Annotated in this window: 403 protein-coding genes, 7 tRNA genes, 3 rRNA genes, 5 pseudogenes and 3 riboswitches (2 of these 421 running past the window's edge); of the genes and pseudogenes, 150 read left to right on the top strand and 268 right to left on the bottom strand. The window is 70.7% G+C overall.

The features are described from left to right. From OG252_RS41940 to OG252_RS41925, 4 genes are all read right to left on the bottom strand, one after another. A protein-coding gene (locus OG252_RS41940) for a hypothetical protein (RefSeq protein WP_266443563.1) crosses the window boundary here: on the bottom strand, window positions 1–639 show its 5' portion. The gene continues 84 nt to the left of window position 1, outside the view; 639 of the gene's 723 nt are visible here — the first part of the coding sequence; its start codon is at window positions 637–639; the stop codon falls past the left edge of the window. 55 nt (window positions 640–694) lie between these two features. Further along, entirely contained in the window at window positions 695–1444 is a 750-nt protein-coding gene (locus tag OG252_RS41935) for an ABC transporter ATP-binding protein (RefSeq protein WP_266448772.1), read from the bottom strand. Window positions 1445–1551: 107 nt separating this feature from the next. Further along, on the bottom strand, window positions 1552–2565 hold the full coding sequence (locus OG252_RS41930) for a FecCD family ABC transporter permease (RefSeq protein ID WP_329342747.1): 1014 nt from the start codon (window positions 2563–2565) through the stop codon (window positions 1552–1554). Beyond that, window positions 2562–3578, bottom strand: coding sequence for an ABC transporter substrate-binding protein (locus OG252_RS41925; RefSeq protein WP_329342745.1), 1017 nt, complete (start codon window positions 3576–3578; stop codon window positions 2562–2564). The genes OG252_RS41930 and OG252_RS41925 overlap by 4 nt, the downstream gene beginning before the upstream one ends. A 69-nt stretch (window positions 3579–3647) precedes the next feature. Then, window positions 3648–3837, bottom strand: a riboswitch (cobalamin riboswitch). 76 nt (window positions 3838–3913) lie between these two features. On the opposite strand from OG252_RS41925, the gene OG252_RS41920 reads away from it, so the two are divergent. The 3 genes from OG252_RS41920 to OG252_RS41910 all read left to right on the top strand — a co-directional run bounded on the left by OG252_RS41920 (window position 3914) and on the right by OG252_RS41910 (window position 7379). Further along, window positions 3914–4321 carry a CoA-binding protein gene (locus OG252_RS41920; RefSeq protein WP_329342743.1) on the top strand — a complete coding sequence of 136 codons (408 nt, stop codon included), beginning with the start codon at window positions 3914–3916 and terminating at the stop codon, window positions 4319–4321. A 151-nt stretch (window positions 4322–4472) separates the two neighbouring features. Further along, window positions 4473–6113, top strand: coding sequence for an APC family permease (locus tag OG252_RS41915; RefSeq protein WP_329342742.1), 1641 nt, complete (start codon window positions 4473–4475; stop codon window positions 6111–6113). A gap of 48 nt (window positions 6114–6161) precedes the next feature. Continuing rightward, window positions 6162–7379: a 4-hydroxybenzoate 3-monooxygenase gene (locus OG252_RS41910; protein WP_329342740.1), complete on the top strand. Its 1218-nt coding sequence runs from the start codon at window positions 6162–6164 to the stop codon at window positions 7377–7379. A gap of 19 nt (window positions 7380–7398) precedes the next feature. Here the strand turns inward: OG252_RS41910 and OG252_RS41905 are convergent, their stop codons facing one another. After that, window positions 7399–7758, bottom strand: a complete 360-nt coding sequence (locus OG252_RS41905; protein WP_329342738.1) for an ArsR/SmtB family transcription factor — start codon at window positions 7756–7758, stop codon at window positions 7399–7401. 61 nt (window positions 7759–7819) lie between these two features. Here OG252_RS41905 and OG252_RS41900 point away from each other — a divergent pair, with 61 nt between their 5' ends. Continuing rightward, window positions 7820–8917, top strand: coding sequence for a cation diffusion facilitator family transporter (locus OG252_RS41900; protein WP_329342737.1), 1098 nt, complete (start codon window positions 7820–7822; stop codon window positions 8915–8917). Between the two features lie 3 nt (window positions 8918–8920). Here OG252_RS41900 and OG252_RS41895 read toward each other — a convergent pair whose 3' ends face one another. Continuing rightward, a complete protein-coding gene (locus tag OG252_RS41895; RefSeq protein ID WP_266443542.1) occupies window positions 8921–9478 on the bottom strand; it encodes a YbaK/EbsC family protein in 558 nt (185 codons plus the stop codon). Window positions 9479–9509: 31 nt separating this feature from the next. Next, window positions 9510–10082, bottom strand: coding sequence for a helix-turn-helix domain-containing protein (locus tag OG252_RS41890; protein ID WP_266443540.1), 573 nt, complete (start codon window positions 10080–10082; stop codon window positions 9510–9512). Window positions 10083–10196: 114 nt separating this feature from the next. Here OG252_RS41890 and OG252_RS41885 point away from each other — a divergent pair, with 114 nt between their 5' ends. Then, entirely contained in the window at window positions 10197–11054 is an 858-nt protein-coding gene (locus OG252_RS41885) for a DMT family transporter (RefSeq protein WP_266443538.1), read from the top strand. A gap of 7 nt (window positions 11055–11061) precedes the next feature. On the opposite strand, the gene OG252_RS41880 is transcribed toward OG252_RS41885, so the two are convergent. After that, window positions 11062–11817: an acyltransferase gene (locus OG252_RS41880; RefSeq protein ID WP_329342733.1), complete on the bottom strand. Its 756-nt coding sequence runs from the start codon at window positions 11815–11817 to the stop codon at window positions 11062–11064. A gap of 119 nt (window positions 11818–11936) precedes the next feature. Here OG252_RS41880 and OG252_RS41875 point away from each other — a divergent pair, with 119 nt between their 5' ends. Beyond that, window positions 11937–12467 (top strand): gamma carbonic anhydrase family protein, encoded by a 531-nt coding sequence (locus tag OG252_RS41875; protein ID WP_329342731.1) that lies wholly within the window; start codon window positions 11937–11939, stop codon window positions 12465–12467. A gap of 43 nt (window positions 12468–12510) precedes the next feature. Here OG252_RS41875 and OG252_RS41870 read toward each other — a convergent pair whose 3' ends face one another. Beyond that, on the bottom strand, window positions 12511–13182 hold the full coding sequence (locus tag OG252_RS41870; RefSeq protein ID WP_329345336.1) for a DedA family protein: 672 nt from the start codon (window positions 13180–13182) through the stop codon (window positions 12511–12513). A 255-nt stretch (window positions 13183–13437) separates the two neighbouring features. Here OG252_RS41870 and OG252_RS41865 point away from each other — a divergent pair, with 255 nt between their 5' ends. Next, window positions 13438–14667: a PP2C family protein-serine/threonine phosphatase gene (locus tag OG252_RS41865; protein ID WP_266443530.1), complete on the top strand. Its 1230-nt coding sequence runs from the start codon at window positions 13438–13440 to the stop codon at window positions 14665–14667. A 47-nt stretch (window positions 14668–14714) separates the two neighbouring features. Here OG252_RS41865 and OG252_RS41860 read toward each other — a convergent pair whose 3' ends face one another. The 3 genes from OG252_RS41860 to OG252_RS41850 all read right to left on the bottom strand — a co-directional run bounded on the left by OG252_RS41860 (window position 14715) and on the right by OG252_RS41850 (window position 17846). Further along, on the bottom strand, window positions 14715–14942 hold the full coding sequence (locus OG252_RS41860; RefSeq protein ID WP_266443527.1) for a hypothetical protein: 228 nt from the start codon (window positions 14940–14942) through the stop codon (window positions 14715–14717). 100 nt (window positions 14943–15042) lie between these two features. Further along, the gene (locus tag OG252_RS41855) at window positions 15043–16833 is read right to left on the bottom strand and encodes an RICIN domain-containing protein (RefSeq protein ID WP_329342728.1); all 1791 of its coding nucleotides are present in this window, start codon (window positions 16831–16833) and stop codon (window positions 15043–15045) included. A gap of 575 nt (window positions 16834–17408) precedes the next feature. Beyond that, window positions 17409–17846, bottom strand: a complete 438-nt coding sequence (locus tag OG252_RS41850) for a DUF4442 domain-containing protein (protein WP_266448767.1) — start codon at window positions 17844–17846, stop codon at window positions 17409–17411. 85 nt (window positions 17847–17931) lie between these two features. On the opposite strand from OG252_RS41850, the gene OG252_RS41845 reads away from it, so the two are divergent. Next, on the top strand, window positions 17932–18891 hold the full coding sequence (locus OG252_RS41845) for a hypothetical protein (RefSeq protein ID WP_266443523.1): 960 nt from the start codon (window positions 17932–17934) through the stop codon (window positions 18889–18891). 66 nt (window positions 18892–18957) lie between these two features. Beyond that, entirely contained in the window at window positions 18958–19953 is a 996-nt protein-coding gene (locus OG252_RS41840) for a hypothetical protein (protein ID WP_266443521.1), read from the top strand. Window positions 19954–20030: 77 nt separating this feature from the next. Here the strand turns inward: OG252_RS41840 and OG252_RS41835 are convergent, their stop codons facing one another. Continuing rightward, a complete protein-coding gene (locus OG252_RS41835) occupies window positions 20031–20876 on the bottom strand; it encodes a spermidine synthase (protein WP_266443519.1) in 846 nt (281 codons plus the stop codon). 124 nt (window positions 20877–21000) lie between these two features. Beyond that, window positions 21001–22170 (bottom strand): elongation factor Tu, encoded by a 1170-nt coding sequence (tuf, locus tag OG252_RS41830; protein WP_266443518.1) that lies wholly within the window; start codon window positions 22168–22170, stop codon window positions 21001–21003. Between the two features lie 354 nt (window positions 22171–22524). Here tuf and OG252_RS41825 point away from each other — a divergent pair, with 354 nt between their 5' ends. Further along, window positions 22525–23322 carry a TVP38/TMEM64 family protein gene (locus OG252_RS41825; RefSeq protein WP_266443517.1) on the top strand — a complete coding sequence of 266 codons (798 nt, stop codon included), beginning with the start codon at window positions 22525–22527 and terminating at the stop codon, window positions 23320–23322. 21 nt (window positions 23323–23343) lie between these two features. Here OG252_RS41825 and OG252_RS41820 read toward each other — a convergent pair whose 3' ends face one another. Then, window positions 23344–24513, bottom strand: coding sequence for a thiolase family protein (locus OG252_RS41820; protein ID WP_329342725.1), 1170 nt, complete (start codon window positions 24511–24513; stop codon window positions 23344–23346). 106 nt (window positions 24514–24619) lie between these two features. Here OG252_RS41820 and OG252_RS41815 point away from each other — a divergent pair, with 106 nt between their 5' ends. The 3 genes from OG252_RS41815 to OG252_RS41805 all read left to right on the top strand — a co-directional run bounded on the left by OG252_RS41815 (window position 24620) and on the right by OG252_RS41805 (window position 26595). Beyond that, entirely contained in the window at window positions 24620–25090 is a 471-nt protein-coding gene (locus OG252_RS41815) for a winged helix-turn-helix transcriptional regulator (RefSeq protein WP_266443511.1), read from the top strand. 366 nt (window positions 25091–25456) lie between these two features. After that, the gene (locus OG252_RS41810) at window positions 25457–26332 is read left to right on the top strand and encodes an undecaprenyl-diphosphate phosphatase (protein WP_266443510.1); all 876 of its coding nucleotides are present in this window, start codon (window positions 25457–25459) and stop codon (window positions 26330–26332) included. 83 nt (window positions 26333–26415) lie between these two features. Beyond that, window positions 26416–26595, top strand: a complete 180-nt coding sequence (locus tag OG252_RS41805; RefSeq protein ID WP_266443507.1) for a hypothetical protein — start codon at window positions 26416–26418, stop codon at window positions 26593–26595. 91 nt (window positions 26596–26686) lie between these two features. Here the strand turns inward: OG252_RS41805 and OG252_RS41800 are convergent, their stop codons facing one another. After that, window positions 26687–27802, bottom strand: a complete 1116-nt coding sequence (locus tag OG252_RS41800) for an AI-2E family transporter (protein ID WP_266443505.1) — start codon at window positions 27800–27802, stop codon at window positions 26687–26689. A gap of 116 nt (window positions 27803–27918) precedes the next feature. Here OG252_RS41800 and OG252_RS41795 point away from each other — a divergent pair, with 116 nt between their 5' ends. Both OG252_RS41795 and lnt read left to right on the top strand, forming a co-directional pair. Then, on the top strand, window positions 27919–28404 hold the full coding sequence (locus OG252_RS41795; RefSeq protein WP_329342722.1) for a nuclear transport factor 2 family protein: 486 nt from the start codon (window positions 27919–27921) through the stop codon (window positions 28402–28404). A gap of 71 nt (window positions 28405–28475) precedes the next feature. Beyond that, complete coding sequence (gene lnt, locus OG252_RS41790) at window positions 28476–30041, top strand: apolipoprotein N-acyltransferase (protein ID WP_329342721.1); 1566 nt, start codon at window positions 28476–28478, stop codon at window positions 30039–30041. Here the strand turns inward: lnt and OG252_RS41785 are convergent. Further along, a complete protein-coding gene (locus tag OG252_RS41785) occupies window positions 29965–30870 on the bottom strand; it encodes a Gfo/Idh/MocA family protein (RefSeq protein ID WP_266443496.1) in 906 nt (301 codons plus the stop codon). The two genes, lnt and OG252_RS41785, sit on opposite strands and share 77 nt — an antisense overlap. Window positions 30871–30996: 126 nt before the next feature. Between OG252_RS41785 and OG252_RS41780 the strand changes: the two genes are divergently transcribed. Further along, window positions 30997–31509, top strand: a complete 513-nt coding sequence (locus OG252_RS41780; RefSeq protein ID WP_329342719.1) for a DinB family protein — start codon at window positions 30997–30999, stop codon at window positions 31507–31509. 150 nt (window positions 31510–31659) lie between these two features. Beyond that, on the top strand, window positions 31660–32145 hold the full coding sequence (locus tag OG252_RS41775) for a hypothetical protein (protein WP_266443491.1): 486 nt from the start codon (window positions 31660–31662) through the stop codon (window positions 32143–32145). A 42-nt stretch (window positions 32146–32187) separates the two neighbouring features. Here OG252_RS41775 and OG252_RS41770 read toward each other — a convergent pair whose 3' ends face one another. The 5 genes from OG252_RS41770 to fabG all read right to left on the bottom strand — a co-directional run bounded on the left by OG252_RS41770 (window position 32188) and on the right by fabG (window position 36915). Next, window positions 32188–32679 carry a hypothetical protein gene (locus OG252_RS41770; RefSeq protein ID WP_329342717.1) on the bottom strand — a complete coding sequence of 164 codons (492 nt, stop codon included), beginning with the start codon at window positions 32677–32679 and terminating at the stop codon, window positions 32188–32190. Between the two features lie 131 nt (window positions 32680–32810). Then, window positions 32811–33494, bottom strand: coding sequence for a uracil-DNA glycosylase (gene ung, locus OG252_RS41765; protein WP_266443485.1), 684 nt, complete (start codon window positions 33492–33494; stop codon window positions 32811–32813). Between the two features lie 109 nt (window positions 33495–33603). After that, entirely contained in the window at window positions 33604–35184 is a 1581-nt protein-coding gene (locus OG252_RS41760; protein WP_329342714.1) for an ABC transporter substrate-binding protein, read from the bottom strand. A gap of 190 nt (window positions 35185–35374) precedes the next feature. Continuing rightward, complete coding sequence (locus OG252_RS41755) at window positions 35375–36133, bottom strand: SDR family oxidoreductase (protein ID WP_406498859.1); 759 nt, start codon at window positions 36131–36133, stop codon at window positions 35375–35377. A 20-nt stretch (window positions 36134–36153) separates the two neighbouring features. Continuing rightward, window positions 36154–36915 carry a 3-oxoacyl-ACP reductase FabG gene (gene fabG, locus OG252_RS41750; protein ID WP_329342711.1) on the bottom strand — a complete coding sequence of 254 codons (762 nt, stop codon included), beginning with the start codon at window positions 36913–36915 and terminating at the stop codon, window positions 36154–36156. 284 nt (window positions 36916–37199) lie between these two features. On the opposite strand from fabG, the gene OG252_RS41745 reads away from it, so the two are divergent. After that, complete coding sequence (locus OG252_RS41745) at window positions 37200–37655, top strand: excalibur calcium-binding protein (protein ID WP_329342709.1); 456 nt, start codon at window positions 37200–37202, stop codon at window positions 37653–37655. Between the two features lie 28 nt (window positions 37656–37683). Here the strand turns inward: OG252_RS41745 and OG252_RS41740 are convergent, their stop codons facing one another. After that, window positions 37684–38100: a DUF3037 domain-containing protein gene (locus OG252_RS41740; RefSeq protein WP_329342707.1), complete on the bottom strand. Its 417-nt coding sequence runs from the start codon at window positions 38098–38100 to the stop codon at window positions 37684–37686. Beyond that, window positions 38097–38879: a HipA family kinase gene (locus OG252_RS41735; protein WP_329342705.1), complete on the bottom strand. Its 783-nt coding sequence runs from the start codon at window positions 38877–38879 to the stop codon at window positions 38097–38099. The genes OG252_RS41740 and OG252_RS41735 overlap by 4 nt, the downstream gene beginning before the upstream one ends. Before the next feature lie 218 nt (window positions 38880–39097). Here OG252_RS41735 and OG252_RS41730 point away from each other — a divergent pair, with 218 nt between their 5' ends. Beyond that, window positions 39098–39574 (top strand): Rieske (2Fe-2S) protein, encoded by a 477-nt coding sequence (locus tag OG252_RS41730; RefSeq protein ID WP_266443467.1) that lies wholly within the window; start codon window positions 39098–39100, stop codon window positions 39572–39574. Window positions 39575–39577: 3 nt separating this feature from the next. Here the strand turns inward: OG252_RS41730 and OG252_RS41725 are convergent, their stop codons facing one another. Beyond that, the gene (locus OG252_RS41725) at window positions 39578–40228 is read right to left on the bottom strand and encodes a cysteine hydrolase (protein WP_329342702.1); all 651 of its coding nucleotides are present in this window, start codon (window positions 40226–40228) and stop codon (window positions 39578–39580) included. Between the two features lie 139 nt (window positions 40229–40367). Here OG252_RS41725 and OG252_RS41720 point away from each other — a divergent pair, with 139 nt between their 5' ends. Continuing rightward, complete coding sequence (locus OG252_RS41720) at window positions 40368–40835, top strand: pyridoxamine 5'-phosphate oxidase family protein (RefSeq protein WP_266443461.1); 468 nt, start codon at window positions 40368–40370, stop codon at window positions 40833–40835. Window position 40836: 1 nt separating this feature from the next. Here the strand turns inward: OG252_RS41720 and OG252_RS41715 are convergent, their stop codons facing one another. Continuing rightward, window positions 40837–41739 carry a LysR family transcriptional regulator gene (locus tag OG252_RS41715; protein WP_329342698.1) on the bottom strand — a complete coding sequence of 301 codons (903 nt, stop codon included), beginning with the start codon at window positions 41737–41739 and terminating at the stop codon, window positions 40837–40839. A gap of 38 nt (window positions 41740–41777) precedes the next feature. Between OG252_RS41715 and OG252_RS41710 the strand changes: the two genes are divergently transcribed. Continuing rightward, window positions 41778–42749 carry a DMT family transporter gene (locus tag OG252_RS41710; protein WP_266443453.1) on the top strand — a complete coding sequence of 324 codons (972 nt, stop codon included), beginning with the start codon at window positions 41778–41780 and terminating at the stop codon, window positions 42747–42749. Between the two features lie 58 nt (window positions 42750–42807). Here the strand turns inward: OG252_RS41710 and OG252_RS41705 are convergent, their stop codons facing one another. Continuing rightward, window positions 42808–44139 (bottom strand): aminotransferase class I/II-fold pyridoxal phosphate-dependent enzyme, encoded by a 1332-nt coding sequence (locus tag OG252_RS41705; protein ID WP_266443450.1) that lies wholly within the window; start codon window positions 44137–44139, stop codon window positions 42808–42810. A 35-nt stretch (window positions 44140–44174) separates the two neighbouring features. Here OG252_RS41705 and OG252_RS41700 point away from each other — a divergent pair, with 35 nt between their 5' ends. Together OG252_RS41700 and OG252_RS41695 are read left to right on the top strand one after the other, a co-directional pair. Continuing rightward, window positions 44175–44858 (top strand): pyridoxamine 5'-phosphate oxidase family protein, encoded by a 684-nt coding sequence (locus tag OG252_RS41700; RefSeq protein WP_266443448.1) that lies wholly within the window; start codon window positions 44175–44177, stop codon window positions 44856–44858. Beyond that, window positions 44858–45490: an FMN-binding negative transcriptional regulator gene (locus OG252_RS41695; RefSeq protein ID WP_266443445.1), complete on the top strand. Its 633-nt coding sequence runs from the start codon at window positions 44858–44860 to the stop codon at window positions 45488–45490. Before OG252_RS41700 ends, OG252_RS41695 begins: the two co-directional genes overlap by 1 nt. Window positions 45491–45528: 38 nt before the next feature. Here the strand turns inward: OG252_RS41695 and OG252_RS41690 are convergent, their stop codons facing one another. The 3 genes from OG252_RS41690 to OG252_RS41680 all read right to left on the bottom strand — a co-directional run bounded on the left by OG252_RS41690 (window position 45529) and on the right by OG252_RS41680 (window position 48288). Next, entirely contained in the window at window positions 45529–46476 is a 948-nt protein-coding gene (locus tag OG252_RS41690; protein WP_266443442.1) for a DMT family transporter, read from the bottom strand. Between the two features lie 188 nt (window positions 46477–46664). Continuing rightward, on the bottom strand, window positions 46665–47669 hold the full coding sequence (locus tag OG252_RS41685) for an EamA family transporter (RefSeq protein ID WP_266443439.1): 1005 nt from the start codon (window positions 47667–47669) through the stop codon (window positions 46665–46667). A 46-nt stretch (window positions 47670–47715) separates the two neighbouring features. Beyond that, window positions 47716–48288, bottom strand: coding sequence for a Clp protease N-terminal domain-containing protein (locus tag OG252_RS41680; protein WP_406491559.1), 573 nt, complete (start codon window positions 48286–48288; stop codon window positions 47716–47718). 198 nt (window positions 48289–48486) lie between these two features. Between OG252_RS41680 and OG252_RS41675 the strand changes: the two genes are divergently transcribed. After that, window positions 48487–48675 (top strand): hypothetical protein, encoded by a 189-nt coding sequence (locus OG252_RS41675; RefSeq protein ID WP_266443433.1) that lies wholly within the window; start codon window positions 48487–48489, stop codon window positions 48673–48675. Between the two features lie 114 nt (window positions 48676–48789). Further along, window positions 48790–49218 (top strand): type II toxin-antitoxin system Rv0910 family toxin, encoded by a 429-nt coding sequence (locus tag OG252_RS41670; protein ID WP_266443427.1) that lies wholly within the window; start codon window positions 48790–48792, stop codon window positions 49216–49218. A 114-nt stretch (window positions 49219–49332) separates the two neighbouring features. On the opposite strand, the gene OG252_RS41665 is transcribed toward OG252_RS41670, so the two are convergent. Next, window positions 49333–49959, bottom strand: a complete 627-nt coding sequence (locus OG252_RS41665) for a PadR family transcriptional regulator (protein WP_266443424.1) — start codon at window positions 49957–49959, stop codon at window positions 49333–49335. A gap of 172 nt (window positions 49960–50131) precedes the next feature. Between OG252_RS41665 and OG252_RS41660 the strand changes: the two genes are divergently transcribed. Continuing rightward, on the top strand, window positions 50132–50941 hold the full coding sequence (locus OG252_RS41660) for a PhzF family phenazine biosynthesis protein (RefSeq protein WP_329342689.1): 810 nt from the start codon (window positions 50132–50134) through the stop codon (window positions 50939–50941). 37 nt (window positions 50942–50978) lie between these two features. Here the strand turns inward: OG252_RS41660 and OG252_RS41655 are convergent, their stop codons facing one another. After that, on the bottom strand, window positions 50979–51779 hold the full coding sequence (locus tag OG252_RS41655; protein WP_266443419.1) for a CPBP family intramembrane glutamic endopeptidase: 801 nt from the start codon (window positions 51777–51779) through the stop codon (window positions 50979–50981). A gap of 186 nt (window positions 51780–51965) precedes the next feature. On the opposite strand from OG252_RS41655, the gene OG252_RS41650 reads away from it, so the two are divergent. Then, window positions 51966–53732, top strand: coding sequence for a substrate-binding and VWA domain-containing protein (locus OG252_RS41650; RefSeq protein WP_329342687.1), 1767 nt, complete (start codon window positions 51966–51968; stop codon window positions 53730–53732). A gap of 13 nt (window positions 53733–53745) precedes the next feature. Here the strand turns inward: OG252_RS41650 and OG252_RS41645 are convergent, their stop codons facing one another. Beyond that, on the bottom strand, window positions 53746–55263 hold the full coding sequence (locus tag OG252_RS41645) for a glutamate-cysteine ligase family protein (RefSeq protein WP_329342685.1): 1518 nt from the start codon (window positions 55261–55263) through the stop codon (window positions 53746–53748). Between the two features lie 127 nt (window positions 55264–55390). On the opposite strand from OG252_RS41645, the gene OG252_RS41640 reads away from it, so the two are divergent. The 4 genes from OG252_RS41640 to OG252_RS41625 all read left to right on the top strand — a co-directional run bounded on the left by OG252_RS41640 (window position 55391) and on the right by OG252_RS41625 (window position 58362). After that, a complete protein-coding gene (locus OG252_RS41640; RefSeq protein WP_329342683.1) occupies window positions 55391–55594 on the top strand; it encodes a hypothetical protein in 204 nt (67 codons plus the stop codon). Window positions 55595–55817: 223 nt separating this feature from the next. Next, window positions 55818–56402, top strand: coding sequence for a hypothetical protein (locus tag OG252_RS41635; protein ID WP_266443406.1), 585 nt, complete (start codon window positions 55818–55820; stop codon window positions 56400–56402). A gap of 456 nt (window positions 56403–56858) precedes the next feature. Beyond that, on the top strand, window positions 56859–57065 hold the full coding sequence (locus tag OG252_RS41630; RefSeq protein ID WP_307673347.1) for a DUF5999 family protein: 207 nt from the start codon (window positions 56859–56861) through the stop codon (window positions 57063–57065). 253 nt (window positions 57066–57318) lie between these two features. Beyond that, the gene (locus tag OG252_RS41625) at window positions 57319–58362 is read left to right on the top strand and encodes a LacI family DNA-binding transcriptional regulator (protein ID WP_266443402.1); all 1044 of its coding nucleotides are present in this window, start codon (window positions 57319–57321) and stop codon (window positions 58360–58362) included. 90 nt (window positions 58363–58452) lie between these two features. On the opposite strand, the gene OG252_RS41620 is transcribed toward OG252_RS41625, so the two are convergent. From OG252_RS41620 to OG252_RS41600, 5 genes are all read right to left on the bottom strand, one after another. Then, the gene (locus tag OG252_RS41620; RefSeq protein WP_329342678.1) at window positions 58453–59514 is read right to left on the bottom strand and encodes an endo-1,4-beta-xylanase; all 1062 of its coding nucleotides are present in this window, start codon (window positions 59512–59514) and stop codon (window positions 58453–58455) included. A gap of 55 nt (window positions 59515–59569) precedes the next feature. Continuing rightward, window positions 59570–60334, bottom strand: a complete 765-nt coding sequence (locus OG252_RS41615; protein ID WP_266448765.1) for a carbohydrate ABC transporter permease — start codon at window positions 60332–60334, stop codon at window positions 59570–59572. Window positions 60335–60438: 104 nt separating this feature from the next. After that, entirely contained in the window at window positions 60439–61437 is a 999-nt protein-coding gene (locus OG252_RS41610) for a carbohydrate ABC transporter permease (RefSeq protein WP_329342676.1), read from the bottom strand. A 6-nt stretch (window positions 61438–61443) separates the two neighbouring features. Next, entirely contained in the window at window positions 61444–62736 is a 1293-nt protein-coding gene (locus tag OG252_RS41605; RefSeq protein ID WP_266443394.1) for an extracellular solute-binding protein, read from the bottom strand. A 183-nt stretch (window positions 62737–62919) separates the two neighbouring features. Continuing rightward, window positions 62920–64425 (bottom strand): glycoside hydrolase family 43 protein, encoded by a 1506-nt coding sequence (locus tag OG252_RS41600; RefSeq protein WP_329342672.1) that lies wholly within the window; start codon window positions 64423–64425, stop codon window positions 62920–62922. A gap of 649 nt (window positions 64426–65074) precedes the next feature. Between OG252_RS41600 and OG252_RS41595 the strand changes: the two genes are divergently transcribed. Then, entirely contained in the window at window positions 65075–67027 is a 1953-nt protein-coding gene (locus tag OG252_RS41595) for an amino acid transporter (protein ID WP_329342670.1), read from the top strand. 28 nt (window positions 67028–67055) lie between these two features. Here OG252_RS41595 and OG252_RS41590 read toward each other — a convergent pair whose 3' ends face one another. Next, on the bottom strand, window positions 67056–67661 hold the full coding sequence (locus tag OG252_RS41590; protein ID WP_329342668.1) for a DUF1707 SHOCT-like domain-containing protein: 606 nt from the start codon (window positions 67659–67661) through the stop codon (window positions 67056–67058). A gap of 102 nt (window positions 67662–67763) precedes the next feature. Here OG252_RS41590 and OG252_RS41585 point away from each other — a divergent pair, with 102 nt between their 5' ends. The 5 genes from OG252_RS41585 (at window position 67764) to OG252_RS41565 (ending at window position 71971) form a co-directional block, all read left to right on the top strand. After that, window positions 67764–68159, top strand: a complete 396-nt coding sequence (locus tag OG252_RS41585; RefSeq protein WP_266443386.1) for a TOBE domain-containing protein — start codon at window positions 67764–67766, stop codon at window positions 68157–68159. 174 nt (window positions 68160–68333) lie between these two features. Further along, on the top strand, window positions 68334–69203 hold the full coding sequence (modA, locus tag OG252_RS41580; protein ID WP_329342666.1) for a molybdate ABC transporter substrate-binding protein: 870 nt from the start codon (window positions 68334–68336) through the stop codon (window positions 69201–69203). Continuing rightward, a complete protein-coding gene (gene modB, locus OG252_RS41575) occupies window positions 69200–70063 on the top strand; it encodes a molybdate ABC transporter permease subunit (protein WP_329342664.1) in 864 nt (287 codons plus the stop codon). Before modA ends, modB begins: the two co-directional genes overlap by 4 nt. A gap of 303 nt (window positions 70064–70366) precedes the next feature. Next, window positions 70367–71458, top strand: coding sequence for an ABC transporter ATP-binding protein (locus OG252_RS41570; protein WP_329342662.1), 1092 nt, complete (start codon window positions 70367–70369; stop codon window positions 71456–71458). 93 nt (window positions 71459–71551) lie between these two features. Then, a complete protein-coding gene (locus OG252_RS41565) occupies window positions 71552–71971 on the top strand; it encodes a TOBE domain-containing protein (protein ID WP_329345333.1) in 420 nt (139 codons plus the stop codon). Between the two features lie 65 nt (window positions 71972–72036). On the opposite strand, the gene gcvP is transcribed toward OG252_RS41565, so the two are convergent. Then, entirely contained in the window at window positions 72037–74922 is a 2886-nt protein-coding gene (gcvP, locus tag OG252_RS41560) for an aminomethyl-transferring glycine dehydrogenase (protein ID WP_329342660.1), read from the bottom strand. Window positions 74923–75104: 182 nt separating this feature from the next. After that, window positions 75105–75201: riboswitch (glycine riboswitch) on the bottom strand. A 114-nt stretch (window positions 75202–75315) separates the two neighbouring features. Between gcvP and OG252_RS41555 the strand changes: the two genes are divergently transcribed. Beyond that, the gene (locus OG252_RS41555; RefSeq protein WP_329342657.1) at window positions 75316–75687 is read left to right on the top strand and encodes a PRC-barrel domain-containing protein; all 372 of its coding nucleotides are present in this window, start codon (window positions 75316–75318) and stop codon (window positions 75685–75687) included. Here OG252_RS41555 and OG252_RS41550 read toward each other — a convergent pair. From OG252_RS41550 to OG252_RS41490, 13 genes and pseudogenes are all read right to left on the bottom strand, one after another. After that, window positions 75609–77199, bottom strand: a pseudogene (locus OG252_RS41550) (DNA polymerase IV). The gene OG252_RS41555 and the pseudogene OG252_RS41550 sit on opposite strands and share 79 nt — an antisense overlap. Window positions 77200–77281: 82 nt before the next feature. Then, the gene (locus OG252_RS41545) at window positions 77282–77926 is read right to left on the bottom strand and encodes a MerR family transcriptional regulator (RefSeq protein WP_266443363.1); all 645 of its coding nucleotides are present in this window, start codon (window positions 77924–77926) and stop codon (window positions 77282–77284) included. Between the two features lie 258 nt (window positions 77927–78184). Further along, a complete protein-coding gene (locus OG252_RS41540; RefSeq protein ID WP_004002801.1) occupies window positions 78185–78658 on the bottom strand; it encodes a bifunctional nuclease family protein in 474 nt (157 codons plus the stop codon). Between the two features lie 85 nt (window positions 78659–78743). After that, complete coding sequence (gene ftsR, locus OG252_RS41535) at window positions 78744–79481, bottom strand: transcriptional regulator FtsR (protein ID WP_329342654.1); 738 nt, start codon at window positions 79479–79481, stop codon at window positions 78744–78746. Window positions 79482–79523: 42 nt separating this feature from the next. Beyond that, window positions 79524–80429 carry an FHA domain-containing protein gene (locus tag OG252_RS41530; protein ID WP_266443358.1) on the bottom strand — a complete coding sequence of 302 codons (906 nt, stop codon included), beginning with the start codon at window positions 80427–80429 and terminating at the stop codon, window positions 79524–79526. 61 nt (window positions 80430–80490) lie between these two features. After that, window positions 80491–81324 carry a DUF881 domain-containing protein gene (locus OG252_RS41525; RefSeq protein ID WP_329342652.1) on the bottom strand — a complete coding sequence of 278 codons (834 nt, stop codon included), beginning with the start codon at window positions 81322–81324 and terminating at the stop codon, window positions 80491–80493. A 5-nt stretch (window positions 81325–81329) separates the two neighbouring features. Next, the gene (locus OG252_RS41520) at window positions 81330–81662 is read right to left on the bottom strand and encodes a small basic family protein (protein WP_003988855.1); all 333 of its coding nucleotides are present in this window, start codon (window positions 81660–81662) and stop codon (window positions 81330–81332) included. Continuing rightward, window positions 81659–82555, bottom strand: a complete 897-nt coding sequence (locus OG252_RS41515) for a DUF881 domain-containing protein (protein ID WP_329342650.1) — start codon at window positions 82553–82555, stop codon at window positions 81659–81661. The genes OG252_RS41520 and OG252_RS41515 overlap by 4 nt, the downstream gene beginning before the upstream one ends. A gap of 105 nt (window positions 82556–82660) precedes the next feature. After that, a complete protein-coding gene (locus OG252_RS41510) occupies window positions 82661–85156 on the bottom strand; it encodes a mannose-1-phosphate guanyltransferase (RefSeq protein WP_266443350.1) in 2496 nt (831 codons plus the stop codon). Between the two features lie 116 nt (window positions 85157–85272). Then, window positions 85273–85881 carry a CDP-alcohol phosphatidyltransferase family protein gene (locus OG252_RS41505; protein WP_266443348.1) on the bottom strand — a complete coding sequence of 203 codons (609 nt, stop codon included), beginning with the start codon at window positions 85879–85881 and terminating at the stop codon, window positions 85273–85275. Window positions 85882–85990: 109 nt separating this feature from the next. Continuing rightward, window positions 85991–86107: ribosomal RNA gene (gene rrf, locus OG252_RS41500) — 5S ribosomal RNA — on the bottom strand. A gap of 93 nt (window positions 86108–86200) precedes the next feature. Next, window positions 86201–89324, bottom strand: a 23S ribosomal RNA gene (locus tag OG252_RS41495). A 314-nt stretch (window positions 89325–89638) separates the two neighbouring features. After that, window positions 89639–91166 (bottom strand): 16S ribosomal RNA (locus OG252_RS41490). Together the 16S, 23S and 5S rRNA genes form the textbook arrangement of a ribosomal RNA operon. Window positions 91167–91720: 554 nt before the next feature. Here OG252_RS41490 and OG252_RS41485 point away from each other — a divergent pair. Both OG252_RS41485 and ptsP read left to right on the top strand, forming a co-directional pair. Then, entirely contained in the window at window positions 91721–92170 is a 450-nt protein-coding gene (locus OG252_RS41485; protein WP_266443344.1) for a PTS sugar transporter subunit IIA, read from the top strand. A gap of 78 nt (window positions 92171–92248) precedes the next feature. Then, window positions 92249–93919, top strand: a complete 1671-nt coding sequence (gene ptsP / locus OG252_RS41480) for a phosphoenolpyruvate--protein phosphotransferase (RefSeq protein ID WP_266443341.1) — start codon at window positions 92249–92251, stop codon at window positions 93917–93919. Window positions 93920–93989: 70 nt separating this feature from the next. Here ptsP and OG252_RS41475 read toward each other — a convergent pair whose 3' ends face one another. Then, entirely contained in the window at window positions 93990–94883 is an 894-nt protein-coding gene (locus tag OG252_RS41475; RefSeq protein WP_329342645.1) for a hypothetical protein, read from the bottom strand. A gap of 224 nt (window positions 94884–95107) precedes the next feature. Continuing rightward, window positions 95108–97075, bottom strand: coding sequence for an acetoacetate--CoA ligase (locus OG252_RS41470; RefSeq protein ID WP_329342643.1), 1968 nt, complete (start codon window positions 97073–97075; stop codon window positions 95108–95110). 213 nt (window positions 97076–97288) lie between these two features. Between OG252_RS41470 and OG252_RS41465 the strand changes: the two genes are divergently transcribed. Next, window positions 97289–99655: a glycoside hydrolase family 31 protein gene (locus OG252_RS41465; protein ID WP_329342640.1), complete on the top strand. Its 2367-nt coding sequence runs from the start codon at window positions 97289–97291 to the stop codon at window positions 99653–99655. Between the two features lie 2 nt (window positions 99656–99657). Here OG252_RS41465 and OG252_RS41460 read toward each other — a convergent pair whose 3' ends face one another. Together OG252_RS41460 and OG252_RS41455 are read right to left on the bottom strand one after the other, a co-directional pair. Then, window positions 99658–100194, bottom strand: coding sequence for an NUDIX domain-containing protein (locus OG252_RS41460; RefSeq protein ID WP_329342638.1), 537 nt, complete (start codon window positions 100192–100194; stop codon window positions 99658–99660). A 68-nt stretch (window positions 100195–100262) separates the two neighbouring features. Next, window positions 100263–101072: a M15 family metallopeptidase gene (locus OG252_RS41455; protein WP_329342637.1), complete on the bottom strand. Its 810-nt coding sequence runs from the start codon at window positions 101070–101072 to the stop codon at window positions 100263–100265. A 171-nt stretch (window positions 101073–101243) separates the two neighbouring features. Between OG252_RS41455 and OG252_RS41450 the strand changes: the two genes are divergently transcribed. From OG252_RS41450 to glpK (OG252_RS41430), 5 genes are all read left to right on the top strand, one after another. Further along, window positions 101244–101669 carry a Zn-ribbon domain-containing OB-fold protein gene (locus tag OG252_RS41450; protein ID WP_329345331.1) on the top strand — a complete coding sequence of 142 codons (426 nt, stop codon included), beginning with the start codon at window positions 101244–101246 and terminating at the stop codon, window positions 101667–101669. Beyond that, window positions 101666–102856: a lipid-transfer protein gene (locus OG252_RS41445; protein ID WP_329342635.1), complete on the top strand. Its 1191-nt coding sequence runs from the start codon at window positions 101666–101668 to the stop codon at window positions 102854–102856. Before OG252_RS41450 ends, OG252_RS41445 begins: the two co-directional genes overlap by 4 nt. Window positions 102857–103004: 148 nt before the next feature. Then, window positions 103005–104630, top strand: coding sequence for a GGDEF domain-containing protein (locus tag OG252_RS41440; RefSeq protein ID WP_329342633.1), 1626 nt, complete (start codon window positions 103005–103007; stop codon window positions 104628–104630). Between the two features lie 970 nt (window positions 104631–105600). After that, entirely contained in the window at window positions 105601–106350 is a 750-nt protein-coding gene (locus OG252_RS41435; RefSeq protein WP_266443321.1) for an MIP/aquaporin family protein, read from the top strand. A 64-nt stretch (window positions 106351–106414) separates the two neighbouring features. Beyond that, window positions 106415–107935, top strand: coding sequence for a glycerol kinase GlpK (gene glpK / locus OG252_RS41430; RefSeq protein ID WP_329342631.1), 1521 nt, complete (start codon window positions 106415–106417; stop codon window positions 107933–107935). A gap of 97 nt (window positions 107936–108032) precedes the next feature. Here glpK (OG252_RS41430) and OG252_RS41425 read toward each other — a convergent pair whose 3' ends face one another. Together OG252_RS41425 and OG252_RS41420 are read right to left on the bottom strand one after the other, a co-directional pair. Further along, window positions 108033–108638: a GTP-binding protein gene (locus OG252_RS41425; protein ID WP_266443316.1), complete on the bottom strand. Its 606-nt coding sequence runs from the start codon at window positions 108636–108638 to the stop codon at window positions 108033–108035. Further along, window positions 108619–112272, bottom strand: a complete 3654-nt coding sequence (locus OG252_RS41420; protein WP_329342627.1) for a hydantoinase B/oxoprolinase family protein — start codon at window positions 112270–112272, stop codon at window positions 108619–108621. Before OG252_RS41420 ends, OG252_RS41425 begins: the two co-directional genes overlap by 20 nt. 261 nt (window positions 112273–112533) lie before the next feature. Here OG252_RS41420 and OG252_RS41415 point away from each other — a divergent pair, with 261 nt between their 5' ends. From OG252_RS41415 to OG252_RS41400, 4 genes are all read left to right on the top strand, one after another. After that, window positions 112534–113391 carry an IclR family transcriptional regulator gene (locus OG252_RS41415; RefSeq protein ID WP_329342625.1) on the top strand — a complete coding sequence of 286 codons (858 nt, stop codon included), beginning with the start codon at window positions 112534–112536 and terminating at the stop codon, window positions 113389–113391. 168 nt (window positions 113392–113559) lie between these two features. Then, window positions 113560–114447 carry a 3-keto-5-aminohexanoate cleavage protein gene (locus tag OG252_RS41410; protein ID WP_329342623.1) on the top strand — a complete coding sequence of 296 codons (888 nt, stop codon included), beginning with the start codon at window positions 113560–113562 and terminating at the stop codon, window positions 114445–114447. A gap of 65 nt (window positions 114448–114512) precedes the next feature. Continuing rightward, complete coding sequence (locus OG252_RS41405) at window positions 114513–115487, top strand: 3-hydroxyacyl-CoA dehydrogenase NAD-binding domain-containing protein (protein WP_329342621.1); 975 nt, start codon at window positions 114513–114515, stop codon at window positions 115485–115487. 56 nt (window positions 115488–115543) lie between these two features. Then, a complete protein-coding gene (locus tag OG252_RS41400) occupies window positions 115544–116017 on the top strand; it encodes a thioesterase family protein (protein ID WP_266448759.1) in 474 nt (157 codons plus the stop codon). On the opposite strand, the gene OG252_RS41395 is transcribed toward OG252_RS41400, so the two are convergent. Genes OG252_RS41395 through OG252_RS41385 form a run of 3 tightly spaced genes read right to left on the bottom strand, consistent with a single transcriptional unit; the run spans window position 116004 to window position 119695 of the window. After that, a complete protein-coding gene (locus OG252_RS41395; RefSeq protein ID WP_266443304.1) occupies window positions 116004–116399 on the bottom strand; it encodes a DUF742 domain-containing protein in 396 nt (131 codons plus the stop codon). The two genes, OG252_RS41400 and OG252_RS41395, sit on opposite strands and share 14 nt — an antisense overlap. A 9-nt stretch (window positions 116400–116408) precedes the next feature. Continuing rightward, window positions 116409–116846 (bottom strand): roadblock/LC7 domain-containing protein, encoded by a 438-nt coding sequence (locus OG252_RS41390; RefSeq protein ID WP_266443301.1) that lies wholly within the window; start codon window positions 116844–116846, stop codon window positions 116409–116411. Continuing rightward, window positions 116843–119695, bottom strand: coding sequence for a sensor histidine kinase (locus OG252_RS41385; RefSeq protein ID WP_266443298.1), 2853 nt, complete (start codon window positions 119693–119695; stop codon window positions 116843–116845). Before OG252_RS41385 ends, OG252_RS41390 begins: the two co-directional genes overlap by 4 nt. Before the next feature lie 418 nt (window positions 119696–120113). Here OG252_RS41385 and OG252_RS41380 point away from each other — a divergent pair, with 418 nt between their 5' ends. Further along, complete coding sequence (locus tag OG252_RS41380; protein WP_329342618.1) at window positions 120114–120686, top strand: hypothetical protein; 573 nt, start codon at window positions 120114–120116, stop codon at window positions 120684–120686. A 117-nt stretch (window positions 120687–120803) separates the two neighbouring features. Here the strand turns inward: OG252_RS41380 and OG252_RS41375 are convergent, their stop codons facing one another. Beyond that, a complete protein-coding gene (locus tag OG252_RS41375; RefSeq protein ID WP_266443293.1) occupies window positions 120804–121988 on the bottom strand; it encodes an NAD(P)/FAD-dependent oxidoreductase in 1185 nt (394 codons plus the stop codon). Then, entirely contained in the window at window positions 121985–122308 is a 324-nt protein-coding gene (locus OG252_RS41370; RefSeq protein ID WP_266443291.1) for a bifunctional 3-phenylpropionate/cinnamic acid dioxygenase ferredoxin subunit, read from the bottom strand. Before OG252_RS41370 ends, OG252_RS41375 begins: the two co-directional genes overlap by 4 nt. A 365-nt stretch (window positions 122309–122673) precedes the next feature. On the opposite strand from OG252_RS41370, the gene OG252_RS41365 reads away from it, so the two are divergent. From OG252_RS41365 to OG252_RS41315, 11 genes are all read left to right on the top strand, one after another. Further along, window positions 122674–123501: an IclR family transcriptional regulator gene (locus tag OG252_RS41365; RefSeq protein WP_266443288.1), complete on the top strand. Its 828-nt coding sequence runs from the start codon at window positions 122674–122676 to the stop codon at window positions 123499–123501. 238 nt (window positions 123502–123739) lie between these two features. Further along, entirely contained in the window at window positions 123740–124825 is a 1086-nt protein-coding gene (locus OG252_RS41360; protein WP_329342615.1) for an S-(hydroxymethyl)mycothiol dehydrogenase, read from the top strand. After that, window positions 124822–125451, top strand: a complete 630-nt coding sequence (locus OG252_RS41355) for an MBL fold metallo-hydrolase (protein WP_266443282.1) — start codon at window positions 124822–124824, stop codon at window positions 125449–125451. Before OG252_RS41360 ends, OG252_RS41355 begins: the two co-directional genes overlap by 4 nt. Before the next feature lie 46 nt (window positions 125452–125497). After that, a complete protein-coding gene (locus OG252_RS41350) occupies window positions 125498–127951 on the top strand; it encodes a GcvT family protein (RefSeq protein ID WP_329342612.1) in 2454 nt (817 codons plus the stop codon). 57 nt (window positions 127952–128008) lie between these two features. Then, complete coding sequence (gene solA, locus OG252_RS41345) at window positions 128009–129163, top strand: N-methyl-L-tryptophan oxidase (protein ID WP_266443277.1); 1155 nt, start codon at window positions 128009–128011, stop codon at window positions 129161–129163. Between the two features lie 11 nt (window positions 129164–129174). Further along, the gene (locus OG252_RS41340) at window positions 129175–130347 is read left to right on the top strand and encodes an aromatic ring-hydroxylating oxygenase subunit alpha (RefSeq protein ID WP_329342609.1); all 1173 of its coding nucleotides are present in this window, start codon (window positions 129175–129177) and stop codon (window positions 130345–130347) included. Between the two features lie 143 nt (window positions 130348–130490). Continuing rightward, window positions 130491–132032, top strand: coding sequence for a GMC family oxidoreductase (locus OG252_RS41335; RefSeq protein WP_266443271.1), 1542 nt, complete (start codon window positions 130491–130493; stop codon window positions 132030–132032). Further along, a complete protein-coding gene (locus OG252_RS41330; protein WP_329342607.1) occupies window positions 132032–133129 on the top strand; it encodes a quaternary amine ABC transporter ATP-binding protein in 1098 nt (365 codons plus the stop codon). Before OG252_RS41335 ends, OG252_RS41330 begins: the two co-directional genes overlap by 1 nt. A gap of 2 nt (window positions 133130–133131) precedes the next feature. After that, a complete protein-coding gene (locus OG252_RS41325; protein WP_406491577.1) occupies window positions 133132–135165 on the top strand; it encodes an ABC transporter permease subunit in 2034 nt (677 codons plus the stop codon). Between the two features lie 68 nt (window positions 135166–135233). Then, window positions 135234–136208 carry an ABC transporter substrate-binding protein gene (locus tag OG252_RS41320; RefSeq protein WP_266443266.1) on the top strand — a complete coding sequence of 325 codons (975 nt, stop codon included), beginning with the start codon at window positions 135234–135236 and terminating at the stop codon, window positions 136206–136208. A gap of 114 nt (window positions 136209–136322) precedes the next feature. Continuing rightward, entirely contained in the window at window positions 136323–137783 is a 1461-nt protein-coding gene (locus OG252_RS41315; RefSeq protein ID WP_329342604.1) for an aldehyde dehydrogenase family protein, read from the top strand. Window positions 137784–137798: 15 nt separating this feature from the next. On the opposite strand, the gene OG252_RS41310 is transcribed toward OG252_RS41315, so the two are convergent. From OG252_RS41310 to OG252_RS41295, 4 genes are all read right to left on the bottom strand, one after another. Continuing rightward, entirely contained in the window at window positions 137799–142427 is a 4629-nt protein-coding gene (locus OG252_RS41310) for a hypothetical protein (protein WP_329342602.1), read from the bottom strand. Window positions 142428–142471: 44 nt separating this feature from the next. Continuing rightward, entirely contained in the window at window positions 142472–143362 is an 891-nt protein-coding gene (locus OG252_RS41305; RefSeq protein WP_329342600.1) for a hypothetical protein, read from the bottom strand. Between the two features lie 127 nt (window positions 143363–143489). Beyond that, on the bottom strand, window positions 143490–145016 hold the full coding sequence (locus OG252_RS41300) for a hypothetical protein (protein ID WP_266443256.1): 1527 nt from the start codon (window positions 145014–145016) through the stop codon (window positions 143490–143492). A 158-nt stretch (window positions 145017–145174) separates the two neighbouring features. After that, entirely contained in the window at window positions 145175–145876 is a 702-nt protein-coding gene (locus OG252_RS41295; protein WP_329342599.1) for a GntR family transcriptional regulator, read from the bottom strand. Window positions 145877–146078: 202 nt separating this feature from the next. Here OG252_RS41295 and OG252_RS41290 point away from each other — a divergent pair, with 202 nt between their 5' ends. From OG252_RS41290 to OG252_RS41270, 5 genes are read left to right on the top strand one after another with little or no spacing between them, the layout of a single operon-like run. Further along, complete coding sequence (locus OG252_RS41290) at window positions 146079–147380, top strand: MFS transporter (protein ID WP_329342597.1); 1302 nt, start codon at window positions 146079–146081, stop codon at window positions 147378–147380. Continuing rightward, a complete protein-coding gene (locus OG252_RS41285) occupies window positions 147377–148222 on the top strand; it encodes a putative hydro-lyase (RefSeq protein ID WP_266443247.1) in 846 nt (281 codons plus the stop codon). Before OG252_RS41290 ends, OG252_RS41285 begins: the two co-directional genes overlap by 4 nt. 27 nt (window positions 148223–148249) lie before the next feature. After that, a complete protein-coding gene (locus OG252_RS41280) occupies window positions 148250–149008 on the top strand; it encodes a LamB/YcsF family protein (RefSeq protein ID WP_266443245.1) in 759 nt (252 codons plus the stop codon). Then, window positions 149005–149631: a 5-oxoprolinase subunit PxpB gene (pxpB, locus tag OG252_RS41275; RefSeq protein WP_329342593.1), complete on the top strand. Its 627-nt coding sequence runs from the start codon at window positions 149005–149007 to the stop codon at window positions 149629–149631. Before OG252_RS41280 ends, pxpB begins: the two co-directional genes overlap by 4 nt. Next, on the top strand, window positions 149628–150497 hold the full coding sequence (locus tag OG252_RS41270; protein ID WP_329342592.1) for a biotin-dependent carboxyltransferase family protein: 870 nt from the start codon (window positions 149628–149630) through the stop codon (window positions 150495–150497). Before pxpB ends, OG252_RS41270 begins: the two co-directional genes overlap by 4 nt. A gap of 33 nt (window positions 150498–150530) precedes the next feature. On the opposite strand, the gene OG252_RS41265 is transcribed toward OG252_RS41270, so the two are convergent. The 5 genes from OG252_RS41265 to OG252_RS41245 all read right to left on the bottom strand — a co-directional run bounded on the left by OG252_RS41265 (window position 150531) and on the right by OG252_RS41245 (window position 156034). Continuing rightward, window positions 150531–151400 carry an SGNH/GDSL hydrolase family protein gene (locus OG252_RS41265; RefSeq protein ID WP_266443237.1) on the bottom strand — a complete coding sequence of 290 codons (870 nt, stop codon included), beginning with the start codon at window positions 151398–151400 and terminating at the stop codon, window positions 150531–150533. Then, on the bottom strand, window positions 151397–152560 hold the full coding sequence (locus OG252_RS41260; protein WP_266443235.1) for a glycosyltransferase: 1164 nt from the start codon (window positions 152558–152560) through the stop codon (window positions 151397–151399). Before OG252_RS41260 ends, OG252_RS41265 begins: the two co-directional genes overlap by 4 nt. Continuing rightward, entirely contained in the window at window positions 152557–153690 is a 1134-nt protein-coding gene (locus tag OG252_RS41255) for a glycosyltransferase family 4 protein (RefSeq protein WP_266443232.1), read from the bottom strand. The genes OG252_RS41260 and OG252_RS41255 overlap by 4 nt, the downstream gene beginning before the upstream one ends. A gap of 233 nt (window positions 153691–153923) precedes the next feature. Further along, window positions 153924–155342, bottom strand: a complete 1419-nt coding sequence (locus OG252_RS41250; RefSeq protein ID WP_329342588.1) for a HEAT repeat domain-containing protein — start codon at window positions 155340–155342, stop codon at window positions 153924–153926. A 299-nt stretch (window positions 155343–155641) separates the two neighbouring features. Next, window positions 155642–156034: an ankyrin repeat domain-containing protein gene (locus tag OG252_RS41245; RefSeq protein WP_329342586.1), complete on the bottom strand. Its 393-nt coding sequence runs from the start codon at window positions 156032–156034 to the stop codon at window positions 155642–155644. 261 nt (window positions 156035–156295) lie between these two features. Between OG252_RS41245 and OG252_RS41240 the strand changes: the two genes are divergently transcribed. Together OG252_RS41240 and OG252_RS41235 are read left to right on the top strand one after the other, a co-directional pair. Further along, on the top strand, window positions 156296–156490 hold the full coding sequence (locus tag OG252_RS41240; protein WP_015661880.1) for a hypothetical protein: 195 nt from the start codon (window positions 156296–156298) through the stop codon (window positions 156488–156490). Window positions 156491–156543: 53 nt separating this feature from the next. Then, window positions 156544–158178, top strand: coding sequence for an ATP-binding protein (locus tag OG252_RS41235; RefSeq protein WP_329342584.1), 1635 nt, complete (start codon window positions 156544–156546; stop codon window positions 158176–158178). A gap of 43 nt (window positions 158179–158221) precedes the next feature. Here OG252_RS41235 and OG252_RS41230 read toward each other — a convergent pair whose 3' ends face one another. Then, a complete protein-coding gene (locus OG252_RS41230) occupies window positions 158222–159727 on the bottom strand; it encodes an SCO1417 family MocR-like transcription factor (RefSeq protein ID WP_329342582.1) in 1506 nt (501 codons plus the stop codon). Window positions 159728–159791: 64 nt separating this feature from the next. Between OG252_RS41230 and yczE the strand changes: the two genes are divergently transcribed. The 4 genes from yczE to OG252_RS41210 all read left to right on the top strand — a co-directional run bounded on the left by yczE (window position 159792) and on the right by OG252_RS41210 (window position 163313). Continuing rightward, window positions 159792–160487: a membrane protein YczE gene (gene yczE / locus OG252_RS41225; protein WP_329342580.1), complete on the top strand. Its 696-nt coding sequence runs from the start codon at window positions 159792–159794 to the stop codon at window positions 160485–160487. Further along, window positions 160484–161251 carry a glycerophosphodiester phosphodiesterase gene (locus OG252_RS41220; protein WP_307673411.1) on the top strand — a complete coding sequence of 256 codons (768 nt, stop codon included), beginning with the start codon at window positions 160484–160486 and terminating at the stop codon, window positions 161249–161251. Before yczE ends, OG252_RS41220 begins: the two co-directional genes overlap by 4 nt. A gap of 64 nt (window positions 161252–161315) precedes the next feature. Next, window positions 161316–162671: an MFS transporter gene (locus OG252_RS41215; RefSeq protein ID WP_329342577.1), complete on the top strand. Its 1356-nt coding sequence runs from the start codon at window positions 161316–161318 to the stop codon at window positions 162669–162671. Window positions 162672–162938: 267 nt separating this feature from the next. Continuing rightward, the gene (locus tag OG252_RS41210; RefSeq protein WP_003977404.1) at window positions 162939–163313 is read left to right on the top strand and encodes an RNA polymerase-binding protein RbpA; all 375 of its coding nucleotides are present in this window, start codon (window positions 162939–162941) and stop codon (window positions 163311–163313) included. A gap of 137 nt (window positions 163314–163450) precedes the next feature. Here the strand turns inward: OG252_RS41210 and fxsA are convergent, their stop codons facing one another. The 4 genes from fxsA to OG252_RS41190 form a co-directional block, all read right to left on the bottom strand. Next, a complete protein-coding gene (fxsA, locus tag OG252_RS41205) occupies window positions 163451–164014 on the bottom strand; it encodes an FxsA family membrane protein (RefSeq protein ID WP_266443205.1) in 564 nt (187 codons plus the stop codon). Between the two features lie 120 nt (window positions 164015–164134). Then, window positions 164135–164926: a polyprenol monophosphomannose synthase gene (locus OG252_RS41200; RefSeq protein WP_329342574.1), complete on the bottom strand. Its 792-nt coding sequence runs from the start codon at window positions 164924–164926 to the stop codon at window positions 164135–164137. A 558-nt stretch (window positions 164927–165484) separates the two neighbouring features. After that, on the bottom strand, window positions 165485–167086 hold the full coding sequence (locus OG252_RS41195; protein WP_329342572.1) for an amidohydrolase: 1602 nt from the start codon (window positions 167084–167086) through the stop codon (window positions 165485–165487). A 47-nt stretch (window positions 167087–167133) separates the two neighbouring features. Then, complete coding sequence (locus OG252_RS41190) at window positions 167134–167574, bottom strand: Lrp/AsnC family transcriptional regulator (RefSeq protein ID WP_266443197.1); 441 nt, start codon at window positions 167572–167574, stop codon at window positions 167134–167136. Window positions 167575–167841: 267 nt separating this feature from the next. On the opposite strand from OG252_RS41190, the gene OG252_RS41185 reads away from it, so the two are divergent. Both OG252_RS41185 and OG252_RS52430 read left to right on the top strand, forming a co-directional pair. Next, on the top strand, window positions 167842–168276 hold the full coding sequence (locus tag OG252_RS41185) for a hypothetical protein (RefSeq protein ID WP_266443195.1): 435 nt from the start codon (window positions 167842–167844) through the stop codon (window positions 168274–168276). A gap of 183 nt (window positions 168277–168459) precedes the next feature. Next, window positions 168460–168720 (top strand): hypothetical protein, encoded by a 261-nt coding sequence (locus tag OG252_RS52430; RefSeq protein WP_406491586.1) that lies wholly within the window; start codon window positions 168460–168462, stop codon window positions 168718–168720. On the opposite strand, the gene OG252_RS41180 is transcribed toward OG252_RS52430, so the two are convergent. Further along, window positions 168683–169855, bottom strand: a complete 1173-nt coding sequence (locus OG252_RS41180; RefSeq protein WP_266443189.1) for an acyl-CoA dehydrogenase family protein — start codon at window positions 169853–169855, stop codon at window positions 168683–168685. The genes OG252_RS52430 and OG252_RS41180 overlap by 38 nt on opposite strands. A gap of 334 nt (window positions 169856–170189) precedes the next feature. Between OG252_RS41180 and OG252_RS41175 the strand changes: the two genes are divergently transcribed. Further along, window positions 170190–171440 (top strand): glycoside hydrolase family 18 protein, encoded by a 1251-nt coding sequence (locus OG252_RS41175; protein ID WP_329342569.1) that lies wholly within the window; start codon window positions 170190–170192, stop codon window positions 171438–171440. A 115-nt stretch (window positions 171441–171555) separates the two neighbouring features. On the opposite strand, the gene OG252_RS41170 is transcribed toward OG252_RS41175, so the two are convergent. The 3 genes from OG252_RS41170 to OG252_RS41160 form a co-directional block, all read right to left on the bottom strand. After that, on the bottom strand, window positions 171556–172218 hold the full coding sequence (locus OG252_RS41170) for a TetR/AcrR family transcriptional regulator (protein WP_266443176.1): 663 nt from the start codon (window positions 172216–172218) through the stop codon (window positions 171556–171558). A 64-nt stretch (window positions 172219–172282) separates the two neighbouring features. After that, window positions 172283–172423: an SCO1431 family membrane protein gene (locus OG252_RS41165; RefSeq protein ID WP_307673419.1), complete on the bottom strand. Its 141-nt coding sequence runs from the start codon at window positions 172421–172423 to the stop codon at window positions 172283–172285. A 146-nt stretch (window positions 172424–172569) separates the two neighbouring features. Further along, complete coding sequence (locus OG252_RS41160) at window positions 172570–173937, bottom strand: peptidase C39 family protein (protein WP_329342564.1); 1368 nt, start codon at window positions 173935–173937, stop codon at window positions 172570–172572. Between the two features lie 141 nt (window positions 173938–174078). Between OG252_RS41160 and OG252_RS41155 the strand changes: the two genes are divergently transcribed. Then, on the top strand, window positions 174079–174759 hold the full coding sequence (locus OG252_RS41155; RefSeq protein ID WP_406498864.1) for a uridine kinase family protein: 681 nt from the start codon (window positions 174079–174081) through the stop codon (window positions 174757–174759). A gap of 434 nt (window positions 174760–175193) precedes the next feature. After that, window positions 175194–177056, top strand: coding sequence for an AAA family ATPase (locus OG252_RS41150; protein WP_329342562.1), 1863 nt, complete (start codon window positions 175194–175196; stop codon window positions 177054–177056). 26 nt (window positions 177057–177082) lie between these two features. Here OG252_RS41150 and OG252_RS41145 read toward each other — a convergent pair whose 3' ends face one another. The 9 genes from OG252_RS41145 to OG252_RS41105 all read right to left on the bottom strand — a co-directional run bounded on the left by OG252_RS41145 (window position 177083) and on the right by OG252_RS41105 (window position 184360). Continuing rightward, window positions 177083–178168, bottom strand: a complete 1086-nt coding sequence (locus tag OG252_RS41145) for a hemolysin family protein (protein WP_266443164.1) — start codon at window positions 178166–178168, stop codon at window positions 177083–177085. Continuing rightward, the gene (locus tag OG252_RS41140; protein ID WP_329342559.1) at window positions 178168–179493 is read right to left on the bottom strand and encodes a hemolysin family protein; all 1326 of its coding nucleotides are present in this window, start codon (window positions 179491–179493) and stop codon (window positions 178168–178170) included. Before OG252_RS41140 ends, OG252_RS41145 begins: the two co-directional genes overlap by 1 nt. A gap of 157 nt (window positions 179494–179650) precedes the next feature. Beyond that, window positions 179651–180094 (bottom strand): PH domain-containing protein, encoded by a 444-nt coding sequence (locus tag OG252_RS41135; RefSeq protein WP_266443159.1) that lies wholly within the window; start codon window positions 180092–180094, stop codon window positions 179651–179653. A 14-nt stretch (window positions 180095–180108) separates the two neighbouring features. Further along, window positions 180109–180957, bottom strand: a complete 849-nt coding sequence (hisG, locus tag OG252_RS41130) for an ATP phosphoribosyltransferase (RefSeq protein ID WP_266443156.1) — start codon at window positions 180955–180957, stop codon at window positions 180109–180111. A 53-nt stretch (window positions 180958–181010) separates the two neighbouring features. Further along, a complete protein-coding gene (locus tag OG252_RS41125) occupies window positions 181011–181283 on the bottom strand; it encodes a phosphoribosyl-ATP diphosphatase (RefSeq protein ID WP_030946750.1) in 273 nt (90 codons plus the stop codon). 34 nt (window positions 181284–181317) lie between these two features. Further along, complete coding sequence (gene ribH, locus OG252_RS41120) at window positions 181318–181803, bottom strand: 6,7-dimethyl-8-ribityllumazine synthase (protein WP_266443151.1); 486 nt, start codon at window positions 181801–181803, stop codon at window positions 181318–181320. A 21-nt stretch (window positions 181804–181824) separates the two neighbouring features. Further along, complete coding sequence (locus OG252_RS41115; protein WP_266443149.1) at window positions 181825–183114, bottom strand: bifunctional 3,4-dihydroxy-2-butanone-4-phosphate synthase/GTP cyclohydrolase II; 1290 nt, start codon at window positions 183112–183114, stop codon at window positions 181825–181827. After that, window positions 183111–183761 (bottom strand): nicotinamide mononucleotide transporter family protein, encoded by a 651-nt coding sequence (locus tag OG252_RS41110; protein WP_329342554.1) that lies wholly within the window; start codon window positions 183759–183761, stop codon window positions 183111–183113. Before OG252_RS41110 ends, OG252_RS41115 begins: the two co-directional genes overlap by 4 nt. Then, a complete protein-coding gene (locus OG252_RS41105; protein ID WP_329342552.1) occupies window positions 183758–184360 on the bottom strand; it encodes a riboflavin synthase in 603 nt (200 codons plus the stop codon). Before OG252_RS41105 ends, OG252_RS41110 begins: the two co-directional genes overlap by 4 nt. Window positions 184361–184505: 145 nt before the next feature. Then, window positions 184506–184636: riboswitch (FMN riboswitch) on the bottom strand. A gap of 319 nt (window positions 184637–184955) precedes the next feature. Here OG252_RS41105 and OG252_RS41100 point away from each other — a divergent pair. Then, a complete protein-coding gene (locus OG252_RS41100; RefSeq protein WP_329342550.1) occupies window positions 184956–185699 on the top strand; it encodes an SDR family oxidoreductase in 744 nt (247 codons plus the stop codon). A 126-nt stretch (window positions 185700–185825) separates the two neighbouring features. Here OG252_RS41100 and OG252_RS41095 read toward each other — a convergent pair. Together OG252_RS41095 and OG252_RS41090 are read right to left on the bottom strand one after the other, a co-directional pair. Next, window positions 185826–186116, bottom strand: a pseudogene (locus OG252_RS41095) (ROK family transcriptional regulator); the annotation flags it as partial. A gap of 743 nt (window positions 186117–186859) precedes the next feature. Beyond that, window positions 186860–187751: pseudogene (locus OG252_RS41090) on the bottom strand (ROK family transcriptional regulator); the annotation flags it as partial. Window positions 187752–187877: 126 nt separating this feature from the next. Between OG252_RS41090 and OG252_RS41085 the strand changes: the two are divergent. Both OG252_RS41085 and OG252_RS41080 read left to right on the top strand, forming a co-directional pair. After that, on the top strand, window positions 187878–189089 hold the full coding sequence (locus OG252_RS41085; protein WP_329342548.1) for an MFS transporter: 1212 nt from the start codon (window positions 187878–187880) through the stop codon (window positions 189087–189089). A 22-nt stretch (window positions 189090–189111) separates the two neighbouring features. Further along, complete coding sequence (locus OG252_RS41080; RefSeq protein WP_329342547.1) at window positions 189112–189999, top strand: aminoglycoside phosphotransferase family protein; 888 nt, start codon at window positions 189112–189114, stop codon at window positions 189997–189999. Between the two features lie 16 nt (window positions 190000–190015). Here the strand turns inward: OG252_RS41080 and OG252_RS41075 are convergent, their stop codons facing one another. Next, a complete protein-coding gene (locus OG252_RS41075) occupies window positions 190016–191143 on the bottom strand; it encodes a glycoside hydrolase family 6 protein (RefSeq protein WP_329345326.1) in 1128 nt (375 codons plus the stop codon). Window positions 191144–191326: 183 nt separating this feature from the next. Here OG252_RS41075 and OG252_RS41070 point away from each other — a divergent pair, with 183 nt between their 5' ends. Next, window positions 191327–192037, top strand: a complete 711-nt coding sequence (locus OG252_RS41070; protein WP_329342545.1) for a DUF5995 family protein — start codon at window positions 191327–191329, stop codon at window positions 192035–192037. Between the two features lie 54 nt (window positions 192038–192091). Here OG252_RS41070 and OG252_RS41065 read toward each other — a convergent pair whose 3' ends face one another. The 8 genes from OG252_RS41065 to OG252_RS41030 form a co-directional block, all read right to left on the bottom strand. Beyond that, window positions 192092–193789 carry a flavin monoamine oxidase family protein gene (locus OG252_RS41065; RefSeq protein WP_329342543.1) on the bottom strand — a complete coding sequence of 566 codons (1698 nt, stop codon included), beginning with the start codon at window positions 193787–193789 and terminating at the stop codon, window positions 192092–192094. Between the two features lie 50 nt (window positions 193790–193839). Beyond that, window positions 193840–194628, bottom strand: a complete 789-nt coding sequence (locus tag OG252_RS41060) for a carbon-nitrogen hydrolase family protein (protein WP_329342541.1) — start codon at window positions 194626–194628, stop codon at window positions 193840–193842. Between the two features lie 257 nt (window positions 194629–194885). Next, on the bottom strand, window positions 194886–196082 hold the full coding sequence (locus OG252_RS41055) for an MFS transporter (RefSeq protein WP_329342539.1): 1197 nt from the start codon (window positions 196080–196082) through the stop codon (window positions 194886–194888). Window positions 196083–196187: 105 nt separating this feature from the next. Beyond that, window positions 196188–197642 (bottom strand): HAD-IA family hydrolase, encoded by a 1455-nt coding sequence (locus OG252_RS41050; protein WP_266443122.1) that lies wholly within the window; start codon window positions 197640–197642, stop codon window positions 196188–196190. Between the two features lie 28 nt (window positions 197643–197670). Continuing rightward, window positions 197671–198747: an ABC transporter ATP-binding protein gene (locus OG252_RS41045; RefSeq protein WP_329342535.1), complete on the bottom strand. Its 1077-nt coding sequence runs from the start codon at window positions 198745–198747 to the stop codon at window positions 197671–197673. A gap of 3 nt (window positions 198748–198750) precedes the next feature. Beyond that, window positions 198751–199563 carry an ABC transporter permease gene (locus OG252_RS41040; RefSeq protein WP_329342533.1) on the bottom strand — a complete coding sequence of 271 codons (813 nt, stop codon included), beginning with the start codon at window positions 199561–199563 and terminating at the stop codon, window positions 198751–198753. Then, entirely contained in the window at window positions 199551–200447 is an 897-nt protein-coding gene (locus OG252_RS41035; RefSeq protein WP_266443115.1) for an ABC transporter permease, read from the bottom strand. Before OG252_RS41035 ends, OG252_RS41040 begins: the two co-directional genes overlap by 13 nt. Further along, the gene (locus tag OG252_RS41030; protein WP_329342531.1) at window positions 200444–201601 is read right to left on the bottom strand and encodes an ABC transporter substrate-binding protein; all 1158 of its coding nucleotides are present in this window, start codon (window positions 201599–201601) and stop codon (window positions 200444–200446) included. The genes OG252_RS41035 and OG252_RS41030 overlap by 4 nt, the downstream gene beginning before the upstream one ends. Window positions 201602–201843: 242 nt before the next feature. Here OG252_RS41030 and OG252_RS41025 point away from each other — a divergent pair, with 242 nt between their 5' ends. Both OG252_RS41025 and OG252_RS41020 read left to right on the top strand, forming a co-directional pair. Then, a complete protein-coding gene (locus tag OG252_RS41025; RefSeq protein ID WP_329342529.1) occupies window positions 201844–202584 on the top strand; it encodes a GntR family transcriptional regulator in 741 nt (246 codons plus the stop codon). An 11-nt stretch (window positions 202585–202595) separates the two neighbouring features. Beyond that, on the top strand, window positions 202596–203045 hold the full coding sequence (locus OG252_RS41020) for a hypothetical protein (RefSeq protein ID WP_266443107.1): 450 nt from the start codon (window positions 202596–202598) through the stop codon (window positions 203043–203045). Window positions 203046–203059: 14 nt separating this feature from the next. On the opposite strand, the gene OG252_RS41015 is transcribed toward OG252_RS41020, so the two are convergent. From OG252_RS41015 to rpe, 6 genes and pseudogenes are all read right to left on the bottom strand, one after another. Continuing rightward, window positions 203060–203512: an Lrp/AsnC family transcriptional regulator gene (locus OG252_RS41015; RefSeq protein WP_030947984.1), complete on the bottom strand. Its 453-nt coding sequence runs from the start codon at window positions 203510–203512 to the stop codon at window positions 203060–203062. Window positions 203513–203522: 10 nt separating this feature from the next. After that, window positions 203523–204532, bottom strand: a pseudogene (locus OG252_RS41010) (amino acid permease); the annotation flags it as partial. A gap of 718 nt (window positions 204533–205250) precedes the next feature. Next, the gene (locus OG252_RS41005) at window positions 205251–206693 is read right to left on the bottom strand and encodes a GuaB1 family IMP dehydrogenase-related protein (protein WP_329342524.1); all 1443 of its coding nucleotides are present in this window, start codon (window positions 206691–206693) and stop codon (window positions 205251–205253) included. A gap of 131 nt (window positions 206694–206824) precedes the next feature. Continuing rightward, on the bottom strand, window positions 206825–207139 hold the full coding sequence (locus OG252_RS41000) for a barstar family protein (protein ID WP_266443094.1): 315 nt from the start codon (window positions 207137–207139) through the stop codon (window positions 206825–206827). A gap of 128 nt (window positions 207140–207267) precedes the next feature. After that, entirely contained in the window at window positions 207268–208311 is a 1044-nt protein-coding gene (locus OG252_RS40995) for a sugar-binding transcriptional regulator (protein WP_266443092.1), read from the bottom strand. Between the two features lie 63 nt (window positions 208312–208374). After that, on the bottom strand, window positions 208375–209076 hold the full coding sequence (rpe, locus tag OG252_RS40990) for a ribulose-phosphate 3-epimerase (RefSeq protein WP_329342521.1): 702 nt from the start codon (window positions 209074–209076) through the stop codon (window positions 208375–208377). A gap of 344 nt (window positions 209077–209420) precedes the next feature. On the opposite strand from rpe, the gene OG252_RS40985 reads away from it, so the two are divergent. Together OG252_RS40985 and argG are read left to right on the top strand one after the other, a co-directional pair. Then, the gene (locus OG252_RS40985; protein ID WP_266443086.1) at window positions 209421–211601 is read left to right on the top strand and encodes an MMPL family transporter; all 2181 of its coding nucleotides are present in this window, start codon (window positions 209421–209423) and stop codon (window positions 211599–211601) included. Between the two features lie 73 nt (window positions 211602–211674). Further along, entirely contained in the window at window positions 211675–213120 is a 1446-nt protein-coding gene (gene argG / locus OG252_RS40980) for an argininosuccinate synthase (protein WP_266443083.1), read from the top strand. Between the two features lie 63 nt (window positions 213121–213183). On the opposite strand, the gene OG252_RS40975 is transcribed toward argG, so the two are convergent. Continuing rightward, entirely contained in the window at window positions 213184–214611 is a 1428-nt protein-coding gene (locus tag OG252_RS40975) for an RsmB/NOP family class I SAM-dependent RNA methyltransferase (RefSeq protein WP_329342518.1), read from the bottom strand. A gap of 61 nt (window positions 214612–214672) precedes the next feature. Then, window positions 214673–215605, bottom strand: coding sequence for a methionyl-tRNA formyltransferase (gene fmt / locus OG252_RS40970; protein WP_329342516.1), 933 nt, complete (start codon window positions 215603–215605; stop codon window positions 214673–214675). A gap of 328 nt (window positions 215606–215933) precedes the next feature. Between fmt and OG252_RS40965 the strand changes: the two genes are divergently transcribed. Beyond that, window positions 215934–216476 (top strand): hypothetical protein, encoded by a 543-nt coding sequence (locus tag OG252_RS40965; RefSeq protein WP_266443071.1) that lies wholly within the window; start codon window positions 215934–215936, stop codon window positions 216474–216476. 176 nt (window positions 216477–216652) lie between these two features. Here the strand turns inward: OG252_RS40965 and OG252_RS40960 are convergent, their stop codons facing one another. The 14 genes from OG252_RS40960 to pyrR all read right to left on the bottom strand — a co-directional run bounded on the left by OG252_RS40960 (window position 216653) and on the right by pyrR (window position 233261). Beyond that, window positions 216653–218806 (bottom strand): primosomal protein N', encoded by a 2154-nt coding sequence (locus OG252_RS40960; RefSeq protein ID WP_329342514.1) that lies wholly within the window; start codon window positions 218804–218806, stop codon window positions 216653–216655. Between the two features lie 137 nt (window positions 218807–218943). Beyond that, window positions 218944–220152, bottom strand: coding sequence for a methionine adenosyltransferase (gene metK, locus OG252_RS40955; protein WP_266443068.1), 1209 nt, complete (start codon window positions 220150–220152; stop codon window positions 218944–218946). Between the two features lie 239 nt (window positions 220153–220391). Beyond that, window positions 220392–221594: a bifunctional phosphopantothenoylcysteine decarboxylase/phosphopantothenate--cysteine ligase CoaBC gene (gene coaBC / locus OG252_RS40950; RefSeq protein ID WP_266443065.1), complete on the bottom strand. Its 1203-nt coding sequence runs from the start codon at window positions 221592–221594 to the stop codon at window positions 220392–220394. A gap of 123 nt (window positions 221595–221717) precedes the next feature. Beyond that, window positions 221718–221990, bottom strand: coding sequence for a DNA-directed RNA polymerase subunit omega (rpoZ, locus tag OG252_RS40945; RefSeq protein ID WP_003988945.1), 273 nt, complete (start codon window positions 221988–221990; stop codon window positions 221718–221720). 53 nt (window positions 221991–222043) lie between these two features. Next, window positions 222044–222637: a guanylate kinase gene (gmk, locus tag OG252_RS40940; protein ID WP_266443062.1), complete on the bottom strand. Its 594-nt coding sequence runs from the start codon at window positions 222635–222637 to the stop codon at window positions 222044–222046. A gap of 60 nt (window positions 222638–222697) precedes the next feature. After that, window positions 222698–223021: an integration host factor gene (locus OG252_RS40935; RefSeq protein ID WP_003977346.1), complete on the bottom strand. Its 324-nt coding sequence runs from the start codon at window positions 223019–223021 to the stop codon at window positions 222698–222700. A 277-nt stretch (window positions 223022–223298) separates the two neighbouring features. Continuing rightward, the gene (gene pyrF / locus OG252_RS40930) at window positions 223299–224141 is read right to left on the bottom strand and encodes an orotidine-5'-phosphate decarboxylase (protein ID WP_266443060.1); all 843 of its coding nucleotides are present in this window, start codon (window positions 224139–224141) and stop codon (window positions 223299–223301) included. Further along, window positions 224138–225244, bottom strand: a complete 1107-nt coding sequence (locus OG252_RS40925; protein ID WP_266443057.1) for a quinone-dependent dihydroorotate dehydrogenase — start codon at window positions 225242–225244, stop codon at window positions 224138–224140. The genes pyrF and OG252_RS40925 overlap by 4 nt, the downstream gene beginning before the upstream one ends. Window positions 225245–225307: 63 nt before the next feature. Next, window positions 225308–228616 (bottom strand): carbamoyl-phosphate synthase large subunit, encoded by a 3309-nt coding sequence (gene carB / locus OG252_RS40920; RefSeq protein ID WP_329342510.1) that lies wholly within the window; start codon window positions 228614–228616, stop codon window positions 225308–225310. Beyond that, a complete protein-coding gene (gene carA / locus OG252_RS40915; RefSeq protein WP_266443052.1) occupies window positions 228609–229766 on the bottom strand; it encodes a glutamine-hydrolyzing carbamoyl-phosphate synthase small subunit in 1158 nt (385 codons plus the stop codon). Before carA ends, carB begins: the two co-directional genes overlap by 8 nt. After that, window positions 229763–230329, bottom strand: a complete 567-nt coding sequence (locus OG252_RS40910; protein ID WP_266443049.1) for a PH-like domain-containing protein — start codon at window positions 230327–230329, stop codon at window positions 229763–229765. Before OG252_RS40910 ends, carA begins: the two co-directional genes overlap by 4 nt. Beyond that, a complete protein-coding gene (locus OG252_RS40905) occupies window positions 230326–231612 on the bottom strand; it encodes a dihydroorotase (protein ID WP_266443046.1) in 1287 nt (428 codons plus the stop codon). Before OG252_RS40905 ends, OG252_RS40910 begins: the two co-directional genes overlap by 4 nt. A gap of 5 nt (window positions 231613–231617) precedes the next feature. Further along, window positions 231618–232595, bottom strand: a complete 978-nt coding sequence (locus OG252_RS40900; protein ID WP_266443043.1) for an aspartate carbamoyltransferase catalytic subunit — start codon at window positions 232593–232595, stop codon at window positions 231618–231620. A 96-nt stretch (window positions 232596–232691) separates the two neighbouring features. Beyond that, window positions 232692–233261, bottom strand: a complete 570-nt coding sequence (gene pyrR, locus OG252_RS40895; protein ID WP_266443040.1) for a bifunctional pyr operon transcriptional regulator/uracil phosphoribosyltransferase PyrR — start codon at window positions 233259–233261, stop codon at window positions 232692–232694. Between the two features lie 253 nt (window positions 233262–233514). On the opposite strand from pyrR, the gene bldD reads away from it, so the two are divergent. Beyond that, on the top strand, window positions 233515–234018 hold the full coding sequence (gene bldD / locus OG252_RS40890) for a transcriptional regulator BldD (RefSeq protein WP_266443037.1): 504 nt from the start codon (window positions 233515–233517) through the stop codon (window positions 234016–234018). Window positions 234019–234230: 212 nt separating this feature from the next. Here bldD and nusB read toward each other — a convergent pair whose 3' ends face one another. The 13 genes from nusB to OG252_RS40825 form a co-directional block, all read right to left on the bottom strand. Then, window positions 234231–234665 carry a transcription antitermination factor NusB gene (gene nusB, locus OG252_RS40885; protein WP_266443034.1) on the bottom strand — a complete coding sequence of 145 codons (435 nt, stop codon included), beginning with the start codon at window positions 234663–234665 and terminating at the stop codon, window positions 234231–234233. 2 nt (window positions 234666–234667) lie between these two features. Next, window positions 234668–235234 carry an elongation factor P gene (efp, locus tag OG252_RS40880; RefSeq protein WP_030038547.1) on the bottom strand — a complete coding sequence of 189 codons (567 nt, stop codon included), beginning with the start codon at window positions 235232–235234 and terminating at the stop codon, window positions 234668–234670. Window positions 235235–235282: 48 nt separating this feature from the next. Next, window positions 235283–236389 carry an aminopeptidase P family protein gene (locus OG252_RS40875; protein WP_329342505.1) on the bottom strand — a complete coding sequence of 369 codons (1107 nt, stop codon included), beginning with the start codon at window positions 236387–236389 and terminating at the stop codon, window positions 235283–235285. Window positions 236390–236544: 155 nt separating this feature from the next. Continuing rightward, window positions 236545–237411, bottom strand: a complete 867-nt coding sequence (locus OG252_RS40870) for a Pro-rich N-terminal domain-containing protein (protein WP_266443024.1) — start codon at window positions 237409–237411, stop codon at window positions 236545–236547. A gap of 166 nt (window positions 237412–237577) precedes the next feature. Beyond that, complete coding sequence (gene aroB, locus OG252_RS40865) at window positions 237578–238669, bottom strand: 3-dehydroquinate synthase (RefSeq protein ID WP_329342502.1); 1092 nt, start codon at window positions 238667–238669, stop codon at window positions 237578–237580. After that, entirely contained in the window at window positions 238666–239184 is a 519-nt protein-coding gene (locus OG252_RS40860; RefSeq protein ID WP_329342500.1) for a shikimate kinase, read from the bottom strand. The genes aroB and OG252_RS40860 overlap by 4 nt, the downstream gene beginning before the upstream one ends. After that, the gene (gene aroC, locus OG252_RS40855) at window positions 239181–240365 is read right to left on the bottom strand and encodes a chorismate synthase (RefSeq protein ID WP_329342498.1); all 1185 of its coding nucleotides are present in this window, start codon (window positions 240363–240365) and stop codon (window positions 239181–239183) included. Before aroC ends, OG252_RS40860 begins: the two co-directional genes overlap by 4 nt. Before the next feature lie 187 nt (window positions 240366–240552). Then, window positions 240553–241392: a shikimate dehydrogenase gene (locus tag OG252_RS40850; protein WP_266443013.1), complete on the bottom strand. Its 840-nt coding sequence runs from the start codon at window positions 241390–241392 to the stop codon at window positions 240553–240555. Beyond that, window positions 241373–243130 (bottom strand): endolytic transglycosylase MltG, encoded by a 1758-nt coding sequence (gene mltG, locus OG252_RS40845; protein ID WP_329342496.1) that lies wholly within the window; start codon window positions 243128–243130, stop codon window positions 241373–241375. Before mltG ends, OG252_RS40850 begins: the two co-directional genes overlap by 20 nt. Before the next feature lie 121 nt (window positions 243131–243251). Next, a complete protein-coding gene (ruvX, locus tag OG252_RS40840; RefSeq protein WP_266448750.1) occupies window positions 243252–243716 on the bottom strand; it encodes a Holliday junction resolvase RuvX in 465 nt (154 codons plus the stop codon). Between the two features lie 29 nt (window positions 243717–243745). Beyond that, window positions 243746–246418, bottom strand: coding sequence for an alanine--tRNA ligase (gene alaS / locus OG252_RS40835; protein ID WP_266443008.1), 2673 nt, complete (start codon window positions 246416–246418; stop codon window positions 243746–243748). Further along, entirely contained in the window at window positions 246418–246768 is a 351-nt protein-coding gene (locus OG252_RS40830) for a hypothetical protein (protein ID WP_266443006.1), read from the bottom strand. The genes alaS and OG252_RS40830 overlap by 1 nt, the downstream gene beginning before the upstream one ends. A 9-nt stretch (window positions 246769–246777) precedes the next feature. Continuing rightward, window positions 246778–247227 (bottom strand): DUF948 domain-containing protein, encoded by a 450-nt coding sequence (locus OG252_RS40825; RefSeq protein ID WP_266443005.1) that lies wholly within the window; start codon window positions 247225–247227, stop codon window positions 246778–246780. 154 nt (window positions 247228–247381) lie between these two features. On the opposite strand from OG252_RS40825, the gene OG252_RS40820 reads away from it, so the two are divergent. Continuing rightward, window positions 247382–249553: an ATP-binding protein gene (locus OG252_RS40820; RefSeq protein ID WP_329342493.1), complete on the top strand. Its 2172-nt coding sequence runs from the start codon at window positions 247382–247384 to the stop codon at window positions 249551–249553. Window positions 249554–249579: 26 nt separating this feature from the next. On the opposite strand, the gene rpsD is transcribed toward OG252_RS40820, so the two are convergent. The 3 genes from rpsD to OG252_RS40805 all read right to left on the bottom strand — a co-directional run bounded on the left by rpsD (window position 249580) and on the right by OG252_RS40805 (window position 252575). Then, window positions 249580–250194 (bottom strand): 30S ribosomal protein S4, encoded by a 615-nt coding sequence (rpsD, locus tag OG252_RS40815; protein ID WP_067428966.1) that lies wholly within the window; start codon window positions 250192–250194, stop codon window positions 249580–249582. Between the two features lie 300 nt (window positions 250195–250494). Then, the gene (locus OG252_RS40810; RefSeq protein ID WP_329342490.1) at window positions 250495–251850 is read right to left on the bottom strand and encodes a replication-associated recombination protein A; all 1356 of its coding nucleotides are present in this window, start codon (window positions 251848–251850) and stop codon (window positions 250495–250497) included. Window positions 251851–251918: 68 nt separating this feature from the next. Continuing rightward, on the bottom strand, window positions 251919–252575 hold the full coding sequence (locus tag OG252_RS40805; RefSeq protein ID WP_266442994.1) for a vitamin K epoxide reductase family protein: 657 nt from the start codon (window positions 252573–252575) through the stop codon (window positions 251919–251921). 144 nt (window positions 252576–252719) lie between these two features. Here OG252_RS40805 and OG252_RS40800 point away from each other — a divergent pair, with 144 nt between their 5' ends. From OG252_RS40800 to OG252_RS40785, 4 genes are read left to right on the top strand one after another with little or no spacing between them, the layout of a single operon-like run. Further along, the gene (locus tag OG252_RS40800; RefSeq protein WP_329342487.1) at window positions 252720–253586 is read left to right on the top strand and encodes an ABC transporter ATP-binding protein; all 867 of its coding nucleotides are present in this window, start codon (window positions 252720–252722) and stop codon (window positions 253584–253586) included. Continuing rightward, window positions 253583–254428 carry an ABC transporter permease gene (locus OG252_RS40795; RefSeq protein ID WP_329342485.1) on the top strand — a complete coding sequence of 282 codons (846 nt, stop codon included), beginning with the start codon at window positions 253583–253585 and terminating at the stop codon, window positions 254426–254428. Before OG252_RS40800 ends, OG252_RS40795 begins: the two co-directional genes overlap by 4 nt. Continuing rightward, window positions 254404–255633, top strand: coding sequence for a sensor histidine kinase (locus OG252_RS40790; protein WP_329345323.1), 1230 nt, complete (start codon window positions 254404–254406; stop codon window positions 255631–255633). Before OG252_RS40795 ends, OG252_RS40790 begins: the two co-directional genes overlap by 25 nt. Then, window positions 255630–256253 carry a response regulator gene (locus OG252_RS40785; RefSeq protein WP_266442985.1) on the top strand — a complete coding sequence of 208 codons (624 nt, stop codon included), beginning with the start codon at window positions 255630–255632 and terminating at the stop codon, window positions 256251–256253. The genes OG252_RS40790 and OG252_RS40785 overlap by 4 nt, the downstream gene beginning before the upstream one ends. Before the next feature lie 188 nt (window positions 256254–256441). Here the strand turns inward: OG252_RS40785 and hisS are convergent, their stop codons facing one another. Together hisS and OG252_RS40775 are read right to left on the bottom strand one after the other, a co-directional pair. Continuing rightward, window positions 256442–257704, bottom strand: a complete 1263-nt coding sequence (gene hisS, locus OG252_RS40780) for a histidine--tRNA ligase (RefSeq protein WP_329342482.1) — start codon at window positions 257702–257704, stop codon at window positions 256442–256444. Window positions 257705–257717: 13 nt separating this feature from the next. Next, window positions 257718–258440 (bottom strand): MBL fold metallo-hydrolase, encoded by a 723-nt coding sequence (locus tag OG252_RS40775; RefSeq protein ID WP_266442980.1) that lies wholly within the window; start codon window positions 258438–258440, stop codon window positions 257718–257720. A 179-nt stretch (window positions 258441–258619) separates the two neighbouring features. Between OG252_RS40775 and OG252_RS40770 the strand changes: the two genes are divergently transcribed. After that, window positions 258620–259438 carry a peptidylprolyl isomerase gene (locus OG252_RS40770; protein WP_266442977.1) on the top strand — a complete coding sequence of 273 codons (819 nt, stop codon included), beginning with the start codon at window positions 258620–258622 and terminating at the stop codon, window positions 259436–259438. Between the two features lie 134 nt (window positions 259439–259572). Further along, window positions 259573–260802, top strand: a complete 1230-nt coding sequence (locus tag OG252_RS40765) for a DUF349 domain-containing protein (protein ID WP_266442973.1) — start codon at window positions 259573–259575, stop codon at window positions 260800–260802. An 81-nt stretch (window positions 260803–260883) separates the two neighbouring features. Here the strand turns inward: OG252_RS40765 and OG252_RS40760 are convergent, their stop codons facing one another. The 15 genes from OG252_RS40760 to pgsA all read right to left on the bottom strand — a co-directional run bounded on the left by OG252_RS40760 (window position 260884) and on the right by pgsA (window position 276394). Continuing rightward, complete coding sequence (locus OG252_RS40760) at window positions 260884–263433, bottom strand: RelA/SpoT family protein (protein ID WP_266442970.1); 2550 nt, start codon at window positions 263431–263433, stop codon at window positions 260884–260886. A 194-nt stretch (window positions 263434–263627) separates the two neighbouring features. Next, entirely contained in the window at window positions 263628–264176 is a 549-nt protein-coding gene (locus OG252_RS40755) for an adenine phosphoribosyltransferase (RefSeq protein WP_307673485.1), read from the bottom strand. Continuing rightward, entirely contained in the window at window positions 264173–265291 is a 1119-nt protein-coding gene (gene secF, locus OG252_RS40750; RefSeq protein WP_329342475.1) for a protein translocase subunit SecF, read from the bottom strand. Before secF ends, OG252_RS40755 begins: the two co-directional genes overlap by 4 nt. A gap of 1 nt (window position 265292) precedes the next feature. Then, on the bottom strand, window positions 265293–267071 hold the full coding sequence (gene secD, locus OG252_RS40745; protein ID WP_329342473.1) for a protein translocase subunit SecD: 1779 nt from the start codon (window positions 267069–267071) through the stop codon (window positions 265293–265295). A 132-nt stretch (window positions 267072–267203) separates the two neighbouring features. Then, a complete protein-coding gene (yajC, locus tag OG252_RS40740; protein ID WP_329342471.1) occupies window positions 267204–267734 on the bottom strand; it encodes a preprotein translocase subunit YajC in 531 nt (176 codons plus the stop codon). Window positions 267735–267898: 164 nt separating this feature from the next. Beyond that, window positions 267899–268969: a Holliday junction branch migration DNA helicase RuvB gene (gene ruvB, locus OG252_RS40735; protein ID WP_329342469.1), complete on the bottom strand. Its 1071-nt coding sequence runs from the start codon at window positions 268967–268969 to the stop codon at window positions 267899–267901. 32 nt (window positions 268970–269001) lie between these two features. Then, window positions 269002–269607, bottom strand: a complete 606-nt coding sequence (ruvA, locus tag OG252_RS40730; protein ID WP_329342467.1) for a Holliday junction branch migration protein RuvA — start codon at window positions 269605–269607, stop codon at window positions 269002–269004. After that, the gene (ruvC, locus tag OG252_RS40725; protein WP_329342465.1) at window positions 269604–270134 is read right to left on the bottom strand and encodes a crossover junction endodeoxyribonuclease RuvC; all 531 of its coding nucleotides are present in this window, start codon (window positions 270132–270134) and stop codon (window positions 269604–269606) included. Before ruvC ends, ruvA begins: the two co-directional genes overlap by 4 nt. A 204-nt stretch (window positions 270135–270338) precedes the next feature. After that, window positions 270339–271091 carry a YebC/PmpR family DNA-binding transcriptional regulator gene (locus OG252_RS40720; protein WP_057614183.1) on the bottom strand — a complete coding sequence of 251 codons (753 nt, stop codon included), beginning with the start codon at window positions 271089–271091 and terminating at the stop codon, window positions 270339–270341. 48 nt (window positions 271092–271139) lie between these two features. Beyond that, on the bottom strand, window positions 271140–271748 hold the full coding sequence (gene pdxT, locus OG252_RS40715) for a pyridoxal 5'-phosphate synthase glutaminase subunit PdxT (protein WP_266442943.1): 609 nt from the start codon (window positions 271746–271748) through the stop codon (window positions 271140–271142). 25 nt (window positions 271749–271773) lie between these two features. After that, window positions 271774–272685 carry a pyridoxal 5'-phosphate synthase lyase subunit PdxS gene (pdxS, locus tag OG252_RS40710; RefSeq protein ID WP_266442941.1) on the bottom strand — a complete coding sequence of 304 codons (912 nt, stop codon included), beginning with the start codon at window positions 272683–272685 and terminating at the stop codon, window positions 271774–271776. A 124-nt stretch (window positions 272686–272809) separates the two neighbouring features. After that, window positions 272810–273352, bottom strand: a complete 543-nt coding sequence (locus OG252_RS40705; RefSeq protein ID WP_266442939.1) for a hypothetical protein — start codon at window positions 273350–273352, stop codon at window positions 272810–272812. Between the two features lie 209 nt (window positions 273353–273561). Further along, window positions 273562–274731 (bottom strand): glycosyltransferase family 4 protein, encoded by a 1170-nt coding sequence (locus OG252_RS40700; protein ID WP_329342462.1) that lies wholly within the window; start codon window positions 274729–274731, stop codon window positions 273562–273564. Then, window positions 274728–275648, bottom strand: a complete 921-nt coding sequence (locus tag OG252_RS40695; RefSeq protein ID WP_329342460.1) for a phosphatidylinositol mannoside acyltransferase — start codon at window positions 275646–275648, stop codon at window positions 274728–274730. Before OG252_RS40695 ends, OG252_RS40700 begins: the two co-directional genes overlap by 4 nt. Then, on the bottom strand, window positions 275645–276394 hold the full coding sequence (pgsA, locus tag OG252_RS40690; protein WP_266448745.1) for a phosphatidylinositol phosphate synthase: 750 nt from the start codon (window positions 276392–276394) through the stop codon (window positions 275645–275647). Before pgsA ends, OG252_RS40695 begins: the two co-directional genes overlap by 4 nt. A 252-nt stretch (window positions 276395–276646) precedes the next feature. Here pgsA and OG252_RS40685 point away from each other — a divergent pair, with 252 nt between their 5' ends. Both OG252_RS40685 and OG252_RS40680 read left to right on the top strand, forming a co-directional pair. Next, on the top strand, window positions 276647–278845 hold the full coding sequence (locus OG252_RS40685; RefSeq protein WP_329345321.1) for an elongation factor G-like protein EF-G2: 2199 nt from the start codon (window positions 276647–276649) through the stop codon (window positions 278843–278845). A 208-nt stretch (window positions 278846–279053) separates the two neighbouring features. Next, entirely contained in the window at window positions 279054–280715 is a 1662-nt protein-coding gene (locus OG252_RS40680; protein WP_266442931.1) for a hypothetical protein, read from the top strand. A 42-nt stretch (window positions 280716–280757) separates the two neighbouring features. Here the strand turns inward: OG252_RS40680 and OG252_RS40675 are convergent, their stop codons facing one another. After that, window positions 280758–281318 (bottom strand): HIT family protein, encoded by a 561-nt coding sequence (locus tag OG252_RS40675; RefSeq protein ID WP_266442930.1) that lies wholly within the window; start codon window positions 281316–281318, stop codon window positions 280758–280760. Between OG252_RS40675 and OG252_RS40670 the strand changes: the two genes are divergently transcribed. Then, window positions 281319–282053 (top strand): potassium channel family protein, encoded by a 735-nt coding sequence (locus OG252_RS40670; RefSeq protein WP_266442928.1) that lies wholly within the window; start codon window positions 281319–281321, stop codon window positions 282051–282053. A 28-nt stretch (window positions 282054–282081) separates the two neighbouring features. Here OG252_RS40670 and thrS read toward each other — a convergent pair whose 3' ends face one another. The 3 genes from thrS to OG252_RS40655 all read right to left on the bottom strand — a co-directional run bounded on the left by thrS (window position 282082) and on the right by OG252_RS40655 (window position 285940). Further along, complete coding sequence (gene thrS / locus OG252_RS40665; protein WP_266442926.1) at window positions 282082–284058, bottom strand: threonine--tRNA ligase; 1977 nt, start codon at window positions 284056–284058, stop codon at window positions 282082–282084. Between the two features lie 92 nt (window positions 284059–284150). Continuing rightward, the gene (locus OG252_RS40660; protein ID WP_266442924.1) at window positions 284151–285377 is read right to left on the bottom strand and encodes a hypothetical protein; all 1227 of its coding nucleotides are present in this window, start codon (window positions 285375–285377) and stop codon (window positions 284151–284153) included. Then, window positions 285374–285940, bottom strand: a complete 567-nt coding sequence (locus OG252_RS40655; RefSeq protein ID WP_266442922.1) for a DUF4365 domain-containing protein — start codon at window positions 285938–285940, stop codon at window positions 285374–285376. The genes OG252_RS40660 and OG252_RS40655 overlap by 4 nt, the downstream gene beginning before the upstream one ends. 192 nt (window positions 285941–286132) lie before the next feature. Here OG252_RS40655 and OG252_RS40650 point away from each other — a divergent pair, with 192 nt between their 5' ends. Next, window positions 286133–286861 carry a 3'-5' exonuclease gene (locus OG252_RS40650; RefSeq protein ID WP_266442920.1) on the top strand — a complete coding sequence of 243 codons (729 nt, stop codon included), beginning with the start codon at window positions 286133–286135 and terminating at the stop codon, window positions 286859–286861. 83 nt (window positions 286862–286944) lie between these two features. Here OG252_RS40650 and OG252_RS40645 read toward each other — a convergent pair. Beyond that, a tRNA-Val gene (locus OG252_RS40645) sits at window positions 286945–287016 on the bottom strand. Between the two features lie 39 nt (window positions 287017–287055). Next, entirely contained in the window at window positions 287056–287502 is a 447-nt protein-coding gene (locus OG252_RS40640) for an SRPBCC family protein (RefSeq protein ID WP_266442918.1), read from the bottom strand. Between the two features lie 66 nt (window positions 287503–287568). On the opposite strand from OG252_RS40640, the gene OG252_RS40635 reads away from it, so the two are divergent. Beyond that, entirely contained in the window at window positions 287569–290001 is a 2433-nt protein-coding gene (locus tag OG252_RS40635; protein ID WP_443068453.1) for an SCO7613 C-terminal domain-containing membrane protein, read from the top strand. Window positions 290002–290008: 7 nt separating this feature from the next. On the opposite strand, the gene OG252_RS40630 is transcribed toward OG252_RS40635, so the two are convergent. From OG252_RS40630 to OG252_RS40600, 7 genes are all read right to left on the bottom strand, one after another. After that, complete coding sequence (locus OG252_RS40630; RefSeq protein WP_266442913.1) at window positions 290009–292744, bottom strand: exo-rhamnogalacturonan lyase family protein; 2736 nt, start codon at window positions 292742–292744, stop codon at window positions 290009–290011. 119 nt (window positions 292745–292863) lie between these two features. Beyond that, window positions 292864–293463, bottom strand: coding sequence for a hypothetical protein (locus OG252_RS40625; protein WP_266442911.1), 600 nt, complete (start codon window positions 293461–293463; stop codon window positions 292864–292866). A 6-nt stretch (window positions 293464–293469) separates the two neighbouring features. Beyond that, on the bottom strand, window positions 293470–294363 hold the full coding sequence (locus OG252_RS40620; protein WP_266442908.1) for a carbohydrate ABC transporter permease: 894 nt from the start codon (window positions 294361–294363) through the stop codon (window positions 293470–293472). Next, entirely contained in the window at window positions 294360–295361 is a 1002-nt protein-coding gene (locus tag OG252_RS40615; RefSeq protein ID WP_266442905.1) for a carbohydrate ABC transporter permease, read from the bottom strand. Before OG252_RS40615 ends, OG252_RS40620 begins: the two co-directional genes overlap by 4 nt. Next, the gene (locus OG252_RS40610; RefSeq protein ID WP_266442901.1) at window positions 295361–296650 is read right to left on the bottom strand and encodes an ABC transporter substrate-binding protein; all 1290 of its coding nucleotides are present in this window, start codon (window positions 296648–296650) and stop codon (window positions 295361–295363) included. Before OG252_RS40610 ends, OG252_RS40615 begins: the two co-directional genes overlap by 1 nt. 350 nt (window positions 296651–297000) lie before the next feature. Then, a tRNA-Val gene (locus OG252_RS40605) sits at window positions 297001–297072 on the bottom strand. Window positions 297073–297150: 78 nt separating this feature from the next. Further along, window positions 297151–297603 carry a TIGR02611 family protein gene (locus tag OG252_RS40600; RefSeq protein WP_266442898.1) on the bottom strand — a complete coding sequence of 151 codons (453 nt, stop codon included), beginning with the start codon at window positions 297601–297603 and terminating at the stop codon, window positions 297151–297153. Between the two features lie 191 nt (window positions 297604–297794). Here OG252_RS40600 and OG252_RS40595 point away from each other — a divergent pair, with 191 nt between their 5' ends. Next, complete coding sequence (locus OG252_RS40595; protein WP_004002642.1) at window positions 297795–298208, top strand: SsgA family sporulation/cell division regulator; 414 nt, start codon at window positions 297795–297797, stop codon at window positions 298206–298208. Between the two features lie 209 nt (window positions 298209–298417). Beyond that, a complete protein-coding gene (locus OG252_RS40590) occupies window positions 298418–298978 on the top strand; it encodes a CGNR zinc finger domain-containing protein (protein WP_266442895.1) in 561 nt (186 codons plus the stop codon). A 100-nt stretch (window positions 298979–299078) separates the two neighbouring features. On the opposite strand, the gene OG252_RS40585 is transcribed toward OG252_RS40590, so the two are convergent. Together OG252_RS40585 and OG252_RS40580 are read right to left on the bottom strand one after the other, a co-directional pair. Then, window positions 299079–299231, bottom strand: coding sequence for a hypothetical protein (locus OG252_RS40585; RefSeq protein WP_164873000.1), 153 nt, complete (start codon window positions 299229–299231; stop codon window positions 299079–299081). 177 nt (window positions 299232–299408) lie between these two features. After that, entirely contained in the window at window positions 299409–299882 is a 474-nt protein-coding gene (locus OG252_RS40580; protein WP_329342448.1) for a hypothetical protein, read from the bottom strand. 424 nt (window positions 299883–300306) lie between these two features. Between OG252_RS40580 and OG252_RS40575 the strand changes: the two genes are divergently transcribed. Beyond that, complete coding sequence (locus OG252_RS40575) at window positions 300307–300831, top strand: DsbA family protein (RefSeq protein ID WP_266442886.1); 525 nt, start codon at window positions 300307–300309, stop codon at window positions 300829–300831. 22 nt (window positions 300832–300853) lie between these two features. On the opposite strand, the gene OG252_RS40570 is transcribed toward OG252_RS40575, so the two are convergent. The 3 genes from OG252_RS40570 to OG252_RS40560 are packed head-to-tail and all read right to left on the bottom strand — an operon-like array spanning window position 300854 to window position 303593. Continuing rightward, the gene (locus OG252_RS40570) at window positions 300854–301678 is read right to left on the bottom strand and encodes a GNAT family N-acetyltransferase (protein WP_266442884.1); all 825 of its coding nucleotides are present in this window, start codon (window positions 301676–301678) and stop codon (window positions 300854–300856) included. A 53-nt stretch (window positions 301679–301731) separates the two neighbouring features. Then, window positions 301732–302553 carry an aminotransferase class IV gene (locus OG252_RS40565; RefSeq protein WP_266442881.1) on the bottom strand — a complete coding sequence of 274 codons (822 nt, stop codon included), beginning with the start codon at window positions 302551–302553 and terminating at the stop codon, window positions 301732–301734. Next, window positions 302550–303593, bottom strand: a complete 1044-nt coding sequence (locus tag OG252_RS40560) for a chorismate-binding protein (RefSeq protein ID WP_329342444.1) — start codon at window positions 303591–303593, stop codon at window positions 302550–302552. The genes OG252_RS40565 and OG252_RS40560 overlap by 4 nt, the downstream gene beginning before the upstream one ends. A 177-nt stretch (window positions 303594–303770) precedes the next feature. On the opposite strand from OG252_RS40560, the gene OG252_RS40555 reads away from it, so the two are divergent. The 5 genes from OG252_RS40555 to OG252_RS40535 all read left to right on the top strand — a co-directional run bounded on the left by OG252_RS40555 (window position 303771) and on the right by OG252_RS40535 (window position 304258). After that, a tRNA-Gly gene (locus OG252_RS40555) sits at window positions 303771–303843 on the top strand. Window positions 303844–303880: 37 nt separating this feature from the next. Continuing rightward, a tRNA-Cys gene (locus OG252_RS40550) sits at window positions 303881–303954 on the top strand. Window position 303955: 1 nt separating this feature from the next. Beyond that, window positions 303956–304027 (top strand) — tRNA-Val (locus OG252_RS40545). 35 nt (window positions 304028–304062) lie between these two features. Further along, a tRNA-Val gene (locus OG252_RS40540) sits at window positions 304063–304134 on the top strand. Window positions 304135–304186: 52 nt separating this feature from the next. Continuing rightward, window positions 304187–304258, top strand: a tRNA-Val gene (locus OG252_RS40535). A gap of 55 nt (window positions 304259–304313) precedes the next feature. Here the strand turns inward: OG252_RS40535 and OG252_RS40530 are convergent. The 4 genes from OG252_RS40530 to OG252_RS40515 form a co-directional block, all read right to left on the bottom strand. After that, a complete protein-coding gene (locus OG252_RS40530; RefSeq protein WP_266442876.1) occupies window positions 304314–304610 on the bottom strand; it encodes a TFIIB-type zinc ribbon-containing protein in 297 nt (98 codons plus the stop codon). Between the two features lie 95 nt (window positions 304611–304705). Next, on the bottom strand, window positions 304706–305638 hold the full coding sequence (locus OG252_RS40525) for a phosphotransferase family protein (protein WP_266442873.1): 933 nt from the start codon (window positions 305636–305638) through the stop codon (window positions 304706–304708). 509 nt (window positions 305639–306147) lie between these two features. Beyond that, window positions 306148–306345, bottom strand: a complete 198-nt coding sequence (locus OG252_RS40520) for a hypothetical protein (RefSeq protein WP_053748661.1) — start codon at window positions 306343–306345, stop codon at window positions 306148–306150. Between the two features lie 196 nt (window positions 306346–306541). Further along, entirely contained in the window at window positions 306542–306817 is a 276-nt protein-coding gene (locus OG252_RS40515; protein WP_030038485.1) for a hypothetical protein, read from the bottom strand. Between the two features lie 196 nt (window positions 306818–307013). Between OG252_RS40515 and OG252_RS40510 the strand changes: the two genes are divergently transcribed. After that, entirely contained in the window at window positions 307014–308435 is a 1422-nt protein-coding gene (locus OG252_RS40510) for a serine/threonine-protein kinase (protein WP_329345320.1), read from the top strand. Window positions 308436–308465: 30 nt separating this feature from the next. Here OG252_RS40510 and OG252_RS40505 read toward each other — a convergent pair whose 3' ends face one another. The 10 genes from OG252_RS40505 to OG252_RS40460 form a co-directional block, all read right to left on the bottom strand. Continuing rightward, window positions 308466–309284, bottom strand: a complete 819-nt coding sequence (locus tag OG252_RS40505; protein ID WP_266442860.1) for a TrmH family RNA methyltransferase — start codon at window positions 309282–309284, stop codon at window positions 308466–308468. Between the two features lie 64 nt (window positions 309285–309348). Further along, on the bottom strand, window positions 309349–310581 hold the full coding sequence (gene cobA, locus OG252_RS40500) for a uroporphyrinogen-III C-methyltransferase (RefSeq protein ID WP_266442857.1): 1233 nt from the start codon (window positions 310579–310581) through the stop codon (window positions 309349–309351). A gap of 171 nt (window positions 310582–310752) precedes the next feature. Further along, a complete protein-coding gene (gene cobT, locus OG252_RS40495; RefSeq protein ID WP_329342440.1) occupies window positions 310753–314877 on the bottom strand; it encodes a nicotinate-nucleotide--dimethylbenzimidazole phosphoribosyltransferase in 4125 nt (1374 codons plus the stop codon). A gap of 379 nt (window positions 314878–315256) precedes the next feature. Then, window positions 315257–316471, bottom strand: a complete 1215-nt coding sequence (cbiE, locus tag OG252_RS40490; RefSeq protein WP_266442852.1) for a precorrin-6y C5,15-methyltransferase (decarboxylating) subunit CbiE — start codon at window positions 316469–316471, stop codon at window positions 315257–315259. 102 nt (window positions 316472–316573) lie between these two features. After that, window positions 316574–317212, bottom strand: coding sequence for a GNAT family N-acetyltransferase (locus OG252_RS40485; protein WP_266442850.1), 639 nt, complete (start codon window positions 317210–317212; stop codon window positions 316574–316576). 140 nt (window positions 317213–317352) lie between these two features. Then, the gene (locus tag OG252_RS40480) at window positions 317353–318168 is read right to left on the bottom strand and encodes a MetQ/NlpA family ABC transporter substrate-binding protein (RefSeq protein WP_329342437.1); all 816 of its coding nucleotides are present in this window, start codon (window positions 318166–318168) and stop codon (window positions 317353–317355) included. A gap of 12 nt (window positions 318169–318180) precedes the next feature. Further along, complete coding sequence (locus OG252_RS40475) at window positions 318181–319011, bottom strand: MetQ/NlpA family ABC transporter substrate-binding protein (protein ID WP_329342436.1); 831 nt, start codon at window positions 319009–319011, stop codon at window positions 318181–318183. Window positions 319012–319110: 99 nt separating this feature from the next. Beyond that, entirely contained in the window at window positions 319111–319848 is a 738-nt protein-coding gene (locus tag OG252_RS40470) for a methionine ABC transporter permease (protein WP_266442842.1), read from the bottom strand. Beyond that, window positions 319845–320879 carry a methionine ABC transporter ATP-binding protein gene (locus OG252_RS40465; protein WP_266442839.1) on the bottom strand — a complete coding sequence of 345 codons (1035 nt, stop codon included), beginning with the start codon at window positions 320877–320879 and terminating at the stop codon, window positions 319845–319847. The genes OG252_RS40470 and OG252_RS40465 overlap by 4 nt, the downstream gene beginning before the upstream one ends. Before the next feature lie 369 nt (window positions 320880–321248). Then, complete coding sequence (locus OG252_RS40460) at window positions 321249–321899, bottom strand: HAD family hydrolase (protein WP_266442836.1); 651 nt, start codon at window positions 321897–321899, stop codon at window positions 321249–321251. A 69-nt stretch (window positions 321900–321968) separates the two neighbouring features. Between OG252_RS40460 and OG252_RS40455 the strand changes: the two genes are divergently transcribed. Beyond that, window positions 321969–322328 (top strand): hypothetical protein, encoded by a 360-nt coding sequence (locus OG252_RS40455; RefSeq protein ID WP_329342432.1) that lies wholly within the window; start codon window positions 321969–321971, stop codon window positions 322326–322328. Next, entirely contained in the window at window positions 322309–322761 is a 453-nt protein-coding gene (locus OG252_RS40450) for a hypothetical protein (RefSeq protein ID WP_406491662.1), read from the top strand. The genes OG252_RS40455 and OG252_RS40450 overlap by 20 nt, the downstream gene beginning before the upstream one ends. Before the next feature lie 92 nt (window positions 322762–322853). On the opposite strand, the gene OG252_RS40445 is transcribed toward OG252_RS40450, so the two are convergent. The 3 genes from OG252_RS40445 to OG252_RS40435 form a co-directional block, all read right to left on the bottom strand. Next, window positions 322854–323351 (bottom strand): GNAT family N-acetyltransferase, encoded by a 498-nt coding sequence (locus tag OG252_RS40445; RefSeq protein WP_266442824.1) that lies wholly within the window; start codon window positions 323349–323351, stop codon window positions 322854–322856. Window positions 323352–323396: 45 nt separating this feature from the next. Then, window positions 323397–323903, bottom strand: a complete 507-nt coding sequence (locus tag OG252_RS40440) for a sigma-70 family RNA polymerase sigma factor (RefSeq protein WP_329342430.1) — start codon at window positions 323901–323903, stop codon at window positions 323397–323399. Window positions 323904–323977: 74 nt separating this feature from the next. Continuing rightward, window positions 323978–325180, bottom strand: coding sequence for a glycerophosphodiester phosphodiesterase (locus tag OG252_RS40435; protein WP_329342428.1), 1203 nt, complete (start codon window positions 325178–325180; stop codon window positions 323978–323980). 358 nt (window positions 325181–325538) lie between these two features. Here OG252_RS40435 and OG252_RS40430 point away from each other — a divergent pair, with 358 nt between their 5' ends. Next, on the top strand, window positions 325539–326210 hold the full coding sequence (locus tag OG252_RS40430; protein ID WP_406491667.1) for a lysophospholipid acyltransferase family protein: 672 nt from the start codon (window positions 325539–325541) through the stop codon (window positions 326208–326210). Between the two features lie 42 nt (window positions 326211–326252). Here OG252_RS40430 and OG252_RS40425 read toward each other — a convergent pair whose 3' ends face one another. From OG252_RS40425 to OG252_RS40370, 12 genes are all read right to left on the bottom strand, one after another. Beyond that, window positions 326253–327554 carry a sensor histidine kinase gene (locus OG252_RS40425; RefSeq protein WP_329342426.1) on the bottom strand — a complete coding sequence of 434 codons (1302 nt, stop codon included), beginning with the start codon at window positions 327552–327554 and terminating at the stop codon, window positions 326253–326255. Then, window positions 327551–328225 (bottom strand): response regulator transcription factor, encoded by a 675-nt coding sequence (locus tag OG252_RS40420; protein ID WP_266442809.1) that lies wholly within the window; start codon window positions 328223–328225, stop codon window positions 327551–327553. The genes OG252_RS40425 and OG252_RS40420 overlap by 4 nt, the downstream gene beginning before the upstream one ends. Window positions 328226–328237: 12 nt before the next feature. Next, window positions 328238–329068: a S1C family serine protease gene (locus OG252_RS40415; protein ID WP_329342423.1), complete on the bottom strand. Its 831-nt coding sequence runs from the start codon at window positions 329066–329068 to the stop codon at window positions 328238–328240. A gap of 1087 nt (window positions 329069–330155) precedes the next feature. Continuing rightward, the gene (locus OG252_RS40410; protein ID WP_266442806.1) at window positions 330156–331106 is read right to left on the bottom strand and encodes a VWA domain-containing protein; all 951 of its coding nucleotides are present in this window, start codon (window positions 331104–331106) and stop codon (window positions 330156–330158) included. A gap of 15 nt (window positions 331107–331121) precedes the next feature. Continuing rightward, window positions 331122–332030, bottom strand: coding sequence for a DUF58 domain-containing protein (locus OG252_RS40405; protein ID WP_266442803.1), 909 nt, complete (start codon window positions 332028–332030; stop codon window positions 331122–331124). Beyond that, window positions 332027–333022 (bottom strand): AAA family ATPase, encoded by a 996-nt coding sequence (locus OG252_RS40400; protein WP_329342420.1) that lies wholly within the window; start codon window positions 333020–333022, stop codon window positions 332027–332029. Before OG252_RS40400 ends, OG252_RS40405 begins: the two co-directional genes overlap by 4 nt. Beyond that, the gene (locus tag OG252_RS40395) at window positions 333019–333213 is read right to left on the bottom strand and encodes a hypothetical protein (RefSeq protein WP_329342418.1); all 195 of its coding nucleotides are present in this window, start codon (window positions 333211–333213) and stop codon (window positions 333019–333021) included. The genes OG252_RS40400 and OG252_RS40395 overlap by 4 nt, the downstream gene beginning before the upstream one ends. Window positions 333214–333393: 180 nt before the next feature. Continuing rightward, a complete protein-coding gene (locus OG252_RS40390; RefSeq protein ID WP_329342416.1) occupies window positions 333394–334917 on the bottom strand; it encodes an MFS transporter in 1524 nt (507 codons plus the stop codon). Further along, window positions 334914–335465 carry a TetR/AcrR family transcriptional regulator gene (locus tag OG252_RS40385; protein ID WP_329342413.1) on the bottom strand — a complete coding sequence of 184 codons (552 nt, stop codon included), beginning with the start codon at window positions 335463–335465 and terminating at the stop codon, window positions 334914–334916. The genes OG252_RS40390 and OG252_RS40385 overlap by 4 nt, the downstream gene beginning before the upstream one ends. Before the next feature lie 82 nt (window positions 335466–335547). Further along, window positions 335548–336519, bottom strand: coding sequence for an aldo/keto reductase (locus OG252_RS40380; RefSeq protein WP_329342412.1), 972 nt, complete (start codon window positions 336517–336519; stop codon window positions 335548–335550). Window positions 336520–336674: 155 nt separating this feature from the next. Then, a complete protein-coding gene (argH, locus tag OG252_RS40375) occupies window positions 336675–338108 on the bottom strand; it encodes an argininosuccinate lyase (RefSeq protein ID WP_266442786.1) in 1434 nt (477 codons plus the stop codon). Between the two features lie 80 nt (window positions 338109–338188). After that, a complete protein-coding gene (locus tag OG252_RS40370) occupies window positions 338189–339382 on the bottom strand; it encodes an argininosuccinate synthase (RefSeq protein ID WP_329342410.1) in 1194 nt (397 codons plus the stop codon). Window positions 339383–339552: 170 nt separating this feature from the next. Here OG252_RS40370 and OG252_RS40365 point away from each other — a divergent pair, with 170 nt between their 5' ends. The 7 genes from OG252_RS40365 to OG252_RS40335 all read left to right on the top strand — a co-directional run bounded on the left by OG252_RS40365 (window position 339553) and on the right by OG252_RS40335 (window position 347246). Continuing rightward, window positions 339553–340449: a hypothetical protein gene (locus OG252_RS40365; RefSeq protein WP_329342408.1), complete on the top strand. Its 897-nt coding sequence runs from the start codon at window positions 339553–339555 to the stop codon at window positions 340447–340449. 120 nt (window positions 340450–340569) lie between these two features. Then, window positions 340570–341151, top strand: coding sequence for a pyridoxamine 5'-phosphate oxidase family protein (locus tag OG252_RS40360; RefSeq protein WP_266442774.1), 582 nt, complete (start codon window positions 340570–340572; stop codon window positions 341149–341151). Window positions 341152–341260: 109 nt separating this feature from the next. After that, window positions 341261–342943, top strand: a complete 1683-nt coding sequence (locus OG252_RS40355; RefSeq protein WP_329342406.1) for a peroxidase family protein — start codon at window positions 341261–341263, stop codon at window positions 342941–342943. Window positions 342944–343053: 110 nt separating this feature from the next. Next, complete coding sequence (locus OG252_RS40350) at window positions 343054–343752, top strand: L,D-transpeptidase family protein (RefSeq protein WP_329342404.1); 699 nt, start codon at window positions 343054–343056, stop codon at window positions 343750–343752. A 189-nt stretch (window positions 343753–343941) separates the two neighbouring features. Then, window positions 343942–345324 (top strand): ferredoxin reductase family protein, encoded by a 1383-nt coding sequence (locus OG252_RS40345; protein ID WP_266442761.1) that lies wholly within the window; start codon window positions 343942–343944, stop codon window positions 345322–345324. Window positions 345325–345352: 28 nt separating this feature from the next. Then, window positions 345353–346453: an FMN-binding protein gene (locus OG252_RS40340; RefSeq protein WP_329342401.1), complete on the top strand. Its 1101-nt coding sequence runs from the start codon at window positions 345353–345355 to the stop codon at window positions 346451–346453. Between the two features lie 55 nt (window positions 346454–346508). Next, window positions 346509–347246, top strand: coding sequence for an FAD:protein FMN transferase (locus OG252_RS40335; protein ID WP_329342399.1), 738 nt, complete (start codon window positions 346509–346511; stop codon window positions 347244–347246). 179 nt (window positions 347247–347425) lie between these two features. Here the strand turns inward: OG252_RS40335 and OG252_RS40330 are convergent, their stop codons facing one another. From OG252_RS40330 to argC, 5 genes are read right to left on the bottom strand one after another with little or no spacing between them, the layout of a single operon-like run. Beyond that, complete coding sequence (locus tag OG252_RS40330) at window positions 347426–347971, bottom strand: arginine repressor (protein WP_329342397.1); 546 nt, start codon at window positions 347969–347971, stop codon at window positions 347426–347428. Between the two features lie 19 nt (window positions 347972–347990). Further along, window positions 347991–349187, bottom strand: a complete 1197-nt coding sequence (locus tag OG252_RS40325) for an acetylornithine transaminase (protein ID WP_266442750.1) — start codon at window positions 349185–349187, stop codon at window positions 347991–347993. Further along, window positions 349184–350107, bottom strand: coding sequence for an acetylglutamate kinase (argB, locus tag OG252_RS40320; protein WP_266442749.1), 924 nt, complete (start codon window positions 350105–350107; stop codon window positions 349184–349186). Before argB ends, OG252_RS40325 begins: the two co-directional genes overlap by 4 nt. After that, on the bottom strand, window positions 350104–351255 hold the full coding sequence (gene argJ / locus OG252_RS40315; protein ID WP_329342395.1) for a bifunctional glutamate N-acetyltransferase/amino-acid acetyltransferase ArgJ: 1152 nt from the start codon (window positions 351253–351255) through the stop codon (window positions 350104–350106). The genes argB and argJ overlap by 4 nt, the downstream gene beginning before the upstream one ends. Then, window positions 351252–352280, bottom strand: coding sequence for an N-acetyl-gamma-glutamyl-phosphate reductase (gene argC, locus OG252_RS40310; protein WP_329342393.1), 1029 nt, complete (start codon window positions 352278–352280; stop codon window positions 351252–351254). The genes argJ and argC overlap by 4 nt, the downstream gene beginning before the upstream one ends. Before the next feature lie 88 nt (window positions 352281–352368). Here argC and OG252_RS40305 point away from each other — a divergent pair, with 88 nt between their 5' ends. Continuing rightward, the gene (locus OG252_RS40305; RefSeq protein ID WP_266442742.1) at window positions 352369–352851 is read left to right on the top strand and encodes a hypothetical protein; all 483 of its coding nucleotides are present in this window, start codon (window positions 352369–352371) and stop codon (window positions 352849–352851) included. A 66-nt stretch (window positions 352852–352917) separates the two neighbouring features. On the opposite strand, the gene OG252_RS40300 is transcribed toward OG252_RS40305, so the two are convergent. Beyond that, a complete protein-coding gene (locus tag OG252_RS40300; RefSeq protein ID WP_329342390.1) occupies window positions 352918–355401 on the bottom strand; it encodes an alpha-L-arabinofuranosidase C-terminal domain-containing protein in 2484 nt (827 codons plus the stop codon). 165 nt (window positions 355402–355566) lie between these two features. Between OG252_RS40300 and OG252_RS40295 the strand changes: the two genes are divergently transcribed. Further along, entirely contained in the window at window positions 355567–356016 is a 450-nt protein-coding gene (locus OG252_RS40295) for a DUF6314 family protein (RefSeq protein WP_329342388.1), read from the top strand. Here OG252_RS40295 and OG252_RS40290 read toward each other — a convergent pair. The 3 genes from OG252_RS40290 to OG252_RS40280 all read right to left on the bottom strand — a co-directional run bounded on the left by OG252_RS40290 (window position 355998) and on the right by OG252_RS40280 (window position 358591). After that, the gene (locus OG252_RS40290) at window positions 355998–356591 is read right to left on the bottom strand and encodes a histidine phosphatase family protein (protein ID WP_329342387.1); all 594 of its coding nucleotides are present in this window, start codon (window positions 356589–356591) and stop codon (window positions 355998–356000) included. The genes OG252_RS40295 and OG252_RS40290 overlap by 19 nt on opposite strands. A gap of 69 nt (window positions 356592–356660) precedes the next feature. Next, window positions 356661–357101, bottom strand: a complete 441-nt coding sequence (locus tag OG252_RS40285; RefSeq protein ID WP_266442731.1) for a GNAT family N-acetyltransferase — start codon at window positions 357099–357101, stop codon at window positions 356661–356663. Beyond that, window positions 357098–358591, bottom strand: coding sequence for an aminotransferase-like domain-containing protein (locus tag OG252_RS40280; RefSeq protein ID WP_329342384.1), 1494 nt, complete (start codon window positions 358589–358591; stop codon window positions 357098–357100). The genes OG252_RS40285 and OG252_RS40280 overlap by 4 nt, the downstream gene beginning before the upstream one ends. Between OG252_RS40280 and OG252_RS40275 the strand changes: the two genes are divergently transcribed. Continuing rightward, a complete protein-coding gene (locus OG252_RS40275; protein WP_329342382.1) occupies window positions 358590–359543 on the top strand; it encodes a DMT family transporter in 954 nt (317 codons plus the stop codon). The genes OG252_RS40280 and OG252_RS40275 overlap by 2 nt on opposite strands. A gap of 95 nt (window positions 359544–359638) precedes the next feature. Then, on the top strand, window positions 359639–359833 hold the full coding sequence (locus OG252_RS40270; protein ID WP_266442723.1) for a DUF1918 domain-containing protein: 195 nt from the start codon (window positions 359639–359641) through the stop codon (window positions 359831–359833). Between the two features lie 24 nt (window positions 359834–359857). Here the strand turns inward: OG252_RS40270 and OG252_RS40265 are convergent, their stop codons facing one another. Further along, a complete protein-coding gene (locus tag OG252_RS40265) occupies window positions 359858–361096 on the bottom strand; it encodes a glycoside hydrolase family 10 protein (RefSeq protein WP_266442721.1) in 1239 nt (412 codons plus the stop codon). Between the two features lie 181 nt (window positions 361097–361277). On the opposite strand from OG252_RS40265, the gene OG252_RS40260 reads away from it, so the two are divergent. Next, window positions 361278–362138, top strand: coding sequence for a 3-hydroxybutyryl-CoA dehydrogenase (locus OG252_RS40260; RefSeq protein ID WP_266442719.1), 861 nt, complete (start codon window positions 361278–361280; stop codon window positions 362136–362138). Between the two features lie 180 nt (window positions 362139–362318). Next, window positions 362319–362576, top strand: coding sequence for a hypothetical protein (locus OG252_RS40255; RefSeq protein WP_266442717.1), 258 nt, complete (start codon window positions 362319–362321; stop codon window positions 362574–362576). Window positions 362577–362601: 25 nt separating this feature from the next. Here OG252_RS40255 and OG252_RS40250 read toward each other — a convergent pair whose 3' ends face one another. The 10 genes and pseudogenes from OG252_RS40250 to infC form a co-directional block, all read right to left on the bottom strand. After that, complete coding sequence (locus OG252_RS40250) at window positions 362602–363147, bottom strand: NUDIX hydrolase (RefSeq protein ID WP_266442714.1); 546 nt, start codon at window positions 363145–363147, stop codon at window positions 362602–362604. 74 nt (window positions 363148–363221) lie between these two features. Continuing rightward, window positions 363222–364562 carry a transcriptional regulator gene (locus tag OG252_RS40245; RefSeq protein WP_266442711.1) on the bottom strand — a complete coding sequence of 447 codons (1341 nt, stop codon included), beginning with the start codon at window positions 364560–364562 and terminating at the stop codon, window positions 363222–363224. Between the two features lie 197 nt (window positions 364563–364759). Beyond that, the gene (locus tag OG252_RS40240; protein WP_329342378.1) at window positions 364760–365911 is read right to left on the bottom strand and encodes a PP2C family protein-serine/threonine phosphatase; all 1152 of its coding nucleotides are present in this window, start codon (window positions 365909–365911) and stop codon (window positions 364760–364762) included. Window positions 365912–366091: 180 nt separating this feature from the next. Continuing rightward, complete coding sequence (gene pheT, locus OG252_RS40235; protein WP_329342376.1) at window positions 366092–368602, bottom strand: phenylalanine--tRNA ligase subunit beta; 2511 nt, start codon at window positions 368600–368602, stop codon at window positions 366092–366094. After that, window positions 368602–369723, bottom strand: a complete 1122-nt coding sequence (gene pheS, locus OG252_RS40230; protein ID WP_266442701.1) for a phenylalanine--tRNA ligase subunit alpha — start codon at window positions 369721–369723, stop codon at window positions 368602–368604. The genes pheT and pheS overlap by 1 nt, the downstream gene beginning before the upstream one ends. A 138-nt stretch (window positions 369724–369861) precedes the next feature. Then, a complete protein-coding gene (locus tag OG252_RS40225; protein ID WP_266442699.1) occupies window positions 369862–371007 on the bottom strand; it encodes a sensor histidine kinase in 1146 nt (381 codons plus the stop codon). Between the two features lie 52 nt (window positions 371008–371059). Beyond that, entirely contained in the window at window positions 371060–371905 is an 846-nt protein-coding gene (locus OG252_RS40220) for a TrmH family RNA methyltransferase (protein WP_329342373.1), read from the bottom strand. Between the two features lie 161 nt (window positions 371906–372066). Next, window positions 372067–372450 (bottom strand): 50S ribosomal protein L20, encoded by a 384-nt coding sequence (rplT, locus tag OG252_RS40215; protein WP_007495403.1) that lies wholly within the window; start codon window positions 372448–372450, stop codon window positions 372067–372069. A gap of 112 nt (window positions 372451–372562) precedes the next feature. After that, window positions 372563–372757: a 50S ribosomal protein L35 gene (gene rpmI, locus OG252_RS40210; protein ID WP_019065473.1), complete on the bottom strand. Its 195-nt coding sequence runs from the start codon at window positions 372755–372757 to the stop codon at window positions 372563–372565. A gap of 112 nt (window positions 372758–372869) precedes the next feature. Next, window positions 372870–373563: pseudogene (gene infC / locus OG252_RS40205) on the bottom strand (translation initiation factor IF-3). 346 nt (window positions 373564–373909) lie between these two features. Between infC and OG252_RS40200 the strand changes: the two are divergent. Next, entirely contained in the window at window positions 373910–374284 is a 375-nt protein-coding gene (locus tag OG252_RS40200; RefSeq protein ID WP_266442690.1) for a DUF1844 domain-containing protein, read from the top strand. A gap of 1 nt (window position 374285) precedes the next feature. On the opposite strand, the gene OG252_RS40195 is transcribed toward OG252_RS40200, so the two are convergent. Further along, window positions 374286–375017 carry an SseB family protein gene (locus OG252_RS40195; RefSeq protein WP_329342370.1) on the bottom strand — a complete coding sequence of 244 codons (732 nt, stop codon included), beginning with the start codon at window positions 375015–375017 and terminating at the stop codon, window positions 374286–374288. Between the two features lie 150 nt (window positions 375018–375167). On the opposite strand from OG252_RS40195, the gene OG252_RS40190 reads away from it, so the two are divergent. Then, on the top strand, window positions 375168–376205 hold the full coding sequence (locus OG252_RS40190) for a serine hydrolase (RefSeq protein ID WP_329342368.1): 1038 nt from the start codon (window positions 375168–375170) through the stop codon (window positions 376203–376205). A 42-nt stretch (window positions 376206–376247) separates the two neighbouring features. Here OG252_RS40190 and mycP read toward each other — a convergent pair whose 3' ends face one another. Continuing rightward, window positions 376248–377441 carry a type VII secretion-associated serine protease mycosin gene (gene mycP / locus OG252_RS40185; protein WP_329342366.1) on the bottom strand — a complete coding sequence of 398 codons (1194 nt, stop codon included), beginning with the start codon at window positions 377439–377441 and terminating at the stop codon, window positions 376248–376250. Then, window positions 377438–378247, bottom strand: coding sequence for a hypothetical protein (locus OG252_RS40180; RefSeq protein WP_266442683.1), 810 nt, complete (start codon window positions 378245–378247; stop codon window positions 377438–377440). Before OG252_RS40180 ends, mycP begins: the two co-directional genes overlap by 4 nt. A 1846-nt stretch (window positions 378248–380093) precedes the next feature. Between OG252_RS40180 and OG252_RS40175 the strand changes: the two genes are divergently transcribed. Beyond that, complete coding sequence (locus OG252_RS40175) at window positions 380094–381296, top strand: amino acid deaminase/aldolase (protein ID WP_329342363.1); 1203 nt, start codon at window positions 380094–380096, stop codon at window positions 381294–381296. 1 nt (window position 381297) lies between these two features. On the opposite strand, the gene OG252_RS40170 is transcribed toward OG252_RS40175, so the two are convergent. Genes OG252_RS40170 through OG252_RS40155 form a run of 4 tightly spaced genes read right to left on the bottom strand, consistent with a single transcriptional unit; the run spans window position 381298 to window position 385789 of the window. Further along, window positions 381298–382209 carry a DUF2510 domain-containing protein gene (locus OG252_RS40170; protein ID WP_329345317.1) on the bottom strand — a complete coding sequence of 304 codons (912 nt, stop codon included), beginning with the start codon at window positions 382207–382209 and terminating at the stop codon, window positions 381298–381300. 27 nt (window positions 382210–382236) lie between these two features. Then, the gene (locus OG252_RS40165) at window positions 382237–383028 is read right to left on the bottom strand and encodes a 3-oxoacyl-ACP reductase (RefSeq protein ID WP_329342362.1); all 792 of its coding nucleotides are present in this window, start codon (window positions 383026–383028) and stop codon (window positions 382237–382239) included. Beyond that, the gene (locus OG252_RS40160) at window positions 383025–384410 is read right to left on the bottom strand and encodes an aldehyde dehydrogenase family protein (RefSeq protein WP_266442676.1); all 1386 of its coding nucleotides are present in this window, start codon (window positions 384408–384410) and stop codon (window positions 383025–383027) included. The genes OG252_RS40165 and OG252_RS40160 overlap by 4 nt, the downstream gene beginning before the upstream one ends. A gap of 8 nt (window positions 384411–384418) precedes the next feature. Further along, a complete protein-coding gene (locus tag OG252_RS40155) occupies window positions 384419–385789 on the bottom strand; it encodes a glutamine synthetase family protein (protein WP_266442674.1) in 1371 nt (456 codons plus the stop codon). A gap of 85 nt (window positions 385790–385874) precedes the next feature. On the opposite strand from OG252_RS40155, the gene OG252_RS40150 reads away from it, so the two are divergent. Beyond that, the gene (locus OG252_RS40150) at window positions 385875–386609 is read left to right on the top strand and encodes a FadR/GntR family transcriptional regulator (RefSeq protein WP_266442671.1); all 735 of its coding nucleotides are present in this window, start codon (window positions 385875–385877) and stop codon (window positions 386607–386609) included. A 65-nt stretch (window positions 386610–386674) separates the two neighbouring features. Then, on the top strand, window positions 386675–387361 hold the full coding sequence (locus OG252_RS40145; protein ID WP_329342358.1) for a gamma-glutamyl-gamma-aminobutyrate hydrolase family protein: 687 nt from the start codon (window positions 386675–386677) through the stop codon (window positions 387359–387361). A gap of 598 nt (window positions 387362–387959) precedes the next feature. Here the strand turns inward: OG252_RS40145 and OG252_RS40140 are convergent. Continuing rightward, window positions 387960–388895 carry a LysR family transcriptional regulator gene (locus OG252_RS40140; RefSeq protein WP_266442664.1) on the bottom strand — a complete coding sequence of 312 codons (936 nt, stop codon included), beginning with the start codon at window positions 388893–388895 and terminating at the stop codon, window positions 387960–387962. Between the two features lie 70 nt (window positions 388896–388965). On the opposite strand from OG252_RS40140, the gene OG252_RS40135 reads away from it, so the two are divergent. Next, window positions 388966–390138 carry a TDT family transporter gene (locus OG252_RS40135; protein ID WP_329342355.1) on the top strand — a complete coding sequence of 391 codons (1173 nt, stop codon included), beginning with the start codon at window positions 388966–388968 and terminating at the stop codon, window positions 390136–390138. Here OG252_RS40135 and OG252_RS40130 read toward each other — a convergent pair. From OG252_RS40130 to OG252_RS40115, 4 genes are all read right to left on the bottom strand, one after another. Continuing rightward, on the bottom strand, window positions 390050–390763 hold the full coding sequence (locus tag OG252_RS40130; RefSeq protein WP_329342353.1) for a helical backbone metal receptor: 714 nt from the start codon (window positions 390761–390763) through the stop codon (window positions 390050–390052). The genes OG252_RS40135 and OG252_RS40130 overlap by 89 nt on opposite strands. Then, window positions 390760–391329, bottom strand: a complete 570-nt coding sequence (locus OG252_RS40125) for a helix-turn-helix domain-containing protein (protein ID WP_266442655.1) — start codon at window positions 391327–391329, stop codon at window positions 390760–390762. The genes OG252_RS40130 and OG252_RS40125 overlap by 4 nt, the downstream gene beginning before the upstream one ends. Before the next feature lie 447 nt (window positions 391330–391776). Next, complete coding sequence (locus tag OG252_RS40120; protein WP_329342350.1) at window positions 391777–394392, bottom strand: ABC transporter permease/substrate binding protein; 2616 nt, start codon at window positions 394390–394392, stop codon at window positions 391777–391779. Then, the gene (locus tag OG252_RS40115; RefSeq protein WP_266442650.1) at window positions 394385–395473 is read right to left on the bottom strand and encodes a quaternary amine ABC transporter ATP-binding protein; all 1089 of its coding nucleotides are present in this window, start codon (window positions 395471–395473) and stop codon (window positions 394385–394387) included. Before OG252_RS40115 ends, OG252_RS40120 begins: the two co-directional genes overlap by 8 nt. 195 nt (window positions 395474–395668) lie before the next feature. Here OG252_RS40115 and OG252_RS40110 point away from each other — a divergent pair, with 195 nt between their 5' ends. The 4 genes from OG252_RS40110 to OG252_RS40095 all read left to right on the top strand — a co-directional run bounded on the left by OG252_RS40110 (window position 395669) and on the right by OG252_RS40095 (window position 400339). Further along, complete coding sequence (locus tag OG252_RS40110) at window positions 395669–396598, top strand: 5'-3' exonuclease (RefSeq protein WP_266448726.1); 930 nt, start codon at window positions 395669–395671, stop codon at window positions 396596–396598. Between the two features lie 128 nt (window positions 396599–396726). After that, window positions 396727–397572, top strand: coding sequence for a siderophore-interacting protein (locus OG252_RS40105; RefSeq protein WP_266442649.1), 846 nt, complete (start codon window positions 396727–396729; stop codon window positions 397570–397572). A gap of 223 nt (window positions 397573–397795) precedes the next feature. After that, window positions 397796–399349, top strand: a complete 1554-nt coding sequence (locus OG252_RS40100; protein WP_329342347.1) for an amino acid permease — start codon at window positions 397796–397798, stop codon at window positions 399347–399349. A gap of 39 nt (window positions 399350–399388) precedes the next feature. Continuing rightward, a complete protein-coding gene (locus OG252_RS40095) occupies window positions 399389–400339 on the top strand; it encodes an RluA family pseudouridine synthase (RefSeq protein WP_329342345.1) in 951 nt (316 codons plus the stop codon). On the opposite strand, the gene OG252_RS40090 is transcribed toward OG252_RS40095, so the two are convergent. The 6 genes from OG252_RS40090 to OG252_RS40065 form a co-directional block, all read right to left on the bottom strand. Then, window positions 400333–401817 carry a cytochrome P450 gene (locus OG252_RS40090; RefSeq protein WP_329342343.1) on the bottom strand — a complete coding sequence of 495 codons (1485 nt, stop codon included), beginning with the start codon at window positions 401815–401817 and terminating at the stop codon, window positions 400333–400335. The genes OG252_RS40095 and OG252_RS40090 overlap by 7 nt on opposite strands. Before the next feature lie 105 nt (window positions 401818–401922). Further along, the gene (locus OG252_RS40085; protein WP_266442637.1) at window positions 401923–402546 is read right to left on the bottom strand and encodes a GTP-binding protein; all 624 of its coding nucleotides are present in this window, start codon (window positions 402544–402546) and stop codon (window positions 401923–401925) included. Further along, a complete protein-coding gene (locus OG252_RS40080) occupies window positions 402527–402946 on the bottom strand; it encodes a DUF742 domain-containing protein (protein WP_266442634.1) in 420 nt (139 codons plus the stop codon). The genes OG252_RS40085 and OG252_RS40080 overlap by 20 nt, the downstream gene beginning before the upstream one ends. Next, on the bottom strand, window positions 402943–403350 hold the full coding sequence (locus OG252_RS40075) for a roadblock/LC7 domain-containing protein (protein ID WP_266442631.1): 408 nt from the start codon (window positions 403348–403350) through the stop codon (window positions 402943–402945). The genes OG252_RS40080 and OG252_RS40075 overlap by 4 nt, the downstream gene beginning before the upstream one ends. Beyond that, entirely contained in the window at window positions 403347–404951 is a 1605-nt protein-coding gene (locus tag OG252_RS40070; protein WP_266442628.1) for a sensor histidine kinase, read from the bottom strand. The genes OG252_RS40075 and OG252_RS40070 overlap by 4 nt, the downstream gene beginning before the upstream one ends. Window positions 404952–405272: 321 nt before the next feature. Next, window positions 405273–405908 (bottom strand): TetR/AcrR family transcriptional regulator, encoded by a 636-nt coding sequence (locus OG252_RS40065; RefSeq protein WP_266442626.1) that lies wholly within the window; start codon window positions 405906–405908, stop codon window positions 405273–405275. A 153-nt stretch (window positions 405909–406061) separates the two neighbouring features. Between OG252_RS40065 and OG252_RS40060 the strand changes: the two genes are divergently transcribed. From OG252_RS40060 to atzF, 4 genes are read left to right on the top strand one after another with little or no spacing between them, the layout of a single operon-like run. Next, window positions 406062–406886, top strand: coding sequence for an urea amidolyase associated protein UAAP1 (locus OG252_RS40060; RefSeq protein ID WP_329342340.1), 825 nt, complete (start codon window positions 406062–406064; stop codon window positions 406884–406886). Continuing rightward, a complete protein-coding gene (locus tag OG252_RS40055) occupies window positions 406883–407488 on the top strand; it encodes an urea amidolyase associated protein UAAP2 (protein ID WP_329342338.1) in 606 nt (201 codons plus the stop codon). The genes OG252_RS40060 and OG252_RS40055 overlap by 4 nt, the downstream gene beginning before the upstream one ends. After that, window positions 407485–410997 carry a 5-oxoprolinase/urea amidolyase family protein gene (locus OG252_RS40050; RefSeq protein ID WP_329342336.1) on the top strand — a complete coding sequence of 1171 codons (3513 nt, stop codon included), beginning with the start codon at window positions 407485–407487 and terminating at the stop codon, window positions 410995–410997. The genes OG252_RS40055 and OG252_RS40050 overlap by 4 nt, the downstream gene beginning before the upstream one ends. 14 nt (window positions 410998–411011) lie before the next feature. Then, window positions 411012–412664 (top strand): allophanate hydrolase, encoded by a 1653-nt coding sequence (gene atzF / locus OG252_RS40045; RefSeq protein WP_329342335.1) that lies wholly within the window; start codon window positions 411012–411014, stop codon window positions 412662–412664. A 240-nt stretch (window positions 412665–412904) separates the two neighbouring features. Here atzF and OG252_RS40040 read toward each other — a convergent pair whose 3' ends face one another. From OG252_RS40040 to OG252_RS39985, 12 genes are all read right to left on the bottom strand, one after another. Next, window positions 412905–415757 (bottom strand): DEAD/DEAH box helicase, encoded by a 2853-nt coding sequence (locus OG252_RS40040; protein ID WP_266442615.1) that lies wholly within the window; start codon window positions 415755–415757, stop codon window positions 412905–412907. Window positions 415758–415797: 40 nt separating this feature from the next. Then, entirely contained in the window at window positions 415798–416688 is an 891-nt protein-coding gene (locus OG252_RS40035) for a diacylglycerol kinase (protein ID WP_329342332.1), read from the bottom strand. Between the two features lie 31 nt (window positions 416689–416719). Then, window positions 416720–417667, bottom strand: a complete 948-nt coding sequence (tatC, locus tag OG252_RS40030) for a twin-arginine translocase subunit TatC (RefSeq protein WP_266442608.1) — start codon at window positions 417665–417667, stop codon at window positions 416720–416722. Between the two features lie 47 nt (window positions 417668–417714). After that, entirely contained in the window at window positions 417715–418005 is a 291-nt protein-coding gene (gene tatA, locus OG252_RS40025) for a Sec-independent protein translocase subunit TatA (protein WP_266442606.1), read from the bottom strand. A gap of 275 nt (window positions 418006–418280) precedes the next feature. Continuing rightward, window positions 418281–418475 carry a hypothetical protein gene (locus tag OG252_RS40020; protein ID WP_266442604.1) on the bottom strand — a complete coding sequence of 65 codons (195 nt, stop codon included), beginning with the start codon at window positions 418473–418475 and terminating at the stop codon, window positions 418281–418283. 9 nt (window positions 418476–418484) lie between these two features. Next, window positions 418485–418760, bottom strand: a complete 276-nt coding sequence (locus OG252_RS40015; protein ID WP_406491735.1) for a hypothetical protein — start codon at window positions 418758–418760, stop codon at window positions 418485–418487. Window positions 418761–418771: 11 nt separating this feature from the next. Next, on the bottom strand, window positions 418772–419812 hold the full coding sequence (locus OG252_RS40010) for a helix-turn-helix transcriptional regulator (protein WP_266442599.1): 1041 nt from the start codon (window positions 419810–419812) through the stop codon (window positions 418772–418774). Between the two features lie 15 nt (window positions 419813–419827). After that, on the bottom strand, window positions 419828–420781 hold the full coding sequence (locus OG252_RS40005; protein ID WP_266442596.1) for a helix-turn-helix transcriptional regulator: 954 nt from the start codon (window positions 420779–420781) through the stop codon (window positions 419828–419830). Window positions 420782–420925: 144 nt separating this feature from the next. Further along, window positions 420926–421297, bottom strand: a complete 372-nt coding sequence (locus OG252_RS40000; protein ID WP_030835713.1) for an FKBP-type peptidyl-prolyl cis-trans isomerase — start codon at window positions 421295–421297, stop codon at window positions 420926–420928. 76 nt (window positions 421298–421373) lie between these two features. Continuing rightward, complete coding sequence (locus OG252_RS39995) at window positions 421374–422375, bottom strand: FKBP-type peptidyl-prolyl cis-trans isomerase (RefSeq protein WP_266442591.1); 1002 nt, start codon at window positions 422373–422375, stop codon at window positions 421374–421376. Between the two features lie 128 nt (window positions 422376–422503). Then, entirely contained in the window at window positions 422504–423865 is a 1362-nt protein-coding gene (gene pafA, locus OG252_RS39990; protein ID WP_121404192.1) for a Pup--protein ligase, read from the bottom strand. 9 nt (window positions 423866–423874) lie between these two features. After that, window positions 423875–425128: an MFS transporter gene (locus tag OG252_RS39985; RefSeq protein WP_266442585.1), complete on the bottom strand. Its 1254-nt coding sequence runs from the start codon at window positions 425126–425128 to the stop codon at window positions 423875–423877. A gap of 126 nt (window positions 425129–425254) precedes the next feature. On the opposite strand from OG252_RS39985, the gene OG252_RS39980 reads away from it, so the two are divergent. Beyond that, window positions 425255–426271 carry a LacI family DNA-binding transcriptional regulator gene (locus tag OG252_RS39980; protein WP_266442583.1) on the top strand — a complete coding sequence of 339 codons (1017 nt, stop codon included), beginning with the start codon at window positions 425255–425257 and terminating at the stop codon, window positions 426269–426271. Between the two features lie 53 nt (window positions 426272–426324). Here OG252_RS39980 and prcA read toward each other — a convergent pair whose 3' ends face one another. The 5 genes from prcA to arc all read right to left on the bottom strand — a co-directional run bounded on the left by prcA (window position 426325) and on the right by arc (window position 432020). Next, window positions 426325–427071 (bottom strand): proteasome subunit alpha, encoded by a 747-nt coding sequence (gene prcA, locus OG252_RS39975; RefSeq protein WP_266442580.1) that lies wholly within the window; start codon window positions 427069–427071, stop codon window positions 426325–426327. Window positions 427072–427142: 71 nt separating this feature from the next. Then, a complete protein-coding gene (prcB, locus tag OG252_RS39970; RefSeq protein ID WP_266442578.1) occupies window positions 427143–427988 on the bottom strand; it encodes a proteasome subunit beta in 846 nt (281 codons plus the stop codon). Window positions 427989–428137: 149 nt separating this feature from the next. Further along, window positions 428138–428353, bottom strand: a complete 216-nt coding sequence (locus OG252_RS39965; RefSeq protein ID WP_030038375.1) for a ubiquitin-like protein Pup — start codon at window positions 428351–428353, stop codon at window positions 428138–428140. 155 nt (window positions 428354–428508) lie between these two features. Beyond that, window positions 428509–430020: a depupylase/deamidase Dop gene (dop, locus tag OG252_RS39960; protein ID WP_345564015.1), complete on the bottom strand. Its 1512-nt coding sequence runs from the start codon at window positions 430018–430020 to the stop codon at window positions 428509–428511. Window positions 430021–430253: 233 nt separating this feature from the next. Beyond that, window positions 430254–432020 (bottom strand): proteasome ATPase, encoded by a 1767-nt coding sequence (gene arc, locus OG252_RS39955; protein WP_266442570.1) that lies wholly within the window; start codon window positions 432018–432020, stop codon window positions 430254–430256. Window positions 432021–432264: 244 nt separating this feature from the next. On the opposite strand from arc, the gene OG252_RS39950 reads away from it, so the two are divergent. Beyond that, the gene (locus OG252_RS39950; protein ID WP_266442566.1) at window positions 432265–432570 is read left to right on the top strand and encodes a ferredoxin; all 306 of its coding nucleotides are present in this window, start codon (window positions 432265–432267) and stop codon (window positions 432568–432570) included. A gap of 58 nt (window positions 432571–432628) precedes the next feature. Here OG252_RS39950 and OG252_RS39945 read toward each other — a convergent pair whose 3' ends face one another. The 3 genes from OG252_RS39945 to OG252_RS39935 form a co-directional block, all read right to left on the bottom strand. Then, on the bottom strand, window positions 432629–433207 hold the full coding sequence (locus OG252_RS39945; RefSeq protein WP_266442561.1) for a hypothetical protein: 579 nt from the start codon (window positions 433205–433207) through the stop codon (window positions 432629–432631). Between the two features lie 321 nt (window positions 433208–433528). Beyond that, window positions 433529–434431, bottom strand: a complete 903-nt coding sequence (locus OG252_RS39940) for a tRNA (adenine-N1)-methyltransferase (RefSeq protein ID WP_266442558.1) — start codon at window positions 434429–434431, stop codon at window positions 433529–433531. A gap of 38 nt (window positions 434432–434469) precedes the next feature. Then, window positions 434470–436110 (bottom strand): site-2 protease family protein, encoded by a 1641-nt coding sequence (locus tag OG252_RS39935; RefSeq protein ID WP_329342317.1) that lies wholly within the window; start codon window positions 436108–436110, stop codon window positions 434470–434472. 174 nt (window positions 436111–436284) lie between these two features. Between OG252_RS39935 and OG252_RS39930 the strand changes: the two genes are divergently transcribed. Together OG252_RS39930 and OG252_RS39925 are read left to right on the top strand one after the other, a co-directional pair. Then, entirely contained in the window at window positions 436285–437292 is a 1008-nt protein-coding gene (locus OG252_RS39930) for a RecB family exonuclease (RefSeq protein WP_266442550.1), read from the top strand. 14 nt (window positions 437293–437306) lie between these two features. Further along, window positions 437307–437978 carry a response regulator gene (locus OG252_RS39925; protein WP_124443643.1) on the top strand — a complete coding sequence of 224 codons (672 nt, stop codon included), beginning with the start codon at window positions 437307–437309 and terminating at the stop codon, window positions 437976–437978. An 83-nt stretch (window positions 437979–438061) separates the two neighbouring features. On the opposite strand, the gene OG252_RS39920 is transcribed toward OG252_RS39925, so the two are convergent. The 4 genes from OG252_RS39920 to metH form a co-directional block, all read right to left on the bottom strand. Beyond that, window positions 438062–439642, bottom strand: a complete 1581-nt coding sequence (locus OG252_RS39920; RefSeq protein ID WP_266442544.1) for an ABC transporter substrate-binding protein — start codon at window positions 439640–439642, stop codon at window positions 438062–438064. A gap of 69 nt (window positions 439643–439711) precedes the next feature. Next, entirely contained in the window at window positions 439712–441316 is a 1605-nt protein-coding gene (locus tag OG252_RS39915; RefSeq protein ID WP_266442541.1) for an ABC transporter substrate-binding protein, read from the bottom strand. A gap of 409 nt (window positions 441317–441725) precedes the next feature. After that, complete coding sequence (locus OG252_RS39910) at window positions 441726–442427, bottom strand: HAD family hydrolase (RefSeq protein WP_266442534.1); 702 nt, start codon at window positions 442425–442427, stop codon at window positions 441726–441728. 112 nt (window positions 442428–442539) lie between these two features. After that, the gene (gene metH, locus OG252_RS39905; protein WP_329342311.1) at window positions 442540–446061 is read right to left on the bottom strand and encodes a methionine synthase; all 3522 of its coding nucleotides are present in this window, start codon (window positions 446059–446061) and stop codon (window positions 442540–442542) included. A 282-nt stretch (window positions 446062–446343) separates the two neighbouring features. On the opposite strand from metH, the gene OG252_RS39900 reads away from it, so the two are divergent. The 6 genes from OG252_RS39900 (at window position 446344) to OG252_RS39875 (ending at window position 453345) form a co-directional block, all read left to right on the top strand. Beyond that, window positions 446344–447108, top strand: a complete 765-nt coding sequence (locus tag OG252_RS39900) for an IclR family transcriptional regulator (protein WP_266442530.1) — start codon at window positions 446344–446346, stop codon at window positions 447106–447108. 292 nt (window positions 447109–447400) lie between these two features. Further along, entirely contained in the window at window positions 447401–448195 is a 795-nt protein-coding gene (locus OG252_RS39895) for an MIP/aquaporin family protein (protein ID WP_266442527.1), read from the top strand. A gap of 96 nt (window positions 448196–448291) precedes the next feature. Then, window positions 448292–449851 carry a glycerol kinase GlpK gene (gene glpK / locus OG252_RS39890; RefSeq protein WP_266442525.1) on the top strand — a complete coding sequence of 520 codons (1560 nt, stop codon included), beginning with the start codon at window positions 448292–448294 and terminating at the stop codon, window positions 449849–449851. 8 nt (window positions 449852–449859) lie between these two features. After that, a complete protein-coding gene (locus OG252_RS39885; RefSeq protein ID WP_266442522.1) occupies window positions 449860–451476 on the top strand; it encodes a glycerol-3-phosphate dehydrogenase/oxidase in 1617 nt (538 codons plus the stop codon). A 335-nt stretch (window positions 451477–451811) separates the two neighbouring features. Further along, entirely contained in the window at window positions 451812–452558 is a 747-nt protein-coding gene (locus tag OG252_RS39880) for a nucleoside phosphorylase (RefSeq protein WP_329342307.1), read from the top strand. 115 nt (window positions 452559–452673) lie between these two features. After that, a complete protein-coding gene (locus OG252_RS39875) occupies window positions 452674–453345 on the top strand; it encodes a FadR/GntR family transcriptional regulator (protein ID WP_266442516.1) in 672 nt (223 codons plus the stop codon). A 21-nt stretch (window positions 453346–453366) separates the two neighbouring features. On the opposite strand, the gene OG252_RS39870 is transcribed toward OG252_RS39875, so the two are convergent. Further along, window positions 453367–454152: a hypothetical protein gene (locus OG252_RS39870; RefSeq protein ID WP_266442513.1), complete on the bottom strand. Its 786-nt coding sequence runs from the start codon at window positions 454150–454152 to the stop codon at window positions 453367–453369. Between the two features lie 205 nt (window positions 454153–454357). On the opposite strand from OG252_RS39870, the gene OG252_RS39865 reads away from it, so the two are divergent. Beyond that, a complete protein-coding gene (locus OG252_RS39865) occupies window positions 454358–455350 on the top strand; it encodes a PAC2 family protein (protein ID WP_266442511.1) in 993 nt (330 codons plus the stop codon). 42 nt (window positions 455351–455392) lie between these two features. Here OG252_RS39865 and OG252_RS39860 read toward each other — a convergent pair whose 3' ends face one another. Beyond that, window positions 455393–456276, bottom strand: the 3' portion of a protein-coding gene (locus OG252_RS39860; protein WP_329342303.1) for a superoxide dismutase. 52 nt of this gene lie beyond the right edge of the window; only the last 884 of its 936 coding nucleotides appear in the window; the start codon falls outside the window, past its right edge — the gene reads right to left on this strand; it ends in the stop codon at window positions 455393–455395.

Below are 456276 nucleotides of genomic sequence, written 5' to 3'. Positions count from 1 at the left end.
CGGCAGGTCCGAGGTCTCGACCGACCCGAGGACCCGCAGCACCGCGCACACGTCCAGGTCGTCCTCCCAGGCGGTACGGAGCTGTGCGCGCACGTCCTCGGGGATCGCCCGCGAGGGCCTGCGCGCCCAGTCGGCGACCGCGCGGCGCCACCGTGCGAGGTTCTCGCGGGCCTCCTCCAGAGCATCCGCGTCGAGCCGCACGGGCTCGTCCCGTCGCTTGGAGAGCAGCGCCAGGCGTACGACGGCGGGGTCGGCGCCCTCCGGGAGTGCGGCCGGCGCCCGCTCCACGGGGGCGACGGTGATACGGACGCCGTCGGGGGCGGGCCCGCCGTCCGCCACCACGTGGATGACCTGGGCCTCCCCCAGCCCCGCCGAGACGTCCCGGCTGTCCTCGAACGGCCGGATGCCGAGAGTCGCCGCGGCCGCCCGCAGTTCCGCCTGCTGCCGCTCCCCGGTCAGCAGCGCCCAGACGGGCGTGCCGCCGAGTTCGAGGGCCCGGAACAGGACGTCGGCGACGAGCAGCACACGCAGGGCGGTCGTGTCGTAGCCCTCCGTATGGACATGGACACGGGTCAGCCCCCGGCGGGCGGGAGCGGCTTCGGCGGGCTCGCCGGTACGGGCGTCGATGATGCGGAGCACGGGGTGAGCGTAGGCGTGCGGCGAGGACCGCGCCACCGTCGGCCCGAACACGCGTTCAGGCCAGCGTGCCCAGAAACCGCACATGGGGCCGCTCTTCCGGCCCCTCCCGGGTCACCGCGGCCCGTACCCCGTACACCTCGGCGATGAGCCGCTCGGTCAGAACGTCGCCCGGGGCGCCTGCCGCCACGACCCGGCCCGCGTGCAGGACGAGCACCTGGTCGCAGTACATCGCCGCGAGGTTGAGGTCGTGCAGGGCGACGACGGTGGTGACCGGGAGGGCGGTGACGAGGGCCAGGAGGTCGAGCTGGTGGTGGATGTCGAGGTGGTTGGTGGGTTCGTCGAGGAGGAGTTCGCGGGGTTCCTGGGCGAGCGCGCGGGCGATCTGCACCCGCTGGCGTTCACCGCCGGACAGGGTGTGCCAGGGCTGGTCGGCGCGGTCGGTGAGCCCGGCGCGTTCCAGGGCGGCCCGCACGGCCCGCTCGTCGTGCGCGGAGGCGGGCGTCCAGGCGCGGCGGTGCGGGACGCGTCCGAGCCGTACGACGTCCAGGACCGTCAACTCGGTCTGGGTGTCCGCCTGTTGTTCGACCACGGCGAGGCGCCGGGCGACCTCGCGGCGGGGCAGTGCGGGCAGTGCGGTGCCGTCGAGCGTGACGACACCGGTGCTCGGCGCGAGCAGGCCGGCCAGCAGCCGCAGCAGCGTGGACTTTCCGGAGCCGTTGGGGCCGAGGAGTCCGACGGTCGAGCCCGGCTCGGGGGCGAGGGTGACGCCGTCGAGGATGAGCCGGCCGTCGGCGCGGCGGCTCACGCGGTCGGCGTGGAGGCCGGTGGCTTCGGCGTGGACGCCGGTGGCTGTGGGGTGGAGGCCCGTGGCTGTGGCGGCGGGCGCCTCGGGCTCGGTGGGCGAGGTCTCCTTCACCGCACCCTCCGCGTCCGGTACAGCACCGCCACGAAGGCCGGCACTCCGATCAGGGACGTCACGACGCCCACCGGCACCTCCTGCGGGTCGAGGACCGTGCGGGCCAGCGTGTCGACCCACACCAGGAAGACCGCCCCGGCCAGCGCGGTGACCGGCAGCAGCCGGGCGTGGCCCGGGCCGACCAGGGCGCGGGCGGCGTGCGGCAGCACCAGGCCGACGAAGCCGATGGCCCCGGCCGAGCTGACCAGCGCGGCCGTGAGCAGCGCCGTGACACACAGCAGCACCAGACGGGTACGGGCCACCGACACCCCGAGCGCGGCCGCCGCGTCCTGCCCGAAGGCGAAGGCGTCGAGGGTGCGGGCGTAGGACAGGCACACCACCAGCGCCACGGCCAGGACGGCGAGGCATATCCATACGTCGGTCCAGCCCGCCCCGCCGAGCGAGCCGAGGAGCCAGAACAGGACGCCCCGGGTGGTCTCCGCGTCGGCGGCCGTCATCACGACGAACGAGGTCAGCGCGGAGAAGAGCTGCATGGCGGCGACGCCCGCGAGGACGACCAGGTCGGTGCTCCCGCCGAGCGTGTGGCTGAGGAACAGCACGAGCGCGAACGACAGCAGGGCACCGAGGAACGCGCCCGCCGGGACGGACAGCGCGCCCCCGCCGACGCCCAGCACGACCACCAGCACGGCCCCGGTCGACGCGCCCGAGGACACCCCGAGGACGAACGGGTCGGCGAGCGGGTTGCGCAGCAGCGACTGCATCACCGCGCCGCACACGGCGAGTCCGGCGCCGCACACGGCCGCGAGGAGCGTGCGCGGCAGCCGGAGCTGCCACACGATGCCGTCCCGGATGGGCGTCAACTCCGAGGAGCCGAGGCCGAGATGGGCCGCGACGACCGACCACACGTCGGCGACCCGGAGGTCGGCCGGGCCGATGGTGATGGCGACGGCGAGGGAGCCGCACAGCAGGACCGTCCCGGCCGCCCCGAGCAGGACCGACCGGGCGGTCACTTCACGAGCCCGAACTCGCGCAGCCCCGCCGCGACCCGCTCCACGCCCTCGATCGTGCGGATGGTCGGGTTCATGGCCTGCCCGCTGAGCAGGACGTACCGCTGGTGCCGTACGGCGGTCATGTTCCTGGTGACCGGATCGGACTCCAGGAAGGCGATCTTCTTCTCGGCCGACTCGGCGGTCTGCGACCTGCGGGTCAGGTCGCCGATGACGAGGACGTCGGGGTCGCGGTCGGCGACCGTCTCCCAGTTGATCTGCGGCCATTCGTCGTGCGTGTCGTCGAAGACGTTCTTCGCGCCGAGCGCGCGCGTCATGACACCGGGAGCGCCGCAGCAGCCCGCCATGTAGGGCGACTCGGAGTTGGCGAACCAGTACAGCAGGGTCACGTCCGAGGCGTCGATGCCCGCGGTGGCCTTCGCCATCCGCGCCTTGAGCTCTGCGACGAGCTCCTCTCCCCGTTCCTTCACCCCGAACACGGCGGCCAGGTCCCGGACTTCGCCGTAGACGGTCTCGGCGGTCAGGGGATCGGTCCGTGCGCCGTCCCCGTCGCCGGAGTTGTCCTTGCCCGCGCAGTCGGACGGGGAGACGTAGGTGGGCACGCCGAGCTTCTCGAACTGGTCCCGGGTGGCGACGCCGCCCTTGCCCAGCGTGGAGACGAAGGAGGCGGCGACGAAGTCCGGTTCGGCGTCCAGGACCCGTTCGAAGGACGGATTGTTGTCGGCTATCCGCGCCACCTTCGCGTTCGCCTTCTCCAGCCCCTTCATCACGGGGTCGGTCCAGGTCGCCGTGCCCGCCATACGGTCGGCGAGCCCGAGGGAGAGCATGATCTCGGTGGTGCCCTGGTTGAGGGAGACGGCCCGTTCGGGCGGGGCCTCGACGCGTACCGTACGGCCGCAGTTGTCGAGGCTGACGGCAGCCGTCGTGGCGGAGGTGCCGGCGTCGCCGCAGCCGGCCAGGAGCAGGGAGGCGGCCGCGAACAGGGCGGAGGGACGGGCAAGACGTGCTGTCTGCACGGAAGTTGTTCCTCGATCGTCGAGGGCTCGAACGCGGAGCCCGGTCGTACGGTGCTCCCCCGCCGTACGTCACCGCGGGGGCCGCCAGCAGGTCTTCGGACTCGGGATCATCCGGTCGGGGCGCCTTCCCAGACGACACTCGAGTCGTCCAGTGGCCGAGGCCCCGCCCGTCACCCTCACCGCTGCGCGTCAGCTCCGGATTCGCACCGGATTCCCTGACCCACGTCTCATGGGTTCGACTGGCCTCGGCAAGCTATCACGGTGGGGAATCGCCGATCGCGGTGCGCTGTTGTGCGAGAGGTCAGGGCATACGCGACCCCCCAAGGAGACCCACGGTGTACGGCGACGAGGCAACGGTCCGCAAGATCCTCACCGGGCTCGGCGACACGTGGGCCGTGGTCGGCCTGTCGTCGAACCGGCAGCGCGCCGCGTACGGCGTGGCCGAGGTGCTCCAGCGTTACGGCAAGCGGGTCGTGCCCGTGCATCCCAAGGCGGAGACGGTGCACGGGGAGCGGGGGTACGCCTCGCTCGCGGACATCCCCTTCGACATCGACGTCGTGGACGTGTTCGTGAACAGCGACCTCGCCGGGGCCGTCGCCGACGAGGCGGTGGCGAAGGGCGCGCAGGCGGTCTGGTTCCAGCTCGGGGTCGTCGACGAGGCGGCGTACGACCGCACTCGGGCCGCGGGGCTGGAGATGGTGATGGACCGCTGCCCGGCGATCGAGATTCCCCGCCTCGGCTGACGGACAGTCCGTAATTCCTGAAACGCTGTCCAGGAAATCCCCGTACGCCAGTCAAAATTCGACAACCGCCTTCAGCGGAGCAGCGCCCGATTCCTAATCTGAGGCCTCTTGCATGGTGAATGCATCTCCTTTATGAGAGGCCCCCTAAGAAATGGTAAGCGTTGACCAAGCCGCCCCGGAGGACACCAGGGGCCCGGGCGGCGGCCTGCGGCGGGACGTCGGACTGATCGGGCTCATGTGGGCGTCGGTCGGTTCCATCATCGGATCCGGCTGGCTCTACGGAGCGGAAAAGGCGGTTACCGCGGCCGGCCCCGCAGCGGTCATTTCCTGGGTGATCGGCGCGGTGGCCATCGTCCTGCTGGCACTGGTGCACGCGGAACTCGGCGGCATGTTCCCGGTCGCGGGCGGCACCGCACGATATCCGCACTACGCGTTCGGCGGCCTGGCCGGCATGTCCTTCGGCTGGTTCTCCTGGCTGCAGGCGGCGACCGTGGCACCGATCGAGGTCGAGGCCATGATCGGCTATGCGGGGCACTGGTCCTGGGCCCGGGGTCTCGAACACGGCGACCAGACGCTGACGGCCTCCGGCCTCGTCACCGCCGTCTTCCTGATGGCCGTCTTCGTCGCGGTCAACTTCTTCGGCGTCCGCGCCCTGGCACACACCAACAGCGCGGCCACCTGGTGGAAGATCGCCGTGCCGCTGGGCGCCATCTTCGTCATCGCCGCGGGCAACTTCCACCCGGGCAACTTCACCTCGGAGGGCTTCGCCCCGCTGGGTGCCAAGGGCGTGCTGAGCGCGATCAGCGGCAGCGGCATCATCTTCGCCCTGCTGGGCTTCGAGCAGGCCATCCAGCTGGCGGGCGAGAGCCGCAACCCGAAGCGGGACCTGCCGCGGGCCACCCTCGGCTCGGTCGCGATCGGTGCCGTCATCTACGTCCTGCTGCAGATCGTGTTCATCGGCGCGCTGCCGCACAGCTCCTTCGCGCACGGCTGGGCCGCGCTCGACTTCCCCGGCATCAGCGGCCCGTGGGCCGGACTCGCGACCCTGGTGGGCCTGGGCTGGCTGAGTGTGGTGCTGTACGTCGACGCGGTGATCTCGCCCGGCGGCACCGGCCTGATCTACACCACCGCGACCTCCCGCGTCTCCTACGGCCTGGCCAGGAACGGGTACGCGCCGAAGGTCTTCGCCCGCACCGACAGGCGGGGCGTGCCCTGGTTCGGGCTGATCGTCGCCTTCGTGACCGGCGTGGTGTGCTTCCTGCCGTTCCCGAGCTGGCAGGAGCTGGTCGGCTTCATCACCTCGGCGAGCGTCCTGATGTACGCGGGCGCTCCGCTGGCGTACGGCGTGTTCGCCGACCGGCTGCCGCACCACCAGCGCCCGTACCGGCTGCCCGCCGGCAAGGTGCTCTCGCCGCTGTCGTTCGTGGTGGCCAACCTCATCATCTACTGGGCCGGCTGGGACACCCTGTGGCGGCTGGGCATCGCGATCGTCCTCGGCTACGTACTCCTGGGCGGCTACGCCTGGTTCGCCACCGCCATGGGCCGTCCCGACGCACCCCGGATGGACTTCAGGGCCGCCCAGTGGCTGCCGGTCTACCTGCTGGGCATGGGCGTCATCTCCGCGGAGGGCGGTTTCGGCGGACAGGGCAACATCGGCCTGTGGTGGGACATCCTGGTCATCGCGGTCTTCTCCCTGGTCGTCTACTACTGGGCGCGGGCCTCCGCCTCCCGGGCCGAGGAGATCGAGCGGAGCATCGACGAGGTGATCGTCACGGAGGCACCCGCACACTGAGCCGCACAACCGCTCCCCGCCCGCGCGAAGCACCCACATAATGTTCGGGTGACCTCCACTCCCCACCCCAACTCCGTTGCCCCGCAACGCTTTCCGGTCGTCGTCGTGGGCGCCGGGCCCGCCGGGCTCACCATCGGCAACATCCTGCGGGCCGCCGGCGTCGACTGCCTCGTCGTCGAGACGGAGACACGCGAGTTCATCGAGCAGCGGCCCCGGGCGGGCGTCATCGAGGAGTGGGCCGTGCGCGGCCTCCAGCAGCGCGGTCTCGCGGACACCCTGCTGGAGCGGGCTCAGCTGCACACCGAGTGCGAGTTCCGCTTCGGCCAGGAGCGCTTCCGCTTCTCCTACATCGAGCTGACGGGTACTCACCACTTCGTCTATCCCCAGCCGTTGCTGGTGACGGACCTGGTGCGCGAGTACGCGGACGTGCGGGGCGGGGCGGCCCGGTTCGGCGTCCGGGACGTCCAGTTGCACGACCTCGACACGGCCAACCCCTCGGTGTCGTACCTCGCGGCCGAGACGGGCGAGCGGGAGGTCGTCGAGTGCGACTTCGTGGCGGGCTGCGACGGGGCCCGCGGGGTGACCCGTACCGTCCTGCCCGAGCACGCGCACATCTCCCGGCACGACTACGGCATCGGCTGGCTGGCCCTGCTCGCCGAGGCGCCGCCGTCCAACGACTGTGTCGTGTTCGGCATCCACCCCGACGGCTTCGCCGGCCACATGGCCCGCAGTCCCGAGGTGACCCGCTACTACCTGGAGTGTCCGCCCGGCGACGACCCGGAGAACTGGTCGCACGAACGCGTCTGGTCACAGCTCCGGGAGCGCCTCGCGGCGACGGACGCCGGCCCCCTCATCGAGGGACGGCTGATCGAGAAGCGCGTCCTGGACATGCACAGCTCGGTCGTCGAACCCATGGTGTTCGGCCGCCTCTTCCTCGCCGGGGACGCCGCCCACCTGACCGCGCCCATCGCCGCGAAGGGCATGAACCTGGCCCTGCACGACGCCTTCCTCCTCGGTGACGCCCTCGTCGGCTACCTGACGAAGGGCGACGAGACCGGCCTGGACGGCTATTCGGAGGCGTGTCTGCGACGGGTGTGGGACTACCAGGAGTTCTCGCAGTGGCTCTCCGAGGTGTACCACGGCACCTCGTCGGGCGACGCGTATCGCGCGGGCACCACCTTCGCCCGGCTCCGCCGCCTGTTCACCTCGCCCGCCGCCGCGGCGGCCTTCGCCGAGCAGTACCTGGGTACCGCCACCGCCTACTGAACCGGACCCGCCGCGTCCGTCAGTCGTGCAGCGGCCGGTCACTGAGCCGGTGGTCCGCCACGTTCAGCGCCTCGTCCAGCAGCCGGCGCAGATGGCCGTCGCGCAGCGAGTAGATCACCCGGCGGCCCTCCTTGCGCGTGTTCACCAGCCCGGCCAGCCGCAGCCGCGCCAGATGCTGGCTGACGGCCGGCCGCGCCGCCCCGCACGCCTCCGTGAGCGTGGTGACATCGGCCTCCCCCGCGGTCAGCGCGTGCAGCAGGGTGAGCCGGGTGCGGTCGCCGAGCAGGGCGAGCAGCTCGGCCGCGAGCGCGAACTGTTCCTCGCCCGGGGTGCGCGGGTGCGCATCGGTCGCAGGTGGTAGGTGCATGCGTGCGCTCATACGCACATAATGGCCTCGTGGGCGTCGCGCGTCCACTCCCGGCGCACGGAAGGGGATCCACGTGAGCGACCGGCACGAGCACGAGCACGGACATCGTCATGACCACGAACATGGGCACGGACATGGGCACGGACACGGGCACGACCACCGGCCCACCCGCTCCGGTCTCCGCGACCGTCTGCCCCACCGCCTCGCCCACCTCCTCACCCCGCACTCCCACGAGACCGCCGACAAGCTCGACTCCGCCCTGGAGTCCTCGGCCCGCGGCATGCGGGCCCTGTGGATCTCGCTGGCGGTACTGGGCGCGACCGCTCTGGCGCAGGCGTTCGTGGTGGCCGTCTCCGGGTCGGTCGCGCTGCTCGGCGACACGGTGCACAACACCGCGGACGCGCTGACGGCCGTACCACTGGGCATAGCGTTCGTGCTCGGGCGGCGCGCGGCCACCCGGCGGTTCACGTACGGCTACGGCCGGGCGGAGGACCTCGCGGGCATCGTGATCGTGCTGACGATCGCCGCGTCCGCGGCCTTCGCGGGGTGGGTGGCGATCGACCGGCTGCTCGATCCGCGCCCTGTCCACCATGTGCCGGCGGTCGCGGTGGCCGCGCTGGTCGGTTTCGCGGGGAACGAGTGGGTGGCCCGTTACCGGATCCGGGTGGGCCGCGACATCGGCTCGGCCGCGCTGGTCGCCGACGGACTGCACGCCCGCACGGACGGATTCACGTCACTGGCCGTGCTGTTGGGTGCGGGTGGCTCGGCGCTCGGCTGGCAACTGGCCGACCCGATCGTGGGCTTGGCCATCACCGCCGCCATCACGCTGGTCCTGCGGGACGCGGCGCGCGAGGTGTTCCGGCGGGTGATGGACGCCGTCGACCCGGCCCTCGTGGACCGGGCCGAGCGAGCGCTGCGGGAGGTCGAAGGAGTGCGCGCGGTGGGCGAGTTGCGGTTGCGCTGGATCGGGCACCGGCTGCGCGCCGAGGTGGCGGTCGTGGTGGACGGCGAGGCGACGGTACGCCAGGCGCACGGCATAGCCGTGGACGCCGAACACGCGCTGCTGCACGCCGTCCCGCGCCTCACCGCGGCCCTGGTGCACGCCGACCCGGCACCGGTGCCGGGCGAGGCGGATCCGCACCACGCCCTCGCCCACCATGCGGCGGCCTGAGCGTCAGGAAACCCCCAGCCCCTCCAGCACCACCGCACCCGGCAGCTCCGCGAACGCCTTCCCCGGCACCAGCAGCTTGCCGCGTCGTCGTCCGCTGCCGACCAGGACGTACGGCAGGTCGACGACGGCCGAGTCCACCAGCACGGGCCAGTCCTCGGGCAGTCCGATCGGCGTGATGCCGCCGTATTCCATGCCGGTCTCCCCCGTCGCCATGTCCATCGAGGCGAACGAGGCCTTGCGGGCGCCGAGTTGGCGGCGCACGACGCCGTTGACGTCGACCCGGGTGGTGGAGAGCACGACGCACGCGGCCAGGGTGCTCTCACCGCCGCGCTTGCCCGCGACGACCACGCAGTTCGCGGACTGCTCGAGCAGCTCCCGCCCGTAGTGCTCCACGAAGACGGCGGTGTCGGCCCACTGTGGGTCGGTCTCGACGTAGACGATCTGCTCGGCGGGGACGCTGCCGCTCCAGTCGCGTACGGCGTCGGCGACCGGCCGGATCAGCTCGTCGAGGCAGTCGGGGGCGGGTGCGGCGTGATCGAAGTGTCCGATGGGTGCGTCCATGGCGGCACGCTAACAAAGCCGCCCGGCCGCCTCACTGCACGGGCGGGACGGAGACGGCCATCAGCATCGCCATCGGGACGTCGCCCTGATTGCCGTAGGTGTGCGTGGTGTTGGCCTCGAAAGAGGCGGTCGCGCCCGCCGGGACGCGGTACTCCACGGCGTCCACGGTGAGCGTCAGTTCACCCGCGGTGACATGGACCAGCTCGGCCGTGCCGGTGGGATGCGGGTCGGAGGTGCTGCTCTCACCCGGCATCAGCCGCCACTCCCACAGCTCCAGCGGGCCGGGCGCCTCCGTTCCGGCGAGGAGGAGGTTGTAACTGCCGGCGTCGGTGTGCCACAGCCGCACGGCCTGGTCGGCGGGAACGACCCGGACCTTGGGCCCCTGCTCGTAGTCGAGCAGGGTGGTGATGCTGATCCCGAGCGCGTCGCCGATCTTGACGACCGTGCCGAGGCTGGGATTGGTGCGGGCCTGCTCGATCTGGATGAGCATGCCGCGGCTGACTCCGGCCCGGGCGGCGAGTACGTCCAGGGTGAAGCCGCGCACCGCGCGCCAGTGCTTGACGTTGCGCGCCAGGGACTGGGTCAGCAGGTCGAGGTCCGACACATTCCGTCCAAGCTTCTCAAGACTCGCGTCCAATATTCTGGATGACAGAGTTCACTTCACTGCACTACGTTGTGGTGCACCCGATCGTTCACCGAACTGTACTGCGAGGCCGCCGTGACAGCACTCTTCGCCCTGGCCACCAGCCTGCTGTGGGGGCTGGCCGACTTCGGCGGCGGACTGCTGACCCGGCGTACCCCGGCACTGACGGTCGTGGTCGTGTCGCAGACGATCGCCGCGGTCGTGCTCGGCGTGGTCGTGGTGGCCACCGGCGGCTGGAGCGAGACGGGTCCGCGTCTGTGGTTCGCGGTGGCGGCCGGTGTGGTGGGGCCCGTCGCCCTGCTCTGCTTCTACAAGGCGCTCGCGCAGGGCCCGATGGGCGTCGTCTCCCCGCTCGCCACCCTGAGCGTGGCCGTCCCCGTCGGTGTGGGCCTCTTCCTGGGCGAGCGCCCGGGTGTCGTGCAGGTCGCGGGTATCGCGGTCGCCGTGGCCGGGGTCGTCCTCGCGGGCGGGCCACAGCTGCGGGGCGCGCCGGTGCAGCGTCGGACCATCCTCCTGACCCTGGTCGCCGCCCTCGGTTTCGGCACGGTTTTCGCACTGATCGCGGAGGCGTCGACGACGGTCACCGGCCTGTTCCTCGCCCTGTTCGTGCAGCGCGTGACCAACGTGGCCGTCGGCGGCGCCGCGCTGTACGTCTCCGTGCGGCGGGGCGGTGCGGCCCTCCCGGCGGGCGGCTTCCGCTGGGCCTCGCTGCCGGCGCTCGGCTTCGTCGGCCTGGCGGACGTCGCGGCGAACGGCACGTACTCGGTCGCCGCCCAGCACGGCCCGGTCACCGTGGCCGCCGTCCTCGCCTCGCTGTACCCGGTGGTGACCGCCCTGGCCGCACGCGGCTTCCTCAGCGAACGCCTGCGGACGGTCCAGGCGGCGGGAGCGGGCCTGGCCCTGGTGGGCACCCTGCTGCTGGCGACCGGTTGAGCCCTCGTCAGTCCAGCTCGGCGAGCTTCGCCGCCGTCTCCTCGTCCAGGCCCGCCAACCGGCGCAGCTGCTCCGGGGTGACCCCCTCGGGAATCGGCACCGGCGCCGGCGTCCTGAGCGGCGGCTGCCAGCCGTCGTCGGGAGTCCAGCGCCGTACGACCCGGGCGGGCGCCCCCGCCACCACCGCGTGGTCGGGCACCGCACCCCGGACCACGGCCCCGGCGGCGACCACCACGTTGCGCCCGATTCGCGCGCCGGGCAGGATCACCGCCCCGGTCCCGATCCAGCACCCCGGGCCGATCGTCACCGGCTCCATCCGGGGCCACTGCTTGCCGATGGGCTCGTGCGGGTCGTCGTACGAGTGGTTGGTGGACGTGACATAGACGTACGGCCCGAAGTAGCAGTCGCTGCCGATGGTGACCGTGGTGTCGGCGATGACATGGCTGCCGCGGCCGAGGACGACTCCGTCACCGATGCGCAGGATCGGATCCGGGCCGAGGTCGAGGTCGGGCATCAACCCGGCGGTCAGGGTGACCTGTTCGCCGACGATGCAGTGCGCCCCGAGGTGGATCCAGGGTTCCCCGAAGACCGTGCCGAGCGGGAAGGCCAGCCGGGTGCCGGTGCCGAGCGCGCCGAAGCGGAACCGTCCCGGGTGGGCGGCGGTGACGGAGCCGGTGCGCTGCACCCAGGCCCAGCCCGCGTGCACGGCCCGCTGCGCCAGGCCGCGCGACCATGATGAGAACGTGTTCTTGCGCTTCGGCACCCGCTCACCGTACTCAGCGTGACGTGACCCCATGAGTTCGAGGGCCTGTGATCTTCGCCCCACCCGGTGGCATACGGTGCCGGTGTTGTCGACGACGAGGAGAGGGCGAGGAGACGGCGATGGTGCAGAGGGCGTTGATCACGGGAATCGGCGGCAAGGAACCGAACATCCACGAGGAGGCGTTCGTGGCGCCCACGTCCTCGGTGATCGGCGACGTGACGCTGGAGGCGGGCGCGAGCATCTGGTACGGCGCGGTGGTCCGGGGCGACGTCGAGCGGATCTCCGTCGGGGCCCAGTCCAACATCCAGGACAACTGCACGCTGCACGCCGACCCCGGCTTCCCCGTCACGATCGGCGAGCGGGTCTCCGTCGGCCACAACGCCGTCGTGCACGGGGCCACGGTCGGGGACGACTGCCTGGTCGGCATGGGTGCGACCGTGCTCAACGGCGCGGTGATCGGCGCGGGGTCGCTGGTCGCCGCGCAGGCCTTGGTGCCGCAGGGCATGCAGGTGCCGCCCGGCTCACTCGTCGCCGGTGTCCCCGCGAAGGTCAGGCGGGAGCTGACGGAGGAGGAGCGTCAGGGGGTCACCCTGAACGGCACCATGTACGCGGAGTTGGCGAAGGCGCACAGCGAAGTGCACCAGGCCTGAGGGACCGAGGGGTCGAAGGACCGATTGCGCTGAGGACCGCTTCTCAGTCGGCGGCCGGGACGGGTTCCGGCTCGGGTTCGGCCGCCTGCTTCCGAGGCGTCGCGTTGTCCGCCGTCGCGTTCTTGGCCTTGCGCTTGATGATCAGCATCGACGTGAGCCCGACGAGCACGGCCGCCACCAGACCCAGCCACGAGAACCGCTTCAGCCACGACTCGGCGACGATCCCGACGTAGTAGATGACGGCCGTCGTGCCGCCCGCCCACAGGATCCCGCCGAGCACGTTGGCGATCAGGAACTTCCAGTACGGCATCCGCAGCACACCCGCGAGCGGACCGGCGAAGATCCGCAGCAGGGCGACGAAGCGGCCGAAGAAGACGGCCCACATGCCCCACTTCTGGAAGGACCGCTCGGCCGTGGCGATGTGCCCCTCGCTGAAGTGCCTGGGGAACTTCTTGCCGAGCCAGGTCAGCATCGGCCGCCCGCCCTTGCGGCCGATGGCGTAGCCGATGGAGTCGCCGACGATCGCGCCGACGGTGGCACACACACCGAGAACCACCGGGTCGATGCCCGCGTGCTGCGAGGACAGCAGTGCGGCCGACACCAGGATGATCTCGCCGGGCAGCGGGATGCCCAGGCTCTCCAGACCGATGACGATTCCCACGAGGGCGTAGACGGCGGCCGCGGGCACCGTGTCGAGCCAGTCCTGGACGTGCAACGCCGGTTCCTCCGATTCGCGTCCCTGCATTCCCGGCGCGCGCCTGCGGACAGGCGCACGCCGGGAAGCCTACCGGGTCACCCGGATGCCTCCGCGCCCCACGGGTCGCACTGGTGTTCCCGGCGCACGGTGCCGCCGACGTCGGTCTCGTGCTGCGGTCCCCGTGCCCCAGAGGGAGCAGTGTCCGGGCCCTGGGGCGTGCCTGCTCCTATCGTGGAACGTCACAGTGACGCTCGGCGCCGAGGCAGGCTACACATGACGGATCCGCAGATCGACTATGCGGCGGTCTTCCGGGCCCTGCCCGGCATGGTGGCCCTGCTCACCCCCGACCTGGTGTACGCCGACGCCAACGACGACTTCGTGCGGCTGGCCGGGCGCACCCGCGAGCAGCTGCTGGGCCGCTACATCTTCGACGTCTTCCCGGAGAACCCCAACGATCCGGCCGCGGCCGGCATGCGGGAGACCCGGGAGTCGATGCTGCGGGTGGTGGCCACCGGCGAGCGCGACACCATGGCTCTGCTGCGCTACGACATCCAGGATCCCGAGCGGCCCGGCCACTGGCGGGAACACTATTGGAGCCCCGTCAACGCACCCGTGCGCGACTCCGAAGGGCGGGTGGTGCTCGTCGTGCACCGGGTGGAGGAGGTCACCGAACTCATCCGCGCCCGTGGCGGCCCGGACGGCGACAGACAGGCCCGTGTGCTGGAGGCCGAGCTCTACACCCGGTCCCGTGAACTGCAGGAGGTCAACGAACGCCTGCGCAAGGCGCACGCCCACGAACGCGAGGTCGCCCTGGCCCTACAGGCCGCGATGCTGCCCGCGCCCCGCCCCACCGGGACGCACGGGGCCGCCGTGCGCTACCAGCCCGCCATCGGCGCCCTGAACGTGTGCGGCGACTGGTACGACCTGGTCGAGCTGCCCGGCCAGGGCCTGGCGGTCGCCGTCGGGGACGTCGTCGGCCACGGTCTCGCCGCCGCCTGCGTCATGGGACAGCTGCGCAGCGCCTTGAGCGCGGCCTGCCGGGTCGCCGCCGGACCGGCCCAGGCCCTGGAGGCCCTCGGGCTGTACGCCCGTTCCGTCGACGGCGCCGAGTCGACCACCGTCGTGACGACCTTCATCGACTGGAACAGCCACGCCATCACCTACAGCTGCGCCGGCCACCCTCCACCCGCCCTGCTCCATCCCGACGGCACCGTCACCTTCCTCGACCAGGCCACGGACCCCCCGCTCGCCGCCCGGCCCGAACATGTCCCCCGTCCCCAGGCCCGCATCCTCTTCACCGAGGGCAGCACCCTCGTCCTGTACACGGACGGCCTGATCGAACGCCGTACCGAGGACATCGGCGCCGGCCTGGCACGCCTCGCCGATTCCCTCACCCGCCACCGGCGATCCGCACCCGAGGCTCTGGCCGACGCCCTCCTCGCGGATCTCCTGCCCCCCACCGGCACCACCGACGACACTGCGCTGATCGTCATCCGGCTCTGACTCCACGTGCGCTTTCGGTGCTCACTGCCGGTGCTCACTGCCGGTGCTCATTGCCGGTGCTCATTGCGCGGATGCCGACGCGCCGTCCGCTCGTTGCCGCGCCGGTAGTTGCCCGTCCAACGGGCCATCGCCAGCTGCGGATCCCCGTCCGCCGCCTCCCGGACGAACTGTGCCGCCCGGCTCCCGCGCAGCACCGTCGCAACGCGGCCGCGGTGCAGGATCACCACGGAGCCGTCGCTCCGCTCCTCGTATGCGAATCCCTGTGCTGCCGCCATCCGGCGCCCCCTCCACGTAGGGGACCAGGGTGCCGACCGGCCGGTCCTTGCGCGAGCGGTTTTCCGCCGCCGCTCGGTGGGGATCGCGGCTGCCCACCGACTAGCCGAGGACCGTGCCGAGGTTCGCGGTGACGGTCTCGGCGACCGGCCCCGCCGTGTCCAGCACGGCGCCCGGAAGGGTCTGAACCTCCTCGACGGGCGCGACCGGCTCGGGGGCGCCGCCGGTGGTGTCGGTGGTGTCGGTGCCGACCTGGGCCATGCGCTTCTCGAACTGCGGCGGCGGCACCACCGGGTCGCCCTGCGGCGCCTCGGGATCCTTGCGCGGCGGATCGGCGTCGGGCGACGGCGAGGTGGCCGGCGGTGCATCGGGGGTCCCGGGACCGCCGTCCCGCGTCCCGCCCCGGGGCTCCGCGCCACCCGTGGCGCCGCTCGCCGGTTCCAGCACCCACCGCTGCTCCGCCGACCCGTCCCGGTCGGCGACGACCACGGTGTTCCCGGGGCCGGGCGCGACGAGCAGGCCGCCGCCCCTGCGCAGCAGCAGTTCGCCGCGGACGGTGAGGTCGTAGCGGACCTCACCGGCGTGCACCACACAGTCGGCCAGGACGACCGAGCCCTCGTCGGCGTCGGCGTCGAGGCAGCGGGTGGCATCGACGGCGCTGCGCAGCAGACCGTCGCCCTGGTACGACCACTGTTGGGACGCGGCCGCCGAGCAGGCCGTCAGCAGCGTCCCGGCGCCGTCCTCGGACCCGCCGCCGCGCACGTCGAGGCACAGATCGGCGGCGAGGTTGCGGAGCCTGCCGTGTGCGACCTCGGTGCGGCTCCCCACGGAGGCGGCGGACGGCGCCTCGCCCACGGCGCCCGGGGAGACGGAGTGGCCGCTGGGCGCACCCCAGGTGGCGCGGGGTCCGGGGACACCGCCCTCGTCGGACCAGCCCTTGGCGACGAGCACGGAGGCGAGCAGGGCGAGGGACGCCAGACCGGCACCCACGAGCACCGCCTTGGTGTGCCTGCGCGGCGCGGCGAAGGCGCCGGCCGGAGCGGGGCGGTGCCGGCCCCGCGGCGCGGCGAAGGCGCCGGCCGGAGCGGGGCGGTGCCGGCCGCCGGGCCTCGGCCGTACGGCGAGCCGCGCACCGGGCGCGGCCTGGGCGTGTCCCCGGCCGGGCCGCGAGTCGAGGTAGCGGTGGGCGCCCCAGCCGAGGACGGTCTCGGCGAGCAGCTCCTCCAGTCCGCCCTCGAAATGGCTGAGCTGCTCGGCCGCGTGCCGGCAGTACCGGCACCCGGCCAGATGCTGTTGCACATCGGGCAACAGGCCTCCGCCCCGGCGAATGGGAACATCGAGGAGACGGTTGTAGAAACGGCATTCCGTGGTCGGCGCGAGTTCCCGGTGGGCCCGTACGCAGCCCGCCCGGAATTGCTCCCGCGCCTGCTCCAGACCGGCCTTGGCCCGGGCCGGGTCCACCCCCAGCAGTCCGGCCGGTACGGATATGGGCTCGGCCTCGACCTCTGTGTGCCACAGCAGGCATTGGGAGGCTCCCGGAAGAGCCTGGAATGCGCGCTCGGCGAGCTGTCGCCTTTCCGGGGTCGCCGACCTCGCGGCGCGCAGTCCGCGCCCGCCGGTCGGTTTGCGGACTTCCGGCAGTACGGCGGAAATGCCGTCGTCCGCGGCCCAGTCCTTCACGGTTTCCCGTACCGCCCTGAGGAGTTGGGGCCGTACGGCACCGCCGCCCGCCCGTCCCAGCATCCGGTGGAACGCGGCGGCGGCCGCCATCGAGGCCGAACCCGCCGACGACACCAGGCAGATGCCCGCGTAGTCGTAGGCCGCCCGCCAGTGCCGGGCCATCAGCAGCGCGACGGCGTGGGCGTCGGTTCCCGCCGCTTCGAGCCGGGCCATGAGGTCACGGTCGGATTCCCCGCCGTTCGATCCGGGTCGGGGCGGGTACGGGGGGCGTGGGGGGTACGGGGATTGCACTGGACCATTTCCTTCCAAGCCGCAGAACGGCATGCGAAATGCGCGTCCGTAGGAAAGCAGGGGCCTGATTGGTGCGTACCTATGCCGCGTCAGGTGCGGGGCGGTTATGAGCGGGCGTTATGAGCGGTCGGTCACGGGGCCGCTCACCTTCGCACAAACGACTCACAGGAAACAAGAAGTTCGAGTGACCAGAGTTCAAAATGCGGTCACTTCAGAAAAGTTACCGACGGTATCCGCACCCGCATTCGAAAAAACGCCGGAGCCGGTCCGTCAAGTTGTGTGCAACGGCGGCCGGTTGGCACACGAAATCTTCAAGTTCCCGTCCGGGCCTGGTACGCCGGCATGAGCCGGATGATCGTCCCCACGTTCACCCAGCGCCTGAGCGCCCACCCGGGCGCGGCGGGCCGACCTCGGGCCCGAATTCGCGGCCTGATCGTGAGCAAAGGGTGCCGCTCGGGCCGTACGCCCCGAGCGGCACCCTTCCCGCGAGCCGAGGCTCAGCCGTTGGGCCGGAGCGTCCAGGTCACGGTCATCTCCGTGGTCACCGCTCCGTCCGCGCGCTGGATGGCGACGGTCACCGGGAACTCCGGGCGCTTACCCTCGTCGAGTTCGGCGACGACCTCGGCGGCGGGGCGGCCGAGCGTCGCGGTGGCCGTGACCGGCCCCAGGGCGATCTTCTTGAACGCGATCTCGGCGGTGACCGGCAGCGGCACGGCACGCGAGAGCTGATCCCCGAAGGCGGCCAGGACGATCGCCCCGCTGGCCGACTCCCCCAACGTGAACATCGCGCCGGCGTGCGGCCCGCCGACGTGGTTGCGGTACTCGCTCTGGTCCGGGAGGGCCAGGACGGCCTTCTCCGCAGTGGTCTCCAGGTACTCCAGGTTCAGCGTGCGAACCATCGGAACCGTGGCGGCGAGCAATTCGCCGATGGACATCTGATCTGCGCTCATGCCGACATGTTACCCACGAGTAGCCTGGCGGGGCCAGAGCCGCGCGATGATCGCCGTATCCTTACGGCCCATGTGGCCAGGAGAGCAGCCGCCGGGGGGCGGGCAGAGCCCGCAGCAGCACCCGGCTGAGGGAAACCCGTATCAGCAGCCCGGATACCAGCAGCCCGGGTACCAGCAGCCGAACGCTTACGCCGGGCAGCAGCAGCCGTGGGACGCCCCCACCGTGACCGCCGCTCCGCAGGGCGGCGGGCGCCGTACCAAGGTGGTCGCGATCGCCGTGGCCGCGACCGTGGTCGTGGCCTGCGCCGCGACCGGGGCCGTACTGCTCGGCGGCGGCAGCGACGACGAGGCCGGGCCCGGACCCACGACGTCATCGGCCTCTGCATCCCCCTCCACCGCGGACAACCCCCGCGCCACCGACGCCATGAAACCCACCGTGGCCGGCTGGAAGGTCGTGGTGAACCCGGACCTGGGCGTCGCCTTCGACGTACCGGCCGACTGGGCGCTGCAGTCGACGAGTTGGGTCTCGTGGGTCTCGAAGAACGACGACCCGCAGGACAAGCCCCTCGTCGCCATGAAGGCCCCCGCGGTCCTCAAGGAGAAGTGGTGCGGCTCGGACGACGACAAGGACGGCTCGACGGACTACTCGGCGCTGGCCAGCGTGGGCACCAGGGGCAACAAGGGGGCCAAGAACACCGAGGACATCGCCCGCACCGATTCCTCGACCTGGGTCTACGGCGCATACACCCAGCCGAACCGGAAGAAGGTCACGACCGGTCCGGTCACGTCCTTCACCACCGCCTCCGGTCTCACCGGCAGTGTCGCCACATCGACATCCTCCGAAGTCGCCAAGAAAGGCAAGTGCGACACCGACGGCAAGGCGACGACCTTCGCCTTCAAGGACTCCGACGGAGACTTCGCGTCCTGGTCGCTTTTCGGCGTCGCGGGCGTCGGTGACGAGGTTCCGGACGCCACGGTGCGGGAGATCATGAAGACCGTACGGCTCTACACGTCCGACGCAGAGCGCTGATTTGCTACGCCCCTGACAAGGGGCAGTGACCGAATCGTGTCCCTGGCGGGGCTAGGGTGGCTGCCCATGTGGCCAGGAGAACAGCCGCCCGGGGGCGAGCAGAACCCGCAACAGCAGCACAACCCGTACCAGCAGCCGGGGTACCAGCAGCCGAATCCGTATCAGCAGCCCGGATTCCAGCAGCCCAACCCCTATGCGCAGCAGCCGCAGTGGGGCGCTCCGGCACCGGCGGGCCCGCCCGGGCCGCCGCCCGGTGGCGGCGGCAACCGGACGAAGGTCGTCGCGATCGTGGCGGCGCTGGCCGTCGTGGCGGCCGCCGGCGTGACCGGATTCCTGGTCCTGGGCGGCGACAAGGACCAGGAGGCGGACGGCGGCAAGGACGCGAAGCCGTCCGCGAGCAAGTCCACGGAGCCGAGCGCGTCGGCCTCCGAGGAGAATCCGCGGGGCGGTGACGCCGAGCAGGCCACCATCGAGGGCTGGAAGATCGTCGTCAACCCCAAGTGGGGCACGGCCTTCGACGTACCGGCCGACTGGGAGGTGCAGTCGCCGACGTCGGCCGTCGCCTTCGAGGAGGAGAACTCGGACGACCTCAAGCCGATCATCACGATGTCGGCACCGGCGATCCTCAAGTCCAACTGGTGCGAGTCCGACGACGACAAGGACGGCCAGACCGACACCATGTCCCTGGCCGCGACCGGCACCAAGGGTGCCAACGGCGCCAAGGACACCGACGAGGTCGCGATCAACACCCCCGCCTGGTGGGTCTACGGCGGCTACACGCAGCCGGACAAGAAGAGCATCACGCTCGACAAGAAGGCCACGCCCTACACCACCACCTCCGGCATCCAGGGCAGTTACGCCTGGGCGTCCTCGAAGGACACGCCCGCCACGGGCAAGTGCGTGACCGACGGCAAGGCGATCACCTTCGGCTTCAAGAACTCGGACGGCGACTTCGTGTCGTGGAACTTCTACGGGGCCAAGGGCGTCAAGGAAGAGGTCTCCAAGGAGACCATCATGAAGATTCTCAGCACGGTACGGCTGCACGGAGATCCGACGGGCTGAGGACCGACGCTTCGTCCTGGCCCGGTCTGGGCCGGGACGAACAGGGCCGGAACTCAGGCCTGCTGACCGGCGGCGGGTCAGCCGATGCCGAACGCCCCGTCGGGGGGCACGGGTGACGGTACGGCGTCCGCGTCCCGCACCGCCCGCGCGCCGCCGATGAACTCCCGCAGGCCGGGCCCGTGTTCGACCCGGGCCGGGAAGGCGTCGGAGGCGGTGCGCCGGGTCAGGGCGGCCGTGTCGAGCGGGTGGTGCGCGGCGACGAGCACCGCGTTGCCGAAGCGGCGCCCGCGCAGCACGGCCGGCTCGGCGATCAGCACCAGCTCCTCGAACACCGCGGCGAACGTGGCCAGTTGGGAACGCAGGAAGGCGAAGGGCGAGGCGTCGGCGAGGTTGGCCAGGTAGACGCCGTCACCGCGCAGCACCCGCGCGGTCTCGCGGGCGTAGGCGACGGACGTCAGGTGCGCGGGCACCCGGGAGCCGCCGAAGACGTCGGCGACGAGGACGCCGGCGGAGTCCGCAGGGGCCGATTCCAGCCAGGCGCGGGCATCGGCGGCGTGCAGCGCGATCCCCGCGCCCTCGTCCAGCGGCAGGTACTCCCCGACCAGCTCCAGCAGGGCGCGGTCCGCCTCGACGACGTCCTGCCGCGAGCCGGGACGGGTCGCCGCCAGATACCGGGGCAGGGTGAGCGCGCCCCCGCCGAGGTGCAGCACGTCCAGCGGACGCCCCGCCTCCGCGACGACGTCCAGAACATGCCCGAGCCGCCGCGCGTACTCGAACTCCAGATGCTCCGGCTCGTCCAGATCGACGTACGACTGCGGCGCCCCGTCGACGGTCAGCAGCCAGGCCCGTTCCCGATCGACGTCGGGCATCAGCTTGGCGGTGCCGTGGTCGACGGCTCGGGTGACGGGTATGGCTTCGCTCACCATGTCATTGTGCCTGTGCTGCAGCGCCCCTTCAGGGGCGCGGGGCTGTGACATCATGCGGCTCCGCCGCGTGGGCGCGACCAGCCACAACCGGCCCGCAGTCCCCCGTACACCGCAACCACCCTCACTCGACGGCTGTCACGGTCCCCGCCCCCACGGTCCGCCCACCCTCACGGATGGCGAACCCGAGCCCCGGCTCCAGCGGTACGTCCCGCCCCAGCTCCACGGTCATGGTCACCGTGTCCCCGGGCCGAGCCACCGCCACCTCACCGAGGTCCACGTCACCGACCACATCCGCGGTCCGGATGTAGAACTGCGGCCGGTACCCGGTGGAGACGGGCGTCGCACGCCCGCCCTCCCGCGCCGACAGCACATACACCCGAGCCGAGAACCGACGCCCCGGCACCACGCTTCCCGGCGCTGCGACAACCTGTCCCCGTCGCATCGCGTCCCGCGGAACCCCCCGCAGCAGCAACGCCACGTTGTCCCCGGCCTGCGCCTCTTCCATCGGCTTGCCGAAGGTCTCCACGCCCGTGACCACCGTCTCGACGGAAGCCCCGAGCACCTCGACCCGGTCCCCGACCCGCACCGTGCCCCGCTCGACCGCACCCGTGACGACCGTCCCCCGCCCGGTGATGGTGAGCACGTTCTCCACCGGCATCAGGAACGGCGCGTCCAGATACCGCTCGGGCATCGGCACATACGTGTCCACCGCGTCGAGCAGCGCCTCGATCGAGGTCGTCCAGCGCGGGTCCCCCTCGAGCGCCTTCAGCCCCGAAACCCGTACCACGGGCACCGAGTCACCGCCGTAGCCGTGCGCGGTGAGCAGGTCGCGTACCTCGAGCTCGACCAGGTCGATGAGCTCCTCGTCGCCCGCGTCGGCCTTGTTGAGGGCGACGACGACGTGGTTCACGCCCACCTGCCGGGCGAGCAGCACGTGTTCGGCGGTCTGCGGCATGATCCCGTCGAGCGCGGAGACGACGAGGATCGCCCCGTCGAGCTGCGCGGCGCCGGTGACCATGTTCTTGACGTAGTCGGCGTGGCCCGGCATGTCCACGTGCGCGTAGTGCCGGGTGTCGGTCTCGTACTCGACGTGCGCGATGTTGATGGTGATGCCCCGCGCCGCCTCCTCGGGCGCCCGGTCGATGCGGTCGAACGGCACGAACGTGCCGGAGCCGCGCTCGGCGAGCACCTTGGTGATGGCGGCGGTCAGGGTGGTCTTGCCGTGGTCGACATGACCCATCGTGCCGATGTTCAGATGCGGTTTGGTGCGGACATATGCCGTCTTGGACATGGCGATACCTCGAAGCCTCTTCGTCAGCAGATCTCTTCAGCGGATCTCTTCAGCGGATCTCTTCGCAGAGATGGGGACCCCGAGTACTCGCCGACCCTCCCCCTGCGGGGTCCGCCGGACGATCCGGAGAGGGTCAGCTTCGGGCGCCGTCAGCAGCGGCCGGGAAGAAGAAGAGGACGGCAGCCTTCGGCGCATCCGCGACTGCGGATGCTGCGAGGAGGAAGGCGTACCGGAACATGACGCAGATCATTGCCGACGCTTTGTCCCACGTCGAATGGTTTTTGGGCGTGCCGACGGGCACAACGGGCGGGCTCCATACGGCGATCACACATGTCCGTCGGTTACCGTCACTGGATGCTCGATGCCACCACCCGCTCTGGGGGCACCGCCACGGCCACTCCCCGGGCCACTGCCACGGAGCTCGCCGTCGCCGTTCCCGCTCCGGAGCTCGCCGTCGCCGTTCCCGCTCCGGCGGGCCTCGCCGCGCGCTGCACGAGAGTGCTGTTCTCGCCGTGGTCGCGCCTGTCCCTGCTCATCGCCCTGCTGGCGGGCGCCGCGTCGGCCGTACTGCTCTTCGAACCGCAGCGGCTGCTGGCGGACGGCTGGCCGCCGCAGCTCGGCGGAGCCGCGGCGGCGCTGGTGTTCGCGGTGGCCTACGGGCTGTGCACGGTGGCGTTCGTACCCCGCCCGCTGCTGAACCTCGGGGCGGGCGCGCTCTTCGGCTCCCAGCTGGGTGTCGGCTCGGCGATCGCGGGCACGGTGCTCGGCGCCGGGCTCGCCTTCGGTCTCGGCCGGATCCTCGGCCAGGACGCCTTGCGCCCGCTGCTGCGCGGCCGGTGGCTCAAGGCCGCGGACGGGCAGCTCAGCCGGCACGGCTTCCGTTCCATGCTGGCGGCGCGGCTGTTCCCCGGGGTGCCGTTCTGGGCCGCGAACTACTGCGCCGCCGTCTCCCGCATGGGCTATGTCCCGTTCCTGGTGGCGACGGCGCTCGGTTCCATCCCGAACACCGCCGCGTACGTCGTCGCGGGCGCCCGCGCCTCCGCGCCGACCTCGCCGGCCTTCCTTATCGCGATGGCCTGCATCGCCCTGCCGGCGCTGGCGGGCGCGGTGGTGGCCTGGCGCAAGCGGCACCACCTGCGCGGGGTCCGGTAACGCCCTGCTGCGGTAACGCCCTTACACGGACTCCAGGATCATCGCGTTGGCCAGCCCGCCCGCCTCGCACATCGTCTGCAGGGCATAGCGGGCACCGCGCTCACGCATCGCGTGCACGAGGGTGGTCGTCAGCCGGGTGCCGCTCGCGCCGAGCGGGTGCCCGAGGGCGATCGCGCCGCCGTGCACGTTGACCTTGTCGAGGTCGGCGCCGGTCTCCTGCCGCCAGGCGAGCACCACGCTCGAGAACGCCTCGTTGACCTCGAACAGGTCGATGGCGTCGAGGTTCAGGCCGGCCTTGCGCAGCACCTTCTCCGTCGCCGGGATGACGCCGGTGAGCATGAGGATCGGGTCGGAGCCGGTGACGGCGAAGCTGTGCAGCCGGGCGAGCGGGCGCAGACCGAGACGGGCCGCGGTCTCGCTGGACGTGATGAGTACGGCGGACGCCCCGTCGTTGATCGGGCTGGCGTTGCCCGCGGTGACGTTCCACTCGATCTGCGGGAAGCGCTCGGCGAAGGCCGGGTCGTGGTAGGCGGGCTTCAGGCCGGCCAGGATCTCGGTGCTGCTGCCCGGCCGTACGCACTCGTCGCGCGAGACGCCCTCGACGGGGGCGACCTCGGCGTCGAACAGGCCCGCGTCCCAGGCCGCGGCGGCCTTGTGGTGCGAGGAGACCGCGAAGGCGTCCATCTGCTCGCGCGTGATCGACCACTTGGCGGCGATCAGCTCGGCGCTGATGCCCTGCGGGACGAGGCCCTCCTGGTAGCGCTCGGCGACTCCGGGGCCGAAGGGGTCCTTGCCGGCCGGCACGTTCGACCACATCGGGACCCGGCTCATCGACTCGACACCGCAGGCGACGACGAAGTCGTACGCGCCGGAGATGACGCCCTGCGCGGCGAAGTGCACGGCCTGCTGGGAGGAGCCGCACTGGCGGTCCACTGTGGTCGCGGGGACGGTGTCCGGGAAGCCCGCGGACAGGACTGCGTAGCGGGTGGTGTTCATGGCCTGCTCGCCGACCTGGTCGACGGTGCCGCCGATCACGTCGTCGATCAGCGCCGGGTCGACGCCGGAGCGCTCGACGAGGGTGCGCAGGGTGTGGGCGAGGAGTTCGACGGGGTGGACGTGCGCGAGGGCGCCGCCCGGCTTGCCCTTGCCTATGGGGGTGCGTACGGCTTCGACGATGACTGCGTCGCGCATGGTGCGGCCTCCACGTTGAGTGCCGGCGACTACCGGCGAGTAGGAAATCCAAACTCACCATAGCCCCGGGAGTTGGAAATTCAAACCCTCCCCTAGACTGAACGCCATGGCCGCCACCAAGGACCCGCGCCCCTGCTCCATCGCCGACACCCTCGCCGTCGTCGGCGAGAAGTACTCCCTGCTGGTCCTGCGCGAGGTGTGCCTCGGCAACCGCCGCTTCGACCAGCTGGTGCGCAACATCGGCGCCCCCCGCGACATCCTCGCCACCCGGCTGCGCCGGCTCGTGGACGCGGGGATCCTGACGAAGAAGGCGTACAGCGAGCGGCCGCAGCGCTTCGAGTACCGGCCGACGCAGGCGGGACTCGAACTGGAGCCGGTCCTCATGACCCTGATGGCGTGGGGCGACCGCCATCTGCACCGGCATGACGACCGCCCGATGGTGGTCGAGCACTCCTGCGGCCACGAACTCGCCCCGGTCGTCACCTGCCGGGCCTGCGGCGACACGGTCCGCCACGAGGACCTGACGGCCCACCCCCAGGCCGAGGGCTGGACAGTGGCCGGACCGACGGCCGCCTAGGGCCTGTCGTTTGGATCAGGTCGCAGGAAATCGACAGCGCTGTTCAGTGCCGGTGAGCGGGGTCTGGTGCGTGCAGCTGCAAGTCGGAGGAGGGCGTCGACGCGATGGGGGCGCCCCCGCGCGAGCGCAGCCGAGCGTGGGGGAGTCGGCAACCGACGACAACGCGGCAGATGCGCGTGCCAGACCCCGCGTCTGCGGCGTGATCCAAGCGACAGGCCCTAGCCCGGGCCGCCTCATTCAAACCCCTCTGCCGGGGCCGTCACTTCAGGACGCTACGCTGCCCCTCGACACTTCCGATCACCGCACCCGGTGGCTCGGCGTGCCCCTCGCTCCTCACCACGATCAGCGCTTGGACTCCGTAACTTCATGTCTTGGTTTGAATCCCTCATCCTCGGACTCGTCCAGGGGCTGACCGAGTTCCTCCCCGTCTCCTCCAGCGCGCACCTGCGCCTGACGGCGGCCTTCTCGGGCTGGGAGGACCCGGGCGCCGCCTTCACGGCGATCACCCAGATCGGCACCGAGGCCGCCGTACTGATCTACTTCCGCAAGGACATCGGGCGGATCATCTCGGCCTGGTCGCGTTCGCTCGTGAACAAGCAGATGCGCGGCGACCACGACGCCAAGATGGGCTGGCTGGTCATCGTCGGCTCGATCCCGATCGGCGTGCTCGGAGTGACGCTCAAGGACCAGATCGAGGGCCCGTTCCGCGATCTGCGGATCACAGCGACGATGCTGATCGTGGTCGGCGTGATCATCGGCATCGCCGACCGGCTGGCGGCACGCGACGAGAACGGCGGCCGGCACCGCGCGGCCAAGCAGCGCAAGACACTCGAGGACCTGAGCGTCAAGGACGGCCTGATCTACGGCCTCTGCCAGGCCTGCGCCCTCATCCCGGGCGTCTCCCGCTCCGGCGCCACCATCAGCGGCGGCCTCTTCATGGGCTACCAGCGCGAGGCCGCGGCCCGCTACTCCTTCCTCCTAGCCATCCCCGCGGTCCTCGCCTCCGGCCTGTTCGAACTCAACGACGCGATGGCGAGCGACCACGTCTCCTGGGGACCGACCATCTTCGCGACGGTGATCGCCTTCGCGGTCGGATATGCCGTCATTGCCTGGTTCATGAAGTTTATTTCCACCAAGAGCTTCATGCCGTTCGTGTACTACCGCATCGCCCTCGGCATCCTGATCGTCGTCCTGGTCACCATGGGCGTACTCAGCCCGCACGCGGCGGAGTCGGCGGGCTGACGCTGCCACCCGTGAGCAATCACATAGGAGTTGGGTAGCCATCCGGTAGCGGACTGTCAGTGCTTGCGCCTACGCTTGTGCGCATGTCCCCCGATTCCATGGCCTCTGCCGCCGTGCGGTCCGCCGCCGAGGTGAACGAGCAGATCCGCGCGCTCTGGCTGCGCGCGGGCGGCACCCTCTCGGCCCAGGAGCGTGCGGAGTACGAGCTGTTGGTCGTCGAGTGGGCGGCCGCGATCCGCGGCACCGTCGTCGAGGCGGCCTGAACACACGCCCTGCTCGGTGATCGACCAAGCGTGACTCGGCCGAGCTCGTCGTTGTCGCCGTCTCTCACACTGGGCATACGGCCGATCCCCGCTACGTCGGGGCGACGTCACCGGTGTGCGAACCACCGGTCCCCGGCTCCTGCGGCGCGTCGCTGAGTTGCTCGCGTACGTAGTTCCAGACCACCGCGATCAGCGCGGTGATCGGCACGGCGATGAGGCTGCCCCCGATACCCGCCACATTGCCGCCCAGGGTCACGGCCAGCAGGATCACCGCCGCGTGGAGCCCGAGCCCGCGGCTCTGGATCATGGGCTGGAACACGTTGCCCTCGAGTTGCTGCACCACGATGATGATCGCCAGCACGATCAGCGCGTCCGTCAGACCGTTCGAGACCAGCGCGATGAGCACCGCGACGAAACCGGCGAACAGGGCGCCCACGATCGGCACGAACGCGGAGACGAAGGTCAGCACCGCCAGCGGAAGCACCAGCGGCACGCCCACAATCCACAGGCCGAGGCCGATCAGCACGGCGTCGAGCAGGCCGACGGCCGCCTGGGAACGCACGAACGCGCCCAGGGTGTCCCAGCTGCGTGCGGCCACGGTCGGGACGTCGGTGGCGAGCCGACCGGGCAGCTGACGGGCGAGCCACGGCAGGAACCGCGGTCCGTCCTTGAGGAAGAAGAACATCAGGAAGAGCGCCAGGACGGCGGTGACCACGCCGTTGACCACGGTGCTCACGCCCGTGACGACGGTGCCGACCATGCTGCCGAGACCGTCCTGGGCGCGGGCGACCGCGGTGTCGACGGCCTTGGTGATCTGGGCGTCCTCGATGTTCAACGGCGGCCCGGCGGCCCACTCACGCAGCTTCTGGATGCCTTCGACCACGCCGTCGGTCAACTCGCCGGACTGGGACGCCACCGGCACCGCGATCAGCGCCACGACGCCCCCGACGACCACGAGGAACGACACCGTCACCACCGACGCGGCCAGCGCGGGGCGCCACCCGCGACGGCGGAGGAAGCGCGCCACGGGCCAGGTCAGCGTGGTGAGGAGCAGGCCCACTATGAGCGGCCAGACCACCGACCACATCCGGCCCAGTACCCACAAGGTCACCGCGAGCATCACAAGGACCAGCAGCACCTCCCCGGAGACACGCGCCGATGTGCGCAACGCGGCGCGGGTCTTCGTGGAACTCAGCGTGGCAGGCATGGGGATCACCTTATTGGTACTCCGGTCGCCCTTCGCCGCCGCCTGTCACAGTGAGTTGGTGACTTCGTCACCGCGTCCCCCTTGGCTGCGACCTCGTCATGCCCAACACTGAGCCGATGACGCAGCGTGTGGAGCTCGCGACCGTGATGGACCGACTGGCCCTCGACGAACTGATCACCGACTACGCGACGGCGGTGGACGACGGCGACTGGCAGGCGTATCGAGGGCTGTTCACACCCGACGGGCGCGCGGACTACCGCTCGGCCGGCGGAATCGAGGGAGACGCCGAGAAGGTCGCCGCCTGGCTCGAGGAGAGCATGCGGCTGTTCGCGATGCGGCAGCATCTGATCGTGAACCGCCGGGTCCGCTTCGGCCTCCTGGAGCAGGACACCGGCGACACCGCCCACGTACATGCCGACTACGTGAATCCGATGCGCCTGGCCGACTCCGAGGGCGCCCCGGCGGTCCCCGATTTCGTGTGCGGCGGGCGGTACGCCTTCGCGTTGCTGCGCACCCACGACGGCTGGCGGCTGCGTGAGGTGCTGGTCCAGGAGAAGTGGCGACGCCTGCCGGACCCGCAGCCGGCACCTGTGATCAACTGAGCCGACGTCCACTGTCCCGGCGTCCACGGCAGCACGCACACTGGAGAGACCCACGGGGTAGGAGGTGCCGTATGAAGTCGTTCGGCCACTGGCTCACCTCCCCGTGGCGGCGCTCCACCGTCGCCGTCGCGGCGGGCGCCCTGCCCGTACTCGCCTTTCCCGCCCCGTCCCTGTGGTGGTGCGCGTACGTCGCCCTCGTCCCCTGGATCGTGCTGATCCGCTCGGCACCGACCGGGAAGCGGGCGGCGTACGACGGCTGGTGCGGTGGGTTCGGCTTCATGCTGGCGATGCACCACTGGCTGCTGCCGAACCTGCACGTGTTCACCTTCGTCATCGCCGCGCTGCTGGGCGCGCTGTGGGCCCCGTGGGGCCGACTGGTGCGCCGCTGCCTGGCGGGAACGCCCTCCCGGGGCCGGATCGCGGTGGCGCTGCTCGTCCTGCCCTCGGGCTGGCTGGCGGTCGAGCTGGTCCGCTCCTGGCAGGGGCTCGGCGGCCCGTGGGGTGTGCTCGGCGCCAGTCAGTGGCAGGTGGAACCGGCGCTGCGGCTGGCCTCGGTGGGCGGGGTGTGGCTGCTCAGCCTCCTGGTGGTGGCCGTCAATGTCGCCGTCGCCGTGCTGGTCACGGTCCGTGCGTCCCGGGTGCCGGCCGTGGCCGGGCTCGTCGCCACGGCGGCGGTCACCTCGGCGGCCTGGGTGTGGTCGCCGCGCCCCGACGTCGACGGGCAGGCCAGGATCGCGGTCGTGCAGCCGGGTGTCGTCGCGGGCCCCGACCGGCGGTTCGCCCAGGAGGAACGGCTCACCCGCGAGCTCGTCGGACAGGACGTCGACCTGATCGTCTGGGGCGAGAGCAGCGTCGGCTACGACCTCGGCGCCCGGCCCGACCTCGCGAGGAGGATCGCCGCGCTGTCACGCGCGACGGGCGCCGACATCCTGGTCAACGTGGACGCCCGGCGCTCCGACAAGCCCGGCATCTACAAGAGTTCGATCCTGGTCGGGCCGGACGGCCTCACCGGCGACCGCTACGACAAGATGCGGCTCGTCCCCTTCGGCGAGTACATCCCGGCCCGCTCGCTGCTCGGCTGGGCGACCTCGGTGGGCGAGGCGGCGGGCGAGGACCGCAGGAAGGGTTCCGAGCAGGTGGTGATGGACGCCGGGAACGGGCTGCGGTTCGGCCCGATGGTGTGTTTCGAGACCGCCTTCCCCGACATGACCCGCCATCTCACCGAGGACGGCGCCGACGTGCTGATCGGTCAGTCCGCGACCTCGACCTTCCAGCAGAGCTGGGCCCCCGAACAGCACGCCTCGCTGGCCGCGTTGCGCGCCGCGGAGACCGGCCGCCCGATGGTCCACGCGACGCTGACCGGCGTGTCCGCCGTCTACGGCGCGAGCGGACAGCGCATCGGGGAGTGGCTCGGCACGAGCGCGAGCACGAGCGAGGTGTACGAGGTGCCGCTGGCCGACGGCGTCACGCCGTACGTCCGCTACGGCGACTGGGCGGTACGGGCGGCCCTGTTGATCCTCGGTCTGTGGGGCTTCGCCGAGGGCCTACGGACACTGCGGGTCAGGCGCCCGTCTCCTGAACCGCGCGTACCACCCGCTCGCACAGTTCGTGAGTCGCCAGCGCGTCCCGGGCGCTGAGCACCTTGCCCGCGCGCACGGCGTCCAGGAAGGCGAACACCACCTGCTCGATGCCGCGCTGCCGGGCCACCGGCACCCAGTCGCCGCGCCGCCGCACGGTCGGCTGGCCCTTGTGGTCGATCACCTCGGCGAGGTTGACCACCTGACGCTTGGTGTCCTGCCCGGACACCTCCAGGATCTCCTCGGCCGAGCCGCTGAGCCGGTTCATCACACCGAGCGCGGTGAAGCCGTCCCCGGCGAGCTGGAGCACGACGTGGTGCAGCAGTCCGTTCCGAGTGCGGGCGCGCACGGTCACGTCGTCGATGGGGCCGGGCACGAGGAAGCGCAGGGTGTCCACGACGTGGATGAAGTCGTCCAGGATCATCGCGCGCGGCTCCTCCGGGAGCCCGATCCGGTTCTTCTGCATGAGGATCAGCTCGCGCGGGTGATCGGCGCACTGCGCGTACCCGGGGGCATAGCGCCGGTTGAAGCCGACGGCCAGGCTCACGTTCCGCTGCTCGGCGAGTTCCACCAGCCGCACCGAGTCGGCCAGTTCGTACGCCAGCGGCTTGTCGACGTAGGTCGGCACGCCCGCCTCCAGCAGCCGCGTCACGATGTCGGGGTGCACGGTGGTCGGCGCGTGCACGAAGGCGGCGTCGAGGTCCTGGCCGAGGAGGGAGTCCAGGTCGGTGTGGCGCTGCTCCTCGGGGAGGTGGAGGCCGTCGGCGACCCGGGCGAGCGTCGCCGGAGTGCGGGTCTGGAGGTGCAGCTCGAGCCCGGGGCGGCCGCCGAGCACCGGCAGATACGCCTTCTGCGCGATGTCACCGAGTCCGATGCAGCCGACCTTCACGGGGTCTCCTTCAGCGGTTGCCTGCCGGGGTCATGCCGGAAGCATACGGCCGCCGCGGCGGCCGCCGGTCGGTCGGTTGGTCGAAAACCCATGGTGGGGCCGGGCGCGGTGGACGACGATGCGTCCATGACGACGCAGCGCAGCGAACCCGCCCAGAACGCCGACGAGCGCACCATGCTGGAGGGCTGGCTGGACTACCACCGCCAGACCCTGGCGTGGAAGTGCGAGGGCCTGACCGACGCCCAGCTCAGGACCGCCTCGGCACAACCGTCCGAACTGTCCCTGATGGGCCTGGTGCGGCACATGGCGGAGGTCGAGCGGGGCTGGTTCCGCAAGGTGCTGGTGGGCGACGATCCGGGGCCGATCTACTACACCGAGGACGACCGGGACGGCGAGTTCCATCTCACCGACGCGGACACCTGGAAGGAGGCGCACGGCTCCTGGCAGGCCGAGATCGAGATCGCCCGGCGCAATGCCGCCGGCTTCGGCCTGGACGAACTCTCGCGCGGCAAGAGCCGGTTCACCGACGAGCCGTTCAGCCTGCGCTGGATCCACACGCACATGATCGAGGAGTACGCCCGCCACAACGGCCACGCCGACCTGCTGCGCGAACGCATCGACGGCGCGACGGGAGACTGAGACCGGCGGCGGGGACCTGTCCGAGGCCCCGCGGTGCGTCCGTCAGCCACCGCCGAGCTGCCCCCTCGTACGAGGCCGGAGATCACCCGTGCGGGGCAACCTCCGCTTGTCCGCTGTCCAAAGGCCCCCGGAGCCAGCAGAGTTGCGCGGGTGCATCGAACGACGACCACCGCAACGCTCCTGGTCACCGTGGCTGTCTCGGCCCTCTCCGGCTGTGTGACGGTCCAGCGCCCGCTCGTGTCCGGCCCGCCGGCACCGCCGTCCCAGCCGTCGGCGCCCCGGCAGGGCGGGCAGTCGGAGCCGCAGATCGTGCAGGCGCCGGTCCGCGAGGCCCTGGAGATGATCGGCCCGTCCCGGCGCCCGGACCCGACAGCGGCGCCGCCGCACGGCGGCGCCTCCTCGACCCCGCCGCAGGCGCACGAGCGGCCGCCAGGCTCCCACCCGGTACATCCGGCGCATCCCGAACCCCGCCGCCCCGAGGCCGGACGCCACGGGAAGCCGCCCGTCGAGCTCCCCGACGTGGCCAAGGCCGTCCCCAAGGACGCGAAGGACGTCTGTGCCCTGGGCAGGCAGTACGGCGGCTGGCGGGCGGACAGCCCGGAGGCGGTGATCTGCGAGCAGACGTACGGGCGGTGACCGCCGACGGCGCTCCGGCCGGGGTCGGGGCGGCCCGCCCGCTCACTCGCGGGAGGCGTCCCCTTCGCCGAGCCGCAGCGCGAGTCTGCTGATCGCGCCCCGCACCCCGTCCCCGTAGCCGTCGTCGGCCAGTGCGTCGGACGCTCCCCGCGCCCGGCGCAGATGGGTGCGGGCGGCCTCCGTGCGGCCGAGCTTCACATAGTCCGCGGCCAGGTTCAGGTGCAGCGACGGGTACAGCGCGCGCACCGCGAGTGCCCCTTCGTGTGCGCGGAGCCGGTCGTCCGTCAGTTCCTCCGCGGCCGTCAGCGCTCTCAGGTCCCAGGCGAGTTCGTCGAAAGGGTCGTCCTGGGTGTCGGCCATGTAGTGGGCCAGCGTGCAGCGGTGCAAGGGGTCGCCGTCCTCACCGAGCTCCGCCCACAGGCTCAGGAAGCGCTGCCGGGCCTCCTCGCGGTCCCCCGCGTGATGCAGCATCACGATCTGCCCGATCCGCGTCATCACCGCATCCACGGCCGCCTGCTCCTGTCGCTCCGCCACCGCGTCCTCCGCACCCTCGCCGACTGTCCCTGCCGACGCTAACCGCCGCCACCGACAATCACGGGCAGGCGGCACCGGGCCGGTTCGGGGGTGAACCGGCCCGGAGGTGAGGTCAGGCCCTGGTCCGGGAGTCAGCCCAGGTTCGGGATGGTCCAGTCGATGGGCTGGTGGCCCTGGCGGGCGATCGCCTCGTTGATCTGCGTGAACGGGCGGGAGCCGAGGAACTTCTTGGCGGACAGCGGGGAGGGATGGGCTCCCTTGACCACCACGTGCCGGGTCTCGTCGATCAGCGGGAGCTTCTTCTGCGCGTAGTTGCCCCACAGCACGAACACCGCCGGGTCGGGCCGGTCGGCCACCGCGCGGATCACCGCGTCCGTGAACCTCTCCCAGCCCCGGCCCTTGTGCGAGTTGGCCTCGCCGCCCCGGACCGTGAGGACCGCGTTGAGCAGCAGGACGCCCTGCTGGGCCCACGGCATCAGATAGCCGTTGTCCGGGATCGGCAGCCCGAGCTCCTCCTTCATCTCCTTGTAGATGTTGCGCAGCGAAGGCGGGGTCCGCACACCGGGGCGGACCGAGAAGCACAGGCCGTGTCCCTGCCCCTCGCCGTGGTACGGGTCCTGGCCGAGGACGAGGACCTTCACCCGCTCGTACGGCGTCGCGTCCAGCGCGGCGAAGACCTCTTCGCGCGGAGGGTGGACCGGACCCTTCGCTCGCTCCTCCTCGACGAACTCCGTCAGCTCCTTGAAGTAGGGCTGCTGCAGCTCGTCGCCCAGGACCCCGCGCCAGGACTCGGGCAGCATGGCGATGTCGGTCACGTCAACTTCCTTACGGTGTGCGGTCACTGGGACGTGCGCTCACGTCCAGGCCACAGAACCTACAGGCGACCACTGACAGCCGGCCCCGCGGACCGCACAACCGGCCCCGCTACCAGCTGGTCTTCCAGTACAGCTCCCACATGACCATCATCGTCGCCGGGTCGATGACCTTCTCCAGACCGGCGATCTCCTCGTTCGCGGCCACGTACTGCTTGCCCTGCCACAGAGGCAGCAGCCGCGCGTCGTCCACAAGGATCTGCTGGGCCTCCTCGATCTGCTTGCCCACAGCCGCGCGGTCGCTCTCCGCACGCGACTCCGGCAGCAGCTTGCCGGTGATCTCGGGTGCCTCGTACGGGGTACCGAGCGCGTTCTGCTCGCCCACGAAGGGCGCGATGAAGTTGTCGGCGTCGTTGAAGTCGGGGAACCAGCCGCGCCCGAACACCGGGTACTCGCCCTTCTGGTACCCCTCGACGTAGTTCTTCCAGGGGCGGCTCTTGAGGGTCACCTTGAACAGGTCGGAGGCCTCGAGCTGCCTCTTCAGCTCCTCGAAGGCGGGCTTGGTCGTCGAGCCGTAGCGGTCACTCGTGTACCAGAGCTGCAGCGGGACGGTCTCGGTGATGCCCGCTTCCGTGAGGATCTGCTTGGCCTTGGACACGCTGGGGGCCCCGTAGTCGTCGAAGAAGCCCGTGGTGTGGCCCACCAGGCCCCGGGGGACCATGGAGTACAGCGGCTCGACGGTGTCCTTGTAGACGTTGTGCGCGAGCGCCGGGCGGTCGATGACCTGGGCGACAGCCTTGCGGACCGCGGGCTTCGCGGCCCACGGGTCGCTGGGGTTGAAGACCAGGTAACTGATCTCGGTGGTGGGGTTCGCGACGAGCTGGAGCTTCTCGGCCTTCTGGTTGGTTTCGAGGTTCACGGTGTCCGAGGCGCCGAGACCGCGATAGATGACCGCGATCTGCTTGTCCTTGAGAGCCTTGACCATCTCGTCCGACTGCTGGAAGTAGCGGATGGTGACGGCGCTGTTCTTGCGGTCCGCTATGCCGTGGTAGTTGTCGTTGCGGACGAGCTCGGCCTTCTTGCCCTCCTCGAAGGAAGCAAGGCTGTAGGGCCCCGAGCCGGTGATCTTCCCGTCCTTGCGGAGCGCGTCCGCGGGGTACTCCTCGGGATCCACGACCGACATGGCGGGCGTGGTCAGCACCAGGGGGAAGGTGGCGTCGGGCTGGCTGAGATGGAAGACGACCTCACGGTCGCCCTTCACCTGCACCCGGGAGAGAGTCCCCAGCAGACCCGCGGGTCCGCCATTGACGTTGATCTCCTTGATCCGGTCGAACGAGTGCTTGACGGCCTTGGCGTCCAGCGTGTGCCCGTTGGAGAACTTCAGGTCCTTGCGCAGCGTGCAGCTGTACACGGTGCTCGAATCGTCCGTGAATCTGCAGCTCTCGGCGGCGTCGGGCTCGGGCTCGGCCGCACCGGGGGAGTAGTTCAGGAGGGTTTGGTACACATTGCGGAACAGCTCCCAGGAGTTGTCCCAGGACGCCGCGGGGTCCAGCGTGGCCGGAGCACTGGTGGTTCCCACGACTAGCGGCGCCTCGTCACCGGAGGCGTCCGAGGAGAACACACCACATCCGGCCACCAGGGATATGGACGCGAGGGCCGCGAGTGGCGGCAGGTATCGGTTCCGGATGAACACGCGCTTGCTCCTCGAAATGCCGTACCAAGGGTCGGCAGACCATACCGCAGCGATTCGCCCGCTGAAGCTACCGTCCAGATGACCTTTTGATCGAATGACGTATGACGACGTTGTCATCGAGGTGTGAAGGTCCGGTACGCGACACGGGCGCCGCCCTCGTGGACGAGCGCCCGTGCCGATGTGCGGAAGGTCAGCCCACGCCCGCGTTCAGGAAGATGCCGCCGTCGACGACCAGCGTCTGGCCGGTGATCCAGTCGGACTGTTCCGAGGTGAGGAACGCGGTGGCGCCCCCGATGTCGGAGGGCATGCCGAGCCGGCCCAGCGGGTAGGCCGCGGCCGCCTCCTCCTCCCGGCCCTCGTACAGGGCCTTCGCGAACTTGGTCTTCACGACGGCCGGGGCGATCGCGTTGACCCGCACCTTGGGCGCGTACTCGTGCGCCAGCTGGATGGTCAGGTTGATCATCGCGGCCTTGCTGATGCCGTAGGCGCCGATGAAGGGCGAGGCGGAGACGCCCGCGACGGAGGCGATGTTGACGATCGCGCCGCCGTTGTCCTTCTGCCAGGCGTGCCAGGTCCGCTGCGCGAAGCCGAGGGCCGAGACCACGTTGGTCTCGAACACCTTGCGGGCGACGTCCAGATCGAGGTCGGCGATCGGCCCGAACACCGGGTTGGTGCCGGCGTTGTTGACCAGGTAGTCGACGCGGCCGAAGGCCTCCATCGTGCGCTCGACGGCGACGGCCTGGTGGGCCACGTCGTGGGCCTTGCCCGCGACGCCGATGACCCGGTCGGCGCCGAGCTGCTCGACGGCCTCCTTGAGGGCGTCCTCGTTGCGCCCGGTGATGCACACGCGGTCGCCGCGCGCGAGGAGCGCCTCGGCGATGCCGTAACCGATGCCGCGGCTGGCACCCGTGACGAGCGCGACCTTGCCCGAAAGCTCGGGGAGTTCCATCGAAGTCATGTCCCTGATCCCTAGTCGAGCGGTCCGCCGGCGACGTACAGCACCTGGCCGGAGACGAAACCGGCCGCCTCGCTCGTGAAGAAGGCGATGGCGTTGGCGATGTCGTCGGGCTCGCCGACGCGCGCCACCGGGATCTGGGTGGCGGCCGCGGCCTTGAACTCCTCGAAGCCCATGCCGACCCGGGCGGCGGTCGCGGCGGTCATGTCGGTGGCGATGAAGCCGGGGGCGACGGCGTTGGCGGTGATGCCGAACTTGCCGAGCTCGATGGCGAGGGTCTTGGTGAAGCCCTGCAGACCGGCCTTGGCGGCGGAGTAGTTGGCCTGGCCGCGGTTGCCGAGCGCGGAGGACGAGGAGAGGTTGACGACCCGGCCGAAGCCGGCGTCCACCATGTGCTTCTGGACGGCCTTGGTCATCAGGAACGAGCCGCGCAGGTGCACGTTCAGGACCGTGTCCCAGTCGGAGACGCTCATCTTGAACAGCAGGTTGTCGCGGAGCACGCCCGCGTTGTTGACGAGGATCGTCGGGGCGCCGAGCTCCGCGGTGACGCGCGCGACGGCTGCCTCGACCTGGGCCTCGTCGGAGACGTCCGCGCCGACCGCGATCGCCTTGCCGCCCGCCGCGGTGATCTTCTCCACGGTGTCCTTGCAGGCGGCCTCGTCGAGGTCGATCACGGCGACCGCGCGACCCTCGGCGGCCAGTCGTACGGCGGTGGCGGCGCCGATGCCGCGCGCTCCGCCGGTGACCACGGCGACCCGCTGCTCAGTGGTGGACATTGCTGGTTCTCCTCGCCCTTGAGAAAGACGCCCATGTGGTGAGCGACCGCTTAGTACCTTCAGCAGACGTGACGCTAGAAGCCCTGGCACGCGGTGTCAACGGCAGGCCGGTGGTGTGTGATCCATTACCTGCGCCGCCGGGCCGGGCAGGCCGCGCCCGCCCGCCATCGTCCCGCACCGGCGGCCGCCCGCGGCACCCGATCGGCTCAGCGCTGCGCGCCCCTGCGCCATATGGCCCATAGCGTCGGAGCGCGGGCCACTCGTGGCCGGAAAGGAGGCGCTCCATGCGCCGTCGTACCGGTGCCGCCGGCACGCTGATCGCGATCGCCGCGATAGTGCCGTTGGCCGACATCGCCCACGCCCAGGATCTGGACTGCAGCCACTTCACCTACCAGGAGGAGGCGCAGGCCGTGTTCGACTCGGACCCCTTCGATCCGAACCGGCTCGACGAGGACCAGGGCCCCGACGACGGCATCGCCTGCGAGGCACTGCCCCGGCGCGGCGACCCCGTCACCTCCTCGACCGCGGCTCCCGCCAGGACCACCGCTCCCGCCATGACCGCCGCCCCCGTCGTCACCGCGACTCCGACGGCGGTCGTCACCCCGACGCAGGGCGTGCGCGGCGGGCTGGGCGGGGCGTCGGCCTCCGGGCCGAGCGGCTGGACCACCGGAGTCGGCCTGACCCTGGTCGCCGGCGGCGTCCTCGCGATCGGCTATGTGGTGAAGCGACGTCGGTCCTGACGGGCGGCACGCCGCGGCGCCGGCTCCGTCACCGCACCAGCAGGCCGAGGAGCCGGTCGGTCTCCGCGGCCGGGTCGGTGGTCAGTCCGGTGTGCACGGGCCCCGGCTGGACGACCGTCGAGCGGGGCGCGATCAGCCAGCGGAAGCGTCGTCCGGCGTCGTCGCGAGCGGCCTGACCCGCCGCTTCGTCGCCCGCGCAGATCCGCTCGACGGCACGCAGGGCGGCCCGTACGCCGGCCAGGTCCGCGTCCGGGTCGATGCTCAGCAGCTTCGCCTCGTCGAGGTGGGTGCGCACGCCGACGTAGGACTGGGCACGGCAGTACACCAGCACTCCGGCGTTGATGCACTCGCCGCGCTCGATACGGGGTACGACGCGCAGCAGCGCGTACTCGAAGACGTCCCGCTCGTTGCGGTCGCTCCCCCTGATGATGTGGCGCTCGGTCACTTGCTTCCCCCGATGCCCTCGATGCCCTCGATGCCGTTGATGCGGTCGTGGACGACGGCGGCGCGCGCGACCAGTGGCCGCGCGTAGGCCCGACGGAGCTCGTCCGGCGTGTCGAAACCCGGCTCGTCCGACAGCCACACGTCCGGGATCTCGGCGGTGACCTCGGCCAGGAGCTCCTCGGTGACCAGCGGCGCGAGCCCGGCGGCGGCCGCGGCGACATCGGGCGCGAAGGGCGTGAGCACGTGGTCGGAGGCGTCGTACGGGCGGACCGCCGAGGCCTCGGCGCCGGGCCAGTTGTGGTGCCAGATCATGGTCGCGCCGTGGTCGATGAGCCACAGCTCGCCCCGCCACATCAGGAGGTTGGGGTTGCGCCAGGAGCGGTCGACGTTGTTCACCAGCGCGTCGAACCAGACGATCCGCCCGGCCTCCTCGGGGCTCACCGTGAAGGCGAGCGGGTCGAAGCCGAGCGCGCCGGAGAGGAAGTCCATGCCGAGGTTGGTGCCGCCGCTGGACCTGAGCAGCTCCTGCACCTCCTGGTCGGGTTCGCCGAGCCCCAGCACCGGGTCGAGGCCCATCGTCACCAGGCGCGGCATCCGAAAACCGAGCCGCCGGGCGAGTTCCCCGCACACCACCTCGGCGACCAGTGTCTTGCGGCCCTGCCCGGCACCGGTGAACTTCATGACGTACGTTCCGAGATCGTCGGCCTCGACGAGCCCCGGCAGCGAGCCGCCCTCACGCAGGGGCGTGATGTAGCGGGTCGCGATCACTTCCTTGAGCATCGCCCCAGGTTACCGACGTATGGATGGCCGTCGGAGGCGGCCCGGACGGCGGTGCGCCGGCTCCGACAGGAAACCGACAGGCCGGACAGCGAACCGATAGCGCCGCTTTACCCACGACTCAACGAGAGCAGGTCAAGATTTCGACATCGTCTGAACAGGCGATCTGCGCCGACCGTACCTGTCGGCAGATCGCGCAGCCTTCCGAAGGGAATCGCACCATGACCAGCGCATCGTTCAAGTCCACGTCGGGGCCGGGCCGTCGTACCGTCGTGGCGGCGGCCGGAGCAGCTGGGCTCGCCGTCGCGCTGACCGCGTGCGGCGGCTCGGACGACGACTCGTCGAGTTCGTCCGCCCCCGCCGACTCGTCCGGCAGCAGCAGCCCCACCGGGGACGGTTCGGCCGGGGGCGGCACGGCGCTCGCGTCGACCGCCGACATCCCCGAGGGCGGCGGGAAGGTCTTCGCCGACCAGAAGGTGGTGGTGGTGCAGCCGACGGCGGGCGAGTTCAAGGCGTTCTCGGCCACCTGCACCCACCAGGGCTGCGCGGTGAAAAGCGTCGCCGACGGCGTCATCAACTGCCCCTGTCACAACAGCAACTTCTCGATCACCGACGGCAGCGTGAAGAGTGGTCCGGCGAAGACGCCGCTGCCCGAGATGCAGATAACCGTGAGCGGGGATTCGATCACCCTCGCGTGACCGTCAGCGCCGGACCGTACGGCGCCGCCGGCTGACGCAGGCCAGCACCTCGTCCGTGGTCGCGACCGTGGCGACCAATGCGAGCGTGTGGCGGATCATCGCGGGGGTGTAGTCGGAGGGCACCCCCGCGATGGCGTCCGTCGGTACGACGGCGGTGTAGCCGCGGTTCACGGCGTCGAAGACGGCGTTGGGGATCGCCACGTTGGCCGAGACCCCGGTCACGATCAGCGTGCGGCAGCCCAGGTTGCGCAGCAGCGCGTCGACCTCGGTGCCCTGGAGGGGAGACAGTCCGTGCAGCCGTCGTACGACGAAGTCCTCCTCGGCGACCTCGATCGGCGCCGCCGGGCGCACCGCGGTGGTGCCGGACAGCTGCTGGACGGGCAGGCGTTCGGCGGCGCGGAAGAGGCGGGCGTTGCGGCTGGCGCCGCGTCCGTCGGGGCGGCGTTCGGCGATCGCGTGGATCACCTGGACTCCGCCCTCGTGCGCGGCGGCGACCAGCCGGGCGACGTTGGCGAGGGCCCCCGACGAGCGTGCCTCCTCGGCGAGTTCGGGCAGGGCGCTGTCGGGTCCGACGACGCCCTGCTGGCACTCGACGGTCAGCAGGACGGTGGTCGCGGGGTCGAGCAGCTCGCCGAGGCGGTCGTACGACGGCATGGTCTCCCCTTGTCGCCGACTGTCTGGGGCAGGTGAGATTAGCCACCATTGCGCGGGGACGGAAGACGCCTCATGCTTTTTCTGACGTGATGTCAGAGGATCTCTCCTCTGGCACGACGTGGGAGAAAGAGGGGGCCGCATGACCGTCACTCAGCGCCGGGGCCGGAAGATCATGATGACACCCGGTGAGCTGGACGAGTTCCTCACCAGCCAGCGCACCTGCCGGGTCGCCACCGTGTCCGCGGCCGGCGCACCGCACGTGAGCACGCTCTGGTTCGCCTGGGACGGCACGTCGATGTGGCTGTACTCGGTGGTGCGCAGCAAGCGGTGGACCGATCTGCGGCGCGATCCACGGGTCGCGATCGTGGTGGACACGGGCGAGGAGTACGACGAACTGCGCGGCGTCGAGCTGTCGGGTGCCGTGGAGTTCGTGGGCGAGGCTCCCCGCACCGGCGAGCTGCGCGCGGAACTCGACCTGCCCGAAACGCTGTTCGCGCGCAAGAACTTCCGACTGGACGAGATGCCGCACGACGGCCGGCACGCGTGGATACGGCTGACCCCGGAGAAGATCGTCTCCTGGGACTTCCGCAAGCTGGGTTCGCTGTAGCTCAACCCAGCGTCTCGGCCGCCGACTTGAGTGCCTGCACCGCCGCCCGGATCGACGGGCGGCGGTCGGCGTCCGCGCGCCAGACGACGTACACATGCCGGCGCACCCGCTGCTTCAGCGGGATGGTGACGACCTCGGCGGGCATCGGCTCCCGCCCCAGCAGGGGGGCGATGCACACCCCCAATCCCGCGGCGACCAGCCCGAGTTGGGTGTGCGTCTCGGCGGCGCGGTGGCCGACGATCGGCTCGATGCCCTTGGAGCGCAGCGTGAACATCAGCCACTCGTGGCAGAACTCGCCCTCGCCCCAGGTGATCCACTCGTCCTCGGCGAACTCGGCGAGGTCCACCTCGGCGCGGTCCGCGAGCCGGTGGCCGGCCGGCAGCGCCACGTCGGCGGGGTCGTCCAGGATCGGCGCCTTGACCAGGCCGTCGGGCAGGGGCATCGGCTTGTTGTACCAGTCGAGGACGACGGCGAGGTCGAGGTCGCCGCGGATCACCCCGGCGATGCCGCTCTCGGGTTCCAGTTCGCAGGAGCGGATCCGCAGGGCCGGGTGCTGTGCGCGCAGGGCGGCGAGCGCGGCGGGGAACAGGCCGCGCGCGGCCGTCGGGAACGCCGACAGTCTGAGCTCGCCGACGACCTGGCCGCGCTGGGCCTCCAGGTCGGACTGGGCGAGTTCGACCTGCGACAGGATGCGCGCCGCGTGCTCGGCGAGCAGCCGGCCCGCGTCCGTGAGCCGCACCCCCCGCCCGTGCTTGGCGAGGAGCTGCTGGCCGACCTCTCGCTCCAGCTTGGACATCTGCTGCGAGACGGCCGAGGTCGTGATGTGCAGCCCCTCGGCGGCGCCGCTGACCGAGCCGTGCCGGGCGAGGGCGTCGAGGGTGCGCAGGCGCTCCAGGTTCAACATGTAAGCAATACTACGAGGTACCGGGCGGGAAATCTCGATTGTGCTACGAGGTTGTGGGCGCCATCGTGGTGCCCATGAGCACCGTCACCGCCACCCGCACCGCGGCCAGGACCGCGTCCCGGCCCCGCCCCGCCCTCGACTGGCGTCTGCGCTTCGGCGCCCTCTCACTGATCTGGGGCTTCAGCTTCCTGCTCATCAAGGTGGGCACCGAGGGCTACGCCCCCTTCCAGGTCACGCTCGGCCGCCTGGTCTTCGGCACGGCGGTGCTCGCCGCCGCGATGGCCGTGCGGCGGGAGCGGCTCCCGCGCGGCGCGCGCACCTGGGCGCATCTGACGGTCGCCGCGTTCTTCCTGAACGCGCTGCCGTTCTCGCTCTTCGCCTACGCCGAGCTGACGATCCCCTCCACGCTCGCGGGCATCTGCAACGCGACCTCGCCGCTGTGGGGCATGGCGCTGTCCCTGGTCGCCCTGTCCGAGGACCGGCCGACCCGGGTCAGGGTCGCGGGTCTCGGTCTCGGCTTCCTCGGCGTCCTGACGGTCCTCGGCGCCTGGCAGGGCTTCCACGGCCTGGACGCCTCGGGCACGGCGATGGCGCTGCTGGCCTCGCTCAGCTACCCGATCGGCTGGATCCACGTCCGTCGCACCCTGGCAGGCTCCAGTCACTCGAACCTGTCGCTGACCGGGGCCCAGTTGCTGCTGGCCACGCTCCAACTGGCCGTCGTCACCCCGCTGTTCACCAGCCTGCCGACCCACTTCGCGATCACTCCCCTGCTGGCGATCGCCGCCCTGGGAGCCCTCGGCACGGGCCTCGCGGTCCTTCTCCAGTACGGCCTGGTCGCCGAGGTCGGCCCGACGACGGCCCAGATGGTCACCTACTTCATCCCGGTCATCGCCACCGCCGCCGGCGTCGCGATCCTCGGCGAGTCGCTGAGCTGGTCGACACCGGCCGGGGCGGCGATCGTGCTGGCGGGGGCGGCGCTGACGCAGGTCAGGCCCAAGCCGAAGCTCTAGACGGAGGCCTGGCCAGAGCCGGAGCCCTGGACGTAACTTCGGACCGGGACCCCAAGCTCTAGACGTAACTCCGGACCGGGGCCGGACCGAGGGCGGCGGCGACCGCGTCCGCCAGCGGTCCGGTCTCGTCGGCGTCGAGGGTCGAGACGCTGATCCGGATGCCGGGCGGTGCGCTCATCCGGAAGCGGGCGCCGGGGGCGACAGCCCAGCCGGAGTGCAGCAGCCGGGCGACGGCTCCGGTCTCGTCGGGCACGGGGATCCACACGTTCAGGCCGGACCGTCCGTGGGCCTCGATGCCGCGTGCCGCGAGCGCCTCGATCAGCTGGTCCCGGCGCGCCCGGTAAGCCGCCGCCACGGCCGGTGTGTCCAGCGCGCCGTCGGCCCACAGCCGCACCACGGCCCTCTGGGTGATCCGGCTGACCCAGCCGGGCCCGAGTCGCTGCCGTCCGCGCACCCGGTCGACGGTGACGGCGTCCCCGGTGAGCACGCCGAGCCTCAGGTCGGGGCCGTACGCCTTGGCGACCGAGCGCACGAAGGCCCAGCTGCGGGTGACGCCCGCCAGGGGATGCAGGGGCAGGTCCACGATGCCGTGACCGTGGTCGTCCTCGATCAGCAGGGTCTCCTGGTGCGCCCGGAGCACGGACCGCAGGGCACGCGCGCGCGTGGCGCTCACCACGGCACCGGTCGGGTTCTGCGCCCGGTCGGTGACGATCAGGGCGCGTGCCCCGCCCGCCAGGGCACCGCGCACCTGGTCCGGGAGCGGCCCCTCGTCGTCGACGCCCACGGGTGCGGTGCGCAGCCCGAGCGCCGGTACGAGGTCGAGGAGACTGCCCCACCCCGGGTCCTCCACGGCGACGGTGTCCCCCGGTTTGAGGTGGACGGCGAGGACCCGCTCGATGGCGTCCAGCGAGCCGGACACCACGGCGAGCGGCCCGTCCGGCACCCCGTCGGCGTCCAGTGCGGCCCGTGCGATCCGCGCCAGCTCCGGCTCGACGGGGGCCTCTCCGTACATGACCGGCTGCCGGTCGCTCTGCTCGGCGGCCGCCGCGAACGCCTGCGCCAGGGAGGGCAGCAGCGCGGGGTCCGGGTTGCCGTTCGACACGTCCCGCACCCCCTCCGGCACATCCACCCGGATGTGCTCGCGCCCGGTGGTGGCCGGCTTGGGCCGCACCCGGCTGCCCCGGCGCCCGGCGGTCTCGATGACCCCGCGCTCGCGCAGGGTGCGGTAGGCGGCCGCGACCGTATTGGGATTCACGCCGAGTTCGAGGGCCAACTCCCGCATCGGAGGCAGCAGTTGGCCGGGCATCAGCTCACCGGCGCCCACCGCCTGCTCGATGCTCGCCGAAATCTCCGCTGCACGCCGGCCTTCGATCCGGTAATCTCCTAGCACAAAGCCAAGTATGCACTAGTGCAATGGAGAGCGCAATGCAGGGGACCCCGCAGACGACGAAGCAGCCCGCCGCCTATGCCCCGACCGACCGCACCGTCCCCACCCGCGCCGCGCACAAGGCCTCGTACGACAAGGAGCTGGTGCACGCGATACTCGACGAGGCCTACGTCTGCCACCTGGGTTTCGTCCGTGACGGCGCACCGGTCGTGCTGCCCACGCTGTACGGCCGGGTCGGCGAGCGGCTCTACGTCCACGGCTCGACGGGGTCGCGCCCGCTGCGGATGACCGGACAGGCCGACCCCGGCCTCCCGGTGTGCCTGACGGTGACGCACGTCGACGCGCTGATCCTGGCGCGCTCGGCCTTCCATCACTCGATCAACTACCGGTCGGTCGTCGTGCACGGCATCGCCCGCGACGTGACGGATCCGGAGGAGAAGCGGCTGGCCATGGACGCGCTGGTCGACCACGTCGTACCGGGCCGGTCGCGTGACTCGCGGCCGGCCAACAAGAAGGAGTTCGCCGCCACCGCCGTGATCCGCCTCGACCTCGACGAGGTCTCGGCCAAGCTCCGCACCGGCGGCGTCAACGACGAGCCCGAGGACCTCGCCCTCCCGCACTGGGCCGGCGTCGTCCCGCTGCGCAAGGGCTACGAGACTCCGGTCGGCGACGCCGGCCTGGCCCCCGGCACCGAGGTCCCCGGCTACCTCAAGGCCCTGTGATGCTGATCCATCCCTGGGACGCGCCCCGCGACGACGCCGAATGGCAACGCTGGCTGGCCGTCCACGACTTCGGGCAGCTCGCCGTCAACGGCCTTCCGGGCGAGCCGCCCCACGTCCAGCCCCTGCACTTCGTCTACGACGCCGAGCGCGGCGAGGCGCTCACGCACCTGGCCCGCCCGAACCCCCTGTGGGACGCCCTGGAGGCGAACCCGGAGGTTCTGCTGAGCGTGGTCGACGACTATGTGTACGTCCCCGGACCCTGGCAGGCGCCTGCGGACGCCCCGTCCGAACACGGCACGCCCACCAGCCTGTACGCGGCGGTCCAACTCCGCTGCACGGCCCACGTCGTGGACGATCCGGCGGAGAAGGCCGCCCTCCTCAACCGGCAGGTCGGCCACTTCCAGCCGGAGGGCGGCTCCGCACGCGTGGCGGCGGGTGAGGCGCCGTACGGCAGGCAGCTGTCCGGGATCCGCGGGCTGCGGCTCGAGGTGGTCGCCGTACGGGCGAAGTTCAAGTACGCGGGGCACCGGCCCGCGGAGGTCCAGGACCGGATCGCGGCCGGCCTCGCGGACCGGAGCGGCCCGCGGGACGCGGCGGCGCGCGGGCATCTGCTGGACAGGCGCGGAAGGTGAGCTTCGAGGGGCCCTCCTTCGCGAAGGGCCCCTCGTCGTCACACGAGCACCGCTTCCCCGTCCGCCGCGCCCCGCGTCTCCGCGACCGCGAGCCCGGCGACCGACCCGAGCATCAGCAGGGTCCCGGCCAGCGTGGTCACGGTGAGCCGCTCACCGAGCAGCGCCACGGCGAGCACCGCGGCACCCACCGGCTCCAGCAGCATGATCACCGACACCGTGGCCGATCGGACGACCGCGGCGGCCGCGAAGTAGAGCGCATAGGCGAGGGCGGTCGGGACGGCCGCGATGTAGGCCAACAGCCACAGGAGCAGCCCGGGTTCGGTGGTGTGCGGCACCAGCCCCTCGGCCAGGGCGAACGGCAGCAGGCACAGGCTGGTGACCGCGAACGTCCACACGGAGGTACTCGTGGCATCCGCACCGCCGTCACGGCCCCGCCCCCGCGTGACCAGGGTCATCACGCAGCACCCGGCGGCCGAAAGCAGCCCGGACAGCACACCCCACGGCCGTACGGACGCTTCCTCGCCCCCGAGCATCAGCACCCCGAGCCCGGCGAGCGCTCCGGCAACGGCGAGCACTCCGCCGCGCCCGAGCCGCTCCCCCAGGGTCAGCCGCGCTCCGAGCGCGATGAGGACGGGACCGGCGCCGAGGGTGACGACGGTGGCCACGGCGAGTCCGGTGGCCTCGACGGACGCGAAGTAGGCCGTCTGGAACACGGCCAGGCAGACACCGGTGACGCCGGCTCGCCGCGCCTTGTGACGCAGTGGTTCCCGTACGGCGGCCCGCGCACCGCCCGTTCGAAGCAGGCGGGCGGTGAGCAGCAGGACCAGCCCGGCCGCGCAGCGCCAGAAGGACAGGGCGACGGGTCCGATGTCACTGGCCCCGTAGGCCAGGGAGGCCGCCGCACCCGCGGTGCCCCAGGCGACACCGGCGACGATCAGATAGAGAAGGCCTCGCCCGATGGGCAGGCCGGAAGCAGCATTCGACACGCGTTCTCTCCGCAGATGCGCAAGATGCGCTGAAGTTCGGGAAAGGACGCCCGCTCGGCGGGGTCCACGGACTTCGTCTGCGGGCAGCACCGTTCGGCCCGGCAGTGCGCCGGGCGTGAGATCCGGAGGGCCCGCCTCAGGCGGCCGGCGGCGGGAGAACGATGCGGTGAGAATGCATGATCGGGAGCTTAGGTGGCGGTTCCACGGGCCGACAACTCCCTTTCCGTGCCGCCGCTCGCCACCGGCTCCGGCGAGTTCTTGGCGGGCGCCGACGACTGCGCGATGAACGCGCCGGCCAGGACGACCGCGCCGCCGATGATCTGTGGTGCCGAGAGGTGTTCGCCGAGCAGCACCCAGGCGAGGACGGTGGCGATGACGGCTTCGAGGCAGGCCACGACACCCGCGACCGCCGGGGAGAGGCGGCGCACCGAGACCACGCCGGTGACATAGGCGACGACCGTGGCGACGAGCACGATCCAGCCGAGCAGCAGACCGGCGGCGACCGGCGTGCCGTCCATGTCCGCGCTGCGGGCGAGCAGGGACCAGTCCATGGTCCAGGGGCGGGCGACGACGGTCAGTACGGCGGTGCCGACGAGGAGACCGTAGGCGATGACCCCGAGCGGGTCGGGTGCCTGGTCGCCGGAGTCACTGCCCTGGTCGGACAGGACGAAGTAGCCGACCTGGCAGCAGGCGGCGCCGAGCGCGAGGAGCAGACCGAGGGCGTCGAAGCTCAGACCCGACCAGACCTCGACGACACAGGCGAGTCCGCCGACCGCGAGGACCACACCGAACGCGGCGGCACGGGTCACCGGACGCCGCTGCACGAACCGCACCCAGCCGAGCACCAGGGCGGGCGCGAGGTACTCGACGAGCAGCGCGACGCCGACGGGAATCCGGGAGATCGCGGCGAAGTAGCAGGCCTGGACGCCCGCCACGGCGAGCAGACCGAACCCGGCGAGCAACGCGGGGCGGCGGCGCAGCAGTGCGCGGTGGCGCACGGCCACCGGCAGCATCACCAGGGCCGCGCCCGCCACCCGCAGCCACACCACGTGGAGCGGGTCGAGACCCGCCTCGATCAGCGGCTTGGCCGCCACTCCGGATCCGCCGAAGGCGAGCGCGGACGCGAGCGCGAGGCCGAGCCCGACGCCCCTGCCACGGCTGCCCTGACTGCTCTCAGACGTATGCACCGGCACATGATGACAGGCGATGACATGAGCGTCACCCCCGTTGACACCTGTCTCAGCGGCTGGACCGCCGAGGTCCCGTCCGCCGGGTGTCCTGCAGACGGCGCTCGACCTCGGTGAACACCTCGCCCGCGTCGATCCCGGCCCGGCCGAGCACCTCGACGGCCCGTGCCTGCGGGTCCACGACGATCGCCGCGAGGAGATCGACGCCACGGGCCGGGCCGCCACCGCGCCGGGCGGCGCGCGCCCACGCGTACTCCATCGCCCCGGCGGCCAGCGGCGAGAAGCCCTCGGTCTCGGTCACCACCGGCACGGCACCGGAGTCCTCCACGCTGCCCTGCCAGCGCAGCCCGTAGCCGATGCTGCGCTGCACGAGGTAGCCGAGGAGGCGGGAGAACTGCGGTTCGGCGTCGAAGAGGTCCCGCACCTCGGGGTCGCCCTCCAGGAGGGAGTGCAGCAGATGAGCCGTGTCGATCTGCCGGTCGCCGTCCCGGACCGCCCGCCGCCGGGCACCGGAGACCACCGCTGCCAGTTCGGCACTGAGCCTGGCATCGTTGTCCACGGGGACCGGGGACCGGGGATCGGCCGCCGGCTCTTGGGCCGACTGCCGGGGGATACGGGGTTGCACATCCCCTACCCCATCAGTCCCGCACTCTTGGGTCATCCGCGAAAGGAAGCATCTTCGGGTCCCACGGGAAGCGGACCCAGGGGGACGGAATCTCCTCCTTACGGATGAGATCACGCCCTTTTACCCTGACCGGCGCGCGCCGCCTTGCCGCGCGCCCCGAACGCAACCGGGACGCGCCGTCGTTCGTCCCACACGGACATGGAGAGCGGGTGCTGGCTGGTCGCTCTGCCGGCGGTCGACGGCAGGCAGTACGTGTACCGGGTGTACGCCCCGGAGGAGGCGCTGCTCGCCGACCTGTTCTGGGAGGCGTGGCACTGTCACGACGAGAGCGCGTTCCCGCGCGCGTGGGACCTGTTCGACGCAGCGGCGATACGACGCGTGAGCTGAGGAGTTGGGGACCCGCAGTACAGCGAGCCCTTCTGACGGTTCATCAGTATTGAATGTTCCGGGCCATCCGGCTACGTTCCGCGACACCGTAGCCCGACACGAAGAGGTGGTCGCATGGCCGAAGTCAGCGCGGAGTCACGTATCGAGGCACCCGCGGAGAAGGTCTGGGCCCGGCTGACCGACTGGTCCGCGTACGGCGAGTGGAACACGACGCACACGAGCTTCCCCAAGGGCGGCCCCGAAACCCTCGCGGTGGGCGGGACGTTCCAGGAGAACATGAAGCTGATGGGGTTCCCGGCCGAGGTCGAGTGGACCATCGAGGAGTTGGAGCCGGCCCGGGTGCTCGCGATCCGCGGCAAGGGCCCGATGGCCGTGACCGTGGCCACGCGCTACACCCTCACCCCCGACGGCGACGCCACGACGGTCCGGATCGACGGCGAGTTCACCGGCGCCGCCGTCTCGCTGATGGCGGGCAAGCTGAAGGACTCGGCGACGGCCGCGCTGAACGAGTCGCTGCGCAAGCTGGCCGCGCTGGTCGGCTGACGGTCGAACTGGTCGGCTGACGGTCGAACTGGTTGGTTGACGGCCGCTCGACCGGCAACGCGAAGGCGCCCCGCGGATCACTCCACGGGGCGCCACGTCACTGCCTTAGGGCCGTCAGTCCTCATCGGCGAGGATCAGGTACAGCCGCTTGCGGGCGTCGTTGATGACGGCGACCGCCTTCTCGCGCTGCTCCTTGCTGCCGGTCTTCCAGACCTGCCCGAAGGCCTCCATCAGACCGAAGCCGGCCTGGCGGATCTCGCCGAGGGCTTCCCAGTCGACGCCGCGGGAGGCTTCCTCCCAGGGCGCCTCGGCGCCTTCTTCGGCCGCGGTGCGGCCGGCGTCGGTGAGCGAGAACAGCTTCTTGCCGCCCTCCGTCGCACTGGCGATCAGCCCCTCGTCCTCCAGCAACTGGAGGGTGGGGTACACCGAGCCGGGACTGGGCTTCCAAGCCCCGCCACTGCGCTCGGCGATCTCCTGGATCATCTCGTACCCGTGCATGGGCCGGTCCTTCAGCAGGGCCAGGATCGACGCGCGCACGTCACCGCGCCGCGCCCTCCCCCGCGGTCCGCCTCGGCCCCGGGGCCCCCAGGGTCCCGGCCCGAAGCCCGGTCCGCCGAAGCCGGGACCGCCACCGGGGCCGCCCGGCCCGAAGGGCCCGAAGGCACCCCGCCGACCGTCTCCGCCTCGGCCGCCCTGACGACCGGCACCACCATGTCCACGTTCGAATCCGTGGGAACGCATCGCAATCACTCCATTCCATCGTTGATCTGTCGCGATGCCTCAACGATATATCGGAACAGTTCGCAAGACAAGCCCCTTCGGTTGCGACGGCCCGCCGCGGGCCCCTCAACTGGGGCCAACACTCCGGAATTGGCCTTGGCCCGCGCCTCTGGGCACCCCCTAGCGTCGGGGCATGCGGATACGAATCGTCGACGCCTTCACCGACCGGCCCTTCGCCGGCAACCCGGCCGGAGTCCTGCTCCTCGACGCCTTCCCGGGAGACCACCGGCTCCAGGACATCGCCCTGGAGGTCAACCACGCCGAGACGGCGTTCGCCCACCGGCTGCCCGAGGGCGGCGAGGCCGACTGGGCGCTGCGCTGGTTCACGCCCGCCGCCGAGGTCGACATGTGCGGCCACGCCACGCTCGCCACGGCGCACGTCCTGCACCGCAGCGGCGCCCACGAGGGCCCGATGCGCTTCGCCACCCGCAGCGGCGTGCTCATCGCGACGCCCCGCGAGGACGGCTCGATCACCCTGGACTTCCCGACGGCGCCGCTCACCGCGGTCGAGCTCCCGGACGGGGTGGCCGAGGCGCTCGGCGCCGAGCCGCTCACCGCCTTCGACACCGGCCCGAACATAGGCGACCTGCTCGTCGAGCTCCCGGACGAGAAGACGGTGCACGCCCTCACGCCCGACCACAAGGCCCTCGTCGCCCACTCGGAGCGCGGCATCATCGCCACCGCCCGCGCCGAGGACCCCACCCGCGGCTACGACTTCGTCTCCCGTTGCTTCTTCCCGCGCATCGGCATCGACGAGGACCCGGTCACCGGCAGCGCCCACACGGCCCTGGCCCCCTACTGGTCCGAGCGCCTCGGCCGCCCCGACCTCACCGGCCTGCAGGCCTCCCCGCGCTCCGGCCGCGTCCGTACGGAACTGCGCGGCGACCGCACCCTGCTGACCGGCCGCGCGGTGACGGTGATCGAGGGCGAGCTCCTGGCCTAGGCGGGTCCAGTGCGGCGTACGGCATGCTGCCGGTGGCTCACGCCGTCGGCAGCCAGCCCACCTTGCCGGCCAGCAGCGCGTAGCCCACGAACGCCCCGATGTCGAGCAGGGAATGCGCCACCACCAGGGGTCCCACGCGGCCCCAACGGCGGTACAGGTACACGAACACCACGCCCATCACCATGTTGCCGATGAAGCCGCCGATGCCCTGGTAGAGGTGGTACGAGCCGCGCAGTACGGAACTGGCCACCAGCGCGGTGCCGGGCGTCCAGCCCAACTGGCCGAGGCGGCGCAGCAGATACCCCACGACGATGACCTCTTCGAGGATCGCGTTCTGCATCGCGGACATGATCAGCACCGGGTACTTCCACCACACCTCGGGCAGCGCCTCGGGCACCACGGTGAGGTTGAAGCCGAGGCCACGCGCGGCCAGGTAGAAGGCGATCCCGGTGCTGCCGATCACCGCCGCGACCGCGGCCCCGCGACCGAGGTCCGGCCAGGGTCGGGTGCGGTCGAAGCCGAGGGTGCGCAGACCCTGGCCCTCACGCAGCAGGAAGTGCGCGACGAGCAGGACGGGCACGAGTGCCGAGGTGATCCCGAACAGCTGCCAGGCCAGATCCAGCCAGGGACGGCCGGGCGCGGCCGACGCGTTGAGGGTGGCCGCCTGATCCTTGAGACCCCCCGGTTTGGTGACCGATCCGACAAAGCTGATCAGGGCGGACACACCACTCGCACCGAGCGAAAGCCCCAGAACGAGCAGGGTCTCGTCCCGGAGGATCCGTCGCGACGGCCGCTCCCCAGGAAAAGAATCGGCCACCGAGCCCGCCTCCGACTGCACACCCGCCTCCAGTTGAGTAATCGCGCCGCATCCCCACAGCCGCGCCGCTAGGGTCTCGAAAGAAGTTACGAAGATCGTGCGCGACAGGCCGTCGGGGGGCGGACACCGTACGGGGCGTACCTCCCCTTTTGCATGCCATACGGCCGAATTCCGGCACGGGACTCAACAGGGAGGGGCACCACCGTCATGGGACGTCACAGCTTGCCCGATCAGTATGGGGCGGGCGGCAGCGACCCCCGTCCACGCGCGCGCCGCCGTACGGTCGCCCTGGCCACGGGCCTCGTCCTGACCGTCGCCGGCGGCACGGCGGCCGCCGTCCAGAGCGGCTTGCTCTCCTTCGGCGACTCCTGCCAGGAGAACCCGGTACGGCTGAAGCTCGCCGCCTCCCCGGACCTGGCGCCCGCCCTCACGGCCGCGGCGGAGCGGGCCCGGGACGACGACCTGACCTCCGACGGACGCTGCGTCGCCGTCGCGGTGACCGCGCGCGACGCGTACAAGGTCACGGACGCTCTGCGGGCCGGCGACCGGACCGACGTACAGGTGTGGGTGCCGGACTCGGACCTGTGGGTCCAGCGGCTCAAGGCGGACGGCGGGGCGCCCAAGGTGTCCCCCGTGGGCAAGGTCGCCTCCACGCCGGTGGGGGTGGCGATGGTGCCGGCGGCGGCGAAGTCGCTGGGATGGCCGAAGAAGACGTACGACTGGATCGAGCTGGCCGGCGCGACCCTTCAGGACGACTCGCCCAGGCTGGGGGCGGCCGACCCCGCGCGCAGTGCGACCGGCCTGCTCGCGCTCACCCGGCTGAGCACCGCGGCCTCCGCGGCCGAGGGCGGTCAGACACAGGCCGCGGCCATGATGAAGGCGCTCTCGCAGCGCACCTCCGACAGCGACGGGCAGGTCCTGGACACGCTGCCGCGCGACTCCTCCGGGGCCGAGCAGGGCAACCCGAAGCGCAACCAGGCGCTGATCGTGTCCGAGCAGGCCGCGTTCGCCCACAACGCGTCGGCCGACAGCGGCGGCGGCCTGGACTTCTTCCACCCCGAGGACGGTTCACCCCGGCTCGACTACCCGTACACGCTGGTCGACGAAGGGTTGACGACCGACCAGAGCCGGGCCGCGATCCGGTTCATGACCTACCTGCGGCAGCCGGAGCAGCTGCGGCTGCTGGAGCGGCACGGCTTTAGGACCTCGGACGAAGCGGTGTCGAAGAAGCTGGTCGAGGGAGCAGGCGGCAGCACCGCGCAGCCGTACGAGGAGCCCGCCGCCGAGCCGGCCTCCCAGGTCGCGCTCCAGGAGGCGCTCGGCACGTGGACGATCACGGTGCAGAGCGCCCGGCTCACCACGGTCGTGGACGCCTCCGCCTCCATGTCGGACACCGTGCCGGGCACGGACCGGTCGCGGATGGACGTCACGAAGGCATCCCTGCTGCAGGCCCTCGCCACGTTCACGCCCGAGGACGAGATCGGGCTGTGGGACTTCTCCACGAAGCTGGACGGCGACAGGGACTACCGCGTCCTCGTACCGACCGAGCGCCTCGGCGACCGGGCGGGCACCGGCACCCAGCGGGAGCGGCTCTCGGCGGCGTTCAGCGGCCTGACGCCGGTGCCGGACGGCGCCACCGGCCTGTACGACACCACGCTCGCCGCGTACAAGGCGGCGACGTCCTCCTACGTCAAGGGGAAGTTCAACGCGCTGGTCGTGCTCACCGACGGGGTGAACCAGGACCCCGGCAGCATCTCGCGCGCCGAGCTCATCACCCAGCTGGAGAGGCTCACCAACCCCGAGCGACCGGCCCCCCTCATCATGATCGCCGTCGGGCCCGACGCCGACCGCGCGGAGGCCCGGCAGATCGCCGCGGTGACCGGCGGCTCAGGGCACGAGGTCAGCGACCCGTCCCAGATCCACTCGGTGATCCTGAAGGCGATCGTGGCGGCGGGGGCGCAGGGCGCCGGCTGAGGGCCCCGCTCGCTCAGCCCAGCAGCACCGGCTCCGGCAATCCCACCGGCCAGGTGTGCACCGGCTCGCCCTTGTGCATCAGTTCGCGGTACCGCCGGGTCGTCGCGGCCAGCGCGGCCTCCCGGGACAGGCCGGTCTCCAGGGCCCGGTGGAAGGTCGCGGACTGCCAGGACGCGCCGTTGACCCGGCGCCGGCACCGCTCCTCGATGACGCCGAGGTAGAAGTCCCGGTCGGCGGGTTCGACACCCCACGCGTCCAGGCCGGCCTCGGCCAGCGGCAGCAGTTCGTCGCGTACGAGGCTGACGGCGTCGACCTCGGTGGTGCCGCCGTACCGGCCGCGCCGGGGCCAGACGAGGCGGGCGTCGATGCCGTACCGGCACGCGGCGTCGAAGTTGGCGGCGGCCGCCTCGAACGGCAGCCGGCTCCACACCGGCCGCGACTCCTCGGCGAGGGCGCGGACGACGCCGTAGTAGAAGGCCGCGTTGGCGATGACGTCGGTGATGGTGGGGCCGGCGGGCAGCACGCGGTTCTCGACGCGCAGGTGCGGGACGCCGTCGGCGATGCCGTAGACCGGGCGGTTCCAGCGGTAGACGGTGCCGTTGTGCAGGACGAGCTCGGCGAGCTTCGGGATGCCGCCCGCGTCGAGGACCTCCAGGGGGTCCTCCTCGTCGCAGATGGGCAGCAGGGCCGGGTAGTAGCGCAGGTTCTCCTCGAAGAGGTCGTAGGCGGAGGAGATCCACCGCTCGCCGAACCAGGTGCGTGGGCGCACTCCCTGGGCCTGGAGTTCGGGCGGGCGGGTGTCGGTGGACTGCTGGAACAGCGGCGGCCGGGACTCGCGCCACAGCTCGCGGCCGAACAGGAACGGCGAGTTGGCCCCGACGGCTATCTGGGCGGCGGCGACGGCCTGGGCGGCGTTCCACACGTCGGCGAAGCGGCCCGGGGTGACCTGGAGGTGGAGCTGCACCGAGGTGCAGGCCGCTTCGGGCGCGATCGACTTCGAGGTGCAGCGCAGACGCTCCACACCGTCGATGTCGAGCGCGAAGTCCTCGCCGCGGGCGGCGACGATCTGCTCGTTGAGCAGGGCGTAGCGGTCGACGTCGGAGAGGTTGGAGGAGACCAGGTCGTCCCGGTCGAGGGTCGGCAGAATGCCGATCATCACGATTCCCGCGTCGAGCTCGCCCGCTTTCCGGTCGGCATATGCCAGCGAGGTGCGGAGTTCCTCCGCGAGGCGATCGAATACCCGCCCACCCAGCCGATGTGGGGCAATGTTGACTTCCAGATTGAACATGGCGAGTTCTGTTTGGAAATCTCGACTTGCGATGCGCTCGAGGACCTGCGCATTGAGCATTCTCGGCATACCGTCGGCGCCGGTGAGATTCAGTTCGATCTCCAGCCCCATGAGATTCTTCGGACGGTCGAACCGCTTCTCGGCCAGGAGTCGCTCCAGCCCCGTCAGGTTCCGCCGGAGCTTGTCGCGATAGCGCTGGCGATCGGAGAGGTCGAACTGACCTGCCGCGACCTTCTCCCCCATCGAAGCGTCCCTCCTCGCGTGGGCGGGCCGGGGACCGGCCGCCGGTGTCCGGGTCACGTGGGATGATGCCCAGCCGAGACGATCGATAACGTCCCGGCCGGACCCTGCAGCCGCTACGCTGTCGGACATGACCGGCGGCACATTCGCCGGGCATGGTGCACTGTGCAGATTCGAGTGCCCCAAGGAACTCGTGAAAAACGCCGACAAGAATGGGCCGTCCGCCCTTCGGCTGTTTTCCGAGGTCATCGCCGCGCGGCCCGCCCGGAATCGGGATGATTCCCGCGAATCGCCGACCGAATGGACTCTTGTTCTCCTCACCGGAAACGGCTAGACGAAACACCGTCTGAACATGAGTCGTATAAACTCCGCGAACAAGGCAGAAGGCTGGCGCCCGCGGCCCTCGATCCAGCCGCCAGGTGACGTACGGCAGGCCTCGCGTACATCCCTGGTCACGCGGACCACGGCCCCCGCCTCTCTGACCACGTGAGCTGACAGCGCCGTCCGCCCAGCCCTCCCTCGCGCCACTGTGCCTGTCGAACGAGAGGCGACCCACCATGCCGCTGCATGTCCCACCGGCTCCCGCGCCCGCACTTCGCTCCGTCCTCACCGCGCTCGGTTCTCCCACCGCGGTCCGCGAGGCCCGAACTCCCTCCTTGCTGCGCGCCCAGGGCCCCGTCACGCCGGAACTCCCCCTGCCGGTACACGTCCTGGACGGCGTCGACGCCTCGGGCGTCCCCGTCACCCGACTGTCCGGCTGGCGCTTCCTGATCCGCTGCGGCGACCGTGCGGTGGCCGCGGCGGAGACCATGCTGACCCCCGACGGCTGGGCGTTCTCCCACTTCTTCGAGGGTCCCTACATCGCCTCCACCGAACTCGCGCTGCGCCAGGCGGAGACCATGACGCAGCCCTGCCAGCCGCGCCTGCTGTCGATCCCCCGTCTCTACATGCTCACCCTCTGGCTGCACGGCGACTGCGCCGCGGACGGTGCCGCCGGCCGGCCCGCCGGCACCGACCTGCTCGTCCCGCTGGCGCCGGCACCGCCCGGTATCGCCGCGCACCGTCCGCACCGGGTGGCCGACCTGCTGCCCGTGCTCACCCATCGGGCGACTCCGGCACCGCTGTTGAGCTCACCGGCCTGACGTTCTCAGCAGCGCTCCGACAGCGCTCAGCAGCGCGATCCTCGTACCCCGTTCCCGAATTCCGGGTGGCGGGGTACGACGCTGTATTCGGCGCCCTTACGCTCGTACGGAGATTCCCGCCGCCGCGCGCGGATTCCCGCCGGCCGTTTCGCTCGTACGAGCACTTTATGGCTCGTACGAGCCGGACATGGCCTCCTACCCGTCCGGACTAGCCCCATCCGACCACCGCGAACCATCCGAAGTGACAGTGCAGTTGGAATGAACCGTCCGCGCGGGTGATGCGTCATGAACCTGTGAGAAGCGGTGCTGCGAAATACCTGCGGATTGACGTCCGTGGGGCAACACTGGGTTCCGTCCGACTTATCACAACGGGGGCCGGCCATGAACGACGCTTCAAGCCGCGGGACAGACACGACATCCATCCCACCCAGCACGACAGAGCGAAAGATCCCACCCATGTGCCAGCACCAGACACCGTGTCCGACAGCCGACTCCCCCGACCGGGAATCCGCGCGCCTCGTGGCGCACCACCCGGAACAGGGATGGAGCCTGCTGTGCAACGGCGTTCTGCTCTTCGAGGACACCGGTGAGCTCCTGCCGGACGGACGGGTCATCGCCCCGCACCGCCCGCTGGCCACCGCCCAGGTGATGACCGCCGCCTGAGGCGCCACCGGGCGGCCCACCACACCGCCCGGAGTATCTGAGGGGCCGGCTCGCAGCGCCGACTGCGCACCGGCCCCGACGCATGTCCGAGGGCGGTCACTCCCTGTAGCCCCCCGTGTCGGATGCGACCCCTCGTATGTCATGCGGTCCCTCGGACCTTCCGGGCGTGGCCTCTTCCCACGACGACCCGCTTTCCGGAAGACTCCTGGAAGTTTCGAAGGTCAGAAGGTCAGTCGGGTACGGAGGTGGGGAATTGGCAGCACGCGAGGCCGACGCCGAGACGGCGCCCGAGCCCGGGGGCAAGGTCACGATCACGGAGATCGCCCGGCGGGCCGGGGTCTCGGTGCCGACCGTGTCCCGGGTCGTCAACGGCCGGTCCGACGTCTCGCCGAAGACCCGGGCCCGGGTCGAGGACCTGCTGCAACGGCACGGCTACCGCAAGCGGCCCGCGGCCCCCGGCACCCGCGCCGCCCTGCTCGACCTCGTCTTCAACGACCTCGACAGCCCCTGGGCGGTGGAGATCATCCGGGGCGTGGAGGAGGTCGCCCACGCGGCCGGCGTGGGCACGGTCGTGTCGGCGATCCACGGACGCACGGGCGACGCCCGCGAATGGATGCGCAACCTGCGGGCGCGCGCCTCCGACGGCGTCATCCTGGTCACCTCGCTGCTGGAGCCGGTGCTGCACGACGAACTGCGCATCCTCGGCGTCCCGCTGGTGGTCGTCGACCCGGCGGGCTCGCCCGCCCTCGACGTCCCCACGATCGGCGCCGCCAACTGGGCGGGCGGCATGGCGGCCACCGAGCACCTGCTGTCGCTGGGCCACCGCAGAATCGGCCTGATCGCGGGCCCGCCCCGACTGCTGTGCTCCCGGGCCCGCTTCGACGGCTACCGCGCGGCCCTGGAGGGCGCCGGCCTCGCGCTGGACGACTCCCTTGTCGCGCCCGGCGACTTCCACCCGGAATCCGGCTTCGCCGGCTGCAACACCCTCCTCGACCTCCCCGAACCGCCGACCGCCGTGTTCGCGGCCAGCGACCAGATGGCACTCGGCGCGATCGAGGCACTGCGCCGGCGCGGTCTGCGCGTCCCGGAGGACATGAGCGTGGTCGGTTTCGACGACCTTCCGGAAGTCCGCTGGTCGGCCCCGCCCCTCACCACGATCCGCCAGCCCCTCGCCGAGATGGGCAAGCTGGCCGTCCGCACGGTCCTGCGCCTGGCCCGCGACGAACAGCCGGACTCCCCGCGGGTCGAACTGGGCACGGACCTGGTGGTGAGGGCGAGCACGGCACCGCCGGCCTAGGCACGGGCGTTCCCGGGCACCCCCCTCGCGGGTGCCCGGGAACGGGGTGTCGCTCCGGCGCCCCCTCGCGGACGCCGGAGCGACGGGGGCCTACTTCAACGCCTCCCGGATCGCGAAGTAGGCGGGCTTCGGGGCCAGTTGCTCGTCCCACGGCAGCGCCGCGCCCTCGCCCTCGAAGAAGGCGGGGATCCAGGAGTACTTGTCCGTGTAGTCCCAGAGAGTGATTCCGACACAGCGGCGCACCGCGAGGCAGGCATCGGTCAGGTCCCGGTACCACTCGGCCTGCGTGGCCAGCTTCGTCTCGTCCGCGGGCAGGTACATGCGGACGTCGACCTCGGTGAGGGCGGTGTCCAGGCCGAGCCGGGAGAAGCGGCGGAGGTTGTCCTCCAGCGTGGTCGGATAGCCGTACTGGAGTGCCAGGTGGGCCTGGAGGCCGAAGCCGTGGAGCGGCACGCCCTGGGCCTTGAGCTCCTTGGCCAGCTTGTAGTAGGCGTCGCTCTTCGGGCCGATGGTCTCGACGTTGTAGTCGTTGAGGTAGAGCTTGGCCTTCGGGTCGGCCTGGTGGGCCCAGCGCAGCGCGTCGGCGATGTAGCCGGGGCCGAGCGTCTTGTAGAAGATCGTCTCGCGGTAGGTGCCGTCCTCGTTGAACGCCTCGTTGACGACGTCCCAGGCGTAGATCTTCCCCTTGTAGTGCCGGACCTCCGCCTGGATGTGCTTCTTCAGTACGGCCCTCAGCTCGGTGGCCGTCCAGTCGCGGCCGGTGAGCCAGTCGGGCAGCTGGCTGTGCCAGACCAGCGTGTGGCCGCGCACCTTCTGGTGGTTGGCACGGGCGAGGTTCACGATCTCGTCGCCCTTGGACCAGTCGAAGACCCCCTGCTGGGGCTCGGTGGCGTACCACTTCATGCCGTTGCCGGGCGTGATCTGGTCGAACTCGCTGCCGAGGATCGCCTTGTACGGTTCGTCGACGAGCTCGGGATTGTCGGTGGCGCTCCCGTAGTACCGGCCGTGCTTCTGGGCCAGGTCGGCCAGGGTCTGAGGCTTTCCTTCCGCCTGGGCGGTCGGGCCGGTGGCGATCCCCGCGCCGACCAGGACGGCGGCGAGCGCGCCGGCGAGTCTGAGCCGAGTACGGGAGCGGGTGGTCGTAATACGCATGGTGCGACTCCTCACGTGCAGTTGAGTGGGTGAGCCGTACGTTCGCCGGCGCGGGTCATCCCTTCGTCGCGCCGGCGGTGAGGCCGCCGACGAGCTGGCGTTCGGCGACCGAGTAGAAGGCGAGGGCGGGGACCATGGCGAGCACCAGGTAGGCGAAGACCTTGGCGGTGTCCGCGGAGTACTGGCCCTGGAACTGCTGGACGCCGATCGGGATGGTCCACCAGGTGGACTCGGTGAACACCAGCAGCGGCAGGAAGAAGTTGTTCCAGCTGGTGACGACGGCGAGGACGGACACCGTGCCGAGCGCCGGCCGCGCCATGGGCAGCAGCACCCGCCAGAAGAACCCGAAGGGGGTGCACCCGTCGAGTGTGGCCGCCTCCTCCAACTCCCCCGGGATCTGCCGGAAGAAGCCGCGCAGGATGATGATCGTCATCGGCAGTCCGAACGCGGCCTGCGGGAGGATCACACCGAGCGGGTTGTCCAGCAGGCCCATGGAGCGCAGCAGCAGGAACAGCGGCAAGGCCGCCACCGCGAAGGGGAACATCAGCCCCATCGTGAACAGGGTGAACAGCACTTCCCGCCCGCGGAAGGCGAACCGGGCGAAGGAGAACGCGGCGAGCGCCGAGGCCGCGACGACGATGACGGTCGTCCCCACCGCGATCAGCGTGCTGCTGCCGAGCAACTGCCAGAAGGCGCCCGAGCCGAGGATGTCGGTGTAGTTGGAGATCACCCACGAGTCGGGCAGCCCGATGGGGTTGCGGGAGAGCTCGTCGGTGGTCTTGAAGCCGGAGACCATCGCGTAGATCAGCGGCACGACCATCACCGCGCCGACGACGACGAGAACGACGTGCACCGGCAGTGACCTGCTACGGGATTTCTGAGCGGCCCTCGCTGTCTGAGCAGCCGTTGCTTTCTCCGTGATCGTCACTTCCCGCCTCCTCTCATCGTCGTGGTCGCTCCTTCGAGGTCGCGGCGGAGCACGAACCGCTGGTAGGCGAGGGCGAAGACGAGGCTGATGCCGAACATGACCACGCTGATCGCGCTGGCGTAGCCGACCTGGTAGCGCTTGAAGCCGTACTGGAACATGGTCACGGCCATGGTCTCGGAGTGGTGGTCGGGACCGCCCGCGGTGGTCACCCACACCAGGTCGAAGAGCTGGATGGAGCCGATGACGGACAGGAAGACGCTGATCCGCAACGTCGGCGCGAGCAGCGGCAGGGTGACGTTGCGGAACCGCTGCCAGGCGTTGGCGCCGTCGATGAGCGCCGCCTCGGTCAACTCACGGGGGATGGACTGGAGTCCGGCCAGGTAGAGCATCATGTGGAAGCCGAAGTACTTCCAGGTCATGACGAGGAAGAGGGTCGCCATGACGGTGGAGGGATCGGCGAACCACTCCCCGCCCAGCCCGTCCAGGCCGATCCCGCCCAGCAGCCGGTCGGCGAGTCCGTCGTCCGGCGCGAAGATCATGCTGAACAGCACACCGGTGATGGCCTCGGACAGCACGTACGGCGCGAAGAACAGCATCCGGTACACCGCCCGGCCGCGCACCTTCTGGTTGAGCAGGACGGCCATCGCGAGCGCGAACGGCAGTTGGAGGGCGAGCGACAGCAGGACCAGGACGAGGCAGCGCCACAGGTCACCGAGGAAGACCGGGTCGTCGAAGAGCCTGGTGAAGTTGTCGACGCCGATGTAGTCGGAGGGCATGCCGAAGCCGCCCCAGCGGAAGAACGCGGCGTACAGGGCGAACAGGATCGGCAGCAGCACCAGGACGCCGAACAGCACCAGGGCCGGCAGCTGGAAGCCGACCGCGGTGAACCAGTTGAGCGTGCGGCGCCGGGCCCGCCCCCGGGCCTTGCCTGTGGCCGGGGGCGGGACGTCGGTGTCGGGGCCGGTTCGCTTGTCCGGAAGGAACGTGGAGGTCATCGCCGGCTACTGCTCTTCCTTCGCGACCTTGGTGATCGACTCGCTGACCTGCTCGGGGGACTTGGAGCCGGCGATGAGCGCCGCGACGCTGTCGTTGACCTCCTGGCCGAGAGCGGGTGCGTACGCCTGGTCGAGGTAGAGCTGGAAGCCGGTGGCGCCCTTCAGCTGCGCCTGTACGGCCTTGATGTTGGGGTCGGCGATGGCGCTCTCGGCGCTCGGGACCACCGGGAGGACGCCGGTCTTCTTGACGAGTTCCAGGTCGGTGGCCTCGGAGGCGAAGAACTTCAGGAAGTCGACGGCGGCCTGCGGCGCACCCTGGCGCAGCGCGTGTCCGCCGCCCCCGCCGAACACCTCGGTGATGGCGCCCTTGCCGCCCTCGACCGCGGGGAACGGGAAGAAGCCGAGGTCGTCCTCGAGTCCCTTGCCGGCGTCCGCCTGGACGACCGGCGCCCACTGGCCCATGAGTTCCATCGCGGCCTTGCCGTTGCCGACCGCGGCGGCCTGTCCGGTGGGGGTGGAGTAGGCGGCGCCGAGGAAGCCCTTCTGGAACGGCTGGAGGTCGACCAGGTCCTTCAGGTGCTGCCCGGCCTGGACGAACTCGGCGCTGCTGAAGTCCTTGTCGTCGTTGGCCTTCTGCAGGGCGTCGGCGCCCGCGGTGCGCATCGCGAGGTAGGCCCAGTAGTACATGCCGGGCCACTTCTCCTTGCCCGCGAGGGCGAGGGGGGTGATGCCCTTGGCCTTCAACTTGCCCACGGCGTCGAGGAAGCCGCTCCAGGTGGTGGGGGGCGTGCTGATGCCGGCCTGCTTGAACAGCGCCTTGTTGTACCAGAAGCCGATCATGCCGATGTCGAACGGGATGCCGTAGGCCTTCTCGTCGAGCAGGTACGGCTCCTTCGCGACCGACAGCAGCCCGTCGGCCCACGGCTTGGTGCGGTCCGTGAGGTCCTCGACCAGCCCCGCGTCGACCTGCTGCTTCAGGACGCCGCCGCCCCAGGTGTGGAAGATGTCCGGGAGCTTCCCGGAGGCGGTCAGCGCCGTCATCTTCGACTTGTAGGCGTCGTTCTCCAGCTGGACGATCTTTACCTTGACCTTGGGGTTCTGGGCCTCGAACTTCTTGGCCAGTGCGGCCCAGACACTCTTCGTGGGCTCGGTGGTGGAGATGTTCCACCACTCGATCGTGGTCGTTCCGGACGAGCCTCCGTCCGAGTCGCCGCCGCAGCCGCTCAGTGCCGTCATGCTCAGCCCGGCCGCGGCGGACGCCGCCAGGAAGCCGCGTCGGGACAGTGCCGGGTCACCCATGTTGCGCTCCTTGGGTACGGGACGGCGCGTCCACGCCTGTCCGCTGGACCGAAAGTTTCGGAGTTGATCCAGAAAGGTTCGTTGTTGCCGCACCCTAGAGACAGCTCCCAAACGGTGGCAACCCCTTGTACGCGGGGAATGTTGAAGGAAGTCGCCCTCGACTTGTTCCGGAAAGCCGCTGCTTCAGGAGCCCGACGGCGTGTAGGCGAACCAGTCGAAGGACGCGCTGCCCTCGGTGACGTACATGCCGATCACCCGGCCGGTGAAGCCGCCGGCGACCTCTGTGGACAGGTAGCGGCCGTCGAGTTCGGCCAGCGGTTCACCGCCTTCGACCGAGAGGACGACCGTGTCGGGACCGCCGGGCCTGACTCCCGGGGCCTGTTCCCGGGAGCTCGTGACGGTCGGCGGCACGGGGGAGGTCGTACGCACCTCGACGACCAGTGTGACCGGCCCCGACGGCACGGCCCGGCGGGCGAGACACTGCCGTACCGGACCGATCCGGGCGACGACACTCACCTCTCCCCCGGCGACCTCGACGTCGTAGTGGTGGGCCTCGTCCAGGCGAACGGACAGGCCCGCGCGGGCGTTTCCCGGGTCCAGACGGGCCGTCACCCGGCACTGAGGGTGCTGCTGGCGGCGTCCGACGAAGGTGTGGCCCGGCCGGTCGAGGCTGTCCCCCGTCGCGTGCAGGGTCAGCCACCCCGGCCGCTCGCTCAGCGACCAGGTCCCCTCGGGCCTGCGGCGCGGGGAGATCCAGTACGGCGCCAGGTGTCCGGCGTCGAAGTCGTCCCGCTCCGGGGCGAGTTCGAGGGGGTGCCAGGCGGCCGGCGCCGGATGGCGTTCGCGCACCGGGCCGACGCGGGGCCAGCCGTCCACCCACTCCACCGGGGTCAGGAACGTCTCCCGGCCCAGCACGTGGAAGGCCGGGAAGAAGCCGCGGGGGCGGGTGGCCAGCAGCATCATCCACCAGCTGCCGTCGGGCGCTTGGACCAGGTCGGCGTGGCCGGTGGACTGGACGGGCAGGTCGGTGCCGCTGTGGGAGAGCACCGGGTTGGCCGGCGCCGGCTCGTAGGGGCCGCGCGGGTCGCGGGCGCGGGCGATCGAGACACTGTGGCCGTGCGCGGTGCCACCCTCGGCCAGCATGAGGTACCACCAGTCGCCGATCCGGTAGAGGTGCGGCGCCTCGGGATGCTGCAGTCCCGTCCCGGACCAGACCGGCACCGGCCCCTCCAGCACCTTGCCCGTCACCGGGTCGATGCGCGCGACCCGGACACCGGAGACCGCGCACCAGCAGTTTCCGTCGTCGTCCCAGGCCAGGTCGGGGTCGATCCCCGGCAGGTCGATCCACACAGGGTCGGACCACGGCCCTTCGGCACGGTCGGCGGTGACAAGGAGGGTGCCGTCGCCGGAGACGTTCGTGGTGATCATGTAGAAGCGGCCGTCGTGGTGGCGGAGCGTCGGGGCGTAGATCCCGCCGGAGGCCACCGTGTCGTCGGGCAGCTCCAACTGCCCGGGCCGGTCGAGGACGTTGCCGATCTGGCGCCAGTGCACGAGGTCACGGCTGTGGAAGAGCGGGACACCGGGGAAGTACTCGAAGCTCGAGCACACGAGGTAGTAGTCCTCGCCGACACGGCACACACTGGGATCGGGATGAAAGCCACCGATCACTGGATTGTCGTACGTCCGCATGCGCGTCAGTCCCTTCGAGCGTCGCGGTGGGGGCGAAACTTTCGGATGATCTGGCGAACGTTACGGAGCTGCACTGTAAGTGGACTCCGAGAGACGGGCAAGACGGCGAGCACGCCGACCGGTGCCGAGCAGCGGCCGCGGAACACCTCCCGCGAGTGCCCGATACGTGCGGCGGCCCCGGACGCGGGGAGGCGCACCGGGGCTCACGCCGTCCGGTGAGGGATTTCTGACGGATGGTCGGCGGGCCATCGCGACGAGCTTGCCGCCCGCCTGCGTACGACACCCCGCATGACGCCCTGGATCCCGCTGGAGGAGACAGCCCCGGCGACAGGATTCGGCCGCCGGGGTCCCTTGCGGCAGCTGCCGTAAGGCCGGAACGGCAGGCGGCAGCTCACCGCGTCGCAATGACACTGAGTGTCCGCCGTGGCCGAAGGGCCATCCCCTCCCCATACGGCCCTAACCGCCCCGAAAGGCTTCCCCGGCTCCTCCCTGATGCGTCACTGACCTGCCCATGGCCAGTCTTAACGGAAGCTTGACGCGCTCAGCCCCCGCATCCGTGGGCCCCGGCATCACTCTCCGCTTACGCTGATCGCGCCGTACGCGTGATGGCCGGATCCACACGCTGAGCCGTACCTCAGGAGCACGCCCGATGGCCACCACCGAACACCCCCCGCCCAGCCGCGTGCGCTCCTGGATGCTGGAAGGCCTGTCCGACATGGGCAAGGGCGGCGGCCCTCAAGGCCCGCACGCCACACCGGAACCCGCGCACAAGGGGCAACGCTGGTGGCGGGTCATGTGTCTGACCGGCGTCGACTACTTCTCGACCCTCGGCTACCAGCCGGGCATCGCGGCCCTCGCGGCCGGCCTGCTCTCCCCCGTGGCAACCATCGTGCTCGTGATCGTCACCCTCGCCGGCGCCCTGCCCGTGTACCGGCGCGTGGCCGAGGAGAGCCCCCGGGGCGAGGGCTCGATCGCGATGCTGGAACGGCTGCTGTCCTTCTGGAAGGGCAAGCTGTTCGTCCTGACACTGCTCGGCTTCGCCGCGACCGACTTCCTGATCACCATCACCCTGTCGGCGGCGGACGCCTCAACTCACCTGATCGAGAACCCGCACCTCACCGGCGTCCTGCACGACAAGCAGCTGATCGTCACTCTGATCCTCGTGGCGCTGCTCGGCGCGGTGTTCCTCAAGGGCTTCCTGGAGGCGATCGGCATCGCGGTCGTCCTGGTCGGCGTCTACCTCACCCTGAACCTCGTCGTCGTGGTCGTCGGCCTGTGGCACGTCATCACGGCCGGCCACGTGATCACCGACTGGTCCAGCGCCCTCACCGCCGAACACGGCAACGTCTTCGCCATGGTCGGTGTGGCCCTGCTGGTCTTCCCCAAGCTCGCCCTCGGTCTCTCCGGCTTCGAGACCGGCGTCGCGGTCATGCCGCACGTCCAGGGCGACCCGGGCGACACGGACGAGCAGCCGACCGGCCGGATCCGCGACACGAAGAAGCTGCTCACCACCGCCGCCCTGATCATGAGCGTCTTCCTGATCGCCACGAGCTTCATCACCACGCTGCTGATCCCGGAGAAGGAGTTCGAGTCGGGCGGCCAGGCCAACGGACGCGCACTGGCGTACCTCGCACACGACTATCTGGGCAGCACCTTCGGCACGGTCTACGACGTCTCGACCATCGCCATCCTCTGGTTCGCCGGAGCCTCCGCGATGGCCGGCCTGCTGAACCTGATGCCCCGCTACCTGCCCCGCTACGGCATGGCCCCGCACTGGGCCCGCGCGGTACGCCCGATGGTCATCGTCTTCACCCTGATCGGCTTCCTGGTCACCTGGATCTTCGACGCCGACGTCGACGCGCAGGGCGGCGCCTACGCCACCGGCGTCCTGGTCCTCATCTCCTCGGCGGCCATCGCGGTGACGATCGCCGCCCGCAAGGCCGGGCAGCGGAACTGGACCATCGCCTTCGCGGTCATCTCGGCCGTCTTCCTCTACACGACCGTCCTGAACGTCATCGAGCGCCCCGACGGTGTGAAGATCGGCGCCTGCTTCATCGCCGGCATCATCCTGGTCTCCCTGCTCTCCCGACTGGCCCGCGCCTTCGAGCTGCGCGTGACCAGCGTGACGCTCGACGACATGGCGGAACGTTTCATCCGGGACATGGCCAGCCGCAAGATCCGGTTCATCGCCAACGAGCCCGACCAGCGGGACAAGGCCGAGTACCGGGAGAAGATCGAGCAGATCCGGGAGGACAACGACATCCCCGGGGAGGACTTCGTCTTCGTCGAGGTCACGGTCCTGGACCCCTCCGAGTTCGAGGCGGGTCTGACCGTGCGCGGCGAGGTCCTGCACGACCGCTACCGCGTCCTGACCCTGGAGTCCTCCTCCATCCCGAACGCCCTGGCCGCCCTGCTCCTCCACGTCCGCGACTCGACCGGCTGCACCCCGCACATCTACTTCGAGTGGACCGAGGGCAGCCCCTTCGCCAACTTCCTGCGCTTCTTCCTCTTCGGCCAGGGCGAGGTCGCCCCGGTGACCCGGGAGGTCCTGCGCGAGGCGGAACCGGACCGGCCGCGCCGGCCGCGCGTCCACACCGGCTGAGCTCCGACGCGGCCGCTTCCGGACGCGGCTACCTGCCGAACAGGCGCCGCGGCGGACGCACCACGACCTGCCCGAAGCTCAGCTCGCCGGCCACCTCCACGCGCAGCACCACCGGAGTGTCCGACTCGGCCACCCGCCGTGCCTTGACCTGGGCGTAGTGCGTCACCAGGGAGTCGGTGTCCACCACGACGCCCGGCCGGGTCACGATCCGCAGGGCACCGCCCCGCATGTCGAGGTCGATGCGCAGGCTGTCGTACGTGATCAGGGCCTCGGTGAAGTCGAGTGTCACCTCGCCCCACTCGGAATGGACCTCCATCCGCCGCGGCACCGCCCAGGCCCCGTCACGCCGCGCGGAGGCGCCCTTCTGCTCGATCCGGACGACTTCCTTGGCCTCGACCGCCGACCCGCCCACCGCGCCCCCGTCCAGGGTTGTCGGCAGGTCCACCGTCAGGACGGCCAACTCGCCCATCGTGCGCGCCGTCAGGGCCGCCTCCAGGCGCTCGTCGAGCTCCTCGGCGGTCAACCGGCCGTCTCCCGCGGCGACACGCAGTACGTCCACGACCCGGTCCCGGTCCGCGTGCGAGGCCCTCAGCTCGGGCGACGGCGCACCGGTACGCGTCAGCTCATCCGACATACCCTCACTCCGATCCACGGCGACGACTAAAGCTATATCGCGTTACACCCCAGGGCCAACCCCGCATCCGCGGCTGCCTGTTCGCGGCCTATCGTGACCCGCATGCAGTCCTACACGATCGGCCAGGCAGCAAGACTGCTCGGCGTGAGCCCCGACACCGCGCGCCGCTGGGCGGACGCGGGCCGGGTGGCGACCCACCGCGACGACAGCGGGCGGCGGCTCGTCGACGGCCGGGACCTGGCCGCGTTCTCGGTGGAGCTGGCCAAAGCCGGCAGCACCGACGAGGACACGCCGTACACCTCGGCCCGCAACGCCTTCCCCGGCATCGTCACCGCGATCAAGCTCGGCGATGTCGCCGCCCAGGTCGAGATCCAGGCCGGCCCGCACCGGCTCGTCTCCCTGCTGACCCGCGAAGCCGTCGAGGAACTCGGCCTGGAGGTCGGCATGGAGGCGACGGCCCGCGTGAAGTCGACGAACGTACATATCGACCGCGTATGACGCGCTCGCCGTCACGACTTCCGTAGAAACGCACATGCGTGCCCTGTACGCGATCCACCCCCGCTCATGCGATGTACCAGCTGACTTATGCCTTGCACATGCGGAAGTATGATCGGTCGCACCGGAAGGGTCCGTCGGGCTCTTCGCCAGGCAGACCGAGGGAGTGGACGCGAGATGACCCGTTCCGTGCGCCGGATCCGACGGACCCGCTGGACCGGCCGGGGCCTCCGGACCCGACGGACCCTCCTGTCCCTGCGGGCTCCCCTGCGGGCGCTCGGCGCGGGAGCCGCCGCGCTGCTGGTGCTGAGCGGGTGCTCGTCCTCCGACACGGATTCCGACGCCGACAAGTCCGGCTCCTCGGCGAACCTCTCCGGCACGGTGACGGTCTTCGCCGCGGCCTCCCTCCAGGAGAGCTTCACGACCCTGGGCAAGGAGTTCGAGAAGCAGCACCCGGGCACAAAGGTCACCTTCAGCTTCGCCGGCAGCGACAGCCTCGCCGCGAGCATCACGGGCGGCGCCCCGGCCGACGTCTTCGCCGCCGCGAGCCCCACGACCATGGCGCTCGTGACGGACGAGAAGGACGCGGTCGGCACCCCCGCCACCTTCGTCCGCAACCAGCTGGAGATCGCCACGCTGCCGGGCAACCCCGACAAGGTCTCCTCCCTCAAGGACCTCACCAGGTCCGGCCTGAAGGTGGTCCTGTGCGACAAGACGGTGCCGTGCGGCTCGGCCGCCGAGAAGGCCCTCCAGGCCAGCAATCTCCGGCTCACCCCCGTCTCGTACGAGCAGGACGTCAAGAGCGCCCTGACGAAGGTCGAGCTGAAGGAGGCAGACGCCGCCGTCGTCTACAAGACCGATGTGAAGGCGGCGGGTGACAAGGTGGAGGGCGTGGACTTCCCCGAGTCGGCAAAGGCCATCAACGACTACCCGATCGCCCTCCTCAAGAACGCCCCCAACCCGAGCGCGGCCAAGGCCTTCATCGAGCTGGTGCAGTCCGCGCAGGGCCAGAAGGTCCTGACCGAGGCCGGATTCCTCAAGCCATGACCGGACCCGACAAGGCCGGGGCCGTCACCCTGGAAAGCGGACGGCGGCAGCGTCGGCGTCGGCGTCTTCGGACAGGATCCGCCCGAGGCGTGCCCCTGCCCCTCCTCCTCCCCGCCCTGGCAGGCCTGGCGTTCCTGCTCCTCCCCCTGCTCGCCCTGCTCGTACGAGCTCCATGGCGCAGCCTCCCCGAGCAGCTGACCAGCGCCCAGGTCTGGGAGGCCCTCCGCCTGTCCCTGGTGTGCGCCACGGCGGCGACCGCGCTGAGCCTCGTCATCGGCGTCCCGCTGGCCTGGCTGCTGGCCCGCGCCGACTTCCCCGGCCGCGGCCTGGTCCGCGCCCTGGTGACCCTGCCCCTCGTCCTGCCCCCGGTGGTCGGCGGCGTGGCACTGCTGCTCGCCCTCGGCCGCAACGGAGTGGTCGGGCAGTGGCTGGACTCCTGGTTCGGGATCACCCTCCCCTTCACCACGGCCGGCGTGATCCTGGCGGAGACCTTCGTGGCGATGCCGTTCCTCGTCATCAGCGTCGAGGGCACCCTGCGCGCCGCCGACCCGCGCTACGAGGAAGCGGCCACCACCCTCGGCGCCTCCCGCTTCACCGCGTTCCGCCGAGTCACGCTGCCACTGATCATGCCCGGCATCGCCGCGGGCTCGGTCCTGGCCTGGGCCCGGGCCCTGGGCGAGTTCGGAGCGACGATCACCTTCGCGGGCAACTTCCCCGGCCGAACCCAGACCATGCCGCTCGCGGTGTACCTGGCCCTCCAGAACGACCCTGCAGCCGCGATCGCCCTCAGCCTGGTCCTCCTGGCAGTGTCGATCGCGGTCCTGGCGGGCCTCCGGGACCGCTGGATGACAACATCATGACCCCCGTCCACACGCCCCACCCGCCCCCGTCAAGCCGCGAGCACTCGTCCCACGCCCACCACCCACCCCCACCCACCCCGTCAAGCTGCGGGCAGTCGTGCCGCTGGGGCGGCACGGGTGGGCGCAGGCGGCACCCCGTCAGCGCCGGGCTGCGCGACCCGCCCCCGCCCAGCACCAACGCGGTCCACGCAACGAATGTACGGGGCCCCCACTGCCCCGCGCTCCACCCCCGCAGCCCGCACTGCCCCGCACTACAACACCCCCCGGCCGCCACAGCCAACCCCCCTACAGGACACACACCCCATGACCGACCTCGACGACACGACACCCGACGCCACCGCCGAACACACCCGCGGTGAAGGCCTCGACGCCCACCTCGTCGTCGACCACGACACCTTCCGCCTCGACATCACCCTCACCGCCGCCCCCGGCGACGTCCTCGCCCTCCTCGGCCCGAACGGCGCCGGCAAGACCACCGCCCTGCGCGCACTCGCCGGCCTCACCCCACTCACCGACGGCCACCTGCGCCTGGACGGCACCGAGTTGGACCGCACTCCCCCCGAATCCCGCCCCGTAGGCGTCGTCTTCCAGGACTACCTGCTCTTCCCCCACCTGTCCGCCCTCGACAACGTGGCCTTCGGCCCGCGCTGCCAGGGCGCGACCAAGACCGAGGCCCGCGCGCAGGCCGCCGACTGGCTGGACCGCATGGGCCTCGCCGACCACGCCGGCGCCAAGCCCCGCCGTATCTCCGGCGGCCAGGCCCAGCGCGTCGCCCTGGCCCGCGCACTGGCCACCCGCCCCCGCCTGCTCCTCCTGGACGAACCCCTGGCAGCCCTGGACGCCCGCACCCGCCTGGAGGTACGCGCCCAACTCCGCCGCCACCTCGCCGAGTTCGAGGCCGTTGCCGTCCTGGTCACGCACGACCCGCTGGACGCCATGGTGCTGGCCGACCGGCTGGTGGTCGTCGAGCACGGCCAGGTGGTCCAAGAGGGCACACCGGCCGACATCGCCCGCCACCCCCGTACGGACTACATCGCACAACTGGTCGGCCTGAACCTCTACAAGGGCCAAGCCGAGGGCCACACGGTCCGTCTCGACGCCGGCCCCGCCATCACCACCACGGAGGACCTCACGGGACCGGTCTTCGTCGCGTTCCCCCCGGGCGCCGTGACCCTCTACCGGGACCGCCCCACCGGCTCCAGCGCCCGCAACCTCTGGCGCTGCGAAGTGGCCGGCCTGGAGACCCACGGCGACCAGATCCGCGCCGACCTCGCCGGCGAACTCCCCCTGGCCGCCGACCTCACGACGGTCGCCGCGGCCGAACTCGACCTGCACCCCGGCGCACCGGTCTGGGCAACGGTCAAGGCGACCCAGACGCACGCATACCCGGCATAAGACCCGCAGCCGACTACGGTGGGGACCCCCGACTTCCCCAGCCCCACGCTCCCCACCCGCAGACACTCCCCCACCCTCAGCGAGGCCTTCTCCATGAGCCTGAGCATCCGCAACCAGCTCCCCGGCACCGTCACCTCCGTCTCCCCCGGCGAAGTCATGGCCACGGTCAGGATCCGCCTCACCGGCGGCAGCGACCTCACCGCGGCCATCACCCGGGAAGCCACCGAGGAACTCGGCCTCGCCACGGGTTCCGCCGTACGCGCCCTGGTGAAGTCGACGGAGGTGTCCCTCGCCACCGCCCGGGTCGACGGCGTGTCCATCCGCAACCAGCTCCCGGGTACCGTCCGGGACATCGCGACCGGCGGCGCGATGGCCTCCGTCAAGGTCGCCCTCGAGGGCGGCGACCTGACCGCCGTGATCACCAGGGACGCCGTCACGGACCTCGGCCTGGCCCCCGGCGCTTCGGTCGTCGCCCTGATCAAGTCGACCGAGGTCTCCATCGCGACGTCATGACGCTATGACATAAAAGGGCCCCGCCCGACGAACAGCCGGACGGAGCCCTCACCACGTACTGCAGGTCAGTCCTCGTACGCATCCAACGGCGGGCAGGAGCAGACCAGGTTCCGGTCCCCGAAGGCCTGGTCGATACGGCGCACCGGCGGCCAGTACTTGTCCGCGACCGACACCCCGGCCGGGAAGACGGCTTCCTCGCGCGTGTAGGCGTGCTCCCACTCCCCGCCCAGCGCGCCGGCGGTGTGCGGCGCGTTCCGCAGCGGGTTGTCGTCCACGGGCCACTCGCCCTTTCCGACCTTCTCGATCTCCGCACGAATGGCGATCATCGTCTCGCAGAACCGGTCGAGCTCGGTCAGGTCCTCGGACTCGGTCGGCTCGATCATCAGCGTGCCGGCCACCGGGAAGGACATGGTCGGCGCGTGGAACCCGTAGTCGATGAGCCGCTTGGCGACGTCGTCGACGCTCACGCCGGTCGCCTTGGTCAGCGGCCGCAGGTCGATGATGCACTCGTGCGCGACCAGCCCGCCGGGACCGGTGTAGAGCACCGGGTAGTGCGGCTCCAGCCGCTTGGCGATGTAGTTCGCGGAGAGCACCGCCACCTGCGTGGCCCGCTTGAGGCCCTCACCGCCCATGAGCCGGACGTACGCCCACGAGATCGGCAGGATCCCCGCGGAGCCCCAGGGCGCGGCCGAGATCGGCCCGACCCCCGTCTCCGGACCGGCCGCGGGCTGCAGCGGGTGGTTCGGCAGGTACGGCGCCAGGTGCGCGCGCACACCCACCGGGCCGACACCCGGACCACCGCCGCCGTGCGGGATGCAGAAGGTCTTGTGCAGGTTCAGGTGGGAGACGTCCCCGCCGAAGTGCCCCGGCTTGGCCAGCCCCACCAGCGCGTTGAGGTTGGCGCCGTCGACGTACACCTGCCCGCCCGCCTCGTGCACCTGCGCGCAGATGTCGGCGACGTGCTCCTCGAACACCCCGTGTGTCGACGGGTACGTGATCATCAGCACCGACAGCTCGTCCCGGTGCTGCTCGATCTTCGCCCGCAGGTCCTCGACGTCGATCTCGCCGTCCTCGGCGGTCTTCACGACGACGACCTTCATCCCGGCCATGACGGCACTGGCGGCGTTGGTGCCGTGCGCCGACGACGGAATCAGGCACACGGTCCGCTGCTCGTCACCGTTGGCCCGGTGATACCCGCGTACGGCGAGCAGTCCGGCCAGCTCGCCCTGCGACCCGGCGTTGGGCTGCAGCGACACGTTGTCGTAGCCGGTGACCTCGGCGAGTCGATCCTCCAGCTCACGGATGAGCGTGAGATAGCCCTGCGCCTGCTCGGCGGGCGCGAAGGGGTGCAGCTGCCCGAACTCCGGCCAGGTGACCGGCTCCATCTCGACGGTCGCGTTGAGCTTCATGGTGCAGGAGCCCAGCGGGATCATCCCGCGGTCGAGCGCGTAGTCACGGTCGGCGAGCCGGCGCAGGTAGCGCAGCATCGCGGTCTCGGAGCGGTGCTGGTGGAACACGGGGTGCGTCAGGTAGTCGTCGGACCGCAGCAGCGCGCCCGGAAGCGTCTCCTCGGCCACGGCGTCGAGCCCCTCGATGTCACCGTCGACCCCGAAGGCGTTCCATACGGCGCCCAGTTGGGCCCGCAGCGTGGTCTCGTCGCAGGCCATGGACACGTGGTCGGCGTCCACGAGCCGCAGGTTGACGCCGTTCCCGCGTGCCGCGGCGACGATCTGGGCGGCCCGTGCGGGCACCCGGACGGTCAGCGTGTCGAAGTAGGAACCGTGCACGACCTCGACCCCGCCGGCCGTCAGCCCGGCGGCGAGGACCGTGGCGTACCGGTGGGTGCGCCGCGCGATGGTCTTCAGGCCCTCGGGCCCGTGGTAGACGGCGTACATGCCGGCCATCACGGCGAGCAGCACCTGCGCGGTGCAGATGTTGCTGGTCGCCTTCTCCCGGCGGATGTGCTGCTCACGCGTCTGCAGGGCGAGCCGGTACGCCTTGTTCCCGTCGGCGTCCACGGACACCCCCACGAGCCGCCCGGGCAGGCTGCGCGCGAACTTCTCGCGCACCGCCATGTATCCGGCGTGCGGCCCGCCGAAGCCCATCGGCACACCGAAGCGCTGCGTCGTACCGACCGCGATGTCCGCACCGAGTTCACCCGGGGACTTCAGCAGCGTGAGCGCGAGCAGATCGGCGGCGACGGTCACGAGCGCGCCGAGCTCGTGCGCCTGCTCGATGACCGGCTTGATGTCGCGTACGGCACCGGAGGCGCCCGGGTACTGGAGCAGCACACCGTTGATCTCACGCCCGGCGATCTCGGCCGGAATGCCGTCACTGAGGTCGGCGACGACGACCTCCACGCCGGTCGGCTCGGCGCGGGTCTGGATCACGGCGATGGTCTGCGGCAGTGTGTCCGCGTCGACCAGGAAGAGGCCCTTCTTGTTCTTGCCCATGCGCCGGGACAGCGCCAGTGCCTCGGCGGCCGCGGTGCCTTCGTCGAGCAGCGAGGCACCGGAGGTCGGCAGCCCGGTGAGGTCGGCGACCATCGTCTGGAAGTTCAGCAGGGCTTCGAGCCGCCCCTGGGAGATCTCGGGCTGGTACGGCGTGTAGGCCGTGTACCAGGCCGGATTCTCCATCACATTGCGCAGGATGACGGGCGGCGTGAACGTCCCGTAGTACCCGAGCCCGATCATGGAGTCGAGAACCTGGTTCCGGTCGGCCAGCGACCGCAGCTCGGCCAGCACCTCGGCCTCGGTGCGCGCGCCCGGCAGCTCCAGCGCGTCGGCGTTCTTGATCACATCCGGGACCGCGGCGGCGGTGAGCTCGTCGAGCGAGCCGTATCCGACCTGCGCGAGCATCTTGGCCCGCGCTTCCTGGTCGGGCCCGATGTGGCGCTGTTCGAAGGGGATTCCCTGCTCGAGCTCGGAGAGCGGAATGCGATGGGCGGTCATTACGGAGGCCTCCTGGTCTCACGACCTTCGAGGGTCACCACGGCGCGGGTACCCGGACGGCCTCCCCCTCTGTCATCTCAACCTGAGAGCTTCACCGGCCGCCCGCAGGCAGCCGGCTTTCACCGTCGGTGAGAGCGGAAGCCGTCGACGCCGTCGGCACCCGCTCTGCTTTCCAGAGTGACCTCGTCCGTGCGGTACGTGGGCCTGAGAGATTCCGGGGAGGATTTGCTCCTTCGGCGCCTCCGGATGGTGTCCGGAGGACTCTCCCGCGCGGGGTCAGCAGCCGCTTGCCAGACTACCAGCGGGGTCAACGCCCGCGTCTTCGAGTGGCCACGTTCCTCAATCTGCTCTTTTGTAGTGCTTACGGATGAGTTGCGAGCAAGTGGAGGGCCCGTGCAGACCGACATCGATCCGCGCAACCTGATCGGCCGCAAGGCGTTCGACCGCAACGGCACCAAGCTCGGCACGATCGACGAGGTCTACCTCGACGACGCGACCGGCGCACCGGAGTGGGCCGCGATACGCACCGGCCTCTTCTCCCGAGACGCCTTCGTCCCCCTGGAACCCAGCGAACTGATCGAGGGCACCCTCCACGTCCCCTTCGACCGCGCCCTGATCAAGGACGCCCCCGACTTCGGCGTGGGCCGCCACCTCTCGCCCGAGCAGGAACTGCAGCTTTACCACCACTACGGCCTCGACGTGGCCGCCCCTCCCCCCTTCCCGGACCACAACTTCGGCAAGCTGGCAGGCACAGACGAGCCCTGACCCCGCACCCGCCGACGGCGCCCAGCCCCCACAGGGGCCACCCGCACCCGACAACGATTCCCGCACGGGTGGTGCGGGTGGGAACCCAAACCCGGCCGAAGGCCGGGTGCCCCCAACGCACCCGCACCATAAAGCGCGCCCGCACCCGCACCACATCCCCCCTCAAGCCTCCGCAAAAGGCCCACGCACCAACGGCAACGGCTCCGCCGGCTCCAACTCCGGATCATCAACCCGAAACGTCCGCACCCGCCCCGGCTCCGAATCAGGCGTCTCGAACCGCACAGTCACCCGCCCGACCCCACTCCCCTGCACCCAACCGTGCCCGAACTCGGCGTGCGTGACATCGAGCCCCGAGGCCCACCGCCGCTCGACCGGCACCACCGGCGCCTCCGCAGGAAGGTCATCGGCATCCTCCGCCACTCCGGAGTCCTCCTGCTCACCCGCCGCCTGCGCGAACAGATCCTCCTGCGTGTAGTCGGCCAACCCGCTCACTCCCACCCCCAGCAGCCGCACACCCCCCGTCGTGTCCACGGAGTCCAGCAGCCGCGCGGCAGCCTCCCGCACCACCGCCGGATCGTCCGTGGGCCCCCGCAAGGTCTCGGACCGGGTCAGCGTGGAGAAGTCGTACCTCCGCACCTTCAGCACGATGGTCCGCCCGGACAACCCGGCGCTCCGCAGCCGCCGCACACACCGGTCGGCCAGCCGCTGCACCTCCATCCCCACCCGGACCCGGTCGTGGATGTCGATGTCGTACGTGTCCTCCACCGACACCGACTTCGTCTCCCGCTCGGCCACCACAGGCCGCTCGTCGTGTGCCAACGCCATGGCGTACAAGGCGTGTCCGTGCGCCTTGCCCAGCAGCCGTACGAGCTCGTCCTCACCCGCCTCGGCAATCTCCTCGACCGTGTGGATCCCGACCCGCCGCAGATGGTCGCCCGTCGCCGGCCCCACCCCGGGCAGGGTCCGCACCGGCATCGGCCCGAGCAGGGCCCGCTCGGTTCCCGGCTCGATGACCACCAGCCCGTCGGGCTTGGCCTGCTCGGAGGCGATCTTGGCGAGCATCTTCGAGGCCGCCAGGCCCACCGATCCCGTGAGGCCGGTGACGGCCCGTATGTCGGCGCGCAGCTTGGCCCCGGCCAGCCGCGCCGACGCGTCGTCCCAGGCCGCTCCGCCGGCCTCCAGGTCCACGAACGCCTCATCCAGGCTCAACGGCTCCACCAACGGCGACAGCTCCCTCAGAAGCCCCATCACCTGCTCGCTGATCGCCCGGTAGAAGGCGAAGCGCGGCACGAGATACGCCGCGTTGGGAGCGAGCCGACGCGCCTGGGCCATGGGCATCGCCGAGTGCACTCCGAACACACGCGCCTCGTACGAGCAGGTGGCCACCACTCCGCGCGGCCCGAGCCCACCCACGATGACCGCCTTCCCGCGCAGGCTCGGCTTGGATGCCTGCTCCGCCGAGGCGAAGAAGGCATCCATGTCGAGATGCAGGATCGTGGGCGCGCTTCTCACATCTCCGATGCTGCCCTACGCCACTGACAATGCCGTCCCCGAAGAGCGGTCCAACTGTCGGACCGCCCGGACGACCGCTCGGTCAGACCGCCCGGTTGCGCCGCCGCGCCAGCTCGTCCGCGGGGTTGTGACCGACGAGGGTCTCCCCGGTGTCGATCCGCTCCCCGTGCAGCTGGGAGAGCGCGCTTTCCACGTCCCGCCACACCACGCCCACGGCGATCCCGAAGATGCCCTGACCGCCCTGGAGCAGCGCATGGACCTCGTCCGGCGAGGTGCACTCGTAGACCGTGGCACCGTCACTCATCAGCGTCATCCGCTCCAGGTCGCAGAAACCGCGTTCCCTGAGGTGCTGAACGGCGGCGCGGATGTTCTGCAGTGACACACCGGTGTCCAGAAAGCGCTTGACGATCTTCAGGACGACAACGTCCCGGAAGCTGTAGAGACGCTGCGTCCCCGACCCATGGGCGGGCCGCACGCTCGGCTCGACGAGGCCGGTACGGGCCCAGTAGTCCAGTTGCCGGTAAGTGATTCCGGCGGCCGCACAGGCCGTCGGACCGCGGTAGCCGATCTGCTCGGACGCCATGGACGTCGCCCCTCCGCTGCTCGGCACGGCCGCCGGTCGCTGCGGAGCGTAATCGGCCGCGTTGCTGTGAAGCGGGTACGGACCGCTCGCCCCGAGACTGCGTCCGGGGGCACCCCCAGCCGTACCGTCGCCGCTGCTTCTCACGCCGACCTCCGTCCTTGACCTGCCTTCTCGACGGTAGGCAGTCACCAGGGGCGCGTCAACGATCGCCACACTCGGCACGCCGGGTGATAATCACCCTTCGAGTGGTTTCCCGCACCCAACCGCGGGGAAAGGCTAGCCGAATGCGCTCGGGACGGCTCGCAGGACTCTCTCACGCGCCGCCGGCAAATGCCGGCATTTGAGGCGTCAACGGACGTGGACGAGCCCGGCAGGACCGTTCGCCGCCGAGCCGCGCCTGCCTCACTGGCTGCTGGTGCCGAAGTCCTCGGGCGAGATCTGGTCGAGGAACTCGCGGAACTTCTCCACCTCGTCCTCCTGCTCGTCCGGGATCGCGATACCCGCGTCGTCGAGCACGCCGTCACTGCCGTAGATCGGCGTTCCGGTGCGCAGGGCAAGCGCTATGGCGTCGGACGGGCGGGCACTGACCTCGACCCCGCTGGCGAAGACGAGCTCCGCGTAGAAGACGCCTTCACGCAGGTCCGTGATGCGCACTTCGGTGAGCTCCTGGCCGACGGCCTCCAGCACGTCCTTGAACAGGTCGTGGGTCAGCGGTCGGGCGGGGGCCATGCCCTGCTGCGCGAAGGCGATCGCCGTAGCCTCCCCAGGCCCGATCCAGATGGGGAGGTAGCGGTCGCCTCCCACTTCACGCAGGAGCACGATCGGTTGGTTGGAGGGCATTTCGACCCGGACACCTACGACATCGAGCTCGTTCACACAGCAACCCTAGGCCGTGCCCGGGACGTTTGGGTAGTCGGGCAGAGAACGGGTGGCCGATCCGGTCGGTGCGAACCCACCCGTATCACGGCAGCCGCACACCCAGCGCGGTCTGTACGAGCGCCGCGTGCAGCCTCACCGTGAGCCCGGCCAGTTCCTTCGTACGGGCCTCGGCGTGTGCCCTGGTCTGCGGGTTGCGATGCCGCTTCAACGGGGCCACCACCTGGTCCACCAGCCCGGCCTCACGGTCGGCCGCCGCCTTCATCACCCGCAGATGCCGCGGCTCGATGCCGAACCGCCCCAGCTCGGCGATCAGCGAGGCCACGGTGGCCGCCTCCGCGTCGTACGCCCCGTCGGGCAGTGGAGTGATGAGCCCGTACGACTCCCACTCCTGAAGTTCCTGCTCACCGATCTCGGCGGCGGCCATCAGCTCGTCCCGCCCGATCCTGGCCGCCGTCGGCCCCTCGGTGACCTCCGCAACACCCTCGCCGTCCCGCTGACGCCCTACCGTCGGCAGGGGTAGCGCCTCACCGCGCTCCATGGCGTCGAGGTGCTCACGGATCACCTTGAGCGGCAGATAGTGGTCCCGCTGCATCCTCAGGACATGGCCGAGGCGCTCGACGTCGTCGGTGCTGAACTTGCGATACCCCGATGGGGTCCGCTGCGGCTCGATGAGCCCCTCCGACTCCAGGAAACGGATCTTGGAGATCGTGACTTCGGGGAACTCGTCGCGCAGCACGTTCAGCACCGTGCCGATGCTCATCAGTCCACTGTCCGTGGCGGCGGTACCGTGCCCGGCACCGCCGCTCGGTGTTTGAAGCATGGACCTTCCTGGGGGTCCCCCCGGACGGTGTCCGGGGGCGGGTCAGTAGCCCCGCTGGCTCGCGTAGAAGACCAGCCGGTACTTGCCGATCTGCACCTCGTCGCCGTTCGACAGAGCGACCTGGTCGATCCGCTCGCGGTTGACGTATGTGCCGTTCAGACTGCCCACGTCGGCCACCGTGAACGAGCCGTCCTGACCGCGGCGGAACTCCACGTGTCGACGGGAGACCGTCACGTCGTCCAGGAAGATGTCGCTCTGCGGGTGACGCCCGGCCGTGGTCAGGTCGCCGTCCAGCAGGAAGCGGCTGCCCGAGTTCGGACCGCGGCGCACCACCAGGAGCGCCGATCCCAGCGGCAGCGCGTCGACGGCCGCCTGCGCCTCCGGGGAGAGCATGGGCATCTGCGTCTGGCCCGTGACCTCGGCGTCGTAGGCCTCAAGCCCGGAGATGGAGATCGTCGACGTCGTCTCGGACGGACGCTCGGGCGTTGCCCCGGCCCGCAGCGGAGCACCGCAGTTGGAACAGAAGCGGCTGTTCTCCGCGTTGCGGTTACCGCACCTCGTACACACCAGGGCCGTCATAGGGGAAAACCCTCCACCCGCACTTGAGGTTGGCGGTTGTCCGAAACCTATGCCGCCGGCCTGGGCAGGGTCAACTGACGGCGCGCCCTGACCACCGGAAATGTCATCGCCCGGACCATCGACCTGATCCCGGAACAGCGGGCGCTGGCCTTCTGCGTCAGGCTGTGCGCGATGGCGGGCAGTCGCATTGGCGCTGCCCTCTCGCGCGCTCTTGCCGAACAACTTCGCAAACAACTTCACGGGCGATTCCCCTTGACCGAAACAGACCCGCCCGTGGGGCAGGACGAACCCTGATTGAACACACCGGTCGACCCGGACATCCTCACAACGTCCGTATCCACCAGACAGTTTCCACCACGCACCACCCATTCGGTGCGCCGACCCCCCGCAACCTCATGCCCTCGCCGGACGTCTGCCATGCACCCCCGGTTCACTGGGAGGACGACCGAGCGTAGTCAGGCCGCTTCGCTGCTCGCAAGGCGTCCACGACGATCTTGTCCGACCGCTCGACGGTCACGGTGGCCTGCTCCTTCTCAAGAGTCTGCACCACGCCTCCGGGGATGTTGAGCGCCGGTTCGAGGTCCTGCGGCTTGCCGATGACCTTGAAACGATAGGGCGCGTTGATCTTGTTCCCGTCGACGCTCACGCTCTTGTCGGAGTCCGTCAGATAGGTACCCGCGACGACCCGCACGCCGTTCACCTGGATCGCCTCCGCGCCGGCCGCGCGCAGCTCCTGGATCGTGTCGAGCAGCATGTCCGCCTCGACCGCCCCCTTCGTGTCGTCGATCGTCATCGTGATGCCGGGCCCCTGCGCGGCCACCGTGCCCGCCAGGATGCCGAGCTGCTTCTCCTTCTCTACCGTCTGCTTGCGGGCCTCCTCGGCCTGGTCCGAGCTGTTCTCCAACTCGTCCCGCTGCTTCTCGAGGCCCTGCTTCTCGTCTTCAAGACGCTGAGTACGGTCATCCAGTTCATCGAGGATGCGAACAAGATCTTCCTGACGCGCGCCCCGCAGGGCGCTGTCACTGTCGCTGTTCGACGCCACCTGCACGGCCAGACCGAAGCCCAGGCCGAACAAAAGCACCGCGACGATGAGTTGGGCCCGGGTGACACGCGGCGGCCACAACCCGTTCACCAGCCGCTGACGACCGCTCAACTGCGGCGACTCGGGAGAGGCGTCCGCTGCCGGCCCGGAGGCCTCGGCGGTCACTTCCTCCGGCAGCTCCTTGCGCAGCCTGTTCTCGGGTGTCCCGTCCTGGTTGCTCATCTGCCTCACGCCCGGAACACGTGTCGGCGGATCGCCGCGGCGTTGGAGAAGATCCGGATCCCGAGCACGACGACGACCCCGGTGGACAGCTGGGCGCCGACGCCCAACTTGTCGCCCAGGAACACGATCAGCGCTGCCACGACCACGTTCGACAAGAACGACACGACGAAGACCTTGTCGTCGAAGATGCCGTCGAGCATGGCCCGCAGACCTCCGAAGACGGCGTCGAGTGCCGCCACCACGGCGATCGGCAGGTAAGGCTCGACGACCGCCGGAACCTCGGGCCGGACCAACAGGCCGGCCACGACTCCCACGACGAGGCCCAGTACGGCGATCACGATGTGCCCTTCTCAGTTCTCGGCTGTGCTGTACGTACGATCACACTCGGTGCGGCGGGCAGCCGGAGGTCGTCCTCTACGGAAATGGCGGTCCGGATGCCGTAGTTCTCCTGCAGGGCGTGCAGATACAGCCCGTCGGCGCTGTCCTGGAACCTGGTGCTCAACCGCTTGCCGTCCCCCACGGCCAGCACCGTGTAGGGCGGAACCAGCGGCTTGTTGTCGACCAGTATCGCGTCACCCGCGGCCCTGATCGCCGACAGCGCGGTCAGTCTCTGCCCGTTGATCGACACGGCCTCGGCACCCGACGCCCACAGTCCGTTGACCACCCGCTGCATGTCGCGGTCGCGCACCCGCCCGGTGTCGGAGAATCCGGAGGTCTCGCGCGGGTCGCCGTCCCCACCTGAGGTGGCTTCCTTGGCGTCGTCCACGACCAGCTTCACACCGGGGCCTGTCACTTCCGTGGCACCGGACAGAATGCCCACGAGTTCCGCCCGGTCACTGCCGCCGCTGTCCCTGAGGGCCGCACGCTGCCGCGCGCTCACGTCGTCGCGCAGCTGGTCGACGGAGTCCTCGAGTTCGTCCGCCGCCTCGGTCTCCCGGTCGATACGGTCGATCAGTTCCTCGCGCTCCTTGGCGACGACAGGAGCCGCGACCCGGGCCTGGGCGGCGCCGACGGTCACGACCAGTGCCGCGAGCACCAGACCAGCGGCCAGACCCAGCTTCGCCCGCAGCGTCTTGGGGAGGCCGCCCTCACCAGTGGCCTCCTTGCGGGCGGCGGCCTCTGCGTACCCGTCGTCGAGGCTGTGGTCCATGACGTTGGTCAGCAGCGACATGGAGGCGTCCGGGCGCGAGGGGCGCGTAGGAGTGCTCCGAACGGGGGGCTGCTGCGGCATGTCGCACATCGTCGCACGCCGCGACCGCTACCTCCGAATGGCCCCACCGGCGTGCCGGACAGGCGCCCTCAGGGGCACTTGTCCGGCACGCGCGCGTGCAGTGGCTTAGCGCCCGGCGCTGTCCACGACCGCCGACCACTCGTCGAGCAGGGCCTGGGCGGAGGCGTCGTCCGGCCCTTCCGCCCACAGGTGGGTGACCGCTTCCGCCGGGTCGGGCAGCACCATCACCCAGCGCCCGTCGGTCTCCACCACCCGCACACCGTCCGTGGTGTCCACGAAGCGGTCTCCGGCCGCTTCAACGACCCGCCGCATCACAAGCCCCTTGACGGCCCAAGGGGTCGCCAGATCGCGCTTGAGGACATGCGCCCGCGGAATCCGCGCGTCGATCTGGCTGAGCGTGAGCTGCGTCCGCGCCACCAGCCCGATCAACCGTACGAAGGCCGCCGTACCGTCGAAGACACTGCTGAACTCGGGGACGATGAACCCGCCCTTGCCGTCCCCGCCGAAGATCGTCGTCTCGTCGCGGCCGACGCGCGTCAGGTCGTCCGGAGAAGTGGTCGTCCACTCCACCTGCGTCCCGTGATACGCCGCCACCTGCTCGGCGATCCTGGTGGTGGTCACCGGCAGCGCGACTCGACCACTGCGCCGCTCCGCAGCCACCAGGTCGAGCAGGACGAGCAGCGCACGATCGTCCTCGACGATGCGCCCCTTCTCGTCGACCAGCGACAGCCGCTCACCGACGGGGTCGAACCGCACCCCGAAGGCAGCCCGTGCGGAGGCCACGATCTCTCCCAGCCGCACCAGCCCCGACCGCCGCGCGTCCGCCGACTCGGTGGGCCTGGACTCGTCCAGACCCGGATTGATGGTCAGCGCGTCGACACCGAGCTTGCCGAGCAGGCTGGGCAGCACAAGCCCGGCACTGCCGTTCGACGCGTCGACGACGACCTTGAGCCCCGACTCGGAAATGCCCGTGGTGTCGACGTTCCGCAGCAACGACCCCGTGTACGAGTCGAAGACACTGGCGGGGAAATGCAGGTCCCCGATCTCACCCGGGAACGCCCGTCGGTACTCCTGCCGCGCGAACACCCGGTCCAGCTTCCGCTGGCTCCCCTGCGACAGGTCGGCACCATTCCCGTCGAAGAACATGATGTCCACGGAGTCCGGCACACCGGGCGTAGTGCGGATCATGATGCCGCCGGCGCTGCCTCGCGCGGTCTGCTGCCGCGCCACAGGCAGCGGCACGTTCTCCAGGTCGCGTACGTCGATGGCGCTGGCCTGCAGCGCGGAGATGACCGCCCGCTTGAGCGCCCGGGCACCACGGGAGTGATCACGGGCCGTGGTGACGGTCGAGCCCTTCTTGAGTGTGGTCGCGTAGGCGCCGGCGAGACGCACGGCCAGCTCGGGCGTGATCTCCACGTTCAGGATCCCGGACACACCGCGGGCACCGAAGAGGTGCGCCTGCCCCCTGGACTCCCAGATCACCGAGGTGTTGACGAACGCGCCGGCCTCGATGGTCTTGAACGGGTAGACCCGCACATTGCCCTGCACGATCGATTCTTCGCCGATCAGGCACTCGTCCCCGATGACGGCGCCGTCCTCGATCCGGGCCGCGCGCATGATGTCGGTGTTCTTTCCGACGACGCAACCCCGCAAATTGCTGTGCTGCCCGACGTACACGTTGTCGTGCACCACAGCCTTGTGCAGAAACGCCCCGGCCTTCACAACGACGTTCGAGCCGATGACGGTGTGCTCCCGGATTTCGGCGCCGGCCTCGACCTTGGCGTAGTCACCGATGTAGAGCGGTCCACGGAGAACGGCGTCGGGATGAACCTCTGCGCCTTCCGCCACCCACACACCCGGGGAGATCTCGAAACCGTCGAGATCGACGTCGACCTTGCCCTCCAGGACGTCGGCCTGCGCCTTCACATAGCTCTCGTGAGTACCGACGTCCTCCCAGTAACCCTCGGCGATGAAGCCGTAGATCGGCTTGCCTTCCTTCATCAACTGCGGGAAGACATCACCGGACCAGTCGACGGAGACATCAGCCTCGACATAGTCGAACACCTCGGGCTCCATGACGTAGATACCCGTGTTCACGGTGTCCGAGAAGACCTGGCCCCAGGTCGGCTTCTCCAGGAAGCGCTCGACCTTGCCCTCCTCGTCGACGATCGTGATCCCGAACTCGAGCGGGTTGGGCACTCGTGTCAGACAGACGGTGACCAGCGCGCCTTTTTCCTTGTGGAAAGCGATGAGCTCGGTGAGATCGAAGTCGGTCAGGGCATCACCGGAAATGACGAGGAAAGCATCGTCCTTCAACGCCTCCTCGGCGTTCTTGACGCTTCCGGCGGTACCGAGTGGCTTCTCCTCATTGGCATAGGTGAGCTCCATACCGAGCTCCTCGCCGTCACCGAAGTAGTTCTTGACCAATGAGGCCAGGAACTGGACGGTAACGACGGTCTCGTTGAGCCCATGCCTTTTGAGCAGCCGCAGAACATGCTCCATGATCGGCCGGTTGGCCACTGGCAGGAGCGGTTTGGGCATGCTTGAGGTCATGGGGCGAAGGCGTGTGCCTTCGCCTCCGGCCATCACGACGGCCTTCATGTCGGAAGCGTCCTCCTCTAAGAGACGACGGTCTAGCCGACTTCACCCGTCCAGATTGTCCCGCACTTTTCCACCGCGGGCCATCGGGGCCGATACAGCCGTTGTATTCGGCGAGTTCAGTCGGCCATGGCGTCCGCACGAACCAGGCGGCGGACCTGTACCACGTAGAGAACTCCTGCCCACCAGTACAGCGTTGTACCCCAACCTGCGAACGCCCATCCGAAAATAGCAGCGAGTGACGCGATCCATCCACTTCCGTCACTGAGCAGTAGCAGCGGGAAGGCGTACATCAGGTTGAAGGTGGCGGCCTTGCCCAGGAAGTTCACCTGGGGGGGCGGATAGCCATGGCGCCTGAGGATGCCCACCATCACCAGGAGAAGCAGCTCACGCGCCAGAAGTACAGCGGTCAACCAGACTGGCAGAATCTCGCGCCAGGTCAGACCGACCAAAGTGGAAAGAATGTAGAGCCGGTCGGCCGCGGGATCCAGTAGCCGGCCAAGACTGCTGATCTGGTTCCAACGCCGTGCGAGCTTGCCGTCCAGGTAGTCACTGACCCCGCTCAGAGCAAGCACCAGAAGCGCCCACCCGTCACTTTGGGGACCGCCGAACTCAGGCCTGAGGATCAGCCACAGGAAGAGCGGAACGCCGGCGAGCCGCGCCATGCTGAGGATGTTGGGGATGGTGAGCACCCGGTCCGTCTGGACGCGGGTCTCCTGGACCTCCACCCGGGAGCCTCCTGTGGGAAACGAGCCAACGATGCCCCCTGACCTTACCTCAACGCAAAAAAGCTCTGGCTCTTGGGCTGCGTGCCCAAGAGCCAGAGCTCTAAAAGGAGTTCGGCGGCGTCCTACTCTCCCACAGGGTCCCCCCTGCAGTACCATCGGCGCTGTAAGGCTTAGCTTCCGGGTTCGGAATGTAACCGGGCGTTTCCCTCACGCTATAACCACCGAAACACTATGAAACTGTTTCAGCCGCACCACACCCGTGACCATGGGCATGGGGCTGTTCGTGGTTTCAGAACCAACACAGTGGACGCGAGCAACTGAGGACAAGCCCTCGGCCTATTAGTACCGGTCACCTCCACCCATTACTGGGCTTCCAGATCCGGCCTATCAACCCAGTCGTCTACTGGGAGCCTTAACCCCTCAAAGGGGGTGGGAATACTCATCTCGAAGCAGGCTTCCCGCTTAGATGCTTTCAGCGGTTATCCCTCCCGAACGTAGCCAACCAGCCATGCCCTTGGCAGGACAACTGGCACACCAGAGGTTCGTCCGTCCCGGTCCTCTCGTACTAGGGACAGCCCTTCTCAATATTCCTGCGCGCGCAGCGGATAGGGACCGAACTGTCTCACGACGTTCTAAACCCAGCTCGCGTACCGCTTTAATGGGCGAACAGCCCAACCCTTGGGACCGACTCCAGCCCCAGGATGCGACGAGCCGACATCGAGGTGCCAAACCATCCCGTCGATATGGACTCTTGGGGAAGATCAGCCTGTTATCCCCGGGGTACCTTTTATCCGTTGAGCGACGGCGCTTCCACAAGCCACCGCCGGATCACTAGTCCCGACTTTCGTCCCTGCTCGACCCGTCGGTCTCACAGTCAAGCTCCCTTGTGCACTTACACTCAACACCTGATTGCCAACCAGGCTGAGGGAACCTTTGGGCGCCTCCGTTACTCTTTAGGAGGCAACCGCCCCAGTTAAACTACCCATCAGACACTGTCCCTGATCCGGATCACGGACCCAGGTTAGACATCCAGCACGACCAGACTGGTATTTCAACGACGACTCCACCTGAACTGGCGTCCAAGCTTCACAGTCTCCCAGCTATCCTACACAAGCCGAACCGAACACCAATATCAAACTGTAGTAAAGGTCCCGGGGTCTTTCCGTCCTGCTGCGCGAAACGAGCATCTTTACTCGTAGTGCAATTTCACCGGGCCTATGGTTGAGACAGTCGAGAAGTCGTTACGCCATTCGTGCAGGTCGGAACTTACCCGACAAGGAATTTCGCTACCTTAGGATGGTTATAGTTACCACCGCCGTTTACTGGCGCTTAAGTTCTCAGCTTCGCCACCCCGAAGAGTGACTAACCGGTCCCCTTAACGTTCCAGCACCGGGCAGGCGTCAGTCCGTATACATCGCCTTACGGCTTCGCACGGACCTGTGTTTTTAGTAAACAGTCGCTTCTCGCTGGTCTCTGCGGCCACCCCCAGCTCACCGTGTAAAACGGATCACCAGTGATGGCCCCCCTTCTCCCGAAGTTACGGGGGCATTTTGCCGAGTTCCTTAACCATAGTTCACCCGAACGCCTCGGTATTCTCTACCTGACCACCTGAGTCGGTTTAGGGTACGGGCCGCCATGAAACTCGCTAGAGGCTTTTCTCGACAGCATAGGATCATCCACTTCACCACAATCGGCTCGGCATCAGGTCTCACCCTCATGTCATCCGGATTTACCTAGATGACGGGCTACACCCTTACCCCGGGACAACCACCGCCCGGGATGGACTACCTTCCTGCGTCACCCCATCACTCACCTACTACAAGTCTGGTCCGTCGGCTCCACCACTCCCCTTTGCCCGAAGGCTCCAGGGCGGCTTCACGGACTTAGCATCGCCTGATTCAATGTTTGACGCTTCACAGCGGGTACCGGAATATCAACCGGTTATCCATCGACTACGCCTGTCGGCCTCGCCTTAGGTCCCGACTTACCCTGGGCAGATCAGCTTGACCCAGGAACCCTTAGTCAATCGGCGCACACGTTTCTCACGTGTGTATCGCTACTCATGCCTGCATTCTCACTCGTGAACCGTCCACAACTCGCTTCCGCGGCTGCTTCACCCGGCACACGACGCTCCCCTACCCATCACAGCACCCGTTGGGGCTATATGCTGCAATGACACGACTTCGGCGGTACGCTTGAGCCCCGCTACATTGTCGGCGCGGAATCACTAGACCAGTGAGCTATTACGCACTCTTTCAAGGGTGGCTGCTTCTAAGCCAACCTCCTGGTTGTCTGTGCGACTCCACATCCTTTCCCACTTAGCGTACGCTTAGGGGCCTTAGTCGATGCTCTGGGCTGTTTCCCTCTCGACCATGGAGCTTATCCCCCACAGTCTCACTGCCGCGCTCTCACTTACCGGCATTCGGAGTTTGGCTAAGGTCAGTAACCCGGTAGGGCCCATCGCCTATCCAGTGCTCTACCTCCGGCAAGAAACACACGACGCTGCACCTAAATGCATTTCGGGGAGAACCAGCTATCACGGAGTTTGATTGGCCTTTCACCCCTAACCACAGGTCATCCCCCAGGTTTTCAACCCTGGTGGGTTCGGTCCTCCACGAAGTCTTACCTCCGCTTCAACCTGCCCATGGCTAGATCACTCCGCTTCGGGTCTTGAGCGTGCTACTGAAACGCCCTATTCGGACTCGCTTTCGCTACGGCTACCCCACCCGGGTTAACCTCGCAACACACCGCAAACTCGCAGGCTCATTCTTCAAAAGGCACGCAGTCACGACTGTATGTGCAAGCACATACAGCGACGCTCCCACGGCTTGTAGGCACACGGTTTCAGGTACTATTTCACTCCGCTCCCGCGGTACTTTTCACCATTCCCTCACGGTACTATCCGCTATCGGTCACCAGGGAATATTTAGGCTTAGCGGGTGGTCCCGCCAGATTCACACGGGATTTCTCGGGCCCCGTGCTACTTGGGTGTCTCTCAAACGAGCCGCTGATGTTTCGACTACGGGGGTCTTACCCTCTACGCCGGACCTTTCGCATGTCCTTCGCCTACATCAACGGTTTCTGACTCGTCTCACGGCCGGCAGACCGTAAAAGAGAGATCCCACAACCCCGCATACGCAACCCCTGCCGGGTCTCACACGTATACGGTTTGGCCTCATCCGGTTTCGCTCGCCACTACTCCCGGAATCACGGTTGTTTTCTCTTCCTGCGGGTACTGAGATGTTTCACTTCCCCGCGTTCCCTCCACATACCCTATGTGTTCAGGTATGGGTGACAGCCCATGACGACTGCCGGGTTTCCCCATTCGGAAACCCCCGGATCAAAGCCTGGTTGACGACTCCCCGGGGACTATCGTGGCCTCCCACGTCCTTCATCGGTTCCTGGTGCCAAGGCATCCACCGTGCGCCCTTAAAAACTTGGCCACAGATGCTCGCGTCCACTGTGCAGTTCTCAAACAACGACCAGCCACCCATCACACACCACTTCCGTGATGCTGCACCGGGGCCGGCACCGAAGATCCAGACTCGAAAGCCCGTACCCTCAGATACCCAACAGCGTGCCCGACACCCTCGCCACTCGCCTTCCATTCCACGCCGAAGCAGTACTTAGGAAGACAAGCTGGTCAAGTGTGCCGAGTAGTCAACGTTCCACCCTTGAGCAACCAGCACCGGACGTTCGCCGATGAACTGGCCTCTGGACAACCAGGCAAGCCCGGCTGCCAAGAAGTGCTCCTTAGAAAGGAGGTGATCCAGCCGCACCTTCCGGTACGGCTACCTTGTTACGACTTCGTCCCAATCGCCAGTCCCACCTTCGACAGCTCCCTCCCCACAAGGGGGTTGGGCCACCGGCTTCGGGTGTTACCGACTTTCGTGACGTGACGGGCGGTGTGTACAAGGCCCGGGAACGTATTCACCGCAGCAATGCTGATCTGCGATTACTAGCAACTCCGACTTCATGGGGTCGAGTTGCAGACCCCAATCCGAACTGAGACAGGCTTTTTGAGATTCGCTCCACCTCACGGTATCGCAGCTCATTGTACCTGCCATTGTAGCACGTGTGCAGCCCAAGACATAAGGGGCATGATGACTTGACGTCGTCCCCACCTTCCTCCGAGTTGACCCCGGCGGTCTCCTGTGAGTCCCCATCACCCCGAAGGGCATGCTGGCAACACAGAACAAGGGTTGCGCTCGTTGCGGGACTTAACCCAACATCTCACGACACGAGCTGACGACAGCCATGCACCACCTGTCACCCGGCCACAAGGGGGGCACCATCTCTGATGCTTTCCGGGCGATGTCAAGCCTTGGTAAGGTTCTTCGCGTTGCGTCGAATTAAGCCACATGCTCCGCTGCTTGTGCGGGCCCCCGTCAATTCCTTTGAGTTTTAGCCTTGCGGCCGTACTCCCCAGGCGGGGAACTTAATGCGTTAGCTGCGGCACCGACGACGTGGAATGTCGCCAACACCTAGTTCCCACCGTTTACGGCGTGGACTACCAGGGTATCTAATCCTGTTCGCTCCCCACGCTTTCGCTCCTCAGCGTCAGTAATGGCCCAGAGATCCGCCTTCGCCACCGGTGTTCCTCCTGATATCTGCGCATTTCACCGCTACACCAGGAATTCCGATCTCCCCTACCACACTCTAGCTAGCCCGTATCGAATGCAGACCCGGGGTTAAGCCCCGGGCTTTCACACCCGACGTGACAAGCCGCCTACGAGCTCTTTACGCCCAATAATTCCGGACAACGCTTGCGCCCTACGTATTACCGCGGCTGCTGGCACGTAGTTAGCCGGCGCTTCTTCTGCAGGTACCGTCACTTTCGCTTCTTCCCTGCTGAAAGAGGTTTACAACCCGAAGGCCGTCATCCCTCACGCGGCGTCGCTGCATCAGGCTTTCGCCCATTGTGCAATATTCCCCACTGCTGCCTCCCGTAGGAGTCTGGGCCGTGTCTCAGTCCCAGTGTGGCCGGTCGCCCTCTCAGGCCGGCTACCCGTCGTCGCCTTGGTGAGCCATTACCTCACCAACAAGCTGATAGGCCGCGGGCTCATCCTTCACCGCCGGAGCTTTCAACCCCCACCCAGGAGGGAGGGAGTGTTATCCGGTATTAGACCCCGTTTCCAGGGCTTGTCCCAGAGTGAAGGGCAGATTGCCCACGTGTTACTCACCCGTTCGCCACTAATCCCCACCGAAGTGGTTCATCGTTCGACTTGCATGTGTTAAGCACGCCGCCAGCGTTCGTCCTGAGCCAGGATCAAACTCTCCGTGAATGTTTACCGGTAATCCGGTCGACACACACGAGAGCGGAACGACCAGGCGGAATAAGCCCGGCCGTTCACAGCGTCCTCGCTGTGTATTCTTCAAAGGAACCTCGCCACCGGAAGAATCCGATGGACGGGGTATCAACATATCTGGCGTTGACTTTTGGCACGCTGTTGAGTTCTCAAGGAACGGACGCTTCCTTTGTACTCACCCTCTCGGGCTTTCCTCCGGGCACTTCCCTTCGCTGTTCCAAACTCTATCAGTGTTTTTCCGGCCCTCTGACCACCGTCCTGCAGGCATGCAGAAGGTGACCCCGAGATAGGATCTGACAAGTTGGGTGCTGCCAGGCAAGGACGCCAGTGCGTCGCTCAGCCCCGAGCAGGAGTACGACTGTACACGGGCCCGCGGAGCCGGTGCAAATCGATTGGAGATGTGGTCTAGACCTCTAATCGTGAGCTTCGTGCGGAACCGGTAGTTCATATGACATACCCTGCTGATCAGCGCGCCGTCCGGGACAGACAGTGACGGTGTCCATATAGATCTCCACCCCGGGAGGCTTCCCATGACCACCGTGATGTCCCCTCTTGCCGGACGTGCCATCGGACTGGCAGCCGTGCCCGATCCGGTCTTCTCCGGGGCCATGGTCGGCCCGGGCACGGCCATCGACCCCGTGCGTGAGCCTTCCGAGGCTGTCGCGCCCGTGGACGGAGTCATCGTCTCGCTGCACCCGCACGCCTTCGTCGTCGTCGACGAGACGGGGCACGGCGTACTCACCCACCTCGGTATCGACACGGTGCAGCTCAACGGTCAGGGGTTCGAGCTGCTCGTGAACAAGGGCGACACCGTCACCCGTGGGCAGAGCGTGGTGCGCTGGGACCCGGCCGCTGTCGAGGCCGCCGGTAAGTCTCCGGTCTGCCCGGTCGTGGCGCTGGAGGCCACGGCCGAGGCACTCGCCGAGCTCCGTGAGGACGGCGATGTGAAGTCGGGCGACACTCTCTTCGTCTGGAAGTGACGTCGGCGCCGTCGTACGACGGCAAGTAGGGACAACCACCGCGGCGGCGGGACCCGCCGCACTATCGGAGACGGTGAGATGGAGACAACGCTGCGAGGCGTCGGCGTGAGCCACGGTGTGGCGATCGGCGAGGTTCGGCACATGGGAACGGCGGTTCTCGAACCGCCTGCCAAGCAGATCCCGGCGGAGGACGCGGAGCGCGAACAGGGTCGCGCCCGCAAGGCCGTGGAGGCTGTGGCGGCCGACCTTATGGCGCGCGGCAATCTGGCGGGGGGCGAAGCCCAGGCGGTGCTCGAGGCGCAGGCCATGATGGCCCTGGACCCCGAGCTGATGTCGGACGTGGAGCGACGCATCGCCGTCGGGAGTACGGCGGAGCGTGCGGTGTACGACGCCTTCGCCGCGTACCGCGCCCTGCTCGCCGGGGCCGGTGAGTACCTGGCCGGTCGGGTGGCCGACCTCGATGACGTGCGGAATCGTATCGTCGCTCGCTTGCTCGGAGTACCGATGCCGGGTGTCCCGGACAGCGACGAGCCGTATGTCCTCATTGCTCGGGACCTTGCGCCGGCCGACACCGCTCTGCTGGACCCGACGCTGGTCCTCGGTTTCGTCACCGAGGAGGGCGGGCCGACCAGCCACAGCGCGATTCTGGCCCGTGCGCTCGGGGTGCCGGCCGTGGTGGCGCTGCCCGGTGCGGGCGAGCTGGCCGAGGGCACGGTGATCGCCGTGGACGGGAGCACCGGCGAGATCTTCGTGAACCCCACTGAGGCGAGGAAGACTCGGCTTACGGTCGAGGCCGCCGAGCGCAAGGCCGCGCTGGCCGCCTCGACGGGACCGGGTGTCACCTCCGACGGTCACAAGGTGCCACTGCTGGCCAATGTCGGCGGTCCGGCCGACGTGCCGGCGGCCGTCGAGGCCGGGGCCGAGGGTGTCGGTCTGTTCCGTACCGAGTTCCTGTTCCTCGACGACAGCAAGAACGCTCCGTCGGAGGAGAAGCAGGTCGACGCCTACCGTCAGGTGCTCGAGGCGTTCCCCGAGGGGCGTGTCGTGGTGCGAGTGCTGGACGCGGGTGCGGACAAGCCGCTGGACTTCCTGACGCCGGCCGACGAGCCGAACCCGGCGTTGGGTGTGCGTGGTCTGCGGACACTGCTCGACCACCCCGAGGTGCTGCGCACGCAGCTGACCGCGCTGGCCAAGGCTGCCGAAGGGCTGCCGGTCTACCTCGAGGTCATGGCTCCGATGGTGGCGGACCGTGCCGATGCGAAGGCGTTCGCCGACGCATGTCGTGAGGCGGGGTTGCAGGCGAAGTTCGGCGCGATGGTGGAGATTCCGTCGGCCGCGCTGCGGGCGCGCTCGATTCTGCAGGAAGTCGAGTTCCTCTCCCTGGGGACCAACGACCTCGCGCAGTACACCTTCGCCGCGGACCGTCAGGTGGGTGCGGTTTCCCGGCTGCAGGATCCCTGGCAGCCCGCGCTGCTCGACCTGGTCGCGCTGTCCGCCGAGGCGGCGAGGGCCGAGGGGAAGAGCTGTGGTGTCTGCGGCGAGGCCGCGTCCGACCCGCTGCTCGCATGTGTGCTGACCGGTCTCGGTGTCACCTCTCTTTCCATGGGTGCGGCGTCCATTCCTTACGTCCGGGGTTCGCTGGCGAAGTACACACTGGCGCAGTGTGAGCGGGCCGCGGCGGCCGCCCGGGCTGCGGACAGTGCTGAGGAGGCGCGCAACGCGGCTCAGGCGGTGCTGTCCGGCGAGTAGTGGCCGGGCCGACCGGCCGTCGGCTGGGTCGAGGGGCGCTCAACCTGCGGGTGGAGCGCCCCTCACGCGTTCAGTGGTGGTGTCCCGGTGTCTGCCCCGTGTCGCCGAGGTCCGGCGGCACGCAGTAGTCGACGTCCGATTCCGGGGAGATGAGGTCGCCGGAGTCGATGTCCGTGCAGTAGGCGTCGAAGACCTCTCCGGCAGTGAGGGGTTCGAGACCTTCTCCGCGCATGCGCCAGCCGTAGACACGGTCCGGGGCACCAGGGGTGCTGGTGCGCATCACGAGGCCGCCTGGGCCCTGGGTCGCGAGGCCGAGGGCCAGGACAGTGGTGAACTCGAGAGCTTCAGCCTCGTCGAGGTGGGTGGCCCCGTCGGTGTCTTCCTCTGTGTGGAGCACCGACACCAGCGCTTCCGGAGTGCCAGTGACACTGCAGACGAGGTGTCGATCGCCCTGCTGGGCCGTTTCGAGGATGCGGACGAGGAAGTGGGAGGCGCGGACGAACGCCGCGCGGCCGATGTCCTCGCCGCAGGAGGCACAGGCGCCGAGGCGGGCCAGCAGGGTGCTCGCGTACTCCCAGGTGGCTTGCCGGACGGCTTCGTCCACCAGGGCCGGTACGAGGTCGGCCAAGGGCTGACCGTCGTAGGGGATGGTCGGGCCGGTTGTCGCGAGCTCGGCTGTGAAGCGTGTGCGGCTGGACTGGATGTCCGGGTCGAGGCCCGCGTCCGTGCAGTACTCGGCGTACTCCTGCGGGTCGAAGAGGGCGACCGTGGTGTGGCTGCCCTGGGCGGCGCGGGTTTTGAGGAGGTCTTCGACCTGTCGTAGATAGGCCGTGTGGTCGCTGAAGGTGAAGCTTCGGTAGCGCCGCATGGCGCGGAAGTCGTGCTCGTCGGTCAGCAGACCGATGGTGCCGGCGATTTCGCGGCGCAGGACGCGTCGCATGGTCTGGTGGTCGGTGTGCGCCATGGTTCCCCCTGTGTGCGGTCGATCAATGCTCACTCACAGTAATCGGGGGCACTGACAATGGCGGCCGGGAGAGGCCGTCACGGAGGATGCGGGCCGTTTACGCAGGTCATGGTGATGGTGGTGCGGAAGGCGATCAAGCTGATCGGCCCGGGCGCGACGGCCTCGGTGACGGCGAGTGTTCCGAGCCCCCCTTGCCGAGCTCGAGGCGGTCGACCGGGGCTGGGTCAGGCGCGTTTGCGGGCCAGGGCCTCGTAGAAGTGGAGCAGGTCGAGGTTGTCGATGGAGCCCGGATTGACGGCCTTCTCCAATGGGGTGCCCTGGAGGAGGCGCTTCACGGGCACCTCGATGCGTTTGCCGGTGAGGGTGTGTGGGATGCCTGGTACTTCGATGACCTCGTCGGGGATGTGGCGGGGGGAGAGCTGTTCGCGGATCGTCTGCTTGATGCGGTTCAGGAGGGCCTCGTCGAGGACGGTTCCCGGGGCCAGGTGTACGAAGAGGGGCATCCAGTAGCCGCCGTCGGGTTGTTCGATGCCGATGACCAGCGATTCCTTGATCTCGGGGAGGCGTTCGACAGCTTCGTAGATGTCGGCCGAACCCATGCGTACGCCCTGACGGTTGAGCGTCGAGTCAGAGCGGCCGTGGATGACGACCGAGCCGCGTGAGGTCACGGTGATCCAGTCTCCGTGGCGCCACACTCCGGGATAGGTGTCGAAGTAGCTGTCGTGGTAGCGGCTGCCGTCCGGGTCGTTCCAGAAGTGGATCGGCATGGACGGCATGGGGTTGGTGACGACGAGCTCGCCGACCTCGTCGATCAGGGGCTTTCCGCTCGGGTCCCAGGCCTGCAGGTCGGTGCCCAGCCCGGGCGCCTGGAGTTCTCCGATGTACACGGGGAGGGTAGGTACGGCTCCCGCGAAGCAGGAGCAGACGTCCGTGCCGCCACTGACGGACGCGATCCACAGGTCGTCGCGGACCTCGTCGTGCAGCCAGCGGAATCCGTCGGGCGGCAGGGGTGAGCCGGTGGTGGCGACGCACCGCACCGTGGAGAGGTCGTGGTCGCGGCCGGGGTGCACGCCGGCCTTGCGGCAGGCCATGACGTACGCGGCCGAGGTCCCGTAGAGCGTGGCTCGGGTGCGTTCGGCGACCCGCCACTGGGCGCCGGTGTCGGGATAGCCGGGGCTGCCGTCGTAGAGGACGATCGTGGTGCCCGTGAGGAGGCCGGAGACGAGGAAGTTCCACATCATCCAGCCGGTGGAGGTGTACCAGAAGAAGCGGTCCTCGGGGCCGAGGTCGCAGTGCAGGCCGAGCTGCTTGAGGTGCTCGACGAGGATGCCGCCCTGGGACTGGACGATGGCCTTGGGCAGGCCGGTCGTACCCGAGGAGTAGAGCACCCACAGAGGGTGGTCGAAGGGCACCTGCTCGAAGACGGGCTCGGTGTCGGCGGCCGTCAGGGCCGACCACTCCAGTGCGCCTTCGGGCGCCTCGGTGCCGAGGAGAGGGATGTGGACGACGGCGCGCAGGGTGGGCAGTTCGCGGCGCAGTTCGGCGACCGTGTCGCGGCGGTCGTGCTCCTTGCCCCCGTAGCGGTAGCCGTCGACGGTGAACAGGACCACCGGTTCCACCTGCTGGAAGCGGTCCAGGACGCTGCGGGCGCCGAAGTCGGGAGCACAGGACGTCCAGACTCCGCCCACGGCGGCTGTGGCCAGGAGGGCGACCACCGCCTGCGGGATGTTGGGGAGGTAGCCGCTGACGCGGTCTCCGGGGCGTACGCCGAGGGCGCGGAGTTCGGCGGACAGGGAGCCGACCTGGCGGCGCAGTTCGGACCAGGTCACCGGGCGCGGGTCGTGCGTCTCGTCGACATGGAGGAGGGCAGGTTCGTCCGCACGGGTCTCGGCGGCGCGCAGGGCGTGCTCGGCGTAGTTCAGGGCGGCGCCGGGGAACCACTGGGTGCCGGGCATCGAGCGGTCGCCGAGCACGCGCGCGTAGGGGGTCGAGAAGCGTACGTCGAACCACTCCGTGACGGCTTTCCAGAACGTGTCCAGCTCGTCGACGGACCAGCGGTGGAGTGCGGGGTAACCGCCCTCTGCGGGAGCGCCGTGCTGTTCGGCGGCCCATGCCTGGAACCTGGTGACCTGTGCCTGGGCGATGTGTTCCGGATCTGGCTGCCAGAGCGGCTGGGGGTTCACGGTCGACATGGGGCGGCTCCCGGACTGTGCGCGTCGTGTGCGTCGTCCGCGCACGGGCTGGGGTGTGCGCGTGACGCGGCTGATATGGACGATGCCATGTGATCAACTCCTGCACCAGGGTGTGCCCCACATAGTCCGTGTCGTGAAGATGTGGTCCCAGCACGGGTGAACGGCAGTTGAACGACACGCAATCGTGGGGCAGTCAATGGCAGGCTGAGCAGCATGGACGGTCGTGACCTGGTGCGTTCGATGAAGGCGGTCGGTTCGGTGGGATCGGCCCAGGGGTTGCGTACCGTACGCGCCGCGTGGCGCAGGAGGCGTGCCGATGCCTCCGGGCTGCCGCCGCGGGGGGCCGAGCGGGCGCGGGTGCCCGGGCCGGTGCGAGAGGTGGAGCCCGGGCCCGGGGGCGGTGTCGTCCGGTTCAGCCGCTCCGAGCTGCGGGTCACCGTCGCGGTGAACGGGGCCGTGTTCTGGGGGTGGGACGGAGCCGGTCCCGAGCCGTCGTACGCGCTGATCGGCCGGTGCCCGGAGCCGGACCCGCGGGCGGTGCTGGAGCCGGACAAGGACGGCGGCTGGCGGGTCGTGGCCGAGCGGGTGACGGTCGCCGTCTCGCGGCACGGTGCGGTCGAGGTGCTGACGCCCGGAGGGGTGACGCTGCGCCGGGATCTACCGCCCCGCTGGTGGGAGCCGGTCGGTGGCGGCCCGGCGCGCTGGATGCAGCGCTCGGAGGTGGCTGCCGACGCGCGGTTCTTCGGGCTGGGTGGGCGCGCTTCGGGGCCCCGGCTGCGCGACGGGACGTACCGGCTGTGGAACTCCGATCCCGGCCGCCCCTTCGGACCTGACGACGACCCGCTGTACGTCACGATGCCGGTGCAGATGGTGGTGGCCGACGCTGCCACGCATCTGGCGTTCCACGACACCTCGTGGGACGGCACGGTCACCTTGCGGGAGGGTGAGGAGGGCGCCGGGTCCGGACACGACCGGGCCGGCACCTGCGAGCTGAGGATGGACGGCGGGCCGCTGCGCTGCTGGGTGATGGTGGGCACCCCCGCGCGCGTGCTGCTCGCCTGGGCCTCGCTCACCGGGGCACCGGCGCTGCCGCCGGCCTGGGCGCTCGGTCACCATCACGGGCGGTGGGGTTTCGGCAGTGAGCAGGAGGTGCGACGGATCGTTTCGGGGTATCAGCAGCGCGGTCTGCTCCTCGACGCGGTCCACCTCGACATCGATCACTATGACGCGCACCAGGTGTTCACCGTCGATCAGGATCGCTTCCCCAAGTTGCCGGTGCTCGCCGAGGAGTTGCGTCGGGACGGGATCCGGCTGGTGTCGATCGTCGACCCCGCGGTCAAGGCCGAACCCGGCAATGCCGTGTTCGACGCCGGGACGGACGAGGAAGCGTTCGTGCGGGACGCGGCCGGGCGGCTCGTGCGGGGAGTCGTGTGGCCCGGGGAGGCCGTCCATCCGGACTTCACGCACGCGCGCGTGCGGCAGTGGTGGGGGCGCCTCTACCAGGAGCGGCTCGCGCAGGGTTTCTCGGGCTTCTGGCACGACATGAACGAACCCACCTCGTTCGCCGCCTTCGGGGAGTCGACGCTGCCGCGGTCGGCCAGGCACGCGCTGGAGGGGCGGGGCGGAGACCATCGCGAGGCGCACAACGTGTACGCGCTGTGCATGGCCCGGGCGGCATATGAGGGGCTGCGCGAACTGGCCCCGCAGGAGCGTCCCTTCGTCTTCTCGCGCTCCGGCTGGGCGGGGATGCAGCGCTACGGCGGGTCGTGGTCGGGCGACGTCGCCACGGGCTGGCCCGGGCTACGGGCGTCGCTGTCACTGGTGATGGGGCTGGGGCTGTGCGGTGTGCCGTATTCCGGGCCGGACGTGGGCGGCTACGACGGGAGTCCGTCGCCCGAGCTGTATCTGCGGTGGTTCCAACTGGGTTCGTATCTGCCGCTCTTCCGCACCCACGCGAGTCATCGGGCCGGGCGCCGGGAGCCGTGGGAGTTCGGTGCCGACGTGCTGGAGCACGCGCGCGTGGCGCTCGTCGAACGCCGACGGCTGCTGCCGTACTTCGTGACCCTGGCGCATCTGGCCCGACGTACGGGGGCGCCTTATGTGCGGCCGCTGTGGTGGTCGGCGCCAGAGGATCGCTCGCTGCGTGACTGCGAGGACGCGTTTCTGCTGGGGGACTGCCTGTTGGTGGCGCCCGTGCTCGATCCGGGAGCGGACCGGCGAGCGGTGCAGTTGCCACGGGGACGCTGGTACGACACGGCGACGGGGCAGGCCTACGAGGGGCCGGGGCAGGTCCTCGTGGACGCTCCGTTGTCACGGATTCCGGTGCTCGCGCGAGCGGGCGCCGTCATCCCGGTGCGCGGTGCGGACGGCGGGCTGGAACTGGAGGTCTGGGCGCCGGCCCGGGGACGCGTCGGGGGCGGGCTGGTGGTGCCGGACGCGGGCGACGGCTGGGACGAGCCTGAGGTCGAACGCTACGTCGCCCGCTGGGAGGACTCGCGGGTGGTCGTCGAGCGGGAGGGTGAGGACGGCCTGAGCGAGCCGCCTCACCCCGTGCGCGTGCGGGGGCTGGGGACGGGCTGAGGTCAGACGTACCGGCCTTCGAACCATGCCCGCACGACCAGCGTGTGCAGGGGGAAGGCGAGCTCCTCCGGCCGGCGCAGGAGGTGCCAGCCCTCCGTCTCGTCCGTGGCCGCGGACGGCGTGAGCCCGTCCGCGGAGCGCTCGGGCAGGACCCCGAACAGCAGGAGGTGCCCGTCGGAGGAGCTCAGCGCGTCGACGAGCCGTACGTCGCGGCTCGCCGCGTCGATGCCCGTCTCCTCCTTGAGCTCGCGGACGAGGGCCTGCCGCCAGTCCTCGCGGTCGTCGATGTAGCCGCCGGGCAGCGCTATGCCTCCGCGCGCGGGGGCGATGGTTCGGGTGATGACCACCAGGGCGGTGCCCTGCGTGTCGTACACGGGTTGGAGGGCCACCGCGACGGGGAGCGGATTGCGGTAGGCGACGGTGCTGCAGGCCGGACAGGTGCGGGGCCAGCCGGTGACGCCCTCTCCGTAGAGAGCTCCGCAGGCCGAACAGTGGGAGCCGGGCACGGAGTTGGGGATGGAGTGCTGAGTTTCGGACACGCGGCGGACTGTATCCGATCATCGGAAGGGCGTCTTCCGGAGGTGGCCTTCTTGCTGTCGGTCAGCGTTCAGTGGCTGTTGGTCAGCGACTGCGCGGACACCGGGAAGTCGAAGTAGGTGTCCGGGTAGGCCTCGGGCTTGTAGGTGTAGTGCCACCACTCCTCGGCGAGGTTCACGAAGCCGAGAGCCTCCAGGGTGCTCTTGAGGAGCAGCCGGTTGGCCCGCTGTTCGCCCTGGATGCGGGGATCGAGGGTGTGCGAGAGGGTGTCGAAGCAGTCGAACCCGGTGCCCATGTCGACGGAGTTGTCGGGGAAACGCTCGCTCTTGGGGGCGTAGCAGGGCACCAGGGGCTCTCCCGGGACGTACGGCCTGGTCGGCCTCGCTGGGAGCTTCACGATCGTGAGGTCCATGGTGGAGCCGCGACTGTGGCCGGATTTCTCGGCGATGTAACCGTCCTCGAACAGACGGGTCTTGTCGACGTCCGGGTAGAACTCGCGCTTCATGGCCTGGTCGTCGAGGTCCTTCGCCCAGCGCACGAAGTGGTTCACGGCGCGCTGCGGCCGGTAGCAGTCGTACACCTTGAGGGAGTAGCCCTGGCGCAGGAGTTCCATCTGCGCCTGGTGGAGCGCTTGGGCGGCGGGGCGGGTGAGGATGCAGACCGGCTGCCGGTAGCCGTCGATGCGCTCGCCGACGAAGTTGTGCGGGGTGAAGTAGCGCATCTCCTGGATGATCGTCGGGTCCACGGTTCTGAGGGCCACGAAGTTCTCCGGCGCCTTGGGCTCGGCGCTCGCCCGGGCGGTGCCGGAGGCGGTGGTCACGGCCAGTAGGACGGCGAACGGGGCGACCAGCCTGCGTACTGCGCTCGTGAGTCGTGTCATGTCTCCTGCATCTATCAGGAGTGTGTTCCGCCGGGGAAGCGATCGGATGCAGTTCTCCTCGAAGGGCGTACCGCGACGACGGGCCTGCCCATGTGGCGTCTCCCGTGGCACACTTCTGACGTTCCGTCAGATCTGATGCCGGGAGGGAACGTGTCGCGTACGCCTACCCCTGTGGTCGCCGGGTTGTTCGCCGGAGACGGGGACGACTTCACTCTGCTCGGAACCCGCTGCCGCGCCTGCGCCTCGGTCTTCTTCCCCCGCGAGGAGTTCCACTGCCGCAATCCCGGGTGCCAGGGCGGCGATCTGGAGGAGGTCCCGCTCTCCCGGCGCGGACGCATCTGGTCGTACACCGACAGCCGATATCGGCCTCCGTCACCCTATGTGACCAATCCGGAACTTCCGTGGGAGCCGTGCGCGTTGATCGCTGTGGAGCTGGAGGCAGAGCGGATGGTGGTGCTGGGACAGGCGGTTCCCGGAGTCACCGTCGCCGATCTGGCGGTGGGCATGGAGGTGGAGGTCGTGCCCGGCGTGCTCCATGAGGACGCGGAGACGATCTGGACGACCTGGAAGTGGCGGCCGACGGGGGTGACGGTGTGACAGGTGAGGTGGCGGTGCTCGGCGCGGGCATGCACCCGTGGGGCAAGTGGGGGCGCGGCTTTGTCGAGTACGGCGCGGTGGCGGCCCGCGCGGCCCTTGCGGACGCCGGGCTGGACTGGCGGGAGGTCGGCTCGGTCGTCGGCGCGAACACCGTGCGGGGCGGCTATCCAGGGTATGTGGCGGGGGCCACGTTCGCGAAGGCACTGGGCTGGCAGGGGGCGCGGGTCACGAGCGTGTACGCGGCCTGCGCGTCGGGGGCGCAGGCGGTCAACACCGCGCGCGGACAGATACTTTCGGGTCTCGCGGAGGTGGTGCTCGTGGTCGGCGCCGACGCCGCGCCGAAGGGGTTCTTCCGGCCCGCAGGCGGAGACCGGCCCGATGATCCGGACTGGCTGCGCTTCCGGGTCCTCGGAGCGACCAACCCCGCCTACTTCGGGCTGTACGCACGTCGGCGGATGGCCGTGCACGGTGACACGACGGAGGACTTCGCACAGGTCAAGGTGAAGAACGCCGCCTCGGGCGCGCTGAATCCCTACGCCCGCTATCGCAAGCGGGTCACCGCCGAGGAGGTCGCCGCCTCGGCCGTGGTCGCCGATCCGCTGCGGTTGCTCGACATCTGCGCGACCTCGGACGGCGGGGCGGCCGTGGTGCTGTCCAGCATGGAGTTCGCGCGCCGGCACGGGGTGGCGGATCCGGTGCGGATCCGGGCCGTGTCCACGGTGACGCCGCGCTACCCCAACACCGTGCTGGACCTGCCGGACATCGCGACGGACTCCGCGGTGGCGGCCGAGCCGGCCGGCGAGCCTTTCCGGTCGTCCATCGCGCGGGCGGCCTACGAGGAGGCGGGCATCGGGCCCGAGGACCTCTCGCTGGCCGAGGTGTACGACCTGTCCACCGCCCTGGAGTTGCAGTGGTACGAGGACCTGGGGCTGTGCGGGGAGGGCGAGGGGGCGAAGCTGCTGCGGGAAGGCGCGACGACCCTGGGCGGACGCATACCGGTCAACGCGAGCGGTGGGCTCGCCTCGTTCGGAGAGGCCGTGCCGGCCCAGGCGATCGCCCAGGTGTGCGAGGTGACCTGGCAGTTGAGAGGGGCCGCGGGTGACCGGCAGGTGCCGGGCGCGCGGGTGGGAATCACGGCGAACCAAGGGCTGTTCGGGCACGGGTCGGCGGTGATCGCGGTGCGGTGAGGGAGGGAGCGGGAGGAGTCCGGCCGGCTCACAGAGGGGACCAAGGGCCGCAAGGGCTTTCCCATACGCTGTGTGACCATCCCGGAATCCTGCGTGAACGTCTCATGAACTGGGCCTGGGCGCCCTCCGACAGCGCCATCATGCTCCCGTGCGCTCCTGGACGGATACTCTCCGCTTCGCCTTCCAGCCGGTGGTCAATCTGACGACCGGCGGGGTCGCGGGGCTGGAGATACTCGCCCGCCCGGAGACCGGGGACATCCTGGCCGAGGCCCGCCGTGACCCCGAACTCGACGGTCGGCTTGCGGTGTTGGCGGTCCGCTCGGCGGTTCGCAGGGAGACCCTGCTGCCGCTGCACGTCAACGTGTTCGCCGGCACTCTCGCCGACCTCGGCGGGCTCACCCCGCTGCACGACGCCGTGCGCCAGGCGGGGCGGCTGCCGTGGGAGGTGACGATCGACGTCGGCCCGCCGTACACCCACGTACCGCAGCAAGCGCTGTTGGAGGCGCTGGCCGGGCTGCGGGACCAGGGGTTCCGGATCAGTGCGGACGGTGTCGGCGACGGGGACGTACCGCTGCGACTCCTCACCGACATCGCGCCCGACCTGGTGAAACTCGACGCGTCGCTGCTCGCGCGGCCGGCGGCCGTGCGGGCGATGCGGACCCTGTGCGACGAGCTGGGTGCGCTGCTGTGCGTCGAGGGGGTGGAGACCGAACTGCAGTGCGCCGCGGCGCTGTCGGCCGGGGCGCAGCTCGCGCAGGGCGAGCTGTTCGCACCGCCGTCGAGGCTGCCGGCCGCGGACGTATACGTTCCGCCCCTCTCCCCCGGTGTCGCCGAGGTGCCGCGTTCGGGGCCGACGGTGCGGGAGTTCGTACGGCCCGCCGCGCTGCTGCCCGCCACCGCGTCGGCGAGCCAGGTGCGGGCGCTGCTGACGGGGTCGCCGGACGTGTCCGGGGTGCTCCTCGTGGACCGGAACGGGGCGCCTGTGCGGTCGGTGCACCGGTCCCGCTTCCTGCTGTCCATGTCGGGCCGCTACGGGCATGCCCTGTATGCCGATCGGCCCGCCGCCAAGCTCGGCGACCCGCCCAGGACGGTGGGCGTCGACGCCACGGCGTGGGAGGTCCTGGACGTGGTGGCCGTCGGGGACCGGGACCGTACGTCGGACGACGTGGCCGTCGTCGACCGGTACGGCCGGTGCGTGGGGGTCGTACGGCTCGCGGACCTCGTGCGAGCCCTGGCCGAGAACCGGGTCGAGGAGGCCGCCGGGCTCAATCCGCTGACCCGGCTACCCGGTTCGGACGCGATCACCGCCGAGGTGGACCGGCGGATCGCGAACGGGCGGACCTTCGCGCTCAGTTGGCTGGACGTGGACCACTTCAAGCAGGTCAACGACGGGGCCGGGTTCGCGGCCGGTGATGAGCTGATCCGGTCCGTGGGGCGGGCGCTGCTGCACGCGGTGTCCGGCAGCGCGCGGGTGGGCCACATCGGCGGGGACGACTTCCTGGTGCTCGCGGATCCGGAGGGGCTGGAACCGCTCGCCGCCTCGGTGCTGGACGTCCCCTGGTCGGCGGGCGGGCGTCCCGTCACGCTGTCGCTGGCGACGGTGCTGTGCGTGCCGGGCAGCGTGACGGACCACCGGGAAGCGGCAGCCTGTCTGGCTCCGCTGAAGCAGGCCGCGAAGTCCCTGGACGGGGCGAGTTGGGTGCTGGGCCGCGCCGGGCTGGCCGGGCACGAGATCCGTCGAGGGTCGGGGGCGACGACTGTGCGGGCGGGGTAGGCGGGGCGGATACCGGGCGGCGAGTCGCCGGCGTGAGCGGTCGTAGCGCGGGGCAGCACGGCCGGTGCCGTGGACACGGGGCGAGCGCTGACCGGCCCGGAACCGGTCAACGCGGGGGGCATGCACTGGCCGACGCGGGCAAGACAGCGGTAGGCGCGGACCAAGCACTGGCCGGGGCGGTCGGCCACACGCGCCGTGGGGCAGGGACCATGTTCTCGGCCGCCGGGTGCTTCTCGCCCTGCTGACCGGCCCGGAACCGGTCGACGCGGGGGCATGCACTGGCCGACGCCGGACAGGCAGCAGAAGGCGCGGACCAAGCACTGGCCGGGGTGGCCGGCCGCGCGCGCCGTGGGCAGAGACGATGTTCTCGGCCGCCGGGTGCTTCTCGCCCTGCCCGATCCAGAGGCGGTGCGTGCATTGCCGATGCGGGCAGGCAGGCGTCGGGGCGAGGGTCTGCACTGGCCGGGCGGCCGACAACGGCAGGCGCGAAGGCGGCACAAGCCGACACGAGCCCAGCAACCACAGACACGAAGGCGGCGGCACAGGCCGACGCCGCATGCCGGACCGGAGAGGGCGTTGAGGGCCGCCCCGGACCGTCCCTGCGGCCCGGGCCGGATTCCCAGTGGCCCTTTCCGCTCCCCCGCCCCGAGGGACAGGTCACTGCTCGAGCTCGGCCACAAGCCCCTCAAACGTTGCCGTCGGCGACCTTGACGCTCCCTGGACGCCGGTGAACACTTCCGGTGTCAGTCGACATCGCCGTACATTCTCGGCGTATTCAGGCACTGCGCCGCGCGGGTCCACCTGAGCCGAGGCCCGTACCCCCACGGGCGATTCGGCTGCGACGGCACGCTCGTCGCGGACGCCGGGCGGGGCGCGGGACTCTCCCTGCCCTCGGCAGTTCGCCAAGGGAACCGCACCCTGCACGGAGGACCGGGGCCGATCGTCCCGGGCCCAGGGCCTAGGAGCCGCCATGAGCAACGGAGACATCTTCGTCGGCGAGATCATCGGTACCGCGATACTGATCTTGTTCGGCGCCGGCGTATGCGCCGCCGTCACCCTGAGATATTCCAAGGCGAGGGCCTCGGGGTGGATCGTGATCGCCTTCGGCTGGGGATTCGGCGTGCTGGCGGGTGCGTACACCGCCGCTCCCCTCTCCGGCGGACACCTCAACCCGGCCGTGACGTTCGGCATCGCCGTCGACACCGGTGAATGGAGCAAGGTCTGGGTCTACGTGCTGGGTCAGATGGTCGGCGCCATGCTCGGCGCCGTCCTGTGCTATCTCACGTACTTCGCCCAGTTCCAGGCCAATGTCAGGGAGACGGGCACCACGGAGGGCACGGCGGAGGAGCCGCTGCCGACGCTCGGCATCTTCTCCACCATCCCCGAGATCCGGAACCGGGTCGCCAACCTCGTCACGGAGATCATCGCGACCGTCGCGCTCGTCCTGCCGATCCTCGCCTTCGGGCTGACCACGGGGCTCGGTGAGTCCGGGACCCTCGTGCTGATCGTCTCGCTGCTGGTGGTCGGTATCGGCCTCTCGCTCGGCGGGCCGACCGGCTATGCCATCAACCCGGCGCGCGACCTCGGCCCACGCATCGTGCACACCTTCCTGCCGATCCCGAACAAGGGCACCTCCGACTGGAAGTACGCCTGGATCCCGGTCGTCGGCCCGCTGATCGGCGGAACGCTCGCGGGTCTCATCTACAACGCAGCCTTCTGAGCAGCTTCCGAGCAGCTCCAAGCAGCTCTGCGCAGCATCCTGAATCCCAGCCCAAGGGGTAGCCATGACGGACAACGCCGCCAAGTACGTCGCCGCAATCGACCAGGGCACCACCTCCAGCCGCTGCATCGTCTTCGACCACAACGGCGCGATCGTCGCCGTCGACCAGCGCGAACACCGCCAGATCTTCCCGAAGCCCGGCTGGGTGGAGCACGATGCCACCGAGATCTGGTCCAAGGTGCAGGCGGTGGTCGCCGGGGCGATCGCCAAGGCCGGTCTGCGCGCCGACCAGCTCAGCGCGCTCGGGATCACCAACCAGCGCGAGACGACGGTCCTGTGGGACCGCGCGACCGGCAAGCCCGTGCACAACGCGATCGTCTGGCAGGACACGCGTACGGCCGCGCTGTGCAACCAGTTGGGCGGCTCGGACGGGCAGGACCGTTTCCGCGAACAGACCGGGCTGCCGCTGGCCAGCTACTTCTCCGGGCCCAAGGCGGCCTGGCTGCTCGACAACGTGCCCGGCCTCAGGGCGCGCGCCGAGCGCGGCGAGATCGCCTTCGGCACCATCGACTCCTGGCTGATCTGGAACCTCACCGGCGGTACGGACGGCGGGCAGCACGTCACCGACGTGACCAACGCCGGGCGGACCATGCTGATGAACCTGGAGAGCCTCCAGTGGGACGCGTCCATCCTGTCCGCGATGAACGTGCCCGAGGCCGTGCTGCCCGAGATCAGGTCGTCCGCCGAGGTGTACGGCACGGCGGTCGGCCAGCTCGCGGGCGTACCGGTCGCCTCGGCGCTGGGCGACCAGCAGGCCGCGGTGTTCGGGCAGGCCTGCTATGACGTGGGCACGGCGAAGAACACGTACGGCACCGGCAGCTTCCTGCTGCTCAACACCGGCAACCGCCCGGTGCCGTCGAAGAACGGGCTGCTGACGACGATGGGCTACAAGATCGGGAGTGAGGCGCCGGTCTACTGTCTGGAGGGGTCGATCGCCATAACGGGCGCACTGGTTCAGTGGTTCCGCGACCAGCTCGGCATCATCCGTACCGCCGACGAGATCGAGCCCCTGGCGGCGAGCGTCGAGGACAACGGCGGGGCGTACATCGTGCCCGCGTTCTCCGGTCTGTTCGCGCCGTACTGGCGTTCCGACGCGCGCGGTGTCGTCACCGGCCTCACCCGGTACGTCACCAAGGCGCACCTCGCGCGCGCGGTGCTGGAGGCGACGAGCTGGCAGACGCGGGAGGTCGTGGACGCCATGTTCCAGGACTCCGGGGTACAGATCACCACCCTCAAGGTGGACGGCGGCATGACGAAGAACAACCTCCTCATGCAGCACCAGGCAGACGTGCTCGACGTGCCGGTGATCCGGCCCAAGGTCTCCGAGACAACCTGCCTGGGCGCCGCCTACGCGGCAGGCCTCGCCACCGGTGTCTGGAACGACCTGGACGAACTCAAGGCGCACTGGCAGAAGGACGTCGAGTGGACGCCCGCCATGGAGGCGTCGGTGCGCGACCGCGAGTACCACAACTGGCACAAGGCCGTGGAGAAGAGCTTCGGCTGGCAGGAGGACGGCGAGAACTGAGGCTCCACGCGCGCGGACGACAACAAGGCCCACGCGCGCGTGCAGCGACGGACAGCGGCCCGTACCCCGGTCGGCGGGGGTACGGGCCGCGCCCGCGTCACGTCGTGACGGCCTGGCGGCGTTCCGCGGCGTACGCCATCGCGTGCTCGACCACGCCGATGAGAACTTCCTTGACCGACTCCCGATCACGGGCGTCGCACAGCAGCAGTGGCACGCCATCGTCGAGATCGAGGGCCTGGCGTACGTCCTGGGCCGGATAACGGGCCGCTCCCTCGAAGCAGTTGATGCCGACGACGAAGGGTATGGCGCGCCGCTCGAAGTAGTCGACAGCGGCGAAGCAGTCCTCCAGACGGCGGGTGTCGGCAAGGACGACGGCTCCGAGGGCGCCCTCGGAGAGCTCGTCCCACATGAACCAGAACCGCTCCTGGCCGGGCGTGCCGAAGAGGTACAGCACCAGGTCCTCGCGCAGGGTGATGCGGCCGAAGTCCATGGCCACGGTGGTGGTGTGCTTGCCCTCCACGCCGCTTGTGTCGTCGACCGGGCGTCCCGCCTCGGTGAGCAGTTCCTCGGTGCGCAGCGGCCTGATCTCGCTGACCGCGCCGACGAGGGTGGTCTTGCCCACGCCGAATCCGCCGGCCACCAGGATCTTGAGCGTGACGGGCTCGACCGGGGGCTTGCCGCGCTCAGAACGCCCGAAGATCATCGATCTCTTCTCCTGCTTGATGGGGTGCGGGCGACGGAGGACCGTAGCCTCCGCCACCGGGGGTTTCGATGACGAGTACGTCGCCGGGGCCGACGTCCGCCGCGTCGCTTCCGGCGAGTTCGGTGACCGTACCGTCCGCGTGTTCCACGCGGTTGGCGCCCAGCGCGCCGGGTGCGCCACCCGCCATACCGTACGGCGGGACGCGGCGGTGCTGCGACAGCGTGGAGACCGTCATCGGCTCGTGGAACCTGATGCGCCGCACCGCGCCGTCCCCGCCGCACCACCGTCCGGCTCCACCGCTGCCGGGCCGTACGGCGAACTCGTCGAGCTGCACGGGCAGTCGCCACTCCAGGACCTCGGGGTCGGTGAGCCGCGAGTTGGTCATGTGGGTCTGGACGACGGGCGCGCCGGCGAAGCCCACGCCCGCGCCGGATCCGGAGGCGACGGTCTCGTAGTACTGGTGGCGGTCGTTGCCGAAGGTGACGTTGTTCATGGTGCCGGAGCCCTCGGCCTGCACACCCAGCGCCGCGTAGAGCGCGCCGGTGATGGCCTGGGAGGTTTCCACGTTGCCGGCGACGACCGCCGCGGGCGGCTCGGGCGCGAGCATGGAGCCCGGCGGGACGACGATGTCGAGGGGGCGCAGACAGCCGTCGTTGAGCGGGATGTCGTCGGCGACCAGGGTGCGGAAGACGTACAGGACAGCCGCGTTGACGACCGCGAAGGGGGCGTTGAAGTTGGTGGTCAGCTGCGGTGACGTGCCCGTGAAGTCGACGGTGGCGGATCGGTTTTCACGGTCCACGCGCACGCTGACGCGGATGACGGCACCGGAGTCGGTCTCGTAGGCGTACTCGCCGTCGTCGAGAGCGTCGATGACCCGGCGGACGGCTTCCTCGGCGTTGTCCTGGACGTGCTTCATGTACGCCTGTACGACGTCCAGGCCGAAGTTCTCGATCATGCGGGCGACCTCGTCGACGCCCTTCTGGTTGGCGGCGATCTGGGCGCGGAGGTCGGCGAGGTTGGTCTTGGGGTTGCGGGAGGGGTAGGACGCCTCGGTGAGCAGGCGGAGCGTCTCCTCCTCGCGGAAGCGGCCGTGCTCGGCGAGCAGCCAGTTGTCGAAGAGGATGCCTTCCTCTTCGATGCTGCGGCTGTTCGCGGGCATGGAGCCGGGGGCGATGCCGCCGATCTCGGCGTGGTGGCCGCGGGCGGCGACATAGAAGAGGATCTCCGGGTCACTCTCCGGGTCACTCTCCGTGTCCGTCGGATCCTTGGTGTCGAACACAGGAGTGATGACCGTGACGTCGGGCAGGTGGGTGCCGCCGTGGTACGGGTCGTTGACCGCGTATGTGTCTCCCGGCCGCATCGCGGAGCCGCGCCGCCGGATGACCTCCTTGACGCTGGTGCCCATCGAGCCCAGGTGGACGGGGATGTGCGGGGCGTTGGCCACCAGGTTTCCGTCCGGGTCGAAGAGCGCGCAGGAGAAGTCCAGCCGCTCCTTGATGTTGACGGACTGGGCGGTGGATTCCAGTCGGGCGCCCATCTGTTCGGCGATGGACATGAAGAGGTTGTTGAAGACCTCGAGCAGAACCGGGTCGGCTTTCGTGTCGAGATCGGAACTCTGCGTAATCGCCGCGCGTTCCATGACCAGATGCCCGTCGTGGGTCGTCGCGGCCCGCCAGCCGTCGTCGACGACGGTCGTCGCACTCGCCTCGGTGATGATCGCGGGGCCGGTGACAGTCTCGCCGGGGGGCAGTTCCTCGCGGCGGTGGAGGGGTACGTCGCGCCAGGCGCCGCCCGTGTGGAGGAGGGCGGTTTCGGGCGCGGCGGTGTGGCCCTGGTAGGTGGCCAGGGCGGAGAGATCGGGGGGTGCGGTGATGCCGGTGGCTTCGACGGAGAGGGCTTCGACGACGATCGGGCGGTCGAGGGTGAAGGAGTACGTGGCGCGATGACGTTCTTCGAAGGCGTGCCTCATCGTGTCGGGTTCGGTGAGCTCGACGATGAGGGGGGTGTCGGTGCCGTCGTAGCGCAGTTGGGCGCGCCGGGTGATCTGGATGCGGCTCTCCTGGACGTCCTCGGCGAGGAGTTCGGCGCGGGCGGCGGTCTCCAGGTCGTCGGCGGTCTCACGGACGCCGGGCATGAAGGCGGGCTCCAGAGGTGCCTCCACGGACTGTTCGCGCATGGCCGTGGTGTCGGCGAGGCCGATGCCGAGGGCGGAGAGGACACCGGCCATGGGCGGCACGAGGACGGTGCGGATGCCGAGCGAGTCGGCGACCATGCAGGCGTGCTGGCCGCCCGCACCACCAAAGGTGGTGAGGGCGTAGCGGGTGACGTCGTGACCCTTCTGGACGGAGATCCGCTTCACCGCGTTGGCGATGTTGGCGACGGCGATCTGCAGGTAACCCTCGGCGACCTGCTCGGGGGTTCGGTCGTCGCCGGTCCGCTCGCGGATCTCGCGCGCGAGGGCGGCGAAGCGGTCGCGGACGAGTGTGTCGTCGAGGGGCTGGTCGCCGTTCGGGCCGAACACCTTGGGGAAGTGGGCCGGTTGGATACGGCCGAGCATGACGTTGGCATCCGTGACGGCGAGTGGGCCGCCGCCCCGGTAGCAGGCGGGGCCTGGGTCCGCGCCCGCAGAGTCCGGCCCTACGCGGTAGCGGGAACCGTCGAAGTGGAGGATCGAACCGCCGCCGGCCGCGACGGTGTGGATGTCCAGCATGGGGGCGCGCAGCCGCACGCCGGCGATCTGCGTGGTGAAGACACGTTCGTACTCGCCCGCGAAGTGCGAGACGTCGGTGGAGGTGCCGCCCATGTCGAAGCCGATGACCCGGTCGAAGCCGGCGAGTTGCGACATGCGGGCCATGCCGACGATGCCGCCGGCCGGGCCGGACAGGATGGCGTCCTTGCCGCGGAACTGCCCCGCTTCGGCCAGGCCTCCGTTGGACTGCATGAACATCAGCCGCACGCCGTCGAGTTCACCGGCGACACGCTGGACGTAGCGGCGCAGCACCGGCGAGAGGTAGGCGTCGACGACCGCGGTGTCTCCGCGCGGGACGAGCTTCATCAACGGACTGACCTCACTGGAGAGCGAGATCTGCGGGAAGCCGGTGCGGGCGGCCAGTTCCCCGACGGCCTGTTCGTGGGCCGGGTGGAGGTGGCTGTGCATGCAGACCACGGCGACGGCCCGGATTCCGTCGTCATAGGCCTGCTGAAGGGGACCTGCGAGGGCGTCCAGGTCGGGGGCGCGCAGGACGGCTCCGTCGGCGGCGATCCGTTCGTCGACCTCGAGGACCCGCTCGTACAGCAGCTCGGGGAGATCGATGCGGCGGGCGAAGATGTGGGGGCGGTTCTGATAGGCGATGCGCAGGGCGTCGCGGAAGCCGCGGGTGACGACCAGCAGGGTCCGTTCGCCCTTGCGTTCCAGGAGGGCGTTGGTGGCGACGGTCGTCCCCATGCGGACCGCCTCGACGGGCTCCTGGGAGCCGTCCAGCAGATGGCGGACACCGGCGACCGCCGCGTCGGAGTACCGCGCCGGATTGTCCGACAGCAGTTTGTGTGTGAGCAGACGGCCGTCCGGTCGACGCGCGACGATGTCGGTGAAAGTGCCGCCTCGGTCGACCCAGAACTGCCAGCCCGTCGTCACATCCGTCTCCCCGATCGCACTGCTCGGCACCGTGTCCACAGCCTGGTGGGGGGCCTGCTGCGGATGGTCGTCGACGATGGGTCAGATCATAACGGGAGGGCTGTTTCGGCGCCCGCGGTGCACCTGGTGGCGGGGGCCCTCAGTGGGGCTTGTCCTCGCCCTTGGCTGGAAGACGCGAGTGTTCACATAACGCGATGACTGCGCGGATGGTGAGATTATGAAGATGGCTGTCAAGTAGCCCCTTCAGGAGCCGAGGAAGAGATGCGTATGCCGAAGGCCGAGCGCCCCGTCAACACCACCGACACCACCGACACCGCCGAGTCCCCCTTGGCCACCGAGCCGGGAGGGGCGTCCGGCAAGGTCCAGTCGCTGGAGCGGGCGATCATCCTGTTGCAGGCGACGGCCGACAGTGCGCCGGACGGCGACACGGCGTCGAACCTGGCCGCGCGGTGCGGGCTCAACCGCGCCACGGCCTGGCGGCTGCTGTCCACGCTGGAGCAGCACGGCCTGGTCGAGCGCAGCCCGGTCACCAACCGCTACACGATCGGCTTCGCGGTCGCCCGGATGGCATCGACCGCCGGCTTCGACGGCCTGATCCGCCGCGGGCACGCCACCCTGCGCCGGGTCAGCGAGCAGACCGGCGAGACCGCCAACCTCGCGGTGGTGCAGCAGCTCGGGCTGACCTATATCGACGAGGTGACGCCGCCGGTGGTGCTGGCGGCCCAGTGGCTGGGTCGTCAGGTGCCGATGCACGCCACGTCCACGGGCAAGGCGCTGCTGGCCTGGCTGCCCGAGCAGGAGGCACAGTCGCTGCTCGACGGGCCGCTCGACGCGTACACGGACACCACCGTCACGGACCGGGCGCGACTGCGGGCCGAGCTCGAGCGGACCAGGGAGCGCGGTTACAGCGTCTGCGTCGGCGAGATGGAGCGGAACCTCTACGGGGTCTCCGCGCCGGTGCTGGGCGGCCAGGGTCGACCGTTCGCCGTGGTCAGCATCTGGGGTCCGCAGGACCGGGTCCCCGAGTCACGGTTCGCGGCGCTCGGGCCGCTCGTGCGGGCGGCGGCGGAGGAGATCGCACAGGCCGCTCAGGGAGCACAGGGAGCACAGGCGCTTTGAGGAGTGGTCTACGCGGGAGGGAGTCACGTGCAGCGTGGGGGCGTTCATTTCGTGCGATGCGCGCTCGCATTGTGAAACTGCGCTCTTGAGGACTTCGCCTTCCCGCGGCTAGGGTCGGAATCCACCCCGTCGCCCCACGCCTCTGCACAGAGAGGAACCAACGCGGCCATGAACCAGGACGTCATCATCACCTGCGCCCTCACCGGCGCCGGCGACACCGTGCGCAAGAGCCCGCACGTCCCCGTCACCCCCGAGCAGATCGCCGTCTCCGCGGTGCAGGCCGCGGAGGCCGGTGCCGCCGCGGTCCACATCCATGTACGCGACCCCGAGACCGGAGCGCCCTCCCGCGACCCTCGCTTGTATCGCGAGGTCGTCGAGCGGATCAAGGAGACCGGGACCGACGTCGTCATCAACCTCACCGCGGGCATGGGCGGCGACCTGGTCATCGACCCGGAAGAGCCGCTCAGGCACCTCCCGGGCACCGACCTGGTCGGCGGCCTGGAGCGGTTGCCGCACGTCGAGGACATGCTGCCCGACATCTGCACCCTGGACTGCGGTTCGCTCAACTTCGGCGACGGGTCGAACCTCTACGTCTCCACACCCGACATGCTGCGCACCGGCGCCAAGCGTATCCAGGAGCTGGGTGTGCGGCCGGAGTTGGAGATCTTCGACACCGGACACCTGTGGTTCGCCAAGCAGTTGCTCGCCGAGGGACTGCTGGACGATCCGACCGTGTTCCAGCTGTGCATGGGCATCCCGTGGGGCGCGCCAGCCGACCCGGGAGTGCTCCAGTCGATGGTGAACATGCTGCCCGAGGGCGCCCAGTGGGCCAGCTTCGCGCTGGGCCGCATGCAGATGCCGTGGGTCGCTCAGTCGATGCTGCTCGGCGGCCATGTGCGGGTCGGTCTGGAGGACAACCTCTATCTGGGCAAGGGGGTCAAGGCGACGAACGCCGAGTTGGTGGAGCGGGCCGTGACGATCACCGAGGCGTTGGGGGCGCGGGTCGCGACACCGGACGAGGCTCGGCTCAAGCTCGGCCTCAAGCCCCGGAGTTGAGCTGTGGCTCCTCCGTCCCGTTTTCAAGGAGTCCTCAGTAAGGAATCCTCAGTAAGGAGCCCTCAATGACGGAGACTTCCGCCCCCATCCCCTCCCCCGAGGACGCACGCCGCGTGGCCTGCGTGGGCGCCGGAGTGATCGGCGGCGGCTGGGTCGCCCACTTCCTCGCCCGCGGCTATGACGTCCGGGCGTGGGACCCGGCCCTCGACGCCGAGGCACGGCTGCGCCGCCTCGTCGACGCTGCCTGGCCCGCGCTCGAACAGCTCGGTCTTGCCCCCGGCGCCTCCGCCGACCGCCTCACGGTCACGGCGACGCTCGACGAGGCCGTGGCCGAGGCCCAGTTCGTGCAGGAGAGTGCGCCGGAAAAGCTCGACCTCAAGCGCGACCTGCTGGCCGAGCTGGACGCCGCGACACCCGCCGGCGTCGTCATCGCCTCCTCCACCTCCGGCTATCCGATGACCGACATGCAGACCGAGGCGGTCACGCCCGGCCGGCTGGTCGTCGGCCACCCGTTCAACCCGCCCTATCTGATCCCGCTCGTCGAGGTCGTCGGCGGGGAACGGACGGACCCGGAGGCGGTCCGATGGGCGTCCCGTTTCTACGAGGCGGCGGGCAAGTCCGTCATCACCCTGGACCGCGAGGTCCCCGGCTTCATCGCCAACCGGCTCCAGGAGGCCCTGTGGCGGGAGGCCCTGCACATGGTCGCGAGCGGTGAGGCGACGGTCCACGACATCGACCGGTCCATCACCGAGGGCCCGGGACTGCGCTGGGCGATCATGGGTCCGATGCTCACCTTCGCCCTCGCAGGCGGCGAGGGCGGCATGGCCCATATGCTCGACCACTTCGGTCCGTCCCTGAAGTCCCCGTGGACCCGGCTGGCGGCCCCCGAACTGGACAAGGCCCTCTACGACGCCGTGGTCGCCGGCTGCGACGACGCGGCGGACGGCCGTACGATCGCCGACCTGGTCGCCGAACGGGACCGGGGAGTCATAGCGGTCCTGCGCGCCACCGGGCGTCTTCCCGGGGCCGGTGCCACGTGAGCGTGCCCGGGCTGCCGGACGGGCCAGAAATGACAGGCGGGTCAGGTCTCCCAGGCCTGCCGGGCCTGCCGCTGTTCCGCGAGACCGTGCGCCCGGAGTGGATCGACTACAACGGGCACATGAGCGAGGCGTTCTACGTCCTGGTCTTCGGTCACGCGACGGACGCGCTGATGGAGCGTACGGGGATGGGGCCCGCGTACCGCGAGAGCACCGGCTGCTCGATGTACACGGTCGAGTCCCACATCCGCTACCTGCGGGACGTACCGGAGGGTGCTCGGCTCGCCGTACGCACCCGCGTGCTCGGCGCGGCCGGGAAGAAGGCGCGCCTCACGCACGAGATGTACGTCACCACAGGCGTCGCAGGGCCGGAAGCGGAGGACGGGCCGGTCGCCACCACGGAGTTGCTCGCCCTCCACGTCGACCGGACAGCGGGCCGGGCGACCCCCTTCCCCGATGCGGTCCGTGAGCGCCTCACGGCGCTGACGGAACCGCCTCCTTCATGGGCCGGGCGCTCGATCACAGCGCCCTGAGGCCGTCGATCACGTCCCGCAGAATGCTCTCGTCCGGCAGTTCGGCAGGAGGCACAGGCCGGTTGACATGGACGAACTCCCCGGCCACGAGGTCGCCGACCAGCACGCGCACCACGCCGATGGGCAGGTTGAGTTCGGCGGCGAGTTCGGCGACCGACTGCGGGGTGTCACGGCACAGGTCGACGATGTCCACGTGTTCCGGGGACAGCGTGTGGTCACCTTCCGCGTCGTCCGCCTGGGGTTCCGTGACGACCACCGCGATGAGGTCGAGGCGGTGCTGTCCCGTACTCGTGGTGCGGCCGCGCGTCATGGCATACGGACGGACGACCGGTCCGGCCTCGTCGTCGAACCAGTGGCTTCTTCCCTGACCGTCTGAACTCATGTCATCCCACTACCCGCCCTGAGGCAGATCGGTGCGCGGAGCGGCACCCAGATGCACACCGACCCGCTTCACCAGGAGCGTCATCTCGTACGCCACCAGGCCCACGTCGGAATCCGCGTCCGAGAGGACCGCGAGGCAACTGCCGTCGCCGGCGGCCGTGACGAACAGGAAGGCGTCGTCGAGCTCGACGACCGTCTGCCGGACGTTGCCCGCCTCGAAGTGGCGGCCCACGCCCTTGGCGAGGCTGTGGAAACCGGAGGCGACGGCGGCCAGGTGCTCGCTGTCCTCCCGGGTCAGGTCTCTGGACACGCCCGTCGGCAGGCCGTCGCCGGAGAGCACGAGGGCCTTGCGGATGCTCGCGACACGCTCCACGAGGTCGTCGAGGAGCCAGTTGAGCTCGCCGTTCTTGTTGCCCGCGGTGTGGTCGGTCGCCTTCGGTGCGGTCATCGACCGTCCCCCTTCGTTCCTTGTGGTGCTGTGCCGCTGTGGGCGTCGTCGCCCGCGGCGTTCTCCTCGCGGCCGCGCTGCCAGCCGCGCTGGAGCGAGGCCATACGGCTGCGTACCTCGTCGGCGTCCCGCTCGACCGGCTCCGCCGTGTCGTCGGTGCGCCGACCGGTGCTCTGCTTCAGCTGCGGGGCCAGGTTCGCCTGGCGTACGCGGCGGGGCAGAGGAGCCGTGCCGGAGTCGGTTGGCTGGGTCGCCGTGCCGGGGCGTCCGGCGGGCGCGCTCGGCCCGCTCGGCCCGCTCGACGTGAGCTCGGCGTGCCGGTTGCGCCTGGGGAGAGCGGGGGCCTCAGGCCGTTCGGTGCTCGGAGGCTCGCTGCTCTGGTCGTCGAGGCGGTCGGCCACGTCGGTGCTCCGGCGCAGCGGGTTCGCGCCGCGGCGGCGGGTGGGCAGTGGGGCCGGTCCCAGTGGTGCGGCCGGCTGGGGGCGCGACCGGCCCGGGCCGGTCGGGGCCTCCTCGTCCGGGTCCTCGCGCCGGACTCGCTGCTCGGTGACCGGGCGTCCGTGGGAGCTGACCAGCTTGGGGGTCCGGCGTCGCGGCATGGGGACCGGGGCGTCGAGGTCGTCGTCGGCCCGGTCCGTGGCGCCCGGCTCGGGGGCCTGGTGCTGCGGCTCGCCGTGCCGGGGTGCCGTCTCGTCGTCCGTGCGGAGGGAGCGGCGCGGGCGGAACAGTCCGCCGCGTTCGCTGTCCTCCTCGTCGAGGGCGCCCGGGAAGTCGCCGAGGGCGTCGAGGTCGACGGGAGCCTCCAGTTCGACCGGGCCGTCCAGGAGCGCCGCCGGAAGGCTGGGCAGCCTTCCCTGCGCCTGGGAGAGCGGAGCGCGGCGGGCCTCCTCCAGCTCGGCCTCCTTGGAGGGCCGGGGCCGGTCGAGGCGGAAGCCGATGCCGTTGGTGTCCGGGACGTCGTCCGTCAGCAGGGTGTCGGGGATGAAGACGACGGCCGTGGTTCCCCCGTAGGGGGACGGCTGGAGGGAGACCCGGACGTGCTGCCGCTGGGCGAGCCGGCTGACCACGAAGAGGCCCAGCCGGTCGGTGTCGGACAGTTCGAACTCCGGTGTCTCGGCGAGCCGGAGGTTGGCGTCCAGGAGCGCGTCGGCGGCCATGCCGAGGCCGCGGTCGTGGATCTCCAGGGTGAAGCCGTTGGCGACGCGCTCGCCGAGCACCTGGACGGCGGTGTGCGGCGGGGAGAACACCGTGGCGTTCTCCAGGAGTTCGGCGACGAGGTGCGTGAGGTCCGCGACGGCCGGGCCGGTGACGGCGACCCGGGGCAGTCGGCGGACCTCGATGCGCTCGTAGTCCTCGACCTCGGCGACGGCGGCGCGTACGACGTCCATGAGCTGGACGGGTTTGCGCCACTGCCGGGAGGGGGCGGCGCCGGAGAGGATCACCAGGCCCTCGGCGTGCCGGCGCATGCGGGTGGTCAGGTGGTCGAGACGGAAGAGGTCGGCGAGTTCGTCGGTGTCCTCGGTCCGCCGCTCCATGGCGTCGAGCAGGGTGAGCTGCTTGTGCAGGAGGACCTGGCTGCGGCGGGCGAGGTTCACGAAGACCTCGGACACGCCGGCCCGGAGCTCGGCCTGTTTGACGGCGGCCTCGACGGCGGCGCGTTGCAGGGTGTTGAGGGCCTGGCCGACCTCGCCGATCTCGTTCTTGTCGTACTCCAGGCGCGGGACCTCGGTCTCCACGTCGATCTGTTCGCCCACGGAGAGGCGGCGCATCACGCTGGGCAGCCGGACGCCGGACGCCTCGTGGGCCTCCAGGCGCAGTTGTCGCAGGTCGCGGATGAGGCCGCGGCCGACGCGCACGGACAGGACGAGCGAGAAGAGCAGGGCGGCGAGGCCGAGGAGGCCGGCCACGGCGGCCTTGACGATGACGGCCATGGCGTCGGGGCGGACCCGGTCCTGATAGCGGTCGCCGGCCTGGTCGTTGAGCGTGGCGAGCTCGTCGAGGGCGCTGCCCGCGGCGGCGTCCCAGCTCTTGGCGCTCACCGCGCCGGGGGGCGGGCCGGGGTCGGAGGAGATGACCGCCTGTTCCGCCGACCGCAGCGGGGCGGTGGTGGCGTTCTTCCAGAAGCGTTCGTAGCGTTCGCGCTCCGCCGCGGGCAGCACCGGCAGGCTGATGTCGTACATCATGGTGCGCTGCGCGGCGAGGTCGGAGACGTCGCGGATCTCTTCGCGGGTGAGTTTTCCGACCACCAGGGCGGAGCCCAGCAGGGCGTCCTCGCGGGAGAGCAGTTCGCGGGCGCGGGTGATGTTCACCAGGACCCGGGCCTGCTTGTCCAGCTCCACGCTGTCGACGCCGTCCATGGAGGCCAGCAGGGCGTAGCAGGGGTCGACGAGACGGTTGTACAGGTCGAGGGCCTGGATCCGGTCGACCGTGCCCTCCTCGACGCTGCGGCGCAGGGAGTCGATGCCGTCCAACGCGTCCAGGATGGTGGTGAGGTGTTCGTCCTCGTCGGCGTCCAGTCCGTCGCGGACGTCCGGGTCCTTGGCGTTCTCCCGGATCTTGACGATGGCGTCGTCGGTGGCGCTGCGGGTGCTGCGCAGCGCGGACAGCGCGTCGGAGGCCCGGGGGTCGGCGAGATAGACGAGGGTCTGCCGGCGTTCCTGCTGGAGGACCCGGACGGTGTCCTCGGTGGGATAGCCGATCTTCTCGACGACGGACGACACGTGGAACAGCTGGGCGACTTCCCGGCCCGTGAGTACCGTGGCGAAGCCCCAGATCGCGATCAGGGACACCAGCGGCACGAGGAGCAGCGCCACGATCTTCCGGCGGATCGATTTCCCGCGAAAGCGCATGGCCTCCCCCAGCTCGACCCCCACCGGCAGGGGTACAGATGTGCGTCAACAAACGGCGCGAGCCTACTACTGACCCACACGCAACTCGAAGACCCGTCCGGAAGATGAACTTCCGCACCGAGGGCGAGACATGGGGAGTTGTCCGCTCATTGGAGGAGATTGCCTCCTGTCTTTCCCCTGCGGCCGCCGACAAGGAAGTGATCGGTCCGACTGACCAGTTGGCCGGAATTTTGCGTTCGTTGGGAATCTTGAAGGGGATTCGTTCGTCGTACGTGTTGGGAGTTGGGGGCGGAATCGGCCACAGGAGCCGCAACCCGCACCCGGGCGGCGTAAATCAGCGCAAGCCGGGCAGCCACTGGGGAGCCGGGTCTTCGGACGCGGGGCGAGCGGTCTGCTGGCGGTGGGGAGTGACACGGTGATGGGCACGGCGGAGCGACAAGAGACGCTGCCGGACGGCGGGGCGGCGCGTGCGACGGCGCGGCGACAACTCGAGGCGCCGGATCACGACATTCCGACGGACAGGGACGGAACGGCTGCGTACCGGAATGCGGCCGAACCCGTTGAGCGCGGCGGGCGTGGCGCGGCACAGAAGCAGCCCGAATACCGGCCGTTGTGGATCGAGGAGCCCGCGCGGCGGCGCCGGTTGCCCGATCCGGTGCGGACATCGGCGGTGCGGGCGGTGCTGATCATCGCCGTGACACTGATCCAGGCGATGGTGGCCTTCCTGTGCACCATGGCCGGTTCCTGGCTGGCGTTCCCCATGGTGATCAGCAGCGTCGTCAGCACCGTGGTGGCCACCTGGGGCGCCCTCGACGTCTGGGTGACCCGCCAGGTGTGGAACCAGCGGCATGGCGTGGTGTCCACGCCCAGCAGCACCGCGCGTGCCCTGCGGCGCGAGCGGCGCAAGGCACGGCGGCAGGCGCGGGCCGCCGGGCGGGCCCAGGAGCGAATACGTCGGCAGGGCGGCGCGGGCCAGTTGTCGCACCCCTGAGGACCGGTTCACTGCGGTCCGGCAAACGACTCACGGCGGTCCGGCTCACGGCGGTCCGGCTCACGGCGGTCCGGCTCCCGGCTCACGCCGTCCGGGCCTCCTCCGGGCCCGTGGCGTTCAGAGGGCGGCCGGCTGCGGCCTGCTCCCTCCGCGGACGAGTTCCCGTCGCGCCCGCATGAAGGGGCGCGGCCGGTCCACGGAGAGCACCGCGGTGGTACGCCCGTCCCGTTCGTACAGGGCGAGGAAGCCGCCCTCGGCCGGTGCGCCGTCGGCGAGTTCACCCTCGGCGATGCGGACGGTGTCCCCGTCCTGTCGACGGCCGGCGAACTGGATGCGGGCGCCGTACTGGTCCGACCAGAAGTACGGCAGCAAGCCCACGGTCTGAAGCGTGCGTCCGGCGAGCAGATTGGCCACGGCGACGCGGGGTTGCTCCGTCGCGGACGTCCAGTGTTCGGCGCGGGTGCCGCCGACGCGGGCCACATCGCCGACGGCGACCACCTGGGGCAGGGCCGTCACACAGCCGTCGTCGCACAGCACACCGTCGTGCAGGGCGAGTGTCGAGCCCGCCAGCCAGGCGGTGTTGGGAGTGGCGCCGATGCCGACGATCACTGTGTCGGCGGGCAGGACCCGGCCGTCGGAGAGTGCGACGCCGGTGACGGCGGCGGTGCCGCGCAGTCCGGCCACTCCGGTGCCCGTGACCAGGTCCACCTCGCCCCGCCGGTGGAGCGCGGCGCACACGGCGGCCATCTCGGCGCCGAGGTGGGGCACGAGCGGGAGCGGAGCGGCCTCGACGACGGTGACGGCGTGGCCGAGGGCGGCGCAGGAGGACGCGGTTTCGGCACCGATGAAGCCGCCTCCGATGACGACGACCTGGCGCGGACCGCCGCCGAGTTCGTCGCGCAGGGCACGGGCGTCGTCGAGGGTGCGCAGGGTGTGCACCCCGGTGAGGCGGGGGCCCGGGAGGCGGCGGGCGGAGGCGCCGGTGGCGATGACGACGCCGTCGGTGGACACCGTACGGCCGTCGTCGAGCAGCACGGTCCGGCCGCGGGCGTCGAGGCCGCGGGCCCGTTTGCCGAGCAGCCACTCGGCGTCGAGTTCGGTGGTCTCCTCGTCGTCCGTGAGGGCGAGGTGGTCCTCGCTCGCGCGACCGGTGAGGAAGTCCTTGGACAGGGGAGGCCGGTCGTACGGGCGGTGGGGTTCGTCGCCGACGATCACCAGGCGTCCGTCGAAGCCCTGGGAGCGCAGTTCCCGGGCCGCGTACAGACCGGAGAGGGAGGCGCCGACCACGGTCACGGTCCTCATGCGGCGGTTCCTTCCTCCGCGGCGACGTGGACGTAGATCATGCCGTCGTCGACGCTGACGCGGTGGGTGCGGACGGGGCGCCGGGCCGGGAGGCAGGTCGGCTGTCCGGTGCGGAGATCGAATGAAGCCGCGTGCAGCGGGCATTCGACCAGACAGCCCTCCAGCCAGCCCTCGGAGAGGGAGGCGTCCTGGTGGGTGCAGGTGTCGTCGATGGCGTACAGCTCGCCGTCCTCGGTGCGGAACACGGCGATGGGCGGTGTCGTCTCGATGCGGACGGACTCGCCCTCGGGGAGGTTTTCGAAGCGGCAGACGGGAATCACGGGCCCCCCTCTCGGTCCGGGACGCTCGGTCCGGACCTGTGTGGTCCAGGTTGATCTGGGAGTGCGGACCGCCGTTGGTCCGACAGCAGGCAGTGCGGAAGCAAGGAGCTGTGCTCGAGCGAGGAGTTCGGTCGGCGCCGGACCTTTGCCGAACCTTCGTCGAACCTTCGTCGGTCCGACCCGGTCCACGCCGATCCGTGCTGTTCGGCCCCCTACCGGGCGCCGGACGCTTCGGTAACATGATGTTTCGTATGACGCATGAGCGAGCGCCATGCGCAACAGAATCCGGGCGGGACGACCGTCGCGTCAAGGGTTTCCCGCAGATGCGGCCCGAACCGGGCCCCCAGGTGGTTGAGAGTTGAGCCATGACCCGCACGCAGAAGCAGTCCGACCGTAGCGAGGAGAAGACCGCGAACCCGGAGAAGAACGGCAGAGGGGCGGCCAGCGCCGTCCAGTCGGTGGACCGTGCCGTGAGCGTGCTGGAGATCCTGGCCCGGCACGGCGAGGCGGGCGTCACCGAGATCGCCGACGAGCTGGACGTGCACAAGTCCACCGCGTTCCGGCTGCTCGGCGTCCTGGAGAACCGCGGCCTGGTGGCCCAGGCCAAGGACCGCGGCAAGTACTACCTGGGCGCCGGCGTCCTACGCCTGGCGGGGGCGGCGGCAGTACGGCTGGACATCTCGCAGGAGGGCGTCCCGGTCTGCCGGGAAGTCGCCGACGAGCTGGGCGAGACGGTGAACATCGCGGTCCTGGACGACGATGCGGCGGTCAACATCATGCAGGCCCGCGGCACCGCGTCCGTGACGGCGCAGAACTGGCTGGGCAGACGCACGCCGTTGCACGCCACCTCCAGCGGCAAGGTGCTCCTCGCGCACATGCCGCCCACCCTGCGCGAGGGCCTGCTCGCGCGCTCGCTGCCGCGCTTCACGGAGCGGACCATCACCGGCGCCTCCGTGTTGCGGAGCGAGCTGGCGGCCGTGGTGGAGCAGGGCTACGGCATCGCCGTCGAGGAGCTGGAGCTGGGCCTGGCCGCCGTGGCCGCCCCGATCCGCTCGCACGACGGCAAGGTCATCGCCGCCATCAGCGTCTCGGGGCCGGTGTACCGCCTGACCAGCGACCAGCTGCCGGAGCTGGCCAAGCGCGCGGTGGAGGCCGGAGCCGAGCTCTCGCGGCGGATGGGATACGGCTTCTAGCCGGCTCGGCCACAGCGTCCGACCGGCCGCCGAACAGCTACCGCGCGAACGCGAAACCAGCGGCGCGGGACCGGGAATCTCCTGGTCCCGCGCCGCCGTGTGTCCGGCATGTTTCGCCCCGACCCGTTCCTTTTGCCAAGGGTTAACTCGCACCTCTTGACGGCCCTCGACGGCGTTCCCACTATGTTCCTCATAGCGCAACCCATCGTGCATTGCGCAACAGCAGAGGAGCTTGGTCGTGCCACACGAGGTCCGTGCCGTAGTCGCTGTGAAGAAGGGCGCACCCGTCGAGGTGCAGACGATCATCGTCCCCGACCCGGGTCCGGGAGAGGTGCTCGTCGCCGTGCAGGCCTGCGGGGTCTGCCACACGGACCTGCACTACCGGGAAGGCGCGATCAACGACGACTTCCCGTTCCTGCTGGGCCATGAGGCGGCCGGCACGATCGAGGCGGTCGGGGAAGGGGTCACGGACCTCAAGCCCGGCGACTACGTGGTGCTGGCGTGGCGCGCGCCCTGCGGTTCCTGCCGTTCCTGTCGCCGCGGCCGCCCCTGGTACTGCTTCGACTCCCGCAACGCCACCCAGCCGATGACCCTGATGGACGGCACCCCGCTCAGCAACGCCCTCGGCATCGGCGCCTTCGCCGAGAAGACCCTGGTCGCGGCGGGACAGGCCGTGAAGATCAACCCGGCGGCCCGCCCCGAAGCCGCCGGCCTGATCGGCTGCGGGGTGATGGCCGGTTACGGCGCCGCGGTCAACACCGGCAAGGTCGGCCGTGGCGACTCGGTCGCCGTCATCGGCTGCGGCGGCGTCGGCAACGCGGCCATCGCGGGCGCCTGCCTCAACGGCGCCATGAAGGTCATCGCCGTGGACATCGACGACAAGAAGCTCGACCAGGCGGAGAAGTTCGGCGCCACACACACCGTCAACTCCCGAGGCACGGACCCGGTCGAGGCGGTCCGCGCACTCACCGACGGCCACGGCGTGGACATCGCGATCGACGCGGTGGGCCGCCCGGAGACCTTCAAGCAGGCCTTCTACATGCGCGACCACGCGGGTCTGCTGGTCCAGGTGGGCGTGCCCTCCCCCGAGATGAAGGTCGAGCTCCCGCTGATCGACGTCTTCTCGCGCGGCGGCGCCATCAAGTCGTCCTGGTACGGCGACTGCCTGCCGAGCCGCGACTTCCCGTTCCTCATCGACCAGTACCTGTACGGACTGCTGGACCTGAACGCCTTCGTCAGCGAGACCATCGCGCTCGACCAGGTCGAGGAGGCCTTCGCCAAGATGCACCGCGGTGAGGTGCTCCGCTCGGTGGTGGTCCTGTGAGCGACAAGGACCACGCGGTACGCATCGACCGGGTCGTCACGAAGGGCACCTTCAGCCTGGACGGCGAGACCTTCGACGTCGACAACAACGTCTGGCTGGTCGGCGACGACGAGCAGGTGCTGATCGTCGACGCCGCCCATGACGCCCGTGCCATCCACGAGGCGGTCGCGGGCCGGCATGTCACCGCCATCGCCTGCACCCACGCCCACGACGACCACGTCGACGCGGCGGCCGAGCTCTCCGTCCTGACCGGGGCGCCGGTCCTGCTGCACGCCGACGACCACGAGCTGTGGTCCCACACGCACCCCGGCCGCAAAACGGACGGCGAACTGACCGACGGCCGGATCCTGACCGTGGCCGGCATCGAGGTCCACGTCATCCACAACCCCGGGCACACCTGGGGCAGCTGCTCGCTGTACGTCCCGTTCCTGAACGCCGTGTTCACCGGCGACACGCTCTTCCACGGCGGCCCCGGTGCCACCGGCCGCTCCTACTCGGACCGCCCCACCATCGAGGCGTCCATCCGCAACCGGCTGCTCACCCTGCCCGGCGACACCGCCGTCCACACGGGGCACGGCCAGGACACAACGATCGCCGCCGAGCGGCCCAACGTGCCCGCCGTATAAGCGACTTCCCCGTCCCCCTGCCATCCCCGCCACCGCAAGGAGGGGCATGTCCAGCACGCCCGAAAACCACCCTCACTCCCCCCGTGTGGTCATCGTCGGCGCCGGCATCGTCGGCTGTTCCCTCGCCGACGAGCTGACCGCCCGCGGCTGGACCGACGTCACCGTCCTGGAACAGGGCCCGCTGCCCGCCCCCGGCGGCTCCACCTCGCACGCGCCCGGCCTCGTCTTCCAGACCAGCCCGTCGAAGACGCTCGCCGAGTTCGCCAAGTACACGGTCGAGAAGTTCGTCTCCCTCGAAGTGGACGGCCTTCCCTGCTTCAACCAGGTCGGCGGCCTGGAGCTCGCCACGACCCCGGAGCGCCTCGCCGAACTGCACCGCAGGGCCGGTTACGCCGCCGCCTGGGGCATCCGCGGCGAGATCGTCAGTGGCGCCCGCTGCAAGGAACTCTGGCCGCTGCTCGACGAGTCGGTGGTGCTCGGCGGCTTCCACACCCCCGACGACGGCCTCGCCCGCGCCCTGCTCGCGTCCCACGCCCAGATGGACAGGGCCACCGAGAGGGGTGCCCGCTTCCTGGAACGCCACACGGTCACCGGGATCGAGCGGGAAGCCGGCCGGGTCACCGCCGTCGTCACCGACCGGGGCACCTTCCCCGCCGACCACGTCGTCTCCGCGGCCGGCTTCTGGGGCCCGGTCATCGCCCGCATGGCGGGCATCGACATCCCCCTGCAGCCGCTCGCGCACCAGTACGCGAAGACCAAGCCTCTCCCCGAACTCCAGGACCACGAGGCGGAGGCCTCCAGGCCGATCCTCCGCTTCCAGGACCGTGACCTCTACTTTCGCGAGCACACCGACCGCTTGGGCATCGGCTCCTACGCCCACAAGCCCCTGCCGGTCGACCCGTTCGCGGTCCTGCCGTACGACGAGGCCCGGGCGCAGAACCTGGACATGCCCTCCTCCTTCCCCTTCACCGAGGAGGACTGGGCACCGAGCTGGGAGGACTGCCGCTGGCTGGTCCCCGCCCTGCGGGACGCCGAGATCGAGGCCGGCTTCAACGGCGTCTTCTCCTTCACCCCGGACGGCATGCCGGTCCTCGGTGAGTCCCGGCAGCTGCGCGGCTTCTGGCTGGCCGAGGCCGTGTGGGTCACCCACTCCGCCGGTGTGGCGAAGGCCGTCGCCGAGTGGATGGTCGACGGACGGCCCGCCCTCGACCTGCACGAATGCGACCTCACGCGTTTCGAGGAAGTGCAGCGTTCACCGTCGTACGTCCGTGAACGCGGTTCACAGCAGTTCGTCGAGGTGTACGACGTCCTCCACCCGCTCCAGCCGATGGAGCAGCCGCGTCCCCTGCGCGTCAGTCCCTTCTACGCCCGTCAGCAGCAGCTCGGCGCGTACTTCCTGGAGGGCGGCGGCTGGGAGCGCCCGCACTGGTACGAGGCGAACGCGCCCCACGCCGAAGGACTGGAGCTCCCCGAGCGCGACGCCTGGTCGGCCCGGTACTGGTCCCCGATCGCGGCCGCCGAAGCGAAGGCAACCCGCGAAAAGGTCGCGCTCTACGACATGACCCCCCTGCGGCGCCTCGAAGTCACCGGCCCCGGAGCGCTCGACTTCCTGAACCGCATGACCACCAACAACCTCCGCAAGAAGCCCGGCGCGGTCACCTACACCCTCCTGCTCGACGAGACCGGCGGCGTCCGCTCCGACCTCACCGTCGCCCGCCTCGCCCCCGACCGCTTCCAGGTCGGCGCCAACTCCCCCGCCGACCTCGACTGGCTCGCCCGGTACGCCCCGGACGACGTCCACCTCAAGGACATCACCTCCGGCACCTGCTGCATCGGCGTCTGGGGTCCCCTCGCCCGGGACCTCGTCCAGCCCCTGACCCGCGACGACTTCTCGCACGAGGCCTTCGGGTACTTCCGCGCGAAGGAGACGTACCTCGGGCACGTCCCGGTGACGGCGATGCGCCTGTCGTACGTCGGCGAGCTCGGCTGGGAGCTGTACACCACCGCCGACCTGGGCCTGCGCCTGTGGGACACGCTGTGGGAGGCCGGCCAGGACCTCGGCGTGATCGCCGCCGGCCGCTCGGCCTTCAACTCCCTGCGCCTGGAAAAGGGGTACCGGGCCTGGGGCACCGACATGACCGACGAGCACTCCCCGTACGAGGCGGGCGTCGGCTTCGCGGTCCGCGCCGACAAGGAGTTCGTGGGGCGCGAGGCGCTCACCGACGCGCCCCTCACCCGCAAGCTCACGCCCCTCCTCCTCGACGACCCCGCCGCGGTGGTCCTCGGCAAGGAGCCGGTCTACGTCGACGGCGCCCCCGCCGGCTACGTGACGAGCGCCGCGTACGGCTACACGCTCGGCCGCTGCATCGCGTACGCGTGGCTGCCTGCCGGACTCACCACCGGCACCGGCGTCCACATCGAGTACTTCGGCGAGAAGGTCCCGGCGACGGTCGCCGAAGAGCCCCTCTTCGACCCGAAGATGACCCGCATCCGCCGATGACGACCACTGTCGATCACGACCGCTGTCGATGACTGACGCACCCCCAGGAGGCATGCAGTGTCCCCCACTTACGACGTGATCGTCATCGGTCTCGGCGGCATGGGCAGCGCCGCCGCCCACCATCTGTCCGCGCGCGGCGCCCGCGTGCTGGGCCTGGAGAAGTTCGGCCCGGTGCACAACCGGGGCTCCAGTCACGGCGGTTCACGGATCACCCGGCAGTCGTACTTCGAGGACCCGGCGTACGTTCCGCTTCTGCTGCGCGCCTACGAGCTGTACGAGGACCTGCAGCGGGCCACCGGCCGGGAGATCGCGATCCTCCCCGGCGGCGTGATGGTCGGCCGCCCCGACTCCCGGACCGTCTCCGGCTCGCTGCTCTCCGCCCAGCAGTGGGACCTCCCGCACGAGATGCTGGACGCGAAGGAGATCCGCCGCCGCTTCCCGACGCTCTCGCCCAAGGACGACGAGGTGGCGCTCTTCGAGAAGAAGGCCGGTCTCGTACGGCCCGAGAACACCGTCGCCGCGCACCTCCAGCTCGCCACCCGGCAGGGCGCCGACCTGCACTTCGAAGAGCCGATGACCCGCTGGGAGCCGTACAAGGACGGTGTCCGCGTCCACACGGCGGAGAACACCTACACCGCCTCCCAGCTGGTGATCTGCCCGGGCGCGTGGGCGCCGCAGCTGCTCACCGACATCGGGGTGCCGTTCGCCATCGAGCGGCAGGTCATGTACTGGTTCCAGCCGACCGGCGGTGTCCAGCGGTTCGTCCCCGAGAACCACCCCATCTACATCTGGGAGGACGCGGCCGGCGTCCAGGTCTACGGCTTCCCGTCCATCGACGGCCCCGACCTCGGCGCCAAGGTCGCCTTCTTCCGCAAGGGCGAGGTCACCACCCCGGAGACCATCGACCGGACGGTCCACGAGGACGAGATCAAGGCGATGGCCGACCACATGGCCGGCTGTATCCCCGACCTCCCCGGCACCTTCCTCAAGGCCGCCACCTGCATGTACTCCAACACCCCGGACGAGCACTTCGTCATCGCCCGACACCCTGCGCACCCCGAGTCGGTGACCGTGGCCTGCGGGTTCTCCGGGCACGGCTTCAAGTTCGTGCCCGTCGTCGGCGAGATCCTCGCCGACCTGGCCCTGACCGGCACCACCGAGCACCCCATCGGCCTGTTCGACCCCTCCCGCCTCGCCGCCGCGCCCGCCTGAGGAGCCCGCCCGTGACGACGACCCCCGCCCCCGAGAGCCCGCTCTCCGAGGCCCACCCGATCTCCCCCAGCCTGATCGCCACGCTGCCCGGGAACTACTACACCGACCCGGAGATCTTCCGGCAGGAGCAGGAGCACCTGTTCGAGTCGATGTGGTTCTGCGCCGTGCGCAGCGCCGACCTCGCCAAGCCGGGTGCCTTCCGCACCGTCCAGGTCGGCCGCGAGAGCGTGCTCGTCACGCGCGGCCGCAAGGGCGAGCTGCGCGCCTTCCTCAACGTCTGCCGTCACCGCGGTGCCCGGCTGTGCATGGAGGAGTCCGGCGAGGTCCGGCGCAACCTCCAGTGCCCGTACCACGCATGGACGTACGACCTCGACGGCAAGTTGATCGCCGCGCCCAACCTGATCAAGATGCCGGACGTCGACCGGGTCGAGTACGGATTGATCAAGGTGTCCCTGCGCGAATGGCTCGGCTACGCCTGGGTGTGCCTGGCCGACGAACCGCCCTCCTTCGAGGAGACGGTCATGCACGCCGCCGTGGAGCGGCTCGGCGACGTGGCGGCGATCGACCACTACGGCACCGAGAACCTCGCACTCGGCAAGCGGATCGTGTACGACGTGAAGGCGAACTGGAAGCTGATCGTCGAGAACTTCATGGAGTGCTACCACTGCGCGACCATCCACCCCGAACTCACGGAGGTGCTCCCGGAGTTCGCCGACGGCTACGCGGCCCAGTACTACGTGGGCCACGGCGCCGAGTTCGGCGAGGAGGTCAAGGGCTTCACGGTCGACGGCAGCGAGGGCTTCGCCAAGCTGCCCTCGGTCTCCGAGGACCAGGACCGCCGCTACTACGCCATCACGGTGAAGCCGACGGTGTTCATCAACCTCGTACCGGACCATGTCATCCTGCACCGCATGTTCCCGATGGCCGAGGACCGCACGGTCGTCGAGTGCGACTGGCTGTACGCGCCGGAGGTGGTGGAGTCCGGGGCGGACCTGTCGAAGTCGGTGGAGCTCTTCCACCGGGTGAACGAGCAGGACTTCGAGGCCTGTGAACGGACGCAGCCGGCGATGGCCTCCCGGGCGTACCGCCGCGGTGGTGTGCTGGTCCCCAACGAGCACCACATCGGGATCTTCCACGACTGGCTGATCCGCCGACTCGACAAGGGCGGCGCCTCGCCAGTGTGATCGGCACCACATCGGCAAGCGTTTCTGAATGACTCCAGAGGAACTGGGCAGGCGCTCCCACCCATGTCACGTCAACAGCCTGACCGGTCATAGGGGGTGCCGGCACCAGACGTCCGGCACGCACGACAAGGAGCACAGACTTCATGTCCGAGCAGGAGACATACGACTACGTGGTCGTCGGCGGCGGCACGGCGGGATCGGTCGTCGCGTCCCGCCTCACCGAGGACCCGCAGGTGAGCGTGGCGGTCATCGAGGGCGGCCCGTCCGACGTGGACCGGCCCGAGGTGCTGACGCTGCGCCGCTGGCTCGGCCTGCTCGGCAGCGAACTCGACTACGACTACCCGACCACCGAGCAGCCGCGCGGCAACTCCCACATCCGCCACAGCCGCGCCCGGGTGCTCGGCGGCTGTTCGTCCCACAACACCCTCATCAGTTTCAAGCCACTTCCGTCCGACTGGGCTCAGTGGGTGGAGGCCGGCGCCGAGGGCTGGGACGCGGCCTCCATGGATCCGTACTACGACCGGCTGCTGAACAACATCGTCGCGGTGGACGAGAAGGACCGGAACGCCATCGCCCGCGACTTCGTCGAGGCCGCACAGCAGGCCACCGGCGTGCCGCGGGTCGAGGGCTTCAACAAGGAGCCGTTCGCCGACGGCGTCGGCTTCTTCGACCTCGCCTACCACCCCGAGACCAACAAGAGGTCGTCCGCCTCGGTCGCCTACCTCCACCCCTTCCTCGACCGGCCCAACCTCCATCTGATGCTGGAGACCTGGGCCTTGCGCCTGGACCTGGACGGGGACCGCGTCACGGGCGTGCGGGTGCGCACCGCCGACGGCGCGGAGAAGACCGTCGTCGCGGCGCGCGAAGTGATCGTCTGCGCCGGGGCCGTGGACACCCCGCGGCTGCTGCTGCTCTCCGGGATCGGTCCCAAGGACGACCTGGAAGCGCTCGGTCTGCCCGCCGTGCACGATCTGCCGGGCGTCGGCGAGAACCTGCTCGATCATCCCGAGTCGGTCATCGTGTGGGAGACTCACGGCCCCATACCGGAGAACTCGGCGATGGACTCCGACGCCGGCCTGTTCGTACGCCGGGATCCCGCGTCGCCCGGCCCGGACCTGATGTTCCACTTCTACCAGATCCCCTTCACCGACAACCCGGAGCGGCTGGGCTACGAGAAACCGCCGTACGGCGTCTCGATGACGCCCAACATCCCCAAGCCCCGCAGCCGCGGCCGCCTCTTCCTCACCAGCGCCGACCCGTCCGTCAAACCCGCGCTGGACTTCCGGTACTTCACCGATGAGGAGGACTACGACGCCCGGACGCTGGTGGACGGCATCCGTATCGCCCGCGAGATCGCCGGGACCGAACCACTGGCCTCCTGGCTGAAGCGCGAGGTCTGCCCCGGCCCCGAGGTCACCGGTGACGAGGAGCTCAGCGAGTACGCTCGCAAGGCCGCGCACACGGTGTACCACCCGGCCGGCACCTGCCGGATCGGGGCCTTTGACGATTCGATGGCCGTGGTCGGCCCCGACCTGCGTGTGCACGGCCTGCGCGGCGTGCGGATCGCCGACGCCTCCGTCTTCCCCAGTATCCCCGCCGTCAATCCGATGATCGGGGTCTTCATGGTCGGCGAGAAATGCGCCGACCTGCTCATTCGGCCGACGAACCCGGGAGTCGACGCCTGATGTCCACCACCCTGTCCAAAGAACCGGCCAGAGAGCCGGCACCCGAACCCACCGGCGCCCCGCCGGTCTTCTCCATACGCAATCTCTGGAAGGTCTTCGGGCCGAAGGCGGAGCGTGTGCCCGGCAGCGAGCTCGCCGACCTCCCGGCCGACGAGCTCCGCCGCAGCACAGGCTGTACGGTCGCCGTCCGGGACGTCTCCTTCGACGTGCACAAGGGCGAGGTCTTCGTCGTCATGGGCCTGTCCGGCTCCGGCAAGTCCACGCTCGTGCGCTGTCTGACCCGGCTCATCGAACCGACCTCCGGCACGCTGGAGATCGACGGCGAGGACGTCCGCGCGATGGACAAGGCCCGGCTGCGCGAACTGCGCCGCCACCGGGCCGCCATGGTCTTCCAGCACTTCGGCCTGCTCCCGCACCGCACGGTCCTCGACAACGTGGCCTACGGCCTGGAGATCCAGGGCCTCGGCAAGCCGGAGCGCCGTGCGCTGGCCATGAAGGTGGTCACCAAGGTCGGCCTGGAGGGCATGGAGCACCGCCGTCCGGCCCAGCTCTCCGGTGGTCAGCAGCAGCGTGTCGGGCTGGCCCGCGCGCTCGCCGTCGACCCCGAAGTCCTGCTCTTCGACGAGCCGTTCAGCGCGCTCGACCCGCTGATCCGCCGCGACATGCAGGAGGAGGTGATCCGCCTGCACCACGAGGAGGGCCGCACGATGATCTTCATCACCCACGACCTCAGCGAGGCCCTGAGGCTCGGCGACCGCATCGCGCTCATGCGTGACGGCGAGATCGTGCAGTGCGGCACCCCCGAGGAGATCGTCGCGCAGCCCGCCGACGACTACGTCCGCGACTTCGTCCGCGATGTGCCCCGCGAGCAGGTCATCACGGTGCGCACCGCCATGCGCGCCGGGGGCTGCGGCGGCTCGGACCACCCCGGTTCCCTCGCCCCGGACACGATCGTCGCCGCCGCCATCGAGATCGTCGCCCGCAGCGGAGCAGCCGCCTGTGTGGTGGAGGACGGCGAATGCCTGGGCGTGGTCGACCACGAGAACCTGCTGGCGGTCGTCGCGGGCATCGGCTCCGAACGGGCGGCGGTGAGCTGACGATGAGCACCCTCATACCCGAGAGACCGGCTCCTGAGAAGACCGGTTCCCCGCCGGGCGGGTCCCAGGGACCCGCCACTCGCTCGCTCCTGCTGCGCCGGCTGTCGGTGATGTCCCCGCTCGCCCGCCGGCTCTCCGCACTGGCCGCGCTCGCCGTGGTGCTGGTGCCGTTCGCCGCCGTCCTGTGGGGCAGCGGGGCGTGGCCTGGCGAGCTGGGCGTGGACGTGTCCGGGCCGCTGGACGACCTGAGCCAGTGGATCGTCGACAACCGCGACACCAGCCCGATCTTCCTCTACTTCCTGCTGCACATCAGCAACACGTCCGTCGACGCCGTCGACGGGGTGTACTCCGTCCTGGACGGCCTCGGCTGGCCCGGCGTCACGGCGGCCGCGGTACTGCTCGCCTGGTGTGCCGGCGGCGCGAGTCGTGCCGGGCTGAAGGTGGCCGCCGTCGCGCTGGGCGCCTTCGCCGGATGCGGTCTGCTCGGCATGTGGGATCCGGCGATGCTGACGCTGGCCCTGATGACCGTCGCGGTCGCCGTCTCCGTGGTGGTGGGCTTCGCGCTCGGCCTCGCCGCCGGTCTGTCGCGTCCCGTGGACCGGGCGCTGCGCCCCGTCCTCGACACCATGCAGGTGCTGCCGGCCTTCGCCTACCTGCTGCCCTTCGTCCTGGTCTTCGGCACCGGCTCGCCGGCGGCCCTCCTCGCCACCGTCATCTACGCGGCTCCGCCGATGGCCCGGCTCACCGCCCTCGGGCTGCGCGACGCGGACCCGTCCGTGCTGGAGGCCTCGGCCTCCCTCGGCGCGAGCTCCCGCCAGCAGTTGCTGAAGGCACGGCTGCCGCTGGCCCGCAAGGAACTCCTCCTGGGCCTCAACCAGACGATCATGATGGCCCTGTCCATGGTCGTCATCGCCTCCGTGATCGGCGCCGGCGGACTCGGCGACGAGGTGTACTCGGCGCTGTCCACGGTCGACGTCGGAGCGGCGCTCGCCGCGGGCATCCCGATCGTCCTGATCGCCGTCTGGCTCGACCGCACGACGGAGGCCGCGGGAGAGCGGATCGGTGCGCCTCCCACCGCCGACGGTCCCCGGCTCCTGCGCGGCGGCCCGGCCTGGGCGGTGGCCGCCGTCGGCACGGTCCTCGCGTTCGCCGTGGGCAAGGTCGCGGGCGCGACCCAGTGGCCCGCGGGCTGGACGGTCGACATCTCGGGGTCCGTCAACTCCTTCCAGGAGTGGACGGTGGACAACGTGCACGCCGGGGTTCCCGTCCTCGGCGGTACGGAGGTATGGGCGTCCAACTTCACCGTCTGGATCCTCAACCCGCTGCGGGACGTGCTCCAGGGAGCCCCCTGGTGGTCGCTGCTGCTGCTCGTCGCCGCCCTCGCACTGCTGGTGGGCAACTGGCGCAACGCGCTGGGCGCGACGGCCGCACTCGCCGCCACCGGGGTGCTCGGCGTCTGGGGGAACACCCTGGACACGCTGTCCCAGGTGCTGGCCGCCCTGGCCCTGACGCTGCTCCTCGGCGTCGCCGTCGGCATCCTCGCCGCCCGCGTCGGCTGGGTGGAACGGGTGCTCAGGCCGGTCCTCGACGTCCTCCAGACCCTGCCGCAGTTCGTGTACCTCATCCCGGTCGTCGCACTGTTCGGGGTGGGCCGTGCCGCCGCCATCACCGCGGCCGTCGCCTATGCCCTGCCCGCCGTCGTCCGCATCACCACCCAGGGTCTGAAGAAGACCGACCCGGCAGCCCTGGAGGCCGCCCGCTCACTCGGCGCCACCGGAGCCCAGCAACTGCGCCAGGTGCAGCTGCCGCTCGCCCGGCCCGCGCTGCTGCTCGCCGTCAACCAGGGCGTGGTGCTGGTGCTCGCGGTCGTCATCGTCGGCGGTCTCGTCGGCGGCGGCGCCCTCGGCTACGACGTCGTCTTCGGCCTGTCCCGCGGCGACCTCGGCGTCGGCCTGGTCGCGGGCGCGGCCATCGTCTGTCTGGGTCTGGTCCTCGACCGGGTCACCCAGCCCACCGTCCGCGAGACGGACCACTGATCCCCGGCCCCGCACGTCCGGCCCCCGTTCCGCCCTTGCATTTTCTGAGAGTTGAGGAAGAAACCCATATGCTCCACACCCACAACAGACAGCGCCGTGTCCTGCGCACCTCGCTCACCCTCATCGCCGGACTCGGCCTGACCGTCGCCGTCACCGGCTGTGGTGCCGCCGACACCGGCAAGTCCAGCGGCGCGGGCAGCACCGACAGCCTCACGCTCACCGTGCCCTCCTGGGTGGGTGCCGAGGCCAACGTGGCCGTCGCCAAGTACGTCCTGGAGACCGAGCTCGACTACAAGGTCAACACCAAGCAGATGGGCGAGGTCATCGCCTGGGACGCGCTGAGCAAGGGCACGATCGACGCCGTCCTGGAGGACTGGGGCCACCCGGAGCAGGAGGCGCAGTACGTCACCAAGCAGAAGACCGTCGTCTCCGGCGGCGACCTCGGGGTCACCGGCCACATCGGCTGGTTCGTCCCCAAGTACTGGGCGGACGCGAACCCGGAGGTCACCACCTACAAGGGTCTCAACAAGTACGCCGACCAGCTCAAGACCTCGGAGAGCGGCGGCAAGGGCCAGCTCCTGGAGGGCTCGCCCGACTACGTGACCTTCGACGACGCCATCATCGGCAACCTCGACCTGGATCTGAAGACGGTCTACGCGGGCTCCGAGGCGGCCCAGATCACCCAGATCCAGCAGAACTACAAGGCCAAGAAGCCCTTCCTCACCTACTGGTGGACCCCGCAGTGGCTCAACGCCCAGGTGGATCTGGTCGAGGTGAAGCTCCCCGAGTACAAGGAGGGCTGCGACGCCGACCCGAAGAAGGTGGCCTGCGCCTACCCCAACACGCCCCTCCAGAAATGGCTCAACGCCGACTTCGCCAAGGACGGCGGCAAGGCGGCCGCGTTCCTCAAGGCCTTCAAGTGGACCGCGGAGGACCAGAACGAGGTCGCCAAGATGATCACCCAGGACAAGCTGTCCGCCGACGAGGCCGCGAAGAAGTGGGTCGAGGCCAACCCGGACGCCGTCAAGGGCTGGCTGGCGTAGCCGAAGCCGTGGGACGGCCGGCCGGGTTCGCATGGCCCCGGCCGGCCCCCCGCAGCACGCCCAACGTCCTCAGCACCCGTACAACCGAATGAAGAACACGAGGGAAGGTACGGAATGCCGGACCTGTTCATCGGCGGCACATGGGCCGCCCCGCGCGACGAACGGACCCGCGAGATCCGCTGCCCGGCCGACGGCAGTCTGGTCGCGGTCGTCGACGAGGCGGGCGGCAAGGACACCGTCGAGGCCATCGCCGCCGCCCGGCGGGCCTTCGACGAGGGCCCCTGGCCGCACACGTCCGCCGCCGAGCGCGGCGATCTCCTGCTCCGCGTGGCCGACCTGCTGGTGCGCGACAAGGCCGCCCTCGCCCGCGCCGAGTCCCTCGACACCGGAAAGCGCCTGGTGGAGAGCGAGTACGACATCGATGACATCGTCGCGTGCTTCCGGTACTTCGGACGGCTGATCGCCACCGAGACGGGACGAGTGATCGACACCGGCGTGCCGAACGCGGAAAGCCGCGTGGTGTACGAGCCGGTGGGCGTGTGCGCCCTCATCACGCCGTGGAACTATCCGCTGCTGCAGACCGCCTGGAAGGTCGCCCCGGCACTGGCCGCGGGCAACACCTTCGTCCTGAAGCCGAGCGAGCTGACCCCGCACACCGCGATCCATCTGATGCGACTGCTCGAGGAGGCGGGTCTACCCGAGGGCGCCGGCAACCTGATCCTGGGCGCGGGGCCGGAGGCGGGCGCTCCGCTGGGCGACCATCCGGACGTGGACCTGGTGTCGTTCACCGGCGGGCTGCAGACCGGGCGCCGTCTGATGGCCGCCGGGGCCGCCACGGTGAAGAAGGTCGCGCTCGAACTCGGCGGCAAGAACCCGAACATCGTGTGCGCCGACGCCGACTTCGAAACGGCCGTCGACATGGCGCTGACCGCGGTGTTCCTGCACTCGGGGCAGGTCTGCTCGGCGGGGGCGCGGCTGCTCGTGGAGGACTCGCTGCACGACCGGTTCGTCGACGAGGTCGTCCGCCGCGCGTCGGCCATCCGGCTCGGCGGTCCGTTCGACGAGCAGGCCCAGACCGGGCCGCTGATCTCCGCGGCGCACCTGGCCAAGGTGGAGGCGTACGTGGCGGGCGGTCTCGCGGAGGGCGCGGTGCTGCGCTGCGGTGGCGCCCGTCCCGAAGGGCTCGACCAGGGGTTCTACTATCTGCCGACCGTGCTGGACGACTGCGTCGCGTCGATGTCCGTGGTCCAGGAGGAGTCCTTCGGGCCGGTGCTGACCGTGGAGCGGTTCGCCGACGAGGACGAGGCGGTGCGGCTCGCCAACGACACGATCTACGGCCTCGCCGGCGCGGTGTGGACCCGAGACGAGGCCAAGGCCGCGCGGATGGCGTCCCGGCTGCGGCTCGGCACGGTCTGGATCAACGACTACCACCCCTATGTCCCGCAGGCGGAGTGGGGCGGCTTCAAGCAGTCGGGTACGGGCCGTGAGCTGGGCCCCGCCGGGCTCGCCGAGTACCGGGAGCCCAAGCACATCTGGCGCAACACCAGCCCCGCACCGCAGGGCTGGTTCGACTGATCACCTGACGCTCAGTCATGCCCCTTGCGGCGCGGGGCGCTTGAACATCCGCGTCGCCGTGATCTCACTGTGCACCGCTTCACCTTCTCCGGCCGGGGCCTGCTGAGGCAGTCCCGGCCGGAGGTGTTCCTCCACGCTGATGTACTTCAGCCCGGCGCGCAGGTCGGCGTCGTTGCGCAACCTGATGACCAGTGGGAACTCCGCGAGCGCGGTGGTGTCGAACAGGCCGGTGGTGTAGAGGAGCTGGACGCCCAGCGCGTCCGACACGGCCCGCTGGAGCTCCAGCAGGTAGGTGGCGTTGGCGCGCCCGATCGGGTTGTCGAGGAACAGCGTGCCGGCGTGCCGGTGCTTGTCGCGTCCCCGGTCGTTCGAGCGCAGCGCCGCCATCGTGCAGTACAGGGCGATGGCGGCCGTCAGCAGCTGCCCACCGGAGAACACGTCGCCCATCTGCCCGACGGGCACCCGCTCGGCGCGCAGGACGGCGTCCGGCTTGAGGATCTCGACGGCGACGCCCTTGGGACGGAGCGCCGCGCCGACCCCGCGCAGCAGCAGGGACATGCCGTCGCGCCGCAGGTCGGAGTTCTTCTTGACGGCGGCCCGGGTCGCCTCGTCGATGACCTCGCCGAGCCGCTCGGTGAGGGTGGCCTGGTCGGGTTCCTCGAAGCGGATGCGCAGGAACTCCTGCCCGGACCACTCGCCGAGCCCTTCGGGCAGCCGGGAGAGCCGCTGGGCGGACCGCAGGGTGGCGAGCGCCGACTCGACGAGCCCTCGCAGGCGGTCCACGATCGAGTCCCGGTTGCGTTCCAGTTGCTCCAACTCGTCGGTGAGAACGCGGAGTCGGGGTGCGAAGGCGTCGGCCCACTTCTGGGCGTGCTCGGGCAGCGCGGAGGCGGGCAGTTCGCGGATCTGCTGCCGGGCGGGGGTGCGGACCTGCTCGTAGCGGGTGGAGTTGGCGTGCCGGACGAGGATGTCGCTCGCCTCGCGCACGGCGGCCTCGGCGGTCGACAGGTCGGCGGCGCAGCCGCGCAGGGACCGGCGGGCCTCAGCGGCGGCCTGCCGGGCCTCCTCCGGGCTGCCGGGGTACGGCTCGGTCTCCTCCTGATCCTCCTCCGAGGTGTGCTCGCGCAGCAGGTCGCGGAGCATCGCGGCGATCTCGTCGAAGCCGCCGGCCGCGTCCTCGGCGGCCCGGTGCGCGTCGAGGAGTTCGGCGTGCGCCTGCCGGGCCTGACTCAACGCGTCGGTGCGTGAGGCGAGTTCGGCCGTGGCCGTGCGCAGCAGCGCCTGGGCGTGCTCGGCGTCACGCGGCCGCAGTTCCTCCGGCAGGTCGGTGTGTGCCTCGCCGTCCTCGGGCGCGTGCCGCTCGGCCTCGCCGCGCAGCCGCCCGAGCTGCTCGCTCGCGTGGGACATGCGGGTCTCCAGGAGCTGCACCAGCTCGTCGGCCCGCGCGACGGCGGCCTGCCGGGACGGGCCGTCGGAGCCGTCGGGCGACTGGAGCAGCTGCTCCGCGCGCGTGCGGACCTTGTTGCTCAGCCGGTCCAGGTCGGCGCGCGCCGCGCTCTCGTCGCTCTCCGCCCGCGCCTGCTCGGCCCGCAGATCGGCGCCGACGCCGACCTTCTCGTACAGCTGGGAAGCGGCCCGGTAGGCCTCGCGGAAGGCCGGCAGGGACGCCGTCGGATCCGCCGCGTCGCTCTGCGGTACGTCGTCGGGGGCGCCCGCGATCTCGGAGCGCTCGGCCCGCAGCGCGCGGGCGGTGCGGCGGGCGTCGTCGGCGGCGCGCTGGGCGGCACGCCGGTCCTCGTCGGCGGCGCGGGCACGGTCCAGCAAGGACTGGGCGCGGGCCTCCGACTCGGTGGCCTCGTCGGCGAGTTCGCGCAGCTTGACCTGCCAGCCCGCCCGCTCCCGCAGCCGGAAGGCGAGCCCGGCGAGGGCGTCGGCGGCGCGCCGCGCCTTCTGGGCCGCCTCCTGCCGCTCGTCCCGCACCTGCGCGGCCTCGGCGGCTGCTTCGTCGGCCTCGGCCCGCACGGTCCGTGCCTCGGCGAGTTCGGCCTCGGCCTCCTCGGAGAACGCCCGCGTGTCCCGAGCGGCCTGGGCCAGCTCGACGAGCCGCCCGGCCGGGCAGCCGGTGCGCCAGGAGGCGAGCCTCGCCGACAGCTCCCGGTCCTTGCCGAGCCGCGCCGCGAGCGCCCGGATCTCCTCGTCCCGCTCGGTGGCCCGCGCGCGCAGCGCCTGGCGCTCCTCGTCGGCGGCGTGCTCGTCGTGCATGGCCGGGTTGGGCGGTACGAGGAAGACGGACTCGTTCTCGGAGTCGGGGGCCGGCGTCGGCGCGAGGAGGGCGGCCGCCGTACCGACCGCCACGGCCGACCGTGGCAGCAGCGCGGCGTCGCTCAGCGCCTCGCGGGCACGCGCGTGCGTGTCGGGGTCGGTGATGATCACGCCGTCGACCAGTTCCGGCCGGGCGGCCAGCACGCGCGCGTGGTCGGCGGGGTCGACGGCCTGCGCGAGGTAGCGCCAGCCGGGCAGTGCGGGAATGCCGTGCTCGCCGAGGTACTCGACGGTCGCCAGCACGTCCGGGCCGGGCGGCAGCAGTCCGCCGTCACCGAGGGCACCGAGGATGCGGGCGTCGTCGGCGGCGGCCGTACGCAGCTCGAAGAGCTGCCGCTCGGCGGAGGAGACCGCGTCGTCGAGCAGCTCGCGCAGTTCGTCGGCGAAGCGGTCGAGGTCCTCGGGGGTGAGAGCGCCCGGGTTGCCGTCGTCCGGGTCCTGTCGGGGCTGCGGTACCACGGAGGTGCGCGTGTGGCCGCCCGTCAGGCTCAGCAGTTCGGCCAGCCGCTCCTCGACAGCGAGGGCCTCGGCGAGGCGCCGCTCGGCCTCGTAGGAGCGTGCGGCAGCCGTGGCCGCGTCCTCCGCACGCGCCGCCGTCAGCTCCGCGCGGGACTCGGCCGCGGCGGCTTCGCGTGCGTGCTCGGTGGCCCGGTGCGAGGCCTCGCGTGCGGTGTCCCAGGCGGCGACCGCGGCCTTCTCGGCGTCGCTGGCGGCGAGGGCCGCGCGCGCGGGGTCGGCGTCGGGCGCGCTGTCGTCGAGCCAGCCCGCGCGCACCGCCTCGGCGGTCTCCTGCTCGACCTCGGTCAGCCGCTGGCGCAGATGTCCGGCCTCGCTGCGGGCGCGCTGGGCCTCGGTGGCGGCGGAGGTGGAGTCCCGGTACGCGGAGTCGCTGACCTCCTGGAGGGCGGCGGAGCGCTCCTCCTCCTCGTTGGCGAGGGTCTCGGCGCCCGCTGCGGCCGCGTGCAGGGCCCGTACGAGATCGACGGCGGCCCTGGCCCGGGCGGCCAGCGCGGGCGCAGCGTCACGCTCGGCCTCCTGGATCGCGGCGGCCACGCGCGCGACCCGGTCGGCGGCGGCGCGGTGGCGCAGCACCGCCTCGGCGGCCTGCCAGGCGGAGTGCAGCGTGCGTGCGTCGGCGAGCTCACGCTTCTGCGCGGCCGCCGACTTCTCGGCGCCGGCCAGCGCCAACGAGGCGTGCCGGAAGGCGAGCTCGGCGGCGATCAGCGCGCTGCGCTCCCGGGCCGCCTCGGAGTGCGTGACGGCGTACGCGGCGGCGGTGACCCGCTGGGCGAGGTCGCCGGCTCGTACGCGTTCCTTGGCGCCGCGCGCGGACAGCCGCCGCGCCAGGGTCCGCGTACGGCGCTCGGCCCCGGAGTGGATGTCACGCGCGCGCGAGCGGGCCTCGGCCGCCTCGACGATCCGGCCGAGCAGGTCCACCGACCCGGCGGTGAACTCGCGTTCGGCGATCAGCTCGGCACGTCGCCCCAGCTTGTTGCCGAAGCCGCTGACCAGGTCGGCGAGGCCGTCGGTGTCGCGGGTGTCGGTCACCGCGCGCAGCAGCAGGTCGGTGAAGTCGGAGTCCTTCTTGACCGCGAAGAGGCCGGCGGCCTCACCCTCGTCGGCGTTCATCTCCCGCTGGTAGCGGAAGAGTTCCGGGTCGAGGCCGAGGTCGCCGAGGTGCTCGATCCACCGGTCGTGGATCTCCTCCCAGTGCACCTCCAGATGCGGGTACGCCTTTCCCGCCTCGGTGAGGGCGTCCCGGAAGCCCTTCATGGTCCGCCGACGCCCCTGGGCACCCGACTGGCCCTCGACGGACGGCCGTACGGCGGTGGACTCGGCGACGGGGAGGTTGTCCAGGCTCAGACCGGGGCCGGGGCGGAAGGAGTACCAGGCCTCGGCGAACTTACGCGGGTCGTTGGAGACCTGACGCCCGCGCCACTCACTCACCTTGCCGACCACGACGCACTCGCCGGTCAGCACGTGCTGCCACTCCAGCGCCACGTGACCGCAGTCGTCCGCGAGCAGGAACTTGCGCAGCACGCCGGAGCTCGCGCCGCCGAGGGTGTTGCGGTGGCCCGGCAGCATCACGGAGAAGATCAGCTTCAGGAGGACGGACTTGCCGCCGCCGTTCTCCAGGAAGAGCACACCCGCGGGCGCGGGCCGGCGCGGCGGGCCGACCGGCTCCTCCTCGAAGAACTCCGCCTGGGCGGGCGCGGGGTCGGGCACGGGCTCGCCCACACCGCGCAGGTCGAGCACGGTGTCGGCGTAGCGCGCACCGGCGGGCCCGATGGAGTAGAGGCGGACGCGGGACAGCTCGTACATGGCGGACTCTCGTAAGTCTTCGGCAGTCTTCGGCAGGTGGGGGGTCAGGACTGTGCGGGTGCGTGGAACGGCAAACCGGCGTCGGCCACCAGGTCCAGGTCGTCGGTGTCCTCGGGCGGCAGCAGCGTCGGCGTCCCGTCGGTCACCGGCACGACACCCAGCTCCAGCAACTCGGCCATCGCGGCACTGCCCGCCATGTCCCGCACCTGGAGCTGGTAGCGGGCCGTGGTGCGGTACGTACCGCCGTTGTCGTCACCGGTCCGCTGCAGGAACCCGGAGTCGGTGAGGAAGGCGACGGCCTTGCCGACGATGCCGGTCGTGGAACCGGCGAGCCGGCGCGCGTCCTTGGTGGCACCGGTCGCGCTGCGTCTGACCCAGATCCGCCAGGCGGCCTCCAGACCGGGCGCGTCGGTCGCCGGGTCGGTGTTCTCGCCCTGCTCCTCGGCCCGCTCCTCCAGACGCCGGCACGCCTGCCGTACGAACGCGTCGACGCCGTTGACCGAGACGCGCCCGATGTACCCGTCGTCGGCGAGATCCTCCGGCCGCGGGAACGCCATGGCGGCGACGGCGAGATGCGCCAGCCCGTGCAGGAACCGGTCCCCGCCGTCGGCGGACGTCCGGCGCGCGTAGTCGCCCATCCGCACGGCGAACACCGAGTCCTCGGCGGCCGTCACGGCCATCCCCGCACGCGGGGACACCTCCAGCACGACCAGCCCCAGCCCGGCCGCCACCGCATCGGCGAGCCGCGCGAACGGCGGGTCCTCGCGGTAGCGCCGCAGCAGTTCCGTGTACTCCTGATCGCGCGCGGGCTGCAGTTTGGGCTGCAACCCGAAGGCGACGAGCCGCGCCGCGTCGGCGGCGTCGGCGGGCGTGACGGGCGCGGTCGCCGAAGGGGCCGGGGCCTCCGTGTCACTCCACTCGACGTGCTCGGTCACGACGACAACTCCCTGAACTTGTAAGCGACGGCAAGGATGGCGCACCTAGGGGCGCGGGGCTGTGACATGTGCGGCTCCGCCGCGTGGGCGCGACCAGCCACGTACGGCCCGCAGTCGGCAATGAACATCACGCTGCCTCCGTCCGCCCCGCAGCCATCCCCACCGCATCCAACAAGGCCGTCCCCACGATCAGATCGGCCCCACCGAACTCCGGGTCGTCCAACTCCACCCCGTCATCCACGGCGAACAACAACTTCTCCTCGCCCTGCCGGTACGCCGTACCGACCGGCGGACTGGCCGCATGGACCGCCAACAACGCGACGAGGTAAGGCAGATCAGGATCCTGCCGCCGAGCCTCCGCAAGCAGTCCCGACAGCCTCCGCGGCGCATCCGCCGGCAGATCCAGCAACTCCATCGCGGCAGCGAGTTGCTCCTCGCTGAACCGACTGTCGTCCGGCGTGGCGATGAGATCCGGCTCCGGCATCTCCGCGCCCAGATGCTCCCGTTCCATCGGCGGCGTCAGCAATATGTCGACAAGGTCACCCACCCGCACCGACACCGGCGTACGCAGCCCCGTCCCGCTCGCGAAGAACGCGTCGGTGACCCGAACCGCCTGCTCCAAGGGCAGTGGCAGTACCGGCGCGAGCAGGTGCCCGTACAGATCCGTCCCCGACGTCGTCATCGGCGTGGCGAACGCCTGCCGGTCCTGCTCGGCGCGGAAGAGCGGTCCCGCCTCCAGCAGCCGGGACTGCAACTGCGTGTGCCGCCGGATGCAGTCCTTCACGATGTCCACCAGCTCGGCGGCACGCCGCTTCTGCTCCGGGTCCTCGGACTCGTCGCGCGCCTTGCGGATGTTGGTGAGGATCGCGTTCTCGTGGCGGTACCGGTCGGCCACATGGTCGAGGGCCTCGGCGATCATGTCGGGCACGGTGGTGAGCCAGTCCACCGCCCGGACGTTGCGCCGGGTCGCGTCCAGCGCCCTGCGCAGGGTCTCCGAGTACTGGACCGTGCGGTACCGGGCCTGTTCGGCGGCCAGCTGGGCGTCGGCGAGGCGGCCCCGGCTGATCAGCACCTCCAGCTTGACCTCGGCGGCGATCTGCGCACTGGTGACATCGGTGTCCAGGGCGCCCACGAGGACGTTGACCGCCTCGTCCGTCGTACGGAGATAGACCGAGCCGCCGGGGCCTGGGACCTCCTCGATCAGCTTGAAGTCGTAGTCGCGGCGCACATACGTGCCGTCCTGCGCGAAGGTGCCGTATACGGCCCGGAAGCCGCGGTCCACGCTGCCGACGTTGATCAGGTTCTCCAGGACCCAGCGGGCCACCCGCTCGTGCTCGGCGACGGGCCGCTGCGGGGCCTGGGCGGCGATGCGGGGGATGAGCCGGGCGACGATCTGGTCGTGGTCGGCGCCGGTGTCGAAGTCCATGTTCAGAGTGACCAGGTCGATGGCCGCGAGGGCCACCTCCGCCATGCCGTACACCGAGTACTCGCCCGCGAGGTTGGCCTTGCGTGCGTCGAGGTCGTGCAGCGGCGCGGTGCAGGCGAGCGCGCGCAGCCGCCGCGCCAGTCCCTCGTCGGCGGCCGGGCCCGGTGCGGGGCGCGGCCCCGCGCTGAGCTGGGGCGGAACGCTGTCCGTCGATGCAGGCGAAGTCACGGTGCACAGACTAGGTCCTCGGTCTGACAACGACCCAAACGGCGCGGATCGCCTCCGGCGGTTGGCAGGACGCCTACCGGTTGTTCTCCGGGTGCGGGTCTGTGGGGGCTTGTCGCGCCCACGCGGCGGAGCCGCATATCGATACAGCCCCCGCGCCCCTAAGGAGCCCCCTCCTCGCCCACCCGCCGCCGGTAGACCTCGACCACTCGCTCCAGCGAGTCTCCGAGGTACACCGCGAGCAGTTTCTCGGCCTCGCCCTTGTCCCCCGCCTGCAGCGCCCGAAGGATCTGCTGGTTGCGTGCGAGGTACGGCTCGTGCAGCCGGCGCGGGTCGTCCACCACGTGGAAGGCGAGGCGCAGTTCGGCGAAGACGCTGCGCATCAGCTCGCTCGTACGGTCGCTCTCCGCGAGCGCGACCAGTTCCCGGTGGAAGTGGATATTGGCCGTACCCAGCACTTTCCAGTCACCTTCGCGCGCCGCCCGCTGCCCTTCGGCCACGGCCTCCGCCAGCCCGTCCAGGGCGTACGGCGGCTCGCCGAGTCCCCGTACGACAGCGCACTCGACGAGGCCGCGGGTGCGGTAGATGTCCTCCACGTCCTCGACGGTCAGCACGCGGACGAAGACGCCCCGGTTCAACTCGTGGACGAGCAGGCGTTCGTGCGTGAGCAGCCGGAACGCCTCGCGCAGCGTGTTGCGGGAAACGCCGAGCGCACCGCCGATGCTGTCCTCGGACAGCCGGGTCCCGGGCGGGAAGAACCCCTCGGCGATACGGCTCCTGAGGATGTCCGAAACCCGTTCTGCCGTGCTCGTGCGGCCCAGGAGGGCTCGGTCGTCGGCCAGTCCCGCAAGCTGCTCTGCCATGCCCGGAATTCAATCGCAGATACAAGAACGAAACAACATGGGTATTGAAGGATCGTTCAACGATCCTCTACCTTGCTACGAACGGCGCCGTCCCCGCTCGACGACGCCACAGCTTCCGCACGCCTCAGCTTCCGCACGGCACGCTTCCGCACGGCACGGCTCACTTCTCACGCACCCTCCGTCCTCCCTCTGCGAGGTGCCCATGAGCACGACCCCTCCACCGCAAGCCCTCACCCCCGACGCACAGTCGGCAACGGGCGAACGCCCCGACGACGACGGGGCGTTGGCCTGGCTGCGCGCCCTCGGACCGCGTGGCCGGCGCGCCTTCGCGGGTGCGTTCGGCGGCTATGCCCTGGACTCCTACGACTACTTCACGCTGCCGCTGAGCATGGTGGCGCTGGCCGCGTACTTCGGCCTGGACAGCGGCCAGACCGGCCTGTTCACCACCGTCACCCTCGTGGTCTCCGCGATCGGCGGTGCTCTGGCGGGCGTGCTGGCCGACCGGATCGGCCGCGTCAAGGCACTGATGATCACGGTGATCACCTACGCGGTCTTCACGGTCGCCTGCGGTTTCGCGCCCAACTACGAGACGCTGCTGGTCTTCCGCGCCCTCCAGGGCCTCGGCTTCGGCGGCGAGTGGGCGGTCGGCGCGATCCTGGTCGCCGAGTACGCGAGCGCCAAGCACCGGGGCCGCACGCTCGGCGCGATCCAGAGTTCCTGGGCCGTCGGCTGGGCGCTCGCCGCGATCATGTACACGCTGGTCTTCTCGTTCGTCGGCGACGACCTGGCCTGGCGGATCATGTTCTGGACCGGCGCGCTGCCCGCACTGCTGGTCATCTGGATGCGGCGCCGGGTGCAGGACGCGCCGGAGGCGATCGCCGTACGGGAGCGGAGCACCAACAAGGGCTCGTTCGCGGCGATCTTCAAGCCCGGCATGCTGCGCACGACGTTCTTCGCCGTCCTGCTCTCCACCGGCGTCCAGGGCGGCTACTACACCCTCGCCACCTGGGTGCCCACCTACCTGAAGACCGAGCGCGGCCTGTCCGTCGTCGGCACCGGCGGCTACCTGACGTTCCTGATCTCCGGCGCGTTCCTCGGCTACCTCACCGGCGGCTACCTCACCGACCGGCTGGGCCGCCGTCGCAACATCTGGCTCTTCGCACTGCTGTCGGCCGTGTGCATCCTGGCGTACGCGAACATCCCGGACGGCTCCAACACCCTGCTCCTGGTGCTCGGTTTCCCGCTCGGGTTCTGCATGTCGGCGATCTTCAGCGGCTTCGGGTCCTTCCTGAGCGAGCTGTACCCGACGGCGATTCGCGGCACGGGGCAGGGCTTCACGTACAACACCGGTCGCGCGGTGGGCGCCGTCTTCCCGACCACGGTCGGCTTCCTGGCCGACAGCTGGGGCGTGGGCGGCGCGCTGGTCTTCGGCGCGATCGGTTACGGCCTCGCTGCCCTGGCACTGCTCGGGCTGCCGGAGACGCGCGGAAAGGAGCTCGCGTGAACCGCACGGAACACCGCTCCCCGACCGTGACCAACGACCGGCCCCTCACCCTCGTCGACGAGCACGCGCACGCGTGGAGCCCGACAGACGCCCGGACCCGCTTTCGCGCGGGTCTCGCGGGACCCACCGCCGGGGTCGCGGCGGGCCACACCCAGGTCAACCTGATCTCGGTGCCCGCCGACTGGGCGTACGACATGCTGCTGTTCTGCCAGCGCAACCCCAAGGCCTGCCCGGTGCTCGACGTCACGGACGCCGGCTCCTGGACCACCGTCCTCGCGGACGGCGCCGACCTGCGCACCGATCTGCCGCGCTACCGGGTGTGGCGGGACGGGGAGTTGGTGGACGAGCCGACGGACGTGCGCGCGTACTGGCGCGGTGACCTGGTGTCGTTCCTGATCGGCTGCAGCTTCACCTTCGAGTGGGCGCTGTCCGGGGCGGGCGTCCCGATCCGGCACATCGAGCAGGGCCGCAACGTCCCGATGTACGTGACCGGCCGCGAGTGCCGTCCGGCGGGCCGGCTGCACGGGCCGCTGGTGGTGTCGATGCGCCCGGTGCCGCCGGAGCACCTGCCGGCCGCCATCCGGGAGAGCAGCCTGCTCCCGGCGGTGCACGGCAGCCCCGTACACTGCGGCGACCCGTCGGCGTTGGGCATCGACGACCTCGGGAACCCGGACTTCGGGGAGCCGGTGGACGCCGAGCCGGACGACATCCCGGTCTTCTGGGCCTGCGGTGTGACCCCGCAGGCCGCGGTGATGGCCTCGCGCCCGCCGTTCGCCATCACCCACGCACCGGGACAGATGTTCCTCACCGACGCCCGCGACGAACAGTTCCGCGTGGCCTGAGAAGGAGTAAGGAGTAGCGAAGGATCCATGACCTCCATCGATCTGAACGCCGACCTCGGCGAGGGCTTCGGCCACTGGCGGCTGACCGACGACGAGCAGCTGCTGACCGTCGTCACCAGCGCCAACGTGGCCTGCGGCTTCCACGCCGGGGACCCGGCCACCATGCGGCGGGTGTGCGAGCTGGCGGCCGCGCGCGGGGTACGGATCGGCGCCCAGGTCTCCTACCGGGACCTGGCGGGGTTCGGGCGGCGCGCGATGGACGTGCCGCCCGCCGAACTGGCGGCCGAAGTGGCCTACCAGATCGGCGCCCTGGAGGTGTTCGCGCGTGCGGCGGGCTCGCGTGTGTCGTACGTCAAGCCGCACGGCGCGCTCTACAACCGCGTCGTGCACGACGAGGAGCAGGCGGCCGCGGTCGTCGAGGGCGTCCTCCTCGCGGAGGACTCGCTGCCCGTCCTGGGGCTGCCGGGTTCGCGCCTGCTGGAACTGGCCGGCAAGGCGGGCCTGCCGACCGTCACCGAAGCGTTCGCGGACCGCGCCTATACCGAGGAGGGCACGCTCGTCCCGCGCGGCCGGGACGGCGCCGTGCTCACCGATCCGGAGGCCGTCGTGGCACGCTCGGTGGACCTGGCCCGTCTCGGCACGGTCACCGCGCACTCCGGGGCGCGCATCGCGGTACGCGCGCGTTCCCTGTGCCTGCACGGGGACACGCCCGGCGCGGTGGAGCTGGCCCACCGCGTCCGGCAGCGGCTGGAGGCGTCGGGCGTCCGGGTGGAGGCCTTCGTATGAGGGCGCTGCCCGTCGGCGACGGCGCTCTGCTCGTCGAGGTGGCCTCGGGCGAGGAGGCGCAGGCCCTGCACGCGGAGTTGCTGCGCCGGCGGGCCGAGGGCTCGTTGTCGGTCCGCGAGATCGTCCCCGCGGCCCGCACGGTCCTCCTGGACGGCCTCGCCGACCCGGCCCGCCTGGCGTCGGAACTGTCCGCCACCCAGCTCCCGCCCACTCCCCCGCGCACGCACGACGTGGTCGAGCTCCCCGTGCGCTACGACGGCCCCGACCTGGCCGACGTCGCCGCCCTGTGGGGTGTCGGTGAGGCGGAGGTGGCCCGTATCCACGCGAGCACCGAGTTCCGTGTCGCCTTCTGCGGGTTCGCCCCCGGCTTCGGCTACCTCGCCGGCCTGCCGTCACGCTACGACGTCCCGCGCCGGGCCACCCCGCGGACGGCGGTCCCGGCGGGCTCGGTGGGACTGGCGGGCCCGTACACGGGCGTGTACCCGCGCTCGTCGCCGGGTGGCTGGCAGCTGATCGGCACCACGGATGCCGTGCTGTGGGACCACGCGCGCGTGCCGGCCGCGCTGCTGTCGCCGGGCACGCGCGTGCGCTTCGTTCCGGTGGGACCGGTGGGGACGCCATGACGGACCGCGCGCTCTCCGTCATACGCGCCGGAGCGCTGACCACCGTCCAGGACCGGGGCCGCCCCGGGCACGCCCACCTCGGTGTCCCTCACTCGGGCGCGCTGGACGGCCCGGCGGCCGAGCTCGCCAACCGGCTGGTGGGCAATCGCCCCGAGGCGGCCGTCCTGGAGACCACGCTCAACGGCTGCGCGGTGCGGCCCCGTTCGACGGTCACCGTGGCCGTGGCGGGCGCGCCCTGCCGGGTGACCGTGGACGGCCGCCCGGTCGCCTGGGGCGCGCCGGTGCGCGTGCCCGCGGGCGCGCTCCTGGACGTCGGAGCGGCCGTCTCCGGAGTACGTAGCTATGTGGCCGTCTCCGGCGGCGTCGCCGTGGAGCCGGTGCTCGGCAGCCGCTCCACGGACCTCCTGTCGGGTCTCGGCCCGCCGCCGCTCACGGACGGCGCGGTGCTGCCCCTGGGGAGCCCCGAAGTGCCTCACGCGCGCGTGGACGTCGCCCCGCAGCCCGCGCCCCCGGCCGAACTCGTCCTGCGGGTGACGGCGGGTCCCCGCGACGACTGGTTCACGGCGGAGGCCCTACGGGCCTTCACCTCCCGCACCTACCGGGTGTCGCCCGCGAGCAACCGCATCGGGCTGCGCACCGAGGGACCCGCCCTGGAGCGGGCCCGGTCCGGCGAACTCCCCAGCGAGGGCATGGTGCTGGGGGCGGTCCAGGTCCCGCCCGACGGCAGGCCGGTGGTCTTCCTCGCCGACCACCCGACCACCGGGGGCTATCCGGTGATCGCGGTGGTCCGCGCCGCCGATCTTCCGGCCACTGCCCAGGCGGTACCGGGCACGCCGGTGCGCTTCGTGGCCGTACGCCGCCGGTGAACCCCGGGCGGTGTCCGGCTCGCCGGTGAACTCCTAGGCGGCGTCCGGCCGGTGCTCCGTCACCGACAGGGTCGCGAGCGCCGCGGACACCGCCGCGGAGGCCCGCAGGTCGAGCCGGGCGCTCGTCCCGCGCGCGCGGTGCCGCAACTCGTCGGCCGCAAGGGTCAGGAGCTGCGGCAGCAGGTCGGTGCACCGCCGGGCCACCCAGCCGGTGCCGGCGGTGGCGAGCCACCACAGGCTCGCGGACTTGGTGGGCGCCGGGAACTCGGGCTCGGGCGAAGGGGCGGCCCCCATAGCGAGGCCCCGCTCCGCCAGCAGTGCGTGGGACCGCACGGCCAGTTGCCGGTGCCCCCGCTCGCCGGGGTGCAGCCGGTCCGCGCTCCACATCGCGCGGTCCATGAGCCACGCGCCTTCGGAGGCGTGCAGATGCACCGCCCCGTACTGCTCGGACAGCGCGTGGACCACGGCGTTCACCGCCCGCTGCCGCCGGGCCAGCGGGCGGGCCAGGGCGCCCGGCAGCCCGAGCATCGCCCCGGGGTCCGGCAGACAGGCCGTGAGCAGGACCGCGCCCTGCTCGGTGAGGGCCGAGTACACCGTGTGGAGGCGTGCGGCGGCGGCCTGGATGTCGAAGGTGCAGCGCAGGGTGTCGTTGACGCCGATGACCACCGACGCGAGGTCGGGCCGCAGCGCCAGCGCGGCGGGCAGCTGCCTCTCCAGCACGTCCCGGGTCTGCGACCCGCTCACCGCGAGGTTGGTGAACTCCACGGCCTCCACCGGCTCCGCGAGCTCTTCGCCGAGCCCTGCGGCGAGCAGCGCGGCCCAGCCGCGCCACCCGTCGCCGACGGGATCGCCCACACCTTCGGTCAGCGAGTCGCCGAGGGCCACGAACCGCAGCGGTCTCATGTCACGCCCCCGGGCACAGAGGGCCGTACGGACGTCGCCGCGTCGTGTGCGTCGAGGAACGCGGCGACCGCCGTGTCCCATCCGAAGCACTCCGCACGCGCGCGTGCGGCCTCGCGCCGCTCCTCCACGGGCCGGTCGAGGAGCATGTCCACGGCGTCCGCGAAGGCCCCGCCGCGATCGGCCGCGACGGCCCCGGCGGAGCCGATGACCTCCGGCAGGGCGGACGAGGCACTCACCACGACGGGCGTCCCACAGGCCATCGCCTCCAGCGCGGCCAGCCCGAACGTCTCGGCGGGCCCCGGCGCCAGGCACACGTCGGCCGACGCCTGCAACGCGCCCAGCAGCGCCCGGTCGGCGACGTGCCCGAGGAACGTCACCGGCAACCCGCGCTCCCGCGCCCGCTGTTCGAGCCGCTGCCGCAGCGGCCCGTCCCCGGCCACCACCAGCACGGCCCGCCGCCCGCGCCGTACGAGCGCCTCCAGGGCGTCCAGCGCGGTACCGGGCCGCTTCTCCACGGACAGCCGGGTGCACGTCACCAGCAGCGTCTCGTCCTCGAGCGCGTGCCGGGCGCGCAGGCCGGGGTCGTGCAGCGCGGGATGCCGCTGCACGAGATCGACGCCGAGCGGCGCGCGGACGACGTTCCGGGCCCCGATCCGCACGAACTCCCGCTCGGCGAACTCCGTGGTGCACACCACGCGCGCGTACGTGTGCGCGGTACGGACGTTGAGGGCGTCGGCGGCACGCCGGGCGGCGCCCTCCGGCACGCCCCAGGTGCGCAGCACGCCGTCGGCGGTCTCGTGGGAGACCATCACGGCGGGGATCCGGGCGCGCCGCGCCCACTTGCCGGTCCACCTGAGCGTCGTACGGTCGGAGACCTCCAGGCGGTCGGGGGCCAGCTCCTCCAGGAGCCGCGCCACCCGCCCCTTGTCGGTGAGCACGCGGTAGCCGCCGGTACCGGGCAGCAACGGCCCGGGAAGGGTGATCACCCGTCCCTGTTCCGTCTCCCGGTCGCTCGCCCGCTCACCGGGCACGATCAGCACCGGCTCGTGCCCGGCGGCCTTGAAGCCCCTGCCCAGCTCGCGCAGCGCGGTGCGCAGACCGCCGGAGGCCGGCGCCACGAAGTTCGCCAGACGCACGATCCGCAGTGACTCGCCGCTCATGCCGCCACCACCGTCCGGCGCGCCGTGAGCACGTTCGTGTAGTGCCCGATCAGCTGGTCGCCGACGGCCGCCCAGGTGCGCCCCTCGACCATCGCGCGCGCGGCGGCGCCGAACGCGGTGCGCAGGCCGGGGTCGGCGGCCAGGGACCACACGGCGTCCCGTACGGCGTCCGGGTCGCGCGGCGGGACCAGGAGCCCGGTGCGCCCGTGGGCCACCAGGTCCAGCGGGCCGCCGGCGGCGGGCGCGACGACGGGCACACCGCTGGCCATGGCTTCCTGCACGGTCTGGCAGAAGGTCTCGAAGGGGCCGGTGTGCGCGAAGACGTCCAGGGAGGCGAAGATCCGGGCGAGTTCGTCGCCGGTGCGGCGGCCCAGGAAGACCGCCCCCGGCAGCGCCTGGTCCAGGCTCGGCCGGCTGGGGCCGTCGCCGACGACCACGACCCGGACGCCGTCCAGCCCGCAGACGCCGGCCAGCATTTCGACCTGCTTCTCGGGGGCGAGGCGGCCGACGTAGCCGACGATGAGCTCGCCGTTCGGGGCGAGTTCGCGGCGCAGCGCCTCGTCCCGCAGTTCGGGGCGGAAGCGGGCGGTGTCCACGCCCCGCGGCCACAGCCGCACCCGGGGCACACCGTGTGCCTCCAGGTCGTGCAGGGCCGGGCTGGACGGGGCGAGGGTGAGGTCGGCGGCCGAGTGGACGGAGCGGATGCGCCGCCAGGCCGCGGCCTCACCGGCGCCCATGTAGGTGCGGGCGTATCCGGCCAGGTCGGTCTGGTAGACGGCCACGGCGGGGATGCCGAGCCGGGCGGCGGCGGCCATGCCGCGGACGCCGAGGACGAAGGGGCTGGCGAGGTGGACGACGTCGGCACGGTGCTCGACGATCGCGGCGGCCACCCGGCGGCTGGGCAGGGCGACGCGGACCTGGGGGTAGCCGGGGAGCGGGAGGGAGGGGACACGGATGACGGGGCACGGCGCCAGGGCATCGGCCCCGGGCCCGGTACCGGCGGCGGTGGCCGGCGCGACGACGAGCGGAGAGTGACCGCGATCCACGAGGTGCCGGGCGGTCTGGAGCGCGCAGTGGGCCACGCCGTTCACGTCGGGGGGAAAGGATTCGGTCACGATGACAACACGCATACCCGTGTTGTCGCCGTGCTGGACGTGGCCGCGTCAACGTGGATCTTTCCGGACGAGGAACGTCCTGTGAGCGTTGCGCTGCGCACCCGAGCAGGTCAGACCGTGTCCATGCCCGTCTGACCCGCGAGTCACCCCGAGTTCACCCGGGGAGTGCGCCGGAGCCCGGTGGGTTCGTTTCGTAGGGCGCACCCGAGCCGGATGCGGTCAAGATCGGCCACATTCGAAAGCGGCGGTCACATGGCGGCCGCGTCCGGTCCGATCCGGCTGCGTACGGCCGTCTGGACCTCGGCCTCCTCGGCCGGATCGGCGGCGAGCCGGCGCAGTCGCTCCACGACCCGGGCGTCACCGGTCTCGGCGTGCCGGGCGGCGATCTCGCGGGTGGTCTCCTCGCAGTCCCAGAGGCACTCGACGGCGAAGCCGGTGGCGAAGGAGGGGTCGGTGGCGGCGAGGGCGCGTGCGGCCCGGCCGCGCAGATGGGACGAGGCGGTCTCGCGGTAGATGTGCCGGAGTACGGGTGCCGCACAGACGATGCCCAGCCGTCCGGTGCCGTCGACGAGGGTCCACAGCGTCGGGGCGTCGGGGCCTTCACCCCGTACGGCCTCCCTGAGTGCCGCGAGGACGAGGTCGCTGTCCCGGGAGGCGCCCCGGCAGGCGAGCATGCGTCCGGCGGCGGCGCCGAGGGGGTCGGGCCGACGGGCCCAGCCGCGTGCCCGGTCGACCGCGGCGACACTGCGCATGCGTTCGAAGGCGTCCACGGCCGCCTCCACCACGGCCGCCGAGCCGGTGGCCACGGCGACCTCGATCAGATCGGGAGCGCTCGGATCATTGCTGTCGGCGAGATAACGCAGGGCGGTGCAGCGGGCTCCGTCGCTGCCGTCCTCGGCGGCCCGGAGGATCTCCGGCCGGTCCTCGGGGCCGGCGACGGCGGCGAGACAGCGGGCGGCGGGGACATGGAGCGCCACGCCGCGCTCGACACCCTGCTGGGCCCAGTCGAAGACCGCCTGCACGCTCCACCCCGGACGGGGCCCGGTAGGTCGCATCTGCCGTTGCCAGCGGTCGAAACTGCCGGACTCCTGAGCGGCACGCACGCGCGTGGCGATGGATTCACGCGGATCGTCGGCCCACAGCCGCCAGGGGCGTGGCTCGAACGCGTCGCGCACCGCGACCGCCAGTTCGGCCTCGCCCTCGGCGTCGGTCGAGAAGCGCGCCAGGACCGGTGCCGCGAGGGCGCGCAGTCCGGCGTCGTCGTCGCGCAGCGCCAGTTCGTCCAGGGCCCAGGCCCAGCTGGTGCCCGAGGCGGCGTACCTGCGCAACAGTTCGAGCGCGTCCCGCCTGCCGTACGAGGCGAGGTGGCCGAGGACCGCGAGGGCGAGCCCGGTGCGGGACTCCTCGGTGTCGAGGACGTCCTCGACGTCGAAGAGGTGCGCCTCGATCTCGTCCAGTTCGCCGTTCAGGTCGAGGTAGAGACGGGCGTAGTACAGGGAGCGGTTCTCCACCTGCCAGTCGTGGCGGGGATCGCGCAGCACACAGTGGTTCAGGGCCGCGAGCGCTTCGGCGCGCGGTGCGGTGAGCGCGTGCAGAGTGCCGTCGCCGCGGCCCCGCTGGAGCAGGCCGAGCAGCGTGCCGCTGGGCGCTATGACCGGATCGAACATGGGAAACAGCCTCACATCAAGCGTCGACGCAACCGGGATCCTGCATTACCTGGCCGCGTGACAACACGTCGGGGCGCCCGCCGTTTCCTGCTTGCTGTAAGCCATCTTCCTCTGCCTCTCGTTGGTGGCCCATGCGGACCGCATCACGGTCCGCGCGGTGCGGCATCACCTGCCCAGCCGTCGCGTCCGTGAATCACGACGTCATGATGACTCGGCAGTTCCATCCACCGCGACCGAAATTTCGGCGGCCCGTTACCGCCTCCCCCGTTGTTCGTGTCCGCCCTGGTCAGACGGACGTGTCAGTGTGCGCCGAACAGTTCGAGCAGCTGCGTCTTGCCGAACATCCGAGCGGTGTCGACGGCCGACGGAGTACCCGCGGCGGGATCGGCACCACCCTCGAGAAGCGCCTTGATCACTGCCTCCTCGCCCTTGAAGACGGCCCCGGCGAGCGGGGTCTGGCCCCGGTCGTTGATCCGGTTGCCCTCGGCACCACGGGCGAGGAGGGCACGCACGGTGTCGGCGTGCCCGTGGTAGGCGGCGAGCATCACCAGGGAGTCGCCGCGGTCATTGGTGAGGTTGGCCGGAACGCCCGCGTCGACGTACGCCACGAGCGCCTCGGTCTGCCCCTGCCGGGCAAGATCGAAGATCTTGGTCGCCAGCTCCACGACCTCGGGGTCGGGGGCTTCGGTCATCGGCCGGTCCGCCTCTCAGTGCAACCGTTCAGGTGAATCGCCAGGGTACTGGCTCACGGGGCACATGACCCGTTGTGCCCCAGGTAAAGATCACCGCAGACCCGGGCGGACGCAAGAGCCCAGCTCAAGCGGACGAATGCGACTCCGCCACCCGGGGGAAATCGGCTGGAATTCACCCAGTTGCACCTTTTATCGTATGGATACATGCTGTGATCCTGGAAGTACTCATGGTGACTGTCCCCACGAACCAGGAGAACTCAAATGATCCTGTCCATCTCAGGCGTGGTCCTGCTCGGAATCATCGTCTTCCTCTTCTTCAAGAAGGACGGCCTCAAGGCCTCCCACGCCCTGGTGGCCGCACTCTTCGGCTTCTATCTCGCGAGCACGGCCATCGCTCCGAGCATCAAGGCCGGCGGCGAGAGCCTGGCGAGCCTCCTCGGCGGAATCAAGTTCTGACGCCCCCCACGTCGGCAGGCACCACCATCCGTACGCACCACCAGGAGACAGCAGTGGCCCGGCGCCCCCTCCCCCGCATCCTGAGCACAGGCAGCGCGCAGATCGCCCGGAGCCGGGAGCTGGCCCGGACGGCGGCCGACAGCGCCACCGACGTCCTCCACCCACTGATCACGATCACCCGCGGTCTGCGCCGGCTGGCCTCGGCCGGGCGGCGCAAGTGGGCCGACACCCCCAAGGACAAGCGCGGGCCGCTGCTCTTCCTGGTGGCGTCGGTGGTGCTGGTCGTGGCGCTCGCACCGTACGGCCCGCTGCTCGCCGTCATCACACTGATGGCGGCGGCAGCCTGGCAGGGCCGCGACCGCGCACAGCCGGAGCCCGACGGCCCCGACGAGTCCCAGACGCAGCGCCTCCAGTCGCTGTACGAGGCCCTCGTGCCCTACTTCTCGACCGCCGAGGACCCGGCCCCGCTCTACGCCCACGGCGGCGAGTGGGACAAGGCCTTCCCCGCCTACGACTTCGACGGCACCGGCCGCATCACGCATCTGCTGATCCACTACCCGGCGTACTTCACCGACGGCGAGGCCGAGGCCCGTACCCGGATCGAGCAGCTGCTGCACGCCAAGTCGGGCCGCGACCGCGAGTACCACTTCTCCTGGGACGAGGAGGCCAACCAGCTCACGGTGACCGTCCTCGCGCCCCTGCCCACCGACATCGCCGCCCAGCGTTTCGTCACGTCCCCCGGCGAGACGGTCCTCGGCTTCACCGACCCCACCCAGGTCCAGCGGACGCTCCCCCTCACCCACGGTGAGGAACAGCGCGACGTACCGCCGGTCGTCTGGCGCACGGGCATCCGCTCCACCGAGCCGCACCTGCTGGTCATGGGCCAGCCGGGCAGCGGCACCTCCACGCTGCTGCGCTCCATCGCCCTGCAGGCCCTCCAGTACGGCGACCTCGTGATCGTCGAGGGCGGCGGCACCGGCGAGTACGCCTGCCTCACCGGCCGGGACGGCGTCCTCGCGGTCGAGTGCGGGCTGGCCGGGGCCCTGGCGAGCCTGGAGTGGGCGGCCACGGAGACGGAGCGCCGGCTGATCGCGGTCAACCGTGCCCGCCAGGCGGGCAACCCGCCGCCCGACGACACCAAACGCCCCCTGTGGATCCTCCTGGACCGCCCGAGCGCCTTGGCCCACGTGGCCGCCGCGGACGGCCGCCAGGACCCGCAGTCCCTGCTCCAGGTCCCGCTGGGGCACGGCCGCGCGGCGAACGTGACGGTGGTCGTGGCCGACCAGTTCGACAGCGCCGAGACCCTCAGCGACGCCGTACGCCAGCACACGCGCGCGCGTGTCGTCCTCGGCCCGGCCACGGCCGACCAGCTGGAAGCGGTGCTGGGCGCGCCCCCGCACACGACCCCGGTCGCCCAGGTCCCGCCCGGCCGCGGCTACGCCCGCCTCGGCACGGGCCCGGTCCACCGACTCCAGGTCCCCTCCACCCCGGATCCGTACGACGAGGCGACGAGCGAGGCGGACCGCCAAGCGGTACTGGCACTGCTGCCGCCGCGGACCACCCCGGCGGACGGGGAGCACGTGCCGGAGGCGGTACCGGCAGCGGGCGAACCGACACAGGGCGTGCAGACGGAGGCCGTACGGCCAGAAGCCGTACAGACGGAGGCCGTGGCCGCGGAAGCTCCGTAACCGCCGGGCCGCGCGACCCGAACCCGCCCGGCACGCAGTCCGGTCACGCCACGAACGTACGAGGCGCCTCCCCACCCCCAGAGCCCCCGCTCTCCACCAACCGTGCCGCCGCGGCCAACCGCACCGCGGCCTCCTCCGCCACCGCACCTCCCACGGTGAACGGCAACCGCACATACCCCTCGAACGCTCCGTCGACACCGAACCGCGGCCCGGACGGCACCCGCACGCCCACCCGTTCCCCCATCTCCGCGAGCCGCGATCCGGACAGCCCGCCCGTGCGCACCCAGAGCGTGAGCCCGCCCTTGGGCACCTCGAACTCCCAGTTCGGCAGTTCCCTGCGTACGGCGGTCACCAGCGCGTCCCGGTTGTCGCGGGCCTGATCCCGCCGTACATCCACGGCCTGCGCCCAGCCCCCCGTGCTGAACAGCCAGTTCACGGCCAGCTGCTCCAGCACCGGCGTGCCCAGATCGGCGTACGCCCGCGCGGCGACCAGGCTGCGGATCACATCCGGTGCCGCCCGCACCCACCCGATGCGCATCCCCGCCCAGAAGGCCTTGCTGGCCGACCCGACGGTGACGACCGTCGATCCCGCCGGGTCGAAGGCGCACACGGCACGCGGCATCGCGTCCTTGATGTCCTCGTCCAGCCACAGCTCGCTCATCGTCTCGTCGGCGACCAGGACCGTCCCGGCCGACCGCGCTGCCTCCACCAGCCGCCGCCGCTGGTCCTCGTCGGCGAGCGCGCCGGTCGGGTTGTGGAAGTCGGCGACGACATACGCGATCCGGGGCGCGGCGTCCCGCAGGACCTGCCGCCAGCGGTCCATGTCCCACCCGGTGAGGCCCTCCGCCATCGCGACGGGCACCAGCCGGGCGCCCGCCGCCCGCATCAGCTGGAGGATGTTCGCGTACGAGGGCGACTCCACGGCGATGCGTTCACCGCGCCCCGCGAACAGATGACAGATCGCGTCGATCGCGCCCATCGCACCGGTCGTGACCATGATCTGCTCGGGCATCGTCGGGATCCCGCGCGCGGTGTACCGCTCGGCGATCATCGTGCGCAGTGCGGGCAGCCCGGCCGGATAGTCGCCGTGGGTGTGGGCGTACGGCGGCAGCTCCTCCAGGGCGCCCTGCACGGCCCGCGTCAGCCACGGTTCGGGGGCGGGGAGCGCCGCGCAGCCGAGGTCGATCATCGAGCCGAGGGCCTCGGGGGGCAGAGGTTCGAGGCCGCGCGCGGGCAGCGGATTGCCGGCCGGTACCGCGGTCCAGCTGCCGGCCCCGCGCCGGGACTCCAGGAATCCCTCGCTGCGCAGCGCCTCGTAGGCCGCCGCGACCGTCGTACGACTCACGGAGAGGGACAGCGCGAGCTCGCGCTCGGCGGGCAGCCGGGCGGCGACCGGCACCCGGCCCTCGAGGACGAGCAGGCGGATGCCGTCGGCCAGTCCTCGATAGGCGGGCGGGCGGCGCGTGCCCGGTCCGGCCGGGCGGTCCTGCTGGGAGTTGAGCAGCCGGGCGAGCTGTGCGGCACCCATCGCCGAGGTCCACTGCGCCATGGAAATCAGTCCACCTTCCCCGAATTGGCCATGGATGATGTTTCCACCCAAGCCACAGGGTGTCATGCGTCAGGCCACTACGACCACATGGGGGGACCTCTTGTCCACGAAGAGGCCAAGCCGTCTCGGGCGCCGGTTGATCCAGCTGTACGTCGGTCTCGCGCTGTACGGGGCGAGTTCGGCGCTCCTCGTCGAGGCGGGGCTGGGGATCGAGCCCTGGAACGTGCTGCACCAGGGCCTGGCCGAGCTCACCGGCCTGACGATCGGCGTCGTGTCGATCGTCATCGGCGCGGCGGTGCTGCTCCTGTGGATCCCGCTGCGCCAGCGCCCGGGTCTCGGCACGGTGTCCAACGTCTTCGTGGTCGGCCTCGCCCTGGACGGCACCCTCGCCCTGATCCCCGAGGCGCACGGCCTCGCCGCACGGACCTCCCTCATGATCACCGGCATCCTGCTCAACGGCGCGGCCACCGGTCTCTACATCGCCGCGCACTTCGGAGCGGGCCCGAGGGACGGACTGATGACCGGGCTGCACCGGCGCACCGGCCGCTCGATCCGCCTGATGCGGACGGCCGTCGAGGTGACGGTCGTGACGACCGGCTTCGCCCTGGGCGGCACCATCGGCATCGGCACCCTGCTGTACGCGGTGTCGATCGGCCCGCTCGCCCAGTTCTTCCTGCGCGTGTTCGCCGCCCCGTCGGCATCCGACGGCGGCACGGTCGTTGCCGGCGGGCAACCGCAGCAGGCGATACTTCGACGGTGACCTCGCGGATACGCCATCCCTACCTCGACCATCCCGGCCCGATCGCCTTCGCCCACCGCGGCGGAGCGGCCGACGGCCTGGAGAACACGACGCCGCAGTTCCGGCGCGCGGTCGAGGCGGGCTACCGCTACCTGGAGACCGACGTCCACACCACCGCGGACGGCAGGCTCGTCGCCTTCCACGACGCGACCCTGGACCGGGTGACCGACGGGGCGGGCCGGATCGCGGATCTGCCCTGGAAGGACGTACGGCACGCGCGCGTGGCGGGCAAGGAACCGGTGCCCCTCTTCGAGGAGCTCCTGGAGACCTTCCCCGAGGCGCGCTGGAACGTCGACGTCAAGGCGGAGCCGGCCCTGCTGCCCCTCCTGGACCTGATCGAGCGTACGAACTCCTGGGAGCGGATCTGCGTCGGCTCGTTCGCCGAGGCGCGGGTGGTCCGTGCCCAGCGACTGGCCGGCCCGCGCCTGGCGACGTCGTACGGCACCCGGGGCGTCCTCAATCTGCGGCTGCGCTCCTGGGGCCTACCGGCAGCGGTGCGCCGCTCCGCGGTCGCCGCGCAGGTGCCCGAGATGCAGTCGGGGATCCAGGTGGTCGACCACCGCTTCCTGCGCACCGCCCACGCGCTCGGGCTGCAGGTGCACGTGTGGACGGTGAACGAGCCGGAACGCATGCACCGGCTCCTGGACCTGGGAGTCGATGGCATCATGACCGATCACATCGACACGTTGCGCAAGGTCATGGAGGACCGCGGCGTCTGGGTCTGACACCCCGGACACCCCCTGGGCCGCACGCCCGCGCGCGGCACTTCACGGGGAAGCGAGGGCACGGGTGGGCACCGACACCGTGCGGGCGGAATCGGCGGACGAGGCCGCCGACCGGCGGCGCGAACAGCGCGGCTGGTACTTCTACGACTGGGCCTGCTCCGTCTACTCGACGAGCGTGCTCACCGTGTTCCTGGGCCCCTATCTGACGTCGGTCGCCAAGGCGGCGGCGGACGCGGACGGCTTCGTGCATCCGCTGGGGATCCCGGTACGCGCCGGGTCCTTCTTCGCGTACTCGGTGTCTCTGTCGGTGGTCGTGGCCGTGCTGGTGATGCCCCTGGTGGGCGCCGCCGCCGACCGCACCGGCCGCAAGAAGCCCCTTCTGGCGGCCGCCGCCTACACCGGGGCCGCGGCGACGACGGCCATGTTCTTCCTCGGCGGCGACCGCTATCTGCTCGGCGGCGCCCTGCTGGTCGTCGCGAACGCCGCGCAGTCCGTGGCGATGATGCTCTACAACTCCTACCTCCCGCAGATCGCCCCGCCCGAGGAGCGCGACGCCGTCTCCGCCCGGGGCTGGGCCTTCGGGTACGCGGCCGGTGCCCTGGTCCTGGTCGTGAACCTCGTCCTCTACACCGGCCACGACTCCTTCGGGCTCTCGGAGAGCGCCGCGGTCCGTATCTGCCTGGCCTCCGCGGGCCTGTGGTGGGGTGCCTTCGCCCTCATTCCGCTACGACGGCTGCGCGACCGCCGCTCCGCCGCGAAGGCCACGCCGGGATCGACAACTCCCGGCTTCCGCCAGCTCGCCGCGACCGTCCGTGACATGCGCCGCCACCCGCTGACCCTCGCCTTCCTGCTGGCGTACCTCGTCTACAACGACGGCATCCAGACCGTGATCTCCCAGGCCTCGATCTACGGCTCCGAGGAACTCGGACTCGGGCAGTCGACGCTCATCGGCGCCGTGCTGCTGGTCCAGGTGCTCGCGGTGGCGGGAGCGCTGGGCATGGGACGGCTGGCCCGGATCTACGGCGCCAAGCGCACGATCCTGGGCTCGCTGGTCGCCTGGACGGTGACGCTGGCCGCCGGGTACTTCCTGCCCGCCGGCGCGCCCGTGTGGTTCTTCGTGCTCGCCTCCGGGATCGGCCTCGTCCTCGGCGGCAGCCAGGCGCTGTCCCGTTCGCTGTTCTCCCATCTCGTGCCGCCCGGCAAGGAAGCCGAGTACTTCTCGGCGTACGAGATGAGCGACCGGGGCATGAGCTGGCTGGGCCCGCTGCTCTTCGGGATCACCTACCAGGTGACCGGAAGCTATCGGGACGCGATCATCTCGCTGGTGGCCTTCTTCGTCATCGGATTCGTGCTGCTCGCACGGGTTCCGGTGCGGCGGGCGATCAGCGACGCGGGCAACCCGATTCCCGAGAGGATTTAGCGTTCAAGGCGAAAGCGCTGTAGTGTACGCGTTTGGCCTGCCAGGCGTACCGTTACTGCGCGTCAAAGAAGCCGAAACGCTGGGTGACATCTGCTAGCAGATGTGACAAACCGGGCGCTGGTGGGTACAACAAGGGGCGGCTACGACGGCGACGCATTGCCCGGGACGGGACCCGGAACGGGAATCTTTACCGCCGACCGGACGTTGACCGGATGACGACGACAGCGACACCTGTCCTGTGGGCGACAAGCCCGGGAGGCACGATTCATGAGTGAGCGAGCTCTTCGCGGCACGCGCCTCGTGGTGACCAGCTACGAGACGGACCGCGGCATCGACCTGGCCCCGCGCCAGGCCGTGGAGTACGCATGCGAGAAGGGACATCGCTTTGAGATGCCCTTCTCGGTCGAGGCGGAGATCCCGCCGGAGTGGGAGTGCAAGGTCTGCGGGGCCCAGGCACTCCTCGTTGACGGCGACGGCCCTGAAGAGAAGAAGGCCAAGCCCGCGCGTACGCATTGGGACATGTTGATGGAACGGCGCACTCGCGAGGAACTCGAAGAGGTCCTCGAGGAGCGCCTGGCTGTTCTGCGCTCCGGCGCAATGAACATCGCGGTCCATCCGCGAGACAGCCGGAAGTCGGCGTAGTCCCTTCGGGGTCTGGGCGGACAAACAACACAGCAAGCAACCGCGGGCGCCGTACGTGATGTCACGTACGGCGCCCGCGGTTTTGTGTGCCGGTACGGCCGAACAGCTCGGCTTCGTGTGCCGGTACGGCCAACAGCTCAGCGCGTCAGCGGCGGGCGGGGGTCCTCGGGCGCGTCACCCGGTTCGTCCCTGATGACCTCGCCCTGGACCACCTTGCCGTCGGGCCGGTGCATGCGGGCCTGCTGGAAGGCGTCACCCAGGGTGCCCTGGGCGGCCTCGCGGAGCTTGCGGTCGACGGTGCGCTCCGCGTAGCGGCCGAGGGCCTTCTGGACCGGGGGGACCAGCAGGAGCAGCCCCACCGCGTCGGAGACCAGGCCGGGGATCATCAGGAGCAGGCCGCCGAGCATCATCAGGCCGTTGCCGCCGCCCTTCGACGAGTCGGACGGCGCTCCGCCCCGCTGCAAGGCCTCGTTCAGGTTCTGGAAGGCGCGTCGGCCCGCCCTCTTGATGACCACCGAGCCGAGCACGAAGCCGGCGAGGAGCAGCAGGAACACGGTGATGCCGCTCGACGCGCCGGCGACCACGGTGAGCAGCCAGATCTCCAGCACCAACCAGGCGGCGACGCCCAGCGGCAGGAAGGTGCGCAGCCGGGAGCGCCGGGGCCGGGCGGGGTACGTGGGAGTCGGAGCGCCAGTCGTCATACGTCCAGTGTGCCTGGGCCGGGCTCAGCACGGGATAAGGGGACGATCAGCCCTGCCTGTGAAGTCGTACCGCTACGGCCGCCAGGTACGGCGGTCAGGTACGGCAGTCAGGTGCGGCTGTCAGGACTTGCCCCGGCCGACGATTCTGCCGACCCGCTCCCCCACGCCCCAGGTCGTGACCCGCCACAGGGCCTCCACCAGGATGTCCCGGCTCATCTTGGAGTCACCGTGCTCGCGCTCGACGAAGGTGATGGGCACCTCGACCACGTGGTAGCCGGCCTTGACCGCGCGGCGGGCGAGGTCGACCTGGAAGCAGTAGCCCTGGGAGGCGACCTCGTCGAGGCCGAGGCCCTCGAGGGTCTCGCGACGGAACGCGCGGTAGCCGCCGGTGACGTCGCGCAGCGGCAGGTCCAGGGCGAGGCGGGAGTAGAGGCTGCCGCCCCGCGAGATGACCTCGCGGGACTTGGGCCAGTTGACGACCCGGCCGCCGGGCACCCAGCGGGAGCCGAGGACCAGGTCGGCGCCCTTGAGGGCGGTCAGCAGACGAGACAGTTCCTCGGGCTGGTGCGAGCCGTCGGCGTCCATCTCGATCAGGACGCCGTAGTCCTTCTCGATGCCCCAGCGGAAGCCCGCGAGGTACGCGGCCCCGAGGCCTTCCTTGCCCTTGCGGTGCAGGACCTGGACGTGGTCGTCGGTGGCGGCCAGTTCGTCGGCGAGCTTGCCCGTGCCGTCGGGGCTGTTGTCGTCGGCCACCAGCACGTGGGCCTCGGGGACGGCCTTGCGCACCCGGCCGACGATCGCCTTGATGTTCTCCGCCTCGTTGTAGGTCGGAATGATCACCAACGCCGTGCCGAGCGGGCCGAACTGTCTCCCCCGGTCCTGTGCCGCGAGGGTCCCGTCGCCGTCGTTCACTGCTGCCCCTTCAAGTCCGTACGCAGACGTCCACCATAGTGGCCGCGGCCTGCGATGACGTGACAGGACGTAAGTATGGTGGTGTCGTTTCCACAAAAGCCGGGTAAGGATGCGCGCTTTGGGGACTGTGCGTGCGGCGGCGAGGGCTGTGCGTGCTGCGGATGGGGGCCCGGCGCTCTTCGGGCCGACCTGGGACCCGCCGGCTGCGGGTCGACCGAAAGCCGTTGTCTACTGAGCGCCCGGCCCCATCCGGGTCACACCTCCCCGACCGGGCCGGAACGTTCCCTCGCCGTGTCACGGGCGCTGAGCCTGGCTCCCAGTGGCGGTGCCCCGGTGCGGCACACCGTCCCTGACCCAGCGGCGCGGCGGCGAGTGCGCGGGCGTTCCCCGGTCGGGCGTCCGGTGGTGGACTCGGACGAACCTACCGGCCCGCCGCCGTCGGCTGTCAACAGCCGCCCCACCTGCGGCTCTTGCGTCGAAGCCCTGGTCAGCGCGGAGGATGCGCAGGTCGCGCGACGGGCCGGCGACGACCGATCGACGGTGCGCCACCCCGGTAGATCACTCGCCCGGCCGTACGAACACGGTCCGGCCGCCCACCACGGTGCGCAGGCAGACGGGGAGGTCGCGGCCCGGGGTCAGGTCGGGCAGACCCGGGGTGCCGGAGCGGGGGTCCGTCGACCAGCGGGCCACTCGGTCGTCCGGGGCCTGGACGACCAGGTCGCCGGTGCGCCACACGGCGTAGTCCGCGGGTGCGCCCGGCACCAGGACACCCGCGTCGTCGCGTCCGACGGCCCGCCATCCACCGCGCGTATGCGCGGTGAACGCGGCGCGTACGGAGACCCGGTGCTCGGGGGTGCGGTGGAAGGCGGCCGCGCGGACGCCGCCCCACGGGTCGAGGGGCGTGACCGGGCTGTCGGAGCCGAAGGCGAGCGGGACGCCCGCCCGGAGCAACGCCGCGAAGGGGTTCAGAGCCCGGGCTCGCGCGGCGCCCAGGCGCTGGACGTACATGCCGTCCTCGCCGCCCCACAGCGCGTCGAAGGCGGGCTGGACGGACGCGGTCAGGCCGAGCTCGGCGAAGGCCGCGATCGTCTCGGGCGTGAGCAGCTCGGCGTGTTCGACGCGGTGCCGGGCGGCCCGGATACGGGCCAGGCCGAGCTTCTCCGCGGCGGCCCGCACGCCTTCGACGACGGAGGTCACGGCGGCGTCGCCGATGGCGTGGAAGCCCGCCTGGAGGCCCGCCTCGGTGCAGGCGGTCACGTGCGCGGCGACGGCGGCGGCGTCCAGGTACGCGGTGCCGGTGTGGTCGGCGTCGGTGTACGGCTCGTGCAGGCAGGCGGTGTGCGAGCCGAGGGCGCCGTCCACGAACAGGTCGCCGGCCGCGCCGATCGCGCCCAGCTCCCGGGCCTTGTCGACGTCCTGCTCGGCCCAGTAGCCGACCACGCGCGGGCCGGCCTGCCCGGAAGCGAGGTTCAGCAGATCGGTGAAGTCGTCCTCGGAGGAGATCTCCGGGCCCGCGCACTCGTGGACGGTCCCGATACCGAGGGACACGGCGTGCGCGAGGGCGGTGCGCTGGGCCTCCCTGCGCTGCTGCGGGGTGACGGCGCCGAGGGCGGCGGCGCGTACGGCGTGGTGGGCGTCGGCGGTCAGCGGGGCGTCCGGGGCGCCGAGGCCGGGGGTCAGGTCCAGCAGGGCCGTCGTGACGACCGCCGAGTGGACGTCGATCCGGCTCAGGTACAGCGGGCGGCCGCCGGTGGCCGCGTCGAGCTCGGCGCGGGTCGGGGGGCGGCCGCCGGGCCAGCGGGCGGCGTCCCAGCCGTGCCCGAGCAGGACACGGTCGTTCGGGCGGGCGGCGGCGAAGTCCCGTACCAGGGCGAGGGCCGCGTCCAGGGAGGGGGCGTCGGACAGGTCGAGGCCGGTGAGGGCGAGGCCGGTGGACGTGGTGTGCACGTGCGCGTCGGTGAACGCGGGGGTGACCAGGGCGCCGTCCAGGTCGACCACCTCGTCGACACCGTCCGCGAAGGCGTCGGCCGCGCCCTCGGAGCCGACCCAGGCGACTTGGCCGCGCTCCACGACCATCGCCGTCGCGAACGGGTCGGCGGGGCTGTGCACCTCGCCGCGGCGGAGGAGGACGGTGGTCGGTTCGGCGGTACGTTCACTCATGAGGGACAGTTTCGCGCCTCGCGCGGAGCGTCCGGCACGCAGGTCGGTCAGATCCGCGGCGGCCGTGCCTCGTACGGCGTCGACAGCACCACCGTCGTCCGTGTGGAGACGCCCGCCAGCGACCTGAGCCGGGCCAGCAGCTCCTCCAGCTCGTGCGGGGTGGAGACCCGCACCTTGAGGATGTAGTTCTCGTCGCCGGCGACGCTGTGGCAGGCCTCGATCTCGGGGACGCCGGAGAGGCGGTCCGCGATGTCGTCGGGGGCGCTGGGGTCGAACGGCTTCACCGAGATGAACGCGGTCAGGGGCAGCCCGACGGACTCCGGGTCGACCACCGCCGCGTAGCCGCGGATGACTCCGCGCTGTTCCAGCCGGCGCACCCGCTGGTGCACGGCCGACGTGGACAGGCCGGTGGCCTTGCCCAGGTCTGTGTAGCTCATCCGCCCGTCCTTGACGAGCAGCTGCACGATTTGTCGGTCGAGCTCCTCCATGGCGCAAGAACCTACAGTGCGGCTGATCTCCTGCGATACCTGAGCGGCGCAGGTCATGCCCGGTTCGTGATGTGGCCGGGAGCAGCCGGTGCGCCGTCCGGGGGCAGAGGGGCCGCGTCCGGCACCTGCGGATGGCATGTGACTAAGACCACACTCCTCGAACAGGCTCCGTGATGGTCTCGTGATTACCGCCGAGACGGGGCGGGAAGTGCTTGCTGTGGTCGAGGCCGCAGCGCCTTCACGGCCCAGCCCGAGGGGGAGAATCCTATGCAGAGTCTTAAGCGCCCTGGTCGTACCGCACCCAAGCGGTCGCAGCCGGTTGTCGAGCCCGAGCCGGAGGGCGTCGAACCCGACGCCCTCGAGGACGAACTCGACGACTACGACACCTTCGAGATGTACCGGGTCGTGTGCCCGGACTGCGCGCAGCCGATCGCCCTGCTGGCGGACGAGGAGGTTCTGCCGGAGCACGCACTGTGTGCCTCGCCGTGGAACCCGTTCGGGCTCACGGTCTGCGCCGGCACCGGCCGCAAGGCGTCCGACGCCCGGTCGGCGGACGAGTCGGCCGAGCCGCAGGAGCAGGACACCGCCCTCCTGTTGACGCTCCCTCAGGGACTCGACTGGCGGACGCAGCCCTTCTCGCACGTCGGCGGCCCGGGCTCGCGCCCCATGCGGGTCCCCGTCATGCGTCGCCAGGCCGCCTGAGCGGCCTCGCTCCGACCCCGTGACCGAGCCGCGCCACGGCTCACAGACTGCCGTGGTGCGGTTCGGTGCGGCCCGACCGGAAGTGGCGGTACGTCAGACAGTCACACCGACTCGGACCTCGGCGAACTCACTCCCGATTCCGGGCACCGGTGACCTGTCCGCCGACCTCTGCGTTGCCCCGGTATGACCCCCACAACTTCGGCGACCGGGCGTCAGCGCCGTGTGTATGTTCCCGCACCGGTCCCCGCATCGACAGCATCGGTTCCGCTCGCGCCGCCGCAGGTCCAGGACCCGCCCATCTACCGTGATCTGATGCGCACTTGGGCGGACGGCGGCCGCACGCTGCCGGGGCGCCACGACCCGGAGTGGGCGCGGCTCTCGGCACCTCAGGTGACGCCGGGCCAGTTCAGCGGGTCTCGGGACCCGCGAGGTGACGGGCGATGACCATCCGCTGGATCTGGTTGGTGCCCTCGACGATCTGCAGGACCTTGGCCTCGCGCATGTACCGCTCGGCCGGGAAGTCGGCCGTGTAGCCGTACCCGCCGAGGACCTGGACGGCGTCGGTGGTCACCTTCATCGCGGTGTCGGTGCAGTGCAGCTTGGCCATGGCCGCCTGCTTGGCGAACGGCCGGCCCGCGTCGCGCAGTCGCGCCGCCGCCAGGTACAGCGCCCTGCCCGCCTCGATCTGGGTCGCCATGTCGGCGAGCATGAAGCGCAGGCCCTGGAAGTCGGCGATCGGCCGCCCGAACTGCTGCCGTCCGGTCGCGTACGCCACCGCCTCGTCGAGCGCGGCCTGGGCCAGGCCGACGGCACAGGCCGCGATGCCCAGCCGCCCGGAGTCGAGCGCGGCCAGGGCGATCGCGAAGCCCTGGCCCTCGTCGCCGATGCGCCGGTCGTCGGGGACGCGGACCCCGTCGAAGTGGACCAGGGCCGTCGGCGAGCCCTTCATGCCCATCTTCTTCTCCGGCGCCGCGCCGCTGAGGCCCGCCGCGTCGCCGGGCACCAGGAACGCCGTGATCCCGCGCGGGCCCGCTTCGCCCGTACGGGCCATGACCGTGTAGAAGTCGGCGATGCCGCCGTGCGTGATCCACGCCTTGGTTCCGGTAATCACCCAGTCGGCGCCCTCGCGCACCGCCTTCGTGCGCAGTGAGGCCGCGTCCGAGCCGGAGGAGGGTTCCGAGAGGCAGTACGCGCCCAGGAGGCCGCCGCCGAGCATCGCGGGCAGGTGTTCGACCTGCTGCTCCTTGGTGCCGTAGGCGGCGAGTGCGTAGGAGGACAGGGTGTGCACGCTGACACCGAGGCCGACGGTGAGGCGGGCCGCGGCGAGCTCTTCCAGGACCTGGAGGTAGACCTCGTAGGGCTGGTCACCGCCGCCGTACTCGGAGTCGTACGGCAGGCCGAGCAGTCCGGACTCGGAGAGCAGGGTGAAGACCTCGCGCGGGAAGCGTCCGGCGTCCTCCTCCTCGGTCGCCTTCGGGGCGATCTCGCGCTGCGCGATGTCGCGGACGAGCGAGATCAGATCCCGGGCCTCGTCCGTGGGCAGTTGCCGGTCCACCGGCTGCGGGGCGCGGTCGGGCATGGCGACGCTCTCCTCCCTGTCGGGCACGGGCGGACGGCCCGTTGTGGGGGCGGCTCCGCCGGGTCTCACTGAGTGCCGGCCGAGGCTCGCGCTCCCGGGTCTCGGAAGCTGCTGACCAGCGGCTGTGCGCTGTGAGTATGCCCGATCGGAGGCACTCCGTCACCAGTTAACGACCGCTCACTTCAGGAAGTTCCGACAAGCCCGACCTTCAACGAAATTGGTATGAACCATTGACCGATTGGTCTAGTCCTCTTACTGTTTCGCATCAACGCTTCCCCGCGTTCATGCCAATCGGCGTGCGATCCCCTCCCTGTCCCCCGCGAGGAGACACCCGATGCACACCCCGCTCCGCCCCCGCGCCCGGTTCCGGGCCCTCCTGTCCGCCTCGTGCTGCGCCGCCCTCGGCGCCGGCCTGCTCGCCGGTGCGGGCACCGCCACCGCCACGGAGCCCGGCCCCGCCGAGTCCACCGCGACCGGCGCCGCCGGTTCAAAGGTGGTCGGCTACTTCACCGACTGGGGCATCTACGGCCGCCAGTACTTCGTCAAGAACATCGAGACCTCCGGCTCCGCCGACAAGCTCACCCACATCAACTACGCCTTCGGCAACGTCACCGACGGCAAGTGCGCCCTCGGCGACGCCTGGGCGGACACCGACAAGCCGTTCACCGCCGAGGAGTCCGTGGACGGTGTCGCCGACACCGCGGACCAGCCGCTGAGCGGCAACTTCAACCAGCTGATCAAGCTGAAGAAGCTCCACCCCGACCTCAAGGTCATCTGGTCATTCGGCGGCTGGAGCTGGTCGGGCGGCTTCGGTGAGGCGGCCAAGGACCCGGCCGCCTTCGCCCAGTCCTGCTACGACCTGGTCGAGAACTCGAAGTGGGCGAACGTCTTCGACGGCATCGACATCGACTGGGAGTACCCGGGCGCCTGCGGCCTGACCTGCGACACCAGCGGCCGGGAGGCGTTCCGGGACGTGATGGCCGCACTGCGCGCCAAGTTCGGCAAGCGGCAGCTGGTCACCGCGGCGATCACCGCCGACGCCACACCCGGCGGCAAGATCGACGCGGCGGACTACGCGGGCGCGGCGCGGTACGTCGACTGGTACAACCCCATGACCTACGACTACTTCGGCGCCTGGGCCGCCACCGGGCCGACGGCACCGCACTCCCCGTTGACGTCCTACCCGGGCATCCCGGAGGAGGGCTACAACACCGCCGCCACCATCGCCAAGCTCCGGAGCCTGGGCATCCCGCCCTCGAAGCTGCTGCTCGGCATCGGCTTCTACGGGCGCGGCTGGACGGGTGTCACGCAGGCGAGTCCGGGCGGCACGGCCACCGGTCCGGCTGCGGGCACGTACGAGGCCGGCTTCGAGGACTACAAGGTGCTCAGGACCACGTGCCCGCCGACCGGGACCGTGGGCGGGACCGCCTATGCCAAGTGCGGCAGCGACTGGTGGAGTTACGACACCCCGAAGACGATCAAGGGGAAGATGAAGTACAAGGACGCGCAGCGCCTGGGCGGCACGTTCTTCTGGGAGCTGAGCGGGGACACCGCGGACGGCGAGCTGATCGACGCGATCAACTGACCGAGCCGAAAGGCGACTTGGGGCGGAGGACCACGAGCCTCCGCCCCAAGTCGTGAGCCGTCCGCGGGTGCCGTCCGTCGGGTGTCGTCCGTCGGGTGTCGTCCGTCGGGTTTCTTCAGCCGTCGTCGCGGCGGGCCGGCGCCGGGGCCGGATAGGCGGGGTCCATCTCCTCGATGGCCCGCATCGAGCCGCCGAGCGTCTTCACCAGGAGTTCGCGCATCGTCTCGCGGGACAGCTTGGGGCGGTCGATCCAGTCGAGGGCGGCGCCCTCGACGCTGCACACCCAGGCGAGCAGGCCCATCCGCGGCACCTGCGCGATGTCGCTGCGGCCGTACGCCCCTTCGGCGATGGTGGCGACGATCGCCTCGCGCACCCCGTCCCGGATGGCGTGCACCTCGGCGTCGAAGCCGACGCCGCCGCTGACGATCGTGCGGTAGGCGGCCTGGTTGTGCTCGGCGTAGCGCAGGTAGCTGTCGATGGTGCGGTGGACCCGGCCCACCGGCTCCAGTTCGAGGCCGCTCGCCGCGTAGGTGACCAGGTCGGCGACGGAGTCCTGGATGATCGCCAGGTAGTAGCCGCGCTTGGACTGGAAGTAGTAGTAGATCAGTCCCTTGGCGACATGGGCCTGCCGGGCGATGTCGTCCATGGAGAGCGCGTCGTACGACGTGTCGGCGAACAACTTCCGCCCGATGGCGATGAGTTCGGCGCGACGTGCCACCGAACGCTCGGTGCCGCGCGCCCGGGGACGGGCCGCGTCGCTCTGTTGACTGATATTCAATTTCGACCCTGGTCTCAACGGGCGGCGGGACACCCGCAGTATGTCAGGTCGGGTATGCGTCAGGTCACAGCAGGCCGAGCTGGGTGACGAGCATCGCGATCACCACGACGAGGGTCCAGCCCATGACGTGTTCGACGATCTTCGGGCCGTCTTCGCGGGGGCCGCCGGTACGGGCGCGGGCGGCGGCGGCTGAGTGTGCGGTCATGGCTTCTCGCTGAGGTCGGACGTACGGGTGGACTCCCCCCACCGGACTGTCCACCTTGCCACTCGGGGCGGCTTTTGCGGCAGAGAGCTTGGTCACACAGAACGGCCCCGGCTTCGCTTCGAGCCGGGGGCCGTTCGTACGTCGGCTCAGCGCACGCCGACCGCCGCGAGCGCCTTGCGCTGGCGCGGGCTCGGCTGGGCCGGGAAGTACAGGTAGCAGACGCCACCGGTACCGGAGACGACCTTGCCGCTGGCGTTGTACCGCTTGGTCCTGAGCCAGATGTTCTCCCACTCGCGCCGCTTGTAGACGCGCCGCACGGCCTCGTTGGTCGGCGAGTTCGGGTCGTTGGCGATCACGTCACCGGTGGCCGTGAAGCCGATCACGGTCATCAGGTGGCCGGAGGTGCCGTAACCCGCCCCCGTGAGCTCCTCCTTGAGGAAGGACTGGGACGTTATGGCCGGGATGCCGGCGGCGATCAGCGTCTCCAGGTCGGTGAGCGAGCCGAGCCGGGTGACCACGCCCTGGAGGCCCTTGAAGGTGGCCGCGTAGGCGGCGTTGAACGGCCAGTTGCCGCAGCCCGCGTACTGGTAGTCGTAGGTGTACCGGGCCGCGTGGCAGACCTGCGGGTCGGCGAACGACGGGTCCACCCAGGCCAGCTGGTCGGAGCTGAGCCGGCCGCCCCAGTACTCGATGATCATCTGCGAGGAGGTGGGGCTGCACCAGGCCTCGCCGCCGTTGTCGTACTCGGGGTACTGACCGATGTGGGTCTCCTGCGAGTAGCGCGGGACGGTCAGTTCCTGGGCGAGACCCGGGGCGGAGGCCGGGACGGTGAAGCGGTCGGGGACGTCGGAGCCCATCGCGCCGAGCCGCCAGACCGTGGGCGTGGTCTTCGCGCCGGGCTTGCGGTAGAGGGTGAGCCTTAGGCGGTACGACACCAGGCGCAGGCCCGTGGCCGGGTCGTCGATCGCGAAGGTGTCCGTCCAGACGCTGCTCTTGTCGTCGCTCTGGTCGTCGACCGAGGTCCGCCTGATGTCCTGGTCGCCGGCCGCCCAGCGGCCCATCACGTACCAAGGGGTGTCCGTACCGTCGGAGTACGTGCCCTTGAGCTCGACCTGGAGCCAGGTGCCGGCCGGGGTGTGGGCGTTCCAGGAGGCGATCGCCTCCGTGGCGGGGACGGCGAGCTCGTGGACGGGGGACGTCCAGGTCGCGTACTCCCAGGCGGCCGTCCTGCCGGTGTGCGGGTCGGTGTAGTCGGCGGTGCCCGCGGGGGTGCCGATCACGACACCCGGGCGGACGCCCGCGACGGCCCGGGTGCCCTTGGCGGTGCCGCCGCGCCAGTGGGCGTACGTGGTCCAGAAGCGGTTGTCGACCGGGCGGGCCGTGGCAAGGTCGCTCGTGTCGGTCACGGTACTGCTCGTGGTGTCGGCGGACGCCGGGCCCGCGCTGCCGGCCACGGCGGCGGCGACCGCGGCGGCCAGAACGGTTCTGCGGGACGGCTGTTCGGCTCTGCTCATGGGCGGAATGGCTCCCAGGTGTCCGAGTCGGGGCAGGTCCAATGCACGGTTGTGCGCCAACTATGGAGCAGGCGGCATGCTCCTGCCAGCACTTCGGGCCATGCCACGCCCGGCAATATTGGTCTCCTCCACTGGCGTGACCTGGCCGACTTAGACTGCACGGAGAAAAGCCCCATCGCCCCTGCTCCCCGAGGAACGGCCATCCGCGACCTCGCCTCCCGGCTCCGCCGACTCCCCCCGTCCTGCGGACCGGTCCGCCTGATCGGCGTCGACGGACACGCCGGCTCCGGGAAATCCACGTTCGCCAGGCAGTTGGCCCGGGAGCTGGACGGCGCGCCGGTGCTGCGTCTCGACGACATCGCCAGCCATGAGGAGTTGTTCGGCTGGACCGAGCGGCTGCTGACCCGGGTGATCGAACCGCTCGGCCGCGGCGAGACGGCGCGGTACACACCGTACGACTGGCACACCCGCCGCTTCGGACCGCCCCGCCCGCTCCCCTCTGCCCCGGTGGTTCTGTTGGAGGGCGTGGGCGCGGGCCGCCGGGCGCTGCGCCCGCATCTGGCGCACCTCCTGTGGATGGAGCTGCCGCGCGAGGAGGCGTGGGCGCGTGGGCGGGCGCGGGACGGGGAGGAGCAGCGGGAGTTCTGGGACGGCTGGGTCCGGGCGGAACAACGGCACTTCGCCGAGGACCCCTCCCGGCCCTTCGCCGATCTGCTGGTACGGCAGTGCGCAGAGGGATATGAGGTGCTGTCGGGGCCTGCCGGAAGCATTGGACCGAACCAGAACATCACACAGGGTGACGGACCATCCGCAGTGTGCTGAACTTGTGAAGAGCCGTGCGGGAGAACTTCCCGGAGTGCTTCAACTCGGCTTGACCGACGGGCCGTACAGGTCTTACGTTCTGAATGTGCGGCACATCGAAGCCGCCCCTCAGACGCGAAGCCCCCGGTTGTTCCCCCGTGATCGGGGGCTTCGTTCTGTCCTCTTCGCGTTTTCCGGACGCCCCGGGGCATGATTCGCTCACCCTCGGTCACCACGCGCGAGTGCGCCCCCGTGCTCCCACCTCGTCAAACGGCCTGTGCGGCACCCTACGGCGGGCGACACCACCGCAGGTACGATGCCCTCGGTGCGACCTACGGACGGCTGCTCTGCGCACCGTTGCAACTCCGGTCCGCGGCACAGCGGTTGGACCAAGGCGGTCGACGGGCACCGGCCCGCCGGCCAACCAAACGGGGGCACGGTTTGTGGGGGACGTGATGGACTTCGGCACGCAGGGCCCCGAGGCCCCGGCCGACCTCGCCTGGCTACGAGGTGTGGACGCCTACACGATGGGCGCCTATCCGCAGGCGGAGGAGGAGTTCCGCACCGCGGTGCGGATCGATCCCGGGATGGCCGACGGCTGGCTGGGACTGCACGCGCTGCGCGTGGACACGACGACAGCGCTGCTCAGGATGTTCCGGCACCGGGACCGCTTCGGCGAACAGCGCGCGCGGCACCGCCGCACCATCAACTCCTGGTACTGGCTGGGCTGGTGGGTGCAACCGGTGCTGGAGAGCCCGCGCGACCTGCTCCTCGCGCACGCCTCGCACTGGCTGGACGGCCGGCACGTCCCGGAACTCGACCGGGCGCTGGCGGGCCTGCCGCCGGTGGACGCCGACCACCAGGTCCGCTTCCTGCACGCCTGCCGCGCCTATCTCGTCAAGGACTGGGAACAGCTGGTCCGGCACACCGACCCGCTGATCAACGACCCCATGCTGGGCATCGAGGCGGGCCTGTTCGGCGGTATGGCCCGGGTCCGCCTGGAGATGTACGGGCAGGCCGAACCGCTGCTGTCGTCGGCCCTGATGCGCTGCCGCAGCGAACAGCCCCAGCGCAAGGAGCTGCGCTACTGGCTGGCGCGGGCCCACGAGGGCACCGGCCGCAGCGCCGCCGCGCTGCCCCTGTACCGGGCCGTGCACCGCGTCGACCCCGCCTTCATGGACACCTCGGCCCGGCTCGCGGCGATCGCCGAGGGCGACGGGTACGACGAGTCCACCGACCTCGCCGCCATCACGCTCACCGGGGCGGGGCAGGACGTGCTGGACGGCCCGGACGGACTCGACCCGCTCTTCGGCGGCGAAGGGCGCGACCTGAAACTCACGGAGCCCGAGCTGCCGTCCTCCGGACCGCTGCCGTCGGCGACCGACCCCGCGGTCCGCGAGAAGTCCGTGCCCTCGCCCTCGCTGCCCGCCGGGCCCACGGATCCCGCATTACTCGAGGAGGCGCTCGCCGAGCTCGAGCGCATGGTCGGCCTGGAACCGGTGAAACGCCAGGTGAAGGCGTTGTCCGCACAGTTGAACATGGCCCGCCTGCGCGCCGGGCAGGGGCTGCCCGTTCAGCCGCCGAAACGGCACTTCGTGTTCTCCGGCCCCTCCGGCACCGGCAAGACCACCGTGGCCCGCATCCTCGGCCGGGTCTTCTACGCCCTCGGGCTCCTCGGCGGCGACCATCTCGTGGAGGCCCAGCGGGCCGACCTGGTCGGCGAGTACCTCGGCCAGACCGCCGTGAAGGCCAACGAGCTGATCGACTCCGCGCTCGGCGGTGTGCTGTTCGTCGACGAGGCGTACTCGCTCTCCAACTCCGGTTACGGAAAAGGCGACGCGTACGGCGACGAGGCGCTCCAGGTGCTGCTGAAGCGCGCCGAGGACAACCGTGACCACCTCGTGGTGATCCTGGCCGGCTATCCGGAGGGCATGGACCGTCTGCTGGCCGCCAATCCCGGGCTGTCGTCCCGCTTCACGACCCGCGTCGACTTTCCGTCCTACCGGCCGCTCGAACTGACCTCGATCGGCGAGGTGCTGGCCACGGAGAACGGTGACGTGTGGGACGAGGAGGCGCTGGACGAGCTGCGGTCCATCGCCGGGCACGTGGTCGACCAGGGGTGGATCGACGAGCTGGGGAACGGGCGGTTCCTGCGGACGCTGTACGAGAAGAGCTGCGCGTACCGGGACCTGCGGTTGTCGACGTATCCGGGGGTGCTGACGCGGGACGACCTGTCGACGCTTCGGTTGCCGGACCTGATGCAGGCGTACGGAGAGGTGCTGTCGGGGCGGGGGCCGCAGGATCCGTCGACGATGTGACGGACCCCGCGGTCCCGCGTCCGGCGTCAGCTCGCCAGCGCCTCCTCCGGCTCCCCGCTCACCCTCGGCTCCGCGACCCGTACCTCCGGCACCTCGCGGTGGGCCGGATCGCGTACCTCGCCGACCAGCAGCTCCAGTACGTCCTCCAGGGCGACGAGCCCCAGCACCTTGCCGGACGCGTCCGCGACCTGGGCGAGGTGTGTCGCGGCCCGGCGCATCACCGTGAGCGCGTCGTCGAGGGGCAGCTCGGACCGGAGCGTCGTCATCGGGCGCCAGACCTGCTGCGGTACCGCCCGCTGGGAGTCCTCCAGGTCGAGTACGTCCTTGACGTGCAGGTAGCCCATGAAGGCGCCGTTCTCCGCCGCCACCGGGAAGCGGGAGTAGCCGGTGTGGCCGGTGAGTTCGACGATCTGCCCCGGGGTGACCGAGGGGCTGACCGTCACCAGCGACTCACGCCTCAGAAGCACGTCCGTGACCGGGCGGGAACCCAGCTCCAGGGCGTCCTCCAGGCGTTCCTGCTCCTCGGGGTCGAGCAGACCGGCCTGGCCGGAGTCCTCCACGAGGCGGTTGAGCTGTTCGCTGGTGAAGACGGCCTCCACCTCGTCCTTGGGCTCGACGCCGAAGAGCCGCAGGATGCCCCCGGCGCAGGCGCCGAGGCCCGCGGTGATCGGCTTGCAGAGACGGGCGAAGGCGACCAGGCCGGGACTGAGCCACAGCGCGACCTTCTCCGGGGCCGCCATCGCGAGGTTCTTCGGCAGCATCTCGCCGATGACGAGGTGGAAGAAGACGACCGCCGCCAGCGCGATGACATAGCCGAGCGGGTGGATCATGCCGTGCGGCAGGTGGATCCACTCGAAGACCGGCTCCAGCAGGCCCGCGACCGTCGGTTCGGCGACCGCGCCCAGGGTCAGCGAGCAGACGGTGATGCCGAACTGGGCGGCCGCCATCATCTGCGGCAGCCGCTCCAGGCCGTACAGGACCTGCCGGGCCCGGGCCGTGCCGAGCGGTTCGATCTGGCTGCGGCGCACGGAGACGAGGGCGAACTCGGCGCCGACGAAGAAGCCGTTGAGGAGCACGAGCAGCGCGGCGAACAGGAGTTGGAGCACGCTCATCAGGCCGCCTCCACCACGACGGGGGCCGTCCGCACCAGGCGGACGCGCTCGGCGCGGTAGTGCCCCACCTGGCGCACCGACAGCCGCCAGCCGGGCAGTTCGGCCCGGTCACCGACGGCCGGGATCCGGCCGAGGAGGTCGGCCACCAGACCGGCGACGGTCTCGTACGGCCCCTCGGGCACGTCCAGGCCGATGCGCCGGAGGATGTCGACGCGGCAGCTGCCGTCGGCCTCCCAGGCGGGCCTGCCGTCCTCCGGCGCGGCGGCGGCGAGTTCCGGCACGTCCTGACCGTCGTGCTCGTCGCGGACCTCGCCGACGATCTCCTCGACGATGTCCTCCAGCGTGACGACGCCTGCCGTGCCGCCGTACTCGTCGACGACGACGGCTATCGGCTGTTCGTTGCGCAACTGTGCGAGCAGAGGCCGTACCGGCAGGGTCTCGGGTACGAGCAGCGCCGGACGGGCGATGTGCACCACCGGGGTGCGCAGCCGGCTGTGGGCGGGGATGGCCAGGGCGTCCTTGAGGTGCACCATGCCGACGATCTCGTCGATCTTCTCGCGGTAGACGGGGAAACGGGACAGGCCGGTGGCGCGGGTCAGGTTGACCACGTCCTCGGCGGTGGCCGACGACTGCAGGGCGCTGACCTTCACGCGCGGCGTCATGACGTGCTGCGCGGTCAGCTCGGCCAGCGACAGCGTCCGTACGAAGAGGTCCGCGGTGTCCTGCTCCAGGGCGCCGGCCCGCGCGGAGTGCCGGGCCAGGGAGACGAGTTCGCCGGGGGTGCGGGCGGAGGCCAGCTCCTCGGTGGGCTCGATGCCCAGCGCACGGACGAGGCGGTTGGCAACCGCGTTCAGAGCGGCGATCACCGGGTGGAAGAGGCGGGCGAAGGCGTGCTGGGGGCCGGCGACGAAGCGCGCGACCTGCATCGGCTTGGACACCGCCCAGTTCTTGGGCACCAGCTCGCCGATCACCATCTGCACGGCCGAGGCCAGCAGCATGCCGATGACCACGGCGACACCGGAGACCGCTCCCTCGGGGATGCCGGTCGCGGTGATGGGGCCGTCCAGCAGCTCGGCGAGCGCCGGTTCGGCGAGCATGCCGACGACGAGGGAGGTGATGGTGATGCCGAGCTGCGTGCCGGAGAGCTGGAAGGACAGCTCCTTGAGGGACTCGACGACCGTACGGGCTCGTCGGTCGCCCTCGGCGGCGGCCTTCTCGGCGTCCGTCGCCTCGACCGTGACCAGGCCGAACTCGGCCGCCACGAAGAATCCGTTGGCGAGAATCAGCAGGAATGCCGCTCCGAGGAGCAGCAAGGGGGTGGTCATGATGCCGCCGCCTCGATATGTCGGGAGGGGGCGGCGCAGGTACTACAGGACGATCCGTCCATCGCTGGAGGGAGTCACTCCTCGGGTAGCAGGAACAACACAGGGCGGAGGCGCAACGAGAACGCCTCCGCCAACAGATTAATCAAGACATGGCCAGTTACGGCAGATCCCCAGTCGAACGGTCTTCGACGAGTGCCCGCAGGGCGCGTGCGTCGGCGATGGCGTGCTGCTTGGCGATGCCCGGCTGGATGCCGAGCGCGGGCAGGCTGGTGCCGTCGCTGAGGTTGAGGAAGACCCACGGGTCGCCGGGGCGCAGGTTCACCTGGATGATCTCGGCCCAGGCCAGGTGGCGCTTACTGGCGATATTGACGACGGTGACACCGGTCTCGTCGGCGACGACCTTCGGCCGCGACAGCATGAGCAGCACCCCGAACAGGAGCGCCCCGGTGAAGACGAAGCTGAGGCGCTCGCCGGGGCTGAGCTGTTCCAGCAGCATGGCGACCGTCGTGATGACCACGAGGATCGCGACGCCGGCGGTCAGCAGTACGGCACGGGTGCGACCTGGCCGGAACGTGACGGGAAGAGCGGGCAGTTCGGACATTCTGACGGTGCCCCTCAGAGACGGCAGGCGTGGATGGCCGTCGTCAGGATGGCCCGTGCGCCGATGTCGTACAGGTCGTCCATGATCCGCTGGGCTTCCTTGGAAGGGACCATCGCACGGACGGCGACCCAGCCCTCGTTGTGCAGCGGGGAGACGGTCGGGGACTCGAGGCCCGGCGTCAGCGCGACGGCCTTCTCGAGCTGCTCGACGCGGCAGTCGTAGTCCATCATCACGTACGTCCGGGCCACCAGGACGCCCTGGAGGCGGCGCAGGAACTGCTGGACCTTGGGCTCGTCGGCCTCGGCTCCGACGCGGCGGATGACGACGGCCTCCGACTTCATGATCGGGTCGCCGAAGACTTCGAGGCCCGCGTTGCGCAGCGAGGTGCCGGTCTCCACGACGTCCGCGATGACTTCGGCGACGCCCAGTTCGATCGCGGTCTCGACGGCGCCGTCGAGGTGGACGACCGAGGCGTCGATGCCGTTGTCGGCGAGGTGCTTGGCGACGATGCCCTCGTACGAGGTGGCCACCGTCTTGCCGGCGAGGTCCGCGATGCCGGCCGCCGTGCCGGGCTTGCCGGCGAAGCGGAAGGTGGAGCGGGCGAAGCCGAGCGGGAGGATGGTCTCCGCGCTGGCGCCCGAGTCGATCAGCAGGTCGCGGCCGGTGATGCCGATGTCGAGCTTGCCGGAGGAGACGTAGATCGCGATGTCGCGGGGGCGGAGGTAGAAGAACTCCACCTCGTTCTCCGGGTCGACGATCCGCAGTTCCTTGGACTCGCGGCGCTGCTGGTAGCCGGCCTCATGCAGCATCTCCGCCGCAGGTCCTGACAGGGAACCCTTGTTGGGGACGGCGATGCGCAGCATGAGGTCGGCTTCCTTCGTTCGTGCGATTGTGATGTGCGGGTGGGTGGCGCGGCTCAGAGGTGGGCGTAGACGTCGTCCAGGGAGATCCCGCGGGCGACCATCATCACCTGGACGTGGTACAGCAGCTGCGAGATCTCCTCGGCAGCCGCCTCCTTGCCCTCGTACTCGGCGGCCATCCAGACTTCGGCGGCCTCCTCGACGACCTTCTTGCCGATGGCATGGACGCCCTTGCCGACCAGTTCTGCGGTGCGGGAAGTGGCGGGGTCGCCGTGTGCGGCCTTGTGCTGGAGCTCGGTGAAGAGCTCCTCGAACGTCTTATTGGACATGGTGGCGCCCACTTTACGCGTAGTGCCGCCCGCCCTAACGCCACGGTTCGGATACTGAGCGGAGGGTGGCCGCCGTGGCCACCGCCGCCGTCACCGCCTCGTGGCCCTTGTCCTCGTTGGAGCCCTCGATGCCGGCCCGGTCCAGGGCCTGCTCCTCGGTGTCGCAGGTGAGGACGCCGAAGCCGACGGGGACGCCGGTTTCCACGGAGACCTGGGTGAGGCCCTGGGTGACGCCCTGGCACACGTACTCGAAGTGGGGGGTGCCGCCGCGGATGACGACACCGAGGGCGACGATCGCGTCGTAGCCGCGGCCCGCGAGGACCTTGGCGACGACCGGGAGCTCCCAGCTGCCGGGGACCCTCAGCAGGGTCGGCTCATCGATCCCCAGGTCGTGCAGGGCGCGCAGCGCGCCGTCCACCAGACCGTCCATCACCTTCTCGTGCCACTGTGCCGCGATGACGGCGACCCGCAGGTCTCCGACATCGCGTACGGACAGTTCCGGTGCACCCTTGCCGCTCACGTCGCTCCTTGGTGTTCTGTCTTACTGGTTGCCGCACGTGGACACGGGGGTCGTGTCCAGCCAGGGCAGGTCGTGACCCATCCGGTCCCGCTTGGTGCGCAGGTAGCGGAGGTTGTGCTCGCCCGCCTGTACGGGCATCGGCTCGCGGCCGTTGACCTTGAGGCCGTGGCGGACGAGCGCGTCGGTCTTGTCGGGGTTGTTGGTCATCAGACGCACGCTGTGGACGCCGAGGTCCTGAAGGATCTGCGCGCCGGCGCCGTAGTCCCGGGCGTCGGCGGGCAGGCCGAGCTCCAGGTTGGCGTCGAGGGTGTCGTGGCCCTGCTCCTGGAGCTCGTACGCGCGCAGCTTGGACAGCAGGCCGATGCCGCGTCCTTCGTGGCCGCGCAGGTAGACCACCACTCCCCTGCCCTCGCTCTGGATGCGCTCCAGGGAGGCGTCGAGCTGGGGGCCGCAGTCGCAGCGTGCGGAGCCGAAGACGTCGCCGGTGAGGCACTCGGAGTGGACGCGGACCAGGACGTCCTCGCCGTCGCCGATGTCTCCGTGCACCAGGGCGACGTGCTCGACGCCGTCCACGGTGGAGCGGTAGCCGTACGCCGTGAAGGTGCCGTGGACGGTGGGCAGGCGGGTCTCGGCCTCGCGGCGGACGGTGGGTTCGGAGCTGCGGCGGTAGGCGATCAGGTCCTCGATGGAGATGATCGTCAGGCCGTGCTTGCGGGCGAACGGGATCAGTTCGGGCAGGCGCAGCATGCGGCCGTCCTCGCCGGCGATCTCGACGATCGCGCCGGCCGGGCGCAGGCCCGCGAGGCGGGCGAGGTCGACGGCCGCCTCGGTGTGGCCGTTGCGGACCAGGACCCCGCCGGGCTTGGCGCGGAGCGGGAAGACGTGGCCGGGGCGGACGAGGTCCGTGGGCTCCGCCGTACCGCTCGCGAGCAGCTGAAGTGTGGTGGCCCGGTCGGACGCCGAGATGCCGGTGCTCACACCGTGAGCGGCGGAGGCGTCGACGGAGACTGTGAACGCGGTTTTCATCGACTCGGTGTTGTCGTCGACCATCTGCGGGAGCCGCAGCCGCTCCAGCTCGTCGCCCTCCATGGGGGCGCAGATCAGGCCGCGGCACTCGCTCATCATGAAGGCGACGATCTCGGGGGTCGCCTTCTCGGCGGCGACCACGAGGTCGCCCTCGTTCTCCCGGTCCTCGTCGTCCACGACGACGATCGGGCGGCCGGCCGCGATGTCCGCGATGGCCTGCTCGATCGGGTCGAGCGCGAAGTCCTCGAAACCGTCGGTGCTGTACAGGATCGGTGCCGCGCTCATGCCGGCGCTCCTTCCAGGGCGGGCTGCGGGCCCTTGCGGGAGCGCAGCCACCAGTCGCGCATGCCCCACAGGACGAGCGCGCCGTAGATGACGTAGACGAAGCCGGAGAAGGCGTAGCCGTTGGCGAAGTTCAGCGGGACGCCGACCATGTCGACCAGCAGCCAGGCGAACCAGAACTCGACCATGCCACGCGCCTGGGCGTACATGGCGACGACGGTGCCGACGAAGATGTAGGCGTCCGGCCAGGGGTCCCAGGACAGGGTGGGGTAGGCCTTGAAGAGGAGGGCCACCGCCACGGTGCCGACTGCGGCGGCGCCGATCATCGCCCCGCGCTCGCGCCAGCTGGCGAACCGCGGGGTGATCTGACCGTCGCCACCGTCTGCGGCCCGGCCCTTAAGGCGGTTCCACTGCCACCAGCCGTACCCGGCGACGACCATGACGACGGCCTGCTTGCCCGCGCTGCCCGTCAGGTGGCCGAAGAAGGCCCCGAAGAGGACGAGCCCGGACAGGAACTGGACGGGCCAGCTCCAGATGGACCGGCGCCAGCCGAGGGCGAGGGCGACCAGGCCGAGGATGTTGCCGACCATGTCCGACCACAGGATGTGCTGGTCGAAGAGGACGAACGCCTCGGAGTTCAGCCAGTTCACCGACCGGCCCCCTGACTGCCCATCAGCCGCTCGACGTACTTGGCGATGACGTCGACCTCGAGGTTGACCGGGTCGCCGGGCTGCTTGCGGCCCAGCGTGGTCAGGTCGAGGGTGGTGGGGATGAGGCTGACGGTGAAGTAGTCGGGGCCCGCGTCTACGACGGTCAGGCTGATGCCGTCGACCGTGATGGAGCCCTTCTCGACGACATAGCGCGTGAGGTCCGCCGGGAGCGAGATCTTCACGATCTCCCAGTTCTCGGACGGCTTGCGCTCCAGCACCGTGCCGGTGCCGTCGACGTGGCCCTGCACGATGTGGCCGCCGAGGCGGGCGCCGAGGGCCATGGGGCGCTCGAGGTTGACGCGGGAGCCGACGGCGAGGGCGCCGAGGCTGGAGCGGTTCAGGGTCTCGGCCATCACATCGGCCGTGAACCAGTCGCCCTCGTGCTCGACGACGGTCAGACAGACGCCGTTGACGGCGATGGAGTCGCCGTGCTTCGCACCCTCGGTGACGACGGGGCCGCGCAGCCGGAAGCGGGAGGCGTCGCCGAGGTTCTCGACGGCGGTGACCTCACCCAGCTCTTCGACGATTCCGGTGAACACTTCCCGGGTCCTCCTGCCTCTTCGGGCACGGACTCCGGGGCTGTCGATGACGACAGAATGTACGAGCGGGAACACTGGGGGCGACGCCGGACAGGGCTCGCCCCATGGACGAACCGGTTCGGCGGCGCGCACGAATGCCCGCCCGCCGCGCACTGCCTCCCATCCGGACTTTAACCGTCGGTCCAGGAATTTCACCTGGTCAACCGGCCGCTGGAAGCGACCGGGTCGCGGACTGTAACCGCCGGTTCGGACTTTCACCGACCCCGGAGTGCGCTGCTTCTGGTACAGAGCCAGTGTGCCACGCCTGATCGACGTCCATACGGGCGAACGGTGTGGGGTGGCTCACAGGATCTGCCGATGGACTTCTCGGGCGGGCCATGGCGGCCCAATTCCCGCACGCAGTCGGCGGCTTGACCTGGTCCGCGACCCTTGACGCAATGGTCTAGTCCTTTTTAGGGTCGCCTTGCGTGGACACCCGCACAGACGGGCCCGGCGGCGGTGACGACGGCCCTTGCCCGCCGCCGGGCCTCTTTACTGGGAAGGGGCGCTCCACGCTCCATCCGAGGACGTCCGGTGTGCGAAGGGGCTGAACACCATGACCACGACCCTGGTGACCGGCGGCAGCGGAACGCTCGGCCGTCTCGTCACCGAGCGGCTGCGCGCGGGCGGGCACGAGGTGCGGGTACTCAGCCGGCACACGCAGCCGTACGCCGTCGATCTGCGGGAGGGCGGCGCCGGACTGGACGCCGCAGTCGCGGGCGTGGACACGATCGTGCACTGCGCGAGCACACCGCGCGGCGGTGACGAGCAGGCGGCAGCGCATCTGATCGCGGCGGCGCGGCGGGCGGGTGTGGGCCACCTCGCCTACATCTCGATCGTCGGGGTGGACCGGGTGCCGCTCGGCTACTACCGGACCAAGCTCGCCGTGGAGAAGCAGGTCGAGGAGTCGGGGCTCGGGTGGACCGTGCTGCGGACGACCCAGTTCCACGATCTGCTCGTGCAGGTGTTCCAGGTGCTGGCCAAGGGGCCGGTCGTGCCGTTGCCCGCGGGTGTCCGGGACCAGCCGATCGAGGTGGCCGAAGTCGCGGAACGGCTGGCCGAGTTGGCGGCGGGCGCGCCCGCGGGGCGGGTCGAGGACATGGGCGGACCCGAGGTGCGGTCGCTCGAGTCGCTGGCCCGCGCCTATCTGAGGGCGACAGGACGGAAGCGGGCGGTCATGAACGTGCCGCTCGCGGGCAAGGCGTACCGGGGGTTCCGGGCGGGCGGACATCTGACGCCGGAACGGGCCGTGGGCAAGGGGACGTTCGAGGACTACCTGGCTGCCAAGCGGCGGGGATGAGGGCTGTCCGGCGGCTCAGGCGGAGGGACACGGCGGCGCGCCTCGTCGACGCCGGGGACGACACCGATGAGCCCAGGCGATGGGGGTACCGACGCGCGAGCGCGGCGGCGGTCTAGAGGTCCTGGCTCAGCTCGTCCTCCGGGGCGCGAACAGCTCGTCCTGCGCCTGCTCCCGCGCCGTGAGCAGCGCCCCGCGCAGCACCGCGCCGCCGCCCAGGGCGCTGGGCCGCACCTCCGTGGGCAGGGGCGACAGCCGGGCGAGACGGTCCTGGACCCGCAGTGCCAGGGTGTCGCCACCCGCGCGACCGATCTCACCGGCCAGCACCACACAGCCAGGGTCCAGTACGGCGATGACAGCGGCGGCGCCGAGGGCGACACGGTCGGCGAGAGCGTCGAGGAAGCGGTCGGGGGCGGGGCTGGGGGGCGGCGCGGCGCGGACACCCTCGGCGGTAGCGGCCGGGCTGCGGTCGGCGCCAGAAGCCGGGCCTGCATGCGACGCGGCGCCAACCTCGGGATCGGTGGGCGGCCCGGCACCGCCGCCCTCGGCGAGCGCTTCCGGGGAGCGGACAGCGTCAGGAGCCGGGCCCGTATGCGGTACGGCACGGATATCGCCGGCGAGCGCGTTCCGGGAGCGGCCGACGTCAGAAGCCGGGCCCGGACGCGACCCAGCAGGACCATCCCCCGCCCGCACCTCCAGGAAGCCGCCCACGTCAGGTCCTGTGTACGGCACGGCACGACCACCGTCGGCCGACGCGGCCGGGCTGCGGTCGGCGTCAGAAGCCGGGCCCGGACGCGACCCAGCAGGACCATCCCCCGCCCGCACCTCCAGGAAGCCGCCAACCTCAGGTCCTGTGTACGGCACGGCACGACCACCGTCGGCCGACGCGGCCAGGCTGCGGTCGGCGTCAGAAGCCGAACCCTGATGCGACGCAACACGACCATCTCCCGCCCGCGGGTCGCCCTTCGCGAGGGCTCCCCTATGTGCGCGGTCCACCGCGGCCACCGGGCCTGCCACCGCCTTGCCCATCACGGCCGCCCGGCCCTCCCCCACCCTCTCCACGGCCACCGCCGTCTCCGCTGCTGCCGCCGCCCCCTCCAACAACACCGCCCGACCCTCCACCGCCGCCCCGTCCACCATGGCCGCCCGGCCCTCCACCGCCTCCACCGCCGCCCGCACAAGCGCCGCCGCCCGCGGCTCGTGGGCCGTGGGTGGCGCGGTGAGACCGTGTTGGGCCGCCAGGTCGGCGATGGCGCCCGCACCCGCGAGGGAGTGGAAGCCTCCGTCGCAGTCGGTCGCCGAGGGCAGGCCCGTGGTGCCCGGTACCGGCAGGAAGCCGATCTCGCCCGCGCCGCCGGAGGCTCCCCGGCGCAGGGTCCCGTCGAGGACGACCGCCGCGCCGATGCCCATGCCGAGCCAGAGGAGCACGAAGGTGTCCCGGTCGCGGGCGGCGCCGTCGCGCTGTTCCGCGAGGGCGGCGAGGTTGGTCTCGTTCTCGACGCTGACGCGGGCCTGGGGGAACCGTTCCTGGAGCGCCGCCACCAGTTGCCGGTGCCATTCGGGCAGGCCAGAGGAGTCGCGGAGGTCGCCGCTCGCCGGGTCGATCAGGCCGGGGGCGCCGATGCCGAGAGTGTGCAGCCGGTCGGCGCCGGCCTCCTTCGCCACCCGCTCGACGAGGGTGACCGCCTGCTCGACCGCGGAGCCGGTGCCGGTGTCGTCGCCGATCGGCATGGACGCCTCGGCGAGCACCTGGCCGAGGAGGTCGGAGACGAGGACGGCGACGCCCTCGGTACGGATGTCCAGGGCGGCCAGATGGGCGCGGTCGGCGACGATCCCGTACAGCTTCGCGTTCGGCCCGCGCCGCTGCTCGCCCGACTCCCCGACGACCCCGATCAGGCCGGCGGCGGTGAGGCGTTCGACCAGGTCGGCGACGGTGGGCCGGGACAGGCCGGTGAGCTGCTTCAACTGCCCTGCCGTCAACGGACCCTGCTGCTGGAGCAGACGCAGGGCGAGCCTGTCGTTGATGGCCCGGGCGGTGCTCGGGGATGCGGGCATGCCGGGATCCTTCCAGATCGGGCGGACCGTACAGCGGGGGCCGATTATCTCGTTATCTATCAGGCAGGGTTCCTGATAGTTTACGGCGGCGCCGTAGGGCACCGAAATCCTGGGAGGAGTCGGAGAATGAGCGAAGTGGTCCAGGACCGACACGAGGTGAGGCGGGCCCGGTACGCCGTGGCCGCCGTCTTCGCCGTGCACGGAGCCGTGACCGGCTCGTTCGCCACCCGGGTGCCGTGGATCCAGGACCATGCGTCGGTGAGTGCGGGGCAACTCGGCCTCGCCCTGGCCTTCCCCGCGCTCGGCGCGTCCCTGGCCATGCCGCTCGCGGGCAGTATCAGCCACCGCTTCGGCGCCCGGAACGCCCTGCGCGGGCTGATCGCCCTGTGGACCCTCTCGCTCGTCCTGCCGTCCCTGGCCCCGAACCTCCCCACCCTCTGCCTGGCCCTGTTCGTCTACGGCGCGACGGCCGGCATGGCGGACGTGGCGATGAACGCGCTCGGCGTCGAGGTCGAGAACCGCATGGGCCGCTCGATCATGTCCGGCCTGCACGGCCTGTGGAGCGCGGGCGCCCTGATCGGGTCGGCGGCCGGCACCCTCGCCGCGCATCTCGGTGCGGACGCCCGGCTGCACCACGCGCTGGCGGCCGGGGTCCTGACCGTGGTCGGTGTCGCCTCCTGCTCGTGGGTGCTGGACCTTCAGCCCGCCGAGGACGAGGCGCCGCCGCCCCGGTTCGCGCTGCCGCCCCGGTCGGCGCTGCTCATCGGCGCGGTGGGGTTCTGCGCGGTGTTCGCGGAGGGCGCGAGCCTGGACTGGTCGGCGGTGTATCTGCGCGACCGGCTGGAGGCCTCGGCGGGGCTGGCGGCCGCGTGCACCACGGGCTTCACTCTCACCATGGCGCTCGCCCGGATCGTGGGCGACAAGGTGGTGGACCGGTACGGCTCCGTGCGCACGGTACGCGTCGGCGGAGTCCTCGCGGTGCTCGGCGGACTCCTCATCGTCGTCGCGGACCATCCGGCCGCGGCGATGGGCGGGTTCGCGCTGATGGGTCTCGGCATCGCCGTCGTCGTACCGCTGTGCTTCGCCGCGGCGGGCCGCAGCGGATCGAACCCCAGCCTGGCCATCGCCGGGGTCGCTACGATCACGTACACGTCGGGTCTGATCGCGCCGAGCGCGATCGGCGGTATCGCCGAGGCGACCAGCCTGACCGTGTCGTTCGGCCTGGTGACGGTGCTGGCGTGCGGGCTCGTGGCGTTCGCGGGCGTCCTGCGCGCGGGCGACCGCGACCGGCCGAAGGTCGATCGGCGGGCCGCGGCGGTTCCCGACCCCCGACCCTGAAACCGTCGCTCCAGGACCGCGTGTGAATCCCACCCTGCCCCACCTCTCGAACGACGACGCGCGCCGCCTGCACGGGCTGCTCGGCGCCCGGCCGGTGCACGCCCACCGGCTCACCGAGCGCGGCTACTCCAACGTCCACCGCCTGCTGGTGCGCCTGGACGACAGGCGTTCGGCGTTCGTGAAGCGGGCGGCCGACACGCAGACGGCCGGCTGGTTGCGGGACGAACACCGCGCCTACGCGGAACTCGGCGGCTCCTTCATGCCCCGGCTGCTCGGCTGGGCCGACGGAGAGCATCCGCTGCTCGTCCTGGAGGACCTGTCGTCCTGCCACTGGCCGCCGCCTTGGTCCTCCCACCAGGTCGGTGCCGTCCTCGACGCGCTCGCGGAGCTCGCCGCGTGCCGCCCCTTCCCGGGCCTTGGCAAGGTCACCGGGACCGTGCACACGCAGAGCGGCTGGGCGGAGGTGGCCCGCGACCCCGCCCCCTTCCTCGCCCTCGGCCTGTGCTCGCCCGGCTGGCTCGACCGGGCGCTCCCGGCACTCCTGGACGCCTCGGGCGACGCCACGTGCCTGGACGGCGACGCGGTGCTCCACCTCGACGTGCGCAGCGACAACCTCTGCTTCCGGGACGGCAGGGCGCTTCTGGTCGACTGGAACCTCGCGGCCGTCGGCGACGCGCACTACGACATCGCCTTCTGGCTGCCGAGCCTGCATGCCGAAGGAGGGCCGCCGCCGGAATCGGTCGCCTCGCTCCCGCCCGAGCACGTCGCGCTGGTCGCCGGGTTCTTCGCCTGCCGGGCCGGCCTGCCGGTGATCCCCGCGGTGCCGCGGGTCCGGGACGTCCAGCTGAGCCAGCTGAGGACGGCGCTGCCCTGGTGCGCACGGGTGCTCGGGCTGCCGGAGCCCGGCTGACCCGCCCGGGGTCCTGTCAGCGCGCCAACTCGTAGGCGTACGACGGCGTGAACGTGCCCGGTGCCCCCTTGCAGCCGTCCGACTCCCCCGGCAGCTTCACCCACAGATAGCCGTCGATCCGCGCCTCCCCCGTGCTCAGCGTGGGCGTCCGGCCGAGCTTGCGGCCGGACGGGTCGCACCACTCGCCGTCGGCCGGGGCGCCGTTGCCGTTGCGGCTGGTGTCGATGACGGCGCCGAGGCCGGCCGGGCCGCCCAGGGCGTCGAGGACCTGGCGGTCGTAGGCGATCTCGTCGTCCGTGCGGTGGAAGTTGGAGACGTTGCTGAAGACACCGTCGGAGGAGGCGGCCGAGGCGGCCCCGGCCTGCCGCAGCCAGCCCGCCTGTTTCGCGGCGGCGTGCCAGCCGGAGTGGCCGGCGTCGTAGTAGACCCGTGCCCTGGGGTTGGCGGCCTTGAGGACGCGGCCCGCGCGCGCCAGCGAGGCGAAGCGGCGGCCGCGTTCGCCCGTCGAGAGGCAGTCGGCCTGGGCGACCGAGTCGGGCTCCAGGATCACGATGACCTCGCCGGAGCCCAGCCCGGCGGCGAAGGCGTCGATCCAGTCGTCGTACGCGTCGAGGTCGGGCGCACCGCCCTGCGAGGCGCCTCCGCAGTCGCGGCCGGGGATGGCGTACGGCACGACGACGGGCACCCGGCCCTGGGTGCTGCCGCCGGCGGTGACCGCGCGGACCCGGGAGGTGATGGTCGACGGCGTGAAGTCGGCGAACCAGACGGCCGCGGGCTGGTCGGCTATCCGGGACTCTATGACCGCGTGGCGCGGATCGCCGTCGTTGGCGCGCACCCACTCGAGCACCTGGGACTCGGGGTGACGGTAGAGCCGGGTGGAAGCGGCGGGCGCCTGCCGCTTCTCAGCCGTCTCCGTCTTCGTCGGGGACGTCGTGGGGCTCGCCTTCTTCTTCGGGGACGGCGAGGTCGAGGGACTCGCGCCGGGCGAGGCGGACGATGGCGTCGGAACGGCGGGCAGGGGCGCCAGATACGGCGAACTGGTCACCTCGGGCCTCGCGGTGTCGGAGTCCTGCCGGTCGTCGAGGGCGGACAGCATCCCGGACGCGGTGCCTATCGCGACCACCACCGAGGCCGCCGCGACCATGGCGCCACGCCGCGCGGTCCGCCTGCGCTCGGCCCGGCGCGCGGCCAGACGATGCGCACGTGAGCCTGACACGGTGCAGCTCCCCCCCTGTTGCTCTCCCCCACGACGGGCGCGTTCCCCCGTTCTGGGGAAGCGTCGGGCCCGCCGGTACCCGGGCCAGCCTAAAGGTGCGACTCTGCCCTCATGGTGCAATGCGAACAAGTCACCACCCCCGCCGAGCGAGTCACCACCCCCGTCGACGAGGTCGTCTACCGGATGCGCGCGCTGGACGCGAGCCTGCCGGCGCGCGACGGCCTCGCGGTCTTCAACCGCGTCTACCTCGCCGTCACCGAGGCCGTCGACCGGCGTATCGACAGCGGGCAGTTCGGGGACGCGCGGGCCGCGATCACGCTGGACGTGCGGTTCGCGGAGCGCTACCTGGACGCCGTCGAGACGGTGGCCGACGGGCGGCGCCCGCCGGCCTGCTGGCGGCCCCTGTTCCAGATGCGCCGCCATCCCAGCGTACGACCGTTGCAGTTCGCGCTGGCGGGCATCAACGCGCACATCGGGCACGACCTGGCGCTGGCCGTCGTGGACACCTGTCGTACGCTCGGCTGCGAACCCGTCGACGTGGAGGACGAGTTCGACCGCGTGGGCGATCTCCTCGTCTCGCTGGAGGAGCGCATCCGCGAAGAGCTGATGCCGGGCCCCGACCTCCTCCAGATCGCCGACCCGCTCACCCATCTGCTCGGCTCGTGGAGCCTGGAGCGCGCCCGGGAGGCGACGTGGACGGCGGCGCGGGCCCTGTGGGTGCTGCGCCGACTGCCCGACGTCGCCGAGGAGTTCACCGAGCGCCTGGACGCGGCGGTGGGCCTGGCGGGACGCATGCTGCTCACGCCGTTGCCCGACCGGTGATCCTTGCCCGACCGGTGATCCTTGCCCGGCCGAGATCCTTGCTCGGCCGGTGATCTAGTCCTCGGGGAGTTCGACGGGTGCGATCTCGTCGTACACGTCCCCCGGCCCGGGGTTCGTGGCGTCGGTCGTCCCGCCGAAGTGGTGCATGACGCCCCACACCGCGTTCAGCGCGGTCTGCACGGCGCCCTCGGCCCAGCCGGCCGTCCAGGAGATGTCGTCGCCGGCGAGGAAGACGCCCCGCTTGTCCTCGGGCAGCCGGTCCTGCATGAAGTGGGTGAACAGGCGCCGCTGGTAGCGGTAGTGGCCGGGCAGGTTGGCCTTGAACGCGCCCATGAAGTAGGGCTCGTTCTCCCAGGAGACCGTCACCGGGTTGCCGATGATGTGCTTCCTGATGTCGACCTTCGGATAGATCTCGCCGAGCGACTTCAGCATGACCTCCATCCGCTCGCCCGCGGACAGCGGCAGCCACTTCAGGCTGTCGTCGCACCAGGTGTACGACAGACAGATCACGGCCGGCTTGTCCGGACCGTCGTCCAGGAGGTAGGTCCCGCGGGTCATGCGGTCGGTGAGGGTCATCGACATGACGTCCCGGCCGGTCTGCTCGTCCTTGTCCAGCCAGAACGGCCGGTCCACGGGCACGAAGAGCTTCGACGACTCCATGTAGTGCGTCCGCTCGATCGCCGTCCAGTGGTCGATCGGGAAGAGCGAGTCGTCGCAGGCGATCTTCGACAGCAGCATCCAGGACTGGGCGGTGAAGACCGCCGCCCGGAAGGTGCGGATGTCGCCGTCCGCGTCCGTCACGGTGATCCGGTTGCCCGCGGTGCGGTGCAGCCGGGTCACGGCCGGGCGGGGTTCGCCGCCCTCGTGCAGGCTCGCGAGCGAGGTGCCGTACGGCCAGTGGACGATCTTCTCCGGCTCGCGCTCCCACAGGCGCAGCGGCAGCTGTTGGGAGCCGCCGACGATGCCGCGGTGGTGGTCGTCGGCCTCGGTGTAGACGACCCGGAGGATTTCGAGGATGGAGTTGGGGAAGTCGGTGTCCCAGCCTCCCGTCCCGAAGCCGACCTGGCCGAAGATCTCGCGGTGCCGGAAGGACCTGAAGGCCTCGGAGTCGCAGAGGAAGCCGTAGAAGGTCTGGTTGTCGAGCTTCTCGACGAGCTTCGCCCAGATCTCGCGGATGCGCGGCACGTCCCGCTCGCGCATCGCCCGGTTCATGTCGGAGAAGTCGGCGCCCTCTTCGAGGCACGCGTTCCAGGCGGCCGCGACGTCCCGGTAGACCTGGGGCAGGTCGTCGACCGTCTCGGCGTAGTGGGACTCGCCCTTGAGGTCGACGACGGTGGAAGGGGTCGTCTCCGCGAGGGGGTTGGGGAAGGGCCGGGTCTCCAGTCCCACCAGGTCGATGTAGTGCTGGAGGGCCGTGGAGGAGGGCGGGAAGCGCATCGCGCCCATCTCGGCGGTGAGGGACGGGTCGCAGCCGTCGAAGCCCACCGTGCGCAGCCGGCCGCCGATCCGGTCGGCCTCGTAGACGACCGGCTTGAGGCCCATCTTCATCAGCTCGTACGCGGCCACGATGCCGGACAGGCCGCCACCGATGACCGCGACCTCGGTGCCGTGCTCGGTCGCCGGTATCTGGCCGAGGCCCGCCGGGTGGGCCAGGAAGTCGTCGTACGCGTAGGGGAAGTCCGGGCCGAACATGGTGATCGGCGGCTGCTGCTCGTCTGCGTGCTCGACGGCGTTGGGCACGGTGGACGTCATGGGGTACGGACTCCTTGCACGAAAAGAACTCGGGGGAAGCTGAGGGGGTTTCAGACCAGGGACCCGTAGAGGCCGGGGCGCCGGTCCTTCAGGTACGGGTTCGCCTCGCGGGACGCGGCGAGGAACGCGGGGTCGACGTCGGCGAGGAGCAGCTCCGCACCGCGTCCGGCGCGGGTGCGGGCGACCCCGTCGGGCCCGGCGAGGGTGGAGAGGCCGACGAAGTCGAACTCCCCTTCCTGGCCGACCCGGTTGACGTACGCCACGTACATCTGGTTCTCGAAGGCCCGCACCGGGATGACCGACTCGGCGACGAACTGGAACGGGTGCATCTGCGCGGTCGGCACGAGGAGGAGGTCGGTGCCGGCGAGGGCGTGGGCGCGGACGTTCTCCGGGAACTCGACGTCGTAGCAGATCATCAGGCCGACCCGCAGCCCGTCGAGCTCGGCCTGTACGACCGCCTGGTCGCCCGGTGTGAAGTGGTCGCGCTCGAAGCAGCCGAAGAGGTGGGTCTTGCGGTAGTCGGCGAGGCGGGTGCCCTCGGCGGAGATCAGCTGGGCGGAGTTGTACACCGCGTCCCCGGCCCGCTCGGGGTAGCCGTAGGCGATCGCGAGGCCGTGCCGACAGGCGGTCTCGGCGATCGCGTCCGCGGACTCGCCGTCGGCGGGCTCGGCGAGGCGGGCGCTGTCGTCGCCGATGGCGTACCCGGTGAGGAACAACTCCGGCGCGACCAGGAGCCCGGCCCCCGCGGCGGCGGCGCGGCCCGCGGCCTCGTCGAGGACCTTGAGGTTCTCGACGCTCGAGCCGGGGCGGCCGGAGCTCTGGAGCAGGGCGGTGCGCATGCGTGTTCCTCACCGGGCTGAAGAGTGGCGGAAGGGTGGCGAAAGGGTGGTTGTGGGGGCCATGTAGACGGTACGGGCGGCGGCCTCGGGCGGACAAGAAGGAGCTGTTGCGCGTGCGTGAGCGATTCGTTGCGTGCGCCGGGCGGGCGGCGGCGATTCGTTGCGCTCGCCGCGCGCCGCTCCGTACGGGCGCCGCGGCGGAGGCGAGAAGCCTGCCGGTGCCGAACCACCCCACCCGCACCCGCCCGCCGACACGGCTACGTCACGGCCGGCCGCCCCCTGGCCGCCAGCACCGCCGCCGTCACCAGATACGGCACCGCGAGCATCGCGAACACGGTGCCGTGCGAAGCCTGCGTGCCGAGCGTCGCGTACACGCCGAACACGGTGACCGTGGCCAGTTCCGTGCCCAGGCTCGCGACCGAGGTCAGGGTGGCCCGGCCGGTGCTGTCGATCCGGTGCTGGAGCCGGACGTCGGCGAGGATCTCGGCCACCTGGAAGCCGCCGAAGGCGAGGGCGACGAGGGCGATCCCGGCCGGGGTACCCAGGACGGCACCCGCGGCGAGGGCGAGCGCGGCACCCGCGAGCAGCACGGCGAGCCCGGTCGCGCCCAGGCGTTCGGCCGCCCCGGCCAGCAGACTGCCGGCCGTGACGACCGACCAGACCAGCAGGAGGAGGTGGGGCACGGTCGCGTCCGCCACGCCGGTGTCCCGGATCAGGAGGGGCGTGTACTCGTCCAGAGCGCCCCACACCGCGGCTACGGCCGGCACGAGCAGCAGGGCGCCGCGCACGGACCGGTCCTTGCGGGCGTCGGCCAGTCCGGCCCGCAGGGACGCCGTCCAGCCCTCGTCCTCACTCACCCGTGGCACCCGGTGCTCCGGGAACCGGGTCGCCGTCGCCGCCGCCAGCAGACACGCCAGCACGCTCGCCGCGCCGACCGCCGGGTAGCCGCCCAGCGCGAACACCGGGCCGGCCAGACCCATCGCGGCCATCACCGCCACCAGCCCCGCCGCCCGGGCCCGGCCCATGACGCGCGCGTACCGGTCGGCGGCGCCGAGCCGGTCCAGTTCGTCGTAGACCAGCGCCTCCAGGGCTCCCGAGCCGAGCGCTCCCCCGGCGCCCCACAGGACGAAGCCGAGCGCGAAGGCGCCGTACGACGGAATGGTCACCCACAGGGTGAAGCCGGTGGCGGTGAGCAGCGGGGCGAGCCACAGCAGCGTCCGTCGGGACACGGCGTCGGCCCAGGCGCCGGAGGGGACCTCCAGGAGCACGCCGGTGATCGACCAGAGGGCGAAGAGGGAGGAGATCTGCCACAGGGACAGACCGGTGTCGGCGAACAGCAGCGCGTACACCGGGTAGAGCAGGACCAGCTCGTCGAGGAACGCGTAGCCGTACAGCGTGGCCGTGAGCCGTCGCACACCGGTGGTGTCGGGCACACGCGCAGGTGAGAGTGTCATGAGGCCTTCCCGCAGGGACGGATCGGATGCCGGAGGTACGGCGTCCGAGGCGGCCCTCGGGAGGCACGGCTGGTGGATCAATGTCGCCAGGTCATGCAACCGATGTTAGACGGGCTCCGCCCCGCTGCCCAGCGAAAATGTGGTGATCACGGCCGCGTGGTCGGACGGCCACTCGTTGTCCTCGACGTCCGGCCAGGGCCGGGGGCGGCCGCTGACGTACGTCCGGGAGTCGAGCACGCCGAGACCCCGGTGCAGCACGAAGTCGATGCGGTCCTGCGGCTCCGGGCGGCCACTGCCGTCCTCGTGCTCGGTGTGGACCGGGGACCAGGTGTGGCCGGGCTCGCGTACCGGGTCGGGATGGGCCTCGCGGTAGGAGTCGCTGAAGCCCGCCTCCGCGGCCGCCTTGGTCACCGGCCACTCGACGTCCGGACAGTCCTGGTGGGAGGGGCTGTTGAAGTCCCCCACGAGGACGACGGGCACGGTGTCGTCGATGCGGCCGAGGGTGTCCCGCAGCTGCTCCAGCCGCACGTCCTCGTGAGCGATCAGCTCGTCGGCCGGGAGCCCGTCGAAGGCGGACTCGTAGGGCCCGTACGGCTCGCAGTCGAGGTGCGTCGTCCAGATGTCCACCTCGGTGGCCGCGCCGACCCGGATCCGGACTCCCGCCGCCCCGTAGAAGCCGACGTCCGGGTCGCCGAGGCGGGCCGTGATCGGGTGGCGGCTGATGATGCCGAGGTTCTCGCCCGCCCGGTGGTGGTGCCAGCCGAGGGCGTCGGCGAGTTCCTGGGCGGCGGTGCCGTACGTCTCCTGGAGGCCGACCACGTCCACGCCGGTCTCCGTGATGACCTTGAGCTGCTTGGTCCGGTGGTCGCGGACCTTGGTGCCGCCGTACCAGAGGTTCCAGCTCATGACGCGGAGTTCGTACGGCAGCAGGGCGCGCAGCCGTGCCGGCGTCACGTCCTCCAGGCTGGCCAGCACAGTCCGGCCGGGTGCCGCCTCGATCGGGGCGAGCGAGGGCACCGCGAGCACCGCGCAGCCGGCCGCCTCGGCGGAGGTGACGCCGGTCTGCGTGTCCTCGACGGCGACGCAGGCGGTGGGGTCGACGCCGAGGGTGCGGCAGGCGGCGAGGTAGGGGTCGGGGGCGGGCTTGGTGTGCTCGGTGTCGTCGGCGGTGACGGAGACCGCGAAGCGGCTCGCGCCGAGCGCCGCCAGCACGGTGTCGGCGACCGCTCGTGGGGACGCGGTCACCAGGGCGGTGGGGACGCCCTCGCGGGCCAGGGCGTCGAGCAGGTCCAGGGCGCCGGGGCGGGGCACGATGCCGGTGCGCACCCGGTCCGCGAACTCCCGGTGGAGGGCGTCGGCGAGGTCCGCGGCCAAGGTGCCCGTGGCCGCGGCGAGCCAGGCGGCGGTGTGCTCCACCGGACGGCCGAGCACCTCCGGCTGGTCGGCCTCCGTCAGGGCCCGCCCGGCGACCTGCTCCACCGCCTCCCACCACAGCCGCTCGGTGTCGACGAGCGTGCCGTCCATGTCGAACAGGACGGCTTGGAGCGGGAGTCGCGTCACAGGTGTCTCTTTCCTACATGGGGGGAGTTCAGCGGGTACGTTCCGCCACCAGTACCGGGCGCTCGGGCAGCGACACGCTCACCGCGGCCCCGGCACCGAGCCCGGTGGCCTCGTGCGTGGGCAGGTCGGCCTTCACCTCCGTGCCGTCGGCGAGCCGTACGGTGACCCGGACGGCCGCGCCGAGGAACGCGGTGGCGACCACGCGCGCGTGCCCGTCCTCGTCGGCCCGTACGCCCATCGCCTCGGGCCGCACCAGCACGTCCACCTCGGCCACGGCCGGCGCCTGCCCGTCGACCGGCAGCCGCTGTCCCAGTACCTCGACGACGCCTTGGGAGAGCCGCCCCGGGATCCGGCTCATCGTGCCCACGAACTCGGCGACGAAGGCGGTGGCGGGACGGCCGTACAACTCGGCCGGGGCGGCGCACTGTTCGAGGCGCCCGGCGTGCATCACGGCGACCCGGTCCGCCATGGACAGGGCCTCCTCCTGGTCGTGGGTGACGAACAGCGTGGTGATGCCGAGCTCCTGCTGGAGCCGCCGGATCTCCTCGCGGAGCGTGAGGCGCACCTTGGCGTCGAGCGCGGAGAGCGGTTCGTCGAGGAGCAGGACGCGGGGGCGCAGGGCGAGGGCGCGGGCCAGGGCGACGCGCTGCTGCTGGCCGCCGGAGAGCTGGTGCGGGTACTGCCGGCCCTTGTCGGCGAGGCCGACCAGCTCCAGCAACTCGGCGGCGCGCGAACGCCGTTCGGCCGTACGCACCTTCCGCATCCGCAGCCCGAAGGCCACGTTGTCGAGCGCGTCGAGGTGCGGGAAGAGGCTGTACGACTGGAAGACCATCCCGGCGTCACGGCGGTGGGCGGGCATGCGGGTGACGTCCTCGCCGTCGACCAGCACCTCGCCGGAGTCGGGGTGTTCGAACCCGGCGAGCATGCGCAGCGCGGTGGTCTTGCCGCAGCCGGAGGGGCCGAGCAGGGCGAGGAGTTCACCGGGCTGCACGGTCAGGTCGAGGCCGTCGAGAGCGACGGTCGCCCCGAACTCCCTTCGCAGTCCCCGGAATTCGACGGTGGCGGCCTTGTCGGTGGCCGTCTTCTCAAGCGTGGTCGCGGTCATGACTCATCCCCGGGACTCGGTACGGCCGCGCCCGCCGACGCCGGCGAGCGCGAGGAGCAGGGCCCATGTGACGAACAGGCTGAGCACGGACACGGCGACGGACAACTGGGCCTGCGATCCGGCGACGCTGTAGATCCACACCGCGAACGGCTGGAAGCCCAGCAGCTGGGCCACGGTGAACTCGCCGAGCACCAGGGCCAGGGTGAGGAAGGCGGCGTTCATCAGTCCCCCGCGCAGATTGGGCAGCACGGCCCGGACCAGGGCCTGCGGCCAGGACGCCCCGCAGCTGCGGGCGGCCTCGACGAGGGTGGGCACGTCGACGGCCCTGAGGCCCGCGTCCAGCGCCCGGTACACGAACGGCAGGGCCATCACGACGTACGCGAGGACGAGCACGAACGGGAAGTCCGGGTTCTGGATGGCCACGAACGTCTGGAAGAGGGGCGTCCGTGACAGGTGTTCGGGTCCCCACTTCAGGACGGTCGAGAGACCGGCGACGAAGGCGATCGGCGGCACCACCAGCGGCAGCGAGCACACCACCTCGACGACCGGCCGCAGCCGGGGCGCGCCGAGCCGGAGGGCGACCATGGCGGGCACCATCAGCAGCAGGACGATCGCGATCGTCGCGGCGGCCAGCTCCAGGGACAGCAGCAGACTGGAGACGAACCCGTCGGCGGAGACGATCTGCGTGTAGGCGTCGAAGGTGACGCCCTGCCCGGGCACGTCGACCGTGAAGACCACGGACGCGGCCAGCGGCACCAGGAAGTACAGCGCGGCCAGGCCGAACACGGCCCAGCGCCAGGTGTTCAGGCGAGCCATCGGGCGCTCCGTCGTTGCAGGGGCAGGTAGACCGCCATGACCAGGCCGGCGACGAGGACCATGTCGAGGCTCAGGGCGAGTGCCACGTTCTCCTGGCCGACGAGCACGTTGCCGGAGATGGCGTCGGCGATCTGCAGGGTGACCAGCGGTACCGAACTGCCCACCATGGCCGCCGCGGTGGCGTAGGCGGCGAAGGCGCTGCCGAAGAGGAGCACGAGCCCGCCGAGCAGGGAGGGCAGCAGCACGGGCAGGGCGACGTGCCGCCAGTACTGCACGCCGGTGGCCCCGTTGTTCTGCGCGGCCTCGCGCCACTGGACGCGCAGGCCCTCCAGGGCCGGGGTGATGGTGAGCACCATCAGCGGGATCAGGAAGTACAGGTAGACGATCACCAGTCCCCAGAAGCTGTACAGGTCCCAGCCCTTGTCGGTCAGGTCGAAGTACCGGGTCAGCACACCGGCGTTGCCGAGCGTGGCGACGAAGGCGAAGGCCAGCGGGACGCCGCCGAAGTTGGCGAGCACCCCGGACGCGGTGAGCACGGCCTCGCGCAGCGCGCGGAAGCGGGAGGTCACCACGGCCTGCGCGAGCGGCAGCCCGAGCAATGTCGCGATCCCGGCGGACACGGCGGACAGCTTCACGCTCCCGATCAGGGCGGTCAGATACGCCCCCTGCAGCGAGGCGGTCAGGTTGTCGGCGGTGTACGAACTGACTCCGGTGGCCGGGTCCTTCGCTGTGAAGGCCCCGTCGAGCATGGCCAGGGCGGGCAGTCCGAAGGCGATCGCGGTGAAGACGAGCAGCGGGAGCACGGCGAGCCAGCCGAGGGCACGGCGCCGCCGCTTCACCGGAGCGGCGGTCGCCGTGTCGAGGCGCGGGAGGGTGGCCGTCATCCGGAGACGGCCTTCGCCCAGCCCTGTCCGAGGACCGTCTTGGCCTTGCCCTGCTGATCCTCGGTCGGGAAGGAAGGTGTTCCGGAGACCTGGGGCAGCTTGGCGGCGGCGGTCTTGTCGAGGGTGCCGGCCTTCTCCATGGCGGTCATCAGGGCCGGACGGGCGTACCCCTTGAGCCACAGGTTCTGGCCCTCGGCGCTGTAGAGGTACTCCTGCCACAGGCGGGCGGCCGCCGGGTGCGGGGCGTCCTTGTTGATGGCCTGGGAGTAGTACTGGGAGAACTTGCCGTCGCTCGGCACCGACACCTTCCAGTCGACACCCTTGGACTTGAACTCGTCGGCGTACCCGGCGTTGAGGTAGTCCCAGTCGATGCTGATCGGCGTCTCGCCCTTCTCGACGGTGGCCGGGGTCGACTCGACGGGCGTGTAGTTGCCGTTCTTCTTCAGCTCGGCGAAGAAGTCGAGGCCCGGCTGGATGTCGTCGAAGGAACCGCCGTTGGAGAGCGCGGCCGCCCAGACACCGCCGAAGGCGGAACCCGACTTGGTGGGGTTGCCGTTGAGGGCGACCTGGCCCTTGTACTCGGGCTTGAGCAGGTCCTTCAGGGTGGTGGGGCAGGTGGTGACCCGCTTCGCGTCGCACCCGATGGAGATGTACCCGCCGTAGTCGTTGTACCAGCGCGCCTGCGCGTCCTTCTGCTCCGCGGGGATGTCGGCGAAGGCGGCCACCTTGTAGGGCGCCAGCAGCCCCTGCTGGGCGGCGCTCAGCGCGAAGGAGCTGCCGAGGTCCAGGACGTCCGGTGCGCGGCCCTGGCCCTTGCGGGAAGTGACGGCGTTGATCTCGTCCTGGCTGGAGCCGTCCGGGTTCTCGACCTCGACCTTGATGCCGTACTTCTTCTCGAAGCCGTCGATGAGAGCGCCGTAGTTGGCCCAGTCGCGGGGCAGCGCGATGGCGTTGAGCGTGCCCTCTTTCTTCGCCGCCTTCTCCAGGGCTGCGAGACCGCCGAAGTCGGCGGCGGAGGTGGCGGTGGCGGCGCTCTTGCCGTCGGCGGTGGTCGACGCGTTGTCGGGGGCGGCGCCGCAGGCGCTCAGGGCGAGCGCGGCGACGACGGCGAGGGCGCCGCCGCGGACGGCGGTTCTCGGCAGGGACACGGTCACGGCTTCTCCAGGGGACGCGCGAGGGTGCAGGAGCCAAACGGGCGAGCAGAGGGAACGACAGCCAGACGGAGGAACTTGTCTGAACAAGTTGGCCTCAGTAGGCCCGCCGCTGGTGTCGTGCTCGTAAACACTGGCGAAACGCTGACCGCTGAACTCCTGCAGATCTACGACTGACACGGGTCACCGTGGGAACTCGACTAGGCTGCTCACGCTGTGCACAGTGACCGACTCGGAGGGGGAGTATGGCGGCGCGACACGAGGAGATCGCCGACGAACTGCGCCGGGCGATCGACCGCGAGGAGTACACCGTCGGGAGCCTGCTGCCCGCAGAGACGGAGCTCGCGGCCCACTACGACGTCTCGCGCGGCACGATCCGTCAGGCCGTCGCGGCACTCACCGCCGAAGGGCTCATCGGCTCGCGCCAGGGCGCCCGCCGCATGGTCCTGGCCAGCCGCCGCAGCCAGAGCTTCGCCGAACTGCGCAGCTTCGCCCAGTGGGCCCGCGCGATGGGCCGCGAGGCGAGTGGCCGGGTGGTCGCCCAGGAGTACCGTCCGGCGACCGCCGAGGACGCCGTACGCCTCCAACTGCGCGAGAGGACATCGGTGTTGCACGTCCTGCGGGTGCGCGGTCTGGACGGCGACCCGGTCCTGCTGGAGCGGACCGTGTACGCCGACTGGATCGCCCCCGCCGTCGAGCCGATCGAGCCGGACTGCCCCTCGGTCACCCAACGCCTGCTCGAAGACACCGGCCTGGTCTTCGCCTACGGTGAACACGTCATCGACGCGGTGGCAGCGGGCGCCCAGGACGCCGAGCTTCTCGGTGTCCGCCGGACGAGTCCGCTGCTGCGCGTGCGCCGGGTGACGACGACGCGGGAGGGGCGCCCGGTGGAGTGGTCGGACGACCGCTACCGCTCCGACGCGGTGAGCTTCAGCGTGCACAACTCGATCGGGAACAACGCCCTGGCCCGGAAGACAGCCGACTGAAGGAGGCCCTCATGGAGATCGCCGCCCTGCCGCACGTCGACGAACACACCACCACGGTCACGGCGGGGCCCGACGCCGTCTGGCGCGGCCTGAGCGAGGTCCTGGACCGCTCCTTCACCGGCGACCGCGTGGTCGGCTACGCACGCCTGGTCGGCTGCGCCGACAGTGCGGCGTCCGGACCCCGGCCCCTGGCCGAAGGCTCGACGGTGCCCGGCTTCCGGGTGGCCTCCGCGGACCGGGGCCGGGAGCTGGTCCTCGTCGGCCGCCACTACTTCTCGACGTACGCCCTGGTCTTCCGCCTCGACGAGGCGGGCGCGGGCCGCACCCGGCTGCGGGCCGAGACCCGGGCCAGGTTCCCCGGCCCCTTCGGCGCCTTCTACCGGCTGTGCGTCATCGGCACGGGCGGGCACGCGATCACCGTTCGGCGGCTGCTCGCGGCCGTCCGCCGCCGCACCGAGTAGACGGCGCCGAAGGCTCAGGTCGGCGACCCCGACGAGAACCGGCGCAGCAGCGGCGACAGCACCAGCACGGACTTCGTCCGCTCCACGAACGGCTCCCCCGCGATCCGCTCCAGCACCCGCTCGAAGTGCCGCATGTCGGAGGCGAAGACCTGGACGACCGCGTCCGCCTCGCCGGTGACCGTCGACGCGGCCACGACCTCCTGGTAGCGCTCCAGGCCTCGCCGGATGGTCTCGGGCGAGGTGTTGTGCCGGCAGTAGATCTCGACGAACCCCTCCGTCTCCCAGCCGAGGGCCGACGGGTCGACCCGGACGGTGAATCCGGTGATGGCTCCGGTGGCGCGCAGCCGGTCCACGCGCCGTTTCACGGCGGGCGCGGACAGGCCGACCAGCTGCCCGATGTCCGCGTAGGAGCGGCGGGCGTCCTCGGCGAGGGCGTGCACGATGCGTTCGTCGAGATCGTTCAGCACTGCGGGTGGTTCACTTCGCTTCAGGTGTGGCAAGACGGGAGCGGCGATGGCCGTACAGGAAGTAGAACACGAGCCCGACGGCCATCCAGACTCCGAAGACCACCCAGGTGACGGCCGAGAGGCTGCCCATCATCCAGACGCAGAACCCGAGGCCCAGGGCGGGCAGGACCGGTGACAGCGGCACCCGGAAGGTGCGGGGCATGTCGGGACGGGTCCGGCGCAGCACCACGACCGCGATGTTGACCAGCCCGAAGGCGAAGAGGGTGCCGATGCTGGTGGCGTCGGCGAGCTGACCGAGCGGAATGGCCGCGGCCAGGACCCCGCAGAACAGGGAGACGATCAGCGTGTTGGCGCGGGGCGCCCCGGTCTTGGGATGGACGCGGGCGAACACCTTGGGCACGAGCCCGTCCCGGGACATCGCGAAGAGGATGCGGGTCTGGCCGTACAGCACGGTCAGCACGACGCTCGCGATGGCGATGACCGCGCAGAACGCGAGCAGCGTGCCCCAGAACGTCTGGCCGGTGACCTCGCGCATGATCTGGGCGAGCGCGGCCTCGGAATCGGTGAACCGCTGCCAGGGCTTGGCGCCGACGGCGACGGCCGCGACGAGGACGTACAGCGCGGTCACGATGACGAGCGACAGCATGATCGCGCGGGGCAGGTCGCGCTGCGCGTTCTTCGCCTCCTCGCCGGCGGTGGAGGCGGCGTCGAAGCCGATGTACGAGAAGAACAGCGTCGCCCCGGCCGCGCTGACCCCGGCCATGCCGAGCGGCATGAAGTTCTCGTAGTTGCCGGAGCGGAAGCCCTGGACGCCGATCGCGCAGAACAGCACCAGCGCGGCGATCTTCACGACGACCATGACGGTGTTGGCGCGGGCGGACTCCCGGGCGCCGCCCAGCACGAACGCCATCGCCAGGAGGACGACGATCAGCGCCGGCAGATTGAAGACGCCGCCGTCACCGGGCGGAGCGGACACGCGGACAGCGCGGCCGGAATGGTGACGCCGAGGGCCCTGTCGAGCGGCTTTCCACCGGCTTGCGGCGCATGAGGCGCGCGCCGAGCCCCGGGGACGAGGGGCCGTTCCGACTGTTGTTGCGTGAGTTCACAACTGGCTGGGCCGATAAGCCATTTTGGCCGACATGAGCACGATCGGGTGAACAGCGTGACGACCCACGAATAGGTCCGACCGGGTGCAGGTAACGTCAATGACGCGATCTGGGACGCCGGGGGTGGCGTCAGCAGTCGGGGCCCCCGCTCCACCAGCGAGATGGTTCGGGGCCTCCCCGTCGCCTCTGGCCACACCCACATGGCCAGGTCGTAGGGATTCCGCCCGCCTGGAACGGACCGCATACGGGATATGTGTCGCCGCCCAGGTAGCGAAAGCGGAGGACCAGCACGCCCAAGACCGTTCGGGACGTGCCAGTGAGCCAGGACCCACTCCTGCTCACTGTTCAGGAACGGTGCGCCTTGGTCGAGCACGCGCTGATTCGTTTGTCGCTGCCGCTGAGGGCGGCGGGGACCGGCGGTATCCTGCGCGAGCAGGAACCCACCGAGCTGAGTCCCCGCCGCGCCCCGTACAGGGCATGACCCTATGAGCCAGGGCATCACGGTCGTAATGCGGCAACCTTGCGCATCTCCGCAAGATCCTTGCGTTCATCGCGGGCCGGCGGGTGTTCGTTGCGCGGGGACTTTCGACCGTTGCGGAGGGCTCTGATCGGCGCCCCTGCCGAGGCGTTGCTCAGACCCAGCTGGCGTGCAGCGGCTTGCCCTCGGCGTAGCCGGCCGCGCTCTGGATGCCGACGACGGCCTTCTCGGCGAACTCCTCCAGGGAACCGGCTCCGGCGTAGGTGCAAGAGGAGCGGACGCCCGCGATGATCGAGTCGATCAGGTCCTCGACGCCCGGACGGTCCGGGTCCAGGAACATGCGGGAGGTGGAGATGCCCTCCTCGAACAGCGCCTTGCGGGCACGGTCGTACGCCGACTCCTCCGACGTACGGTTGGCCACCGCACGCGCGGACGCCATGCCGAACGACTCCTTGTAGAGGCGGCCGTTGGCGTCCTGCTGGAGGTCGCCCGGGGACTCGTAGGTGCCGGCGAACCAGGACCCGATCATCACGTTGGACGCACCGGCGGCCAGCGCCATGGCGACGTCCCGGGGGTGGCGGACACCGCCGTCGGCCCACACGTGCTTGCCGTACTTCTTCGCCTCCGCCGCGCACTCCATGACCGCGGAGAACTGCGGCCGACCCACGCCGGTCATCATGCGGGTGGTGCACATGGCGCCGGGGCCCACACCGACCTTGATGATGTCCGCGCCGGCGTCGATCAGGTCCCTGACGCCCTCCGCGGCGACGATGTTGCCCGCGACGATCGGCACCTGCGGGTCGAGGCCGCGCACCGCCCTGATGGTGCTGATCATCGACTCCTGGTGGCCGTGCGCCGTGTCGATGACGAGCGTGTCGACGCCCGCGTCCAGCAGCTGCTTGGCCTTGGCCGCGGCCTCGCCGTTGATGCCGACGGCGGCGGCGATGCGCAGCCTGCCGTTCGCGTCGACGGCCGGGGTGTACAGCGTGGCGCGCAGGGCGCCCTTGCGGGTGAGGATGCCGGCGAGGCGGCCGTCCTTGTCGACGGCGGGGGCGTAGCGGCGGTTGGCGTGGTCCAGGCGGTTGAAGGCCTCGCGCGGGTCGATGTCCGCGTCGAGCAGCAGCAGGTCCTTGGACATGACCACTTCGAGCTGGGTGAAGCGGTCGACCCCGGTCAGGTCCCGGTCGGTGACGACACCGACCGGCCGCTGCTCCTCGTCGACGACCACACCGGCGTTGTGCGCGCGCTTGGGCAGCAGGGACAGGGCGTCGGCGACGGTCTGGTGCGGGGCCAGCACGATCGGGGTGTCCAGGACGTGGTGGCGGCTCTTCACCCAGGCGACGACCTCGGTGACGACGTCGATCGGGATGTCCTGCGGGATGACCACCAGTCCGCCGCGCCGGGCCATCGTCTCGGCCATGCGGCGCCCGGCGATCGCGGTCATGTTGGCGACGACCAGCGGGATGGTGGTGCCCGTGCCGTCCGGGGAGCTGAGGTCCACGCCCTGCCGCGAGCCCACCGCGCTGCGGCTCGGGACCATGAACACGTCGTCGTACGTCAGGTCGTACGGGGGCTGGATGTCATTGAGGAAACGCACGTGCTGCACATCCCAGTCGATCAGAGGTGGCCCCCGGACAGGTCAGCCAGGGGGAAGAGCACGTACTTCATTGTCCCATGGCGACCGGAACGCGATACACGGGCGAAACATCCAGCCAGGTCAGCGGGGCCTTAGGAGGAACCTCCAAGGGTGAGCGCCACGGTCAGCGCCCCCGTTCGGTCCGCGGCCTCGGCGAACACCTCCTGAGCGGTCTCCCACTCCTGCGGGAGGGCCTTCGCGTACGGCTGCCAGTTCCGTACGACGATCAGCAGGCCGTTCTCCACGGCGCCCTCGGGCCAGACGGTGTGGTCGCCGAGGCTGTCGGCCAGCGCGTCCCAGTTGCGGCCGAACCAGTCGGGCAGCCCCAGGGCCCGGGCGCAGCGGTCCATGAGACCCGCCTTGTCCGTGACCCCGTCGAGGTCCACCGTGACCACGTGCTCCGTCATCTGCGTACCGCCCTGAACGAGTTGTGGTGATCGTCGGTGTAGTGGACCACAAAGGGGACCGCAGAGGGGACTACAGAAGGGACGGCCATGGCGGCCACCGCCATGGCCGCCCTTTTGCGGACGATCCGTCAGATCCCGTCAGGATCAGCCCGGTTGAGCGCCGGCTTCGGCGTCGGTCCCGCCGTCATCAGGTAGTCCGCGGCCGACGTGTCCGTCACCAGGCTGGTGACGAGCCCGGACCGCAGCACCGCGTCGATCGCGCCCGCCTTGCGCTGCCCGCCCGCGATCGCGACGACCTCGGGGATACGGCGGAGCTGGTCGGCCTTGACGGTGATGCACCGCTCGCCGAGGTCCCGTCCGACCCGGCGGCCGTCGGCGTCGAAGAGGTGCGCGGACATCTCGGCGGCGACACCGAGCGAGGCGTAGTGCGACACCTCCTCGTCGCTGAGCATGTCGTGCACCGTCGAGATGCCCGGCTCCCAGGAGCCGATGGAGACGCAGGCGACCGTGACCTTGTCGAAGTACTCGAAGGCCCGGGCGATCCCGGTCTGGTTGCGCAGCGCGGCCGCGGTCGCCGCGTCCGGCAGCAGCATCGGCGCGTAGATGGGGTGGGCGTCGCCGCCCGACACCTGCGCGGCGCGCCGCACCGCCTCCACCGAGCCGCGCTCGGCGGTCCCGGCGTCGTACACACCCGTCAACTGGACCACCGTGCAGGGCGGCAGCCGGTCCAGCGCCGCCGCCATGTGGATCGTGGACCGGCCCCAGGCCAGTCCCAGCACATCACCTTCGTTCACGAGCTCGCCGAGCAGGTCGGCGGCCACTTCCCCCAGGTTCTCGGGATCGGGCGAATCCTGGGCCTCGGCCGGGGACTCGACCACCACGGCGTGCCTGAGGCCGTACCGGGCGCGGAGCGCGTCAGAGCGCTCGGCGTCCAGTTCGGCCGGCACGCGGATCTCGATGCGTACGAGATCCCGTTCGAGAGCGGTTTCCAGGACCCGGGCCACCTTGAAGCGGCTGACGCCGAACTCCTCCGCGATCTGGATCTTGGACTTGCCCTCGAGGTAGAAGCGGCGGGCCATGGCCGCCGCCTGCACCAGCTCTGCGGGTCCCATCCGCATGGCTGACCGGCCCGCCGACATACCCGACACGGCGATCTCCTCACTGCTGTTCACATTCTGGATTCGCCGTTCATCCTTGCAGATCCGGCGCACTTGATCAGCCCTGATGAGAGCCGTTCACGTTCCCGTGGTTCGGTGGCCGCATGCCCAGGAGGCCTTGGCCGTCGCCCCCTCCGCCTGCGTGCGCAATGCACGTACCGCTTCGGCCGGGTCCGATGCCCCGTAGACGGCCGAGCCGGCCACGAAGACGTCGGCGCCCGCGTCCGCGCAGCGCTCGATGGTGGCGGCCGAGACTCCCCCGTCGACCTGGAGCCACAGCTCAAGACCGTGCTTGCTGATCAACTCGCGGGTGCGGCGAATCTTCGGAAGCATGATGTCGAGAAACGCCTGTCCCCCGAATCCCGGCTCGACCGTCATGATCAGCAGCATGTCGAGCTCGGGGAGCAGATCCTCGTACGGCTCGATGGGCGTCGCGGGCTTCAGCGCCATGGAGGCGCGGGCGCCCTTGGCGCGGATCTCCCGGGCGAGCCGGACGGGAGCGGCGGCCGCCTCGACGTGGAAGGTGACGGAACCGGCCCCCGCCTCTACGTACTGGGGCGCCCACCGATCGGGGGCCTCGATCATCAGATGGCAGTCCAGCGGCGTGTCCGTCGCACGGGCCAAAGACTCTACGACCGGCACACCGAGGGTGAGGTTCGGGACGAAATGGTTGTCCATGACGTCGACGTGAAGCCAGTCGGCTCCTCGCACCGCCTCCGCCTCGTCCGCAAGGCGGGCGAAGTCGGCGGACAGGATGCTGGGGTTGATCTGCGCGGCCATGCCCCAAGCCTGCCATGTCCGGGCACGAATGTTCGCGCCGGTCCATACCTAAGCCGTTCATCGGATGTTGCACCGGGTCCCCGCGTGCCATGCTGGGCCGCCGATCTGGTCGATATGCGGCTGGGTCCTGTCGTCGGCCTCCCGTCGTCCGCCCGGAGGGCGGGCTCCGCGGCGGCAGGCGCGTGCTCTCGGCGGGCCGGGCCCCGGCCCGCGTACTGGACGTACTCGGGCCAGGGCCCGGGGCGGCGAGTGGGGGCACCTCCCACGCCGTTCAGGCAGTGGGGGAGCGTGCATGGCGGCGTGGAGCAGGCGGGAGGCCGACGGCAGGACCCAAGGGGGTGGCCATGACGGAGATCCAGGAACACAGGCAAGGGCGGTCGGGACAACGGGGCATCGGGCACCTTGTCTGCGGGCGGCGCGCCAAGTGGCTGGTGCTGGTGCTGTGGCTGATCGTGCTGTTCCTGACGGCACCGTTCGCGCAGAAACTCACCGACGCCCAGGACAACGACGCGGCCTCCTGGCTGCCCGGCTCCGCCGAGTCGACCCAAGTCCTGCAGATCTCCGAGGACTTCAGGCCCGAGCAGATCCCCGCGGTCGTCGTGTACGCCCGCGAGGACGGCCTGACCGCCGAGGACCGGGCGCAGATCGCCGAGGACACGGCCGAGATCAAGCAGCTGACCGCCCACGGCATCCGCGGCGACGAGACCCGGGGCCCGGTCTTCGACCGGCAGACCGACCCGCGCGCCGCCCAGGTCCTCGTGCCAATCACGATGGACGAGAACGGCTGGGAGGAGATCGCCCCCGCCGTCGACTCGATCCGGGACATCGTCGGGGAGGGCAGCGGCGCACTCGCCGTGCACATCACGGGCCCGGGCGGCACCTCCGCCGACTTCTCCGAGGCCTTCGAGGGCATCGACTCGACGCTGCTGATCTCCGCGATGGCCGTCGTCATCGTGATGCTGCTCATCACCTACCGCAGCCCCACCCTCCTCCTGATCCCCCTGCTCTCGGTGATCGCCGCGCTGTTCACCGCGCAGGCGCTGATCTACTTCCTGGCGGAACACGCGGGCCTGACGGTCAACGGCCAGAGCGCGGGCATCCTGACGGTGCTCGTGTTCGGCGCGGGGACGGACTATGCCCTGTTGCTGGTCGCCCGCTACCGGGAGGAGCTGCGCCGCCACGAGGACCGCCACGAGGCGATGGCGCTCGCCCTGCACCGCGCGGGCCCGGCGGTCCTCGCCTCCGGCGCCACCGTCGTCCTGAGCATGCTGGTGCTGCTGTTCGCCGAGATGAACTCGACGAGCGGTCTCGGCCCGGTGGCCGCCATCGGCGTCGCGGTCGCCGTGCTGGCGATGATGACGCTGTTCCCGGCCCTGCTGGTGATCTTCGGCCGCTGGATCTTCTGGCCGGCGATCCCGCACCTCGGTACGGAGAACCCCGCCGACACGGGCGTCTGGGCCCGGACGGGCAGCCGTATGGCCCGCCGCCCCCGCATGGTCTGGGGCATCACCGCGGTGGTGCTGGCGATCTGCTCGCTCGGCCTGATCCAGCTGCGCGCCGAGGGCATCAGCAACGCGGACGCGTTCACCGGGAAACCGGACTCGATCGTCGGCCAGGAGGTCTCGGCACGCTACTTCCCCGCGGGCAGCGGCGATCCGCTCGTCATCGTCAGCAACCAGGCGCAGGCGCGGCAGGTCGGCGAGACGGTCGCCGCCACCCGCGGAGTCGTCCCCGAGTCGCTCGGCCTGCCACCGGGCACCAAGCCGTCCTTCGAGGGCAAGGTGCTCTTCGAGGCCACCATGACCGACCCGGCCGACAGCGAGGCCGCGAAACAGACCGTGGAGCGGGTCCGGGACGCCGTGCACGCGGTGCCGGACGCCGACGCCCAGGTGGGCGGCGGTACGGCGGCCCTGCTGGACATGGACAAGGCGACCACCCACGACAACATCCTGATCATCCCGCTGGTGCTGGTCGTCGTGCTGCTGATCCTGTGCGCGCTGCTGCGCGCGCTGATCGCCCCACTGCTGCTGATCGGGACGGTGATCCTGTCGTTCACGGCGGCCCTCGGCATCAGCGCGCTCGCGTTCCGCTACGTCTTCGACTACGCGGGCGAGTCGACGGACTTCCCGCTGTTCGTGTTCGTCTTCCTGGTCGCCCTGGGCATCGACTACAACATCTTCCTGACCACCCGCATCCGTGAGGAGGCCGCCCATCAGGGCACCCGTAAGGGCACGCTGACAGGCCTGGCCGCGACCGGGGCCGTCATCACCTCGGCGGGCCTGGTCCTCGCGGGCACCTTCGCCGCCCTGGCCACCCTGCCGATGGTCGCCTTCGCCGAACTCGGCTTCGCGGTGGCCCTGGGCGTGCTGCTCGACACGTTCATCGTGCGGTCGGTCCTCGTGACGTCCCTGTTCCTCGACATCGGCCCGAAGGTGTGGTGGCCGCACCGGCTGGCGCGGGAGGACGGGGGCGCTGCCGCGGTGACCGGGGCGGAGAAGGTGAGCCAGTCCGGCCCGGCGGGTTAGGACTCGGCACGCGCGGAGGAATGGGATGCGAACCCCCTTTGCATGATCATGCGCGATTATGCATACTCTTCCTATGTCTAAGGTCCTCACCTCCCTTCCCGCCGGCGAGCGCGTCGGCATCGCCTTCTCGGGCGGGCTCGACACCTCGGTCGCGGTCGCGTGGATGCGCGACAAGGGCGCCGTCCCGTGCACCTACACCGCCGACATCGGCCAGTACGACGAGCCCGACATCGCCTCGGTGCCGGGCCGCGCGAAGACCTACGGCGCCCAGATCGCCCGCCTGGTCGACTGCCGCGCCGCGCTGGTCGAGGAGGGCCTGGCCGCGCTCACCTGCGGGGCGTTCCACATCCGCTCGGGCGGGCGGGCCTACTTCAACACCACGCCGCTGGGCCGCGCCGTCACGGGCACCCTCCTGGTCCGGGCGATGCTCGAGGACGACGTACAGATCTGGGGCGACGGCTCGACCTTCAAGGGCAACGACATCGAGCGGTTCTACCGGTACGGCCTGCTCGCCAACCCGCACCTCAGGATCTACAAGCCCTGGCTGGACGCGGACTTCGTGACCGAGCTCGGCGGCCGCAAGGAAATGTCGGAGTGGCTGCTCGCCCACGACCTGCCCTACCGCGACAGCACCGAGAAGGCCTACTCCACCGACGCCAACATCTGGGGCGCCACCCACGAGGCCAAGACCCTGGAGCACCTGGACACCGGCGTGGAGACCGTGCAGCCGATCATGGGCGTGCGGTTCTGGGACCCCGAGGTCGAGATCGTCACCGAGGACGTGACGATCGGCTTCGACCAGGGCCGCCCGGTGACGATCAACGGCAAGGAGTTCGCCTCCCCCGTCGACCTGGTGATGGAGGCCAACGCCATCGGCGGCCGCCACGGCATGGGCATGTCGGACCAGATCGAGAACCGGATCATCGAGGCGAAGAGCCGCGGCATCTACGAGGCGCCCGGCATGGCTCTGCTCCACGCGGCGTACGAACGCCTGGTCAACGCGATCCACAACGAGGACACCCTCGCCCAGTACCACAACGAGGGACGGCGCCTGGGCCGGCTGATGTACGAGGGCCGCTGGCTGGACCCGCAGGCGCTGATGGTGCGCGAGTCGCTGCAGCGCTGGGTCGGCACGGCCGTCACCGGCGAGGTGACGCTGCGGCTGCGGCGCGGTGAGGACTACTCGCTCCTCGACACCACGGGCCCCGCGTTCAGCTACCACCCGGACAAGCTGTCCATGGAGCGCACCGAGGACTCGGCGTTCGGCCCGGTGGACCGGATCGGCCAGCTCACCATGCGCAACCTCGACATCGCCGACTCGCGCGCCAAGCTGGAGCAGTACGCCGGACTCGGCCTGATCGGCACCGCCAACACCGCGATCGGTGCCGCCCAGGCGGCCGCGACCGGCCTGATCGGCACGATGCCGGAGGGCGGCGCCGAGGCCATCGCCTCCCGCGGCGAGGTCTCCGACGACGACCAGATGCTGGACCGCGCCGCGATGGAGTCCGGCACGGACTGACCGACCGCACGGACGCAGGAGGCCGGCTCGGTGTCGAGCCGGCCTTCTCGCGTCACCCGGCCGTCAGCCGGTCCTGCGGATGAGGGCCAGATACATGGCGTCGGTCCCGTGCCGATGCGGCCACAGCTGTACGTCGGGACCCTCGCCGAGGTCCGGTACGCCGGGCAACAGAGGCCGCGCGTCCAGGAGTTCGGTCTCGGGGCGCTGCTTGAGCACGTCGTCGACGACCGCCCGGGTCTCGGCGAGATGCGGCGAGCAGGTGGCATAGCCGACGACCCCGCCGACCCGCACGGAGTCGAGTGCGGTGTGCAGCAGGCCGCGCTGGAGCGGCGCGAACCCCTCGAGGTCCTCGGGCCGCCTGCGCCACCGGGCCTCGGGCCGCCGCCGCAGGGCGCCGAGCCCGGTGCACGGCACGTCCATCAGCACCCGGTCGAAGGAACCGGGCCGCCACGGCGGCCGGATCCCGTCGGCGGCGATGACCTGGTAGGGCCCGGGGTTCCCGTCGAGGGCCTTGGCGACGAGCCCGGCCCGTTTCGGCAGCTTCTCGGAGGCCAGCAGGAAGGCCCCGCGCCCGGCGGCGAGTGCGCCCAGCAGCGCGGCCTTGCCGCCGGGTCCGGCACACCCGTCGAGCCACTTCTCGTCACGCCCTTCGAGGGGCGCGTTGGCCAGGGCCAGCGCGACGAGCTGACTGCCCTCGTCCTGCACCCCCGCGCGGCCTTCCCGTACGGCCTCGATCGCGCCGGGCTCGCCGCCCTCGGCCAGCCGCACGGCGTACGGCGACCAGCGCCCCGCCGCTGCCGCCTCCTCCTGAAGGAGTTCGTCGGTGGTGGACCGGCCCGGCCGGGCGACGAGGGTCACCTCGGGCCGCTCGTTGTCCGCCTCGAGCAGTTCCTCGATGCCGGCGCGCCCGCCTCCGAGCGAGTCCCAGAGCGCGGAGACGATCCAGCGGGGGTGCGAGTGCACCACGGAGAGGTGGTCCTCGGGGTCCTCGTCGTACGGGGGCGCGACCTTCGCGATCCATCCGGCGAGGTCGTCCTGCGCGACCTTCCGCAGCACGGCGTTGACGAACTTGGCCCGCCCGTCGCCGAGCACCACCCGGGCCAGCTCGACGGACGCGGACACGGCGGCGTGCGTCGGGATCCGCGTCCCGAGCAGCTGGTGCACACCGAGGCTGAGCACGTCGAGCACCGGCGGGTCGACCTCGCGCAGCGGCCGGTCGATACAGGCTTTGATGACGGCGTCGTACGTCCCCTGGCGCCGCAGCGTCCCGTACACCAGCTCGGTCGCGAGCGCCGCGTCCCGCCCGTCGAACTTGTCGGGTCCCTCCTTCTCCCGCGCCTTGCGCAGCAGCGGCGGCAGGACGAGGTTGGCGTACGCGTCCCGCTCGTCCACGGCCCGCAACGCCTCGAAGGCGAGGAAGCGGACGGGGTCCTTCTGGGGCCGACGGTAGGGCTTGCCTGCGGGGCGGGGCCGACGGGGTTGGTCGCTCACGAAAAGGTGCTCCGGGTTCAGAGGTGGATACGCACCCAGCGTAAGTCCGCGGGCCCCCGCCTCACGCGCCGAGGGCCTCGCCCTCTGCGATGCGCACTCCGCGCGCCCAGTCGGCGGCCTTCATCGGCCGCTTGCCCTGGGCCTGCACCCACAGCAGCTCCACGGCGTACGACCCCGTGCCGACGTGGACGTCGTTCTTGCCGACGGACAGCGCGCCGGGAGCCAGGTCGGTCCGCTCGGGCACGGGCCGGACCTGGATGAGCTTGAGCCGCTCCCCCCGGAAGACGGTCCAGGCGCCGGGCGCCGGCGTGCACCCGCGCACCACCCGGTCCACCCGCAACGCCGGGGTCGCCCACTCCACCTGGGCGTCCTCGACGGTGATCTTCGGGGCGAGGGTGACGCCCTCGGCGGGTTGCGGTACGGCCTTCAGCGCGCCGTCCTCGATCCCGTCCATGGTCGCGGCGAGCAGCCCGGAGCCCGCGAAGGCGAGCCGGGTCAGCAGGTCCCCGCTGGTGTCGGTGGGCCGGATCTCCTCGGTGACCGTCCCGTAGACGGGCCCGGAGTCGAGCCCCTCCTCGATCAGGAAGGTCGAGGCTCCGGTGATCTCGTCGCCCGCCATGATGGCGTGCTGCACGGGCGCGGCTCCGCGCCAGGCGGGCAGCAGCGAGAAGTGCAGGTTGACCCAGCCGTGGGCGGGGACGTCGAGGGCGACGCGGGGCAGCAGGGCACCGTAGGCGACGACGGGACAGCAGTCCGGGGCGATCTCGCGCAGCCGCTCCAGAAACTCCGGATCCCGCGGCCTGACGGGCTTCAGCACCTCGATCCCGGCCTCCTCGGCCCGCTCGGCGACGGGGGACGCGACCAGCCTCCGCCCACGACCGGCCGGCGCGTCGGGCCGCGTGACAACAGCGGCCACCTCGTGCCGCCCGGAGGCGAGCAGAGCGTCCAGAGCGGGAACGGCGACCTCGGGGGTACCGGCGAAGACGAGCTTCATGGGTGGGATAGGGCCTCTCGGGCGGGGTGGGACACGGGCAACGCCCAAGTCTATGACCACGCACGGAACGGCCGCCGACGGCGATCACCCCCACAGGAGAGGCCCACCTTTCATCCAACTGGAAACGGGTGGTGCGAGGGTGGGAGACCAAGCCGAGGCCGGAGGCCGAGGCGCAAATCCCCCCACCCCCGGCGCACGCATATGCCCATACGCCCCCGGTGCGTGACCAGCGGCGCGCCCACGCGTTGGTCAAGACGGAGTTGACCACAACGGGCCGCACATCGCGCGCGGCCCGATCCTTTTCATCGCCGGTTCGAGAGGCTTGTTCATGGCCGACCACGCAACCCACGACGCCCAGGCTCGGGCCAGCCTGCACTTGCTGGTGCGGGACATCGAGCGGGTCCGCCGGCAGGTGGACGCACTGCGTACGCTCACCGCCCAGTTGGGCAACGTCTACCGCCCGCGCCGCTCCGGCCCTTCCACGGGCTTCGTCGTGTACGGACGCGCCCCCGCCCCGACGGTCCGTCTCGCCCAGGAACTGCGGGACAGTGTCGAGACCCTGGTCACGGCCGCCGTGGACTTCGACCGCTCGCTCGGCTTCTCGTGGGACGCGGTGGGTTCCGCCCTCGGAGTCACCAAGCAGGCCGTGCACCGCCGTTACGGCGCCCGCCGCGCCACGGCCCAGACGGCGACCGAGCCCGAGCGGACCACGGAGCCCGCGGCTCCGCACCCGGTCAACGTGGGCACCGGCATCTCCGCCGTGCCCACGGTCCCCGCCGCCCGCTCGATGCCGACGCAGCCGACGGCAGGCAGCCCGTCCCTCCGCGACGAGGCCAGGCCGACGGCGTTCCCGGCCCCGCGCAACGGCTGACGCCTGCCCCACCCCATCTCTGCCCTCCCGGCGCATCCGGGAGGGCAGCCGCATGTCACGGGCCGTGGCGGCCCCCTCAGCCGACATCGGCCCGGGTCAGCCAACATCGGCCGGGGTCAGCCGACATCAGCCGGGGTCAGTCGATGACCCGCGGCGTCAACCGATGACAGGCGGGGTCAGCCGATGTCAGGCGGGTCGATCCGCACCCGAACCGCCGCCTCCCCGCCCCCGCGCGCCATCCGCGCCGCCTGCGCGGCCTTCAACGCGGACGCCAGCGCCGCCCCCGTCCCCGGCGGCACCCGGATCAGCGCCCGCTCCCAGTGCTCCCCGGGAGGCGGCGCCCCTACGCGCCGCGGGCGCCCGGCGGTCGTGACGGGCACCGGAACAGGCCCCAGCACCTCGGCCTCCGAAGGCAGTTCCACCGCCCCCAGAAACTCGGCGAGCGCCTCCGCGGGTGCCGACACGGCCGCCATCCGTGACACCGGCGGAAATCCCAGCTCGGCCCGCTCGGCGAGCTCCCGCACCGCATGGCCGACCGGGTCCCACCGCACCAGGGCCTGCACGGGCCGCAACGTGGGCTCGGCGACGATCACGACCGTGCCCCCCGCACCCTGCGGCCGTACCAGCGCCGCCGCCCCGATCCACCGCCGCAACGCGTCCTCGCCGGCGCGCAGATCGGGCCGCCCGAGCATGGCCCAGCCGTCCAGCAGCAGCGCGGCCGCGTACCCGCCCTCGGCGACGGGCTCGGCCCCCGGTGTACTCACCACCAGTGCGGGCGCGGACGCCACGGTGTCCAGCACCTGTTCACGCCCGGAGGTCCGCACGGGCACGGCCGGGAACGCCCGCCCGAGCTCCTCCGCGGTCCGCCGCGCGCCCACGACCTGCGCCCGCAGCCGGAACGCACCGCATTCCGGACAGTGCCAGCCACCCTCGTCACGCCCGCACCAGCCGCAGCGCAGCGCGGCCCCGGACTCCTGCCCCTCCAGGGGACCGGCGCAGTGCCGACAGCGCGCGGGCGCCCGGCAGTTGGCGCACGCCATCCGCGGTACGTAACCCCGCCGGGGCACCTGCACGAGCACCGGCCCGTGCCGCAGTCCCTCTCTGACGACCTGCCAGGCGAGGGTGGGCAGCCGGGCGGCCCGGGCGGCCTCGTCCCGCGCGAGATCGCCGTCGCCGACGGTCCGGACCAGCGGAGCGGTGGCCCGCACCTGCTCCCGCCCGGCGACGATCGGCCGGGCCCACCCACTCTCCACGAGCTGCGCCGCCTCGACGGTGCAGCTCCAACTCCCCAGCAGAAAAGCGCACTTGTCCAGTGCGGCCCGCAGCAACAACACCTCTCGCGCATGGGGCTGGGGCGCGTGCTGCTCGCTGTGGCTGTCGTCGCCGTCGTCCCAGACGGCGACCAGGCCGAGATCCTGAACGGGCGCGAACATGGCGGCCCGCGTCCCGATGACCGCCTTCACCGCCCCCCGCCGCACGGCCAGCCACTCCCGATACCGCTTCTCCGGCCCGGCATCGGCGGTGAGCACGGCATGCCGCCCCTCCCCCAGCAACGCCGTCAGCGCGGCGTCGACCCGAGCGACCGCCCGCCCGTCCGGCAGCACGACCAGCGCACCGCGCCCGGAGGCCAGCGTGGCCGCCACGGCCCGCGCCAGCTCCTCGCTCCACTCCGACCCGGGCAACGCGTTCCACACGGCCCGCGGCGAACCCCCGGAGGCCAGCGCCTCGACAAACGCGGCGCCGTGCTCGTACCGCCCCCAGGACCCCGCCTCGGGGGCGCTCGGCGGTGGCAGCGGCGCGGGCGACGGCCGCTGCTCGGCCCGCGCGCTGCGCGGCGGCACGGCGAGCTGCAGCACGTCGGCGAGACTCCCGGCGTACCGATCGGCGACCGCACGAGCCAGCCCCAGCAACTCCGCACTGAGCACCGGCTCGGGCGACACCACCTGGGCCAGCGCGGCAAGGGGCCCTGAGTAGTCCGACTCGGCAAGCCGCTCGACGAGAAACCCGTCGATCAGCCCGCCGCCCTCACGCCGCCCGTCCCGCACCCGATGCCGCCCGGCCCCGAACCGCACCCGCACCCGCACCCCCGGCTGCGCGTCGGCATCCAGTTCCTCCGGCACGGCGTAATCGAAGTACCGATCAAGGTGCAGCACACCCTTGTCCACCAGCACCCGGGCAACGGGCAGTTCCTTGGCGAGCGCGGCCCCCCGCCACGTCCGCGGCTTCGCCCGCGGCGCCTTCGCCTTCCGCACACTCTCCCGAATAAGCGCAAGCTGCTCGGGCGGCGCCCCCTCGGCCCCACCGTCCACCGACCCGTTCTCGCTGCTCACCCTTGCATTCTTACCAAACACCACTGACATCCGACGGCGCCCGAGCTCTCCCCACTGGATGCCCCACCCTGCCCGAACGCGCGCGAGGCCCGGCCCCCCGCCGGGGAACCGGGCCTCGCGCGAAACAACAGGTGGTTCTAGAGCCCCGCAGCCTTGCGCAGCGCGTCCACCCGGTCCGTCTTCTCCCAGGTGAACTCGGGCAGCTCGCGGCCGAAGTGGCCGTACGCCGCCGTCTGGGCGTAGATCGGGCGGAGCAGGTCGAGGTCGCGGATGATGGCGGCCGGGCGGAGGTCGAAGACCTCGTCGATCGCCTTCTCGATCCGGTCGGTGTCGACCTTGGCCGTGCCGAAGGTCTCCACGAACAGGCCGACCGGCTCGGCCTTGCCGATCGCGTACGCGACCTGGACCTCGCAGCGGGTGGCGAGGCCCGCGGCGACGACGTTCTTGGCGACCCAGCGCATCGCGTACGCCGCCGAACGGTCCACCTTGGACGGGTCCTTGCCGGAGAAGGCGCCGCCGCCGTGGCGGGCCATGCCGCCGTACGTGTCGATGATGATCTTGCGGCCGGTCAGGCCGGCGTCGCCCATCGGGCCGCCGATCTCGAAGCGGCCGGTCGGGTTCACCAGGAGGCGGTAGTTCTCGGTGTCCAGCTTGATGCCGTCGTCGAGCAGCGCCTTCAGCTCCGGCTCCACGACGAACTCGCGGATGTCGGGGGCGAGCAGCGACTCCAGGTCGATGTCCGACGCGTGCTGCGAGGAGACCACGACCGTGTCGAGGCGGACGGCCTTGTCGCCGTCGTACTCGATGGTGACCTGCGTCTTGCCGTCGGGGCGCAGGTAGGGGATGGTGCCGTTCTTGCGGACCTCGGACAGACGGCTGGACAGCCGGTGCGCGAGGAAGATCGGCAGCGGCATCAGCGTGGGCGTCTCGTCGCACGCGTAACCGAACATCAGGCCCTGGTCGCCGGCGCCCTGGCGGTCCAGCTCGTCGTCGTCCCCCTCGACCCGGGACTCGTAGGCGGTGTCGACGCCCTGCGCGATGTCCGGGGACTGCGCGCCGATGGACACCGACACGCCGCAGGAGGCGCCGTCGAAACCCTTCTTCGAGGAGTCGTAGCCGATCTCCAGGATCTTGTCGCGCACCAGCTGCGCGATGGGTGCGTAGGCCTTGGTGGTGACCTCGCCGGCGACGTGCACCAGGCCGGTCGTGATCAGCGTCTCGACGGCGACCCGGGAGGTCGGGTCCTCCTTCAGGAGCGCGTCGAGGATGGTGTCGCTGATCTGGTCAGCGATCTTGTCGGGGTGGCCCTCGGTCACGGACTCCGAGGTGAACAAGCGACGGGACACAACGCTCCCTGGGGTTGCAGCGGCTGCTGGCTGATCATTGGCGGACGGGACGGGGGCTGCGCCCGGCGTCGTCCGAGAACAGTTTATCGGTCGCACTCGGCCACCCGCCCCCCTGTCTCGCCTCTCGGGAGTGCTGTGACCTGCGGCACGGGCATTCTGCCCAATTCCGAGCGGGCTTGGCCAGGGGCGCCACGCCCCAATCTGCGAGGCGTCGACGATCCTTGAGCCGAAGGGAACACTCAGTTCAGGCGTTCGGCCACCAAGTCCCACACGGTTTCGGCCAGGGCTTCCTTGGGTCCGTGCGGGACCGGGGTCTCGCTGCCGTCGGCGCCGAGCACCACGGCCTCGTTCTCCTCCGAGCCGAACGTCTTGCGCTCCCCCACCTCGTTCACCACGAGGAGGTCGCATCCCTTGCGGCGCAGCTTCGTACGGCCGTTGGCCAGCACGTCGTCCGTCTCGGCGGCGAATCCGACGACCACCTGGCCGGGGCGGGCCCGGTCGGCCGAGATCTCCGCGAGGATGTCCGGATTCCGTACGAGGACGATGGGATCCGGTTCCTGGTCGTCCTTCTTCTTGATCTTCCCGGCCGCGTACGTCCCGGGCCGGAAGTCGGCCACCGCGGCGGCCATGACGACCGCGTCGGCGTCCGCGGCGGCCTTCAGTACCGCTTCGCGCAGCTGTACGGCCGTCCCGACCGGGACGACGTCCACGCCCGCCGGGTCGGGCAGGCCGGTGTTCGCGGCGATCAGCGTGACCCGGGCGCCCCGGGCGGCGGCGGTGCGGGCGAGGGCGTAGCCCTGCTTGCCGGAGGAGCGGTTGCCGAGGAAGCGCACCGGGTCGAGGGGTTCGCGGGTGCCGCCGGCGCTGACGACGACGTGTCGGCCGACGAGGTCCGGTTCCGTCACGCCCCTGGCCAGCACCCGGCGGCAGACCTCGAAGATCTCGGCGGGCTCGGGCAGCCGGCCCTTGCCCGTGTCGACGCCGGTGAGGCGACCGACGGCCGGCTCGATGACCACGGCACCCCGACGGCGCAGTGTCGCCACGTTCTCCTGGGTGGCCGGGTGCTCCCACATCTCGGTGTGCATGGCGGGCGCGAAGACGACCGGACAGCGGGCGGTGAGGAGGGTGTTCGTGAGGAGGTCGTCGGCGAGGCCGTGGGCGGCCTTGGCGAGCATGTCCGCGGTGGCCGGGGCGACGATCACCAGGTCGGCGTGCTGTCCGATGCGGACGTGCGGGACCTCGTGCACGTCGTCCCACACCTCGGTCGAGACCGGGTGGCCGGAGAGGGCGGACCAGGTGGCGGCGCCGACGAAGTGCAGGGCGGAGGCGGTCGGCACCACCCGGACGTCGTGCCCGGACTCGGTCAGTCTGCGCAGCAGCTCACAGGCCTTGTACGCGGCGATGCCACCGCTGACGCCCAGAACGACCTTCGGCTTGTCCACCGTCTCTCCCCGCACCTCGGAAAACGTACGCCGCGGCTCCGCCGTACACGGCTCCATCACACACCACAGGCCCGGCAGTCGCGCTGCCGGGCCTGTGGAAAAGCTAACCGCAAGCTGAAAATACTACTGCGCCGGGCCCTCGACGGCCTCGGACGTCAGCAGACCCGCGTTGATCTCGCGCAGGGCGATCGACAGCGGCTTCTCGTGGACATGGGTGTCCACGAGCGGACCGACGTACTCGAGGAGGCCCTCGCCGAGCTGCGAGTAGTACGCGTTGATCTGGCGGGCCCGCTTGGCCGCGTAGATCACGAGGCTGTACTTCGAGTCCGTGGCCTCGAGAAGCTCGTCGATCGGCGGGTTGATGATGCCCTCGGGCGCGGAGATGGAAGAGGACACGCTCTACCTTCCGATGGATGGGAAAAGATCGGTCGTGATCACATCAGTCGTGATCACACAACATCCATCAAAGATAGCAGCTCACGAGCGACATCCTCGACGGAGGTGTTGACCAGGGTCTCGTCGAACTCCGGCTCGGCCGCCAGTTCGACCTTCGCCGCGTCCAGACGGCGCTCGATCACCTCGGGCGGTTCGGTGCCCCGCCCGGTGAGCCTGCGTACGAGCTCCTCCCAGGAGGGGGGAGCCAGGAACACCAGTTGGGCGTCCGTCATGGACTCGCGGACCTGCCGGGCACCCTGGAGATCGATCTCCAGGAGCACGGGCTCGCCCGCCTCCAGGCGCTCCAGCACGGCCGCACGCGGCGTGCCGTAGCGGTTGCCGGCGAACTCGGCCCACTCCAGCAGCTCGCCGTTGGCGATCAGCTTGTCCATCTCCTCGTCGGTGACGAAGAAATACTGGACTCCGTGCTTCTCGCCGGGGCGGGGCCTGCGGGTCGTCGCCGACACCGAGAGCCAGACCTCTGGGTGTTCCTTGCGCATATGAGCGACGACCGTGCTCTTGCCGACCCCGGAGGGGCCGGAGAGCACGGTCAGCCGCGGACGTACGTCCGGGGGCTCGGGGGTCGTCCCCCGGGATGTTGCAGCCATGCAGCGATTATTCCAGCAATCCCGGAGTGCCCGGGACTACCTTGCCCGGAGTACCCGGGATCAGGAGCCCGTGCTGCCGAACTCACGCTCCAGGGAGGCGATCTGGTTGGAACCGAGGCCGCGCACACGGCGGCTCTCGGAGATGCCGAGTCGCTCCATGATCTGCTTGGCGCGGACCTTGCCCACGCCAGGCAGGGACTCAAGTAGCGCGGAGACCTTCATCTTGCCGATGACGTCGTTCTCCTGGCCCTGCTTGATGACCTCGTGCAGGGAGGCGCCGGAGTGCTTGAGTCGATTCTTGACCTCGGCCCGCTCCCGGCGAGCCGCGGCGGCCTTTTCGAGCGCGGCTGCGCGCTGTTCAGGGGTAAGGGGCGGAAGAGCCACGCCTACGTCACCTCGGATGTCGAACTGTCGGATACGGACCGGTGAGGAACCTAGTCGCCCCACACCTGGGGAGCTACGAGCAACACGCTTGCCCGTTCACTCTCGTCGGAGACTAGCGGCCAAGTGCGCCAGAGTCAGCGAGAACAGCGGAAAAGTCCTGGTCAGCCTCCGTCAGGCCGGACATTTCAGACATACTGCCCCGGATTTGAGGATGTATTCAGACTCAAGTCTGCCTCGGACCACTCATCGGATGACTCAAGCGAGTCAGCGGGGAGCCTCAGGCAGCCGCCACCACGGCCCTGATCTCCTCCGCGAAGCGGTCCGCGGCGACACGCAGAGCGACCACGTCGGGACCGTGCCGCAACACACCTCGGCTGACGTTCGGCACGACGTTGCGCACGGCCGCGCCGAAAACGCCGGGAAGATCTGCCGGAGTGGCACCCTGCGCACCGATCCCGGGCGCCAGCAGCGGACCGTTGATGGCGAGGTCGTACGAGGACAGATCGCCGAGCGTGGCGCCCACGACCGCCCCGAAGGAGCCCAGGGGCCCCTCCCCCGCGTTCTCGGCGGCCAGGTGGGCCAGCATCGTCGCTCCGACGTTGCGACCGTCCGCGCGGACGGCGTGCTGGACCTCGCCGCCCTCCGGGTTGGAGGTCAGCGCCAGCACGAACAGACCGGTGCCGCTCTCCTTGGCCAGCTCCACGGCCGGCTGGAGCGACCCGTAGCCGAGGTACGGCGAGACGGTCAGCGCGTCCGAGAAGAGCGGGGCGTCCTTGTGGAGGAAGGACTCGGCGTACGCGGCCATGGTCGAGCCGATGTCGCCGCGCTTGGCGTCCATCACGACCAGCGCGCCGGCCTGCCGCGCCTCGGCGACCGACTTCTCCAGGACGGCGACACCGCGCGACCCGAAGCGCTCGAAGAACGCGCTCTGCGGCTTGAGGACGGCGACCCGGTCGGCCATCGCCTCGACGACCGTGCGGCTGAACCGCTCCAGGCCCGCCACGTCGTCGTTCAGACCCCACTCGGTGAGCAGGGCGGCATGCGGGTCGATGCCGACGCACAGGGGACCGCGCTCGTCCATCGCCCGGCGCAGGCGTGCGCCGAAGGGCTCCAGAGTCATCCCGTCTTCCTCACGTCGGCGCCGACCGCGTCGGCGAGGGTGGCGTACGGGCTCGTCCGCAGGCGTGCGGCGAGTCCCTTGTGGATGGCTCGGGCCCAGAAGGGGCCCTCGTAGACGAAGGCGCTGTATCCCTGCACGAGGGTGGCGCCCGCCAGGATGCGCTGCCAGGCGTCCTCGGCGTTCTCGATGCCGCCGACACCCACGAGGGTGATCCGGTCGCCCACGCGCGCGTAGAGGCGCCGCAGCACCTCCAGGGAGCGTGCCTTCAGGGGTGCTCCGGACAGCCCCCCGGTCTCCTTCACCAGGCCGGCCTCCGACGTCAGACCGAGGCCGTCGCGCGCGATGGTGGTGTTGGTGGCGATGATCCCGTCCAGTCCGAGCTCCACGGCCAGGTCGGCGACCGCGTCGACGTCCTCGTCGGCGAGGTCGGGCGCGATCTTCACCAGGAGCGGGACGCGGCGCGAGGTCACCGTACGGTCGGCGGCCTCGCGGACGGCGCTCAGCAGGGGCCGCAACTGGTCGACCGCCTGCAGACTGCGCAGCCCCGGCGTGTTCGGCGACGACACGTTCACGACCAGGTAGTCGGCGTACGCCGCCAGCCGCTCGGTCGACTTCACGTAGTCGAGGACGGCCTCCTCCTCGGGGACGACCTTGGTCTTGCCGATGTTGACGCCGACGACCGTCCTGAAGACGGGCGTACGGGAGGCCAGGCGGGCGGCTACGGCCAGGGAGCCCTCGTTGTTGAAGCCCATGCGGTTGATCAGCGCGCGGTCCCGCACGAGGCGGAACAGCCGCTTCTTGGGGTTGCCGGGCTGCGGCTCCCCCGTGACCGTGCCGATCTCGACGTGGTCGAAGCCGAGCATCGTCATGCCGTCGATGGCGACGGCGTTCTTGTCGAAGCCGGCGGCCAGCCCGAAGGGGCCGTGCATCCGCAGCCCGAAGGCCTGCGTGCGCAGCTCCTCGTGGCGGGGCGCGAGGGCCGCGGCGACGAACGTCCGCAGCACGGGGATCCGGACGGCGAGCCGGATCCAGCGGAAGGCCAGGTAATGGGCCTTCTCGGGGTCCATCCGTTGGAAGACCAGACGGAAGAAGAGCTTGTACATCGCGAGAGTCCTCTGGGGTCCTCATGAAGAGGGGGACACCTTCCGGTGTCCCCCTCAGGGCTGCTAGTCGCGGGCCGCGGTCAGGTGTTCCGCGTGTTCCTGGAGCGAACGGACGCCCACGTCTCCGTGGTTGAGGGCGTCGATGCCCTGGACGGCCGCCGCGAGCGCCTGGACGGTCGTCAGACACGGCACGGACCGCGCCACGGCCGCCGTACGGATCTCGTAGCCGTCGAGGCGGCCACCGGTGCCGTACGGGGTGTTGACGATGAGGTCGACCTCGCCGTCGTGGATGAGCTGGACGATGGTCTTCTCGCCGTTCGGGCCGGTGCCCTCGGACTGCTTGCGCACGACCCTGGCGTTGATGCCGTTGCGCTTGAGGACTTCGGCCGTGCCGGAGGTGGCGAGCAGTTCGAAGCCGTGGGCGACCAGTTCGCGCGCCGGGAAGATCATCGACCGCTTGTCGCGGTTGGCGACCGAGATGAAGGCGCGGCCCTTGGTCGGCAGCGGACCGTAGGCCCCGGCCTGCGACTTGGCGTACGCCGTGCCGAAGACGGAGTCGATGCCCATGACCTCGCCGGTGGAGCGCATCTCGGGGCCGAGGACCGTGTCGACGCCCCGCCCGTGGATGTCACGGAAGCGCGACCACGGCATGACGGCTTCCTTGACGGAGATCGGCGCGTCGAACGGGAGCTCGCCGCCGTCGCCCTTCGCCGGAAGCAGCCTCTCCGCGCGCAGTTCGGCGATCGTCGCGCCCAGCGAGATCCGGGCGGCGGCCTTCGCCAGCGGCACCGCGGTCGCCTTCGAGGTGAAGGGGACGGTGCGGGAGGCACGCGGGTTGGCTTCGAGGACGTAGAGGATGTCGCCCGCCATCGCGAACTGGATGTTGATCAGGCCGCGGACGCCGACGCCCTTGGCGATGGCCTCCGTGGAGGCCCGCAGGCGCTTGATGTCGAAGCCGCCCAGCGTGATCGGGGGCAGGGCGCACGCCGAGTCGCCGGAGTGGATGCCGGCCTCCTCGATGTGCTCCATGACACCGCCGAGGTAGAGCTCCTCGCCGTCGTAGAGGGCGTCGACGTCGATCTCGATCGCGTCGTCGAGGAAGCGGTCGACCAGGACCGGCCGGGAGGGGCTGATCTCGGTCGACTCGGCGATGTACGACTCCAGCCGGGTCTCGTCGTACACGATCTCCATGCCGCGCCCGCCGAGGACGTACGAGGGCCGCACCAGGACCGGGTAGCCGATCTCGTCGGCGATGGCCTTGGCGCCCGCGAAGGTGGTGGCGGTGCCGTGCTTGGGCGCCGGCAGCCCCGCCTCCGCGAGGACCTGCCCGAAGGCGCCGCGGTCCTCGGCGGCGTGGATGGCCTCGGGGGGCGTGCCGACGACCGGTACGCCGTTGTCCTTGAGCGCCTGCGCGAGGCCCAGCGGGGTCTGGCCGCCGAGCTGCACGATCACGCCCGCGATCGGGCCGGCCTGCGCCTCCGCGTGGACGATCTCCAGCACGTCCTCCAGCGTCAGCGGCTCGAAGTACAGGCGGTCGGAGGTGTCGTAGTCCGTGGAGACGGTCTCCGGGTTGCAGTTGACCATCACGGTCTCGTACCCGGCGTCGCTCAGCGCGAAGGAGGCGTGGACGCAGGAGTAGTCGAACTCGATGCCCTGGCCGATGCGGTTCGGGCCGGAGCCCAGGATGATGACGGCCGGCTTCTCGCGCGGGGCGACCTCGCTCTCCTCGTCGTAGGAGGAGTAGAAGTACGGCGTCTTCGCGGCGAACTCGGCGGCGCAGGTGTCGACCGTCTTGTACACCGGGCGCACGCCCAGCGCGTGCCGCACCTCGCGCACGACGTCCTCGCGCAGGCCCCGGATCTCGCCGATCTGCTGGTCGGAGAAGCCGTGCCGCTTGGCCTCGGCGAGCAGCTCGGGGACCAGACGCTCGGCGGCGGCGAGTTCGTCCGCGATCTCCCTGATCAGGAACAGCTGGTCCACGAACCAGGGGTCGATCTTCGTGTACTCGAAGATCTCCTCCTGCGTGGCACCGGCGCGGATCGCCTCCATGACCGTGTTGATCCGGCCGTCGGTCGGGCGGACCGAAGCCTCCAGGAGCTCATTCTTGTCGCCCGTCTCGCCGACGAAGGTGAACTGCGAGCCCTTCTTCTCCAGCGAGCGCAGGGCCTTCTGGAAGGCCTCGGTGAAGTTGCGGCCGATCGCCATGGCCTCGCCGACCGACTTCATGGTCGTGGTCAGCGTGGAGTCGGCGCTCGGGAACTTCTCGAAGGCGAAGCGCGGGGCCTTCACGACCACGTAGTCGAGGGTCGGCTCGAAGGAGGCCGGGGTCTTCTCCGTGATGTCGTTCGGGATCTCGTCGAGGGTGTAGCCGACGGCCAGCTTGGCGGCGATCTTGGCGATCGGGAAGCCGGTGGCCTTCGACGCGAGGGCCGAGGAGCGCGACACCCGCGGGTTCATCTCGATGACGATGATGCGGCCGTCGACGGGGTTCACCGCGAACTGGATGTTGCAGCCGCCGGTGTCGACGCCGACCTCGCGGATGATCGCGATGCCGATGTCGCGCAGGCGCTGGTACTCACGGTCGGTGAGCGTCATCGCGGGCGCGACGGTGATCGAGTCACCGGTGTGGACGCCCATCGGGTCGAAGTTCTCGATGGAACAGACGACCACCACGTTGTCGTTCTTGTCGCGCATCAGCTCCAGCTCGTACTCCTTCCAGCCGAGGATGGACTCCTCCAGGAGCACCTCGGTGGTCGGGGAGAGCGTGAGGCCCTGGCCGGCGATGCGGCGCAGCTCCTCCTCGTCGTGGGCGAAGCCGGAGCCGGCGCCGCCCATGGTGAAGGAGGGGCGGACCACGACCGGGTAGCCGCCGAGCTGCTCGACGCCCTTGAGCACGTCGTCCATCGAGTGGCAGATGTAGGACCGGGCGGACTCGCCGTGCCCGATCTTCTCGCGGACGGCCTCGACGACACCCTTGAAGAGGTCGCGGTCCTCGCCCTTGTTGATGGCTTCGACGTTGGCGCCGATCAGCTCGACACCGTACTTCTCCAGCACCCCCTGCTCGTGCATGGAGATCGCGGTGTTGAGGGCCGTCTGGCCGCCCAGGGTGGGCAGCAGCGCGTCCGGCCGCTCCTTGGCGATGATCTTCTCGACGAACTCCGGGGTGATCGGCTCGACGTAGGTGGCGTCGGCGATCTCCGGGTCGGTCATGATCGTCGCCGGGTTGGAGTTGACCAGGATGACGCGCAGGCCCTCGGCCTTGAGCACACGGCACGCCTGGGTGCCGGAGTAGTCGAACTCGGCGGCCTGGCCGATGACGATCGGGCCGGAGCCGATGACCAGGACGGACTGGATATCGGTGCGCTTAGGCACGCTGGCCCTCCATCAGGACTGTGCTCATCAAAGACGTGAAGCGGTCGAACAGATAGGCGGCGTCGTGCGGGCCGGCTGCCGCTTCGGGGTGGTACTGGACACTGAAGGCCGGTCGGTCGAGGAGCTGCAGCCCCTCCACCACGTTGTCGTTGAGGCACACGTGGGACACCTCGGCGCGGCCGAACGGGGTGTCGGAGACCTTGTCGAGCGGGGCGTCGACGGCGAAGCCGTGGTTGTGCGCGGTGACCTCGACCTTGCCGGTGGAACGGTCCTGCACCGGCTGGTTGATGCCGCGGTGGCCGTACTTCAGCTTGTAGGTGCCGAAGCCGAGCGCGCGGCCCAGGATCTGGTTGCCGAAGCAGATGCCGAACAGCGGGGTGCCGCGCTCCAGGACCGCCTGCATCAGGGCGACCGGATGATCGGCGGTGGCCGGGTCGCCGGGTCCGTTGGAGAAGAACACGCCGTCGGGCCGGACGGCGTAGACCTCCTCGACGCTCGCCGTGGCGGGCAGCACGTGCACCTCGATGCCGCGCTCGGCCATGCGGTGCGGGGTCATGCCCTTGATGCCGAGGTCGACGGCGGCGACGGTGAACTTCTTCTCGCCGATCGCGGGAACGACGTACGTCTCCTTGGTGGCGACCTCCGCGGAGAGGTTCGCGCCCTTCATCTCGGGGGCCTGGCGCACCTCGGTGAGCATGGTGCCGTCGTCCGGCAACGCGTTGCCGGAGAAGATGCCGACGCGCATGGCGCCGCGCTCACGCAGGTGGCGGGTCAGGGCGCGCGTGTCGATGCCGGAGATACCGACGACGCCCTGCGCGGCCAGCTCCTCGTCGAGGGTGCGGCGGGAGCGCCAGTTGGACGGCACGCGCGCGGGGTCGCGCACCACGTATCCGGCGACCCAGATCCGCTTCGACTCGGGGTCCTCGTCGTTGACGCCGGTGTTGCCGACGTGCGGGGCGGTCATCACAACGACCTGGCGGTGGTACGACGGGTCGGTGAGGGTCTCCTGGTAGCCGGTCATGCCGGTGGAGAACACCGCTTCGCCGAAGGTCACCCCCACGGCCCCGTAGGCACGGCCGCGGAAGATCCGGCCGTCCTCCAGGACGAGTACCGCGGGAGTTTTGGCGGCTCCCCTTGTGGAGGTCGTCATCGTGCGCCTTCCGTTTCCGTCTTGTTGATCATGGAGTTGATGGCGTCGACCCACGCGTTGTGCTCGGCCGCGCGCTCGGACCGGAACCCGGAGTCGATCAGCCGCTCGCCGTGCGCCCAGGTCACGACGAGCAGCCCGCCCTCGGTCAGCACCTTGCCGGCGATGCCCTTGTCGAGCCGGGCCTCGCGCAGCGCCTCGAGAGGGACGAAGAAATCCGTCGCTCCTGGCCGTACGACATCCAGTCCCGCGTCCGTCAGCGTGAGCTCGACCCGGCTGCGGGTGCCCAGGCCGTGCGCCACGATGCGGTCGAGCCACTGCCCGGCGGTGGTGGAGCCGTGGTAGCGGCCGCTCATCGTCAGTGTGGCCTCACCGGGCTCCTGCGGCGCGGTGGGCAGCTCGGGCAGGTCGCCCTGGAGCGTGCCGCGCCACTTCCAGCCCTCGCGCATCAGCCAGTAGACGAGCGCGACGAAGAGGGCGAGTCCGACGAGCCAGCCGATGCGGGCGGCCCAGTCGGTGACCTGAGCCGATTCCTTCTCGGCGGCCAGCAGAATTACAGGTGTCACGTGAGCTTCCCGTCGACGAGCGTGGCCTTGCCCCGGAGCCACGTGTGCGTGACACGGCCCGGCAGCTCGCGACCCTCGTAGGGGGTGTTGCGGCTGCGCGAGGCGAAGCCCGCGGGGTCCACGGACCCACGGTATTCCGTGTCGACGAGCGTGAGGTTGGCGGGCTCACCTGCCGAGACGGGACGGCCCTGCCCCTTGGCCTGTCCGATCTGTGCGGGCTTGACGGACATGCGGTCGGCGACCTGGGCCCAGTCGAGGAGCCCGGTGTCGACCATCGTCTCCTGGACCACCGACAGCGCGGTCTCCAGGCCGACCATGCCCATGGCGGCCGCGGCCCACTCGCAGTCCTTGTCCTCGTGCGGGTGCGGGGCGTGGTCGGTGGCCACGATGTCGATCGTGCCGTCCGCGAGGGCCTCACGCAGGGCGAGCACGTCGCGCTCGGTACGCAGCGGCGGGTTGACCTTGAAGACCGGGTTGTAGGTACGCACCAGCTCATCCGTGAGGAGGAGATGGTGCGGGGTGACCTCGGCGGTGACGTCGATACCGCGGGACTTGGCCCAGCGGACGATCTCCACCGAGCCCGCGGTCGACAGGTGGCAGATGTGGACGCGGGAGCCGACGTGCTCGGCGAGCAGGACATCCCGGGCGATGATCGATTCTTCGGCCACCGCCGGCCAGCCGCCGAGACCCAGCTCGGCGGAGACGATGCCCTCGTTCATCTGGGCGCCCTCGGTCAGCCTCGGCTCCTGCGCGTGCTGGGCGACGACCCCGCCGAAGGCCTTCACGTACTCCAGCGCCCGGCGCATGATCACGGCGTCGTCGACACACTTGCCGTCGTCGGAGAAGACGGTGACGCCGGCGGCCGACTCGTGCATCGCGCCCAGCTCGGCGAGCTTGCGGCCCTCCAGGGCGACGGTGACGGCACCGATGGGCTGCACGTCGCAGTAGCCGTGCTCCTGGCCGAGCCGGTAGACCTGCTCGACCACACCGGCGGTGTCGGCGACCGGGAACGTGTTGGCCATGGCGAACACGGTGGTGTAGCCCCCGGAGGCGGCCGCCCGCGTGCCGGTCAGCACGGTCTCGGAGTCCTCGCGGCCGGGCTCGCGCAGGTGGGTGTGCAGGTCCACCAGACCCGGCAGCAGCACCTTGCCGCCGGCTTCGACGACCTCGGCGCCCTCCGCCGACAGACCGACACCCACCTCGGCGATGGTCGCGCCGTCGATCAGCACGTCCTGCGGCTCGCCGCCGAGCACCTTCGCACCACGGATCAGGATCTTGCTCATCTGTCTTACTTCTCCTCGGTACGGGTGTGGCTGACGGCGGGCTCGTTGCCGCCCAGGAGCAGGTACAGGACGGCCATCCGGACGGAGACTCCGTTTGCGACCTGCTCGACGACGGTGCAGCGGTCGGAATCGGCGACCTCGGCGGTGATCTCCATGCCGCGGACCATCGGACCGGGGTGCATCACGATGGCGTGCTCGGGCATCTTCGCCATGCGCTCGCCGTCGAGGCCGTAGCGCCGCGCGTACTCGCGCTCGGTCGGGAAGAACGCCGCGTTCATGCGCTCGCGCTGGACGCGCAGCATCATCACCGCGTCGGACTTGGAAAGGGTGCTGTCCAGCTCGTAGGAGACCTCGCAGGGCCAGGTCTCGACGCCGACCGGCACCAGGGTGGGCGGGGCGACCAGGGTGACCTCGGCACCGAGGGTGTGCAGCAGGTCGACGTTGGAGCGGGCGACCCGGCTGTGCAGGATGTCGCCGACGATCGTGATCCGCTTGCCGGCGAGGTCCTGCCCGATCCCGGCGTCCCGCCCGACGAGCCGGCGGCGCATGGTGAAGGCGTCCAGCAGGGCCTGCGTCGGGTGCTGGTGGGTGCCGTCACCGGCGTTGATCACGGCCGCGTCGATCCAGCCGGAGTTGGCGAGGCGGTACGGGGCTCCGGAGGCGCCGTGCCGGATGACGACGGCGTCCACGCCCATGGCTTCGAGGGTCTGGGCGGTGTCCTTCAGGGACTCGCCCTTGGACACGCTCGACCCCTTGGCGGAGAAGTTGATGACGTCCGCGGACAGGCGCTTCTCGGCGGCCTCGAAGGAGATCCGGGTCCGGGTGGAGTCCTCGAAGAAGAGGTTGACGACGGTTCGGCCGCGCAGGGTCGGCAGTTTCTTGATCGGCCGGTCGGCGACCCGGGCCATCTCCTCGGCGGTGTCGAGGATCAGGACGGCGTCGTCGCGGGTGAGGTCGGCGGCCGAGATGAGATGACGCTGCATCTGTCAGGCTCCGTAAGGCAGTTCAGGTCGGGAGATTTCGCGCGCGGGCGTGCGGGGGCGCACTCGGGGACGTCGGGGACGTACGACCGAGTGCGGCTACGGCTCGCGCGTCGGGGAGGTCTTCACACCGAGCAGCACGGTGTCGCGACCGTCCTCCTCGGCGAGCTGGACCTTGACCGTCTCCCGCAGCGACGTGGGGAGGTTCTTGCCGACGTAGTCGGCGCGGATGGGCAGTTCGCGGTGGCCCCGGTCGACGAGGACCGCGAGCTGGACCGCGCGGGGGCGCCCGATGTCGTTCAGGGCGTCGAGGGCGGCTCGGATGGTGCGGCCGGAGAAGAGCACGTCGTCGACGAGGACGACCAGCCTGCCGTCGATGCCGTCACCGGGGATGTCGGTGCGGGCCAGCGCACGCGGCGGGTGCATGCGCAGGTCGTCGCGGTACATGGTGATGTCGAGGGAGCCGACCGGGATCTTGCGGTCGGTGATCTCCTCGAGCTTGGCGGCGAGCCGCTGGGCGAGGAAGACGCCCCGGGTGGGAATGCCGAGGAGCACCACGTCGTCGGCGCCCTTGGCGCGCTCGACGATCTCGTGGGCGATGCGGGTCAGTACCCGCGCGATGTCAGGGCCTTCGAGCACTGGCCTTGCATCGGACGCTTGAGTGTCCATAAGAAACGGACCTCCTTCTCCGCCTCACGGGACGGACCTTAAAGGACGTCGGATTTGCGCCATCCACGGTAGCAGGCCGGAGCGACGTCCCTGATCACCCCCTTGGCCCAACGGGCCACCGGTACCACGGAAGAGTCGGTGCGGACCATTCGGCTTGACGCGGCAGAGTAACGCTGCGTAACCTCACAGTGAGTTACCAGCCGCGCGGCATGGAAACAACCCAGTCGCGTCGACACAGTGTCCGGGGAGCTATATGTCCAGCGAATACGCCAAACAGCTCGGGGCCAAGCTCCGGGCCATCCGCACCCAGCAGGGCCTTTCCCTCCACGGTGTCGAGGAGAAGTCCCAGGGTCGTTGGAAGGCCGTCGTGGTCGGTTCGTACGAGCGCGGCGACCGCGCCGTGACCGTGCAGCGACTTGCCGAGCTGGCGGATTTCTACGGCGTTCCGGTGCAGGAGCTGCTGCCGGGCACCACGCCGGGCGGGGCCGCCGAGCCGCCGCCGAAGCTGGTCCTCGACCTGGAGCGGCTGGCCCACGTGCCGGCCGAGAAGGCGGGTCCCCTCCAGCGGTATGCCGCCACCATCCAGTCCCAGCGCGGTGACTACAACGGCAAGGTGCTCTCGATCCGTCAGGACGACCTGCGCACACTCGCCGTCATCTACGACCAGTCGCCCTCGGTCCTCACCGAGCAGCTGATCAGCTGGGGCGTGCTGGACGCGGACGCGCGCCGTGCGGTGGCCTCCCACGAGGACAACTGAGCCGCTTCTCACCTGAGCAGAAACGTGCCGCCGGGGTGGCCGGAACTTCACGGTTCCAGCTACCCCGGCGGCTTTCTGCGGGCCTGACGGGGCTCCGGGGCACAGGGACGCCCAAGGGCCCGCAGCGTCACCGCTGCGGGCCCTTGGGCAATGCGTGCCGATCGCGCCGGTCCTCCGGCGCCTCGTGGCGGCTCCTGTGCCTCGTCGTGGCGCTAGGCCTCGTCGCGGCGCAGCGAGGGCTTGAGTTCCTTGAACCGGCCGAGCAGGCCGTTCACGAACGAGGGCGACTCGTCCGTGGAGAACTCCTTCGCCAGCTGCACCATCTCGTCGAGGACGACGGCGTCAGGCGTCTCGTCCGCCCAGATCAGCTCGTAGGCGCCGAGGCGCAGGATGTTGCGGTCGACGACGGGCATCCTGTCGAGCGTCCAGCCGACCGAGTACTGGGCGATCAGCTCGTCGATGCGCTTCGCGTGCTGCGCGTACCCCTCGACAAGCTGCATCGTGTACTCGCTCACCGGCGGCTGCCGGGTGTCGCCCCGGGAGAGCCGGATCCAGTCCGCGAGGACCGTCAGGACGTCCGCGTCGCGCTGGTCACCCTCGAAGAGGATCTGGAAGGCGCGCTTGCGGGCCGTGTTGCGGGCAGCCACGGTTAGCTGTTCACCCGGCCGAGGTAGTCGCTCGTGCGGGTGTCGACCTTGATCTTCTCACCGGTGGTGATGAAGAGCGGGACGTTGATCTGGTGACCGGTCTCCAGGATGGCGGGCTTGGTGCCACCGGTGGAGCGGTCGCCCTGGACGCCCGGTTCGGTCTCCTGGATGACGAGCTCGACGGCGGCCGGCAGCTCCACGAAGAGCACCTCGCCCTCGTGCTGCGCCACGGTGGCGGTGAAGCCCTCGATCAGGAAGTTGGCGGCGTCGCCGACAGCCTTGCGGTCGACCATGAGCTGGTCGTAGGTCTCCATGTCCATGAAGACGAAGTACTCGCCGTCCATGTAGGAGAACTGCATGTCGCGCTTGTCGATCGTGGCCGTCTCGACCTTGACGCCGGCGTTGAACGTCTTGTCGACGACCTTGCCGGAAAGCACGTTCTTCAGCTTGGTGCGCACGAAGGCGGGGCCCTTGCCGGGCTTGACGTGCTGGAACTCGACGACGGACCACAGCTGGCCTCCGTCGAGCTTGAGCACCAGGCCGTTCTTGAGGTCGTTCGTGGAAGCCACGGTTGCGGAATCTCCTGGACTGACGTGGACGACCCCGGGGGCACACGCCTACAGCGCGAGCAGCTCCTTGGTCGTGATGGTGAGTAGCTCTGGGCCGCCGTCCGCCTCGGGGCGGACGACGAGCGTGTCATCGATCCGGACGCCGCCCCGGCCCGGGAGGTGAACCCCCGGTTCGACGGTGACCGGCACGCAAGCGTCCAGTTTACCCATGGCCGCGGGGGCCAGCTGCGGGTCCTCGTCGATTTCGAGTCCCACCCCGTGTCCCATCAGGGCCGGAAGTCCTTCCGAGTACCCCGCGGAGTCCACTACCTGGCGTGCGGCACGGTCCACGTCGCGGTAGGCGGCGCCGGGTACGAGACTCTCCCGTCCGGCCCGCTGGGCGGCGAAGACGAGGTCGTACAGCTCGATCTGCCAGTCCGCCGGGGACGTACCGATGACGAAGGTACGGCCGATCTCGCACCGGTAGCCGCGGTACGTCGCCCCGAGGCAGACGGACAGAAAGTCACCCTCCTCGACCCGCCGGTCGGTGGGGCGGTGGCCGCGTCTGCCGGAGTTCGGACCGGTACCGACGGAGGTCGCGAAGGCGGGACCGTCGGCACCGTGGTCGACCAGGCGACGCTCCAGTTCCAGGGCCAGGTGACGTTCAGTACGGCCGACGAGGATGGACTCGAGCAGTTCACCGAGGGCCTGGTCGGCGATTTCGGCGCCGATCCTGAGGCAGGAGATCTCCTCCTCGTCCTTCACCACCCGCAGCTGCTCGACCGCGCCGCCCAGATCCGCGAGGCGCAGCCGGGGCACGACCGAGCGGATGGCGCGGTGCCGGGCGACGGTCAGGTGATGCTCCTCCACCGCGAGGGACTCACCGCCTTGCCCTGCCGCGAGGTCGGCGGCGGCGACGGCCGGGTCGCCACCGGGTCCGGGCAGCCTCTGCACGCGCAGCGCCTCGTCGGGCCGGCCTTCGGTAGGGCGGTCGTCCGGTGGGCCGGGGCACAGCAGCAGGTCCTCGGTCCTGCCGAGCAGCAGGACGGCGCCGTGCGGGGCGGCGCCCGCGAGATAGCGGACGTTGGCGGGGCGGGTCACCAGCGCGGAGGCGCTGCCGCTGGCTTGGCAGCGTTCCCGTAGGCGGGTTCGGCGGGCACCGTAGACCTCTGACATGACACGAGCGTAGGAGCGGTGTCCGGATTGTGCTGGTTGGGAGGGTGCCGTTTGGGGGACGGGGGTGCGGCTCTTGGTTGTATGCCGTCTGCGGGACGGTGGGGGTTGATCGCGCAGTTCCCCGCGCCCCTTCAGGTTGGCTCAGTCCCCCATGACTACCAGCTCGGGGGGCTTGCTATCGACCTTGCCAGTACCTCGTCCAGGACCTGGGCCGTCTGTGGCACGTCCAGCTGGGAGTTGTCGATGATGGGGAGGCCGGAGCCGTACCAGCCGGCCATGCGGCCGTGGATGCGGGCGACCTCCTCGTCGGTGAGGCGGCGGTTTCCCGAGCGTTCGGCGTTGCGCTCCAGGACGATCTCGAGGCCCGGCAACAGAACCACCGGCAGCAGGCCCGGGCCCACGTGGCGCTTCCAGCCGCCGAGGCCGACGACCGGGCGGTCGGGGAAGACGGCGTCGTCGAGGATGCAGGAGATGCCGTTGGCCAGGAAGTTGCGGGCCGCGAAGCCGCAGGTGCGGCGGGCGAGGCGGTACTGGGCCTCGGAGTGGTCGTTCCACCCGGACTGCGGGTCGGCGAAGCCCGAGCGGACCCATTCGCGTACGTCGTCGAGGCTGATGTGGGCGGTGGGGACCCGGCGGCCGCCCGCCCAGTAACGGGCGACGCTCGTCTTTCCGGCGCCGGCCGGGCCGATGAGCAGAACCGCGAGGGTCGTGGCGGCCGGGTCGGCGGTCGTGGCGGGCGGCGCGCTCGGCATGCCGACGGGACCGCCGGGCGGCAACGGCACATGGCCGGTGGTCTCCGGCACCGGCGGGACCGGGGCGTGCTGCGGTGCGGGCGGTACCGGCGCCGAGGGCGCGCCGGTGAAGCCCGGAGCGGGAGGAGGCGGTGGGGGCACGGGGGCTGAACCCTGGTGTGCGCCCGGGTGCTGCGGACCCGGGGGATGTGCGGCCGGCGACCAGCCGGCGACCGGTCCGTGCCCCGGCTGGTGGGGCGGCGGCAGCGGAGAACCCACTGCGTGCTGCATCCGGTGCCACTCCGTCTCGTACAGGCAATGGGCGCTGACAGCGCGGGGGATTCCCGCTTCGCTACCGAACGGTACCGCCCCCGGCCGTCGTTTGGTGAAACGGCCGGGGGCGGTCCGAAGTGCCCGGTGGCGCAAGGTGAATCGGGCGGATGGAGTACCGCGGGACTTACTCGCCCACTTCGCCGTACGCGGCGAGGAGGACCGCCGGGTCGGGGCCCTCCAGAACGGTCGGCTTCGCCAGACCGTCCAGGACGATGAAGCGCAGCAGGTCGCCGCGGGACTTCTTGTCGACCTTCATGGTCTCCAGCAGCTTGGGCCACTGGTCGTAGCGGTAGTGCAGGGGCAGGCCGACGGATTCCAGGACCGTACGGTGCCGGTCGGCCGTGGCGTCGTCCAAGCGGCCCGCGAGACGGCCGAGTTCGGCGGCGAAGTGCATACCGACCGAGACCGCGGCGCCGTGCCGCCACTTGTAGCGCTCGTTCTTCTCGATGGCGTGCGCGAGCGTGTGGCCGTAGTTGAGGATCTCCCTGAGGCCCGACTCCTTGAGGTCGGAGGAGACCACCTCGGCCTTGACCCGGATGGACCGCTCGATGAGCTCCGCGGTGTGCGGGCCCGCCGGAGTGCGGGCGGCCTCGGGGTCGGACTCGATGAGCTCCAGGATCGTCGGGTCGGCGATGAAGCCGGCCTTGATGATCTCGGCGAGCCCGGAGACGTAGTCGTTGACCGAGAGGGAGTCGAGCGCGGCCAGGTCGCACAGCACGCCGGCCGGCGGGTGGAAGGCGCCGACGAGGTTCTTGCCCTCGGCGGTGTTGATGCCGGTCTTGCCGCCGACGGCAGCGTCCACCATGGCCAGCACGGTGGTCGGGACGGCGATCCAGCGCACCCCGCGCAGCCAGGTCGCGGCCACGAACCCGGCGAGGTCCGTGGTCGCGCCGCCGCCGACCCCGACCACGACGTCGGTGCGGGTGAAGCCGGACTGGCCGAGTGCCTTCCAGCAGTAGGCGGCGACCTCGGCGGTCTTGGCCTCCTCCGCGTTCGGCACCTGGATGGCGACGACCTCGAAGCCCTGCCCGGCCAGGTCGCCGCGCAGCGCGTCGCCGGTCTCGGCCAGCGCCTCGGGGTGGACGATCGCGACCCGCTTGGCCTTGTCGCCGATCAACCCGGCGAGCTCGCCCAGGAGTTGCCGGCCCACCAGTACCTCGTAGGGCTCGCTGCCCGCGGTACCGCCGACCTGGATCCGGGTGACTGCCTCGCTCATGCTTCCTTCAACTCCAGTGCGTCCAGGGCGGCTTGGGTGACCTCTTCGGGCGTACGGCCGTCCGTGGACACGACCGCCGTGGCGATCGACTCGTACAGGTGCCGCCGCGCCTCCATCAGTTCGCGCCACTGCTTGCGCGGGTTGACGGCGAGCAGCGGCCGGGCGGCGTTCAGGCCGGTGCGCTTCACGGCTTCCTCGACGTCCATGGAGAGGTAGACGACGCGCTGCCCGGTGAGCAGCGCGCGGGTGTCCTCGTCCAGGATCGCGCCGCCGCCCAGCGCGAGGACGCCGTCGTGCTCGGCGAGCGCCCGGCGCACCGCCCGCTTCTCGATCGCGCGGAAGTCCGGCTCGCCCTCGTCGACGAAGATCTCGGCGATGGACCGGCCCTGCTCGGCGACGATGTCGTCGTCGGTGTCCCGGTAGCCGACGCCGAGCCGCTCGGCGAGCAACTGCCCGACGGTGGACTTGCCGACGCCCATCGGGCCGACCAGGACGACCACAGGCACAGCGCTCATCGGACCGGGAGGTTGTCGAGGTACGAGCGGACGTTGCGGTGGGTCTCGCCCACGCTGTCGCCGCCGAACTTCTCCGCGACCGCGTCCGCGAGGACCAGCGCGACCATCGCCTCCGCGACGATGCCGGCGGCCGGCACCGCACACACGTCCGAGCGCTGGTGATGGGCCTGCGCGGGCTCGCCGGTGGCCACGTCGACCGTCTGCAGCGCGCGCGGCACGGTCGCGATCGGCTTCATCGCCGCCCGTACCCGCAGCAGCTCACCGGTGGTCAGGCCGCCCTCGGTGCCGCCGGAACGGCCGGTGGCCCGCCTGATGCCCTCGTCGGTGGCGAGGATCTCGTCGTGCGCCTTCGAGCCGGGCACGCGCGCCAGGTCGAAGCCGTCGCCGACCTCGACGCCCTTGATGGCCTGGATGCCCATGAGGGCGGCGGCCAGCCGGGCGTCCAGCCTGCGGTCCCAGTGCACGTGCGAGCCGAGGCCCACGGGCACGCCGTACGCCAGCACCTCGACCACGCCGCCGAGGGTGTCGCCGTCCTTGTGGGCCTGGTCGATCTCCGCGACCATCGCCTTCGACGCGTCCGCGTCCAGGCAGCGCACCGGGTCGGCGTCCAGCTTCTCGACGTCGGAGGGCTTGGGGTAGACGCCGTAGGGCGCCTTCGCCGCGGCCAGCTCGACGACGTGCGAGACGATCTCGATGCCGGCCGTCTCCTTCAGGTACGACCGGGCCACCGCGCCCAGCGCCACCCGGGCCGCCGTCTCACGGGCGGAGGCGCGCTCCAGGATCGGCCGGGCCTCGTCGAAGCCGTACTTCTGCATGCCGGCCAGGTCGGCGTGGCCGGGTCGCGGCCGGGTCAGCGGGGCGTTGCGGGCCAGGCCCGCCAGGATCTCGGGGTCGATGGGGTCGGCCGCCATGACCTGCTCCCACTTCGGCCACTCGGTGTTGCCCACCATGACCGCGACCGGGGAGCCCAGGGTGAGACCGTGCCGCACACCGCCGAGGAACGTGACCTCGTCACGCTCGAACTTCATGCGCGCACCGCGTCCATAACCGAGCCGGCGCCGGGCCAGGTGGTCCGCCACCATCTCCGTGGTGATCGGCACGCCGGCGGGAAGTCCCTCCAGCGTCGCGACGAGTGCGGGACCGTGGGACTCCCCCGCGGTCAGCCAGCGCAACCTGCTCAACGGTGCTCCTCAGTGCTCGCGCCCTGGTACTGCCCTTCGTACGCTCGTCCTCGCGTACGGCGACGGCCCGACCAGGTGCGCGGCCCTGGCCCGCCACCTCCGATCCTCCCACGTCCGGGCACGGGAACCGGCCGCCGGTCCACAGGGCGGACGGGACACGGCTGTCCCGACGGCGACCGAGCTGCTCCTAGCGGGCGGCGAGCGCGTGCTCGCCCGCCTTGCGCATCGCGTCCAGCGGGGCCGGGGTCCGGCCGGTCATCTGCTCCACCTGCAGGACCGCCTGGTGCACCAGCAGGTCGAGTCCGCTGACGACGGCCCCGCCGTACGCGGACCAGCGGGCGGCGAGCTCGGTGGGCCACGGGTCGTAGAGCACGTCGAAGAGAGTGGCGGGGCGTTCCGGCAGGGCCGAGGACAGCGCGTCGGTCGCACCGGCCGGGGTGGTCGCGACGACGAGCGGTGCACGCAGGGCCTGCTCGGCGTCCGCCCAGTCCGCCGTACGGAGCTCGATGTCCAGCCGCTCGCCCCACTGCCGCATCTCGGCGGCACGGGCCTCGCTGCGGACGTAGGCGACGACCTCGCCGGTGCAGATCCGGGACAGGGCGGCGAGCGCGGAGGAGGCGGTGGCGCCGGCGCCGAGGATCGCGGCGGAGTCGACCTGCTCGATGCCGTGTTCGCGCAGGGCGGCGACCATGCCGGGGATGTCGGTGTTGTCGCCGACCCGGCGGCCGTCCTCGGTGAAAACGACCGTGTTGACCGCGTCGACCGAGGCGGCCGTCTCGCTGATGTCGTCGAGCAGCGGGATGACGGTTCGCTTCAGCGGCATGGTCACCGAGAGCCCGGCCCACTCCGGGCCGAGTTCCGCGAAGAACCCGGGCAGGGCGGCCTCGTCGAGCTCGAACCGGTCGTACGACCAGTTCGTCAGGCCCAGCTCCTCGTACGCGGCGCGGTGCAGCACGGGCGAGAGGGAGTGCGCGATGGGCTTGCCGAGCACGGCGGCCCGGCGGGCGTCAACTGCCCGAGCTCTCATTGAACTTGTCCCTGAGCCTTTCGAATTCCGCGAAGGTCTTCGCGTATTCGGTCTTGTTCACACCGTCGGTCGCCACGAAGTAGAGCCAGCCCTCGTCGGTCGGATTCTCCGTCGCCTTCATCGCCTCGTCACCGGGGTTACCGATGGGACCGGGCGGCAGACCCTCCTGCGTGTACGTGTTGTACGGGTCCTGGTTGCTGTTGATCTCCGACTCACTGATGTTGATGTTGCTCTCGTTCTTCAGGTAATTGAAGGTCGAGTCGAACTGCAGCTTCCGGTTGGTCTCGGTGTTCGTGGACTTGAGGCGGTTGTAGATCACCTCCGCCATCTTGCGGAAGTCGTCCTCGGTCTTGCCCTCGGCCTGGACGAGGCTGGCGACGGTGACGACCTGCAGCGGGTTGTCCAGCTTGAGCGCCTTGGCCTTTGCCTCCACGTCGAACTCGTCGTACTTCTTCGCCGCCTGGGTCACCATCTCCTTCAGGACCGTCTCGGCCTTCATGCCCTTGGCGGCGGGATAGGTGCCGGGGTAGAGGAATCCTTCCAGCGGATCCTTTATGTCCTTGTTGTCATTCGCCCAGTCAGGCAGGCCGAGGCTCTCGAACTCCTTCTCGGCGATCTTCCTGGTGGTGCCGGACGACAATTCGAGTTTCGTGTCGATCGTCTTGTAGACGCTGATATTGCGCTCGCCCGGCTTGACCAGCACATTGTTCTGGCTCTTGGGGTCGAGCATCATTTCGATGGCGCTCTCGGCGGACATCTGCGTCTTCAGCAGATAGGCGCCGGCCTGGATCGTCTTCCCCTTGGGATTCTGGTCCTGAGCGGCCACGAACGCGTCGACGCTCTTGACCACGCCCGCTTCTTTCAGCTTCTGACCGATCGTCGACCCGAAGGCTCCCTTGGGGATGACGACGGACACCAGCTCGCTCGTACCGTCCCCGGCGTAGTCCGGAGCCGAGCCGAAACGATCCTGGTAGAACTGGTAGCCGAAATATCCGACTCCGCCCACTCCTCCGCCGAACACCAGCAGGACCACCAGACACGCGCATCCGCTGCGGCGCTTCTTGGGCTTGCCGCCGCGTCCCTTGCGGTCGCCGCGGTCGCCCTTCGGTTCGTCCGAGTCATCCTCGTCGTCGTCAGCGCCCGAGAAGAACGCGTGCTCGCCCTGATCGGGACCGGGATCCCAGTCGGGCTGCTGCGGCTCGGGGCCGGCGCGCCGACGGACGGGCGGCTCCGGCGGCGGGTAGGCGTCCGGGGTGCCGTAGAAGTCGGGCTGCTGCTGGCCGCCGTACGGCATGCCCTGCTGCTGCCCGTACGGGTCCGACGGATCGGGGTACTGACCGGGCTCGTGCGTGCCGGTGGCCCAGCCGTTGTTGTCGTACTGCTGCTGGGGCTGGGGCGCGTACTGCTGCTGGTCGTACTGCTGCCCGCCGTACTGCTGGCCGTACTGCTGCTGCTCGCCGTACTGCTGGTTGTACTGCTGCTGGCCGTACTGCTGCTGCTCGCCGTACTGCTGCTGGTAGTGCTGCTGCGCCTGACCGTATGCGGCCTGCTGGCCGTCGCCCCAGCCTCCATTGTCGTACTGCGGCTGCTGCGGCTGCTCCGGATGGTGCTGCGGCTGGCCGCCGTAGGGGGACTGCTGACCCGCCTGGGCCTGCTGTCCACCCCATCCGTCATCCCCGTACAACGGGTCCTCCGGATGCCACGGTTCGGAGCCTTCGCCCCGGCCATACTCAGTCATCGATCCCCTAGAGCCGCGAGGCGGCGGTTGCGCGGCTTTCGGCTCGGCTCCCGTTCCGCCTCTCTTTGTGCGGTGGCTGTTCGAACACCTCCGCATCGCGCGGAACGTTACCGTATCGCGATCAGATGACCACTTCGACGCCCTCGCCGGGTGCTTTACCTGACACCCGTTCGGATTCCAGGGCCTGTTGAAGGATGATCACGGCCGCTACCTGGTCGATGACCGATCTGCCCTTTTTCGACTTCACACCCGAGGCGCGCAGTCCCTGACTGGCCGTCACCGTGGTCATCCGCTCGTCCACGAGCCGGACCGGGACGGGGGCGATGCCCCGGGCGAGCTCCTGGGCGAAGCCGCGGACCTTGACCGCGGCCGGGCCCTCGCCCCCCTTGAGGGAGCGGGGGAGGCCGACCACGACCTCGATCGGCTCGTACTCCTCGACCAGTTGCCTCAGCCGGCGGTGAGCTGCGGGAAGGTCCCGGCCGGGGACCGTCTCCACCGGGGTGGCGAGGATCCCGTCGGGGTCGCACGACGCGACCCCGATGCGGGCGTCCCCGACGTCGATCGCGAGTCGACGGCCGCGGCGCATGCCGCGGCCGTCGTCACTGACTTCGGCGCTCACTTGGCCGTTTCCGCCACGAGCCGCTCGACGGCCTCGACGGCCTCGCCGACGGCGGCCGGGTTCTGGCCGCCGCCCTGGGCGAGGTCCGGCTTGCCGCCACCGCCGCCGCCGAGGGTCTTGGCGGCCGTACGGACCAGGTCGCCGGCCTTGAGGCCGCGCTCGCGGGCGGCCTCGTTGGTGGCGATGACGGTCAGCGGCTTGCCGTTGCTGACCGTGAACAGGGCGACCACGGCGGCCCGGCCGCCCTGGATGCGGCCCCGCACGTCGAGGACCAGCTTGCGCAGGTCGTCGGGGGTGGTGCCGTCCGGGACCTGACCGGTGACGAGAGCGACGCCCTGGACGTCCTTGGCCGACCCGGCGAGACCGGCGGCGGCCTGGAGGACCTTCTCGGCGCGGAACTTCTCGATCTCCTTCTCGGCGTCCTTCAGCCTGCCGAGCATGGCGGAGATCTTCTCCGGGAGCTCCTCCGGACGGCCCTTGACCAGCTCCTGGAGCTGGGCGACGACCGTGTGCTCACGGGCGAGGAAGTTGTAGGCGTCGACACCCACGAGGGCCTCGATACGGCGCACACCCGAGCCGATCGACGACTCGCCGAGCAGCTTCACCAGGCCCAGCTGGGCGGTGTTGTGGACGTGCGTGCCGCCGCACAGCTCCTTGGAGAAGTCGCCGATGGTGACGACCCGGACGCGCTCGCCGTACTTCTCGCCGAACTCGGCGATGGCGCCCTGCTTCTTGGCCTCGTCGATGCCCATGACGTCGGCGCGGACGTCCAGGTCGCGGGCGAGCACCTCGTTGATCTTCTGCTCCACGTCGGTCATCACGGCCGTGGGAACGGCGGCGGGCGAACCGAAGTCGAAGCGGAAGCGGCCGGGCTGGTTCTCGGAACCGGCCTGGGCGGCCGTCGGGCCGAGGGCGTCGCGCAGGGCCTGGTGGGTCAGGTGCGTGGCCGAGTGGGCGCGGGCGATGGCCGTGCGGCGGCGATGGTCGATCGAGGCGTGGGCCTTGGAGCCGACGGTGACCTCGCCGACCTGGACGACGCCCTTGTGGACGTACACGCCGGGCACCGGCTTCTGGCAGTCGCGGATCTCGATGACGGCACCGGTGTCCACCCTGATGCGGCCGGTGTCGCCGATCTGGCCGCCGCCCTCGGCGTAGAACGGGGTGCGGTCCAGGACGATCTCGACCTCGTCGCCCTCGGTGGCGGCCGGGGAGGAGGCACCGTCGACGAGGATCCCGACGATCGTAGACTCGCCCTCGGTGTCCGAGTAGCCGATGAAGTCGGTCTCGCCGGCCTTGTCGGCGATCTCGCGGTAGGCGCCGACGCCGGCGTGGCCGGTCTTCTTGGCCTGGGCGTCGGCCTTGGCGCGCTCCCGCTGCTCCTTCATCAGGCGCCGGAAGCCGTCCTCGTCCACGGAGAGGCCCTGCTCGGCGGCCATCTCCAGGGTGAGGTCGATCGGGAAGCCCCAGGTGTCGTGGAGCAGGAAGGCCTTGTCGCCGGACAGGACGGTGCCGCCGGCCTGCTTGGTCTCGGTGACGGCGGTGTCGAGGATGTTCGTGCCGCCCTTGAGGGCCTTGAGGAAGGCGTTCTCCTCGGCGACGGCGACCTTCTCGATCCGCTCGCGGTCGGTGACCAGCTCCGGGTACTGCTGGCCCATCATCTCGATGACCGTGTCGATCAGGTCCTTGACGACCGGGCCGGTGGCACCGAGCAGACGCATGTTGCGGATGGCGCGGCGCATGATGCGGCGCAGGACATAGCCGCGGCCCTCGTTGCCGGGGGTCACGCCGTCGCCGATGAGCATCACGGACGTGCGCATGTGGTCGGTGACCACGCGCAGGGAGACGTCCGAGTCGTGGGCTTCGCCGTACTCGACACCGGTCAGCTCGGTGGCCTTCTTGATGACGGCCATGGAGGTGTCGATCTCGTACATGTTCTGCACGCCCTGCAGAATCATGGCGAGCCGCTCCATGCCGAGGCCCGTGTCGATGTTCTTGCTCGGCAGGTCGCCCAGGATCTCGAAGTTGTCCTTGCCGATGCCCTCGCCGCGCTCGTACTGCATGAAGACGAGGTTCCAGATCTCCACGTACCGCTCGTCGTTGACGGCGGGGCCGCCCTCGACGCCGAACTCGGGGCCGCGGTCGTAGTTGATCTCGGAACAGGGGCCGCACGGGCCGGGAACGCCCATGGACCAGTAGTTGTCCTTCATGCCGAGGCGCTGGATGCGCTCCTTGGGCACGCCGACGACCTCGTGCCAGATGCGCTCGGCCTCGTCGTCGTCCTTGTAGACGGTGATCCAGAGCTTCTCCGGCTCCAGGCCGTAACCACCCTTGTCCTGGGGCGTGGTGAGCAGCTCCCAGGCGTACTTGATGGCGCCTTCCTTGAAGTAGTCGCCGAAGGAGAAGTTGCCGCACATCTGGAAGAAGGTGCCGTGCCGCGTGGTCTTGCCGACCTCTTCGATGTCCGGCGTGCGCACGCACTTCTGCACGCTGGTGGCGCGCTGGAACGGCGGCTTGACCTCACCCAGGAAGTAGGGCTTGAAGGGCACCATGCCGGCCGGGACGAGGAGCAGAGTCGGGTCGTCCGCGATGAGCGACGCCGAAGGGACGACGGTGTGCCCGCGCTCCTCGAAGAAGCTCAACCAGCGGCGACGAATCTCGGCCGACTCCATCAGTGGTCCTCATTCCGGTTGTACGAGTATGTCGTCCTGTCGCTCTCGACGGACTTCGGGTTGGTGCGGTTCTCGATGGCGGCGTACCGCCGGGGGGAGGGAAGCTCGGGGTTCTCGTTGATCCCGAGGGCGTCACCCAGCTCCGCCTCCCGCTGGGCCATGTTGTCGCGGACGTCCAGCGCGAAGCCCACCGCGCGGTCCTTGATGCGGTGACCGGCATCGAGCGCCTTGTTCGCCGCGGTCACGGCGAGGTTCTCGGGGGTCAGCTGCTTCAGCTTGCGATTGACCTTGGTGGTGGCCCACACACCGGCGGCGACGCCCGAGGTGAACCAGAAGGTACGGCGGAACATCGCTGGCTCTCAGTCCTTCTTTTTGCGGAGGTCTCGCTTGTCCCGCCGAGAGACCGTGCGGCCCACGATCACGGTACGCCGGGGTGCCTTGGCGGGAACGTCGTCCTTGCGGCCGCCGAGGGCCCGGCGCACGCCGTAGCCGAAGGCGGCGACCTTCACGAGGGGGCCGCCGAAGGTGGAGGCGACGGTCGTCGACAGCGCGGACGCGTTCGACGTGACCTCCTGGACGTCCGACGCGATCGCGTCGACCCGGTCGATCTGGGTCTGTGCGGAGCGCACCGCCGAGGAGGCGTCGGCCAGCAGCGGGACGGCCTGGTCGGTCACGTCCGCCACGAGCTTGGTGGTCGCCCTGAGCGTCTGGGCCAGCCTCGCCAGCGCGACGGCGAGGAAGGAGACCAGAATCGCCCAGAAGACGGCCACCAGGATCCCGGCCACCTCTCCACCGGACACTGTGTGCACCCGCTCCCTGAAACGTGCCTGCATATCGAAAAAGTCGTAGGCCGAGCCTATCGCGCCGGGGGTCTGGCTCCGAACCGGATTACCGCCCGCGCGCACCCGGGTTCGCGCGAAGCGATTGTACGGACTGAACACGGTTCAGTACGCTCCGTGTTCCATGTGCATTCCTCAGCACGGCGACACTTCGGCCAACGGCAACCTGCTCCTGGAGCTCGACGCGTTCGTGGGCCGCACGGGCGAACTGGCCGGGCTGGCGCGGGCGCTCGGCTCCTCGCGGCTCGTGACGGTCACGGGTGTGGGCGGGGTGGGCAAGTCGCGGCTGGCGGCGCACGCGGCCGCGAGGTCCGCCGCGAGCGACGGCGTGTGGCGCGTCGAGCTGGCGCCGGTACGCGATCCGGAGTTCCTCGACCATGCCGTCGTGGACGCGCTCGGGCTGACGGATCACACCGCCCGGCTGCCGCGCGAGATCCTGCTCGGGCATCTCGCCGGGCGCGAACTCCTGCTGGTGCTCGACGGGTTCGAGCACCTCGTGGACGCGTGCGCCGAGCTGGTGACCGAGCTGCTGCGCCGGGCGCCGGGCCTCAGGGTGCTCGCCGTGGGACGCAGACCGCTGGCCGTGGCGGGCGAGCGGGTGTTCACACTGGGGCCGCTCGGCGAGGACGAGGCGGCGCAGCTGTTCCTGGACCGGGCGGACCGGCAGGGGTTCGCGCTGCGGGACGATCCGGACGTACGCGAGCTGTGCCGGCGCCTGGACGGCATCCCGCTGGCGGTCGAGCTGGCCGCGGGACGGCTGGGGGCCCTGTCCCCCGGGCAGCTCCTCGAGCGGCTCGACGACCGGTTCCGGCTGCTCACGGGCGGCGGGCGGGACGCGCTCCCCCGCCATCAGACGCTGCGTACGGCGATCGGCTGGAGCCATGAACTGTGCACGCCCGAGGAGCGGTTGCTGTGGTCACGGCTGTCCGTGTTCGCCGGGCGGTTCGACCTGGAGGCCGCCGAGTACGTGTGCAGCGGGGACGGTCTGCGCTCCGACGACGTCCTGGACGTCCTGACGGAGCTGCTCGCCCAGTGCGTGGTCACCCGCGAGGAGACCGCGACCGGCGTGCGCTACCGCATGCTGGACACAATCCGGGCGTACGGCGCCGACTGGCTGGAGGCGACGGGCGACGACCTGCGGCTGCTGCGGCGGCACCGCGACTGGTACCTGGGCCTGGCCACCTGGTGCGAGCTGGACTGGTTCTCGCCGCGCCAGAACGAGGTGGCGGCGCGGATCGAGGCGGAGCTGCCGAATCTGCGCCGCGCCCTGGAGCACTGCCTGTCCGAGCCGGACGAGGTGCACCTGGGCCAGTACCTGGCGGGCTCGCTGTGGTTCCACTGGGCCGGCTGCGGGCGGCTGTCGGAGGGCCGGCACTGGCTGGAGCGCTGTGTCGGACTGGAGTCGGAGCACGAGCAGCCGCGGCTGAAGGCACTGTGGGTGCTGGGCTATGTGGCGATCCTCCAGGGCGACACGGTGCCCGCGCTGGCGGCGCTCCAGGAGTGCCGCGAGGAGGCGGAACGCACCTCCAACCCCACGGCGGTGGCGTACGCCGAACACCGCGCCGGCTGTCTGGCCCTGGTGAGCGACGACATGGCCCGCGCGGAGACGCTGCTGCGCTCGGCGCTGGCCCGCTACGAGGAGATCGGCGAGCTCAACAGCAGTGTGCTGATGTGCCAGGTCGAGCTGGCGATGACGCGGGCGTTCCAGGGTGATCTGGTGGAGGCGGTGGAGCTGTGCGAGGACGTCCGCCAGGTCTGTGAGGACCACGGCGAGCGCTGGGCCCGCGCGTACGCGCTGTATGTCCTGGCCTACGCGGCCTGGCGCGAGGGCGACCCGGCGCGCGCCCGCGCACTGCTGACGGACTGCCTGTCCGGTGCCCACGCCTTCCACGACCTGCTCGGCTCGGTGCTGACGATCGAGCTGCTTGCCCTGGTCACGGCCACGGAGGGCGACCCGGCGGAGGCCGCCGTACTGCAGGGCGCCGCCGCCGCGATGTGGCCGTCGGTGGGGCTGCCGCTGTTCGGTTCGGCGTACTACAACGCGCCGCACGAGCTGTGCGAGGCGATCGCCCGGGAGCAGCTGGGCGACGTGCGGTACGAGGAGTGCGTACGGCGGGGCGCGCGGCTCGGCCGGGACGCGGCCGTCGTACTGGCGCTGGGCCGCTGCGGGGATCGCGCGCTGGACGCGGTACCGACGCCGCGTGGGCCGGTGCGGTATGCGACGGCGACCCTGGCCCTGGGTATGCAGCAGCCCGCCGCCCCGCCCACCCGGAAGGGCGGGGAGACGGCGGGCTGAGCGGTGGTGCTACGGCCTGCTGGTGATCAGCGGGCGTAGTACTCGACGACGAGCTGCTCGTCGCAGATCACCGGGATCTCCTTGCGGTTCGGCTCGCGGTCCAGGCGGAAGGCCAGGGCGCGGAGGTTCACCTGGAGGTAGCGCGGGGTCTCGCCGTCGGGGGCGAAGCCGCCCTCGCGGGCGATCGAGAACAGGGTCTTCTCGCGGCTGCGCTCGCGGACCATCACGACGTCGTCGGGCTTGACGCGGAAGGAGGGCTTGTCGACCTTCTGGCCGTTGACCTCGATGTGGCCGTGGACGACCATCTGGCGGGCCTGGTAGATCGTGCGGGCGATGCCCGAACGCAGGACCAGCGCGTCGAGACGGCGCTCGAGCTCGATGACCAGGGCCTCACCGGTCTTGCCCTGGGTCTTGGCGGCACGCTCGTAGGCGCGGACGAGCTGGCGCTCGGACACGTCGTACTGCGCGCGCAGACGCTGCTTCTCGAGCAGACGGACCTTGTAGTCCGAGTTCTGCTTGCGGCCACGACCGTGCTCACCCGGCGGGTAGGGACGGGCCTCGAAGTACTTGACGGCCTTCGGGGTCAGCGCGATGCCGAGGGCACGCGACTTCTTGACCTTGGGGCGGGGCTGGTTCGCCACTTCTTTTCCTTTTCCTTTTCGGCTGCCTCAGGGTTACGGGAGGTCGCATCCGCAGCCGGGGAATCCCGACAGGTCCACGAGGGACTTGTCAGGCAGCCGTTCCCCTGTGCTGGGCACATACGTGCAGCACACGAACGGCCCACCGACCGCTCCCGGAGCTCCGGGTGGTGGTGGGCTGCCCGCGACACCTACAACGGTGCGCGACGCTCCTGGATCAACAGATCCGGCTGGATGTCCCGCCTGAGGCGCCGACCGGAGCCGGACACGGGACGCAGCACTTCGGACGAGTCTACAGGCTGCTCAGGACCGCTTGCGACCGAGGTGCTTACGGGTCCACTCCACCGCGTCCGCGTAGCGGGCCTCGGCGCCGTGCCGGGTGGGGGTGTAGTACTCGCGGTCCTGGATCGCGTCCGGGGCGTACTGCTGGGGGGCGATGCCCTCGGGCCGGTCGTGCGGATACACGTACCCCTGCGCGTGGCCGAGCTTGGCGGCGCCCTTGTAGTGCCCGTCGCGCAGATGCGGGGGCACGGGTCCGGCCAGTCCCTTGCGTACGTCGTCCAGGGCGGCGCCGATCGCCGTGGTCGCGGCGTTGGACTTGGGGGCCAGGGCGAGGGCGATGGTGGCGTGGCTGAGGGTGAGGGCGGCCTCGGGGAAGCCGATCATGGCGACGGCCTGGGCGGCGGCGACGGCGATCGGCAGGGCGTTCGGATCGGCGAGGCCGATGTCCTCGCTGGCGGAGATCATCAGGCGGCGGGCGATGAAGCGGGGGTCCTCGCCGGCCTCGATCATGCGGGCCAGGTAGTGCAGGGCCGCGTCGACGTCGGAGCCGCGGATGGACTTGATGAGGGCGCTGGCCACGTCGTAGTGCTGGTCGCCGTCCCGGTCGTACTTCACGGCGGCCCGGTCGACGGTCTCCTCCAGGGTCTGGAGGCCGACCTCCGTCTCGCCCTTGTCGAGCGCGGCCCCGGCGGCGGCCTCCAGGGCGGTCAGGGCGCGGCGCGCGTCGCCGCCGGCGATGCGCAGCAGGTGGTTCTCGGTGTCCTCGGGGAGGGTGACGGCGTCCCCCAGGCCGCGCTCGTCACTCACCGCACGACGGACGAGGCTGCGCAGGTCGTCGTCGGTGAGGGGTTCGAGGGTGAGGAGGAGGGAGCGGGACAGCAGCGGGGAGATGATCGAGAAGTACGGGTTCTCGGTGGTCGCCGCGATCAGGGTCACCCAGCGGTTCTCGACGGCCGGGAGCAGGGAGTCCTGCTGGGCCTTGCTGAAGCGGTGGATCTCGTCGAGGAAGAGGACGGTCTCCTTGCCGTAGCCGCCGGTGGCGCGGCGGGCTCCGTCGATGACCGCGCGGACCTCCTTGACGCCGGCGGTGATCGCGGACAGCTCCACGAAGCGCTTGTTGGTGGCCTTGGAGACGACGTACGCCAGGGTGGTCTTGCCGGTGCCGGGCGGGCCCCAGAGGATCACCGAGGAGGGTCCGGCGGGGCCGCCCGCGCCCTCGCCGACCAGTCTGCGCAGGGGCGAGCCCGCCTTCAGCAGGTGCTGCTGGCCCACGACCTCGTCGAGGGTGCGCGGGCGCATCCGGACCGCCAGGGGGCTGCTGGACGGGTCCTTCTCCTGGCGGTCTTCCGCCGCGGCGGTGAACAGGTCGGGCTCCACGTCCAAAACCCTATGTCACCGCACTGACAATCCCGTCGGGGCCGTCGGACGGCCCGGTGCCCGGGCGGTCAGCTGGTCCAGAAGTCCCACCAGCGGGTCAGGATCAGCATGCCGATGATGCCGATGTGCAGCACCGGCATGACCCAGGTGAACTCGCCGAAGAAGCTCTTCAGCCAGTGCGGGGCGGGCAGGAAGCCGTTACGGATGTTGAACGAGGTCACGTACCAGAACATGATGATCGTCGCGACCCAGGCCAGGCAGCACCACAGGCACAGCGCGTTGATGCGGTACAGGGACTGGAACATCAGCCAGGCGCAGAAGCCGGCGCCGAAGAGGGTGCCGGCGTTGAAGGTGAGCCAGTACCAGCGCGGGAAGCGGGCGCGGCCGAGCAGGCTCATGCCGACGGCGATGACGATGCCGTAGGCGACGAGGCCGAGCATCGGGTTGGGGAAGCCGAAGGCCGAGGCCTGGTCGCTCTCCATGACGCTGCCGCAGGAGACGACGGGGTTCAGACTGCAGCCGGGCGTGAAGCTCTTGCCCTCGACCTTGGCCTCGAGCAGCTTGAACTTGTCGATCGTGATGACCCACGCCGCGAGCAGTCCCGCAGCGCCGGTGATCACCAGCAGCAGGGCGAACGCACGGCTGCCGCCCACCGACCTCGGCGCGACCTCGGCGCGCTCCGGCTCGGGTTCGGTGGAGACGTCCTTGACTGTCGTCTTGCTCATCACGCCGTTCCGTCACTTGAGATTCGGACCTTCCCCGGACAGGGGTCATTGTGCCGTACCGAGGCGCGTGTCCACCGTTCGGTGGACGTAAGGAAGTACGTGCGGTCGTCCCGGAGCGTTCGGTTCCGGACGAGGCTCGGCGGCATGACAACACACGCGAACGGACTCGCGGTGGACGTACGGGGGCTGCGCAAGCAGTACGGCGACGTGACCGCGGTCGACGGCATCGATCTCGGTATCCGCAGGGGTGAGGTGTTCGGCCTGCTGGGGCCCAACGGGGCGGGCAAGAGCACGACGGTGGAGATCCTCCAGGGCAACCGTGACCGGGACGCGGGCGAGGTGTCCGTCCTCGGGTCGGATCCGGCGCACGGCACGCGCGCGTGGCGCTCACGTGTCGGAATCGTCTGGCAGGACGAATCCGCGCCCGCGGAGTTGACGGTCCGCGAGACCGTACGGCACTTCGCCCGCTACTACCCGAGGCCACGGGACCCGGAGGAGGTCATCGGCCTGGTGGGTCTGGAGGCCAAGGCGGGCAGCCGGATCAAGGCGCTGTCCGGTGGGCAGCGCCGACGGCTCGACGTGGCCCTCGGGGTGATCGGCGGTCCCGAACTGCTGCTTCTGGACGAGCCGACGACCGGCTTCGACCCGGCGGCGCGGCGCCAGTTCTGGGACCTGATCCGCAAGCTCTCCGCCGAGGGCACGACCATCGTGCTGACCACGCACTACCTGGAGGAGGCGGAAGCCCTCGCGGACCGGCTGGCGATCATCGCCCAGGGTCAGGTCGTCGCCGAGGGCGAACCGGCCGGCCTGCGGGAGCGGTACGGCACGGGCGCCACCGTCGAGTGGACCGACCCGGACGGCACCCCGCGCGCGGAGCGCACGGACACCCCCACCAGAACGGTCGGCGCCCTCATGAGCCGCTTCGACGGCGAGATCCCGGGGCTGCGGGTGCGCCGCCCCACCCTGGAGGACGTCTACCTCCGGCTGACCGGACAGGAGGACGCGCGATGACCACGACCGCCGTACGAGCGCGGGCGGACGCCCTCGCCGAGAGGCTGCCCGGTGTCTGGGGCATCGGCCTCCAGCGGGGCGCCCTGGAACTGAGGCAGTACTTCCGGCAGCGCGACCAGGTGGTGTTCACCTTCGCCTTCCCGGTGGTGTTCCTCTTCCTCTTCGCGTCGATCTTCCGCGACGACGTGCAGAACGCCGGCATCACCGCCTCGCAGCTGTACGTCCCGGCGATGATGGCCGCCGGCATCATGTCGACGAGTTTCCAGTCCCTCGGCATCTCGATCGCGATCGAACGGGACGAGAAGGTGCTGCGCCGGCTGCGCGGGACGCCGATGCCGCCGGCGTCGTACTTCCTCGGCAAGATCTGGCTGGTTCTGGTCACCGGCCTGCTGGAGACGGCGATCCTGCTGCTCGTCGGCACCGCCTTCTACGACATCGACCTGCCCTCGGACGCGGGCCGGTGGTTCGACTTCGCCTGGATCTTCGTGCTCGGGCTGACGGCGTGCGCGCTGCTCGGCATCGCGATCAGCTCGGTCCCGAAGACCGGCAAGAGCGCGACCTCCGTGGTCGTACTCCCGTTCCTGGTGTTGCAGTTCATCTCCGGGGTGTACATCGCGATCGACACCATCCCGGACTGGATGCTGAACATCGGGGCGCTGTTCCCGCTGAAGTGGATGTGCCAGGGCCTGCGCGGAGTGTTCCTGCCGGAGTCGGCGCAGGTTCTGGAACAGGCCGGAGACTGGGAGTTCGGGCGGATCGCCCTGGTGCTGGGGGCGTGGTGCGTCGGAGGATTGCTGCTGTGTCTGCTGACCTTCCGATGGAAGAACCGGCGCGACGGGTGACCCTTGCCGACGAGGTCGTCGGCGCCTACACCTGGGCGCGGTCGTTCCGGATCTGGGACATCTACTTCGCGCTCATCTGGCTGGCCACCCTGGTGTTCGTGCTCGGCGCGGGGACCCCGGGGTGGCCGGTCCGCATCACCGCGGCCGCGCTGCTGGTCCCCCTGATCCCCCTGTTCGTGTGGGTGGGCAGGCCCATCCTGCGGGGCGATCCGCCCGAGGAGCGGCAGGCCCTCGGCTACCTCCTGGCGGCGATGACGCTGTTCCTGCCGTCGGCGATCCTGGTGGGCGAGACCCGGCTGATGACCTTCGCGCTGGTGCCCCAGTGCTTCATGTCGTTGCGGATGCGGCAGGCGCTGGTGGCGGTGGCCGTCATCAACCTCGCGCCCGTCGCCGGCTGGGCCCTGCTGTGGTGGCCGAGTGACCAGCAGGTCTTCTTCAACGGGCTGTTCGCCGTGGTCACCCTCGTCTTCTCGCTGGCCGTCGGCACCTGGATCATCCGGATCATCGAGCAGAGCCAGGAGCGGGCCGAACTGATCGCGAAGCTGGACTCGAGCCGTCACGAGATCTCCCGGCTGTCGGCCGCGCACGGCGCCCTGGCCGAGCGGGACCGGATGGCGCGGGAGATCCACGACACGCTCGCGCAGGGCTTCACCAGTCTGCTGATGCTGGTCCAGGCCGTCGAGGCGGAGCTCGACCACGACGTGGCCCAGGCCCGCCGGCATCTGGCGCTGATGGACGAGACGGCCCGGCTGAACCTCGCCGAGGCCCGCGCCCTGGTCGCCGGGGGCGCGCCCGCCGACCTGGCCGGCGCCTCCCTGCCGGACGCACTGCGCAGACTGGCCGCCCGCCACGAGGCGACGCTGGAGGTGACCGGCCCCGTACGTGCCCTCCCCGCCGGCCCCGAGGTCGTCGCCCTGCGCGCCTGCCAGGAGGCACTGGCCAACGCCCGCAAGCATGCGGGGAGTTCGGCCGCGGTCACCGTGAGGGTGGCGTACGCCGACGACTCGCTCACCGTCTCCGTACGGGACGACGGCTGCGGCTTCGAACCGACCGCCGTCGACACCGCCGCCGGCGGCTACGGCCTGACGGGGCTGCGGGCCCGGGCCACCGAGGTGGGCGGAACGGCCCAGGTGCGCAGCGCCCCCGGCGACGGCACGGCCGTGACCGTCCGCCTGCCCCTACCGTCCCCGAGGAGTTCATCGTGATCCGGATCATCCTGGCCGACGACCATCCCGTCGTACGGGAGGGACTGCGGGCGATGCTCAGCGCGGAACCGGACCTGGAGGTGATCGCCGACGCGTCCAGCGGGCCGCAGGCGGAGGCGTTGGCCGCCGAGTTGCGGCCCGACATCGTGCTGATGGACCTGCGGATGCCCGGCGGCGGGGGCGTCGACTCGATCGTGCGGATGAGCGAGGCCGGACTGCCCTGCCGGGTGATCGTCCTGACGACCTACGAGACGGACCGGGACATCCTGCGGGCGGTGGAGGCCGGGGCGGCGGGCTACCTGCTGAAGGATCTGCCACGGGGAGAACTCGCGGAGTCGGTACGGGCCGCCGCTCGCGGCGAGACAGTGCTGGCGCCGTCGGTGGCGGCACGGCTGGTGGACCAGCTGCGGACGAAGCCGGATCGACCGCGGTTGTCGGAACGGGAGACGGCGGTGCTGCGGCTGGTGGCGGAGGGCTGCACGAACGCCGAGATCGGCCGCCGGCTGTTCATCGGTGAGTCGACGGTCAAGACCCACCTGCTGCGGGCTTTCGGGAAGCTGGGGGTGGACGACAGGACAGCTGCGGTGACGAGCGCGATGCGGCACGGCTTGCTGGACTGAGGGCTCCTGGCCTATGCCCACCCACCACCCGACTCGGTCGGCTCAAAAGGGCCGCCCCTTCAGCCCGTCCGGCGTTTGAGGACGAGGCCCTTCGGGCCGAAGCGGGGGTCTGGGGGCGGCAGCCCCCAGGGACGGGACGGGAAGGGGCGGCGGGGGCGAAGAAACACCCCGCCCACCCCTCCCCCCCCTCAGCCCAGCCTCGACTCCAGTTCCGCCACGATCTCGTTGACCCCGACCGCCGTCTGCTCCCCGGACTCCATGTCCTTGAGCTGGACGACACCCTCGGCGAGGTCACGCTCACCGGCGACGATCGTGTAACGGGCGCCACTGCGGTTGGCGTTCTTCATCGCGCCCTTCAGCCCCTTGACGCCGTAGGAGAAGTCGGTCGCGATACCCACCTTGCGCAGCTCGGTGACCTTGGCGAACAGCACCCGTCGGGCATCCTCGCCGAGCGGAACCGCGAACACGCTGGTGGCGGAAGGGAGTTCGAGCTCGACGCCCTCCGCCTCCAACGCCAGCACCGTACGGTCCACGCCCAGCGCCCAGCCGACGGACGGCAGCGCGGGACCGCCGATCATCTCGGACAGACCGTCGTAGCGGCCGCCGCCGCCCACCGCGGACTGGGAACCCAGGCCGTCGTGGACGAACTCGAAGGTGGTGCGGGTGTAGTAGTCCAGGCCGCGCACCAGCTTCGGGTCGTCCTCGAAGGAGACGCCCGCCGCGGTGATCAGCTCACGCACCTCCTCGTGGTACGCCTTGCAGGCGTCGCAGAGGTAGTCGCGCAGCAGCGGGGCGTCGGTCAGCTGCTTCTGGACGTCGGGACGCTTGTCGTCGAGGACGCGCAGCGGGTTGATGTCCGCGCGACGCAGGGTGTCCTCGTCGAGGTCCAGGCCGCGCAGGAAGTCCTGCAGGGCGGCCCGGTACACCGGACGGCACTCCTTGTCGCCCAGGCTGTTCAGCAGGATCCGGAAGTTCCTGAGCCCCAGCGAGCGGTACGCCTGGTCCGCCAGGATGATCAGCTCGGCGTCCAGCGCCGGGTCCTCCGCACCGATCGCCTCGGCACCGACCTGGGAGAAGTGGCGGTAACGGCCCTTCTGGGGGCGCTCGTAGCGGTAGTACGAGCCGGAGTACCAGAGCTTGACGGGGAGGTTGCCCGTCTTGTGGAGGTTGGCCTCAAGGGCGGCGCGCAGGACGGACGCCGTGCCCTCGGGGCGCAGGGCGAGCTGGTCGCCACCCTTGGTCTCGAAGGCGTACATCTCCTTCGTCACGATGTCGGTCGACTCACCGACACCGCGCGCGAACAGTTCGACGTTCTCGAAGCCGGGCGTCTCGATGTAGCCGTAGCCGGAGGTGCGCAGAGGCGCGGCGATCGCCTCGCGGACGGCCAGGAACCTGGCGCTGTCCGGCGGGATCAGGTCGTACGTGCCCTTGGGGGCCTTGAAGATGCTCACGAAAGGTCTCTCGTCACATTCCTCGTCGGGGAGCGGGATTCGAAGCCGCTCCGCGATTTTGGCGGCCTGCGGCCACCTGCCGCAGATACGGGTTGGTGGCGCGCTCCTGGCCGATGGTCGTCTGGGAGCCGTGGCCCGACAGCACCACGGTCGAGTCCTCGAGCGGCAGGCACACACGGGCCAGCGAGTCGAGCATCTCGGCCATGTCACCGCCGGGCAGGTCGGTGCGTCCGATGGAGCCGGCGAAGAGCAGATCGCCCGAGAAGAAGACCGACGGGATGTCAGCCGTCTCGGGCATCCGGAAGGTCACCGACCCCTTGGTATGGCCGGGCGCGTGGGCGACGGACAGCTCCATGCCCGCCAGCTCCAGCTGCACGCCGTCGGTCAGTTCGCGGACGTCGTCCGGCTCCCCCACGGTCAGCTCGCCCATCAGCTGCGTGCCGATGGAACGGCCGAGACCCATCGACGGGTCGGTCATCATGTACCGGTCCTCGGGGTGGATCCACGCCGGTACGCCGTGTGCGCCGCACACCGGGACGACCGAGGCCACGTGGTCGATGTGGCCGTGCGTGAGGACGACGGCGACGGGCTTGAGCCGATGCTTCTTCAGCGTCTCCTCGACTCCCTGGGCGGCCTGGTGGCCCGGGTCGATGATCACGCACTCCTCACCGGCGGCGGGGGCGACGAGATAACAGTTCGTCCCCCAGGCCCCGGCGGGGAACCCGGCAATGAGCACGATCGTCCTTCGTTTGTGTCGATACGGGTGGGCTGCTCGGCGACTGCGCCTGTGGTCAGAGCCTACCGGCGCTGCCGATTCCTCAGCGAACCCATATACGGTACGGGGCACACGCAGGCGGTCGGCTCACAAGACGCACGCGTCCCAGAGGCGTACGAGACGCATGAGGAGAGAATCCGGTGGTCACCCAGGAACAGCGGAAGCGGCAGCTCGCGCGGGAGAAGTTCTTGCGGCAGCAGCAGCGGCGCACGTCCGCGCGACGCAAGGCGCGCATGCGCAACTCGGTGATCGCGTCGGTGCTCGGCGTGGTCGTGATCGGCAGCGTCGCGCTGTACACGACCGGCGCCCTCAAGGACGACGACAAGACCAACGCGAGCTCCGAGACGACCCCGAGCGCGGCGGCGACCAGCAAGGCGCCGGACCCGTGCGAGAAGGCCGCCGCGGGCAAGGTCAAGACGGCGACCTGGAAGAAGGAGCCGGCGGTCACCATCGACAAGTCGGCGAAGTACACGATGAAGCTGGCGACGACGTGCGGTGAGATAGACATCGCGATGAAGACGTCGGCTGCCCCGCACACCGTCAACTCGTTCAGCTTCCTCGCCGGCAAGGGCTACTTCGACCACACCAAGTGCCACCGGCTCACCACCAGCGGCATCTACGTGCTGCAGTGCGGCGACCCGACCGGCTCCGGCAGCGGCGGCCCCGGCTACACGATCCCGGACGAGAACCTGAAGGACAAAAGCCTGAAGGACAACATCTACCCGGCGGGCACGGTCGCGATGGCGAACACCGGCCAGGCGCACACTGGCGGCAGCCAGTTCTTCCTGGTCTACCAGGACAGTCAGTTGCCGCCCAGCTACACACCGTTCGGCACGATTTCGGAGGCCGGCATGAAGGTGATGAAGAAGATCGCGGGCGCGGGCGAGAGCACCGGAGCGGGCGACGGAGCACCCAATGCAACGGTCGTCATCAACAAGGCAACTGTCACCAAATCCTGACCGCCAACTGCGAAATTTCGGTCGCGCGGGATGCGGACAGGCAACCCGCCGGTCGCCTATGTTGGCCGTGACGAAACTGTGGACGATGCTCGGGGGCGCTGAGGCCCTCGCAGGCATCATGTGGAGGAGGCGCTGTGAGCAGCGACCCGTGGGGCCGCGTCGACGAGACGGGGACCGTGTACGTGCGTACGGCCGACGGCGAGCAGGTCGTCGGTTCCTGGCAGGCCGGCTCTCCTGACGAGGCGCTGGCCTACTTCGAGCGCAAGTACGAGGGCCTGGTTGTCGAGATCGGCCTCCTCGAGAAGCGAGTGAAGACCACCGACCTGTCGGCGAAGGACGCGCAGGCCGCGATCGACCACATTCGGGAGCAGGTCGACGCCCACCACGCGGTCGGCGACCTGGACGCCCTGCGGGTCCGGCTGGACAAGCTCGTGGAGACCGTCGAGAAGCGGCGCGAGGAGCGCAAGCAGCAGCGCGCCAAGCAGTCCGACGAGGCGCGTCACGCCAAGGAGGCGCTGGTCACCGAGGCGGAGGAGCTGGCGCAGTCGGACCAGTGGCGGGCGGCCGGTGAGCGGCTGCGGGCGCTGGTGGACACCTGGAAGGGCCTGCCGCGCCTGGACCGCAAGTCGGACGACGAGCTGTGGCATCGCTTCTCGCACGCGCGCTCGGCGTTCTCCAAGCGCCGCAAGGCGCACTTCGCGTCGCTGGACGCGCAGCGCGAGGAGGCCCGCAGGACCAAGGAGCGCCTGGTCGGCGAGGCCGAGGCACTGTCCGGTTCGACGGACTGGGGTCCGACGGCCGCGCGCTACCGCGAGCTGATGGCGGAGTGGAAGGCCGCGGGCCGTGCCCAGCGCGAGCACGAGGACGACCTGTGGAACCGCTTCCGCGGCGCCCAGGACGTCTTCTTCGCCGCCCGCAGCTCGGTCTTCGCGGAGCGGGACGCCGAGCAGTCGGAGAACCTGAAGCTGAAGGAGGAGCTGGCCGAGGAGGCCGAGAAGCTCCTGCCGATCGGTGACCTGAAGAGCGCGCGTGCCGCGTTCCGCTCGCTCAACGAGCGCTGGGAGGCCATCGGCCACGTCCCGCGCGACGCGCGGCCGAAGGTCGAGGGCCGGATGCACGCGGTCGAGCGGGCCCTGCAGGAGGCCGAGGAGACCGAGTGGCGCCGGACGAACCCGGAGGCACGCGCGCGTGCCGAGGGTCTGACCGGTCAGCTCCAGGCCGCGGTCGACAAGCTGAGGGGCCAGATCGAGCAGGCCCGGACCCAGGGCAACAACGCCAGGGCCGACAAGCTCGAGAAGGAGCTGGCGGGCCGCGAGGCTCTGCTGGAGCAGGCTCTGAAGGGGCTCCAGGAGTTCGGCGGCTGACGCTCGCCACGCACGTACGAAGTGGGGCTCCCGAACCGTTACGGTTCGGGAGCCCCACTTCGTACGTTTGGCGCTGGGTGCCTACCTGCTGCGCGCCGACGTCACCCGGTACACGTCGTACACGCCCTCGACTCCCCTGACCGCCTTCAGAACGTGCCCGAGGTGCTTCGGGTCGCCCATCTCGAAGGTGAAGCGGGACGTGGCGACGCGGTCGCGGGAGGTCTGGACGGCCGCGGAGAGGATGTTGACGTGCTGGTCGGACAGGACGCGCGTGACGTCCGACAGGAGCCGGGAGCGGTCCAGGGCCTCGACCTGGATGGCGACCAGGAAGACCGAGGACTGGGTGGGCGCCCACTCGACCTCGAGGATGCGCTCGGGCTCGCGGGACAGTGAGTCCACGTTCACGCAGTCGCTGCGGTGAACCGATACGCCACTACCGCGGGTGACGAATCCTATGATCGGGTCGCCGGGGACGGGCGTACAGCAGCGGGCGAGCTTGACCCACACGTCGTCGACGCCCTTCACCACGACACCCGGGTCGGTGCTGGTACGGCGCTTGCGGCCGCGACCGCGGGACGGCGGGACCGACTCGTCGATCTCCTCGGTGGCCGCTTCCTCGCCGCCGAGCGCCTGGACGAGCTTCTGCACCACGTTCTGTGCGGAGACATGCCCCTCGCCGATCGCCGCGTACAGCGCGGAGATGTCCGGGTAGCGCATCTCGTGGGCCAGCGTCACGAGCGAGTCGCCGGTCAGGATGCGCTGGATCGGCAGGTTCTGTTTGCGCATCGCGCGGACGATGGCGTCCTTGCCCTGCTCGATCGCCTCGTCGCGCCGCTCCTTGGAGAACCAGGCCCGGATCTTGTTGCGGGCGCGCGGCGACTTCACGAAGTTCAGCCAGTCGCGGGACGGTCCGGCGCCGGCCGCCTTGGACGTGAAGACCTCCACCAGGTCGCCGTTGTCCAGGGTCGATTCCAGCGGTACGAGGCGTCCGTTGACGCGGGCTCCTATGGTGCGGTGGCCCACCTCGGTGTGCACCGCGTACGAGAAGTCCACGGGCGTGGCACCCGCCGGCAGCGCTATCACGTCGCCCTTGGGGGTGAAAACGAAGACCTCGTTGCGCGACAGGTCGAAGCGCAGGGACTCGAGGAACTCGCCGGGGTCCTCGGTCTCCTTCTGCCAGTCGAGGAGCTGGCGCAGCCACGCCATGTCGTTGAGGTGGTCGTCCTTGCCGGTGGTCCTCGGCTGGTCCGAACGCACCTTGGAGGCGCCGGCGACGGCCTCCTGCTTGTACTTCCAGTGCGCGGCGATGCCGTACTCGGCGCGGCGGTGCATGTCGAACGTACGGATCTGGAGTTCGACCGGCTTGCCGTTGGGTCCGATGACCGTCGTGTGCAGCGACTGGTACATGTTGAACTTGGGCATCGCGATGTAGTCCTTGAACCGCCCCGGAACCGGGTTCCAGCGGGCGTGCACGGTGCCCAGCGCCGCGTAGCAGTCGCGGACGGTGTCCACCAGGACGCGGATGCCCACCAGGTCGTAGATCTCCGCGAAGTCACGGCCGCGGACGATCATCTTCTGGTAGACGCTGTAGTAGTGCTTCGGGCGGCCGGTGACGGTCGCCTTGATGCGGGCGGCGCGCAGGTCGGACTGCACCTCGTCGGTCACTATGGCGAGGTACTCGTCGCGCTTGGGGGCGCGCTCGGCGACGAGGCGGACGATCTCGTCGTACATCTTGGGGTAGAGGATCGCGAAGGCGAGGTCCTCCAGCTCCCACTTGATGGTGTTCATGCCCAGCCGATGGGCGAGCGGCGCGTAGATCTCGAGGGTCTCGCGCGCCTTCTTCTCCTGCTTCTCGCGCTTGAGGTAGCGCATGGTGCGCATGTTGTGCAGGCGGTCGGCGAGCTTGATGACCAGGACGCGCGGGTCCTTGGCCATCGCCACGACCATCTTGCGCACGGTCTCGGCCTGCGCGGCCTCGCCGAACTTGACCTTGTCCAGCTTGGTGACGCCGTCGACGAGGAGGGCGACGGAGTCGCCGAAGTCGCGGCGCAGCTGGTCGAGGCCGTACTCCGTGTCCTCGACGGTGTCGTGCAGGAGGCCGGCCATGAGGGTGGCGGGGTCCATGCCGAGCTCGGCGAGGATCGTGGTCACCGCGAGCGGGTGCGTGATGTACGGGTCGCCGCTCTTGCGCTTCTGGCCGCGGTGCCAGCGCTCGGCGACCTGGTAGGCCTGCTCGATCTGCCGGAGCGTGGCCGTCTCGATCTTCGGATCGTTGCTGCGGACTATCCGCAGCAACGGCTCCAGGACCGGGTTGTACGGGTTGGAGCGCTGCACACCGAGACGGGCGAGGCGGGCGCGGACGCGGTTGGAGGAGCCGGTGCGGGCGGGCTGACCCGCGGTGGGGCGGACCGCCGGCGAGTTGGTGGGCCGCTGTGCCGGGGCCGGAGGGGCGGGCGGGACGGGCTTGGGACGCGTCTGCTCGGCCGACTTGTCGACGGGCGCGGACTGGGCGTGCTCGACCGGCCCGCGGGGGTCGTTCTTCGCGTTGCTCGCATGCGGCGCGGACTTCGCCGTGGCGTCCGAGGCGGACTCGGGCTTGGCGGCGGTGAGTGGCTGGGCCTCGTCTGGCAAGAGGGCTCCTCGTGCGCGATCCGGGTCCCCCGGTCAGGCTCCGGACACCCCATGGTAGCGATCCTTTGCCTGAGGATCGCCTTCAGGCCACTGTGAGGACCGTCAACCGGAGAAACACGAGAGGCGGGCGCCGGATTCCTCCGGGCCCGCCTTCGCGGTTGTCGGCACGTCACGCGCGCCTTGCGTGCCGGTGCTCAGACCTTGAGCAGCGCCTCCAGCGGGGCGCCGGCGAGGGCCGGCTCCAGGCGGGCGCGCCCGCCGAGGAAGCCCAGCTCCATCAGGACGGCGAGGCCCGCGACCTCGGCGCCCGCCCGACGGATGAGCTGGATCGACGCCTCGGCGGTGCCGCCGGTGGCGAGGACGTCGTCGACGACCAGGACGCGGTCGCCCGCGGTCAGGTCCTCGGCGTGTACCTCGATCTCGGCGGAGCCGTACTCCAGGTCGTACGCCTGGCTGAGGGTCGCTCCGGGGAGCTTGCCCGCCTTGCGCACGGGGATGAAGCCGAGCCCGGCGCGAACGGCGACGGGGGCGCCGAGGATGAAGCCGCGGGCCTCCAGGCCGACGATCTTCGTGGCGCCGGCGTCCGTGGCCAGAGCGGCGAGGGCGTCGGTGAGTGCCGTGAACGCCGCCGGGTCCGCCAGGAGCGGGGTGATGTCCTTGAACATCACGCCCGGCTCCGGGTAGTCCGGCACATCACGGATGCGGCTGAGCAGCAGTGCCGTGATGTCGGTGAGCTCGGTCATCGGCGCTTCCCGGAGGGTCGGCCGCGGCCGCGGTTGCGGGACGCGGGCTGGGTGCGCGGGCCGACGACCGCCGGCGCCGCGTCCTCCGGCTCGTCGTCGAACGGCTCGTCGACAGCCTCGTTCTCCGGCGGCTCGCCCTTGGCGGCGGCCTGCGCGCGCTTGGCGAGCACGCGCTTCTTGAGGGCCTTCATCTGCGGCTCGCGCTCCTTGAGGTCGGCGACGAGCGGCGTGGCGATGAAGATCGAGGAGTACGCACCGGCCGCGAGGCCGACGAACAGCGACAGCGAGATGTCGTTGAGCATGCCGGCGCCGAGGACGCCGCCACCGATGAACAGCAGGGCGGCCACCGGCAGCAGCGCGACCACCGTGGTGTTGACGGAGCGGACCAGGGTGCTGTTGATCGAGCGGTTGGCGATGTCGCTGTACGTCCAGCGGGTCTGTTTGGTGATGTCCTTGGTCTGCTCCTTGAGGCTGTCGAAGACGACGACCGTGTCGTAGAGCGAGTAACCAAGAATGGTCAGCAGACCGATCACCGTGCCCGGTGTGACCTCGAAGCCGACGAGGGCGTAGATGCCGACCGTGATGGTGATGTCGTGGATCAGTGCGACGAACGCCGCGAGCGCCATGCGCCACTCGAAGGCGATCGCCAGATAGATCACGACCAGGACGAGGAAGATGCCGAGGCCCTGCCAGGCCTTGTTGGCGACCTGATCACCCCAGCTGGGGCCGACCAGGTCGGCGTTGATCTGCTCACTGTCGACCTTGAGGTCCTTGGCGAGCTCCTGCTTGATCTGGCCGGACGTGTCGGTGTCGATGCCCGCGATCTGGATGCGCAGGCTGCCGTCACCGAGCTTCTGGACGATCGCGTCGTGCCCGGAGGCCTCCTCCGCGTACGTCTCCGCCTGCGACACCGAGACACTGGTGTTCTTCGGGGTGGTGAAGACGGCACCGCCCTCGAACTCGATGCCCATGTTCAGGCCGCGCACCGCCAGGCCGACGATGGCCGTGATGGTGATCAGGATCGAGAGGCCGTACCAGAGCTTGCGGTTGCCGACGAAGTCGTAGCCGACCTCGCCACGGTGCAGTCGGGCGCCGAGGTTGCCGAGCTTCGACATCTCACGCCTCCTTCGGGTCGACAGGGCCGGCGACAGGCTGGACGGGACGGCGGGTGCGGCGCAGCGGGGGCTTGGCGCCCAGTCGCTTGGGGTCGAGGCCGGACCAGCTGTGACCGCTGGAGAAGAACTTGCTGCGCGCGACGAGCGTCAGCAGCGGCTTGGTGAACAGGAAGACGACCACCACGTCGAGGAGGGTGGTCAGGCCGAGCGTGAACGCGAAGCCCTGGACCTTGCCGACGGTGACGATGAAGAGCACCGCCGCGGCGAGGAACGACACGAAGTCGGAGACCAGGATGGTGCGCCGGGCGCGCGGCCAGGCCCGTTCGACGGCGGGGCGCAGTGTGCGGCCCTCGCGGATCTCGTCCCGGACGCGTTCGAAGTACACGATGAACGAGTCCGCTGTGATGCCGATCGCGACGATGGCACCACACACGGCCGGGAGGTTCAGCGCGAAGCCGATACCCGGGCCCAGCAGCGCCATGATCACGTAGGTGAGAGCCGCGGAGACCAGCAGCGAGGCGACGGCGATGAGTGCCAGGCCGCGGTAGTAGGCCACCAGGTAGATGACGACCAGGGTGAGGCCGATGGCTCCGGCGATCAGACCGGCCTTCAGCTGCTCGCCACCGAGCGCGGCGGTCACCGTGGTGACGCTGTCCTCCTTGAAGGTCAGCGGCAGGGCGCCGTACGACAGCATGTTGGCGAGGCTCTGGGCCGACTCCTGGTTGAAGTTGCCGGAGATCTCCGCGCTGCCGCCGGTCAGCGCCTGGCTGACGTACGGGTCGGAGACGACGTCGCCGTCCAGGACGATCGCGAACTGGTTCTGCGGGGACTGGTTCTGGGCCAGCTTGCCGGTGATGTCGGCGAACTTCTTGGCGCCGCCGTCGGTGAAGTCCATGGTGACGGTCCAGCCGGCGCCGGTCGTCGTGTTGAGGACGGCCTGCGCCTTGTCCACGTCGGTGCCGTCGACCGCGGCCGGGCCCAGGACGTACTTCTGCCACTGGCCCTGCGAGTTCTGGCCGCAGGCCACGGTGGAGTCGGTGGGCGTGGCGCCGTCGCCGGCCTTGGCACGGGTCGCCGCGTCGGTGCAGTCGAGGGCGGCGTACTGGGCCTCGAGCCTGCCGGCCGCCGCGCTGGCATCGCTGCTGCTGGCGGACGGGGAGGGGGAGGCACTCGCGGAGGCAGAGGCGCTCGTCGACGGCGTGGGGTCGGCCTTCAGGGCGTCGGTGAGCGCGCGGCCCTGCGAGGTGGACGTCGCCGACGGGGTGGTGGAGCTGGAGGGAGAGGACGACGAGGTCGCCTTGTCCGTGGCCTTGTCGCTGCCCGACGCGCTGCTGGAGGCGCTCGGCGACGGGCTGGCCGTCGCGGCGGCGCCCGAGACCTCGGTGGCGACGACCGGCCGGAAGTACAGCTTGGCGGTGGTGCCGACCTGCTTCTGGGCCTCCTCGGAGTTCGTACCCTTGGGGATGTTGACGATGATGTTCCGCTCGCCCTGGGTCTGAACCTCGGCCTCCGAGACGCCAAGACCATTGACACGGCGGTTCATGATGTCGACCGCGGTGTCCATGTTGGTCTTGTTGATCGCGGATTCCTGGCCGGCCTCGGGGACCGCCCGGAGCGTGATGCTCGTACCACCGGCAAGGTCGATGCCGAGACGCGGAGTGGTGTGCCCGGAGAGGAACATTCCTCCGGTGAGCGCCACGATGGCGATCAGGATGAGGGCCAGCGAGCGCCATGGCTTGCTCTGGGCACTCGCGCTCCGGCCCTTCTTAGGTGCTGCCACCTTCTCGTACTCCCTCTCGGGCCGCCTCGCGCCGGATCGGCGGGCGGGCGGCCATGACATGGTGTCGGGATCCCGTGCGAGCTGTGCACGTTCCGGGGCGCGCGGAGGCGGCCCACGCGCCCGGGAGTGCGGCTACTTCGCCTCGGAGTCGCCGTCGGTCTTCTTCGGCTCCTCGTCCGTCTTCGCCTCGGCGGCCTCGGCCTCGGTGTCGGCCGTCGTGTCGGCCGGGGTCTCGGCGGGCTCCTCGGCCGTGTCCTTCTTGCCGAGGTCGACGGACTTGTCGTCGGAAGCGGCGGCAGCGTCGGCGGCGGGCTCGTCGGTCTCGGTGAGGGAGGAGGCGTCGTCCGGGACGACGTCGGAGTCGGACTTCAGGTCGTGCTCGACGCCGTGGACGATGCGGTTGTACTCGTCGTCCGAGAGGACGGCGCCGATGGCGTTCTTCGCGAAGAGAAGCTCGACGCCCGGACCGGCATCGACGAGGACCGTGTCCTCATTGACATCCTTGACCGTCGCGTACATGCCCCCGATGGTGCGGACGCCGCTGCCGGGCTGGATGTCGTTCCGCATCTGCGCGGCCTGCTGTTGCTTCCGCTTGGCCGAGCGGGTCATCAGGAACATGGCCCCGATGAGCACGATGAACGGGAGGAGGGTCACGAGACTCACGGGTCGGTACTTCCTTCACGTGACCGCGTTGGTGAGCGGCCTGATGGTTGGGGGTATGTACACCGCCGACAAAGGCGGCATCGGCGGAGTCTAAGCGAGTCCGCGCGCAAGGAACAACGCTCAGCATGGCACCAGGGTTCCTGACCCGGCCAGCACCTTCGCCGTCACGCCCCGAACAGGTCCCCTTGTCCGTTTCCGGTGGCCGTGGAGCGGGGCGGGGTGAGGCCGAGATGCGCCCAGGCGGCGGGCGTGCCGACCCGTCCGCGCGGGGTCCGGGCGAGCAGGCCCTCCCGGACGAGGAAGGGTTCGGCGACCTCCTCCACGGTCTCGCGCTCCTCCCCCACGGCGACGGCGAGCGTCGACAGGCCGACCGGGCCGCCGCCGAACAGCTTGAGCAGGGTCTCCAGCACCGCGCGGTCGAGGCGGTCCAGCCCGCGGTCGTCGACCTCGTAGACCGCGAGGGCCGCCTGGGCGATGTCGCGCGTGATCAGGCCGTCGGCCTTGACCTGGGCGTAGTCGCGCACGCGGCGCAGCAGACGGTTGGCGATACGGGGCGTGCCCCGGGAACGGCCGGCGATCTCGGCGGCGCCGTCGGCCTCGATCTCCACGTCGAGCAGGTTCGCCGAGCGGTGGATGACGCGCTCCAGCTCCACGGGCTCGTAGAACTCCATGTGCGCGGTGAAGCCGAAGCGGTCGCGCAGCGGGGGCGGCAGCAGACCCGCGCGGGTGGTGGCTCCGACCAGGGTGAAGGGGGGCAGTTCGAGGGGGATGGCGGTGGCGCCGGGGCCCTTGCCGACGATGACGTCGACGCGGTAGTCCTCCATCGCCATGTAGAGCATCTCCTCGGCGGGCCGGGACATGCGGTGGATCTCGTCGAGGAAGAGGACCTCGCCCTCCTGGAGGGAGGAGAGGATCGCTGCGAGATCGCCGGCGTGCTGGATCGCGGGGCCGCTGGTGATGCGGATCGGGGCGTTCATCTCGGCCGCGATGATCATCGACAGGGTGGTCTTGCCGAGGCCGGGGGCACCGGAGAGCAGCACGTGGTCGGCGGTGGCGCCCCGCGCGCGTGCGGCGCGCAGGACGAGGTCGAGCTGTTCGCGGACCTTCTCCTGGCCGATGAACTCGCCCAGGTCCTTGGGGCGCAGGGCGGCCTCGACGGCCTGGTCCTCACGGTCGGCGACAGAGTCCACCAGCCGCTCGGCGGCGGGGGTGTCGGTCGTGTCGTCCCAGTTCACTGAGATCTCCTAGCTGGGGTGGCGCAGGTCGGTCAGCGGGCGCGGTTCAGGGTCTGCAGGGCCGCCCTGAGGAGCTGACCTACCTGGGGCGCGCCCTCGGCGGCCTCGGCCTGGGGTGCCACCGCGGACACCGCTTCGTCGGCCTCGCGGGTCGCGTAACCGAGGCCGATCAGGGCGGCGTGCAGCTGGTCGCGCCAGCCGGCGGTGACCGCCGTACCGATGGCGGGCGCGCCGATCGGCTCGCCGAGGCGGTCCTTCAGCTCCAGGAGCAGCTTCTGGGCGCCCTTCTTGCCGATGCCGGGGACGGCGATCAGCGTCTTCTCGTCGCCGGTGGAGACGGCCCGGCGCAGGGTGTCCGGAGAGTGCACGGCGAGCATCGCCTGGGCGAGTCTCGGGCCGACGCCGCTGGCGGTCTGCAGCAGCTCGAAGGTCTGCCGCTCGTCGTCGTCCGCGAAGCCGTACAGGGTCAGCGAGTCCTCGCGGACCACGAGGGACGTGGCCAGTTTGGTCTGCTGGCCCATGCGCAGCCCGGAGAGGGTGTTCGGCGTGCACTGGACGGCGATGCCGATCCCGCCCACCTCGACCACCGCGGAGTCGGGGGCGAGGGCGGCGACCGGACCGCTGACGAAGGCGATCATGCCGTACGGCCTTTCGATGCGTGCAGGGCGACGGCCTGCTGGAGTCGGTTCTGGGCGGGGGCGCGCCAGATGTGGCAGATGGCGAGCGCGAGGGCGTCGGCGGCATCGGCGGGCTTCGGCGGCGCGTCGAGCCGCAGCAGGCGGGTGACCATGGCGCCGACTTGGGCCTTGTCGGCGCGTCCGCTGCCCGTGACGGCGGCCTTGACCTCGCTCGGGGTGTGCAGCGCGACGGGGATGCCGCGGCGGGCGGCGCACAGCATGGCGACGGCGCTGGCCTGGGCGGTGCCCATCACCGTACGGACGTTGTGCTGGCTGAACACCCGCTCGACGGCGACGCATTGGGGCCGGTGCTCATCCAGCCACTGCTCGATGCCCTGCTCGATGGCGACGAGGCGCTGCCCCAACTCGGCGTCCGCCGGTGTCCGTACGACACCGACGCCGAGCATGGTGAGCGGCCGGCCCGCGACCCCCTCGACCACACCGACTCCGCACCGCGTGAGTCCGGGGTCCACCCCGAGTACGCGCACCCGCGCCTCCCCTCTTTGCGGCTAAGCCGCCGCCGCTCTCGCGGACGTGGCTGAGCATCGTCGGGGTTCCTCAATTGATGGTTGCGGTCCCCGAGTGGTGATCTTCTGGCTCCCGCCAGGCTATCGGCTGCCACCGACAACGGCCGCGGGCCGACGGGACGTGTCCCGTCGGCCCGCCGACATCGCACCCCGCTCGCGGCGGCGTTACGCGTCGACCTTCTCCATGACCTCGTCGCTGACGTCGAAGTTGGCGAAGACGTTCTGCACGTCGTCGCTGTCCTCGAGCGCGTCGATCAGCTTGAAGATCTTCTTGGCGCCCTCCTCGTCCAGCTCGACCTGCATGGTCGGGACGAAGTTGGCGTCGGCGGAGTCGTAGTCGATGCCGGCGTCCTGGAGGGCGGTGCGGACCGCGACCAGGTCGGTGGCCTCGCTGATGACCTCGAAGGACTCACCGAGGTCGTTGACCTCCTCGGCGCCCGCGTCCAGGACGGCGCCGAGCACGTCGTCCTCGCCGAGCTCGCCCTTGGGGACGATGACGACGCCCTTGCGGTTGAAGAGGTACGACACCGAGCCCGGGTCGGCCATGGAGCCGCCGTTGCGGGTCATGGCGACGCGGACGTCGGAGGCGGCGCGGTTGCGGTTGTCGGTGAGGCACTCGATGAGCACCGCGACGCCGTTCGGGCCGTAACCCTCGTACATGATCGTCTCGTAGTCGGCGCCACCGGCTTCGAGACCGCCGCCGCGCTTGACCGCGGAGTCGATGTTCTTGTTCGGGACCGACGACTTCTTCGCCTTCTGGATGGCGTCGTAGAGAGTCGGGTTGCCCTCGATGTCGACGCCGCCCATCCGGGCCGCGACCTCGATGTTCTTGATCAGCTTCGCGAAGAGCTTGCCGCGTTTGGCATCGATCACGGCCTTCTTGTGCTTCGTCGTAGCCCATTTAGAGTGGCCGGACATCTGCCTGTCTCCTTCGCGTAACCCAACTCCGTACGAACGCCAGAGATCCTACAAGGACTCCGCTGCCCGGTTCGCGCGCACCATGTCGACGAACAGGGAGTGCACGCGGTGGTCGCCGGTCAGTTCCGGGTGGAACGACGTGGCGAGCGCGTTGCCCTGGCGGACCGCGACGATGTGGCCCTCGTGCTCGGCGAGCACCTCGGTCTCGGCACCCACGGACTCGACCCAGGGGGCGCGGATGAAGACGCCCTCCACAGGATCGCCCGCAATGCCACGCACGTCTATCGCGGCTTCGAAGGATTCGTTCTGACGTCCGAAGGCGTTGCGGCGCACGATCATGTCGATGCCGCCGATGGTCTCCTGGCCCGAGCGCGGGTCGAGGATCTTGTCGGCGAGCATGATCATGCCGGCGCAGCTGCCGTAGACCGGCATACCGTCCCGCACGCGCGCGCGGAGCGGCTCCATCACGCCGAACAGGACGGCCAGCTTGGAGATGGTGGTGGACTCGCCGCCGGGGATGACCAGGCCGTCCACCTCGGCGAGCTCTTCGGGGCGCCGCACCGGCCTGGCCACGGCGTCGGCCGCGGCCAGGGCGATGAGGTGCTCCCGTACGTCGCCCTGGAGAGCCAGGACGCCTATGACAGATGCGTCAGTCATGTAAGTGCAATCCTCAGGGGGCGACTTACCAGCCGCGGTTGGCGTAGCGCTCGGTCTCGGGGAGGGTGTCGCAGTTGATGCCGACCATGGCCTCGCCGAGGTTGCGGGACGCGTCCGCGATGATCTTCGGGTCGTCGTAGAAGGTGGTCGCCTTGACGATGGCGGCGGCGCGCTTGGCCGGGTCGCCGGACTTGAAGATGCCCGAGCCGACGAAGACGCCCTCGGCACCGAGCTGGCGCATGAGCGCGGCGTCGGCGGGGGTGGCGACGCCACCGGCGGAGAACAGCACGACCGGGAGCTTGCCGAGCTCGGCGACCTCCTTGACGAGCTCGTACGGGGCGCGCAGGTCCTTGGCGGCGGCGTACAGCTCGTTGTTGTCGTAGCCGCGCAGCCTGGCGATCTCGTTCTTGATCTGGCGCAGGTGACGGACCGCCTCGACGACGTTGCCGGTGCCGGCCTCGCCCTTGGAGCGGATCATCGCGGCACCCTCGGCGATGCGGCGCAGGGCCTCGCCCAGGTTGGTGGCACCACAGACGAAGGGGGTGGTGAACGCCCACTTGTCGGAGTGGTTGACCTCGTCGGCCGGGGTGAGGACCTCGGACTCGTCGATGTAGTCGACGCCGAGGGACTGCAGGACCTGGGCCTCGACGAAGTGGCCGATGCGGGACTTGGCCATGACCGGGATCGAGACGGCCTCGATGATCTCTTCGATCATGTTGGGGTCGGACATCCGGGCCACGCCGCCGTCCTTGCGGATGTCGGCGGGCACGCGCTCCAGGGCCATGACGGCGACGGCGCCCGCGTCCTCGGCGATCTTCGCCTGCTCGGCGTTGACGACGTCCATGATCACACCGCCCTTGAGCTGCTCGGCCATGCCGCGCTTCACGCGCGCGGTGCCGGTCTCGGGGGTCTGGTTCTCGGAGAGCGTGCTGGACACGGGTGACCTCGCTGAAGTGAAAGAGGGATCTGCAGCACCGAGGAAACGTGACCGGACCAGTCCACAGCAAGGGCCAATGGAGAGGCGGTGGATCGTTTTCCGGCCACGGGCCGACGAGAGTGGCCTACGCCGGGCGATCGGCCAGTGCCGCCGGCGGCTCGTCGTCCATCTCAAACGCCAGCGGGAACGGCGCGTGTCCAGCCAGCCGGAACCAGCGCACCTTGCGATGCCGGCGCAGCGCCCGGGCCGCCCGTACGGAGTCGTTGTGGAAGCGGCGGGCCATCGGCACCCTGCGCACCGCCTCGGTCAGCTCCCGGGTGGCCTGCTCTCCCCCGGGCGCCTCCCGTACCGCCTCCACCTGCTGCGGCTCGGCGAACACGGCTCGCAACGCCTGACTCAGCTCGCTCTCGGCGACCTCCCGCTGCTCCTCCTCGGCCTGCCGGGCGGCGTGCGCCGCCTCGTACAGGACGATCGAGGCGGCCGGGTCGAGCACTCCGGAGGTGGCCAGTTCCTGGGCCACCGAGGCGCGGCGCAGCAGCTGGGCGTCGAGCCCGGCGCGCGAGGCGTCGATGCGGGCGTGCAGCCGGTCGAGCCGTCCGGCCGTCCAGCTCAGATAGAGGCCGATCGCGACCAGCGCGACAAGGATCCAGATCAGGGTTGCGGTCACGGGCGGCAAGGCTACCGGTGCGCTCCGCTGGGTTTGGCGGGGTGTCGTGCGGGGCGTTGTTCCGGTCGTGGCTGGGGGCTGCCGCCCCCGGACCCCCGCTTCGGCCCGGAAGGGGCCTCGTCCTCAAACGCCGGACGGGCTGAATGATGCCGGCGCCGGCCGTGCAGAGGACTGCCGACCGGCGCTGACAGCTGCGCCCCGAAGACTCGTCAGTCCCGCGCCAGCCCCAACCGCGCCCGCAACCCCGTCGACCGCTCGTCGTACGCCGCGGCGACCGCCGCCGTGCCGGACGTCACCGTCTCGTACACGGACAGGATGTCCGCGCCGACCGTCGACCAGTCGAACCGCCGTACGTGCGTGCTGCCGCGCTCACGCAGCTCCGCCAGCCGCGCCGGGTCCCCGAGCAGTCGTACGGCGGCCGTGGCGAGCGCGTCCGCGTCCTCGTTGGCGAACAACTCGCCCGCCGCGCCCCGGTCCAGCACCTGCGCGAAGGCGTCCAGGTCCGAGGCGAGCACCGGGGCGCCCGCCGACATCGCCTCGACCAGGATGATCCCGAAGCTCTCGCCGCCGGTGTTGGGAGCGACGTACAGGTCGACACTGCGCAGCAGACGGGCCTTGTCCTCGTCGCTGACCATGCCGAGGAACTCGACCCGCGGACGGAGCTCGGCCGGCAGCGTCTCGACCGCCTCCTCCTCGTCGCCGCGCCCGGCGACCAGCAGCCGGGTCTGCGGGCGCTCGGCGAGGATCTTCGGCAGGGCCTTCATCAGCACCGGCAGCCCCTTGCGAGGCTCGTCGATGCGGCCGATGAAGCCGATGGTGTCGCCCTGCCACTCGGGATTGGGCTCGGCCCTGACGAAGAAGTCGACGTCGACCCCGTTCGGGATCACCACCGCGTCGCCGCCGAGGTGTTCGACGAGCGTGCGGCGGGCGTACTCGCTCACGGCGATCCGCGCGCTGATCTTCTCCAGGGCGGCCTGGAGGATCGAGTACGCGGCGACCATGGCCCGGGAGCGCGGGTTCGAGGTGTGGAAGGTGGCGACGATCGGGCCCTGCGCGGCCCAGCACGCCAGCAGGCCGAGGGAGGGCGAGGCCGGCTCGTGGATGTGGATGACGTCGAACTCGCCGTCGTGCAGCCAGCGCCGCACCCGCGCCGCCGACAGGAAGCCGAAGTTCAGCCGGGCCACCGAGCCGTTGTACGGCACCGGCACCGCGCGGCCGGCCGAGACGACGTACGGCGGCAGCGGGGTGTCGTCGTCGGCCGGGGCGAGGACGGACACTTCGTGGCCGAGGCGGATGAAGTACTCGGCGAGATCGCGGATGTGGAACTGGACGCCACCGGGCACGTCCCAGGAGTACGGGCAGACGATGCCGATCCTCACGCGGTCCCCCCGGAGGGCGAACGCGCGGGGTCGAGATCCTTGAGCCACAAACGCTGCAGCATGTGCCAGTCCTCCGGATGGTCGGCGATCCCGGTGGCGAAGGCATCGGCCAGCGCCTGTGCCATGACAGACGTCTTCTCGGCCCGCGTACCTGTCTCGGGGACCTCGACCGGGGGATGTACCCGGCCCTTCATGACGGGCGAGTTGTCGTACCAGAGGGTGACCGGCAGCAGCAGCGCGCCGGTCTGCTGGGCGAGCAGCGCCGGGCCGGCCGGGATTCGGGTGGTCTCGCCGAAGAACTCGACCTCGACGCCGGAGGAGGACAGGTCCCGCTCGGCGACCAGGCAGACCAGACCGCCGTCGCGCAGTCGCCGGGCCAGCGTGCCGAAGGCGGTGCCGCCGCTGTGCGGCAGGACCTCCATGCCGAGGCCCTCGCGGTAGGCGACGAAACGGTCGTAGAGCGTCTCCGGCTTGAGGCGTTCGGCGACCGTGGTGAACGGCGTCTCCAGCGTGGTGGTGACCCAGGCGCCGGCCAGATCCCAGTTGGCCATGTGCGGCAGCGCGAGGACGACGCCCTTGCCGGCCGCGAGGCCGTCGGTGAGATGGTGCAGGTCCTTGGCCTCGAAGCCGTTCCTGACGCGCTCGGCGCTCCAGGCGGGGAGCCGGAAGGACTCCATCCAGTAGCGCAGATACGAGCGCATGCCGGCGCGCGAGAGCTCGGCGAGGCGTTCGGGGCTCGCGTCGGGCACCACGCGCGCGTAGTTGCTCTCCAACCGCTGGACGCCCTTGCCGCGCCGCTTCCAGGCGAGGTCGGCGATGCTCCGGCCCAGGCGCACGGCGACCGGCTCGGGGAGCTTCTTGACCACGCCCCAGCCGAGGCCGTACAGCGCGTCGGTGACCCGCTCCTGGGCGCTCACTTCGCCGCCTCGCTCCCCTGGGTCTCCGGCTTCTCCTGCTGCTGTTCCTGGGCGGCCGCCGCCTCCGCCTCGGCGGATTCGCGGCGGACCGTGACCACCCGCTGGATCAGCGTGACCAGGCTGCCGACGGCCACGATCCACAGGGCGATCGGCAGCAGGTACTGGATACCGGGTACCCCGAACTTGTGCAGGCCCGCGAGGCCGGCCAGGACCAGGGCGATCACCAGGCGCTCGGCACGCTCGACGAGTCCGTTGACGGCGACCGGCAGGCCGATCGACTCGCCGCGGGCCTTGGTGTACGACACCACCTGGCCGCTCGCCAGGCAGAAGATCGAGACGGCGCACAGGACGTTGTCGTCGCCGTGTCCGGCGTACCAGAGGGCGAAGCCGCCGAAGATGGCACCGTCGGCGACCCGGTCGAGCGTGGAGTCCAGGAAGGCGCCCCAGCGGCTGGTGCGGCCCAGCTGGCGGGCCATGTTCCCGTCGACGAGGTCGGAGAACACGAACAGCGTGATCACGACCGTGCCCCAGAAGAACTCGCCCATGGGATAGAAGACCAGCGCGCCCGCGACCACACCGGCGGTGCCGAGGAGGGTCACCGTGTCGGGGCTGACGCCCCGCCGGATGAGAAACGCGGCGAACGGTGTGAGGACACGCGTGAAGAATGCACGCGCGTACTTGTTCAGCATGGCCTTCCCGAGGTTCGGTGTGGCCGAGCGGCCCCTGCTGGCCACCGGCTGGCCCATCGTAGCCACGCGCGCGTGTGGGCGGCGTCCGGGACCGTCAGCCCGTGTCACGGCGGGACCTCGCGGCCCGTGTCACGACCGAGCGGCGGGATCGCGTCCGCCGTATGGACGCACCGTGACGAGAGTGGAAAGCTCGAAGAACACCGCGGGCGTCGCCGGAGCCGCCACCGCTGGGGTGCCCCCGGACGAAGTCTGGGGAGGGTCCGCATGTCCGCGCCCACAGTGACCTCACCGTGCACGGGAGGCAAGGCCATGGGTGACAAGGCGAACGCACACCCCGGAGCCGCCGGCAGGGCAACAGCGGCCGACCAACCCGCGTCCGTACGGAATGTGGTGCTGGTCGGCCACTCCGGATCGGGCAAGACGACATTGGTGGAGGCTCTCGCACTCACGACGGGAGCAGTGAACCGGGCGGGCCGCGTGGAGGACGGCGGCACCGTCTCCGACTACGACGAGATCGAGCACCGGCAGCAGCGCTCGGTGCAGCTCTCCCTGGTCCCCGTCGAATGGGACGGGTACAAGATCAACCTTCTCGACACCCCCGGATACGCCGACTTCGTCGGAGAACTCAGGGCCGGTCTGCGAGCGGCGGACGCGGCCCTTTTCGTCGTCTCGGCCTCCGACGGGGTGGACGGCTCGACCCGCATGGTGTGGGAGGAGTGCGCGGCCGTCGGCATGCCGAGGGCGATCGTCGTCACACACCTGGAGTCCGCCCGGGCGAACTTCGAGGACATGACGCGGATCTGCGCGGAGGCCTTCGGCGGCGACGACCCCGACGCCGTACTGCCCCTGTACCTGCCGCTGCACGGCCCGCAGGCCCCGGACGGGCACGCGCCCGTGACCGGGCTGATCGGGCTGCTGTCGCAGCAGCTGTTCGACTACTCGTCCGGGGAGCGCAAGGAGTCCGAGCCGGGCGAGGACCAGCTGCCGCTGATCGAGGAGGCCCGCAACCGGCTGATCGAGGGGATCATCTCGGAGAGCGAGGACGAGACCCTCATGGACCGCTATCTCGGCGGCGAACAGATCGACGTCAAGACGCTGATCGAGGACCTGGAGCGGGCCGTCGCGCGCGGGGTCTTCTTCCCGGTCCTGGCCGCCGCTCCCGCGGCCGGGGGTGCCCGGCAGGGGCTCGGCACGGTCGAGCTCCTCGAACTGATCACCCGTGGCTTCCCGACCCCCCTGGAACGCGAGGCACCGAGAGTCACCACGGTCGACGGCAAGCCGCGTGAGCTGAAGCTGTGCGACCCGGACGGGCCGCTGGTCGCGGAGGTCGTGAAGACGTCGTCCGACCCGTACGTCGGCCGGGTCTCCCTGGTGCGGGTTTTCTCGGGCACCCTGCACCCGGACGAGACCGTGCACGTCTCCGGCCACGGTCTCGCCGACCGGGGGCACGAGGACCACGACGTCGACGAGCGGATCGGCGCACTGTCCGCACCGTTCGGCAAACAGCAGCGGGTGCTCACCCACTGCATCGCCGGAGACCTCGCGTGCGTGGCGAAACTCGGGCGCGCGGAGACCGGGGACACCCTCTCGGCCAAGAACGACCCGCTGCTCATGGATCCGTGGGAGATGCCCGACCCGCTGCTGCCGCTCGCCATCCAGGCGCACAGCAAGCCGGACGAGGACAAGCTCTCGCAGGGCCTGTCCCGGCTGGTCGCCGAGGACCCGACCATGCGGCTGGAACAGAACCAGGACACCCATCAGGTGGTGCTGTGGTGCCTGGGCGAGGCACATGCCGACGTCGCGCTGGAACGGCTGCGCAACCGGTACGGGGTCCAGGTCGACGTCGTTCCGCACAAGGTCTCCCTGCGGGAGACGTTCGCGGACAGGTCGGCGGGCCGCGGACGCCATGTGAAGCAGTCCGGCGGCCACGGGCAGTACGCCATCTGCGAGATCGAGGTGGAGCCGCTGCCGGGCGGCTCGGGCATCGAGTTCGTGGACAAGGTCGTCGGCGGGGCGGTGCCGCGCCAGTTCATCCCGTCCGTCGAGAAGGGCGTAAGGGCCCAGGCCGCCAAGGGAGTTGCGGCCGGCCACCCGCTCCTCGACATCCGGGTCACGCTGCTGGACGGCAAGGCGCACTCCGTGGACTCCTCCGACGCCGCGTTCCAGACGGCCGGCGCGCTGGCACTGCGGGAGGCGGCGGCCGACGCCAGGATCCATCTGCTGGAGCCGGTGGCCGAGGTGACCGTCCTGGTCGGCGACGACTACGTGGGCGCCGTGATGAGCGACCTGTCCGGCCGGCGCGGCCGGGTGCTCGGCACGGAACAGACCAGCGGCGGGCGGACGCTGGTGCGCGCGGAGGTGCCCGAGATCGAGATCGGGCGGTACGCCGTCGACCTGCGCTCCCTGTCCCACGGCACGGCCCGCTTCAGCCGCTCGTACGTCCGGCACGAGCCGATGCCGCCGCAGATCGCCGAAAGGGTCCGTGAAGAGGCGGGCAGCGCCTCGTAGTTGGACGTTCGCGGAACGCTCCCCTCCGCGTGGGCGGGCGGCTTCGGCCGTCCGCCCACGGCATGTTGGGCGTTTCGGGATGGGATGTTCTACGTCCGCCGACGGATGTCCGTGCCTGCGGATACGCTGATGACCTGATCAACAGGTGTGCGAAGCAAGGAAGTCGGGAAGGCCGCATGAGCAGGGGTCGCGGCGATCGGGGGCGGGAATGACCGTTGACAGCGGTTACGCGGACATCTTCGGTCCGCAGGTGCCGCGCACGGGTGACGGAGACCAGACGGCGACGTTCGCGCTGGCCTCCGCGGCCTATCGGGACAACGACGTCAAGGACATCCTCGCTGCCAACAGCGAGTGGCACGAGTCGACCGTCAAGGACGGCCGCAAATGGGCGCGGATCTTTAGGCCCAACCTGGGCGAGGCCTTCTCCGGGGCCGTCGTCGCCCGCATGCTGGGCGCCGGCCGCAAGCCGCTCATCCAGTCCTTCGGCGCCGAGCCACAGGTCGTGGTCGAGCACTGCCTCGCGGCGAACAACATCCGCAGGGACCGAGACAACCTGCTGACCATCGTCATGGTGCTGTGCGGTCTGCTGTTCCTGCCCGGGCTCCTCATCTGGCTGCTGGTCTTCCAGATCCGCACCACCGTGGCGAGGACCGAGAACAAGCAGGCCGGAGCCCTCGCCACGGCCCTGCTCGTCGGGGTCGGCGCCCTCGCCGTGATCTTCCTCGTGCGCACGCCGTTCGGCGGCTTCTGGGCCTGGTACGCGCGAGCGGCGATCGTCATGCCGGTGGTCGGCTGGTTCTGGGCCAAGCAGATCTGCGAGCGCACCGCGACGGACCTGAGGGAGCGCTGGAACAGCCTGCTGTCCGGCAGCAGCGTCGGGGCCAAGGTCCCCGAGGCGGTGCCGAGCAGCCCCCGCGAGACCGCGGCCGAGCAACTGCGCCAGTCGCTCGCCAAGCTGAGCGCCGAGCAGCAGTCCAACTCCGTGTTCTACGCCGGCCCCAAGGGCATCCTCGGCATGGGCACCCGCTGGGGCAGCTGGCAGCTCGCCGAGGACCTGGTCTCACGCCATCCGGACCGGGAGATCCATCCCTTCCGCAGCTGGGACGTCATACGGTCGATCCACGACCAGTTGCGCATGCTGGAGCGGAACACGCTGAACACCGGCGGCTTCCCGAAAGCGTCCGTACGGCACTGGGTCGTCACCCCGGTCGGGGAGAACGCGAAGGCGGTGTCCCGCCCGGAGGGCACGGACGTCGACGCGTACCAGATCAAGACGCACGCCATACAGGACATCTGCAACAAGCAGCAGTTCGGCGCGGGCGACCGGCACTACCTGGGCGTGCAGTGGACGCTGTGGGACGGACAGCTGGTCATCACCATGATGATCACGGTGACCGTGCTGCACGAGACGCTGCGCATCGAGGTGACCGGGCATGCGCTGGGCCCGGTGCACTCGCTGTTCACCTCGAAGCCGGAGGCCAAGGAGAAGGAAGTCGCGAAGTCGCTCAAGTTCTGGGAGACCCGGAAGGTGAAGCTCCCGCTGGTCGACGCGGACGAGGTGGTACGCCTGGCCGCCCGGGCGCCCCTGACCTGGTACCCGCCGCTGCTGAACTGGCTCGGCGGCACCCTGACCCTCCCCGAGCCCTTCGGGCTGCGGCACGCCTGGGCGGACAAGCCGTGGCGGCACCGCTTCATGGCCGACGACGCGCTGCGCGCGGCCACGCCGGTGCTGCGGGTCGTGCACGCGGCGGCGATCCGGGTCCTGGAGGAGAACGGCGTGAACACGGAGAAGTTCGGCAACCGGTCGGCGTTCCTCAGCACGGCGGTGCAGGATGCGTCGCCGCGGAAGGCGGACGTGTACGACGCGTAGGTGCGGCGGGGGCTGCCCAGGAGCCCCCACCCCGCCCGGCGATCAGACCGTCGGCCAGGCCTCCGCCAGCATCTTGCGGGTGTCCGCGAGCAGCTGCGGCAGTACCCGCGTGTGCCCGACCACCGGCATGAAGTTCGTGTCCCCGCCCCAGCGCGGAACGATGTGCTGGTGGAGGTGGGCCGCGATACCGGCGCCGGCGACCGACCCCTGGTTCATGCCGATGTTGAAGCCGTGGGCGCCGGACGCGGTGCGCAGGGCGGTCATCGCCTGCTTGGTCAGCGCGGCGAGCTCGACCGTCTCCGGGTCTGTCAGGTCCGTGTAGTCGGCCACGTGACGGTAGGGCACCACCATGAGGTGGCCGCCGTTGTACGGGTACAGGTTGAGCACCGCGTAGACCTGCTCACCGCGCCGGACGATCAGGCCGTCCTCGTCGGACTTGGCCGGTAGCGAGCAGAAGGGGCAGCCGTCGTCGGCACCGGGGCCGGTCGGCTTGTTCTCGCCCTGGATGTAGGCCATCCGATGGGGCGTCCACAGACGCTGGAACGCGTCCCGGGTCCCCACGCCCCACTGCTGCTCCGGCTCACTCGTCATGCAGTGCAGCATATGACTTCGCCCGTTCGCGCCGTGTCGCCGGGTTGTGGGAAAAGCGTCCCGGGCCAAGCTGGGCCGGTGGACTATGCGCCGGAAGACGACAGCCCCAAGGCCCGCTGGGAGCGGCGCACGGAGATCCCGCTCGCCGTGGCCTCGCTGGTGTTCCTCGCCTCGTACGCGGTCCGCGTGCTCGCCGACGAGCTGCCCGACGCTCTGCTCGACCTCTGCCTCTCCCTGACCCTGGCCGCCTGGGCACTGTTCGCCGTCGACTACGCGGTGCGCTGGCGGCTGAGCGGGCAGCGACTGCGCTTCGTACGGACGCACCTGCTGGACACCGTGGTGCTGGTCCTGCCGCTGCTGCGGCCGCTGCGGGTCGTCAAGGTGTACGAGACGGTGCAGCGCCGGCACGGACGGCCCCGGCTGGCACTGCACGCGCGCGTCATGGCCTACGCCGGGCTGTCGACCCTCCTCCTCGGCTTCACCGGTGCCCTCGGCGTCTACCAGCAGGAGCACGGAGCACCGGACGCGACCATCCTGACCTTCGGGGACGCCGTGTGGTGGACCTGCTCCACCCTCGCCACCGTCGGCTACGGCGACGTCGTCCCCGTCACGCCGGTCGGACGCCTGATCGCGATCGGGATGATGGGCATCGGGATGGCCCTGCTCGGCGCGGTGACCGGGACCTTCGCCTCATGGCTGCTCCAGGTCTTCTCCGCCGAGGACGACGAGAGGCCCCCGGCGGGATGAACTCGCCGGGGGCCTCACCTACAGCGGATCAGACCTGCGCCCGCTCCTCCACGACCTTCGCGATCTTCGCGATGGCCTCGTCGAACGGGATGCCGTTCTCCTGCGAGCCGTCGCGGTAGCGGAAGGACACCGAGCCGCCCGCCATGTCCTCGTCGCCCGCGATGACCATGAAGGGCACCTTCTGCTTCTGGGCGTTGCGGATCTTCTTCTGCATGCGGTCGGAGGAGGAGTCGACCTCGACCCGCAGCCCCTGCTTCTTCGCCGCGGCGGCGAACTTCTCCAGGTACTCCACGTGCGCGTCCCCGATCGGGATGCCGACCGCCTGCACCGGGGCCAGCCACGCCGGGAAGGCGCCCGCGTAGTGCTCGAGCAGCACCGCGAAGAACCGCTCGATGGAGCCGAACAGGGCGCGGTGGATCATGACCGGGCGCTGCTTGGAGCCGTCGGGGGACGTGTACTCCAGCTCGAAGCGCTCCGGGAGGTTGAAGTCGAGCTGGATCGTCGACATCTGCCAGGTCCGGCCGATCGCGTCCTTGGTCTGGACGGAGATCTTCGGCCCGTAGAAGGCGGCACCGCCCGGGTCGGGAACGAGCGGCAGGCCCTGCTTCTCGGCTACCTCACGGAGGGTCTCCGTGGCCTCTTCCCAGACCTCGTCGGAGCCGACGAACTTCTCCGGGTCCTTGGTCGACAGCTCCAGGTAGAAGTCGGTCAGACCGTAGTCCCGCAGCAGGCCGAGGACGAAGGTGAGCGTCTTGTCGAGCTCCTCGGACATCTGCTCGCGCGTGCAGTAGATGTGCGCGTCGTCCTGGGTGAAGCCGCGGGCACGGGTCAGGCCGTGCACGACGCCCGACTTCTCGTACCGGTACACGGTCCCGAACTCGAACAACCGCAACGGAAGTTCACGGTACGAACGACCGCGCGCATCGAAGATCAGGTTGTGCATCGGGCAGTTCATGGGCTTGAGGTAGTAGTCCACGCCCTCGTCGAGCTGCATGGGCGGGTACATTCCGTCGGCGTACCAGTCCAGGTGGCCCGAGGTCTCGAAGAGCTTCCCCTTCGTCGCGTGCGGGGTGTAGACGAACTCGTAGCCCTCCTCCTCGTGGCGGCGGCGCGAGTAGTCCTCCATCACGCGGCGGATGATGCCGCCCTTGGGATGGAAGACGGCGAGGCCGGAGCCGATCTGCTCCGGGATGGAGAACAGGTCCAGCTCGCTGCCCAGCTTGCGGTGATCGCGCTTCTCCGCCTCGGCGAGGAAGTCGAGGTGCGCCTTCAGCTCGTCCTTGGTCGGCCAGGCGGTGCCGTAGATGCGCTGGAGCATCGGGTTCTTCTCGCTGCCGCGCCAGTAGGCGGCGGCGTTGCGCATCAGCTTGAACGCCGGGATGTTCCGGGTGGTGGGCAGGTGGGGACCGCGGCAGAGGTCCTTCCAGCACAGGTCACCGGTCTTGGCATCCAGGTTGTCGTAGATCGTCAGTTCGCCGGCGCCGACCTCGACGTCCGCTCCGTCGTCAGTGGAAGCGGAGCCCTTGATGCCGATCAGCTCCAGCTTGTACGGCTCGGACGCCAGCTCCTCGCGGGCCGCCTCGTCGGTGACCACACGGCGGGAGAACCTCTGCCCCCGCTTCTGGATCTCCTGCATCTTCTTCTCGATGGCCTTGAGATCCTCGGGCGTGAACGGCTTCTCGACGTCGAAGTCGTAGTAGAAGCCGTCCTTGACCGGCGGGCCGATGCCCAGCTTGGCCTCGGGGAAGAGCTCCTGCACGGCCTGCGCCATCACGTGCGCGGTGGAGTGGCGCAGGATGTTCAGGCCGTCCTCGGAGGAGATCTCCACCGGCTCCACGACCTCGCCCTCGCCGGGCGCGTACGCGAGGTCCTTGAGCTCGCCGCCCACGCGCGCGGCGATGATCGAGCGCTCGCCGGCGAAGAGCTCGGCGGCCGTGGTGCCCGTCGTCACCGTGCGCTCTTCCCGCTCGGAATCGCGTTGGATGATCACACGGACGTCTGACACCGGTCTCTCCTGACTGAAGGTGGATGCGCAACCCACAACCTATTGCGTGCGCAATAGGCGATCGTACCGACCCCGGGCCGCCCACCGCGAAATCAGTCCCCGCCGCAGGCCTCCTCGAAGAAGTCAAGATTTTCCTGAAGCGACTTCATCAGCCGGTCCCGCTCGGCCTCGTCGACCTGCACCGGTACGACTCCGGAGGCGCCCGTGAGCCGCCGGAAGCCGCCCCGGCTCTCCAGCCGCCCGTGCACCCGCACCGGCAGTCCGACGAGGTGCGCGTGCCCGGCGATCCGGTACGACTCCTCGTCCAGCGTGAGCCGGACGTGCGGGATCTCGGCGCCCGCGATCACCCGCAGCCGTACCGACCCGTCCCCGCGCGGCCCCGACCTGCGCATCCGGACCACCGCGCCGGTGATCCGCACCGGCACCGAGGGCTCCTCGCGCAGATAGCGGGCGCCGGCCTCGCGCAGCACGGGCAGGTCGCCGGGCGAGAACTCGACGGCCTCTGCTGGTGCCGCACACCCTTCGGGGACCCCGGCCGCCGGTGCCCACTCGACGCCGATGCGGGCGCCCTCCGTACCGCGCACGAGGACGATCAGCGCCTCGGTGAGCTCGCGGCTGACGCCCGCCTCGACGGCGCCGTCGAAGGCGTCCATGCCGCCGGTGGCCCGCTGGTAGTCGATGGCCTCGCGGGCGGCGTACAGGGCCTGGTGCAGGCGTACGGCGAGCGGGCGGCCGGTGCCGACGGGCACGAAGGCGGTCAGGCGGCGGCCGCCGGATGCGGAGCCGACGAGGATGTTCTCCAGGGACGCGGCGGCGGTGCGCCGGTAGCGGGCGCCGTAATAGCCCGCACGCGCGCGCGTGGCGAGCGATCCGGCGAGCAGCATCTGGCGGGCGGCCGAGCGCAGCTGTTCCTCGACGGTCCAGGGAGTGGCTCCGGCGGGACCGGTCGGGACGTCGCGCCACCAGCGGATCTCGTCGCTGGGCACGGCGAGGGAGACCAGCACCTCGCGCGCGGAGGGCGTTCCGCTGCGGGACAGCGCGAGGAGCGCCTCGCCGAGCAGGTCCTCGCTGTCGGGGAAGGCCCGGCTCTCGGGCACCAGCAGGCTGGTGCCGCCGCCGCCCGGTCCCGGCGGGGTCCAGCGGCCGTAGCGTCCGGCCGCTCCCCCGCGCCTCCGCCAGCCGTGCCGGTGCAGCAGAGCACCGAGCACCGCGGGGTCGACCTCGGCCGGGTCGGGGGAACGGTTCCAGGCGACGGCGGCCTGCTCGACCGGGTGCGGTCGTACGGGTCGCAGTGGTTCTTCCAGCGGGCGGTGCGTCATGGTCTGCCTCCCGTCCCGACCCGCGTCATGATCTCGCAGAGCGCCCGGTCGTCGAAGATGCGCGAGGTCGGGATGCGCACGGTGGTCCGGTTCCGGCCGGTGATGGCGTGACCGGCGAGGTTGACCCAGTAGCAGCAGTGCCTGAGGTCGAGCCGGTCGTGGCCGGCGCGCAGCCATTGGTCCTGTGACCGTGGGACCAGCATCACGACCAGGATCTTGTGGACCGAGACCGGTGTGCGGGCGAGCTTGCGCAGGTGGTCGTTGTCGAGCGTGAAGGAGAAGGTGCGGCCGGGTGGGTTCGGCGGGATCTGGTACGTGCATTTCAGCTGCACCTTGATGGTCACCTCGTCGTCGACGGTGTGCCCGGGTGAGCCGTGACTGACGTGCCAGTCGATGCCGTTGTCCGGAAAGGGCTGGGACAGCGAGCAGCCGGCGGCCGCCGCGACCGCGTGCAAGTAGCCCACCTGCAAGGTTTCCATGCAGGCGGTGGTGGCGAGTGTGCCGCGTTGGGGGCCCGTGCGTTCGGGCAGCAGCCCGCCCCGCTCGGGCTGGGCTATCGCCATGACCAACAGCCTTCCAAGCCAAGTGAAATGCCCACGCCTGGGCAGAGTGAATCCCGCGCCGGGCCGCTGAACTGCAAAGACCCGTACTCCTGTTGTGTCCTTCCGGCGTACGGCGCAAACAGCCCGGGTATCACCAAACGGGGCAGACGACGGGGCGTCAGCTGCCGTGGGTGAACGAGGGGTTGTGTAGGTATGACGTGCTGGTACGAAGGGCCCCTGGCCGCATTCGACACGGAAACCACGGGTGTCGACGTCGAGTCCGACCGGATCGTGTCGGCCGCCGTCGTCGTCCAGGACGCACCGGGAACCCGGCCGCGGGTGACGCGGTGGCTGGTGAACCCGGGCGTACCGGTGCCCGCCGGGGCGACGGAGGTGCACGGACTGACGGATGAGCATCTGCAGCGCAACGGCCGCTGGCCGGCGCCGGTGATGTACGAGATAGCCGAGGCGCTGGCCGAACAGGCCACGGTGGGCCGCCCGTTGGTGGTCATGAACGCGCCGTTCGATCTGACGATCCTGGACCGGGAGCTGCGCCGCCATCGCGCCTCGTCCCTGGACCGCTGGTTCGAACGCTCACCCCTGCTGGTGCTCGACCCGCGGGTCCTGGACAAGCACCTGGACCGCTACCGCAAGGGCCGCCGCACCCTCACCGACCTGTGTGAGCACTACGGCGTCTCGCTGGAGGGCGCGCACGACGCGGGTGCCGACGCGCTGGCCGCGATGGACGTCGCACGGGCGGTGGGGCGCCGTTTCGCGGCCCGGCTGGAGCGGCTGAGCCCGGCCGAACTGCACACCCTGCAGGCGGTGTGGCACGCGGCACAGGCGCGGGGCCTGCAGGCCTGGTTCGCGCGCAGCGGCACGGAGGAGGCGGTGGACCCGGCGTGGCCACTGCGTCCGGATCTGCCGGCGGCGGCCGCGTAGGGGCAACAAGCAGGGGCAACAAGTAGAGCAACGGGTAGGGGCAACAAAAAACCGGTCCGTCTGGGACGGACCGGCTTTCCCGGTGGGCGATACTGGGTTCGAACCAGTGACCTCTTCGGTGTGAACGAAGCGCTCTCCCACTGAGCTAATCGCCCGGGAACGCACCGAACAATACAGGTCCCCGCGCCCTTCCTTCAAACCGCTTGCAGGTGGCCGGCCAGACCGCGCCGCCCGGAGCGCATCATCAGCCAGTGGTTGGCGCGGAACACCGGCCGTCCCGGGACGGCGAACCGCCGCAGCAGCGGCTTGTTCACCTCGACCAGCTGCTCGTAGCGGGCCAGGCTGCCCGCGCCGTCCGCGGTGATCGTCCAGCGCGCCCAGCCGTCGAGGTCGCCGGTCATGGCGATCTCCAGGATCCCGGCCGCCGGATCACGCCGCACCTCACGGGCGGTGAAGGTCAGGTCGTACGGCAGGAAGGAACGGATCGTGATCACTCCGGTCGTCGCGTCGATCCGGTTCACCTCGCGCACCTGCCGCCACCAGCGCGGATAGTCCTCGGCTCGCTCCAGCGCCGTGTACACGGCGACGGGCGACGCGGGCAGGGTCCACCGGCTGCGGAAGCGGTAACGGGTCCAGTCCATGACCGGAGTCTGCCCCTGTGCGGGCCCGGTGAGGCGTATTTGAGTACGGCATGAGTACGCGCACTCATGCCGTACGACGTGACGCGGACCACACTCGTCGGCATGACGCACATTCCGCCCCCTGCCGAGGAGTTGCGGCTCCTCGATGCCGAGCTGTGGCAACTGGATGCCCGCCGGGCCCAGTTGCTGGCTCGCCGCGCCTGGCTGGTCGCGGCCCTGCAGCAGGCGTGGCCCGCGCCTGTCGCGCCGCCCCGCCCCGAGGCTCCCGCACCGCGCGTCCAGAACGTGCTGCTCCTGCTCGGTGGCGTCCTGCTCACCATCGCCGCGATGGTGTTCACGCTGGTCAGCTGGGGTCACCTGGGCATCGGCGGGCGGGCCGTGGTACTCGGCGCGGTCACGCTGGCCGCGCTCGCGGCGCCGGCGGTGCTGCTGAAGCGGGGGCTGCGGTCGACGGCCGAGTCGGTGGCGGGCCTCGGGCTCGCGCTGACGGTGCTCGACGCCTACGCCCTGCACGAGGCCGCCCTCGCGGGGGCGGACGGCACGGGGTACGCGGCGGTGGCGTCGGCGGTACTCGCCGTGCTGTGGGCCGCGTACGGCCTGCTGCCGACGACCTGCGACCTGCGTCTGCCCCTCCCCGCCGCCCTGGTGTCGGCCCAATTCCCGCTGCTGCTCTGGTCGCTGGCCGCCGATGCCGTTCCCTACGGGGTCACGGCCGCGATCCTGGTGACGGCCGGGTTCGACACGGTGGTGGCGTTCCGGGCGACTGCCAGGTCCGTACGGGTCGTCGCCACCGTCGGCGCGTACGGCGCGGGCACCTGTGGCGCACTGACCGCCGGCCTGTTGTCCTTGACAGCGACCGGCCCGAGCGCCGCCGCCCGTGCGGCGGCGCTCCTCCTCCTCGGCGCGGCGATCGCGCTGGGCGCGGCGTGGCGGAGCCAGGACGAGAAGCGGGCCCTCGGCCTCGCCGGCACCGCCGGGCTGCTCGTGGTCGCCGCGTTCGGCGGGGTGGCGCGTCCTGCGCTGTCGGAGGTGTGGACGGTTCCGGTATATCTGGCCTGCGGGATCGCCCTGTTGGCCGCGGTGCGGGCCGGGCGGCTGCCGGAGGCGGTGCGGCACGGCTTCGCCTGGGCCTCGGGCGCCGTACAGGCGCTGGCCCTGCTGTGGACGCTGTCCGTCGTCGGTCTGGCGGTGCTGGGGCCGGTCGAATGGGTGGAGCACGCGTGGAGCGGCACGCCGTCCGACGCCCGCGCGGCGGTGACGCTCGACGGGCTGTGGCCGCAGCACGCGCAGACGGCTCCCCTCGTCCTGGCGGCCGTCGCAGCCGTGCTCGCCCTCACGGTCCGGAACGTGGTCTGGCGCCCTCGGGCGCTGCGCGGCGCGCTGGGCCTGACATGGGCGGGGGTGTTGGTGCTTCCGGCGGTGTTCGAACTCCCGTACTGGACAAGCCTGGTGACTCACGGGGTCCTGACGGCCGGGGCGCTCGCGGCGGCGGTGTACGTACGCCGAGGCGCAGCCGCGCCGGACGGAACGTCGGCCCGTCCGTTCACGTCCAGTCAGCTCACCGCCCTTGTCCTCGCTCTCATCACCTCTCTCAGCCTCGCCTTCCTCTCCCTCGCCTCGCAGACCGCGACGGTCACCGTTCTCTGCGTCCTGACCGCGCTGTTCGCGGCGGCCTCGTGGCCCTCGCGCCTGGCCCCGGTCACGACCCCGGCCGCGCTCGCTTACGCCGCCGCGCTCGCCTGCGCGACCGGCGCCGCCCTGGACTGGCAGCCGTCGCACACCGCGCTGCTCGTCCTGGCCGTCCCCGTGGCCGCTGCCCTGCTGGCCGCACGGCTGGGCAGCGCCCCGGCCACCGTGCCGGTCGAAGCGACCGGGGCCGCCGCCGGGCTGCTCGCCGTGGGACTCGCCCTCGCCGACCCGCCACTGCTGGCCCTGGTGCTGGCCCTCGGCGGAGTGATCGCCGCGGGTACGGCGATCCGCCCGGACCGCCGCCCCGTCGGCTACGCGGCCGCCGCCCTGTTCGTGCTGGCCACCTGGGTGCGCCTGGCGGCCTGGGACGTCGAGACGCCCGAGGCGTACACGCTCCCGGTCACCGCCCCGGCGCTGCTCCTCGGCGTCCTGCGCCGGCGCCGCGACCCGCGGGCGTCGTCCTGGACGGCGTACGGCCCCGGCCTCGCCGCCACCCTCCTGCCGAGCCTGGTCGCGGCCTGGGGCGACGCGCACTGGACGCGCCCCCTGCTGCTGGGCGTCGCGGCACTGCTGGTCACCCTGCTGGGTGCCCGGCACCACCTCCAGGCCCCGCTCCTGCTCGGCGGCTGGGTACTGGCGCTGGACGCGCTGCACGAACTCGCGCCCTACCTCGTCCAGGTCACCGACGCGCTCCCCCGCTGGGTGCCTCCCGCCCTCGCCGGACTGCTGCTGCTCGCACTCGGGGCGACGTACGAGCAGCGCATCCGGGACGTCCGGCGGGTGCGGGAGGTCCTCGGGAAGATGAACTAGCCGTCGGCTACGGCATCTTGTCCCCCAGCAGCGCCAGGTTCTCGATGGCGGCGAGGCCGTAGAGCGAGGTGTCGTTCGTGGACACCCAGGTGGCCTCGCTGCCCGGCACGAGCGTGGCCGGGCCACTCAGCTCCTCGGTCTTCCAGGGCGCCGACTCCTTGTAGCCGTCCGAGTTGTAGAACTTGTCCCAGGCCCGCTTGGCGAGCTTCTCGTCCCCGGTCTGGACGGCGGCGTACGCGTCCAGGCGCGAGTGGCCCTGGAACAGCAGCAGGGAGCCGAAGTTGGAGCCGTAGCGGGCGGCCTGCTCGGCCTTGGTGGCGTTGAAGTAGCGGCAGTAGTCGAAGTACGCCTCGTTGAACTTCGGCATGTCGACGAGGTCGATGAGCTCGGCGCACAGCTCGTTGAGCCCGAAGACGGCGGAGAGGTGCGAGACGCCGACCACCGGCTTGTCGGCTACGGCGAACTTGCCCGTGTCGAGGTCATACAGGCCGGTGCCCTGCACGAAGCCGTTGGGCTGGGCGGCGATGGTCTCCATGGTCGACAGGATGCGCGCCTTGGCCTTCTCCCACTTGGGTCCCTTGCGCTCCCACTCCGTCAGCCAGGCCGACACGAGACCGCTCCAGTCCGTGCCGAAGCCGATGGACAGGGCGTGCCGGTCGGGCGTGTACGGCTCGGTGCGGATCTTGCGGATCGGGTCGAGGACGAGGAACGTCTCGTCGGAGTCGACGTTGGCGTGCATGAGGTCGCCGACCCGCTCGTCGGCGGTGAGGAAGTAGTAGTAGCGGCGGTACGTCGTGTTGGCGATGCGCTGCTGCTTGGCGCTGTCGGCGTAGTGCTGCACACCGTGCCGGGTGCCGAGGCCGGCCCACTGGCCCAGGTGGTAGACGTCGACCTCGCCGGTGTGCCGGGTCATCGCCTCGGCGAAGCGGAAGATGTCCGCGCGGCCGCTGCGCAGGTACGCGAACCACAGCCACAGGTCCGGCGACAGCTCCGAGTTGTCCCAGGCGTAGCCGCCGACGTCGTAGCGCCACTGGTGCCGCACCGTGTCGTACGAGTGCATGATGTCGCCGTAGTCCCAGAAGCCGTACCACCGCCGCATCTCCGCCTGGTCCTTGTAGTAGGTGAAGAGGAAGTCGAGGTGGTCCTCGATCTTGGCCTTGGCGGGCGTGGAGCGGTCCGGCTCGGCGTACAGACCCGGGCCGAAGACCCCGGCCTTGATGAGCTGCTTGGGCGGGGCGGCCAGCTGCGGCAGCACCCGTACGGCCTCGACCTGTTCGGCGAGGTTCTCGGCGCTCGGCGTCGACTCGTTGGCCCAGAAGAGGAGTTCGGAGGTGCGGGCGATGCCGTAGGGGGTGCCGAACTCGGGCTCGTAGTCCTCGTAGGTGATGTTGAGGCCTTCGAGCTGCTCGGCGAAGGTGTCCTGGCCCATGCCGTCGTGGTAGAAGCGCAGGTCCATGGGCTGCGCCTCGGGCGACCAGAGCCAGAGGGTGACCTCGGCCTCCTCGGTCTGGGCGTCGCGGATGTCGAGCTGCGCCGGGAACTTCTCCCAGAAGTCCCGCAGGCCGAAGGAGAACCCGCCGCTCGCGCCGCCGACGTATCCGAAACCGGAGGCGCGCTTGCCGCCGCCGGCGCCGATCCAGCCGTGGCCCTTCTTCGTGCGCTTGCGGAGGTTGAAGCCGTCGGCCGAGAGCTGGGAGAGGGTGTAGTCGCCCCACTCGGGGATGTACTGGAGCCGCGTGGTGACGCGCTGGTCCCAGGTGGCCGGGTCGGGCAGCTTCTGGCCCGCGTACTGGGCCGCCTGCACGGCCGCGCCCGGGTCGCGGCGCAGTCCGGTGATGCCCTTGACGGCCTCGCGCAGCAGACCGGTGCCGTCGCCGCCGATGCGGATGTGGCGGTCGTACGACTGGTCGCGCATCGGCACGGTGAAGCGGACGCCGAGGCCGCGGATGAAGTCGCCGCTGGCCTTGCCGGGCTCCTGGGTGCCGTCGAAGGTGATGGTGTGCACCATGCGGAAGGAGTCGGCGCCCGCGTAGAAGTACAGCCGGATGGAGAACGGCAGCCAGCTCCGGTTGCCCTTGCGGTGCTTGCCGTCGATGCGGACGACCGCGCGGACCGGGCCGTCCTGCTCGACCTCGACCTTCGAGATGGCACCCTCGAAACGCTCGGTCTTGACCGCGCCCTGGTCCTCGTCCTCGATCTCGGGCTGGCGGATCAGCACGAGCCGGCCGTTCTTGGCGATCTCGGTCGAACCGCGGGTGACCGACTTGATCAGGGTGGCGCCGGACTTGCCGATCTTCGCGGTGATCACGCCGGTCGAGACGTCGATGGTGCCGCCGCTCTTGTCGACGGTCACCTTCTTGGCGGGGGCGGCGGCCTCGCCCGCGGTCAGGGTGAGCTTGCCCGTTCCCGAACTCACCGCGTGAGCGGTCCACTTGAGCGAGCCGTCCGGCCAGTAGGCGATCGGCCAGGACTGCACGGGCACGGCCTTGCCGTCCGCGTCCGTGATCGCGAACTTCTGGTCCTCCTGGTAGGTGCCCTTCGGCCAGGGGACGCCGAGTGTGGAGCCGGGGGCGGCGCCCAGACCGCCGTCCTCCAGCCAGTCCAGGGTCACCGGATCGGCGTCGGCCTCGGCGGCTCTCGGCGCCGCCTGAGCATCCTTGGCTCCTAGCGCCCAGCTGAACTGCGCGGCGGCTCCGGCGACCGCGGCCGCCTTGAGAAGGGACCTGCGGGGAATGGGAGACATAAGAGTTTCAGCCTTTCCTTTCCGTTCCGTGCGGGAAGCATTTCCGTGCGGCTGGTCAGGGGCATGACAGAGAGAGGTGCGACGCCGGGGCGCCGACCTTGTGACGAGGGCACCGCCCGTCAGCGGTGCCGGTAGCGCTCCTCAACGGCGACGGCCGCCGCCGCGACGGCCCCCAGGACGGGGACCGCCAGCGGTGCGACGAACCATGCGGACACGGCCACCACGGCCAGTCCGCCGACGACCAGGAAGGAACCGGCGGGGTCGAGCACGGTCCGCCGGCCCGCCTCGGCGAGCAGGGCCCGCCAGGTGGCGCCCGGCGTCCACACGGCCGCCGCGCGCAGCCCGGCGACGGCCAGCCCGATGAGCGCGAACACGCCGACGGCCCCGACCAGCGGCCCACCGGGAATCCCGGCCCGCACGGCCTGGACGTCCACCCAGACCGCGGCCGCCGCCGCCCACCCGGCGAGCCCGGCGAGCCATCCACCGCGCACCGCCAGCCGGAAGTCGGCGACGAACTCCCGCCAGCCGCCCACCTCATGGCCGGTACGGCGGCGCAGGTGCCGCGCCCCGGCCGCGAAGGCGGCCGGGTAGGTGACCACGCCCAGCGAGGCCACCGCGATCCACACCCCGGTCAGCAGACACTCGGCGAACACCGCGAACCGCTCGCCGTAGGCGGACTCCTTGCGCGGGGCGCGGGCCTTGACGCGTGCCTCAGCCATGCCGGGTCAGCCCTTCAGTCCGGATGTCGCCATACCGTCGATCAGATAGCGCTGGAAGGCGAGGAAGAAGGCGAGCACCGGCAGCAGGGCGACCAGTGACATCGCGATCATGCCGCCGTAGTTGGCCACGCCCTCCTGGTCCACGAACATCTTCAGACCGAGGGAGACCGTGTACTTGTCGGGCTCGTTGAGGTAGATCAGCGGGCCCATGAAGTCGTTCCAGGAGTTGATGAAGGTGAAGATCGCGCTGGTGATCAGGGCCGGCCGGCACAGCGGGAGCACGATCGACCAGTAGATGCGCAGGTGTCCGCAGCCGTCGAGACGGGCCGCCTCGTCGAGCTCCTTGGGCAGGTTGCGCATGAACTGCACCATCAGGAAGACGAAGAACGCCTCCGTGGCGAGGTACTTCCCCAGCAGGAGCGGGGTGTACGAGTTGATCATGTCCATGTTGCGGAACAGCACGTACTGCGGGATCAGCAGTACGTGGTACGGCAACAGGAGCGTGCCGATCATCAGCGTGAAGAACAGATTGCGACCGGCGAACCTGATCTTCGCGAAGGCGTACGCGGTCAGCGAGCAGGACACCAGGATCCCGACCACCGAACCGAGCGCGAGGGTGAGCGAGTTGACGAAGAACGTGGAGATCGAGATGTCCGCGATGCCGTCGGCGAGCCCGGTGTAGTTCGAGACGATCGGATCGCCCGGGAAGAGGTCCAGGCTCCCGATGATCTCCTCGCTCTTCTTGAAGGAGCCGCCGATGACCCAGATCACCGGATAGAGGATCACCGCGAGGATCGCGAAGGACCCGAGGTGCCAGGCGAGGGAACCGGGCAGCCTGCGACGGAAGTTGCCGCCCTTGGTGGACCGGGCCGGCGTGATGTCGGTGGCCTGCGCACTCATCGGGCGCCCTCCTCGTAGTGCACCCAGCGCTTCTGGGACCAGAACAGCACCGCCGTCACCAGGGCGACCGCGACGAGCAGCATCCAGGCCATGGCCGAGGCCAGGCCCATCCGGCTGTTCTCGAAGCCCTGGACGTAGAGGTAGCAGGTGTAGACCATCGAGCCGTCCGCCGGACCACAGGCGTTGCCGCCCGCGCCGCCGCCGACGATGTACGCCGAGCTGAAGATCTGGAAGGAGTGGATCGTCTCCAGCAGGACGTTGAAGAAGAGCACCGGGGAGATCATCGGCAGGGTGATGTTCCAGAACCGCCGCATCGGGCCGGCCCCGTCGACCTCGGCCGCCTCGTACAGCTCGCGCGGTACCTGCTTGAGACCGGCCAGGAAGATGACCATGGGCGCGCCGAACTGCCAGACGGTGAGCGCCACCAGGCTGTAGATGATCATTTCCGGGTCGCCGGTCCAGCCACCGACATCGATCCCGAAGATCTTCTGCGTACGGTCGACGATCGCGTCGTCCGCGAAGATCGCCTTCCAGACGATCGCGACGGAGACGCTCGCCCCGATCAGCGACGGCGCGTAGAAAGCGGCCCGGTAGAAGGCCTGGCCGCGCCGCTTCTGGGCGAGCAGCAGCGCCACCCCGAGAGCCAGCAGCAGCTTGAGCGGCGTACCGACGACGACGTACCACATCGTCACCTTCACCGAGTGGCGCCAGCGCGGGTCGCCGAACATCTCGGAGAAGTTGTCGAGGCCGATCCACTTGGGTGTGTCGAACAGGTTGTAGTCGGTGAACGCGAAGTACAGCGAGGCGATCATCGGGCCTGCCGTGAGCAGCAGGAATCCGGCGATCCACGGGGACATGAAGAGATAGCCGGCCAGGGTCTCCCGGCGGCCCCGCCGCTTGAGTGCGGCGGGGCGCGGGGAGTTCACCGGACCGTGCCGCGGCTCGGAGTCCTTGGCCAGGCCCTCCATCGCAGGGGCGTGTGTCACGGTGGTTCCCATCAGCCGACGAGAGCCGTCTTCGACTCGGTGAAGAACTGCTTGACGGCGTCGTCCACCGAGCGCGTGCCCAGAGCGAGCTCCTCGGCGATGCGCAGGAAGGCGGCCTCGCAGATGTCGGCGCCGTTGGGGTGCGGAGTGATGGGCTCCAGAACACCCGCGTCGACGAGGGACGTCTCATAGGCGGCGATGGACTTGTTGACCTCGTCGGTCGGCTGGAACGCGTCGAACTGGGCCTGCGTCGCGGGCACACCGCGGTCATAGCCCATGATCTTGGCGACCTCCGGGTCATGCACCATGAAGTCGATGAACTGGGCCACTTCCTTGGGATGCTGCGTGCGCTTGGAGGCGCTGAGCATCAGGGAGCCGAGGTACTGGCCGGTCTTCTTGCCGTCCGTGGTCGGGATGGGGGCCAGGCTGTACTCGCTCTTCCCCTCGGCGCTGTAGCGGACGCTGAAGTTGTCCCACGTGAACTCACCGCCGGCGAGTTCCGCGGTCACCGCCGACTTCGGCTTGATCTGAGCGACCTTCTTGGGGTCGGCGTAGACGCCGTCCTGGACGCCCTTCTTGGCCTTGGTCCACCAGTCCGTCAGGTCCGCCTCGGCGAAGCCGAGTCCGTCCTCGGTGAAGAACGCCTTGCCGTTCTGGCGCAGGTAGAGGTCGTAGAGGTACATGACCCCGTACATGCCGCTGTCGCCGGCGCGCCCCGTCTTGTCACGGATCTTCTTCATCGCCGCGTCGAAGTCGTCCCAGGTCCAGCCCTGCTCAGGCTTCACGCCGGCTCTGGTGTAGACGGGCTTGTCGATGACCAGGGACATCGAGTTGGAGCCGACCGGAACTCCGAGGAGTTTGCCGTCGACCTCGCCGAACTTCTCGAGGCCTGCCCGGAAGCCGTCCATGGAGAGGTTGCCCGCCTTGACCTGCTCGCTCAGGTCGAGCAGCACATTCTTGGCGTCGTATTTCCGCAGGAATCCAATGGCATTCTGGAAGACGTCGGGCGGATTGCCGCCGGAGGCCTGGGTGTTGAACTTCTTCCAGAAGTCGGGGTACGGCTGGAAGTCCGTTTTCACCTTGATCTTCGGGTACTTCTTCTCGAAGAGCGCGATCGTCTTGTTGATGCGCTGGGCACGGTCCTCCGCACCCCACCACGCGTAACGGATCGTCACCGTCCCGTCCGAGGAGGTTCCGCCGTCTCCCCCGCACCCCGTGGTCGCGGCCAGGCCCAGTGTGGCCGCCGTCGCTCCCGCGGCCTTCAGGATCGTACGCCTCTCAACATTCCTGCTGGTTCCCACAGTCGGACCCTCCCCGCAGCGTCGTTGCCGCCTGCATGAATCGTTTCAAGTAAGCGCTTGCTGGCACAAGTTACGGAGGGCCTCGGGGTGCGTCAATGATTCGGACAGGAATTTCTTGGGGGCCCGCTCGGCGAGCTGACGGTACGTCGGGGCCGAGTCCCGCTCCCGGGAAGGCGACATCGCAGGTGAGGAACCCGCGGTCGGCGGGCCGAACGCGACCTCGGCCTCGGCGCCCGCAGGCCGCCCGGCGGAAATTCGCCTCAGGGCGGGGCGCACGCCCCGCGGCGGCCGGAGGCACACACACGACGGCGGCCCGTCTGCTCTCTCGCAGACGGGCCGCCGTGTCCAGGTGGGCGATACTGGGTTCGAACCAGTGACCTCTTCGGTGTGAACGAAGCGCTCTCCCACTGAGCTAATCGCCCGGACGCAGGGAGAACATTACCCCATGTCAGGGGGTGCGGGTCACCGGCGCCGGCCGGCCCTCGCACCCCCGTCGCGGCTCACTGGTCCTTGATCTTCCAGGGCATCGCGAGGCCGAACTTCCACAGGTAGACGCCGACGAGGACGCCGATGATCACGAGGCCGATCGACGTCAGGATGATGTTGCGCCGCCGGACCTTGGGGTCGAGGGCACGCTGTGCCGCCTCGGTGACCTTGCGCTTGGTCCAGCGGAGCACCAGCTGGGCCCAGACGAACTCGGTCGCCCAGATCGCCATGCCGCCGAAGATCACGACCCAGCCCGGTCCGGGCAGCGGCAGCATCACGATGCCGACGCCCACGACCGCGAGCCCGATGATGAAGACACCGACCTGCCAGCTCAGGTGCAGCATGCGGCGCGCCTGGATGAAAGCGGGAGCTCTGGAGCCGAGTCCCTGCTCGCCCTGCACCCCGTCGGTCTGCGTCTTTTCCGCTGCCACGGCAACCTCGCCCGGCTCGTCACTCCCCGTATTCATACGGCCAAACCCTACCGGACGGAAACCAGTCACCGGAATGGTCGTACCGTGCGAACGCGCTCTCGGCCGGAAGAGTTACGTAAAGGCACGCAAAACACTCAGAGGGGTTTACAACGGCACCGTAGGTGGCATGTCGATTTCGCCGACGTGCGAATCCCCGAGCGCACACTGAGCGAAAGGCCCTGGCGCTTATGAACACCACGGTCAGCTGCGAGCTGCACCTGCGCCTCGTTGTGTCGAGCGAGTCATCCCTGCCTGTCCCCGCAGGCCTGCGGTACGACACGGCCGACCCCTACGCCGTGCACGCCACCTTCCACACCGGAGCCGAGGAGACCGTCGAGTGGGTGTTCGCCCGAGACCTGCTCGCGGAGGGCCTCCACCGACCCACGGGCACCGGCGACGTCCGTGTCTGGCCGTCGCGCAGTCACGGTCAGGGCGTCGTCTGCATCGCCCTGAGCTCGCCGGAGGGCGAGGCCCTGCTGGAGGCCCCTGCGCGGGCCCTGGAGTCCTTCCTGAAGCGCACGGATGCGGCTGTGCCTCCCGGCACGGAGCATCGCCACTTCGATCTCGATCAGGAGCTCTCGCACATCCTGGCGGAAAGCTAGGGGCGAAGCTGCACAGAGCCGCCCGGCGCCGTCCACTCGGGGAGACGGCTCGGGCCCAGACAACCGAATAGGGCAGGCACCGGCGCCGTCCCCTCATGGGGGCGGCGCCGGTGTGCGTCGTCCCACCGCCGACCTCAGGGTGCGCGGACGCACTACCATCGGCCAGCATCGGCGGGCGTCCGCCCGACCCCCAGGCCAGGGAGCGAAACGTGCTGATCACCCACGACACCCGGTGCGCCCTCGACACCGTGGTGGATCTGGTGAACACCGCGCCGGAGGACGACACGGCTCAGGACGCGCTGCCGGATGTCACAGCACTGGAGGATTTCGTACGAAACCACGAAATCAGCGAGGTCGGAGTGCTCTCCGAGTTCGACCTCTCGGCGGTGCGCAAGATCCGCGGACGGTTCGCCTCGGTGTTCGCCGCTCCGGACGCCCGGGCCGCCGCAGGGCTGATCAACGAACTGATCGCCGCCGCGGGCACCACACCCCGGCTCACGGACCACGACGGCTACGACTGGCACGTGCACTACTTCGCGCCCGGCGCCTCCGTCGCCGATCATCTGGCCGCCGACTGCGGGATGGCGCTGGCGTTCTTCGTGGTGGCCGGCGAGCAGGAACGGCTGCGTCGCTGCGAGGCGCCCGACTGCCGGCGCGCCTTCGTGGACCTCTCCCGCAACCGCTCGCGGCGGTACTGCGACAGCCGGACCTGCGGCAACCGGCTGCACGTGGCCGCCTACCGGGCGCGGCGCAAGGAGGCGGCGGGCTGACCCGGCCGAGAGGGCCCGCGCGACCCGCACGACGAGATCGGGACGGGACACGATGCCTTCGTGGGCCCCGGCGGGTGACGCCGGGGACCACGGGTATGGCTCACAGCAACAGCAGGTCGTGCAGCGCAGCCGTGAGCAGCAGACACCCGATCACCGCAAGGAAGATCATCAGCGGTGGCTGGGAAAGGGCGAAGAGGCATCCGCGCGGCTCGTCCTGCGGCGGCGCGGCGTCGCTCTGTGTCGTGTCCAGCATCTCGCGGCGATGATGACGCAGTCGGGACGCATGACGCGATCAACACGCCCGCAGTGAGCGGGAGTTCGCCGGATTCCGTGATCTACGGTTCGGGTCGTGATCACTTCCGCACGCACAGGGACCCGCTGTGTCGTTTCAGTGCGCGTGCGGACGTCATATGCCGGCCCGCCGCAGGCCTCATATGCCGTGCTTCTTGAGGATGGCCTCGATGTCGCTGAAGTCGTCCGTCGCGGTCTCGGTACGGGGCCGGCTCGCGGGCTTGCTCGCGGGCTTGCTCGCGGGCTTGGCCGTCGGGCGGGTGCCCGGGCCCAGGGAGGGCGCCGAGGCCGCCGGAGCGACCGCCTCGCGCTGGGCGGCACCCTTGGCCGCCGCCTTGCGCTCCTTGCGGGTGCCGCCTCGACGGCGCTCCACCGCACGCGTGCTCGCGAACAACAGCCAGGAGAGGCCGAGCACCACGAAGCCCGCCCAGGCCGTCGGGCTGAACGCGGTGTCCGCCAGCCACTCGACGACGCCGGTCATGACCAGGCCGAGGGGCACGAGGGAGTACGCGGCGATACGGACGGCGGAGAGGAAACGCTTGCGGTACGCCGTGACCGCCGCGATGCCCAGGCCGGCCGCGGCGACGGCGGAACAGACGGTCTCGGCAATCATCCGGTCCTCCAGGGCAGAGCTCGGGCGGGCAAGGGCACTTCGTCCCTTCCATCCTGCACCCGCGGCACCCCGCCGGGCCATCCTCCGACGGGACATCAGGGACATCTCCGGGTCGCCTCCTCCGCAGGTGCCGGTCGAGTCGTACCGGTCCTGAAGACTGAGCGGGAGTGCGTCCTGTTGCCAGGACCGCTTGTCCGATGCCCACCACGACCTCTCTGGTCGGGGTGGGGCGGTGCCGTCCGTCGCCGGATCGGGTGTCCGAGGGCGCGTCGCCCGACCGCGATGCTCGCCGCAGACCGGCACTCACTCACGCACTCACTCACGCTCACCAGAAGGCACTCATGCTCGGTCGCCGTCGCAGGTGGCGGCTGGGCCGGGGAAGGTCCGGTTGGGTCGGCCGGGTCGGGGCTGGGAGACTGGGGGCATGAGCGACTCCTCCCCCGCGCGTTCCGCGGCTCCCGTTCTCGACGTCTGGTGCGACCTCCAGTGCCCGGACTGCCGCAGCGCCCTGGACGACCTCCGTGCCCTGCGCGCCCGCTACGGCGACCGGCTGGAACTGCGGTTGCGGCACTTCCCGCTGGAGAAGCACAAGCACGCCTTCGCCGCCGCGCAGGCCGCCGAGGAGGCCGCGGAGCAGGGGCAGGGCTGGCCGTTCGTCGAAGCGGTGCTGGGCCGGGTCGAGGAGCTGGACCGTAAGGGAGAACCCTTCCTGGTCGAGGTCGCCCGGGAACTCGGGATGGACGCCGAGGAGTTCGACACGGCGCTCATCGACGGCCGGCACATCCTGATCGTGGACGCCGACCAGGCCGAAGGCAAGGCGATCGGCGTGACCGGCACCCCCACCTATGTCATCGACGGCGAGCGCCTCGACGGCGGCAAGAGCCAGGAAGGGCTGCGCGAGCGCGTCGAGGAGATCACGGACCGGCTGCTGGCCGGGCAGGACGCCTGAGCCGCCGGGCCGACAACCGGGCCTACAACAACGGCTTGTAGAAGGCGTACTGCGTCGTCTCGTACCCCAGCGACTCGTAGAGCCGCTCCGCCGGGGTGTTGCCCGCGAACACGTTGAGGCCCAGGATCCGTCTGCCCTCGGCGATCGCCTGGGCCTCAGCCAGCAGCATGAGCGTACGGCCGTGTCCCCGGCCGCGATGGGCCTCGTCGGCCTCAACGTCGAAGACGAAGGCCTTGTCGGCGCGCAGGGCGAGCCAGAGAACACCCACACGGGTGCCCTCGTGCTCCAGGATGCTGAACAGCATGTTCTCGGTGGCCAGGCCCTGCGGCAGGAGCACTTCGTGGTCGCGCCGGGCCTTGGCGTACGCCTCGGCCTCCGGTACGCCCCGTTCGATCCAGGTGCGCGCGTAGTCCTCCGACTCGTGCTCCTGCCACGCCTCGAACTCCGCCTCGGTCATCGGGCGTGCCCGGCTGCCGGCGGGCAGTTCGGGCGGGGCGTCGGCGAGCCGCTTCTCCATGCCGCGGTTGCGCAGGACGTAGCCGAGCGCCTTGACGAGCCGCAGTGCGGCCTCGGCGTCCGCGGGCACACTGATCTCGATCTGCCGGCAGCCCCAGCCGCGCGCCACCTCCTCCGCGGCGAGCATGGCCACCGTGCCCCGGCCGCGCCGGCGGTCGGGCTCCTCGATGTGCACCTTGTGGACGCGGGCCACCGAGTCGCCGAAGGAGGGAGACGTGCCCAGGTGTATCGCGCCGACGGGACGGCTGTTCACGCACACCTGGTAGTGGCGTGAACGCGTCCCGTCGGCGTTGCGCTGAAGCGGCTCGCTCGGCCGCAGGGTCGTGGTCATCAGGGGAGTTCTACCCCTCGCCGGGCCGTAGGTCAGCCGATTATCCGCAGGACTTACGGATCTAGGTCGTCGCCCGACCGCTCGTCGAAGATTCGCATGGCCTTGGCGGTCGCCGGGCCCGGTGCGCCCGGCAGTTCGCGGTCGTCGACGCGGTGCACGGCCTGGACGTCCCGCAGGGTGGAGGTCAGGAAGACCTCGTCGGCCCGCTCGAGGACGTCCAGCGGAAGGTCCGTCTCCTTGGCGCCCGTCCACTCGACGGCCAGGGCGCGGGTGATGCCGGCGAGGCAGCCGGAGGCGAGCGGCGGGGTGTGGATCTCGCCGTCGAGGACGACGAAGACGTTCGACCCGGTGCCCTCGCAGAGCTGTCCGACCGTGTTGCCGAACAGCGCTTCGGAAGCGCCCTGTTCGCGGGCACGTGCGAGGGCGACGACGTTCTCGGCGTACGAGGTCGTCTTGAGGCCGGTCAGCGCGCCGCGCTCGTTGCGGGTCCAGGGGACCGTGATCACGGCCGTGGTGTCGGGGCGGCGGGTCGTCTCGCCCAGCGCGACCACGAGGGTCGGGCCGTGGTCGCCGCGGTCGGAGCCGAGCGGGCCGTGGCCGCCGGTGTACGTGATGCGCAGCCGGCCGAGCGGCATCGGGTTGGCCTCGACGACGGCGGCGCAGGCGCGGCGGACCTCGTCGAGATCGGGGTCGGGCAGGCCGAGGCCGCGCGCGGAGCGGGTCAGCCGGTCGAGGTGCCGGGTGAGCGCGAACGGCCTGCCGTGCACCGCCTTCACCGTCTCGAAGATGCCGTCGCCCACGGTCAGCCCGTGGTCGAAGACGGAGACACGGGCGGACTCCATGTCCTGCAGCCCGCCGTCGAGCCAAAGCTTCACGTCAGTCCCTCTCCACTCACCTCGTACACACCCGACGCTACCGCGAGCAGCCGGGACGCCTTCAGCTCGGTCTCCGCCCACTCCGCCTCGGGGTCGGACCCCCAGGTGATGCCGGCGCCGGTCCCGAAGCGCAGTACGCCCTCCGCACGGTCGGCCCAGAAGGTCCGGATGCCCACGGCCAGCTCACCGACGCCGCGGTCGGCATCCACCCAGCCGATGCCGCCGCAGTACGGCCCTCTGGGCCCCCTCTCCAGCTCCTCGATGATCCGCAGCGCGCTCGACTTGGGCGCACCCGTGACCGACCCGGGCGGGAAGGCGGCGGCGAGCAGCTCAGGCCATCCGGCGTCCTCACGCAGCTCGCCGCGGACGGTCGACACGAGGTGGACCAGACCGGGGTGCTTCTCGACGGCACACAGGTCGGGGACGGTCACGCTGCCGGTGGCGCAGACGCGCCCGATGTCGTTGCGGACGAGGTCCACGATCATCACGTTCTCGGCGTAGTCCTTCTCCAGGAGGTCCGCCTCGGTGCGTCCAGTGCCCTTGATCGGGCCGGACTCGACGACCCGTCCGTCGCGCCGCAGGAACAGCTCGGGCGAGGCGGTGGCGATCTCCACGCCGTGGCCGGGAAGGCGGATCGTTCCTGCGTACGGCGCCGGGTTGCCGCGCGCCAGCAGTGCCGCGAGGGCGTCCACGTCGGCGTCCGGCGCGAGGGGCGCGGACAGCACGCGGCAGAGGTTGGCCTGGTAGACCTCGCCGGCGGCGATGTACTGACGGATGCGCCGCACCCCGGCCGTGTACGCGGCGCGATCGAGGGAGGACGACCAGTCACCGGCGGCGGGCCCTCGCCACTCCCCCGGCACCGGGGCGGGCACCGGCTCCTCCCGTACGTCCCCGAAGCGGGCGCAGGTCAGCCGGCCCTCGAAATCCGCGCACACCGCCCAGAAACCGGTGGAGTCGAGTGCCGCGGGATCGCTGGTGACGTCGAGGAGACCGGTGGCCACGCGGTCGCCGAACCGGGCGAGGGGAGGGAGGTCGAGCACGCTGTCGAGTCTAGGGGCGGGTGTCCGGCACGTGACCTGGCCGTGTCCCTCCGGAAGCCCCGGGCACGTCCCTGAGCAGGCGCAGCGCAGCACGCTGCGCAAACGCGTTTTTGTACTGGCCCCGGAATCCGCTAGAGTTCAGACGTCGCCGGGACGCGGAGCGTACCGAAACGACAGGCGGACGTAGCTCAGTTGGTAGAGCGCAACCTTGCCAAGGTTGAGGTCGCGAGTTCGAACCTCGTCGTCCGCTCGAAGGAACAGGGGTCTTCCCGGCCCCCTACACTCCTGGTGGAGTGGCCGAGAGGCGAGGCAACGGCCTGCAAAGCCGTCTACACGGGTTCAAATCCCGTCTCCACCTCCAAGGACGATTAGCTCAGCGGGAGAGCGCTTCCCTGACACGGAAGAGGTCACTGGTTCAATCCCAGTATCGTCCACTGGATCTTCCAGCACCTATGGCGAGATCCGACCCGCGCGATTAGCTCAGCGGGAGAGCGCTTCCCTGACACGGAAGAGGTCACTGGTTCAATCCCAGTATCGCGCACGCAAAGCCCATGATCCGCTCCTCGGAGTGCACATCGTGATCGTGGTCCCGAGGACGATTAGCTCAGCGGGAGAGCGCTTCCCTGACACGGAAGAGGTCACTGGTTCAATCCCAGTATCGTCCACACACCGAAGCCCCCGGCCCAGCGGCCGGGGGCTTCTTCGTGTGCCGGTCGGCTGTCAGCTGGAGAACAGCATGCGCCCGAAGCCCTTGTTGCGGTGGTGACCCTGGTGGCCGTAGTGGCCGCCCTGCGGGGCGCCCCAGGCGGGAGCGGTGTGAGCGCCGGGAGCGGCCGGGTACTGCGGGGCGGCCGGGGGCGGCGGGACCGCCGGCTGGGACCACTGGGACTCCAGGCGGGTCAGCGACTCCAGCTCGCCGTAGTCGAGAAATATGCCGCGGCAGCCACTGCACTGCTCGATCTGGACGCCGTTGCGGTTGTACGTGTGCATCGGCGCATGGCACTTCGGACACTGCATGGTCGGCTCAACTCCTCGCCGGTCGGTCCTGCTTGGTGCTTCGCCAGGACAGACTCTGTCCGGCTGCGGTCGGTTGCACCCTACTTGGGGAAACCTCACGCCGATTCCGGCGGGGCGAAACCCATCCGGTCACAGGCGTCGACCAGTGCCACCTCCACCTCGTCCAGGGGACGGTCCGCCGCGACGGCCTTGGCGATCGACCGGGCGGCGGTCTGCACGGTGAGGGCGCGTGCCGGGACGTCCAGGGCGGGCCAGGGGTCGCCGACCGCGGGGACGGCCGGGCCGCCCGCCGTGCGGTAGGCGGTCAGGAAGCGGGTCCACTCGTCCGGCGGGAGCAGTCCGCAGGCGTACCAGGCCGCGGGACGCGCGAGGTCCCAGGCCGGGACGCCGACGCCGAGGTCGTCGACGTCGATGAGCAGCCACGGGCCGTCGGGGGCGGGGTGGCGGACCAGTTGGCCGAGGTGGAGATCGCCGTGGCAGAGGGTGGCGGTGTCCGGCATGGGTGTCTCGGCGCGGGCCCAGGCGGGGAGCGTGGACCAGGCGTGCAGGACGGGGCTGGTGGCGGGATGCCGGGCGGCTGTCGTGCGGAGGCGGGTGACCGCGAGGGCGGCTTTGGCGGGGCCGCGCATGGGGGGCAGGGGTGGGGCCACGGCCGTGATCGGGGTGCGGTGCAGGCGGGCGAGGAGGGTGGCGGCGTCCTCCCAGGGGGCCGCGTCGGGATCTTCCGGGTCCACGGGGGTGCCGTACGGCCAGAACGTCACGAGTCTGCCGTGCAGGTCGGCCGGGGTCGGACTGAGCGGGGGGAGGAGGATTCCGGGGAGCTGGGCGGCTGCGGTGAGGCGAGGGATCAGGTCGGTGCGGGTCGTGTCCGGGGCGTGGGCCTTGGCGACGGTGCCGGCGTGACGGACGACTGTGGCGTCGGGGCGGTCGGCCAGGGTGGCGGTTGCTCCGCAGGGGCAGGCGGATGCTGCCGAGTGGGCCTTGGCCGTGACTCGGGTCGTGAGGTCGGACAGCAGGGCGTGGGTCACTGGGCTCCTGGCGCGTGCGGGCGGTTCGTTCGCGAGGGTACGCAAGGTTGTACGCGGTGCCGAGCGCGCTGCGGGCTGTCCGGTCCCCCGGCGTCGGTGCGAGCGCCTGCTGGGGGCTCCGCCCCCAGACCCCCGGACCTGTACCCACCCACCACCCGACTCGGTTGGTCGAGAGGTGGACGCACGCACCTGCACTCGCGTACGGCGAGAAGGGGACGTGTCGGGGGGTGTCCGCCCGCAGCGGTTGGCGCGTCAACGCCAGTACCTCGATGAGGGACCGATTTCGCGCCGTTCCGAGGACGGACACCCCCCGACGCGGCCCCGCCCCCCACACACAACCGAAGGCGCTACGCCCGCCCCGGCATCTCGCCGGTTTCGGGCGCAAAGCAATGCCGGCGCAGCTCCCCAGCTGCGCCGGCATTTTTGCCGTCCGCCGCACCCCCGTCCCCACGGGGTTTCATGGCAGGATGTCCCCGCCCGGACCGCTCTTCCGGGCCTGGGGTCGCCGCTCAGCGCCCCAGCATCACTCCCACGGACGACGCTTGTGTGGCCACTGTCTCCCAGCCGTCGAAGACGAGGAGGAGCAGGGCCGCCAGGGGAAGGGCCATGAGTGTCGCCACCAGTGGGTGGCGACGGCCCGTGCGGCGGGGGCGGAGCGCGATGCGCTCCTGGGTGCGAACCAGTGTCCGCGGTGCCGTGTAGGCCATGGTCCCTCTCCTGACCGTTCTGTTGTGGTTGGCAGCGGCGGGTGTCTGACCTCGGGGGACGAGTGCTGCACCCGCCGCTTGACCTCAAATCTAGGCGTCCGGCGCTCGGCGCACGTCATGCCCTCGTACCGATTGCCGGGCCTCCCGGAGGATGAGCCGTGACCTGCGTTGTACTCCCGTGGGTGGAGACGGGGTCCTAGGTCTCGGGGTCTTCCCGGAGGGGGCGCCCGCTGTGCCCCGCTTTCTCCGAGCTGTCCTCCCGCGGAATCGGCTGCTCGACCAGCGCCAGGACCCGGTTCGCCATGAAACGGGCCGTACGGACGACGGAGCCGTTGCGGGTGACTTCGCTCACTTCAACGACACCTCGGCGCACCGCTGTCTCCACCCGGCGGCCCGCCCTGCTCGCCACCACCTCGTACGTACGCGTCGTGTCCCCGGCGTCCACGACTATCTCCACGCGATCACCCTTCACGGGTTCAATCCCCCTTCTGCGACGGGTGGTTGGGGTCACAGACCCTCCCAAGTCGCCCTGCCCGCGAGCTCCCTGACCACTCTTCAATTCTCCCACCCGGCACTGACAATCCATCCGGCCGAGAGGGCGCGGCCTCTGCGCGCGGCGGGCCGTGGAAACGTAAGCTGTGGCACGTCACACGGACCGGGCAGCGGGGATGAACATGGCGATGATGCGCCTGAGGCGCGAGGACCCGCGCGTCGTCGGCTCGTTCAGGCTTCACAGACGGCTCGGCGCGGGCGGGATGGGCGTTGTCTATCTCGGCTCCGACCGCAAGGGCCAGCGGGTCGCGCTCAAGGTGATCCGGCCGGATCTGGCGGAGGACCAGGAGTTCCGCTCGCGGTTCGCGCGTGAGGTGTCGGCGGCGCGGCGCATTCGCGGCGGGTGCACAGCACGGCTCGTCGCCGCCGATCTGGACGCCGACCGGCCGTGGTTCGCCACGCAGTACGTGCCCGGGCCCTCGCTGCACGACAAGGTCGCCGACGAGGGGCCGATGGGCGCGGCCGACGTGGCCACCGTCGGGGCCGCCCTGTCGGAGGGGCTGGTGGCGGTGCACGAGGCCGGGGTGGTGCACCGGGACCTCAAGCCGTCCAACATCCTGCTGTCCCCCAAGGGCCCGCGCATCATCGACTTCGGCATCGCCTGGGCGACCGGCGCCTCGACGCTCACCCATGTCGGCACGGCCGTCGGCTCCCCCGGCTTCCTCGCGCCCGAGCAGGTGCGCGGCGCCGCGGTGACACCCGCCACGGACGTGTTCTCCCTCGGCGCGACCCTGGCGTACGCCTCGATGGGCGACTCGCCCTTCGGGCACGGCAGTTCCGAGGTGATGCTGTACCGCGTGGTCCATGAGGAGGCGCAGCTGCACGGCGTACCGGACGCGTTGGCTCCGCTGGTCCGGGCCTGCCTCGCGAAGGACCCCGAGGAGCGGCCCAGCACGCTCCAGCTGTCGCTGCGGCTGAAGGAGATCGCCGCCCGGGAGTCGCAGGGGCTGGCGGACGTACGGCCGCCCGCGCCGCGCGCCGGTGAGGCGGACCGGCCCACCGGGCGGCTCGCCGACACCTACCCGGAGCGGGCGCCGCAGCGGCGTCCGCAGGGGCAGCAGGGCACCCCGGGCACGCAGGGGACTCCCCCGCCGCGCAGTGGTGCCGCTTCCCGCGGTCCCGCTCCGGTGCGGGGCGGGGCTCCCTCACGGGGTGGCAGTGCCTCGCGGGGCGGCGGTTCGTCGTCGCGCTCGGGGGCGCCGCGGAGCACGACGCGGTCCGGCGGCGGGAGTCGTCCGGCGTCGCGCGGTGGTGCCGGCCGGCCGACGCAGAGAGGCACGGGCACGGGGCGGCGGCCCGCCAATCCGCGGCTGCTGCGTCAGCGGCTGTTCGTGTTCGTCGTGGTCACGCTGCTGGTGGCGCTCGGCATCGCCGCGGCGCAGGGCTGTCAGGGGCCCTCACGAGGGCTCGGCGGCGAGGGGAACGTCGTACGGAATCAGCAGGAGCAGCCGGTGCGGGACGGGCGGCCGGGCCATGAGCCGTTGGACGCGCCGCTGATGTCCGAGCGGTACGAGTCGACGCTCACGGCGTCCGACTAGGCGCTCCGCCGGGATCGGCGGGGCGGCTGCCTAGAGTGCGGGCCGGCCCGTCGCCACGGCGTAGAAGGCGACCGCGGCCGCCGCGCCCACGTTGAGGGAGTCGACGCCGTGGGCCATGGGGATGCGGACCCACTCGTCGGCGGCCACCAGGGCCTGGGTGGAGAGGCCGTCACCCTCGGCGCCGAGCATCAGGGCCACCCGGTCCATCTTGTGCGGGGCGGCTTCGTCGAGGGTTCTGGCCTTGGGGTCCGGGGTGAGGGCGAGGAGGGTGAAGCCGGCCTCGCGGACCGACTCCAGGCCCTTGGGCCAGGTGTCGAGACGGGCGTACGGCACGGAGAAGACCGCGCCCATGGAGACCTTCACGCTGCGGCGGTAGAGGGGGTCGGCGCAGTCCGGGGAGAGCAGGACCGCGTCCATGCCCAGGGCGGCGGCCGAGCGGAAGATCGCGCCGATGTTGGTGTGGTCGTTGACCGACTCCATGACGACGACCCGGCGGGCGGTCTGGAGGAGGTCGGCCGCCGTGGGCAACGGCTTGCGCTGCATCGAGGCGAGCGCGCCGCGGTGCACGTGGTAGCCGGTGACCTGCTCGGCGATCTCCGGGCTGACCGCGTACACCGGGGCCGGGAGTTCGTCTATGACGTCCCGCATGACGTCGACCCACTTGGCGGACAGCAGCATCGAACGCATCTCGTAGCCGGTGTCCTTGGCCCGTCTGATGACCTTCTCGCCCTCGGCGATGAAGAGGCCCTCGGCCGGCTCGCGCTTGCGGCGCAGCTCGACGTCGGTCAGGCCCGTGTAGTCGTGCAGGCGCGGGTCGTCGGGGTCCTCGACGGTGATGAGATCGGCCACAGGGTGATACTGCCTTGTCCTGAGTGCGGTGCCAACGGCTTGGGACGGGTTGGGTTACCCCGGGTTACGCGGAGGTCTGCGGACCCACGCCCACCACTTCGCCGATGACGATGACCGCCGGGGGCCTGACCTCCTGCGTACGGACCGTCTCGGCGACCGTCGCGAGCGTCGCGTCGACCCGGCGTTGCGCGGCCGTCGTGCCCTCCTGGACGAGGGCTACCGGGGTGTCCGGGGACTTGCCGTGGGCGACCAGGGTCTCGGCGATCCTGCCGATCTTGTCGACGCCCATGAGGATCACGAGCGTGCCGGTCAGCTTGGCCAGCGACGGCCAGTCGACCAGGGAGCGCTCGTCGTCGGGGGCGACATGACCGCTGACCACCGTGAACTCGTGCGCGACCCCCCGGTGGGTGACCGGGATGCCGGCCGCGCCCGGGACCGAGATCGAGCTCGAGATGCCCGGGACGACGGTGCAGGGGATGCCGGCCTCGGCGAGCGCCTGGAGCTCCTCCATGCCACGGCCGAAGACGTACGGGTCGCCGCCCTTCAGCCGTACGACCGACTTGCCCTGCTTGGCGTGCTCGATCAGGGCGTTGTTGATGGCCTCCTGGGCCATGAACCGGCCGTACGGGATCTTCGCCGCGTCGATCACCTCGACGTGCGGGGGGAGTTCGGCGAGGAGGTCGCGCGGGCCGAGGCGGTCGGCGATGACCACGTCGGCCTCGGCGAGGAGGCGGCGGCCGCGGACCGTGATCAGGTCCGGGTCGCCGGGGCCGCCGCCGACGAGGGCGACGCCGGTCGTGCGGGTGCGGTGGTGGGGAGCGACGAGGGTGCCGTCGCGCAGGCCCTCGACGACCGCGTCGCGGATGGCGGCGGTGTGGCGGGGGTCGCGGCCGCGCGCGTCGGTGGTGAGGACCGCCACGGTGACGCCTTCGCTGGTGCCGGTGGCCGGGGTCCAGGCCGTCGCCGCGTCGGCGTCGTCGGAGCGGACGCACCAGACGCGGTGTGTCTCTGCTTCGGCGGAGGCCCGGGTGTTCGCTTCGGAGTCGCTGGTGGCGATCAGGGCGTACCAGGCGTTCGCGAGGTCGCCGTCGGCGTACGGGCGTCGCTCCCAGGTGATCTCGCCCGCGTCCGCCATCGCTTCGACCGAGGGGGTCGCTTGCGGGGATACGAGGAGGATGTCCGCGCCTGCCGCGATCAGTGCCGGGAGGCGGCGCTGGGCGACCTGGCCGCCGCCGAGGACGACCACTCGGCGGCCGGTGAGGCGGAGGCCTACGGGGTAGGCGGGGTGTTCGGCCATGAGGGTGCGGCTCCTCGGTGCGGTGCGGTGGCCCTGACGTGCGGATTTTACTGGGCAGGGGCGGGTGACGGCTCAGGTGGTCCGGTGGCTGAGCACGTCGTCGGCTGCGGGTGCGTGGTCCGTGGGCAGTCGTTCCACCGTGCGGAACGACCGCCCACAGGCCACGGACGCCTACTTCTCAGTTACCCCTGCGGAGTCGAACGTCGCCACCTCGTGCATCGCTCTCGCCGTGCTCTGGACCAGCGGGAGCGCCAGGAGCGCGCCGGTGCCCTCGCCCAGGCGAAGGTCCAGGTCGACCAGGGGGCGCAGGCCGAGTTTGTTCAGCGCGGCCACGTGGCCGGGCTCGGCGCTGCGGTGGCCGGCGATGCAGGCCGCGAGGACCTCGGGGGCGATCGCGCGGGCGACCAGCGCGGCGGCGCCGGCGCTGACTCCGTCCAGGATCACCGGCGTACGCAGGGAGGCGCCGCCGAGGAGGAGACCGACGATGGCGGCGTGTTCGAAGCCGCCGATCGCGGCGAGGACGCCGATCGGGTCGGCCGGGTCCGGCTGGTGGAGTTCGATGGCGCGGCGGACGACCTCGGTCTTGCGGGCGAGGGTCTCGTCGTTGATGCCGGTGCCTCGGCCCGTCACGTCGGCCGGGTCCGTGTCCGTGAAGACCGAGATCAGGGCCGCCGAGGCGGTCGTGTTGGCGATGCCCATCTCGCCCGTGAGCAGGGCCTTGTTGCCGGCCGCCACCAGGTCGCGGGCCGTCTCGATGCCCACCTCGATGGCCTGCTTGGCCTCCTCGCGGGTCATCGCGGGGCCGGTGGTCATGTCGGACGTGCCCGCGCGGACCTTCCGGGGAAGGAGCCCGGGAGTCGCGGGGAGTTCGGCCGCCACGCCGACGTCGACGACGCAGACCTCGGCGCCCACCTGGGCCGCGAAGGCGTTGCAGACCGCGCCGCCGCCGAGGAAGTTGGCCACCATCTGGGCGGTGACCTCCTGCGGCCAGGGGGTGACCCCCTGCGCGTGCACGCCGTGGTCGCCGGCGAAGATCGCGACGGCCGCGGGCTCCGGGATCGGCGGCGGGCACTGACGGGACAGCCCGGACAGCTGCGCGGAGATGATCTCCAGCATGCCGAGCGAGCCGGGCGGCTTCGTCATCCGCTTCTGCCGCTCCCACGCCTCGCCGAGCGCCTTGGCGTCCAGCGGGCGGATCTGCGCGACGGTCTCGCCGAGCAGGTCGTGCGGCTCCTCGCCGGGCAGCGCGCGACGGCCGTACGTCTCCTCGTGGACCACCCACGACAGCGGGCGGCGCTTGGACCAGCCGGCCTGCATCAGCTCGGGCTCGTCCGGGAACTCGTCGACGTACCCCACGCAGAGGTAGGCGATGACTTCGAGGTGATCGGGCAGGCCCAGGGCGCGGACCATCTCACGCTCGTCGAAGAAGCTGACCCAGCCGACGCCGAGGCCCTCGGCGCGGGCGGCGAGCCAGAGGTTCTCGACCGCGAGCGCGGCGGAGTACGGGGCCATCTGCGGCTGGGTGTGGCGGCCGAGGGTGTGGCGGCCGCCGCGGGTCGGGTCGGCGGTGACGACGATGTTCACCGGGGTGTCGAGGATCGCCTCGATCTTCAGTTCCTTGAACTGTTTCGCCCTGCCCTTGGGGAGCGACTTCGCATAGGCGTCCCGCTGGCGCATCGCCAGGTCGTGCATGCTGCTCCGGGTCTCCGCCGAGCGGATGACGACGAAGTCCCAGGGTTGCGAGTGGCCCACCGAGGGGGCGGTGTGGGCCGCCTCCAGGACGCGGAGCAGCACCTCGTGCGGGATCGGGTCGCTGCGGAAGCCGTTGCGGATGTCGCGGCGCTCACGCATGACCTTCAGGACGGCCTCACGCTCGGCGTCGTTGTAGGCGGGCGCGGCCGGGCCGGTGGACTGCCGTACGTCTTCCACTGGCGCGGTGCTCATTTCTTCCTGGTCCTGCTGGTCCTGCTGGTCCTGCCGGTCCTGCTGGTCTTGTCGGTCTTCCTGGTCGGCGGCCCGGGTGTCCAGATCCTCCGCGTCCTGTACGAGTTCCGGTGCCCCCTCACGGGGGGCGGGGACCGCGGCGACGGGTTCCGTGGTCTGCGGGTTCTCCGGGGGGAGGGTCATGGCGTGCGGAGGTGTCGGCGCGAGGTGCGGAGTGGTCGGCACCGAGCCCTCGACCTGGACGAACCGGCCCAGGGGCTGGTCGGCGTGGTACTCCGGGGCGGTGCCGTCGGGGGCCGCGAACTGAGGCTGTTCCTCCGGGAGTTCGGCTGCCTGTGGCTGAGGAGCGGCGAAGGACGGGTCGGGGACGAGTTGCGGGCCCTGCGCGTCCGCAAGGGGCGCCTGGCTCTGCTCCGGCGCAGCCTGGTCGGCTGCCGCGTGCTGGGGAGACGGCTCGGGGGTCACGGCCGCGGGCAGCTCTTCGGCGGGGGCCGTGGCGCCGTCCGCGGGCTGCGGAGCCTGCGCGGCGTCCGGGAAGGGTACGGCTTCCGGGGCGACCGTCTGCGCGTGCTCGGTGACGGGCGCCGGGGCGGGCTGTACGGCATCCTGGGCGGCAAGGGGAGTGTCGGCTCCAGTGGTCCCGGGCTGCGCTGTGGCGGGCTCCGCGGGGGCGGTCTCCGTGCCCGGCGCGACTTCGGGGGCGATGGCCTCGGAACCCGGCGGGAACTCAGGGGCAGTGGGCTCGGAACCCGGCGGGAACTCAGGGGCAGTGGGCTCGGACACCGCCGGGAACTCAGGGGCAGTGGGCTCGGACACCGCCGGGAACTCGGGGGCAGCGACCTCGGACACCTGTGCGGTCATGGACGCGGGGTCGACCTCGGCGAAGTGCGCTGCCTCCGGCACCTCTACGACGTCCGGAGCTGGGGCGGCTCCCAGGACCGGCTCGGCGGCGTCCGCGACGAGGTCGGCTGCCGGTGCCTGCCCGGCGTCGGTGTCCGGTTCCTGGCCGGCGTCGACAGTGGCGTCCGTGCCCGGCTCGTGGACGGCATGGGCAGCGGGGTCGGTTGCCTCGGTCTGTCCGCCCGCTGCGGCAAGCGGTGCCGCCTGCTCGGCTTCCACAGTGGCAGCGGCCTCGTCCTGTACGGCGGCCAGTGCCTGCCCCTCGTCCGAAGCGGGCGCGGTCACCGGAACCTGTACCGGATCCGGCGCCTGTACGGCCTCCGGAAGCTGCCCGGCATCCGGAGCGTGCGTCTCCGCGGAGACCTGCGGGACGTCATCGCCCGGCACGGCCTCGCCAGCGCCGGGCGCGATCGCGCCGCCCTCTGCCGCGTACGCGCCCTCGTGGGCCTCCGCGGTCGGCGCGCCGACTGCACCGGCGTCCTGGGCCAGCGGTGCGAGCCCCTCGTCCTGGCTCTGGGGAGCCTGCGTGGTCAGGTCTCCCTGAACCTCGGGAGACTGCGCGAACTCACTGCCCTGGCCGTCCGGGACCTGAGCGAATCCGACACCCTGGCCCTCAGAACCCTCAGAGCCCTGAGCCACCGCGCCACTCTGGCCCTCCGGGGTCTGCACGAACCCACCGCGCTGGCCGTCCGGAGCCTGAACGTCAACGTGTGCCTGTGCCTGTGCGATCCCTTCGCCCGCCCCCTCCGCGGCCTCCGCGACGAACCCGTCAGTGACCGCCTCGGCAGGCTGCGGCGCCTCGGCAGCGTGTGCGGCCTGAGGAACCGGGTAGGTCACCGCGGCCTGGGCCGCGGCCACCGGTTCGGCTTCCTCGACCGGCGCCGGAACAACCGTTTCGGCAGCCCCGGCCTCGGGGTTCACCGGCGCCTGGGCCGCGCCGTGGACGGTGGCCGCGCCCCAGGGTGACGCTCCCTGCGGGGACATCTCGCGCAGCGGCTGGGGGGCGTCGAGGTACTCGGGACCCGTCGCGGGCTGGCCGGACTGCCGTACCGGCGCTGCGACCGCGCCGCGGTCGGCGAGGGAGCGGACCGGGCTCGCGGAGGTGTCGGGGATGGGCGGGCCGAGGTGCAGGGGGCGGCGGGGCGGAGTCGGCATGGCCTGCTGTGCGGGGCTGGGGAGGCGGAAGCCGTTGAGGTCGACCGAGCCGCTGTCGCGGCCGGACATCTCGTGCGGGCCGGGCTCGTGCACGGTCTCGACGACGGGCTCCGGCGCGGGCGGGGCGACCTCGTTGCCCCACGCGCCCTGGGCGCCCGGCAGCAGCAACAGGTCTTCGTCCTCGGCGGTGGTCTCGGAGAGGTAGGTGTACGCACCGTGCGCGGGGGCGCTCGGCTGCTCCACCATGCCTGCGCTCTCCGGCAGTCCCTCGCCCGGGACCTGGCCGGTGTCGGTCATGCGTAACCCCTCGCCCATCGGTTAGTGCTTCTTCGGCCGGCTCACCCGGAACGGCGCACCGACCGCCCCGCAGTGAAGAACGAGCGTGCGTGCCCAGCGGCACGAACGACCCGTCGCCAAAAGACGACAAAGCCATTAACTGGCATTGTCGCGGCCGTTGCCCCGTCGCGACAGCTTGATCCGCGACGGCCCGCTGTGGACTGCGCCACGTTGCGCGTCCTCCGGTTCTGCCGTACCACACTCACCCCAAAAGGGGCGAGTTTTCCGGACATTGACGAACGAAGCGCCGGGCGTCCGAGTGCGGTACAACGATCGGCCAGCCTACCGCGCGCAGTACGACAACAGGATCACGGGGACAGGATCCGGGACGGAACGGCAATCAGGCCGTGCGGTCCGGCAGCAGGCCGCTGAGCAGGAACGCGACGCTCCGCTCGGTCTCCGTCCAGGCCCGGGTGTCGAGTTCGACGGACTGAACAAGGGCGCACTCGACCCGGTAGCCGTGCTCGGTCAGGTCGCGGCCGACCAGTTCGGCGGCGTCACGGGTCGCCGCGTGCGTCACGATGCGCTGCGGACGGCGGTCGGCCACGGCCGAGACCACGGCCGCTCCCCCGCCGCCGACCCGGACGACGTCCGGTTCGGGCAGGTTCTCCAGAATGTGCGGGGCGTTGCCGCGCACGGTCTGCAGCTGCACCCCGAAGCCGCGTGCGGCGGCCTCGGTGCGGGCGCACGCCCCCAGGTCCCGGTCGACGGCGATGACGGCCGCCCCGGCCCGTGCCGCCTCGGTGGCGAAGGCGCCGCTGCCGCAGCCGATGTCCCACACGAGGTCGCCGACGCGCGGTCCCAGCCGGGCGAGTTGGGCGGCGCGGAGCAGCTCGCCCTCGCCTTCGCCCAGGTCACCGCCGTACGCCTCGGCGGGCAGCGCCCAGCCGCGCGGTGCGGTGCCCGGGGCGCGTCCGGCGATCCAGCCGCTGTCCTCCCCCGCGGGTCCGGCGGTTCCGCCGATGACGATGACCAGGTTCGGGTCGCGCCAGGTGTGGTCGGCGGCCTTGTCGGAGGTGACGACGGTGATCTGCTCGCGGTCGGTGCCGAGTTCCTCGCAGATGACGAAGGTGCGGTGGATGCCGTCGAGGAGCAGGCCGAGTTCGGCGGGGCCGGCGCCGGGTGAGGTGAGGACGGCGACCTTGGTGTGGGCGCGGCACACGTTCACCGCGCGGCGCAGGGTGCGCCGGTGTGCGACGACCACCTGTGCGTCGTCCCAGGGCATGCCGGCGCGGGCGAAGGCGGTGGCCACGGAGGAGACGCCGGGGACGACCTCCACCTCCAGGCCGAACTCGGGGGCGCGCAGGGTCCGTACGACGCCGAAGAAGCCGGGGTCGCCGTCGGCGAGCACCACCGCGGAGCCGCGGTGGCCGGCGATGCGGCGGGCGGCGAGGGCGACGCTGCCGAGGCGGATGCGCTCGGCGCCGGGTGGCACCTCGGGGAGCGCCAGGTGGTGGGCGGCACCGGCCACCAGCGTGGCGGCGCCGAGGGCGGAGCGCGCCGCGGCGGTCAGCGGCGAGCCGTCCCAGCCGATCACCGTGACCCGGTCGGCCATCGTCTCTCAGTCTCCAGGGGGTTTGCGCAGGTTGTCAGGGGCCCGGATGCCGGGCTCCGTGAGAGTACCTGGTGAAGGCGACCGAGCCGGTGGCCCCCTTGGTCAGTTCCAGTCCGAGAACGACGTGAAACCGCCGGAGTCGGCCAGCTGCTCGCCCGCCCCGTCGAGGTCTTCCGGGAGGAGGCTCCACACGATGAAGTCGGTGCGGACGTCGGCCCAGGTGCCGTCCTCGGTGCGGACGTGCGCTATGCAGGCGTTGCGCAGGACGCCCTCGCTGATACAGCCGATCTTCTGAGCGACCTGCTGGGAGGCGGTGTTGTCGGCCGCCGTGCGCAGCTCGATACGCTCGAGTTTCTGGTCGCCGAGGAGCCACTGGGCGGTGGCCAGGGCGGCCTCGGAGGCGTAGCCCTCGCCGCGGGCCCAGGGGGCGATGATGTACGACAGTTCGGTGGACCTGATGTGCCAGTTGGTCTTGCCGAGCTGGACGATGCCGACCAGGCGCTGGGTGAGGAACTCGGTGACGGCGAGGTCGAGGCCGCGGCCCGCCTGGCGTTCGGCGGGGGCGTACTCGGTGATCCAGGTGCGGGCGGCGTCCTCGGTGAACGGCTGGGGAACGTCGGTCCAGGCCACGACCTGCTCGTCGTTCATCATCTCGGCCAGGGCAGGCACGTCGTCCTCGTCGAGGGGACGCAGCACCAACCGCTCCGTGCTGATGGAGATGTTGGGGAAGGTGCCAGTCATGCGCCGCTCCGTAACCGTCGGGAAACCTTCAGCCTGCTGAACTGCCCAGCATGCAGCATGGAAGCACCGAACCGCACGACGGGGTCCACCCCGAGTGAAGGAGTGGACCCCGTCCGTGGTGATACGCCGTATACGCCCCGTCAGCCGGAGCTGACCGGCAGGACCGAGCCCTGGTACTTGTCCTCGATGAACTTCTTCACCTCGGCGGAGGTGAGGAGTTCGGCGAGCTTCCGCACCCTGGGATCGTCCTCGTTGCCGCGCTTGACGGCGAGGAGGTTGGCGTAGGGGTTGTCCTTCGCCGACTCCAGGAGGACCGCGTCCTTCGTGGGACTGAGGCCCGCGTCCTGGGCGTAGTTGTTGTTGATGACCGCCGCGGCCACGTCGTCGAGCGAGCGTGGCAGTTGGGCGGGCTCCAGCTCCTTGAACTTCAGGTGCCTGGGGTTGGCCTCGATGTCCGCGGGGGAGGCGTCCGTGCCCGCGTCCTCCTTGAGCGTGATGACGCCCTGGGAGGCCAGGAGCTTGAGGGCGCGGCCTTCGTTGGTGGTGTCGTTCGGCACGGCGACGGTTGCTCCGTCGGCGAGCTCGGTGACGTCCGCGACCTTCTTGGAGTACACGCCCATGGGCGGCAGATAGGCATCGACGACCGGGACCAGGTCGGTGCCCTTGGACTCGTTGAAGTCGTCCAGGTAGGGCTCGTTCTGGTAGAGGTTCGCGTCGAGCGAGCCCTCCTGGAGCGCGGTGTTCGGGAGGACGTAGTCCGTGAACTCCTTGATCTCGAGGTCGAGTCCGGCCTTCGCGGCGAGGTTGTCCTTGATGTACGTCAGGACTTCGCCGGCCGGGACGGCGGTGGCGCCGACGACGAGGGAGTCGTCGTCACCGCCGCCGCTTCCTGAACCGCAGGCGGCGAGGCCGAGGGCCAGTGCGACCGAGGCGGCCGCTGTGACGGTCTTGCGCATGACGGCGGCTCCTCAGAAGGACGGGATGACGGACCCGTCGTAGGTGTCCTCGATGAACTTCTTGACCTCGGCGGAGGTGAGGAGCTCGGCGAGCTTCTTTACGCGTGGGTCGTCCTCGTTGCCGTCCTTGACCGCGAGGAAGTTGCCGTACGGGTTGTCCGTGGCGGACTCCAGGACGAGGGCGTCGTCGGCGGGCGAGAGGTCGGCCTCGATGGCGTAGTTGCCGTTGATGACGGCCGCGTCCACGTCGTCCAGGGAGCGCGGGGTCTGGGCCGCCTCCAGCTCCTTGAACTTGAGGTTCTTCGGGTTCTTGGTGATGTCGGAGGGGGTCGCCTCGTTGCCCACGCCGTCCTTGAGCGTGATGATCCCGTTGGCGTCCAGGAGCTTCAGAGCCCGTGCCTCGTTCACGCTGTCGTTCGGGACGGCGACGGTCGCACCGCTCTTCAGGGCGTCGGCGCTCTTGACCTTGTTGGAGTAGAGGCCGAGCGGCTCCAGGTGGACCGTGACGACGGGCACGATGTGGGTGCCGTTCTTCTTGTTGAAGTCGTCGAGGTACGGCTGGTTCTGGAAGTAGTTGGCAGTCACCGAACCGTCTTCGGTCGCCGTGTTCGGCGTGACGTAGTCCGTGAACTCCTTGACCTCCAGGTCGAGGCCGGCCTTCTTCGCCAGGTTGTCCTTCACGTAGTTCAGGATCTCGGCGTGCGGCGTCGGACTCGCGGCGACGACCAGCGGTCCGCTCGTGTCGGAGGAGGCGGAGTCGCTGTCCGAGCCGCAGGCGGTGAGCCCGAAGGTGAGGGCTCCGGCGGCGAGGACGGCGGTGGTGATTTTGGCGGTGTTACGCACGAAAAGTGCCTTTCCTGAGGGGTGGAGCGACCCCGCGATGGGTGTGCGGGGAAATCTGCGGTTGGTGTGTGCCCTACGAGGGAGCTTGCGAGGGAGACTTCAGGCGACCTTGCCGACGTCGGCCGTCGCCGGCTCCTTCGCCTTCAGCAGGCGCAGCCTCGGCGCGGGGCCGGACTGGCCGGCGCGGCGGTGCAGGAAGCGGGCGGCGAAGTCACCGGCGAACTGGATGACGGAGATGACCACGGCGAGGATCGCCACCGTGATCCACATCAGCTCGGTCTCGAAGCGCTGGTAGCCGTACCGGATGGCGATGTCGCCGAGGCCGCCGGCGCCGACCGTGCCGGCCATCGCGGAGTAGCCGATGAGGGCGACGATCGTGGTGGTGGTGCTGGAGATCAACGACGGCAGGGACTCGGGTACGAGGACCTTCCGCACGACCGTCCAGGTGTTGCCGCCCATCGACTGCACGGCCTCGACGAGCCCGCCGTCCACTTCCCGGACAGCCGTCTCGACCAGGCGCGCGAAGAAGGGGATCGCACCGATGGCAAGCGGCACGATGGCGGCCTCGCGGCCGATGGTGGTGCCGGTGATCGAGCGGGTGAAGCCCATCAGCGCGACCATCAGGATGATGAACGGCATCGAGCGGGCGACGTTCACCACCTGCCCGATGACCTTGTTCGCGACGACGTTCTGGAGGAGTCCGCCCCGGTCGGTGAGGACGAGGAGGACGCCGAGCGGGAGCCCGCCGACGACGGCGATCAGCGTGGACCAGCCAACCATGTAGAGGGTGTCCCAACAGGCCTGCTCCAGCAGGGGCTGCATTTCGGACCAGGTCACTTGGCACCTTCCTTCACCAGCAGGGGCTCCTCGCCCAGTACGTCGATGTGCAGGCCCTGTTCGCGCAGGAAGCCGATCGGCACGACGTTGTCCTCGTAGCGGCCGGGCAGTTCGATGCGCATCCGGCCGACCTGGAGGCCGCCGACGGTGTCGATGGCCGCGCCGAGGATCGATATGTCGATGTTGTAGGTGCGGGAGAGCTGGGAGATGACCGGCTGGGTCGCGGCCTCGCCCTGGAAGGTGACGTCGACGACGGTGCGGTCGGCGCCGGAGGCCTCGCCACCCACCGGGAACAGTGCGGAGGCCAGCTGGGAGCCCGGGGTCGCGAGCAGTTCACTGACCGTGCCGGACTCGACGATGCGGCCCTTCTCCATCAGGGCGGCCGAGTCGCAGATCGACTTCACGACGTCCATCTCGTGGGTGATGAGCAGGACGGTCAGGCCCAGTTGCCGGTTCAGGTCACGCAGCAGCTGGAGGATGGAGCGGGTGGTCTCGGGGTCGAGGGCGCTGGTCGCCTCGTCGGACAGCAGGACCTTGGGGTCGCCGGCCAGGGCGCGGGCGATGCCCACGCGCTGCTTCTGGCCGCCGGAGAGCTGGGCCGGGTAGGCCTTCGCCTTGTCGGCGAGACCGACGAGGTCGAGCAGCTCCAGAGCCTTGCGAGAGCGCTCCTGGCCGGACTTGCCGAGGATTTCGAGCGGCAGCTCGACGTTGTCCTGCACGGTCCGCGTCGACAGCAGGTTGAAGTGCTGGAAGACCATGCCGATACGGCTGCGCGCCCGGCGCAGCTCCCGGCCGGCGCGGGGTCCGCGCCCGGCGAGGGCGGTGAGGTCCTGTCCGGCGACGGTGACCGTGCCGGCGGTGGGGCGCTCCAGCAGGTTGACGCAGCGGATGAGCGAGGACTTGCCGGCGCCGGACTGGCCTATGACGCCGTACACCTCGCCTTCGCGGACGTGGAGATCGACGCCGTCCAGGGCGGTGACCTCACGGCCGCTGGTGCGGTAGACCTTGGTCAGGCCTGTGGTGGTGATCACGTGGGTTTCCGTCACTGTCGTGCGCAGGGCGTGGATGTGCCCTGGCGGGTGCATTCGGTCGGAACGCGACACGGTTCTCGTGCGGTGGCATAAGGAACCAGGGGAGAGAACATGTGCGCGGGGCGGCGTCAGTCACGTACGGGATTCAGCGCACGGACATGCCACGGCGGCTCGCTTCGGGGCGCGAGGCTCAGGTGGTGCAGGGGCCCTCTAGAAGGCGCACATTCGACACATACAACGAGCACCGGGCGTCATGGTCGCCTCGGTCGCAAGGGTGCGGCTGCTCGTCGTGGTCATGCGATCAGTAAACCAGACCTACGGTCCTGACAAAGCGCCGCTGTCCGGATGCTGGACAGCGGCGGACGCCCGTCAACCGCGGACGGAGATCTCGACTCCCCCGTCGCTGACCAGGGCGGACAGGGCCGACAGGTCCCGCACCACGAGGTCGGCGACCAACTCGTGGGCCTGGTGCGTTGTGGTCAATGCCACGGTGGTCATTCCTGCGGCACGGCCGGCCTGGAGACCGGCGGGGGCGTCCTCGAAGACGACGCAGTGGGCCGGGTCGACGCCGAGTTCGCGGGCCGCGAGGAGGTAGGGCTCGGGGTCGGGCTTGCCGCGCGTGATGTCGTCGGCGGCGATCAGTGTCTTGGGCAGGATGCCGACGGCGTCGAGGCGGGCCTCGGCCAGGCGCCGGGTGGCGGAGGTGACGACGGCCCAGCGGTCGGCGGGCAGCGCGTCGAGGAAGTCCTTGGTGCCGGGCAGCAGCTGGACGCCGTCGTTGGGTACGTCGTCCACCTCCAGCTTCTCGATCCGCGCGACGGCCTCCGGGACAAGGTGCGCGGGCAGCAGGTCAGCCGCTATCTCGGCGGCCGGACGCCCGTGCAGTTCGACGCGTGCGAAGTCGTCGACGGTGATCCCGTACTCCAGGGCCCACTGCGTCCAGCAGCGGTCCACGGAGGCGAGGGAGGAGACGAGGGTGCCGTCGTTGTCGAACAGGAGGGCTTGTGCGTGGATCTTCATGCCGTCGACCCTACGGGGCATTCCGGGGGCGGCCGCCTCGGGTCTTTTGGCCCGTAATAGGGTCACGGCATGCTTGATGCCCTGACGCTCGTGACCGGCGTCGCCGCACTTCTGCTGGCCGCGTGGTGCGGCTGGGCCGCGTACCGAGATCAGCCGACCAAGGACTGGCACTTCATCGGGATGGCCGTGGTGTCCGTGCTGGCCCTCGTCCAGCTGGTGGTCGGGATCGTGGAGTTGGGGCGGGGCGAGAAGCCGGACCAGGGCACGACGATCTTCGTGGCGTATCTGCTGGGCGCGTTCGCGTGTATCCCGGCGGCGGGGTTCATGTCGCTGGCCGAGCGGACCCGGTGGGGCTCGGTGACGGTTGCCTCCGGCGGTGTGGTGCTGGCGGTGCTCGAAGTGCGTCTCTATGACATCTGGGGAGGCTGAGGTGGCCGTGACGGAGGAGAAGCCCACGCGGCAGCGGCTGATCAGCGGGCCGGGGATGCTGTTGGTCTGGCTGTACGGCGTGATGGTCGTCGGGGCGGTGTCGCGCTCGGTGGTGCAGATCTCCACCGAGTTCGACCGGGCGCCGCTCGCGTACTCGCTGTCCGCGGTGGCGGGGCTCGTCTACGGGTTCATCACGTACTCGCTGGTGCGGGGCGGGGAGACGGCACGCAAGGCGGCGTTGGTGTGTTGCGGGGCCGAGCTGGTGGGCGTGCTGACGGTCGGGACCTGGACGCTGGTGGACCCCTCGGCGTTCCCGGACGCGACCGTGTGGTCGGACTTCGGGATGGGGTACCTCTTCATCCCGGTGCTGTTGCCGTTGTCCGCGATGTACTGGTTGTGGAAAGCACGTGCGCCGCACGGGGGTGCCGCCTGAGGTTTTCAGGCGGCCGCGGGCCCGTTGTGGCTTGTCGCGCCCACGCGGCGGAGCCGCATATCGACACAGCCCCGCGCCCCTAAAAGACCCGATCATGCCGTGGCTGCATAAGTTCCAGCCATCTTTTCCAGGACGATCATCTCCACCCCGTCCGCGCCCTTCGACGTGCCCACCGTCTCGTAGCCCACCCTGCGGTACAGGCGCAGGTTGCCCTCGCTGCGGTAGCCCGTGTGGAGGCGGAACTTCTTGGCGCCGCGCTCCTCTGCCAGCGCCGACTCGGCCGCGCGCAGCAGCCTCGCTCCGATGCCGTGGCCCTGGAGGCGGGGGTGGACGCAGAGCTTGCCGATGGCGGCGGCGCCGTCCTCGGTCACCGCGCCGCGCACCGAGCCGACGACCTCCTCGCCCAGCCTGGCCACGAAGACGCAGTCCGCGACCACCTCCTCGCGGACGGAGTCCAGGCTCTGGACCAGCGGGTCGATGCGGTAGTTGCCGTACAGAGCGGCCTCGCTCTGGAAGCACAGGTACTGCAGCCTGAAGATCTGCTCCGCGTCCTGCACGGTCGCCGCAGAGATGGTCACGCTCATGCCCATGTGCGCACGCCTCCCGCTCACCTGATCGCCTGTCGTCCCTCACTCCTATCCCCGCGCTCCGCGGGCCGCAACCTCCGATGTGAGCAATCTGCGCAGACATCCCAGGCATCTGGAACGTTCCGGGCCAAGACTGCCCTGTGACATACCCAACTCCCCCGCGATCTCCCGGTATGTGAGGTCCCTGGGCGACAGGAGCGCCGCCATCAGACGGGGGCAGCGGCCGGGGAGGCGGCGCACGGCGTCGTGCAGGGCGCGGCGGCGGGCCGAGGCGAGGGCGAGTTGTTCGGGGGTGCGGTCGCCGTCGTCGGCCGGCTCGACGTCGTACGGTCGTTCGAGTCGGGTCGTACGGCGGGTGCGGCGGGACTCGGAGCGGACGGCTCGGCGGAGCCAGCCGTGCGGGTCGAGGGGCGGGCCCTGGGTCTCCAGGTGCTCCAGGAGACGGAGCCAGACCGCCTGCTCCAGGTCGCCCGGTTCCGTACCGGTGGCATGTGCCTCGGCCAGGGCTTCGGCGGTGAGCAGGGGGCGCAGGGTGGTGACGAGGTCGTGCGTCATATGCAGGGCGACGCGTCCGCCCGGGCCGTGGGTTGCCCGGGCGGCCGGCTGTCACCCCAATCGGGGCCGAGGGCTCAGCTGTTGACGAAGTCCTCGCGGGCCAGCACACCGGTGTCCGGCTGGTCGGTGAAGACGCCGTCGATGCCGGTGGCGAAGTACGCCTTGTATGCGCCGAAGACGTCGCCGTAGGCGTCCACGTCCGTGCCCTTGCGGAAGTCGGCGGGCAGGAAGGGGTTCTCGTTGCGCAGGGTCCAGGGGTGCAGGACGAGGCCCACCTTGTGCGCGTCCTTGACGAGGGTGGTCGGCTGGGTGAGCCTGCCCGCGGCGTCCTTCGGGATGATCAGGTCGAGGGTCGGGCCGATGCCCTGCGCGTAGGAGGCGATCTCCCTGAGGCCGGCCGGCTTGACCAGGTCGGCGACCGTGCGCGGGTCACCGGTCTCGACGAAGTCCCAGGGACGGGTGGCCGGGCCGGACAGGAGCACCACGAGCGGGTTGTCGACCAGCTTGTTCAGGCGCTGGATGCTGGTCGGCTCGAAGGACTGGATGATGACCGGCGACTTCCACTTGTCCCTGCCGTACTTGCGCAGCAGCTTGGCGACCCGCTCCTCGAGACCCAGGCCCAGCTTGCGGAAGTAGGTGGGGTGCTTGAGCTCGGGGTAGATCCAGACCTGCTTGCCCCGCCTGCGGGTCTGCTCGTCCTGCCACTTCAGGACCTCTTCGAAGGTGGGGATCTCCCAGCGGCCGTTGTAGAGGGTGTTGTGCGGGCGGTTGGCCGGGATGCGTTCGATCGCGCGAAGCGTCTTGAGCTCGGCGAGCGTGAAGTCCTCGGTGAACCAGCCGGTGGTGGAGACGCCGTCGAGCACCTTGGTGGTCTTGCGGCCGGCGAACTCGGGGTGGTTCGCGACGTCGGTCGTGCCGCCGATCTCGGGCTCGTGGCGGCAGACGAGGTGGCCGTCCTTGGTGGGCACGAGGTCGCCGGCCTCGACGATGTCGGCGCCCAGGTCGAGGGCGAGCTGGTAGGCGCCGAGGGTGTGCTCGGGGCGGTAGCCGCTGGCACCCCGGTGACCGATGATCGTCGGCACGGGCAGGCTCTTCACCCCGCCGCTCCCGGGCCCGGCACCGGCGGCTCTCGCCGTACCGGACATCCCGAGGACCGCTCCCCCGGCACCGAGCACCGCCGCACCGAGAAGCGCCCGCCGCCCGGTCCCGCCCGCCTGCTCGTTCGAACCCTGAGACCCCTGCGATCCCCGTGTTCCCTGCGACCCCTGCGTTCCCATGAACGCCCTCCTGCCATCGGCTCGACCATGCGCGCCGATCGTAGGGTCGTGTCCATGGCGGACGGGAGACCTGTGGCGGAACACGCGGGTGACACGGGATGTCGTACGGGAACAGATGTCTGACGCCCGGTCGGCTTCATGGCTGCGGCGCGGGGTACGCGACCTGTGTCACATCATTCCGTTCGGGTTACCGCCGGGCAACGCGGTGCCACCGCAGGTGAACGGGTGTCAACACTGCGTAAGACCTCGGTGAATCCGCCGTGCCCGATGTGCGCGACCCCCTGGGCCGCGAGTAATGTCCTCACCTGCACAGACTCATACAGATTCCCTCACCACTCTCTTGACACCGGAGGGCCCGTTGTCCCGCTTCGCGCTCATCAAGGCAGTGCTCGGACCGATCATGCGCCTGATGTTCCGCCCACGGGTGGAAGGCGCGGAGCACATCCCGGGCGACGGTCCGGTGATCCTGGCCGGGAACCACCTCACGTTCATCGACTCGATGATCATGCCGCTCTTCTGCGACCGACAGGTCTTCTTCATCGGCAAGGACGAGTACGTCACCGGCAAGGGCATCAAGGGCCGGCTGATGGCCTGGTTCTTCACGGGCTGCGGCATGATCCCGGTCGACCGGGACGGCGGCCGCGGCGGTGTCGCGGCGCTGATGACCGGCCGCCGGGTGCTGGAGGAGGGCAAGGTCTTCAGCATCTACCCGGAGGGCACGCGCTCCCCCGACGGCCGGCTCTACCGCGGCCGTACGGGCATCGCCCGGCTGGCCATGATGACCGGCGCGCCCGTCGTACCGTTCGCCATCATCGGCACCGACAAGATCCAGCCCGGCGGCGCCGGCTTCCCGCGTCCCGGCCGCGTCACGGTCCGCTTCGGCGAGGCGATGGAGTTCTCCCGCTACGAGGGGATGGACCGCGACCGCTATGTCCTGCGGGCGGTCACCGACTCCGTGATGACCGAGGTCATGCGGCTGTCCGGGCAGGAGTACGTGGACATGTACGCCACCAAGGCGAAGGCCGCGTAAGAGGCTTAAGCGACTTCAGAGGCTTCAGAGGTTTCGGTACGGCTATACGGCGGGCTGCTCCTCGGGCGGTCCGCCGTTCGCGTGCCCGTCCCCCGGTGCCGGGAACCACAGCACGAACGTCGAGCCCTCGCCGACCCGGGAGAACAGCCGGATCTGGCCGCCGTGCGACTCCACGATCTGCCGGACGATGGCGAGGCCGAGCCCGGCGTGCCGGTCGCGTCCGCCGCCGCCCGCCCTGGCCCGCCAGAACCGGTCGAAGACCCGGGCCTGGTCGTCGTCCAGGATGCCGGGCCCCTCGTCCCGTACGGCGGTCCACAGCCAGCTGCCCGAGCGGCCCGCGGCGACGGTGATGCGGGTGCCGGGCGAGGACAGCCGTACGGCGTTCGAGAGCAGGTTGCCGACGGCCCGGCGCAGGGCGTCGTGGTCGCCGATGACGGTCAGGCCCGGGACGAGCCGGCGGTGCAGGGCGAGGCCGCGGTCGGCGGCGAGCGGGGCGAACTCCTCGCACGCCTCGCCCGCCGCGGCGGCCAGGTCGACGTCCGCGTCGGCGAGGGCGGGCGCGCTGCGGCGGGCGGTGGCCAGCAGGTCCTCGACCAGCCGGGTCATCCGGGTGGTCGCACGGTCGACACTGCGGGCGGCCGTGCGGCGCTCCTCCTCGTCCGACTCCTCCGCGGTCAGTACGGCGTCCAGGTTGGCGCGGATGATCGCGAGCGGGCTGCGCAGCTCGTGCGAGGCGTCGTCGATGAGCTGGCGCTGGGCGCGGAACGCCTCGTCGAGCCGGTCCAGCATGGAGTCCACCGTGTCGGCGAGGTCGCGCAGCTCGTCCTTGGGGCCCTGCAGCTGGATGCGTTTCGAGAGGTCGGTGGCCTGGATCTCCGCCGCCGTGCGGGAGATGGCGCGTACGGGGCGCAGGGCGCGGCCGGAGAGGATCCAGCCGAGGACGAGGCTGGTGGCGGCGAGGCCGCCGAGGACGGCGTAGGAGAAGCGGCGCAGGTTGGCGAGCGTCTCGTAGTTGACGGCCGCCTCGACCTCCTGGAGCTTCACGGCGTCGAACTCGCCCATGTAGACGCCGTTCACGTACTTCTCGGCGCGGAACTGCTTGCTGACCGGGTGGGCCTCGCCGCTGCGTTCCACGGCCACGTAGGTGGCGCCGAGGACGAGTGCGGTGAGGACGAACAGGAGGCCGGAGTACAGGACGGTGAGGCGGAAGCGGATGGTGTGGGTGAAGGAGGGCAGGCGCGGGAGCCTGAGGGGAAGGCGCGGGAGCCTGAGATGCGGGCGCGGGAGCCTGAGATGTGGGCGCGGGAGCCTGAGATGCGGGCGCTTGAAGGAAGGGCGTTTCATTGCGTCTCCTTCAGGCGGTAGCCCTGCCGTATCACCGTCTCTATGAGGGGCTCGTCCTCTCCGGTGACCTTTCGGCGCAGCGAACCGACCGTGACGCGCACGGTGTTGGTGAAGGGGTCGGCGTGTTCGTCCCAGACGTGTTCGAGGAGTTCCTCGGCCGGTACGACGCGCCCGGGGCGGGTCATGAGGTAGTGCAGGACGCTGAACTCCTTCGGCGTGAGGTGGAGTCGGCGGGGGCCGCGGTAGGCCTCGAAACGGGCGGTGTCCAGGCGGAGTTCGCCGACCTCGACGACCGCCGTGCCGCCGTCCTCGCGGCGCAGCAGCGCCCTGATGCGGGCGAGGAGTTCGGGCAGGGCGAAGGGTTTGACGAGGTAGTCGTCGGCGCCCTCGTCGAGGCCGCGGACGCGGTCGGCGAGGCGGTCGCGGGCGGTGAGCATGAGGATGCGGGGGCCGCCGGGGCCTGGGGCCGCACGGATGGCGCGGCAGACGGTGAAGCCGTCGCCGTCGGGGAGGTTGAGGTCCAGCAGGACCAGGTCGTAGTCGTTGACGGCGAGTTTCTCGGTCGAGGTGTCGACGTCCGGGGCGACGTCGACGGCGTAGCCCGCCCGCACCAGGCCGACCTTGAGCGCGACGACCAGGTCCTCCTCGTCCTCGACCACGAGCAGTCTCATGTCCGCCCCTCCTCAGCCCCCGTCGATGATCGTCTGTGCCGCCGTCGCCGCGTCCGCCACGGGGATGGCGAAGCCGATGCCGATGGAACCACCTCGTTGCTGGTCCAACGTCGCGATGGCCGTATTGATGCCGATGACCCGTCCCTCGGCGTCGACCAGCGGTCCGCCGGAGTTGCCGGGGTTGATCGACGCGTCGGTCTGCAGGGCGCGCTGCTGCCCGCCACCGCCGCTGCCTTCGCCGAGCCGTACGGAGCGGTCCAGGGCGCTGACGATTCCCGAGGTGACAGTGCCGCTCAGGCCCAGCGGGGAACCGATGGCGAGGACCGTGTCTCCGACGCCGGGGCGGGCGCCGGTGGCGAGTTCGGCGGCCCTGAGTCCGCGTGACGTCTCCGGCTCCAGTACGGCCACGTCGTGCGCGGGATCGTCGCCGACCACCTCGGCACTCAGCCGGCGCCCGTCCTGCAGCTCGACGGTGACCTGCGAACTCCCCTCCACCACATGCGCGTTGGTGAGGATCCGGCCCCGCTCGTCGAAGACGAACCCGGACCCCTGCCCGTTCGCCGTGACGACGGACACCACGCTGGGCAGGACCCGGTCGGCGACGGCCTGCAGCCCGCCGACCTCGCGTGCGGTCACCGGGGCGGCCGGGTCGTCGTCCCCGAGGACGCCGGCGGCGTATCCGGCGGCGCCGCCCGCGAGTACGGCGGCGAGGAGGGCGGTGGTGAGGGGACGGGGGGTGCGGTCGCGTGGGGGCCGCGGGGGGACGGGCGAGTGCGGGGACGGGGCCGGGGGCGGGGCTGGAGACGGCACCGGCGCGGGCCGGTCGGGGAGCGTGGGCCGCATACCTGGCAGGAAGGACGGGCCACGCGGCGCGCCGAGGCCGGGAGGGGCGTCGACGGGGCCGGCGCCTCGGTGGCCCGGCGCACCGTCCGCAGCACTCGGGTCGCCCTCGGACGCGGTGACGTGACGCGCGGTGCCGTCCGAGGATCCCCCGGTCCGCTGCGGGCCGCCTCCGTCGGAGGAGGCCGGGGGTTTGCCGAGGCCGGCAGCGACCGGCGGGCCACCGGAGTACACGGGATCGTGAGAAGCCGGCGGGCCACCGGAGCGTGCGGCATCGGGTGAACCCGGCGGGCCGGCATGCGCGGCACCGGGAGAACCCGGCACACCGGAGCCCGCGGCACCGGAAGAACCCGGCACACCGGAGCCCACAGCATCAGGCAAACCCGCCGCACCGGCATGCCCGGCACCCGAAGAACCTGCAGCACCGGAGCCCGCCGCATCAGGCGAACCCGACCCGCCGGAGTGCGCAGCACCCGAAGAACCCGCCGCAGCGAAACCCGCCGCACCAGACAATCTCGCCGCACCGAAGCCCGCCGCATCAGGCGAACCCGACCCGCCGGAGCCCGCCGCACCAGACAAACCCGACCCGCCGGAGTGCGCAGCACCCGAAGAACCCGCCGCACCGAAACCCGCCGCACCAGACAATCCCGCCGCACCGAAGCCCGCCACATCAAACAAACCCGGTACGCCACCAGCGCGCTCGGCTCCAGAAGAACCCGCCGCACCGAAACCCGCAGTACCGCCGGAACCGCGCAAACCAGAGCCCCCGGCACCAGGAGGACCCGGCAGGTCCAAGCTCTCGGTTCCAGTCGGCGGGCCGGAGGGCGCGCTATCGGACGAACCCGGCACACCACCGCGCTCGGCCCCGGGAGAACCGAACCCCGGCGCACCGGAGCCCGCGCCGCCCGGCGAATCCGCCGTACCAAAGTGCTCAGTTCCAGGAGAACCCGGTGAGCCGGAGCGCGAGTTGCCGGGAGGACCCGGCACGCCAAGGTGCTCGGCTTCGAAAGAACCCGGCGGGCCGGAGTGCGTGGGGTCTGTCACGAGGTGCCTCCTTCGTCGGTGGGCCGGGGGCGGGTGTCGAGGTCGGTCATGGCAGGCGGGAGAACCACAGCAGGGAGGTCGCGGCGGCGATCAGGGCCGTGGCGAGGCCTGCTGCCACGAACCACTGCCAGATCTCGCGTTCCTCGGTGCGGTGGCCGACGGAGCTGCCGATGTCCTCGTAGACGGCCTGGAGTTCCTCGCCCGTGGCGGCCTCGTGGTAGTCGCCGCCCGTGCGGGAGGCGAGGTTCTCCAGGGCGGGGCCGTCGACGGGGACCTGGAGGAGGCGGCCGTCGCCGAGGTCGACGACGCCGTCCTCCGTGCCGTACGCGATCGTCGAGACGGGGATGCGCTCGGCGGCCGCCTCCGCCGCCGCGGACTCGACCGAGCGGCCCACCGTGTTGGAGCCGTCGGAGAGCAGCACGATATGTGCGGGCGGCGGCTCGGTCTCGGCCTGTTTGTCGAGCGCCCGGATAGCGTTGCGGGCGGCGATGACGGCCTCGCCGATCGCCGTGCCCTGGCCGGTGGTGAGCTGTTCGATGACCGAGCGCAGCACCGCGCGGTCGGTGGTCGGCGGGACCGCGACGGTGGCGGAGCCGCTGAAGGAGACCAGCCCGGTGTTGAACCGTTCGGGAAGCCGGTCGATGAAGGCGAGGGCGGCGCGCTGGGCGGCCACGAACCGGGTCGGTGAGACGTCGGTGGCCTCCATGGAACCGGAGGTGTCGAAGGCGACGACGATCGTCGCCCGTTCGCGCGGTACCTGCACGTCGGCCGTGGGCCGGGCGAACCCCAGCACCAGCAGCGCGAGCGTGGCGCAGAAGGCCGCGGCCGGTATGTGCCGGCGCCGGCCGGGCCGGTGGGGCGCGACCTTGTCGAGCAGGTCGAGGTTGGTGAAACGGACGGCGTAGCGGCCGCGCCTGCGCTGGACCAGCAGATACGCGCCGATCAGACCGGCGAGCGGGATCAGGAGCAGCAGCCAGCCGGGGGAACGCAAAGACATGAAGTCACTCCCGTGTCATGCGGCGCCGCCTCCCGCACGGCGCCGCTGGTCCTCGACGTACCGGACGACGTCCCGCACCCAGTCCCGGTCCGTGCGGAGCCTGAGGTGCGCGGCGCCCGCACGGCGGATCGCCTGCTTGATCACGGCCCGCTGTTCCAGCGCGGCCTCCGCGTACCGCTCGCGCAACCGACGTGCGTGCGTGGGGACTTCGCGTCGTCGTCCGGTCTCGGGGTCGACGACGGTGAGCAACCCGACGTCGGGCAGCTCCAGTTCACGCGGGTCGACGGTCTCCACGGCGAGGACCTGATGGCGGTGGGCCACCGTGCGCAGGGGCTGCTCCCAGCCGGTCTCCAGGAAGTCGGAGACGACGGCGACCAGGCCCCGCCCGGGCAGGGCGCGCAGTTCCCGGAGGGAGTCGGCGAGGGTGGAGTCGGCGGCCCCCGGTTCGACGCGCGGGCGGTCCAGGGCGGCGTGCAGGACGGTGAGCAGGTGGCGTCGGCCGGTGCGGGGCGGGATCCGCCGGATGCCGTGCGGCCCCGAGATCTGCGCGCCGAGCCGGTTTCCGGCCCGCTCGGTGAGGAACGCGACGGCCGCCGCCGCGCCCACCGCGAGGTCCCGCTTCTCCATCCGGGCGGTGCCGAAGTCCATGCTCGCGGAGGCGTCCAGGACGATCCAGATGGTCAGCTCGCGGTCGGCGAGGGTGAGGCGGACGTGCGGGACGGTGGTGCGGGCGGTGGCGTTCCAGTCCATCCGGCGGACGTCGTCGCCGATGACGTACGGCCGGGTCTCCGCGAGCTCGCTGCCCGGTCCCGGCAGCAGGGCCGGATGGTCGCCCTGGAGGAGCCCGTCTGGATGGCGGGTGAAGAGCAGTTCCAGGTGCTTCAGGGCCTGTTCGGGGGTGAGCTCGCGCAGGGTCGGGATCATGCGACGGCCTCCTCGGTGCGTTTCTCGGCGGCGGCCTGGCGGGGACTGATCCGGGGCTGGTGGACCGCCGCGAGCACCTCGTCGACGATCTCGCCCGGGGTGACGCCGTCGGCGAGCGCGTCGAAGGACAGGACGAGACGGTGGGCGACGACCTCGTGCGCCAGGTCGCTCACGTCGTCGGGGAGTACGTAGCCCCGTCCGCGCAGCAGAGCCAGCGCGCGGGCCGCGGCGACCAGGCCGAGGGTGGCCCGCGGCCCGGCGCCGTGCGCCAACCGGCTCTCCGGTCCGGCGAGTTCGCGGGTCGCGCAGACCAGTCGTACGGCGTACTCGGCGACCGCGTGGTGCACGAACACCTCGTCGGCCGTCCGCTGGAGGGCGACCAGCCGCTCGGGGGTGAGGACGCGGCGCGGGCGGGGCGGGTCGACGCTCATCCGGTAGAGGATGGCTAGTTCCTCGGCCTCGGTGGGCGCGGCGACCTCCACCTTGAGCAGGAAGCGGTCGCGCTGGGCCTCGGGGAGCCGGTAGACGCCCTCGGACTCGATGGGGTTCTGGGTGGCGAGCACGAGGAACGGTTCGGGGACGGGGAGTGTGGTGCCGCCGATGGACACCTGGTGCTCGCCCATGACCTCAAGGAGCGCCGACTGCACCTTGGCGGGGGCGCGGTTGATCTCGTCGGCGAGGACGACGTTCGCGATGACCGGCCCGGGTTCGATGTCGAACGCCTCTTGGGAGGGCCGGTAGATGCGGGTGCCGGTGATGTCGGAGGGGACGAGGTCGGGGGTGAACTGGAGGCGGGCGAAGTGACCGCCCACCACGTGTGCGAGGGTCTTCGCGGCGAGCGTCTTGGCGACGCCGGGTACGCCCTCGAGGAGGCAGTGGCCGCGGGCCAGGATCGCGGTGAACAGGCGTTCCACCATGCGGTCCTGGCCGACGATGACGCGTTTCACCTCGAAGAGGGCGTCTTCGAGGAGCTTGTCGTCGGGGGCGGTCACAGCTGGGAGGCGGGGTTGTTCGTGCCGGTGGTCTTCTCGGGGCAGTCGTGGTCGCCTTCCTCCACGACGAACCTCACCTGGTCGCGGGGCTTCTCGTCACTGTCGGCGGCCAGCGCGACGCCGCCACCGGTCAGTCCGGCGGCGGCCAGCACGGACGCGGTGACGATCATTGTGCGCGTACGACGTGTCATGGTCTTGGCTCCTTCGGCGTCGGGAACGACGTCGGTACGGAGCCAAGACCATCAGGTGGGGGCGAAAACGGGCTTAAAGGCCGGATGTGGGGGATGGCTTCGACCGGATGGCGAGTGCGGGTTGACCATCGCTGGTCGCGCCCACGCGGCGGAGCCGCACATCGATACGGCCCCGCGCCCCTACAGCCCGCTGTCCAGCCGTTGGCCTCGCAGCAGGAACCATGCCGCTACCGCCGCGGTGAGCAGCACCGCCGCCCCCACCCCGGCCGCGAGGGCGAGTCCGTCGACGAACGACGTCCGCGCCGCGTCCAACATCGCCTCCGACGTGTGCGCGGGCAGGCCCGCCGACGCCTCCACCGCCCCGCCCAGCGACTCGTGTGCCTCCGCCGGTGTACCCGCCGGGCCCTTGAAGTCGCGGTAGACGCCCGTCACGATCGAGCCGAGTACGGCGATGCCGAGGGCAGCGCCGAGTTCGTACGCCGTCTCGGACACCGCGGATGCGGCGCCCGCCTGTTCCTTGGGGACGGAGCCCAGGATGACGTCGGCGGTCACCGTGAAGGAGAAACCGGCTCCTATGCCGACGAACAGCAGCGCGGTGCCGAGGAGCGGGTAGCCGGTGGACTGGTCGATCACGGTGAGCGTGGCCAGTGCGAGGCCGACGGCCGCGAGTCCGACGGAGACGACGGACCGGACAGAGAAGCGCCGGGCCATCGAGCCGGCGATCAGGCCGGCCACCACCGCGCCCACGGCGGCGGGCAGTTCGGCCAGGCCTGCTTCCAACGGCCCTCTGCCCTGGACGAGTTGCAGATACTGGGAGAGGAAGAAGACGAGCCCGGACAGACCGAGGATGGTCAGCAGGTCGGCGAGGACTGCGCCGCTGAAGCCGCGGTGGCGGAACAGCCGCATGTCCAGCAGGGGTGTCGGCAGGGCGAGTTGGCGGCGTACGAAGCCGTACAGGGCGCCCGCGCCCAGCAGGCCCGAGGTGAGCGTCTCCCACGTGGTGCCGTGGGTGGCGGCCTCCTTGACGGCGTACACCACACCGATCATGCCCACCAGCGACAGCGCGACACTGATCATGTCCCACGGTCCGGGACGCGGATTCCGCGACTCGGGCAGCAGCTTGATGCCGACGAGGACCAGGACCGCCATCACGGGCAGGTTGATCAGGAAGACCGAGCCCCACCAGAAGTGTTCGAGCAGAAACCCACCGACGATGGGCCCGACCGCGGTACCCGCGGAGGCCGTCGCGCCCCAGATGCCGACGGCGAGGCTGCGTTCGCGCGGGTCGTGGAAGAGGTTGCGGATCAGGGCGAGCGTGGCGGGCATGAGGGTCGCGCCGGCGACGCCGAGCAGCGCCCGGGCGGCGATCATCATCTCGGGTGTCGTGGCGTAGGCGTTGAGGACGGAGACCGCGCCGAAGGCGGTGGCGCCGATGAGCAGGATGCGCTTGCGGCCGATGCGGTCGCCGAGGCTGCCCATGGAGACGAGCAGACCGGCGATGACGAAGGAGTAGACGTCACCGATCCACAGGAGCTGGGTGCCGGAGGGCTTCAGATCCTCGCTGATGTAGGGGGTCGCCAGGCCGAGGACGGTCGCGTCCACGGCCACCAGCAGCACGGCGAGCACGAGGACGGACAGCGCGAGCCAACGGCCGGGGCGCTTCACCGCCTCGGTCGGGTTCGCCGGCTGCAGGGTGCTGGTCATGATTCCTCTCTCCGTAGTGCGCCGCCGAGCAGCAGCTCGGTGATCATGTGGGTGAAGTCCTTGGAAGCGACCCTGCCCTCCGACACGGCCCAGGCGCCGGAGGCCATCAGGCCGTAGAGCGCCTCGGTGAGCCAGGCCGGGGTCAGGTCGATGCGGAACTCGCCGGTGGCCTGGCCGCGGCGGAACAGCGCGGCGATCCGGGCGTCCAGGCGGGCCCAGCCCTCGTTCTGCTCCTCGCCCTCGAACAGCTGGTTCTCGGTGTAGAGGAAGGCGAGGAGTCCGGCGGCGGGTTCGAGTTCCTTCACGAACCTGCGCAGCGCCTCCTGGGCCGGGCCGTCGTCGAGCCGTGCGGCGTCCGCCGACGCCTCGCACTCCGCGATGCCGAGCGCCTCCAGCGCCCGGACCAGCGCGTCACGCCCGGCGAACTGGCGGTGCAGGGTGGCCCGGCTGATCCCGGCCGCCTTCGCGACCTCGTCCATGGTCGCGGTGGATTTGCGGGTCAGCAGGGCTGCGGCGCTGCGCAGTACGTGGTCACGATCGACGGCCATGAGACAACCATATCCCACATGAGACATTAATGTCTCATCGGTGGTATAGACGTCCCACGCGCCTGTGCCCCTCAGGGGCTTCTCAGTGCCAGGGCAGCTGCCCGCGCTTCTCCCAGTACGTCCGCGGCTCCTCGACCAGCGCGGCCAGCCGGTTCAGCTGGTCCGCGTCGAGGTCCACGACCGCCGCGTGCAGGTTCGAGGAGAGCTGGGTGACGGTCGCGGCGCCGGAGAGGACGACACCGGCCCACGGCTGGCGCAGGACGAGGGCGAGGGCGACCGCGTCGCAGCCCAGAGACGTTTCCTCGGCCACGGCCTTCAGCGCGTCCGGCGCGTGTGGCTCCGCGAGGCGCCCGTTGGCCATCGCCTCCTTGACGATGACCGTGAGTCCGGCCTCGCGTGCCTCGGCGAGCGCGGGGGCGGCCGAGGTCTCCAGGGCGTTGTACGTCGACTGGACGGTACGGAAGAGGGGCTCGCCGTCGACGGTCACGGCGAGCGCGGCCCGGATCGCGTCGGCCTGGGCGGGGCCGCTGGTGGAGAAGCCGACGGTGAGGCCCCGCGCGGCGGCTTCCGCCAGTTTCGCGTGGAGTTCCTTGTCGGTGAGGGCCGGGCTGTCCGGGGTCACCGAGTGGATCTGGTAGAGGTCGAGCCGGTCGCCGAGCAGTTCGTCGCTCTCGGCGCGCTGCCGCTCGTACGTGGCGAGCGTGTGGTCCTTGACCTCGTGCCGGTCGGCGTCGGTGCTCCAGGCCGCGGTGTAGGTGTAGCCCCACTTGCTGCCGACGACGATGTCGTCGATGTCGGGGCGGGCGTTCAGCCAGTCGGCGAGGAACTCCTCGGAACGGCCGTAGGAACGGGCCGCGTCGAAGTAACGGACGCCCTGGGCGTAGGCGGCGTCGAGGAGTTCGTGGGTGCGGGTGCGCAGCGCGTCGACGCTGCGGTTCGCTCCGAGGTCGTGGTCTCGGCCGAGGTTGATGTAGCCGGGGCGGCCGACGGCCGCGAGACCCAGGCCGATGTGGCAGGTGGGCGTCGTGGCGGTCGCGAGACGTGCGAAGGGCATCGCGGGCTCCGTTCGGTCGGCTCCGGTACGGCTTGCGACCAACGTAACCCGCGATGACCTTCGCCTCAGAGCTCGGTCCGTGCGGTGTTCTCGGCGAGTGCGGGCGCGTGGGGGTTACGCGCGCAGTTCCCCGCGCCCCTCAGGGGGCGCTGTCCTCACGCCTTCTTCTTCGCGGTGGCCCACTCGTGCTGCGCCGCCACGTCCGCCTTGACCTCCGCGAGCTGGACGGCGACCGCGCTGGGCGCCGTACCGCCGCGGCCGTTGCGGGAGGCCAGGGCGCCGGGCACGTTGAGGACGGAGCGCACCTCGGGGGTCAGGTGGGCGGAGATCTTCGCGAACTGCTCGTCCGTCAGCTCGTCGAGTTCCTTGCCCTCGGCCTCGGCGACCTTCACGCACTCACCCGCGACCTCGTGCGCGACGCGGAACGGCACGCCCTGCTTGACCAGCCACTCGGCGATGTCGGTGGCGAGCGAGAAGCCGGCCGGGGCCAGTTCCTCCATGCGTTCGCGGTGGACGGTGAGGGTGGCGATCATGCCGGTGAAGGCGGGGAGCAGGACCTCCAGCTGGTCGCAGGAGTCGAAGACCGGCTCCTTGTCCTCCTGGAGGTCGCGGTTGTACGCGAGCGGGAGAGCCTTGAGCGTCGCCATCAGGCCGGTCAGGTTGCCGATCAGACGGCCGCTCTTGCCGCGCGCCAGCTCCGCGATGTCCGGGTTCTTCTTCTGCGGCATGATCGACGAGCCCGTGGAGAACGCGTCGTGCAGCGTCACGAAGGAGAACTCCTTCGTGTTCCAGAGGATGATCTCCTCGGCGATCCGGGAGAGGTTGATCCCGATCATCGCGGTGATGAAGGCGAACTCGGCGACGAAGTCGCGGGAGGCGGTGCCGTCGATGGAGTTGCCGACGCTGCCGTGCTCGAAGCCCAGATCGCGAGCGACCGCCTCCGGGTCCAGGCCGAGGGACGACCCCGCGAGGGCTCCGGAGCCGTACGGCGACACGGCCGTCCGCTCGTCCCACTGGCGCAGGCGTTCGGCGTCCCGGGACAGGGGCTGGACGTGCGCGAGGACGTGGTGGGCGAAGAGCACCGGCTGGGCGTGCTGGAGGTGGGTGCGGCCGGGCATCGCCACGTCCGGGTGGGCCTCCGCGAGGCCGATCAGGGCGTCCTGGAGTTCGGCGATCAGGCCGCCGATGATCCGGGCGTGGTCGCGCAGGTACATCCGGAAGAGGGTGGCGACCTGGTCGTTGCGGGAACGGCCGGCGCGGAGCTTGCCGCCGAGGTCGGGGCCGATACGCTCCAGGAGACCGCGCTCCAGGGCGGTGTGGACGTCCTCGTCGGCGATGGTGCCGACGAGCTCGCCCGATGCCACGTCCGTCTCGAGCTGGTCGAGGCCCGCGAGCATCCGGGTCAGCTCGTCCTGTGTGAGCAGCCCCGCCTTGTGCAGCACGCGCGCGTGGGCACGCGAACCGGCGATGTCGTAGGGCGCGAGCCGCCAGTCGAAGTGGACGGACGCGGACAGCTTCGCCAGGGCCTCGGCGGGACCGTCGGCGAAACGGCCGCCCCAGAGCCGTACGTCACCGCTGTTGCTGCTCACTTGCTCTGCTCCTCAAGACTGTGGATGTGCCGCCGCCTCCCCACCACATACGGACGGGGAGGCGGCGTTCACGCTATCGGTTAAGCGAGGTCCCGCTTGGCCGCGATCTTCGACGACAGGCTGTAGATGTCGATGAAGCCCTTGGCCGCGGCCTGGTCGAAGGTGTCGCCCGTGTCGTACGTCGCCAGGTTGAAGTCGTACAGCGACGACTGGGAACGCCGGCCGGTGACGACCGCGCGGCCGCCGTGCAGGGTCATCCGGACGTCGCCGCTGACGTGCTGGTTGGCCTCGTTGATGAAGCCGTCCAGGGCGCGCTTGAGCGGGGAGAACCACTGGCCGTCGTAGACCAGTTCGCCCCAGCGCTGCTCGACCTGCCGCTTGTAGCGGGCCAGTTCGCGCTCGACGGTGACGTTCTCCAGCTCCTGGTGGGCGGTGATCAGGGCGATCGCGCCCGGAGCCTCGTACACCTCGCGGGACTTGATGCCGACCAGCCGGTCCTCGACCATGTCGATCCGGCCGATGCCCTGGGCGCCGGCGCGCTCGTTGAGCTGCTGGATGGCCTGGAGCACCGAGACGGGCTTGCCGTCGATGGCGACCGGGACACCCTCCTTGAAGGTGATGATCACCTCGTCGGCCTCGCGGGGTTCGGCCGGGTTCGAGGTGTACTCGTAGATGTCCTCGATCGGCGCGTTCCAGATGTCCTCCAGGAAGCCCGTCTCGACCGCGCGCCCGAAGACGTTCTGGTCGATGGAGTACGGGGACTTCTTGCTGGTGGCGATCGGGAGCTGCTTCTCCTCGCAGAACGCGATGGCCTTGTCGCGGGTCATCGCGTAGTCGCGGACCGGGGCGATGCACTTCAGGTCGGGGGCGAGGGCGACGATGCCGGCCTCGAAGCGGACCTGGTCGTTGCCCTTGCCGGTGCAGCCGTGGGCGACGGTGGTGGCGCCGTGCTTCTTGGCGGCGGCGACGAGGTGCTTGACGATCGTCGGCCGGGAGAGCGCGGAGACCAGCGGATAGCGGTCCATGTAGAGGGCGTTGGCCTTGATCGCCGGGAGGCAGTACTCCTCGGCGAACTCGTCCTTGGCGTCCGCGACCTCGGCCTCGACCGCGCCGCACGCGAGGGCGCGCTTGCGGATGACGTCCAGGTCCTCGCCGCCCTGACCGACGTCGACCGCGACGGCGATGACCTCGGCGCCCGTCTCCTCGGCGATCCAGCCGATGGCGACGGAGGTGTCCAGACCGCCCGAGTAGGCGAGTACGACGCGCTCGGTCATCGGGTTCTCCTCACAGTGCTTCGCTGACATGCATGAGTATGCAGGACTCTGCATGATTCGTCAATCTCACCGGGGTTTGAACACGGGAAACCGCTTTCCCGTATCTCTCGCCGAACGCAGGCGCCGCGTTTGTCACTACCGAGACCACCTGACCCGAGTGAGGCATCCGCATGTCCAGGGCTCTTCCGAAGTACAACAAGCGTCGCGTCGCGTTGATCGGCGGCGCCGCCGCGGTGGTCATGACCGGCGCGGTCATCGCCGGTTCCGCCCTCGCCGGGGAGTCGGCGGGATCGAAGAGCGGCAGCACGAACGCCCGGACGCTGGCCGGGCCCGGCACCATCAGCTGCCCGGACGTCGCGTCCCAGCTGCCCGCGATCCCGGCCACCGCACAGGCCGAGGTCGACCGCAACCTCGCACTGCTCCAGACCCAGATCGACGAGGCCAACAAGCGACTCGTCGACACCGTCGGCCAGGGCGGCCCCAACTTCGTCCAGAACGCCATCCTCGGCCCCCTGGAGGACAAGCGGATCGCCACCGTCAACCGCATCGCCACCGCGATCGGCCGTACGGCGGGGAAGCCGGCCGGCCTCGACGCGCTCGCGCCGTGCGCGCTCAACGCGGACGGCGCCGCCGAGACCGGCGAGGAGGCGGGCGAGGACGCGGGCGCGGGCGAGGAGGCCGGCGGCGAGGTCGAGGCCACGCCGAGCGAGACCGCGGCCGGGGAGGCCGGCGAGGACACCGGCGAGGCGGGCGACACGGGCGAGGCCGGCGCGGCGGGCGCCATCAGCTGCCCGGACGTCGCGTCCCAGCTGCCCGCGATCCCGGCCACCGCACAGGCCGAGGTCGACCGCAACCTCGCACTGCTCCAGACTCAGATCGACGAGGCCAACAAGCGACTCGTCGACACCGTCGGCCAGGGCGGCCCCAACTTCGTCCAGAACGCCATCCTCGGCCCGCTGGCGGACAAGCGCGTGTCGACCATCGACCGCATCGCCATCTCCATCGGCCGTACCGCCGAGAAGCCCGCGGGCCTGGAGTCCCTGGCCGCCTGCACGGTCACCGAGTGACCTGACAGGCGCTGTGGCCGCCCCGTGTGAGCGCCGGCCGGGGCGGCCACGGACTCGTCCGCGAAGCGGACCTCGCTATTCATTAGACAGGCGAAAGACTTGCACCCATAATCGTTAGACATGGGAAAGACTTATGAGCGCATAGACGGCCGGCTCCGCACGTTCATCGAGGAGCAGCCCCTCTTCTTCACCGCGTCGGCCCCCCTGTCCGGGGACGGCACGGTGAACCTCTCCCCCAAGGGCCTCAAGGGCTCGTTCGTGGTCCTCGACGAACGCACCGTGGCCTACCTGGACTTCGCGGGATCCACCGCGGAGACCATCGCCCACCTGCGCGAGAACGGCCGGATCACTCTGATGTGGTGCGCCTTCCAGGGCCCGCCGAACATCGTGCGCGTACACGGCCGCGGCGAGCCGGTGTTCCGCGACGACCCGCGCTTCAAGGAACTGCTCGCACACTTCCCCGACATCGACCCGACCCCGCACGGGCTGCGCGCGATCATCGTCGTACGGGCCGAACTCATCCGGGATTCCTGCGGGTTCGCGGTGCCGTTCATGTCGTACGACTCCGACCGCGAGCTGCACGGGCAGCGCTTCGCCCGCGAGGACGACGACTCGCTCAGCGAGTACTTCGCCAAGAAGGACCACATCGCCACGAGTATGGACGGGCTCCCCGGGCTGCCGCTGCCACTGCGCCCGATTTAGTACCTTTCATTTGATCTATACATACACATGCTTCTTGTGCATATTGACGGAATTCTCCCTTCCGCCGTGCTTGCCCCCTAACCTGGGCGCACGAACAGATGGGGGATTCATGTTCCGACCAACGCGCGAACCTCAGAGCAAACGCCATGTCCGTGATTCCTACTTCGTGGTCGGCGAGGGCATCCTCGCCGGCTCCGCGAACGGCAGCCCGGCGGAGCCGCTTCCGACGTCGACCGTCGCGGCCCTGCGCAAGTTCCAGTTCTCCCGGCTGGGCCCGCCGGCCGAGCCGGCCCAGCTTCTCGACCGGGCCGACCGCGAGGAACTCGCCGCCGCGATGACCAAGGCCGGGCCCCAGCCCGACTCGAGCAACCCCGCGGTACCGGCCGGCTTCACCTATCTGGGCCAGTTCGTGGACCACGACCTGACCCTGGACGCGACGGCGACGCAGCTGGAGGACGACGTCACGCTCGGCCAGCTCCTGCAGGGCCGCTCGCCCGCCCTGGACCTCGACAGCCTCTACGGTCTGGGCCCGGACCACCGCTTCGACCGGCGGTTCTACGAGGACGACGGCCTCCGGCTGCGCACCGGCACGACCCAGGGGCTGCCCGATCCCGACGGGGACCACATCGTGGGCCTGCCCCTCAGCGGTTTCGACCTGCCCCGGGTGGGCGCCGGCTCGCTGATCTCCGAGCGGCGCCGACCGCTGATCCCGGACGGGCGCAACGACGAGAACCTCGTCGTTGCGCAGGTCCACTGCGCCTTCATCCGGTTCCACAACCGGGTCGTGGCCGACCTGATCGACAAGGGTGTGTCGAGTGCGGTCGTGTTCGAGACGGCACGCGAAACCGTGGTCAAGCACTACCAGTGGATGCTGCGGCACGACTTCCTGCCCCGGATCGTCGACCCCGGCATCGTCGACGAGGTGTTCACCCAGGGCCGCACGTTCTTCGAGCCGAGCCCGGGCGAGAACGAGTACCCGACCATGCCGATCGAGTTCTCCGTGGCCGCCTACCGGCTGGGCCACAGCATGGTGCGCGGGGCGTACAACTGGAACCGGATCTTCGACAACGGCGCGGGCACGCTGCGGTTCCTCTTCCAGTTCACCGGGACCAGCGGCATCCTCTCTCCGCCGCCCGACGACGGGTCCGAACCTGAGGCGGGCTTCTTCGAGCGGCTTCCCACCAACTGGATCGCCGACTTCCGGCGCCTGTTCGACTTCGGTGAGGCGGGCCGTGACGACCTGGTCGTACCGGCCGAGAAGTTCAACCTCGCCAAGCGGATCGACCCCCTACTGGTCAATCCGCTGGCCGACCTCCCGCTCGGCTCCTTCGGAGGCCGCGGCGGGCCGGTGCCCGACCCGATCGAGCTGAACCTGGCCTTCCGCAACCTCACCCGGGCCAACATGATGAGCCTGGCGACAGGTCAGCAGATGGCCCAGTACCTCGGCGTGAAGCCGCTCGCGCCGTCCGACTTCGCGAACGCCGGCGGAATCCAACTCAGCCCCGGGCTCTGGAAGAAGCTCTCCGAGAACTGTCCGCTGTGGTTCTACATCCTCCTCGAGGCCGAGGTGAACGGAAGCGGGCGGCTGACGGGCGTCGGCGGGCGCATCGTCGCCGAGGTGTTCCACCGCGCCATGGAAGGCAGCCGTCACTCCCTCGTGCGTGACCCGTTCTGGCGGCCGTTCCTCAGCCCGGTCGCCGAGCGGAACGCCCAGGACACGTTCGGCATGACCGACCTGCTGCTGTACGCCTTCAAGGAGCGGGCCGACCTGCTCAACCCGCTGGGCCCCTGAACCCGGAGGCCGCAGCAAGCGGTGACATCGGCGGCGACGGCACCCGGGGCACCGGCCCGAATGGCCCAGCCTCAGTGCCGTCGCCGCCGCGCGACCCTACGGTCGTTGCCATGCGCTCCGCTGTCCTCGCCGCCCTGGTGTCCACGTCCCTCCTCGTCCTAGGCGCCGCCCCGGGCAGCGACCCGCCGCTGCCCGCGCGCATGGCCGACACCGGGGGCGGCAGCCAGCTGATCACGGCCGTGGCCGCGAAGACCGGCTCGACGTCCGGCACGGTGACGTGGTGGGACCGGCGCGACGGACGGTGGCTGAAGGCCGGGTCCGCCAAGGCCCGCTTCGGGGCGAACGGACTGGTGGAGGGCTCCTCCCGCAGGCAGGGCACGAACACCACACCGACCGGGCTGTACGACCTGCCGTACGCGTTCGGGATCAAGTCCGCGCCGGGCGGGACGACGTACAAGTACCGGCCCGTGCGGCAGAACTCCTGGTGGTGCCAGGACAACGACTCACGCTCCTACAACCGCTGGGTGGAGCCGCGTCCCGCGCACTGCGCGGCCGCGGAGGCCGAGCGGCTGATCTCGTACGGAACGCAGTACGCCTACGCGATGGTCGTCGGCTTCAACTACGCCGAGCCGGTGCGGGGGCGGGGCGCCGGCATCTTCCTGCATGTCGACGGACGCGGCGCCACCGCCGGTTGTGTGTCCGTGCCGGCGGATGCGATGCGGCGGATTCTGCGGTGGGCCGAGCCCGGCAAGAAGCCGCACCTCGCGATCGGGACCGTGAGCGGACGTACGGCGATCACCCGGTACTGAGCCGGACGGCGGACGGCAGATGGCACATGGCACATGGCCTATGGCAGACGGGGTGACGGGGTGACGGGTTACCGCCAGTCACTCCAGTCCGCACGAGACTCGGCAGGCGGCTGAACACACCGGCGTCGCGGCACGTATCTGAGGGCCAAGGGACCACGCCACCCCCCTTGCCCCGCCCTCGGAGGAACCGTGACCACCACGCTCGCAGGCGGCCGCGCCGCCCGCCGCCAGACGATGCGCCGCATCCGTCCGCGCCGCTCCCCGGCGACCCTGCTGCTGCTCGCCGTGTGGGCCGGCGCAGTGGGAGTGGTGTGGCTGTGGTGGGCCAACACGCCGTCGATCAGCGACAACAACGGCAAGATCCTCAACGCGGGCCGGATCACCGGACTGCTCGCCGGCTACCTCATGGCGCTGGTGGTGCTGCAGATGGCCCGGGTGCCCGCGCTGGAGCGCCGGGTGGGCTCGGACCGGGTGGCGCGCTGGCACGCGATGAGCGGCCGCTACACGCTCTGTCTGACGGTCGCCCACGTCTTCCTGATCATGTGGGGGTACGCCCTGCAGGCCGGCAAGGGCCTCGGCGACATCGTCCAGCAGACGATGGACTCCATCAACCAGCTGCCGGACATGGGCAAGGCCGCCATCGGCACCGGTCTGCTGTTCGTCATCGGGCTGCTCTCGATCGGTCCGGTCCGGCGCAGGATTCCGTACGACACCTGGTACCACGTGCACCTGCTGACGTACGCGGCGGTGTTCCTGACGTTCTGGCACCAGCTCACGACCGGCAACGAGTTCGTCGTCGAACCGGCCGCGAAGACCGTCTGGTACGGCCTGTACGGCTCGGTGACGGCGCTGGTGATCTGGTACCGGATCCTCACCCCGATCCGCCTCAACCTGCGGCACCGGATGTACGTGGAGGCGGTCATCGAGGAGACGCCGGGCATCGTGTCGGTGCTGATCGGCGGGCGGAAGCTGCACCGGATGGGCGCGGAGGCCGGCCAGTTCTTCCGCTGGCGGTTCCTGGCACCCGGCATGCGGTTCAGCTCGCACCCGTACTCGCTGTCGGCGGCGCCCCGCCCCGACATGCTGCGGATCACGGTGAAGGCGATCGGCGACCACAGCGAACGACTGCGCGAGCTGACGCCCGGCACCAAGGTGTGGGCCGAGGGCCCGTACGGCGCGCTGACCGCCGCCCGCCGCAGCCGCGGCAAGGTGCTGCTGGTCGCGGGCGGCGTCGGGATCACCCCGATGCGGGCGCTGTTCGAGACACTGCCCGGCGCGTCCGGCGACATCACCCTGCTCTACCGGGCCAACAGCACCCAGGACCTGGCCCTGTGGGACGAGCTGGCGACCATCGCGGACGAGCGCGGGGCCCGGCTGATGTACGCGGTCAACAGCCCGGACGGGGAACGCCCCGACATCTCGGCGGAGCGGCTGCGGCAGAAGCTGCCGGACATCGACGACCACGACGTTTTCATGTGCGGCCCGCCCGGGTTCGCGCAGTCCGTGTACGAAGCACTGCGCGGCGCGGGTGTGCCCGCCCGCCGCATCCATCACGAGTCGTTCGAGATGTGAGCGACGGGACTTCAGGAGCTTGGAAGCAATGAGGAAGAGTCACCCCATCCGACGTGTCGTGCTCGCGACAGCCGCCACCGTGTCCGGTGTCGTGCTGGTCCTGTCACTGAAACCGTCGTCCGATCCGTCCTCCGCGGCGGCCGGCGGGGCCGCGTCCCAGCCGCCGGCGGCGGGGCAGTCGGCCCAGGGCGGCGCCCAGCCCGCCGGGACCGGCATCGTCACCGGGGACGCGGCCCAGACCCAGTACGGTGCCATCCAGGTCCGGCTGACCGTCGCGGGCGGCAAGATCACCAAGGCCGAGGCCGTCCAGGCACCCAAGGGCGGCCAGAGCGACCAGATCACCGCCGACGCCGTACCCAAACTGAACGCGGCGACCGTGGCCGCGCAGAGCGCGCAGATCGACGCGGTGTCCGGAGCGACGTACACCAGCACCGGCTACAAGCAGTCGCTGCAGTCGGCCATCGACAAGGCCAACTCCACGGCCGGGTCGGGTGCCGCGGAGGGCTCGGGCGACGCCCAGGCCGCCAAGACCGTCACCGGCGACGCCGTCGACACCCAGTACGGCGCCATCCAGGTCCGCATCACCGTCGCCAACGGCAAGATCACCAAGGCCGAGACCGTCCAGGCACCCAAGGGCGGCCAGAGCGACCAGATCACCGCCAACGCCGTACCCAAACTCAACCAGGCAGCCATCGCCGCCGGCACCGCCGACATCGACGCCGTCTCCGGAGCCACCTACACCAGCGCCGGCTACAAGAAGTCCCTGCAGTCGGCCCTGGACCAGGCGGGCACCCCGGCGGACTCGGGGTCGGGTGCCGGGTCGGGTGCCGCGGAGGGCTCGGGCGACGCCCAGGCCGCCAAGACCGTCACCGGCGACGCCGTCGACACCCAGTACGGCGCCATCCAGGTCCGCATCACCGTCGCCAACGGCAAGATCACCAAGGCCGAGACCGTCCAGGCACCCAAGGGCGGCCAGAGCGACCAGATCACCGCCAACGCCGTACCCAAACTCAACCAGGCAGCCATCGCCGCCGGCACCGCCGACATCGACGCCGTCTCCGGAGCCACCTACACCAGCGCCGGCTACAAGGAATCCCTGCAGTCGGCCCTGGACCAGGCCGGTGGCTGACACGGTGGCCGATTCGGCACAAGCTCCCGCCGCGGTACGTCATGCGGAGGAGGTCATGGGGACGGTCTTCTCCTTCGACGTCCGCGGCGGGGATCCCGGTGCGATACAGGCGGCCCTGCGCGAGGCGGTGGCCGGGCTGCACCGGGTCGACGAGGTGTTCAGCACGTACCGCGACGACAGCGAGGCCTCCCGGCTCGCCCGGGGGGAACTGACCGTCGAGGAGTGCGATCCGATGGTCGCCGAGGTGCTCGACCTCGGCGCGGAGGCCGAGCGGGCCAGCGACGGCTGGTTCAGCATGCGCTACGAGGGCCGCCTCGACCCGACCGGCATCGTCAAGGGCTGGTCCGCGGAGCGGGCCGCCCTACGGCTCGCCGAGGCCGGGGCGACCGGGGTGAGCGTCAACGGCGGCGGGGACGTTCAGCTGTTGGGCGTGCCGGCGCCGGAGCGGCCGTGGCGGGTCGGGGTGTCGGATCCGTTGCGGCCGGGGGGACTGGCTGCCGTCGTCTCCGCGTCGGGCGTCCCCGAACTGGCCGTCGCCACGTCCGGGACGGCCGAGCGGGGCACCCACATCGTCGACCCGCGCACGGGCCGCTCCGCGGTCACCGACCTGCTGGCGGTCACCGTCGTGGCCCCCCGCCTGACCTGGGCGGACTGCTGGGCGACGGCGGCGTTCGCGATGGGTTCGCGGGAGGCCCTGGAGTGGTTGGAGGCGCTGCCGGACGTGGAGGCGCTCCTGATCACGGCGGGCGACGAGGTGCGGTGCACGGGGGGCTTGGCGGCACGGCTGGGGTGACCGGCGCGGCTGCCCCGGGGTCGGTGCCGCCGCGCCCACCCGTACCGCCCCAGCGGCACGACTGCCCGCGGCTGGACGGGGGGCTGACGGGGCGCCTAGCAGCTCGACTCGGGTGAGTGCACCTACCTAGGGGCGCGGGGAACTGCGCGACCAGCCCCCACCCGCCCGCACACGCCCCCTCAGTGCCCGTTCCCGTTCTGAGCCAGCCGCAGCAGATGATCCGCCAACGCCTGCCCCCCAAGAGGATCCCGGCTGATCAGCAGCAACGTGTCGTCACCCGCGATGGTCCCCAGAATGTCGTGCAGTTCGGCCTGATCGATGGCCGAGGCCAGGAACTGCGCGGCACCCGGCGGCGTCCGCAGAACGACCAGGTTCGCCGAAGCCTCCGCGGAGATCAGCAGCTCCGCCGACAGCCGCCGCATCCGCTCTTCCTTCGCCGACCCCCCGAGAGGGACCCGCGGCGTGCGGAACCCTCCCTCGCTCGGTACCGCGTAGATCAGGTCTCCGTCGGCGTTGCGGATCTTCACCGCGTTCAGCTCGTCGAGATCCCGGGAGAGCGTCGCCTGAGTGACGCTCAGCCCGTCGTCGGCGAGGAGTTTCGCCAACTGGCTCTGGCTGCGCACCGGTTGCCGGTTGAGGATGTCCACGATCCGGCGGTGCCGTGCGGTGCGGGTCTGCGGTACGGCAGGCCCCGCGGTCTGCTCGTGCTCCTGCGCCTGGCTCATCGTCGTCTCATTCTCCGGATCATCCGTCCCCCTTGGCCACGTCCAGGATGCCGGGCAGTGCCTGGAGGAGCGCGTCCACGTCGTCATCGCCGAGGTTCAGCGCCGGCATCAGCCGTACGACATCAGGGGCGGGCGCGTTCACCAGGAACCCGGCGTCCTGAGCCGCCTGCTGCACCTTCGGCGCGAGCGGCTCGGTGAGCACGATACCCAGGAGGAGGCCCGCACCCCGGACATGTGCGATCAGCGGATGACGTGAACCGCCGTCGGCGCCCTCGATTCCGTTCCGCAGCTTCTCGCTCTGCCGCTTGACGTTCTCCAGCAACCCCTCGTTCGCGATCGTGTCGAGTACGGCGAGCCCGGCCGCGCAGGCGATCGGGTTTCCGCCGAAGGTCGTACCGTGCTGGCCCGGCTGCAGCAGCTCCGCGGCCCGCCCGAAGGCGACCGTCGCGCCGAGCGGCAGTCCGCCGCCGAGCCCCTTCGCCAGCGTGACGACGTCCGGCAGGACGCCCTCGTGGGCCTGGTACTCGAACCAGTGCCCGGTCCGCCCGATGCCGGTCTGCACCTCGTCGAGGACCAGCAGGCTGCCCGTCGCGGCGGTGATCGCCCGGGCGGCCTTCAGATAACCGGCCGGGGGCACCACGACCCCGTTCTCGCCCTGGATCGGCTCGATGATGACGAGCGCGGTGTCCTCGGTGACCGCGGCGGCCAGCGCCTGCGGGTCGCCGTACGGCACGTGCGTGACGTCACCGGGCAGCGGCAGGAAGGGCTCCTGCTTGCCGGGCTGGCCGGTGAGCGCGAGGGCGCCCATGGTCCGGCCGTGGAAGCCGCCGTCGGTGGCGACCATGTGGCTGCGCCCGGTCAGCCGCCCGATCTTGAAGGCGCCCTCGTTGGCCTCGGCACCGGAGTTGCAGAAGTACACCTTGCCGTCGCGGCCGAAGTGCTGGAGCAGCCGTTCGGCGAGCGTGACGGGCGGCTCGGCGATGAAGAGGTTGGAGACATGGCCGAGGGAGGCGATCTGCGTGCTGACCGCCTCGACGATCGCCGGGTGGGCGTGGCCGAGCGCGTTGACCGCGATGCCGCCGACGAAGTCGAGGTACCGCTTGCCGTCGGCGTCCCACAGCTTGGTGCCCTCGCCGCGCACGAGGGGCAGCCGCGGAGTGCCGTAGTTGTTCATCAGCGAGCCCTGCCACCGCTCGGTCAGTTCCTCGTTGCTCATGACTCCCCCTGTGCGTCCTGTGCGTCCGTCTTTTCGTCGGGCACGACCATCGTGCCGATGCCCTCGTCGGTGAAGATCTCCAGCAGGATCGAGTGCTGGACCCGGCCGTCGATGACGCGGGCGGTGTTCACGCCGTTGCGGACGGCGTGCAGACAGCCCTCCATCTTCGGCACCATGCCGGAGCTCAACTCCGGCAGCAGCTTCTCGAGTTGGGCGGCCGTGAGGCGGCTGATCACCTCGTCGCTGTGCGGCCAGTCCTCGTAGAGGCCTTCGACGTCCGTGAGGACCATGAGGGTTTCGGCGCCCAACGCAGCAGCGAGTGCCGCAGCCGCCGTATCAGCATTGACGTTGTAGACATGGTGGTCGTCCTGGCTCCGGGCGATCGACGAGACGACCGGGATACGGCCGTCCGCCAGCAGCGCCTCGATCGCGCCCGTGTCGATGTCGGTGATCTCGCCCACCCGCCCGATGTCGACCAGCTCCCCGTCGATCTCGGGCTGGTGCTTGACGGCGGTGATGGTGTGCGCGTCCTCGCCCGTCAGCCCCACGGCGAGCGGGCCGTGCTGGTTGAGCAGCCCGACCAGCTCACGCTGCACGTGTCCGGCCAGCACCATGCGGACGACGTCCATGGCGTCCTCGGTGGTGACCCTGAGGCCCGCCTTGAACTCGCTGACGATGCCGTGCTTGTCGAGGGCGGCGCTGATCTGCGGGCCGCCGCCGTGCACGACGACGGGCTTGATGCCGGCGTGGTGCAGGAACACCACGTCCTGCGCGAAGGCGGCCTTCAGGTCCTCGTCGATCATGGCGTTGCCGCCGAACTTGATGACGACGGTCTTGCCGTTGTGCCTCACCAGCCAGGGCAGCGCCTCGATGAGGATCTGCGCCTTGGGAAGGGCGGTGTGCTTGCGAGTAGTGCTCATGACGAATACGCGCTGTTCTCGTGGACGTAGTCGGCGGTGAGATCGTTGGTCCAGATCGTGGCCGTCTCGGTGCCGGCCGCGAGGTCGGCGACGATGTGCACCTCGCGGTAGCGCATGTCGACCTTCTCCCGGTCCTCGCCGACGCCGCCGTTCTTGCACACCCAGATGCCGTTGATGGCGACGTTGAGCTGCTCGGGGTCGAAGGCGGCCTTCGTGGTGCCGATCGCGGAGAGCACGCGGCCCCAGTTGGGGTCCTCGCCGTGGATGGCGCACTTGAGGAGGTTGTTGCGGGCGATGGAGCGGCCCACCTCCACGGCGTCGTCCTCGCTCGCGGCGTTGATCACCTCGACCTTGATGTCCTTGCTGGCGCCCTCGGCGTCCCGGATCAGCTGCTGGCCGAGGTCGTCGCAGACGGTCCGTACGGCCGCGGCGAACTCCTCGTATTCCGGGGCCACTTCGGAGGCACCGGAGGCCAGCAGGAGGACGGTGTCGTTGGTGGACATGCAGCCGTCGGAGTCGACGCGGTCGAAGGTGACCTTGGTGGCGGCGCGCAGCGCCCGGTCCAGGGCCGCGCTGTCGAGGTCGGCGTCGGTGGTGAGGACGACCAGCATGGTGGCGAGGCCGGGGGCGAGCATGCCCGCGCCCTTGGCCATGCCGCCCACGGTCCAGCCGTCCTTGGTGACGACGGACGTCTTGTGGACGGAGTCGGTGGTCTTGATCGCGATGGCGGCCTTCTCGCCGCCGTGCTCGCTCAGGGCCTCGGCCGCCTGCTCGATGCCCGGCAGCAGCTTGTCCATCGGGAGCAGGATGCCGATCAGACCGGTGGAGGCGACGGCGACCTCGGCGGCGCCGAGACCGAGCACCTCGGCGGCCTTCTCGGCGGTGGCGTGCGTGTCCTGGAAGCCCTTCGGTCCCGTACAGGCGTTGGCGCCACCGGAGTTGAGGACGACGGCGGAGACCTGGCCGGCCTTGAGGACCTGCTCGGACCACAGGACGGGAGCGGCCTTGACGCGGTTGGAGGTGAAGACGCCGGCGGCGGCGCGGCGGGGCCCGGTGTTGACCACGAGGGACAGGTCCGGGTTGCCGTTCTCCTTGATTCCGGCGGCGATGCCCGCCGCCAGGAATCCCTTTGCTGCCGTGACGCTCACGGTGCGACTCCGATCGTCGAGAGACCGAGCTCCTCGGGAAGCCCGAGGGCGATGTTCATGCTCTGGACGGCACCGCCCGCGGTGCCCTTGGTCAGGTTGTCGATGGCGCTGATCGCGATGATGCGGCCCGCGGCCGCGTCGTACGCGACCTGCACCTGAACGGCGTTGGAACCGTAGACGGACGCCGTGGCGGGCCACTGGCCCTCGGGCAGCAGGTACACGAAGGGCTCGTCGGCGAAGGCCTTCTCATAGACGGCGCGGACGGACTCGGCCGTGACGCCGGGCCTCGCCTTGGCGGTGCAGGTGGCGAGGATGCCGCGGGGCATCGGCGCGAGGGTCGGTGTGAAGGAGACGGAGACGGTCTCCCCGGCGGCCGCGCTGAGGTTCTGGATCATCTCGGGGGTGTGCCGGTGGACGCCGCCGACGCCGTACGGCGACATGGAGCCCATGACCTCGCTGCCCAGCAGGTTCGGCTTGGGCGCCTTGCCCGCGCCGGACGTCCCGGATGCGGCGACGATCACGGCCTCCGCCTCGGCGAGTGAGGCGGCGTACGCCGGAAACAGCGCGAGGGAGACGGCGGTCGGGTAGCAACCGGGCACCGCGATGCGCTTGGATCCCGTAAGCCGGGCGCGGCCACCCGGCAGTTCGGGCAGGCCGTACGGCCAGGTGCCGGCGTGCGCGGAGCCGTAGAACCTCTCCCAGTCACCGGCGTCCTTGAGGCGGAAGTCGGCCCCCATGTCGACGACGAGCACGTCCGGGCCGAGCTGGTCTGCGACGGCCGCGGACTGACCGTGCGGCAGCGCGAGGAAGACGACGTCGTGCCCGGCGAGGACGTCCGCGGTGGTCTCCTGAAGCACGCGGTCGGCCAGCGGCAGCAGGTGCGGCTGCAGCGCGCCGAGCCGCTGGCCGGCGTTGGAGTTGCCGGTCAGGGCGCCGATCTCGACCTCGGGGTGCGCCAGGAGCAGACGCAGGAGCTCTCCGCCCGCGTATCCACTCGCTCCGGCCACTGCCGCACGTACCGCCATGGGATCCATCCTCCTCGTGATGGCATGACTATACGTTTCGCTGCACGTTTATGCAATCTATTCCGGGCATCGCCGTAACCTCCCCGACATGGGGAACACCTTCGGCGCCGGGGACGACAGCCTGTATCTGTCCAACGGCGGCACCCAGGTCTTCGTGGAGGTGCTGACGCTCGCCGTGTCCGCGTCGGCCGCCCGGGACTGGGACCACCGCTTCGCGGGCCTGCTGGCGCTCCAGGACCAGAGTGTCATGGGGCGGGGCGCGGTCGGGTTCGATCTCGGGGAACTCGACTGGGGCGGGTCGGGCGCGGAGCGGGCGGCCGCCAAGCGCTTCGTACTGGACGTCCTCGACCTCGCCGCCCGGCGGCACCGCTGGGACGAGCTCGGGTACGAGCCGCCCCACGCGGCCGCATACCTGGCGCGCTTCCGGCAGATCGTCGAGGCCTTCGAGCCGCCCGCGTCCGCGCCGGGCGCCGACGTGCTCCCGCTGACGGGGGCCGTCGCCTGCTGCGTACCGCACCGGGTGCTGAGCGCGCTGCCGCACTGGGAGGGATGCGTGTTCTGCCACCGGTGACCGATGCGGCGGCCGCCGGGCGTGGACCGCTGCCCCCGGAAGGACCGCGGCCCACGCCCGGACCGGCTACCTCTGCTTGATCCTCAGGAACGTGATCGAGTTCGCCGGGAAGGTGTACGTGAACCTGTCGGCGACCCCGGAGAAGGTGGACGACACCGGCGCCACCGCCGTCGCGGTCTGCGTGTTCACCGCGTCCGGCGCGGCGGCCAGCGTGGTGACCTTCGCCTTGGACGCGACCTTCGCGCCGCCCAGGTCGATCGCCGTACGGGCGGCCGAGGACTGGGCGTTGACGACCTTGACGATCAGGTCACCGGTCTTCTTGTCCTTGGTGACAACCTGCCGGAACGGCTCGGCCGGCTTGTCGTCGGTGAAGCTGCCCCACTCCTGGCCGTCGAGGTAGAGGGTGACCTGCCGGCCCCGCACCTTGATGTCGATGTCGTAGGCGCGCCCCGTCTCGATGGACCCGGCCTTCGAGATCAGCGTCGACTTGCCGCCGTCCACGGCCTGCTCGACGGCGGACTGGGTGTTGTTCCAGCCGCCCAGGTTCCACCAGTAGTAGTTGCCGGTGTCCTTGACCCCGAAGGCGACGAGGAAGCCCTCCTTGCCGGACTTCTTGGTCGCCTTCACGTGCAGGTCGTAGTCGTGCCAGGACGGGTCACCGGCCGAGACCATGGTGTTCTCGGCGGCCACGTCGCTCTGCACGTACTGCCCGTCCTGGACGCTCCAGCTGCCGCCGCCGGTGTGGGTCCACTGCGAGGCGTCACCGCTGAAGTCGTCACCGAGCAGGGACGTGCCGTCCGCGCCGGTGACCTTGACATCGTCGTACGCCGCGGTGGTCGCCCACGTCGACAGGCCGACGGCTCCGGTGATGGGGCCGAGCAGCGAGGGCGTCCCGGTGGCCGTGGAGGGCACCACCCGGTCGCCGACGTTGGTCATGAACAGCTTCTGGACCTCGTAGTTGGCGGAGTTCCAGGAGGCGTGGTTGTTGAACCACACCATGTCCGGGCTCCACTGCACGTAGTCCTCGTTGGCGAACAGCGGGGCGTAGGAGGCGAGTTTGACGATGTCGGCGTTGCGCTCCAGGCCGGTCATGAACGCGGCTTCGGCGAGGCCGTTCTTGAAGGCGTTGCCCTGTGAGGCGTACTCGCCGAGGAAGACCTTCGGGCCGTTCCTGTCATAGGAGTCGTAGCGGTTGTTGTTCTGCAGGAACCACTGCGGGCTGTTGTAGTAGTGCTCGTCGACCAGGTCGACCTCGGCCTCGCGGTTGAGCTGCCAGGCCGTGTCGAAGGTCTGGCCGGTGTCGTCCGGGCCGGAGTTGGAGACGACGGTGATGTCGGGGTACTCGGCCTCGATCGCGGCGCGGAACCGCTTGAAGCGGTCCATGAACTCGACGGGCAGGTTCTCCTCGTTGCCGACCCCGACGTGCGTGAGGTGGAAGGGCTTGGGGTGGCCCATCTGTGCGCGCTTCTTGCCCCAGGTCGAGGTCACCGGCCCGTTGGCGAACTCGATGAGGTCCAGGGCGTCCTGGATGTGCCGCTCGAGGAGTGCCTCGTCGTCGGTGGCCTTGTTCTGGCCGCAGCCGGTCACCAGGGCCGGGACGACGGGCAGGGGCATCGCGCCGATGTCCTCGGCGAAGCGGAAGTACTCGTAGTAGCCGAGGCCGTAGGACTGGTTGTAGCCCCAGAAGTTGGAGTTGGTGGCGCGCTCCTCGACCGGGCCGATGGTGTCCTTCCACTGGTAGGAGCGCTTGCGCTGGTAGCCGGAGGCCTCGCTGTAGTCCTCCATGGAACCGGTGTTGACCAGGCAGCCGCCGGGGAAGCGCAGGAAGCCCGGATTCAGGGCGGCGACCTTCTCGGCGAGGTCCTTGCGCAGGCCGTTCGGCTGGTGCTTGTAGGTGTCGCGCGGGAAGAGGGACACCATGTCGAGGGCGGCCGCGGCGGAGGAGGCGACGGCGAGCCGGCCGTTGCTGCTGGTGCGGGTCGCGGTGAGGGTGGCGGTGTACTTGGCCCAGCCGCTCTTCGTCACGGCCACCGTGCGGGCGGTGGCCAGCGTGCCGTCCGCGTCCTGGAGGGCCACGGTGAGGGTGCTGCCGCCGGTGGCGCGGGCCCACACCGAGAAGTCGTACCTCTTGCCCTCGTCCACGTGGATGCCGGTGTTGTAGCCGGCGTTCGTGACCGACGAACCGGCGCCCACGGAGAGGTAGTTGCGGTTGCGCTCGTTGAGGCGTCCGCCGTCGTTCACGACCTGCGCGGTGCCGTCCACCGTCCAGGAGGTGAGGGGCGTGTACGAGGTGTTGTCGGCGGTGGAGTACTCGAAGGACCGGTTCTGCACGAGCTCGGCGTACAGACCGCCGTCGGCGGCCCGGTTGATGTCCTCGAAGAACACGCCGTACATCGTGTCGTCGATCTTCGCGCCCTTGGCAGTCGGGTCGACGGTGATCGCGTAGTCGGTGACGTCCTCGGCGTGCGCGGGTGCCGGGACCAGACCGGCGGCCACCAGCAGGGCGGTGGCCGTGAGACCGAGTCTCCAGCGGGTGCGGGTGCGTGACATGGATACTCCGCGGCTCAGGGGTGTGGAGTTGTGTGTGCGGTGATACATGCAGGGATGCGTTCGAAATACCGGACAATGATCAGCACTTCGAACGGCAAGATAGGGAGGGGGCTGGGACGCGTCAATGGATCGCACAACAACGGATGTGACGGAGGTCAGCAGGGGATGGGCGAGTTCTGGCCAGTGCCGGACGTACTGGCGTACCTGTCCGGGAGCTGGCGCGTGGAGCGGTCCGTGCGGGATCTGACGAGCGGCGCGGAGGGCCACTTCTCCGGTACGACGACTTTCAGCCCGCTGGACGACGGCGGACTGCTGCACCACGAGTCCGGCACCTTCACCTGGCAGGGCGCCCCCCGCCCCGCCGAACGCACCCTGCGCTTCCTGCCGGCGCCGGGGCGCTCACGCGGTTCGGCGGACGTGCGCTTCGCCGACGGGCGGCCCTTCCACGACCTGGACCTGACCTCGGGACACCACGTCGCCGACCATCCGTGCTCGGCCGACCTCTACCGCGGGGAGTTCACCGTCCGCGGCCAGGACCACTGGCGGACCGTGTGGCGCGTGGGCGGCCCCGCGAAGGACCTGGTCCTGACCACCGACTACGCCCGCGAGGGCTGAGCCGACACCCCGTCGAGGCGGAGGTTCCAGCGTCCCGCCCGGCCCGTGACGACGGTCGTCGACAGCGGGCGGACGTCGATGTTCCAGTACGACGAGGGCGGCGCCTTCAGCGCGTACACCAGGGCGGCGCGGATCACCGAGGGCTCGGCCACGGCCACGACCCGGCCACCGTCCTCGACGGGCCGGGTGTCCAGCCAGTTCCCGACCCGGGCGATGAACTCGCGCAGCGATTCACCGCCGTGCGGCGTGCCGTTCGGGTCGGCGAGCCAGGCGTCCACGGCCGCCGGCTCTCGGGCCATCGCCTCGCCGAGCGTCAGCCCGCGCCAACGCCCCATGGCACAGTCCCGCAGGGCCAGTTGCACCAGCGGCGCGTACCCGAGGGCATCCCCGGTGGCGCGGCTGCGCGGGGTCGGCGAGCAGTAGCGCAGCTCGGCCGCCGCCAACGGGATCAGGTCCTGGGCCACGCGCAGCACCTCGTCCCAGCCGGCCTGGTCCAGCGGACGGTCGTCCTCGAACCGCTCGGCGAGCAGCGGGGAGCTGCGCGCGGCGGCGACGAACGTGACCCGTAGTTGCATGCGGCGATGGTGAGACGCGGAAGTCCGCAGGTCAAGAGGTGTTACCTGGGAGTTATCAGAGGGGGCCCGCTACAGCGTCAGCGCCATCCACTGGTCCGGCTTCTCCAGCGGCGCGAACCCGAGCCGCTCGTACACCCCGTGGGCGTCGTGCGTGGCGAGCAGGATCCGCCGCAGCCCGTACGGCCGCAGCCGCTCCCGCACCTCCCCGACGAGCGCCGTCCCGATCCCCTTGCCGCGCACCGACGGGTCGACGTACACATCGCACAGCCACGCGAAGGTCGCCCGGTCGGTGATAATACGGGCATACGCCACCTGTTCGCCCGAAACCGTCTCGTACACTCCGAAGTTGAGCGAGCCGTCGATCGCCCGGTCCTGCTTCTCGCGGGACCGCCCGATCGCCCAGTACGCGTCGGTGGACAGCCAGCGGTGCACCCGCTCGGCGTCGATGCGGTCGGGGTCGGTGGAGATCTCGTAGCCCTCGGCGAGGGGCGGGGTGTCGACATCGGTCATGCGGGGAGATTCGCAGCCGGCGGAGGGCCGCGTCGAGCGGTTTTCGACGGAAGCACCTCGTCACAGGCCGCACGAAGCCGCCGCACCCCTTCCGTGATCTCCCCTGTCCCCGCCACCGCCGCGAAACTCAACCGCACGTGTCCGGCGGGCGGTTCGGCGCTGAAGTAGGGGCGGCCGGGGGTGATCGCGACGCCCGCGCGCAGGGCGGCCGCCACCAGGGCGACCTCGTCCGTCCCGTCGGGGAGGCGGAGCCACAGGTGGTAGCCGCCGGACGGGATGTGCGGGAGGGCGAGTTCGGGGAGGCCGAGCCGCAGCGCGGCCGTCATCGTGTCCCGGCGGGCCTTCAACTCCGCCGAGAGCGTGCGCAGATGGCGCGGCCAGGCGGGCGAGCCGACCAGCTCGAGGGCCGCCTCCTGCAGGGGCCGGGGCACGAAGAAGGTGTCGACGACCTGGATGGCGCGCAGCCGCTCCAGCACCGGCCCGCGCGCGGCGAGCGCGCTCACCCGGAAGCTGGGCGAGGTCGCCTTGGTCAGCGAGCCGACGTGGACGACGACGCCGTCGGGGTCGTCGGCGGCCAGCGGACGCGGCAGCTCTGCCGCGTCCTCGTGCACGAGCCGTCGTACGAAGTCGTCCTCGACGACGAACGCGCCCGCCGCGCGCGCGATGCGCAGCACCTCGCCGCGCCGCTCGGGGGCGAGCACGGCACCGGTCGGGTTCTGGAACAGCGGCTGGCAGACGAACACCCGGGCGCCGGTGGCCCGGAACGCGTCGGCGAGCAGGGACGGCCGTACGCCGTCCGCGTCGACCGGGACCGGCACCGGGCGCAGACCGGCCGCGCGGGCGATCGCCAGCATGCCCGGGTAGGTGGGCGACTCGACGAGCACGGGCGCTCCGGGCGGGGCGAGGGCGCGCAGCGCGGTGGTCAGCGCCGACTGGCCGCCCGAGGTGACCAGCACCTCCGCGGCCGTGACTCCCCCACCTGGCCCGCCGATGCTCCGCGCGAACCACTCACGCAGCTCCGGCAGCCCCTCCACCGGCGGCCGTCCCCACGCTCCGGGGCGGCGTCCCGCGCGGGACAGCGCCGCGGCCATCGCCCGCTCCGGCTGCAAGGACGGATGCAGATAGCCACCGTTGAACTCGATCACCCCTGCTGCCGGGGCGGCCAGCGAGACCAGCACACCGGAGGCGTCCACCGAGCGCGGTACGAGCTCGGCGGCGCCATCCGCGCTGAGGGCGACCTCCTGCCAGGACGTGTCGCCCACCGCGGCGCCTTCCGGGCGCGGCCGGGCCCGGAAGGCGCCGGCACCGGGGCGGGTGACCACGAGCCCCTCGGCGGCCAGTTGAGCGAGGGCCCGGGAGACGGTCACCGGGCTGACCCGGAAGCGTTCGACGAGGGCCCGGCTCGACGGGAGCTTTCCACCGTGAGAGTAGCGGTCCAGCTCTCGACGCAACTGATTGGCCAGATCACCCACACTGCTACGCTCATGCATGAGAGCACAGAGTAGCGCTACTGCGCCCACCCCGATAGCGGTCGCCACCCCGAACGGAACGAGCGGAACGAGCCGCACGAGCGGCACGACCGGCACGGCCACCGCCGGCACCCTCCAGGCCGCCCTCGGCGTCGTCGCCTTCTCCCTCACCTTCCCCGCCACCGCCTGGGGCCTGGAGGGCTTCGGTGCCTGGTCCCTGGTCGCCGTGCGCAGCGTCCTCGCGGCGCTGATCGCGGGCGGCTGTCTGCTCGCGCTCCGCGTACCGGTGCCCGCCCGGCGCCACTGGCCGGGCCTCGCGGTGGTCGCCGCCGGTGTCGTCGTCGGTTTCCCGCTGCTGAGCACCCTCGCCCTGGAGACCTCGACCACCGCGCACGCCGCCGTCGTGGTCGGCCTGCTCCCACTGACCACCGCCCTCTTCTCGGCCCTGCGCATGGGCACGCGTCCCTCCCGCACGTTCTGGGCGGCGGCGCTCGCGGGCGCGGCCGCGGTGGCCGCCTTCACCGTGCAGCAGAGCGGCGGCGCCCTCACCACCGCCGACCTCTACCTCTTCGGGGCCCTGCTGGTGTGCGCGGCCGGCTACACCGAGGGCGGCCGGCTGGCCCGGCTCATGCCGGGCTGGCAGGTCATCGGCTGGGCGCTGGTGCTGTGTCTGCCGCTCGCGGTGCCCGCCGCCGCGGTGGCGCTGTCGCACGAACCCGTCCACCTCACCGCGCACAGCGTGGCCGGGCTGCTGTGGGTCTCGGCGGGCTCGCAGTTCCTGGGGCTCGTCGTCTGGTACCGGGGCATGGCCGTCATCGGCATCCCCAAGGCCAGCCAGTTGCAGTTGGCCCAGCCGCTGCTCACACTGGTGTGGTCGGTGCTGCTCCTCGGTGAGCACCTGACGGTGGCCGCACCGCTGACGGCCGCGGCGGTGCTCGTGTGCATCGCCGTGACCCAGCGGGCGCGAGGCTGAACGGCGCGCACGCACCGGTCCCGACCGGGCCCCTGCGTCGTAAACTCAAGGCCACACGGACCGCTGCTTCCGCAGATGGTGAGGAGGCCCGAAAGATGCGTGCAACCGTGGGTGACCAACTTGTCCAGCACGGCAGGGTGGTCGGACAGCAGGACAAGATCGGCGAGATCGTCGAAGTGATGGGTCAGGAGGGCAACCCCCCGTACCGCGTGCGCTTCGAGGACGGGCACGAGGGAGTGTGTTCCCCGGGCCCCGACACCGAGATCCGCCACAAGGAAATGAACCGCTAGACCGCTAGGGCCGTACGGCAGGCCCTACTCCCCCGGGATCCTCGCCGGCCGCGCGTAGTGGTCGGCGACCACCCGCGCCATGGCGCCGATGGGGTCCGTCTGCACTTCCTTGGCGGCGAAGAAGACATGCCCGCGCACCTCGGGGTGGTCCTGGGCGAGGGTGAGGTGCCGGGACAGTTCGGCGGGGTCCTGCCAGGCCTCGGGCTGCGCCGGGTCGCCCGCCTTGTACAGCGCCTCACCGGCGTACAACTGCGTCCCGGTGCCCCGGGCCACCTCCGCCCACCAGGGCAGCAGCTTCGCGTAGTCGGCGGCCGCGAAGCCGATGTTCCAGTAGAGCTGCGGGACGATGTAGTCGATCCAGTTCTTGCGGACCCACTGGCGGGTGTCCGCGTACAGGTCGTCGTACGCCTGCAGCGCCCGGGTCTGGGAGCCGCGCGGGTCGGTGGTGTCGTTGCGCCACACCCCGAAGGGGCTGATGCCGAAGCGCGCGGCGGGCCGGAGCGCCTTGATCCGGGCCGAGGTCTCGCGCACCAGCAGGTTGATGTTGTCGCGCCGCCAGGCGGCCCGGCTGGGGAATCCGCCGCCGTGAGCGTCGTAGGCCGCGTCGTCGTCGAAGGTCTGGCCCGCCACGGGGTACGGGTAGAAGTAGTCGTCGAAGTGCACGGCATCGACGGGGTACTTGGCCACCGCGTCGAGCATCGCGTCCTGGACGAAGGCGCGGACCTCGGGCAGTCCCGGGTTGTAGTAGAGCTTCCCGCCGTACGTCACCACCCAGTTCGGGTGCCGGCGGGCGGGGTGGGTCCTGACGAGCCTGTCCGGGTCCGCGTGGCCCGCGATCCGGTACGGGTTGAACCAGGCGTGCAGTTCCAGGCCACGGGCGTGCGCCTCCTCGACGGCCGTGCCCAGCGGGTCCCAGCCCGGGTGCTTGCCCTGGGTTCCGGTGAGGTACTGCGACCAGGGCTCGTACGGCGAGGGCCACAGGGCGTCGGCGGTGGGCCGCACCTGGAAGATCACCGTGTTGAGGCCGGTCTCGGCGGCCTTGTCGAGGTGGGCGACCAGTTCGGCCCGCTGGGCCGCCGCGCTCAGGCCCGGCCGCGAGGGCCAGTCCCGGTTCTGCACGGTCGCCAGCCACACGCCCCGCATCTCGGCGGCCTTCCGCGGCCGCTCCGACCGCCTGCCCGGCGCGGCCTTCGCGCCGGCCGAGCCCGTCGTGAGCGTCGCCAGCGCGGCCAGTGCGAACGCCCGACGTGACACTCGTCCCATCTGCACACCCCCGAACACCACGGATCCGCGCGGTCACGGACCGTCTCCGCGCCCCAGGATGCCCGACGGATGCCGCACCCCCGGCGATCGATCATCGATACTTGGCGGTAACGTGCACGAACGGAGCAGGCACCGGACCCACGGGTTCTGCTCACGTCCGTAGACCAGCGAAAGGGACGATGTGACCGACATCGAGCGCGTCGGAGTGGTCGGCTGCGGCCAGATGGGAGCGGGCATCGCCGAGGTGTGCGCCCGTGCCGGCCTGGACGTGATGGTCGCCGAGACCACCGGCGAGGCCCTGGAGATCGGCCGGACCCGGCTGTTCAACTCCCTGGCGAAGGCCGCCGAGCGCGGCAAGATCTCCGAGGAGGAGCGGGACGCCACGCTGGCGCGCCTCAGCTTCACCACCGACCTCGGCGAGTTCGCGGACCGCGACCTGGTGATCGAGGCCGTCGTGGAGAACGAGCTGGTCAAGACCGAGATCTTCCAGGTGCTCGACCAGGTCGTGACCCGGCCCGACGCGATCCTCGCCTCCAACACCTCCTCCATCCCCCTGGTGAGGCTGGCGGTCGCCACCTCGCGGCCCGACCACGTCATCGGCATCCACTTCTTCAACCCCGCCCCGGTGCAGAAGCTCGTCGAGCTGATCCCGGCGCTCACCACCTCCGAGGGCACGCTCGGCCGCGCCCAGGTCTTCGCCGAGAAGGTGCTCGGCAAGCACGCCATCCGCGCCCAGGACCGCTCCGGATTCGTGGTCAACGCGCTGCTGATCCCGTATCTCCTCTCCGCGATCCGGATGTTCGAGTCGGGCATCGCCAGCCGCGAGGACATCGACAACGGCATGGAGCTCGGCTGCGCCCACCCGATGGGCCCGCTGAAGCTGGCCGACCTGATCGGTCTGGACACGGTCGCCTCCGTGGCGTTCTCGATGTACGAGGAGTACAAGGAGCCGCTGTACGCCGCTCCCCCGCTGCTGCAGCGCATGGTCGACGCGGGCCGGCTGGGCCGGAAGTCGGGCTCGGGCTTCTACACCTACGGCTGATTACGCACGGTGGCTCAAAAGGCCCGGCACTCTTCGGAGCGCCGGGCCCACCGCATTCACACGCCGTGTGCGCACCGGGCCCGCATATGCCCCTCGCACACTCTCCCCACGTGTCCACCAGGCGAGTTGACTCTTCATGCGCATGCAAGGGATGAGACGACTACAGAAAGGAACGGACTCGTGACCACCGACCCCGAGCATCCTGTGGTCCACGGCGAACTCGCAGAGTTACGGCGCCGCCTCGACGTCGCCTACGCGAGGGTCGAGGGCGGACTGGCTCTGCTGAGTCATCGCACGGAGGAGACGGACAAGGAAGTCGACGACCTGAGCAGCCGGATCGTCGCCCTGGAGCACGCCCGCTGGCCGTTGCCCGCGGTAGCGGTACTCACCGCCGTGGGCGCGCTCGTCGTGACGGTCTGGCAGGCCCTGGGTCGCTAGGACGGCTCCAGGACGCGGGGGGATATCAGGGCATGGCGTCCTGCCCGAGCCGGAGATGATGCAGCAGCAGTAACGCGGCCGCCATGTTCGCGGCCGGGACCTCGCCGCGGGCGACCATGTCGGGGACGAGTTTGAGGGGGACCCACTCCCGGCGGTCCGACTCGAAGTCGTCCACGGGGTGTCCGAGGTACTCGCCCTCGTCGGCCCAGTAGATGTGGTGCCGGGCGTCGGTGAGCCCGTTGGACGGCTCCACGCTCATCAGGTGGCGCAGGGGTCCCGGCCGCCAGCCGGTCTCTTCCTCGAGTTCCCTGGCGGCCGCGACGGCGATGTCCTCGCCGTCCTCGACCACACCCGCCGCGAGTTCCCACCCCCAACTGTCGGTGATGAAGCGGTGGCGCCACAGGAGGAGGACCTCATTGGCCTGGTTCACCACCGTGGCCACGGCAACGGGCCGCAGCCGTATCAGAAAGTGATCGAGGTGCCGACCGTCCGGCAACTCGACATCCGCGAGATTGACGCTGAACCAGCGGTTCGCATAGACAGTTTGTTCGTTCTGTTTCGTCCACTGCACGGTTCTGCCACCTTCCGTCGAGTAAGTGGCAATATCGCAGCAGGAACGATGAGTGTCGGTGGTCGTGCGCCCGTCTACAGCGGTACGCGCAGTGCACCGTCGATGAGTGCGGCGGCCTCAGCCGTGCCCGCGCAGCCGCTGCGCACGAGGTGTTCGCGCACCGCCCTGAGTCTGTCGCGCAGGCGCTGGGACTCCATTCCCCGGGCCTGTTCTGCCATCTGCACCGCGATGGCCACCGCCTTGTCGGCGTTGCCCTGACGCAGTTCGATCGTGCTGAGCATGGCGAGCCGGTGCACCCGGCCCCGGTCGTGGGCGGGGTTGTCGACGGCGGCCATGGCGTGCTCCCGTGCCGCCGCCACCTCGCCGAGGCTCAACAGCGCCTCCGCCACCTGGACGTTGACGAGTCCCGGCTGGACATAGCCCGTCTCGTCCGGCTCGTATCCGCGCCGGATGCGTTCGGCGGCCTGCTCGGCCCGCCGGATGCAGGACAGCGCGCTCGTGCCGTCGCCGAGGTGGGCGTACGCCTTCGCCTGCATCGCGTACAGGTCGGAGGCGAGCGCCGGGGTGATGTGCCGTCCGGCGGCGCGCAGCGCGGCCTCTGCGAAGGCCACGGCCTGCCGGTACTCCCGCATGAACAGCGCCTGGTTGACGAGGAGCGCGATCACGTAGGCGCCGAGCCCGCGGTCCCCGCTGGCCTTCGCGAGCCTGAGCGCCTGGTGGAAGTAGCGCTGGGCGAGACCGTGCGCGTCCGAGTCGTACGCGCAGATCCCGGCGACCGCCACCAACCCGCCGGTGGCCCGGTGCAGTTGACGGCCCGTCTCGTCGGTGTAACTGCCGCGCAGCAGCGGGGCGGCCTCGGCGTTCAGGAAACCCACGATCCGGGTGCGGGTCGCGACGCCGCCGGCCTTGCGGTACATCTGCTCGTAGTGCGTGCGGGCCGCGCGCAGCATCTCGATGTCGGCCGAGGTGACCCGGTGCCGGCCGCCCCGCGAGACGTCGACGTCCTCGGGCGGGTTCTCCCACTCCCACACCGGCATCACGGCGGGCGTGCCGGTGACGGCGGGAGCGCCCAGGATGTGCGGCCGCTGCTGCTCGTCGGAGCGCCACAGGGCGGTGGCCCGCTCCACGAACCCGGACAACGACGTGCCGTGCGGGGCGGACGGCTCGCCGGGCACCCCGAGCCCGATGTCGTCGAGGGTGACGGGGCGGTGCAGTCGGCGGGCGAGCACCTCGCAGATCAGGTCGGGAACCTGTCCGCGGGGCCGCTGCCCCTTCAACCACCGCGCCACGGCGGTGTGTTCGTATCTGAGCGCGAGACCGCGCGCCCGGCCCGCCTGGTTCACATGAGCGGCGAGTCCCGCGTGCGAGATGCCCGCCTCGTCCAGGATCGCGTCGAGCAGAGTGTTGGGCTGCATGGGATGCCCCCCGGGTGGCTCGGTGCCGTCAGAGTAGTGGGTCGGCCTTCACACGGGGTGTGAACGGAGTACTCGAATCCGTACCGTGTGCACACTGTCGCGGAGAGTTTCCAGCCGGTTGACTGAAATGCCTCGCAAGAGGCCGGCCGGGCCGCCGGCTCCCCCTCGTACAGTGCGGCGGCCCGGCGTCCGGGCGGCTAACCGTGTGTCGTCGGCTGTGGATTTGTGGTGGCGGGTCGTGCGTTTCCCAAGGCATGGCGTACTTGGCGGTCGTTGTGAAGTACCAGTAAGGCGACGTCATCCGCCGGTGTGCCCCCGGCATGGCGCAGGAGCGCGGTGAAGACCGAGCCCAGGACGACCTGAGGGGCGACGACGGGGCTGCCGTGGACGGCCCGGGACAGTGCTTCGGACAGGGAAAAGAACCGGCCACACGCGTCCCTCGCGTCCTCGGCGCCGTCCGTGTGCAGGACCAGGGCCTCTCCCGGCAGCAGGTGGCCGCAGTGCAGCGCGGGCAGTTCGGCCGGCAGCGGGAACGGACCGAGGGGCGGCAGGGGATCCGCACGGGCGAGCTGCTCGACCCGGGTACCGCTCAGCAGATACGGCCACGGGTGACCGCAGTTCAGCGCCCGGACCTCGCCGTCCCGGCCGATCTCCAGCAGCAGTACGGTCACGAACTCCTCGGCGACCGGGTTGTCGGGTGCCGGTCCGGCCGACGGGTGCTCGGCGCGGGCGCGCTCGCGCAGGTGCCGGGCCAGGGCGCGTTCCAGCCGGCGCAGCACACCGTCGAGTTGGGCCTCGTCGTGGACGGCCTCGCGGAAACTGCCGAGCACGGCGGCGGCGGTGCCGATCGCCCCGAGCCCGTGTCCGCGGACGTCACCCATCACCACCCGTACGCCGTGCTCGGTGGCGACCACCTCGTACAGATCGCCGCCGATGATCGCCCCACGGTCCGCGGACAGCTGGGCGGCGGCGATGTTCAGCCCCTCGACGCGCGGCGGCAGCGGTCGCAACAGCACGCGCTGGGCGGCGCCCGCGGCCTGCCGGGCCTGCCGGAGTTCGCGCAGCAAGGTGCGCCGGACATGGAGGATCAGCCCGGTGCCGACGGCGAAGAAGACCGCGCTGGTGACGACGCGCGCGCCCAGGCCGTTCTGCTGGGCGAGCGGACACACCAGCTTGTACGTGATCGCGACGGCGCCCCAGGCCGTGGGCAACCCGAGTGAGATCGCCCGCCGCAGCGGCCGACGGGCACTGGTACGGAGCCACCCGGGAAGGCAGCGGTGACCGGGCCCCCGTGAGTCCGTCCGGGCCCGCCCAGCCCTGCGGGGCGCCCCAGCCTTGATGCGGATCATGCCGATGGCCCCCCAATTAGGCCTGCCAGCGCAATCGGACCGACCCCGAAAGGCCGGTCCGATTCTGTCGACCATATGACCCGGTAGGGCCACATCACTGGGAGAACTCACCCGATTGAGTGAGATGGGGGGTGTGGGGGCTACGCCCCCACCAGGGGGGCGGGGAACTGCGCGACGCGGCTAACTCCGCAGAACCGCTCCCGTACGCTCACCCGCCAGCGCCACCGCCGCATCCCGGGCCGCCGACGCCTCATCCACGGTCAGCGTCCGGTCGGCCGCCCGGAACCGCAACGCATAGGCCAGCGACTTCTTGCCCTCACCGAGCTGCTCGGCGTTCTCGTACACGTCGAACAGCCGGATCGCCTCCAGCAGTTCGCCCGCACCGTCACGCAGCGAGGCCTCCACATCGGCGTGCGGTACGAACTTGTCGACCACCAGCGCGACATCCTGCGTGGCGACGGGGAACGTCGAGATGCTCGGCGCCTGCGGAATCGCGTCGCCCACCCGCTCCACCGCGTCCAGGTCCAGCTCCATCGCGCAGGTGCGCGCGGGCAGGCCCAGCGCCTTCAGCACCCGGGGGTGCAGCTCACCCGCGTGACCGACAACCCGCTCGGCACCGTCGGAGACGACCGCCAGCTCGGCGCACCGGCCGGGGTGCCAGGGGCCGTACTGCCCGCTGCGGACGACCAGTTCGGCACCGGCCTCCCGCGCCACCGTGCGCGCCGCCTCGATCGCGTCGGCCCAGTCGGCCGGCCGGCCCTTGCCCCACCAGCCGGCCTGCTCGCGGGAGCCCGCCAGGACGGCGGCGACGTGCCGCGGCTGGTCGGGCAGCGCGGCGTTCAGCTCCGCGATCTCCTCGTCGGTCGGACGCCGGTCGACGGGCGGCGAGACGGCCACCCGCTGCTCCTCGCGCGGGAGGAAGACCAGACCGGTCTCGAACAGGGCCGTGTCGTGCGAACCCCGGCCGTCGTTGCGCCGCAAGGCACCGAGCAGGCCGGGCAGCAGCGACGTACGAAGGGCCGGCTCCTCGTCGTTGAGGGGGTTGACCAGCTTGACGACCCGGCGGGCCGGGTCGTCGGCCGCGAGGCCGAGCTGGTCGAAGACCTGCTCGCTGACGAACGGGTAGTTGGGCGCCTCGACGTACCCGGCACCGGCCAGCACCCGGCCGACGCGGCGGTGCAGCCGCTGCCGGTGGGTCAGACCGCGGCCGGACGGCGGCTTGGGCAGCGTGGAGGGCAGGTTCTCGTAGCCCTCCAGCCGGATGACCTCTTCGGCCAGGTCGTTGACCTCGGCGAGGTCGGGCCGCCAGGACGGCACGGTGACGATCAGCTCGTCCTGCCCGTACACGTCGCAGCCGACCTCCTGGAGGCGGCGTACGACGGTCTCGCGGCCGTACACGACACCCGCGACCTTGTCCGGGTGGTCGGCCGCGACGGCGATGGTGTGCGGCGCGGACGGCGAGATGACCTCGGTGACGCCGGCCTCGGCGGTGCCGCCCGCGAGCAGCACCAGCAGGTCGACGGTGCGCTGGGCGGCCGCGGAGGCGGCCTGCGGGTCGACGCCGCGCTCGAAGCGCTTGGACGCCTCGGAGGACAGCTTGTGGCGGCGGGCCGTACGGGCGATGGAGACCGCGTTGAAGTGCGCGGCCTCGATCACGATGTCGGTCGTGCCTTCGGCCTCGGTGTGGTCGGCGATCTCCGTGTTGGCGCCGCCCATGACACCGGCGAGGCCGATCGGACCGCGCTCGTCGGTGATCACCAGGTCCTCGGCGTGCAGGGTGCGGGTGACGCCGTCGAGGGTGACGATCTTCTCGCCCTCCTCGGCCCGGCGGACGCCGACGGTGCCCTGGACGAGGGAGCGGTCGTAGGCGTGCAGCGGCTGGCCGAGCTCCATCATCACGTAGTTGGTGACGTCGACGGCGAGCGAGATCGGGCGCATGCCGACCTTCTGCAGCCGACGCTGGAGCCAGATCGGGGAGCGGGCCTCGGGACTCAGCCCGGTGACGGTGCGGGCCGTGAAGCGGTCGCAGCCGACGGGCTCGGAGACCTGGACCGGGTAGCCGAAGGCGTTCGGTGCGGGCACGTCGAGCAGGGCCGGGTCGCGCAGCGGCAGGCCGTACGCGATGGCGGTCTCGCGGGCGACGCCGCGGATGGACAGGCAGTCGCCGCGGTTGGCGGTGACGGCGATGTCCAGGACCTCGTCGACCAGTTCGAGCAGCTCGATGGCGTCCTTGCCGACCTCGGTCTCCGGCGGCAGCACGATGATGCCGTGGCTGCCGTCGTCGCCCATGCCCAGCTCGCCGCTGGAGCAGATCATGCCGTGGGACGTCTTGCCGTACGTCTTGCGGGCGGAGATCGAGAAGCCGCCCGGCAGTGTGGCGCCGGGCAGCACCACGACGACCTTGTCGCCGACGGCGAAGTTGCGGGCGCCGCAGACGATCTCCTGGGGCTCGCCGGTGCCGTTGGCCTGGCCGACGTCGACCGTGCAGAAGCGGATCGGCTTCTTGAACTCCGTCAGCTCCTCGATGGTCAGCACCTGGCCGACGACGAGGGGGCCCTTGAGGTCGGCGCCGAGGTGCTCGACGGTCTCGACCTCGAGACCGGCCGAAATGAGCTTGGCCTGGACGTCACGACCGGTCTGAGTCGCCGGCAGGTCGACGTACTCCCGCAGCCAAGAAAGCGGGACCCGCATCAGATCTCCATCCCGAACGGCCGGGTGAACCGGACGTCACCCTCGACCATGTCTCGCATGTCCTCGACGTTGTGGCGGAACATCAGCATCCGCTCGATGCCGAACCCGAAGGCGAAGCCGCTGTACTTCTCGGGGTCCACGCCGCAGGCGGTCAGCACCTTGGGGTTGACCATGCCGCAGCCGCCGAGCTCGATCCAGCCCTCGCTGGAGCAGGTGCGGCAGGGCCGGTCGGGGTTGCCGACGGACTCGCCGCGGCACACGTAGCACACCATGTCCATCTCGGCGGACGGCTCGGTGAACGGGAAGAAGTTGGGCCGCAGCCGCGTCTTCATGCCCTCGCCGAACAGCGACTGGACCATGTGGTCCAGGGTGCCCTTGAGGTCGGCCATGGTCAGGCCCTCGTCGATGGCGAGGAGCTCGACCTGGTGGAAGACGGGCGTGTGCGTGGCGTCCAGCTCGTCGGTGCGGTACACGCGACCGGGGCAGATCACGTACACCGGCAGCTCGCGCTCCAGCAGGGAGCGGATCTGCACGGGCGAGGTGTGGGTGCGCAGCACGACGCCGGACTCGGTGCCGCCGCCCTGGCCCTGCACGAAGAACGTGTCGGCCTCGCCGCGGGCCGGGTGGTCCGGGCCGATGTTGAGCGCGTCGAAGTTGAACCACTCGGCCTCGACCTGCGGGCCCTCGGCGACCTCGTAGCCCATGGCCACGAAGACGTCCTCGATGCGCTCGGAGAGCGTGGTGAGCGGGTGGCGGGCGCCGGCCGGTACGCGGTCGTACGGCAGCGTGACGTCCACCGCCTCCTCGACCAGCACCCGCTGGTCGCGCTCGGCCTCCAGCTCCACCTGGCGGGCGGCGAGGGCCTTGTTCACCGCGCCGCGGGCCTGGCCCACGCGCTTGCCGGCCTCGGCCTTGGCGTGCGGGGGCAGGGCGCCGATCTCGCGGTTGGCGAGCGCCAGCGGTGAGGTTCCGCCGGTGTGGGCGACCTTGGCCTCCTGGAGCGCGTCGAGGGAATCGGCGGCGGTGAAGGCGGCGAGCGCCTCGTCCCGCATGCGCTCGATCTCTTCCGGTTTCAACGCCTCGACCTCGACAGGGTCGTACGACTTGTTCGGTGCCGACATCTCTTCCCGTGCTTCCGATTGGCTGGCTGGAGGTCCCCGTCACCGATCCATGGACGAATCGTCGCCGGCTTCGGGACACAAAGGTGCCAAAGGCCGAGTCTAACGGGGTGGGGATGTACGAATGCGCCCGCGGGCTGCTCAGGTCAGGTAGGCCGGAGCGCTCACGGGCAACGTAAATCGGAACTCGGCGCCGCCGCCGGGGGCGCGGCCGACCGTGATGGTGCCGCCGTGGGCCTCGACGATGCCCTTGACGATGTAGAGCCCGAGGCCCGTGCCACCGCGCTTGCTGCCCCGCCAGAAGCGGGTGAAGACGCGGTTCATGGACTCCTCCGGGATGCCGGACCCCTCGTCGCTCACCGTGACCGACGTAGCAGCGTTTTCGTGGCCTTCCCCCTCACGGGGAGACGCCGTGGCCGTGATGTCAATCGTGACGGTTCCCTCGCCGTGCCGCACCGCATTTTCCAGCAGGTTGCTGAGCACCTGGTCGATCTTGTCGGGGTCGGCCCACAGGTCGGGCAGCGGCTGTTCGAGGCGCAGCAGGAACCGGTCGGCGGCCAGGCCCGCGGCGACGTACGCCTGGATGTGCCGTCCGACGGCCGCGCCGATGTCGACGGGCTGGCGCCTGAGTTCCAGTCGCCCGGAGTCGATCCGGGAGATGTCGAGCAGCTCGGCGATGAGCCGGGTGACCCGGTCGGCGTCGGCGTCGACGGTCTCCAGCATCAGCCGCTTCTGGTCGTCGGTGAAGCGTTCCCACTTGGCGAGCAGGGTGGCCGTGAACCCCTTGACCGAGGTGAGCGGCGAGCGCAGTTCGTGCGCGACGGTGGCGATCAGTTCGGCGTGGCTGCGTTCGGTGCGGCGGCGGGCCTCGGTGTCGCGGAGGGAGACGACGACCCGGCGGACGGGTCCGGTGGGACGGGTGCGCACGTACTTCGCGGAGACCAGCACCTCACGCCCCCCGGGCAGCAGCAGATTGCACTCGGGCTGCCCCACCCTGATGGCGAGCCCGCCGTACGGATCGGTCAGCTGCCACCAGCGCCGGCCCTCCAGGTCCTCTAACGGCAGGGCCTTCTCCAGCCGCCGGCCGAGGGCTTCCTCGGCGGGCAGGTCGGTGATCCTGGCCGCGGCGGCGTTGAAACAGATCACGTGCCCGTGCTCGTCCGCGACGACCAGTCCGTCAGGCAGCTGGTCGGGATCGATGCCGAGCTCGGCGAGATCACCGGGCCGGGACGCGGGCGGGCGCCGTACGTCCCGTGCTTCCGGTGCGCTGCTCGTGCCGACGCTCATCCCCGTACCCCACCTCTCAGGCGTCTGAGGGGCTCCCGAGCTGGTCACCCTACTAGCTCTCGGTGACGGAGCGGCACCCTCCGGAGGCGCGCTGTGCACGGGCTGACGCATAGAGACATACGGCGGCGGCGGTGGCCAGGTTCAGGCTCTCGGCCTTCCCGTGGATCGGGACGCGCACCACGGCGTCCGCGAGGGCGCGGGTCTCCTCGGGGAGCCCCCAGGCCTCGTTCCCGAACACCCAGGCGGTCGGCCCTCCCATGGTCCCCTTGTCGAGCTCGTCGTCGAGGTCGTCCGTCCCGGCGCCGTCGGCGGCGAGGATGCGCACCCCGGCGTCCTTCAGACCGGCCACGGCCCGCTCGACGGGCACGCCGACGGCGACGGGGAGGTGGAAGAGGGAGCCCACGGAGGCCCGTACGGCCTTGGGGTTGTACAGATCGACGGAGGCGTCGGTCAGGACGACGGCCTCGGCACCGGCGGCGTCGGCGCACCGCAGGACGGTGCCGGCGTTCCCGGGGTCGCGCACGTGCGCGAGCACGGCGACCAGCTTGGGCCGGGCGTCGAGGATGTCCTCGAATGGCGTGTCGAGGAACCGGCAGATCCCGACGAGGCCCTGCGGCGTGACGGTGGTGGAGATGTCGGCGATGACCTGCTCGTCGGCGAGGTGCACCCGGGCCCCGGTGTCACGGGCCTCACCGATGATGTCGGCGTACCGCTCCGCCGCGTCGGGCGTGGCGAAGAGCTCGACCAGCGTGTCCGCGTACGCCGCCGCCTCCCGCACAGCCTGCGGCCCCTCCGCGAGAAACAGCCGCTCCTTCCCCCGGAAGTTCCGCTTGGCAAGCCGCCGGGCGGCGAGGACACGGGGGGAACGCGGGGAGATCAGCTCGGGGCTGGCGGGCACGGGACTCACCTTCAGCAACTACTTTCCGCCGCAACGGCGATCGACCACGACGGCGGAATTCGGCGGTGCCGAACCCACCGGTACACCAGGGAACGCAACGGACCCGCAGGCCTCAAAGCCTACGGGTCCGAAAGTCACGTCGGCCAAAGCCAGCGCTGGCGTCACGCAGCCTTCGGCGCGTTGACGTCGCTCGGCAGCGCCTTCTGGGCCACCTCGACGAGGGCCGCGAAGGCGCCCGCGTCGTTCACGGCCAGCTCGGCCAGGATCTTGCGGTCGACCTCGACGTTCGCCGCCTTCAGGCCCTGGATGAAGCGGTTGTACGTGATGCCGTTGGCGCGGGCAGCGGCGTTGATGCGCTGGATCCACAGCTGGCGGAAGTCACCCTTGCGCTTCTTGCGGTCGTTGTAGTTGTAGACCAGCGAGTGGGTGACCTGCTCCTTGGCCTTGCGGTACAGGCGCGAACGCTGACCGCGGTAGCCGGAGGCCGCCTCGAGGATCGCCCGGCGCTTCTTGTGGGCGTTGACTGCCCGCTTGACGCGTGCCACTTGTTAACTCCTTGTAGCGGGGCCGTGGTGGTCTTCACACGGCCCGAAATCGATTGGGTCCCGGTCCAGACGTACGGCGCTGGGTGATCGGAGGATCAACCGCGCCGCCGCGTCACTTGCCGAGAAGCTTCTTGATCTTCTTGGCGTCGCCCGGGGCCATCTCGGCGTTGCCGGTGAGGCGACGCGTAACGCGGGACGACTTGTGCTCGAGCAGGTGGCGCTTGCCGGCGCGCTCGCGGAGCACCTTGCCGGAGCCGGTGATCTTGAAGCGCTTGCTGGCACCGCTGTGCGACTTGTTCTTCGGCATAGCGCCGTTCTCTCCTCGTCGGTGGCGCTCCGGTGCCCGGTCACGAAAACCGGGCACTGTGGAGCGTCGCTCTTGTATCGGTTACGTCCTTGGGGACTCGCGTCCCCCGGGATCACGCCTCGGCGGGAGCCTCGGCCTGAGCCTCGACTTCTTCCTCGGCACCCTCGGCATCCTCGGACTCCGCGGCGTTCTGCGACTTGCCGGGGTTGGCCTTCGCTTCTGCCTTGCGGGCTTCCTGGGCCTGGCGGGCCTCGGCCATCGCCTCGGTCTTCTTCTTGTGCGGACCGAGGACCATGATCATGTTTCGGCCGTCCTGCTTCGGGTTCGACTCCACGAACCCGAGGTCGGCCACGTCCTCCGCGAGACGCTGCAGCAGTCGGTAGCCGAGTTCCGGCCGGGACTGCTCGCGACCACGGAACATGATCGTGATCTTGACCTTGTCGCCCTGCTTGAGGAACCGAACGACGTGACCCTTCTTGGTGTCATAGTCGTGCGGGTCGATCTTCGGCCGGAGCTTCATCTCCTTGATGACCGTGTGCGCCTGGTTCTTGCGCGCCTCACGGGCCTTCATGGCCGACTCGTACTTGAACTTCCCGTAGTCCATGAGCTTGCACACAGGCGGACGGGCGGTCGCCGCCACCTCGACCAGGTCCAGGTCGTACTCCTGCGCAAGCTCCAGTGCCTTGGCCAGGGGGACAATGCCCACCTGCTCGCCACTGGGACCGACAAGTCGCACCTCTGGAACGCGAATCCGGTCGTTGATGCGGGGCTCGGCGCTGATGGATCCTCCTCGGTTAGCACCACACGGCCATCTGGCGGACGGCCGCGTTTGTCTCTGGTAGACAGACCTAACCGCGCCGAAGCACAAAAAATGCCCCGGACGATCACAGGCGGGGCTCCAAGCACTACCGGAGCACCGCCGCGGTGATGCCGCGGGGCGCACATTCGGGCGACTCCATCGTCCGTACGGAACGATGGTGGCCGCCTGACCGGGGTGACCCGCCGTCCCGGGGGACGGTCAGGTGGGAGATCGGAGCCTCCACTTGTGGGCCAGTCACACTTACACACGTGTATCCGGCCGGTCGTCACACAAGGTTAGCAGCAACCCGGGGGTGGTGCGAACCGCCGTACACCGGGGCCTATCGTTGGGGCATGAGTGACACCCCTGCCGAGTCCGCCGAGTCCGCCGCGGGCCCCGACTTCGACGACATGACCCGCGACATCGCCGAGGTCCCCGCCGTCGAGGTGATCGTGACGGTCGCCGTCAACCTGATGAGCGCCGCCGCCGTGAAGCTCGGGCTGACGGAGGAGGGCGACAAGTACAAGGACCTGGACGAGGCCCGCAAGCTGGTGCACGCCCTCGCCGGCCTGCTGGACGCGAGCGCGACCGAGATCAGCTCCTTCCACGCGTCCCCGCTGCGCGACGGACTCAAGTCCCTGCAGCTGGCGTTCCGCGAGGCGTCGCTCGTCCGGGACGAGCCGGGCCAGGGCCCCGGCGAGAAGTACACCGGCCCGATCTACGGCTGACTCAGGGACGTACGTACAAGGGCTCGCCCGGCGGCGTCGCCCCGGCCGGCAGCAGTGCCAGGTCGAGGCCGCGCACCAGGCGGGCCCTCAGCGTTTCGTCGGCGGCGAGCCGCTGCGCGAGAGCCCGGGCGGCATCGGCGGGCGGTGTGGACGCGTCCAGCACGAGGGCGAGGGTGCCGTCGGCCTGTCCCGGCCCGAGGTGGGCGCGCAGTACGGCGGGCTCGGCGGCCACGGCGGCCCGTACGGCCTCGACGACGGCCGGGTCGGCGAGCGGATCCGTGGTCGTACGGCCCTCCGCCAGCGCCAGCAGCGCGGCCCCCGTCAGCTCGAACGGCACCGGGCCGGCCAGGTCCAGCAGGACCGTGTCCGCCTTCTCGTGCGCGGCGGCCTGGAGCGCCTGGTGCAGCGGTACGGCGACGGGGCGGGCCGCCGGGTCCCAGCGGGCCAGCGACTCGGTGGAGGTGAAGGCGGGCAGGGCGGTGCGGGTGCCGGCCTTCAGGGTGGGTACGGCCATGTCGCTGGTCTTCTCGCGGCGCAGCCCGTTCTCGTCCTCCTCGGCCTCGCCGAGGACGGCCACCACCGGGACGAGGAGCCGGGCGCCCTTGAGGGCCTCCAGGACGGGGCCCGCGGCGGTGCGGTCCTCGGCCCAGACGGCGAGCGCCGCACTCAGCCGGGGGTCGGCCGAGCCGTCGTCGTCGGAGAAGCCGGGGTCGGGAATGTTCTTGTTCGCCACGGTCACCGACCCTATAGGGGGGATACTGCTGGGCTTGTGCGGGCCCGGAAACCTGACCGTGACAACTTTCACGGGTTTCTCAGATATCCCTGACACACATCTAACGTTCGTCTAACGGCCCGCACAGTCGGGGCCGCGAGCATCGCGGGCATGGAGTCTTCCAGAGCCGACCTCAGCCGCCCCTCCCGGCCGTTGCGGCGTCGGACCCTGATGTACACCGCGCTCGCCTCCATCGCCGTCCTCGGCGGTACGGCGGCCGGGACCGTGTACGTGAAGGCTCAGGCGCACTCCGGTACGAGCGCCGTATCGTCGGCGACGCCGTCGGCCTCGTCATCGGCCTCGCCATCGGTCTCGTCGTCTTCCTCGCCGTCGGGCCTGGCCGCGGCGTCGGCTGCGGCGAACGGGGAGACATCCGTGGAACCTGTGGCGAAACCGACCGTCGACCACGACGACGTGCTGGCCGACGCCATGAAGTCGGTGAGCGTGGAGGACAGCGCAGTCGTGTCCGCGGCCGTGCTCGACCCGGACTCCGGCGAGAGCGCCTCGTACGGCGACGGCGCCTTCGACACGGCGAGCATCGTCAAGGTCGACATCCTGGCGACGCTGCTGCTTCAGGCGCAGGACGCGGACCGGCATCTCACCGCGCGGGAGAAGTCGTACGCCACCTCGATGATCGAGAACAGCGACAACGCCTCCGCGTCGGCCCTGTGGCGGATCATCGGGAAGGCGGACGGTCTCGACGCCGCGAACGAGCGGCTCGGGCTCACGGACACCGAGGGCGGCGACGACATGCTGTGGGGGCTGACCCAGACCACCGCCGCCGACCAACTCACCCTGCTCCAGCAGGTGTTCGGGGACGATTCGGAGCTGAGCGAGGCCTCGCGGACGTATCTGCAGGGCCTGATGGGGCAGATAGCCGTCGACCAGCACTGGGGGGTGTCGGCCGCGGCGGACGGTTCCGGGTGGGCCCTGAAGAACGGCTGGCTGCCGCGCAGCAGGACCGGGCTGTGGGACATCAACAGCATCGGGCGGGTGACGGTGGCCGGCCACGACTATCTGGTCGCGGTGCTGTCGAAGGGCAACTCGACGCAGGCGAAGGGGATTTCGCTGGCGGAGGCGGTGGCGAGGGCGGCGGTGTCGGTGTTCGCGGGGGACGGCGCATCGGCTTCGGCGACTGTCTCCCCGTAGCGCGCAGAAGGCGTTCAGAAGGCCGTACGCCGTGCGTGGATCCTAGAAGTCCTCGTACCGCTCACGGCGGCCGCGCCACACGACCACCGCCGCGATGAGGAGTACTCCGCCGAGGCCGCCCGCGAGGGGGGCGGCCCAGTCGGCGGTGTCGTTGTCGGACTTGGCGGCGTCGGGGCCGGAGCCGAAGTACCTGTCGCCGTAGGCGGCGGCCTGGAGGCCCTCCGGCTTGAGACGGTCGGCCTCGGACAGGGCGGCCGCGGGGTCGATGAAGCCGAAGCCGCGGGAGTCGTCGCGGCCGTCGGTCGGGGCGTTGCGGGCCGTGTCCTCCAGGAGCTTCTTGACCTGGGCGGGGGTCAGGTCCGGGTGGGCGGCCCTGATGAGCGCGACCGCGCCGGAGACGAAGGCGGAGGCGGCGCTCGTCCCCCAGCCCTCGTAGTACTTGTGGTCGGGGTCGGCGATGACGACGTCGACGCCGGGGGCGCTGACCGTGGCGTACCAGCGGCGGGTGGAGAAGGAGGCGCGGGTGCCGAAGCGGTCGACGGCGGTCGCGGCGATCACACCCGGGTAGGCGGCCGGGTAGGAGATGTGGTCGCCCTTCTCGCCGCCGTTGCCGGCCGAGGCGACGACGACGGAGCCCTTCTTCAAGGCGTACTGGACGGCCTCGTCCTCGGCGGGTTCGGGGTGGGCGGAGGCGGAGTCGTCGCCGAGGGAGAGGTTGATGACGTCGGCGCCGTGGTCGGCGGCCCAGCGGATGCCTTCGGCGAGGGCGTTGCCGCGGGTGTTGCGGGCCTTGGTGCGGGCCGGGTCGCCGTCCTCGAGGATCACGCGGACGGGGAGGATCTTGGCCTCGGGGGCGATACCCAGGACGCCGTCGCCGTTGCCCACGCCGTGTCCGTGACCCGCGATGATGCCGGCCATCGCGGTGCCGTGGCGGGCCCAGGCGCGGTCGCCGTCCTTCGCGCCGAAGCCGATCATGTCCTTGCCGGTGAGGACGTTGCCGTCGAGGTCGGGGTGGTCGGCCTCGACGCCGGTGTCCAGGACGGCGACGGTGACGCCCGCGCCCTTGGTGGTGCGCCAGGCCTCCTGGGTGTGCATGGCGTCCAGGGCCCATTGCTTGGCGCGTATGCCGTCGGCGTGCGCGGCGGTGGGCGGGACGAGGGCGACCGAGGCGGCGAGCAGGACGCTGAGGAGGCCGGCCCTGCGGGTCCTGATGCTCGTGCGGCTCGTGCGGCTCATGAAGGCTTCTCCGAGGGCGAGCTGACGGTCTTGCGCAGCCCGCGTTCGACGCGGTCGGCGAGGCCCTGCGCCTCGTTGCCGAGGCCGGCCTGGGCGGGCGCGGTGGTCGCGCCGGACTTCATGGCCTCGGCGGCGGGCTGCGGGGTGTCGACGGTACGGCCGTCCGCCCAGCCCGAGACCGCGTAGACGACGACGGGGGCGTCGGTGAGGACGGAGACGGTCCAGGAAGCGCGCTGCTCCGTGCCGAAGCCTGCGGCGACGGTGTCCTTGGCGGCGTACGGCCGGGGCATGAGGTCGGTGCGGCTGTCGAGGCCCTCGTCCTTGAACCGCTTGCCGAGGGCACTCATGGCGGCGGCGTCGGCCTTGGTGAAGAGGAGGCCGACGGTGGTGACGTAGCTCTGGGTGGCGTCGGTGTAGGTGGCGCGCAGGAGACGGGCACAGCCGACGGTCGAGAGCGCCTTGCGCAGCAGCGGGTCGAAGGCGTTCTGGCAGCCGCTGTCGGGCGCGACGGCGATACGTGTCCACGTCCGGTCGGCGCCGCCCGGGCCGGCGCCCTGGCCCTCGACCGTGGGCGGGAACAGCTGATCGACCGGGATGCTGTGCCAGAGATCGCGGGCCGTGGCGAAGGTGTCGTCGGACCCGGCCTCCCCCGACTCCCCGCTGAGCCAACTCCCGGTCACGGCACCACCGATGAGCCCCAGCCCCAGCACGACACAGGCGGCCACGACGGCGATCCGCGAGCGCCCCCTGAGCGACCGGGGCCGCGCCCTGTCGTCGTACCCCTCCGGCTCCCCGAACGAAATCACGGGCCGCTCCGAACCGGGCGCTCCGCCCGGCGCCATGGGGGCGCTCCAGGAGAAGGACGGGTCCGGGTTCAGGGTGGTGGTGTCCGGGGGCGGGCTGGTGGGCGCCGAAGGGATGCGCGGGGCACTTGGGGTGCTTGGCGGAGCGGTGGGTGGCGGCGGGATGCGGGACGCGCTCGCGGGACCGGTGGGCGGCGCGGGGATGCGGGAGGCGCTCGCGGGCGCGGTGGGGGGCAGCGGGATAAACGCGCTCGGCGGAACCGTGGGCGCCGAAGGGATGCGGGAGGAGTTCGCGGGACCGTTCGATGCCGAAAGGGTACGCGGGCCGTTTCCGGGGCCGGGGGCGGACGAAGACGTGCGCCGGTCGCTTCCGGGACCGGAGGTCGGCAAAGACGTGCGCCGGTCGCTTCCGGGACCGGAGGTCGACGAAGGCGTGCGCCGGTCGCTTCCGGGACCGGAGGTCGGCAAAGACGTGCGCCGGTCGCTTCCGGGACCGGAGGCCGGCAAAGACGTGCGCCGGTCGCTTCCGGGACCGGAGGTCGGCGAAGGCGTGCGCGCGTCGCTTTCCTGGCCGGTGGATGCCGGGGAAGTGCGGGGCGGGTCGGTGCGGCCCGGGGCCGGCGGCTCGTGGGCGGGCCGCGGGGGGAAGCCGGGGCGGCGTACGGGCTCGGCGGGGTTCGCACCCCGGCGGGTGTTCACCTCGGGGGGCAGCTCCGCGGAGATCGGACGCAGCCGGGAGGTCGTCTCCGCCGCGGTCTCGGCGGGTGGGCCGGTACGGCGCGGCGGTATCGGGGGGCGGTGGCTGGGACGGGGCGGCACGGGACCCGGCGCAGGTGTCGCGGCGTTCGGGCGCGGCGGCGGTACCGAGCCCGACGCGGGGGGCTCGGCACCAGGTCGGGACGGCACGGAACCCGACGTGGACGCCGTCGGTGGGATGTCCGGGAAACGGGCGGAGGCTTTGGGCGGCGGCGGGCTCGCGGGGGCGGCGCCACGGGGAGACGGGGTGCGCAGGTTCGGGAAGCGGGACCGGATGTCCTGGGACCCGGAGGTACCCGCTTCTCCGAACCGCTCTCGTCCCGGCCTCTCGGACGGCCCTTGGCCCGCCTCACCGGATGCCGGTCGACCCGCTTCACCGGCACCGGATCGTCCCGATCCGTCGAACTCCGACCGGCTCGGCCTGTCGAACGCCGACCAACCCGCCCCATCGAACCCGGACCGACCCGAGCCATCGTCCCCCGACCGGCCCGACGCGTCGAACTCCGACCGACCCGAGCCATCGAAACCAGACCGACCCGATCCCTCGAACCCCGACCGACCCAACCCGTCCAACCCAACCCGACCATCGTCCCCGGCCCAGCTCACGCCCCGGTCCCCGGCCTCCGATCGGCCCGTCGTGTCCGGGTGTTCCCGGTCCGTGTCACCGGTCCCCTGCCGGAGCAAGCCGTCGGTTCGGTCTCCGCTCACGTCGGCGAGCTCCTGTCGGCCCGGATCGTCGCCCTCGCCATCGCCCGCCGTAGGCGGTTCGGTGGGGCGTGGGGGGACGGCGGGGCGGCGTGCTTCCGTGCTCATGCGGGCCACCCCCCGTTTCCTCGTGCCCGGGCCGTCTCCTCGTACGCGGGCCGTTGTCCTCGTGGCCCGCCCGGAGCGGCCTTTGCCGTCCGGACACGCATACCCGCACGGGGGTTCCGGCATCCCGGCGCGGGCCTGCGACCGGGGGCGGGACGTCCTCCGTGCGTGCGCGTCACTCTACGGGTTGTTCCTGGGCGAACGGGAACCAGTCCACGAGCCCGGGGCATCTGCCCGGAACGTCCCCCTACCCTGCGGTAATCCAGTCTGGCAGGCTGCGTTCATGACTGCGCGCGCCGCCGACCGGGCCCGTTACGACCGGGCCACCGCCCATTTCGACGCCCCCCTCGCGATCGTGGACCTCGATGCCTTCGACGCGAACGCGGACGATCTCGTCCGCCGCGCCGGGGGCAAGCCGGTCCGGGTCGCCAGCAAGTCCGTACGCTGCCGGGCCCTGCTGGAGCGGGTGCTCGCGAAGGACGGGTTCGCGGGAATCATGTCGTTCACGCTCGCCGAGTCCCTGTGGCTGGCGCGGAGCGGATTCGACGACATCCTGCTCGCCTATCCCTCCGCCGACCGCGCCGGCTTCGCCGAACTGGCCGCCGATCCCAAGCTCGCCGCCGCCGTGACGGTGATGGTCGACGACCCGGCGCAGCTCGGGTTCATCGACGAGGCGCGCGACGGCGGGCGCGAAGTGGTGCGGGTCTGCCTGGAGTTGGACACCTCGCTGAAGCTGCTCGGGGGCCGGGTTCGGGTCGGCGCCCTGCGCTCCCCGCTGCACTCCCCCGCCCAGGTCGCCGACATGGCCCGGGCCGTGGTCCGGCGGCCGGGGTTCAAGGTCGTCGGGATCATGGCGTACGAGGGGCACATCGCCGGTGTCGGTGACGCGGTCGCCGGGCGGCCGCTGCGGTCGCGTGCCGTGCGGCTGATGCAGGCCACCGCCCGCAAGGAACTCGTCGAGCGGCGCGGCGACGTGGTGCGCGCGGTCCGGGCCGTCGTGCCGGACCTGGAGTTCGTCAACGGCGGCGGGACGGGCAGTGTGCAGCACACCGCCGCGGAGGACGCGGTCACCGAGATCGGCGCCGGGTCGGGGCTGTACGTACCGCGGCTGTTCGACAACTACACGTCCTTCAGCGGTCGTCCGGCGGCACTGTTCGCCCAGCCCGTCGTCCGGCGGCCGGGCGTCGGGATCGTGACCGTCCTCGGCGGCGGCTATCCCGCCTCCGGCGCGGCCGGCCCCGACCGGCTGCCGGTGCCGTACCTGCCGGAGGGGCTGAAGTACGACCCGCAGGAGGGGCCCGGCGAGGTCCAGACGCCCCTGCTCGGCTCCCCGGCCGACGACCTCCTGCTCGGCGACAAGGTGTGGTTCCGGCACGCCAAGGCCGGTGAGCTGTGCGAACGGTTCGACATGCTGCACCTGATCGAGGGGGAGGCGGTGACGGCGACCGTCCCGACGTATCGGGGCGAGGGCCGGACGTTCCTGTAGGTCAGCCGGTCGGACCGATGCTGCTGCCCACGCCGCCGCCCGTGTCCGCGTCGCCGATCGACCGGATCCCCTTGGTGATCCGGTCCATGTCGGCGAGCGGCGGGCCGTCCGGGCCGGCGTCGAAGACGAACCGCACGATCACCGGGGACTCGCTGCCGACGCTGGACGGGAAGGCCAGGGACTGCACGTAACCGCCGGGCCCGTCGGCCGTCTTGACCCGCCAGCGCACGAAGTACCCGGCGCGTCCGGCCACCGCGACCGGTCCGGACTTGACGGTCCGGTGCGATTCGATGCCGCCGTAGACGCGCCGGTCGAGGGTGTCACGGTCGTATGCCGCGTCGGCCGCGTCCGGGATGTCCTGCTCGGCGAGGGTCTCGGGGGACTTCTCGTCGTTCTCGGTGACCGTGCGGGTGAGGACGAGGCCGTGCCGGCACAGGCCGACGCCGGCCGGGCACTCGTACGTCCCGTCGTCCGTGGTCATGACGACGTCGTCCTCGGGCACGTTCTTCGGCGGGGTCCAGCCGTCGGGCAACGGCAGGGTGATGCCGTTGAGTTCGTCCACCACGATGTCCGGCACGGCGTCCGGGTCGGCGGGCGGTTCGGAGGTGGTCCGCGTCGGCGTGGGCGTGGGGAGGTCGGTGGACGGGACGGACGTCGGCAGGGCGCCCGTCGCCGGGCCGCCGCCGTCGTCGTCCTCGCCGAGTACGGCCACCCCGGTGACGATCGCGGCGACCAGGACGACGGCGGCGCTCGTGAGGGCGACCGCCTTGGCCCGCCCGGACACCCCGCCGGCGGGCTGCGGCGGTCCGGGCACCTCGGGTGCGCGCAGGTGTTCGGTCCATACCGCCCCGTCCCACCAGCGCTCCAGGTGGGGAGCCTGGGGGTCGGGGTACCAGCCGGGCGGGGGCGTCATGCTCATCCCGGCACTGTAGGGCGCGGGCTAGAGCGGCGTGACGTACGCCCCCGAGATTCCGCCGTCCACCAGGAAGTCGGTGGCGTTCACGAAGGAGGAGTCGTCGCTGGCCAGGAAGGCGACGGCGGCGGCGATCTCGTCGGCCTCGGCGAACCGGCCGAGTGGGATGTGGACGAGACGGCGGGCGGCCCGCTCCGGGTCCTTGGCGAACAGCTCCTGGAGCAGGGGGGTGTTGACCGGTCCGGGGCAGAGGGCGTTGACGCGGATGCCCTCCCGCGCGAACTGCACGCCCAGTTCCCGGGACATGGCCAGGACACCACCCTTGGACGCCGTGTACGAGATCTGCGAGGTCGCCGCGCCCATCCGGGCCACGAAGGACGCCGTGTTGATGATGGAGCCCTTGCCCTGGCGCCGCATGTACGGGATCGCGGCCTTGCAGCACAGGTAGACGGAGGTCAGGTTGACCTCCTGGACGCGCTTCCAGGCCTCCAGGCCGGTCTCCAGGATGGAGTCGTCGTCGGGCGGGGAGATGCCCGCGTTGTTGAAGGCGATGTCGACGCTGCCGTAGGTGTCGTACGCCGTCTTGAACAGCGCCTCGACCTGCTCGGGGTCGGTGACGTCGACCTTCACGAAGATCCCGCCGATCTCGTCGGCGGCCGCCTTGCCGCGGGCCTCGTCGACGTCGCCGCAAACGACGTGGGCGCCCTCGGAAGCGAGCCGGCGGGCGGTGGCGAGGCCGATGCCGCTGCCGGCTCCGGTGATGACGGCGGTACGGCCGACGAGGCGGCGGCAGACAATGTCGTCAGTCGATGCGGTCACTGTGCGGGGCCCTCCGTACTGATGAAGACGTTCTTGGTTTCGGTGAAGGCGGTCAGGGCGTCCGGGCCGAGTTCGCGGCCGATGCCGGACTGCTTGAAGCCGCCGAAGGGCGTCCAGTAGCGGACGCTGGAGTGCGAGTTGACGGACAGGTTGCCCGCGCGGACCGCCTGGGAGACGCGCAGGGCGCGGCCGACGTCCCGGCTCCAGATGGAGCCGGCGAGGCCGTAGTCGGTGGCGTTGGCCAGGGCCACGGCCTCCGCCTCGTCCTCGAAGGGCAGGACGACGGCGACCGGGCCGAAGACCTCCTCGACGGCCACGCGCGCGTGCGGGTCGACGCCGGTGAGGAGGGTGGGCGGGAACCAGAATCCGGGGCCTTCGGGGGCCTTGCCGCGGATGCCGGTCAGATCGTCGCTCACGTAGGAACGCACCCGTTCCAGCTGGACCTTGGAGATCAGTGGCCCCATCTGGGTCTGCTCGTCGGCCGGGTCGCCGACGCGGACCGACTCGATCCCCGGGGCCAGCAGGTCGAGGAAGCGGTCGTAGGCGGAGCGCTGGACCAGGATGCGGGTGCGGGCGCAGCAGTCCTGGCCGGAGTTGTCGAGGAAGGCCATGGGAGCCGCCGCGGCGGCGGCTTCGAGGTCGGCGTCGGCGAAGACGATGTTGGGGCTCTTGCCGCCGAGTTCGAGGGTGACGCGCTTGAGCAGCGCGGAGCCCTTGGCCAGCACCTGTTTGCCCACGGCCGTCGATCCGGTGAAGACGATCTTCGCCACGCCGGGGTGCTCGACGAGCGCGTTGCCCGCGACGGGACCGTGGCCGGGCAGCACCTGGAAGAGCCCCTCGGGCAGGCCCGCTTCCAGGGCGAGTTCGGCCAGCCGCAGAGCGGTCAGCGGGGTCGTCTCGGCGGGCTTGAGGATCACCGCGTTGCCCGCGGCGAGCGCCGGGGCGGTGCCCCAGGCCGCGATCGGCATCGGGAAGTTCCAGGGGGCGATGACGCCGACGACTCCCAGCGGTTCGAGGATCGTGACGTCGAGGCCGCCGGGGACCGGGATCTGGCGTCCGGTCAGCCGTTCCACTCCCCCGGCCGCGTAGTCGAGCAGATCGCGTACGTTGCCCGCCTCCCAACGGGCGTTGCCGATGGTGTGACCCGCCTCCCGGACCTCCAGCCGGGCCAGCTCCTCGAGGTGTTCGTCGACGGTGACGGCGAACCGGCGCAGCAGCCGGGCCCGGTCGCCGGGCGCGAGGGCGGCCCAGCGGACCTGTGCCTTGGTGGCGCGTACGACGGCCGTGTCCACGTCGGCGGCGGTGGCGGCCGGGACGGTGGCGACGACCTCCTCGGTCGCGGGGTTCAGTACGTCCAGGTCCAGGGTGTACTCGGCAGACAACAGGGGCCTCACAAGCGTTCGAAGGAGCGGCGCAGCTCCCAGTCGGTCACCGCGGCGTCGAAGGCGTCCAGTTCGACGCGCGCCATGTTGCGGTAGTGCGCGACGACCTCGTCTCCGAAGGCGGCCCGGGCGATCGGGCTGTTCTCCCAGAGCTCGGCGGCCTCGCGCAGGGTGGTCGGCACGTGCTCGAAGCCGGCCGTGTAGGCGTTGCCCGAGCATGCCTCGGGAAGCTCCAGCTTCTGCTCGATGCCGTGCAGGCCGGCCGCGACCAGCCCGGCCACCGCGAGGTACGGGTTGACGTCGCCCCCGGGCAGCCGGTTCTCGAAGCGCATCGAGCGGCCGTGGCCGACCACGCGCAGCGAGCAGGTGCGGTTGTCGTAGCCCCAGGCGACGGCGGTCGGCGCGAAGGAGCCCGGCTGGAACCGCTTGTAGGAGTTGATGTTGGGGGCGTAGAGGAGGGAGAAGTCCCTCAGGGCGGCCAGCTGCCCGGCGAGGAAGTGGCGCATGACGTCGGACATGCCGCCCTCGTCCTGCGGGGAACCGGCCATGGCGTTGTTTCCGGCCGCGTCCGCGAGGGAGAGGTGGATGTGGCAGGAGTTGCCCTCGCGCTCGTTGTACTTGGCCATGAAGGTGATCGAGACGCCCTCCTGGGCGGCGATCTCCTTGGTGCCGGTCTTGTAGACGGCGTGCTGGTCGCAGGTGACCAGGGCGTCGTCGTAGCGGAAGGCGATCTCGTGCTGGCCGGGGTTGCACTCGCCCTTGGCGGACTCGACGGTGAGGCCGGCGGCGGCCATCTCGTTGCGGATGCGGCGCAGCAGGGGTTCGATGCGGCCGGTGCCGAGCACCGAGTAGTCGATGTTGTACTGGTTGGCCGGGGTCAGCCCCCGGTAGTTCGCGTCCCAGGCCTGCTCGTAGCTGTCCTTGAAGACGATGAACTCCAGCTCGGTGCCGACGTTCGCGGTGAAGCCGTGCTCGGCGAGGCGTTCCAGCTGGCGGCGCAGGATCTGGCGGGGGGCTGCGACGACGGGCGAGCCGTCGGTCCAGGCGAGGTCGGCGATCAGCATCGCCGTACCGGCGTTCCAGGGGACGCGGCGCAGCGTGCTGAGGTCGGGGTGCATCGCGAAGTCGCCGTAGCCGCGGTCCCAGGAGGACATCGCGTAGCCGTCGACGGTGTTCATCTCGGTGTCGACGGCGAGGAGGTAGTTGCAGCCCTCGGTGCCGTGGTGGAGGACCTCGTCGAGGAAGAAACGGGCGGCGAACCGCTTGCCCTGGAGCCGCCCTTGCATGTCGGGAAAGGCCAGGACGACAGTGTCGATCTCACCGCCGGCGACGAGGGTGTGCAGCTCCTCGACGCTCAGCGGGGGTGTGCGGTCTGCCACTGGAAAGCCTCCTTCGGCTTCTTCGGTCAGCCGGAAGCCATAAGGTATTGCGGAGAACCATTGCTTGGGAAGGGGGCACGGCCACATGTCGCTGGAGGCTGACGGCGGTCCGGACGACCGGCTGACGCCGGTGCTGCGGCCGGTGCGGGCGGGCAACGGCTTCGAGGAGGCCCTGGAGCAGATCCTCCAGGTCGTACGACTCGGTCTGGTGCCGGGCGGGGAGCGGCTGCCCGCGGAGCGGGAACTGGCGGAGCGGCTCGGCATCAGCCGGGTGACGCTGCGCGAGGTGCTGAAGGTGCTCCAGGACCAGGGGCTGGTGGAGTCGCGGCGCGGGCGGTACGGCGGAACGTTCGTGCTGCCGCGCACGGACGCGGGCGGCGAGGACGAGCTGCGGCGGCGGATCGCCGAGGTCGACATCGAGGACGTCCTTCGCTTCCGGGAGGTTCTTGAGGTGGGGGCGGCGGGGCTGTGCGCGACGCACGGCCTCTCGGCGGAGCAGGCGGGGCGGCTGCGGGACGCCCTGGCCGCCACGCAGGACGCCCCGCTGTCCGAGTACCGCCGCCTGGACACCCTGCTCCACCTCACCCTCGCCGAGCTGTGCGGCTCGCCGACGCTGACCGCGCAGTACGCGGCGGTACGGGCCTCGGTGAGCGACCTCCTCGACTGCATCCCCCTCCTGGTGCGCAACCTCGAGCACTCGCAGCGCCAGCACACCGCGCTGGTCGAGGCGGTGCTCGACGGGGACGCGGACGGGGCGCGGGAGATGATGCGGGAGCACTGTGCGGGGACGGCGGCCCTGCTGCGGGGGTTCCTGGCGTGAGGAGGCCTTGCCGTCCGGGGTGGCGCTCGGCAAAGGTATAGAGGTATTCCATTGCGGGAGGTCGCATGGCGGGCAGGCCGCTGATCGGTGTCAGTACGTACCTGGAGGCCGGGGCGCGCTGGGGTGTGTGGGAGCTGGAGGCCGCGCTGCTGCCCGCCGGGTACCCGCGGCTCGTGCAGCGCGCGGGCGGGCTGGCCGCCATGCTCCCGCCGGACGCGCCGGAGCACGCCGCCGCGACCGTGGCCCGCCTCGACGGTCTGGTGATCGCGGGCGGCCCGGACGTCGAGCCTGTCCGCTACGGCGCGCGGCCCGACCCCCGCACCGGACCGCCCGCCCGCGCCCGGGACGCCTGGGAGCTCGCCCTGATCGAGGCGGCCCTGGCCGCACGGATCCCGCTGCTGGGCATCTGCCGGGGCATGCAATTGCTGAACGTCGCCCTGGGCGGCACCCTCGTCCAGCACATCGACGGGCACGCGGAGGTGCCCGGGGTCTTCGGCCGGCACCCCGTGAAGCCCGTGCCGGGCACGTCGTACGCCGATGCCGTCCCGGAGGAGACCTCGGTGCCCACCTTCCACCACCAGGCGGTGGACCGCCTCGGCACGGGCCTGATCGCCTCGGCGCACGCGACGGACGGGACGGTGGAGGCGGTCGAGCTGCCCGGCCCGCACTGGGTGGTGGGCGTGCAGTGGCATCCGGAGATGGGCGAGGACGTGCGGGTGATGCGGGCGCTGGTCGCGGCGGCGTCCTCGTAGACCGCACCTCTCCACCGACCGAGTCGGGCGGCGGGCGGGCACAGACCCGGGAACTGGGGGCCGAGATGAAGGCAGCGCCCTCCTAGACAGCACCTCTCGACCCACCGAGTCAGGCAACGGGCCGGCACAGACCCGGGAACTGGGCGCCGAGATGAAGGCAGCGCCCTCCTAGACAGCACCTCTCGACCCACCGAGTCAGGCAACGGGCCGGCACAGACCCGGGAACTGGGCGCCGAGATGAAGGCAGCGCCCTCCTAGACAGCACCTCTCGACCCACCGAGTCAGGCAACGGGCCGGCACAGACCCGGGAACTGGGCGCCGAGATGAAGGCAGCGCCCTCCTAGACAGCACCTCTCGACCCACCGAGTCAGGCAACGGGCCGGCACAGACCCGGGAACTGGGCGCCGAGATGAAGGCAGCGCCCTCCTAGACAGCACCTCTCGACCCACCGAGTCAGGCAACGGGCCGGCACAGACCCGGGAACTGGGCGCCGAGATGAAGGCAGCGCCCTCCTAGACAGCACCTCTCGACCCACCGAGTCAGGCAACGGGCCGGCACAGACCCGGGAACTGGGCGCCGAGCCCCCGACAACGGTCGCCTATCCGCGCGTCAGCGACAACAGGTCCCTGGCCGGTCCGACCGGTCGGTGCCCCGTAGGCCATACCGCTCGAAGGTCCCGGGCCAGTGAAACCCCCTCCACCGGCACGCTCACCAACCTCCGCATCGCCAACTCCTCCCGCACGGCCAGCTCGCTGAGCACCGCCGGCCCCGCCCCGCTGACCACCGCCGCCTTCACCGCCGTAGTGGACGACAGCTCGATCAGCGGCCGCGCCAGGCCGCCCAGGGCCGTGTCGAGGACCTGACGCGTGCCCGAGCCCTTCTCGCGCAGGATCAGTGGTGTCGCGGCCAGTTCGGAGCCCTCCAGAGGTCGGCGACGCCGTGCCCACGGATGCCCCGGCGCCGTCACCACGATCAGGCGGTCGTGGGCGATGACCACCGAGTCCAGGCCGGTCGGGACGCTGAGCCCCTCCACGAACCCCAGATCGGCCTCGTCAGACAGCAGCCGCTCCGCGACCGCCGCCGAGTTGCCCGCGAGCAGCGACACCGCGGTGTCCGGCCGCTGGGCGCGCAGCGCGAGCAGCCAGCCCGGCAGCAGGTACTCGGCGATCGTCATGCTCGCCGCCACGCGCAGCCGCGAGTCCCGCCGGTCCCGCAGCGCCTGCGCCCCCGCGTCGAAGGCCTCCGACGCCTCCACGATCCGCCGCGCCCAGTCGGTGACCAGCGCCCCGGCGTCGGTGAGCCGGGAGCCGCGCGGCGAACGGTCCACCAGCGCCACGCCCAGCTGGCGTTCCATCGAGCGGACCCGGCTGCTGGCGGCCGGCTGGGTGATGCCCAGCTCGCGCGCCGCGCCGCCCAGACTGCCGAGCCGCGCCACCGCCAGCAGCAGTTCCAGTGCTCCGAGATCCGGCACCCGGTGCGAGAGCGAGCCGCCCGTCCCGAACCGGGAGTTGTCCTGTTCCGCATCGCCGCTCATAAAGACAGCTTATGTCCTCATAGACCCATACTCCCTGGTCGCGTCCCTCCTCCGGCGAGACCGTGGACACATGGTCACCGCAGCTCGGCCTTTGCCCCGTGCCACCGCACACCCGCCGCGCGCCCTCGCCGTCCGTCACCTCGGACCGAACTGGTACGCCTCCGTCATGGGCACCGCCATCGTCGCCACCGCCGGAGCGGGCCTTCCCGGGCAGGTCCCCGGCCTGCGCACGGCCTGCACCACGGTCTGGGCCCTCTCCCTGACACTGCTCCTCGCCCTGCTCTGCGCCCGCGCCCTGCACTGGAGGCACCACCGCGACCAGGCCCGCGCCCACCTCCTCGACCCGGCGGTGGCTCCCTTCTACGGCTGCCTCGCCATGGCCCTGCTCGCCGTCGGCGGCGCCACCCTCACCGTCGGCCGGGACTGGATCGGCATCGAGGCGGCGGTGGCCCTCGACGCCGTGCTGTTCACCGCCGGGACGGTCGTGGGGCTGGCGGCCGCTGTGGCCGTGCCGTACCTGATGGCCGTACGCCATCGTGTGGAGCCCGGACAGGCCACCCCTGTGTGGCTGTTGCCGGTCGTCGCGCCCATGGTGTCCGCGGCGCTCGGGCCGCTGCTCGTGCCGCATCTGCCGCCCGGACAGCCGCGGGAAACCCTGCTTCTCGCCTGCTTCGCCCTGTTCGGGCTGAGTCTGCTCGCCACTTTCGCCATGCTCCCGATGGTCTTCGCGCGGCTGATCACCGGCGGGCCCCTGCCCCTCGCCCTCACCCCGACCCTGTTCCTGGTGCTCGGCCCGCTCGGCCAGTCCACGACCGCCGTCGGCAACTTCGCGGACGTGGCGCCCGGGGTCGTACCGGCTTCCTACAGCGAGGGCTTCGGTGTCTTCGCGGTCCTGTACGGCGTTCCCGTCCTGGGCTTCGCACTGCTGTGGTTCGGGCTCGCGACCGCGCATGTCCTGCGCGCACGGCGGCAGGGCATGGGCTTCGCGATGACCTGGTGGGCGTTCACCTTCCCGGTGGGCACCTGCGTCACGGGCGCGGAGGCCCTGGCCCGGCACACGGGGCTCCTCGCCTTCGACGGGCTCGCGGTCGGCCTGTACGTCGTCCTCGTCGCCGCCTGGACCACGGCCGCCGTGCACACCGCGCGCGGTCTGCTCAGCGGCTCGCTGCTCGCAGCGCCTCGCCAAGGACCCGCGGCGCCTCGGCCAGCGAGGGTCCGTACCACGTCAGGTGCCGCCCGCTGACCAGCGCGCAGGGCAGCCCGGGGAAGGCCTCGGGGCCGTCCTCGGGTGTGAAGCGGTAGGGCTCGTCGGGGAGGACGACGACGTCCGGCGCGGCGGCCCGCAGTTCCTCGACGGGGATCCGCGGATAGCGTTCCGCGTGTCCCGCGTAGAGGTGGTCGACGCCGAGACGGGCCAGCACGTCGCCCGCGAAGGTGTCCCGGCCCAGGACCATCCACGGCCGGCGCCAGATGGGTACGACCGCTGTCGTACGGCGCTCGGGCGGCCGCAGCGCCGACCAGGCCTCCTCGGCCTCGTCGAGCCAGCGCGGGCGGGTCCTGGCTCCGCACGCCTGAAGCACTCGCTGGAGCTCCACGAAGGCCTCGGGCACGTCCCGCACCTCGGTCACCAGCACCTCGACGCCCGCCTCCCGCAGGTCGGCCAGGTCGGGGGCGCGGTTCTCCTCCTCGTTGGCGATCACCAGGTCGGGGGCGAGGGCGAGGATCCGGTCGACCTTCGGGTTCTTGGTGCCGCCGACGCGCGTGACGTCGAGGTCGGCCGGATGCGTGCACCAGTCGGTGACGCCGACCAGGGTGCCGGTCCCGGCCACGGCCTCCGTCAGGGACGGCACGAGCGAGACGACCCTCACCGGCGTGGCCGGTCCCGGACCGCCTCGATGTGCTCGGCGACGGCGACGACGACCACCCGGGTGTCGGCCACCGTCGCCCGCCAGCGGTGCCGGACACCGCCGGTCAGGTAGAGCGTGTCGCCACGGCCCAGCCGGTAGGCGCGGCCCTCGGCCTCGATCTCCACGGCACCGTCGGCGACGTACATCAACTGGTCGTTGCGGAACTGGAATTCACGGCCCGCGTCATGGTCGCCGGTGAACTCCGAGGCGTGCATCTGGTGGTGACCGCGCACCAGGGACCGCACCCGCGGCTCGTACACCGACTCGACCCCTTCGGAGCGAACGACGTCGACACTGCACGCCGGGTCGGCGGCCGCGAGGAGTTCGACGGCGGTGGTGCGCAGGGCGTCGGCGACCTTCTCCAGGGAGGTCTGGCTGGGGCGCGCGCGCTCGTTCTCGATCTGGCTCAGGAAGGGCACCGACAGGCCGCTGCGCTCCGCCACGACGGCGAGGGTGAGCTCCAGTGCCCGGCGCCGGCGTCGTACTGCCGCGCCCACCCGAAGGGGCTGTTCTTTGTGGTCGCCCATCGCTCCGGCTCCCTCCTTCGCTCGTCGGTGCGCATCCCGTGCGCCACGGCTCGGCGCACTGCTCTTGATGAGTTCTCTGCACCCTACGCAGGTTCGGCAAACCGTTTCATGCGCCCGTCACATCGACGACACACGGGGTGTCACCGGACCTCACAGATCGCGCCAGCGGATCGGCTCCCCGGAGTCGGCGGGCGCGGTTTTCCTCTGCGCGACCAAGGGGCCGGCAGCAGGCCGGGCAGCGGTCGGGGCCATGGGTGCGTGCTCTGTGTGATTGGCCGGATCCTTCTCGTGGACAAGTACCTGGAGAGTAACGGGAGGAGTACCTCGACGAGTACCCCCCGAGTACCCCTGGACGGGACTCCCGGACACGACCCGAGGGGCGGGCCTCGCCACACGCTGTCAGGACGCGTGGGGAGGCCCACCCCTCGGGCGGCTTCGGTACGGCGGTTACTGCGGGGTCATCCGGCCGACCAAGTCCGGGTGTTCCTTCAGCCACGTGGCGACCGATTCCTCCTCGTGGCCCTGGCCGCCCTTGTTGATCTCGGCCTCCAGCGTGCCGAGTTCTTCCTCGCTCATCTTGAAGTTCTTGATCCACTTCGTGAGCTGCGGATACTGCCCGGGGAACTCCTTGTTGGAGATCGTGCGGATCGTGTTGCCCTCGCCGAAGAGCTTCTTGTCGTCCTTCAGCTTGGTCAGGTCGTACTGGCTGTACGCCCAGTGCGGCGACCACAGGACGACCGCGACGGGCTCCTTCTTGGCGTAGGCGCGCTTGAGCTCGGCCAGCATCGCCGGCGTGGAGCCGTCGACGACGTCGTACTCCTTGTCCAGGCCGTAGCCGGGCAGGACCTTCGTCTTGAGCAGGTTCATCTCACCGGTGCCCGGCTCGATGCCGATGATCTTCCCGTCGAAGAGGTCGGCCTTGCCCTTGAGGTCCTCGTAGGACTTGACGTCCTTGACGTACGAGGGCACCGCGACCTCCAGCGAGGTCGGTTCGTACCAGGTGCCCAGGTCCGCGAGTTTGTCCTTGCTCTTGTCCCAGTAGTTCTTCTGCGCGTAGGGCAGCCAGGCGTCGAAGTTGAGGTCGAGGTCCCCGGAGGCGAGGCCGGTGTAGACCGGGCCGACGTCCATCTGCTTGAGGTTCAGCTTGTAGCCGCGCCGCTCCAGGACGTTCTTCCACAGGTAGGTGACGGCGATGTCCTCGTCCCAGGGGAACCACGCCACGTCGATGGGCCGCTTGGCCTCGGCGGGGGTCGAGCCGGAGCCGCTCGCCACCGGGGCCAGCTTGTCGACGACGCCGGGGTTCTTCTTCAGCCAGGCGCGCACGGCGTCCTGCTGCTTGCCCTTGCCCGCCTTGTTGATCTCGGCTTCCAGGCTGGTGAGCTGCTTCTCGTCCATCTTGAAGTTCTTCAGCCACTCACCGACGACCGGGTTCTGGTCCGCGAAGCCCTTGCGGGCGACCGTGTGCACGCCGTCGCCCTTGCCCCAGGCGCCCTTGGGGTCCTTGAGCTTCTTCAGGTCGTAGTCGCTGTACGCCCAGTGCGGCGACCAGAGCGTGACGACGATCGGTTCCTTCTTGCTGTAGGCCCGCTTGAGCTCGGCCAGCATCGCCGGCGTGGAGCTGTCGACGACCTTGTACTCGGTGTCGAGGCCGTACTCCTTGAGGACCTTGCTCTTGAGCAGGCTCATCATGCCGGCGCTGGACTCGATGCCGGTGATCTTCCCGCCGAAGGTGGCGCCCTTGCCCTTGAGGTCCTCCAGGGAGTCGATGCCCTTCATGTAGGAGGGCACGCTCAGCTCCAGGGAGGTCTGGCCGTACCAGGCACCGAGGTCCTCGAGCTTGCTGCCGTACTTCTTCCAGTACTGCTCGTGGGTGGTCGGCAGCCAGGCGTCGGTCTGGAAGTCGACGGTGCCCTGCGCGAGGGAGGTGTAGAGCGGTCCGGCGTCGAACTGCTTGGCGTCCACCTGGAAGCCGCGCTCCTCCAGGATCTCCTTCCACAGGTAGGTGGAGGCGACGCCCTCGTCCCAGGGGATGTAGCCGATGCTGATCTTCTTGCCCTGGCCGACGTCCTTGGAGTCGGCCACCGTGGTGGAGCCGCCGTTGCCGCCGAAGATGCCCATGCCGCCCGCCACCAGGGCGAGGACGACGACACCGACCACGGCGATCTGCGGGCGCGGCCGGTACGACCAGACCTTCAGGCCCTGCGCGGCGCGTGCCTTGGCCGCGGCGCGGCGGCCCAGCGGGGAGACGTGGACGCCCAGGGCGCTGGTCATGCGGTCGAGGTAGATCGCGAGGATCACGATGGCGACACCGGCCTCGGAGCCGAGGCCGACGTTGAGCTGGCCGATGGCCTCGTTGACGTCGCCGCCGAGACCGCCGGTGCCGACCATGCCGGCGATGGCCGCCATGGACAGGCCGAGCATGATGACCTGGTTCACGCCGGCCATGACGGTGGGCAGCGCGAGCGGCAACTGGACGCGCAGCAGAGTGTCGCGCGGAGTGGTGCCGAACGCCTCGGCGGCCTCGACCAGTTCCTTGTCGACCTGCCGGATGCCCAGCTCCGTCATGCGCACGCCGGGGGCGAGCGCGAAGATCAGGGTGGCGACGATGCCCGCGGAGGCGCCGGTGCCGAAGAACAGGATCGCCGGGATGAGGTAGATCATCGCGGGCAGCGTCTGCATGAAGTCCAGCACCGGCCGGACCAGGCCGCTGACCCGGTTGGAGCGCGCCGCCCAGATGCCCACGGGCACCGATATGACGAGGGCGATGATCGTGGCGACGAGGACCAGCGACAGGGTCACCATCGCGTCCTCCCACAGTTCGAGGGAGTCGATGAAGGCGAATCCCGCGAAGGTGAGGAGACCGGCGAGCGTGCCGCGCAGCCAGAAGGCGAGCACCGCGAAGATGCCCGCGAGGATCAGGGGTTCGGGCGCCTGGAGGACGGCGTCGATGGCGTCGTAGGTGCCGGTGAAGACGGACTTGAGGAAGTCGAAGAGCCAGCCCATGTGGCTGAGCAGCCAGTCGACGGCGTCGTTGACCCAGTCGCCGAGCGGAATCCTAGGCACGGGACACCACCTTGTCCCCGTCCTTGTCCCGCGGGGAGTCGCAGGCTTCGGGCTCACCCTGCTCGTCGCCCATGAAGCCGACGAGGCGCTGCCTGGGTACGCGACCGACGAGTTTGCGTTTCGCGTCCAGGACGGCCACGGGATGCGTCAGGCGGGCGCTGATCGCGCAGAGTTCGGCGAACGGGGTGTCCGGCGTCGCGGTCTCGCAGCCGCAGCTGACCTCGTCGCCGACGATGTCCGTGTCCATGACGGACGAGGCGGTCAGCACGCGGGAGCGGTCGACGTCCTTGGTGAAGGAGGCGACGTAGTCGTCGGCGGGCCGGATGAGGATGTCCTCGGCGGTGCCGATCTGGACGATGCGGCCGTCGCGCATGACGGCGATGCGGTCGCCCAGGCGCATGGCCTCGTTGAGGTCATGGGTGATGAACACGATCGTCTTCTTCAGGGAGTCCTGGAGCTGCAGGAGCTGGTCCTGCATGTCGCGGCGGATCAGCGGGTCCAGCGCGCTGAAGGACTCGTCCATGAGCAGCAGGTCGGCGTCGGTGGCGAGGGCGCGGGCCAGGCCCACACGCTGCTGCATGCCGCCGGACAGCTCGTCGGGCCAGGACTTCTCCCAGCCGGCCAGACCGCACAGGGCGAGTGCCTCGGCGGCACGCGCCTCGCGCTCGCGGCGGGGCACGCCCTGGACGGCCAGGCCGTAGGCGGCGTTCTCCAGGACGCTGCGGTGCGGGAAGAGCGCGAAGTGCTGGAAGACCATGCTGATCTTCTTCGCGCGGACCTTGCGCAGTTCGCGGTCGGAGAGCGAGGTCAGGTCATCGTCGTCGAAGCGGACGCTGCCCGAGGTCGGCTCCAGGAGGCCGTTGAGCATGCGCAGCAGCGTGGACTTGCCGGATCCGGACAGACCCATCACCACGAAGATCTGCCCCGGTTCCACGGTGAAGGAGGCGTCGATCACCGCCGCGGTGGTGCCGTCGGCACGCAGCTCCTCGCGGTCGGCACCCTGTTGGAGCCGTTCGACTGCCTCGTTCGGTCGTCTGCCGAACACTTTGTACAGCGCTTCGGCCTCAAGTCTGGATGACACACGTACCTCTTGTCTCGGCGGCCAGGGACGGGGCGAAGGGCCGCCAACAGTTTGAATGTGCAACCGGCATCGCTCCGGAAGCCGCACCTGCCCTGGCCCTCAGGGGCCAAACGCCCAGGTGGTGCAGTTCACAGGACGTTTACGCGCGAGAAGCTGTGCGTCACCGACGGGTCTCTGTCAGTGCCGTACGGCATGATGCGTGGCGTGACCGGACGACTGATGCTCCTCGACACCGCCTCGCTCTACTTCCGCGCCTACTTCGGCATGCCGGAATCCGTGAAGGCCCCGGACGGCACACCGGTGAACGCCGTGCGCGGGCTCCTGGAATTCATCGACCGCCTTGTCAAGGACCACCGCCCCGACCACCTGGTGGCCTGCATGGACGCCGACTGGCGCCCCCAATGGCGGGTCGAGCTGATCCCCTCCTACAAGGCACACCGCGTCGCGGAGGAGCGCGAGGCCGGGCCCGACGAGGAGGAGGTGCCCGACACGCTCTCCCCGCAGGTGCCGATCATCGAGGCCGTCCTCGACGCGCTGGGCATCGCACGCGTGGGCGTCGCGGAGTACGAGGCGGACGACGTGATCGGCACGTTCACCGCACGGGCCAAGAGCCCGGTCGACATCGTCACCGGCGACCGGGACCTGTACCAGCTGGTGGACGACGAGCGCGAGGTGCGGGTGCTGTACCCGCTCAAGGGCGTCGGCTCGCTGCAGCTGACCGACGAGGCCTGGCTGCGCGAGAAGTATGGGGTCGACGGCAAGGGGTACGCGGATCTCGCGCTGCTGCGCGGCGACCCGAGCGACGGCCTGCCGGGGGTGCCCGGCGTCGGCGAGAAGACGGCGGCGAAGCTGCTCGCCGAGTTCGGCGACCTGGCCGGCATCCTTGCCGCGGTCGACGACCCGAAGGCGAAGCTCACGCCGGCACAGCGCAGGCGACTGGACGAGTCGCGGCCGTATCTGGCGGTGGCGCCCAAGGTCGTCAAGGTCGCGGACGACGTTCCGCTGCCGGATGTCGACACGACACTGCCGCGAGTGCCGCGCGATGCCGTGGCGCTGAACGAGTTGGCCGCCCACTGGGGATTGGGTGGATCATTGCAGCGGCTGCTCGCGACGCTCGTCGCGTAGGCGGCGCAGGCGCCGCGCTGGGTTAAAAGTCCCTACAGAGAGGTTCATGGACCTCTCATGTGGGGGGTATTCACTGGGGGAAGGTGTTAACTTAGGTAAGCCTAAGCAAAGGGAACTGGGAGGCCGCCATGGCAGAACGACCGGGACGACAGCCGCGCAGGCCCCACTTCGCGCAGGTCCTCCGCACCGAGCGGCTGACCCCGCACATGCAGCGCGTGGTGCTCGGCGGCGAAAGTCTGGCCGACTTCTCGGCGGACACCTGCACGGACCACTACGTGAAGATCCTGTTCCCCGCCGAGGGCGTGACCTATCCCGAGCCCTTCGACATGCAGCGGATCCGCGAGGAGTTCCCGCGCGAGCAGTGGCCCGTGACCCGGACGTACACGGTCCGCCACTGGGATCCGCAACACCGCGAACTGACGCTGGACTTCGTGATCCACGGCGACGAGGGCCTCGCCGGACCCTGGGCCCTGCGCGCCCAGCCGGGTGAGAACGTCTGGTTCATGGGCCCGGGCGGCGCCTACACCCCCGACCCGACCGCCGACTGGCACCTGCTCGTGGGTGACGAGAGCGCGCTGCCCGCGATCGCCCGCTCCCTGGAGGCACTGCCCGCCGGCGCCCGCGCCCACGCCTTCATCGAGGTCGCCGGGCCGGAGGAGGAGCAGAAGATCGACTCCGACGTGGAGGTCGTCTGGCTGCACCGCGGCGAGGGCCGCATCGGCGACGCACTGACCGAGGCCGTACGGGCGCTGGAGTTCCCCGAGGGCCGCGTGCACGCGTTCGTGCACGGCGAGGCGCACTTCGTGAAGCAGCTGCGCCATCTCCTGCGGGTCGAGCGCGGTGTCACCCGCGAGGACCTGTCGATCTCCGGCTACTGGCGGCTCGGCCACAACGAGGACGGCTGGCAGGCCTCCAAGCGGGAGTGGAACGCGCGCATCGAGGCGGAGCAGGAGGGGGCGACGCCCGCCGCGTAGCCGGCCGGTCACCCAGGAACCACTGAAGCGGCGGCACCTGCGAGGTGCCGCCGCTTCACTGTCTCGACCACGGAAAACAGGCGCGACATATCGCGACTTACCGCGCGCCGCGCGAGCGTGAGCACTTGGGCCCGCACCGGACACGGCGACGTGACGCAGCGGAAACAGCTTCTGCCTAATTTCTGTCGCTCGACAGGAATTCAGCGCGAAGGCAGGTGCCGCCGTGACGACAACCACTCCGTCCGACGTACGCCCCGATCCACCGCACTCCCCCGACGACCGTTCCCTCACCGAGTTCGGCTACCCCCAGGAACTGCACCGCAGCCTGGGCCGGTACGCGTCCTTCGCAGCCGGGTTCTCCTTCATCTCCGTTCTCACGACCGTCTTCCAGTTCTTCGCCTTCGGGTACGCGTTCGGCGGCCCCGTCTTCTTCTGGACCTGGCCGGCGGTACTGATCGGGCAGCTCCTGGTGGCCGCCTGCTTCGCCGAACTGGCCGCCCGCTACCCGATCTCCGGCGCCATCTACCAGTGGTCGTCCCGGCTCTCCAACCTCACCTTCGGCTGGTTCGCCGGCTGGATCATGGTGATCGGGCAGATCGTGGTCGTCGCGGCGGCCGCGCTGGCCCTGCAGATCGTGCTGCCCGCGATCTGGTCCGGCTTCCAGCTGATCGGCACCGACCCGGCGCCCACCTCGGCGGACGGCGCGGCCAACGCGGCCGTCCTCGGCGTGATCCTGCTGGCCCTGACCACGCTGGTGAACGTCCTCGACAACCGCGTGATGTCCGTGATCAACCGCGTCGGCGTCACCGCCGAGATCATCGGCGCGGTCCTGATCATCGTCCTGCTGCTCACCCACTCCGAGCGCACCCCCGGCATCACCTTCCACACCGAGGGCGCCGCCCAGTCCGGCCTGCTCGGAGCCCTGCTGGTGGGCTCGTTCGCGGCGGCGTACGTGATGATCGGCTTCGACAGCGCGGGCGAGATGAGCGAGGAGACCCGCGGTCCCCGCCGCACCGCGCCCCGCACGATCCTGGTCGCGCTCGGCGCGGCCGGTCTGCTCGCCACCCTGATCGTCCTCGGCGGCCTGCTCGCCGCCCCCAGCCTCACCGACGGCCGCCTGGCCGTCGAGGGCCTGAGCTACGTCCTCACCAGCAGCCTGGGCGACGGCGTCGGCCGCGCGCTGCTGGTCGACGTGGTGGTGGCGATCGCCGTGGCGACCCTGGCGATCCAGACGGCCGCCTGCCGGATGCTGTTCTCCATGGCCCGCGACGGCCAGCTCCCCTTCTCCCGCCGCCTCGCCAAGGTCAACCCGCGCACCGGCATGCCGAGCGCCCCGGCCCTGGTGGTCGGCGTCCTGGCGGCGGCCGTGCTGCTCCTCAACTTCGTCTCCCCGGAGGCGTTCCTGGCCATCGGCACCACCTGCATCGTGATGCTGTACCTGGCCTACGCGATGGTCACCGGCCCGCTCCTGGTGCGCCGCCTGCGCGGCGAGTTCACCGTCGAAGGCACCGACGAGACGGGCGCCCGCCTCTTCTCCCTCGGCCGCTGGGGCGTCCCCGTCAACGCGCTCGCCCTCCTGTACGGCCTGTTCATGACCGTCAACCTCGCCTGGCCACGGGCAGCGGTGTACGACCCGGCGGGCGGGCACTGGTACTTCCAGTGGTTCACCGTGCTGTTCCTCACCGTGACCGTGGCGATCGGCCTGGCTTTCCGGGCGTACCGGGCCCGTACGCCGGTCGCGGAGGCACCCGAGGCACCCGAGGCGGTCGCGGCGTAAAGGCCGGGGCCACGGCGTACCCGCTTACGCTTGCCCGTGATGACACGCAACCACCGGATCCCGCCCTCTCCCCTGCCGCAGCGCGAGGGGGTGGATCCGGTGCGGGTGCGGCTGCCCGTCGAGGGGCCGTGGGTCACCGTGCGCGATCACCTGGCGGAACGGCTCTCCGGAGCGGGCGCCGGTGTGGTCGACGGGATGTTCGACGCGGGACGGGTCGTCGGGGCGGACGGGCGGGCGGTGTCCGCAGACGCGGCGTATGTGCCGGGGATGTTCGTGTGGTTCCACCGGGACCTGCCGGCCGAGGTGCCCGTGCCGTTCCCGATCGAGGTCGTGCACCGCGACGAGCACATCGTCGTCGCCGACAAACCGCACTTCCTGGCCACCACCCCGCGCGGCAGCCATGTCACCGAGACCGCACTGGCCCGGCTGCGCCGGGAACTGGACATCCCCACCCTCGGCGCCGCACACCGGCTCGACCGGCTCACCGCCGGGCTGGTGCTGTTCACCGTACGGCCCGAAGAACGCGGCGCGTACCAGTCGCTGTTCCGGGACCGGCTGGTGCGCAAGGAGTACGAGGCGGTGGCGCCGTACGATCCCGCGCTCGCCCTGCCCCGGACCGTGCGCAGCCGGATCGTGAAGGAACGCGGGGTGCTGGCCGCGTACGAGGTCGAGGGCGAGCCGAACGCGGTCAGCCATGTCGAGCTGGCCGAGCACGGCGGTCCGGGCCTCGGCCGCTACCGGCTCACTCCCGCGACCGGGCAGACCCACCAGCTGCGGGTCCACATGAATCGCCTCGGCGTACCCATCCTCGGCGACCCGCTCTACCCGGTGGTGACCGGCCCCGTGCCGGCCGGTGACTTCCGGCGTCCGCTCCAACTGCTGGCGCGGAGCCTTGAGTTCACCGATCCGGTCACGGGGGTGACGCACCGGTTCCGGAGTCCGAGGACTCTTCGGGCGTGGGCCGCCTACGACGAGTGGGCCGGTCAGTAACCGCGCCACCAGCGCAGGAAGCGCCGCCAGGCGCCCATCGGCCGGACCGGTTCGGGCGCGGGGGCGGCGGGCTGCGGCGGGACCGCGGCCGGCTGGGGCTGCGCCACGGCCGCGGGGGCCGGCTGCGGCGGGTGGGTGCCGACCTGCCAGGTGGATCGCTGCGAGGGGACCGCGGCGTGGCCGGGCTTCTCCATCACGTCCTGCTGCGGCTTGGGGTCGAACCGGACCGGCAGTTCCACCAGGTGGCGCGAGGCGATCGACTCGGCCCAGCCCAACTCTTCCTCGTCACAGTCGAGTTCCACGTCCGGCAGCCGCATCAGCAGCGCGTCGACACCGGTGTCCGCGATCGCACGGCCGATGTCCTGGCCGGGGCACTCGTGCGGTCCGCCGCCGAAGGCGAGGTGGGAGCGGTTGCCCTGCATGTTGGCGGTCAGGTCGGGACGTACCCGCGGGTCGATGTTGCCCGGCGCGATGCCGAGCAGCAGTCCGTCGCCCTTGCGGATGCGCTGGCCGCCCAACTCCGTGTCCTGCTTGGCGAAATAGGCGAAGACCGAGCTGAACGGCGGCTCGTCCCACAGGGACTGCTCGACCGCCTCCGGCACCGTCATCTGCCCACCGCTGAGCTGGGCGCGGAAGCGCGGGTCGGTGATCACCATGCGCAGCACGTTGGAGAGCAGGTTGACCGTGGCCTCGTAGGCGGCGAAGAGCACGAGGCGCAGGTGCTCCCTGACCTCGTCGTCGGTCAGTCGCGCCGGGTGGGTGATGAGGTGGCTGGTGAAGTCCTCCTCGGGCTGGGCGCGGCGGCGGGCGGTGAGCCGGCTCAGCGCGTCCATGACGTAGCCATGGCTGGCGATCGCGGTCTCGGTGCCCTTGAGCGCGTCGCGGGCCGCCTGCACGAGCCGGTCGCTGTACTCGTCGGGCATGCCGAGGATCTCGCACATCACGGCCATCGGGAGGTGCTCGGCGAACTCGCTGACGAGGTCGGCCGTGCCCTCCTCGCAGAAGCGGTTGACGAGCCGCTGGGTGTGGCGGTTGATGTGGCGGCGGGTGCCCCGGTGGTCGATGGTCGACATGGCGCCGGTGACCGCGCCGCGCAGCCTGAGGTGCTCGTCGCCCTCGGCGTGCGAGGCGATGGGCTGCCAGGCGATGTGCGGCATGAGGGGGTGGTCGGGCTTGACCATGCCCTCCTGGAGCGGGGTCCAGATGCGGCTGTCCCGGCAGAACTGCGAGGGCGTGCGCAGCATGTGCAGGTTCTCGGTGTGCCCGAGCACCACCCACATCGGTACGTCGTCGTGCAGCAGCACGGGCGCCACCGGGCCGTGCTCGTCCCGGAGTTGCTCGTACAGGGAGCCGAGGTCCTCCGCCTCGGGTCCGTAGAGCCGGTGCAGCCCGCCGGGTCCGCGGCCGTGGGCTGGGCAGCCGGGCGGCGGGGCGAGGGAGGGGTCCGTACCGGTCAGGGAGTGGGATTCAGGCGTCACAGTGGTCGCTCCGAAGTGGATCCGGTTGCCGTGTCTGTCTGCGGGGCTGTCTTGGGCTGGGGAGCCGTGTCCGGCCGGGGCCGGCGCGTCGCGGCGGGTGCGCGGTCATCGTCGTAGCGCGCCCGTCATCGCGAGGGAGTGCAGGAAGCGCATGAGGGTCATCAGCGTGTCCCGGCTGGAGGCGCGGCGGCGCGCGTCGCACTCGATGATGGGGATGTCCTCGCTCAGGTCGAGCGCCGTACGCAGGTCCTCGACGGGGTAACGAGGCGCGTCCGGGAAGGAGTTGACGGCGACCACGAACGGCACCCCGCGCTCCTCCAGGCGTCCCATGACGTCGAAGCTGACCTCGAGGCGGCGGGTGTCGATCAGCACGACCGCGCCGAGCGCGCCCTCGAACAGGCCGTTCCACAGGAACCAGAAGCGTTCCTGGCCGGGGGTGCCGAAGAGGTAGAGCACCAGCTGGTCGGTGATGCTGATGCGGCCGAAGTCCATCGCCACGGTGGTGGCCGTCTTGGTCTCGGAACCGTAGTTGTCGTCGACCCCGACGCCGGCCTGCGTCATGGTCTCCTCGGTGGTCAACGGTTTGATCTCGCTGACCGAGCCGACCATGGTCGTCTTGCCGACCCCGAAGCCGCCGACGATGACGATCTTCACCGCGGCCTCGGCGGTCTGCGGGAGGTGGTCCTCTGTTCGTGGACCCGTGATGGTGTCAGAGCTTTTGAAGTCCATGCATCACCGCTTCGAGGAGGGAACGGTCGGCCAGCGCCTGGCGGATGATCGGGGCGCGGACCGTCACCAGTTCGGCCGTCACCAGCTCGGTGAGCAGGACGGTCACCACGCTGAACGGCAGACTGAGGTAGGCCGACAGTTCGGCCACGGACAGGGGAGCCGTGCACAGCCGGAGCAGCGCCGCCTGCTCGGGCGTGGCGGAGGGCGGTGGGTCGGCGCGCGCCACGATTAACGTGACCAGGTCGAGCTCGACGCGCTCGACGCCGTCCGGTCCCGTGATCACGTACAGCCGCTCGGGGTTCTTCTTCTGTCCCTCGGGCGGTTCCTGTTCCTCCCGCGGGGGCGGTTGCGGAACGGGTTCTGGCTTGGGGAATCGCCGCTGGCGTTGCGGAGGAGTCATACGGTCTGGCCGTTGCGCCTGGGCGGGCTGGTGAGGTGCGCGCCGATCCGGACGACCAGGTCGCTCATGCGGGCGCTCATGAAGCCGGGCTCGGCACGCACGTCGGAGAGCACCGCGAGGTAGGCGTTGGCACCGGCGGCCATCAGATAGAAGTAGCCGCCGTTGATCTCGATGAGGACCATCTTCATCTCGCCGTCGCTGCCCGGGATCTCCTGGGCGACGGCGGTCGCCAGGCTCTGCAGGCCGGCGCAGGCCGCGGCGACGCGGTCGGCGGTGTCCGGGTCGCCGCCGTGGCGGGCGATGCGCAGGCCGTCGGCGGAGAGCACCACGATCATCTGAATGCCCGGTACGCCTTTGGCGAGGTCCGTGAGCATCCAGTCGAAGTTGCCTCGCTGCTGGATCACTTGAGGTTCCCCTCGTCGTCGGCCTCGACGTGGGCCGGTTCATTGGTCGGCTGGGTGACTGCGGTGGAGCCGGGGCGCTTGAGTCCGTCGAAGAACGCCTGGACCCACAGGCCCGGTGGGGGTTCGGGCGCCTTCTCGGGCTCTGGCTCGGGTTCGGGCTCGGGGTCCCGCTTGGCGGTCGACCAGATGGTGGGCCGGCCCTCCCGTTCCGCCTGTTCGATGGCGGCCTGTTCGGCGTACCGCTGGGTGAGCGAGGTCTTGACGCGGCTGCGGCGCTGCGGCAGTCCGTTCGCGGTCCACTCGGTGACCTCGGGGACGTCGTCCTCCAGGGCGAGCGCGGCCGTGATCTTGGGGCTGGTGGGGCGGCGCTTCTTGATCGTGCGCTTGGGACCGGGGAGGGCACCGAGGTCGACCTGGGGGACGGCGGTGGCGCCGATGCCGTGGGCGAGTCCGACGCCGGGCTCGGAGGTGAGCATGTCGCTGGGCACGACGAGGATCGCGCGGACCCCGCCGTACGCGGAGGCGCGCAGCGAGACCTGCATGTCGTAGGTCTTGCAGAGCCGGCCGACGACGGCGAGGCCGAGGCGCGGCGACTCGCCGAGGTCCTGGAAGTCGACGCCCGCCTTGGCGCGCTCCAGCATGCCCTCGGCCCGGGCGCGGGTCTCCTCGCTGAGGCTGACGCCGGCGTCCTCGATCTCGATGGCGACGCCGGTCTGCACCTCGGTGGCGGTGACGTGCACCTTGGTCTGCGGCGGGGAGTAGCGGGTGGCGTTGTCGAGGAGTTCGGCCGCGGCGTGGATGACGGGCTCGACGGCGGTGCCCTTGACGTTGACCTTGGCGATCGAGGAGAGGTCGATGCGCCCGTACTCCAGGATCCGGGACATGGCGCCGCGCAGCACGCTGTACAGCGCGACGGGCTCGGGCCACTGACGGCCGGGGCGGCCGCCGCCGAGGACGGAGATGGAGTCGGCGAGCCGCCCGATCAGCGCGGTGCCGTGGTCGATGCGCAGCAGGTCGTCGAAGACCTCGGGGTTGCGGCCGTGGTCCTCCTCCATCTCGCGGAGTTCACTGGCCTGCTGGTGGACGATCGCCTGGACGCGGCGGGCGATGTTGACGAAGGAGCGCTGGGTGGAGTCGCGCAGGACTTCTTCCTGGTCGACGATCTTGAGCACCGTCTTGATCAAGGACACCTGCGCCTCGGGGAGATCGCGCCAGGCGGGGTCCATGTCGCCGAGGTGACGAATCACCTCTCCGGGGGTACTTCCACGGCGCAGCCGGTCCAGCGCGGCCGGCGCGATCTCCTTGGCGAGGCGGGTCATCTCCTCGTCGTGGGCGGCGATCCGCCGTTCCAGATACGCGGTGTGACGGGCGTGCTCCGCGCGCACGTCCCGTAGGTCGCGGCGGCGCCGCATCGCTTCGGCCGCCATCGCGATCACCAGCAGCGTGGCGACGGCTCCGCACGAGCCGACGGCCACCCGGGCCGGTTCCGTCACCACGGCGACGGCGGCCCCGGTCGCCGCGGCCATCAGTATGGCGGGCAGCAACAGCACGCGCGCGTACGGAAGTTCACGGCGACTGGGAGGAGATTGAACACTCACCATGTGGGCCCTCTGAAACAAATCGGCTGGGGGTCGGGGGAGCTTGCAGGGGGGTACGTCATGGACCTGTCGGGATCTTCGGTATTTTCGGGAACAAACGCACGAATACATCTCAACTCGGTGTGCTGCGGGCGAGCTTAGTCCGACCGGATCATCGCCGTGTCATATTCAGCAAGCACCTGAAATGGGCCCGCGGAGAGGAGTACTCTCGGCTCCATTTACACGCTGCGATTCCGTTCGCACACGGTGCGTCACGGCGTACGGGCATGCGAAAACACTCACCGTGACGGGTGAAGTGCCCCTGAAGGAGCGGCGCGAGGAGCCTCAGACCCCCGCGATGCGCAGCGCGGCGTCGGCCGTGGCCTCCGCGAACGCCGACACGGGTCGCTCCGGATCGGAGCGGTGCACGAGGATGACACCCTCGATCAGCCCGAACACGAGGTCCGTGCGCAGGTCGAGCTCACTCTTGGCGAGCGCGCCGCCCGCCTCGGTGGCGGCGAGCAACTGCCGGTAGGCGTCCTTGAGTTCGGCGCGCACGGCATGGAAGCCGGCGAACCGCTCGGCGCGCACCTCGGGCAGCAGGTAGAGGACGCCGAGGTTGTGCGGTCCGCCGCACAGCACCTCCACGTCGGCGCGGCACAGCTCCCACAGCCGGTCCTCGGCCGGGGTGGCGTCGTCGGCGAGGAGTTCCCGGGCGTACGCCAGCGAGGGCGTGACCGTGGACTCCAGGAGCTCGGCGAGCAGCTCCTCCTTGCCGGAGACGTAGTGGTACATGGACGCCTGCCGCATCCCGGCCCGCTCGGCGACGACCCGGGTGGAGGTGGCCGCGTAGCCGAGCGTGGTGAACAACTCCGCGGCGGCCAAGAGGAGCTCCTCGCGCGGTTCGAGTCCGCTGTCCGGCCGCTGCGCGGCCCGCGGCCTGCCCACCCGTCGGCTCCGGTCTGCGCCTGCTGTCCCCATGGGTCGATCCTCGCACACGCCCTTCCGTGGCGATCTTCGTGAGGGCCCGGTAACCGAGCGGCAACAGTGCGGCAACGCCCGTGACCCGGCCCGCCCCTAATTTCTGTCAAGCGACAGAAATCAGCCCCGAGACCCACAGCCGGAGGTGCCGGTATGGCGACAGCGACCACATACGGAGCCCGCGCCCACGCACGCGCCCAGGAGGGCACGCGCACCGAGGCCATGCCCGTCGTACCGGCCGGCACCTGGCCGAACCCGCCCTGCGAGGCGGGCCACCTGGTGTGGGCGGAGACCGTGGCGGGCGGCAACTACACGCACCGGGTGCTGGCCCGCGGCACCGAACTGCGCCTGACCGACACGCACGGCGACGCCTGCGCCCACCTGCTGCTGTTCGTCGCCGACCGGCCCTGGGAGCGGCTCAACGTGGCCGACACGGTGAAGGTCCAGTGGAACGCCTACCTCGGCGAGGGCCAGCTGCTCCTGTCCGACCAGGGCCGGGTCCTCGCCTCGGTGATCGCCGACACCTCCGGGCGGCACGACGCCCTGTGCGGCACCTCCACCCTCGTCCGCAACACCGAGCGCTACGGCGACGGCACCCCGCAGAGCCCCTCCCCCGCCGGCCGGGAGCTGTTCAAGCTGGCCGCCGCGAAGAACGGCCTGGAGCCCCGCGACCTGCCGCCGTCGCTCTCCTTCTTCCAGAGCGTGGAGGTCCGCGAGGACGGCGCCCTGGACTTCGCCGGCTCGGCCGGCCCCGGCCTCAGCGTGACGCTGCGCGCCGAGCAGGACCTGACGGTCCTGATCGCCAACGTCCCGCACCCGGCCGACCCCCGCGCCGAGTACGTCAGCACCCCGCTGGAGGTGCTCGCCTGGCGCGCCGCGGCCACCGGCCCCGACGACCCGCTGTGGGACGCCACACCCGAGGGCCGCCGAGCCTTCCTGAACACCGCCGAGTTCCTTGCCGCCAGGGGGATCGCATGAGCACCACCGTCGTTCCCGCACGCGCCGCGTGGTCCGCCGTCATACGCACCGGCCAGACCCTCACCGTCACCGACCTGCACGGCAACCAGGCCGTCGACTTCCTGGTCTACGACGCCCACGACACGTCGGTCCGTTACAGCGCCCCCGACACGATTCATGCGCAGGGGAACATCTTCCTCACCACCGGCAGTGTGCTGATGTCGAACGAGTACACCCCCCTCATGACGGTGGTCGCGGACGACGTGGGCCGCCACGACACGGTCGGCGGCGCCTGCTCCAAGGAGTCGAACACCCTCCGGTACGGCCATCACACCTGGTCCCAGCACGCGTGCGTGGACAACTTCCTCGCCGAGGGCGCCCGGCACGGCCTCGGCAAGAGGGACCTGGTCTCCAACATCAACTGGTACATGAACGTGCCGGTCGAGAAGGACGGCACCCTCGGCATCGTCGACGGGCTGTCCGCTCCCGGCCTGGCGCTGACCCTGCGCGCCGAGCGCGACGTCCTCGTCATGGTCTCCAACTGCCCCCAGATCAACAACCCGTGCAACGGCTTCGAGCCGACGGCGGTGGAGATGACGATCACCGAGGCGGGCGCCGCATGACCTTCGACACCCTGCTCGTCGCCAACCGGGGCGAGATCGCGGTCCGCATCATCCGTACCGCCCGCGAACTCGGCCTGCGTACGGTCGCGGTCTACTCCGACGCGGACCGCTCGGCCCCGCACGTACGGCTCGCCGACGAGGCGGTGCGACTCGGCCCGGCGCCCGCGAAGGAGTCGTACCTCGACGCCGACCTGGTGCTGAGGGCGGCGAAGGACTCCGGCGCGGGCGCGATCCACCCCGGCTACGGCTTTCTGTCCGAGGACGCGGCCTTCGCCCGGCGCTGCGAGGACGCCGGGATCGTGTTCGTGGGCCCGACGCCGGAGCAGCTGGACCTGTTCGGCGCGAAGCACACGGCCCGCGCGGCGGCCCAGGCGGCCGGGGTGCCGCTGGCTCCGGGCACGGGACTGCTGGCGTCGCTGGACGAAGCGCTCGCACACGCCGCCGAGATCGGCTATCCGGTCATGCTCAAGGCGACCGGCGGTGGCGGCGGTATCGGCATGTCGGCGTGTCACTCCGCCGAGGCCCTGGCCGACGCCTGGGAGAGCGTGCAGCGCGTCGCCGCCGCCTCCTTCTCCTTGGCCGGCGTCTTCCTGGAACGCCTCGTCGAGCACGCCCGCCATGTCGAGGTGCAGGTCTTCGGTGACGGCGAGGGCAGGGTCGTCTCCTTCGGCGACCGCGACTGCTCCCTCCAGCGCCGCAACCAGAAGGTGCTGGAGGAGGCCCCGGCACCGGGACTGCCGGACCACGTGAGGGACCAACTCGCCTCCAACGCCCGTGACTTGTGCGCCTCCGTCGGCTACCGCTCCGCCGGTACCGTCGAGTTCGTCTACGACGCCGCCCGCGAGGAGGCGTACTTCCTGGAGGTCAACACCCGTCTCCAGGTGGAGCACCCGGTCACCGAGGAGATCTACGGCGTCGACCTGGTCGCCTGGATGCTCCGCCTGGCGCGCGGCGAACAGGACGTCGTCCGCGACCCGGGCACCCCGCGCGGCCACGCCGTCGAGGCCCGGGTCTACGCCGAGAACCCCTCGCGCGAACACCGGCCCAGCGCGGGCCTGTTGACGCGGGTCGAGTTCCCGCCGGGCGTGCGCGTCGACAGCTGGGTGGAGACCGGCACCGAGGTGACCACGTCGTACGACCCGATGCTCGCGAAGGTCATCGCGTACGGCCCGGACCGGGCGCACGCGCTGCGGCGGCTGGACGAGGCACTGGCCCGCACCCGCGTCGACGGCATCGAGACGAACCTGGGCCTGGTGCGGGCGGCGCTCGCGCACCGCGACGTCACGACCGCCGCGCACTCCACGGCCACACTCGCCGCCATCAGCGACCCGACTCCGCGCATCGAGGTCGTCTCCGGCGGCACCCTCACCACCGTGCAGGACTGGCCTGGCCGCACCGGGTACTGGCAGGTCGGCGTCCCTCCGTGCGGCCCGATGGACGACCTGTCCTTCCGGCTCGGCAACCAGGCGCTCGGCAATGCGGAGAGCGCCCCCGGCCTCGAATGCACCCTCCAGGGCCCGACCTTGAGGTTCACCCACCCCACGACCGTGTGCGTGACGGGCGCACCGGCCCCGGTCACCGTCGACGGTACGCCGGTCGCGCAGTGGGAGCCGGTGACGGTGCCCCCGGGGGCCGTACTGGAGATCGGCGCACCCTCCGAACACGGCCTGCGGACCTACGTGCTGTTCGCCGGGGGCCTCGACGTGCCCGCCTTCCTGGGCAGCGCGAGCACCTTCACGCTGGGCCGGTTCGGCGGGCACGGCGGACGGGCGCTGCGCACGGGAGACGTCCTGCACGGCGGAACGGTCGTCCAGGGAACACCGGTCACGCAGACGGACCGCCCGGACTTCGCTGCCGTCTGGCACGTCAAGGCCGTCGAAGGCCCCCATGCCGCCCCGGAGTTCTTCACCGAGGACGACATCCACGACTTCTACGCCGCCGACTGGAAGGTCCACTTCAACTCGGCACGCACGGGCGTCCGCCTGGTCGGCCCGAAGCCGCGCTGGGCCCGCACCGACGGCGGCGAGGCGGGCCTGCACCCGTCCAACATCCACGACACCCCGTACTCCGTCGGCGCCGTCGACTACACGGGCGACATGCCGGTGCTACTGGGCCCGGACGGCCCCTCCCTCGGCGGGTTCGTGTGCCCGGCGACGGTGATCAGCACCGAGCGCTGGAAGCTCGGCCAACTGCGCCCGGGCGACACGGTGCGGTTCCTGCCGGTGGACGCGGACGGCTCGCCCCGCGACGACATCGTGGACGGCGGCATCCTCGCCCGGGACGGCGACGTCACGTACCGCCGCAGCGGTGACGACAACCTGCTGGTCGAGTTCGGCCCGATGCAGCTCGACCTGGCGCACCGCATCCGGGTCCACGCTCTCATGGAGGCGGTGGCCGAGCAGGTCCCGGAGGGGATCACCGACCTGACACCGGGCATCCGCTCCCTCCAGATCCGCACCGACCCGCACCGCCTCCCGCAGCCCGAACTCCTCACCGTCGTACGGGAGATCACGGCATCGCTCCCGCCGAGCGACGAACTGGTGGTGCCCTCCCGCACGGTCCACCTCCCCCTGTCCTGGGACGACCCGGCGACCCGCGAGGCGATCGCCCGCTACATGGCGGGCGTGCGCGACGACGCGCCCTGGTGCCCGTGGAACATCGAGTTCATCCGCCGCGTCAACGGCCTGGACTCGGTGAACGACGTCTACGACACGGTCTTCGACGCCGAATACCTAGTCCTGGGCCTCGGCGACGTCTACCTGGGCGCCCCGGTGGCCACGCCCCTCGACCCCCGCCACCGCCTGGTGACCACCAAGTACAACCCGGCCCGCACCTGGACGGCCGAGAACTCGGTCGGCATCGGCGGCGCCTACCTGTGCATCTACGGCATGGAGGGCCCCGGCGGCTACCAGTTCGTGGGCCGGACGACCCAGGTCTGGTCGGGCTGGCAGCAACGCGGCGCCTTCGAGCCCGGCTCCCCCTGGCTCCTGCGCTTCTTCGACCGGATCAAGTGGTACCCGGTGGACGCCGACGAACTCCTCGACCTGCGCGCCGACATCACCTCCGGCCGCTTCGTGCCCCGCATCGAGGAGGGCACCTTCTCGCTGGCCGAGTACCAGGCGTTCCTGGCCGAGAACGCCGAGTCGATCGCCGAGTTCAGGTCCCGCCAGCAGACCGCGTTCTCGGCGGAGCGGGACGCGTGGGAGGCGGCGGGCGAGTTCACCCGGGCCGAGGCGGCGGCCGCTCCGGCCGCTCCCCCGGCCGAGGTGACCGTCCCCGCGGGCGGCCGTCTGGTGGAGGCCGAGTTCGCCGCGTCCGTATGGCAGCTGAACGTCGAACCGGGGGACGCGGTGACGGCCGGACAGCCACTGCTCGCCCTGGAGGCGATGAAGATGGAGTCCAGGGTGCACGCGCCGATGGACGGCGTGGTCGCTCAGATCCTGGCCAGGCCCGGGGACCAGGTGGAGGCGGGGACGGCACTGCTGGTCCTGGCCCCCGCCGCACAGTGAAAGAGGAACAAGAAATGGCCACCACCCTCGCCCGCGTCCGCGCCGCCTACGCCCGCATCGCCGCCGTTGACCGCCCCGAGATCTGGATCGACCTGCGTCCGCAGCCGGAGGTCGAGGCGGAGGCCCGCACGATCGACGAACGGGTCGCCTCCCTCGAACCACTCCCCCTCGCCGGTCGCCTGTTCGCCGCCAAGGGCAACATCGACGTGGCCGGCCTGCCCACCACCGCGGGCTGCCCGTCGTACGCGTACAACCCCCACACCGACGCACCGGTCGTCGCCCGCCTCCGCGCCGCGGGCGCGATCGTGCTGGGCACCACGAACCTGGACCAGTTCGCGACGGGCCTGGTCGGCACCCGCTCCCCGCACGGCGCCGTCCGCAACGCGTACGACCCGGCCAGGATCAGCGGCGGCTCCAGCTCCGGCTCTGCCGTCGCGGTGGCCCTGGGCATCGTCGACTTCGCCCTCGGCACCGACACCGCCGGCTCGGGCCGCGTACCGGCCGCCTTCAACGGCATCGTCGGCATCAAGCCCACCCGAGGCCTCGTCCCGACCACGGGCGTGGTCCCGGCCTGCGCCTCCCTCGACTGCGTGACGGTGTTCGCCCGCACCCTCCCGGAGGCCGAGCAGGCCCTGTCGTACATGGCGTCCCCACCCGACCGCGACCTCCCACCGCTCCCCCAGCGCACGCCGGGCCCGTGGCGGATCGCGGTGCCCCCACGCGACCAGCTGGGCGAACTGGACGAGGGCTGGGCGCAGGCGTACGAGACCACGGTCGCCCAGCTCATCCAGGCGGGCGCCTCGGTGCGGGAGATCGACCTCGCACCCTTCACCGAGGCCGCCGCGATGCTCTACCAGGGTGCGTTCGTAGCCGAGCGCTACACAGCAGTGGGCACCTTTGTCGACAAGGCGATGGCCGAAGAGGACACATCCCTCGACCCCACGGTCGCAGGCATCATCACCCGCGCCCGAGACATCCCGGCCCACCAGCTCTACGCCGACACCGACCGCCTGGCCGCCCTGCGCACCCGCGCCCTCGCGGAACTCGCCGACGCGGACGCCCTCCTCCTCCCCACCGCCCCCGGCCATCCCACCCTCGCCGAGGTGGCCGCCGACCCCCTGGGCGCCAACGCCCGCCTGGGCCGCTTCACCAACTCCACGAACCTCTTCGACCTGGCCGCGGTCGCCGCCCCCGCCGGCGAGGTCGACGGCCTGCCCTTCGGCGTGATGCTGATCGGCCCGGCGTTCACGGACGAACGCCTGGCCCGCATCGCCGCCCTGCTCCGACCGGAGACCCACCTCGCGGTGCTGGGCGCCCACCTCACCGGCCAGCCGCTCAACCCCCAACTCCTGTCCCTGGGCGCCCGCCTCGACCGTACGACCACCACCGCACCCGTCTACCACCTGCACGCACTGGCCACAGAACCGCCCAAACCGGGTCTCGTCCATGTCGGTGAAGGCGGGTCAGCGATCGAGGCAGAGGTATGGCGCCTCCCCGCGGAGTCCCTCGGCACACTCCTCACGTCCCTCCCCCGACCAATGACACTGGGCAGCGTGGAACTGGCGGACGGCACCCGACTCCCGGGCTTCCTGTGCGAACCGAGCGCCCTCAAGGACGCCGAGGACATCACGTCGTACGGCGGCTGGCGCCCGTATCTGAACCGCTGAGGTCCAGTTCGCCCCCACGCACCCGCACTCGCCCACGGCGGAAAGGGGACGTGTCGGGGGGTGTCCGCCCGCAGCGGTTGGCGCGTCAACACCGGCACCTCGATGAGAAACCGATTCCGCGCCGTTCCGAGGACGGACACCCCCCGACACGTCCCCGACCCACCACCCAACCGAGGGCGCTACGCGCACCCCCACAAGACCGCACAGGCATCCGCCCCCAGCCCAGCGCAGCGGCGCGGCTCAGCCCACCGACGAGTACGCCACCACACCCCGCAGCAACTCATCGACCGCCTTGCGCGCGTTCTTCGCGACCGTCGACCCCTCGGCATGCGCCGCGGCCGAGATCTGCCCGAGCACGTCGATGACCTGCTTGCACCAGCGCACGAAATCACCGGCCGGCATCTCCACCTCGCGCAGCACCTCGTCGAGCCCCTTCCCGGAGGCCCACATGTACGCGGCCCAGGCAAAACCGAGGTCCGGCTCGCGCTGGCCGACACCTTCGGTCTGGTTGATCCGGAACTCCTCCTCCAGGGCGTCCAGACGCCCCCAGATCCGGACCATCTCACCGAGCGCGGCCTTCGCCTTGCCCGAGGGCACCTTGGGCGCCATGGCATCGTCGGCGACCCGGGACTCGTACACCAACGCCGAGACGCAGGCGGCCAGTTCCGCGGGGGAAAGGCCCTCCCAGACACCGGCCCGCAGGCATTCGCTGGCCAGCAGGTCGAGTTCGCCGTACAGCCGGGCCAGCCGCTTGCCGTGCTCGGTGACCTCGTTGGCCCGCAGGTAGTCCAGCTCGGTCAGCAGCGCGACGATCCGGTCGAACGTCCGGGCGATGGTGTTCGTGCGTCCCTCGATACGCCGCTCCAGCTGCGACGTGTCACGCAGCAGCCGGTGGTAGCGCTCGGCCCAACGGGCATGGTCCTCACGGTCGTTGCAGCCGTGGCAGGGGTGCGCGCGCAGGGCGGTGCGCAGCCGGGCGATCTCCCGGTCGTCGGCGGCCTGCGACCGCTTCTTGCGGGCCCGCTCCGGCGGAATGTGCCCGGCCTTGGTACGCAGCGCGGAGGCGAGGTCCCGACGGGACTGCGGGGAGCGCGGGTTGAAGGACTTCGGGATCCGCATCCGCTCCAGCGCCTCGACGGGCACCGGGAAGTCCATCGACGCGAGCCGCTTGACCTGCCGCTCGGCGGTCAGCACCAGCGGGCGCGGACCGTCGTGCTGCTCGAAGCCCCGGTGGCCGTTCGACCGCCCGGCCGGCAGTCCCGGGTCCAGCACCAGGGCCAGCCCCGCGTACTTGCCCGTGGGGACGTGAATGACGTCCCCCGGCTTGAGCTTCTCCAGCGCGACGGCCGCCTCGGCACGCCGCTGGTTGACGCCTTCCCGGGCCAGCTCGGTCTCGCGGTCCTTGAGTTCGCGGCGCAGCCGCGCGTACTCCTCGAAGTCCCCGAGGTGGCAGGTCATGGACTCCTTGTAGCCGTCCAGCCCCTCCTCGTTGCGCTGCACCTGCCGCGAGATCCCGACGACCGACTTGTCGGCCTGGAACTGCGCGAAGGACGTCTCCAGCAGCTCCCGCGAACGATGCCGGCCGAACTGCTCCACCAGATTGACCGCCATGTTGTACGACGGCTTGAAGCTGGAGCGCAGCGGATAGGTGCGCGTGCCTGCCAGTCCCGCCAGGTGGTCGGGGCTGGTGCCGCGCTGCCACAGCACGACCGCGTGACCCTCGACGTCGATGCCGCGCCGGCCCGCACGCCCCGTCAACTGCGTGTACTCGCCCGGTGTGATGTCGGCATGCTGCTCGCCGTTCCACTTGACGAGCTTCTCCAACACCACCGACCGCGCGGGCATGTTGATGCCCAGCGCGAGCGTCTCGGTCGCGAACACCGCCTTGACCAGGCCGCGTACGAAGAGCTCCTCGACGACCTCCTTGAACGTCGGCAGCATGCCCGCGTGATGGGCCGCGATGCCGCGCTCCAGGCCCTCCAGCCACTCGTAGTAGCCGAGGACGTGCAGGTCCTCGGTCGGGATGGAGGCCGTGCGCTCCTCGACCAGGGCGCGCACCTTCTCCCGCGCCTCGTCGTCGTTGAGCCTCAGGCCCGCGTACAGACACTGCTGCACGGCGGCCTCGCAGGCGGCGCGGCTGAAGATGAAGGTGATGGCGGGCAGCAGGCCCTCGGCGTCGAGCCGTTCGATGACCTCGGGCCGGCTCGGCGTCCAGACGCGGGAGCGCTGCCGGCGCTCGCGCTCACGGTCCGCCTCCCGCATCGCACGGCCGCGCTTGCGGTCCTGGTACGACGGCCGGCTCGCCTCCATGCGGGCCAGCCGCGTGAGGTCGGGGTTGACGGCCTTCTTGTGGCCCTCGCCCTCCTCGAACAGGTCGTACATCCGCCGCCCGGCGAGCACGTGCTGGAACAGCGGCACGGGCCGGTGCTCGGAGACGATCACCTCGGTGTCGCCGCGAACGGTGTCGAGCCAGTCGCCGAACTCCTCGGCGTTCGACACGGTGGCCGACAGCGAGACGAGGGTGACCGACTCCGGGAGGTGGATGATCACTTCCTCCCAGACGGCTCCCCGGAAGCGGTCGGAGAGGTAGTGCACCTCGTCCATGACCACGTATCCGAGGCCGAGGAGGGTCTGCGAGCCCGCGTACAGCATGTTCCGCAGCACCTCGGTGGTCATCACGACCACCGGGGCATCGGAGTTGACGCTGTTGTCGCCGGTGAGCAGGCCGACCTTGTCCGCGCCGTAACGGCGGCACAGGTCGGCGTACTTCTGGTTCGACAGCGCCTTGATCGGTGTCGTGTAGAAGCACTTCTTGCCCTGCTGGAGGGCGAGGTGGACGGCGAACTCGCCGACGATCGTCTTGCCGGAGCCGGTGGGCGCGGCCACCAGGACGCCCTTGCCCGCCTCGAGTGCCTGACAGGACTCGATCTGGAAGGGGTCGAGGCCGAAGTCGTACATCTCGCGGAAACCGGCGAGCGCGGTGGCCTGGTCGACAGCGCGCCTACGTGCTGCCGCATACCGCTCGGCCGGTGAGAGGTCCTCTGTCATCGTGCTTTCGAGACTACCGGGCCCCACTGACAACAGGACGATCATTATCCGGATCCGATGACGATAAACATCGAATCCGCGCAGCTCACGGCCCTATGACCCGCACCGCACCCGGTACACAGCGCGCGGTCAGCGGCAGCGGCCCGAACGGCTCGCCGTCGGCGTACCCGCTGATCCCCCGGGCGGCGATCTCGACCTTGGCCGCCCGCACCACCGTGACCTTGGGATGGTCGACGTGCCGGCCGCGGTACACGCTCGGAAACACCCTGAGCAGCGTCGTACGGCTGCAGTCGCCGACCACCGTGATGTCGAACAGTCCGTCGGTGAGGTCGGCGCCGGGACAGATCCGCATGCCGCCGCCGTACGACGACCCGTTGCCGACGGCCACCAGGGTCGCCTCGACCTCCCGTACGTCACCGTCGTCCAGCGTGATCCGGTACGGGAAGGGCTTGAACGCGGCGAGTTCGGCGAGCATCGCCAGGTCGTACTTGAGGCGCCCCGTCGGCCATCGCATGCGGTTGCCGCGGTCGTTGACCCGGGAGTCGAAGCCGGAGGCGAGGACCGTGCCGAACCAGCGGCCGTCCACCTGACCGAGGTCGATGTCACGCAGCCGGGCGCCCTTGAGGGCGTCGGCGATCAGCCGGCCCGCGGCGGCCGGGTCGCGCACCGGCAGGCCGAGGGCGCGCGCGAAGTCGTTGCCGGTACCGACGGCGACCAGGCCGAAGGGGGTGCGGGTGCCGGCGACCGCCTGGAGGGCCAGGTTCGCCATGCCGTCGCCGCCGACGGCGATCAGCGCGCCGGTGCCGTCCGCGACGGCGGCACGCGCGCGCGTGAGGGCGTCCTCGGCGTTCGCACCGAGGACCGTACGCACGGAGAATCCGGCCGCCCGCACAGCGGAAGCGGCCGGCTGCGCCGCGTGGGCGCCCCGGCCGCGACCCGCGGTGGGGTTGACGAAGAGGGTGATCTCGCTGGTCACGCCCCGGACGTTACAAGGGCGGGCCGCTCGGTCAGGTCACGTCGTCATAACCGTTGACCCGCTCCGTGCTCGCCTGCTCGGGCAGCGCCCGGCTGGCCGAGACGGTCTCCACGTCCCCGATGTCCTCAGGGGTGAGGTCCAGCTCTGAGGCCTCGTCGTCGGCGGGGCCGAGCGCGTCACGGCGGCGCCTGCGGCGGTCGTTGACCAGGGAGAAGGCGACCGCACCGAAGTACAGGATCCAGATCGGTCCGGCCAGCGCCAGCATCGTCAGCGGGTCGGTGCTGGGCGTGGCGACAGCCGCGAACACCGTGATGCCCATGATCATGCCGCGCCACCAGCCGACCATCCGCTTACCGGTGATCGCCCCGGTGAGGTTGAGGAAGACCAGCAGCAGGGGCAGCTCGAAGGAGAGACCGAAGACGAGCACCATGCGGATGACGAGATCGAGCAGGTCGTCCAGCGGCAGCAGGTTGGAAGCGTCGGCCGGTGTGAACTCGAGCAGCACCTTCGCCGTGGTGGGCAGCACCGTGTAGGCGAAGTAGGCGCCGCCCAGGAACAGGGGGGCCCCGGTGCCGACGAACGCGTAGGCGTACTTCTTCTCGTGGCGGTGCAGGCCGGGCGCGACGAACGCCCACAGCTGGTAGAGCCACACCGGCGAGGCCAGGACCACACCGGCCATCAGCGACACCTTCAACGCCAGGGTGAAGGGGGTGAGCAGACCGTTGATGGTGATCTGCGCGCACGGCTCGCTGGACTTCGACTTGGACAGCTGCTCGAAGGTCTGCTCACAGCCGACCGAGTCCAGGATCGGCCTGGTGATGAGATTGATGATGTCGTTGTAGAAGAAGGCGGCAACGACAGTGACGGCGACGATGGCCAGCATCGCCTTCGCGAGCCGGTTGCGAAGCTCACGAAGGTGCTCCGCGAGGGGCATCCGCCCCTCGGGATCCTTCTCCTCTTGGCGGGCAGACTTCAGCAACCCACGTTCCCATCTCGTGCGGAGGGCCGGAGGTCACCGGCCCTGCGTCAGCGCTTGGTCGTGTCCGTCGGCTCGGTGACCGGGCGGGAGCTGGTCACGTCACCGGGGGCGGCCTGGATGGTGCGCTGGACGGGGGGCTGCTGGTCGTCGTGCGGCGGCGCAGCGGGAGCGGACGCGTTGTCCTGACCCTCGGTCTTCATCGCCTTGGCCTCGCTCTTGAGGATCCGCGCGGACTTGCCGAGCGAGCGCGCCATGTCCGGAAGCTTCTTGGCGCCGAACAGCAGGATGATGACGACGAGGATGAGAATGATCTCGGGGGCGCCGAGCCTTCCGAACATAAGTCTTTACCTTCTCACCGAGGCGGCTGGGGTGGGGTGCTGTCCGACCGGTCGGACATGTGTCCGACCGACCGTGCTTGACAGCGATCGTAACGCTCAGGGGTAAACGCCTGGCAATCCCTGTGCGTACTCCCGGTCCGCGGCCCGGGCCTCGTTCTCCGGACCGCGACATGCAGAGTACCTGCCGGAACCACCAAGTTGACAGGGCGAAGTGGCCCAAAGCGCATCACACCCGCGACTCACACCCACGACTCACAGGGGACACTCTGGACGACTCACAGCGAATCCACGGAGCGGGCCGCGCTCATGGAGGCCCGCTCCAGATCCTCCGCGGCCCGGTTGATGCGCCGCGCCGAGTCCGTGACCTGCCTGCCCAGACGCTGCGCCTCCAGGAAGACGCGTACGGCGAGCACACCGAGAACGGCGAGACCCAGAAAACCCACTGCTACCGCGAACATCGGCCAGAACATGGGCCGAGCCTAGAGGGTGGAGTGCAGGCGCAGGGTCCTGACCCCGCCGCCCGTCAGCAGCTCGACGATCCGCTCGCCCGCGGGCTTGCGGACGGCCGCTCCGCAGTCGGGGCAGGTGAAGGAGTAGAAGGTGGTGCGGCTGCTGGCGCCGATGGCCAGGCGCAGGGCGTTCGCGGTGAGCTCGAAGCGGCCCCGGCAGTCCGGGCAGCCGGCCCTGAACGTCACCGGCGTCACACTCTTCATTCCGGCGAACGCGGCGGCCACCGACATTCCCATGCCTGACATCGACGACTCGCTCAAAGCTCCTGCTCCTGCCTGCCGTGCTGACCGTCCTGAACCGCGTGGGCGCCATGAGCGCCGTGCGCCTCGACCCCGTCGTACGCCGCCAGCGCCTCGCGGGCCGCCTCGCGGGCGCTGTCGGCGAGGTCTCGCGGCGAGACGATCCGGCCCTCGCGCCCGAGCCGCAGGGCCAGCCGCTTGAGCGAGGCGGGTTCCGGGGTGCGCAGAGTGATACGCAGCCCGCCGTCCGGAAGCTCATCCGCACTGTCGTGCGGGTAGTACTCGGCGACCCAGCGCCCGCCGGGTCCGACCTCGACGACGACCTCCGGGTCCTCGGCGGCGGGCTGCACCAGCCCCTCGGACAGGTCCCGCAGCTCGATCTCGGGCGGTGCGGACGGCTCGTCGAGGATCTTGATCTCGGCGACCCGGTCGAGCCGGAAGGTACGGCGCGCCTCCGAGCGGCGGCACCAGGCCTCGACGTAGGTGTGACCGACGCTGACCAGGCGGATCGGGTCGATCTCGCGCTCGGTGACCTCGTCGCGGGCGGGCGAGTAGTAGCGGATCCACAGGCGGCGGCGCTCGGAGATGGCCCGGTCGACGTCCGCGAAGACGCCGCCCTCCGATTCGAAGGTCACGGACAGCCGGGAGCTCGCCCCCGCCTGCTCGCCGGCCGCGGCCTCCACCTTGGCGGTGGCCCGCAGCAGTGCCTGCCGGTCGCTCTCGCGCAGGCCGGGCAGCGTGGACACGGCGCGGGCGGCGACCAGCAGCGCGGTGGCCTCGTCGGAGGCGAGCCGGAGCGGCTCGGCGACGTCATCGGGGTTGTGCCACCAGATGCGCTCGCCGTCGGTGTCGATGTCGAGCAGATCGCCGCCGCGGAAGCTGGTGCCGCACATGGGCAGCACGTCGAGGTCGGAGACCAGCTCGTCCTCGGTGATCCCGAAGGCCCGGGCGACGTCCTCGACCCGGGCGCCGGGACGCTCCCTCAGATACGTCATCAGGGAGAGCATCCGCCGGGTCTGGTCGATGGCATTGGCCGGCCTGGCCGGTTTTCCCACCACTCTCGTACGCCCCCCTCAGCCCTTGGCCACGGCACGCAGCCGGTCCACCACGTCGGCCCGTAGTTCGGCGGGTTCCAGGACCACCACGTCCGGCCCGAACTCCACCAGCCAGGCATCCAGCCCATGGCCGTACGGAATCTCCAGCTCGTCCCAGCCGTCCCCCAGTTCCCGTACCGAGGCGGCCTTGGCCCGCAGGGGGTAGCCCGCACCGGCGCGCAGCCGGATCAGCGCGGAGCGGTCGGCGGTCTCGCCGGCCCAGCTCGCGACGGTCTCCCGGACGGTGACGACATCGGGCACGGGGGCGGTGAACCGGGCGCCACGGGTGCGCACCTTGCCGGTGATCCGGGACAGCCGGAACACCCGCTCGGCACTGCGGTCGCGGTCCCAGCCCGCCAGGTACCAGTGGCCGCGCCAGCACTCCAGCGCCCACGGCTCGACGTGCCGGGGCTCGGGGTGGGCGGCGGTGGCCTTGCGGTAGTCGAAGACGACCGGGCGGCGGTCGCGGCAGGCCAGCATCAGGGGCTCGAAGGCGGCCTCGTGCACCGGGATGCGCGGCTCGAGGGCGCCATGGGTCTCGTACGGGTCGAAGTCCTCAGGGAGTCCCGCGGCGCGCAGCTTCTGCAGGGCGCCGCTGGCCGCGCCGGCGAGCCGGGCCTGCTGCCAGACCTTGGCGGCCAGCCCGAGGGCGGCGGCCTCCTCGGCGTCCAGGGTGACGGGCGGGAGGCGGTTGCTGTCGCGGCGGGCGAGGTAGCCGACCTCGCCGTCCAGGTTCTCGACGGTCTCGATGACCAGGCCGAGTTCGCGCAGATCGTCCTTGTCGCGCTCGAACATCCGGTTGAAGGAGTCGTCCGAGCCGGCTTCCAGATAGGCCTCGATGGACTCACGCAGCTCGCGTTTGCTCAGCGGCCGCCGCGTCCCGAGCAGACACAGCGCCAGGTTCATCAGTCGCTCGGCCTTGGCAATGGCCATCGACGCCCTTCGCCTCCCTATGGTGCTTACGGACGATGACCGTACCGCCCCGAAGTGGCGGGGCAAAAGCCGAGGGCCCATGCCCGGACAGGCATGGGCCCCAGGTGATCGAGACCGGTCGTACGACGATCAGACCCCGAGGAGTCAGACGCCGAGGAGGTCGACCACGAAGATCAGGGTCTCGCCGGGCTTGATCGCCGGGGTCGGGCTCTGGTTGCCGTAGGCGAGGTGGGCGGGGATGGTCAGCTGGCGGCGGCCGCCGACCTTCATGCCCTGCACGCCCTGGTCCCAGCCCTTGATGACCCGGCCGCCGCCCAGCGGGAAGCGGAAGGGAGTGCCGCGGTTCCAGCTGGCGTCGAACTCCTCGCCGGTGCTGAAGGCAACGCCCACGTAGTGGACGGTGACGGTCTGGCCCGCCTGCGCCACCTCGCCGTCGCCCTCCCAGATGTCCTTGATCTCCAGGTCCGCCGGGGGCTCGCCGCCCGGGAAGTCGATCTCGGGCTTGTCGATGCTCACGTCTCTAGCTCCTGCGTGTGTACGGAAAGTGCGTTGTACGGAAAGGCAACAGGCACAGTCTTACATCTCGGTGGGGTCACATCTTCGCGAGGATGTCGACCGTGAAGACCAGCGTGGAGTCCTTCTTGATCTCGCTGCCGGCCGGCGGGCTGTCGCCGTAGCCCAGGTCCGGCGGGACGACGATGAGGACCCGGCTGCCGACCTTCTTGCCGGTCAGGCCCTGCGACCAGCCCTTGACGACCTGCTGGAGCGAGAACGACGTCAGCGCCTTGCGGCCGTACGTCGAGTCGAACTCCTTGCCGGTGTCCCACAGGACGCCCTTGTACTGCACGAGGACGGTGTTCTCGGCGGCGACCTCGTCGCCGTCACCCTCGATGACGTAGTTCGCGACCAGCTTCGTCGGCGCGGCGCTCTTGGGGACCTCGACGGAGGGCGCCTTGCCGTCGGTGTTGGTGCCGACCTTCGGCAGGTCCACGTTGTCCTGGGCGACGTCCGTGCCCTTGGCGGAGCTCTTGGCGTTGAACGACTCCACCAGGTCGACGACGAAGACCAGCGTGTCGGTGCCCTTGATGCCGCCCTCCGCGTAGCCCTGCTTGCCGTACCCCCAGGTCGGCGGGACCGCGAGCTGGACGCGGCTGCCGGTCTTCTTGCCGGTCAGGCCATACCGCCAGCCGTCGATGATGCTGCCCGAGGCGAGCTGGATGAGCAGGGGCGTCTTGCGGTCGTAGGAGTTGTCGAAGACCTTCGCCGTGTCCCAGATCTGCCCGAGGTAGTTCGCCTGGATGTAGTCGTTCTCGGCCACGGTGGTGCCGCTGCCCGCGATGACCGTCTTCACCGCGAGGTCCTTGGAGGGGTCGCCGCTGCCCTTGGCGACGGTGGGCTTCTCGCCGAACTTCGTGCCCGCGGTGATCGCCGGAAGGGGACCGTCGACGATCTTCGGCGCCGGAACGGACGCCGAGCCCGACGGCGAGGGCGACGCTGTGTCGCTCGCCCCGCTCGATCCGGACTCGTCGTCACCACATCCGGCGAGTGCGACCAGTCCTGTGGGTACGGCGATGAGAAGTGAGCGTCGGCGCACGGTGGGGGCCTCGTAATCGGTCGATCTTGTTGATGGCGTGCGCGCAACTCTACGGCGTGAGAAGGGCGCCGTACGTGAAACGTACGGCGCCCGTGTTGCGTTCCGAATGTTCCTTCGGAACGGGTTGCTCACATTCCGGCGATCAGCTTCTCGACCCGGTCGTCCACCGAACGGAACGGGTCCTTGCACAACACTGTGCGCTGAGCCTGGTCGTTGAGCTTGAGGTGGACCCAGTCGACCGTGAAGTCACGGCGCTGTTCCTGCGCCCGCCGGATGAAGTCGCCGCGCAGGCGCGCCCGAGTGGTCTGCGGTGGCACCGACTTGCCTTCGAAGATCTTCAAGTCGTTGCAGATCCGGGCGGCTTGGCCCTTCTTCTCCAGCAGGTAGTACAGGCCACGACGGCGGTGGATGTCGTGGTAGGCGAGGTCTATCTGCGCGACCCGCGGGTGGGACATGGTCATGTTGTGCTTGGCCCGGTACCGCTCGATGAGCTTGTACTTCATGACCCAGTCGATCTCGGTGCCGATCCGGTCGAGGTCCTCGGCCTCGATCGCGTCGAGCGTACGGCCCCACAGCTCCAGGACCTGCTCCACGGTGCCGGTGCGGATGCCGCGGCGCTCGCAGAAGTCCACGGCCTTCTCGAAGTACTCGCGCTGCACCTCCAGGGCGGAGGCCTCGCGGCCGCTGGCCAGGCGGACCTTGCGGCGGCCGGTGATGTCGTGGCTGACCTCGCGGATCGCCCGGATCGGGTTCTCCAGGGTCAGGTCGCGCATCACGGTGCCGGCCTCGATCATGCGCAGTACCAGGTCGGTGGCGCCGACCTTGAGCAGCATGGTCGTCTCGGACATGTTGGAGTCGCCCACGATCACGTGCAGGCGGCGGTAGCGCTCGGCGTCGGCGTGCGGTTCGTCGCGGGTGTTGATGATCGGCCGGGAGCGGGTCGTCGCCGAGGAGACGCCCTCCCAGATGTGCTCGGCCCGCTGGCTGACGCAGTACACCGCGCCCCGCGGGGTCTGCAGCACCTTGCCGGCGCCGCAGAGAAGCTGCCTCGTGACGAGGAACGGAATCAGGATGTCGGCGAGCCGGGAGAACTCCCCGTGCCGGGCCACCAGATAGTTCTCGTGACAACCGTAGGAGTTGCCCGCCGAGTCGGTGTTGTTCTTGAAGAGGTAGACGTCGCCCGCGATTCCTTCCTCGTGCAGGCGTCGTTCGGCGTCTACCAGGAGTCCTTCCAGAATGCGCTCGCCTGCTTTGTCGTGGGTGACCAGTTCGGTCACGTTGTCACATTCGGGTGTCGCGTATTCCGGATGTGACCCGACATCGAGATAGAGGCGGGCACCGTTCCGCAGAAAGACATTGCTGCTGCGGCCCCATGACACGACACGGCGGAAGAGGTACCGCGCCACCTCGTCGGGAGACAGGCGTCGCTGTCCCCTGAACGTACACGTGACGCCGTACTCGTTCTCCAGCCCGAAAATGCGGCGGTCCATGAGTGAACATTACGCCCGATCCCCCGAGCTGAAACGGGGTTCGACAGCACGGTTTGGATCATTTTCCGATGAAGCCGCAACCACCGTGCCCCCGGCGGAAGCTGCGAGGACCCGCCGCGTGGCCAGCAGAACGAGCAGCGACACGGCTCCCGCGGCGCCCGGTACGGCGAACCCCCACAGGGCGCCGCCGGCCTCGACGACCGGCCCCGTGAGGCCCGTTCCGACGGACGTGCCCACGGTGAACGTCGTCACCAGCCAGGAGAACGCCTCGGTGACCGTCCCGCGCGGTGCGTGCCGGTCGACGAGGACGAACGCGCAGGCGATGACGGGCGCGAGGAAGACGCCCGCGAGGACCGTGAGCAGCGTCATGGCCACCGCGCCCGGTATCAGCATCAGTGGCAGGTAACACACCGCCAGAAGGGCCACCAGGGCCTGCAGTCGCCGCACCGGTTCGCCGGTCCACTGCCGCGCCCCGTAGGACAGGCCGCCGATGAGCGCTCCGAGGCCGATGCCCGCCATCAGCCAGCCGTACACCACGTCGCCGCCGTTGTCGTCGGCGTAGGAGACGGAGGCCACGGTGATCGAGCCGAGCGCGATGCCGACGAAGAAGAGCGCGCCCAGCAGGGCGAGGAGTCCCGGCGAGCGCAGTGCGCCGAGCCAGTGCGCCTCGCGGGGCGCCGACCGCCACGCGCGCGAGGGCGGCGAGACGGACACGGAGAGCGCGCCGAGCACCCCGATGACGTTCAGGACGAGCAGCGCGGCCTGCGCCGACCACAGCGAGGTGCACAGGGTCACGAGCAAGGGGCCCGCGGTGAACATGACTTCCTGCGCCACGGCGTCCATGGCGTACGCCGTGTGCACCTGGCCCTCCTTGCGCAGGACGCTGGACCACAGCGCGCGCAGACCGCCCTCCAGGGGCGGTGTGAACAGCCCGGCGGCCGCCACTGCGGCGTAGGCCAGGGGCAGCGGCTCGGTGCCGGTGAAGGCGAAGGCGGCCATCGCGAGGGCCGACAGGACGGCGGCGGACAACTGGACGCGCGGCTGGCCGTGGAGATCCACGAGCCGCCCCAGCACCGGCTGACCCACCGCGTTGGCCACGCCGTACACGGCCACGAGTGCCCCGGCCAGGCTGTAGGAGCCGCCCTCCGCGCGGACGAACAGCACGATCGCGATCGCGGCGGTGGCGTTCGGCAGCCTCCCCACGAGGGTGCCGACGAGCAGCCGGGCGGCGTGCCTCGCCCTGAGGATCTCCAGGTATCCCACGGCCCTGTCCCGTCCTTCCCTCGCGGTTGACGCTTGCCGATCACACTTCGCGTGTTACGTATAACGTCCTCTGTCATACGTACCATGTGCGCTGTCCACGCGTCCAGACGAAGGAGCAGGCAGCCGGTGGCACGAGGCAGCACCCGCCCCACGAGCCGTGACGTCGCCCAGGCCGCCGGCGTCTCCCAGGCCGCGGTCTCCCTGGTCCTGGGCGACAAGTGGCGCGGGCGGGTGTCGGAGACCACCGCCGAACGCGTCCGGGAGGCCGCCCGCGAGCTGGGCTACCGGCCCAATCTGGCCGCCCGCAACCTGCGCCTGGGCCGTACCCGCACGGTGCTGCTGGTGGTCCCCGCGCTGACGACCGAGTTCTTCGCCGGCGTCTACACGGGCGCGGCCCGGGTCGCCGCCGAACACGGCTTCGGGGTGGTCCTGTACCCCTCCCCCGAAGGCATCGGCCCCGCCCGGGACCCCTTCGCCTCCGCGCAGGCCGCCCTGGACGGCGTCATCGCCTCCTCCATGGCCGCCGACGCCCTCTCCGCGATCCGCGGCGACCAGCTGCCGTTGGTGATGCTGGACAGCGACCCGTCGGGGAGCCTCGGCGTGGCCACGGTCAACCTGGACATCACCGACGGCGTGCGACAGGTCGCCGAGCACCTCCTGGGCCTGGGACACCGCCGCTTCCTGCACCTGGCGGCGGACGTGCCGTCCTGGACCTTCGAGGTGCGCGCCCGCGAGCTGGCCGCCCGGGTCGGCGAGGTGCCCGGCACCTCGCTGCGCGCGGCCCACGCGCCGATCTCCATCGAGGGCGCCCTGGCCGCCGCCGAGGCCGCTCTCGCCGCCCCGGGCCCGCGACCGACGGCGCTGGTCTGCGACGACGACAAGCTCGCCGCCGGCGCCTACAAGGCGCTGCGGCGCCTGGGTCTGCGCGTCCCCGACGACGTGTCCGTCACCGGGCTCGACGACCTCGCCCTGGCCACGGCCATCGACCCGGAGCTGACGACCGTACGGCTGGACGCCGAGCTGTTCGGCGAGCGCGGCATGCAGGCCCTGCTGGCGGTCCTGGAGGGCCGTACTCCCGAGGCGGGGGACATTCCCGTCGAGCTGGTCGTGCGGGGCTCCACGGGGCCGCCGAGCGCCTCCTGACGCGCCTGTGCCCCGGCCGAGGGTCGGCCGGGGCACATCGGAAGCGGGACGGGCTACTTCTCGTCGGGTTCCTCGGCGCTCTCCGCCTCGGTGGTCGCTCCGCCGGCCTCCAGCAGCCGGCCCAGCTGCCCTCCGACGATGCGCTTGAACTTGCGCTTCTGCGGACGCGTACGGTCCAGCACCGCGACCTCCAGGCGCTCGGCGGGGATCTCCCGCTCGCTGCCGTTGGTGTCCCGGGACAGCGCCTGGACGGCCAGCTTCAGCGCCCCGGCGAGCGACATGCCGTCCTCGTGACGCTGGTCCAGGTAGCTGCTGATCGTCTCGGCGTTGCCGCCGACCGCGACCGAGCCGTGCTCGTCCACGATCGAACCGTCGTGCGGCAGCCGGTAGATCTGGTCGCCCTCGGGCGTCTCCCCGACCTCGGCGACGACCAGCTCCACCTCGTACGGCTTCTCGGCCGCGGACGAGAAGATCGTGCCCAAGGTCTGTGCGTAGACGTTGGCCAGGCCTCGGGCCGTCACGTCGTCACGGTCGTAGGTGTAGCCCCGCAGGTCGGCGTACCGGACGCCGCCGATGCGGAGGTTCTCGTACTCGTTGTACTTGCCGGCGGCCGCGAAGCCGATCCGGTCGTAGATCTCGCTGAACTTGTGCAGCGCGCGGGACGGGTTCTCGCCGACGAAGACGATGCCGTCGGCGTACTGCAGCACGACCAGGCTGCGGCCACGGGCGATGCCCTTGCGGGCGTACTCCGCCCGGTCGGCCATGGCCTGCTGGGGTGAGACATAGAACGGCGTCGACACCGGTTATCCGTCCCTCTCTTCTGAGTTCCGTCGAATTCCCTGGATCACCTTGGTAAGTACCGGCCCGCCGGCTAGAGCAGCGCGGCGCGCGGGCCGTCGGGCTGCTCCAGGCGCCGCTCCAGGATCGAGCGGGCGATCTCGGAGGACTCGTCCTCGTCGAGCCGGCGGAAGCCGTCCTCGGTGATCACGGTGACGATGGGGTAGATCCGGCGCGCGACATCGGGACCGCCGGTCGCCGAGTCGTCGTCTGCCGCGTCGTAGAGGGCCTGCACCACGAGCATGGTGGCCTCGGCCTCGGTCAGGCCGTCATGGAAGAACTTCTTCATGGCACCGCGGGCGAAGACCGACCCGGAGCCGGTGGCGGCGAAGTTGTGCTCCTCGGAGCGGCCGCCGGTGACGTCGTAGGAGAAGATGCGGCCCTTGCCGCGGTCCACGTCGAACCCGGCGAAGAGCGGGACCACGGCCAGGCCCTGCATGGCCATGGCGAGGTTGGAACGGATCATGGTCGACAGGCGGTTCGCCTTGCCCTCCAGGGAGAGCTGTGCACCCTCGACCTTCTCGAAGTGCTCCAGCTCCAGCTGGAAGAGCTTGACCATCTCGACCGCGAGACCGGCGGTGCCGGCGATGCCGACGGCCGAGTACTCGTCGGCCGGGAAGACCTTCTCGATGTCGCGCTGTGCGATGACGTTGCCCATCGTGGCGCGCCGGTCACCGGCGAGCACGACACCGCCGGGGAACGTCACGGCCACGATCGTGGTGCCGTGCGGCGCCTCGATCACGCCCTGGGTGGGCGGGAGCTGCCGGTTGCCCGGAAGAATCTCCGGCTGGTGTTCGGACAGGAAGTCCATGAAGGAGGACGAGCCGGGCGTCAGGAAGGCAGCCGGCAGACGCCCGGTGCTACGAGGGTTGGCTTCCACGCGATTCCTTCCACGTAAGGCGGCGGCCAGCCGGGGACGGCCGAGCCGATCATCAAATCTGTGCACGGACCATACCCGTGCCCACGCCGGTCATCCGTCCCGGCGACGACCTGCTGTGCGCAAGCCGACTCCGGGACGGACAACGGGCGTTACTGACCGCCCTTTTGCACGAAGGAACGCACGAAGTCCTCAGCGTTCTCCTCGAGGACGTCGTCGATCTCGTCCAGTACCGAGTCGACGTCGTCGCTCAGCTTCTCCTGGCGCTCCTTGAGGTCTTCGGATGCCTGCGCCTCGGGCGCCTCCTCGACCTCCTCGGTGTTGCGCGTCGCCTTCTGCTGTCCGCCGCCGGTGTCCTTGGTCGCCATAACCCTCACCCCGCTCGGTTCGACGTTCTTGATCAGACCCTACAAGCAGGGTCCGACATCGGCCCCGCAGTTCCCTCAACGTCCGGGGACCACCTCGATGATTCCCGTACGGCGGGGATTCCACCCTGTGGGGCCGAGTCGGCCCCGGGTACCCCTCAGTTGCCCGACAGTACCCTGACCAGGTCTTCTGCCGTCCGGCAACGGTCCAGGAGCTCCTTTACGTGATTTCGCGTTCCGCGAAGCGGTTCCAGGGTTGGAACGCGCTGGAGCGAGTCCCGGCCCGGCAGGTCGAAGATCACGGAGTCCCAGGAGGCCGCGGCGACGTCGTCGGCGTACTGCTCCAGGCAGCGGCCGCGGAAGTACGCACGCGTGTCCTCCGGCGGCTTCGTACGGGCCCGCTCGACCTCGTCGTCGGTCAGCAGCCGCTTGATGCGGCCGCGGGCCGCCAGACGGTTGTAGAGGCCCTTCTCGGGGCGCACGTCGGCGTACTGCAGGTCGACCAGGTGCAGCCGGGCGGCGTCCCAGTCAAGGTTGTCGCGGCGCCGGTAGCCCTCCATGAGCTCCCGCTTGGCGACCCAGTCCAGCTCGCCGGCCAGGCTCATGGGGTCGTTCTCCAGCCGGTTGAGGGTGTCCTCCCAACGGGCCAGGACGTCCTTGGTCTGGTCGTCGGCGTCCGCGCCGTACCGCTCCTCCACGTACTTGCGCGACAGCTCGAAGTACTCCATCTGCAACTGGACCGCGGTGAGTGTCCGGCCGCTGCGGAGCGTGACCAGACGCTTGAGCGTCGGATCGTGGGAGACCTGGTGGAGGGTGCGTACGGGCTGGTCCACCGCCAGGTCGACGGCGATGAAGCCGTCCTCGATCATGGACAGGACCAGGGCCGTCGTGCCCAGCTTCAGGTACGTCGAGATCTCCGAGAGGTTCGCGTCGCCGATGATCACGTGCAGGCGGCGGTACTTCTCGGCGTCGGCGTGCGGCTCGTCCCGGGTGTTGATGATCGGGCGCTTGAGGGTGGTCTCCAGGCCCACCTCGACCTCGAAGTAGTCGGCGCGCTGGCTGAGCTGGAAGCCGTGCTCGTGCCCGTCCTGGCCGACGCCGACGCGGCCGGCGCCGGTGACGACCTGGCGGGAGACGAAGAACGGCGTCAGGTGGCGCACGATGTCCGAGAAGGGGGTCTCCCGCTTCATCAGGTAGTTCTCGTGCGTGCCGTAGGACGCGCCCTTGTTGTCGGTGTTGTTCTTGTAGAGGTGGATCGGCTGGGCGCCGGGGAGCTGGGCCGCCCGCTCCGCCGCCTCGGCCATGATGCGCTCGCCGGCCTTGTCCCACAGGACGGCGTCGCGCGGGTTGGTGACCTCGGGGGCGCTGTACTCGGGGTGTGCGTGGTCGACGTAGAGCCGCGCGCCGTTGGTGAGGATCACGTTGGCCAGGCCGATGTCCTCGTCGGTGAGCTGGCTCGAGTCGGCGGCCTCGCGGGCGAGGTCGAAGCCTCGCGCGTCCCGCAGCGGATTCTCCTCCTCGAAATCCCAGCGGGCCCGGCGGGCCCGGTGCATCGCCGCCGCGTAGGCGTTGACGATCTGGGACGAGGTGAGCATGGCATTGGCGTTGGGGTGACCGGGGACGGAGATCCCGTACTCCGTCTCGATGCCCATTACTCGCCGTACGGTCATGCGGCCCTCCTTGCCCGGCGGCGCCCTCGGTCGGGGGCGCCGCTCAAGTACCGCTGGCGCTCCGGTGCGTGTGCGGTGCCCGTCCCCGCACTGCGCGACTCGGCGGTACCGAAGAGCCTAGAACGCCTCTGCGCTGGTGGGGAGATCATTTGCGTCATTGCCTTGCTCCAGCTCGCCCGAAAAACAGTCGGCTGCGGGTACCCGGTGAGGGGCACCCGCAGCCGCCCTGTCTTTTACAGGTACTGACCGGTGTTCGCCACCGTGTCGATGGAGCGTCCGGTGTCCGCACCCTGCTTTCCGGTGATGAGCGTACGGATGTAAACGATCCGCTCGCCCTTCTTGCCGGAGATGCGGGCCCAGTCGTCCGGGTTGGTGGTGTTGGGCAGGTCCTCGTTCTCCTTGAACTCGTCCACGCAGGCCTGGAGGAGGTGGGAGACCCTCAGGCCCTTCTGGTTGTGCTCCAGGAAGTCCTTGATCGCCATTTTCTTGGCGCGGCCCACGATGTTCTCGATCATGGCGCCGGAATTGAAGTCCTTGAAGTAAAGGACTTCCTTGTCGCCATTGGCGTAGGTGACCTCCAGGAAGCGGTTCTCCTCGGATTCGGCGTACATATGTTCCACGGCCGTCTGGATCATGCTCTGGACCGTGGAGGCCTTGCTGCCACTGTGCTCGCCGACGTCGTCGGAGTGCAGCGGCAGACGCTCGGTGAGGTACTTGCCGAAGATGTCCTTGGCCGCCTCGGCGTCCGGACGCTCGATCTTGATCTTCACGTCCAGCCGGCCGGGCCGCAGGATGGCGGGGTCGATCATGTCCTCACGGTTGGAGGCACCGATCACGACCACGTTCTGCAGGCCCTCCACGCCGTCGATCTCGGCGAGCAGCTGCGGGACGATGGTGTTCTCCACGTCCGAGCTGACACCGGAGCCACGGGTGCGGAAGAGGGACTCCATCTCGTCGAAGAAGACGATGACGGGAGTGCCCTCGCTGGCCTTCTCACGAGCACGCTGGAAGACCAGGCGGATCTGCCGCTCGGTCTCGCCGACGTACTTGTTCAGGAGCTCGGGACCCTTGATGTTGAGGAAGAAGCTCTTGCCCGTGGCCTGTCCGGTCACCTCGGCGACCTTCTTGGCCAGCGAGTTGGCGACGGCCTTGGCGATGAGCGTCTTGCCGCATCCAGGAGGCCCGTAGAGCAGGACGCCCTTGGGCGGCCGCAGTTCGTGCTCCTTAAACAGATCGGGATAGAGGTACGGGAGCTCGACCGCGTCGCGGATGGCCTCGATCTGGCCGCCGAGACCACCGATCTGCTCGTAGCCGATGTCCGGGACCTCTTCGAGGACGAGTTCCTCGACCTCACTCTTGGGAACGACCTCGTAGACATATCCGGAGCGCGGTTCGAGCAGCAGGGCGTCGCCGGGGCGGATGACCACGTCCAGCAGCGGCTCGGCGAGCCGTACCACCCGTTCCTCGTCGGTGTGCCCCACCACGAGGGCGCGCTCGCCGTCCTCGAGGATCTCCTTGAGGGTGACGATGTCGCCGACGCTCTCGTACTCCATGGCCTCGACCACGTTGAGAGCCTCGTTGAGCATCACTTCCTGGCCGCGCCGGAGCTCCTCGAGTTCCACGCTCGGGCTGACGTTCACCCGCAGCTTGCGGCCGCCGGTGAAGATGTCCGCCGTGCCGTCCTCATTCGCTACGAGGAAGACACCGAAGCCGGCCGGCGGCTGTGCGAGCCGGTCGACCTCCTCCTTGAGGGCCACGATCTGGTCGCGGGCCTCACGGAGCGTGTTGGCGAGTCGCTCGTTCTGGGCGGACACGCCGGCCAGATTGGTCTGCAGCTCGACGATCCGCTCTTCGAGAATCCTCGTGTGTCGCGGAGAGTCGGCGAGCTTGCGTCGCAGGACGGCGATCTCCTGCTCAAGGTAGGCAACCTGCCCGGCGGGGTCTTCGGACCCTCGTCCCGGGCGGATGCCGCGGTTCATGTCGTCGTCGTGGGCTGCCACGGTCCTCACCTCCTCCAAGGGGAGCTGGACGCTTCCAGACCCTACCTGGGTGGGTGTCGATTGAAACCCCTAGATCACAAAGACTGTCGGGGTGTGTCCGATCTTCACCCTTGCGCTCTCCCTCACGCCAGGTGAATACCCACCGAACATGATTGGAAAGCTGCCGGAGGTAGGGTCGAAGCGTTCAACACCCGTCAGAGCTGGCCGGATTCCCGTTCGGCTCGACGCAGAAACGGCAGGAGACATGGGCGTGCAGCAGGAGGCCGGGGCCGGTGGCGAGGATCTGGAGGTCTGGATCGACCAGGATCTCTGTACTGGCGACGGCATCTGCGCCCAGTACGCGCCAGAGGTGTTCGAGCTGGACATCGACGGCCTGGCCTATGTGAAGGGCTCCGACGACGAGCTGCTCCAGGCCAAGGGCGCCACAACGCCCGTACCGCTGCCGCTTCTCACGGATGTGGTGGACTCCGCGAAGGAGTGCCCGGGCGACTGCATCCACGTCCGTCGGGTTTCGGACAGGGTCGAGATCTACGGCCCGGACGCCGAGTGATCTTGCCGCTACGCGGCGTTACCACTGTCGGATTTCTCACACACTCACGTTGCGCGGCTCAGACGGTCTGTGTTCCGGCGGGTGTCGAGCGGACGAACGCGTCGTTCTTCCACTGCCACTTCGCGCTGTCCTTCACGTCGGGACAGCAACTGGGCACGTCGGCGGACGAGTAGCCGAGGAGTGTCGCGAGGACGGCTCCGTCCCGGAGGGCGAAGTCGGTCACGGTGAGGCGGTCCTTGGGATCGATCAGAGTGGCGACGACCCGCGGCTTGCCGGTCTCCGCGGCCCGAGTGAGGACGTACACGCCGTCGGGCGGAGTTCCCATCGGCGCGTCGCAGTGCACCACGACGACCGTCTCCGGACTGCCGTCGCCGTCAAGGTCTCCGGAAGCCTTCTTCTGCACGAGTTCCCTGACCCGGCCGCACTCGATCGGGAAGTCCACGCCCGCGGGATCAGGGGGCGCGGTGACGGCCGGGGCGCCTTTGGCCTGAGTGCCGGCCGCCTGGGCGGCCGTGGCCGGGTTGGGTTGCAGAACCGAGGAGAGGGCCATGACACCGGCGACCGCCGTCGCGGTGGCGACCCAGTGGATCGGACGGGTGTGAGTGTGTGCCAGTTCCGGGACGGCGGATTGCTGCACTAGGAAGGTCTCCCGTGAGGGCTGTGCCGGTGGGGGTGGCCTGCATGGTGCCATACGTCACAGTGCGAGGGAACGGCGGGGTGGGAGTTCAGGCGTCCCGGCTCTATGGCTGGTGTTGCGGGTTCCGCGTGGACGGGGCCGCCGGCTCTGCGGTTGTGCGGGGCGCTGCCGGTTCCAGGGGTGTGGACAGGGCTGCCGGTGCTACGGATTCTGGCGCCGTGTCAACGTGAGTGCGCCGTGGCCCAGTTCCCGGGTGTCCGGGGGAACTGGGCCACGGCGCTTGTACGTTGTCGCGGCACGAGGCCGCCCTGGGGGCAGGCTCTAGCGGCCGGCGCCCGCGTCGGCGTTGGGACCGGTGTAGTCCTCGCCGTAGGCGCCCTTGGCGGGGCGGCGGCGGCGCATGGGCGGCTCGACGCCGTCGGCGAGGCGGCGGGCGGTGAGCAGGAAGCCGGTGTGGCCGATCATCCGGTGGTCCGGGCGGACGGCCAGGCCCTCGACGTGCCAGTTGCGGATCATCGACTCCCAGGAGGTCGGCTCGTTGAAGCAGCCGATCTCGCGGATGGACTCGACGGTCCGGGCGAGCTGGGTGGTGGTCGCCACGTAGCAGCACAGGATGCCGCCGGGCACGAGCGCCTTGGAGACGGCCTCCAGGCACTCCCAGGGGGCGAGCATGTCGAGGATGACGCGGTCGACGTCGGGGTCGCTCAGGTTGTCCTGGAGGTCGCCGACGGTGAGCTGCCAGGCCGGGTGCGGGCCGCCGAAGTAGCGCTCCACGTTCTGCTGGGCGATCTCGGCGAAGTCCTCGCGGCGCTCGTAGGAGTGCAGCATGCCCTGGTCGCCGATGGCGCGCAGCAGGAAGCTGCTGAGCGAGCCGGAGCCGACGCCGGCCTCGACGACGCGTGCGCCGGGGAAGATGTCGGCGAAGGCGAGGATCTGTCCCGCGTCCTTCGGGTAGACGACGGCTGCCCCACGGGGCATGGACAGGACGTAGTCGGGGAGCAGGGGGCGCAGAGCGAGGTAGGCGACGTTCCCGGTGGTGCGGACAACGCTGCCCTCGGGAGCACCGATCAGTTCGTCGTGCGGGAAGGAACCCTTGTGGGTGTGGAAGTTCTTCCCGGCCTCGAGCGTGAACGTGTAGTGGCGGCCCTTGGGGTCGGTCAGCTGAACCTGGTCCCCGACCTTGAAGGGCCCGCGCCTGCGGGCGGCACCGGTCGGTTCGGACATGTGAACAGCCTACCGGCGTTTGTGAGGGGTGCCGACCACTAGGAGGGGCGGGCCATGGCCTTCACGAAGGCCCGCTCCACGTCCGCCGCGGACAGCACGCCGTAGATCTCGCCGGTCTCCTCGACCACCAGGTATTCGGTGGCGGGGGTGGCGCGCAGGGCGTCCAGGAGGTCCTCGCCGGCCAGCTCCGCGGAGACGCGCATGCCGTCGGTGAGGTCCTGGGCGAGGCCGCTGACGGCGACCCAGGGGCGGCGGTGTTCCGGTACGCCCACGATGGCGGCCTCGCGGACGAGGGAGATGGGCTGGCCGTCGGCGTCGACGACGACCAGGGCGCGGGCGCCGGCGGCGTTGGCGCGGCGCAGGGCCTCGGAGAGCGGGGTGTCCGTCTCGACCGGGACGGCGCGGCGGGTGAGGTTGCGGGCGCGCAGCTCGGGCAGGTGCTCGCGCAGGCGGGCCATGCGCAGGCTGTTGCCGGCGCCGGTCCAGATGATCGCGGCGAGGATCGCGGCCAGCAGGGCGTCCATGACCGTGTCCATGCCGACGTTGTCCTCGGCATTGGAGCCGAGCGCCCCGGACTGGGTGAGCAGCGGCAGGCCGATCAGGACGGAGACGGCGAGGGCGCGGCCGACCCAGGCGGCGGCGATGGTGCCGGTCATCGGCCTGCCGGTGATCTTCCAGACGACCGCGCGGAGCATCCGGCCACCGTCGAGGGGCAGGCCGGGCAGAAGGTTGAAGGCGGCCACGATCAGGTTGGAGATCATCAGGCCGGCCAGCAGGACGCCGGGGACCGTGCCGGGCTCGACGGGCTGCAGGGCGAGGTAGAAGAGGCCGGAGAGGACCAGGGAGAGGAGCGGGCCGACGAAGGCCAGCCAGAACTCCCGGCCCGGGGTCTCGGCCTCCTTCTCGATCTCGGAGACTCCTCCGAAGAACTGGAGCTGGATGCGGCGGACGGGCAGCTTGAAGCGCAGGGCCGCGACCGTGTGGGCCAGTTCGTGGACGAGGACGGAGGCGTAGAAGGCGACCGCGAAGAAGAGGGAGACCAGGTAGCGGGCGGCGCCGAGTTCCGGCAGCACACGGTCGAGCTGGCCGCCGAACACCCAGGTGATCAGGGCAGCGACGAGGAACCAGCTGGGCGCCACGTACACCGGCACCCCGAACGGCCGCCCCATCAGCAGCCCGCCGCCGGGTCCGGGTTCCCTGGGGCGCTTGGGCGGACGGCCCTTGGCGAGACCGGAGTGCGCGAGGGTGCGGTCGCCGGCGGGGGTGTCGGCGTGGGGGTGGTCGTCGGGGGCGGGCGTGGGGGCGCGGTCGGGGGTGGTCTGCGGGTTCCGCCCCTGCTCTGCGGTGCCGTGGGTTTCGGTGGCGTGGGTTTCGGTGGCGTGGGTTTCGGTGCCCTTGGCTTCGGCTTCGGTGCCGTGCTCCGCGGGCCCGGTACCCTCGGGCCCGTTCCCCTCGCGACCCGTGACTTCGCGATCCGTGCCGTCGTCGCCCGTGGCGTCGTCCCCGGTGCTGTCGTCGGCGGGAAGATCCAACCGGCGTACGACCATGGTCGGTTCGTCGGTCGGGGTGGCATCGTCGGGGTGTGCGGGGTCGGGGGCCGGGGTCGCAGGTGCTGCGTGGTGCTCGGCCGATTCGTCGTTGCCGGGCCGCGGCTGCCCGCTACCGCCGCTCTCGTCCACGGTGTCCCCTCGTTCGAAGCGTCTCCCGCGCCTGCCGGACGGGAGGGTCTCGGGTCGATGGTATGCGGCCGTCGCGACGCGTTCGCCCCGGCACCCCCTGTGTTTCCTCCGTCGGTGCAGGGGCCGCGACCGTGACTGGGTCACTGTCAGTGGCGGGCCGTATGGTCTGTGGTCATGGAGACGAGCACCGAGGGCGTCATGGCGGCCACCGGCGGCGACACCGCAGAGGTGGAGCAGCCGGTCACGGCCGAGCCGACGGCGGCGACAGCGGAAGCGGCAGTGGAAGCGGCAGTGGACACCATGGCCACGACGGCCATAGCCGCGTCCACGGCCGTGGCGCCGGCCTCCCTGTCCCCCTCCCGTGCCGGTGACTTCATGCAGTGCCCGCTGCTGTACCGGTTCCGGGTGATCGACCGGCTGCCCGAGAAGCCGAGCGAGGCGGCGACCCGGGGCACGCTGGTGCACGCGGTCCTGGAGCGGCTGTTCGACGCCCCGGCGGCGGAGCGGACCGCTCCCCGTGCCAAGTCGCTCATCCCGGGCCAGTGGGACCGGCTCAGGGAGACCCGGCCCGAGGTCGTCGAGCTGTTCGCCGACGATCCGGACGGCGAGCGGCTGGCGCGCTGGCTCGGCGAGGCGGAGCGGCTGGTGGAGCGCTGGTTCACGCTGGAGGATCCGACCCGGCTCGAACCCGCCGAGCGCGAACTGTTCATCGAGGCCCGGCTGGACTCCGGGCTGAAGCTGCGCGGGATCATCGACCGGGTCGACGTGGCGCCCACCGGTGAGGTGCGGATCGTCGACTACAAGACGGGCAAGGCGCCCCGACCGGAGTACGCCGAGGGCGCCCTCTTCCAGATGAAGTTCTACGCCCTGGTGGTGTGGCGCCTGAAGAACGTGATCCCACGCCGGCTCCAGCTCGTCTACCTCGGCAGCGGTGACGTGCTGACGTACGACCCGGTCCTCGCCGACCTGGAGCGCGTCGAGCGCAAGCTGCACGCGCTGTGGGAGGCGATCCGGGAGGCCACGGAATCGGGCGACTGGCGGCCCCGCCCCACCAAGCTGTGCGGCTGGTGCGACCACCAGGCCCACTGCCCGGAGTTCGGCGGCACTCCCCCGCCCTATCCGTTGCCGGTGAGGGCGCCGGAGTCCGGGGACCCTGCGCAGGGCAGAATGGGGCCGGACTAGCGAAGGAGACTTACGTGGCCATCCGCGTCCTACTGGTCGACGACCAGCCGCTGCTGCGCACCGGCTTCCGGATGATTCTGGAGGCCGAGCAGGATCTAGCGGTCGTCGGCGAGGCCGGAGACGGCCTCCAGGCTCTCGACCAGGTGCGGGCACTGCAGCCCGATGTGGTTCTGATGGACATCCGCATGCCGCGGATGGACGGTGTGGAGGCGACCCGGCAGATCACCGGGCCCGGTCGGGACGGACCGGCCAAGGTGCTCGTGCTGACCACGTTCGATCTCGACGAGTACGTGGTGGAGGCGCTGCGCGCGGGAGCCAGCGGGTTCCTGCTCAAGGACGCCCCGGCCAACGAGCTGGTCCAGGCGATCCGGGTGGTGGCCGCGGGCGAGGCGATGCTCGCGCCGAGCATCACGCGCCGGCTCCTCGACAAGTACGCCACGCATCTGCCGTCCGGCGAGGAACCGGTGCCGGACACGCTGCACACTCTCACCGAGCGCGAGGTGGAGGTACTGAAGCTGGTGGCGCGCGGGCTGTCCAACGCCGAGATCGCCGCCGACCTCTTCGTCAGCGAGACCACCGTCAAGACGCACGTCGGTCACGTCCTGACCAAGCTGGGGCTGCGCGACCGCGTACAGGCGGCGGTGTACGCGTACGAGAGCGGGCTGGTGCGCCCCGGCGCACAGTAAGCAGTCGCAGTAAGCAGTCGTACGACGCCGAGGGCGCCCCCCGCACACAAGCAGGGGGCGCCCTCGGCGTCGTACGACCTGGCTCAGGCCTTGCTGAGCTCCCAGAACCGGAACACGGTCGAGGCGTCGAGGCAGTACTCCAGGCCGTAGACGTCCTCGCGGGTGACGGCGTACTGCTTGGCCTGCCAGACGGGCAGGATCGGGAGTTCGTCGGCGACGATGTCCTGGAGCTTGCCGTAGGCGTCGTCGGTCGCCCCGCGGTCGCTCTGGGCGGCGGTCTGCGGGATGAGCGTGCCGGTGATGGTGTCGTTGGCGTAGTTGTTGCTCAGCACGTTGCCCTTGCCGAAGAAGGGGGCCGTGAAGTTGTCGGCGTCCGGGTAGTCGGGCACCCAGCCCTTGACGTAGACGCCGTACTTGCCGTCCGCGATGTCCTGTTCGTACTGACCGAAGGCCACGGACTGCACATCGGCGTCGAACAGGCCGCTGGCGTTGAGCTGTTCGGCGATCGCCTTCAACTCGTCGTCGGTGGCGGGGCCGTAGCGGGACGGGGTCGACCAGAGGGTCAGCTTCACCTTGCCGGTGATGCCGTCCGCCTGGAGGGCGGCGGCCGCCTTGGCCTTGGAGGGGCGGGCGCCGTAGGTGTCGAAGTAGGCCGTGTTGTGGCCGGAGATGCCCGCCGGGATGATCGAGTACAGCGGGGTGGCCGTGCCCTGGTAGACGTCCTCGATGAGGGCGTCGCGGTCGAGCAGGTGGGCGATGGCCTTGCGGACGCCGAGCTGGCCGGCGACCGGGTCGTCCATGTTGAAGACCAGGTGCTGGACCTCGGCGCTGCTGCCCTCGACGATCTCGACACCGGAGCTGTCGTCGGCCTGCTCGATGTCGGCCACGTCGCTCGCGGACAGGCCTCGGTAGGCGATGTCGACCTTGTTGTCGAGCAGGGACTTCTTCAGCGCGGCCTGGTCGCCGTGGAAGAACCTCAGCGTCACGCCGGTGTTCTGCACGTCGGCGGTGCCCTTGTAGTTCTCGTTGACCGAGAAGACGGCCTCGTTCTCGCCGAAGGAGTCCAGCTTGTACGGCCCTGAGCCGACCGCTTCGCCGTCCTCGCGCAGCCCGTCGGCGTCGTACTGGGTGTGGTCGACGATGGAGCCGGCACCCGAGGCGATCTTGCTGGGGAAGGTGGCGTCGGGCGTGTTGAGGCGGAAGACCACCGTCTTCTCGTCCGGGGTCTCGACCTTCTCCAGCATGGGGAACATGATCGCGGGACCGGCGTCGTCGTTGATCTTCAGCATGCGGTCGAAGGAGAACTTGACGTCCTCGGAGGTGAGCGAGTCACCGTTGCTGAACTTGAGACCGTCCTTCAGCGTGCACTCGTAGACCTGGGTCCGCGTGTCCGTGAAGGAGCACTCCTCGGCGGCCTCCGGCTGCGGTTCCGTGGCGCCCCTGGGGAAGCTCAGCAGCGACTGGAAGACGTTGTTGAACATCAGCCAGGAGCCGGGGTCGTAGCCGGAGGCGGGGTCGGTGGCCAGGACGTCGTCGGACATCCCCATCACCACCGTGGAACCGCTGCTTCCGGAGCCGCCGGACTCCGTTCCACAGCCGGTCAACAGGCCGGAGGCCAGCCCCGCCACGATGGGCAGGACCGGCCACTGGTTACGCATGTTCACGTGCAGGTGCCTTGTCGTAGATGTCGGGAACCCGGGGCCACCCTCCCGGGCCCCCGGGTGCGGGCAGTGTCAGCCGCTCACACCACGGCCGAGCTCCCACAGCTGAAGCGTCGAGGAGGAGTTGAGCGCGTACGCGGTTCCCGTGACGTCGTCGCGGGCGGCGACGTACTGCTTGCCCTGCCACAGCGGGAGAACGGGAACGTCGTCGGCGACGATGTCCTGAATGTCCGTCAGGTCGGCCGACGCGGCCAACCGGTCCGCCTCGCGGCGGGAGTCCGGGATCAGGGTGTTGCGGATCTCGCTGTTCACATACGGCGAGCCGATGGTGTTGTCCTTGTCGAGGAACGGCGCGAGGTAGTTGTCGGCGTCCGGGAAGTCAGGGAACCAGCCCATGCCGTAGACGTCGTACTCGCCCTTCTGCTCGGCAGGACGGAAGGTGTCCCAGGGGGTGCCCTCGATGCCGACGTCGAACAGGCCGGTGTCGTTGAGCTGCTTCTGCAGCACCTCGAACTCCTGCTTGGTGGCCGGGCCGTAGTGGTCGGTCGTGTAGTGCAGTGTCAGCTTCACCGGCGTGGTGACGTTGGCCGCGCTCAGCATGGCCTTGGCCTTGGTGACGTTCGGGTCGCCGTACTTGTTGAAGAACGCGTTGGAGTGGCCCGTGATGCTGGCCGGGACCATCGAGTACAGCGGCTCGGCCTGGGAGCCGTAGACCTTGGCGACGAGTTCGCTGCGGTTGATGATCTGGGCCATCGCCTGGCGGACCGCCTTGGACTTCACCGACGGAGCGTCGGTGTCGAAGCCCAGGTAGCGGATCTCCAGGCCGGCCGTCTCCACGACGTCGATGTCGCCGTCGGTGGCGTTGGTGAGCTTGTCGATCTGCTTCGGCGACATGGTGCGGGTCATCACGTTGATGTCGCCCTTTTCGAGCGCGGCGCCCATGGCATCGGCGTCCTCGAAGGAGCGCATGCTGATCTTCTCGTTGTTCACCTGCAGCGTCCCCTTGTAGTCGGGGTTCTTGGTGAACACGGCGTCGACGAGCTCGTCGTTCTTGACCTCGGCCTGCAGGGTGTACGGACCCGAGCCGTCCACGTCGAAGCCGTCGCGCAGCTTGTCCTTCTCGTAGTCGTCGGGGTTGACGATGCCGGCGACGGGGGTCGACAGCTTGAACGGGAAGGTGGCGTCGGCGGTCTTGAGGTGGAAGATGACTTCGTTGTCACCCTGCGTCTCGACGGTGTCGATGGTGGACAGCAGGGCGAACACACCGCTGTCCGCCTTGATGGCGCGGGCACGGTCGATCGAGAACTTCACGTCCTCGGCGGTGACGGCGTCGCCGTTGGCGAACTTCAGACCGTCACGGAGCTTGCAGGCGTAGCGCTCGTTGCCGGAGTCGGTGAAACCACAGCTCTGGGCGGCCTCGGGTACGGGGTCGCCCTCGCCCTTGGGCTGGATCATCAGGGTCTGCACGGTCTGGCGCAGGATGTTCCAGGAGCCGACGTCGTAGGCGTACGCCGGATCGAGGGGCGCGGGGGCGTCCTTCGAGGCGGTGAACCGGTCCGTGGTGCCGACGACGATCGAGCTGCCGCCGTCACTCCCGCTGTCGGACCCGCCACAGGCAGCGAGCACCGGCGCGAGCAGCCCGATCACGGCCGGCAGCACCAAAGTCTTGCGGTTCATGCTCGAGTTTCTCCAGAGCTGTCGAGTCCGTGTACCCGGCATGCATGGGGTGTCGCAGCGGATCACGGGGTAAGCCGATGTTCTCGCTAGGAGGTTAGTCCGGACCCGCAGGACAGCTCGCAGCCACCGGAGTTGAGGCCCCATCACGCAGCGAAACCGGCTGCGGACAGACCGAAAACCCAAGGCCGGAAGGATTAGTGCAGGCTTTCATGAATCGGGACACAAGGGCACGCCTCAACCCCTCGACAGAGAGCGGCGACCACACACCCCACCCCCTGTCGACCACTGCGCGAGTGGGGAACGTCACATAACCAACGGTCTGATCCCATGCCGGAATTCAGCCATCCGCCGCGGTCCAATTCCTCTCGCGGAATTCATGCCCTATCGGCGCTGCACGCTGGGTGAACGCCTAGCGCATTTCCGTCATCAGGCCGCGCAGAAATGCCAGGTCCACCTCTTCGAGCGAGGTCACGACGGTGCGCCGGGCGGCCGGGGCGATGGGCACCACCGAGGGCACCACCACCACATGGCAGCCCGCGGCCTCCGCCGACGCGACGCCGGTCGAGGTGTCCTCGACGACCGCGCATCTGGCCGGATCCACGCCCAGCCCGGCGGCGGCGAAGAGATACGGATCGGGGTGCGGTTTGGTACGCCCCACCTCGTCACCGGCGACCGTCAGGGCGAAGTACTGGGGACCCAGCGAGGTGAGCACCCGGTCGATGATGCGCCGGTGCGAGGCGGAGACCAGGGCCGTGGGAATGTCGTGCGCGGCCAGCTCGGCCAGCAGCCGGGTCGCTCCCGGCATCAGCGGCAGGGCACGGTCGATCCGGTCCTCGAAGCCCTGGTTCAGCAGCACGGTGAGCTCCGCGAGGGCGATGTCGGCTCCGGTGGCCTCGATCAGGAACCCCGCGCTGCGGCTCATGGGGCCGCCGACCACGACATGGCGCCAGGAGTCGTCGAGGGCGTGGCCGAGGCCGGCGAAGATCTCGACCTCGACGTCCCACCAGAATCCCTCGGTGTCCACCAGGGTTCCGTCCATGTCGAGGAGCACGGCCTGCAAGGCAGAGCCTTCGGCCGTACGAGTGTCTGGCGCAGGGACCGTACTGGTCATCCGGGCGCACCTCCTTGAGGGACGATCAGGCCGGTTCCCACATGGGGAACCGGCCTGCGATGGACCGACCAGTCTACGACTTATCCGATCAGTGTGCTCGGTGAGACTCGTCTCAGCGTGCGTTGAAGTATTTGGCTTCGGGGTGGTGGATGACGATGGCGTCGGTGGACTGTTCGGGGTGGAGCTGGAATTCCTCGGAGAGGTGGACGCCGATCCGTTCGGGTTTCAGGAGGTCGGCGATCTTGGCGCGGTCTTCGAGGTTGGGGCAGGCGCCGTAGCCCAGGGAGAAGCGGGCGCCGCGGTATTTGAGGGCGAACATGTCTTCCATGGCGTCGGGGTCCTGGCCGGCGAAGCCGAGTTCGGAGCGGACCCGGGCGTGCCAGTACTCGGCGAGGGCCTCGGCGAGCTGGACGGACAGGCCGTGCAGTTCGAGGTAGTCGCGGTAGGCGTTGGCCTCGAAGAGTTTCGCGGTCTGCTCGCCGATCTTTGAGCCGACGGTGACGACCTGCAGGCCGACCACGTCGGTGTCGCCGGATTCCTCGGGGCGGAAGAAGTCGGCCAGACACAGCCGGCGGCCGCGGCGCTGGCGGGGGAAGGTGAAGCGGGTGGTCTCGTTGCCCTGCTCGTCCAGCAGGATCAGGTCGTCGTCCTTGGACACGCAGCGGTAGTAGCCGTAGACCACGGCGGCCTCCAGGAGGTTGTCCCGCTGCAGCAGGTCGAGCAGGCCGCGCAGCCGGGGCCGGCCCTCACTCTCGACGAGTTCCTCATAGGTGGGTCCGTCGCCGGTGCGGGCCTGCTTCAGTCCCCACTGGCCCTTGAACAGGGCGCCCTCATCGAGCCAGGCGGCGTATTCCTTGAGCTGGATGCCCTTGATGACGCGGCTGCCCCAGAACGGCGGGGCGGGGACCGGGTTGTCGACGGCCACATCGGAGCGGACCGCGCCCTCGGCGGGGCGCTCCTCGACCTCGACCGCGGCGGCGGGGCGCACGCGGCGTTGTTTGAGTTCGGGCAGCACCGCGCCGGGCACGCCGCGTTTGACGCCGATCAGGGCGTCCATCAGGCGCAGGCCCTCGAAGGCGTCCCGGGCGTAGCGGACTTCGCCCTGGTAGATCTCGTGCAGGTCCTGCTCGACGTAGGCCCTTGTCAGGGCGGCGCCGCCCAGGATGACGGGAAAGTCGGCGGCCAGGCCGCGCTGGTTGAGTTCCTGCAGGTTCTCCTTCATGATCACCGTGGATTTGACCAGCAGCCCGGACATGCCGATCACGTCCGCCCTGTGTTCCTCGGCGGCCTCCAGGATCGCGGAGACGGGCTGCTTGATGCCCAGGTTGATCACGTTGTAGCCGTTGTTCGACAGGATGATGTCGACCAGGTTCTTGCCGATGTCGTGGACGTCGCCGCGCACCGTGGCCAGCACGATGGTGCCCTTGCCGGCCTCGTCGCCCTCGACCTTTTCCATGTGCGGTTCCAGGTAGGCGACCGCGGTCTTCATCACCTCGGCGGACTGCAGCACGAACGGCAGCTGCATCTGCCCCGACCCGAACAGCTCCCCGACCACCTTCATGCCGTCCAGCAGCGTCTCGTTGACGATGTCCAGCGCCGGACGGGTCTGCAGGGCGGCGTCCAGATCCTGCTCCAGGCCGTTCTTCTCGCCGTCGATGATGCGCCGCTTGAGGCGCTCCTCCAGCGGCAGCGCGGCCAGCTCCTCGGCCCGCCCGGCCTTCAGCGACTTGGTGGTGGCGCCCTCGAACAGGGCCATCAGCTTCTGCAGCGGGTCATAGCCCTCCGCCCGCCGGTCGTAGATCAGGTCCAGGGCGGTGGTGACTTCCTCCTCGGTGAAGCGGGCGATGGGGAGAATCTTGCTCGCGTGGACGATCGCCGAGTCCAGGCCGGCCTTGACGCACTCGTCCAGGAACACGGAGTTGAGGAGCATCCGGGCGGCCGGGTTGAGACCGAAGGAGATGTTCGACAGTCCCAGGGTGGTCTGCACGTCCGGGTGGCGGGCCTTGAGTTCGCGGATCGCCCCGATGGTGGCGATGCCGTCGCCGCGGGATTCCTCCTGGCCGGTGCAGATGGTGAAGGTCAGGGTGTCGATGAGGATGTCGGACTCGTGGATGCCCCAGTTCGTCGTCAGGTCCTCGATGAGGCGTTCGGCGATGGCGACCTTGTGCTCGACGGTGCGGGCCTGGCCCTGTTCGTCGATGGTCAGCGCGATCAGTGCCGCGCCGTGTTCCCGGGCGAGCCGGGTGACCTTGGCGAAGCGGGAGTCGGGGCCGTCGCCGTCCTCGTAGTTGACCGAGTTGATCACCGCGCGTCCGCCGAGTTTCTCCAGTCCGGCCGCAAGGACGTCGACCTCGGTGGAGTCCAGCACGATCGGCAGCGTGGAGGCGGTCGCGAACCGGCCGGCCAGCTCCTCCATGTCCGCGACCCCGTCCCGGCCGACGTAGTCCACGCACAGGTCGAGCATGTGGGCGCCCTCGCGGATCTGCTCGCGGGCGATCTCCACACAGTCGTCCCAGCGGCCCTCCAGCATCGCCTGACGGAACTTCTTCGACCCGTTCGCGTTCGTCCGCTCCCCGATCGCCATATAGGCGGTGTCCTGACGGAACGGCACCGTCTGATACAACGACGCCGCACCCGGCTCCGGACGCGGATCACGCGCACCGGGCCTGAGTTCGCGGGCGCGCTCGACGACCTGGCGCAGGTGTTCGGGGGTGGTGCCGCAGCAGCCGCCGATCAGGCTCAGGCCGTAGTCGCGTACGAAGGTCTCCTGAGCGTCCGCCAGTCCCTCCGGGTCCAGCGGGAAGTGGGCGCCGTCCTTCGTGAGGATCGGCAGGCCCGCGTTCGGCATGCACAGCAGCGGGATGCGGGAGTGGCGGGTGAGATAGCGCAGGTGCTCGCTCATCTCGGCGGGGCCGGTCGAGCAGTTGAGGCCGATCATGTCGATGCCCAGCGGCTCCAGCGCGGTCAGCGCGGCACCGATCTCCGAACCCAGCAGCATCGTCCCGGTCGTCTCGAAGGCCATCGAGACCAGGAGGGGCACCTCGACGCCGGTCGCCTCCATCGCACGGCGGGCGCCGAGCACCGAGGCCTTGGTCTGGAGCAGGTCCTGGGTCGTCTCGACGATGAGGGCGTCGGATCCGCCGGCCAGCAGGCCCTCGGCGTTGGCCTGGTAGCCGTCGCGGATCGTCGCGTAGGAGATGTGGCCGAGCGTGGGCAGCTTGGTGCCCGGGCCCACCGAGCCCAGCACCCAGCGCTGCTGCCCGGTCGAGGCGGTGAACTCGTCGGCCACCTCGCGGGCGATGCGGGCACCCGCCTCCGACAGTTCATGCACGCGGTCGGCGATCTCGTACTCGGTCGCGGCCGAGTGGTTGGCGCCGAAGGTGTTGGTCTCGACGCAGTCGACGCCCACGGCGAAGTACGCCTCGTGGACGGAGCGCACGATGTCGGGGCGGGTCAGGTTCAGGATCTCGTTGCAGCCCTCGAGGTTCTCGAAGTCCTCCAGCGTGGGGTCCTGCGCCTGGAGCATGGTGCCCATCGCTCCGTCGGCCACCACCACACGGGAGGCGAGCGCGTCTCGAAGCGCGGACACACGAGTCCGGCTGTCGGCGGAAGGGGTCGGCGGCACAGAGGCCATGAAAGGGCTCCCTCAAGGTGCGACGGCTGTCGGCTTTGCGTCACCCGTGGCACTCTCCCCGGGGGCGCACGCCGCCAGGGTAACCGGTCGCCGACCTGCCGGTCGGGGCGTCCACGGGGCGGACGAGGATGGCGGCGAGGTCACGCACGGGATACGAGTGACGCAACGGATCCGGACCGACCATTAGCGGGAGGTCGGCATGGACCGGTAGTGTTCGACATTGCCGAACGGCGGCAGCGGGCGCCGCGGTCGGCGGTCGAAGGGGACGGAGGCAGTACGGCGATGGCACGGAACATCCAGTCGCTCGAACGGGCGGCCGCGATGCTGCGGCTCCTCGCGGGCGGCGAACGTCGGCTCGGCCTCTCGGACATCGCCTCGTCGTTGGGCCTCGCCAAAGGCACCGCGCACGGCATCCTGCGCACCCTCCAGCAGGAGGGCTTCGTGGAGCAGGACGACGCCTCGGGCCGCTACCAGTTGGGCGCCGAACTGCTGCGCCTGGGCACCACCTACCTGGACGTTCACGAGCTGCGGGCGCGCGCCCTGGTGTGGACGGACGACCTGGCCCGCTCCAGCGGTGAGAGCGTCCATCTGGGCGTCCTGCACCAGCAGGGCGTACTGATCGTGCACCACGTCTTCCGGCCCGACGACAGCCGGCAGGTCCTGGAGATCGGGGCCATGCAGCCTCTGCACTGTACGGCGCTGGGCAAGGTCCTCTCGGCCTACGATCCGGTCGCGCACAGCGAGGCGCTGGAGAGCGACCGCAAGGCGTTCACAGACCGGACCGTATGCGATCTGGACGCCTTCGAACAGATCCTGGACATGACGCGCGCGCGTGGGTACGCGGCCGACGTCGAGGAGACCTGGGAGGGCGTCGCCTCCGTCGCCGCGCCCATCCACGACCGCCGGCGCATGCCCGTGGGCGCGGTCGGCATCACCGGCGCCGTGGAGCGGCTGTGCCGGGACGGCGAGCTGCGTGCCGAGCTGATCGCGGCGGTTCGGGACTGCGCACGCGCGGTGTCGCGGGATCTGGGCGCCGCGCGCTTCTGAGCGAAGCCGACAGCGCAGCCGACAGCGAAAAGGGCCGGGACGCCTTGGGCGTTCCGGCCCTCGTCATGCGCCGAGGTGCCCTGGTCCCCCGGGCGGCGGAAGATCGATAGCACAGGGCAATCAGTAACGATCGTGTTTTCGACAACAGAACTCTTGACGTGCCTGTAACGCCAGAGCAAGACTCCCGTCCATCGGTCGACATTGTCGAACACCGACCGGCAATAGGCGTTACAGTGAGACAACGCCAAGGGCCGGCAGCTCTTCCCCTGGACGAAGGACAAAGGAGTCGCGGGTGTCCAGCTCCGACATCTTCATCGGCGAGACCATCGGTACCGCCATACTCATCCTGCTCGGCGGCGGCGTCTGCGCCGCTGTCACGCTGAAGGCCTCCAAGGCACGCAACGCCGGCTGGCTCGCCATCGCCTTCGGGTGGGGTTTCGCCGTCATGACGGCCGTGTACATCTCGGCGCCGCTCTCCGGCGCCCACCTCAACCCGGCAGTGACGCTCGCCCTCGCCATCAAGGACGGCGACTGGAGCGACGTCCCGGTCTACTGGGCCGGACAGCTGCTCGGCGCCATGATCGGCGCGGCCCTGGTCTGGGTCGCCTACTACGGCCAGTTCCACGCCCACCTCACCGACAGAGAGATCGTCGGCGGCCCGGGGGCCCAGGCCACCAAGGCCAAGGCCGTCGAGGCCCAGGAGAAGGGCGCGGGCCCGGTCCTCGGCATCTTCTCCACCGGTCCCGAGATCCCGGTCGTGTGGCAGAACCTCGCCACGGAGATCGTGGGCACCGTGGTGCTGGTGCTGGCCATCCTCACGCAGGGCCTGAACGCGAACGGCGACGGTCTCGGCACCCTGGGCGCCCTGATCACCGCGTTCGTGGTCGTCTCGATCGGTCTGTCCCTCGGCGGCCCGACCGGCTATGCGATCAACCCGGCGCGTGACCTCGGTCCGCGTATCGTGCACGCCCTCCTGCCCCTCCCCAACAAGGGCGGCTCCGACTGGGGCTACGCCTGGATCCCGGTGGTCGGTCCGCTGATCGGCGCCGCCATCGCCGCAGGCATCTACAACGTCGCATTCGCTTAGGAGCACGGTGTCTCATCCGTTCGAGCACGGAGCGCCGAGCCGCACAGCACGCGCCGTACGTACAGCCCCTCAACCACGGACTCCCAGGAGCACACAGTGACCGACGCCCACACCGCCGGCATCGCATCCCACGGGCACGGCCCGTTCATCGCCGCGATCGACCAGGGCACCACCTCCAGCCGCTGCATCGTCTTCGACCGGGACGGCCGTATCGTCTCCGTCGACCAGAAGGAGCACGAGCAGATCTTCCCGAAGCCGGGCTGGGTCGAACACAACGCCACCGAGATCTGGACCAACGTCGAGGAGGTCGTCGCCTCCGCCATCGAGAAGGCCGGCATCACCCGCGACGACATCAAGGCCATCGGCATCACCAACCAGCGCGAGACCACGCTGCTCTGGGACAAGAACACCGGTGAGCCCGTCCACAACGCCATCGTCTGGCAGGACACCCGCACCGACGCGCTCTGCAGGGAGCTCGGCCGCAACGTCGGCCAGGACCGCTTCCGCCGTGAGACCGGCCTGCCGCTGGCCTCGTACTTCGCCGGGCCCAAGGCCCGCTGGCTGCTCGACAACGTCGAGGGCCTGCGGGAGCGCGCCGAGGCCGGCGACATCCTCTTCGGCACCATGGACAGCTGGGTCATCTGGAACCTGACCGGTGGTGTCAACGGCGGCAGGCACGTCACCGACGTCACCAACGCCTCCCGCACCATGCTGATGAACCTGCACACGCTGGAGTGGGACCCGAAGATCGCCGAGTCCATCGGCGTCCCGCTGGCGATGCTGCCGGAGATCCGGTCCTCCGCCGAGGTCTACGGCGAGATCACCGGCGGCAAGCTGGGCGACCTGCTCGGCGGCATCCCGGTCGCCTCCGCGCTCGGTGACCAGCAGGCGGCCCTGTTCGGCCAGACCTGTTTCTCCGAGGGCGAGGCCAAGTCCACGTACGGCACCGGCACGTTCATGCTGATGAACACCGGCGAGAAGATCATCAACTCGTACAGCGGACTGCTGACCACCGTGGGCTACCGGATCGGCGACGACAAGCCGGTCTACGCCCTGGAGGGCTCGATCGCCGTCACCGGTTCGCTGGTGCAGTGGATGCGCGACCAGATGGGCCTGATCAGCACCGCCGCCGAGATCGAGACGCTCGCGCTGTCGGTCGAGGACAACGGCGGCGCGTACTTCGTGCCGGCCTTCTCCGGCCTGTTCGCCCCGTACTGGCGTCCGGACGCCCGCGGTGTGATCGCCGGCCTCACCCGGTACGTCACCAAGGCGCACCTCGCGCGCGCCGTCCTGGAGGCCACCGCCTGGCAGACCCGTGAGATCAGCGACGCCATGACGAAGGACTCCGGCGTCGAGCTCACGGCCCTCAAGGTCGACGGCGGCATGACCTCCAACAACCTGCTGATGCAGACGCTCTCGGACTTCCTGGACGCCCCCGTGGTGCGCCCGATGGTCGCCGAGACCACCTGCCTCGGCGCCGCCTACGCCGCCGGCCTCGCCGTCGGCTTCTGGACCAGCACCGACGACCTGCGCGCCAACTGGCGCCGGGCCGCCGAGTGGACCCCCCGCATGGACGCGGAGATCCGCGACCGTGAGTACAAGAGCTGGCTCAAGGCCGTCGAGCGGACCATGGGCTGGCTCGAGGACGAGGAGTAAGAACCCGAATGACCAGTCAGTCCACCCTGCAGTCCGTGCCCGCCCTCGGTACGCACCCGGCCTTCGGCTCGAATCCGAGCCGAGCCGAGACCCGGGAGCAACTCTCCAAGGCGTCGTACGACCTCCTCGTCATCGGCGGCGGCATCCTGGGCATCTCCACCGCCTGGCACGCCGCGCAGTCCGGCCTCAGGGTGGCTCTGGTCGACGCCGGCGACTTCGCCGGCGCCACCTCCTCCGCCTCCTCCAAGCTGCTCCACGGCGGTCTGCGCTACCTGCAGACCGGCGCGGTGCGGCTGGTGGCGGAGAACCACTTCGAGCGCCGTGCGGTCTCCCGCCAGGTGGCCCCCCACCTGGCGAACCCGCTCACCTTCTACCTCCCCGTGTACAAGGGCGGGCCGCACGGCGCGGCGAAGCTCGGAGCGGGCGTGTTCGCCTACTCCGCCCTGTCCGCCTTCGGTGACGGCGTGGGCCACCTGCTCAGCCCCTCGAAGGCCGCGCGGGACGTGCCCGAACTGCGCACCGACAACCTCAAGGCCGTGGCCGTGTACGGCGACGACCAGATGAACGACTCGCGGATGGCGCTGATGACGGTCCGCGCGGCCGTCGAGGCGGGCGCGGTCGTGCTGAACCACGCCGAGGTCACCGGCCTGCGCTTCACCAAGGGCCGGGTCACGGGCGCCGACCTGCGCGACCGGCAGTCCGGCGACGAGTTCGGCGTGAACGCCCGGCTCGTCCTGAACGCGACCGGTCCGTGGGTCGACCACCTGCGCAAGCTGGAGGACCCGAACGCGGCGCCGTCCATCCGCCTGTCCAAGGGCGCGCACCTGGTCCTGAAGCGCACCTCCCCCTGGCGGGCCGCGCTCGCCACCCCGATCGACAAGTACCGCATCACCTTCGCCCTGCCCTGGGAGGACATGCTGCTGCTCGGCACGACCGACGAGGAGTTCGAGGGCGACCCGGCGGACGTCTCGGTCACCGAGAAGGACACCGCCCAGATACTCGACGAGGCCGCGTTCTCCATCCGCGACCAGCAACTCGACCGTGACCTCATCACGTACGCGTTCGCGGGTCTGCGCGTGCTTCCGGGTGGCCCCGGCAGCACGGCGAAGGCCAAGCGCGAGACCGTGGTGACCGAGGGCAAGGGCGGGATGCTGTCCGTCGCGGGCGGCAAGTGGACGACCTTCCGGCACATCGGCCGTACGGTCATGCAGAAGCTGGAGGCGCTGCCGGGTCACCCCCTGGGTGACGACTTCGAGCCGATCTCCTCGCTGCCGAAGAAGCTGCCGCTGCCGGGGGTCGCCAACCCGCGCGCGGTCGCCCACCGTCTGCTGGTCGACCACCCCGCGCCGGGTCCGCGCATGGCCGCCGACACGGCCAGGCACCTGGCCACGCACTACGGTTCGCTGGCCTTCGACATCGCCCGCATCGCCAATGACAACCCTGAACTCGCCGAGCGCGTCCACCCGGACGCCCCGGAGATCTGGGCGCAGGTCGTCTACGCCCGCGACAACGAGTGGGCCGAGACGACGGACGACGTGCTGCGCCGCCGTACGACGCTGACGATCCGGGGCCTGGCGACGGACGACGTCCGCGCGAAGGTGCAGGACCTGCTCGACAAGAAGTAGGCGGTACGACGCCGAGGGGGCGGCTCCGCGCCGACGGAGCCGCCCCCTCGGGCGTGTGCCCGGCTGTCAGTGCCGGGTGCTTTCATGAGCGCATGGACATCGATCAGGCGAATCCCGAGGGTCGTTCCAGGGGCCCCGGAGTCCGGGCTCGTGGGGGTCGCCAAACTGCCCGACGACCGGGCGGACGACGGGGATCGGGCGCCCCGGGCAAGGACTGACGGGCAAGAAGTGGTTCGACGCTGCCTGACACCGTCACAAGAGCGCCCGGAAACAACCCGGTGACTCCTCACGACCGCCCGCCGCCGTCGCCGTACCCCTCCTTCCGGAGCCGCCTCATGACGCTGGACCTGCTGCCCATCACCCGCATACCCCGCACCGGGCTCCCGGCGCACGCGGTCGTCGTCGGCGACCCGGCGCGTGCGGCGGCCGTCGCGGCGCTCCTCGACGGTGCCGAGGAGGTCTCATACCACCGCGAGTACCGTGTGTTCAGCGGCAGTTGGAAGGGCGTGCCGGTCGTCGTGGCCTCGCACGGGGTGGGCGGGCCGGGTGCGATCCTGCTGTTCCGGGAGCTGGCGGACGCGGGGGTCCGCACCTTCATCCGGTTCGGGACGGCGGGCTCGATGAAGCCCGGCATCGGGGACGGCGACCTCGTCATCGCGGAGGCGGCCGTACGGGACGACGGGGTGACGCAGCAGTTGCTGCCGCCGGAGTACCCGGCCGTGTCGGCGCCGGAAGCGGTGATCGCGCTCCAGCGCGCGGCCCGCGAGGCGGGCGCCCCGCACCACCGGGGGATCGTGTGGACGCGGGCGGCCTTCCAGCCGGGGCTGATTCCGCTGTTCTCGTACGCCGGTGCGGGGCTCGCGGCCATCGAGATGGAGCTGTCGGCGCTGCTGGTGACCGCCTCGCTGCGCGGGCTCGTCGCGGGTGGCGTGCTCGTCGTCGACGGGGCGAACGCCGACGAACTCGTCGACGAGGAGACCACCGGCGGGTACGACCCGCACCGGGAGGTGGTCGCGGCGGGCGTCGAGAGGGGCGCGGTCGTCTCACTGGAGGCGCTGCGGCTGCTGGCCGAACCGTCGTAGCGGGCGGTGCGGCCGCCGTGATCGCCGATCTGGAGGCGCTCGTCTGAACAGGCCGCATAATGTGGCTGAGACATCGGATGTCTCGGCATGGTACGGGGCGCAAGGGAGGCCGGTCATGGCAGTCACCGACGAGGCGATCGAGAAGATCAAGGGCATGATCGTCTCCGGCGCGCTGCGCCCCGGCGACCGGCTGCCCAAGGAGAGCGAACTCGCCTCCGAACTGGGACTGTCCCGCAACTCCCTGCGGGAGGCCGTGCGCGCCCTGTCACTCATCCGGATCCTGGACGTACGGCAGGGCGACGGCACGTACGTCACCAGCCTCGACCCGCAGCTCCTCCTGGAGGCACTGAGCTTCGTCGTCGACTTCCACCGCGACGACACGGTGCTGGAGTTCCTGGCCGTACGCCGCATCCTGGAGCCGGCCGCCACGGCGATGGCGGCGCTGCGGATCAGTGAGCAGCAAGTGGACGCGCTCTCGGCGCAGTTGGACAAGCTCGGCGACAGCCCGTCGGTGGAGGAACTGGTCGCCTGCGACCTGGACTTCCATCGGGGGATCGTGCAGAGCTCCGGGAACTCGGTGCTGTGTTCCCTGCTGGACGGCCTGTCCGGGCCCACCACCCGGGCCCGCATCTGGCGCGGGCTGACCCAGGAGGACGCCGTCGCCGGCACCCTGCGCGAGCACCGGGCGATCCTGGCGGCACTGCGCGACCGGGACGCGGAGGCGGCACGGTCCTGGGCGACCGTGCACATCGCGAGCGTCGAACAGTGGCTGCGCTCCACCCTCTGAGTCGTCCCGTGGAGCGGTGCGTCACCCCCCGGACCCCTCGGATCGGGTCCCGGCCCCGGCGAGGCGGTGCTGGAGTTCGATGTGCCGGAACTGGTGGACGGCCCCGACCCGGCGCAGCACGCCCCGTTCGTGGGCGTCGGCGAGGAAGGTCATGAGGTCGTACGGGAGTCTCGGCCGGAGTGCGAGGTAGCAGCGAGCGACGAGGTAGTGGCCCCATTCCGACTGCCGGATCCCGATGGCGAGTCCGGTCAGCAGCGCGGGGATCAGTCCCACGGCGAACATCCACAGGTGGCCGCCGGTGGCCTGCGCTCCCCACACCCGCGTCGAACCCCCCAGCACCGCACACCAGCCCTGGATGCCGATCACCACGGCGCCGATGACGGCCGCCGTCAGGACGCAGGTGCCGAGCGTGCGCCGGTCGTTGGCGAGCAGTGCCCGGCCGTCGACCGAGGCGCCGAGGTCGACGGGGACGGCCCGCAGGGCGTGCACCAGCAGGCAGGACACGGTGAACACCGCACCGACCTGGGCGCCGGCCCCCAGGGCCGCGAGCGGATCGGGCGGTGCGATGTACTCCTTGTCCGGGTCCCCCGACAGTACGGGCGAGAGCAGGCCCTCCAGCACAATGCTCCCGCCGAGCAGTGTCCCGACCAGCAGTCCCCGGCACACGCCCCGGGTGGTCCAGTGCCAGCGCACCCGGGCGACCGGACGGGCCGGGTCCGCGAGCACGCCGTCCGTGCCGACCGCCGCGGCGGTCACCCCGTAGAGGAGCGCGCTGGCCGTGCCGCACGCGTTGCCGAACGCCGCCACGTAGCAGAGCGCGGCCGCGGCTCCGGTCAGCAGCGCCCGCCGGTGCCGCGGTCGACGCCGGAGAGCTCGGACGGCTCGGGGTGTCCGGGGGTGACGATCGGGGCAGTGATGCGTTCACTCCCCCGTGCAAGGGGGCTGCGGGCGCCCCCGCCGCACGCCGTAAGGTTGGGTGGTCAAGCGAGGGCACATCGGAAGGAGGCGCTGGGTGATCGAGCTGGAGGGAGTTCCCGAGCTGATCGACCCAGTCATGGTGGCCGCGTTCGAGGGCTGGAACGATGCCGGCGACGCCGCCTCCACCGCGGTCGCACACCTGGACCGGGAGTGGAAGGGCGAGGTGTTCGCGGCGCTGGACGCCGAGGACTACTACGACTTCCAGGTGAACCGTCCCACGGTGTGGCTGGACGGCGGCGTGCGAAAGATCACGTGGCCCACGACCCGGCTCTCGGTCGTCCGGGTCGGCGGCGACAAGCCGCGCGACCTCGTACTCGTCCGAGGTATCGAACCGTCGATGCGATGGCGCTCGTTCTGCAACGAGATCCTCGGCTTCGCCCACGAGCTGGGCGTGGAGCTGGTGGTGATCCTGGGCGCCCTGCTGGGCGACACCCCGCACACCCGTCCGGTTCCGGTCAGTGGTGTCACGTCCGACGCCGACCTCGCGCAGCGGATGGACCTGGAGGAGACCAAGTACGAGGGCCCCACGGGCATCGTCGGCATCCTCCAGGAGGCCTGCACGCACGCGGGCGTACCGGCCGTGTCGCTGTGGGCCGCGGTGCCGCACTACGTCTCGCAGCCGCCGAACCCGAAGGCGACGCTGGCCCTCCTCAACCGTCTGGAGGACCTGATCGACGTGCGCATCCCGCTGGGCGAACTGCCCGAGGACGCGCGCGCCTGGCAGGTGGGCGTGGACCAGCTGGCCGCGGAGGACAGCGAGGTCGCCGAGTACGTCCAGACGCTGGAGGAGGCCCGGGACACCGCGGAGCTGCCGGAGGCGTCGGGCGAGGCGATCGCCCGCGAGTTCGAGCGGTACCTGCGGCGCCGGGACGGCGGACCGGGAGGTCCGGGCGGTCCGGGCGGGCATGCCACGGCCGACGGCAGCGACAGCACGTCGTATCTGAGGGACAACCCCGGCGGTCGTGCGAAGCCGCCGAAGCCCCCGAAGCCGGGGGCGGACGACGAGGACTCTTCATCGGAGGACTGAACCAGTGAGGGCGGTGCGCATCGCGCACCGCCCCTGCTGTGATCAGACCCGCTTCACCGCCACCGCGTCGTACTCGGTGTCCGGTGTCGGCTCCACGTCGAAGCGCGCGTTCGGCAGGTACAGCCGCTCGCCCCAAGCCGCCACCGTCGTCGGGATGCGGAAGCGCGGGTCGGTGATGCGGGCGATCGCGGTGCCCCTGGTGCCGGCGTCGTTCAGCCGGAACACGTCGATCGCGTTCTGCTGCTGCTGGACGGCGTAGAGGATCCGGCCGAGCAGCAGCAGGCCGTCCCCGTTGGGCAGCTTCGCCGCGCCGAGGTCGACGACGCGGGCGACGCCGGTGCGCGGGTCGACCCGCATCAGGCCACCGCCGTTCGCGAAGGCGTTGACCACGAGCAGGGCGCTGCCGTCGGGGGTGCGCTCGATGCCGTTGGCGGTGAAGTCCGGGCCCTGCTGCCAGTCGCCGGTCAGTGGCAGGGTGTCCACGGCACCGCGGGCCAGCCGGTAGAGCTGGGGTTTGAAGGAGTCCGTGAACCAGGCGGCGCCCGGGGTGAGGATCACGTCGTTCACGAAGGTGCCGCCGGTGGCGTACACCTTCTTGATCTCGCCGGTGCGGACGTCGACCGTGCGGATCTCGCCGCTGACGCCACCGGCCAGGAAGATCGTGCCGTGCCGGTCGGTCTTCAGGCCGACGGTGGGGTGTCCCGGGCCGAGGCCCTTGCTGATGACGGAGCCCCGGCCGGTGGCGAGGCTCGCCCGGTAGATGTCGCCGTTGGCCAGCGAGCCGAAGTATGCGAAGGGCTGCGCGCCGATCGTGATGCCCTCGGGCTGGAAGCCGTCGGGCAGCGGGAACTGTGCGGGCCAGCTGGACTGCCGGGTTCCGGCCGCGTGCGCGGTGCCCGGGAGGAGGGCCGCGCCCGAGAGGGCGG

It is taken from the genome of Streptomyces sp. NBC_01352, assembly GCF_036237295.1.
Taxonomy (GTDB): domain Bacteria; phylum Actinomycetota; class Actinomycetes; order Streptomycetales; family Streptomycetaceae; genus Streptomyces; species Streptomyces plumbiresistens.
Note: the sequence above shows the minus strand (reverse complement) of the source record. Positions and strands in the feature narration are given on the sequence as shown.

What these genes read in the sequence shown, in the direction of transcription:
- pgsA (WP_266448745.1), bottom strand. Translation starts at nt 276,394, where the DNA reads ATGGGCCAGCCGGTGGCCAGCAGGGGCCGCTCGGCCACACCGAACCTC.
- OG252_RS40055 (WP_329342338.1), top strand. Translation starts at nt 406,883, where the DNA reads ATGAGCACCACCGTCGTTCCCGCACGCGCCGCGTGGTCCGCCGTCATA.
- OG252_RS40125 (WP_266442655.1), bottom strand. Translation starts at nt 391,329, where the DNA reads ATGGGCGACCACAAAGAACAGCCCCTTCGGGTGGGCGCGGCAGTACGA.
- OG252_RS41195 (WP_329342572.1), bottom strand. Translation starts at nt 167,086, where the DNA reads ATGAGTGAACGTACCGCCGAACCGACCACCGTCCTCCTCCGCCGCGGC.
- OG252_RS40150 (WP_266442671.1), top strand. Translation starts at nt 385,875, where the DNA reads ATGTCGCTGGAGGCTGACGGCGGTCCGGACGACCGGCTGACGCCGGTG.
- OG252_RS41805 (WP_266443507.1), top strand. Translation starts at nt 26,416, where the DNA reads ATGTCCCCCGATTCCATGGCCTCTGCCGCCGTGCGGTCCGCCGCCGAG.
- secF (WP_329342475.1), bottom strand. Translation starts at nt 265,291, where the DNA reads ATGTCGAAGCTCGGCAACCTCGGCGCCCGACTGCACCGTGGCGAGGTC.
- OG252_RS40570 (WP_266442884.1), bottom strand. Translation starts at nt 301,678, where the DNA reads ATGACCACGACCCTGCGGCCGAGCGAGCCGCTTCAGCGCAACGCCGAC.
- OG252_RS41725 (WP_329342702.1), bottom strand. Translation starts at nt 40,228, where the DNA reads ATGCCGTCGTACGACCGCCTCGGCGAGCTGCTCGACCCCGCGACCACC.
- OG252_RS41595 (WP_329342670.1), top strand. Translation starts at nt 65,075, where the DNA reads ATGGCCACCACCGAACACCCCCCGCCCAGCCGCGTGCGCTCCTGGATG.
- OG252_RS40145 (WP_329342358.1), top strand. Translation starts at nt 386,675, where the DNA reads ATGGCGGGCAGGCCGCTGATCGGTGTCAGTACGTACCTGGAGGCCGGG.
- OG252_RS41865 (WP_266443530.1), top strand. Translation starts at nt 13,438, where the DNA reads ATGACGGATCCGCAGATCGACTATGCGGCGGTCTTCCGGGCCCTGCCC.
- OG252_RS41250 (WP_329342588.1), bottom strand. Translation starts at nt 155,342, where the DNA reads ATGTTCGATCCGGTCATAGCGCCCAGCGGCACGCTGCTCGGCCTGCTC.
- OG252_RS41700 (WP_266443448.1), top strand. Translation starts at nt 44,175, where the DNA reads ATGCAGGGGACCCCGCAGACGACGAAGCAGCCCGCCGCCTATGCCCCG.
- OG252_RS40580 (WP_329342448.1), bottom strand. Translation starts at nt 299,882, where the DNA reads ATGATTGCCGAGACCGTCTGTTCCGCCGTCGCCGCGGCCGGCCTGGGC.
- mltG (WP_329342496.1), bottom strand. Translation starts at nt 243,130, where the DNA reads ATGACTGAGTATGGCCGGGGCGAAGGCTCCGAACCGTGGCATCCGGAG.
- OG252_RS40795 (WP_329342485.1), top strand. Translation starts at nt 253,583, where the DNA reads ATGACCACGACCGCCGTACGAGCGCGGGCGGACGCCCTCGCCGAGAGG.
- OG252_RS40790 (WP_329345323.1), top strand. Translation starts at nt 254,404, where the DNA reads ATGGAAGAACCGGCGCGACGGGTGACCCTTGCCGACGAGGTCGTCGGC.
- OG252_RS40050 (WP_329342336.1), top strand. Translation starts at nt 407,485, where the DNA reads ATGACCTTCGACACCCTGCTCGTCGCCAACCGGGGCGAGATCGCGGTC.
- OG252_RS41140 (WP_329342559.1), bottom strand. Translation starts at nt 179,493, where the DNA reads ATGACCACCCCCTTGCTGCTCCTCGGAGCGGCATTCCTGCTGATTCTC.
- OG252_RS41635 (WP_266443406.1), top strand. Translation starts at nt 55,818, where the DNA reads ATGCCGCTGCATGTCCCACCGGCTCCCGCGCCCGCACTTCGCTCCGTC.
- OG252_RS41610 (WP_329342676.1), bottom strand. Translation starts at nt 61,437, where the DNA reads ATGACCTCCACGTTCCTTCCGGACAAGCGAACCGGCCCCGACACCGAC.
- OG252_RS41390 (WP_266443301.1), bottom strand. Translation starts at nt 116,846, where the DNA reads ATGACCGCACCGAAGGCGACCGACCACACCGCGGGCAACAAGAACGGC.
- OG252_RS41260 (WP_266443235.1), bottom strand. Translation starts at nt 152,560, where the DNA reads ATGAGCGGCGAGTCACTGCGGATCGTGCGTCTGGCGAACTTCGTGGCG.
- OG252_RS41165 (WP_307673419.1), bottom strand. Translation starts at nt 172,423, where the DNA reads ATGACCGCACACTCAGCCGCCGCCGCCCGCGCCCGTACCGGCGGCCCC.
- modB (WP_329342664.1), top strand. Translation starts at nt 69,200, where the DNA reads ATGACCGGACCCGACAAGGCCGGGGCCGTCACCCTGGAAAGCGGACGG.
- OG252_RS41290 (WP_329342597.1), top strand. Translation starts at nt 146,079, where the DNA reads ATGAGCACGACCCCTCCACCGCAAGCCCTCACCCCCGACGCACAGTCG.
- OG252_RS40800 (WP_329342487.1), top strand. Translation starts at nt 252,720, where the DNA reads ATGACAACACACGCGAACGGACTCGCGGTGGACGTACGGGGGCTGCGC.
- ftsR (WP_329342654.1), bottom strand. Translation starts at nt 79,481, where the DNA reads ATGCTTCAAACACCGAGCGGCGGTGCCGGGCACGGTACCGCCGCCACG.
- OG252_RS39875 (WP_266442516.1), top strand. Translation starts at nt 452,674, where the DNA reads ATGGCAGTCACCGACGAGGCGATCGAGAAGATCAAGGGCATGATCGTC.
- yczE (WP_329342580.1), top strand. Translation starts at nt 159,792, where the DNA reads ATGCGTCAGGCCACTACGACCACATGGGGGGACCTCTTGTCCACGAAG.
- OG252_RS40175 (WP_329342363.1), top strand. Translation starts at nt 380,094, where the DNA reads ATGACTGCGCGCGCCGCCGACCGGGCCCGTTACGACCGGGCCACCGCC.
- OG252_RS40655 (WP_266442922.1), bottom strand. Translation starts at nt 285,940, where the DNA reads ATGGCGATAGCCCAGCCCGAGCGGGGCGGGCTGCTGCCCGAACGCACG.
- OG252_RS40510 (WP_329345320.1), top strand. Translation starts at nt 307,014, where the DNA reads ATGAACATGGCGATGATGCGCCTGAGGCGCGAGGACCCGCGCGTCGTC.
- cobA (WP_266442857.1), bottom strand. Translation starts at nt 310,581, where the DNA reads ATGGCCGAACACCCCGCCTACCCCGTAGGCCTCCGCCTCACCGGCCGC.
- ruvA (WP_329342467.1), bottom strand. Translation starts at nt 269,607, where the DNA reads ATGATCGCCTTCGTCAGCGGTCCGGTCGCCGCCCTCGCCCCCGACTCC.
- OG252_RS40380 (WP_329342412.1), bottom strand. Translation starts at nt 336,519, where the DNA reads ATGCCCTTCGCACGTCTCGCGACCGCCACGACGCCCACCTGCCACATC.
- OG252_RS40875 (WP_329342505.1), bottom strand. Translation starts at nt 236,389, where the DNA reads ATGTCAGAGGTCTACGGTGCCCGCCGAACCCGCCTACGGGAACGCTGC.
- OG252_RS41720 (WP_266443461.1), top strand. Translation starts at nt 40,368, where the DNA reads ATGACCGTCACTCAGCGCCGGGGCCGGAAGATCATGATGACACCCGGT.
- OG252_RS41310 (WP_329342602.1), bottom strand. Translation starts at nt 142,427, where the DNA reads ATGTACGAGCTGTCCCGCGTCCGCCTCTACTCCATCGGGCCCGCCGGT.
- metH (WP_329342311.1), bottom strand. Translation starts at nt 446,061, where the DNA reads ATGGCCTCTGTGCCGCCGACCCCTTCCGCCGACAGCCGGACTCGTGTG.
- OG252_RS41035 (WP_266443115.1), bottom strand. Translation starts at nt 200,447, where the DNA reads ATGACGGCCACCCTCCCGCGCCTCGACACGGCGACCGCCGCTCCGGTG.
- OG252_RS40110 (WP_266448726.1), top strand. Translation starts at nt 395,669, where the DNA reads ATGCGTGGCGTGACCGGACGACTGATGCTCCTCGACACCGCCTCGCTC.
- OG252_RS40675 (WP_266442930.1), bottom strand. Translation starts at nt 281,318, where the DNA reads ATGCTGCACTGCATGACGAGTGAGCCGGAGCAGCAGTGGGGCGTGGGG.
- OG252_RS41395 (WP_266443304.1), bottom strand. Translation starts at nt 116,399, where the DNA reads ATGAGTTCAGACGGTCAGGGAAGAAGCCACTGGTTCGACGACGAGGCC.
- OG252_RS41620 (WP_329342678.1), bottom strand. Translation starts at nt 59,514, where the DNA reads ATGCGTATTACGACCACCCGCTCCCGTACTCGGCTCAGACTCGCCGGC.
- OG252_RS40405 (WP_266442803.1), bottom strand. Translation starts at nt 332,030, where the DNA reads ATGATCCCGACCCTGCGCGAGCTCACCCCCGAACAGGCCCTGAAGCAC.
- OG252_RS41145 (WP_266443164.1), bottom strand. Translation starts at nt 178,168, where the DNA reads ATGAGCGTGCTCCAACTCCTGTTCGCCGCGCTGCTCGTGCTCCTCAAC.
- tatA (WP_266442606.1), bottom strand. Translation starts at nt 418,005, where the DNA reads ATGTTCGGAAGGCTCGGCGCCCCCGAGATCATTCTCATCCTCGTCGTC.
- OG252_RS40685 (WP_329345321.1), top strand. Translation starts at nt 276,647, where the DNA reads ATGGGTGACAAGGCGAACGCACACCCCGGAGCCGCCGGCAGGGCAACA.
- OG252_RS40520 (WP_053748661.1), bottom strand. Translation starts at nt 306,345, where the DNA reads ATGGCCTACACGGCACCGCGGACACTGGTTCGCACCCAGGAGCGCATC.
- OG252_RS41600 (WP_329342672.1), bottom strand. Translation starts at nt 64,425, where the DNA reads ATGCGGACGTACGACAATCCAGTGATCGGTGGCTTTCATCCCGATCCC.
- OG252_RS40965 (WP_266443071.1), top strand. Translation starts at nt 215,934, where the DNA reads ATGGCCGACCACGCAACCCACGACGCCCAGGCTCGGGCCAGCCTGCAC.
- OG252_RS41330 (WP_329342607.1), top strand. Translation starts at nt 132,032, where the DNA reads ATGTCCACCACCCTGTCCAAAGAACCGGCCAGAGAGCCGGCACCCGAA.
- argC (WP_329342393.1), bottom strand. Translation starts at nt 352,280, where the DNA reads ATGGCGGTACGTGCGGCAGTGGCCGGAGCGAGTGGATACGCGGGCGGA.
- OG252_RS40335 (WP_329342399.1), top strand. Translation starts at nt 346,509, where the DNA reads ATGGGGACGGTCTTCTCCTTCGACGTCCGCGGCGGGGATCCCGGTGCG.
- OG252_RS41755 (WP_406498859.1), bottom strand. Translation starts at nt 36,133, where the DNA reads ATGGAACTCCCCGAGCTTTCGGGCAAGGTCGCGCTCGTCACGGGTGCC.
- OG252_RS41000 (WP_266443094.1), bottom strand. Translation starts at nt 207,139, where the DNA reads ATGACGGAGCACGTGGTCACGGTGGACCTCGACGGGGTCACGGACAAG.
- OG252_RS41860 (WP_266443527.1), bottom strand. Translation starts at nt 14,942, where the DNA reads ATGGCGGCAGCACAGGGATTCGCATACGAGGAGCGGAGCGACGGCTCC.
- OG252_RS41255 (WP_266443232.1), bottom strand. Translation starts at nt 153,690, where the DNA reads ATGCGTGTTGTCATCGTGACCGAATCCTTTCCCCCCGACGTGAACGGC.
- rpe (WP_329342521.1), bottom strand. Translation starts at nt 209,076, where the DNA reads ATGGCCGCGCAGATCAACCCCAGCATCCTGTCCGCCGACTTCGCCCGC.
- OG252_RS41530 (WP_266443358.1), bottom strand. Translation starts at nt 80,429, where the DNA reads ATGGGTGGTGCGTGGTGGAAACTGTCTGGTGGATACGGACGTTGTGAG.
- OG252_RS41060 (WP_329342541.1), bottom strand. Translation starts at nt 194,628, where the DNA reads ATGCGCACCGCCCTGCTCCAGAGCTCCGGCCGCCCCGGCTCGAGCGTC.
- OG252_RS41245 (WP_329342586.1), bottom strand. Translation starts at nt 156,034, where the DNA reads ATGACCGAAGCCCCCGACCCCGAGGTCGTGGAGCTGGCGACCAAGATC.
- gcvP (WP_329342660.1), bottom strand. Translation starts at nt 74,922, where the DNA reads ATGACCGCCCATCGCATTCCGCTCTCCGAGCTCGAGCAGGGAATCCCC.
- OG252_RS41670 (WP_266443427.1), top strand. Translation starts at nt 48,790, where the DNA reads ATGGCCGAAGTCAGCGCGGAGTCACGTATCGAGGCACCCGCGGAGAAG.
- OG252_RS41840 (WP_266443521.1), top strand. Translation starts at nt 18,958, where the DNA reads ATGTGGCCAGGAGAACAGCCGCCCGGGGGCGAGCAGAACCCGCAACAG.
- OG252_RS41150 (WP_329342562.1), top strand. Translation starts at nt 175,194, where the DNA reads ATGGACTTCGGCACGCAGGGCCCCGAGGCCCCGGCCGACCTCGCCTGG.
- OG252_RS41850 (WP_266448767.1), bottom strand. Translation starts at nt 17,846, where the DNA reads ATGTCCATCGGCGAATTGCTCGCCGCCACGGTTCCGATGGTTCGCACG.
- OG252_RS40225 (WP_266442699.1), bottom strand. Translation starts at nt 371,007, where the DNA reads ATGAGCGTCGGCACGAGCAGCGCACCGGAAGCACGGGACGTACGGCGC.
- OG252_RS41045 (WP_329342535.1), bottom strand. Translation starts at nt 198,747, where the DNA reads ATGACCGCGACCACGCTTGAGAAGACGGCCACCGACAAGGCCGCCACC.
- OG252_RS40870 (WP_266443024.1), bottom strand. Translation starts at nt 237,411, where the DNA reads ATGCAGCACGCAGTGGGTTCTCCGCTGCCGCCGCCCCACCAGCCGGGG.
- OG252_RS41675 (WP_266443433.1), top strand. Translation starts at nt 48,487, where the DNA reads ATGGAGAGCGGGTGCTGGCTGGTCGCTCTGCCGGCGGTCGACGGCAGG.
- OG252_RS40615 (WP_266442905.1), bottom strand. Translation starts at nt 295,361, where the DNA reads ATGGGAACCACCGTGACACACGCCCCTGCGATGGAGGGCCTGGCCAAG.
- OG252_RS41570 (WP_329342662.1), top strand. Translation starts at nt 70,367, where the DNA reads ATGACCGACCTCGACGACACGACACCCGACGCCACCGCCGAACACACC.
- OG252_RS40240 (WP_329342378.1), bottom strand. Translation starts at nt 365,911, where the DNA reads ATGATCCGCATCAAGGCTGGGGCGCCCCGCAGGGCTGGGCGGGCCCGG.
- OG252_RS41350 (WP_329342612.1), top strand. Translation starts at nt 125,498, where the DNA reads ATGTCCAGCACGCCCGAAAACCACCCTCACTCCCCCCGTGTGGTCATC.
- OG252_RS40485 (WP_266442850.1), bottom strand. Translation starts at nt 317,212, where the DNA reads ATGACTGGCACCTTCCCCAACATCTCCATCAGCACGGAGCGGTTGGTG.
- pdxT (WP_266442943.1), bottom strand. Translation starts at nt 271,748, where the DNA reads ATGACTGACGCATCTGTCATAGGCGTCCTGGCTCTCCAGGGCGACGTA.
- OG252_RS41715 (WP_329342698.1), bottom strand. Translation starts at nt 41,739, where the DNA reads ATGTTGAACCTGGAGCGCCTGCGCACCCTCGACGCCCTCGCCCGGCAC.
- OG252_RS40080 (WP_266442634.1), bottom strand. Translation starts at nt 402,946, where the DNA reads ATGACTCCTCCGCAACGCCAGCGGCGATTCCCCAAGCCAGAACCCGTT.
- OG252_RS41210 (WP_003977404.1), top strand. Translation starts at nt 162,939, where the DNA reads ATGAGTGAGCGAGCTCTTCGCGGCACGCGCCTCGTGGTGACCAGCTAC.
- OG252_RS41325 (WP_406491577.1), top strand. Translation starts at nt 133,132, where the DNA reads ATGAGCACCCTCATACCCGAGAGACCGGCTCCTGAGAAGACCGGTTCC.
- OG252_RS40325 (WP_266442750.1), bottom strand. Translation starts at nt 349,187, where the DNA reads ATGAGCAACGAGGAACTGACCGAGCGGTGGCAGGGCTCGCTGATGAAC.
- OG252_RS41475 (WP_329342645.1), bottom strand. Translation starts at nt 94,883, where the DNA reads ATGGCGCACACCGACCACCAGACCATGCGACGCGTCCTGCGCCGCGAA.
- OG252_RS40290 (WP_329342387.1), bottom strand. Translation starts at nt 356,591, where the DNA reads ATGCAACTACGGGTCACGTTCGTCGCCGCCGCGCGCAGCTCCCCGCTG.
- OG252_RS41470 (WP_329342643.1), bottom strand. Translation starts at nt 97,075, where the DNA reads ATGTCGACCGTGAACCCCCAGCCGCTCTGGCAGCCAGATCCGGAACAC.
- OG252_RS41810 (WP_266443510.1), top strand. Translation starts at nt 25,457, where the DNA reads ATGTCTTGGTTTGAATCCCTCATCCTCGGACTCGTCCAGGGGCTGACC.
- OG252_RS41435 (WP_266443321.1), top strand. Translation starts at nt 105,601, where the DNA reads ATGAGCAACGGAGACATCTTCGTCGGCGAGATCATCGGTACCGCGATA.
- OG252_RS41895 (WP_266443542.1), bottom strand. Translation starts at nt 9,478, where the DNA reads ATGGACGCACCCATCGGACACTTCGATCACGCCGCACCCGCCCCCGAC.
- OG252_RS41565 (WP_329345333.1), top strand. Translation starts at nt 71,552, where the DNA reads ATGAGCCTGAGCATCCGCAACCAGCTCCCCGGCACCGTCACCTCCGTC.
- OG252_RS41385 (WP_266443298.1), bottom strand. Translation starts at nt 119,695, where the DNA reads ATGCGCTTTCGCGGGAAATCGATCCGCCGGAAGATCGTGGCGCTGCTC.
- pafA (WP_121404192.1), bottom strand. Translation starts at nt 423,865, where the DNA reads ATGGACCGCCGCATTTTCGGGCTGGAGAACGAGTACGGCGTCACGTGT.
- OG252_RS40395 (WP_329342418.1), bottom strand. Translation starts at nt 333,213, where the DNA reads ATGACACGTCGTACGCGCACAATGATCGTCACCGCGTCCGTGCTGGCC.
- pheT (WP_329342376.1), bottom strand. Translation starts at nt 368,602, where the DNA reads ATGCGGGTCCCGCTTTCTTGGCTGCGGGAGTACGTCGACCTGCCGGCG.
- cobT (WP_329342440.1), bottom strand. Translation starts at nt 314,877, where the DNA reads ATGACCGACACCGGCCAGGTCCCGGGCGAGGGACTGCCGGAGAGCGCA.
- OG252_RS41825 (WP_266443517.1), top strand. Translation starts at nt 22,525, where the DNA reads ATGCTCGATGCCACCACCCGCTCTGGGGGCACCGCCACGGCCACTCCC.
- aroB (WP_329342502.1), bottom strand. Translation starts at nt 238,669, where the DNA reads ATGAGCGAGGCAGTCACCCGGATCCAGGTCGGCGGTACCGCGGGCAGC.
- OG252_RS40135 (WP_329342355.1), top strand. Translation starts at nt 388,966, where the DNA reads ATGGTCACCGCAGCTCGGCCTTTGCCCCGTGCCACCGCACACCCGCCG.
- OG252_RS40720 (WP_057614183.1), bottom strand. Translation starts at nt 271,091, where the DNA reads ATGTCCGGCCACTCTAAATGGGCTACGACGAAGCACAAGAAGGCCGTG.
- ptsP (WP_266443341.1), top strand. Translation starts at nt 92,249, where the DNA reads ATGGAGACAACGCTGCGAGGCGTCGGCGTGAGCCACGGTGTGGCGATC.
- OG252_RS40625 (WP_266442911.1), bottom strand. Translation starts at nt 293,463, where the DNA reads ATGGCTGAGGCACGCGTCAAGGCCCGCGCCCCGCGCAAGGAGTCCGCC.
- OG252_RS39885 (WP_266442522.1), top strand. Translation starts at nt 449,860, where the DNA reads ATGACCAGTCAGTCCACCCTGCAGTCCGTGCCCGCCCTCGGTACGCAC.
- OG252_RS41135 (WP_266443159.1), bottom strand. Translation starts at nt 180,094, where the DNA reads ATGTCCGAACTGCCCGCTCTTCCCGTCACGTTCCGGCCAGGTCGCACC.
- OG252_RS41645 (WP_329342685.1), bottom strand. Translation starts at nt 55,263, where the DNA reads ATGGGGGAGAAGGTCGCGGCAGGTCAGTTCGACCTCTCCGATCGCCAG.
- pyrR (WP_266443040.1), bottom strand. Translation starts at nt 233,261, where the DNA reads ATGGACACTCAAGCGTCCGATGCAAGGCCAGTGCTCGAAGGCCCTGAC.
- OG252_RS40280 (WP_329342384.1), bottom strand. Translation starts at nt 358,591, where the DNA reads ATGCATGAGCGTAGCAGTGTGGGTGATCTGGCCAATCAGTTGCGTCGA.
- OG252_RS40275 (WP_329342382.1), top strand. Translation starts at nt 358,590, where the DNA reads ATGAGAGCACAGAGTAGCGCTACTGCGCCCACCCCGATAGCGGTCGCC.
- OG252_RS40305 (WP_266442742.1), top strand. Translation starts at nt 352,369, where the DNA reads ATGGGGAACACCTTCGGCGCCGGGGACGACAGCCTGTATCTGTCCAAC.
- OG252_RS40040 (WP_266442615.1), bottom strand. Translation starts at nt 415,757, where the DNA reads ATGATCGTCCTGTTGTCAGTGGGGCCCGGTAGTCTCGAAAGCACGATG.
- OG252_RS39950 (WP_266442566.1), top strand. Translation starts at nt 432,265, where the DNA reads ATGGGCGTGCAGCAGGAGGCCGGGGCCGGTGGCGAGGATCTGGAGGTC.
- gmk (WP_266443062.1), bottom strand. Translation starts at nt 222,637, where the DNA reads ATGGCTGCAACATCCCGGGGGACGACCCCCGAGCCCCCGGACGTACGT.
- OG252_RS41185 (WP_266443195.1), top strand. Translation starts at nt 167,842, where the DNA reads ATGCAGAGTCTTAAGCGCCCTGGTCGTACCGCACCCAAGCGGTCGCAG.
- OG252_RS40140 (WP_266442664.1), bottom strand. Translation starts at nt 388,895, where the DNA reads ATGAGCGGCGATGCGGAACAGGACAACTCCCGGTTCGGGACGGGCGGC.
- OG252_RS41735 (WP_329342705.1), bottom strand. Translation starts at nt 38,879, where the DNA reads ATGCTCAAGGAAGTGATCGCGACCCGCTACATCACGCCCCTGCGTGAG.
- OG252_RS40300 (WP_329342390.1), bottom strand. Translation starts at nt 355,401, where the DNA reads ATGTCACGCACCCGCACCCGCTGGAGACTCGGTCTCACGGCCACCGCC.
- OG252_RS40630 (WP_266442913.1), bottom strand. Translation starts at nt 292,744, where the DNA reads ATGTCTCCCATTCCCCGCAGGTCCCTTCTCAAGGCGGCCGCGGTCGCC.
- OG252_RS40350 (WP_329342404.1), top strand. Translation starts at nt 343,054, where the DNA reads ATGCGCTCCGCTGTCCTCGCCGCCCTGGTGTCCACGTCCCTCCTCGTC.
- alaS (WP_266443008.1), bottom strand. Translation starts at nt 246,418, where the DNA reads ATGGAGTCGGCCGAGATTCGTCGCCGCTGGTTGAGCTTCTTCGAGGAG.
- argG (WP_266443083.1), top strand. Translation starts at nt 211,675, where the DNA reads ATGTCTAAGGTCCTCACCTCCCTTCCCGCCGGCGAGCGCGTCGGCATC.
- OG252_RS40340 (WP_329342401.1), top strand. Translation starts at nt 345,353, where the DNA reads ATGAGGAAGAGTCACCCCATCCGACGTGTCGTGCTCGCGACAGCCGCC.
- OG252_RS40595 (WP_004002642.1), top strand. Translation starts at nt 297,795, where the DNA reads ATGAACACCACGGTCAGCTGCGAGCTGCACCTGCGCCTCGTTGTGTCG.
- OG252_RS41065 (WP_329342543.1), bottom strand. Translation starts at nt 193,789, where the DNA reads ATGACGTCCACCGTGCCCAACGCCGTCGAGCACGCAGACGAGCAGCAG.
- OG252_RS40015 (WP_406491735.1), bottom strand. Translation starts at nt 418,760, where the DNA reads ATGTCAGGCATGGGAATGTCGGTGGCCGCCGCGTTCGCCGGAATGAAG.
- ruvX (WP_266448750.1), bottom strand. Translation starts at nt 243,716, where the DNA reads ATGCGCCGCGGCCGTCGACTCGCGATCGACGTCGGGGACGCCCGCATC.
- OG252_RS40390 (WP_329342416.1), bottom strand. Translation starts at nt 334,917, where the DNA reads ATGACCAGCACCCTGCAGCCGGCGAACCCGACCGAGGCGGTGAAGCGC.
- OG252_RS41905 (WP_329342738.1), bottom strand. Translation starts at nt 7,758, where the DNA reads ATGAGCGCACGCATGCACCTACCACCTGCGACCGATGCGCACCCGCGC.
- OG252_RS40650 (WP_266442920.1), top strand. Translation starts at nt 286,133, where the DNA reads ATGACGTGCTGGTACGAAGGGCCCCTGGCCGCATTCGACACGGAAACC.
- OG252_RS41405 (WP_329342621.1), top strand. Translation starts at nt 114,513, where the DNA reads ATGACGGAGACTTCCGCCCCCATCCCCTCCCCCGAGGACGCACGCCGC.
- OG252_RS41410 (WP_329342623.1), top strand. Translation starts at nt 113,560, where the DNA reads ATGAACCAGGACGTCATCATCACCTGCGCCCTCACCGGCGCCGGCGAC.
- OG252_RS40370 (WP_329342410.1), bottom strand. Translation starts at nt 339,382, where the DNA reads ATGACCGAGCGCGTCGTACTCGCCTACTCGGGCGGTCTGGACACCTCC.
- OG252_RS40455 (WP_329342432.1), top strand. Translation starts at nt 321,969, where the DNA reads ATGCTTGATGCCCTGACGCTCGTGACCGGCGTCGCCGCACTTCTGCTG.
- OG252_RS40460 (WP_266442836.1), bottom strand. Translation starts at nt 321,899, where the DNA reads ATGAAGATCCACGCACAAGCCCTCCTGTTCGACAACGACGGCACCCTC.
- OG252_RS40755 (WP_307673485.1), bottom strand. Translation starts at nt 264,176, where the DNA reads ATGACCGAGCTCACCGACATCACGGCACTGCTGCTCAGCCGCATCCGT.
- OG252_RS39910 (WP_266442534.1), bottom strand. Translation starts at nt 442,427, where the DNA reads ATGACCAGTACGGTCCCTGCGCCAGACACTCGTACGGCCGAAGGCTCT.
- OG252_RS41115 (WP_266443149.1), bottom strand. Translation starts at nt 183,114, where the DNA reads ATGAGCGCGGCACCGATCCTGTACAGCACCGACGGTTTCGAGGACTTC.
- OG252_RS41265 (WP_266443237.1), bottom strand. Translation starts at nt 151,400, where the DNA reads ATGAGACCGCTGCGGTTCGTGGCCCTCGGCGACTCGCTGACCGAAGGT.
- OG252_RS41605 (WP_266443394.1), bottom strand. Translation starts at nt 62,736, where the DNA reads ATGGGTGACCCGGCACTGTCCCGACGCGGCTTCCTGGCGGCGTCCGCC.
- OG252_RS41820 (WP_329342725.1), bottom strand. Translation starts at nt 24,513, where the DNA reads ATGCGCGACGCAGTCATCGTCGAAGCCGTACGCACCCCCATAGGCAAG.
- OG252_RS40670 (WP_266442928.1), top strand. Translation starts at nt 281,319, where the DNA reads ATGACTTCGCCCGTTCGCGCCGTGTCGCCGGGTTGTGGGAAAAGCGTC.
- modA (WP_329342666.1), top strand. Translation starts at nt 68,334, where the DNA reads ATGACCCGTTCCGTGCGCCGGATCCGACGGACCCGCTGGACCGGCCGG.
- dop (WP_345564015.1), bottom strand. Translation starts at nt 430,020, where the DNA reads ATGACCGTACGGCGAGTAATGGGCATCGAGACGGAGTACGGGATCTCC.
- OG252_RS41590 (WP_329342668.1), bottom strand. Translation starts at nt 67,661, where the DNA reads ATGTCGGATGAGCTGACGCGTACCGGTGCGCCGTCGCCCGAGCTGAGG.
- OG252_RS41615 (WP_266448765.1), bottom strand. Translation starts at nt 60,334, where the DNA reads ATGGTCGTGCCGCTGATCTACGCGATGGTCTCCGGCTTCAAGACCACC.
- OG252_RS40065 (WP_266442626.1), bottom strand. Translation starts at nt 405,908, where the DNA reads ATGGGGACAGCAGGCGCAGACCGGAGCCGACGGGTGGGCAGGCCGCGG.
- OG252_RS40905 (WP_266443046.1), bottom strand. Translation starts at nt 231,612, where the DNA reads ATGAGCAAGATCCTGATCCGTGGTGCGAAGGTGCTCGGCGGCGAGCCG.
- OG252_RS41730 (WP_266443467.1), top strand. Translation starts at nt 39,098, where the DNA reads ATGACCAGCGCATCGTTCAAGTCCACGTCGGGGCCGGGCCGTCGTACC.
- OG252_RS40415 (WP_329342423.1), bottom strand. Translation starts at nt 329,068, where the DNA reads ATGCGGCCCACGCTCCCCGACCGGCCCGCGCCGGTGCCGTCTCCAGCC.
- OG252_RS40060 (WP_329342340.1), top strand. Translation starts at nt 406,062, where the DNA reads ATGGCGACAGCGACCACATACGGAGCCCGCGCCCACGCACGCGCCCAG.
- bldD (WP_266443037.1), top strand. Translation starts at nt 233,515, where the DNA reads ATGTCCAGCGAATACGCCAAACAGCTCGGGGCCAAGCTCCGGGCCATC.
- OG252_RS40575 (WP_266442886.1), top strand. Translation starts at nt 300,307, where the DNA reads ATGAGCGACTCCTCCCCCGCGCGTTCCGCGGCTCCCGTTCTCGACGTC.
- OG252_RS40070 (WP_266442628.1), bottom strand. Translation starts at nt 404,951, where the DNA reads ATGGTGAGTGTTCAATCTCCTCCCAGTCGCCGTGAACTTCCGTACGCG.
- OG252_RS41295 (WP_329342599.1), bottom strand. Translation starts at nt 145,876, where the DNA reads ATGGCAGAGCAGCTTGCGGGACTGGCCGACGACCGAGCCCTCCTGGGC.
- OG252_RS40680 (WP_266442931.1), top strand. Translation starts at nt 279,054, where the DNA reads ATGACCGTTGACAGCGGTTACGCGGACATCTTCGGTCCGCAGGTGCCG.
- OG252_RS40585 (WP_164873000.1), bottom strand. Translation starts at nt 299,231, where the DNA reads ATGCTGGACACGACACAGAGCGACGCCGCGCCGCCGCAGGACGAGCCG.
- fxsA (WP_266443205.1), bottom strand. Translation starts at nt 164,014, where the DNA reads ATGACGACTGGCGCTCCGACTCCCACGTACCCCGCCCGGCCCCGGCGC.
- OG252_RS40105 (WP_266442649.1), top strand. Translation starts at nt 396,727, where the DNA reads ATGGCAGAACGACCGGGACGACAGCCGCGCAGGCCCCACTTCGCGCAG.
- OG252_RS41160 (WP_329342564.1), bottom strand. Translation starts at nt 173,937, where the DNA reads ATGAGCAGAGCCGAACAGCCGTCCCGCAGAACCGTTCTGGCCGCCGCG.
- OG252_RS41650 (WP_329342687.1), top strand. Translation starts at nt 51,966, where the DNA reads ATGGGACGTCACAGCTTGCCCGATCAGTATGGGGCGGGCGGCAGCGAC.
- OG252_RS40385 (WP_329342413.1), bottom strand. Translation starts at nt 335,465, where the DNA reads ATGGCCGTCGATCGTGACCACGTACTGCGCAGCGCCGCAGCCCTGCTG.
- OG252_RS40360 (WP_266442774.1), top strand. Translation starts at nt 340,570, where the DNA reads ATGGGAAAGACTTATGAGCGCATAGACGGCCGGCTCCGCACGTTCATC.
- OG252_RS41515 (WP_329342650.1), bottom strand. Translation starts at nt 82,555, where the DNA reads ATGCCGCAGCAGCCCCCCGTTCGGAGCACTCCTACGCGCCCCTCGCGC.
- OG252_RS40600 (WP_266442898.1), bottom strand. Translation starts at nt 297,603, where the DNA reads ATGAATACGGGGAGTGACGAGCCGGGCGAGGTTGCCGTGGCAGCGGAA.
- OG252_RS41375 (WP_266443293.1), bottom strand. Translation starts at nt 121,988, where the DNA reads ATGAGGACCGTGACCGTGGTCGGCGCCTCCCTCTCCGGTCTGTACGCG.
- OG252_RS40005 (WP_266442596.1), bottom strand. Translation starts at nt 420,781, where the DNA reads ATGGCCATTGCCAAGGCCGAGCGACTGATGAACCTGGCGCTGTGTCTG.
- OG252_RS40420 (WP_266442809.1), bottom strand. Translation starts at nt 328,225, where the DNA reads ATGAGACTGCTCGTGGTCGAGGACGAGGAGGACCTGGTCGTCGCGCTC.
- OG252_RS41175 (WP_329342569.1), top strand. Translation starts at nt 170,190, where the DNA reads ATGCACACCCCGCTCCGCCCCCGCGCCCGGTTCCGGGCCCTCCTGTCC.
- OG252_RS39965 (WP_030038375.1), bottom strand. Translation starts at nt 428,353, where the DNA reads ATGGCGACCAAGGACACCGGCGGCGGACAGCAGAAGGCGACGCGCAAC.
- OG252_RS41855 (WP_329342728.1), bottom strand. Translation starts at nt 16,833, where the DNA reads ATGGCCCGGCTCGAAGCGGCGGGAACCGACGCCCACGCCGTCGCGCTG.
- OG252_RS40190 (WP_329342368.1), top strand. Translation starts at nt 375,168, where the DNA reads ATGGAGTCTTCCAGAGCCGACCTCAGCCGCCCCTCCCGGCCGTTGCGG.
- OG252_RS41815 (WP_266443511.1), top strand. Translation starts at nt 24,620, where the DNA reads ATGGCCGCCACCAAGGACCCGCGCCCCTGCTCCATCGCCGACACCCTC.
- cbiE (WP_266442852.1), bottom strand. Translation starts at nt 316,471, where the DNA reads ATGGCCGACCGGGTCACGGTGATCGGCTGGGACGGCTCGCCGCTGACC.
- OG252_RS41745 (WP_329342709.1), top strand. Translation starts at nt 37,200, where the DNA reads ATGCGCCGTCGTACCGGTGCCGCCGGCACGCTGATCGCGATCGCCGCG.
- pxpB (WP_329342593.1), top strand. Translation starts at nt 149,005, where the DNA reads ATGAGGGCGCTGCCCGTCGGCGACGGCGCTCTGCTCGTCGAGGTGGCC.
- OG252_RS41485 (WP_266443344.1), top strand. Translation starts at nt 91,721, where the DNA reads ATGACCACCGTGATGTCCCCTCTTGCCGGACGTGCCATCGGACTGGCA.
- OG252_RS41270 (WP_329342592.1), top strand. Translation starts at nt 149,628, where the DNA reads ATGACGGACCGCGCGCTCTCCGTCATACGCGCCGGAGCGCTGACCACC.
- OG252_RS52430 (WP_406491586.1), top strand. Translation starts at nt 168,460, where the DNA reads ATGACCCCCACAACTTCGGCGACCGGGCGTCAGCGCCGTGTGTATGTT.
- atzF (WP_329342335.1), top strand. Translation starts at nt 411,012, where the DNA reads ATGGCCACCACCCTCGCCCGCGTCCGCGCCGCCTACGCCCGCATCGCC.
- OG252_RS40425 (WP_329342426.1), bottom strand. Translation starts at nt 327,554, where the DNA reads ATGAAACGCCCTTCCTTCAAGCGCCCGCATCTCAGGCTCCCGCGCCCA.
- OG252_RS40285 (WP_266442731.1), bottom strand. Translation starts at nt 357,101, where the DNA reads ATGACCGATGTCGACACCCCGCCCCTCGCCGAGGGCTACGAGATCTCC.
- OG252_RS40450 (WP_406491662.1), top strand. Translation starts at nt 322,309, where the DNA reads ATGACATCTGGGGAGGCTGAGGTGGCCGTGACGGAGGAGAAGCCCACG.
- OG252_RS40820 (WP_329342493.1), top strand. Translation starts at nt 247,382, where the DNA reads ATGTGCATTCCTCAGCACGGCGACACTTCGGCCAACGGCAACCTGCTC.
- OG252_RS41100 (WP_329342550.1), top strand. Translation starts at nt 184,956, where the DNA reads ATGACCACGACCCTGGTGACCGGCGGCAGCGGAACGCTCGGCCGTCTC.
- OG252_RS40245 (WP_266442711.1), bottom strand. Translation starts at nt 364,562, where the DNA reads ATGCAGCCCAACACTCTGCTCGACGCGATCCTGGACGAGGCGGGCATC.
- OG252_RS41075 (WP_329345326.1), bottom strand. Translation starts at nt 191,143, where the DNA reads ATGGTCGCGGCGGCCTCGGTGGTGGTCGCGATAGGCACCGCGTCCGGG.
- OG252_RS40925 (WP_266443057.1), bottom strand. Translation starts at nt 225,244, where the DNA reads ATGTACAAGCTCTTCTTCCGTCTGGTCTTCCAACGGATGGACCCCGAG.
- OG252_RS41465 (WP_329342640.1), top strand. Translation starts at nt 97,289, where the DNA reads ATGGACGGTCGTGACCTGGTGCGTTCGATGAAGGCGGTCGGTTCGGTG.
- OG252_RS41125 (WP_030946750.1), bottom strand. Translation starts at nt 181,283, where the DNA reads ATGTCCAATAAGACGTTCGAGGAGCTCTTCACCGAGCTCCAGCACAAG.
- OG252_RS40900 (WP_266443043.1), bottom strand. Translation starts at nt 232,595, where the DNA reads ATGCAGCGTCATCTCATCTCGGCCGCCGACCTCACCCGCGACGACGCC.
- OG252_RS40170 (WP_329345317.1), bottom strand. Translation starts at nt 382,209, where the DNA reads ATGACGCCCCCGCCCGGCTGGTACCCCGACCCCCAGGCTCCCCACCTG.
- OG252_RS40530 (WP_266442876.1), bottom strand. Translation starts at nt 304,610, where the DNA reads ATGCAGTGTCCGAAGTGCCATGCGCCGATGCACACGTACAACCGCAAC.
- OG252_RS40200 (WP_266442690.1), top strand. Translation starts at nt 373,910, where the DNA reads ATGAGTGACACCCCTGCCGAGTCCGCCGAGTCCGCCGCGGGCCCCGAC.
- OG252_RS40620 (WP_266442908.1), bottom strand. Translation starts at nt 294,363, where the DNA reads ATGAGTGCGCAGGCCACCGACATCACGCCGGCCCGGTCCACCAAGGGC.
- OG252_RS40440 (WP_329342430.1), bottom strand. Translation starts at nt 323,903, where the DNA reads ATGACGCACGACCTCGTCACCACCCTGCGCCCCCTGCTCACCGCCGAA.
- OG252_RS41055 (WP_329342539.1), bottom strand. Translation starts at nt 196,082, where the DNA reads ATGACACTCTCACCTGCGCGTGTGCCCGACACCACCGGTGTGCGACGG.
- fmt (WP_329342516.1), bottom strand. Translation starts at nt 215,605, where the DNA reads ATGAAGCTCGTCTTCGCCGGTACCCCCGAGGTCGCCGTTCCCGCTCTG.
- carA (WP_266443052.1), bottom strand. Translation starts at nt 229,766, where the DNA reads ATGACGACCTCCACAAGGGGAGCCGCCAAAACTCCCGCGGTACTCGTC.
- OG252_RS41365 (WP_266443288.1), top strand. Translation starts at nt 122,674, where the DNA reads ATGACCCGCACGCAGAAGCAGTCCGACCGTAGCGAGGAGAAGACCGCG.
- OG252_RS40985 (WP_266443086.1), top strand. Translation starts at nt 209,421, where the DNA reads ATGACGGAGATCCAGGAACACAGGCAAGGGCGGTCGGGACAACGGGGC.
- OG252_RS40095 (WP_329342345.1), top strand. Translation starts at nt 399,389, where the DNA reads ATGACACGCAACCACCGGATCCCGCCCTCTCCCCTGCCGCAGCGCGAG.
- OG252_RS41640 (WP_329342683.1), top strand. Translation starts at nt 55,391, where the DNA reads ATGACCGGCGGCACATTCGCCGGGCATGGTGCACTGTGCAGATTCGAG.
- OG252_RS41040 (WP_329342533.1), bottom strand. Translation starts at nt 199,563, where the DNA reads ATGGCTCGCCTGAACACCTGGCGCTGGGCCGTGTTCGGCCTGGCCGCG.
- OG252_RS40330 (WP_329342397.1), bottom strand. Translation starts at nt 347,971, where the DNA reads ATGAGCCAGGCGCAGGAGCACGAGCAGACCGCGGGGCCTGCCGTACCG.
- OG252_RS41180 (WP_266443189.1), bottom strand. Translation starts at nt 169,855, where the DNA reads ATGCCCGACCGCGCCCCGCAGCCGGTGGACCGGCAACTGCCCACGGAC.
- OG252_RS40640 (WP_266442918.1), bottom strand. Translation starts at nt 287,502, where the DNA reads ATGGACTGGACCCGTTACCGCTTCCGCAGCCGGTGGACCCTGCCCGCG.
- OG252_RS41315 (WP_329342604.1), top strand. Translation starts at nt 136,323, where the DNA reads ATGCCGGACCTGTTCATCGGCGGCACATGGGCCGCCCCGCGCGACGAA.
- OG252_RS41695 (WP_266443445.1), top strand. Translation starts at nt 44,858, where the DNA reads ATGCTGATCCATCCCTGGGACGCGCCCCGCGACGACGCCGAATGGCAA.
- tuf (WP_266443518.1), bottom strand. Translation starts at nt 22,170, where the DNA reads ATGTCCAAGACGGCATATGTCCGCACCAAACCGCATCTGAACATCGGC.
- OG252_RS41025 (WP_329342529.1), top strand. Translation starts at nt 201,844, where the DNA reads ATGGCGGCGCGACACGAGGAGATCGCCGACGAACTGCGCCGGGCGATC.
- OG252_RS40355 (WP_329342406.1), top strand. Translation starts at nt 341,261, where the DNA reads ATGTTCCGACCAACGCGCGAACCTCAGAGCAAACGCCATGTCCGTGAT.
- OG252_RS40020 (WP_266442604.1), bottom strand. Translation starts at nt 418,475, where the DNA reads ATGTTCTGGCCGATGTTCGCGGTAGCAGTGGGTTTTCTGGGTCTCGCC.
- OG252_RS40660 (WP_266442924.1), bottom strand. Translation starts at nt 285,377, where the DNA reads ATGACGCACCGCCCGCTGGAAGAACCACTGCGACCCGTACGACCGCAC.
- OG252_RS41020 (WP_266443107.1), top strand. Translation starts at nt 202,596, where the DNA reads ATGGAGATCGCCGCCCTGCCGCACGTCGACGAACACACCACCACGGTC.
- OG252_RS40635 (WP_443068453.1), top strand. Translation starts at nt 287,569, where the DNA reads ATGCCGTACGACGTGACGCGGACCACACTCGTCGGCATGACGCACATT.
- OG252_RS41875 (WP_329342731.1), top strand. Translation starts at nt 11,937, where the DNA reads ATGGTGCAGAGGGCGTTGATCACGGGAATCGGCGGCAAGGAACCGAAC.
- OG252_RS39915 (WP_266442541.1), bottom strand. Translation starts at nt 441,316, where the DNA reads ATGAACCGCAAGACTTTGGTGCTGCCGGCCGTGATCGGGCTGCTCGCG.
- pyrF (WP_266443060.1), bottom strand. Translation starts at nt 224,141, where the DNA reads ATGACTCTGGAGCCCTTCGGCGCACGCCTGCGCCGGGCGATGGACGAG.
- rpmI (WP_019065473.1), bottom strand. Translation starts at nt 372,757, where the DNA reads ATGCCGAAGAACAAGTCGCACAGCGGTGCCAGCAAGCGCTTCAAGATC.
- OG252_RS41085 (WP_329342548.1), top strand. Translation starts at nt 187,878, where the DNA reads ATGAGCGAAGTGGTCCAGGACCGACACGAGGTGAGGCGGGCCCGGTAC.
- mycP (WP_329342366.1), bottom strand. Translation starts at nt 377,441, where the DNA reads ATGAGCCGCACGAGCCGCACGAGCATCAGGACCCGCAGGGCCGGCCTC.
- OG252_RS41665 (WP_266443424.1), bottom strand. Translation starts at nt 49,959, where the DNA reads ATGCGTTCCCACGGATTCGAACGTGGACATGGTGGTGCCGGTCGTCAG.
- OG252_RS41915 (WP_329342742.1), top strand. Translation starts at nt 4,473, where the DNA reads ATGGTAAGCGTTGACCAAGCCGCCCCGGAGGACACCAGGGGCCCGGGC.
- OG252_RS41795 (WP_329342722.1), top strand. Translation starts at nt 27,919, where the DNA reads ATGACGCAGCGTGTGGAGCTCGCGACCGTGATGGACCGACTGGCCCTC.
- OG252_RS41070 (WP_329342545.1), top strand. Translation starts at nt 191,327, where the DNA reads ATGGTGCAATGCGAACAAGTCACCACCCCCGCCGAGCGAGTCACCACC.
- fabG (WP_329342711.1), bottom strand. Translation starts at nt 36,915, where the DNA reads ATGTCCACCACTGAGCAGCGGGTCGCCGTGGTCACCGGCGGAGCGCGC.
- OG252_RS41780 (WP_329342719.1), top strand. Translation starts at nt 30,997, where the DNA reads ATGACGACGCAGCGCAGCGAACCCGCCCAGAACGCCGACGAGCGCACC.
- OG252_RS40850 (WP_266443013.1), bottom strand. Translation starts at nt 241,392, where the DNA reads ATGAGAGCTCGGGCAGTTGACGCCCGCCGGGCCGCCGTGCTCGGCAAG.
- OG252_RS40270 (WP_266442723.1), top strand. Translation starts at nt 359,639, where the DNA reads ATGCGTGCAACCGTGGGTGACCAACTTGTCCAGCACGGCAGGGTGGTC.
- argB (WP_266442749.1), bottom strand. Translation starts at nt 350,107, where the DNA reads ATGAGCACTACTCGCAAGCACACCGCCCTTCCCAAGGCGCAGATCCTC.
- OG252_RS41230 (WP_329342582.1), bottom strand. Translation starts at nt 159,727, where the DNA reads ATGGCGCAGTGGACCTCGGCGATGGGTGCCGCACAGCTCGCCCGGCTG.
- OG252_RS40830 (WP_266443006.1), bottom strand. Translation starts at nt 246,768, where the DNA reads ATGTTCCGCCGTACCTTCTGGTTCACCTCGGGCGTCGCCGCCGGTGTG.
- OG252_RS41660 (WP_329342689.1), top strand. Translation starts at nt 50,132, where the DNA reads ATGCGGATACGAATCGTCGACGCCTTCACCGACCGGCCCTTCGCCGGC.
- pheS (WP_266442701.1), bottom strand. Translation starts at nt 369,723, where the DNA reads ATGTCGGCACCGAACAAGTCGTACGACCCTGTCGAGGTCGAGGCGTTG.
- OG252_RS39930 (WP_266442550.1), top strand. Translation starts at nt 436,285, where the DNA reads ATGGAGACGAGCACCGAGGGCGTCATGGCGGCCACCGGCGGCGACACC.
- OG252_RS41335 (WP_266443271.1), top strand. Translation starts at nt 130,491, where the DNA reads ATGTCCGAGCAGGAGACATACGACTACGTGGTCGTCGGCGGCGGCACG.
- OG252_RS41455 (WP_329342637.1), bottom strand. Translation starts at nt 101,072, where the DNA reads ATGACACGACTCACGAGCGCAGTACGCAGGCTGGTCGCCCCGTTCGCC.
- OG252_RS40860 (WP_329342500.1), bottom strand. Translation starts at nt 239,184, where the DNA reads ATGAGCGCTGTGCCTGTGGTCGTCCTGGTCGGCCCGATGGGCGTCGGC.
- OG252_RS41415 (WP_329342625.1), top strand. Translation starts at nt 112,534, where the DNA reads ATGCGTATGCCGAAGGCCGAGCGCCCCGTCAACACCACCGACACCACC.
- OG252_RS40805 (WP_266442994.1), bottom strand. Translation starts at nt 252,575, where the DNA reads ATGAGCAAGACGACAGTCAAGGACGTCTCCACCGAACCCGAGCCGGAG.
- OG252_RS40085 (WP_266442637.1), bottom strand. Translation starts at nt 402,546, where the DNA reads ATGGACTTCAAAAGCTCTGACACCATCACGGGTCCACGAACAGAGGAC.
- OG252_RS40365 (WP_329342408.1), top strand. Translation starts at nt 339,553, where the DNA reads ATGTCCAGGGCTCTTCCGAAGTACAACAAGCGTCGCGTCGCGTTGATC.
- OG252_RS40435 (WP_329342428.1), bottom strand. Translation starts at nt 325,180, where the DNA reads ATGGGAACGCAGGGGTCGCAGGGAACACGGGGATCGCAGGGGTCTCAG.
- OG252_RS39900 (WP_266442530.1), top strand. Translation starts at nt 446,344, where the DNA reads ATGGCACGGAACATCCAGTCGCTCGAACGGGCGGCCGCGATGCTGCGG.
- OG252_RS41320 (WP_266443266.1), top strand. Translation starts at nt 135,234, where the DNA reads ATGCTCCACACCCACAACAGACAGCGCCGTGTCCTGCGCACCTCGCTC.
- OG252_RS41280 (WP_266443245.1), top strand. Translation starts at nt 148,250, where the DNA reads ATGACCTCCATCGATCTGAACGCCGACCTCGGCGAGGGCTTCGGCCAC.
- OG252_RS40410 (WP_266442806.1), bottom strand. Translation starts at nt 331,106, where the DNA reads ATGTCTTTGCGTTCCCCCGGCTGGCTGCTGCTCCTGATCCCGCTCGCC.
- OG252_RS41585 (WP_266443386.1), top strand. Translation starts at nt 67,764, where the DNA reads ATGCAGTCCTACACGATCGGCCAGGCAGCAAGACTGCTCGGCGTGAGC.
- OG252_RS41240 (WP_015661880.1), top strand. Translation starts at nt 156,296, where the DNA reads ATGATCCTGTCCATCTCAGGCGTGGTCCTGCTCGGAATCATCGTCTTC.
- glpK (WP_329342631.1), top strand. Translation starts at nt 106,415, where the DNA reads ATGACGGACAACGCCGCCAAGTACGTCGCCGCAATCGACCAGGGCACC.
- OG252_RS41190 (WP_266443197.1), bottom strand. Translation starts at nt 167,574, where the DNA reads ATGGAGGAGCTCGACCGACAAATCGTGCAGCTGCTCGTCAAGGACGGG.
- OG252_RS39880 (WP_329342307.1), top strand. Translation starts at nt 451,812, where the DNA reads ATGACGCTGGACCTGCTGCCCATCACCCGCATACCCCGCACCGGGCTC.
- OG252_RS39940 (WP_266442558.1), bottom strand. Translation starts at nt 434,431, where the DNA reads ATGTCCGAACCGACCGGTGCCGCCCGCAGGCGCGGGCCCTTCAAGGTC.
- hisG (WP_266443156.1), bottom strand. Translation starts at nt 180,957, where the DNA reads ATGCTGCGCATCGCCGTCCCCAACAAGGGTTCCCTGTCAGGACCTGCG.
- OG252_RS41525 (WP_329342652.1), bottom strand. Translation starts at nt 81,324, where the DNA reads ATGAGCAACCAGGACGGGACACCCGAGAACAGGCTGCGCAAGGAGCTG.
- OG252_RS41380 (WP_329342618.1), top strand. Translation starts at nt 120,114, where the DNA reads ATGGGCACGGCGGAGCGACAAGAGACGCTGCCGGACGGCGGGGCGGCG.
- OG252_RS41425 (WP_266443316.1), bottom strand. Translation starts at nt 108,638, where the DNA reads ATGATCTTCGGGCGTTCTGAGCGCGGCAAGCCCCCGGTCGAGCCCGTC.
- OG252_RS41800 (WP_266443505.1), bottom strand. Translation starts at nt 27,802, where the DNA reads ATGCCTGCCACGCTGAGTTCCACGAAGACCCGCGCCGCGTTGCGCACA.
- lnt (WP_329342721.1), top strand. Translation starts at nt 28,476, where the DNA reads ATGAAGTCGTTCGGCCACTGGCTCACCTCCCCGTGGCGGCGCTCCACC.
- OG252_RS41845 (WP_266443523.1), top strand. Translation starts at nt 17,932, where the DNA reads ATGTGGCCAGGAGAGCAGCCGCCGGGGGGCGGGCAGAGCCCGCAGCAG.
- OG252_RS41630 (WP_307673347.1), top strand. Translation starts at nt 56,859, where the DNA reads ATGTGCCAGCACCAGACACCGTGTCCGACAGCCGACTCCCCCGACCGG.
- OG252_RS40480 (WP_329342437.1), bottom strand. Translation starts at nt 318,168, where the DNA reads ATGCGCAAGACCGTCACAGCGGCCGCCTCGGTCGCACTGGCCCTCGGC.
- OG252_RS40295 (WP_329342388.1), top strand. Translation starts at nt 355,567, where the DNA reads ATGGGCGAGTTCTGGCCAGTGCCGGACGTACTGGCGTACCTGTCCGGG.
- OG252_RS40445 (WP_266442824.1), bottom strand. Translation starts at nt 323,351, where the DNA reads ATGGGCATGAGCGTGACCATCTCTGCGGCGACCGTGCAGGACGCGGAG.
- OG252_RS40265 (WP_266442721.1), bottom strand. Translation starts at nt 361,096, where the DNA reads ATGGGACGAGTGTCACGTCGGGCGTTCGCACTGGCCGCGCTGGCGACG.
- OG252_RS41510 (WP_266443350.1), bottom strand. Translation starts at nt 85,156, where the DNA reads ATGAAGGCCGTCGTGATGGCCGGAGGCGAAGGCACACGCCTTCGCCCC.